We start from the raw sequence: 452054 nt of genomic DNA on the forward strand, positions 1-452054 counted from the left end.
TCGCCCTCGACAGCTTTGCCTACGACAGCGCCGGGCGCATCTATTACCAAGTGTTGGACAGCAGTGGGCGGATGGTCTCCGGCTATGAACATCTCCCGGCCGCGCCGAAGGGGACGCTGCGTACCGAGGACTACCCGGCGTTGGCGCGTTTTTATGACGGCCAATACCGCAATCAGGGGGTGCGCGTGGTCAGCTTGCTGCAACCGATTACCCCCCCTGGGCAGAGCGGCATGGCCGAGATCCGCGTGGCGGAAACCCAAGGCGCGCGTGAGCGCATGGTGCGTGAACTGCTGCTGGGCACCTTCCTGCGTATGGGCGCTTTGGCCCTTAGCGCATTGCTCTTGGTGTGGTTGGCGGTCAGCGTGGCGCTGCGCCCGCTGGATCAGTTGCGGCGCAGTGTGGCGCAGCGCAGCAGCGATCAACTGCAGCCGTTACCCGTCGAGGGCATGCCGCGCGAGTTGCTGCCCTTGGTCAATACCCTGAATCAGTTCAACGGGCGCCTGCGTAATCTGTTTGAGCGCCAGTCGCAGTTTATTGCCGACGCCTCCCATGAGCTGCGCACCCCCTTGGCGGCGCTGAAGGCGCGGGTCGAGTTGGGCCTGCGCGACGAGCAGCCCGAGGTATGGCGCAGCACCTTGCAGGCCACCGGGCAAAACACCGACAAGCTGACGCACTTGGCCAACCAGTTACTGTCGCTGGCGCGGGTTGAAAGCGGCGCCCAGGCCATTCTTGAAGGCGGTGCTCAGCGCTTGGATTTAAGCCAGTTGGCGCGGGAGTTGGGCATGGCCATGGCGCCGCTGGCCCATGGCCGCGGCATTGCGTTGGCGTTGGAGGCGCAACAGCCGGTGTGGGTGATGGGCGAACCGACCCTGCTCAATGAACTGCTCAGCAATTTGTTGGATAACGCCTTGGCCCATACCCAAGCCGGCGGCAATGTGATTTTGCGCGTGCTGCCGGCGGCGGTGTTGGAGGTCGAGGATGACGGCCCGGGCATCCCGACGGAGGAGCATCAGCGGGTGTTTACGCGCTTTTACCGGCGCACCAACAAAGGCATGGGGGCAGGGCTGGGCTTGGCCATTGTCGGCGAAATCTGCCGTGCCCATCAGGCGCGCATCAGCCTGCATCAAGCGCAGCCGCAAGGCTTGCTGGTACGCGTCGGATTTAATCTGGCGCAGTAGCACTGCTGGCTGCCGCGAGCAGTCACGGCAGCCGGCGATGGCGGGTTACTGCAGCATGCTCATGGCGGCTTCCATGGCGGCCGAGAGGTCCTCGTCGTCATTGAGATGCTGGTTGGGGTCCAGGCCTAACTTGGCGAAGGCTGGAATTTTGCTCCAGTCCAGCTGAGTGTAGGGATGGTTGCTGCCTAGGTGGCTTTGCAAGGTGGCGACTTGGACGATATCCACGTAGTCAACCTGGGCACTGTCGCGGCTGAAGTTCAGATAGTTGCCCGGCACCATGGCGATCAGCTCGGGAAATTCCCAGGTGCGCAGGATCTTGTCGCCGATGATCGGGTGGATCTGCTCAATCACATGGTTAAGGCTGATCGAGTCGGCCAGCAGCGCATTGTGCTCTTCGGCATAGGTCAGGATTGGCAGCACGCCAATCTGATGGACTAAACCGGCGAGGGTCGCTTGGTCCGGCAGCAGACGTGTGTAGTGTTTGCACAGCACGTGGCAGATGCCGGCGATTTCCGTGCTTTTGTTCCACACCTCACGCATCTTGCGATCGACCACATCGGAAGTGGCCTGGAACATTTGCTCCATGGCCAGGCCCGTGGCCAGGTTGCAGGTGTAGTTGATGCCCAACCGGCTGATCGCCATTTGCAGGTCGGTGATTTCTTTGTTGCTGCGCAGCAGTGGGCTGTTCACCACCTTGATGATGCGCGCGGTAAGCGCGGCATCATTACCTATCACTTTGCTGAGCTGGGGAATGCCGATATTCGGATCTTCCGCAGCTTCGCGAACTTTAAGGGCGACCTCCGGCAGGGTCGGTAGCACCAGTTCGTCATTGTCGATGGCCTCGATCAGTTCCCGTTGGACTTTCTCGGCAAGGTTGCTCATGGAGTGGTCTCTTAATAGGCGTCGGCAATATTGTTATTGTAGGCTGAGCTTAATTAAGTACGTTAGTGCTTAATCTCTTCATCTGCATTCGGTGCGTAAGGCAAGTCCAACACGCTCAGCGGTTCACCGTCGGCGCTGGCCAGATGTACGCGACCATCTTGAGTGGCATCTTCTTGCAGCACGGCCAACAGCTCGATGCCTTGCTCGCTATGGGCGGCCAATACCACTTCACCGACGCTGGAGCTGTGCACCGGCGAGAACAGCTGGGTGCCAGCGGCCGGTAGTGCACTACTGGTGCTGCTTAAGCGCTGCAAACGGCGCTTGAGTTTGCCCAGGTACTGCATGCGCGCGACGATTTCCTGGCCGGTGTAGCAGCCCTTTTTAAAACTCACCCCGCCCAGGCTTTGCAGGTTGATCATCTGCGGGATAAACAACTCGCGGGTATCGCCCACGACTTGGCCGATACCGGCACGCACCTGGGCCAACAGCCAGTCATTCAGCGGCGCCTGGCTGAGGGTTTGGGCCAACTGCGCTTGCACCTCGTCAGCCAATTCAGCCGGTAACCACAACTCGGCGCGGCCATCGCTTAAGCGCACGGCCAGCAACTGCTGATGCTGGGCGACGCTGTCGGCCTCGCTGGGTAACGTCAAACCCAGTTCGCGCAGTGCCTGATCGGCACCGCTTAAGCCGATACGCAGCCACTGGCTGCTCTCATCGCTCAGGGTCGATTTACTGAAGACGGCGTACTTTTTCAGATCGGCCAGCTGCGGCTCAAGCAGCTCGCTGGCCATGGCCAGCAAATAGCCGCCGTCTACGCTGACGATACGAAAGCTCGACTGCATGCGCCCTTTAGGCGTGCAGCGGGCGCCGAGGCTGCTGCGCTCGGCGCTTAGGTAATTGAGGTTGCAGGTGACTTGGCCCTGCAGAAACTTGTTAGCGTCCACGCCGCGTACGGCAAGCACGCCTTCGTGGCTGAGGAGGCAATAAAACGCGGAATCGGCCATGGTGGGTAGCTATCGCTGACTAAATGTTAGGGGGCTCATCATAGAGCGCCCCTGCTGCCTTGTCAGCGCTTGCGCGGCTACTACATAGCGGATGATTGCTTAGCTGTTGTGCCAGGCGGTCAATCGTGGCGGCATTTCCCGTATACTGCGCGGCTTATTTGAGGAGCAGATTTATGGTCGACTCGGTTGAACTCAATCGCCTTTTTTGGCACAGCCGCCGCGGCATGCTCGAGCTGGATGTGTTGTTGGTGCCTTTTGTCCGCGAAGTCTATGCCAGCCTTGATGCCGAGGATCAGGCGCGCTATCGCAAGCTGTTGGAATGTGAAGACCAGGATATGTTCGGCTGGTTTATGCAGCGCGGCGAACCCGAAGATGCCGACCTGCGGCGCATCGTTCGGATGATTCTGGATCGTGTCCAGCCCAAGTGATGGCTTTGAATGCCAGTGGCGCCCGTCGCCCTGGTTGCTGCGCGGTTATTGGCTGGTTATAAGTGTGCTAGGCAGCGCCTTGCTGCTGATCGACGGCCCGCTCTGGGCCCGAGGCTTGGCCGCGCTGCTGGCGCTGGTGCATGGCTGTTGGGTGTTGCCTCGGCATTTGCGCTTGAGCCATCCGGCGGCCTATCGCGGTTTGCGCTGCAATGCTCAAGGCTGGCAGGTGTTCAGTGCGCAGCAGGGCTGGCAAGCCATCGAGCTAAATCCCGATAGCCTGGCTTTGCCATTGATTGTTCTGCTGCGTTTTCGCTTAGTCGGACAGCGCCGCCTGCGGGCAATCTGCATTGCCCGCGATAGCCTCACGGCTGATCAGCACCGGCGCTTACGCGTGCGCCTGAAGTTCAGTCGACATAGGTGGGCGGTTGCAAAATAGTGTCACGGGCTTCACTTAACTGCTCGGGATAGTCGAGGGTGTAGTGCAGGCCGCGGGACTCTTTACGCTGCATGGCCGACTTAATCATCAGGTCGGCCACCACCGCCAGGTTGCGCAGTTCAATCAAGTCACGACTGACTTTGTAGTTGCTGTAGAACTCATCGATTTCATCCAGCAGCAAGCGCACGCGGTGCTCAGCACGCTGCAAACGCTTGTTGGTGCGCACGATGCCAACGTAGTCCCACATAAAGCGCCGCAGTTCATCCCAGTTGTGGGCGATGATCACGTCTTCATCGGAGTCGGTGACCTGGCTTGCGTCCCAGTCGGGGAGGTCGCTAGGCATAGTGACCTGATCCAGCTGCGAGACGATATCGGCTGCCGCAGAGCGGGCGTAGACGAAGCACTCCAGCAAAGAGTTGCTGGCCATGCGATTGGCACCGTGCAAGCCAGTGAAGCTGGTCTCGCCAATGGCGTAGAGGCCTTCCACGTCGGTTTGACCTTTGGCATTCACCACTACGCCGCCGCAGGTGTAGTGGGCGGCCGGTACCACCGGGATGGGCTGGCGGGTGATATCAATGCCGAAATCCAGGCAGCGCTCATACACGGTGGGGAAGTGGCTCTTGATAAAGTCGGCCGGCTTATGGCTGATATCGAGGAACACACAGTCGATACCTAGACGCTTCATCTCATGGTCAATGGCGCGGGCGACGATGTCCCGGGGCGCCAGTTCCGCGCGCTCATCGAAGCGCAGCATAAAGCGTTCACCGTTAGGCAGCTTGAGCAGGGCACCTTCGCCGCGCAGGGCCTCGGTGACCAAAAAGCTCTTGGCTTGCGGGTGATACAGGCAGGTGGGATGGAATTGGTTGAACTCCAGATTGCCAACCCGACAGCCGGCACGCCAGGCCATGGCAATGCCGTCACCGCAGGCGCCGTCGGGGTTGCTGGTGTACAGGTACACCTTGGCGGCGCCGCCGGTGGCGAGAATCACAAAGCGCGCACTGAAGGTGTCCACTTCGCCGCTGGCGCGGTCGAGCACATAAGCGCCGAGGCAGCGTTGGCCCTTGAGGCCGAGCTTGCGCTCGGTGATCAGATCCACCGCGACGCGCTGCTCAAGCAGTTCAACGTTGCTGCGCCGGCGGGTTTGCTCGAGCAGGGTATTAAAGATGGCGGCGCCAGTGGCGTCGGCGGCATGAATGATGCGCCGATGGCTATGGCCGCCCTCGCGGGTCAGGTGAAACTCAAAATGGCTGTCTTCGCCTGAGCTGTGATCGTCACGGGTAAATGGCACGCCTTGATCGATCAACCACTGAATGGCTTCGCGGCTGTGCTCGACGGTAAAACGCACCGCGTCTTCCCGGCATAAACCACCGCCGGCGACCAGAGTGTCGGCCACATGGGATTCAACTGTGTCAGTATCGTCCAGTACAGCAGCGACACCGCCCTGTGCCCAGAAGGTTGAACCGTTGGACAAGTTACCCTTGCTCAGCACTGCGATGCGCAGGTGGCTAGGCAGGGTCAGCGCTAGAGTAAGACCGGCGGCACCGCTGCCGATGACTAGGACGTCGTGTTGGTAGTGTTGGCTCATGGGTCATTCCCGCGAAAAGCGGCCGCTAGTATATAGGGGCTATGATCCGCACAATAGCCGACTTGTCGACGTCAGGCTCTAGCGGAACTTTATTGCGGATTGATGATCTAATACGGATTGTTTAGTGCTGTTTCGCCTAAGGGCGACGTTTTTATAACGAGCTCGCAGTTTTTTTACTGACCTAAGGAGGTTTTAGGTCAGTGGCGTGGCTTCAGGATTGATTGGCTACGCTATTCCGTGCAGCTTTTCACATGTTCTGCAGGAAGCGTGTTTGTAGGAGAGAACTTTTGCGTAATGCCCAAGTCTATGTTGGCAGACCGATACAAGGGTTGGTGTTGCACTCCTTCAAACTTCATAAGGAGTATTCATGCTAACCCAGGAAGAAGATCAGCAGTTGGTCGACCGCGTACAGCGTGGAGACAAGCGAGCTTTCGATCTGTTGGTGTTGAAGTATCAACACAAGATTCTCGGGTTGATCGTGCGATTCGTCCACGACAGCCATGAGGCACAGGATGTGGCCCAAGAAGCCTTTGTTAAGGCTTATCGGGCGCTAGGTAATTTTCGTGGCGACAGTGCGTTTTATACCTGGCTGTACCGCATCGCTATCAATACGGCGAAGAACTATTTGGTGTCTCGTGGTCGTAGGCCACCAGATAGTGATGTAAGTGCCGAAGATGCAGAGTTTTACGATGGAGATCATGCGCTCAAGGATATCGAGTCGCCGGAGCGCGCGCTGCTGCGCGATGAAATTGAGGCCACTGTGCATAGAAGTATCGAACAGTTGCCTGAAGATCTTCGCACTGCACTCACGTTACGTGAGTTTGATGGATTGAGTTATGAAGACATTGCCAATGTTATGCAATGTCCAGTTGGTACCGTGCGTTCGCGAATTTTTCGTGCACGTGAGGCCATCGATAGATCCCTGCAGCCCTTGTTGCAGGAAGCCTGAGACAGCGGCGAAAGCCATTTGAGGAACTGCCATGAGTCAACAAACCCTGCAGGAATCGCTGTCCGCGGTAATGGATAACCAGGCGGATGAACTTGAATTAAGGCGTGTTTTGGCGGCCAGTGAAGACCCGGAGCTGCGGGCCACTTGGGCGCGTTATCAAACCGCTCGCGCAGCGATGCGCAAAGAAACGCTGTACCCGAGCTTTGATATCTCGGCTGCTGTATCGGCGGCAATTGCCGATGAGCCGGCGCCTGCGGTGCAAGCTGTCAAGTCCGGTCACTGGCGTTTGGTGAGCCGTTTGGCGGTAGCTGCCTCGGTGACCGTGGCCGTGCTGGCGGGTGTGCGCATGTACAACCAAAACGACATTGCCGGGGTTGAGTTGGCTCAACAGAGCGTAGCGCCGATGAGCATGCCGCAAACTAATCGCTTGGCGATTTTGGCGGGCTTCAATACCTCAGATGAAGTTTCTGAATCGGCAGCAGTGCCTAACGATAAAGATAGTTCGCAGTGGTATGAAAAGCGTTTGCCTTCTTATATCCGTCAGCATTCTCAGCAGGCCGCAACGGGTGCTGGCGAAGGTGTGCTGCCGTATGCGCGTGCTGCTAGCTTGGAAGACCGTTAAGGGGGCGCATGCGCTTTATTCCTTTGCTGCTGTTGTTGGGTACTCCACTTGCACAGCCTGTTATGGCTGGCGACGGTAAGCCACTCTTACAACGTCTGAACGAAGCGGGGCGTATACAAAGTTTCCACGGGACCTTTGTTTATGACCGCCTCGGGAGTTTTTCCACTCACAATGTTTGGCATCGGGTGGAAGAGGACGGCAGCTCCCGTGAGCGCATGCAGCAAATTGATGGTACTGATCAGGAAGTGTTGCGGGTCAATGGTCGGGTGCAATGCGCCAGTGGTGCCTTGGCTGATCAGTTGCAGGGCAGCCAACTATGGCCTGGTCGTGAGTTAAATGCAGATCAGTTGAGTCAGTGGTATGAGTTGGTTGAACTTGGCAGTTCCCGTGTCGCTGGCCGCTCAACTGATGTACTCGCCGTTATGCCGCGTGATCAGTATCGCTATGGTTTCAAATTCCATCTTGATCAACTCACCGGTCTACCGCTTAAATCTCTGTTAATCAATGATCGCGGGCAGTTGCTCGAGCGTGTGCAGTTCACTGCGCTTGATGCGGTTGCCCCGCAGCCGCAAGCCCTGCAGCCAAGCTCGGGTTGCCGGCCAATCAATATGCCTGATGCCACGGTCGCCGCAGCTGCTTGGCGTTCGGATTGGCTGCCGCCAGGTTTTGCGCTGAATGCCGTGACCCAGCGCCGCAGTCCGGTGACAGATGAGTCAGTGGACTGCTTGGTATATGGCGACGGCTTGGCGCGCTTCTCGGTATTCTTGGAGCCGCTGCGCGATGAGACTGTTGAAGACATGCGGGCCCAACTGGGACCGACCGTGGCAGTGTCGCGGCGCATGGCGACCAAAGACGGTGATGTCATGGTTACGGTGATTGGGGAAATACCGATTGGCACGGCTGACCGAGTCGCGCTGTCGATGCGCGCCCAAGAGCAAGAGGTGCTGCAGTGATTGAGGAGCGGGGCCTGGTCACGGCCTTGGAGCCTGGCGCGGTATGGGTGCAGACTCAACGTCAGTCGACCTGCTCGGCATGTGCCCTAAAGGCTGGCTGTGGTCAGGGCTTGTCCGCTCAGTTTGGCGGTCGCCGCCAGCGTGAGGCGGTGCGGGTCTCTGCAGATTTACCCCTCGCCGTTGGCGATGCAGTGGTTCTCGGGGTTCGGGAAGATTTACTGTTAAGTGCTGCCGTGCAGGTTTATTTGCTGCCGCTGCTGGGTTTGTTTGCCGGGGCGTTAGTGGCTGAGCAGTTAGCTTGGGCTGAGCCGTGGTTGGTGCTCAGTGCTGTGGGTGGATTTATCGCGGCATGCGCCGCTGTGCGCTGGCGTAGTCGGCGGGCTGCACTGGACCCTTGTGCACGGGCTATCGTATTGCGTGCGGTAGAACGCGATCCGATCACTGTGTTATGAGACTTTTCCTTATCTGATGGGGAGTTGTATGTCGAAGCTTGGTTTGAAACATTACTTTGTTGCGGTAGTCGCCGCCTTGACGTTTAGTCAGGCTATGGCGGCTCAAGCCAACCTGCCGGATTTCACTGAGCTGGTCCAGGAAGCCTCGCCAGCGGTCGTCAACATCAGTACCCGGCAGAAATTGCCTGAGCGTGCGGTGGCGGGTGCCGGGCAGCTGAATATCCCGGATCTTGAAGGCTTGCCGCCGATTTTCCGTGAGTTCTTCGAGCGCAGCATGCCGCAGGCGCCGCGCAACCCAGACAACGGTGGGCGGCAGCGTGAAGCGCAGTCGCTGGGGTCGGGCTTCATCATCTCCGCCGACGGCTATGTGCTGACCAACAACCATGTGATTGCAGATGCCGATGAAATCATCGTACGCCTGTCTGATCGCAGTGAGCTGCAAGCCAAGCTGATTGGTGCGGACCCACGCAGTGACGTGGCCCTGCTGAAGATCGATGGCAAAAACCTGCCGACCGTTAAGCTGGGTAAGTCTGATGAGTTGAAAGTCGGTGAGTGGGTGTTGGCTATCGGTTCGCCGTTTGGCTTTGATCACTCGGTCACCGCCGGTATCGTCAGTGCCAAAGGTCGTAGCCTGCCTAACGAGAGCTATGTACCGTTTATCCAAACTGACGTAGCGATCAACCCAGGTAACTCTGGCGGTCCGCTGTTTAACTTGGCCGGTGAAGTGGTCGGGATTAACTCGCAGATCTTCACCCGCTCCGGCGGTTTCATGGGTTTGTCGTTTGCCATCCCAATCAGTGTGGTGATGGATGTGGCCGACCAACTGAAGAAAGACGGCAAGGTCAGCCGCGGCTGGCTGGGTGTGGTCATTCAGGAAGTGAATAAAGATCTGGCTGAGTCCTTTGGTCTGGAAAAACCAGCCGGTGCTCTGGTTGCGCAGGTGCTGGAAGACGGCCCGGCTGCTAAGGGTGGTCTGCAAGTCGGTGACGTGATTCTCAGTCTGGATGGCAAGCCGATCGAGATGTCCGCTGACCTTCCACATCTGGTTGGCGCGCTTAAGCCGGGTGCCAGCATTGAACTGAATGTGGTGCGCGATGGCGCGCGCAAAAACCTCAAACTGAGCATCGGTTCGCTGCCAGAAGATGGTGATGCCGTGGCCAACGCTGGCGCTCCTGGTGCTGAGCGCAGCAGCAATCGCTTGGGCGTTAAGGTGGTCGAGTTGACCGCTGAGCAGAAAAAGAGCCTCGACCTTAAAGGTGGTGTCTCTATCACTGAGGTGCTTGATGGCCCAGCGGCACTGATTGGTCTGCGTCCGGGTGATGTGATCACTCACCTGAACAACCAAGCTATCAATTCGGCGAAAGTCTTCACTGAAGTGGCGCAAGCTCTGCCGAAAAACCGTTCGGTGTCGATGCGCGTGCTGCGTCAGGGACGTGCCAGCTTTATCACCTTTAAGTTGGCCGAGTAGGGCGCTTATAGGTAAGGGGAGGGCGGCTTAGGCCGCCCTTTTGCTTGTTGGGCGTTAGTACATTGGATGACGGCCCTGCAGGCTTTCGGGTACACTTCGCGGCTATTTTCGGCGGCCTGTCGCCTGCAACCTTTTTGAGTGTTGATCCGTGAGTGATTTGAGTCATATCCGCAATTTCTCCATCATCGCCCACATTGACCACGGCAAGTCGACCTTGGCCGACCGGTTTATCCAAATGTGTGGTGGTTTGGCCGATCGTGAAATGGAGGCCCAGGTACTGGACTCCATGGATCTGGAGCGTGAGCGCGGGATCACCATTAAGGCGCACAGCGTCACCCTGCATTACAAAGCTCAAGATGGCGTTACTTACCAGCTGAACTTCATTGACACCCCCGGCCACGTTGACTTCACCTACGAAGTCAGCCGCTCACTGGCCGCCTGTGAGGGCGCGCTGCTGGTGGTTGACGCCGGTCAAGGCGTGGAAGCGCAATCGGTCGCCAACTGCTACACCGCCATCGAGCAAGGCCTGGAAGTAATGCCAGTGCTGAACAAGATGGACCTGCCGCAAGCCGATCCGGACCGCGTTAAAGAAGAAATCGAGAAAATCATCGGTATCGATGCCACCGACGCCGTAGCCTGTAGCGCCAAAAGTGGCATGGGGGTGTTGGATGTGCTGGAGCGTCTGGTACAGACCATCCCGGCTCCGACTGGCGATATCGACGCGCCGCTGCAAGCATTGATCATCGACTCGTGGTTCGATAACTACTTGGGCGTGGTGTCCCTGGTCCGTGTGCGTCACGGTCGGGTGAAGAAGGGCGATAAGATTCTGGTTAAGTCCACCGGCAAGGTGCACTTGGTCGACAGCGTCGGTGTCTTCACGCCGAAACACACCGCCACCGCAGACCTTAAGGCCGGCGAAGTGGGCTTTATCATCGCCAGTATCAAGGACATTCACGGCGCGCCAGTGGGCGACACCCTGACCTTGAACAGCACGCCGGAAGTCGAAGTGCTGCCTGGCTTTAAACGTATCCAGCCGCAGGTCTACGCCGGCTTGTTCCCGGTCAGTTCCGAAGACTTCGAAGACTTCCGCGATGCCCTGCAAAAGTTGACCCTCAACGATTCGTCGTTGCAGTACCTGCCGGAAAGCTCCGATGCCCTGGGCTTTGGCTTCCGTTGCGGGTTCCTCGGCATGCTGCACATGGAGATCATCCAGGAGCGCCTGGAGCGCGAATACGACCTGGATCTGATCACCACGGCGCCGAGCGTAATTTTTGAGGTGCTGCTGAAAACTGGCGAAACCATTTACGTCGATAACCCCTCCAAGCTGCCGGATGTTTCCTCGGTTGAAGACTTCCGCGAGCCAATCGTGTCCGCCACCATTCTGGTGCCGCAGGAGCATCTGGGTAACGTGATTACCCTGTGCATCGAGAAGCGCGGTGTGCAGCGCGACATGCAATTCCTCGGTAGCCAAGTACAGGTTCGTTACGACCTGCCGATGAATGAAGTGGTACTGGACTTCTTCGACCGGTTGAAATCCACCAGTCGCGGCTATGCTTCGTTGGATTACCAGTTTGACCGCTATCAGTCGGCCAACCTGGTTAAGTTGGACGTGTTGATCAACGGCGACAAGGTCGATGCCTTGGCCCTGATCGTGCACCGCGACAACGCGCACTATAAAGGTCGCGCGTTGACCGAGAAGATGAAGGAACTGATTCCTCGGCAGATGTTTGATGTGGCGATTCAGGCGGCCATTGGTGGCCAAATCGTCGCGCGGACTACAGTCAAGGCGCTGCGCAAGAACGTGCTGGCCAAATGCTACGGTGGCGACGTAAGCCGTAAGCGTAAGCTGCTGGAAAAGCAAAAGGCCGGTAAGAAACGGATGAAGCAAGTAGGTAATGTGGAGATCCCACAGGAAGCCTTCCTTGCGGTACTCAGGTTGGAAAGCTAATTCCTATGTCATTCAATTTACCGCTGTTCCTGGTTGTTGCGGTCGCCATCTGTGGCGCCCTGGCTTTGCTTGATCTGATCTTTCTGGCGCCACGCCGGCGAGCAGCTATTGCTACCTATCAGGGCCAGGTGACTGAGCCAGATGCGGCGGTGGTTGAGCGCTTGAACAAAGAGCCGATGCTGGTGGAGTACGGTAAATCGTTCTTCCCGGTGCTGTTCATTGTGTTGGTACTGCGTTCGTTCTTGCTCGAGCCGTTCCAGATTCCGTCGGGTTCGATGAAACCGACCCTGGAAGTGGGCGACTTTATTCTGGTGAATAAATTTGCCTACGGCATTCGCCTGCCGGTGTGGGACACCAAGGTGATTGAGGTGGGGGATCCGCAGCGTGGTGACGTCATGGTGTTCCGCTACCCCAGCGACCCAGACGTTAACTACATCAAGCGTGTAGTTGGCTTGGCCGGTGATCGTGTCGCCTATAGCAGCGACAAGCGCCTGACCATCAACGGTGAGTTAGTCGCGCAGCAACTGCTCGGCACTGAGCCCGGCAGCCTTGGCAGCGTGGAGCTGTACAAGGAAAAACTGGGCGCGGTGGAGCATGAAATCCGTAAGGAAATGCAGCGCTACCGAATTGAGCCGGGCCGTGAGTGGACGGTGCCTAAAGGCTACTATTTCATGATGGGCGACAACCGCGACAACTCCAACGACAGCCGTTATTGGCACGACGCCAACATCCCGAAAGAGCTGTGGGGCATGGTTCCAGATCAGAACATCGTCGGCAAAGCCTTTGCCGTGTGGATGAGCTGGCCGACTCCCAAAGCCAAGAATCTGCCTAACTTCAGTCGTGTAGGTTTGATTCACTGATTTGCTGGCCAATTTGCGACGCGCTTAGCAGCAGCGTCGCGGGCTACCTATAGTCTTAGCGGCAGCCATGTGGCGTCACAGCAAATGAGTTTGGGGAAAACATGAAATCTGCGCATTCGCAAAAGGGTATGTCGTTACTGGGCTGGTTGGTCGTGCTCTGTGTGGTCGCGTTCCTTGCCAGTGCCACCTTTAAAGTGTTGCCGCATTATTTCGACTACATGTCGATGGTCAAAGTGATTAACTCTGTGGAAACCGACAAATCGTCGGAAGTCCGCACTGTGGCTGATTTCTACTCTCATGTGAGCCGCGGTATGGAGGTCAACAATATTCGTGACCTCGATCTGCAAAAGGCGCTTAAAGTGAGCCTAGAAAACAACCAATTCCATGCACTGCTCAAGTATGAGAAGCGCGAGGTGCTGATTAAGAACCTCGATCTGGTAGTGCGTTTCGATAAAGAATTCAATGTGCGAATGCCGTGACCCTTTCGTTAGACCGTCTTGAGCGTAAGCTCGGCTATACCTTCAAAGACCAGGACCTGATGGTCCTGGCCCTCACTCACCGCAGCTTTGCCGGGCGTAACAATGAGCGCCTGGAGTTCTTAGGTGATGCCATCCTTAACTTTGTCGCCGGCGAGGCGCTGTTTCAGCGCTTCCCCATGGCCCGTGAAGGTCAGTTGTCGCGTTTGCGCGCCCGTCTGGTGAAGGGCGAAACCCTGGCCATCTTGGCCCGTGGTTTTGACTTAGGCGACTACCTGCGTTTGGGCTCCGGTGAGTTGAAAAGCGGCGGCTACCGCCGTGAGTCGATCCTGGCCGATGCTTTGGAAGCCTTGATCGGTGCCATCTATCTGGACACCGGTATGGAGTCGGCGCGCGAGCGCGTGCTGGCCTGGCTGACCACTGAACTGGAAAGCCTGACCCTGGTCGACACCAACAAAGATCCAAAAACCCGCCTGCAAGAGTTCTTGCAGTCCCGTGGTTGTGAACTGCCACGCTATGAAGTGGTGGATATTCAAGGCGAGCCGCATTGCCGCACCTTCGTGGTGGAGTGCCAGGTTAGCCTTTTGCATGAGAAGACCCTGGGCCAGGGCGCCAGCCGGCGGATCGCCGAGCAGGTGGCCGCAGCGGCAGCGCTGATTGCCCTAGGGGTGGAGAATGGTAATGACTGATACACCTGTTACGCGCTGTGGCTATGTCGCCATCGTCGGCCGGCCCAACGTGGGCAAGTCGACTCTGCTGAACCATATCCTCGGGCAGAAGCTCGCGATCACTTCGCGTAAACCGCAGACCACACGGCACAACATGCTCGGTATCAAAACCGAAGGTGAGGTGCAGGCGATCTATGTGGACACGCCCGGTCTGCATAAGAACAACGAGAAAGCCCTCAACCGCTACATGAACAAGAACGCTTCCTCGGCGCTGAAAGACGTCGACGTGGTGATCTTCGTGGTGGATCGCACCCGCTGGACTGACGAAGACCAGATGGTGCTGGAGCGCGTGCAATACGTTGAAGGTCCGGTGATTCTGGCGATCAACAAAACCGACCGTATCGAAGACAAAGCTGAGCTGATGCCGCACCTGGAGTGGTTGGCGCAGCAACTGCCGAACGCGGAAATCGTACCGGTCTCGGCGCAGCAGGGGCATAACCTCGACACCTTGGAAAAACTGGTGGGCGAGCGTCTGCCAGAGGGTGTGCACTTCTTCCCTGAAGATCAGGTTACCGACCGCTCCAGCCGCTTCTTTGCCGCTGAGCTGGTACGCGAGAAGATCATGCGTCAGCTCGGTGCTGAGCTGCCGTATCAGATCACCGTGGAAATTGAGGAATTCAAGCGCGAAGGGCGCATCCTGCATATCCATGCGCTGATTCTGGTCGAGCGTGACGGGCAGAAGAAAATCATCATTGGCGACAAAGGCGAGCGGATCAAACGCATCGGCCAGGAGGCGCGTAAAGACATGGAGGTCATGTTCGACTCCAAGGTTATGCTCAACCTGTGGGTCAAGGTCAAAGGTGGCTGGTCCGATGACGAGCGCGCCCTGCGTTCCTTGGGCTACGACGATATCTGATAGCCCTCTGGGCGCACCCCGCGCCCAGCTTTGCGAGTAGCTCAGCATGCTTGCCCAAAGCCAGCCGGCCTATGTGTTACACAGCCGGGCCTACCGTGAAAGTAGCGCGCTGGTGGATTTCCTCACGCCACAAGGGCGCCTGCGTGCCGTGCTACGCGGCGCACGGGGCAAGGCAGGCAGCTTGGCGCGGGCATTTATCCCCTTAGAGGCCGAGTTTCGTGGGCGTGGCGAGCTGAAAAACGTCGCGCGCCTAGAGCCTGCTGGCATCCCCAATTTACTCAGTGGCGAAGCACTGTTTAGCGGCATCTACCTCAATGAGCTGTTGATGCGCCTGCTCCCCGCTGAAGATCCGCACCCGGCGCTGTTTGAACACTACGCCTTAACGCTGGTGGCGTTGGCCCAAGGCCGCGCCCTGGAGCCGTTGCTGCGTGCTTTTGAATGGCGCTTGCTGGACGAGCTGGGCTATGGTTTTGCCCTTGATCGCGATTGTCAGGGTCAGCCCATAGTTGCCAGCGCTCTGTATCGACTGAATAACGAAAGCGGCCTGATGCCCGTGGGGCAGTTGCAGGCCGGCGTCTTTCAAGGCGCCGATTTACTTGCTATGGCCGATGCTAACTGGAGTGCCGTGGGTGCTCTGGCGGCGGCCAAGCGCCTGATGCGCCAAGCTCTGGCGCCCCATCTCGGTGGCCGACCGCTGGTTAGCCGCGAACTTTTTATGACGCTCAAGGAGCCAAGCCGTGACTGATGCCAATCGTATTCTCTTGGGGGTCAATATCGACCACGTCGCCACCCTGCGCCAAGCCCGTGGTACGCGCTACCCGGACCCGGTGAAGGCCGCGTTGGATGCCGAAGGGGCCGGCGCTGACGGCATTACCGTGCATCTGCGTGAGGACCGTCGGCATATCCAAGAGCGCGACGTGCTCGTGCTCAAAGAAGTGCTGCAAACGCGAATGAACTTCGAGATGGGCGTCACCGAAGAGATGCTCGCCTTTGCTGAAAGCATTCGCCCTGAGCATGTCTGTCTGGTCCCGGAAACCCGTCAGGAACTGACCACCGAAGGCGGTTTGGATGTGGCCGGGCAAGAGGCGCGCATTGCTGCGGCGGTGGCGCGCTTAAGCAAGATTGGCTGCGAAGTGTCGCTGTTTATCGACCCGGACCCCGTGCAGATTGAGGCTTCCAAGCGCGTTGGCGCGCCGGCTGTGGAGTTGCACACCGGGCGCTATGCCGATGCCCATAGCCCGCAAGAGAGTGCCCACGAGCTTGAGCGTATCCGCCAGGGCGTCGCTTGCGGCGTCGGTTTGGGCTTGATCGTGAATGCCGGTCACGGTCTGCACTATCACAACGTTGAAGCGGTGGCGGCCATCCCCGGCATCAACGAGCTGAATATCGGTCATGCCTTGGTCAGCCATGCGCTGTTTGTCGGCTTTAAGCAGGCCGTGGTGGAAATGAAGGACCTGATCAGCGCCGCCGCGCCGCGTCGCTAAAGCCTAAGGCGTGCCGGGCTCGCGCAGTCCCGGCTCCGGCTCGCCGGGCAGCCAAGACTGATAGATGCGACTAAAGCTGCCATCGCGCTTCATCTGATCCAGGGCTTCTTGCCAGCGCTGGATCTCTTGATCCGGCGTACCTTTCCAGAAGCTGATATAGCCGTAGGTCTGGCGATAGGGATAGAGCAACTTGACCTCACTGCGGTGTAACGGACTGCCAGGCTCGCTGCTCTGCTCATGGGTGTAGAAGCTTAGGTTGTCAGTGAGAATCAGCGGCACACGTTGGTGCTTGAGCAGCTCGAACATTTGCCTGGCGCTTGTCACTCCCAGCAGGTTGGGCATGTCCTTGGCCTGTAACTCCTGATAGCTGTACCAGTCCCTGGGCAGAGCAATTTTGCTGACTTGGTACAGGTCTTCATCACTGTGAATCGCCAGCTGTGAGTCTTTGAGCGCGTAAAAGCTATCGGTGGAGAGGGTGATTGGCCCCACCCATTTGAACAGGGCTTCGCGTTCCGGCGTGCGCATGGTGACGAAGGCTGCACTGTCGGCATTGTTGAGGTTGGAGTGGTAAGCCCGGGCCCAGGGCAGCACCTGAATATCAGCCTGTTGCTTGAGACGTTGGAGGATGGCCCGGACCACTTCGGGGCCTAGGCCAGTGACCTCTTGGTGAACGGAGAAGCTCAGCGGTGGGTATTCTTCGGTGTAGAGATGCAATGCCAAGGCGGGATTGAGCAGCATGCTTAGAGCTGTAAAAACAGCAATGCGCCATGCCTTCATGCAGCCATACCTAAATGCCGTAGTGGGGGAATTAGGGAGGAAGTATAGCCATTGCTGGCGCGCTGATCGTTGATCCAGCGCACGACAATTGACTCGGCAAGGCTCTATCCTGCGGCTTTGCCGGCGCCAGCGCTTAAGGCTTTCTGCCGATAACCACGGCGCGCCGCGGTGCCGGCAGGCCCTCGACGGTGCGGCTGTGATCGTTCGGATCAAGAAATTCCGGCAGCGATTGAAAGCGCATCCAATCGGTGGCGCGCTGCTCTTCAACACTGGTGGTGCTGACATCAACGCAGCGCACATCGACGAACCCGGCGCGGCGCATCCACAGCTCAAGGGCGGGCACCGAAGGCAGGAACCAGACGTTGCGCATCTGTGCGTAGCGGTCCTCGGGGACCAGCACTTGTTGCTCGTCGCCTTCGACCACCAAGGTTTCCAGGATCAGCTCGCCGTCTTTTACCAGGCAGTCTTTGAGATCCAGCAGGTGGTCGATGGGGGAGCGGCGGTGGTAGAGCACACCCATGGAAAACACCCGATCAAAGCCTTGCAGCTTGGCCGGCAGCTCTTCAAAGGCCAGTGGCAGGTGCCACGCCGGCAGATTGGGCAGGTAGTTTTTCATCGCCAGGAACTGGCAGAGGAACAGCCAGTTAGGATCGATGCCGACTACGCTGGCGGCGCCTGCGCCGAGCATGCGCCACATGTAATAGCCGTTGCCGCAACCGACATCGAGGATGCGTTTGCCTTTAAGGTCCAAGTGCGGGGCGACGCGCTGCCACTTCCAGTCCGAGCGCCATTCACTGTCGACATGTACATCAAACAAATGAAACGGCCCTTTGCGCCACGGAATCAAGCCTTGCAGGGCGTGGGTCAACTGGGCGCGGCTGGCCTCATCGCAGCGGCCGTTGAAGCTAAATTCTTCCAGCAGTTGCAACTGTTCAACCGGCAGTTCAGGCAGTGCCTGCACCGCACCGTACCAGCGGGCCAGGTCGCCGTGACCGATGGCCAGTTTATCGGCGATTTGCTGGGGCAGGCTGGCGGCCCAGGCTTGCAACGGAGTACCGGCCAGCTGTGTGTGCAGGGCCGTCAGGTCAATACGATTAATCATGGCAGGGCAATCAGTGAGGCGAAGTTAAGGCACTGGAACCACACCACCACTTTGCTGAAGCCGGCGGCGAGTAAACGCTCGCGGTGCTGCTCAAGGCTGTCGGGGAGCATGACCTTTTCAATGGCGCTGCGCTTCTGGGCGATTTCCAGCTCGCTGTAGCCGTTGGCCCGTTTAAAGGCGATGTGCAGGTCGGTGAGCAGTTCGTGCTCGGCGCTGTCGCTGAACTGCAGTTTCTCCGACAGAATCAGCGCGCCGCCAGGAATCAGGGCCTGGCGGATCTTGCGCAGCAGCTCAAGGCGCTGCGGCGGTTGAATAAATTGCAGGGTGAAGTTCAGCGCGACTAAGGAGCTTGGCTGTAACTCAAGGCTGAGAATGTCGGCTTCCAGCACTTGTACGGGCAGCAGCTCTTGGAACATGGCGTCTTGCGCGTGCAGGTATTCGCGGCAGCGCTCGACCATGGCCGGCGAGTTGTCCACGGCAATCACCTGGCAGTCGGCAATCTGCACATGGCGACGCAAGGCTTGGGTCACCGCGCCTAAGGAGCTGCCCAGGTCATACAGTACGCTGTGCGGCTGCGCGAATTGGCCGGCCAGCACGCCGATGTTCTCGACGATAGTCGGGTAGCCCGGCACCGAACGTTTAATCATGTCCGGGAAGACCCGCGCCACGTCCTCGTTAAACACGAAGTCGGGCACCTGGGCTAAGGGCTGGGCGAAAATTCGATCGGGCTGTTTGCTCACGTTGGCTGCGCACTGGTCTGGAAAGCCGGGCATTTTAGCCAACTCGGCCGCTAGGCCCAAGACCGATTAACGCAGGCGCGGCTAATCGGTCATGGCTTGAGACTTTAGCGCTCAGGCTGGCGCTTAAAGGCGGAGGCGGCAATGCCCCATTGACCCAGCCAGTAAGTGAGCATGATCGCCGCGTGGGCACCGTCGAACGGCAGGATAAAGCGGTTAATCCCGATCATGCTGTCGGAGGCCACAAACAGCACCGCGCCCACGGCGGCCAGCCACTGTGAGCGCGGGCTAATGCCCGGTTGGCCGAGGCGGGCGAGGGCGCGCCAGAGCATGGCGCTGATTGCCGTGGCGTAGCAGGCCACCGGCAGCAGCAGGGCGCCCAGATCAGCTTGCGCCAGCAGGCTGAACATCATCGCGCCGGTGACAGCCGCCAGCAGCAGGGCCAGCCAGCGAGGCTGGCGGCAGTCGCACAGATAGGCTTTGAGGTAGGCCAGATGGCCCAGCAGAAAGGCGCCCAAGCCAAACACAAACAGATCTTGCGGCCAGGCCAGCAGAATATCGCCGGCTAAAGAGCACAGCAGGCCAATGCTGATCCAGCGGCGGTAGCTGTCAGCCGGGGCTTGGCGCAGCCACCAGAGCAAGACCAAGACCGGGATGCCTTTACTGAGCACCGCCAGTTCATTCAGCCCGGTAATTCGCGTGTAGGTGTAAGCCCCAGCTCCCAATACAGCCAATAACAGATAGCGCATAGTCTTTGTCCCAGACTTTAAAAGTCCCGACTATGCCTATTGCTCAATACTCAGGCTAAGCCGAGGGTGCCAGTTGGCTCGCCATATGGCGCCAGAATGGCGTTTGCTGTGCCTCTAGTGGGCGTTGAGTTGGCAGCTAAAACGCTCGGCGGGCTCCTCGTTGGTGGCCCAGGGTTGTTGGTAGAGCAGGCTTAAGGTGGCGCTGCCGGCACGCTCAACCTGAAACCGCCAGGTGGAAAGGCCGCCACTGCCGACGATCTCGCCGCTGTCGGTAGCGCTGTACACCTCGGGGCCGAGGCTGCGCAGCACGGGGGTGGCGTCACTGTGCAGTTGCCAGCGGAAACCCGTGGAGGGGTTGCTCGGTAAGCTGAGAATTAACTGCTGGCCAACCTGCAGCTCCTGAGGGCAGCGGCTCTCTTGCTCCAGCTGCACCGTGCTGTCATTCGAGGCTTGGTGCGCGCAGGCACCCAGCAGCGGCAGCAGGGCCATAGATAAGAGCAGGCGTTGGGTGGACATGGGCGGCTCCTGAGTTTTAGGAAAAGTGCCAAGTGGTGGACCCGAGCATATAGGCAACCGCCAGCCTAGGTAACCCGCCAAGGCTGCGCAAATGATTGGCCTTTGGTCGTATCGGCTGCCGTTAGCCGCGTTAACGGGTAAAATTCAGCGCTTGTTTGCGATGCGGTATCCCTTCCATGCTTAACGCGCGCCTGATGCGTCTGGCTGATCAAGCCCATGAGCACACCCACCACCATCACCAGCTGGTGCTGTCGTTGGCGGGGCGGGCGGAATTTGAGGTCAACGGCCGTGGTGGCGAGGTCTGCCGGATGCGCGCCTGCCTGGTGCCCGGCGATGCGGCCCATGAGTTTGCCGGCGTGGGTGATAACCGCATGCTGATCATTGATCTCAATCAGCAGGGTAATTCCAGGCAAGAGCGGAAACTGCTCAACCATCTGTTCGATACCCCGCGCTATCCGCAACTGGATGCCGATTTTCAGCACCTGCTCAGTTACGCCGGCGCCGAACTGGAGCGCTATGGCAGCGATCCTCAGCTGTCCCGCGCCTTGGGTGGCGTGCTGCTGCGCGCTTTGCACTTGCGCCTGTTCGGCGAGAAAGCGGTGCCGCAGGTCAGCAGCCTGAATCTGCCACGCATCGACAGTTATATCAGTGCCAACCTGGCGCGGCGTATCAGTGTGGCCGAGCTGGCCCATGTTGCGTGTCTAAGCCCCAGTCACTTCCATGCGCTGTTTAAAGACAGTGTTGGCCTGACCCCGCATCAATATCTGCTCAAGGCGCGCCTGGACCGTGCCAGCCGCTTGCTGCGCGACAGCAGCATGCCGTTGATTCGCATCGCCGAGGAGTGCGGCTTCTCCAGCCAGAGCGCTCTGACCACCGCCATGCGCCGCTACTTGGGGTTAACTCCCAAGCGTGTGCGTGACGCCCAGCCCGAGGACAATTAACGCAAGGTTTGCGCTAAGGCGTGGATAGCGCTTTGGTGTTGCGTTAGCAGGCTCAGCTCGCCATTGGCTTCAACTTGGTTGTGCGGCGGCGGCAGTTTTTGAAAGGCCGCTAGTTGCGTCAGCGGCGGCAGGTCGGCATCCGGACCTTGGCTGATGCTGTTGTGGTGCAGCGCCAGATTGACCAAATCGATCAGTTGCAGGCCCACGCCCGGGCTGTACTGCCAGTTGCCGGCCTCGCGGATGACTTCGATATATGGCTCACTGACTGACCATTTTTTCAGCACGATCACCCCTAAGGAGCGGCTGAACTCGCGGCACAGGCTGATATACAGCTCGCTGGTGGGGATTTCCTTGGCGCTTTTAAAACTCGACAAAATCGCCAGGCTACCTACCTCACTGAGCAAGCTGGCGAGCAGTGCATGCTCAGCGCTGATGCGCCCGACTAAACGGGCCAGCATGGCGCAGGTACTGGCTTTGGTTACTAAGCGTTCCCACGCATCGAGAAACATACGTTTATGCGCCGGCGTGTGCAGGGTGAACAGGCTTTTCACGCTGTGCAGCATGGTGATGCGCCCGACTTCGGCCATGCCGATCAGGTTGATCACGTCATGCAGCGACCTAGGCGGCTGCGCCTGACGATACAGCGGGCTGGAGGCGTGTTTCATCAGCAGGGCGCTGAGGGCCGGATCACGGCTGATCAGGCCGACTAAACTGGCGATATTAAGGTGGTCATCGCTCAGTGCCCGGCGAATTTCCAGGGTGATGGCCGGCAGGCTAGGGAGCTGTTCCTGATCGTGCAGCAGTTGCGTGACTAAACGCCGGTAAATCGAATAGTGGGATTGTTCAGCCAGCAAGGCACATCTCCTGCGTAAATATGCCGTCAGTTTAGGTCGGTTTGACTGCTGCGGTGTGCGACAAGTCAAAGCCTGAGGTTATTTGCCGCGTTGCAACGGCGAGCAATTTGGGCCTCTTAAAGGCCAGTAACGGAGCTTTTGGCAAAAATACCGGAGCTTTTTGTAAGAATCGCGCGGCCTTGAGCCACTAAATTCAATCTCTTGCATTTGCCTTGCGTAGTCGTGTGCTTAAGCAAATGCCGCGCAGAGTGCAACAATTACGCTACACCTAATGCAGGTGTGGCGCGCCAAGGGCGCTTATGGGGCGCCAGTAAGCTGAGCCAAACGCAGTCACTGCGAGGCCTGCGGGCAAGTTCTGGGCCTGGCGTGTCTTGCCTTCGAGGTATCAGCGTCTATCTGCGTAGTTATGCCTTAAGCACCTGCTGGACCGGGTGTGAATGTCCACGTTGGCAATGGGGCTCAGCCTCAATGTCGAATAACAACAACCAATGAGGGAGCTCTCAATGACTGCAAATACTCCGATGCTGGTCACCTTTGTGGTTTACATCGCGCTCATGGTGCTAATCGGCCTGTTTGCCTACCGCCGCACCACCAACTTATCGGATTACATCCTTGGTGGTCGCAGCCTGGGTAGTTTCGTCACGGCTTTGTCGGCTGGCGCCTCGGACATGAGCGGCTGGCTGCTGATGGGCTTGCCGGGTGCCATCTACCTGTCGGGTCTGTCGGAAAGCTGGATCGCCATTGGCCTGGTTGCCGGTGCGTATCTGAACTGGCTGTTTGTCGCCGGTCGTCTGCGTGTGCAAACCGAGTACAACGGCAACGCCCTGACCCTGCCGGACTACTTCACCCACCGTTTTGAAGACCACAGCCGTGTGCTGCGCATCTTCTCGGCGCTGGTGATTCTGGTGTTCTTCACCATTTACTGCGCCTCTGGCGTGGTGGCGGGTGCCCGTCTGTTTGAAAGCACCTTCGGCATGTCGTACAGCACTGCGCTGTGGGCCGGTGCGGCGGCAACGATTGCCTACACCTTCGTCGGTGGCTTCCTCGCGGTGAGCTGGACGGACACCGTACAAGCCTCGCTGATGATCTTTGCCCTGGTGCTGACCCCGATTGTGGTGATGATCGCCACCGGTGGTGTTGAGCCGACCTTTACGGCCATCGAGCTGCACGACGCGACGTCCTTCGACATGCTTAAAGGCACCACCTTTATCGGGGTGATTTCCCTGCTGGCTTGGGGCCTGGGTTACTTCGGTCAACCGCACATTCTGGCGCGTTTTATGGCGGCGGATTCGGTTAAGTCGATTCCAGCGGCACGCCGTATTTCCATGACTTGGATGATCGCGTGCTTAGGCGGCACCGTAGCCGTAGGCTTCTTCGGCATCGCTTACTTCTCGGCTAACCCCGCGTTGGCGGGTCCAGTGACCGAGAACCCAGAGCGGGTGTTTATCGAGCTGGCCAAGCTGCTGTTCAACCCATGGATTGCCGGTATCTTGCTGTCGGCCATTCTGGCCGCGGTCATGAGTACCCTGAGCTGCCAGCTGCTGGTGTGCTCCAGCGCCCTGACCGAAGACTTCTACAAAGCCTTCCTGCGTAAAGATGCTTCGCAGAAGGAGCTGGTATGGGTCGGTCGCGCCATGGTCCTGCTGATCGCCGTGATCTCCATTGGCCTGGCAGCCAACCCGGATAACCGTGTGCTGGGTCTGGTGGCCTATGCGTGGGCGGGCTTCGGTGCGGCCTTTGGTCCGGTGGTGATTCTGTCGCTGGTGTGGAAGAACATGACCCGCAACGGCGCTCTGGCCGGCATGCTGGTCGGTGCCGTCACCGTGATCCTGTGGAAACAGTATCTGGGCCATCTGGGCCTGTATGAAATCGTCCCAGGCTTTATCCTCGCTACCCTCGCCATCCTGATCTTTAGCAAGATTGGCAGTGGTCCGACGCCAAGCATGCTGCAACGCTTTGCTGAGGCGGAAAAGGAATACCAAGCCAGCTGATTGCCGGTTTGTCCAAGCCAAGCCGGCGTCCAGTGATGGGCGCCGGCTTTTTTGTGGGCGAAGGGCGGCTATTAACACTTCCCCAATAGCGGCGCCTTGGCTAAGGTGTCGCAGTTTTCCCCAAGGCAAAGTCCTGACCTATGAGCCAAACACCGCCACGCCCGGCTGCCAGCAAGCCTGCGGCGAATAACCCCCTGCATGGGCTGACCCTTGAAGCGATCCTCAAGGCACTGGTTGAGCACTATGACTGGGATGGTTTGGCCCAGCGTATCGACATCCGCTGTTTCAAGAGCGAGCCGAGCATCAAATCCAGCCTGACTTTTTTACGCCGCACACCCTGGGCGCGGGAAAAGGTCGAGGCTCTGTATATCAAGCTGCAGCGCCGCTGAACGCAGTTAAGCAAAACTGGCACTTATGTTGCACTAGCTCTGCAAACGCCGCGAAGCGTCAAAAAAATGCGGTTAGTGGAGAGAGTTATGACCCAGGGTATTGAATTCAACCGACTGGTTTTGGAGATGCGCTCCTTGCAGGCCGATGCCATGGCGCGTCAAAAGCCTGTCATGGAGCCGCCGGCTGCCGGTATGCCAAGCTTTTCCGACATGCTCGGGCAAGCCGTGAACAAAGTGAACGAAACCCAGCAAGCCTCCAGCCAACTGGCCAATGCCTTTGAGATGGGCACGGCTGGGGTGGATTTGACGGATGTGATGATCGCTTCACAAAAAGCCAGTGTTTCCTTTCAGGCCATGACCCAAGTGCGTAATAAGCTGGTGCAGGCCTATCAAGACATCATGCAAATGCCGGTTTAAGGTGAGGCTGAATCATGGCTGAGGCAGTTGCTGCAAGCGTCCCCGCAACCACAGACGGTGCTGAGGAAGCAAAAAAGCCCCTATTCGGTCTGGCTTTTTTGGAAAATCTCTCGCAGATGTCAATGCTGCGCCAGGTCGGCCTCTTGGTCGGTCTGGCTGCCAGCGTGGCGGTTGGCTTTGCCGTGGTGCTGTGGTCGCAACAACCTGATTACCGGCCCCTGTATGGCAGCCTAGAAGGCATGGACGCGTCCCAGGTGATGGAGACGCTCGGCGCTGCCGATATTCAATACACCGTCGAACCCAATTCCGGTGCCTTGCTGGTCAAGGCCGATGACCTGGCCCGCGCGCGCATGCGTCTGGCCCAAGCCGGGGTGGCGCCAAAGGACAACAGCGTTGGCTTTGAAATCCTCGATCAGGAACAAGGCCTGGGCACCAGCCAGTTTATGGAAGCCACCCGTTATCGCCGTGGCCTCGAAGGCGAGCTGGCGCGCACAGTGTCGAGCCTGACTAACGTCAAGTCGGCCCGCGTGCATTTGGCCATTCCGAAAAGCTCGGTGTTTGTCCGCGATGAGCGCAAGCCCAGCGCCTCGGTCTTGGTCGAGCTGTACAACGGTCGTGGCTTGGAGCCCAGCCAGGTGATGGCGATCGTCAATCTGGTGGCCAGCAGCGTGCCGGAGATGGACAAGAGCCACGTCACCGTGGTCGATCAGAAGGGCAACTTGCTTTCGGACATGCAAGAAATGTCCGAGCTGACCATGGCCGGCAAGCAATTCGATTACAGCCGGCGGTTGGAGAGCCTGTTCACCCAGCGCGTGCACAACATTTTGCAGCCAGTGTTAGGCAATGGCCGCTACAAGGCCGAGGTGTCGGCGGATGTGGATTTCAGCGCAGTGGAATCCACCTCGGAAATGTTCAACCCCGATCAGCCAGCCCTGCGCAGCGAGCAATCGGTTAATGAGCAACGCACCAGCAGCCAGCCGCCGCAAGGCGTCCCAGGCGCGCTGAGCAATCAACCACCGGCTGCCGGTAATGCGCCGCAGCAAGCCACTGCCGCTGCACCGACGGCAACTGGCCCTGTGGCCGCCGGGCAACCGCTGTTGGATGCCAACGGCGCGCAGATTATGGACCCGGCCACCGGTCAGCCGATGCTGGCGCCGTATCCGGCGGATAAGCGCGAGCAGTCCACGCGTAACTTTGAGCTCGATCGCTCGGTGAGCTACACCAAGCAGCAGCAGGGCCGTTTGAAGCGCCTGTCGGTCGCCGTGGTGGTGGATGATCAGCTGAAGATTAATCCAACCACCGGCGAAGCCACCCACGTACCGTGGAGCGCGGATGATCTGGCCCGCTTTACGCGCCTGGTGCAGGACTCGGTGGGCTTTGATGCCAGCCGTGGCGACAGCGTCAGCGTGATCAACACGCCGTTCAGTGCGCAAACCGGGGAAGAGTTCGAGGCGATTCCGTTCTACACCCAGCCTTGGTTCTGGGACATCATCAAGCAAGTGCTCGGTGTGCTGTTTATCCTGATTCTGGTATTTGGCGTGTTGCGTCCGGTGATGAAAAACATCAGTGGCAACAAGGGACAAAATCAGGGCAATGACGATGATGTCGATCTCGGCGAGATGGGCGCCTTGGGTGGTGACTTAGCCGAAGATCGGGTCAGCCTCGGTGGCCCGCAAAGCATCCTGCTGCCCAGCCCGAGCGAGGGTTATGATGCCCAACTCAACGCGATTAAGAGCTTGGTAGCCGAAGATCCGGGCCGTGTGGCTCAGGTAGTGAAAGAGTGGATTAACGCCGATGACTGAGACTCGCTCCGCCAGCAAAATGACTAAGGTCGAAAAGGCCGCCATTCTGCTCTTATCCCTTGGCGAAACCGACGCGGCGCAAGTGCTGCGCCATCTCGGGCCGAAGGAAGTGCAGAAGGTCGGTATGGCCATGGCCGGCATGCGCAATGTGCAGCGTGAGCAGGTTGAACAGGTCATGGGCGAGTTCGTCGAAATCGTCGGCGACCAAACCAGCTTGGGGGTGGGCGCCGACGGTTATATCCGCAAGATGCTGACCCAGGCCTTGGGCGAAGACAAAGCCGGCAACCTGATCGACCGGATTCTGTTGGGCGGCAACACCAGCGGCCTGGACAGCCTGAAGTGGATGGAGCCGCGCGCCGTAGCCGATGTCATCCGCTACGAGCACCCACAAATTCAAGCCATTGTGGTCGCCTACCTGGACCCGGATCAGGCCGGCGAAGTGCTCAGCCATTTCGATCACAAGGTGCGTTTGGATATTGTCCTGCGCGTGTCGTCGCTCAATACCGTGCAGCCGGCGGCACTGAAAGAACTCAACCAGATCCTTGAGAAGCAATTCTCCGGCAGCTCCAACACCAGCCGTGCGGCGCTGGGCGGGGTCAAGCGCGCGGCCGACATCATGAACTTCCTCGACAGCTCGGTGGAAGGGCAGCTGATGGACGCGATCCGCGATATCGACGAAGACCTGTCGATGCAGATCGAAGACCTCATGTTTGTCTTCGACAACCTGGCCGACGTCGACGACCGGGGCATCCAGGCGCTGCTGCGCGAAGTGTCTTCGGACATCCTGGTGCTGGCCCTCAAAGGTGCCGACGAAGGTGTCAAGGACAAGGTATTCAAGAACATGTCCAAGCGTGCATCCGAGCTGCTGCGCGACGATCTGGAGGCCAAGGGGCCGGTGCGGGTCAGCGACGTGGAAACAGCGCAGAAAGAAATCCTCACCATTGCCCGGCGTATGGCCGAGGCTGGGGAAATTGTCCTCGGCGGCAAGGGTGGCGAGGAGATGGTCTAAGCCATGTCCAGCCATGACTCGCCCAGTGACCTGATCCGCGCCAAAGACCTCAAGGGTGTGGATGTCTGGGCCTTGCCCAGTTTCGATCCGGCGCTGCCTGAGCCCGAACCTGTGCCCGAGGCCGAGCCGGAGGTGGAAGAGGCGCCGCTCGAGAGCGAAGAAGTCGCCATCGAAGATGTCAAACCCTTGACTCTGGAAGAGCTTGAGGCGATCCGGCAGGACGCTTACAACGAGGGTTTCAGCACCGGCGAAAAAGACGGCTTCCACGCCGGGCAGCTCAAGGCCAAGCAGGAGGCGGACATCGCCCTGGCGGCTAAATTGGCCAGCCTGGAACAGCTGATGGGCCAGTTGCTCTCGCCCATTGCCGAGCAGGATCAGCAGCTCGAAGAGGCGCTGCTGGCGCTCGTGGAGAAAATGGTCAGCCAGGTCATCCAGCGGGAGCTGCGCAGCGACTCCACGCAGATTCGCCTGGTCCTCAATGAGGCGCTCAAGCTGCTGCCCATGGGCGCCAGCAATATCCGTATTCACGTCAACGCCCAGGACTATGAGCTGATCAAGGCCCTGCGTGAGAGCCACGAAGAACACTGGCGCATCCTCGAAGACGACAGCTTGCTGCCGGGCGGCTGCCGGGTTGAAACCGAGCTGAGCCGCATCGACGCCAGTGTTGAAAGCCGCCTCAATCAGGTGCTCAAACAGCTGCATGAACAGCAGCTGGAGCAGCGTATGCACCCGCCCAAAGCGGATCTGCAGCTCGACTTGGATCAGCCGGATGCGCCTTGACCGCATCAGCTTCGTCAAGCGCTTAGGTGCGTACAGCGAGGCCGTGGAATTACCCCGTCAGCCTCTGTTGGAAGGCCGCCTGCTGCGCATGGTCGGCCTTACTCTGGAAGCTGAAGGTTTGCGCGCGCCCTTAGGCGCCCGCTGTCTGGTGATTAACGATGACAGCTATCACCCGATGCAGGTTGAGGCCGAGGTGATGGGTTTTTCTTCCGGGAAAATCTTCCTCATGCCGGTCGGCAGCCTGGCTGGCATTGCCCCAGGCGCGCGGGTGGTGCCGCTGGCTGATAGCGGGCGCCTGCCCATGGGTCTGGCCATGCTCGGCCGGGTGCTGGATGGCGCGGGTCGGCCTTTGGATGGCAAAGGCGGGATCAAAGCGGATGACTGGGTGCCGATGGATGGGCCGACGATCAACCCGCTTAATCGCCACCCCATCAGCCAGCCGCTGGATGTGGGCATTCGTTCGATCAATGGCTTGCTCACCGTTGGCCGCGGCCAGCGTTTGGGTTTGTTTGCCGGTACCGGGGTGGGTAAGTCGGTATTGCTGGGCATGATGACGCGCTTTACCGAGGCGCAAATCATCGTGGTCGGTCTGATCGGTGAGCGGGGGCGCGAAGTTAAAGAATTTATCGATGAGATCCTCGGGGCTGAGGGCATCAAGCGTTCGGTGGTCGTGGCGTCCCCAGCCGACGATGCACCGCTGATGCGCCTGCGCGCGGCGCAGTACTGCACGCGCATCGCCGAGTACTTCCGTGATCAGGGCAAAAACGTCCTGCTGCTGATGGATTCGCTGACCCGCTACGCCCAAGCGCAGCGGGAAATCGCCCTGGCCATTGGCGAGCCGCCGGCCACCAAAGGCTATCCGCCGTCGGTGTTTGCCAAGCTGCCCAAGCTGGTGGAGCGCGCCGGCAACGCCGAGGCCGGCGGTGGCTCGATCACCGCGTTCTACACCGTATTGTCCGAGGGTGATGATCAGCAAGACCCCATCGCCGATGCTGCGCGCGGCGTACTCGACGGCCACTTTGTATTGTCGCGGCGCTTGGCCGAGGAAGGGCATTACCCGGCCATTGATATCGAAGCCTCGATCAGCCGGGTCATGCCGCAAGTGGTCAGCCCTGAGCACATGCGCCTGGCCCAGCGCTTTAAGCAACTGTGGTCGCGTTATCAGCAGAGTCGCGATCTGATCAGCGTCGGCGCCTATGTGCCGGGCGGCGATGCCGACACCGATCTGGCCATTGCTCGCCAGCCGAACATGGTTGGCTACTTGCGCCAGGGTCTGCACGATAACGAAAGCATGGCCGACAGCAGCGCCCAACTGGCCGCTGTGTTTAATCCCAAGCCCGCTGGCCCATAAGCCATGGCCCTAAGTCGCGCCGCACGTTTAGCCCCAGTGGTGGAGATGGCCGAGCGCGCCGAGCGCGAAGCCGCCACCCAATTGGGGCGTTGTCAGGGACAGTTGCAGCAAGCCAGGATGCAAATGGCCGAGCTCGAGCGTTACCGCGCGGACTATCAACAGCAGTGGATCAATGAAGGCCAGCGCGGTGTGTCCGGGCAATGGCTGATGAATTACCAGCGCTTTTTGTCCCAGCTAGAAAGCGCCATCGGCCAGCAGCGCAACAGTGTGGCCTGGCACCAAAGCAATATGGATAAGGCGCGGCAAATCTGGCAGCAGCGTTATGCGCGGTTGGAGGGACTGCGCAAGTTAATCCAGCGTTATCAAGATGAGGCGCGGCGCATCGAGGATAAGCGCGAGCAAAAATTACTGGATGAATTAGCGCAACGATTGGCGCCAAATGAGCCATTGTCTTAGCCGTTTGTAAGTGAATCGATATAAGTCTTGTAGTTTTCTAGTCTGACTGCGGCATAATCGGTCAATCACACGCACCATGCTAAGGGAGCTAGCCGTTGTCCGATAACCATCTCGATAGTGCTGTACTGGCGGCTTTGCAAGATGTAATGGAGGACGAGTATCCGCTGCTGCTGGATACCTTTCTGGCCGACTCGGCCGAGCGCCTGCAAGGTCTGCGTCAGTGTTTGCAGCAAGCGGATAGTCATAACCTGCGTTTAGCGGCCCACAGCTTTAAGGGCAGTTGCAGCAATATGGGCGCGCGGGTGCTTACCGATCTGTGTAAGCAATTGGAGCAAGCGGCGCGACTTGAGCAACTGGGTCTGGCTGGGGTCTTGATCGAGCAGCTGGAGCTTGAGTTCGCCAGCGTCAGCAGCCTGTTGCAAGAAGAGCGCTGCCGTTACTAAGGCTGCGCCGCCATCCCTAAGTGGTGCGGGTTAATAAGTTGGCCCGCGCCTTGCAAAGCTCCGTGCATAACTGACCAGAACGGAGCGTTTCCATGGCTGTTGCCGCCGATCTGCTGCTGACTTCCGTCGCAGATGTAAAGCCCCGGGCCACCCCGGCTAAGGCTCCCGAAAACAATAACGGGGCTGACAAGGACGGGCCTTCCAGCTTTTCCAAGGTCTACGCTAACCAGCGCGAAAGCACGGCAGCGGCCCGCCAGGCTGACTCGGCCAAGGCAGCCCGCGAGCGGCAAAGCAGTCGCGCGGACGCCGAGCCCGCGCCTGCCGATTCTGCCGCCAGCAGTGAGGCCGTTGCCGAAAGCGGCAAGCCCTTGCCGAGTGAAAACAGCGCTGAAGCCCCGGCTGAGCAGGACGGTGATCTGAGCGAGCAGCCGCAGCCGCTCGATCCCTTACTGCTGTTCGGGCTGACCGGCGAGTTACCGGCGGAGCCTGTCGCGCCTCTGGTGATCAGCACCGGCCTCGGCAGCGTTGGCGTCGATGAAGCCGGAGAGGCCAGCATGACTGACGGGCTCGGTAGCCTGGAGCCGCTGGCCGCCGAAAAATTGGCGCTAGATATCAGCGCGCAAGCTAAGCAATCCGGCGATGCCAGCAAGCTGAGCACTCCGGGCCTGCAGCAAAATCTGCTGGCGGCGGCGTTGGGCGAGGACGCGATTGAGCCAGAGGGGGAGAATCTGGAATTACCCGAGCTGCAATTGCAGGAGCTTGCCGGTAAAAGCCTGGAGGCGATGAAGGAGGGCACCGCCAATAATGCCCCGGAAAACTTCGTCAGCCGTCTTAACGCACTGAGCCAAGCGCTGAATCAGCCGGCGACCCATGCCAGTCGCGCGCCGCTGGTGGGGCAACCGGTAGCCATGCAGCAGGGTGGTTGGAGCGAGGCGGTGGTCGACCGCGTGATGTTGATGTCCAGCCAAAACCTGAAAAGCGCCGAGATTCAATTGGAGCCCGCTGAGTTGGGGCGTCTGGATGTGCGCATCAGCGTCAACCAAGACCTCAACCAGGTGGCTTTTTCCAGCCCCCATGCCGGCGTGCGCGAGGCTCTGGATGCGCAGATGAACCGTCTGCGTGAGATGTTCAGCCAACAAGGTTTGGGGCCGCTGGATGTCAGCGTATCGGATCAATCCTTGCAGCGCGGCTGGCAAGGCCAGGGCGGCGAGGGCAGCGGCAGTGGTCGCGGCAGCAATCAGGGGCTAGGTGCCGGCGATGACAGCGAGGGCTTAGTGTCTAGCGTAGAGAGTGCCCCGAGCGCCGCCACTCGGGCGCGCAGCCTGGTGGATTATTACGCCTAAGGTTACTTGGTACTGTAGTTGCGTAACGCTGTGATCTAAACTGCCAAACGCCCGTTGCCGTGATCGGTAACGGGCGATTTTTTTTCGCCCAAGCTACGGCCAGTGGCGGCTGCAGCGCCTTTGTTCAAAGGCGTGTTCAAGATTTGAGCGAGTGAGCTTAAAGACTGGCATAACACTTGCTCTTAACCCTTTGATAACGGAACAAACTCCGAATAACGACGGATTATTGGCATGGCTAAGAACGACGCAGCGCCTGCAGCAAGCGCGGGAGAAGGCAAACCAGCGGGCAGAATGAAACTGATCATTCTGATTGCCCTGGCGGTCATCGCCGCGGTGGGCTTGTCGGTGGGCGGTACTTGGTTCTTCTTAAGCAAGCAACACGCCTCCAGTGTTGAAGCTGCCCCTGAGGCCGCAGCTCCAGCCGTGCCGGTGAAACTGCCGGCACTGTATGAAGAGCTGGCCCCGGCCTTTGTGGTCAATTTCAACCAGCAGGGCCGTGCCCGCTATATGCAGGTCAACGTAGCCTTGATGGCTCGTGACCAAGCGCAGCTGGATGCCCTTAAAGTGCATATGCCCGTGCTGCGTAATCGCCTGGTGATGCTGTTCTCCTCTGCGGATTTTGCCGCGCTGATGACCCCTGCTGGCAAAGAGGCGCTGCGTCAGCAAGCCACCGCCAGCGTGCAGGAGTTGGCAGTGAAAGAGACCGGTAAGCCTACGGTCGAGCAAGTGTTGTTCACCAATATTGTGTTGCAGTAGCTAGGAGCCCTTTATGGCAGTCCAAGATCTGCTTTCCCAGGACGAGATCGATGCCTTATTGCACGGCGTTGACGATGGCTTGGTTGAAACCGAGGACGAAGCCGAACCGGGAAGCGTCAAGCAATATGACCTGACCAGTCAGGATCGTATTGTCCGCGGTCGTATGCCGACCCTGGAGATGATCAACGAACGTTTCGCCCGCTATACCCGTATTAGCATGTTCAACCTCCTGCGCCGCTCGGCGGATGTGGCCGTGGGCGGTGTGCAGGTGATGAAGTTTGGTGAGTACGTGCACTCGCTGTATGTACCGACCAGCCTCAACCTGGTGAAGATGAAGCCACTGCGTGGCACCGGCCTGTTTATCCTCGACGCCAAGCTGGTGTTCAAACTGGTGGATAACTTCTTTGGCGGTGACGGCCGGCACGCCAAGATCGAGGGGCGCGAGTTCACTCCCACCGAGCTGCGTGTCGTGCGCATGGTGCTGGATCAGGCATTTGTCGACCTCAAAGAAGCTTGGCATGCGGTGATGGATATCAACTTCGAGTACGTCAACTCGGAGGTCAACCCGGCCCTGGCCAATATCGTCAGCCCCAGCGAAGTGGTGGTGGTCTCGACCTTCCATATCGAGCTGGATGGCGGTGGCGGCGACCTGCATATCACCATGCCGTATTCGATGATTGAGCCGATCCGCGAGATGCTCGATGCCGGCTTTCAGTCCGATGTCGACGACCAGGATGAGCGGTGGATCAAGGCCCTGCGCGAAGACATCATGGGGGTCAGCGTGCCCCTGGGCGCGACCATTGCCCGCCGTCAGCTCAAGCTACGCGACATCCTGCATATGCAGCCCGGTGATGTGATCCCGGTGGAGCTGCCTGACGACGTCATTCTCTGTGCCAACGGCGTGCCTTCATTCAAGGTCAAGCTGGGCGCACACAAAGGCAACCTGGCTTTGCAGGTGCTCGATCCCGTTGAGCGACAGCGCTAACGGTTAACCCCATTCAACGCCAGCCGAGGACAGACGATGGCAGACGAACACGAAAACCCAGGCACCTCCGCCGAAGAACAAGCCCTTGCTGATGAGTGGGCGGCGGCCCTGGAAGAGGCGGGCGATGCCGGCCAAGACGATATCGATGCCATGTTGGCGGCCAGCAATCCGGCGCCTAAGCCACCGCGCGCGCCGATGGAAGAATTCGACAGCCAGCCCAAATCCAATCTGCCGGTGAACCTGGATGGGCCCAACCTGGATGTGATTCTGGATATTCCGGTGTCGATTTCCATGGAAGTGGGCAACACCGATATCACCATCCGTAACCTGTTGCAGCTGAACCAAGGCTCGGTCATCGAGCTCGATCGTCTGGCCGGTGAGCCGCTGGATGTGCTGGTCAACGGCACGCTGATTGCCCACGGTGAAGTGGTGGTGGTTAACGAGAAGTTCGGCATCCGCCTGACTGACGTGATCAGCCCCAGCGAACGTATTAAGAAGCTGCGCTAAGCATGGGCAAATATCTCTTTGCCCTGTTGTGCTTGCCGGGCTTGGCCTTGGCCGCCGAGCCTGCGGCAACAGCGGCAACAGCGGCAACAGCGGCAACAGCGGCGCCATCCAGTGCTGAACTGGGCGGCCAGCTAGCGCAGATGCTGTTTGGCCTGTTGCTGGTGATCGGCCTGATCTTTGCCTTGGCTTGGTTGCTGCGTCGTGTGCAGCGCATCGTGCCCAAGGGCGGCCAGGTCATTAAGGTGCTCGCCACTCAAGCTTTGGGTCCGCGTGATCGTCTGTTGTTGGTCCAGGTTGGCGAAGAGCAGGTGCTGCTGGGTTTTACCCCAGGCAATCTGACTGCGCTGCATGTCTTGCAAAAGCCCGTTGTACTGCCTGAAAGCGAGCCGGCCACGGGTGAATTTGCCCAGCGCTTGCTGGAGCTGTTGGGTAAGGATCACAAGGACAAGTCGTGATGAGTCTGTGGCGCCTGCTGCTGGTCTTGGCATTAACCCTGGTGGCGCCGCTGGCGTTGGCGGCGGACAACCCCTTATCGATTCCGGCCATTACCCTGAGTACCGACACTCAGGGCCAGCAGGAATATTCGGTCAGCCTGCAAATTCTGCTGATCATGACGGCGCTGAGTTTTATCCCGGCGTTCGTCATGCTGATGACCAGCTTCACCCGCATCATCATCGTGTTTTCCATTCTGCGGCAGGCGCTGGGCTTACAGCAGACGCCGTCGAACCAGATTCTGGTGGGGCTGGCGCTGTTTCTGTCGATGTTTATCATGGCGCCGGTGTTCGAGCAGATTAACCGCGAAGCCCTGCAGCCCTATCTGAATGAGCAGATGACGGCGCAGGATGCCTTGGTTAAGGCCGAAGGGCCGATGAAGCACTTTATGCTGTCGCAAACCCGCGAGAGTGATCTGGAGTTGTTTGTGCGGCTGTCTAAGCGCACCGATATCGCCAGCCCTGAGGCGACGCCGCTGACTATCCTGATCCCGGCTTTCGTCACCTCAGAGCTGAAAACCGCGTTTCAGATCGGCTTTATGATCTTTATCCCGTTCCTCATCATCGACATGGTGGTGGCCAGCATTCTTATGGCGATGGGCATGATGATGCTGTCGCCGCTGACCATTTCCCTGCCGTTTAAGATCATGCTGTTTGTGCTAATTGATGGCTGGGCGCTGATTATGGGCACCCTGGCTGCCAGCTTCGGAGGGACCTAGCCATGACCCCTGAGGTGGCGCTGGATTTGGTTCGGGAAGGGCTGTGGCTGACCGCCATGATTGTCACCGTCATGGTGGTGCCCAGCCTGGTGGTGGGCTTGCTGGTGGCGATGTTTCAGGCGGCCACGCAAATCAACGAACAAACCTTAAGTTTCTTGCCGCGGCTGCTGGTCATTCTGATCGCCCTGATCGTGGCCGGGCCGTGGTTAGTGCGCAAGTTGATGGAGTACACCACCAACTTGATCCTCAGCATTCCACAGATGATTGGCTGAGATGTTGGAGCTGAGCAACGCGCAAATCGGCGCTTGGGTAGCCAGTTTTGTGCTGCCGTTGTTCCGTATCGCTGCCTTGCTGATGTTTATGCCTTTGCTCGGCTCGCAACTGGTGTCGTCGCGGGTGCGTCTGTACTTGGCGGTGGCCATCAGCCTGGCGATTGTGCCGAGCTTGCCGCCGATGCCGGAAATCGAAGCGCTGAGCCTGAAGACGGTGTTTCTGATCGCTCAGGAAATCCTGATTGGCTTGATGCTGGGCTTTACCTTGCAGCTGTTGTTTCAGGTGTTCAGCATCGCCGGGCAGATTATCGCCACGCAAATGGGCTTGGGTTTTGCCTCTATGGTCGACCCCACTAACGGCGTGTCGGTGCCGGTGATCGGCCAGGTGTTTACCATCTTGGTCAACCTGCTGTTTCTGGCCATGAACGCCCACTTGGTGGTGTTTGAGGTGATCACCGAGAGCTTCTTTACCCTGCCGGTAGGCAGTGGTTTTCAGGTCGACAGTTATTGGCAGTTGGCGCACAAGCTCAGCTGGGTCCTGGCGGCGGCGCTGCTGTTAGTGCTGCCAGCGGTGACGGCGCTGCTGGTGATCAACCTGGCATTTGGCATCATGACCCGCGCGGCGCCACAGCTGAACATCTTCTCCATCGGCTTCCCGCTGACCTTGGTGCTGGGTTTTATTATCGTCTGGGTGTCGATGGCCGATCTGATCAGCCAGTATCAGCTGTTCGCCAGCGAGACCCTGCAACTGATGCGCGATTTGGTGCAGGCGCGATAAGCCATGGCCGAATCGGAAAGCGGTGCCGATAAGAGTGAGGAACCTACCGAGAAACGCCTGCGCGAATCCCGGGAAAAGGGCCAGGTTGCCCGCTCCAGAGAGCTCAGTACGCTGGCCGTGACCCTCGGTGGCTTTGGTGGCTTGTTGGTGTTTGGCGGCAGCATGGGGACGGCCATGCTCGACATCATGCGCGGCAACTTCAGCCTGAGCCGTGAAGTGATCATGGATAAAGAAAGTATGGCGCTGTGGCTGGCGGCCTCTGGGCAGCATGCGTTGGAGTCGATCTTGCCGTTGTTGTTGGTGCTGATGGCGATGTCGGTCCTCGGGCCGATTTCCCTGGGCGGTTGGCTGTTCTCCACGGAGAGCATGGCGCCTAAGTTCAGCCGGATGAATCCGCTGGCCGGGCTCAAACGGATGTTCTCCACCCAGTCTTTGGTCGAGCTGCTCAAGGCGTTGGGTAAGTTTTTGCTGATCCTTATCGTCGGCATCAGTGTCCTGCACGCCAAAGAGCAAGACTTGCTGGCCATGGCTCAGGAGCCGATCGAGACGGCGATCATGCATGCTTGTGTGGTGGTGGGCTGGAGCTCGTTTTGGATGGCCTGCGGGCTGATTCTGATTGCCGCGATAGATGTACCGTTCCAGCTCTGGACCAGCAAGCAAAAGCTGATGATGACCAAGCAGGAAGTGCGCGACGAGTACAAGGACAGTGACGGTAAGCCTGAGGTTAAACAGCGTATTCGCCAGTTGCAGCGGCAGATGGCGCAGCAGCGCATGATGCAAGCCGTGCCTGAGGCCGACGTGGTGATCACCAACCCGACGCACTTTGCCGTGGCCCTCAAGTACGACCCGCAGAAGGGCCATGCGCCGGTGCTGCTGGCCAAGGGTGGGGACTTCGTAGCCCTGAAAATCCGCGAGATCGCCAATGAGCATCAGGTCATGGTGCTTGAATCGCCGGCCTTGGCGCGGGCGGTGTATTACTCCACCGAGCTGGATGAAGAAATCCCCGCAGGTCTGTATCTGGCCATCGCTCAGGTGTTGGCTTATGTCTATCAGCTGCGCCAATACCAAAGCGGCAAGGGCAAGCGGCCGCCGCCCTTGGCCGATCTGCCGATCCCGCCAGACCTGCGCCGGGACGAATAAACGCGCGCCGGGCGCTCCTAGCTCTCGGTCAGTTCGTCGCGCCGAGTGCGCGTTGCTCAATATCCTGCCTGCGGTTTTTCAACTGCGCTTGGCTGTAGATAAAAACTGCTTATCTTTCATGCGCCTGTGTCTATCTAGGAAAGTTGGACAGGTTTTTGCAATGCTCAGCCTAGAGGCGTCTTAAGCGTCAAAAGATTGAATTGGCTGGGGTAAGCAAGTGGCAATAGATCGCTCACAACTGATCAGTGATGCGCGCAGTAATTTATCTGGGTTGCGCCATGGCAACCTAGGTATTCCGCTGCTGTTGCTAGTCATGCTGGCCATGGTGATGTTGCCGATCCCGCCGTTTTTGCTCGACGTGCTGTTCACCTTCAGTATCGCCCTGTCCATCGTCGTCTTGCTGGTGGCGATTTACGCCTTGCGGCCCTTGGATTTCGCCGTATTCCCGACTATTTTGCTGGCCGCTACCTTGCTGCGCCTGGCTCTCAACGTGGCCTCCACGCGGGTGGTGTTGCTGCATGGGCAGGATGGTCACGACGCTGCCGGTAAGGTGATCCAGGCCTTCGGCGAGGTGGTGATCGGCGGCAACTACGTGGTCGGTATCGTGGTGTTCGCCATCTTGATGATCATCAACTTTGTGGTGGTTACCAAGGGTGCCGGGCGCATCTCGGAAGTGAGTGCGCGCTTCACCTTGGATGCCATGCCCGGCAAACAAATGGCCATCGACGCCGACCTCAACGCCGGGCTGATCGATCAGGCTGAAGCCAAGAAGCGCCGTACCGAAGTGGCTCAAGAAGCAGACTTCTACGGCTCCATGGACGGTGCCAGTAAGTTCGTGCGCGGCGATGCCATCGCCGGTCTGCTGATTCTGTTTATCAACCTGATTGGCGGCATGGCCATCGGCATTTTGCAGCACGATCTGAGTTTTGCTGAGGCGGGCAAGATCTACACCTTGCTGACCATCGGTGACGGTCTGGTCGCTCAAATTCCATCGCTGCTGCTGTCCACCGCTGCGGCGATCATGGTCACCCGCGTGTCCAGTTCCGAGGACATGGGCGCGCAGGTCAACCGTCAAATGTTTGCCTCGCCGCGCGCGCTGGCCGTAACTGCCGCCGTGATGATTGCCATGGGCCTGGTGCCTGGCATGCCTCACGTGCCCTTTATCGGTTTGGGCTTAATCGCCGCAGGCGCTGCCTATTGGATTGCCAATCGCCAGCGCAGCAAGAAAGAGCAAGAGATTAAAGAGGTGAAACGCCAGCAGGAGTTGCTGCCGGCGCAGCGTGCTCAAGAGGTTAAAGAGCTGGGTTGGGACGACGTGATTCCGGTCGATATGGTCGGCCTCGAAGTCGGCTACCGCTTGATTCCGCTGGTGGATCGCAACCAAGGCGGGCAACTGCTGGCGCGGATCAAGGGCGTGCGCAAAAAACTCTCGCAAGACCTGGGGTTTTTGATGCCCTCGGTGCATATCCGCGACAACCTGGATCTGCAGCCGAACGGCTATCGCCTGACCCTGATGGGGGTCACCGTGGCCGAGGCGGAGGTGTATCCGGATCGCGAATTGGCGATTAACCCCGGGCAAGTGTTTGGCCCACTGAATGGCATTGAGGCTCAGGACCCGGCCTTCGGTTTGGCGGCAGTGTGGATCGATGCTAATCAGCGCGATCAGGCGCAGTCTTTGGGGTACACCGTGGTCGATGCCAGTACCGTGGTCGCCACCCACTTAAACCAAGTGTTGCACAAGCACGCCCATGAACTGCTCGGCCACGAGGAAGTGCAGCAGTTGATGCAGGTGCTTGCCAAGAGCTCGCCGAAACTGGCCGAGGAGTTGGTGCCGGGGCTGATCTCCCTGTCGACCTTGCTCAAAGTGTTGCAGGCCTTGCTGCAGGAGCAGGTGCCGGTGCGCGACATTCGCTCGATTGCCGAAGCTATCGCCAATGTGGCACCAAAGAGTCAAGATCCCGCCGCGATGGTGGCTGCAGTGCGCGTCGCGCTGGCTCGCGCAATCGTGCAAAGCATTGTGGGACTAGACGCCGAGCTGCCTGTGATTACCTTGGAACCAAGGTTGGAACAGATATTGCTAAATAGTCTGCAGAAGGCCGGGCAAGGCGCGGAGGATGGCATCCTCCTCGAACCAGGCATGGCGGAAAAGCTGCAGCGTTCTCTAGTGGAAGCGGCGCAGCGTCAGGAAATGCTCGGCAAGCCGGTGATTCTGCTGGTGGCCGGTCCGGTCCGGACGATGTTGTCGCGTTTTGCGCGGTTGGCGGTTCCGAATATCCATGTATTGGCGTACCAGGAAATTCCGGATAACAAGCAAGTCACCATCGTTGCGACGGTGGGGCAGAACTAACCGAGGTTACAGGCCATGCAGGTCAAACGCTTTTTTGCCGTCGATATGCGCTCCGCCATGAAGCTGGTGCGCGATGAGCTGGGTGCGGATGCCTCGATCATTGGTAATCGCCGTGTGGCGGGCGGGGTCGAGCTGACCGCGGCCATCGATTATCAGAGCCAACCCGCCCCGGCTGTCCGCGAAGGCAATGCGGCGCTGGCCGATGAGTTGCGTAAAACCCAGGCGAAAATCGCTCAAGCCCATGCCGAGCTGAGTACCCGCAGCACCCAAGATTCTGCTAAAGACCGCCAACTGTTTGGCGGCGAACCCGAACTGCATGCCGAGAAGCTGGCCGCGGCGTTGCAAGGCAAGCCGGAGGCGGCCCAGCCTGGCGCCAGCCAAGACGCACTAGACGCGATGCGCTTTGAGCTCAACGGCCTGCGCGAGCTGATTGAAGTGCAGCTGGGCTCCATCGCCTGGAGCCAGGTGCAAAGTCACAAGCCGCAACAAGCCAACCTGTGGCGGCGGTTGCAGCGCATGGGCATGCCGGCGGATCTAGCCAAAGGTCTGCTCGAGCGCGTCGCCACCATCAGTGATCAACGCCAAGCTTGGCGCATGCTCCTGGCGCACTTGTCACACAGCATCCAGACCCCAGCCCAAGAGCCCACCGAAGAGGGGGGTGTGATCGCGCTGGTCGGCCCGGCTGGCATGGGCAAGACCACCACGTTGGCTAAGCTGGCGGCCCGTTATGTTCTGAAATACGGCTCGCAGCACATCGCCTTGGTCAGCATGGACAGCTACCGCATTGGTGCTCAGGAGCAAATCAAAACCCTCGGGCGTATTCTCAATGTTCCGGTGACCTTGGTTGATCCAGGCCAATCCCTGACCCAGGCGCTGGCGCCATTGGCGCGTAAACGCCTGGTGTTGATCGACACCGCCGGCTTGCGCAGCAACGATGCGGCGCTGCGCATGCAGCTCGAAGCCTTGGCGAGCCGGGGAGTGAATGCGAAAAATTATTTGGTCATGGCGGCAACTAGCCAGGGTCAAGTTCTGAAAGCCGCCTACCATAGCTATAAGCGTTGTGGTTTGGCGGGCTGCATCATTACAAAAACGGATGAAGCAGTGAGTTTGGGCGAGGTTTTAGGGCTGGCAATTAGCCAGCGTCTCCCGGTAGCCTATCTGGCCGATGGTCCACGTATTCCGGATGATCTACAGGTACCGCGCAGTCATCAATTGGTTAGTCGAGCGGTAGGCCTGCAAGCTGAGCAGGATCCCAGTGCGGACGTCATGGCGGAAATGTTTGCCGGTCTCTATCAACAGCCGGCCCGTCAAGTGGGTTAATTGTCACGTTGTGGGATCTTATTGCAGTTGAGCAGTCCTAATGGCTCCACTCGAAGTTAGACAAGGTGTGTAGAAGATGGGTATGCATCCCGTACAGGTGATTGCGGTGACCGGCGGCAAAGGTGGCGTCGGCAAGACCAACGTATCAGTGAACCTGGCACTGGCCCTGGCTGACCTCGGTCGTCGGGTCATGCTGATGGATGCTGACTTGGGCTTGGCCAACGTTGATGTGCTGCTGGGCCTCAACGCTAAACGTACCTTGGAAGACGTCATCAAAGGTGAGTGCGGACTGCGCGATGTCCTTCTGCAAGGCCCCGGTGGCATCCGCATTGTGCCTGCAGCCTCGGGCATCCAGAGCATGGTGCAGCTGTCGCCATTGCAGCACGCGGGACTGATCCAAGCCTTTAGCGATCTCAGCGACAACCTCGACGTCCTGATCATCGACACGGCGGCCGGTATCGGCGATGGCGTGGTCAGCTTCGTGCGCGCCGCGCAAGAAGTGCTGGTGGTGGTCTGCGACGAGCCGACCTCAATCACCGACGCCTACGCGCTGATCAAGCTGCTTAACCGCGACCACGGCATGACCCGTTTCCGCGTGTTGGCCAACATGGCCCACAGTCCCCAGGAAGGTCGCAATCTGTTTGCTAAGCTGACCAAGGTGACCGATCGCTTTCTGGATGTAGCCCTGCAGTATGTGGGCGCGGTGCCTTACGACGAATGCGTGCGTAAGGCGGTGCAGAAGCAGCGGGCGGTTTATGAGGCTTTCCCGCGCTCGAAGTGTTCCCTGGCGTTTAAAGCAATTGCCCAGAAGGTTGATGCGTGGCCGCTACCGGCCAACCCGCGTGGCCATCTGGAGTTTTTTGTTGAGCGTTTGGTGCAGCAGCCGTCCGCGGAAACAGGAATATGACAGCAGCTTCTGGACTTCGTATGTATAGCAAGGCTCAGGCGCAAGACTCACAGCATCAGTTGATTGAGCGTTATGCGCCTTTGGTTAAGCGCATCGCCTACCACTTGTTGGGCCGTCTGCCGGCCAGTGTGCAAGTCGATGACTTGATCCAGGCCGGCATGATCGGCTTGCTTGAGGCCGCGAAGAAATACGATTCCAGTAAAGGCGCTAGTTTTGAAACTTTTGCGGGCATTCGCATCCGTGGGTCTATGCTCGATGAAGTGCGCAAAGGTGACTGGGCGCCGCGCTCGGTGCATCGCAATAGCCGCATGGTCAGTGACGCAATTCGAGTTATTGAAGCAAGAACGGGGCGTGACGCTAAAGATCAAGAGGTTGCAGCCGAACTCCAATTGAGTCTCGAAGATTACTACGGCATTCTTGGCGACACTTTGGGCAGCCGTTTGTTCAGTTTCGACGATCTATTACAGGACGGCGAACATGGCGGCATGAGCGAAGACGCAGACAGCAATCCAACCGAACCCTCGCGTGACCTGGAGGATGAGCGTTTTCAGGCGGCCCTGGCGGATGCCATCGCCAACTTGCCTGAGCGCGAACGTCTCGTGCTGTCGCTTTATTACGATGAAGAATTAAATCTTAAGGAGATCGGCGAAGTGTTGGGGGTTAGCGAATCTCGCGTTAGCCAACTACACAGCCAATGTGCCGCGCGCTTGCGGGCGCGTTTGGCTGAGTGGCGAGCCCACTAAGCTAGACCGGTTTTCATGATTAAAGGCGCAGCCAGGGTGCTGGCTACGTTTGGACTGTACGGAGGTCGACTTGGACAAGAATATGAAAATCCTCATCGTTGATGACTTTTCGACGATGCGACGGATCATTAAGAACCTCCTGCGGGATTTGGGGTTCACCAACACAGCAGAGGCTGATGACGGCACCACGGCACTGCCGATGCTGCACAGCGGCAGTTTCGACTTCCTCGTAACTGACTGGAACATGCCCGGCATGACGGGTATCGACCTGCTGCGTGCGGTACGCGCAGATGAACGCCTGAAGAGCCTGCCGGTGTTGATGGTGACGGCAGAAGCCAAGCGCGATCAGATCATTGAAGCCGCCCAGGCGGGGGTTAATGGTTATGTAGTTAAACCGTTCACTGCCCAAGTTTTGAAAGAGAAAATCGAAAAGATTTTCGAGCGAGTCAACGGCTGAAATCGGGCGTGTGAGGGTGCTATGGAACATAAAGATTCCGTTCAGAGTGAGCTCGAAGCGACTCTGAAACAAAACGCTCAACAACTGGTTGAAAGCCTTGAGCAAGGCAAATTTGGTGATGCGGTCCAACTGATTCACGAGCTCAATAAAGCCCGCGACCGCGGCCTCTATCATGAGGTCGGCAAGCTGACTCGTGAGCTGCACAACGCCATCGTCAATTTCCAGCTCGATCCCCGTGTGCCCCATGCCACTGAGATCTCGCAGATTACCGATGCCACTGAGCGCCTCAACTACGTGGTCACCATGACCGAGAACGCCGCCAATCGCACCATGGACTTGGTCGAAGAGAGCGCGCCCTTGGTGAACGATTTGACCGCCGAAGCGCGCAGCTTGAGCTTGGACTGGGGGCGCTTTATGCGCCGCGAAATGGGCGCGGATGGCTTCCGCGAACTGGCCAAACGGGTGGAGCTGTTTCTGGCGCGCAGTGAGCGCGATGGCAGCAAGTTATCCGTCCACCTGAATGACATTTTATTGGCTCAGGATTTCCAAGACCTGACCGGGCAAGTGATCAAGCGTGTCACCCAGTTGGTGACCGAAGTCGAGAGTGATTTGCTCAAGCTGGTGTTGATGGCCAGCCAAGTTGATCAGTTCGCCGGCATCGAGCACAACCATGAGTTGTTGCGAGCCGAGCAAGCCAAACAAAAAGAACCTTCCCATGGTGAAGGTCCGCAGATTCATGCCGCTACGCGTGAAGACGTCGCATCTAACCAAGATGATGTGGACGACCTGCTTTCCAGTCTAGGATTCTAGGAGCACCTCTTATGAGCTTCGGCGCCGATGAAGAAATCCTCCAGGACTTCCTGGTGGAGGCCGGCGAAATTCTTGAATTATTGTCTGAGCAGCTTGTTGAGCTGGAAAGTCATCCAGACGACATGAATTTGCTTAACGCTATTTTTCGTGGTTTCCACACAGTTAAAGGCGGTGCTGGTTTTCTCCAACTCAATGAGTTGGTGGAGTGCTGTCACATCGCAGAAAACGTCTTCGATATCCTGCGCAAAGGTGATCGCCGCGTAGACTCGGCGTTGATGGACGTGGTGTTAGAAGCCCTGGATGCGGTCAACAGCATGTTTGACCAAGTTCGGGAGCGCACCGACTTAACCCCGGCCACCCCTGAATTGCTTGCCGCCTTATCGCGTCTGGCGGTGCCGGCGGATGCCGAAGAAGCCGCGCCACAGGCGCCAGCGGTAGAGCCTGAAGCCGTTGCCGAGCCCGAGTTGCCGGGCGCTGCCGTCACGGCCGGCGATATTACTGACTCTGAATTTGAGCAACTGCTGGGCGCCCTAGACGACGTGTCGGCGCCGGCCGCCAGCGTCAGCAGCGATGAAATCACCGACGACGAATTTGAGTCGCTGCTGGATCAGCTGCATGGCAAAGGCCAGTTCAACGCCGCCGTGGTTGACGAGCCCGCAGTTGTCAGCGTGGCGGCTCCTGCTGCGCCGAGCAGTGATGAAATCACCGATGACGAGTTTGAGTCGCTGCTGGATCAGTTGCATGGCAAGGGCCAGTTCAGCACTCCGGCAGTCACTGCCAGTGAGCCGAGCGTTGTCGTGGCCGCATCAGCGGCGACGGGTGCGGATGAAATCACTGATGACGAGTTTGAAGCGCTGCTCGATCAACTGCACGGCAAGGGCAAGTTTGTTGAGCCCGCTGCGGTAGCTGCGCCTGAGCCGGCCAAGCCGGTTGTCGCAGCAGCGGCTAAAGCGCCTGCGGCTGCGAAACCCGCGGCCAAAGCGGAGCCTGCCAAGGCCCCGGCGCCTGCTGCGGCCGCAGACAAACCGGGTGCTGCCAGCGAGGCGGAAACCACGGTGCGGGTCGATACCGCGCGCCTCGACGAAATCATGAACATGGTCGGCGAGCTGGTGCTGGTGCGTAACCGCCTGGTACGCCTCGGTGCGAGCAGCGCCGATGAGGCCATGTCCAAGGCGGTGTCGAACCTCGATGTGGTGACGGCAGATCTGCAAACCGCGGTGATGAAAACCCGCATGCAGCCGATCAAGAAAGTCTTCGGCCGTTTCCCGCGCTTGGTTCGGGACTTGGCCCGCAGCCTGAAAAAAGAGATCAACCTGGAGCTGGTCGGCGAAGAAACTGACCTCGACAAAAACCTGGTGGAGGCCCTGGCCGACCCGCTGGTGCACTTGGTGCGTAACGCAGTCGACCACGGTATTGAGACTCCGGAAGAGCGTGAAGCCTCTGGCAAGTCGCGCAGCGGTAAAGTGGTGCTGGCCGCCGAGCAGGAAGGCGATCACATCCTGCTGTCGATCACTGACGACGGCAAAGGGATGGATGCCAACGTGCTGCGCGCCAAAGCGGTGGAGAAGGGCATGCTGGATAAAGATGCCGCCGACCGTCTCAGCGATTTTGAATGCTACAACCTGATCTTCGCCCCGGGCTTTTCCACCAAAACGGAAATCTCCGACGTGTCCGGCCGTGGTGTCGGCATGGACGTGGTGAAGACCAAAATCTCCCAGCTCAACGGCACCGTGAACGTTTACTCGACTAAGGGCCAGGGCTCGAAAATCATCATCAAGGTGCCGCTCACCTTGGCGATCATGCCGACCCTGATGGTGATGCTGGGCAACCAGGCCTTCGCCTTCCCGCTGGTCAACGTCAACGAGATCTTCCACCTCGATCTGTCACGAACCAACGTGGTCGACGGCCAGGAAGTGGTGATCGTGCGCGACAAGGCACTGCCACTGTTCTACCTCAAGCGCTGGCTTGTCGGCAGTGCCGCCCATGTCGAGCAGGGTGAGGGGCATGTGGTGATCCTCACCGTGGGCAGTCAACGCATTGGCTTCGTCGTCGATCAATTGGTCGGTCAAGAGGAAGTGGTGATTAAGCCGCTCGGCAAGATGCTGCAAGGCACTCCTGGCATGTCCGGCGCGACCATCACCGGTGACGGTCGCATCGCTTTGATCCTTGACGTGCCCAGCATGCTCAAACGTTACGCGCGACGTATCTGATTGGTTAGCGGTGCAGTTTTTAGTCGCACGGCTTAGGAGTGTTTATGGTGGTTAAGGTGTTGGTGGTTGATGACTCGGGCTTTTTTCGTCGGCGCGTGTCGGAAATCCTTTCGGCTGATGCAAACATCCAGGTCGTCGGGACTGCGACTAATGGCCGTGAGGCTATTGATCAGGCGCAGGAACTCAAGCCGGATGTGATCACCATGGATTACGAGATGCCGATGATGGATGGCATCACGGCCGTGCGTAACATCATGCAGCGCTGTCCGACGCCGGTGCTGATGTTCTCCTCGCTTACCCATGAAGGCGCACGGGTCACCCTCGATGCGCTGGAAGCCGGGGCGGTGGATTTTCTGCCGAAAAACTTCGAAGACATCTCCCGCAACCCCGAGCGGGTCAAGCAACTGTTGTGCGAGAAGATTCACACCATCGCCCGCAGTAACCGCCGCAGCCTCTCCAGCAGCCATGCTGCTCCTGCACCACAGCCGGTTAAGCCGGTGGTGCGGCCAAGCGTGGCGACCACCAGCACTGCCGCGGCCCCCGCGCGTACGCCCGCTCCGGCAGCGTCGGCGGCGCCGAGTAACAGCCCGGCACCGAAGCGGCGCCACTACAAATTAGTCGCCATCGGTACGTCCACCGGTGGCCCAGTCGCCTTGCAGCGGGTCTTGACCCAGCTGCCGGCCAATTTTCCTGCGCCCATCGTGCTTATCCAGCATATGCCGGCGGCCTTTACCCGGGCTTTCGCCGAGCGTTTGGACAAGCTCTGCCGGATCAGTGTGAAGGAAGCTGAAGATGGCGATATCGCCCGTCCAGGCTTGGCCTTGCTGGCTCCTGGCGGCAAGCAAATGATGATCGACAGCCGTGGCGTGGTGAAAATTCTGCCTGGCGATGAGCGCTTAAATTACAAGCCGTGTGTGGATATCACCTTTGGCTCCGTCGCTAAGTCCTATGCCGACAAAGCCCTGGCGGTGGTCCTCACCGGTATGGGCGCCGATGGCCGCGAAGGCGCGCGTTTGCTTAAGCAGTGCGGCAGCCAAGTGTGGGCGCAAGATGAAGCCAGTTGCGTGATTTATGGCATGCCCATGGCGATTGTGAAGGCCAACTTGGCTGACGCGATCTACTCCTTGGACGATATCGGTCGCTACCTAGCAGAGGCTTGCACCTGATGGATGTGCTGAGCCTTATCGGGATTATTCTGGCCTTTGTGGCCATCCTTGGGGGCAACTACCTTGAGGGCGGCCATGTCGGGGCGTTGCTCAATGGCCCCGCAGCGCTGATTGTGCTGGGCGGCACCTTGGCGGCAGCCTTCGTGCAGGCGCCGATGAGCGTGTTCAAGCGTGCGCTGAGCATTATCAGCTGGATATTTTTCCCGCCGAAGGTTGATTTGATCGGCGGCATTAACCGGGTCATTGGCTGGAGCATGACTGCCCGTAAAGAAGGCTTGCTGGGCCTTGAGGCGGTGGCGGATTCAGAGCCTGATCCCTACGCCCGCAAAGGCCTGCAACTGTTGGTCGATGGCGCTGAGCCCGAGGCCATTCGCAGTATTCTTGAGGTCGATCTGTATACCCAGGAAGGCCGTGATATTAGCGCTGCCAAGGTGTTTGAGAGCATGGGCGGCTATGCACCGACCATCGGCATCATCGGTGCGGTCATGGGCCTGATTCACGTGATGGGCAACCTGGCCGATCCATCGATGCTCGGCAGTGGTATCGCCGTGGCCTTCGTCGCGACCATCTACGGGGTGGCATTCGCCAACTTGCTGCTGCTGCCCATCGCCAACAAACTCAAGGCCGTGGTGCTGCGTCAGTCGCGTTACCGGGAGATGGTTCTGGAAGGGATATTGTCGATCGCCGAGGGTGAGAACCCGCGCTCCATCGAATTGAAGCTGCAAGGCTTCATGGGTTGATGGGGACACACCATGGCCCGCAGGCGGTATCAAGAGGAACATGAAAACCATGAACGTTGGCTGGTCTCCTACGCCGACTTCATTACCTTGCTGTTCGCCTTTTTTGTGGTGATGTACTCCATCTCCTCGATCAACGAAGGCAAGTACAAAATCCTCTCCGATAGTTTGGATGGCATCTTTAATCAGCCGGATCGCTCGGTTAAGCCGATCCCGGTGGGTGAGGAAAAACCGCGTACCACCGAGCCTGCTCGTTCGATGGTTGATGAGCCGGAGTCGACGACGGCTGACCAAACCCTGCAGAGCATCGCCAACAAAGTGCGCGAGGCTTTTGGTGATCTAATTAAGTCTGATCAGCTAAAAGTCAGCGGCAACGAAATGTGGATTGAGATTGAGCTCAGTTCCAGCCTGTTGTTTAGCAGCGGCGATGCCATTCCTAACAACGCCGCTTTTGACATCGTGGAGAAGGTGGCCAAAATTCTGGCGCCTTACCAAAACCCGATTCAGGTCGAAGGCTTCACCGATAATCTGCCGATCCAGACCGCCGAGTTCCCCACCAACTGGGAGCTTTCGGCTGCGCGTGCGGCCAGTGTGGTGCGCATGCTCAGCATGGAAGGGGTCAACCCCAGTCGTATGGCCGCCGTTGGCTATGGCGAATTTCAGCCGGTGGCGGATAACGTCACCGCCGGCGGTCGTGCGCGCAACCGGCGGGTGGTGCTGGTGGTGTCGCGTAACCTGGATGTGCGCCGCAGTGTCAGTGGAGTCGGCGCGGCTGCCGGTAACGCCGCCAGCCGCAGCGCTGGCACGCAATCTGCACCTGCAACCCCAGCAGCGGTTCCTCGCGCGGGATCCGTCAATTCCCCGTCGCCGGCCCCTTGAGAGAGGCCCCATTCTCGACCTGACAGACAGCAGGCCGGGAGGATGAATACGATGAGAGTCTGGGCAATTTCCAATCAAAAAGGTGGCGTCGGTAAGACCACTACCACCATCGCACTGGCGGGGCTGTTAGCCGACGCCGGCAAACGCGTGGTTGTAGTCGATCTCGACCCCCATGGTTCGATGACCAGCTATTTCGGGCATGATCCGGATAGCTTGGAGCACAGCTGTTTTGACCTGTTCCAGCAGCAAGGTCATGTGCCGGCAGGGCTCACGCAAAAGTTGTTGCTGCCGACCAGTCATGAGCGCATTGCCCTGCTGCCTTCGAGCACGGCGCTGGCCACCTTGGAGCGTCAATCACCAGGGCAGAGCGGTTTAGGCCTGGTGGTGGCTAAGAGCTTGGCGCAGCTGTGGAATGACTACGACTTTGCCCTGATCGATACGCCGCCTCTGCTCGGCGTGTTGATGGTCAATGCCCTGGCGGCCAGTCAACAGTTGGCGATTCCGGTGCAAACCGAATTTCTCGCAGTGAAGGGCTTGGAACGCATGGTTAACACCTTGACCATGATCAATCGCTCTCGTCGCCAAGCGCTGCCGTACACCATCGTGCCGACCCTGTTTGACCGGCGCACGCAAGCGTCGTTAAGCACCCTGCGGGTGTTGCATAGCAGCTACCCCGAGCAGCTCTGGCAGGCGTATATCCCGGTGGATACGCGTCTGCGTGATGCCAGCCGGGCCGGGGTGACGCCTTCGCAATACGACAAGAACAGCCGTGGCGTGATTGCTTACCGCGCGCTGCTGAAACATCTGCTGGAGAATCCCTCCGTCGCGCAGGTGGCCTGATATGCGCAGTAATCGTCGCGATTTCGGCTCAAGTCGAACGGGCCGGCGGCCGATAGGCTCTAGAGATTATTTTTCCAGGACTTACCAATGAGTCATCCACTGGCGAGCGCCAACCGTACGCAACTGGCTTTGCAGTCCTATTTGGACGGCTTGCTGCAAGAGGCGGCGGTGGAGCTGACTGAGACCTCCAGCCAAGTGCTCGACGAGTTCGAGGCTGCGGTGCTTGAGGAACAAGTGCGCGATGCGCGCTTGCAACCTAAGGCGGCGCCGAGCAAGCCCTTAGCTGAGGCGCCCGAGCGGCCTTTGGTCTTGCCCACGGTGGTGATTCCCCCCGTCGCGCTGCTGCCTGAGCCGCCAGCACAACCTGAGCCGCTACCGGCTCAGATTGAGCCACCAGCGCCGCAGCTTAAGGAGCTGGTCGCACCGGCGCCGGCTGTTGTCGTGGCTCCTGAGCCCATCCCAGGTGGGCAGCCAGATTGGGCGCAAAGCAGCTTCGAGTGTTTGTTGTTTGATGTGGCGGGGCTGACGTTGGCCGTGCCACTGGTGTGCTTAGGTTCTATTTACCCGTTGCAGGATCAGGAGCTGACCCCCTTGTTCGGCCAGCCTGACTGGTTCCTGGGGATTCTGCCCAGCCAAGCCGGCAACCTTAAGGTGCTCGACACTGCCCGTTGGGTGATGCCGGAGCGTTATCGCGATGAGATGCGCGAAGGTCTGCAGTATGTGATCTCGGTGGCCGGTTATGAGTGGGGGCTGGCAGTGCATCAGGTCAGTCGCTCCATCCGCCTCGACCCGCAACAAATCAAATGGCGCAGTCACCGCACGCAACGACCTTGGCTGGCCGGCACGGTAATTGAACACATGTGTGCTTTAGTAGATGTAGCGTCCTTGGCCGAGATGATTGCCAGTGGCGCGGCTAAACGTATGGCGAGCAACCAAGCGCACTGAATAATGCTTAACGGTGAGATAATTACCGCTTTGCAACTATAGTAATGAAAGCGGGGTAAACACCCGCCATCGCCGCTCTGCGCGGTACATGACGAGGCTAGGGATATGAAGAAGAGTTCTGCACAAGGTTCCGAAGATCCGATTCTGCAGTGGGTAACCTTTCGTTTGGACAACGAGACCTATGGCATCAATGTGATGCAGGTTCAAGAAGTCCTGCGCTACACCGAAATTGCCCCTGTACCGGGTGCTCCGAGCTATGTGCTGGGCATCATCAACCTGCGCGGCAATGTCGTGACCGTCATCGACACCCGCCAGCGCTTCGGTCTGGACTCCAGTGAGGTTTCGGACAATACCCGTATCGTGATCATCGAAGCCGACAAACAAGTGATCGGCATTCTGGTCGACAGCGTCGCCGAAGTGGTTTATCTGCGGCAATCGGAAGTGGAAAACGCGCCTAACGTCGGTAATGACGAATCGGCCAAGTTCATTCAAGGCGTCTGCAACAAGAACGGCGAGCTGCTGATTCTGGTTGAGCTGGACAAGATGATGAGCGAAGAGGAATGGTCTGAGTTGGAGAGCATCTAGATCATGCTTGAGGCGCTGGTTATCGCCCTGCTGATGCTTTGCCTAGGCTTGTTGGGCACTTGTGTGTGGCTGTCACGCCAGCTGCGCAACGCTGTCCAGCAACTGGGCGAAGAGGGGGCCGTGCGTGATCGGCGCTTGAAAGAGATCAGTCGGCGTTTGGATACTTACCTAACCGGCAGCGTGCAAATGGGCGAAGAGCTTTACGAGCTGCGCCAGGTGGTGGCACCGCTGCCGGATAAACTCAATCAAATAGAACAGCGTGACCCCACCACGTTGTCCTTTACCCAGGCCGCGCGCTTAGCTGGCATGGGCGCCACGGTGGATGATCTGACCCAGTCTTGCGGCTTAAGCCAGGGCGAAGCCGAATTGATCAGCCGTATGCAGCAGGCCAAGGCTCAGCACTCTTAGCTGTTATCCGCCGGGCCACCGAGCAGAGGCGGTAGCGGGGCCTCATCCTGCGCGCTCCAGCCCTTGGGACACTTACCTTTCAGGTACCAGGCAAAGGCAATGATCTCGGCGATTGAGCGATACAACTGCTCGGGGATCGCATCGCCCAGCTCCATGCGCGCCAGTAGCCGCACCAGCTCGGCATTTTCATAGATCGGCACTTCGTGCTCGCGGGCAATCGCCAAGATGGCCTCAGCCAACTCGTCATCGCCTTTGGCGCTGAGGGTCGGCGCGTTTTGCCCGTCATAGCTGAGGGCGATGGCTTGGCGCGGTGCTTTGCTGCTCATGCGGTTTCATCCACCCAGCGTTGTTCAAGCGTGGTGCGTTGGCCCCGTGGAGGCACGCCGCAGGTACAGAGTAATTCGCCCACATGGATGCCGGCGGTTTGTAAGCGCGCGCGCAGATTATCCAGTTCGCTCTCAATGAGTTTCGCCGTGTCGGCCTGCTGCGCCCAGAGCTGGCTGCTGAATTGCTCACGGACTAACTCGGCCTGGATTTGCAGGGGCCCCAGCGGCGGGATGTCAAAGGCCAGCTCGACGCGCCAAAGGGTTTCTTTGGCCTCTTTCTTCTCGCTGTCTTGACCCTCTTCGCGTTGCAGTTTGACTTGCAGCGGCACCACGTCCTGTTGGTTGCGCATGGGGATTTCCAATTGCCAAGTGGTCAGCAGATTGCCGTCCGGGCCGACTTGGCTTTGGCTCAGGCTCGACAACTGATGGGTTTGCAGGCGGGCAATGGCCGCGGCGGCGAGTTTGAGCAGGGACTCAAGGTCGTCTTCATCCTGAGCCTTTTGCAGCAATCGGGCTGGCAGTGGAAAGCTTTGCTCCAGTTGGCGCTGGTTGGCGCGGCCAAGGCTTTGCAGCAGGTCGCGGGCGATGGCGGGCATGGCTTGGGCCATGGCGGCGCTGCTGCCACTACTGCCCAGTGCGCCAGCGCCGGCAAGGCCGGGGCTGAGTTGGCTGAGCAGGCGCAGTAAGTTGGCTTTAAGGTCGGTGCTTAAGGCCTGGCCTTGGCCGCCAATCAGCTTGCCTTCGAGGAAGATTCCGCTGTTGTGCAGCGCTTGGGCCAAGCCCTTGGGGTTACTCAGTTGAGCAGCATCGGGCAGGCCGGCAAAAAGTTTTTCAATGTTGCTGCGCAATCCCTCGCTCAGGCCGGCGCCACCGAGTAAACCCTGCAGGTTGTTGAACAACCCTTGTAATGAGCCTTGGCGGCCGAGTTGGGCGCTGAGCTGTTGGTTAAGGGCCAGTTGATCGAGACGGCCGCTTAAGGGCAGAAAGTTCAGCGACTGATCATTTTGCACTTGGGCGCTGAGCAGGCTGCCCACTGGCAGCTTCAGGGCCGTCTCTATCGACAGGGTGCTGCCAGCCATCTGACTGTTGAGCAATTGCATCAGCACCTTGTACACCAAGGGCTGGCTGCCGGCTTGGACATTGCTACTGAGCACTTTGCCTTGGAGCAGGGAGCCAGCGGGAAATTGCTCGCGGTCGAGGCTGGTCAGTGGTGGATGATTGTTACCTAGCACCGATAAGGCTAGGCGGGTTGGCGACAAGGCGGTGAGGTTAACCGCGCTGCCTTGCTCCAGGGCGCGTGGGCTGGTGGCCTCTAAGGTGGTTTGCTTGCCGTTGTTGAGGGTTAAGCGCAGGAGCACTTGAAAACTGTTGGCCAATTCCTTGCTGGTGACCACCTCGGCCTTGGCCGTTTCACCAACGGCGATTAAATCATCCAATGGCTGCAATAGCTTGACTGCGAGGTCAACATTGGCAGCGTTACCGCGATTGGCCGGAACTGGCGGCGGTAGTGGGCGTGGACTACTGATTTCGTTCATCGGTGGGTTACACCCTGTCGAAAATGCCCGCTGCGGGACTCGGCTGCAGGCATGTATAATTGCGCGCCGGCTGAATCGGCTGCGCATTCCAGTTGCGTCAGTATATAGCGGCTAAGAGCTGGCCGACTTGAACGGCCTCTGCCATTGATTTTAGGTGCCAATGTTTTGACCCATCCTGTTCTAGACGCTGTGGCGCTTGCCTGCGAGCGAGATTGGCGCGTGCTGTTTGAGCAGCTCGAACTGCGTCTAGTCCCCGGTGACATGCTGCAAGTGGTTGGCCCTAATGGTAGTGGCAAAACCAGTCTGCTGCGCTTGCTGGCTGGCTTAATGCCGCCAAGCGCCGGGGAAATCCGGCTGTATGGTCAACCGCTAAGCAGCCAGCGTGCTGAATTGGCCCGTACCCTGCTGTGGCTCGGCCACGCTCCGGGCATCAAAGGCTTGCTCACCGCGGAAGAAAACCTCACCTGGCTCTGCGCCCTGCATCAGCCCGCCTCGCGCGAGGCGATCTGGCAGGCCTTACACGCCGTAGGCCTACGCGGCTTTGAAGATGTGCCATGCCACACCTTGTCGGCAGGCCAACAGCGCCGTGTAGGCTTGGCCCGCCTGTATTTGCCCGGCCCTAAATTATGGGTATTGGATGAGCCGTTTACCGCCTTGGATAAAGCCGCTGTGACGCAGTTGGAGCTGCATTTGGCACAGCACTGCGAGCAGGGCGGTTTAGTGGTGTTGACCACCCACCATGAAATGAAAATCAAGCCCAGTGGCTACCGTGAGTTGGATTTGGGGCAGCGTGCGCCATGAGTAATGTGTTCACCCTGCTGCTGGCCCGTGAGGCGCGTTTGCTGTTTAGGCGTCCGGCTGAGTTAGCCAACCCGCTGGTGTTTTTCGCCATTGTGATTGCCTTGTTCCCGTTGGCCGTTGGGCCGCAATCGCAACTGTTGCAAAGTCTGTCGCCAGGGCTGGTGTGGGTTGCCGCTTTGCTGGCGGTTCTGCTGTCGTTGGATGGCCTGTTTCGCAGTGATTTTGAAGATGGCTCACTGGAACAGTGGGTCCTTTCGCCGCACCCCTTAGCACTTTTGGTGTTGGCCAAGGTGCTGGCACACTGGCTGTTTTCTGGTTTGGCCTTGGTTTTATTGGCCCCCTTGTTGGCTTTGATGCTGGGCTTACCGGGCCGCTGCCTGCCGGTGTTGCTGTTGTCGTTGTTGCTCGGTACGCCGGTGCTGAGTTTGCTCGGTGCGGTCGGCGCAGCACTGACCGTAGGCCTTAAGCGCGGCGGGTTGTTACTGGCACTGTTGATTCTACCGTTGTACATCCCGGTGCTGATTCTCGGCAGCGGTGCGTTACAAGCCAGCCTGCAGGGATTGCCGGTACTGGGGCATCTGTTATGGATGGCCTGCCTCACTGCCTTAGCGGTGACCTTGACACCTTTTGCGATTGCCGCTGGTCTGAAGATCAGTGTGGCTGAGTAAAACATAAGCCTAAATGGCCGGCTGGCCGGGCCCTGTGCCTGCGTCAGTCCTTGCAATGATGAGTAGCCTGATGAACTGGACGTGGTTTCATAAACTGGGTTCGCCCAAGTGGTTTTACCAGATCAGTGCGCGCTGGCTGCCCTGGTTAACCACGGCGGCGGTGCTGCTGTTGGTGGTGGGCTTGGTCTGGGGCTTAGCTTTTGCGCCGCCGGATTATCAACAGGGCAACAGCTTCCGGATTATCTATATTCACGTGCCGGCGGCGTTTCTCGCCCAGTCGATCTACGTGATGCTGGCCGTGGCGGGTACGGTTGGTCTCGTGTGGAAAATGAAACTGGCCGATGTCGCGCTGCAGCAAGCCGCGCCCATCGGCGCCTGGATGACGGTGATCGCCTTGATCACTGGCGCCGTGTGGGGCAAGCCGACCTGGGGCACCTACTGGGTGTGGGACGCGCGTCTGACCTCGATGCTGATTCTGTTGTTCCTCTACTTCGGCGTTATCGCCTTGGGCCAAGCCATCACTAACCGGGACAGCGCGTCTAAAGCCTGTGCGGTGCTGGCCATCGTCGGCGTGGTGAATATCCCGATCATCAAATACTCGGTGGAGTGGTGGAACACCCTGCACCAGCCGGCCACCTTCAGCGTGGTGGAAAAACCGGCCATGCCGTTCGAGATGTGGATGCCGCTGCTGATCATGGTGCTGGGCTTCTACTGCTTCTTCGGCGCGGTGCTGTTGCTGCGCATGCGCCTTGAGGTGCTCAAGCGCGAAGCCCGCAGCAGTTGGGCCAAGGCCGAGATCAAGGCGCAGGTGGAGAAAGGTCAATGAGTTTCGCCAGTTTTAGCGACTTTATCGCCATGGGTACCCACGGCCCTTATGTGTGGTCCTGTTATGCCATCAGTCTGGCGGTGCTCGGGCTGAATGTGGCGCTGCCGATGTTCGCGCGGCGCCGTTATCTGCAAGACGAGGCGCGTCGTTTGCGTCGGGAGGAAAGTCAGTGAATCCGCAGCGCAAAAAGCGCCTCTATATTGTTTTGGCGATTGTCGCAGGCGTAGGTGTTGCCGTGGCCTTGGCCCTGAGCGCGTTGCAGCAGAACATCAATCTGTTTTACACCCCGACTCAGATCGCCAGTGGCGATGCACCACAAAATACGCGCATCCGCGCTGGTGGCCTGGTCGAGGAAGGCTCGGTGAAACGCTCCGGCGACTCCCTGGATACTGACTTTGTCGTTACCGATGGCAGCCACAGCGTGACTATCCGCTACAGCGGCATCCTCCCGGACCTGTTCCGTGAAGGGCAGGGCATCGTCGCCATGGGCAAGTTAGATGGGAGCGGGGTGATGGTCGCCGATGAAGTTTTGGCCAAGCATGATGAAAACTACATGCCACCTGAAGTGATGCAGGCTCTGGAGAAAAGCGGCATGAAGCAAAAGCATGACGCTGCCACTCAAGGGGGCGCGCAATGATTCCTGAACTCGGCCAGTTGGCCTTGATTCTGGCGCTGTGCATGGCGGTGGTGCAGGGCACTTTGCCGCTGATTGGCGCCTGGCGGGGGGATCGGCAATGGATGGGCCTGGCCCAGCCGGCAGCGTGGGGGCAGTTCGCCTTTATGCTGTTTGCCTTTATCTGTCTGACCTACTCGTTCTTGGTCGATGATTTCAGCGTGACCTATGTGGCGAGCAACTCCAACAGCCTGTTGCCGTGGTACTTCAAGTTCAGCGCGGTATGGGGCGCCCACGAAGGCTCGTTGCTGCTGTGGGGCTTGATCCTGGCCGGCTGGACCTTTGCCGTGTCGATCTTCTCGCGGCAATTGCCTGAAGAAATGCTCGCTCGGGTGTTGGCCGTGATGGGCATTATCAGCGTTGGTTTCCTGCTGTTTTTGATCATCACCTCCAACCCCTTCGCACGCATCCTGTTTGATACTCCTGCCAACGGTCGTGACCTCAACCCGCTGCTGCAAGACGTTGGCCTGATCGTCCATCCGCCGATGCTGTACATGGGCTACGTGGGCTTCTCGGTGGCCTTCGCCTTTGCTATCGCTGCACTGTTGGGCGGTAAGCTGGATGCGGCCTGGGCGCGTTGGTCGCGGCCATGGACCATCGTTGCCTGGGCCTTCCTCGGCATTGGTATCGCCCTGGGTTCCTGGTGGGCTTATTACGAACTGGGCTGGGGCGGTTGGTGGTTCTGGGACCCGGTGGAAAACGCCTCCTTTATGCCATGGCTGGTCGGCACCGCGCTGATCCACTCCCTGGCGGTGACGGAAAAACGCGGCGTCTTCAAAAGCTGGACCGTGTTGCTGGCCATTGCCGCGTTCTCCCTGAGCTTGCTCGGCACCTTCCTGGTGCGTTCCGGCGTACTGACTTCGGTGCATGCCTTTGCCAGTGACCCTGAGCGCGGCACCTTTGTTCTGGCCTTCTTGCTGTTGGTGGTGGGCAGCTCGCTGACCCTGTTTGCTCTGCGTGCCCCTGTGGTGAAGAGCAAGGTTGGCTTTGCCCTGTGGTCGCGGGAAACCCTGCTGCTGATCAACAACCTGATTCTGGTAGTGGCCGCGGCGATGATTCTGCTCGGCACTCTGTACCCGCTGGTGCTGGATGCCGTGACCGGCGCCAAGCTGTCGGTCGGCCCGCCCTATTTCAACGCGCTGTTCGTGCCGCTGATGGGCCTGCTGATGGTGATGATCGCCATCGGTGTGCTGCTGCGCTGGAAGGACACGCCGGTTAAATGGCTGATCGGCATGCTCAGCCCGGTGCTGATCGGCACCGTGGTGGTGGCGGTGCTGGCGACTTTTGTGCTCGGTGATTTTAACTGGGCCGTGCTCGGCGTTTGCCTGCTGGCCGCTTGGGTGGTGCTCGCCGGTGTGCGCGATATCGTCGATAAGACCCGACATAAAGGTCTGCTCAAAGGTCTGCCAACCCTGACCCGCAGCTACTGGGGCATGCAGGTGGCGCACTTGGGCATGGCGGTGTGTGCTCTGGGCGTGGTGCTGACCAGCGTTGGCAGCTTTGAACGCGATATGCGCATGGCGCCTGGCGACAGCGTCGATATCGGCGGTTACCACTTTATCTTCGAGGGTGCTAAGCACTTCGAAGGGCCGAACTTCACCTCCGATCGCGGTACCGTGCGCATCCTTGAAGACGGCAAAGAGATTGCCGTGCTGCATCCGGAGAAGCGTCTGTATGTGGTACAGAAGTCGGTGATGACCGAAGCCGGTATCGATGCTGGATTTACCCGTGACCTGTTTGTGGCCTTGGGTGAGCCGTTGGAAGACGGGGCTTGGGCGGTGCGCGTGCACATCAAACCCTTTGTTCGCTGGATTTGGTTCGGCGCCTTGTTGATGGGCCTTGGTGGCTTGTTGGCTGCTGCCGATAAACGTTACCGGATGAAAGTGCGAACCCGGGTGCGTGATGCCCTCCGGGTGCAGGAGGCGAAAGCATGAAGCGTTTAGTGTTGTTGCTGCCATTGGTGATTTTTTTAGGCGTGGCGGTGTTCCTCTACCGTGGTTTGTTTCTCAACCCTGAGGAGCTGCCGTCGGCGCTGATCGACAAGCCATTCCCGGCCTTTAGCCTGCCAGCGGTGCAGGACGGCAAAACCCTGACTGTGGCCGACCTTAAGGGCAAGCCCGCGCTGGTTAACGTGTGGGCCACCTGGTGTGTGTCGTGCCGAGTTGAGCACCCGGTGCTGAATGCTCTGGGCAAGCTGGGCGTGAACATCTACGGGGTTAACTACAAAGATGACAACGCCGCCGCGCAGAAATGGCTGAAGGAGTTTAACGACCCTTACCAGCTCAATATCAGCGATACCGCTGGCAGCTTGGGCTTGGATCTGGGCGTGTACGGCGCGCCGGAAACCTTCCTGATCGACAAGGACGGCATCATTCGCCACAAGTTTGTCGGCGTGATCGATGAGCGCGTATGGCGTGAGCAACTGGCCTCGCTGTATCAGCAATTGGTTGATGAGGCGCAGCCATGAGGCGGCTGTGTAGCGCACTGCTGCTCGGCCTCGCCTTGCTAGGCACGGCTCAGGCGGCCATCGATACCTATGAGTTCAGTAGTGAGGCCGAGCGCCATCGCTACCGCACCCTGGTTGAAGAACTGCGTTGCCCTAAGTGTCAGAACCAGAACATCGCTGACTCCGATGCGCCGATTGCCATGGACCTGCGTGCGCAGATCTATCGCATGCTCAACGAGGGTAACAGCGACGCGCAAATTATCGATTACTTGGTCAGCCGCTATGGCGACTTCGTCCTGTACAAGCCGCCCGTCACGGCGCGCACGGTACTGCTCTGGTACGGCCCAGCAGGTTTACTGGTGGCCGGCTTCGGCTTAGTGGCGGTGATCCTGTGGCGCCGGCGTCGGCAAGCGAAAGGCGCTGAGCATGGCCTATCTGCGGATGAACAGCAGCGCCTGGCTGCTTTGCTCAATCAACCGCCTGTGGAAAACAAAGACTGATGATTGGATTTTGGTTGTGCGCCGCCGCCTTGTTGCTGGCGGCCCTGGCATTTTTGCTTATCCCGCTGTTGCGTGGGCGTAAGGTTCAAGCTGAAGAGGACCGCACCGCGCTGAACGTGACCCTCTATCAGGAACGTCTGCAAGAGCTGCAAAACCAGCACGCCGCAGGTGCTCTCGACGCCCAGCAACTGGCTGATGGTCGTGATGAAGCGGCCCGTGAGTTGCTGGCAGACACTGACGGCCTGCAGCGTCAGCAGCATCCGCTGGGGCGCAAGCTGCCGCTGCTGGCTGCGGTGTTGGTGCCGGTAGTGGCCGCCGGCCTGTATTGGCACTTCGGCGCTATCGCTGATGTCGAGAAGGCCGCGACCTTTGCTGAGGCGCCGAGAAACATCCAAGAAATGACCGCCCGTTTGGAAGCCACGGTGCAGAGCAATCCGCAGTCGGCCGAAGGTTGGTACTTCTTGGGTCGTACCTACATGGCGCAAGAGCGTGCGGGCGATGCGGCTAAGGCTTTTGAGCAAGCGGTGAATCTCACTGGGCGGGCTCCAGAGCTGCTCGGTCAGTGGGCCCAGGCGCTGTATTTCTCCAGCAACAAGCAGTGGAGTGAGCAACTGCAAGCGCTGACCGATGAAGCCCTGCAGGCCGATCCAAACGAAGCCACCAGTCTCGGCCTGCTGGGGATCGCCGCCTTTGAAAGTGGCAACTTCGCCCAGGCAATCGAGCAGTGGCAGAAGCTGGTGGCGCTGTTGCCGGCTGAAGATCCATCGCGTCAGGCGATTGAGGGTGGTATCGAACGGGCCCGGGAACAACTGGCCGAGGGCGGCGCTCAACCAAGCGTGGCAGCACCGACTGCGCCTAGCACCGCGGCGGCTAACAAAGCGGCCCTGTTGACCGTTAAGGTGAGCTTAGCCCCTGAGCTGCAAGGCAAGGTGCAAGGCGACGATGCGGTGTTTGTGTTTGCCCGTGCAGTCAGCGGCCCACCGATGCCTTTGGCGGTTAAGCGTCTGAAAGTGTCTGATCTGCCGGCTGAAGTGCAGTTGTCGGATAGCGACGCGATGATGCCGCAGTTGAAGATTTCTGGCTTTGCCCAAGTGCAGTTGGTGGCGCGTATTTCCCGCAGCGGTAATGCCACCGCCGGCGAGTGGCAGGGCAGTGGTCAGCCGCTGGCCTCTGATACCAAGGCTGTGCAACAGCTGCTGATTGATCGCGCGGACGGCCAATGATCGCTGCGCGTAAGGGGCTGCTGCTGGCGTTGCTGTTGGGCCTAAGTGCCTGTGTACAGACGCCGCCCAGTAGCCAGCCCGTACCGCGCGGCTCCAGCACCAATCATCCGCACTTCGCACCGCCGCCAGGAGTGGCCAGCCAGTGGGTGCCGGCGCTGGGGGTGTACCGGATTAATGGTGAAGCCGATCTGTATTACCGCGCACGCACTTTCTATCGCTTTGATGGCGGTTGGAGTTGGGCGACGGCTGTGCAAGGTCCGTGGACAGCCACTGATGACAGTGGCGTGCCCCCGGCTTTGTCGCAGTACTACTCGCGCTAATCTAGGCGCTACTCGGCGATCTTCAGCAAGCGCGACTCGTGATACACGTAGCGCACCTTCTCATACTCAAATGGCGAGTTAAGTTGGCCGTAGCGGAAGTTCACGGTCGAGCGGGTGTTGATGATTTCCAGCAGGGTCAGCTCAGGATGATCTTCGCGGGTGTCGGCCACATCCAGCCAGTTGATCTGATCCTGGGCCACATAGTCGAACACCATGCCGCCGGTATCGCGCAGGTTCGATGGGCCCAACAGCGGTAGCACCATGTAGGGCCCGCTGGGCACGCCGTAATAGCCTAAGGTCTGGCCAAAGTCTTCACTTTGTTTATGCAGGCCCATCAGGGTCGCCGGGTCCCAGATGCCGCCGACACCGATGATGGTGTTAAACATCAGTCGCGCGGTGGTCTCCATGCTGCGCTGCAGCTTAAGTTGCAGCACGCTGTTAAGCAGAGTGGTCACATCCCCCAGGTTACTGAAGAAGTTACTCACTCCGGTCTGTACCAGATTGGGGGTGATATAGCGGTAGCCGTCGACTATCGGTAAGAACACCCACTCATCGAAGCGGTAGTTGAAATGGTAGACGCTGCGGTTCCATGACTCCCAAGGGTCGTAGATGTTGAGCGCGTTAAGGGTGGCGCGCTCAAACTCAAGCTGATCTAAGCCCGGGTTAAATTGCAGCTGCTGCAAGGGGTTTTTAAAGCCGTCGCTGTCAATCGTGCTGACGCTGTCAGCCATGGCAAAGTTGCAGCTCAGGGCGCTGGCGAGCAGGGCGGTAAGAAGAAAAGGCTTAGCCACGGAAGAACTCCAGCATGGCGTCGCTATTGACGCGGTAGTTGAGGTTGCCGCAATGGCCGCCGTAAGGATAAACCGTCAAGCGTTCACCGAAGGTACGGCGTAAGTAACCCAAGTCGCCTGGGCCGAGAATTACGTCGTCGGCGTTGTGCATAACGGCGATTTTGCTGCTGTTTTTCAGGTAGTCGGTCAGGGCGTACAGGCTGACTTGATCGATCAGTTGGGCCAGGCTGTTGCCGCCTGTGCGGGCTCGCCACATAGGGATTAACTGCTCGGTGATGTAGCAATCAAAGTCGCACTGCAACGCCTCTTTAAAGAACGGAGTGAGGCTGGTGCTATCGGTAATCGGCTCACCTACCGGGGTAATCAGACCGCGGCGATTGATCAGGTCAGAGGTGAAGACGATGTCCGCCGAAGAGAAGCGAAATGACGCGCCAATCAACATGGCCAACTGTTCGTTGGTGAGATGTTGATTGGAGTTCTGGAAGTCATAGAGCAGGGCATCGTTAATATCGACATAACCTTTTTCCCGGAAGTAGCGAGTTAACTTGGCTAAGACCAGATCATAAAAGGTGGTGGTGTCGTTAATGCCGGTGACTTGAGTTTGTACCAAACGGTCGAGGTTGCTGATCGAGGTGTACAGATTGACCGGCGGGTTGAGCAGCAATACACGCTTAAACTCAAAGCTGCGCTTGGTTTCATCCAAGTGGCTGACAAAGGCCGCATTCAAGGCGCCCAAGCTATAACCGACCAAGTTGAAGTCGGTAACTTCGAGGTCGGCTTGTTGCGCCCGCACGGCCTGCATGGCCCGGTAGAGATCAGCCGCGTCGTCTTCGCTGATGCCGGGTGTGGCTAAGCGCGAGGTCGAAGCCATAAAGTCATAGCTGGTCGGCGAAGAAAGCTGTACTACATGGTAGCCGGCCGAGTAGAACAGCTTTTTGAGGAACTCCGGGGTGCTGCCCGAGTAGTGTGCGCCGGTGCCGGCGATAATAAACATCAGTGGCGCCGGACCAGACTGCTTAGCCAGTCGATAGTGCATCTTAGTGACCGGCCAGAAGTTGCTCGGTAACTCGAATTCGCGCTCGGGACGTAGTCTGACTGAATAGTCACTTTGCTCAATGTCGCTGTCGGCCGGTAATTTCGGGCGTAGCTCCGGTGGAGTAGTGGCAATGGTGGCTTCAAAGGCATTGTGCAGCGGATAGCCGTAGCTTTCGGCGTCAATATCTTTAGCCTGTGCGGGCAATACCACTGCCAGGCAGCCAATTAGGGCAAGTAAGCTATACAAGTGCGGCATGGCTAAGTCTCTTAAGAACTATGGCGTAGCTGATCATTCGGCGCGTTTCAGACCACAGAAGGCGGCTTAAGTGCGCGGCAAGGTGTTTCTAACAGCTTGGGGCCACTTAACTTGGCAGGGCTTAACTATTAAACAGAGAATCTGCCTATACATATGTCAGCGCTGCAGTTAACGCAGTGTAGTTGTTATTGCCGGATGTTATTCGCCACGCAGCGGTTTATTCTAGTCCGCCCTTGTCTAGGCGTAGCTAGCCCGCGAGAGGCTTTGTGGCCGCTGCTTATTGGGCAGTTGTGCTGTGTGTGCAATATCCATTGATCAATTGAGTCAGCCATGTCGCGTACCACTTCCCTGTTAATGTTGCTAGTTGCCACTGCCTTGTGTGTGGCCGTCAGCTTTGCTTTGCGCTACCAGTTGATGGAGAACGATCACTGGGTGGCTGTATGTGTAGCACAGCCTGAGCATCTTGGCTGCCAGGTGCGCGCAACTTTAGGCTGGTTAATTCATTTTCGCGTATTAGCGCTGGGGGCTTTGGCGTTGGCGCTGCTGGCCTTTGTGCTGCCAGGCGTGTGGGGCAAACGCTTGGCCGTGCCGGCGCTATTGCTGGGTTTGCCAAGCCTGTTGTTATACAGCGCCAGCCTCGCGGTATTTAGCGTGGTGCTGGCGCTGCTGCGGTTAGTACGGGCCGAGCGCTTAAGCTGAGCGCTTGCTTAGGCGCAGGCTGCGTAGCACGGCCACGACTAATAGGGCGCAGGTCAGCGCCCAGCCAATGGCTTGCAGGTTGCTGAGGGTTTCCTCATAGAGTTGCGGCAGCAAACCTACGCCGATCAGTACGCCGAGCAGGGTAAGTTCGCGCCGATAGCCACTGACCGGATGGCACAGGTAAACCACGGCTGGTAACAGCAAGGCGGCGCTGGGGAAACTGCGATAACGCGCATCGACCACCAGCGCTAGCATCATTACCGCGCCAGCGAAGGCACTTAGCAGCAGCCACAGTGCACTTTTGCCACTGAGCCAAGCGCTCGCTCGTTGGCGCCAGCCGCTAGGTTGTGTAAGCAGCAGGGCGGCATGGGCAAGGATCAACAGGTTGAGCAGTAGCAGTGCGGCGGCCCATAGCCATTCGCCGAGGTAGCGGCTGGTCACCCAGGTCAACTCGCTAAACAACATGATGCTGCCCGCACCGAGACCTGCTAGCAGCGGCAGCAGCCAAGCATGTTTAGTTGAACGCGGACGTCCGCCAAGCAGCAAGGTGGCGGCAAACAGCACAGCGCTGGCGCCCAGCCACAGCGGCCAGTGCGGCAGGTTGGATACCGGCCCGGCGAGGATCGACTTGTCCTGCCGATCAGCATCATACAAGCCCCAGTAGCCGCCAACTGCGCCCTCGCTGATGCGTTTCCACGGCTGGTCAAAGGCTTCGATCAGGTTGTAACGCCAACCGTGTTGCTCGGCCATGGCGACAAAACCGCGAATAAAGGTGGCCTGGTTGACGAGGCTGGGCACCGCGGTTTCGCGTTGGCGGCCCTCGCTGGGCCAGCCGGTCTCGCCGATCAGAATATCTTTGGGGGCGAAGTCACGACCAAAGCGTTCGCGCACTTTCGCTACCTGAGCCAGCGCCTGTTCAATCCCGGCCGGATTGTCCTCCCAATAGGGCAGCAGGTGGATGGTAATAAAGTCCACGGCCGGTGCGATTTCCGGGTGTTTAAGCCAGAACTCCCACACATCGGCATAGGTCACTGGCTGTTGGATTTGTGTTTTGACCTGATCGATCAGGCTCACCAACTGCTGCGCGGTGACTTCTTTGCGCAGCAAGGCCTCGTTGCCAACGATCACCGCTTGAATCACATCGGGGTAAGCGTTGGCGATCTTGATCGCATTGTTCACTTCAATCTGAGTGTCCGCAGCACTGCGGCTGACCCAGGCGCCGACCATCAACTTCAAGCCATATTTACGAGCCAGCTGCGGCAATTGCTCAAGGCCGGTCACCGAGTAGGTGCGCAGGCACTCGAAGCGCTGCGAGAGCAGGGCCAGATCGGCGTCCATCTGTTCAGGGCGGATTTGCAAGGGCTGATCAAAGGGCGACTGATCTTTGCCGAAGGGCGTGTACGACGCGCACTGCAACTTGTGCGTAGGCGTAGCGGCATCGGCCAACTGCACAGGACGACCGATTGCGTACCACAGCGCCGTCAGCGCAAGCAGGCTAATTAAACAGGCAAACAGATAAGCAACGTGGCGAGTGGCGGGCATGATGGCGCAGGTCTGATGGCGAAGCTGCGCATCATAGCGGAATGTTTTAGGCCTCTGCTGGCTGTTTATAACAGCTTGTGTATGTCTGTCGTTTTAGGCCTGATGATGCAGCCAGGCGTGCTTGGGCATGGCCTCGGTCCGCGCATTGCGGCCTTCAATGCGCCGCCAGACTTTCTCGTGAAAGTAGAAGCCGACCGAATTACACAGCGGTTCGATGGCCGCGACCATGCTACTGGCCGCTACGCTGCCGGTCAGCGCGTAGGTCACACCGAAAGCGATGCAGAAGTGCATAACGGTGAAGGTCAGAGTCTTAAGCATGGCGCACCTCAATGCGGTGTTTTGTGGGCTTGAAGTGAATGCTAGTGATTCTCGTTTAATTGATAAAATATTGGATGTTTATCTATCCGATAGATTTATTAGATGTCGTCGGGTCTGTCAGTTGATAACCCACCATTGATTACGAGGCGTGGCCTGTTCCGGATTACGGCCGCTGCGCGGGCTAATCCAGGCTACGGGAGTTACAGGCAATAAAATCCGGGCTAATGACCGGTTTTTTGAATTTGGTTTGGCGCTGGACTCGATGGCGCAGACCGTAAGGTGGGTTAGCCGCGTAGCGGCGTAACCCACCATCGGTTTTGAGGCGTGGCCTATCCCGGATTACATCCGCTGCGCGGGCTAATCCAGGCTACGGGTAGATTGCAGGTAATAAAAAACAGGCTTAAGTATCGGGGTTCTTGAATTTGGCCCGGTGCTTGGACTCGATGGCGCAGACCGTAAGGTGGGTTAGTCGCGTAGCGGCGTAACCCACCATTGGTTTCAAGGCGCCGCATGTTCCGGATTACGCCCGCTGTGCGGGCTAATCCAGGCTACGGTAAGTTGCAGGCAATAAAAAACCCGGCCTTAAGGACCGGGTTTTTGAATTTGGCTCCGCGACCTGGACTCGAACCAGGGACCCAATGATTAACAGTCATTTGCTCTACCGACTGAGCTATCGCGGAACAACGATGCGTATCCTACTGATTCAAAAGGGGAAGTCAAGCCTGCTTGGCTTCCCCCTTAAAGCAAAAATCAGAGGACCTTGGCGATCGCCTGAGTCACTGCCGGCAGGTTGTGCTGGTTGAGCGCGGCTACGCAGATGCGTCCGGTGCTCACCGCATAAATGCCGAACTCATTTTTCAGGCGCTCGACCTGCTCGGCAGTGAGGCCCGAGTAGGAGAACATGCCACGCTGTTGGGCGACGAAGCTGAAATCACGCTTGTCGGTCAGGCTGGCCAGTTGCTCAACCATGGCCAGGCGCATGCTGCGAATACGATCGCGCATGCCGGCCAGCTCTTCTTCCCACAGTGCGCGCAGCTCAGGGCTGTTCAATACGCTGGCGACGACGGTGGCGCCGTGGGTCGGTGGGTTGGAGTAGTTGGTGCGGATTACACGTTTGGCTTGCGACAGCACGCGGCCGGCTTCGTCTTTATCACCGGTGACGATGGTCAGGGCGCCAACGCGCTCGCCGTACAGCGAGAAGGATTTGGAGAAGGAGCTGGAGACGAAGAACGGCAGGCCCGACTCGGCGAACAGGCGCACGGCTAAGGCGTCTTCGTCGATGCCGGCGCCAAAGCCTTGGTAGGCGATGTCGAGGAACGGCACATGCTCGCGCTCACGCAGCACTTCCAGCACGGCTTGCCAGTCTTCCAGCGCCAGGTCGACGCCGGTTGGGTTATGGCAGCAGGCGTGCAGCACGACGATCGAGCGCGCGGGCAGGTTGCGCAGATCTTCAAGCATGCCGGCACGGTTCACGCCATGGCTGGCGGCATCGTAGTAGCGGTAGTTCTGTACGTTAAAGCCGGCGGACTCAAACAGCGCACGGTGGTTTTCCCAGCTCGGGTCGCTGATGGCCACGGTGGCATTGGGCAGCAGACGCTTGAGGAAATCGGCGCCGGTTTTCAGTGCGCCAGTACCGCCCACCGCTTGAGTAGTGATCACGCGGCCAGTGCTGAGCAGTTCGGCATTGGCGCCAAACAGCAGCTTTTGCACGGCGTTGTCGTAGGCAGCGATACCTTCGATCGGCAAGTAGCCGCGCGGAGCATGGGCTTCGATGCGGGCTTTCTCGGCTTCAGCAACAGCGCGCAGCAGGGGAATGCGGCCTTCTTCGTTGTAATAAACACCCACGCCCAAGTTGACCTTGGTGGCTCGGGTATCGGCGTTGAAAGCTTCATTAAGGCCCAGGATCGGGTCGCGCGGAGCCATTTCGACAGCGGAGAACAGACTCATGGATACGGCAGCTCTAAATGAGAGGTTGAGTATCAGCAACAGCCATTAGGGCGTTGCGTAAGTGGCCCGGTAGTATACCGTTGCCTAACCTGTGTCGCGACAAGGAGACGCAGGCATTTCATTGCTTTTGACGTAGTCTTTGCGCTCGCGTCACACCCGTTGCCGAGGTCCGTTATGTCTGCATTTCAATTGGTCACCCGTTTTGCCCCTGCTGGCGATCAGCCCGAGGCGATCCGGCAGATGGTCGAAGGCCTCGAAGCGGGGCTGTCGCATCAGACCTTGTTGGGCGTGACCGGCTCGGGCAAGACCTTCTCCATCGCCAACGTGATTGCCCAGGTGCAGCGCCCGACCTTGGTGCTGGCGCACAACAAAACCCTGGCCGCGCAGCTGTATGGCGAATTCAAAAGTTTCTTCCCGCACAACGCGGTGGAGTACTTCGTCTCCTATTACGACTACTACCAGCCAGAAGCTTACGTGCCGTCCTCCGACACCTTTATCGAGAAGGACGCCTCGATCAACGATCACATCGAGCAGATGCGCCTGTCGGCAACCAAGGCGCTGATCGAGCGCAAGGACGTGATCGTGGTCTGCACGGTGTCGTCGATCTACGGCTTGGGCAGCCCCGAGGAATACCTGAAAATGGTCCTGCACTTGGACCGTGGTGACAAAATGGACCAGCGCGCGCTGCTGCGCCGCCTCGCTGAGCTGCAGTACACGCGCAATGACATGGACTTCGCCCGCGCCACCTTCCGCGTGCGCGGCGATGTGATCGATGTGTTCCCTGCGGAGTCGGACCTGGAGGCCATCCGCATCGAGTTATTTGATGATGAAGTGGAAAACATCAGCGCCTTTGATCCGCTGACCGGCGAGGTGATCCAAAAGCTGCCGCGCTTTACCTTCTATCCCAAGAGCCACTATGTCACCCCGCGGGAAACCCTGCTCGAAGCGGTGGAGGGGATCAAGGCCGAGCTGGCCCAGCGTCTGGAGTACCTGCGCAATAACAACAAGCTGGTCGAAGCCCAGCGCCTGGAGCAGCGCACCCGCTATGACCTCGAGATGATCCTCGAGCTGGGCTACTGCAACGGCATCGAAAACTACTCGCGTTACCTCTCCGGGCGTCACTCGGGTGAGGCGCCGCCGACTTTATATGACTACCTGCCCGATGAAGCCCTGCTGGTGATCGACGAGTCCCACGTCTCGGTTCCCCAGGTCGGCGCCATGTACAAGGGCGACCGCTCGCGCAAAGAGACGCTGGTCGAGTACGGCTTTCGCTTGCCCTCGGCGCTGGACAACCGGCCCATGCGGTTTGAGGAGTGGGAAGCGGCCAGCCCGCAGACCATCTTCGTCTCGGCCACGCCGGGCAACTACGAGGCCGAGCATTCCGGACGGGTGATTGAGCAGGTGGTGCGTCCGACGGGGCTGGTCGATCCGCAAATTGAAGTGCGTCCGGCGCTGACTCAGGTCGACGATTTGCTCTCAGAAATCAACAAGCGCGTGGCGGTCGAGGAGCGGGTATTGGTCACCACGCTGACCAAACGCATGGCCGAAGACCTGACGGATTATCTGGCCGACCATGGCGTGAAGGTGCGTTATCTGCACTCGGACATCGACACCGTGGAGCGGGTCGAAATTATTCGCGACTTGCGTACCGGCGCCTTTGATGTGCTGGTCGGCATCAACCTGCTGCGAGAAGGTTTGGACATGCCGGAAGTGTCGCTGGTGGCGATTCTCGATGCTGACAAAGAGGGTTTCTTGCGCAGCGAGCGCTCGCTGATTCAGACCATTGGCCGCGCCGCGCGTAACCTCAATGGCCGGGCGATTCTGTATGCCGATCGCATGACCGGCTCCATGGAGCGCGCCATCGGCGAAACGGAGCGGCGCCGCGAGAAGCAAATCGCCTTTAACTTGGCCAATGGCATCGTGCCTAAAGGCGTGGTTAAGGACATCAAAGATATTCTTGAGGGCGCCGTGGTGCCTGGTGCGCGCAGTAACAAGCGCAAAGGCATGGCCAAAGCGGCGGAGGAAAGTGCGCGTTACGAAGAGCAACTGCGTTCGCCGAGCCAGATCACCAAGCGCATCCGCGAGCTGGAAGAGAAGATGTATGCCCTGGCCCGTGACCTGGAGTTTGAGGCGGCGGCGCAACTGCGCGATGAAATCCAGAAGCTGCGCGACCGCTTATTGCAGGTCGGCTAACGCCGGCCAAAGATAATCAACACCACGCCGAACAAGGTCACCATGCAGGCGAGCATGGCGGTCAGGCTCAGCTGCTCGCCCAGCAGCAGGTAACCGAGCAGCAGGGCGACTACGGGGTTAACAAAGGCGAAGGTCGACACCAGGCTCGGCCGCACTTCGCGCAGCAGCCAGAAGTAGGCCGGATACACGCCCAGGCTCACCGGCAAAATCAGATAGGCCAGCCACCACCACACGTGCGGGCTGAAGCTGGCCATGTCGAGCTGCGTCCAGTCGCCATGAAAGACTCCGGTCACTGCCAGAAACAGCGCGCCCAGCAGCATCTGCAAACTCAAACCCAACCAACTGGAGCGAAACGCCGGGCGCTGGCGCATCAGCCAGGCGCCGCAGGCCCAACACAGGGTGGCGCCGGCCACCAGCAAGCTGGCAAACCACTGCTGCCAGGTGGAATCGTGGCCCAAGCTGTTATTCATCAGCAGCACGATGCCGCCACAAGCCAGCGCCAGGCCGGCCACCACCCACAGTGGCGGGCGCTCACCGAGCAGCCACTCCAGCGCCACACTCCACAGTGGCAAGGTGGTGTAGAGCATGGCCAGCATGCCGGTGGGCAAATACTGGTTGGCGTAGATCACCGCGCCTTGGCCCACGGCAATCAAGGAGAAACTGCCGATCAGGATGCCACCGAAGTCGCTGCGCTGGATGCGGAACTGGCCGCTGGCGATCACCCATAGCAAGGCCAGCAAGCCGGCAATGGCAAAGCGCAGGGTGCCGATAATAAAGGGCGGTACTTCGCGAAGCAGGAAGTGGTTGGCTAGGTAGGTGGTGCCCCAGCCGATATAGATGGTGGCAAATGCAACAATCAGCAGCACATTACGCAAGCGCGAAGAACCAGAAACCATGATGAACCTGAGGGGCTGCTGCGCCGGTGGGCGGCGCAGGGGAGATTAGTGGGCGGCGCCACCGGCGCTGCCTGCGGGCAGGCGGCGGGTGAGCAAAACCGCAAGCATACTGATGCCCAGAACGATGCCGATACAGTGAAAGGCGTCATTGTAGGCCATGATTGCGGCTTGCTGATGGGTGACTTCACTGATCTTCGCCAGCGCCGCCTGCTCGCTGCCGAGTTTCTCGGCATACAGGGCCAAACGCTCGGCCACCTGAGGATTACTTGGCACTACGGCTTCACGCAGGTAGTCGAAATACACCTTGGCGCGGCTGTCGAGCAAGGTTGCCAGCAAGGCAATGCCAATGGCGCCGCCGAGGTTACGCAGAATGTTGAACAGGCTGGAGGCTGATCCCGCGTCTTGCGGTTGGATATAAGCGGTGGCAATCAGCGAGATGGTCACCATCACAAAGGGCTGGCCTAAAGCCCGCAGCAGTTGGATATGGTTGAACTGCTCGCCCGCGAAGTCTGGCTCCAGCACTCCGGAGAGAAAGCCGGCCAGGCCAAACATGGCGAAGCCGAAGGCACACAGCCATTTCGGCGAAATGCGCTTCATCAGCAGCGGCACCAGCGGAATCAAAAACAGCTGGGGAATGCCCATCCACATAATCACTTCGCCAATCTGCAAGGCGTTGTAGCCCTGGATCTGCGCCAGATACAGCGGCAGCACATAAATCGAGCCGTAGAGGCCCATGCCTAAGCCAATGCTGGAGATGCTCGACAGGCCAAAGTTGCGCTCACGCAGCACGCCTAGGTTGATCAGCGGGTTGGGGCGGGAGATTTGCAGAATCACAAACAGGATCAGGCTGATGCTGGCGACGCTGGCCAGGCCCGCGATCAGGCTCGATTCCAGCCAGTCCTTACGGTGGCCTTCCTCGAGAAACACTTGCAAGCAGCCCAGGCCCAGGGCCAGGGTGAGAATACCGGCGTAGTCGGTGCGCTTGAGCAGCTCCCAGTGCGGCAGCTTTTTCTCCAGGCCGTACATCATCCCGGCAATCATCAACAGGCCCGGCGGCACGTTGATATAGAAGATGTATTCCCAACCGTAGTTTTCCGTCAGCCAGCCGCCAATGGTGGGGCCGATGGAAGGGGCGAAGGTGGCGGTCATGGCGAACAGGGCCATACCCTTGGGCCGATGATGTTCAGGCAGTTTGATCAGAGTCAGGGTGAAGGCCAGGGGAATCAGCGCGCCGCCGGTGAAGCCCTGCATGGCGCGGAACAGGATCATGCTCTCCAGGTTCCAGGAGATTGAGCACAGCAGCGAGGAGATCAAAAAGCCCACCGACACCCACAGGGCCAGGCGCCGTGCTGAGAGTAGCTGCACCAGCCAGGCGGTGAGCGGGATCATGATGATTTCCGCGACCAGATAAGAGGTGGAAATCCACGAACCTTCCTCCAGGGTGGCGGCCAGTGCGCCCTGAATATCCTTGAGCGAGGAGTTGGTGATCTGAATGTCCAGCACCGCCATAAAGGCGCCGAGCATGGCGCTCATCACTGCGATCCAGTCGCGCCGACTGGGTTCGCCAGTCGGGCGCAGCAGCACATCAGCGCTCATGTTGCGGCCCGGTACGCAGGTCGACGCTGACTTCGACCGACATGCCCGGGCGGATCAAGCCTTTCAGGGGGTTGTCCGCAGCGAAGGTCAGCTTGACCGGAATCCGCTGCACCACCTTGGTGAAGTTACCGGTGGCGTTATCCGGCGGCAGCAGGCTGAACTGTGCGCCGGAGGCGGCGAACAGGCTGTCGATCTGGCCGTCGATGGGCGTATCGGCATAGCTGTCAAACACCAGCTCGGCGTGCTGACCAGGACGCATATGGCCAATCTGGGTTTCTTTAAAGTTGGCCTGAATCCAGATCTCCTGATCCGGAACCAGCGACAGCAAGTAGGCGCCGGTTTGCACGTACTGGCCGACCCGTGCCGAGCGTTGGCCGATATAACCGCTGATGGGTGCGCGGATCTCGGTGCGGCTGATGCTTAAGTCCGCTTGCGCCAACTCGGCGCGGGCGTTACTGATTTGCGCTTCCAGCTGTTTCACCTGCGCTTGCAGGGTCTCGACTTGCTGGCGCTGCGCTTGCAGATCAGCCTGAGCCTTGGCCACTTGCGAACGGGCGATGCGGCTGTCGGCGGCCAGGGTGGTAACCCGCTCTTCCGAAACATAGCCGGGCTTGCGCAGGGTTTGCGCGCGGGATAGATCAATTTGGGTGCGGCCCAGGGTGGCTTGGCTGGCGCTGACATCGGCAGCGCTCGCGGCGATCAAACTGCCTTGTTGGGCCAGGGTGCTGCGCGCCTGAATCAGCTCGGCCTCGCGGGTGGCCAAGGTGGCCTCGGCGCGTTGCTTCGCCAGGGTGAAGTCAGCGGCTTCCAGCACCACCAACAGCTGGCCTTGCTCGACATGTTGGTTGTCATTGACCAGCACTTGCTCGATGCGCGCCGACAATTGACTGGAGACGCGGGTGATCTCGCCCTGCACATAGGCGTTGTCGGTGCTTTCGATAAAGCGGCCGACCAGCAGCCAGTGCCCGCCGAGTGCTGCCACGATCACGGCGAGAATAAAGATGAAGATGAACAGGCGACGGCGCAGTGGGCTGGGCATGGTATGTGTCTGATTCTCTGACGGAATTTTGTAAGCGAAAGTATCAGTGTTCCCTTGTTCTGATAAGTCGCTAGAATTCATAAACTTTGTTGCTTATGGGGAACAGTTATGGGGCTGGACGATGCGCTGATCTTCACTCGCGTGGTCGAGTGCCACAGCTTTACCCAAGCCGCCCAGGGCTTGGGCATGCAAAAGTCCACGGTCAGCCGGCGTATCGCCTTACTTGAAGAGCGCTTGGGCGTGCGCTTGCTCAATCGCACCACACGCAAATTACGCCTCACCGAAGTGGGCCAAGCCTATTACGAGCGCTGCCGGCAGATCATGCTCGACTTCGCAGAAGCCGAGCAGGCGGTGATGCAATTGCAGCTGGCACCTTCGGGCTTGTTGCGCATCACTGCGCCGATTGAGTTCGGCCAGCTGTTTTTGGGGCGGGTGCTGGGCGAGTTTATGCGCCAGTATCCGCAGATTACCGCTGAAGTGGAGCTGACCTCGCGGGCGGTGGACCCGGTGGAGGAGGGCGTCGATATCGCCATTCTCTCCGGGCAGCCGCAAGACTCCACGCTGATCGCCCGCAAGCTGTACGAGAATCCGCGCCGGCTGTACGCCAGCCCAAGCTATTTGGCCCGGCACGGCACGCCGCAAAGCGTTGCTGAGCTGGTCGGCCACCGGGCGATTGTGCTGCCCAATGACTCCAGTCGCTATTGGCCGGTGCTGGATGAAAGCGTCAGCTGCACCAATGTGTTGGCCTGCAACAACCTGACCTTTGCCCGCGAGGCCGCCCTGGCCGGCGCTGGTATCGCCGGTTTGCCGGTAATGATTTGTCAGCACTGCGTGCAGGAAGGCTTGTTGGAAGAGATTTTGCCCGAGGCGCGGTTGTCGGTGGGCGAGCTGTATGCGGTCTATCCGTCGCGGCGCTTTCAGGCCATGAAGGTGAAAACCTTCCTTGATTTCCTCATTGCCAATCTGAGCCTGCTCAAAGGCCGGGCGCTGGAGCCCTCACCAGCAGGCCTGTTAAGATTGGCACTTTAATTTTGCGCTTTGGCACCTCTTCGAGATCCCCCATGACCACCGTCCGTACCCGTATTGCGCCGTCTCCAACCGGCGATCCCCACGTAGGCACCGCCTATATCGCCCTGTTCAATATGTGCTTCGCCAAGCAGCACGGTGGCGAATTTATCCTGCGTATCGAAGATACTGACCAACTGCGCTCGACCCGCGAGTCGGAACAGCAAATTTACGACGCCCTGCGCTGGCTCGGTATCGAGTGGAGCGAAGGTCCGGATGTTGGCGGCCCTCACGGCCCGTATCGGCAGAGTGAGCGTGGCCACATCTATCAAAAATACAGCACCGAGCTGGTGGAGAAGGGCCATGCCTTCCACTGCTTCTGTAGCGCCGAGCGCCTGGATAAAGTCCGCGCCGAGCAGATGGAAGCCAAGCAGACGCCGCGTTACGACGGCCACTGCATGCACCTCCCGGCAGAGCAAGTGCAGCAGCGCCTAGCCGCGGGTGAGCCGAACGTGGTGCGCATGAAGGTGCCGACTGAAGGTGTCTGTGTGGTGCCGGACATGCTGCGTGGCGACGTCGAGATCCCATGGGATCGCATGGACATGCAGGTGCTGATGAAGACCGATGGCCTGCCGACCTACTTCTTAGCCAACGTGGTCGACGATCACCTCATGGGCATTACCCATGTGCTGCGGGGCGAAGAGTGGCTGCCGTCAGCGCCTAAGCTGATCCTGCTCTACGAATATTTCGGCTGGGAGCAGCCTGAGCTGTGCTACATGCCGCTGCTGCGTAACCCGGACAAGAGCAAGCTGTCCAAGCGCAAGAACCCTACATCGATCACCTTCTACGAGCGCATGGGCTTCCTTCCGCAAGCCATGCTCAACTATTTGGGGCGTATGGGTTGGTCGATGCCGGATGAGCGCGAGAAGTTCACCCTGGACGAGATGATCGCCAACTTCGATATCAACCGTGTGTCGCTGGGCGGGCCGATTTTCGATTTGGAAAAACTCTCCTGGCTCAATGGCCAGTGGATGCGTGAACTGTCGGTTGAGGAGTTTGCCGCGCAGGCGCAGAAGTGGGCGTTTAACCGCGACTACCTGATGCAGATCGCGCCGCTGGTGCAGGGGCGGGTGGAGACTTTCAGCCAGATCGCGCCATTGGCCAGCTTCTTCTTCGCGGGCGGCCTGCAACTGGATGCCAAGCTGTTCGAGCACAAGAAGCTCAGCGCTGATCAAGTGCGCCAGGTGATGCAGTTGATCCTGTGGAAGCTTGAGTCCCTGCGGCAGTGGCAAAAGGACCCCATCACCGCCTGCATCCAAGCGGTGGTCGAGCATCTGGAACTGAAGCTGCGCGATGCCATGCCGCTGATGTTTGCCGCCATTACCGGGCAAGCTAGCTCGGTGTCGGTATTGGATGCCATGGAGATCCTCGGCCCAGACCTGACCCGCTTCCGCCTGCGTCAGGCCATCGAGCTGCTAGGTGGCGTGTCGAAGAAAGAAAACAAAGAGTGGGAAAAGCTCCTGGCCAGCATCGGTTAAGGCGCAAAACCGCGGCCAATCGCCGATTGGCTGCGGTGAAAGAGGGTAAGTGGTTGTTCTGTCAGCAAAAAAAATGCACTACAGGACAAAAATGTTGTTGACAGGCTGGGCGCGCGCTCTTAACATGCGCCCCGTCCTTGAGATGGGGCTATAGCTCAGCTGGGAGAGCGCTTGCATGGCATGCAAGAGGTCGACGGTTCGATCCCGTCTAGCTCCACCAATCTCAAAGCCGAAAGGCTTGCCACAGTTAGCTCATAGAGTTGACTGAGTTTTGAAGGGTATCTGCGTCCCCTTCGTCTAGTGGCCTAGGACACCGCCCTTTCACGGCGGTAACAGGGGTTCGAGTCCCCTAGGGGACGCCACTATTTCCAGCCACATTGCTTCGGCAGTGTGTGTCGAGAGACGTTAAATCTGGGGCTATAGCTCAGCTGGGAGAGCGCTTGCATGGCATGCAAGAGGTCGACGGTTCGATCCCGTCTAGCTCCACCAATTCCACGACAGGCCAGCCTAGCGCTGGCCTTGTTCTTCGAAGGTTTTGTCCCCTTCGTCTAGTGGCCTAGGACACCGCCCTTTCACGGCGGTAACAGGGGTTCGAGTCCCCTAGGGGACGCCATTTTTACCTGCTTTGCAGGCTCTGAAGGGTCATTCATCTTGAATGACCCTTTTGTTTTTCTACCACCTGAAAAATCACCTGGCGCCGGCTGCCTGAATTTAGCCTTTGCGGAAAAATATTATGTATGTAATATTTTTCAACGCTGATGGAGGTGACTATGGGCGTTAAGAAAGCACAAACCCGTGAACGCATTCTCGATGCAGCGGCCGCCGCTTTACTGCAGCGTGGGCCGAGCAAGCCCAGCGTCGGTGAGGTGATGGGCGCCGCCGGGCTGACGGTGGGCGGCTTCTACGCCCATTTCGACAACAAGGACGCGCTGATGCTGGAGGTCTTCCAGCAAATGCTCAGGCAGAGGCGCGAGCGTATCGCTGAGGTCGATCCCCAGCTGTCCGGTGAAGAGCGTCGCACCCTGGTGGCGGCGTTCTATTTGTCCCGCAAGCACCGTGACAGCCGCGATGAGGGCTGCCCCATACCGAGTGCCACGGCAGATTTGGCTGAGCTGCCGGACTCCTTCCGGCAGGTGTTGGCTGAGCATCTTGAGTTGATGAGCGCGCAGTTGGCGGCCAGGCCTGAAGAGGCCGATGTGGCCTTGGCCGACATTGCCTTGATGGTGGGTGGTCTGGCCTTGGCCCGCGCTTTGGGGCCGGGGGCGTTATCCGATCGGTTACTACGTGCCGCGAAGGCAGCCGTGCGCTGAGGGCTTAGAGATGCGTGTGGGACATTGGTTACGTCGCTTGAACAGCGCCGCCGGCTGGTTGGCTCCGCATACCGCCGCTGAGGTTTGGCGCCGGCAGTTTATGACGCCGCGGCGCTTGCCACCGCGTGCCTGGGAGTTGCCTGTACTCGAGCAGGGCCAGCGGATCACCCTGCGTTTTGGTCTCTCGGCCTTGCGTTGGGGGTACGGGCCGACGGTGCTGCTGGTGCATGGCTGGGAGGGCCGTCCCAGCCAGTTCGCTGCGCTGATCCAAGCCTTGGTTGACGGCGGCTATAGTGCAGTGGCGATTGATGGGCCTGGCCACGGCCAATCGCCGGGCAGTGAGGCTAACCTGATGATTTTTGCCAATGCCTTGCTTGAGGCGGCCAGCGACTTGCCGCCGCTGAAGGCGGTGATTGGCCATTCCATGGGCGGCGGCAGTGCGCTATTGGCCACCCAGCTGGGCTTGCGCGCCGAAGCCTTGGTGACCATTGCCGCGCCCAGTCGCATTGCCCCTCTGCTCAATGGCTTTAGCCGCTATCTGGGCATGCCGCGCCAAGCCCGGGCGTACTTTATGCAGCAGGTCGAAGCCCATGTCGGGCTGCCCGTGGCGGCCATTGACAGTGCTCGTTATCAGTTGCCCATGCCGGGCTTGGTGGTGCATGCCGTGGATGATCGCCTCGTGCCTTATGCCCAGGCGCAGGCCCTGCACCAGAACTGGCCGGCCAGCCGGCTGTTGACCCTGACCGCTGGTGGGCATCAGCGAGTGTTGGCTGATCCGCAGGTGCTGGCGACGGTGCTGGAGTTCCTCGGCAGCTTGCAGGCGCCGCAGCGGGCTGGACGACGCCAGTCTTAGGAGGCGGCGAAGTATTTGCTGTGGAAGCTGACCACGCAGTTGCGGCCCTCTTCTTTGGCGCGGTAGAGGGCCTGATCGGCGCGGCGCAGCATCAGCTCGCGATTGATCCCCGGTTCTGGCTCAGGCTGCAGGGCATAGACGCCAATGCTGAGGGTCAGCGGGATGCTCAGGTCTTGGTGCTGGCAGGGGTTGTTCGCCAGATCGAGGCGCAGCTGTTCGGCCAACTCGACAGCCCCCGTAGGGTCGGTGTCGCACAGCACGGCAACAAATTCTTCGCCGCCAAAGCGCACCAGCAAATCGTTACTGCGCAGGCGATGTTGCAGGCGCTGGGCGGCGTGGCGCAGGCAAACGTCACCTAAGAGATGGCCGTATTGATCGTTGATGGCTTTGAAGTGGTCGATGTCCATCATCAAAATCGCCATCGATTGATGGCTGCGCTTGGCTTGGGAGATCAAGCGATCCAGCTCGTCGTTGAGCACTTGGCGGTTGAAGATACCAGTCAGGCTGTCGCGGCGATTGAGTTCCGCCAGGCGCTGGTTAGCCGTGCTGAGCTCATGCAGGGCGTATTGCAGCGAGGCGGTGCGCTCTTGCACCCGCGACTCCAACCCTTCCGAGATATCGCGTTGCAGCTGCAGGCTTTTGGCTTGTTCCAGGCGCAGTTGGTATTCCTTGGCGTAGAGCTTGGACTGGCTGATTTGCCGCTCCCGCTGGGTCTGGCGAATACGCGCGGCGAGCACGATGGAGAAGATCACCAACTCCACTAGGCTGCCGACCTGCTGGGCATGCAAGGTGATTTGCGAGTAAGCCAGCAAGCCGGTGCCGCTGAGCACGCTAAACAAGCTGGCGATGACCAGGGTTGACCAGCCCAGGGCGAACAGCTTGGCCGGAGCGTAGCCGTCGCGCCAGCGCAGCAGGGTAGTGATGCAGCCGTAGCCGGCGCTGGCGAAAAGTAAGATAAAGCTGCCGAACAGGGCGATGCGATAGGGGCCCCAGAGAGCCAAGCCAATCACCGCCAGGCAGCAGAGCAACAGGCTGCGCGTTATGTAGGTGTAGGCGCGGTGGCGGCCGTTCAGCTCAAGCAAGGCATGGGTGAACAGCACCGCAAAGAAGTTAGCCGCTGCCGAACTGAGTGGAAAGCTCAGTTGCTGCCAGTTCGGTGAGTTCGGCCACAGCCACTGCAGGGCAAAGCCCAGCTGGATAAATTGGTAGAGGCTGAAGCAGCCGGTAAACAGGCAGTACCACAGGTAGGCGCGATCTTTGGTGATCAGGAATATCGACAGGTTGTACACCAGCATGGCCAGCAGGGCGCCAAAGAACAGGCCTTGGCCGAGCAGTGCCAGTTGCTCGTAACGTTCAAACTGCTTGGCGCTCATCAAGCTGGCGCCAAGGTTGGCTGAGCCTGCGCTCTGCATGCGCAGCCATAAGTCGCGTTCCTCGCCAGCTTTAAGTTGCAGCGGCAAGATCAGTTGGCGATGTTCGATCCAGCGCTGGGCAAAGGGTCGCTGATCGCCGCCTTGGAACACTCGGTCGCCGTCCAAGCCATAGACGTCGAGGTAATCCAGCAGGGGGTTGCCAATCAGCAAGCGCCAGTCGAGCGGCTGGGTGCTGGGGTTGCTGACGCTAAAGTGCAGCCAATATACGGCGCCGTTGTAGCCAAAGCTGGCATCGCGGCGGCCCACGGTGTGCCAGGCCGAGGCGGGTAACTGTTTGACTTGGTTGATGTCCGCCTGGCCGTCCGGGTCTTGCCAGACTTGCATTAAAGGCGCGGGAAGCAGCGCGCTGGGACTTTCTATCAGGGGCAGACTAGCGGCCTGACACAGGGCAGGCAGAAAGAGGAGTAGCAGTGCGCGCAGCAATGCGGTCAAAGCGGCTTACTCGGGGGCATACATTCAGCCATTGGAAGGGTGGCAAATGGCCTTAGGCGTGTCCCGAGCATAGCAGCGCACTATTCGGGATCCAAAACCTGTCTGACAGTTTTGCTCATAGCTTTGAACCGCGTCATATTTACCGGTCTTTGCTACTTGGCGCGTGTTCTGCGCCTGTGCTTAGGCTGGAATACTGGCGCGCGGCAGGGGGAACGGACTAGGTTCAGGAGCCCGCTGCTGTGGTACAAACCGCACGGACTTCCTCGACTGGCTTACCCAGCCAGCGCTGGAGCCGTCGCTCTGTACTGGCGCAGCTGGCGGTTTGTGGTTTTTTGTCCGACGGGTGGCGCCCTAGTGGATAAGATACTGTAATTGTCCGCTCGTCCTAATGGCGTGGGCAGTGGCAGCCGTGTGACTGCGCACTGGCGCTTGCATCAAATTAGCCAACTGGCAGCCCATCTATGGAAGCTGGTCAGAAGTTTGGAGATACCTGCATGAACTGGGACTTGCCCAACCCCTTTGTGATCGACCTTGAGGTCTTGCCTGAAGATATCGATGGCTTGGGGCACGCCAACAACGCGGTGTATGTGACGTGGCTGGAGCGCTGCGCCTGGCAGCACTCGGCCTTTCTTGGCTTGGATATCGACCGCTACCACCAGTTGGATCGGGCCATGGCCGTGCTGCGCCATGAGATCGACTACCTCGCCAGCGCCTATTTAGGCCAGCGCCTGCAAGTGGCGACCTGGATTGTGCAGTCCGACCAGCGACTGAAGATGGATCGTTGCTTTCAACTGGTACGCCCAGAAGATGGCGTAACCCTGCTGCGCGCACGCACCACCTTCGTCTGCATTGAGCTTTCCAGTGGCCGGCCCAAACGCATGCCGCCGGAGTTTATCGAGGGCTATGGCGTGGCCTTGCTGGCGCCGACCGCTTAGCCAGGGAGCGAGACATCTGGTGGTTTATGCCTCGGGCCGCGCCGCGTACACTGCGCGGCGTTTTTCCAATGAGCTGACTTATGCAAATCGCCCTGGCCCCGATGGAGGGGTTGGTCGACGAAATCCTGCGCGATGTGCTGACCCAGGTCGGCGGCATTGACTGGTGCGTGACCGAATTTATCCGCGTGACCGAGCGGGTTCTGCCCACCAGTAGCTATCGAAAAATGGCCCCGGAGTTGTTCAGCGGCGCGCAAACAGCGGCGGGTACCCCGCTGCGCGTGCAGTTTTTGGGTTCAGACCCGGCTTGCTTGGCGGATAACGCCGCCTTCGCCTGCACCTTGGGCGCCCCGGTGATCGACCTGAACTTCGGTTGCCCGGCCAAGACCGTGAATAAGTCCCGCGGCGGCGCCATTTTGCTCAAGGAGCCGGAACTGCTCCACGCCATCGTGCGTGAGGTGCGCCGTAGCGTGCCCGTGCATATCCCGGTTACGGCGAAAATGCGCCTGGGTTTTGAGCATAAAGATTACGCCATTGAATGCGCCCAAGCCCTGGCTGACGGCGGCGCCGCGCACTTGGTGGTGCATGCGCGGACCAAGCTCGAAGGCTATAAGCCGCCGGCGCACTGGGAATGGGTGGCCAAGGTGCAGGAGGCCGTGCAGGTGCCGGTATTCGCCAATGGCGAGGTGTGGAACCTCGAGGATTGGCGGCGCTGCCGGGAAATCAGCGGCGTCGAGGACATCATGCTCGGACGCGGTCTGGTCGCCCGTCCTGACCTGGCCCGCCAGATTGTCGCCGCACGGGCCGGGCAGACGCTTGAGGCCATGAGCTGGCAAGAGCTGCAACCCTTGCTCGCGGATTTCTGGTTACAGGCGCGGCGCAAACTGTCGCCGCGTTATGCCCCAGGCCGCCTGAAGCAGTGGCTCGCCATGCTGACCCGTACTTACCCGCAGGCCACCGAGCTGTTTAATGTGCTGCGTCGGGAAAGCGACTGCCTGCGTATCGATCAACTGCTGGGTGTGCATTTCACGCCATTGGCAGCGGCGGCGGGGTGAATGTAAGAAAATTTTACTGAGGGTTGAAATCTGTTTGCTCGGCCACATTTTTAGTCCTGTGGGATGCCGAAGTCGGGTCCCGCTAACTAACTCGCTGAACACCAGGAGATTGACCATGAGTACTGCATTTTCTTTGACCCCACTGTTCCGTCATTCCGTTGGCTTTGACCGTTTTAACGATCTGTTCGAGTCGGCCATGCGCAATGAAGCAGGCAGCAGCTACCCACCTTACAACGTGGAAAAATACGCTGACGATCAATACCGCATTGTCGTCGCCGCGGCAGGCTTCCAAGACGAAGATCTGGAGCTGCAAGTGGAGCGTGGCGTGTTGACCGTGACTGGTGGCAAACGCGACAGCAGCGCTGAGAGCGTCACCTATCTGTACCAGGGCATTGCCCAGCGCGCCTTTAAGTTGTCGTTCCGTCTGGCGGACCATATCGAAGTCAGGTCGGCCAATCTGGTCAACGGTTTGCTCAATATCGATCTGGTGCGCCTGGTCCCTGAAGAGGCTAAGGCTAAGCGTATCCCGATTGGTGCCAGCCAGCCGGCGCTGCAGCACTGAGTCAGCACTCGCAGTAAGTGAGTGATGAGCCAAGGGCACCCGCAAGGGTGCCCTTGGCGTTTCAGGCGGGCAAAGGTTGCAGGTTGTCTTGCAGCAGTTGGCGGAACTCTGCCAGCGGCAACGGCCGGCTAAACAGATAGCCCTGATAATGATCGCAGCCTTGCTGACGCAGAAACTCCAGCTGCGCCGGCTCCTCCACACCTTCGGCAATCATGCCTAAATCCAAGCTGCGGGCCATGGCGATAATGGCGCGGATGATCTCCGCATCGTTGAGGTCGACGGTGGCGTCGCGGATAAACGACTGATCGATCTTCAGCACATCCACCGGCAGGCGTTTGAGGTAGGTCAACGAGCTATAGCCGGTGCCGAAATCATCCATGGCAAAGCTCACGCCGAGGCGCTTGAGGCGGTTCATCTTGTGGATGGTGTCGTCGATGTTTTGGATGACGATGCCTTCGGTGATTTCCAGTTTCAGCATCTGCGCCGGTAGGCCGCTGCTAATCAGGATTTGCTCGACCTGCTCAACAAAGTTGCTCTGCCTGAATTCACGCGGGCTGATGTTGACGCACAGGCTGAATTGCTCCGCTTTCAGCAGGCCTTGGTGGAGCAGCTCGGCGCAGTGGATGCAGGCTTGTCGCAGCACCCAATGGCCGACTGCGACGATCAGCCCGCTTTCTTCCAGCAGCGGTATAAACACCGCCGGCGATTGCAGGCCCTGTTCGGGGCGGTGCCAGCGCAGCAGGGCCTCACAGCCAATGACGCGGTTATTGCTGGCGTCTACTTGGGGTTGGAAGTGCAGGGTGAACTCATCGCGCTCCATGGCGCAGCGCAGTTCATTTTGCAGGCGCAAGCGGTCGCTGACTTGCTTCTGCATGGCCTCGCGGAATAGCTCAACCGTGTTGCGTCCGCCGTCTTTGGCCCGGTACAGGGCGATGTCGGCGCGCTTGACCAAGTCATCCGGGGTGTCGCCATGGTCGGGAATCAGGGCGATGCCAATGCTCGGCGTAACCTGTAATTCATGGCCATCCACGAGCATGGGCTGGATCAGCAATTGGCGCAGCTTTTCAGCGATGCCGCGCACATCTTTCAACACGCTGTGGCGTTTGCCTTCGAGGCCGGAAATCAGAATGACGAATTCGTCGCCACCCAAGCGGGCCACGGTGTCCTCCTGGCGCACGCTGGACTGCAAGCGGGCGGTGACCTGCTTGAGCACCTCATCGCCGACCGGATGGCCGAGGGAGTCATTGATGTGCTTGAAGTGATCCAGGTCGATAAACAGCAGGGCGCCGCGCAGGCGATGGCGCTTGAGCAGGGCAATCTGCTGCGTCAGGCGATCCAGCAGCAGAGCGCGATTGGGCAGGTTGGTGAGTGAGTCGTGGTAGGCCAGGTGCTGGATTTGCGCCTGGGCGGCTTTCAGTTCGCTGACATCGCGCCCGGTCAGCAGCAGGCAAGGTGTATTGTTGAGTTCAATCGGCTCCACCGAAGCCTGCACAATCAGCACGTTGCCGTCGCGCCGACGGCCGCGCATTTCTAAGTGATAGACGCGGTTGTCCTGCTTGATCTTCTGCACCATCAGCTCGCGTTCAAGCGGGTCCATCCAGATATCCAGCTCGTGGCTGCTGCGGCCTAATACTTCCTCGGCGCTGTAGCCGGTGAGGCGGCAGAAGCCTTCGTTGACCTCCAGATAGCGCCCGCTGTCACGCTCGGTGATGGTGATGGCGTCGGGACTGGAGTGGAAGGCGATGGCGAACTTCTCCTGGCTGGCCTTGAGCTCGGCCTCGGCTTTTTGCCGCTCGCTGATGTCGCGAAAGGTGGTTAGCAGGCACAGGCCGTCTTGCAGTTGGATGGTGCGGGAGGAAATCACGCAGGTAATCAGTTGGCCATGCTTGTCGAGGAAGTCCACCACCTCGTTATCCAGGCGTTGGTTCAGGCTGACTTTGTCGGCCAAGATTTGCCGTTGCTCCAGGCTGGCCCAGAGGTTCAGCTGCGGCATGGTCCGGCCAATCACTTCTTGCGGTTGCCAGCCAAAGGTTTGGCTGAAGCTTGAGTTGATCTCCAGTGCGATGCCGTCCGGCAGTGAGGTCAAGGCGACGGGGTCGGGGCTGGCCTGGAACAGGCCGGAAAACTTCGCTTCAGAGGTGGCCAGGTGCTGTTCGCGCAGCACCCGTTCGGTGATATCCAGCAGGATGCCGGCCATACGTTCGGGCTGGCCGTTGGCGTCGCGGTAGAGTTTGGCCGTGCTCTCCAGGTAGCGCACGTCTTTGCCGGCCTGGATGGTGCGGTAAGTCACCTGGTAGTGATCGTTCTGGCTTTCGCGCAGCTGTCGGTAATACAGGCGCATGGCTTGACGGTCTTCCAGGGGCACGAAGTAGAAAAACTTCCTGAAGTCATCATGGAACGGCTCATCGGGCAAACCGTGCAAGCGTGCCGCGCGGGCGGAGCCAAACAGCATGTTGCTGGGGATATGCCAGTCCCAGGTGCCTAGCTCGACTGATTCCAAGGCCAGATCGAGACGCTCCTGGCTATTTTTCAGGCGTTCTTCCTGCTGGCGCTGCCGGGTGATGTCGCGCAGGGAAAGCACCAGGCAGGACCGGCCTTCGAGGATGACCTTGCCGCCAAACAGTTGGTTGTGCAGCAGCTTGCCGCTGCGGTGATAGAGCATGACCTCCAGGCCATTGAGCTCATTTTGGGCGACGGCATCGAGCATGCGCTGGCGCTCCTGCTGCGACGCCCAAATGCCCATTTCCAGAGAAGTATGACCGACCGTCTCGGCGCTACTCCAGCCGAATTGCTGCTCGTAGCCGTGGTTGACCTCGATAAAGCGCCCGGTCGCCAGTTCGGTGATCACCACTGCATCTGGGGTGTGTTGGAAGGCCTGGGCGAATTTCTCCTCACTGGTCAGCAGCGCCTGGCGCCGCTCTTGTTGGTGGGTGACATCGCTGACCACGCCGAGCACGCGCTGTTTGCCGCCGGCATCTTCCTGCAGGCTGCCGTGGACCTGTAGCCAGTGCACGCTACCGTCGGGCCAGATCACTCGGTTACGAAACACCTCTGAGGGCGTGCCGGCCAGCAGCAGCTCAAACAGCTCGCTGACCATGGCGCGGTCATCTGGGTGAATCATGTCGATGTAGTTGACCGCTTTTTGCAGTGGCAGATCGGGGTCGAGGCCAAATAAGGCGCGGGTGCCGCGTGACCAGCTGATCTGGCCGCTTTCGATATCCCAGTACCAAGCGCCAAGCCTGGCGCCATCGAGCGCGCGCAATAGGCGGGGGGCGTCGCTCCAGACTTTTTCAAAATCGGTTGGAGCCAGCGCAGGTATATACGGCAGTGGAGGACGTGGGGCCACGTTGCGCAGTTCCTTAAAGGTGCGCGGATTTTGCAGATACCAACCTAAGCCTGGCAGATAGTACGGGCTAGTCTGGCAAAACCCTTTTTTATATTTATGGACGCACGTTAGCTCCTAGATACTGCGCTATGCAAGATCGTCGCGGTGGGCGTCGAGCAAGCGCATAAAGGCCCGTGCAGCATTAGAAAGTGTGCGTTCACTATGGGAAATGTAGCCCAGTTGCCGGGAAAGTTGGATGTTCGGCACGGGCAGGCGGGTGACCTGTTCATCCAGCATTGTGCGCGGCAGCACACTCCAGGCCAGGCCAATAGAAACCATCATTTTGATGGTTTCCAGATAGTTGGTGCTCATGGCGATATTCGGCGTCAGGCCCTGGGCTTCAAACAGGCTGCTGACAAAGTGCCGGGTAAAGGTATTGCCGCCGGGAAAAACCGCCGGATGGCGGGCGATATCGGCCAGTTCCACTTGCTCGGTGAGGGCCAAAGGATGGCCGGGCGCGGCGACGAAATCCAACGGGTCATCCCACACCGGAACGGCATGCACCGGCTCACGGGTTTGCGGGGCGAGGGTGATGACTGCCAGCTCGGCGCGGCCATGGATGATTTCCTCATAAGCCACCTCCGAATCGAGAAACTGAATATCTAATGCCACCTTGGGGTGCGCGCGGGTGAAGGCGCGTAGCAGCGGCGGCAGGCGGTGCAGGCCGATGTGGTGACTGGTGGCTAGCGTCAGGCGGCCGCTGATCTCGCCATTGAGGTTGGTCAGGGCGCGGCGCGTATCATCCATCACATTCAGAATCTGATAGGCACGCGGCAGCAGGGCGCGGCCGGCTTCGGTCAGGCTGATCTCACGGCCTAAACGGTCGAACAAGCGCATATCCAACTGCTGCTCCAGGCTGGCGATGCGTTTGCTCACCGCCGGCTGGGTCAGGTGCAGGCGTTCAGCGGCCTCGGAGAAGCTGCCTTGTTCGGCAATGGCGATAAAAGCATTGAGAGCGGCGAGATCCACGGTGGCGATCCTAGGGCTGGAGAGGGCTAGAGGCTAATGTATTCCATGTTGGAATGCTTTGGATAATAAATATGAATTTGAGTAATTCAAGCTCAAGCCATAGCATGGACACATAAGCCTAAGGGCCATTGACCCTGGGTACTGATGCACGTGATGAGGACAGGCTGATGGCTGGCAAAACGTTGTATGACAAGTTGTGGGAGATGCATGAGGTCAAGCGTCGTGACGATGGCTCGTCGCTGATCTATATCGACCGTCACATCCTTCACGAAGTGACCTCACCGCAGGCCTTTGAAGGCCTGCGCTTGGCTAGTCGTAAGCCATGGCGCATCGACGCCAACATCGCCACTCCCGATCACAACGTGCCGACCACCAAGGCCGAGCGTCAGGGCGGGATCGAGGCGATTGCCGATGAAGTGTCGCGTATCCAGGTGCAAACCTTGGACGAGAACTGCGATGACTTCGGCATCCTCGAATTCAAAATGAACGACGTCCGTCAAGGCATCGTGCACGTGGTAGGCCCGGAGCAGGGCGCCACTTTGCCGGGCATGACGGTGGTCTGCGGCGATTCGCACACCTCGACTCACGGCGCCTTTGGCGCTCTGGCCCACGGCATCGGCACCTCGGAAGTGGAGCATGTGCTCGCGACCCAGTGTTTGGTGGCGAAAAAAATGAAGAACATGCAGGTGCGTGTTGAGGGCCAGTTGCCCTTCGGCGTAACGGCCAAAGACATCGTCTTGGCCGTTATCGGCAAGATCGGCACCGCCGGCGGTAACGGCCACGCTCTGGAGTTCGCCGGCAGCGCCATCCGCGAACTGTCCCTGGAAGGCCGCATGACCCTGTGCAACATGTCCATCGAAGCCGGTGCGCGGGTGGGCTTGGTCGCGGTGGATGAAAAAACCATCGCCTACGTGGAAGGCCGCCCGTTCGCCCCGCAAGGTGCGCATTGGCAGGCTGCTGTGGCGCAGTGGCAGAACTTGGTATCCGACGCCGATGCTCATTTCGACACCGTGGTCGAGCTCAAAGCCGAAGACATCAAGCCGCAAGTGAGCTGGGGTACTTCGCCAGAGATGGTCTTGGCCGTTGACCAAAACGTGCCGGACCCTGCTGCCGAAGCCGACCCGGTTAAGCGCGACTCCATCGTCCGTGCCCTTAAATACATGGGCCTGACGGCTAATCAGGCGATCACCGATATTCAGCTCGATCGCGTGTTTATCGGCTCGTGCACCAACTCGCGCATTGAAGACTTACGCGCTGCAGCGGAGGTGGCCAAAGGCCGTAAAGTGGCCGCCACCGTTAAGCAAGCCTTGGTGGTGCCAGGCTCTGGTTTGGTCAAGGCCCAGGCTGAGCAGGAAGGCTTGGACAAGATCTTTATCGAAGCCGGTTTTGAATGGCGTGAGCCGGGCTGCTCCATGTGCCTGGCGATGAACCCTGACAAACTTGGCAGCGGCGAGCACTGCGCGTCCACCTCCAACCGTAACTTCGAAGGCCGTCAGGGCGCCGGTGGCCGCACCCACTTGGTCAGCCCTGCCATGGCGGCAGCGGCGGCGGTGACCGGTCGCTTTATCGACGTACGTGAATTGCTCCAGGCTTAAGGACTCGACTATGAAAGCTTTTACTCAACATACCGGCTTGGTCGTACCTTTGGATCGGGCCAACGTCGACACCGACCAGATCATCCCCAAGCAGTTCTTGAAATCGATCAAACGCACCGGCTTTGGTCCGAACCTGTTCGATGAGTGGCGCTACCTGGATGTTGGCCAGCCGAATCAGGACAACTCCCAGCGCCCCGTCAATCAAGACTTCGTGCTCAACTTCCCGCGCTATCAGGGCGGCAGTGTTTTGCTGGCGCGGGAGAACTTCGGTTGCGGCTCCAGCCGTGAACACGCGCCTTGGGCTTTGGAAGAATATGGCTTCCGAACCATTATCGCGCCGAGCTACGCCGACATCTTCTTTAACAACAGCTTCAAGAACGGCTTACTGCCGATCATCCTTAAAGAAGACGAAGTCGACGCGTTGTTCCAGCAAGCCGAGGCCACTGAGGGCTATCAGCTGACCGTGGACCTGGCGGCGCAAACCGTCACGCGTCCGGATGGCGTGCAGTACAGCTTTGAAGTGGATGCCTTCCGTAAGCACTGCTTGCTCAATGGTCTGGATGATATTGGCCTGACCTTGCAGGACAGCGAGGCGATTGTCGCCTTTGAAGCGGACTACCGCGCTAAGCAGCCGTGGTTGTTTCGCGACGCTTGATGAGTGCTAGGTCCACGCGCGGGCAAACTTGAGCTCTACCGTTGACTGCGCAGGCAGGCAACGGACGCAGCTGACTTGCCAGCATCTTGCGCAGGCGCATTACACAGTCCAAGGACAGCCTCATGACCCACAGCGATCACAGTCAAAACGTGCAAAAACAGTTCGGCGAGCAGGCCTCGGCCTACCTGAGCAGCGCCGTTCACGCTCAGGGTGCTGAGTTCGCGCTGCTGCAGGCCGAGCTGGCCGGGCAGGGCGCTGCGCGTTTGCTGGACTTGGGCTGCGGCGCTGGTCATGTCAGTTTCCATGTGGCGCCGTTGGTCAAAGAGGTAGTGGCCTACGACCTGTCGCAGGCCATGCTCGATGTGGTTGCCGCTGTGGCTGCGGATCGTGGCTTAGACAATATCCGCACGCAGCTCGGCGCCGCTGAGCAGTTGCCGTTCGCCACGGGCGAGTTCGATTTCGTCTTCAGCCGTTATTCGGCGCACCATTGGAGCGACCTTGGGCTGGCTCTGCGGGAAGTGCGGCGGGTGCTGAAGCCGGGCGGCGTGGCGGCGTTTATCGACGTCTTGTCGCCGGGCAGCCCGCTATTGGACACTTACCTGCAAAGCGTCGAAGTGCTGCGCGACACCAGCCATGTGCGTGATTACTCCGCCGGCGAGTGGCTGCAGCAGCTCAGCGAAGCCGGTTTGTCTGTGCGCAACAGCAGCCGTCAGCGTCTGCGCTTGGAATACCACTCGTGGGTTGAGCGCATGCGCACGCCGGAGGTCTTTCGCGCGGCGATCCTGGCGCTGCAAAAGGCCATGGGCCAGGAAGTCCGCGATTATTTCGAGATTCAAGCCGACGGCACTTTCAGCACCGACGTGTTGCTGGTGTGGGCCGAACGCTACTAATTTTTCCCGGCCTGCCTTGAGGCGGGTCGCTTGATGACATGAGGACAGCATGAGCAAACAGATTCTGGTTCTTCCTGGTGACGGTATTGGCCCGGAAATCGTGGCCGAAGCGGTCAAGGTTCTGCAGGTGGCCAATGACAAGTTCAAGCTGGATATCGAGCTGTCGTTTGATGAGCTCGGTGGCGCGGCCATCGACAAATACGGCGTGCCGCTGGCTGACGCGACTTTAGAGCGTGCGCGTGGCGTTGACGCCATTCTGCTGGGCGCCGTAGGCGGGCCGAAGTGGGACAAGCTTGAGCCGAGCATCCGTCCGGAGCGCGGCCTGCTGAAAATTCGTTCGCAACTGGGCCTGTTCGCCAACTTGCGTCCGGCCATCCTCTATTCGCAACTGGCCGATGCTTCCTCGCTCAAGCCAGAAGTTGTCTCTGGTCTGGATATCCTCATCGTCCGTGAGCTGACTGGCGGTATCTACTTCGGTCAGCCGCGTGAGAGCAAAGTGCTGGAAAACGGCGAGCGCATGGCTTACGACACCCTGCCTTACAGCGAAAGCGAAGTGCGCCGGATCGCCCGTGTCGGCTTCGACATGGCCCGGGTGCGTGGCAAAAAGCTCTGCTCGGTGGACAAAGCCAACGTGCTGGCTTCCAGCCAGCTGTGGCGCGCCGTAGTCGAGGAAGTGGCGAAGGATTATCCGGACGTTGAGCTGTCGCACATGTACGTTGATAATGCGGCGATGCAGCTGGTGCGTGCGCCTAAGCAATTCGACGTGATGGTCACCGACAACATGTTCGGCGACATCCTCTCCGATGAAGCGTCAATGCTCACCGGCTCCATCGGCATGCTGCCGTCGGCGTCGCTGGATGCTAACAACAAGGGCATGTACGAGCCGTGCCACGGCAGCGCACCGGACATCGCCGGGCAGGGCGTAGCCAACCCGTTGGCCACCATCCTGTCGGTTTCCATGCTGCTGCGTTACAGCTTCAACCAAGGTGCGGCGGCCGCTGCCATCGAGTTGGCCGTGAGCAAGGTACTGGACCAAGGTCTGCGTACCGGCGACATCTACAGTGCGGGTATGACTAAAGTCGGCACCCAGGCAATGGGTGATGCGGTAGTCGAGGCGCTGCGCAGTCTGTAATCTTTCTGGCCCGCCGGAGCGCCTCCGGCGGCTGGCTTAAATAGGTGTAGTGGTTATGAAACGTGTAGGTTTGATCGGCTGGCGTGGCATGGTGGGTTCCGTGCTGATGCAGCGCATGTTGGAAGAACAGGATTTCGATTTGATCGAGCCGGTGTTCTTCACCACCTCCAATGTCGGCGGCCAAGGCCCCGCTATTGGTAAAGAAATTGCGCCGCTCAAGGATGCTTACAGCATTGATGAGCTGAAAAGCCTCGACGTGATCCTCACCTGCCAAGGTGGCGACTACACCAACGAAGTCTTCCCTAAGCTGCGCGAAGCCGGCTGGCAGGGTTACTGGATCGACGCCGCCTCGTCGCTGCGGATGGACGACAGCTCGGTGATCGTGCTCGACCCGGTCAACCGCAAAGTCATCGATCACCAGCTGGATGCTGGGGTGAAGAACTACATCGGCGGCAACTGCACCGTCAGCCTGATGCTGATGGCGCTGGGCGGTCTGTACGAAGCCGGTCTGGTGGAGTGGATGAGCGCCATGACCTATCAGGCGGCTTCCGGTGCGGGCGCGCAGAACATGCGTGAGCTGATTAAGCAAATGGGCGCGATCAACGCCTCGGTCGCCGATGAACTGGCCGATCCGGCCAGCGCCATTCTGGATATCGACCGCAAAGTGGCGCAGGCCATGCGCAGCGATAGCTTCCCGGTGGACAACTTTGGTGTGCCGCTGGCCGGCAGCCTGATCCCTTACATCGACAAGGAACTGCCGAACGGGCAGAGCCGTGAAGAGTGGAAAGGCCAGGCGGAAACCAACAAGATCCTCGGCCGTATCAAGAGCCCGATCCCAGTTGATGGCCTGTGCGTACGCATCGGCGCCATGCGCTGCCACAGCCAGGCGCTGACCATCAAACTGAACAAGGACGTGCCGCTGTCGGACATCGAAGGTCTGATCAGCCAGCACAACCCTTGGGTTAAGTTGGTGCCAAACACCCGCGAAGCGAGCATGCGTGACCTCGGTCCAACGGCTGTGACCGGTACTTTGAGTGTGCCTGTAGGGCGTCTGCGTAAACTCAACATGGGTTCGCAGTACCTGGGCGCGTTCACCGTCGGTGACCAGCTGCTGTGGGGCGCCGCCGAGCCGCTGCGCCGTATGCTGCGGATTCTGCTGGAGCGCTAAGCTAAGCGCTAACCGCGGGCTTTAGCCAAGAAGCGGGTTGTTGCCAGTCGAGTTATCGACTGAGCAGCAGCCCGCTTCTTTGCATTTACGCAGTGCCTCTATACAGTGCACGCCTTGCTTAAGTGAAGAGAGCTTATGAGCCGTACAGTTGATATTGCCGTGATCGGCGCCACCGGTAGCGTTGGCGAAACCTTGGTGCAGATTCTTGAAGAGCGTGATTTGGCTGTCGGTACTCTGCATCTGCTGGCCAGCGGTGAATCCGCCGGGCAGTCGCTGAGCTTCCACGGCAAAACTGTGCGGGTGCGTGATCTCGAAGGCTTCGACTTTGGCCAAGTGCAGCTGGCGTTTTTCGCCGCTGGGCGCAAAGTGAGCGGCAAATACGTGCCGATAGCCGCGGCTAAGGGCTGCGCGGTGATCGATCTGGCTAGCGGCCTGACGTCCGCCCAGGCGCCGCGCGTGGTGGCGGAGGTCAACCCGCAGGCCTTGGCGAGCTTGAGCAAACCCTATGTGTTGAGCAGCCCGAGTGCGCCGGCGGTGGCTTTGGCCTGTGTGCTGGCGGCATTGCCGCTGGAGCTGCGGCGTATCACGCTGACGGCCTGCCTGTCGGTGTCCAGTCGCGGGCGTGAGGCGGTCAAGGAGCTGGCCCGGCAAACGGCCCAGCTGCTTAATGCCAAGCCGTTGGAGCCGCAAGTGTTCGACCGGCAGATTGCCTTTAACCTGCTGGCGCAGGTCGAAGCTAGCGACGAAGAGGGGCACGGCGCACTGGAGCGACAAATAGCCGCTGAGCTGCAAGAACTATTAGCGCAACCTGAGTTGCCGGTGGCGGTCACTTGTATTCAGGCCCCGGTGTTCTTTGGTGATAGCCTGAGCGTAAGCCTGCAAAGTGCCGCGGCAGTGCCGTTAAACACCTTGCGTGCTGCCCTGGATGCAGCGCCCGGCGTCGAGTTGGTTGACGCTGATGACTATCCGACGGCAGTTGGTGACGCCGTGGGGCAAGATGTGGTGTATGTCGGCCGAGTGCGTGCCGGGCTCAATGACCCGGCCGAACTCAATTTGTGGATTGCGTCTGATAATGTGCGAAAAGGCGCGGCCTTGAACGCTGTCCAGTTAGCAGAATTATTGATAAAACACTATCTGTAAAAGATACTTAGCTGGAATTTTGAAGAATCTTTCGAGCTTGGCAATATTGGCTAAGTAAATTGCTGGATTGGGGGATATGCCTTCGATGCATACAAACAGCAATTTTCCTGACCCTTTCGCTGGCCTAGAAAAAAGATAAAACAAGGGATAACGCTATGGTTCGGGTACGCAAACTGGTGCTGGCAATTGCAGCTGCTTCGGCTCTGTCGTCCGGCATGGCGCACGCGCTGGGATTAGGCGAGGTCACACTGCAATCGGCACTTAACCAGCCTTTAGTGGCTGAAATTGAGCTGCTGGAAGTACGCGATCTAGCCTCCAGCGAGGTGCTGCCGTCGTTAGCGTCTCCGGAAGCTTTCTCCAAGGCTGGGGTGGATCGTCAGTATTTCCTCACGGATCTGAAATTCACCCCGGTGGTCAAGCCCAACGGCAAAAGCGTGATTCGGGTGACTTCCAGCAAGCCGATGCGCGAGCCGTACCTGAACTTCCTGGTTGAGGTGCTGTGGCCCAATGGCCGCTTGCTGCGCGAGTACACCTTGCTCCTCGATCCACCGCTTTATACCCCGCACAGTGTGCTGAGCGCTGCTGCCCCCGTGGTGGCTGCCCCGGCGCCGCGCCCGCAAGTCAGTGCGCCAGTGGCCCAGCCTGTGCCGACGCCAGCTGCTGCGGTCCCTGCGCCTGCGGCCAGCGCCAAAGCCCCAACGCCGCATCAAGCTGCAGCACCAGCACCAGCAGCTAAGCCGGCGGCCGCGCCTGCCGCTGCCAGCAATGAATACAAAACCACAGCCCATGACACGCTGTGGGAAATCGCCCGGCGCAGTCGGACCCATGCCAATGTGCATCAGGCGATGTTGGCGATCCAGGATCTCAACCCGAATGCTTTTATTGACGGCAACATCAACCGTCTGAAAAGCGGCCAGGTGCTGCGTCTGCCCGATGAGGCGCAAATTAAACAGCGCAGCCAGGGCCAAGCCGTGGCCCAGGTGGCCGAGCAAAACGCGGCCTGGCGTGAAGGGCGCAGCTTAGCTGGCGCCGCTCGTCAGTTGGATGCGACCAAGCGCGCCAGTGCGGATGCCGCGCCGGCCAAAGTTCAGGCCAGCGACAGCCTCAAACTGGTGGCGGCGCAAGCCGGTGAAGCCACTGCCGGTAGCGACAAAGGGGCGGCAAACGGTAAGGCCCTGAGCGATAAGCTGGCCGTGACCCAAGAGAGCCTGGACAGCAGCCGGCGGGAAAATGCCGAGCTGAAAAGCCGCATGACCGATCTGCAAAGCCAGCTGGATAAATTGCAGCGCCTGATTCAGCTTAAAGACAGCCAACTGGCTAAGTTGCAAGCCGACTTGGCCGCTCCTGCTACTCCTGCTGCCGATGGCGCCCCAGATGCGGCAGCCGCGGCGGTTCCTGCAGCCGCAGCAGAAGCCTCGGCACAAACCGCACCTGCTGCCACTGACTTTAACTACAGTGAAGAGCCTGCACCGGCAGCACCTGCTGCTGAAGCCGCTGCCCCAGCTGTGGCACCTGCACCTGCGGCCAAGGCTGAGCCCGCTGCGAGCAAAGCCCCAGCGGCGGAGCCGGTGGCGCAAAGTAATCCGCTGGATGACTTCCTGGCCAATCCAACCCTGCTCGGCGTTGCCGGTGGTGGTGCCTTGTTGGCGCTGCTGATTGCCTTGCTGGTGCTGTCGCGGCGTAATGCGCAGAAAGAAGCGCGGCTGCAAGATAGCCTGACGGCGGATGACGCCGAGAGTGATCTGCCCGCTGAGCTGAACCTGGCCGAGGACAACTTCGCCGCCCTGACTGATGAGCGTAGCGAGCAAGCCTCAGCCCGCGCAGAAGAGCCGGTGACCGCGCAAACCTCTGATGCTTTGAGCGAAGCCGACATCTACATCGCCTATGGCCGTCTGCCGCAGGCTGCTGAATTGTTGCAAGGGGCGATCAAGCAAGAGCCACAACGTGCCGATCTGCGCCTCAAACTGATGGAAGTTTATGGCGAGATGGGCGAGCGCAATGGCTTCGCCGAACAAGAGCAGCAGCTGCGCAATATCGCCGGTACTGGCGCCGAAGTGGATCAGCTGAAAGCACGTTTCCCCGCTCTGCTGGCCGGTGCTGCGGTGGCCGCAGTGGCTGCTGAGCAAAGCCTGGATGACCTCCGTCTGGATGATCTGAGCTTGGATGAACCGGCGGCAGCCACTGCCACGCCGCTGGCTGCTGAGTTGGCCGAGCCAAGCACTCCAGCCCCGCTTGCTGACGCAGAGTTCTCCCTAGATGGCTTCGATGAAGCGGATTTCGCTGAGCCGGCTGCGAGCAATAAGGTTGAGGATGAACTGAGCTTTTCTGAAGCATCCTTCGATGGCTTGAGCTTGGATGAGTTCGACAGCAAGCCCGCGACTGCCCCGGCCTTGGCCGATGATTTTGATCTGAGCCTGGATGATCTTGAAGCGGAGCTGGATCGCGATCTGCAAGCCGGCAACGCAGCGGGTCTGGCTGATCTGGACAGTTTACAACTCGACGCTGACCCAGAGTTGGCCGCCGCTTCGACCAGCAGCGAGGCGCTGTTGGATGATCTGGACTTTGATTTGAGTCTGGATGGCGACGAACTGGCTGCGCCTAATACTGAGAGCGACTTTGCCGCAGAGCTGCACAATCAGCTGGGTGATCTCAGTGCTCCTGCGCCGGCCGTGGCAGATGAACTGCTGAGTTTGTCCGAACAGCCAAGCGCCAGCGCTGCTGAGCCGACAAGCCCAAGTGAGGCCTTGGCCGATGAGTTTGATCTGTCTTCCGACTTTGATCTGACCCTGGACGAAGAAACCCCAGCAGAGTTGCCGCCTAGCGAGTTTGCCGCGCAACTGGGCGAGGTGAGTGCAGAGTTGGAGCAACTCACCGATGAGCTGCAAGGTGCTGACGATCTGCCGCCACCTGCTCCAGCGGCATTTGCCCAGGCCAGCGCTGATCTGGATAATGACGACGACTTCGATTTCCTTTCCGGGACCGATGAAACCGCGACCAAACTCGACCTGGCCCGCGCCTATATCGATATGGGCGACACTGAAGGGGCTCGGGATATTCTCGATGAGGTCATCAGTGAAGGTAACGACGGTCAGCAGCAGGAAGCTCGCGAGCTGATCGCTAAATTGGTTTGATACATGTCTGATGGTCTACCCACAACGGCAGCCGATTCGGCTGCCGTTGGCGTTTATAAGATAGCCCTGGGGATTGAGTACAAGGGCTCGCGTTATCGTGGTTTTCAGCGCCAGCGCGCTGGTGTGCCCTCGATCCAGGAAACTCTGGAAAAAGCCCTGACGAAAGTCGCCGGCGGCGTGCCGGTGCTGCTCAGTTGCGCCGGGCGTACTGACGCGTCGGTGCATGCCAGTGGTCAGGTGGTGCACTTCAGCAGCCCCGTCGAACGCAGCACCCATGCCTGGATGATGGGCGCGAATATGAATCTGCCCGGTGATATCAGCGTCACTTGGGCCAAGGTCGTGCCTGAGCACTTTGATGCGCGCTTCTGCGCCAAAGCGCGGCGTTATCGCTATGTGATCTATAACGACCAAATTCGCCCAGCCCATATGGCGGAAGAGGTCACCTGGAATCACCGGCCGCTGGATCTTGAGCGCATGCGCGAAGCGGCCCGTGCTCTGCTCGGCACCCATGATTTCAGCGCATTTCGCGCCAATCAGTGCCAGGCCAAGTCGCCAGTCAAAACCGTACACCACCTTGAGCTGCTGCAAATGGGCCGCTTTATCGTGCTGGATATCCGCGCCAATGCCTTCTTGCACCATATGGTGCGCAACATCGCCGGGGTTTTGATGACCATTGGTGCTGGCGAACGGCCGATTGAATGGGCCGCGCAAGTGCTGGAGTCGCGCACGCGCAGCAGCGGCGGGGTCACGGCTCATCCTTATGGCCTGTACTTAGTGCAGGTCGACTACCCGCAAGAGTTTGAGCTGCCGCAGCGGTATTTAGGCCCGCACTTCCTCTCCGGATTGCCGGATGTGCGCGAGCAGCTGGCGGCGGATCAGTGAGTCAGGGCTAAAGAGTCTTGCGTTGGGGCGCCTAGAGCCCCTAGCATCGCCTGTTAATTAACTGATTGAGGTCTGCCTGTTGTCAGTCGTACGCAGCAAAATCTGCGGAATTACCCGCATTGAAGACGCTCTGGCCGCCGTGGAAGCGGGTGCGGACGCCATTGGTCTGGTGTTCTATGCGCCCAGTCCACGGGCCGTTACGGTGGCGCAGGCGCGGGCGATCATTGCGGCGCTGCCACCGTTTGTCACTACCGTCGGGCTATTTGTAAATGCCAGTCGCTGCGAGTTGGGCGAAATTCTCGATGCCGTGCCGCTGGACTTGCTGCAATTTCATGGTGACGAAACCGCGCAGCAGTGCACGGGCTATCATCGTCCCTATATCAAGGCGTTACGGGTTAAAGCCGGTGACGATATCGCCGCGCAAATGGCGACCCATCCGCAAGCCAGTGGCTTTCTTCTGGATACCTATGTGGAGGGGGTGCCGGGCGGCACCGGCCAGGCTTTTGATTGGTCGCTGATCCCGCAAGGCTTGGGTAAGCCGATTATTTTGGCCGGCGGCCTGACCCCGGACAACGTCGCGCAAGCCATTGCTCAGGTCCGTCCCTATGCCGTGGATGTGAGTGGCGGGGTTGAGGCGAGCAAGGGAATTAAGGACGGGCAAAAGATTCGCGCCTTTATGCAGGCGGTTAAAGGTCACTGAAGTGGTGTGGGTGGATGTGACGGCGCTCAAGGCTTGGCCGTCCATTAGCCTATTGCTGATTAGATAAGCGCTTTCAGCAGGCGTATGGGGGTGGCGGGTTAGCCTGAATCAGGTTGTCCGGCCCCAACTGCGTCTGTACTTATGAATTTTCCCGGATAGCCAAGCGTTGTGGCTGACGCATCCGGCCAATAGCTTTGGAGAGTTAAGAGCATGAGCAACTGGTTAGTAGACAAACTGATCCCATCGATCATGCGTTCCGAGGTCAAGAAGAGTTCGGTTCCTGAGGGCCTGTGGCACAAGTGCCCGTCCTGCGACGCGGTGCTGTACAAGCCCGAGTTGGAGAAAACCCTGGATGTGTGCCCGAAATGTAACCACCACATGCGTATCGACGCCCGTGCGCGTCTGGACATCTTCCTCGATGCCGAAGGTCGTGAAGAGCTGGGTGCGGATCTGGAGCCAGTCGATCGCCTGAAATTCCGCGACAGCAAAAAGTACAAAGACCGTCTGGTCGGCGCACAGAAGCAAACCGGCGAGAAAGATGCCCTGATCGCTATCCGTGGCACCCTGCAAGGCATGCCGGTTGTCACCTGTGCTTTTGAGTTCTCCTTTATGGGCGGCTCCATGGGCGCCATCGTCGGCGAGCGCTTTGTGCGTGCCGCCAACGCCGCGCTGGAGCAGCGCAGCCCGCTGATTTGCTTCGCCGCTTCCGGTGGCGCGCGGATGCAAGAAGCGCTGATCTCGCTGATGCAGATGGCCAAGACTTCGGCCGTGCTGGCGCGTCTGCGTGAAGAGGGTATTCCGTTTATCTCCGTGCTCACCGACCCGGTCTACGGCGGTGTGTCGGCCAGTTTGGCCATGTTGGGTGACGTCATCGTCGCCGAGCCGAAGGCGCTGATCGGCTTTGCCGGTCCACGGGTGATCGAGCAAACCGTGCGTGAGAAACTGCCAGAAGGCTTCCAGCGCAGCGAGTTCCTGCTGGAGCACGGCGCCATCGACATGATCATCCATCGTGCCGAGCTGCGTCCGCGCCTGGCGCGTCTGCTGGCGCAATTTATGGGTCAACCATCGCCTGCTGCACTGCCGGCCACGGCATGACCGCACGCAGCCTTAGCGATTGGCTGAGCTACCTCGAGCAACTTCATCCCAGCGCCATTGATATGGGGCTGGAGCGCTCGCGCGTGGTGCTCGAGCGTCTTGCCTTAGGGCAGGTGGCGCCGCGGGTTATCACCGTCACCGGCACCAATGGCAAGGGCTCGACCTGTGCCTTTATTGCCGCTTTGCTGAAAGCCCAGGGGCTTAAGGTTGGCGTTTATAGTTCGCCCCATCTGCTGCGCTACAACGAGCGGGTGCAAATCGCCGGCGTTGAGGCCAGTGATGAGCAGCTCTGTGCCGCCTTTGAGGCAGTGCAGGCGGCCCGTGGCGAAGTGTCCCTGACCTATTTCGAAATGGGCACTCTGGCTGCCTTTTGGCTGTTCCAGCGTGCCGGCTTGGATGCAGTGGTGCTGGAGGTGGGCTTGGGCGGGCGGCTGGATGCAGTCAACCTGCTGGATGCCGACATTGCCGTGGTCACCAGCATCGGTCTGGATCACTCCGACTGGCTGGGCGATACCCGCGAATCCGTGGCTTTCGAGAAGGCCGGGATTTTCCGCGCAGGCAAACCGGTGGTGTGTGGCGATCTTCAGCCGCCGCAGCCCTTGCTGGCGCAGGTGGCGGCGCTGGCAACACCTTATTACCAGCGTGGCGAGCAATTTGATTTAAGCCTTAATGGCAGCACTTGGGCTTGGCAGGGGCTGGATGGACAAGGCCAACGCTTAAGTTTGCCGGCGCTGCCGCGTCTCGATTTACCCATGCAAAACGCCGCCTTAGCCCTACAAGTCTATGCCCTGATGCAACTGCCTTGGCAGCCTGCGGTCATTACTGAAGCGCTGCTGCAAACCCGGGTGGCGGGGCGACTGGATCGCAGAACGATCAATTGGTCGGGCAAGACCCTCACGCTGTTGCTGGATGTTGGGCATAATCCCCATGCGGCGAACTATCTGGCGCAGTACTTGCTGGAGCAAGGGACGGGTGTTACCCGCTATGCGGTATTTGGGTTGCTGGCCGACAAGGATTTGCCCGGTGTAGTGACCCCGCTGTTGCCCTATGTGGCGAGTTGGGCGGTGGCAACTTTGCCGACCAGTCGCAGCCGTGACGGCTCTGAGTTGCAGGCTTATTTGCAGTCCTGCGGGCAGGCTGCGAGTTGCTATGAATCGTTGCAGGCAGCGCTAGAGGCACAGTGTGAACAAGCGGCAGCAGGGGATGAAATTCTGCTGTTTGGATCTTTCTATAGCGTGGCCGAGGCCCTGGATTGGCTGGCCCGCCGGGCCAATGGGGGCTTGCAGGATGGCGTTGCTGGATAAAGGATTAAAACAGCGCATGGTGGGCGCGCTGGTGTTGTTGGCATTGGCAGTGATTTTTCTACCCATGCTGCTCAATCGTCAGGATGAGTCGCACCGTGTTGAGGTGCAAGCACCCAACATGCCGCCGGCGCCGCAAGTGGCCGATGTTGAGCTGCAGCAAATCGCCGTGCCAGAGCCGCAATTGCTGCCTGAGGAGCCCGTGGGCGAGCAGGCGGTGGCCGATCTTACACCGGATGGCCCAGTGGCTGAGCCGACCGAGCCGAGCGAGCCGGTGGTCACGCCCGTTCCTGTGCCAGCGCCGGTGGTCGCCAGCAAGCCCGCAGTCGCGGCCAAGCCAGCGGTAGCCGCACCCACTCCTGCGCCTGCTGCAGCGCCTACGCCAGCGCCGAGCCGGGTGGATGCCAATAGCTTGCCGGTGAGTTGGTCGGTGCAATTGGCCAGTCTGTCCAGTAGCGACGGCGCGCAGACATTGCAGAAGACCCTGCGCAGCCAAGGTTACAACGCCTATATCCGCACGGCTGATGGCATGAATCGGGTCTTTGTCGGGCCGCTGATTGAGCGCGCTGAGGCTGATCGTCTGCGTGATCAGCTCAATCGTCAGCACAAGCTCAAGGGCTTTGTGGTGCGCTTCCAGCCGGAGGCTCGTTAAGTCTCAGTGGCGGCACTGCGCCTTGGCGTCGTGCCGCAGGCCAGGCAGTTAGAGGCCTGGCTAAGTTTTTTCAGCTTAACCAATCCTTTGCTTACTCATGGCAGGGTGCTCTGTTAAAATGCAGCGCTTTTCCCGTAGGTAACCTGCATCGTGGCATTCACCTGGGTCGATTGGGCGATTATCGCCGTTGTCGCCATCTCAAGTTTGATCAGTTTAAGCAGAGGTTTCGTCAAGGAAGCCCTGTCGCTACTTATCTGGATTATTGCCGGTGCTGTGGCCTGGCTGTTTGGCGGCGCTCTCGCCGAACACCTCAGCGCTTACATCGAAACTCCCTCCGCCCGGGTCATCGCCGGCTGCGCTATTTTGTTTGTACTGACCTTATTAGTCGGCTCGTTGCTGAGTTACCTGATCGGCGAGCTTATTCGCGTCAGTGGCCTGTCTGGGACCGATCGCTTCCTCGGCATGGTGTTTGGCGCGGCTCGTGGCGCCTTGCTGGTGGTCGTGGCGGTGGGGCTGCTGAGCTTGGCGCCGGTGCAGCAAGACCGCTGGTGGCAAGAGTCGAGCTTAATCCCGCATTTTCTGATTGTGGCTGATTGGTCGAAGAACTTGATTCTGAGTCTGTCCAGTCAGTGGCTTGCCAACGGCGTACCCGCGCCGGTGGAGTTACCGTTCCAAGAGGCACTGTTGCAGCCTAAGCTGCCGTAGTGCATTGAGATTCTTCCTGTTTCATTGAGTAGGGGTTGCGTCACATGTGCGGCATTGTCGGTATCGTCGGTAAATCGAACGTCAATCAGGCGCTGTATGACGGGCTGACCGTCCTCCAGCACCGCGGCCAGGATGCTGCCGGTATTGTTACCAGCCACGAAGGTCGTCTGTTCTTGCGCAAGGACAACGGCTTAGTGCGGGACGTGTTCCAGCAGCGTCATATGCAACGTCTGGTTGGCCACATGGGCATTGGACATGTGCGTTACCCGACTGCAGGTAGCTCCAGCTCCGCTGAAGCCCAGCCGTTTTACGTCAACTCGCCATACGGCATCACCTTGGCCCACAACGGTAACCTGACTAACGTTGAGCAACTGGCCAAAGAGATTTACGAATCTGACCTGCGCCACGTCAACACCAACTCCGACTCGGAAGTTTTGCTCAACGTGTTTGCCCATGAGCTGGCCATCCGTGGCAAGTTGCAGCCCACTGAAGAAGATGTGTTCGCTGCCGTAGCCCAGGTGCATGAGCGCTGCGTGGGCGGCTATGCGGTGGTGGCGATGATCACCGGTTACGGCATCGTCGGCTTCCGCGACCCTAATGGCATCCGCCCGATCGTGTTTGGCGAGCGCCACACCGACGAAGGCGTGGAGTACATGATCGCCTCGGAAAGCGTGTCCCTCGACGTGCTGGGCTTCACCCTGATCCGTGATTTGGCCCCAGGCGAAGCGGTGTACATCACTGAAGAGGGCAAGCTGATCACCCGTCAGTGCGCCCGTGAGCCGAAGTACGCCCCGTGCATCTTCGAGCACGTTTACCTGGCTCGTCCGGACTCGATCATGGACGGCGTATCGGTATACAAGGCGCGTCTGCGCATGGGTGAGAAGCTGGCCGAGAAAATCCGTCGCGAGCGCCCGGATCACGATATCGACGTGGTGATTCCGATCCCGGATACCAGCCGTACCTCCGCATTGGAGCTGGCCAACCACTTGGGCGTGAAGTTCCGCGAAGGCTTTGTGAAGAATCGCTATATCGGTCGTACCTTCATCATGCCGGGGCAAGCGGCACGGAAGAAATCTGTACGGCAAAAATTGAACGCCATTGAACTGGAGTTCCGCGGCAAAAACGTCATGCTGGTCGATGACTCCATCGTCCGTGGCACCACCTGCAAGCAGATCATTCAGATGGCCCGCGAAGCCGGGGCGAAGAATGTCTACTTCTGCTCGGCGGCGCCGGCGGTGCGTTACCCCAACGTATACGGCATCGACATGCCTAGCGTGCACGAGCTGATCGCGCATAACCGCAGCACTGAAGAAGTCGCCGCGCTGATCGGTGCCGACTGGCTGGTGTATCAGGACCTGCCGGATCTGATCGACGCAGTCGGTGGTGGCAAGATCAAGATTGAGCATTTCGATTGTGCGGTGTTCGACGGCAAGTACGTGACCGGTGATGTCGACGAGGTTTACCTGAACAAGATCGAGCAGGCGCGCAATGACGCCTCTAAGGTTCAGTCTCAGGTGGTCAGTGAAATCATTGACCTGCACAACAACTAAGTAGCCAGCGGCCCGTCTAGGCGGGCCGAGATTGAGGATTGGTAATGAGCATTGAATGGGATGCTGGGCGTCTAGACAGCGACCTCGAAGGCGTAGGCTTCGATACCCTGGCCGTACGTGCCGGCCAACAGCGCAGCCCTGAGGGTGAGCACAGCGAAGCTATCTTTCCGACCTCCAGTTATGTATTCCGCACGGCGGCCGATGCCGCCGCGCGTTTTGCCGGTGATGTGCCGGGTAACGTTTACTCGCGTTACACCAACCCCACCGTGCGTAACTTTGAAGAGCGTATCGCCGCCCTTGAGGGCGCCGAACAAGCGGTCGCCACTTCTTCCGGTATGGCCGCCATCATGGCCTTGGTCATGAGCCAGTGCAGCGCCGGCGATCACGTGCTGGTGTCGCGCAGCGTGTTTGGCTCGACCATCAGCCTGTTTGAAAAGTACTTCAAGCGCTTTGGCGTGGCGGTGGACTACGTGCCGCTGGCCGACTTGAACGGCTGGGCCGAGGCCTTCAAGCCCAACACTAAGCTGCTGTTTGTCGAGTCGCCTTCTAACCCCTTGGCGGAGTTGGTCGACATCGCTGCGCTGAGCGAAATCGCCCACAGCAAGGGCGCTTTGTTGGCGGTGGATAACTGCTTCTGCACCCCGGCGCTGCAACAGCCGCTGAAACTGGGGGCTGATGTGGTGATCCACTCCGCGACCAAATATATCGACGGTCAGGGCCGTACCCTGGGCGGCGTAGTGGCGGGTCGCGCTGAGTTGATGAAAGAAGTGGTGGGCTTCGTGCGCACTGCTGGTCCAACCCTGAGCCCGTTCAACGCCTGGATCTTCCTCAAAGGTTTGGAAACCCTGCGTATCCGCATGCAGGCCCATTGCAGCAGCGCTATGCAACTGGCGCAGTGGCTGGAGCAACAACCTGGCATTGAGCGGGTGTACTACGCCGGTCTGCCCAGCCATGCGCAGCACGAGTTGGCTAAGCGGCAGCAGAGCGGTTTTGGTGCGGTGGTCAGCTTCGAGGTTAAGGGTGGTAAAGAGGCCGCCTGGCGCTTTATCGACGCCACCCGGGTGATCTCCATCACCACTAACCTGGGTGACACCAAGACCACCATCGCCCATCCGGCGACCACCTCCCACGGGCGTTTGTCCGAGGCCGAGCGGGCCAATGCCGGTATCGGCGACAACCTGATCCGCGTTGCCGTGGGTTTGGAAGATGTCGCTGATTTGCAAGCTGACCTGGCCCGTGGCTTGGCGGCGCTGTAAGGCTTAGATCGCGCGTTAGATAAAAAAGCCCCGGCATTGCCGGGGCTTTTTTATGGCTGAGGGATTCATCCTCAGCGCAGATCAATGGCGCCGCGGTCGCCGTGATCGAACAGCTGTTTAGCTTCACGCGGCAGAATGCTGGGCTGGTCGTCATCGCCGATCACCCGGATATCACTGTATTTACGCCCGGACAGCGCCTCCATGCCTGCCGCGTCTTGGATCACGGAAGGGCGCAGGAAGACCATCAGATTACGTTTGACGTGGGTGTCTTTGGTTGAGCGGAACAGCGCGCCGAGCCAGGGGATATCACCCAGCAGCGGGACCTTGGAGTCGGTCTTGGTCACGTCATCCTGAATCAAGCCGCCGAGCACAATCACCTGGCCGTTTTCGGCAAGGATGGTGCTTTTGATGGAGCGCTTGTTGGTGATCAGATCCGATGGAGTGATGCCCTGAGTTGTTGGCGCGATGGAGGAGATTTCCTGCTCAATTTCCAGGCGCAGCGAGGCGCCTTCGTTGATATGGGGCGTGACCTTCAAGGTCACGCCGATATCTTTACGTTCAATGGTCGTGAAGGGGTTGTCGGCGCCTGAGCCGCTGGTGGTGAACGAGCCGGTTTGGAAGGGCACGTTCTGCCCGACTAGGATTTCCGCTTTTTGGTTATCCAGAGTCAGCAAACTGGGCGTCGACAGCAGGTTGCTTTGGCTGTTGGCCGACAGGGCGGTGATGAGCATGCCGAAGCTGTCGGTACCGACGCCGACGATGGCGCCGTCCGGCAGATTACTCAGCATATTGTTCGAGCCAGTGCCCGTGGTGCTGTTTTTACCGTCCTGAATGGCCTGCAGCACGCTGCCCACCGACAGCCCGGTGCCGCCAAAGTTGGTGCCGCCCAAGCCGCCACGGCGGGCGTCGATGGCCCACTGCACGCCCACTGCATCGCTGATATCGCCGGAAACCTCAACAATCGCCGCTTCCACCATCACCTGGGCGCGTGGCACATCGAGCTGGCGCACGATGTCTTCAAGGGTCGCCACCACATCTGGTTCAGCCAGCAGGACCAAGGCGTTCAAGCTTTCGTCGGCACGAATCAGAATATTCTGCGGCTTGCCCGTGCCACCTTCGGCCCCGGCCTCGGGTTTGAGTTTTTCTGACAGATCGCCAAGGGTCTCGGCGAGGCTTTTTGCATCGCTATAACGCAGGCGAATCACTCGGGTGTTGGCCGAGCGGCTGGTGGGGGTGTCCAGCGACTGGGCCAGACTGATGAGCTTACTGCGCGCCGCTGGTGGGCCGATGATGATCAGACGGTTGCTGCGCCCGTCGGCAATCACTTGGGTACCGGAGGCGCCTTTGGCCTGGCCACGGTCGACGGCATTACGCAGCACTTCGGCGGTGTCCATCACCCAGGCGTATTGCAGATTGAGCACGCTGTAATCGTGCTGACCTTTCTGATCAAGCTGCTTGAGCAGGGTTTCGATGCGTTGGATATTGGCGCTGCGGTCACTGATGATGATCGCGTTGGCACTGCTGATTGCCGCCAGATGACCGTATTGCGGTACCAGCGGTCGTAGCAGGGGGATCAGCTCACTGGCCGAGCCGTGTTGCACCTGGATCAAGCGGGTTTCCAGTTGATCCGAGGCCGGGCGGCCGGAGTTGGCTTCGGTTTTGGCTTCAGCGTTGGGCACAATGCGCGCCTGATCGCCTTGAGTCAGCACGCTGTAACCATGGGTCGCCATCACCGAGAGGAACAGCTGATAAACCTCACTGAGCCCCAGTGGGCTGCTCGATACCACGCTGACCTGACCTTTGACTCGGGGATCAACGATAAAGGTCTGGCCGCTGATCTGCGCCACCTGATCAATAAATTCGCGAATGTCCGCGCCTTTCAGGTTGATTGTCCAGGTCTCTTGCTGCGTTGTGGCGCTAGCCGGATTGGCGGTGACGGCCGCATGCACGGGCAGGGCAGTGCCCAGCATGGCGCTGGCCAACAGAGTCAAACTTAGGCGTGAGAGAGTCGAAGGCATTGCTCAATGATCTTCCGTGAGAGGTTCAGTGGGAGCGTTCGCCGGCTCTTCGGCGTTCGGCGCGGGCTCGCTGTCGGTACTGGGGATTTGTTGGCGCAGAGCATCCATGCGCTCGCGCAATTGAGTCAGGTTGTCGTCCAGAGCGTCGGCCGGCTCCAGACTTTCTTCAGTGCTCAGCTCCTGGGCTGGGCTCGCGCCGGCGCTGGAGCGACTGACGGGGAAGTACAGGCTTTCGCGGCGGCCGTTGCGCAACAGCTCGATATGATCGGCCGTCACCGCATGCAGTTGTACCCCAGAACTGATTTCTGCGTCGATGCTGTAGCGTTGGGCGTTCTTGCCGGCGCTGCTGATGATCGCGCTGGAACGTTTGGGGTCGGCATGCACAAAACTGCCGAGTAGGGTCAGACGTAATTGTGTATTGGGCGCTGGGCCGTCGCTGTTGACACTGCTGGTGCCAAATAACTGGGCCAGTTGATTGGGGTCGATAGGGTTCGGCTGGGCGCTGAGTTCGCTTGGCTCGCTCGTCACCGGGGCGCGCAATAAACGCAGCCATTCGGCACTTTGCCAAGCCAAACTAATGCCCATAGCAATGACTACCACGCCGCCCACTAAGGTGGTGGCATGCTGGTGTAGCACGCGTGAAAAGGCCTGAAAACGCAAAAGGTTAGTCACTCCATAACTTATTATTATCTATATGCTGCGCGAGCCGATCATATCGCCTCTTGCTGAATTTGCTAGCCCTAACGTGGGATAGTGTGTCAGTCGGCGCAATGTGCTAAAGATAGCGCCCGGCAAGTGCCACTTTGTCACCTAATTATAATAATTCACCCCAATTATCCGGAGTTTGCCCTGCGCGTGAGACTTGCGTAATGGTCCTCCTGATAAATGTGTCAAAGGCTTTTAAGGATGAATGCGCTGTTAAATGATCTGCCGCCCAAACGTTTACCGTTTAGCTTTGCTAAACGCCATGGGGTGGTATTAGTGTGCCAGGAGGGCATCACCAGTATCGCCTATCGACCCGGCGTCGACTTGGTGATATTGGCCGAGGTGCAGCGCTTTAGTGGCTCGCAACTGACCTTGCAGGCCTTCAATCAAAGTGAATTTGATCTGCTGTTGGCGGCAGCCTATCAGCATGATTCGGCCTCCATGCAACTGGCCGAAGATATCGGCGGCAGCCTTGATCTGGCGGCGCTGGCCGAGCAGGTCCCGGAAACCGAAGACCTGCTTGAGCAGGAAGACGACGCGCCGATTATCCGCCTGATCAACGCCATTCTCGGCGAAGCGATCAAGGAAAACGCTTCGGATATCCACCTTGAAACCTTTGAAAAACGCCTCGTCGTGCGCTTTCGCGTGGACGGTGTGTTACGCGAAGTGTTAGAGCCGAAGCGTGAGTTAGCGGCGCTGTTGGTGTCGCGGATTAAGGTCATGGCGCGCTTGGATATTGCCGAAAAACGCGTGCCGCAAGACGGGCGTATCTCCCTTAAGGTCGGTGGCCGCGAGGTGGACGTGCGTGTCTCCACCTTGCCCTCGGCCAACGGCGAGCGGGTGGTGCTGCGTTTGCTCGATAAGCAAGCGGGGCGGCTTAACCTGCAACATCTGGGCATGAGTGCGCGCGACCGCGATCTGATGGAAGCCACGGTGCGTAAACCCCACGGCATCCTCTTGGTCACCGGGCCCACTGGTTCGGGGAAAACCACCACGCTGTACGCCAGCTTGAGCAGCCTTAACGACCGCACGCGTAACATTCTTACCGTCGAAGACCCGATTGAATATCACCTTGAAGGCATTGGCCAAACCCAGGTCAATAGCAAGGTGGATATGACTTTTGCCCGTGGTTTGCGCGCCATCCTGCGACAAGACCCGGACGTGGTGATGGTGGGCGAGATTCGCGATAAAGAAACCGCCGAAATCGCCGTGCAAGCCTCGCTGACCGGGCACTTGGTGCTGTCGACCCTGCACACCAACAGCGCTATTGGCGCCATCACCCGCCTGGTCGATATGGGTATCGAGCCGTTTTTGCTGTCGTCATCTTTGCTTGGGGTTTTGGCCCAGCGCTTGGTGCGCGTGCTCTGTGCGCAGTGTAAAGAGCCGTATCAGGCTGATGAGGCCGAGTGCACCTTGCTCGGTGTCAGCGCGGCTAATCCGCCGACCCTCTACCACGCCCGTGGCTGTGCTCAGTGTCATCAGCAGGGCTATCGCGGGCGCACCGGTATCTATGAGTTGGTGGTGTTCGATGATCAATTGCGCAGCCTGATCCATAACGCGGCCGCTGAGCAGGACATGACTCGCCATGCCCGCACGTTGGGCCCGAGTATCCGCGACGATGGCCGGCGTAAGGTGCTTGAGGGCGCCACCACGGTGGAAGAAGTATTGCGCGTGACGCGGGAGGAGTAGGTGGCCGCATTCGAATACCTCGCCCTCGATAATAAGGGCCGTCAGCAAAAAGGTGTGCTGGAGGCCGATAGCGCGCGCCAGGTGCGACAGCTGTTGCGTGAGCGGCAGATGGCGCCCCTGGAGGTCAAACCCAGCCGTGCGCGGGAGAATCCAAGCGGCGGCCATTTAAGCTTTAACCGCGGTATTTCCGCCCGTGATTTGGCTCTGCTGACCCGCCAGCTCGCGACCCTGGTGCAAGCGGCGCTGCCTATTGAAGAAGCCTTACGTGCCGCCGCTGCCCAAGCCGGTTCGCCACGGGTGCAGAGCATGTTGCTGGCCGTACGTGCGCGGGTGCTGGAAGGTCATGACCTGGCCGGCAGCCTGAAAGAATTTCCCTCTGCCTTTCCTGATCTGTATCGCGCCACGGTGGCGGCCGGTGAGCACGCCGGGCACTTGGGGCCTGTGCTGGAGCAACTGGCGGACTACACCGAGCAACGTCAGCAGTCGCGGCAGAAAATCCAATTGGCGCTGCTTTATCCGCTGATTCTGATGGCGACCTCACTGTTGATCGTTGGCTTCCTGCTTGGGTATGTGGTGCCTGATGTGGTCAAGGTGTTTATCGATTCGGGGCAAACCCTGCCGGCCTTAACCCGCGGATTGATCGCCTTGAGTGACTGGGTAAAAGGATGGGGGTGGCTGGCGCTGATTGTGATCGCCGGCGGGGTCTTTGGCCTGCGTTGGGCGCTGCGTGATGAGGCGTTTAAAACCCGCTGGCACGCTTTGTTATTGCGTGGCCCGTTGATCGGCCGACTGATTCGCGCCACCGACTGTGCGCGGTTTGCTTCCACCTTGGCGATTCTGACCCGCAGTGGCGTGCCGCTGGTGGAGGCGCTGGCGATTGCCGCACAGGTGATCGCTAACCGGGTGATCCGCGCCGATGTGTTGGTGGCCGCGCAAAAGGTCCGCGAGGGCGGCAGCCTAACCCGGGCGCTGGAGGCTTGCGGGCAGTTTCCGCCGATGATGCTGCACATGATTGCCAGCGGTGAACGCTCCGGTGAGCTGGATCAAATGCTGGCGCGTACCGCGCGCAATCAGGAAAACGATTTAAGTGCCCAAGTGGCCATGATGGTGGGGCTGTTCGAGCCCTTTATGTTGGTGTTTATGGGCGCAGTGGTGCTGGTGATTGTGCTGGCCATTCTGTTGCCGATTCTGTCTCTTAATCAGTTGGTGGGATAAATGATGAGGAATAAACAAGGCGGTTTTACCCTGATCGAAATCATGGTGGTGGTGGTCATTCTCGGCATTCTCGCGGCGCTGGTAGTGCCGCAGGTGATGAGTCGACCGGATCAGGCCAAGATCACCGCAGCGCAAAACGACATTCGCGCCATCGGCGCGGCGCTGGATATGTACAAGCTCGACAACCACAGCTATCCCAGCACTCAGCAGGGCCTGGAGGCCTTGGTGAAGAAACCTTCGGGCAACCCGCAGGCGAAAAACTGGAACCGTGACGGCTACCTCAAACGTCTGCCGATTGATCCATGGGGCAACCCGTATCACTACCTGGCTCCGGGCAGCAAAGGCGCCTTTGACCTGTACTCCTTCGGTCCCGATGGCAAAGAAGGTGGCAGCGACAAAGATGCCGACATCGGTAACTGGGACCTGTAACCGCGATGCGCCAGCGCCTTAGCCAGGCTCAGGGCTTTACCCTGATTGAGCTGTTGGTGGTGCTGGTGATTCTCGGCTGCCTGATCGGTTTGACCGTGTTCAGTGTCGGCATCGCAGGTCCAGGCCGCGAGCTGCAAAACGAAGCGGAGCGCTTGGCCAGCTTGATCGGGGTGCTGGCCGAAGAGGCGGTGTTGGATAACCGCGAATATGGCCTGCAATTTACCCCCGACAGCTATCAGACACTGCGTTACGACAGCTTGAAAAAACAGTGGCAAGCCGTCGCAGGTAAACCGCACAAGCTGCCGGACTGGGCGCAAATAAAGTTTGAGCTCGAAGGCGAGGCTTTGCGGCTGGCAGATTCGTCCACAGGTAAGTCTGACGACCAGGACAATCCGGGCCTGGGCAGCAACCATGCGAGCAAGTCAGGTTCGGCCCGTAAGGCCGCCGCGAGCACCCTCACGCCTCAGCTATTACTGCTGTCCAGCGGTGAGATCAGTCCGTTTCGCTTGCAGATTGGCGAGCGCCGCGCCGACGGAGTGCAGATGCAACTGAGCAGCGACGGCTTTCAACTGCCCAAGGCGCAACTGCTCAGCAGTACTGGGCGTAAGCCATGAGACGCGAGGGCGGCTTTACCTTGCTGGAGGTGCTGGTGGCCTTGGCCATCTTTGCCTTGGTTGCGGCCAGCGTGCTCAGTGCCAGCAGTCGCAGTTTGCAAACAGCGGCACGCCTGCAAGACAAAACGTTGGCCATGTGGGTGGCCGATAACCGCTTAAGCACCCTGCAACTCTCCCTTGACCCGGTGGCCGGTGGTCGCGAGCAGGGCGAGGAACAAATGGCCGGACGGCGCTGGCAATGGCAAAGCGAAGTGACCGCCACCAGCGAGCCTGGCATGCGCCGCGTGACCTTATGGGTGGCGCCGTACAGCAACGAGCGCGGCAATTTGAGCGAGCGGGCCGTGGTTACGCTCAGCGGCTTTATCGGTGAGATGCAATGAAGCCCTCGCGCCGTGCGGGCGGCTTTACCCTCCTCGAACTGCTGATCGCCATCGCTATCTTTGCCCTGCTGGGCTTAGCCACTTACCGCATGCTCGACAGCGTGTTGCAAACCGATAAGGCCACCCGCGCTAACGAGCAGCAAATGCGCGAGTTGGTCCGCGCCATCACTGCGTTTGAGCGCGATGTGTTGCAAGTGCAGCCGCGCCCTATACGCGATGCCTTCGGTGAGCCGCGCGCGGCCTTGCTCGCCGAAACCGGGGAGAACTCGAGCGTGGAGTTAACCCGCAACGGTTGGCGCAATCCTTTGGGGCAAGCCCGTTCGACCTTGCAGCGAGTGCGCTGGCAGCTCAGTGGCGAGCACTGGCAACGGCGTTACTGGACGGTCTTGGATCAAGCCCAAGACAGCCAACCGCAGGTGCAAGAGGCGCTGGATGGGGTACTCAGCGTGCAGCTGCGCTACCGCGATAGCAAAGGTGAGTGGCAAGACAGCTGGCCGCCGGAGGATGACGGCCAAGGTCAAACGACCGATAAAGCCCTGGCTAAATTGCCCCAGGCGCTGGAGCTGACTCTGGAGCACCGTCGCTATGGGGAGATCCGCCGGTTACTGCAGTTGCCCGATGGCCCGCCGGATGAATTGAATCAGCAACAAGAGGACAACGATGGCGGCGAAGCCACTCCTGAGGAGCCGTCGTTATGAGGCAGCAGCGCGGCATGGCGCTAATCACCGTGTTACTGGTGGTGGCCGTGGTCAGTGTGGTGTGTGCGGCGATTATTAGCCGCCAGCAGCTGTCGATCCGCAGCACCGCCAACCAGCTCGATGTGCGTCAGGCTTGGCATTACGCGCTGGGTGGCGAGGTTCTGGCCAAAGCCTTGTTGAGCCGCGATTTCAACCAGGGCGAGCGCAGTGCTCAGGTCGATCATTTGGGCGAGCTGTGGGCGCTGCCGCGTAAACCCTATCCCTTGGATGAAGGTGGTGAGTTGCGGGTGCAGATTATCGACCTCACCGGGCGTTTTAACCTCAATAGCCTCGCCGCGAAAACCCCGGGCGGTGGGCCGGATGACTCTACGCTGGCACAGTTTCGCCGCTTGTTGCTTGGCTTACAGATCAGCACCCCATATGCCGAGCGCCTGGCCGATTGGCTGGACGAGGATGATCAACCTACCGGCAGTTATGGTGCGGAAGACGGCCAGTACCTAGCGGCGCAACCGCCGTATCGGGCGGCCAATCGCATCCTGTCTGATCCATCGGAGCTGCGTCTGTTGCTGGATATGCGCGCTGAGGACTATGAGCGCCTTTTGCCCTATGTCAGCGCTTTGCCGGCCGGTACCACGCTTAACGTCAACACGGCCAGCGCGCGGGTGTTGGCGAGCTTGTCGGATGGGTTGTCGCTGAGTCAGGCGCAAGAGATAGTCGCGGCCCGTGGTGCCGAGGGCTATCGCGATGTTCAGGCCTTTCAGGTTCATCTCAATGGCTTGCAGGTGCAGGGCCAGGCATTGGCGCCCTATAGTCAGTATTTTCAGGTGATCAGTGAGGTCACCGTCGGCGAGCGCCGACAGATTTTGCGCAGTACTTTGCAGCGCAGTAATGATGGCAAGGTTTATGTACTGGCCAGGGATTTAGGGCAGGGCGCGCTGGTGCCGTTGCCGGTTGAGGAAGTCGAGCCATGAACCACGATTATGTGTTTTTACCCCCGGCAGCTTGTAGCGGCGCCCAGGCGGATCTGCTGGTCCAGGTGGTCAGCGCTGGCGTTAGCCGCAGCCTGAGTTTTGCCGAGGCGCAGAGTCAGTTGAGTGCCGACTGGACACTGGTATTGCCGGTGGAGGCCGTCACCGCCTGCGCTGTCAGCCTGCCGACACGTAAGGCGCGCTGGTTGCGCCAAGCGCTGCCGTTCGCGGTGGAGGACTTGCTGGCCGAAGAGGTCGAGCTGATGCATCTGGCCTTGGGTGAGCAACTGAGCGATGGGCGTCATCGCGTGTTTGCCCTGCGCCGCAGTTGGTTGAGCGCATGGCTGCAGTTGTGTGCTCTGCCGCCACTGCGCATCACGGTGGATGCGGATTTATTGCCGGGCCCTGGCAGCAGTTTGCTGATTCTGCCGCAGCGTTGGCTGCTTGGCGGTGCTGCGGCCACCCGCATGGCTTTGACAGAGCAGGACTGGCCGCAAGTGCAGGCGCTGGCGGGCGAAGTTGAGCAGGTCAACTATCAGCTCGGTGAGCCTGCGCCCGCCGCCTGGGCGCAGGCTCAAGCGCTGGCAGAGCCCTACGTGTGGTTGGCACAGCAGTCTGTGCGTAACAACCTCGCCCAAGGTGAGTTCGCCGTGCAGCGCAGCAGCGGGCAATGGCAGCGCTGGCGTTCGGTCGCCGCGCTGTTGGGGTTATGGCTGGTTGTGCAATGGGGCTTTAACTTGGCCCAGTCCTGGCATTTGCAACGCCAGGCGGATCAGTACGCAGCGGCCAGTGCTGCGCTGTATCAAGAACTGTTCCCCCAAGACACTAAGCTGATCAACTTGCGTGCCCAGTTTGAGCAGCACCTGCGCGAGACCGGCGGCAGTGCTCAGTCGCCTTTGCTTAGCCTGTTGGCGCAAGTCAGCCAGGTCATGCAAACCAAGGGCGTGCGGGTGCAAATCAATCAATTGGATTTCAGTGAAGCGCGTGGTGACATGGCCTTGCAGGTACAGGCCCCCGGTTTTGCTGAGTTGGAGCAATTGCGCGAGCACCTGCAAGGCAGCGGCTTAGCTGTGCAGTTGGGCTCGGCCAGTCGCGATGGTGCGATGGTCAGTGCGCGGGTGGTGATAGGAGGATGAGCATGCTGCAAAGTTATCGCGCTCAGTGGGACGACTCGGCTTTAGCCAAGCGCTGGCAGGCGTTAGTGCCACGCGAGCGATTGGCGGTCAGCGCGCTGCTGGCGTTCGTCTTGCTGGTGCTGCTCTACGTCGGCCTGTGGCAGCCGACGCAGCAGCGGGTCCACACGGCACGCAATGCGTTTGAGGCGCAGCGCGAACTCAATGCCTATATGCACAGCCAGGCGCCACTGCTGCGCAATCAGGCCAGTACGCCGCAGACCAGTATTGATCCGACTCGCCTGCAAGGCTTAATCACGTCTTCGGCGGCTGCCCATGGCCTGAGCATTGAGCGCCTGGATAACGATTCGGCTGGCGCGGTACAGGTCAATCTACAGCCGGCGCCATTCGCCAGACTGCTGCAGTGGATCGAGCATTTGCAGGGGCAGGGTGTACAGATCAGCGAAGCGGGGTTGGATCGTGGGGCGGACAATGCGGTGGCCGCGCGTCTCACTTTGCGCGCCGGGGATGGCGAGGGATGAGTCGGCAGTTTGCTCTTTTGGCCGTTATGGGGCTGCCAAGGATTTTTCACTTTTTTAGAAAAACTTTAAGCAGGGTATTGACTTAGCTTCGATAGGTGCGTAAATTTCGCCTCCTCGCAAGGCCAAGGGTGATTAGCTCAGCCGGGAGAGCATCTGCCTTACAAGCAGAGGGTCGGCGGTTCGATCCCGTCATCACCCACCACTTGCCGAGAAGTTGTACCGGACGCAAGTCCACAGACGCGCAGCGGTAGTTCAGTCGGTTAGAATACCGGCCTGTCACGCCGGGGGTCGCGGGTTCGAGTCCCGTCCGCTGCGCCATATTTGCTCCTAGGACCACTGAACGCCTAGAAGCTACCGAGAAAGCGGCCATTGGCCGCTTTTTTCGTTTCTGCGCTTTAAATTCCCTTCTCAGGTGTTCTGGCTAGCCCGTCGCGGGAGATGCTGTCAGCGCCGTTTGCCAGTTAAGCCCTGTTTTCCAATTGTTGGTTGAACTGCGCCTAGACCAAATACTCCCAGTTAGTTCCAGCAACGTCTGTGGAGGTTGTGATGCCTGAGTTAACTTCTGAGTCGAATGATGTGGGGCGTTTGCCGATTTCGGTGAAGGCGGTGTTGATCCATCAAGGCGCTGTGTTGCTCTTAAAGAATGAGCGCGAAGAGTGGGAGCTGCCTGGCGGTAAGCTCGAGGTAGGCGAGACGGTAGAGGCTTGCGTACTACGTGAGGTGCTCGAGGAAACGGGTCTTAAAGCACGCTTTATCCGGCCGTTGCTGCCGTACGTGTATCCCATCACCGCGCAGATTTCTGTCCTGATCATCCCGCTGCTGTGCCAGGTCGATAACTTTAACCACCTACGGCTAAGTCACGAGCACAAGGAAATTGCCACCTTCCCCTTGGAGCAGCTCAGCACCCTTAATCTGCCGGAGGGCTACCAGCGCAGTATTGCGGCAGCCTGTGCCTGAGTTTTATCAGCTTGCGCCTGGGGCGGGTCGCTGTATTCATACGGCGCGGCAGCTTTGGCTGAATCTTTTGTGCAAATCTTTCTACAAAGCTATTGCCAGCCCCTAGGGGTTAGTACATAATGCCGCCCGTCGAAACGACTAGGGTAAAAACCTTAGCAGTTTCAAAAGCTTAGAGATCAGCGACAAGATTCACTGATAACTAAAGCAAACTTCTCAGCTGGCTGAGGAGGGGGTAAAGCAGCTTAGAGCGCTTTACCAAGATGCAAAGATTCTACGGACGTAAGTCCACCGACACGCAGCGGTAGTTCAGTCGGTTAGAATACCGGCCTGTCACGCCGGGGGTCGCGGGTTCGAGTCCCGTCCGCTGCGCCATATATGAAGCCCCCAGGTAGAAATACCTGGGGGTTTTTCATTTCTGCGACATTTTGTCATCTTGCGTTCATCTTTGTCCTCTAGCCTTATTGGCATGTTCTCGCTGCTTAAGCCCGTGGGGTTGGCGCACGAGAGCAGCACTGTATAACTCGCAATAAGGGACACCCCAATGGACGATTATCAAGAAGAGCTTTTGGAAGAGCGCGCTATCGAACTGGATCTGCCAGAACCCCACGAAGACGCTACCGAGCTGTAACCGCAACATCGCAACACCGCCAGCTTTTAGGGCGTTTAACGCCCTAATAACGCTGCATCCCTCCTGTTACTTCCTTCGCAAATCCATATCGCACTACAGCGCCCGGCGTTGTTCGCGGCGGTATTCGCCTGGGGTTTGTTGATTCCAGCGTTTAAACGCGCGCTGAAACGCTTCGGCTGAAGCAAAACCCAATAAATAGGCGATTTCGCCAAAGGCCAGCTCGGTGTCGCGGATATAGGCCATGGCCAGGTCGCGGCGGGTGTGATTGAGAATCTGGCGAAACTGCGTGCCTTCCTCCGCCAGTTTGCGGCGCAGGGTCCAGGCCGGCAGTTGTAGGTGCGCGGCGACTTCCGCGAGGTCCGGCTCGCGCCCATGGAGCAGTGGGCCAATCAGTTGGGTGATGCGCTCGGTGAGGTTGCGGGTGTGGGTCAGTTGTTGCAGTTCAGCTTGGCAAATCTGCAACAGATGACGCCAGGTGCCAGGGCAGTGTTCAGGGTTAGTCAGATTGAGGCTGGCCTGACTTAAACGCAGTTGGTTGTGCTCGGCGCTAAATTCTATGGGGCAGGCAAAAGCCTGTTCGTAGCGGCTGGCGTAGGGCGGTGCAGCAAATTCGATCTGGACCTTATCGATACTCAGCGGTTGCTGGGCAAGGGCGCTTAAATGCTGTGCCCAGCCGGCCAGCACTGAATCCACGACAAAGCGGTTGTAGTGGTTGTAGGGGCTGATCGAATAGAAACGCAGCCAGGCGCCTTGGGCGTCTTCATGCAGGCTCGACTGGCCGCGATAGTTGCTGGTGTACAGCGGCTCAAACTCAATCAGGCAACGCGCCGCTTCACGAATGGTCGGGGCTTGGCCGGCAGTGATGCCCGCCAGACCGAGTTGGCCCAAGCGGCTGTGCTGCCCCATCAGTAAACCCAGCGCCGGCTCGCCACACTGGCTAATGGCGCTATGACCCAGACGCATATAGCGCGGAATCGACAGGCGCGCCCGTGGCTCAGCCAGGCGCGTGGCATCCAGCCCATAACGCTGCAGCAGCGGCAGCGGGTCTTGGGCGCAGCTGTGCATGGCTGTGGCCAGGCTATGCACGAAGCCCACCGATAAATCGCCCAGGCGTACACGGGCAGGCTTACTGGGCTCGGTCATGATTGGTTTATCCCGCTACTGGTTGCGTCGGCGCCCCTAGTTTGCCCTCAAAGACCGTCGCACTGTTAATTATGATCAGTATCTTGTCACTTTAAGTCATTGAGAGGTGGCTGGGCCCTGATTATCTTCTCTCCCACTGCGACTACTGCCCGTTAGAGGCGACAGCGCCCGTGTGATGCCGATGCCTGATCTGGAGAGAGACATGACTGCTCAATACCCCCATCTGCTTGCCCCCCTCGATTTAGGTTTTACCACCTTAAAAAACCGCGCCCTGATGGGCTCGATGCACACCGGCCTGGAAGAAAAGCCCGATGGTTTTGAGCGCATGGCTGCTTATTTTGCCGAGCGCGCCCGGGGCGGCGTGGGCCTGATGGTTACCGGCGGCATCGGCCCGAACGTCGAGGGTGGGGTGTATTCCGGCGCGGCCAAGCTGACCACGCCCGAAGAGGCGGCCAAGCACAATATCGTTACCCGCGCCGTGCATGAGGCCGGCGGTAAGATTTGCATGCAGATTCTTCACGCTGGGCGCTATGCCTACAGCCCCAAATCCGTGGCGCCGAGTGCCATTCAGGCGCCGATCAACCCGTTCAAGCCAACGGAGCTGGACGAAGAGGGCATCGAGAAGCAGATCAGCGATTTCGTCACCTGCGCCACCTTGGCGCAGCAGGCTGAGTACGATGGCGTCGAGATCATGGGCTCGGAAGGTTATTTCATTAACCAATTCCTCGCTGCCCACACCAACCAGCGCACCGATCGTTGGGGTGGTTCTTACCAAAATCGCATGCGCTTGCCGGTGGAAATCGTGCGCCGTGTGCGCGAGGCGGTAGGGCCGAACTTCATCATTATTTATCGCCTGTCGATGCTCGATTTGGTTGAAGGCGGCAGCACCTGGGATGAGATCGTGCTGCTGGCCAAGGCTATCGAACAGGCGGGTGCGACCATCATCAACACCGGGATCGGCTGGCACGAAGCGCGCATCCCGACCATCGCCACCAAGGTGCCGCGTGCGGCCTTCACCAAGGTCACCGCCAAGCTGCGCGGCGAGGTGAAGATTCCGCTGATCACCACCAACCGTATCAACACCCCGCAAGTGGCCGAGCAAGTGCTGGCCGAGGGCGACGCTGACATGGTGTCGATGGCCCGGCCATTCCTTGCCGACCCCGAGTTCGTCAGCAAAGCGGCGGCCGGCCGCGCCGATGAAATCAACACCTGTATCGGTTGTAACCAGGCCTGTTTGGATCACACCTTCGGTGGCAAGCTGACCAGCTGCCTGGTCAACCCACGGGCCTGTCACGAGACTGAGCTCAACTACATTGCCACCGATAAGGTGCAAAAAATTGCCGTGGTCGGCGCCGGCCCAGCAGGGCTTGCCGCGGCCACCGTGGCCGCCGAGCGCGGGCATCAGGTCAGTCTGTTTGATGGCGCTGGCGAGATCGGTGGGCAGTTCAATGTGGCCAAGCGCGTGCCGGGTAAAGAAGAGTTCTACGAAACCCTGCGGTACTTCAAACACAAGCTCGCCAGCACCGGGGTGGATGTGCAGCTCAACACCCGGGTGAGCGTGGACGATCTGGTCAAAGGCGGTTTTGATCAGATCATCCTCGCCACCGGTATCGCGCCGCGCACTCCGGCGATTCCTGGCGTGGAGAATTCCAAGGTGATCAGTTATCTGGACGCCATCCTTGAGCGTAAACCGGTCGGCCAGAAGGTCGCGGTGATTGGCGCCGGCGGCATTGGTTTTGACGTGTCGGAATTTATCACTCACCAGGGCGAGTCCAGCAGCCTTAACCGCAGTGAGTTCTGGAAGGAGTGGGGCATCGACCCGGCCCTCGAAGCGCGCGGCGGCGTGGTGGGAATCAAGGCGCAGGTGCCGGCAGCGGCCCGTGAAGTGTTCTTGCTGCAACGCAAAAAATCCAAAGTCGGCGATGGTTTGGGCAAAACCACCGGCTGGATTCATCGCACCGGCCTTAAAAACAAGCAGGTGCAGATGCTTAACAGCGTCGAGTATCTGCAGATCGACGACGCCGGTTTGCATATCAGCATTGCCGGTGGCGAGCCGCAGTTGCTGGCGGTGGATACGGTGATTATCTGCGCCGGCCAAGAGCCGCTGCGTGAGTTGCACGACGGCCTGGTGGCTGCCGGGCAGACCGTGCATTTGATCGGTGGCGCCGATGTGGCCTCGGAGTTGGACGCCAAGCGGGCGATTAACCAAGGTTCACGCCTCGCCGCACAGCTTTAAGGTCAATACGCCCCGCCCAGTGCGGGGCGTTTGCTTGCTGCCCGGCCTTACTCCGGCAGCGGGCAATCTTCTTACCGGCGCGCTGAAGTGGCCGCCTAACTCAAGTTGCGATCAGTGAGTGGTTCAGCTGTATTGGCTGCAAGGCCAGGTTAATTCGCGCCTGAGTGCGGGTTGCTGGCGCTCTGACACCTCAAAAATCGCTGTGCCTAGCGCCGCTTATGGCGTGCAGACCACTGCCAACCCAATCACAGCGCACCCGTCAGCTTTTGCCTAGACTCCGGCCGAGGGAGATTTGGGCTAATCGTACAGAAATTGTCTTAGTGCTCAGGTATAAAGACAGCGGCGCGCCGAGGGTGGCGCGCGCAGGCCTGGTTTAGAGCGGTTAGAGCCGCCGAGAGAGGGGATGGTTGAGCATGCAGAACAAGCCGCAAATGGTTGAAGCCGTGATGTTTATAACTGCGCGCGGCGTCAGCAAGCAGATGTTCTTCACCGAGTTTGAAGCCTTGCTCGATGGCGTGGTGAACATGCCCGAGTACGCTGATCAGCAGATGCGTATGGCCTACGTGCTGATCAATCCCCGTTTATTGATTAAGTCGGTGGTGCTGTTTTATCTGGATTTTGATGAAAAAGGCTGCCCCGACTCCGGCTGGAACATCCCCCTGCAAACCTTGGCTGCCCGTGCTGAGCGTGGCCCGGACTTAGGCGCTGGACCGATTCGCTTGGCCTGCCATAGTCAGTGCCCGCAAGCGGCGCAGCAAATGCATCTGTGGGACGCTCAGGCTGACGAACTGGTGCAGTTGCGCGAGGCCGTCAAGCGCAACAGTTTGGCCTTGTTGGTGGAGGAAGAGGCCATGCCGGTGGTGGCGCTGGATCGCTTGCAAATCGCCGCTGAAGACAAGTGGTACGCCAATGAGGCGAGCAACCCAGAGCAGCCTTCGACGCACGAGCAAGCCGTCGCTGTCAGCGCCCAGGCGGCTCATCAGCAGCGCCTCAAGGCGGCGCAACTGATCAAGCAATTACGTCAGCGCAATGCCGAGCAACTGCAGCAGCAACACACCCAACGCCTTGCCCTGGAGCAAGCCCATAGCGCGCAAGTGCAAGATTTGCACGGGCAGATAACCCAACTGCAGCAGGCCCTGGCCGAGCAACAGGCGGTTAGGCATGCGCTGCAAGAGCAGTTAGCCGCGCAAGAAAAAAGCTTCAAGGCCGCCCGCGAAGAAATGAGCGCCCAGCTGCGTATGTTCGAGCAAGACGGTCGCGATGAGCAGGCCAGTTTGCAAGCGCAGTTGCAGATGGAGATGCAGACTCAAATCGCTTCAGTCACCCGTCTTTACCAAGAGCAGCTAAGTGCTCGGGATGCGGCGTTGAGCGAACGCAACGCGGAGTTGCAGCAAGCCCAGCAGCTGATTCAGCAATTGCAGGCTGATTTGCAAAGCAACAGCCAGGCCGGTGCCGAGCAAGCGTTGCAGCAGTTGGCCAAACTGGGCGTCGTGTTTGTGGTGTTCCATCCTGGCGCCGGTCATCTGACCATCGCGTTGCAGGATTTGCCGCGTTATCAGGCCAATCCCATGGCCTATGCCGCGAGCAAATGCTTTGTCAGCGAAGAGCAATACCGCCAGTGGCTGGAGCATTATCAGCAGCCCGCATGCAGCGCCTTGCTGGTCAGTGGCGAGCGCTGTGCTATGCCGCTGGATCGTATCGACACGCCGAACCGGTTTGTTCCGCACAACTCCAACTGCTGCCCACGCCATCAAAGCGATAAATCGCTGCGCACGGTGGTTTGAGTGTGGCCGTAGAACTGCCCGCCTGGACCGCCCAGGCGCCACTGCAGTTAATGCATTTACCCTGGGCACAGGCGGCCGGCATCGAGCTGGCGGTGCTGCGCCTGGATCTGCTGGACCCGCTGATCAGTGGCAACAAGTGGTTTAAGTTACTCGATCATCTGCGCGCGGCTCAGGCGCAAGGCGCAGCAGGGGTGATCAGCTTAGGCGGTGCCCATTCCAATCATCTGCATGCGTTAGCCGCCGCGGGGCAGCGCTTTAATTTCGCCACCGTCGGTTTACTGCGTGGCCATGCCCAACTCACCCCCACCGTGACAGATCTGCAAGCCATGGGCATGCAGCTGCATTGGCTAGGGTATGCCGGTTACCGTGAGCGCCATGCGGCGGATTTTTGGACGCCTTGGCTGCAGCGCTACAGCGGTTTTTATCCAATGCCTGAAGGTGGCGGTGGTTTGCCCGGCGCTCTGGGTTGTGGGCAGATCACCCGCCTGTTGCGTGAGCAGGTGGCGGATCTCGGTTGGGATGATTATCACGGGGTGTGGCTGGCCTGTGGCACCGGTACCACCTTGGCCGGCTTGCTACTGGCCGAGGCGGGCGCCCATGCGCTGTATGGCGTGACTGCTGTGCCAATGGATTATGGTGTGGCGAGCCAGATCGAGCAGATTCTCCACGCCGCTGGACAGCCACCTACTGACTATCAGTTATTCGATGGCAGCCGTGGTGGCTTCGCTAAAGTCGATGCCGAGTTGCTGGCGTTTATGGCTGAGTGCGAAACACACAGCGGCGTACCGCTGGAGCCCTTGTACACCGGCAAAGCGTTGCTGCAACTGCGTGAGCAGGTGCAGGCCGGTTATTTCGCCCAAGGTACGCGGTTGGTGTTTATCCATACCGGTGGGCTGCAAGGACGCCGTGGTTTGGCGCTTTAGTGCCGCTAAGGCGCGCAGTAGAGCCTCGGCGTCGCTCTGGGGCATGTCGGTGACTTATCTGGAACAGGCACCCGCTGCATGGCCCTGAATACTCAGGCGTAGGCCGTCCCATCGTCTTGCTGCCCGAGGTGACTATGTTTGCCCCTGCATCTGTTTCTGCGTCCGTCGTGCCTGTCGCCAGCAGTAAGGTCGCCCCGAGCACTTTGCGCCGGGTGATAGTGGCCGCCAGTGTCGGCAACTTTGTGGAGTGGTTTGATTTCGCCGTGTATGGCTTTCTCGCCACCACCATCGCCCAGCAGTTTTTCCCCAGTGGTGATGCCGCCGCTGCATTGTTGAAAACCTTTGCCGTGTTTGCCGTGGCGTTTGCCTTCCGGCCTTTGGGCGGGCTGTTCTTTGGCATGCTCGGTGACCGCATCGGCCGGCGGCGCACCTTGGCCTTTACCATTTTGCTGATGGCCGCAGCGACCACCTTGATCGGCCTGTTGCCGACCTACGCCATGATCGGGATGGCGGCGCCGTTGTTGCTTTGTTTGATCCGCTGCGCCCAGGGCTTTTCCGCCGGGGGAGAATATGCCGGCGCCTGTACGTATTTGCTGGAGCATGCCCCGCCGGGGCGCCGGGCCTGGTATGGCAGCTTTATTCCGGTGTCGACCTTTATGGCTTTCGCCGCTGCTGCCAGCGTTGCCTACGGCCTGGAGATCAGTTTGGCGCCTGCGGCCATGGCCGAGTGGGGCTGGCGCCTGCCATTTTTATTGGCCGCGCCCCTGGGGTTGGTCGGTTTGTATCTGCGCTGGCGCCTGGAGGAAACCCCGGCGTTTAAGGCAGTGCAGCAAAGCCACGGCGCCGTGCACACGCCCCTGGGGCAAACGCTGCGCGAGCAGGGGCGGCGGATTCTCTGTCTCGGCGCCTTTGTCTCACTGACGGCGCTGGCGTTTTATATGTTCACCACCTACTTCAGCACCTACCTGCAGGTGGCAGCGGGCCTGAGCCGGGCTACGGCCTTGCTGGTGTCGCTATTGGCGTTGTTGGCGGCGGCGCTGCTGTGTCCGCTGTGCGGCGCCCTGGCCGATCGGATCGGGCGGCGGGCCACGGTGTTGAGCGCCTGTGTATTACAGGGCGTGCTGGTGTATCCGGCCTTTATGTTGGCCAGCTCCGGCAGCTTTGTCGCTGCGCTCATCGCGGTGTTGCTGCTCGCCAGCGGCGCGGTGCTATGTAACGTGGTGACCGCAGTACTGTTGGCTGAAAGCTTCCCGACTAAGGCGCGCTACACCGCCTCGGCCATCACCTACAACATGGCTTACACCCTGTTTGGCGGTACTGCGCCGCTGTTGGCGACCTGGCTGATCAGTGCGACGGGCAGCAACCTGGCGCCGGCCCTGTACCTGATGGGGGTAGCCGTGTTGGGGCTGCTTGGCGGCATGGCATTACCGGAGACTAGCAAGCTGTCTTTGCATGAGCCAGGCACGGCTTGAAGGTTTGGGCCGCGGCACTGGGCAGACTTTTCCTGGCTTTGTGATGGTGTTCCTTACCGCCGCGCGCAGCGCTATAGCATCCTCAGGCTTTGCTGCGGCGCTTGGCCGCCAGCTCTGCCGCCGTGGATGCCCGCATGCCTGCCAATTCAGCCCTGAGCCTTAATCAATTGCGTAGCCTGACGCCACTTAACGCGCTGTCGGAGCAGCAGTGGCGCGAGCTGCGGGGGCAGTTGGTACCGCAGCCACTATTGGCCGGACAGCCGTTGTTTCGCCCCGGCGACCAAGCCCGGCTGACGTATTTTTTACTGGCTGGCGAGCTTGTGCTGTACCGCGACGACGGCCAAGAGCAGCTGTTACAAGCCGGCACTGAGCAGAGTTGCTATCCGCTGTCGCCGGGATTGCCACGGCAACAGGGGGCACGGGCGCTGAGTGATGCCAGTGTGCTGGTGCTCGACAGCGACGAGCTGGACCGTCTGCTGACTTGGCAGTTGGCCTATCAGGATCTGCTCCTTGAACTGGGTCAGGAGCAGGGCGATCTGGATTGGTTGCAGCAGCTGTTGGCTAACCCGCTGTTCGCCAAGGTGCCGCCGGCCAACGTGCGCAGCATGCTCACGCGGCTGCAGGAGCAATCCCTGCAAGCCGGCGAGGAGGTGCTGCGCGAGGGCGAGGCGGGCGACTGCTGTTACTTCCTCAAAAGTGGTCGCGCCGAGGTACTGCGCGGCGCCGAGAGCGATCAGCAAGTCCTGGCTGAGTTAGCTGTTGGTGCTTGTTTTGGTGAGGACGCGCTGCTCGCCGACAGCCCGCGCAACGCCACCATCACCATGCTCGAAGACGGCGTGGTGCTGCGCTTGGATCGTGAGGATTTTATCGAGCTGCTCAAGTTGCCGGTGGTTAACAGCTTGGCCTTGGCTGAGGCCGTGCGTTTGCTCGGCAGCGGCGCGCAGTGGCTGGATGTGCGTTTGCTCGACGAGTACCAGCGCGGCCATGCCTTAGCGTCGCTGTACATGCCGCTGCAGTTGTTGCGACTTAAAGCGCGGCTGCTGGATAACCAGCGCACCTACCTGTGCTACTGCGACAGCGGCAAGCGCAGCAGCAGTGCGGTGTTCCTTTTGTCGCAGCTGGGTTTCAGTGCCTACGCCTTGCACGACGGCGTGGATGCACTGCCGGCCGTGCAGCGTGAGGCTCTCCTCTGTGAAAGCGGTAGCGGCTATGTGGTGCGTTCCGGCGGGCGTACCGAGCGCAGTTTGTAGTCAGGGCTTGGGTCGTTGCGGATTAAGCTGCGGCCAGTGATCGTGCAACACAAAAAGCCGCTCGGTTTCTGTCCAATAACCGTCGTGACCGGGCTGCAAACGCACCAGCAATTGGGCGTGCAGGCTGAGGTCGAGGTCGTCCCACCACTTTTGAAATTGCTCCGCACTGTACAGCTGGGCGGCGGGCACTTGGGCTAAGGCCAGCCAGTTATGGCGCGGCAGCGGTTGCCAGTGGCCGCGGTTCTGCCGGGCAAACTGCGGCCACTGTTGCTGATGAATCCAACGCCCGTACAAATGCTGCGGATTGTTGCCGCTGGGCGCTTGGTAATCCTGCTGCCAGGGATAAAAAAGATAACCGCCCAGCCACAGGGAGGCTTGTGGTTGGCTGATCTGTAACTGCTCAAGGGCCGCCTGTGCTTGTGGCGTGCGTGACAGCTGCAACTGGTGTTGGCCCAAGTGATCGAGCTTGAGATCGAGGCGGTCATGGCTGCCGGGGCCGAGCCAGTCGGCGTGCTCTGTGCCGCTTAACTGCGGCTGGCCTAGATAGAGTTTGATCGCCAGTTCCAGGTGATGCACACCCTGGGCATCGCGCAGCAGCATGTCCATCTCGCCCAAGGTATGGCCTTGTTGGCGGATCGGCAGATTAGCGGCCAGCACGTCAATGTCCGGCGCGCCGTGCAGGGCAAATTGCCACAACCGTTCGTAATACAGGCCCAAGCGGCGCACCGAGCTTTGTTTCAGCCACTCCTCCAGCGCTGCGGGTTGTTGATCCTGGCGCTTAAGCCAATCGGCCAGCAGCGCCGGCTGCTCAAGCCAAACACTGGCCGTCAGCGGATGGCGCTGCGGCCAGGGGCAGTGCGTCAGTAAGGGCGGGGCGAGCAGCACCCAGGCCAAATCGCGCACCGCCGGGTGGCGCAATTGCTTGGGTAACTCGATGAGGTCAGGGCAGGGCAACATGCAGCGAGCATAGCGTGGAAATGCCCTGCGGGCAGGCCAGTTTGCTGCTTAGCCGGGCTTTCGCCCATAATTGCTGGCATTAGTTCAGAGCTGGGCGGGAGCACCATGGAGCAATTTCGTAATATCGGCATCATCGGCCGATTAGGCAGTACCCAGGTACTCGACACTATTCGCCGGCTGAAGAAGTTTCTGCTTGAGCGTCACCTCCACGTCATTCTCGAAGACACCATCGCCGAAGTGCTCCCCGGTCACGGTCTGCAAACCAGTGCGCGTAAGCACTTGGGCGAGATTTGCGATCTGGTCATCGTCGTCGGTGGGGACGGCAGCATGCTGGGGGCGGCGCGCGCGCTGGCTCGGCATAAGGTGCCGGTGCTGGGCGTCAACCGTGGCAGTTTGGGCTTTTTGACCGATATCAGCCCCGATGAACTGGAGCTGAAAGTCGGACAGGTGCTGGAGGGGCATTACCTCACCGAAAACCGCTTTTTGCTCGAAGCCGAAGTGCGCCGTAACGGCGAGGCCATTGGTCAGGGCGATGCGCTCAACGACGTGGTGCTGCACCCCGGCAAGTCGACCAAGATGATCGAGTTCGAGCTGTATATCGACGGTCAGTTCGTGTGCAGTCAGAAGGCCGACGGCCTGATCGTCGCCACCCCAACCGGCTCCACCGCTTATGCGCTGTCCGCTGGCGGGCCGATCATGCATCCCAAGCTGGATGCCATTGTGATCGTGCCGATGTACCCGCACACCTTGTCGAGCCGGCCGATCGTGGTGGATGCCAGCAGCGAACTGAAGATCGTGGTGTCCAAGGACTTGCAGGTTTATCCGCTGGTTTCCTGTGACGGCCAGAACCACTTTACCTGCGCCCCCGGCGACACCATCACGGTGGCCAAACGCCCGCAAAAACTGTTGCTGATCCACCCGCTGGATCACAACTATTACGAAGTCTGCCGCAAGAAGCTGGGTTGGGGCAGCCGGCTCGGGGGGCACGACTAATGGAGCTTGATCCCGCCCGGGGCTACGACTTTATTGGCGATATCCATGGTTGCGGCAAGACCTTAGAACATCTGCTGAGCACCCTCGGCTACCGTATCGAGGCCGGGGTGTGGCGCCATCCGCAGCGGATGGCGATCTTTGTCGGCGACCTGATCGACCGTGGCCCGCATATCCGCGAGACCCTGCATTTGGTGCATGACATGGTCCGCGCCGGTAGTGCGCTGTGCATCATGGGCAACCATGAGTTCAATGCACTGGGCTGGAGTACGCCGGCCCCGGCCGGTAGCGGTCGCCACTATGTGCGTGAGCATTCACCTAGGCACCGCCGTTTAATCCAGCAAACCCTGGAACAGTTCGAAGCCTATGGGGATGAATGGCAGGGCTTTCTCGACTGGTTCTATGAGCTGCCGCTGTTTATCGATGCCGGGCGCTTTCGCGTCGTCCACGCCTGCTGGGATCAGAGCTTGATCGACCCGCTGCGCGCGCAGTTCCCCAATGCCTGTATCGATGAGGCGTTTTTGCAGGAGTCGGCGATCCCCGGCAACTTCGCCAACACCGCCTTAGATCGACTGTTGCGCGGCACCGACATGCGTCTGCCCGGCGACATGACCCTGACCAGTAACGATGGTTTTACCCGCTCGTATTTCCGCACCAAATTCTGGGAAGAAAACCCGCAGACCTACGGCGATATCGTGTTTCAGCCCGATGCCTTGCCCGAGCTGGCGGCGCAAATTCCCTTGAGCGAGTCGCAAAAGACCGAGCTGCTGAAATACCCGGACGATCAGCCCATGCTGTTTGTGGGCCACTACTGGCGGCGCGGCAAGCCCACGGCAATCCGCCCGAACCTGGCGTGCCTGGATTACAGCGCGGTGCTTAAAGGCAAGCTGGTGGCTTATCGCTTGGACCAAGAAAACCGTATCGACAGCGACAAGTTCGTGTGGGTCAACGTCGAAGGCCCGGAGGCGCGGCCATGAGTGCCATAGCGGCGCTGCGTGTCAGTGACGAGATCAACCTCAGCGGCTTTGTGCAGATGCTCAAGCACTTGCAGTTACCCCACCGGGTGGCCGAGGAGGCAGGTGAGCAGGTGCTGTGGGTGCCCAGCGCGGCCTATGCCGAGCAGGTGCGTGAGTTGTACCAGCGCTTTCCATTAGGGGATGTCGAGGGCGTGTTGGCGGGGGCTGAACCCGCACCTAGGCCCTATCGGCCAGGGCTGTTGCAGCAGCTCAAGGCCAGCCCCATGACCACTGCGGTGCTGCTGCTGTGTTTTGTCGTGGCGGTCATCACTTGGCTCGGCGATAACCTAGAGGCGGTGAGCTGGCTGAGCTTTGTCGACTTTCGGGTGGAGGGTGAATACGGCTATTTCACCCAACTCAGCGACACCTTGGCGGAGGGCCAGTGGTGGCGCCTGGTGTCGCCCATGCTCCTGCATTTCGGCATTCTCCACTTAGCCATGAACAGCCTGTGGTTCTGGGAGCTGGGGCGGCGCATCGAGTACCGCCAAGGCCGTTGGCTGCTGCTGGGGCTGACGTTGTTGTTTAGCCTGGGCGCCAACCTGGCGCAGTACTGGTACTCCGGCCCTTCGATTTTCGGCGGCTTGTCCGGGGTGCTCTACGGCTTGCTGGGGCACTGCTGGATTTACCAGAAGCTGGCGCCCAATCCGGTGTATGAGCTGCCGCGCGGCGTGCTGATCATGATGCTGGTGTGGCTGGTGGTGTGCATGACCGGCGTGTTTGAGCTGTTGCAGTTCGGTGCGATTGCCAACGCCGCCCATGTCGGCGGGCTGCTGGCTGGCTGCGTAACGGGCTTGCTAGGCGGTGCGCTGGCGCGCCGGCAGCGGTAAACTGAAGCCCTTTTTTGTGGAGGCTGCTATGTCGTCCTTTTTAGATGCAATTGCCAATATCACTCCGGAGATTTACCAGAATCTCAAACTGGCGGTAGAAATCGGTAAGTGGCCCGATGGCCGCAAGCTCAGCCAGGAGCAAAAAGAGCTGACCCTGCAGGCGCTGATCGCCTGGGAGATGCAAAACCTGCCCGAGGACGAGCGCATTGGCTACATGGGCCCGCAGGAATGCAGCTCCAAGTCCGATCCGGTGCCTAACCTGCTGTTCAAGTCTTCGGACACCCTGCATTAATTTTTTCTGATTAAACGAGTTGGTAATGAGTGAGTTGGCCCGCGGTGCCCTGAGCAAGATGTCCACCGAGTTAAATGCCCCGGTGCAATACAGTTTTCGCTTGGGTGAGGAGTTAGTACCGGTCAACCCACTGATCGGCAAAAGTCTGCGTTTGGAGTTCTTGGGCGCCATCCATTGCAGCCACTGCGGGCGCAAAACCAAAAGCAGCTACAGCCAAGGTTATTGCTACCCGTGCATGCAGAAACTGGCCCAGTGCGACCTCTGCATCATGAGCCCGGAGCGCTGCCATTACGATGCCGGCACGTGCCGCGAGCCAAGCTGGGGCGAGCAGTTCTGCATGACCGATCATGTGGTGTATCTGGCCAACTCCAGCGGCATCAAAGTCGGCATTACCCGCGCCACGCAGATTCCCACCCGCTGGATCGACCAAGGCGCGAGTCAGGCACTGCCGATCATGCGCGTCGCCACCCGTCAGCAATCAGGCTTTGTTGAAGACCTGCTGCGCAGCCAGGTGGCAGACAAAACCAATTGGCGTGCTTTGCTTAAAGGTGATGCGACCCCGGTGGACTTGATCGCCGTGCGTGAGCAGTTGTTCAGTCACTGCGCCATGGGTATCAGCGAGTTGCAACAGCGCTTTGGCATCCAGGCCATCCAACCGTTGAGCGAGCAGCCAGTGGTGGAGATCAGCTACCCGATTGAAGCGTATCCGAGCAAGATCACCAGCTTTAATCTGGATAAAAATCCGCTGGCCGAAGGCACTTTGTTGGGCATCAAGGGCCAGTACCTGCTGTTTGATACCGGCGTGATCAATATCCGTAAGTACACTGCTTATCAGCTGGCCGTCCACGAACTGGCCGCCTGAGACACTTCTTCGCAAACCCGGCGCCGCGCGCCGCAGATAAAGGGCCACAAGCCATGCGTACCGAACAGCCACAGATGATCTACCTCAAGGACTACCAAGTTCCGGACTATCTGATCGATGAGACCCATCTGACCTTTGAGCTGTTTGAGGATCACACCCTGGTCCATGCGCAGCTGGTTATGCGCCGCAACCCCGAGGCCGGCACGGGCCTGCCGGCGCTGCGCCTCGACGGCCAGAAACTGGAGTTGTTGCGCGTGGCGCTGGATGACCGCGAGCTGAGCGCGGCGGACTATCAACTCACTGACAGTCACCTGACCGTGCAGCCGGCCAGCGCCAGCTTTGTCATCGACAGCAGCGTGCGCATTCACCCAGAAACCAATACCGCGCTGGAAGGCCTGTACAAATCCAGCGGCATGTTCTGCACCCAGTGCGAGGCCGAGGGTTTCCGTAAGATCACCTATTACCTCGACCGCCCGGATGTGATGAGCAAGTTCACCACCACCCTGAGCGCAGCGCAGCATGACTACCCAGTGCTGCTGTCCAACGGCAACCCGATTGCCAGCGGCACCGAGGAAACCGCGCCGGGCGAAAAAGCCCGGCATTGGGCCACCTGGGAAGATCCGTTCAAAAAGCCGGCCTATCTGTTTGCCTTGGTCGCCGGTGATCTGTGGTGCGTCGAGGACACCTTCACCACCCTGAGCGCGCGCGAAGTGACCCTGCGCATTTACGTGGAGCCGGAGAACATCGACAAGTGCCAGCACGCCATGGACAGCCTGAAGAAGTCCATGCGCTGGGACGAAGAGGTGTATGGCCGCGAGTACGATCTGGACATCTTTATGATCGTCGCGGTCAATGACTTCAACATGGGCGCCATGGAGAACAAGGGCCTCAACATCTTCAACTCCAGCTGCGTACTGGCTCGCGCCGAGACCGCCACCGACGCGGCCCACCAGCGCGTTGAAGGCGTGGTCGCCCACGAGTACTTCCACAACTGGTCGGGCAACCGCGTGACCTGCCGCGACTGGTTCCAGTTGTCGCTCAAAGAAGGCTTCACGGTGTTCCGCGATGCCGAGTTCAGCGCCGATATGCATTCGCGTACGGTCAAACGCATCGAGGACGTGGCCTATCTGCGGACCCATCAGTTCGCCGAAGACGCCGGCCCCATGGCTCATCCGGTACGTCCGGACGCCTTTATGGAGATCTCCAACTTCTACACCCTGACCGTGTATGAGAAGGGCTCGGAAGTGGTACGCATGATCCGCACCTTGGTCGGCGCCGAAGGCTTCCGTAAGGGCAGCGACCTGTACTTTGAACGTCACGATGGCCAAGCCGTGACCTGCGACGATTTCATCAAGGCCATGGAAGATGCCAATGGCATTGACCTGACCCAGTTCAAACGCTGGTACAGCCAGGCCGGCACGCCGCGTTTGGACGTCAGCGAAAGCTATGACGCGGCCGCCAACAGCTACCGCTTGCAGTTCCGTCAGAGCTGCCCGCCGACGCCCGGCCAGGCGGAGAAGCTGCCGTTTGTGATTCCCGTCGAACTGGGCCTGCTCGACAGCCAGGGGCGCGAACTGCCACTGCAACTGGTGGGCGAAGACAAGCCTGTCGGCAGCAGCCGGGTGCTGCAAATCAGCGAGGCTGAACAAGCCTTTACCTTCGTTAACCTGCCGGAGCAGCCGTTGCCGTCCCTGCTGCGCGGCTTCAGTGCGCCGGTCAAGCTGAGCTTCCCTTACAGCCGTGATCAGTTGATGTTCCTCATGCAGCACGACAGCGATGGCTTTAACCGCTGGGAAGCCGGCCAGCAGTTGAGCGTGCAGGTGTTGCAAGAACTGATTGGCCAACATCAGCGCGGTGAGGCCTTGGTCCTCGATCAACGCTTGGTCAGCGCCCTGCATGCGGTGCTGCAAGATGAAAGCCTGGACCCGGCCATGGTCGCTGAGATGCTGAGCTTGCCGAGCGAAGGTTATTTGGTTGAGCTCAGCGCCCAGGCCGATGTCGATGCGATCCACGCGGCCCGCGAGTTTGTCCGTAAGCAGTTGGCGGCGCAGTTGCATGACCTGCTGTGGGCTCGCTATCAGGCCAATCGCGAGCAGTCGCGCAAGACCGAGTACGTGGCCGAGGCGGCGCACTTCGCCCGTCGCAGCCTGCAAAATATTGCCTTGTCGTACCTGATGCTCAGCGAGCGCGCCGAGGTGTTAGAGGCGTGCCTGGAGCAGTTTGAGCACGCCGACAACATGACCGAGCGCCTGAGCGCCTTGGCCTGTTTGGTTAACTCGCCGTTTGCCGAGGACAAAGCCCGGGCTCTGACCAGCTTTGCCGAGTTCTTTAAGGACAACGCGCTGGTTATGGATCAGTGGTTCAGTGTCCAGGCCGCCAGCGCCTTGCCCGGTGCCTTGGCGCGGGTCGAGGCGCTGATGCAGCATCCGGCCTTCACCCTGAAGAACCCGAATAAGGTCCGTGCTTTGATCGGCGCCTTCGCCCAGCAGAACCTGATGGGCTTCCACGCGGCGGATGGCAGTGGCTATGCCTTCCTGGCGGAGCAGGTGATTACCCTTAACCGCCTCAACCCGCAAATTGCCTCGCGCCTGCTGGCGCCGCTGACCCGTTGGCGCAAGTACGACCAGGCGCGCCAGGCGCTGATGAAGGCGCAGTTGCAGCGCATTGTCGATGCCGGTGAGCTGTCCAGCGACGTGTTTGAAGTGGTGAGCAAAAGCTTGGCGCACTAAGGCGGGTCTTGCTGAAGTAGCAAAAAGTGGCAGGCAGAAGCAATTTCTGCCTGCCATTTTTGTTTTCGCAGCGGCGTTTGCATGGCCTCGGCCGGTGCAATCTAGAGCTATGCGCAGGCTCTTTCTCGCCACGCATCCTGTTATTAGCCCGTATTTTTTATCGCGAAAAGTGTTACTTGGCTGCTTGAGGTAACACTTAACTGTTACCGGCTGCCGATAAATCGCTGCGCCACTTGAATTAAATCCGCTTAAACCCTTGACCTAGACAGAATTATTTGGGGCGAGTGGCCATTAATGGCCCTGCGCCTGGCTCGACCGTGTCTGACGTGAAGAGAAAAAACGGTGAAGGGCGGTTTATCGATAAATATCTGCTCGCGGAATGAGCAGTCACGTAGTGGGTCATCAGTCCCAAGACTATTTTGCCAAGTTTTTGATACCAACGTTTTATTTGGCGCGATGGTTGCTACTAAATAGCCATAGTTGCAGCTGTATTAAGGCCTCAACTGCTGGTGCTGGCTCCGGGGAAAGCCCATTGCGATGGGCGTGGAGCGCAACACAGTCAGGGCAGCCTTAGCGGTAATTCCAAGGCCATCACGCGTATGGCCAATGAGTGCCCCAACCGTTGGGCACCAATAAAAACAATCTGTCAGCGGAGTAAACTTTGCATGGAATTCAAGTCCCGTAAGCCTGTACTGCGTTTTGCCCCTGCCCGGGCAGGGTTTGCCTTTGTCGGCCTGCTGCCATTGCTGGTGGCGGCGCAGGCGCAAGCGGTTGAGTTCAGCTTTGCCGATGATGAGATCAGTGGTTCGATCGACACCACCATCTCCTACGGCCAAATGTGGCGAGTACAGGGGCAGGACCGTAGCAACAACGACATCAACACCAACGACGGCAACCGTAACTTCGATACTGGCCTGGTCTCGCAAGTGTTCAAGATCACCAGTGATCTGGAAGTGACCTACCAGAATTACGGCGCCTTTATCCGCGGTACTGCGTTTTACGACACGCAGATCATGGATAAGCGCAACGACTACTACCACAGCAACCTGGATCAACCGAGCCAGAGCTATCCGCGCGATAACACCTTCACCTACGAAACCCGTCACAAGGCCGGGCGTGATGCGCAGATTCTCGATGCCTACCTGTACGGCAACTGGGACATCCTCGATAAGCCCGTCACCGCGCGCATCGGTAACCAAGTGTTCAACTGGGGTGAAGGTCTGTTCTATCGCGGTGGGGTAAACACCACTAACCCGGTGGACGCCGCCAAGTTCCGCCTGCCAGGTTCGGAGCTCAAAGAAGTGCTGGTGCCGGTGGAGGCGCTGAGCTTCAACATCGGTCTGACCGACAACCTGTCCATGGAAACTTTCTATCAGTTCAACTGGAAAGAATCCGCCATGGACCCAAGTGGTACTTACTTCGCGGAAACCGACCTGTTTGCCGATGGCGGCAGCACGGCTTACACCAACCTGGCCGGCACCGCGCTGACTGCACCGCAGGCTGCTTTGAACGGCGCGAGCTTAGCCCAGCTGTATCGTAGCGATGCCTTGGGCCTGTGCGCCGCACAAGCGGGTGGCCTGTGTTCCGGGGGTAAGAACTTCGTTTATGACGGCGACCAGATTGTCCACGTGGCGGATATCGGCACCGACCTTAACGCGAAAAACGACGGTCAGTACGGCGTCGCTTTCCGTTATATCGCCGAAGAGCTGAACTCCACCGAGTTTGGTTTCTACTACATCAACTACCACGCCAAAGAGCCGAGCATCTACGCCGACTTGGGCAGCTATCAAGGCGTTAACCTGGACGACGTGGCGCGCGCCATGCCGGGCGGTTTGAGCGTGGCGAACGTGACTGCCGCCGGTGGTCTGGCCACCCTCGATACTCTGGCTAATGTGCAGGCGCGCCGTGAGTACGCCGAAGACATCCGCATGATGGGCCTGAGCTTCAACACCACCATCAATGAAACCTCGGTATTCGGTGAGCTGTCCTACCGGCCCAACCTGCCAATCGGCATCGCCACCACCAACGACCTGTTGGGCGATCTGATCGGCCAGGCCGCTAAGCTGTCCAACACTGGCCCGCTGGCGGCCTTGCTGGGTGGCCTGGACGGCTCCGCGCAGATTGCTGGCGCCACCGTCAACCTAGGTGGCTCGATCCACAACTACGAGCGCGTGGAGATGTACAACACCTCCCTGGGCGCGATTCATAACTTTGGCCCAGGCCTGAGCTTTGACTCGCTGTTCGGTGTGTTCGAGCTGGCCTCCGAGCACATTCGCGGCAGCAACCTGCAGTACCTCGATTACCAAGGCAACTCCCGTTACTACGCGGGTCGTCCGAACAACTCCTATGTCTCGGGTTACGACCGTGATGACCAAATCAACAAGAACGCTTACGGCTACACCGTGGTGTTCTCGGGTACTTGGAACGACGTGTATGCCGGGGTCAACCTGTCGCCATTCGTGGTGTACAAGGACGACTTCGAGGGTAATTCGCACCAGACCGGTAACTTCATCGAAGGTCGTAAGGCCTACACCCTGGGTCTGCGCGCTAGCTATCTGAACAGCCTCGAAGCCGAGCTGCAGTACACCGAGTTCTGGGGCGCAGGCCAGAACAACTCTGGCCGCGACCGCGACAACATCGGCCTGAACGTCAAATATTCCTTCTAAAAATAGCTAGCACCGCCGGGCGTCTACGGGCGCCTGGACATTGAATTAGCACGGAGAGTGAAGATGTTAAACAAGCACACGCTGATCGGAGCGGCCATTGCCTTGGCTCTGACTGCAGGTAACGCGCTGGCGGCTGCGCCCGCCGCTGAAGTGGCCAAGCTCGGTAAGAGCCTGACGCCATTCGGCGCCGAAAAAGCCGCCAACGCGGCAGGCACCATCCCGGAGTGGACCGGCGGTATTACCCAGGCTCCGGCGGGCTACACCAAGCCCGGCCAGCATCACGTCGATCCATTCGCGGCGGACAAACCGCTGTTTACCATCACCAAGGCTAACCTTGAGCAGTACAAAGCCAACCTGACTGCCGGTCAGATTGCCCTGTTCAATACCTACCCTGACACCTACCAAATGCCGGTCTATCAGACTCGCCGTTCCGGTTCGGCGCCGCAGTGGGTGTATGACAACAGCATCAAAAACGCCAGCACCGCCAAGCTGCTGGACGGCGGTAACGGTTTCGCCGACGCCTACGGCGGTATCCCGTTCCCGATTCCACAAAACGGCGTGGAAGCGCTGTGGAACCACATCGCCCGTTATCGCGGTACTTACATCGTGCGCCGCGCCTCGGAAGTGGCGGTGCAGCGCAACGGCAGCTACTCGCTGGTGACTTCGCAGCAAGAGGGCATGTTCAAGTTCTACAACCCCAAAGGCACTGCCGCTGAACTCAACAACATCATGTTCTATTACCTGTCCTTCACTAAGAGCCCAGCGCGCTTAGCCGGTGGCGCAGTGCTGGTGCATGAGACCCTGGATCAGGTCAAAGAACCGCGCCAGGCGTGGGGTTATAACGCCGGCCAGCGCCGCGTGCGCCGTGCCCCGAACCTGGCCTACGACACCCCGATTGCGGCCGCTGACGGCCTGCGTACCGCAGACGACACCGACATGATCAACGGCTCGCCAGATCGTTATGACTGGAAGCTGGTCGGTAAAAAAGAGATCTACATTCCCTACAACAACTACAAAGTCACCAGCCCCGACGTGAAGTACGACGACCTGCTGCAAGTGGGCCACTTGAACCCGGCTTACACGCGTCACGAGCTGCACCGTGTATGGGTGGTTGAAGGCACGCTCAAAGCGGGCGCACGTCACATTTACTCCAAACGGACCTTGTTCCTCGACGAGGACAGCTGGCAGGCCGCAGTAGTTGACCAGTACGATGGCCGTGGTGAGCTGTGGCGCGTTTCCATCGCTTACCTGAAAAACTACTACGATCTACCGACCACTTGGTCTGCCCTGGACACCTTCCACGATCTGCAAGCGCGCCGTTATCACGTGCAGAACCTGGACAACGAAGAGCCGAGCACCATCGACTTCAGCCAGCCAGTCCCGGATGACGGCTATTTCAAGCCAGCAGCCCTGCGTCGTCGCGGCACCCGTTAAGCCGGTGCGCTGTGTGCAAAAGGCCGCTACTGTTGTAGCGGCTTTTTGTTATGGGTGGTTTTATCGCGCGAGCTGTTTAGCGGGGTTTAACAAAACATAACGTCGTGCTGATTGTCAGGCCTTTTCAAAGCTCAGTAGGATAGGTGGGCTGCTATAAGGGTAGTGCTACCTATATAAGAATAAGGGGGAAGGTATATGAGTGAGCCCGTTATGCGGCACACCCAGGCCAATGAAGTTGTGGGGTTGGCCCGCACATCGGCATTGCGCGTTCATTCGCCACTGGCCAAAGCGCTGTCGCTCTGCAGTGTGCTGTCTATTTTTATGCTCGCCAGCAGCCCACTCGTGGTGCATGCCGAGTCTGCCCAAGCTGAAGTGCAAGCCGTTGAGTCGGCTAAAGCGCAACACAGTCTTTTGCTCGATGTAGTCAACGCCGGTAAGCGCTTGGTCGCTGTCGGCGATCGTGGCCACATCCTTTATTCCGATGACAACGGCGAAACCTGGACTCAGGCCAAAGTGCCGTCCAAGCAAATGCTCACCGCCATGTTCTTTGTCGATGACAGCCACGGCTGGGCGGTCGGCCACGATGCGCAAATCCTAGTGACCAGCGACGCTGGCAGCACTTGGAGCAAACAGTTCGAAGACCTCGAGCGGGAAGCGCCGCTGCTGGACATCTGGTTCCAGGATCGCAATCACGGTATTGCGGTCGGTGCCTATGGCGCACTGCTGGAAACCACCGATGGTGGCGCTAACTGGCAAGACGTCAGCGAGCGCATGGACAACGAAGACACCTATCACCTCAATGCCATCGCCGAGATCAAAGGTTCGGGCTTGGTGATTGTCGGTGAGCAGGGCGCCATCTTCCGTTCGGCGGATTTCGGCCAAAGCTGGCAAAAGGTGCAGAGCCCCTATGAAGGCTCGCTGTTCGGTGCACTGGCCACTGGCGAGCCAGGCGGTCTAGTGGTTTATGGCCTGCGTGGGCACCTGTTCCATTCCACTGATTTCGGCAACAGCTGGCAGCGTGTGGCGCTGAAAACCAGCAGTGACGCAGCGCTGGAGTTTGGTCTGTCCAGCGGCGCATTGCTCAGCGACGGCAGCCTGGTCATCGTCGGTCATGGCGGCACGGTGCTGCGTAGTACCGATAAGGGCCAAAGCTTTAGCGTGCTGAATCGTCCGGATCGCTTGTCGCTCGCTGGCGTCACAGCCGATAGCAGCGGTCGCCTGATCTTAGTCGGGCAGGGTGGCGTTCATGTCGCAGCGCCGACTGATACCAGTCGTGGTCAACAATAATAAGCTGGGGTAGCGTTTGATGAGTAACCATCACCAGGACAGGGCGAGCTTCTTAGAGCGCCTGATTTTTAACAACCGACCTGCAGTGATCCTGATCTGTTTGTTGGTGAGTATTTTCCTGTTCTACCAGGCCACCCTTGTAAGGCCTTCGACCAGCTTCGAAAAAATGATCCCGCTGAGCCATCCGTTCATTCAGAACATGATGGAGCACCGTAATGATCTGGCCAACCTCGGTAACACCGTGCGGATCTCGGTGGAGGCCACTGACGGCGATATCTTCACCAAGGAATACATGGAGACGCTGCGTCAGATCAACGACGAAACCTTCTACATCCCCGGTGTTGATCGTTCGGGCCTGAAGTCGCTGTGGACCCCCAGCGTGCGCTGGACCGAAGTGACCGAAGAAGGCTTTGCCGGTGGCGAAGTGATCCCGCAGACCTACGATGGCAGCGCTGCAAGCTTGGAAGAGCTGCGCAGCAACGTGCTTAAGTCGGGTCAGGTTGGCCGCTTGGTGGCCAACAACTTTAAGTCGAGCATCGTCGACGTACCGCTGCTGGAGTCCTACCCGGACCCAGAGGATCAGGGCAAGCTGATCAAACTCGATTACCAGAAATTCTCCCACCAGCTGGAAGAGAAGATCCGCGACAAGTACCAGGCGCAAAACCCCAATGTGAAGATTCAGATCATTGGTTTCGCCAAGAAAGTCGGTGATCTGATTGACGGCCTGATGATGGTCGTGGCGTTCTTCGCCATCGCTCTGCTGATCACCTTTGTGCTGCTGTACTGGTTTAGCTGGTGTATCCGCAGCACCATCGGCGTGCTGATTACCACGCTGATCGCGGTGGGCTGGCAGCTGGGTCTGATGCACTTGGCCGGCTTTGGCCTGGACCCGTACTCGATGCTGGTGCCGTTCCTGATTTTCGCCATCGGTATTTCCCATGGCGTGCAGAAAATCAACGGCATCGCCTTGCAGTCCAGTGATGCTGACAACTCCCTGACCGCTGCGCGGCGCACCTTCCGCCAACTGTTCCTGCCCGGCATGATCGCCATCCTGGCTGACGCCGTGGGCTTTATCACCTTGTTGATCATCGACATCGGTGTGATCCACGAGCTGGCCATCGGTGCGTCCATCGGTGTGGCGGTGATCGTCTTCACCAACCTGATTCTGCTGCCGGTAGCTATTTCTTATCTGGGCATCAGCAAGAAGGCGATTGAGCGCAGCAAAAAAGATGCAGTGGCCGAGAAGCCGTTCTGGCGCTTGCTGTCCAACGTCGCCCATCCCAATGTTGCCCCCTTTATGGTGGTGCTGGGCTTGGCCGCAGGCGTGGGTTGCTTCTTCTACCAGAAGGCCAACCTGCAAGTCGGCGACCTTGACCAAGGCGCGCCGGAGCTGCGTCCGGACTCGCGCTACAACAAGGACAACGACTTCATCATCAAGAACTACTCGACCAGCTCCGACGTGCTGGTGGTGATGGTGAAAACCGCTGCCGAAGGCTGCTCGACTTATCCAGCCCTGTCGGCGATGGATGAGCTGATGTGGAAGATGGACAACACCCCGGGTGTGCAATCGGCCGTGTCGATGGTGACTGTCTCGCGGCAGATGATCAAAGGCATGAACGAGGGCAACCTGAAGTGGGAAACCCTGTCGCGCAACCCAGACGTGCTGAACAACTCCATCGCCCGCGCCGACGGCTTGTATAACGCCGACTGCTCGCTGGCGCCGCTGCTGATCTTCCTCGAAGACCACAAAGCGCAAACGCTTAAACGCGCGGTTAAGGCCGTGGAAGAGTTCGCCGCGGCCAATCAGCAAGAAGGCCTGGAATTCAAACTGGCCGCTGGTAACGCCGGTATCGAAGCGGCCACCAACGAAGTGATTTCCACTTCCGAGCTGAGCATTCTGGCCCTGGTGTACGTGTGGGTGGGGATCATGTGCATGATCACTTTCCGCTCGCTGCCGGCGACTATCTGCATCGTGCTGCCGCTGATCCTCACCTCGATTCTGGGTAATGCGCTGATGGCCTTCCTCGGCATCGGCATGAAGGTCGCCACCTTGCCGGTGATCGCCCTGGGTGTCGGTATCGGTGTGGATTACGGTATTTACATCTACAGCCGTCTGGAAAGCTTCCTGCGCGCCGGCTTGCCGCTGCAAGAAGCCTACTACCAGACCCTGAAGTCCACTGGTAAAGCCGTGCTGTTCACCGGCCTGTGCCTGGCCATCGGCGTCGCCACCTGGATCTTCTCGGCGATCAAGTTCCAAGCCGACATGGGCCTGATGTTGACCTTTATGTTTATCGTCAACATGTTCGGCGCCTTGTTGCTGCTGCCAGCCCTGGCCCGCTTCCTGATCAAACCAGAGAAGCTGGTCGGCAAAGCCGGTGGTTCGCTGTTTGCCCATTGATCCACCGCCGTACGGCCTTAGCGGGCGCCACTGAACGCTAAGGCCGAATGCCCGCTAAACAAAAACCTCGCTGAGCGATCAGCGGGGTTTTTTATTGGGGTCTATTAAGTGCAAGAGCTTGGCGTCAAGAGGATGGGGCTAGGTATTAAATAAGAATTAGAGCCTCTGGTTTGCTTTGTAAAAAAATCCTGAGGTTTTGTTGGGCGATTTTCTCTGAAGATTCTTGGCGCGTGCTAATGCGGTGTATCAGTAGGCGGCGAGTTTTAGCGAGGGGATACGTCACTCGGGCAACGCTTTTTTCACTCTAATTTGATTATTTGTTGAACCCCGTCTGAGTACGCTGCTCGGCACCTAAGCCTGTGGACGGATACAGATGGACAATTCAAAGATACTGAGCAAGGTGCCTGAGTTAACCCTGATCTTCTGGTTAGTGAAAATCTTTGCCACTACTCTTGGTGAGACCGCTGGTGATGCCTTGTCGATGTCCGCAGGGCTGGGGTATCTGGCCAGTACTGCGGTGTTTTGCAGTGTGTTCGTTGTTGCACTGACCTTGCAGTTGCGCGCCGAACGCTTTAATGCCTGGATTTATTGGTTGTGCATGGTTGCGACGACCACTTTGGGCACCACCTTGGCGGATTTCGCCGATCGTTCGTTGGGGATTGGCTACGCTGGTGGCGTGACCCTGCTGCTGAGTTTATTGCTGCTCAGTTTGTGGGTATGGCAGCGCAGCTTAGGCTCGGTCGCGATTGAAAGTCTGGGCTCGCTCAAGGCCCAGGGGTTTTACTGGGTCACCATTTTGTTTTCGCAGACCTTGGGCACGGCTTTGGGTGACTGGACCGCCGATACTGCGGGGCTGGGTTACAGTGGCAGTGCACTGATTTTTGCCAGTCTGTTACTGGTGATTGCGCTGGCCTACTTCTTTACCCAAATCTCCCGCACCTTGCTGTTCTGGGCTGCGTTTATCCTGACGCGTCCGCTGGGCGCGGTGGTCGGTGATTTTCTCGATAAACCCATTAGCAGTGGTGGTCTGGAACTCAGCCGCTACTCGGCATCGGCTGCACTGATTGTGCTGATGGTCGCGTGTCTGTGCTTGTTTAAGCAGCGCGCTGCCGTACGCGCGCATTAGGGCTTTAGTCAGCTTAGGCCGTCAGACCATAGGCGGTTGGATGACGCTGTATCCAGCCTCCAGGGTTATCGAGCTTTAACCACTGAGCGCTGCCGGACAAAGTCTGCTGTGTGTCTGCGGCCTACGCCGCAGGTTGATAGCCTCGTCCTAATCAATGCCAAGTTAGGCAGTTTTCTTCAATACAGCACTTTGTTCGGGACTTACCTTCGCACTCTTTGATAAAGCAAGGAGTGGGGTTGATGAGTCTGTTTTTAGCTATGGCGGCTTTTGCCTTGGCCATGTCCATTTCACCGGGGTCGGTCAATATCGTGGCGTTGAGTGCCGGGGTGCGTTATGGCGTGCGCGTCAGTTTGCGGCATGTCACGGGGGCAACAGTTGGCTTTACCTTGCTGTTTCTGCTGGTCGGTTTGGGCCTGCATGGTCTGTTGCTACGCTGGACCTCGCTGACGCTGGCGATTCAGTTAGCCGGGGTGGGTTTCCTGCTGTACATGGCTTGGAATCTGCTGCGCGATGACGGGCGTGTGAGCCGGGACGAGGCCACTTCTGGGCCGTCGGTTATCCATGGCGCGCTGATGCAGTGGCTCAATCCAAAGGCCTGGTTGGCATCGGTGTCGGGAATGGGCGCTTTTGTGGCCGATGGCAATGTGCGCATGGTGTTGCTGTTTGCCCTGATCTATTTCGTCATCTGTTATCTGTCGATTGCCGCTTGGGTGTGGGCCGGTGCAATGCTCGGGCGCTATTTGGATCAGCCCGGCAAGGTCAGGTTGTTCAATCGCTGCATGGCGGCGTTGTTGGTCGGCAGTGCGCTCTATCTGTTGCTCGCCGATTAACCGCGGTAATGGCCTGGGGTCGCCGCCAGCAGCTGTTTGAAGGCGCGTTGAAAATGCGCCTGATCGGCAAAGCCGGTTTGCAAGGCGACATCGGCCAAGGGCTGACCTTCCCGGAGGAGGTTGCGGGCCAATTGAATGCGCTGGTTGAGCAGGTAGGCATGGGGCGTCATGCCGTAGTGCTGCTTGAAGGCGCGGCTCAGATAAGAGGGCGACAGCCCAGCCGCGCTGCAAATGTCTTCAATCTTCAGGGCGTCGCCACAGTGCCTGCGGATAAAGCTGGCCGCCTGTTCCAGTTGCCCATGGACTTGCGCGCTAGCCTCGGCTGGGCTGTCGAGTAATTCCAGCATCAGTCTGAAGAAGCGTTCGGCTGCCTGCTGTTTGCCGGGCAGCGATAGATCAGAGGTCAGGCTTTGATACAGGTTGAGCAAGCCCGAGTAGAGCTGCCCATCCTCACTCATGATGCTGTCTAGGCGTTTGAACTCCGGGGTTTGGCTGAAGCCAAGCTGTTGTTGCAGGCCGGCGAGCCAGGCGCAGTCTACATACAGCATCAGATATGACCAGGGCTGGTCATCAATCGGATTACAGGCATGCACATCGCCAGGATTCATCAGCACCACGCTGCCGGCATGCACCTGATGCTGAACATCGCGGTTGATATAGGTGCTGGTGCCGCCGGTAATGGCGCCAATCGAGAAGGTGGCGTGGGAGTGCCGGGCGTAGCAAAGCTTGCGGCCGTCTGCGACCTGCCTGGCTTCGATAAAGGGCAGGGCTGGATCGCGCCAGAACACACTGAGGGATGGGGGCATGCCGGGCTCCTTGAGGTTCAACGCGGCTGTGCGCCGATGGCGCTTGTTTGCGTCAACATTGTCCAGCACCTTAACCGCTGAACGGGCCAGAGGCCAAGTAGATGGCTACGCCGAATTTAGTGCGTAGGGTGCAGCCGCGCAGCGTTTGCACCGATGGTGCGCGCGTTCACTTGGGGCGCCAGCTCGTTTGCAGCGTTGTTGGCGAAGTGCGGTTGCTGGATAGGGTGCTTGTGGTTATCCCGGATTACGCCGCTTTGCGGCTAATCCAGGCTACGGTCTAATCCAGGTTACGGTTATGCGGTTGAAGATCAATTTATCCGTGTGGTGCAACCGCGCAGCGTTTGCACCGATGGTGCTGCGGCGTTCACTTGGGGAGCGCCAACATGTTTGCAGCGTTGTTGGCGAAGTGTGGTTGTTGGATAGGGCGCTTGTGGTTATCCCGGATTACGCCGCTTTGCGGCTAATCCAGGCTACGGTCTAATCCAGGCTACGGTCTGATTCAGGCTGCTGGCTGTACGGCTATCGGGGATAAAGGGGTGGCAGCGGGCTGGTTTCGGTGCTGCCGAAGGCATCGAGGTCTTCGATGCTCGGCAGGCTGCGGATCGCTAGCCACAGGTTGCGGCCTTGCCAGTGTTGGCCGCTTTCGCTGTAGAGGGCGCCGTTCAGGCCGTCCAAGGCTTCGGACAGCGGGGTAAAGCGTGCGGCCATATCGGCCAGGGTTTCTGGCTGTTGTCGGGCCCAGGCGTCGAGGGCGTAGCGGGTGGCTTGGGAGTCGTTGGCCAGGCAGGTGCGCTTGAGTTCATCGAGCAGGTCGCGGGTGCTCGGGCCGTTTTGCTGGCTGGGCAACACGGCAGGTTGGCGGCGGGCGCGCCACCACAAAAAGAAGCCGAGCAGGGTGGTCAGGCCGAACACCGCAGTGCTCAGTTGCCAAGGCCACAGGCGGGCTTGCACCACCACGGGAGCGGCAGCGCTGGGTGGTTCATTGGCTTGGCTGGCCAAGGCCGGGTTGGCCTGCACCTTCAGGGTATGGGCCGGCAGTTCGCTCACTTCCAGCTGATCGCGCAGGGTGTTCCACCAATAGACCTTCACCGGCGGCAGTTCGATGCTGCCTTCCTGATTGGCCACCAGTGCCTCGCGCTCTTCCCGCGAGCCGAGCAAGCCCTGTTCGGCACTTTGGTTAGCCAGCTGTGGCTGATCGGGGTAACGGCGCAAAGCGCCCGCTTGAGTGGCTGGCAGTGGCGGCAGTTGCGCACTCGACAGGCCTTCGGCGCGTAGGGTCAGGCTGCGGGTCAGCGACTCGCCGACGCGGGCTTGTTCGGGCTCGGGCTTCCAGCTTTCGCTCAGGCTCAATGCCCGCGCTGGCAGCCAAGGTTGATCGGCTGGATAGCTGGCCGGTTGGGCTTTGACGGTTAAGTTGATCGCCGGCGATTTAACCCGAATCACCTTGCCGGGCCGTGACCCAAAGGGGTTGAAGGCATTATTGGTGGCGCGTTGCACAGCGGTGGCGCTAAAAATTTGCGCGGGTATTTCGAGCTTGCCGCTTTGCTGCGGGAAGATCGCGTAGCGCAGCTCGATCACGCCATGGCGCACGCCGTTGACGTCAGTCTCGTAGGTGCGTGGCTCGCCCAAGGGTTCGATCCGGGCGTTGGGCATCTCCAGCGGGGTCAGGCTGCTGTCGTCATACAGCGACACCGAGTGATAGATGCGCAGGGTCAGAATGGCCTGGGCCTGCACATAGACGCTGTCGTGATCCAGGCTGGATTGGATATACACCGGGGCCATTTGCTGGGCGTCGCTGGCGTTGTTTTCTTGCACGTAAATCATGATCGGCGCGCTTTTCAGGTCGCCCATTTGCAGCGGTGGAATGGCCACATAGCCGCTGTTTTTCGGCTGCAGGGTGACGATCCACTTGGTGCTGGCTTTGGGGCCGTCATTGCCGCTGCTGAGCTGGTTGACCTGGCGGGTGCCGAGCACATCGAACAGCTCATCCAGCGGTTGCAGATCAGGCCGGCCAAACAGGGTCGGGTCGCTGGCTTGCAAGGTCAGCTCGATGGTTTCGCCGACGCTTAGGCGGCTGCGATCCACGCTGGCGTTCAAACTTTGCCCATGGGCGGCGAAGGCCAGTAGGCAAAAGATTAAGGTGGCAAGCAGTCGGCTCATTGCTGTTGTTCCTGGCGCTGTTGTTCCAGTCGGAATTTACGCTTAAGCAGCTCGCCCGGATCATCGGGGATCTGCCGCAACCATTGCTCCAAGGCTTGGCGCCGTTCACCGGTTAACGGCTCGTCGAGCGCAGCGGGAGCGCTGGCACTGGTGTCTGTTTCAGTTGGCTCGGCAGATGCGTCGGCAGGGGGTTGGCTCTGCTTGGCTTGTCCTGTGTCAGTGCTTTGCTGGCCATTAGGCTTGGGCTCATCAGCCGTTTGGCTGGGCTCTTTCTGCTCTTTCTGCTCATTCGGTTGGTTGCTGTTGCCCGGTTGCGGCGTCTGGTTTTGCTCCTGACCTTGGCCGGCGGCTTGGTTCGGCTGGTTCTGCTGCTGATCACCGGATTGCTCGGGCTGCGCTTCACCTTGCTGCGGTTGCTGCTGATTTTTGCGCAGTTCTTGCTCAACCAACTCTTTATTTTTTTGCGCAGCGCTCAGGTCGGGCTGCAATTGCAGGGCTTGATCATAGGCCTCGATGGCGGCCTCCAACTCATTGCTACGGGCTAGGGCATTGCCGCGATTGTAATGATCAGCGGCGCTGTCGCCTTGGCTGAACAGCTTGGCGGCGGCGGCATAGTCGCCAGCCTGATAGAGCGCATAGGCTTGCCAGCGCGGATCGTCAAAGTGTTGCGCGGCTTGCGCCGGTTGTTGCGCTTCGAGCAGGCGCTGGCCCTGTTGATCAGGACGTAGCCAGAGGTCGTTGAACTCATAAGCGTAGCTATTTTGCGGCAGGCCGATGAGCAGCAGCGGCAGGCACAGCAACCAGCCCCGGCGCCCGGCGCAGGCGGCGATTAAGAGCAGGGGCAGGAGCAGCCAGTGGCTCTGGTCGGCCCAGTCTTGCAGGCGGGTTAGCTCGCCTAGGCGTTGGATATGCATTGGTTTATCGAACAGGCCGAGGGCGCGCAGGTCGCTGTCATCCAAGCGGGCGCTCTGATATTGCCCGCCCAGGCCTGCGGCGAAGCTGCGCAAGCCTTTGCTGTCCAAGCGTGGCAGAAGAATGGCGCCTTGCTCATCCTTCATAAACGAGCCGTCCTCCAAGCGAATCGGCGCGCCTTGGGCCGTGCCAATCCCCAGGATCAGCAGGCGTTCACCTTGGCCGTCAAGGGCTTGGGCCACGCCCTGTTGCTCCAGGGGATCGAGGGCGCTGGTCAGCAGTAACACGCGACCACTGCCTTGCGCGCCTTGTTCGAGCAGGTGCAGGGCTTTAGTCACGGCCAAGTCGGCGCGTTGGCCGGCTTGCGGCATGATGCCGGGGCTTAGGGCATCCAGCAGGTTGCGGCTGGTGGCCAGGTCATCGGACAGCGGCACCAACACGTGGGCACTACCGGCATACACCAGCACGGCGGTTTGTGCATCCTGACGTTCTTCGAGCAGATCCAGCAGCTTACGCTTGGCTTGCTCCAGGCGATTGGGCAGGGCATCGCTGGCGAGCATGCTGGGGGTCAGTTGAATAACCACCACCAACGGGTCGCTGGGCTTGGGATTATGCTGCTCGACCCGTTGCCAGCTGGGGCCGAGCAACGCCACTAAGGCGAGCAGCCAGGTCAAGGCAAGTAGGTACAACGGCAGACGGCTGTGAGTGCTTTGCCCGGCGCTCAGCAAGGTGGCGTGGAAGGCCTTGGGCAGCAGGGCCTGCCAGTTACCGCTGCGTTTTTTGCGGTGCCACAGTTGCCACAGCAACAGCCCCAGCACGGGCGCTAACAGCAGCCACCACGGACGCTGCCAGTGCGGCCACAGCTCAAGTAACTGGCTCATGGGCGCTCCTCGGTCTTAGCGGCAAAGCGCTGGCGCCATTGCTGACGCGCCTGCGGCCACAGGCTGTGAGTGACCAGCAGTAAGCTGAGGAGCAGGGCCAAGGCCAGCGGATAGGGGTACAGCACCAAGCTTGGCCGCGCCAGTTGCGGCTTTTGCGCCACCGGCTGGAGGCGATCCAGGGTGGCTTCGATGGCTTGCAGTTCCTCACTGTTGCGGGCGCGGAAGTATTGCCCGCCGGTGACTTCGGCAATGGCCTGCAGGCCTGCTTCATCCAGCTCGATGCCGGGGTTATAGCCGAGCATGCCGAGCACGCCGCCGGCTTTGGGATCGGCGCCAATGCCGATGGTGTAAATATGGATCTGCTCGTCGGCGGCCAAGCGGGCGGCGGTGAGTGGGTCGATGGCGCCGGCGTTATTGGCGCCATCGGTGATCAGCACCAGCACGCGGCTCTGCGCCGGGCGCAGGCGCAAACGTTTAACCGCAAGGCCAATGGCATCACCAATGGCGGTCTGCGGGCCGGCGATGTTTTTCTGCGCTTCATCCAGCCAGCTGTGTACGGTCTGGCGGTCGAAGGTTAGCGGCGATTGCAGATAGGCGCGGTTGCCGAACAGGATCAAACCGACCCGGTCCCCTTGGCGGCCGTCGATAAACTCGCCGAACAGGTGCTTGACCAGACTCAGCCGGCTGATGTCTTCGCCTTGCCACTCCATGTCCGGGTAATCCATGGAGCCGGACACATCCACCGCCAGCAGCAGATCGCGGCCACTGGCCGGTAGCGGTAGCGGTTCGCCCAGCCACTGTGGGCGGGCGCAGGCCAGTAGCAGCAACAGCCAGATCAGCGCAAACGGCGCTTGTTGCCGCGCCGCCGGTAAGCGTGGGCGGGCGCGGCTGCCGCTGAGGCTTTCCAGCTCGCTTAAAAAGCTCACCTTGAGCGCTGCTTCGCCGCTGTCCGCTGCCGGCAGCCACAGGCGCAACAGCCAGGGCAGGGGGGCGAGCAAAAAGACCCAAGGCCAGGCGAACTCAAACATGTTTACGAATCCAGGTGCTGACGGCTTGCTGCAAGCCATCGATGGCCTGATCGTCGAGGGTGCAGCGCGGTCGGTAGGTGCCTTCCACCAGAATCATCCAGCGAGTCAGACCCGCCGCCGGGCAGCGGCTGTCGAGGAAGGCCAGCCAGGCGCGACTGCTTAAGGTGTGGCTTTGGCTCTGCGGGTAGCGCTCGCGGCACAGGCGCTTGAGGATGCCGTTAAGCTGCTGTAACCAAGGACCGGCATCGCTGCCGTCATAGGGTTTGGTCAGGCGCTCCAGCTCATACAGCGCGGCCTGGCGCAGTGGCTCCAACTCAGGGCTGGGTGTGCTGCTGGCTTTTTTCGCCGGCAGGCGCCGCAATAACCGCACGCCTAGCCAGATCAGCAGCGGCACCAGCACCGCCAGCAACCACCAGCCGGGCGCGGGCGGCCACCAGCTGATAGAGGCAGGGGCAATCAGGGGCTCAAGCTGCTCCAGGGTACTCACTGGGTCTTCCTCGGGCGCTGGCTGTTGAGGTGCTCGCGCAACTGTTCCAGCATCGAACTTTGGGTGTTGAGCGGTAACAGCGGCACGCCGAGTTTTTGCCCCAGACGCTGCCAGCGAGCCTGACGCGCGGCGCCTAGGTCGCGATAAGCCTGACGCAGTTGGGCGTCTTGCGAATCCAGCTCAAGCAGCGCGTCATGTTCGGTGAAACGCAGCAGTCCCGCGTTGGGCAGGGCGTGGTCGAGGGCATCGGCTACTGGCAGCAGCAGTAAATCGGTGTGCCGTGCCAGGAGCAGCAACTGTTGCTCACTGCTGTCGCTCAGGCTGCGCTCATCGCAGACAATCACCGCCAGGCTGCCGGGGCGCAAAATCTCGCGGGCACGGCGCAAGGCCAAGCCAAAACTGTCGCGAGTGCCGTTACCTTCGCTGGTTAAGCCTTGATTGGCCTTGGCCAGGCGGCTAAGCAGCTGCAGCAAGCTTTGTTTGTTGCGCCGCGGTTTGATCTCGTGGTGTTCGTTATCGCCGAACACCAGGCCACCGATGCGATCGTTATGAGTCAGTGCCGACCAGCCAATCAGGCTCGCCGCTTGCGCCGCCAGCACCGATTTGAACATCAGCCCCGAGCCGAAAAACAGCCGCGTGCTTTGTTCGACCATAATAAAAATTGGCCGCTCGCGTTCTTCATGGAACAGCTTGGTGTGCGGCTCTTGGGTGCGCGCCGTGACGCGCCAGTCGATGGTGCGCACATCGTCACCGGCTTGGTACACGCGCACCTGATCGAAGTCCACTCCGCGCCCGCGCAGCTTGGAATGGTGCAAACCCACCAGCGGGCTGCGGCGCGACGGTGTGGAGAACAGCTGCACCTCGCGCACGCGGTGGCGCATCTCGATGAGCTCAGCGAGGCTGACGTGGATACCGGGCTGCACGGCTGGTTGCATGATGCTTAGGCGACCGCCACAACGTCGAGGATGCGTTGCACCACGCGGTCCTGGTCAATACCGGCGGCTTCCGCCTCGAACGACAAGATAATGCGGTGGCGCAGCACATCGAACAGCACCGCCTGAATGTCTTCCGGGCTGACGAAATCGCGTCCGGCCAACCACGCGTGGGCCCGTGCACAGCGATCCAGGGCAATACTGCCGCGCGGGCTGGCGCCGTAGGCGATCCACTCGGCCAGCTCCGGGTCGAACTTAGCGGGGTTGCGTGAAGCCATGACCAACTGCACCAGATACTCTTCCACCGCATCGGCCATATACAGGCCGAGAATCTCCTGGCGCGCGGCAAAAATCGCCTGTTGGCTGACCAACTGCTCCGGCTTGGTCTCGCCGTGCAGGGCCTCACCACGGGCCTGGGCGAGGATCTTGCGCTCCACGCTGGCATCGGGGAAACCGATCTTCACGTGCATCAAGAAACGATCGAGCTGGGCTTCCGGCAGCGGATAGGTGCCTTCCTGCTCAATCGGGTTCTGTGTGGCCATCACCAGAAACAGCGGCGACAGGTTATAGGTGCTACGGCCCACACTGACCTGGCGCTCGGCCATGGCTTCGAGCAGCGCCGACTGGACTTTGGCCGGGGCGCGGTTGATTTCGTCAGCCAGCACCAGGTTGTGGAAGATCGGCCCTTGTTGGAACACGAAGCTGCCAGTTTCCGGGCGATAGATCTCGGTGCCGGTAATGTCGGCCGGGAGCAGGTCGGGGGTGAACTGGATGCGGTGAAACTCCGCCTCGATGCCTTCGGCCAGCTCTTTGATCGCCTTGGTCTTGGCCAGACCCGGGGCACCTTCGACCAACATATGGCCATCGGCGAGCAGGGCGATGAGCAAACGCTCAATCAGTTTTTCCTGACCGAGGATTTGCGCTGAAAGAAAATGTCGCAGCGCGATAAGCGCATCACGGTGTTCCATCGTTAAGCTCATCCGGCAAGTGTGACCGGCGAGTCACGTACTCGCCGCTGTGAAGGCCGCCACTTTAATGCAATTGCCGCCTTCTAGACTAACGTTGAACAACAAGGATGTGCCGAAGGTCCTCTAAGTACATCCTTTCCGTTGCACCGCAGGCCTATGGAGCATCCCGATGGCGTTCTTTACCGCAGCCAGCAAAAGTGATTTTCAGCAACATTTGCATACAGCTTTAGCCCAGCACGTCAGTGCGCAAACCTTGCCGCAAGTCACTTTGTTTGCCGAACAATTCTTCGGCATCATCGCCCTGGAAGAACTCACCCAGCGCCGCCTTTCCGACTTACTGGGCTGCACCTTGTCGGCCTGGCGTCTGCTTGAACACTTCGACGCAGATGCCCCGCAAGTGCGGGTATTTAACCCCGATTATGAAAAACACGGCTGGCAGTCCAGTCACAGCGCGGTGGAGATTCTGCATCGCGACATTCCGTTTTTAGTCGACTCGGTGCGCATGGAACTCAAGCGCCGTGGCTACAGCATTCATACCTTGCAAAACAATGTGCTGAGCGTGCGCCGCAACAGCGCCGGTGATTTACTCGAATTGCTGCCCAAATCCAGCCAAGGGGCGGATGTGCAGCAAGAAGCGCTGCTGTTTTTGGAGATCGACCGCTGCGCTAACGCCGGTGAGCTCAAGGCCCTGGAAAAAGCCCTGGAAACCGTCCTCGGTGATGTACGCCTGTGCGTCAACGACTTCGCCCCCATGCGTGGCAAGGCTCAGGATCTGCTCAACTGGCTGGATAAAGCCAAGCTCAAGGTCGATGGCGCCGAGCTGGAGGAGACCAAGGCGTTTCTCCAGTGGCTGCTCAATGACCGCTTCACCTTCTTGGGCTATGAAGAGTTCACCGTGGTTGAGAGCGCCACTGGCGGCAGCTTGGTGTATGACGAAAAATCTCTGCTCGGTCTGGCCAAGCGCCTGCGCAGCGGGCTCAAGGCCAATGAGCTGCAAGTGCAGCCCGAGGTCTTAAGCTACCTGCGCGAGCCGCAATTGTTGTCCTTCGCCAAGGCGCCGCTGCCCAGCAGTGTGCATCGGCCGGCCTATCCGGATTTAGTCTCGATCCGCGAGCTGGATGCCAGCGGCAAAGTGATCCGCGAGTGCCGCTTTATGGGGCTCTACACCAGCTCGGTGTACTCCGACAGCGTGTGGAATATCCCGTTTATCCGCCGCAAGTTGGCGGTGATCAAACAGCGCTCCGGTTTTGACAGCAGCGCTCATTTGGGTAAAGAACTGGCTCAGGTGCTGGAGATCTTGCCGCGCGATGACCTGTTTCAAACCCCGGTGGATGAGCTGTTCAGCACCGTGCTGGCGATTGTGCAGATTCAGGAGCGCAATAAAATTCGCGTGTTCCTGCGCCGCGATCCGTTCGGGCGCTTCTGCTACTGCCTGACGTACGTGCCACGGGATGTCTACTCCACCGAGACGCGTCTGCGCATTCAGCAGGTGTTGATGGAGCGTCTGCAGGCCAGCGACTGTGAGTTCTGGACCTTTTTCTCCGAGTCGGTGCTGGCGCGGGTGCAGTTTATTCTCAAGGTCGACCCCGGCAACCGCACCAGCATTGATCCGCTGCAACTGGAGAAGGAGATCATTCAGGTCTGCCGCTCCTGGCACGATGATTACCGCGGCCTGATGATCGAAAGTTTGGGCGAGGCTCAAGGCACCCAAGTGCTCAGCCAGTTTGCCGCCGGCTTTCCGGCAGGCTATCGCGAGCGCTTCGCCCCGCACTCGGCGGTGGTCGACATGCAGCACTTGCTCAGCCTGAATGCCCAGCGTCAGCTGGTGATGAGCTTCTACCAGCCGCTGACCCAAGACGGCCCGCAATTGCACTGCAAGCTGTATCACGCGGACACACCGCTGCCGCTGTCGGATGTTTTGCCAATCCTGGAAAACCTCGGCCTGCGCGTGCTCGGTGAGTTCCCCTACAAGCTGCGCCACAGCGATGGCCGCGAATTTTGGATTCACGACTTCGCCTTCACCTATGCCGAAGGTTTGGACGTAGACATCCAGCAGCTAAACGACACGCTGCAAGAAGCCTTCGTCAAGATCGTCGGTGGCGCGGCGGAGAACGACGGCTTTAACCGCTTGGTACTGATGGCCGCCATGCCTTGGCGTGATGTGGCGCTGCTGCGTGCTTATGCGCGCTATCTCAAGCAAATCCGCTTGGGGTTTGATCTGAGTTATATCGCCAGCACCTTGGTCAACCATGTAGAGGTCAGTAAGGAGCTGGTACGCCTGTTTAAAACCCGCTTCTACCTAGCACGCAAACTTAGCGCCGAGGACCTGGAAGACAAACAGCAGAAGCTTGAACAGGCGATCCTGAGTGCTCTGGATAACGTTGCGGTGCTCAACGAAGACCGCATCCTGCGCCGCTATGTCGACCTGATCAAAGCCACCCTGCGCACCAACTTCTACCAGGCTGACAGCAGTGGTCAGGCCAAGCCGTATTTCAGCTTCAAGCTCAACCCCCGGGCGATCCCGGATATCCCCCGGCCAACGCCGAAGTTCGAGATTTTTGTCTACTCGCCACGGGTCGAGGGCGTGCACCTGCGCTTTGGCGATGTGGCCCGTGGCGGCCTGCGCTGGTCGGATCGGGAAGAGGACTACCGCACCGAGGTGCTGGGCCTGGTTAAAGCCCAGCAAGTGAAGAACGCGGTGATCGTGCCCATGGGCGCCAAAGGCGGCTTTATCCCACGGCGCTTGCCACAATCGGGTTCGCGCGATGAGGTGCTGGCCGAGGGCATCGCCTGCTACCGCATCTTTATCAGTGGTCTGCTGGACATTACCGACAACCTCAAGGAGGGCGCGGTGGTGCCGCCTGCCAATGTGCTGCGCCACGACGGCGATGATCCGTATTTGGTGGTGGCGGCCGACAAAGGCACGGCGACTTTTTCCGATATCGCTAACGGCATTGCCCGTGACTATGACTTCTGGCTCGACGATGCTTTCGCCTCGGGCGGCTCGGCCGGTTACGACCACAAAGGCATGGGCATCACGGCCAAGGGCGGCTGGGTTTCGGTGCAGCGGCACTTCCGCGAGCGCGGCATTGATGTGCAGGTCGATCCGGTCACGGTGATCGGCATCGGCGATATGGCCGGTGATGTGTTTGGTAATGGCTTGCTGCAATCCACCAGCCTGCAATTGGTGGCGGCGTTTAACCACCTGCATATCTTTATCGACCCTAATCCCGATGCGGCCAAGAGTTATGCCGAGCGTCAGCGTCTGTTTGATCTGCCGCGTTCCAGCTGGGCCGACTATGACCATGCGCTGATTTCCGCCGGTGGCGGCATCTTCCTGCGCAGCGCCAAGAGCATCAGCATCAGCCCGCAGATGCAGCAACGCTTCGCCATCAGCGCGGACAAACTGGCGCCCACTGAGCTGCTCAATGCCTTGCTCAAAGCGCCGGTGGATTTGCTCTGGAACGGCGGCATCGGCACCTACGTGAAGTCCAGCAAGGAAAGCCATGCCGATGCCGGCGACAAGGCCAACGACCTGCTGCGTGTCGATGGCCGCGAGTTGCGCGCTTTGGTGGTGGGCGAGGGCGGCAACCTCGGCATGACTCAGTTGGGCCGCGTCGAGTACGGCCTCAACGGCGGTAAGAGCAACACCGACTTTATCGACAACGCCGGTGGTGTGGATTGCTCCGACCACGAGGTGAATATCAAGATTCTCCTCGGCGAAATCGTCGCCGCTGGCGATATGACCGGTAAGCAGCGTAATCAACTGCTGGTGCAGATGACTGACGCCGTCAGCCGCCTGGTGCTGGCCAACAACTACAAGCAAACCCAGGCGCTGTCCTTGGCGGAGCGTAATGCGCGGGAGCGGGTCGGCGAGTACAAACGCTTGATGAGCGCGCTGGAGGGCGCCGGTAAGCTTGATCGGGCCCTGGAGTTTTTGCCCAGTGATGATGAGCTGAACGAACGCGCCGCCAATGGTCTGGGCCTGACCCGGGCTGAGCTGGCCGTGCTGATCTCCTACAGCAAAATCACCCTTAAAGAATCGCTGCTGCAGTCCAAGGTGCCGGATGACGAGTACCTGGCGCGGGAGATGCAAAGCGCCTTCCCACCCTTATTAAGCGAGCAATTTAGCGAGGCCATGGCCCGCCATCGGCTCAAACGCGAGATCGTCAGCACGCAGATCGCCAACGATCTGGTCAACCACATGGGCATCACCTTTGTGCAGCGCCTGATCGAGTCCACCGGCATGAGCGCGGCCAATGTGGCCGGGGCTTACGTGATTGTGCGCGACCTGTTCCGCTTGCCCCATTGGTGGCAGCAGATCGAAGCGCTGGATCATCAGGTGCCGGCCGAGTTGCAGCTGCAACTGATGGATGAGCTGATGCGTCTGGGCCGCCGGGCGACCCGTTGGTTCCTGCGCAGCCGGCGTAACGAGTTGGATGCGGCGCGCGATGTGGCCCACTTCGCGCCGCGCATCGAAGCCTTGTTGGGCGTGCTGGAGGACTTGCTCGAAGGCCCGGCCCGCGAGCAGTGGCAGGCGCGCTTCCAAGGGTATGTCGAGGCCGGGGTGCCAGAGACGTTAGCGCGGGTGGTGGCGGGCACCAGCCATCTTTACACCTTGTTGCCGATTATCGAGGCGGCGGATCTCACCGGGCAGGCGCCGACTCAGGTGGCGGCCGTGTATTTCACCACCGGTGCGGCGTTGGAGCTGTCTTGGTATTTGCAGCAGGTCAGCAGCTTGCCGGTGGAGAACAATTGGCAGGCGCTGGCGCGTGAGGCGTTCCGTGATGATCTGGATGCTCAGCAGCGGGCGATTACCGTGTCGGTGCTGCAGATTGCCGATGGTGGCGCAGCGGTCGAAGCTAGTGTCGGCCAGTGGCTGGAGCAGCACCGGCCGTTGGTGGAGCGCTGGAAGCTGATGCTGGCTGAACTGCGCGCCGCCACCACCGTCGATTACGCCATGTATGCGGTGGCCAATCGGGAACTAACCGACTTGGCACAAAGCGCTTAAAGCGCAGGCCCGGAAACGACTACGCCCCTGTTGCGCGAATGAGCGCAGCAGGGGCGTAGTTTTTATGGCAGGTGCTGCCTGGCGAGCGCTCGGCTGGGCGCCTCGCTAGTCGTCAAAATCCATCCAGCCGCCCATTTCCTTCCAGCGGTTGACGATGCCGCAGAACAGCTCGGCGGTCTTTTCCGTGTCGTAACGGGCCGAGTGCGCTTCTTTACCGTCAAATTCGATACCCGCCGCCTGGCAGGCTTTGGCCAATACGGTTTGACCGTAGGCGAGGCCGGCGAGGGTGGCGGTGTCGAAGCTGGAGAAAGGGTGGAACGGGTTGCGCTTGATCCCCGTGCGTGCCACGGCGGCATTGAGGAAGCCCAAGTCAAAGCTGCTGTTATGGCCGACCAGAATGGCCCGCTTGCAGCTGTTGGCTTTGAGCGATTTACGCAGGCCGCGGAAGATTTCATTGAGCGCGTGCTCTTCGGTCACCGCCATGCGCAGCGGGTGATCGAGCTTGATGCCGGTAAAGTCCAGCGCCGCCTGTTCGATATTGGCGCCTTCGAAGGGCTCAATGCGGAAGAACTGGGTGTGTTCCGGGAACAGAAAGCCGTCCTCATCCATGCCGATGGTGGTCGCGGCAATCTCTAGCAGGGCGTCGGTGGCGCTGTTAAAGCCACCGGTTTCGACGTCCACCACCACGGGCAGGTAGCCGCGAAAGCGTGCCGCCATCGGGTGGCGGGGGCCACTGCCGCCTTCTTGTTCGTCTTCGAAATGATCTTCGCTCACGCCTCAGTCTCCAGCAAACGCCAGCGCAGGGTTTCACCGGCGCGCAGGGGGATTACGGTTTGTTCACCCAAAGGCAAGCTGGCGGGGGCCGTCCAGTCTTCACGAATCAGGGTAATACGATCTGTGTTGCGCGGCAGGCCGTAGAAGTCCGGGCCGTTAAGGCTGGCGAACGCTTCCAGTTGCCCCAGCGCGTTGCGCTGTTCAAAGGCCTCGGCATACAACTCGATAGCAGCATAGGCGCTGTAGCAGCCGGCGCAACCGCAGGCGGCTTCTTTGGCGTGCTTGGCATGGGGCGCCGAGTCGGTGCCTAAGAAGAACTTTGCACTGCCGCTGGTGGCCGCATCCAACAGGGCTTCCTGGTGGGTGTTGCGCTTCAAAATCGGCAAGCAATAGAAGTGCGGGCGAATCCCGCCCACCAACATATGGTTGCGGTTATACAGCAGGTGATGGGCGGTAATGGTCGCTGCCACGTTGGCCGAGGCGCCCTGAACGAACTGCACGGCATCGCTGGTGGTGATGTGTTCGAACACCACTTTAAGGCTCGGGAAACGCTCGACCACACGGCTCAAATGCTCGCCGATAAAGACTTTCTCGCGATCGAAGACGTCGATCTCATTACGCGTGACTTCGCCGTGGACCAACAGTGGCAGGCCGACTTCAGCCATGGCCTCAAGCACCGGGAAGATCTTATCGATGCTGGTCACGCCCGAATCGGAGTTGGTGGTTGCCCCGGCTGGATACAGCTTGGCGGCGTGGACAAAACCAGACGCCTTGGCCGCGCGAATGTCTTCAGGGCGGGTCAGGTCGGTCAGGTAGAGCACCATCAGCGGCTCAAAGTGGCTGCCCGCTGGGCGCGCAGTGAGAATGCGCTGACGGTAAGCATCGGCTTCGCTGGCGTTACGCACCGGCGGCACCAGATTAGGCATGATAATGGCGCGGGCGAAGGTGCGGGCCACATCGGCAACGGTGTGCGGCAGTACGGCGCCGTCACGCAGGTGAATGTGCCAGTCGTCGGGACGCAGCAGGGTAAGGCGGTCAGTCATGGAAGCTTCCAAGCGGGCAAACGTGGCGAGAATGCTACCGGAAAAGCCCTCCCACAGCACCTTCAAAGCTGACCTCAGCCGCAGATAACTCAGGCTGCGCCTCAAGTTTTGGCCAATGCCACCGATAGCCACAAGGTATGCCGTATTCCTTGGAGTCAGTAGTGCGCCTCAATCCCCTCGCGATGCTTTGCCTGTTGGCAAGTCAGTCAGCCTTCGCTATCAGCTTCCAGACCCGTCTGGAGAAGGTTGAGTGGCAGGTTGAAGGGGATCAGTTCGAGTGCCGTTTGTCCCAGCCCATCGCCAACTTTGGTGCTGGCGTGTTCGTGCGGCGTGCCGGCGAGCAGGTGACCTTCACCTTAAAGGCGCAAGAACGCTGGCTACGTCCTGGTAATGCCACCTTGCTCGCCGCTGCCGCGCCTTGGCAGACTGGACGCGGCGACATCAACTTGGGCGCGGTGCGGGTGGCGTCGCCGACCGAGCCATTTAACACGTCTCAGGAGCAGGGCACGCGGCTGCTCAGCGGTTTGCTTGAGGGGCGCAGCCCCGTGGTGCGCCATCGCACGGCGGTGGGTAACGACAGCATTGAGGTGCGCCTGCTGCCGGTGAAGTTCACCAAGGCCTATCAGGACTATCTGGCCTGCACGGCGAAGCTGCTGCCGGTGAATTTCGACCAGGTGCGTAAATCCCAGGTCGGCTTCCCGGGGGGCGGTATTGATCTGGACCCCATGGCGCAGGCCAAGCTGGACATCATCCTGAGCTTTATCAAGGCCGATCCCAGTGTTAACCGCATCCAACTCGACGGCCACGCCGATAACAGCGGCAACCGCCTGACCAACCGCGACCTGTCGCGCCGCCGCGCCATCGCCGTGATGGAATACCTCAAGGCCCACGGCGTCCCGGCTGAGCAAATCACCCTGCGTTTTCACGGCGAGCGCTATCCGCTGGCGCCAAACACCAATGAGGCCAATCGGGCGAAGAATCGCCGCGTTAGCATCGCCTTGGATCGCGGCCCCGCGCTGGAGCCTGCCGCTGAGGCACCTCCGGCCCCAACCCCCGCGCCGAGTGAGCCCGCCGCGCCGACTTCAGCCACCGCTGCCGGGCTGGCTTCCTAGGCAGAAATAGCTGAATCGCCCCGTTTTCTTCGTCGCTTAGTCGTAACCCACTGTCGCGCCACTGTAAATCAGGCGCGGCGAGCAGTAGAATCGTCGGTTTTCCCGCACACCCCCGTGGAGTTGATGGCATGGCCGACGTAAAAAAGGTTGTCTTGGCATATTCCGGTGGCCTGGACACTTCGGTGATTCTCAAGTGGCTGCAAGATACTTATAACTGTGAAGTCGTGACCTTCACCGCTGACCTTGGCCAAGGTGAGGAAGTCGAGCCGGCTCGCGCTAAAGCCCAAGCCATGGGCGTTAAAGAAATCTACATCGACGATCTGCGCGAAGAGTTCGTGCGTGATTTCGTGTTCCCGATGTTCCGCGCTAACACCATCTACGAAGGCGAATACCTGCTGGGCACCTCGATTGCCCGTCCGCTGATCGCCAAGCGTCTGATCGAAATCGCTAACGAAACTGGCGCTGATGCCATTTCCCACGGCGCTACCGGTAAAGGTAACGACCAAGTACGTTTCGAGCTGGGTGCCTACGCACTCAAGCCCGGCGTACAAGTGATTGCGCCATGGCGTGAGTGGGATCTGACTTCCCGCGAAACCCTGATGGCCTACGCCGAAAAAGCCAACATCCCGGTTGACTTCAACAAGGCGGGCAAAAAGTCGCCGTACTCCATGGATGCCAACCTGCTGCACATCTCCTATGAAGGCGGCGTGCTGGAAGACACCTGGACCGAGCACGAAGAAGACATGTGGCGTTGGACCAAGTCGCCTGAAGACGCGCCAAACGTGCCGACTTACCTTGAGCTGACCTACCGTGGCGGCGACATCGTTGCTATCGACGGCAAGGAAATGACTCCGGCCACCGTACTGGCTGAACTGAACCGCATCGGCGGGGAAAACGGCATTGGCCGTCTGGACATCGTGGAAAACCGTTACGTGGGCATGAAGTCCCGTGGCTGCTACGAAACTCCAGGCGGCACCATCATGCTGCGCGCCCACCGCGCCATCGAGTCGATCACCCTCGACCGCGAAGTGGCTCACCTGAAAGACGAGCTGATGCCGAAGTACGCCAGCCTGATCTACAACGGCTACTGGTGGAGCCCAGAGCGGCAGATGCTGCAGCAAATGATCGACGCTTCCCAAGCCACAGTGAACGGCGTGGTGCGCCTGAAGCTGTACAAAGGCAACGTCATCGTGGTGGGCCGCAAGTCCGACGACAGTCTGTTCGACACCCGCATCTCCACCTTCGAGGACGATGCTGGCGCTTACGACCAGAAAGACGCCGCTGGCTTTATCAAGCTCAACGCCCTGCGTCTGCGCATCGCGGCCAACAAAGGCCGCTCGCCGCTGTAAGGCTGTCGGCTGGGTAACAAGAACGGGCCTGCGGGCCCGTTTTTTGTGCGCGGCTGCTGGTGGCAAGCTCTGATAAACTGCCTGGCTATTAAGCACTGGCCGTCAGTTTTGCATGCGCAGGCTGTACGGACAGGGCAATAGTTGCGAGTAAACGCACTGCCTGAGGAGAACTGTATGAGACTGCTACACACCATGCTGCGTGTGGGTGATATGGAACGCTCCATCGCGTTCTACACCGAAGTACTGGGCATGACCCTGCTGCGCCGCAAAGACTACCCAGAAGGCAAATTCACTCTGGCCTTCGTTGGCTACGGCGATGAAGCGCATAACAGCGTGATCGAGCTGACCCACAACTGGGGCGTCGACAGTTACGAGCTGGGCACCGGCTACGGCCATATCGCCTTGGAAGTGGCTGACGTGTACAAAGCCTGTGAGGACATTCGCGCCCGTGGCGGCAAGGTCACCCGCGAAGCCGGCCCGATGAAGCACGGCACCAGCATCCTGGCTTTCGTCGAAGACCCGGACGGTTATAAGATCGAACTGCTGTCGCCTGCGCGCAAAGACTAAGGCGCAGCAGCGCCACTGAGGTGGGCTAGGCCGCGATTGCCTATCTCACCTGCGTGTGTCTAGGGATGAGCAACAGTTTTAGGGCTGGTATTTATAAGGATATAAATATGGCTGACGTGACTATTAGGCATCTTGAACCAGACGATTATCCTGCAGTGCAACAGATCTACGCCCAGCCTCAGGTGTATGCGGGCACCTTGCAAATGCCATTGCCTTCGTTGGATCTGTGGGCCAAAAGACTCATAAACATGTCCGAGTGGCGCAAGCGCTTGGTGGCCTGTATGGCTGAGCAAGTCGTTGGGCTGATAACCATTGACAGCAATGATCGTGAGCGCCGGCGCCACGTCGCTTCATTTGGCATTGTGGTCGATCCGGCTTACACCGGTCAGGGTGTCGGTAGCGCGTTGATGGCGGCGATGATCGATCTCTGCGACAACTGGCTAAATATGCACCGTATCGAGCTCACGGTGTTTGTCGATAATGCCGCCGCGATTGCCTTGTACCGTAAGTTCGGTTTCGAGGTTGAAGGGACCAGTCGTGACTTCGCTTTCCGCGAGGGCCGCTATGTGGATGTGCACCATATGGGGCGGATCAGGCCAGCCGCTTGAGCACATAGGCACGATGGTCAAGGCATAAAGCAAAAGCCCCGTAAATACGGGGCTTTTTGTTACGGCTTAAATGTCGAAATCATATTCCGACAACTGCTTATGCAAACGGCGTTCTTCTAGAAAATTGTCGATGATGCGGCGCTTGGTCAGGTTGGTTTTCGCCACCTCAACCGGAGCTTCGGCTTCATCAGCATCGTCAGCTACAAAATCTTCGTCGAGTTCAAGATCTTCTTTGTCAGTGCTCATCTATCCCACTCCAGGCAGCTAGGCCAGTTGCCGACCTTATAGCGACAAAATTCGGGTGGGTAAAAAAGATTTTTTCAATCACCTAGATAAGTATTTGAATAAGCTATCAATCGTCCGAGGTTTTGTGCTTGTACTCGCACAGGTCTTCGATTCGGCAACTGCCGCAGCGCGGCTTGCGTGCCTGGCACACGTAGCGGCCGTGGAGGATCAGCCAGTGGTGGGAGTCGAGGAGGAATTCTTTGGGCACAAATTTCATCAGCTTGTGTTCCACCTCCAGCACGTTTTTGCCGGGAGCGATGCCGGTGCGGTTGCTGACGCGGAAGATATGGGTGTCCACCGCCATAGCCAGCTGGCGAAAGGCCGTGTTCAGCACCACGTTGGCGGTCTTACGTCCGACGCCGGGCAGGGCTTCGAGCTCCTCGCGAGTTTCTGGCACTTCGCCGTTATGCCGCTCCAGCAGCAGGCGGCAGGTTTCGATCACATTCTTGGCCTTGCTGTTATACAGGCCGATGGTCTTGATGTATTCGCTCAAGCCCGCCACCCCCAAGTCGTAGATGGCTTGGGGGGTGTTGGCTACGGGGAACAGCTTGGCCGTGGCCTTGTTGACGCTGACGTCCGTGGCCTGCGCCGACAGGGTGACGGCGATCAGCAGCTCAAACGGTGTGCTGTAGGCCAGCTCAGTCTTCGGCTCGGGGTTGTCTTCATGCAGACGGCGGAAAATTTCCAGACGTTTGGCAGCGTTCACTCAATCACTCCGGTCACTCGTACGCGGCGGCTGGCCGCCGCCGTGGTGGGCGCTGCGGGTTGCCGGGCAGCAAATTGTTCATCCAGTAGATTCTTCGCCGCCACCAGCAGGCCCAGCACCAGAAAGGCCCCGGGCGGCAGGATGGCCAGCAAAAAGCCGGGATAATCCTCGAACAGGGTTACTTGCCAGTTGGCCGCAATCGGCCCAAACAACAGCTGCATATTGGCGAATAGCGCGCCGCTGCCGAGCAACTCGCGCACGGCGCCGATGGCCACCATCACTAGGCCAAACCCGGCCCCCATCATCAGCCCGTCGAAGCAGGCCGGTAGTAGTGGGTTCTTTGCAGCGAAGGCTTCGGCGCGGCCGAGGATGATGCAGTTGGTGGTGATCAGCGGGATAAAAATACCGAGGATCTGATACAGCTCGTAGGTAAAGGCCTGCATCAGCAGCTCAATGCAGGTGGTCAGCGCGGCGATGATCATGACGAAGATCGGCAGGCGCACCGCATCACTGACCACGTTGCGGATCAGCGACACTGCCGCGTTGGAGCAAGCCAGCACCAGTGCCGTGGCCAAGCCCATGCCCAAGGCGTTAACCACCGAGTTGCTGACGCCCAGCAACGGGCACAGGCCGAGCAACTGGACCAAACCTGGGTTGTTGTGCCACAGGCCGTTTTTGGCGATCTCGCGATAACTAGCCATGCTTGGCCTCCACGACTTGCAGCAAGCTGGCGCGCTGGGCGTTGAAGTATTGCAGGGCACGGTGCACGGCAGCCACCACGGCCCGCGGCGTGATGGTGGCACCGGCGAACTGATCAAACTGGCCGCCGTCTTTCTTCACGGCCCAACCGCTGTCATCCGGCGCGCTCAATGATGTGTCGGTAAAGCGACTGATCCAGCGATCCTTGGCCAGCTCGATTTTGTCACCCAGCCCTGGCGTCTCTTTGTGGCTGAGCACGCGCACCCCGGCGATACGGCCATCGGCAAAAATCCCGATGAGTAACTGGATGCTGCCGCTGTAACCATCCGGCGCAGTGGCTTGCACTATTACTGCCGCCGGCTGGCCATTCAGGGTGGCGAGATAAGCAGGGGTGGGACCTTTATTGCCTAATAGCGGATCTTCGACCTCCCGCACGCTGTCGAGCAGGTCGTTGTCGTAGCTGCCCGGTGGCAGAATCTGCGCCAGGGCTTGCACCTTGGCCTCGCGTTCGGCCACGGCAATGCGTTCGGCGGTGCTGTAATGAATCGCCGCCACGGTACCGACGCTAAGCACGGCAAAGGCGCCCAGCAGCAGGCTGTTCTTTAGCATGGAACGACTGATTTGTGGCCAATCCATTGTCAGTCCTCCAGCTTAAAGCCGCGCTTGGCTTGGCTTTGCCCATAGGTGCGGGGGCGGGTGAAGTAGTCGATGGTCGGTGCGCACAGGTTCATCAGCAGCACGGCAAAGGCCAGTGCATCAGGGTAGCCGCCCCAGGCACGGATCACATAGAGCAAGATGCCGACGCCGGCACCAAAGATCAGCTGGCCCCGCTTGCTGGTGGCGCCGCTGACCGGGTCCGTGACGATAAAAAAGGCGCCAAGCATGGTCGCGCCACTAAACAGATGAAACAGCGGTGAGCCGTGGGAGTCCGAGCCTGAGCCATTCCAGAACAGCAGGCTCATCAGCGATAGCGCAGCGAGCATGGCCAGCGGCGCGTGCCAACTGATCAGGCGCTTACGCAGCAGATACAGACCGCCCAGTAAGAACGCCAGGTTGACCAGCTCCACACCTTTGCCAGCGATCCAGCCAAAGGCCGGGTTACTGGCCCAAAGTTCATCGACGGTGAGGCGCTTATTGGTTTTCAGCACATCCAGGGCGGTGGCTTGGGCCCAGCCATCGGGCTGGCTGGCGCTGCCGAAGATTTGCTGCAAACCGTCGAGCAGACCGATGCTATGGGGCGCCGGCCAGGTGCTCATCGGCAGTGGGAAGGAGATCAGCACCACCACATAGCCGAGCATGGCCGGGTTAAAGGGGTTTTGCCCCAAACCGCCATACAGCTGTTTGCCGAACACAATGGCAAAGCCCACGGCCACCATTGTCAGCCACCAGGGCGCATAAGGCGGCAGGGCGAGGGCCAGCAAGACGCCGCTGACCAGCGCGCTGTAGTCCTGCAGGTAGAAGCCGATGGGACGTTTACGCAGGGCTACGATGGCCGCTTCAAAACCGATAGCACAGGCGCTGGCCCACAGCAGGTTGAATAGGGTGCCGCTGCCGTACAGCCAGGTCAGGACGATAGCCCCCGGCACGCAGGCCAACAGCACCTGCAGCATGACCTGCTGGGTGCGGTTGCCGCCCTTGGCGTGGGGCGAGGTGATGCGGGGCAGGGCCATGGCTACTCCAAGTTACCGCGCTGCACAGGCCGCCTACAGGCGGGCCTGATGCTCGTGCAATTGCTGTTCAATGCTGGCGATGCGCGCTTGCGCTGCCGTTAGTGTTTCTGGAGCGCTGTTCGGGTCACGTTCGAGCTTACGCAGATCGGCGCGGGCAAAGGCTAATTCGGTTTTTAAGCCGCGACTGACCTCATCAATCGGCCGTTTATCCGTGCGCACCAGCTGCGGCGGGGGCTTGCCGCTGGCGTCTTCGGCTTGATGCAGGGCTTGCTCGGCGGCGCTTAAGGCGCTGCGCAAGGCTTCGAGGGTGGCCTCATCGGCAGCGGCGTCTTGAGCTTTTTTCAATTCACTGCGCTGTAGGGCTAAAGCGATTTTGGCTTGCTTTAGCGCCACCGCTCCAGGGCTTGGCGCCATGGCTGGTGCAGGTGGTGCGCTTAACGCGCTGAGTTGTTGCTGCGCGGCGGCTAATTCTTCGCGCAGCTTAAGCAGGCTGCTGTGCTGCTCTGCTGTGGGTTCGGCCAGATTCTCCAGCTTGCGCACCTGCACCCGCAGCATGGCGGCGTCGATCTTGGCTTGCTTCAGCGCCGCGCTGCTAGCGCTTGGCGCAGGCACCGAGGGGGCTGGCTGCAACTGGGCTAAACGCTGTTCGGCGGCTGCGCATTGCTCGCGCACGGTGGCCAGTTCAGCCTGTTGCGTGCTGTCGGGCTCGCTTAAGTTCTCCAGCTTGCGCAGTTGCGCGCGGAGCATGGCGGCTTCGATCTTGGCCTTTTTCAGTGCGGCCTCATCGCCGCTGGGCGCGGTTGAGATTGCGGTTGTGGACGCAACGGCTGGCGCAGCTGCGGCTGCCTCAGCACTGGCCTTATCCAACTGCTGCTGAGCGTTTTGCGCCGCTTCCTGCAGTTGCTCGACCTGTTTTTGCAGCTCGGCGGTGTTGTGATTGGCCAGTTGTTTCTCGGCTTTTTTCAGTGCCACCTGGGCCATACTGGCGGCGATCTTAAGCTTCTTCAGCTCATCGCTCGGCCCGCTGTGCGGTGCCTCTGGTTTGCTCGTCGGGATGCTGGCGTTAGGCGCGCTGCGCACTTGGCTGGCACGGGCGACGCGGGCTTGGCGCTCAGCCTCTTTCTGTTCTTCGGCGCGGCGCAGACGCTCCTGGCGCTGTTCAAAGCGCAGGCGTGAATGCTCGGCCTTGGTCTGCTTGGCCTTAAGCTCGCGAATCTCGCCTTTGGCCGCGCGGTAGTACTGCACCAGCGGGATATTCGACGGGCAGACATAGGCGCAGGCGCCGCACTCGATACAGTCGAACAGGTTATGCGCGTGCAGCTGGGCGTGCTGCTGGCCGAGGGCGAAGAAGTGCAGTTGCTGCGGCAGCAAACTCACCGGGCAGACTTCCTCGCAGTCGCCGCAACGAATGCAAGGCAAGGCTGGCGCCGGTTCCGGCAATTCCTCGGCTGTACTGGCCAGTAAGCAGTTAGTGGTTTTGATCAGCGGTGCGTGGGCGTCTGTCAGGCTTACGCCCATCATCGGCCCGCCCATGATCAGCCGGTCCAGCTGGCTGGCGTTGAGTCCGGCGAAGGCCAGTAACTCATTGATCGGTGTGCCCAGCAATGCTTCGACGTTTTGCGGTCGCTGTAACGCAGCGCCGGTAAGGGTGGCGATGCGGCTGATCAGTGGCTTGCCGTGGATCACCGCCTCATGCACCGCCACGCAGGTGCCGACGTTATGGCAAAGCACGCCAATATCCGCCGGCAAACCAGCGGAGGGCACCTCGGCGCCGGTCAGAATCTGAATCAGCTGCTTCTCGCCACCGCTGGGGTACTTAGTGGGGATGACTTTTAGCTGATAACTGCGCTGGCCCAGTGCCGCACGCACCGCTGCGATGGCTTCAGGCTTGTTGTCCTCGATACCAATCAGCACCTGCTGCGCCTGAGTCAGGTGAACGAGGATGTCGATACCGCTGAGCAGCTCAGCCGTGCGCTCGCGCATCAGCATGTCATCGGCCGTGATGTACGGCTCGCACTCGCTGCCATTGATGATCAGGGTGTGAATCGTCTGCCGCGCTGCGCCGGCCAGTTTCACGGCCGTAGGGAAGCCCGCGCCGCCTAAGCCGCTGATGCCGGCGTCGCGGATTTTCTCCAGGAGCACGGCAGGCGCCACGCTGAGGTAATCCGGCAATGGCGCCAGTGCGATCCATTGTTCTAAGCCATCGGTTTCGATCACCACTGCTTCGGCCTCCAGGCCTGAGGCGTGGGGGTAGGGCTGGGCGCCGATAAAACTGACAATGCCGGAGCTGGGTGCATGCACGGGCGCGCTAATGTTACTGCTGGCCGCAGCAATCAGCTGGCCTTTAAGCACCCGCTCACCGACCGCCACCACAGGCTCGGCCGGCGCGCCCAGATGCTGGTTCAGCGGCAGGATCAGACGTTTAGGCAGTGGCGCGGCGGCAATCGACGTAGCCGTGGACTGGCTCTTCTGCTCAGGCGGATGGATACCGCCTGGCAGTGGCCAAATATCAGGGCTGATCAGGCTGCTCATGCCGCTTGCTCCCGGTCGCTGGCGATCAACTGGGCGGCTGCCAGCGGTGGCTGCCAATGCCAGTCACTCAGGCTGCTGGGCACAGGCAGCATGTCGATACAATCCACCGGGCAGGGTTCGATACACAGGTCGCAGCCGGTGCACTCGCTGCTGATCACCGTATGCATATGCTTGGCTGCGCCGACGATGGCATCCACCGGGCAGGCCTGGATGCACTTGGTGCAGCCGATGCATTCGGCCTCGCGGATATAAGCGACCATGGGCGGCTTCTCGCCTTCGGCCGCGTCCAGCGGCTCGGCCGCAACGTCCAATAACTGCGCCAGGGCGCTGATGGTGGCCGCGCCGCCAGGTGGGCACTTGTTAATCTTGTCGCCGCCGGCAATGGCCTCGGCGTAGGGTTTGCAGCCCGGATAGCCACATTGGCCGCACTGGGTTTGCGGCAACAGACTGTTGATTTGCTCGGCGATGGGGTTGCCCTGGACGCGAAAGCGTACGGCAGCGAAGCCGAGAATGGCGCCGCACACCACGCATAGCGTGGCAATCGCCAACACCGCAACCAGCACCAGACTCATAGCTTGATCAGCCCGCTAAAGCCCATAAAGGCCAGGGACATCAGGCCGGCTGTGAGCATGCCAATAGCGGCGCCCTGAAACGGCTTGGGTACGTCGGCGATAGCGATGCGTTCACGCAGGGCGGCAAACAACACCAGTACCAAGGAGAAGCCCAAGCCCGCCGCAAAGCCATTGGCGGTGGCGCTGATAAAGTTGAACTGCGCCTTGTTGGCGTTGAGCAGGGCCACGCCTAAGACGATGCAGTTGGTAGTGATCAGCGGCAAAAAGATGCCCAGCACGCGATAGAGCAGGGGGCTGGTTTTCTGCACCACCATTTCGGTGAACTGCACCACCACGGCAATCACCAGAATAAAACTGATGGTGCGCAGGTATTCCAGGTCCAGCGGCTGCAACAGGTACTTTTGCAGCAGGTAGCTGCACATCGCTGCCAGGGTCAGCACAAAGGTGGTGGCCAGGGCCAGGCCGAGAGCGGTTTCGATCTTCTTCGAAACCCCCATAAAGGGGCACAGGCCGAGGAACTGGACCAACACGAAGTTGTTGACCAGGATGGCGCTGACCATGATGAGGGCGAGTTCGGTCATTGGGTTGCCGTAGCGCTCGAAAGGTCATAGGAAAAAGGCGCCTATTATCGGGATGCAGCCTTGGTCATACAAGCCGCATGCGGCTAATCGCCTGTACCTGGCTAGCTTCCAGCACCTCCCGGTTGATCACCGGTCAGCGCTTGCCCAGGCGCCGCCAAAGTTTGCGCAGGCTTAGAGCCAGTGGAAACAGCACAATGAGGAAGGGCAGGCTGTAACCGATGAATTCGATCAGGTTGGCGGTGCCTTCGATCAGGTTGTCCGTCAGGTTCGAGAAGGCCTCTCCTATGCGTCCCAAGGGCGAGCTTTCGTAGGGGCTGATGAAGCTCAGGCTCAGCAGGTTGGTATCCATGCGGCGCTGTTGTTGAGCTGCTTGCTGGGCGATGGCCTGCAGTTGTATCTCCAGCTCAGCCTGCTCCCGGGCCAGGGCCAGCAGGTCGGCGACGGCCAGGTCGGCGCGTTTTTCAAACTGCTGCAGGGTCTGTTGCTGGCGCTGCAACTGCTCGAACTGGCGACGGTTGTCGTGCACGACCTGCGCCAGGTCTTCGGTGTGGGTACTGCGACTGGTCTGCTCACCGCCTTCGCTAGCAAGAACGGTGATGGCCTCGACGCCCTCCGGTACGATGCGCAAGGTCAGTTCGCCACGGGGCACACGTCCACTGCTCTGCTGTGCGGCGATCAAGCTACAGCTGCCAAAGCGGGCGTCTAGACAGGCTTCGCGGGCAGCGGCGATACGCTCCCCGATTCGTTCGGCAGGCAGTTCGATGTCGATATGATGCTCATAGGCCAGATAGCTGCCGGCCTGGTTGCGCTCACCCTGCAGAGCGCCGCTGGCCGGCGCGCCCGATTGCTCGGAACAGCCAACCAGCGTGCTGAGTAGCGCCATTACCATCCATGGTTTCACGCTCGTCTCCTGGCGCCGGGCTTACTTAACCCGTTGGCCCGGCTTGGCGCCGCTGTCGGGGCTGAGCAGGTAGATTTCTTCGCCACCAGGGCCCGCTGCCAGCACCATGCCTTCGGAAACGCCGAACTTCATCTTGCGTGGCGCCAGGTTGGCCACGTACAGGGTCAGGCGACCTTCCAGCTTGCTGGGGTCGGGGTAGGCGCTCTTGATCCCGCTGAACACGTTGCGCTTCGCATCGCCGATATCCAGGCTCAGACGCAGCAGCTTGTCAGCACCTTCGACAAACTCGCATTTCTCAATCAGGGCGATACGCAGATCCACCGCGGCAAAGGCGTCGAAGTTGATCTCCGCGGCCAGCGGGTCTTTAGCCAGCTCGCCATTGCCTTGTGGCTTGGGCGCTTCGGCGGCGAGGTCTTCTTTGCTGGCTTCGATCATGGCGTCGATTTTGGCCGGCTCAATACGGGTCAGCAGTGGGGTAAAGGCGTTCAGCTGATGGTTGTGCAGAGCCTTGTCGAAGTCGCTCCATTGCAGCGGCGCGACATTGAGGAAGGCTTCGGCGGCTTCGGTCAGCACCGGCAACACCGGCTTGAGCAGAATCACCAACTGGCGGAACAGGTTGATGCCGGCGGTGCAGATTTCCTGCACTTCAGCCTGCTTGCCTTCGACCTTGTTCAGCGACCACGGCGCCTTGTCGGCGATCCAGGCGTTGGCTTGGTCAGCCAGGGCCATGGTTTCGCGCATGGCCCGGGCGAAATCGCGCTTCTCGTAAGCCTCGGTGATGCTCGGCAGGGCCGCGCTAAAGGCTTGGGTCAGCTCTGGCGCTGCATCAGTAGCTGCAGTGAGGCCTTGGTTGCCTTTATGGATAAACCCGGCGCAGCGGCTGGCGATGTTAACCACCTTGCCGACCAGATCGGAGTTGACCTTCTGCACGAAGTCTTCGAGGTTCAGGTCCAGATCGTCCACGCCACGCCCCAGTTTGCTGGCGTAGTAGTAACGCAGGTATTCCGGGTTGAGGTGATCCAGATAGGTGCGGGCCTTGATAAAAGTGCCGCGCGATTTGGACATCTTCTGCCCGTTGACGGTCAGGTAGCCGTGCACGTTGACTGCAGTCGGCTTGCGGTAGCCGGCGCCTTCGAGCATGGCCGGCCAGAACAGGGCGTGGAAGTTGATGATGTCCTTGCCGATAAAGTGGTACAGCTCGGTGCTGGAGTCTTTCTTCCAGTACTCGTCAAAGTCCAGCTCTGGGCGGCGGGCGCAGAGGTTCTTGAAGCTGGCCATGTAGCCGACCGGCGCATCCAGCCAGACGTAAAAGTACTTGCCCGGCTCATCCGGGATCTCAAAGCCGAAATACGGCGCGTCACGGCTGATGTCCCACTCTTGCAGGCCACCGTCGAGCCATTCGGCAATCTTGTTGGCCACCGAGTCTTGCAGGGCGCCGCCACGGGTCCACTGCTTAAGCATGGCCTCGAAGTCCGGCAGCTTGAAGAAGAAGTGCTTGGAGTCGCGCAGTTCAGGCACTGCGCCGGAGATCGCCGAGCGCGGGTTCTTCAGTTCGGTGGGCTCGTAGGTGGCACCGCATTTTTCGCAGTTATCGCCGTACTGATCTTCGGTGCCACATTTCGGGCAGGTGCCCTTGATGAAACGGTCCGCCAGGAACATGCCCTTTTCCGGGTCGAAGTACTGGGTCACCGAACGGGTGGCGATATGACCGTTATCGCGCAGGGCCAAATAGATGGCGCTGGACAGCTCGCGGTTTTCTTCACAGTGGGTGCTGTGGAAGTTGTCGAAGTTGACCAAAAAGTCAGCGAAATCAGTGCTGTGCTCAGCCTGCACGTTGGCGATCAACTGCTCAGGGCTGATCCCTTCTTTCTCCGCGCGCAGCATGATCGCCGAGCCGTGGGCGTCGTCGGCGCAGACATAGGTGCAGGTATTGCCACGCAATTTCTGGAAGCGCACCCACATATCGGTCTGGATGTACTCCAGCATATGGCCGAGGTGAATCGAGCCATTGGCATAGGGCAGGGCGCTGGTAACAAGAATTTTGCGGGCTTCGCTCATGGGGATCGACTGCACTGGTAACTCAGGAAGCCGCTAACTATATAGGCCCGGCGGATTTTTTTCATCATCCAGACAATCTGCGCGTTGCTAGTTGTAGATCAATTTGGCTCATGTCATCCAGTCAGTGCAACGCCCCGGTCAGTGTGGCTCTGGGGTAACATGGCGGCCTGCGTTACCTCGCCTTTCGGAGCTGTCCATGACTCTTGTTACCCGTGCTGCGGTGGAAGCCGCGTTGTCGCAATACACCGATCCCCATCTCAACCAAGATCCGATCAGCGCCGGCTGCCTGCGTGAGGTGGATATTCAAGGCGGACAGGTCAAGGTCCGCCTTGAATTAGGCTACGCTGCCGGGCTGTTTAAAAGCGGCTGGGCGCAACTGCTGCAAATGGCCTTGGAGAACCTCGACGGCGTTGAGCGCGCCCAGGTGCAGATTGATTGCCGGATCGAGGCGCATAAAGCGCAAGACCAAGTGCCGGCCCTGAGCAACGTGAAAAACGTGATCGCCGTGGCTTCCGGTAAGGGCGGTGTGGGCAAATCCACCACTGCGGCCAACCTGGCCCTGGCCCTGGCCCGCGAAGGCGCGCGCGTCGGCATCCTCGATGCGGATATCTATGGCCCCAGCCAAGGCATTATGTTCGGCATCCCCGAGGGCACCCGTCCGCAGGTTAAAGAGCAAAAGTGGTTTATTCCGCTTGCGGCCCACGGCGTGCAGGTGATGTCCATGGCCTTTTTGACCGATGACAACACCCCAGTGGTATGGCGCGGGCCGATGGTTTCCGGCGCCTTGCTGCAGTTGATCACCCAGACCGCGTGGGATGACTTGGATTATTTGGTCGTCGACATGCCGCCGGGCACCGGTGATATCCAATTGACCCTGGCGCAAAAGGTGCCGGTGGCCGGCGCGGTGATCGTCACCACGCCACAAGACTTGGCTCTGCTGGATGCGAAGAAGGGCGTGGAGATGTTCCGTAAGGTCAACATCCCCGTGCTTGGCGTGGTCGAGAACATGGCCGTGCATATCTGCTCCAACTGCGGCCACGCTGAGCATCTGTTCGGTGAGGGTGGCGGCGAGAAGCTGGCGGCGCAATTTGGCGTCGACCTGCTGGCCTCGATGCCGCTGTCGATGGCTATCCGCATGCAGTCCGATAGCGGCAAGCCGACCACGGTAGCCGATCCGGAAAGCCAGATTGCCATGCTCTACCAGCAAATCGCCCGCACCGTCGGCGCGCGGATCGCCCAGGCCGGTGCGGTAGCGATGCCGAACATCTCGATCAGCGACGACTGACAACCTCGGCAGTTAAGTAGCCCTGTGCTCGGTCAGTGGAAAAACTTACCGAGCATGCGCGCCATCAGGCCGCGATCCAGGCTCTTCTTCACGCAGGCGGCGTAGTGCTGGTCTTCATGCTTGATGTGATTGATCAGCCATAGGCCGATATCGGTGCGCATTTCCCGGGCCACTTTCAGTGGCTCGGCGCCACCGTCGATACGCCTGAGGTAACCTTCCGCGCGCGTCTTAAAGCCCTCGTGCACACGGTGGTGAGCGTCATGCATGGGGTAGCCGGCTTTCTCCATCAGCGACTCTTCGAACGAGTTGTGCGAGATGGCGTAGTCAATCAAGCCGCGGCACAGCTGTTCCACCGCAGCGCTATCGCCGGTGGCGATGCATTGTTCAATCTCTTCAAAGTAACCAAACAGCCGCTGATGCTGTTGGTCGATGATGTCGATGCCCGTTTCAAGCTCTGCTGACCAAGCAATGCTGACGCCCATGACTGCATCCCCTATATGTCTTCTGCTCTTATTATTAGGTGGTGCCTATTGACCACTCAATTAGTAGGGTAATTGTCAGTCAATGCGCCGGTGTTGATTTGGGTCATGGCTCCTAGAGCATTTTTCAAAGCAAAAAAAACCCCGCCGAGGCGGGGTTTTTTTAAGCGGGAAAGCTCAGGTTAGACTACCTGAACTTCCTCAGCTTGCATGCCTTTCTGGCCGCGGGTAGCGACGAAAGTCACTTGTTGGCCTTCTTTCAGGCTCTTGAAGCCATCGCTCTGGATAGCTTTGAAGTGTACGAACAGATCGTCACCGGATTGCGGAGTGATGAAGCCGTAGCCTTTCTCATCGTTGAACCACTTAACGGTGCCAGTTTGACGATTGGACATGTGAATGTCTCCTAACAAAAGTAATAACAGCCCTGGAAAAGCCCAGGCCGGGACTGAGTGCAACGAGTACTAGGAGTCGGACGATGTTTGATCGAAATCTAGGCATCAAGCAGCGATTCGCGGTGACACATGCAGCACAGTGGGTTCACCATACCCGCTTTTAGCGCTAAGCGCGAATGCTCTGTGCATCTTTCTGTTATTTACTGCTCACTTATTGCCTTGGGTCAGTCTCAAGGCCCGCTTTTGCACAGCCTTTGAACCAAGCGGCTGGCCCCGGTAAGATGCGCTCACTTTTTCATCATTTGCCTATTACAGGATCGCCGCCATGAGCATTAAATCGGATAAGTGGATTCGCCGCATGGCTCAAGAGCACGGCATGATTGAGCCTTTCGTCGAGCGCCAAGTGCGCAACGATGGCAATGAGCGCCTGATCTCCTACGGGGTGTCCAGCTACGGTTACGACGTACGTTGCGCCGACGAATTCAAGGTGTTCACCAACATCAACTCGGCCACCGTGGACCCGAAAAACTTCGACGAAAAAAGCTTTGTCGATGTGAAGAGCGACGTCTGCATCATCCCGCCAAACTCCTTTGCCTTGGCCCGCACCGTGGAATTCTTCCGCATTCCCCGCGATGTGCTGACCATTTGCCTGGGCAAAAGCACCTACGCGCGTTGCGGCATCATCGTTAACGTCACTCCGCTGGAGCCTGAGTGGGAAGGTCACGTGACCCTGGAATTCTCCAACACCACCACCTTGCCAGCGAAGATCTATGCCAACGAAGGCGTGGCGCAGATGCTGTTCCTGCAGTCCGATGAAGATTGCGAAGTGTCCTATAAGGATCGCGGTGGTAAGTACCAAGGTCAGCTCGGCGTGACCTTGCCACGCGCCTAATAGCTAAGCGCTACCTACAAAAAAACGGGCCTAGGCCCGTTTTTTTTGCCGCCGAACAAGCGCTTAAGGCACCAGTGGCAACTGGCGTTTGTGTTGACTGTTGTCGTAGGTGCGCACGATGATGGCATAGGCTTCGTCGCTTACCGCTTGGCCATGCAAGAAGGCATCAATCTGCTCATAGCTCACGCCATGGGCCAGCTCATCCGGCTTGCCGGGGCTGAGTTCTTCCAGATCCGCTGTCGGTACTTTAAATACCAGCTCATCCGGGGCGCCGAGGTGCTTGGCAATGGCCCGCACTTGGTTTTTCACCAGACCCGACAGGGGGGCGAGATCGCAGGCGCCGTCACCGAATTTGGTGAAGAAGCCCATTACCGCTTCGGCGGCGTGGTCGGTGCCGATGACCAAGCCATTGTGGGCGTTGGCGATGGTGAACTGAGCCACCATGCGGATGCGCGCCTTGACGTTGCCCAGGACGAAATCGCGATGAGCTGGGTTAAGCGGCTCGAGATCAGCCATCTGCTGGCTCAAACCGCTAACGCTGGCGGCGATGTTGACGGTGCTCAGTTGGTCGGCGCGGATAAATTCCAGCGAGGCCTGGGCGTCGTGTTCATCGTGCTGGGTGCCATGGGGCAGGCGTACGGCGATAAAACGGTAAGCCTCGTCACCGCTTTCTTGGCGCAGTTCTTCCACGCTGAGCTGGGCCAGACGGCCAGCGGTGAGGGAGTCGACCCCGCCGCTGATGCCCAGCACTAAGACCTTCAAGCCGGAATTGCGCAGGCACTGTTTGATAAAGCTTTTGCGCCGCGTAATTTCGCTTACCAGTGCGGCTTGGTCGGCAAAAGGCGGCACCACCTCAAGGGCGGCGGCAATTTCGGCTTGGCGGTTGCTCATAGCAAGGTCCTCAACGTAAACAAGACGAAGCGCGCAGCGTGCGCGGAATGGGCAAAGCTTACGTCTAACTGGCGGCAAAGGGCAGGGCGCCGGGTGAATTACTGCCAAGGAAAAAACTAAGGGCACCCGCAGGTGCCCTTAGTCTTGGATGCCGCGCTCAAGTAGTGGCTTATTTGTCCGGCGTCAGCAGCAAACGCTTGCTGCCATAAGCCTTGTCGAGGTTTTGCGACTGGAACGGGAAGCTCATGTAGCGGCCCTTGAGCCAGGCGTCGATGCCATCGGCATAGTGGTCGCTAAACGGGTTACCCGACTGGCCGGAACTGTTCACCCCCATCAGCGGTTCTTCGCGGCCGAAGTCGACAACGATACGCATGGCGGGGATCAGCCACGTATCGAAGTTTTCCCCCCAGTGATAGGCCGAGACGTTGAGGGTGCTGTGATCGCCACCGGCGGCATAAGGGCCGCGATCCAGGGTGCTTTTGATCGCGTTGATGCCGCTGCGCTGGCTGGCACTGAGATATGGCGCCATCTGGCTGCTGCCGCTGCGCCATTCATAGGTGTGCAGCTTGCCCCACTGCCAAGCGCTGCGATCAGTGCCTAAGCGGCTTTCCAGCAGGCTGACGGCGCCGGCCAGGCTGCGCGCGAGAATCGCTGGTTTATCTTCCTTCTGCGCAGTGCGCCGATCATCCCAGAACGGGCTGTCTTCGCGCCCCAGCAGGTGGTCAGCTTGGGCCGAATAGGAGCTGTCAGCAGCATCCACCAGCGCTTGCCAGGCCGGGCTGGTATCCGGGCCTAGTTCGTCGAGGAAGATGTCGCGGGCGCTCTGCTGCAAGAACGCGCTGTACAGCGCGGCATCGGCGGAGCTGGCGCTCAGGCGGCCGTCGAATTTCATCAGGCGTTTATACGCTTCTTCGGCCTTCGCGCGTTGCTCCGCAGGCAGGGCCTTGATCGCCGCCTGCAGGCTTTCAGCCATGCCCGGCGCGCTGAACATGCCTTGCAGCTTGGCGACGAAGGTGGAGGTTTGGTCGTACTGCATGTTGACCATGTCGCGGCTGTCTTTCTTGCCGTTGGCGGCCAGTTGCGCAATACGCTCGGCGCGGTCCGGGTAATACCAAGAGTTGGACAGCTGCATGCCATAGCCTTGCGGCACGCTGCGTTGGTTCGCCGTGCCCAGCCAGCCCTGCGGCGGGTCTTGATCGTAGGGGTGGAGCATGGGGTCGGCAAAGCCTTCCCATTCATATTCGCTGTTCCAGCCCGGCGACGGCAGCAAACCTAAGCCGGCGCGGCGGTTAGGGAAGCGTCCGGTGACTTGCCAGCCAATGTGCTGCGCGTCGGCAAACAGCAGATTGAGCGGCATGGCGCGGATTTCCCGGCTGATCTCAAAGGCCTGCTCCACCGACTGCGCGCGGGACAGATCAAAGAACGCGTCGAGGCTTTGATCGGCCTCGTTCTGCGTGCTCTTAAGGGCTAAGCCGTAGCCGCTGGACAGTTGCAGCGGTTGCAGCGGGCTCTTGCGCTGGCCCAGCACGGAATTAAGCAGCGGACCGTGACGAGTGGCCAAAACTGTCTCGCGGATGGGCCGCTCGCCTTTGATAAAGAAGGTTTCCTGGCGCTCTTGCACGGGCAGCCATTTGCCGTCGGCCAGGTAGTGCAGACGGCCGTTTTGCTTTTTCAGTTGCTCCAGGAACAGGTCTTGGTTGTCGCCCATGACCATGGTCATGCCCCAGCCGATCTTGCCGTTAAAGCCGGCAACAATCGCGGGTACACCGGCAATCGAGACACCCGCGGCTTGGTATTTGGGGGAGCGGATCTGCACGAAATTCCACACCGAGGGCAGCGACAGCGGCAGGTGGGTGTCGTTGGCCAGCAGGCTTTTGCCGCTGCGCGTGCGCTGTGGGGTGAAGGCCCAGTTATTGGAGGCAGCGACCCCCTGCATATGCTGCTGAGCAAACTGGCTCAGGGCTTGGCTGATGTCAGTCAAGCCAGCCAGCTGGCCCTTGAGGTTGAGGCCTTTGAGTTTTTCCGCCTCGGCAAAGGGCAGCGGCTCATCGGGGTAGGTCGGCAGCAGCCAGGCCAGCTTGTCGCTGCCCACTTGCTGAGACAGGATCAGCGCGTCGATCTCCTCTTGCAGGTTGACCGACAGACCGAAGTTGAGCAGGCAGAACACCAGCACCGAGTCTTCTGCCTTCCAATAAGCCGGGCGATAACCTGACTCGGCTAAGTCCATCGGCAGCTTGTCGCGATAGCGGAACAGGTAGGCGTTAACCCCGCGCGCGTACACCTCGAAGAATTTCTTCAGGCGCGGCGAGGCGTTCTTGTACAGCACCTCGGCGTTTTGCTTGAGGTTGACCGCGCGCATAAAACGGTCAATTTCCAGTGCCCCAGGCCCAGCCATTTCGGCCAGTCGACCCTCTGCCAGCAAGCGCATGCTGACCATCTGGCTGAGGCGGTCGGTGGCATGCACATAGCCCAAGGCAAATAGCGCATCGTGGAAGGTGGTGGTTTCAATCAGCGGCATGCCCAGCGGGTTGCGCCGAACCACCACACTTTGTGCCAAGCCTTTGACCTTGATAATGCCTTGATCGGGCGCGACGCTGTCGCCATAGCGACTTTCTAAAAACGATTGGCAGCCACTTAAGGCCACCATGCTGGTCATGATGGCGGTAAGGCTAAAGGCAGCAATCGGGCGAAAAGCGCGCGCTCGCATGCGGCAGGCTCCTTGGATTTTTAAAGTTAAGGGCACGCCTGCAGCAGGCGTCACAAGCATTGATGGTGCAATACGTTAGCCAGACGTTAGTTGACTGACAAGCGGTGTGCGGGTGATGGGGTGCTTGTAGCGGCTAGGCCGCTGTCCAGCAACCAGCGGGCGGCGCTCAGGGCTTGCTGATGGTATTGGCTGTGTAGCTGTTCAAACAGCACAAGGTATGTATCCCGCTGCGCCCGCTTGAGGGCACGCCAGTGCTCATGGCGAGGCACCTCAGCAGAGGCCGCATGCAACTGGTGAAACACTTGGCAGTGGGAGTTTTGGCTCAGGTTCGGGTCGAGATTATCCAGCAGCACCTTGATTCGTATCGCCCCTTCAAGCAGATCTAGCTGACCATCGAGAAGGCTGCCGGCGAGTAAGCGGATGTCGCTGCTCAGGCGCTCTTGTTGCTGCTTGACGGCAGTGCGCTGGGTCCGTTGCCGGGCCCATACTTGGCCCCACAGGTAGCTGGCATAAATGGCCAAAGCGGCGACTAACAAGCCGCCGACAATGGCGATGAGCAGCAGCGAGGCGCTCATCCGAGGCTTAGGCGCCGTGGCACTTCTTGAATTTTTTCTGGCTGCCGCACGGACATGGATCGTTACGGCCGACATCTTTCAGTGCGTTACGCACGGGTTCTTGATGGCCGTGGTTGCAATGCGGACCGTGCACATGGCCGTGATCGTGGTGATCATGGTCGTGGTCGTGATTGCAGTCTGGGCCGTGGACGTGGTCTTGCTGGGTCATGGGATTACTACTCCGCGATAAAATCGCCGGGAATTATCTCTCCACTGCGCGACATGTGCACGCTTTGCCCGAAGAACCAGCCCGTTTTTACTGAGCCAGTCAGCTCATACGGGATAGGCACATTGGGTTTTTCCAGGGCTTTGATGACTTGGCGCAGATGGCGCCAGAGATTGGTATTGACCGGGATCTCAAAGTTGCGGTGGCCGTGCGCCGGAACATCCACCGAAACACTGGCTTGACCCTCAGCCAGTTTTATTTGGTTGAGGTAGAGCACGTATTCCATACCGCGAACTGGTAAAGAAAAGCTGTTCGGGTTATCGATGCGAAAACGCAGAGTGAAGTTCTGCTCAAGTAATTTCGCCTTCACCACTTCAACTTTTAACAGACGAACTTCAGGAGTCTTGAAGTCGCCTGAGGACCAAGAAGAACAACCAGCAAGGGCAGAAAAAAAGCCTACAACTAAACATAGGCCAAGTATTTTTATGGATTGTGCCTGGTAAAACATTGCTGACTCCGTATGAACCCTCAGTGTAACAAGCAAGTGCGGCGCTGCAAGCGCTTAAGTTGGTAAAAGCGTGAGAATACTGAGCAGCTAATTTTTAAGGAGTATGACTGTGGCTCGTTATGAAATCGCCTTCAGCGCACAGTTGGTGCCTGGTGCGCAGTTGGATGGGGTAAAGGCCAATGTGGGCAAACTTTTCCAAGCCGATGAACAACGTTTGGCCCTGTTGTTTTCCGGGCGGCGCATTGTGATTAAAAGCAATCTGGATGCAGCGGGGGCGGAGAAATACCGGGCCGCCATGGCGCGGGCAGGGGCCGTGGCTGAAGTGGTTAACCTCGATGAGGGGATTGAAGAAATTGTCTTAACCGCAGCACCGCCTGCCAGTAGTGCTTTTGTCGCGGCGCCGGTTGCCGCGCAAGTACAGAGCAGCACTCCGACCGCACTCGGGCGCTTAAAAGTGGCGCCGCGGGATGAATATATGGCGGCCTTTGTCGATGTCGACGCGCCGGACTTTGGCATCGCTGAAGTCGGAGCGCCGCTGCAGGACGCCAAGCCACAACCACCAGCACCGGTGGTTGATCTCAGTCAGTTCAGCCTGGCTCCGGCAGGCAGTGATATGGGCGAGATCAAGCGTCCTGCGGCGGGGCCGCTGCCGGATATCTCCCATCTCAAAGTCGAGCGGTAACGATTTAGGCAGGGCTTAGAGGTAGCTGGCACAGCACTTTTTAAATTTCTGCCCGCTCAGGCATGGACACGGATCATTACGCCCGGCGCCTAATTTGACGGTGGGATCGATAAAGTACCAACGCTCGGCGGGGCGCACGAAAGCTGAGCGTTCGCGATGACTTTGTTCACCTTGAGCGTCACGCCAGTGGGCCGTGAAGGTGACATAGGCGTGCGGCGGTGCACCTTCAATCAGCTCACTGCTTTGCACCTCTAAACCCAACCAGGTGCTGCTGCGGCTCCAACTTTCGATGCTGGCGCGATCCAGGCCGCTTTGCTGCGCCGGCAGGGTGGTGCTGACTAAATAATCGATTAAGCCCAAGGCGTAAGCGCTGTAGCGCGAACGCATCAAGGTCTCGGCGCTAGGGGCCGGGAGGCCTGCGTGATATTGACCGCAGCATTGGCTTAACGGCTGTGGCTGGCCGCAGGGGCAGGTGTGACTCATGGCATTACCACCAGTATTTGCCGAAGTTTTCCGGGTTGGCCCAGAACTTGGCATTTAACCAGTCGGGTACCTGTTTGTAGTCGAGCAGGTCGTAAGTAAACAGCGTGAGGCTTTGCTCATCGCGTTGAAACTGCTCGCTGGCCTGTAGCGCCAAGGCGTAAAGATCGGTGGCTTGCCACGGGCTGGCGGCTAGATCGACCAATACCGCCATGCGGCTGGCATTTAAGTTACGAATGCCGCCTAAAAGTTGCAGGGCGGTAGCTTTCGGCAGGTGCTCTAAACAGTCAATCAACAGGGCTAAGTCATAGCGTTGAGCGGCTAATTCTGTGGGCAACGTCCCAGCTTCGCAGTGGGCAATATGACACTTTGGGTGGGCCTGAATAAATGCGTCAATTGCGGGTATATCGCGATGGCCAACAATCAATAGGCGTTCTGGCGCGTAACGGGCCAAAAGGGCGGCAATCGCTTGTTGGGGGGTTCTGGTTGACTGAGTGGCTGGCATGCATGGTCCTCGCTCGGGGGTGAAAGACTAACGTGCCGTTGATCAGAGGCCTAGTGCGAAGTAGTTGACTAATGTTGGCGCATCATCTCTGGCGTATTTTAAGACTGACGTCTTTACTTCTTGAGTATCGGTTACGGGCCGATCCACGAAACGGAGAGATATATATGAGCATGGCTAGGAAAGCATTACCTCTGATTGTCGCTAGTAGTTTGTTGACCGGTTGCGCTGGGGTGCAAAAAACCGATTGGCCCACCTGTGCGGCTGTGGGTGGTGTAACCGGTGCAGCCTTGGGTTCGATTGAAAGTTCGGGCTGGGCCGGTGGCGGCGCCGCATTGGGCGCAGGCTTAGCCGCTGCTTACTGCTGGGTGCATGGCGCCAGCGATGAGCAAGTAGTAGTGGTTGAAGAGACGGTCGAAGAAGTTGCGGTGGCTGAACCAGTCGAAGCGGTGCGTGTTGAGTTGGATGTGAAGTTCGACTTCGACAAGGCCGTAGTGAAAGAAGAAAGCTACAGCGAGGTGAAAAACCTGGCTGACTTCCTGACTCAATACCCACAAACCACCACGGTAGTGGAAGGTCACACCGACTCGGTGGGCCCAGACGCCTATAACCAGAAACTCTCCGAGCGCCGTGCTAACGCCGTGCGCGATGTGCTGGTTAAACAGTACGGGGTCAGTGACGGTCGTGTTAGCGCCGTGGGCTATGGTGAGTCGCGCCCTGTGGCCGATAACGCCACGGCTGAAGGCCGCGCGATTAACCGTCGGGTAGAGGCTGAAGTAGAAGCTCGTCCTTAAGCGCCACGGTTGGCGTGTTACCTCTCAACTGGGCTGCTCTGGCTCAGGTTAAGTAACCGGTGAGCTGTATCCTCCTGTAATACCGCCGATCTGCGGGTATTACAGGAGATGCCGGATTGCTGCAGTGCAGGTCTTAGTTCTTATTTGGCCAAACGTCCCGCTGCCTTAGTGCCGCAGCAATGGCGCTCGTGCATAGCGCTCAGCTTGGTGCATTGAACGCAATCGAGGGTGGCCGGTGCTTGTGTTACTCGGCAATGTGGGGGAAAGTTCCCGGGTTAATTAACCTTCAGCTAGCCGCCGATGGATGGGCATTAGGCTTGTGGCCAAGTGTCAATCAATGCGCTCTGCACCTTGCAGTTGGCTAGGCCGATGGTTTCACGCAGCCGTTAAAGTGGTGGATGGTGATGAAGTTTGCTCTTAGTTTGGCCAAGGTCTTAACCCTGCTGTTTTGGGCGCTGATCATCACTAACCTCGTGCAGCCTTTGCGCCAACCCTTTAATCATCTGTTGCTGGCCGCTGGTGCTGTAATCCTGCTGCTGCATCTGTTTGAGCTGTGGCTGTATCGCCAACGCTTGGCAGCTGCCACTAAGCCGGCCTGGGCACGCCTGCAGACCCTGCTGTTCGGCGTGTTTTATGTCTATCCACTACCGGCGCTGCCTGCGCCGTTGTCAGCCGCTGCGTCGCTGCCTGAGGTCAATCCTGCGCCAAGCGCGGTTACCGAGGGCAACAGTGCTGCTTCTGGCTCATCTGCAAGCGATCAACCCCCACAACAAGAGTTAAAACTGGAGAGCGGCAATGCGTAAAATTTTGGTGCTGATGGCGCTGATCAGCCCGGCAGCCATGGCCAAGGCCATCATTGAGGTCGAGCCCAACGCGTTTATGCGTTTGCCTGGCAATGCCACGGTGCTTCAGTTGGATGAGGTCAATGTGGCCGATAACGCCACGCTGATGCTGCCTGCGGCGTTACGTGAGCTGACCATCCTTGAGTTGCATTTGGGGCGCAGCGCGCGGCTGGTGATTGCCCCCAGTGAGCAGCCACTGAAACTGGATATTGCTCAGGCTGATATTGCCAGCGGCGCCGCCATCAGTGCCCGGGGAGGGCAGGGGACTTTCGATAAACCCGCGACTGCCGGGCGCCAGCTGAATCTGCGTTTGCAAGGCGGCAATGTGCAGGATCTGTTAGTCGACGCCCGTGGCGGCAACGGTGCGCCAGGCTATTCGGGCTTAGCCGGGGCTGATGGGGTGGCGGGTGGTTGCACCTGGGGCCAGGCCAGCCGCGGTCATAACGGCTTGGATGGCGGCAATGGCGCCCCCGGTGCTACGGGAGGTCAAGTTCGGCTGGAGTTGCCCCAGGGGTTTGCCTTGGAGCAAATCAAGGTGCGAGTAGACGGTGGCGCCGGCGGTAAGGCGGGCTTGGCCGGTGAGCCGGGCAAAGGCGGAGCGCGCAAGGGCTGCTTGGTGTATAGCGCTGCCGGCGCTGCCGATGGCCGCCCTGGGCTAAGCGGGCAGCCCGGCGAGCCTGGTCCGGCAGGCAGTGTTAACGTGGTGCAGTTCTAGGCAGTACTTGGGCTTAACTCGGCGAGTTAAGCCCAAGGGCATTACAGGCTTGGGCGGATCGCGGCAATCGCGATCACGCCGAGGCCCAGCAGCAGATTGAAACCGACCAGGCGGCGAATCCGTCCCAGCACGTTACCTCCGCTTGGCCAATCTTCAGCGTTCACCGCGCGGCGCAGTTCTGGCAGCAGCAACAGCTGGATGCGTAAAAACAATGCCAGCATGGCCAAGTACAAGCCCATCATGATGTGCACATAGCGCGGCGCACCGGCGAAGGTCTTGAAGCTCAGGTGAATGATCCCCGCGCCACTGAGTGGCAGCAACAGCACGGCGGCCCAGACCCAATAGAAGAAGCGCGGAAACACCGCCAGCCATAACTTCAGGCGCGCCGGCGCTTCTAGGGCGCTGACGGCGGCCGGGCGCAGGACCATCCAGGCGAAGAACATGCCGCCCACCCAGACCACGGCGGCGAGTAGGTGCAGAGCATAAACAAGGGCGTAAGGGGTCATGCGGGGCTCCTGTAATAGATAAGCGCTTGGGCGCTAAAGCAATTAGCGCGCTATGATAGCCGCCGATTCCAAACACTGAAAATTTATCCAGCCTTTTGCCGCCAGTTGCCCATGCTCAGTCCCGAACTTAAGTCCCAGATTCAGGGCGCTTACACGCGCTTCCTTGAAGCCAAAACGCTCAAACCCCGTTATGGCCAGCGCCTGATGATTGCGGAAATCGCCAAGGTGCTGGGTACTATCGGCCACGACGACGAAGGCCGTCGCGTCGGTGAGCCAGCGGTAGTGGCAGTAGAGGCCGGCACCGGTACGGGGAAAACGGTGGCATACAGTCTGGCCGCCATCCCCACCGCCAAAGCGGCGGGCAAGCGCTTGGTGATCGCCACCGCCACCGTGGCGCTGCAAGAGCAGATCGTGCACAAAGACCTGCCGGACGTGATGCGCAACAGCGGGCTGAATTTCAGCTTTGCTCTGGCCAAGGGCCGTGGCCGTTATATGTGTTTGTCCAAACTGGATATTTTGCTGCAAGAAGGCCAGGCGCAGAGCGCCACGGCGCAGCTGTTCGAGGAGGAGGGCTTTCGCATCGAGGTGGATGAAGAAAGCCAAAAGCTGTTCACCTCGATGATCGAAAAACTCGCCGGCAACAAGTGGGACGGCGACCGTGACAGCTGGCCACAAGAGCTGGACGACAGCCGTTGGGCGCAACTGACCACCGACCATAGCCAGTGCACCAACCGTCATTGCCCGAACTTTCAGCAGTGTGCCTTCTATAAGGCCCGTGAAGGCATGGGCAAGGTGGATGTGATCGTCACCAACCACGATATGGTGTTGGCCGACTTAGCCCTGGGCGGTGGTGCCGTGCTGCCTGACCCGCGCGACACCTTGTATGTGTTTGACGAAGGGCATCACCTGCCGGACAAGGCCATTGGCCACTTCGCCCACTTCACCCGCTTGCGCTCCACCGCTGACTGGCTGGAGCAAACCGCGAAGAACCTGACCAAGTTGCTCGCCCAGCATCCGCTGCCGGGCGACCTTGGCCGCTTGATCGAGCAAGTACCGGAGCTGGCGCGGGAGCTGAAAACGCAGCAACAGTTTATGTTTGCCGCGTGTGAGCAAGTTGCCGAGTTTAAGCCCGGTGAAGACAACGAAGGCCGTGAGCGGCCGCGCCACCGCTTTGTCGGCGGGGTGGTGCCGGCGCATATGATTGAGTTGGGGCTGGAGCTGAAAAAAGGCTTTAGCAAGCTCAATGACCTGTTTACCGGCGTCACCGAACAACTGAAAGAAGCCATGGATGGCGAAGCCACCTTGGGCATCGCCAGCCATCAGGCTGAAGAGTGGTATCCGCTGTTTGGCAGCTTGCTGGCCCGGGCGCGCGGTAACTGGGAGCTGTGGCTGGCCTTTACCGCTGAAGATCCCGAAGAAAGCCCGCCCATGGCGCGTTGGCTGACCCTGGCGCAAAACAACGCACTGTTTGATATCGAGGTGAATGCCAGCCCGATTCTGGCTGCCGAAACCCTGCGCCGCAGTCTGTGGAACGTGGCCTACGGCGCATTGGTGACCTCCGCCACCTTGACCGCCTTAGGCAGCTTTGATCGCTACCGTATGCGCGCAGGCCTGCCGAAAAATGCAGTGACGGCGGTGGTGCCCAGTCCGTTCCAGCATGCCGATGCCGGGGTGCTGCGCGTACCGAATCTGAATGCCGATCCACGGGATTCAGCGCTGCATACGGCGGCGATCGTGCGTGAACTGCCGACTCTGGTCGCCGGCTCCAAAGGCACTCTGGTGCTGTTCTCCTCACGTAAGCAGATGCAGGAGGTGTTTGACGGCTTGGAGCGGGATTGGCGCAAGCGGGTGTTTATCCAAGGCAATCTGTCCAAGCAGGAGACCTTGAATAAGCACAAGGCGCGGGTCGACAGTGGCGAGGAGAGTGTGCTGTTCGGCTTGGCCAGTTTTGCCGAAGGGGTCGACTTGCCTGGCGCCTATTGTGAGCATGTGGTGATCGCCAAAATTCCTTTTGCCGTGCCCGATGACCCGGTGGAAGCGGCGCTGGCGGAGTGGATTGAAGCCCGTGGTGGCAATCCCTTTATGGAAATCGCTGTGCCGGACGCCTCACTGCGTCTAGTTCAGGCTTGCGGACGCCTTTTGCGTACCGAAGCTGACCGCGGCACCATCACTTTGCTGGATAGACGGGTAGTGACGCAGCGCTATGGCAAGGCCATTCTGAACGCGCTACCGCCGTTTCGCCGGGAAATTAGCCCTTAACCTGAACCTGGGGGCTGGCGAAGGTCCAAGAGTCACGCGCACAATGCCGTGATAAATACCTGCGCGGGCCGCGCAGTGTTGCAAGGCCGTCTAGGGGAGAGGTTGAGTGAAGGGTAAGGGTAGGCTGCAAGCTGGAGTTATCGCGCTGCTGTTGTTAGGTCAGAGCGCCACTGTTACCGCTGAAGAAAAGCAGGAATTATTCAATTTTGTGCGGCCGCTGGATGCCGTACAGGTCAGCACTGAAGATGCCGACTTGCCCAATCGCATCGGCGAGCCCACTCCCCAAGGTGAAGTGCTGCGGCGCATTACCTTCCATGTGGCGGCGCAGCCCACTTTGCGCTTGAGTCCACAGACCGGCAGCTGGGACTGGTCGCAGCAACAAGCCGTCAGCCTGCGCGTGCAAAACGCCATGGACTGGGCCCTGACCCTCGATGTGCAAATTGACAGCCGCGATGGCAAACGCCTGACCAGTCGCATTGCCCTCCCGGCCGGGCCGGCGCAAACCCTGTTGATCCCGCTACATGCCAGCAGTGCAGGTGATCAAGGCATGCGCGCCGCCGTGCCAATGCCCTTCAGCCATGCCGGCAACCGCGTGCTGCTGGCTGACAGCGTGCAAGGTACTATCGATTTGAGCCAAGTCAGCGCGGTGAGCCTGTCGCTGTCACAACCTAAGGCCCCGCAGAGCATTTTGCTCAGCCAGTTTGCCGTCACAGCAGCGCTGCCGACAGCCGCGGCCTATGAGCAGATTGTCGATGCCTACGGGCAATTTAGCCGCGCCAACTGGCCAGAGAAAATCACTCAAGAGTCACAACTCCAGCAGGCGGCCGAGCAGGAGCCGGCGCAGCTGCAAAGCTTGCTCAAACAGCGGCCGAAGCAGGATCAGTACGGCGGTTGGCTGGGTAGCCCAGGGCTCAAGAAAACCGGTTTTTTCCATACGCAAAAGCGTGACGGCCGCTGGTTCTTAGTTAGCCCGGAGGGCAATCCGTTTTACTCCCTGGGCGTCAATGCGGTGACCTTGGAGCAAAGCGCCACCTACGTTGAAGGCCGCGAAGCGATGTTCAGCGCGTTGCCCAAAGAGGGTGATGCCCTGGCCGCGTTTTACGGCAACAGCGATAGCCGTAGTGGCATTGGCGCGAACCAAGGTCGGGCGTTTGCCAATGGCCGCTGGTTTGATTTCTACAAGGCCAACCTGCAGCGCAGCTACGGCAAGGTTGATGCCGCACAGTGGCGCAGCCTTGCCACGCAGCGTCTGCAAGCGTGGGGCTTTAACACCTTAGGTAACTGGAGCGACTCCGGCTTTGCCCAGCAGGCGCAGATGCCGTTCACCATCCCACTGTCGATCCGTGGTGATTACGCCACCATCAGCACCGGCACCGACTGGTGGGGCGCCATGCCCGACCCGTTCGATCCGCGTTTTGCCATGGCCACGGAACGTGCGGTAGCCATTGCTGCCCGCGATCACCGGGATAATCCGTGGTTGCTCGGCTATTTCGCCGACAACGAACTGGCCTGGGCGGGCCCAGGTGAGGGCGCCGAGGGTCGTTACGCCTTGGCCTACGCCACCTTGCGCCTGACCACCGATGTGCCGGCCAAACGCGCCTTCCTCAAGCAACTGCGCGACAAGTACCGCAATCACAACGGCCTGTCCAAGGCTTGGGGCATTGATCTGCAAGCTTGGGAGTTGATGGAAGACCCAGGCTTCCAAGCGCCGCTGCCGAACGAGGCATATCCGGCCATCGAGCAGGATATGCAGGCGTTCCTCAAGCTGTATGCCGATACGTACTACAAAACCATCGCCGATTCGCTCAACTGGCATGCACCTAACCATCTGCTGTTGGGTGGCCGCTTCGCCAGCAGCATCCCCGAGGCGGTGCAAGCCTGTGCGCAATATTGCGATGTGCTGAGCTTTAACTTCTATACCCGCGAACCGCAGCAGGGCTATGACTTCGCCGCTTTACGGGCGTTGGATAAACCGCTGCTGGTCACCGAGTTCCACTTTGGTTCGCGCGATCGCGGGCCGTTCTGGGGCGGTGTGGCTGAGGTTTATAAAGAAGAAGAGCGTGGCCCGGCCTATGCCCACTTCCTGAGCAAGGCATTGGCGGAGCCGCAGATTGTCGGCGCCCACTGGTTCCAGTATCTCGATCAGCCCGTAACCGGGCGCCTGCTCGATGGTGAGAACGGCCATCTGGGCCTGGTCGCTATCACGGATCGGCCCTGGAGCGGCTTTGTCAAAGAGGTGCGTAAGGCCAACTTAAATGTGCCGTTGGTGCTGCTTAAAGCTAAGCCGGCAGCCAAGCCTTAAGGCCGGTTGATTTCGTTGCCCAGTTGCACGGCGTGCGCTGGGCCTTGGAGGATGTACTGCGTGCTGATTCAGGGTTATTTCGATTTAAAGTTTGAAGCGCTCAAAGACAGCTTCGCCAGTTTGTTTGAATCCTCGCAAGAGCGCGGCATGGCCCTGTGCGTAAAAGTCGGCGGGGAAACCGTGGTCGATATCTGGGCTGGGGTCGCCGATAAAGATGGCGAGCAGGCCTGGCATAGCGACACCATTCTTAACCTGTTCTCCTGCACCAAGACCTTCACTGCGGTGACGGCTTTGCAATTGGTTGGCGAGGGCAAGCTGGAACTGGACGCACCGGTGGCGCGCTATTGGCCGGAGTTCGCGGCGGCCGGTAAAGATAAAATCACCCTGCGCCATCTGCTCAGCCATCAAGCCGGCCTGCCGGCAATCCGCCAGCTGCTGCCAGCCGAAGCCCTGTATGACTGGGGCCAGATGACTCAGGCGCTGGCCGCCGAGCAGCCTTGGTGGGCACTGGGTGAGGGGCATGGCTATGCACCTCTCACTTACGGCTGGTTAGTCGGGGAATTGTTGCGCCGCGTTGAAGGGCGTGGGCCTGGCGAGTCGATTGTGGCGCGCACGGCCAAACCCTTGCAGTTGGACTTTCATGTCGGCTTGGCGGACAGCGAGTTTGACCGCGTGGCCCATATCAGTCGCGGTAAGGGTAATGTCGGCGATGCGGCGGCGCAGCGTCTGCTCAAGGTCATGATGAGCGATGCGCAGGCCTTGAGTACCCGTGCTTTTACCAATCCGCCGTCGGTGATGACCAGCACCAATAAGCCCGAGTGGCGGCGTATGCAGCAGCCAGCGGCGAATGGTCATGGCAATGCGCGCAGCCTTGCGGGGTTCTATGCCGGGTTGTTGGATGGCAGCTTGTTGGAAAGCGAGCTGCTTAACGAACTGACCCGCGAACATGCTCAAGGCGAAGATAAAACCTTGCTCACCAGCACCCGTTTTGGGCTGGGCTGCATGCTGGATCAGCCGGGGGTGGCCAATGCTACCTATGGCATGGGGCCACGGGCCTTTGGCCATCCAGGGGCGGGTGGCTCGATTGGATTTGCTGACCCAGAGCGCGATGTGGCCTTTGGTTTTGTTACCAATAGCCTGGGACCGTTCGTCTTGATGGACCCCCGGGCGCAGAAACTTGCAAGACAACTAGCTGCTTGTTTATAGCCAGCTCGGCTAAACTGCTGCGCAATTTGCTGTTCATTATTCAGTTTTAAGGCCGCCGTGGCGGTTAATGACGTTATTTTTGTTTCTTTCTTGATTAGATGGATGTCCGATGCTCACCAATAAGTCTGTTGCTTTAGCTTTGTGTTTACTCGTCGGTGGCTGTAGCTCCATCGATATCCCGGGCTTTGGTAGCAACAACAGCAAGTTGGCCAAGGCCCAAGCCGCCGCGGCGAAAATGCCCGAGCCGGCAGTCACCCAAGCTTGGTTAGATGACTACGAGCCCAAAGTGCGTGAGGCCATCAAAGGCACCAACTTTGAATTGGAGCGTCGGGAAAACCTGCTGGTGGTGACGGCGCCTGTACAAGGCTCGTTTAACCCTGACCGCCCGAACATGATGTTGCCAGTGACCCTGGGCCCGCTGACTCGCATGGCTAAGTTGCTGGAGCAAGAAAAGTCGATTGGTGTGCTGGTGCTGGGCCATGCCGATAGCAGTGGTGATCCTGCCGCCAACCGCGAGCTGAGTCAGCAGCGGGCCCGCGCGTTCACCTCGATCTTCCGCATGAGTGGCCTGAAGCAGGATCGCTTGACGGTTAAAGGCATGGGCTCCAACAGTCCGCGAGCGGCTAACGACAGCGCGGAAGGCCGTGCTCTGAACCGTCGCGTGGAGATCTTGCTGACCTCGAAAGTCACTCTCAACGCGCTGATCGCCAAGTACAGCCTGCCAGATCTGCAGCCGGCTACTGCCCTGGCCTCGGCTGACAAGCCGGCGGCAGCGGCACCCGCTAAAGCTAAAGCCGCGAGCAAACCGGCGGCTAAGTCCACTAAGCCTGCAGCTAAGAGCGTAGCCAAAGCTAAACCAGCGGCGAAACCAGCAGCTAAGACGCCGGCCAAAGCTGTAGCCAAAACCACTAAGCCTGCTGCCAAAGACAGCAAGGCCGTGGCTAAGGCCGATAAGCCTGCCGACGCTAAGCAGTAATTCCCCTTTCCTTCAGCAGCCGGCAGTGCCTGAAAGCGCCTGCCAGGCTGCGCTAAGTCAAGCCAAATCCGCTCCTCAGGTTTAAGCTAGGCACATTCTGGAGGAAGTGCTGATGACTCAAACCTTGGCCGATATGCGCCGTGATTACACCCGGGATGGCTTAAGCGAAGCCCAAGCGCCGCTCGAACCATTTGCCTTGTTTGCCCAGTGGTTTGCCGACGCGGTGAAAACTGAGCAGCTGCCTGTTGAACCCAATGCCATGACCCTGGCCACCGTGGATAGCGAGGGCCGCCCCCATTGCCGCGTGTTGCTGCTCAAGGGCGTGGATGAACAGGGCTTTACCTTCTTTAGCAACTATCAAAGCGCCAAGGGTGAGCAGATGGCGGCCAAGCCGTTTGCGGCGATGACCTTCTTCTGGCCGACCCTGGAGCGCCAGGTGCGCATCGAGGGCCGGGTCGAGCGGGTCACGCCTGAGGAGTCCAACGCCTATTTCCAAGTGCGTCCGCTGGGCAGCCGCATCGGCGCCTGGGCCTCGCCGCAAAGCCGGGTGATTGCCGATCGCACTGAGCTGGAAGGGCTGCTGGCCGAGACTGAGCAGCGTTTTCTCGACAGCGCACCGCAGTGCCCACCGCATTGGGGCGGCTATCGCTTAGTGCCTGAGCGCATTGAGTTTTGGCAGGGGCGCGCGAGTCGCCTGCATGACCGGTTGAACTACCGCCTGCGCGGCAAGGTGTGGAGTCGCGAGCGTCTGGCGCCTTAGGCCTGTTCGTCGCCGGGGTATTCGGCAGCGGCGCGCTCCAGCCAGGCTGGCAGATCACGTCGCTTCACCCCGGCTGCTTGCGCCTCACTTAGGCGCTTAAGCATGTAGTTACGTTTGTCCGGGGAATTACCCGCTAGGGCCAGGGTCAAATCGCGGTCCATCCAGCGCTTGATCCGCACATAAATCCACCAGTGGAAATACAGCCCGGCCAGCGTGGTGATGACGACAATAAAGTAATCCATAGCTCCCCCCAAAAAGGCCCGTAGTCTACGTGGGCCAGTGTGCGTTACCCAAGTGGCGCAGTGTCGCGCAAAGCCTCGGCAGGCGTGGCGGGGAGGCTCACAGGCGCAGTCGGTAGGGCAGACATGCACGACGGCGTAGGTGATCTAAACTCAAAACTGCCCAACTGGAGAATTAACCATGCGTAAACCCATTTTGTTAGCCGCTTTTTTGTCCGGGCTGACCCTGCTCAGTGGCTGCGCCTCCGACCTGACCGGTGACAGCTATTCGCGCGAGGAAGCGCGCAAAGTGCAAACCGTGCGCATGGGCACCATCGAAACCCTGCGCCCGGTGAAGATTGAAGGCACCAAAACCCCAATCGGCTCCGGGGCTGGCGCCATTCTTGGTGGCGTGGCTGGCAGCGGCGTTGGATCTGGACGTGGCAGCGCGGTGGTGGCGGTGATTGGCGCCATAGCGGGTGGTCTGCTCGGGGCGGCGACCGAGGAAGGTCTGACCCGTACCCAAGGGGTGGAAATCACCGTGCGTGAAGACGACGGCAGTACCCGTGCCTACGTGCAAAAGGTAGAGGAGAACGAAGTGTTCCGGGTCGGTGAGCGCGTGCGCATCACCACTGTGGACGGCACCAGTCGCGTCAATCACTAAGGGTTAACGCAACCGGATCGGTGTTGAGCTGATCCGGTTTTTTATTGTCTTTTTTACCAGTAAAACAGGATTTATACCGCCGCTTATAGCATTTTGTCAGTCAAAGGTTGGTGTGTTTGTGGTTTTTGGTAATAAATAATGCAGTGACTGATTTCGATAGTTATGGATAATTGCTAGCTGTTCAAAACCTATGGTTTTGCTATGAGGCCTTCGCTACAGCGCCTGCTTAAGGTGTTTAGCCAGCCCAAGATTGAGGAGTAGGGTGCTGCGTTGTGCCGCGCAGGGCCCATTAAGGAGAGGTTTATGACGTTAGCGATGATCATCGCCTTGCCATTTATTGGCATCCTTCTGCCCTTGTTGGCAGAGCGCTTTGGTCGTTCCGCTTGCGCCTTAGCCACTGCTGTCGCGCCGCTGGCAGCACTGCTGGTACTGCTTAGCCAACAAGGTGCGGTGTTTGCCGGGCAGACGTTAATCGCAAGCTGGCAATGGCTGCCGGCGCTGGGCCTAAACCTCAGCGTACGTCTGGACGGCCTGGGCTTTTTGTTTGCCTTGCTGATTCTCGGCATTGGCCTGCTAGTGATCCTCTACGCCCGCTACTACTTAGATAGCAAAGAGCCCATGGGGCGTTTCTTTGCTTATCTGCTGCTGTTTATGGGCGCCATGCTTGGCGTGGTGTTGTCCGAGAACCTGCTGCAGCTCTTGATGTTCTGGGAGTTGACCAGCCTGGCTTCGTTCTTGTTGATCGGCTTCTGGCGCCACCGCAGCGATGCCCGGCGTGGCGCACGGATGTCGCTGACGGTCACCGGCGGCGGTGGTCTGGCGCTGCTGGCAGGGATTCTGCTGCTGGGGCATATAGTCGGCAGCTTTGAGCTGAGTCAGATTTTGGCCTCGGCTGAGCTGATCCGCAGTCACAGCTATTACCCACTGGCGCTGATGTTAGTGCTGCTGGGGGTGTTCACCAAGTCGGCGCAATTTCCCTTTCACTTCTGGTTACCGCAAGCCATGGCGGCACCGACCCCGGTGTCGGCCTACCTGCATTCGGCAACCATGGTTAAAGCCGGGGTGTTCCTCCTGGCGCGCTTGTATCCGGCGTTATCGGGCAGTGATTGGTGGTTCTATCTGGTTGGCATGACCGGCCTGGTGACCTTGCTGGTGGGCGCCGGCATGGCGTTGTTTCAGCACGACCTCAAAGGCTTGCTGGCCTATTCGACCATCAGCCATCTGGGCTTGATCACCTTGCTGCTGGGCCTGGATACGCGCCTGTCAACGGTGGCGGCGGTGTTTCATATCATCAACCACGCGACCTTTAAGGCCTCGCTGTTTATGGCTGCCGGGATCATCGATCACGAGACGGGCAGCCGCGATATGCGCCAGCTAAATGGCCTGTGGAAATACATGCCCATGACCGGCGGCTTAGCCATGGTGGCGGCCTCGGCCATGGCCGGGGTGCCGTTGCTCAATGGCTTCCTCAGCAAGGAAATGTTCTTCAGCGAAACCCTTAACCAGCATCTGCTCGGTAGCTTCAACTGGGTAATCCCGGCGATGGCGACCTTGGCTGGGGTGTTTGCCGTGGCCTATTCGCTGCGCTTTATCCACGACGTGTTCTTTAACGGCGAGCCCATCGATCTGCCTAAATACCCGCCCCATGAGCCACCACGCTATATGCGTTTGCCGGTGGAGGTGCTGGTGTTCCTCTGCCTGGTGGTGGGCATGCTCCCGGCCTATACCGTGGCACCCTTGTTGGCGGTGAGTGCGCAGGCGGTGCTGGGGGGCGATTTGCCTGAGTACAGCCTGGCCATCTGGCATGGTTTTAATCTGCCGCTGCTGATGAGCTTTATTGCCGCGCTCGGCGGGGTGGCCCTGTATCTGTGCCGTAAGCCGCTGTACCAGTGGTATGCCGGCTTGCCGAGCCTGAATGCCTTGCAGATTTTCGAGCGCTGCATGCGTGGCCTGCAGGCATTTGCCCAAGGGCTGACCCAGCGTTTGGAGAGTGGCTCGCTGCAAAGCTATCTGGTGTGGATGCTGGTCAGCGCCTTGCTGTTGGTGGTCATCGCCCTGAGCCCGCTGGAGCAGTTGCAAGGTCCGGTGGCGCAGTCGCCCATTGATGGCCTTAGTGCTCTGGGTTTGCTGGTGCTGTGCCTGAGTGCGTTGTTTACCGTGGCGCTGCACCGCCAGCGTTTACTGGCGTTGATGGTGATCGGCGCTAGTGGTTTGGTGGTGGCCTTGGCATTTGCCCGCTACTCGGCGCCGGATCTGGCCCTGACGCAGATCTCGGTGGAAGTGGTCACCATCATCCTGCTGATGCTGGTGCTGTTCTTTATGCCTGACCGCACGCCCGCGGAGTCCAGCAGCCTGCGCGTGCTGCGTGATATCTGCTTAGCCGGCGCCGTGGGTACGGTGATCGCGCTGCTGGCCTTTGCCGTGCTGACCCGACCCTACAGCAGCATTGCCGCGTTCTTCTTGGAAAACAGCTTAAGCGGTGGCGGCGGCAGCAACGTGGTGAACGTGATCCTGGTCGACTTCCGTGGCTTCGATACCTTGGGTGAGATTTGCGTGCTGGCGATTGCCGCCGCGGGCATCTACGCGCTGTTGCACGGCCTGCATTTGCCTTATCCGCAGCGCGATGCCCATGGCCGTCTGTGGTCCACCGACAGCCATCCGATGATTCTCGACAAGCTATCGCGTCTGCTGCTGCCCATGGCCTTGATGGTCTCGGCGTTTATCTTTATTCGCGGGCATAACCTGCCTGGCGGCGGCTTTATTGCCGGGCTGATCACCGCTGTGGCGCTGATCCTGCAGTACATCTCCCATGGAGTGACCTGGACGCAGACGCGCCAGCCCCTGAGCTACCACAGCATTGCCGGTGCCGGCGTACTGCTGGCCGGGCTCACGGGCCTCGGCAGCTGGCTGTTTGGCTATCCGTTTTTAACCACTAGTTTTGGCCATTTTGAGATTCCCTTGATCGGTGAGATTGAGCTGGCCACGGCGATTCTGTTTGATCTGGGCGTGTACCTGACGGTGGTCGGCGCCACCTTGTTGATCTTGTCCAATATCGGCCATGTCAGTCAGGACGTGTCGTGTAGGGAGGTGCTCTGATGGAAGCGCTGTTTGCCATTAGCCTCGGCGTGTTAGCCGCCACCGGCACCTATTTGCTGTTGCGCGGCCGAGTATTCCCGGTGGTGCTGGGGTTAACCTTGCTGTCCTATGCGGTGAACCTGTTTCTGTTCGCCATGGGCCGCTTGGTCTCAGGTGGTGTCGTGATCCTTGGTCAGGCTGACAAGGCGCTGGCTGATCCGGTACCGCAAGCCTTGGTGCTGACCGCCATTGTGATTGGCTTTGCCATGACCGCCTTCGTCGTGGTTTTGGCTTTACGTGGCCTGGCGGAGCTGAAGACCGATCATGTCGATGGTGAGGAGCCTAAGGCATGAGTAGTCTCAATCATTGGTTGATCGTGCCGATCCTGCTGCCGCTGTTTGCCGGCGCGCTGCTGTTATTCGCCCATAAGCTGAGCAAGCCGGTTAAGCGGCTGTTCTCCTCCCTGGCTTGTTTGGCCTTGGTGCCGCTGGCGCTGGTGCTGCTCAACCAGGCTGGGGATGATCAGTTGCGCTGGTATGCCTTGGGTAACTGGCAGGCGCCGTTTGGCATCGTGTTGCTGCTGGATCGTTTAAGTGCGCTGATGCTGCTGCTCACCGCCGTACTGGCCAGCTGCGCATTGCTCTATGCCTGCCGTGGGGATGATGAGCGCGGGGCGAATTTCCATGCGCTGTTTCAGTTCCAGCTCCTGGGTATTAACGGCGCTTTTCTCACCGGCGATCTGTTTAACCTGTTTGTATTCTTCGAGATCCTGCTGATCAGCTCCTACGCCTTGCTGGTGCATGGCCATGGCGCCGCGCGGATCAAAGCCGGCATGCATTACGTGGTGCTCAACCTGCTCGGTTCGGCGCTGTTTCTACTCGGTGTCGGCACCCTGTATGGCTTGACCGGCACCCTGAATATGGCTGACCTGGCGCATAAGGTGGCGGCTGCCGATGGGCAAACCGCGCCATTAATCGCCGCCGCCGGTTATCTGTTGCTGCTGGTGTTCGCCCTCAAAGCGGCAATTCTGCCGCTGTACTTCTGGCTGCCACGCGCTTACGCCGCGGCCAGTGCACCGGTGGCCGCGCTGTTTGCGATCATGACCAAGGTCGGCCTGTACGCCATCGTGCGGGTGTTCACCTTGATCTTTGGCGCCCAGGCCGGTCACTTAAGCAACTTTGCCCACGAGCTGCTCTGGTGGGTCGCTGCGCTGACGTTGGCCGCTGGCGTGTTTGGCGCTCTGGCTGCGCGGCAATTGCAGGTGCTGCTGAGCTATCTGGTGGTGGTCTCGGTGGGTACGCTTTTGGCGGGGATTGCTTTGGCCAGCGCCGATGCCTTGGCTGGCGCCCTGTATTACTTGGTGCATAGCACCTTGCTCGCTGGTGGCCTGTTCCTTTTGGCGGATTTGATTGTGCGTCAGCGCGGCGCGGCGGGCGGCGATTTGCGCCAGACCCATAGCCTGCGTCAACCGCTGTTGCTCGGTGGCTTGTTCTTTGTTGGCGCGATTGCCGTGGCGGGGCTGCCGCCGTTCTCCGGCTTTATCGGCAAGCTGATGCTGCTGCGTGCGGTGCTCGAGTTCGGGGCAAACCAAGCGCTGTTGCTGTGGCCGATTGTGTTGATCGGCGGCCTAGGCCTGCTGATTGCCTTGAGTCGCGCCGGCAGCGCGATCTTCTGGGCCTTGCCGGCTGAAGAGCAAAGCCAGGAGGTGGCGGCCAAGGCTGACCCGCTGCGCTTATTCAGTTGCTGTGTGCTGCTGTCGGCCAGTGTGCTGCTGGTGCTGGCGGCGCAACCGATCAGCGCTTACATGCAAGCCACGGCGGCGCAATTGCTCAATGTGCCGGCCTATCTGGCGCTGGTGCCAGGAGGTGGAGCATGAGACGTTGGCTGCCGCATAAGGGCATGATCCTTTGCCTGACCCTAATTTGGTTGCTGCTGGCCAACAGCCTGAGCCTGGGCAATATCGTCCTGGGGGCGCTGTTGGGCTGGTTGATCGTGTTGCTGTCCCAGCACTTTTTGCTCGACCTGCCGCCGGTGCGTAAACCCTGGCTGCTGTGCCGCTTTGTGCTGCTGGTGTTTTACGACATCGTGGTCGCCAACCTGCAGGTGGCCAAGCTGGTGTTGGGCCCAGGTAAGGGGCTGAATCCGGCGTTTGTCGAAGTGCCGATGGCGATTGAAAACGACTTTCTGCTGGCGGTGCTGGCCAGCATCGTCTCGCTGACCCCGGGGACGGTGTCGGCGGGGCTCAGTGCTGATCATAAAGTCCTGCTGCTGCACGGCCTGGATGTGCGCAACGAGCAGGCGCTGATCGATGAAGTGAAAAGCCGCTACGAAGCGCCTCTGCTGGAGATCTTCCAATGCTCGCGTACGTGATGCCGATTTGTTTCTGTCTGCTGGGCGTGGCCCTGCTGCTGAATACCTTGCGCCTGTTGCAGGGACCGAGCATGCCGGATCGGGTGTTGGCGCTGGACAGCCTGTATATCAACGGTCTGGCCTTGTTGGTGGTGTTCGGTATCTGGCAGGCGTCGAGCTTTTTCTTCGAGATTGCCCTGCTGATTGCCGTGCTTGGTTTTGTCAGCACCGTGGCGGTGGGTAAGCACCTGCTGCACGGCGACATCATTGATTAAGGGATGCCCATGAACCCATGGATTGAAGGTCTGGTTGCGCTGTTTTTGCTGCTCGGCAGCGTCTTTGTGCTGATTGGCGCCATCGGCCTGTATCGCCTGCCGGACTTCTTTACCCGCCTGCATGGCCCGACTAAAGCTACCACCTTGGGCGTGGGCGCGTTGCTGCTGGCGTCGATGATCTTCTTTAGCAGCACTGAGGCGGGCCTAAGCCTGCATGAGCTGCTGATTACTCTGTTTCTGTTTATCACCGCACCGGTCAGCGCGCATATGTTGTCCAAGGCGGCGATGCAAAAGAAACTACCGCTGGACCCCCGTACCCGGGGCAAGCCTTGGGAGTCTTAAACAGGCTTTTCCCTTCTGCGTGAGTGGATTATTCATTAGACTCGGGCTTTTGCGGTGAGTGTTATGACGCACAAGCACGGGCAGGGCGGCGCGATGCTGTGCCTGCTGCTGGCCATGGCTCTGTGGGGCAGTTCGTTTATTGCCCTCAAGCTGGCCTTTGCCGAACTGCCGGCGCTATGGGTGATTTTTGGCCGTATGGCCTTGGGTAGCTTGATCTTCCTGCTGGCCTGGCGCTGGCGTGGTGCCCTCGAATACCGTGCCGGCGACTGGAAGTACCTGCTGGCCATGGGCGTCTGCGAGCCTTGTCTGTATTTCCTCTGCGAAGCCATCGCCCTGCAACACACCAGTGCCGCCCAAGCTGGGATGGTCACTGCACTGATGCCGCTATTAGTGACGCTCGGGGCTTGGTTAGTGCTGGGCGAGCGCACTACGCAACGCAGCCTGTTGGGCTTTGCCATCGCCATCGGTGGTGCGCTGTGGCTGAGCCTGGCCGGCAACAGTGATGAGCATGCCAGTAATCCCTTGTTAGGTAACTTCTTCGAGCTGCTGGCAGTGCTCTGCGCAGTGGCTTACACCTTACTGCTGAAGCACTTGTCGACGCGCTATTCAGCGTTTTTCCTCACCGCGCTGATGGCCTTTATCGGCTGTGGTTTCTTCCTGCCAGCGGCGCTGATTTACGCGCCCGTACCCGCGCAACTGAGCCTTAAGGGGGCGCTTGCGGTGGCTTATCTGGGCGTGCTGGTCACGGTGGGTGCCTATGGCTTGTACAACTACGGCGTGGGCCGTTTGCCGGCGAGCCAGGCCTCGGCTTTTTTAAACCTGATCCCGCTCTTTACCCTGGTGTTTGCCGTACTGGTTTTAGGCGAGCGCCTAAATGCCGAGCAACTGCTGGCGGCGCTATTGGTATTTGCTGGGGTCATGCTCAGCCAATGGCGCAGCAAGGGCCTGTTGCCGGCCGGGACCTTGGATTAGCCACGCAGGCGGCAGTGAACGGCCACCGCAGGGGTGGCCGCAGCACAGCAGGGTTTACTCGCCTAGGTTGAGCATATTGCGGATCACCGCCTCGGCGACGCGGATGCCATCGACACCGGCCGAGAGAATGCCGCCGGCATAGCCTGCGCCTTCGCCGGCGGGGAACAGCCCGCGCAGGTTGAGGCTCTGCATATCGGCGCCACGGGTGATGCGCAGCGGCGAGCTGGTGCGGGTTTCGATGCCAGTGAGCACTGCGTCATGCATATCAAAGCCTTTGATCTGCTTGCCGAACTCCGGCAGCGCTTCACGGATGGCTTCAATGGCAAAGGCGGGCAGAGCCAGGGCTAGGTCGCCGAGCTTGATCCCGGGTTTGTAGGACGGCTCGACGCTGCCTAGGGCGGTGGATGGCACGCCGGCGATAAAGTCGCCCACCAACTGCCCTGGCGCTTCATAGTTGCTGCCACCGAGCAGGTAAGCCGCCGACTCCAACTGTTCTTGCAGCTCGACCCCGGCCAGTGGGCCACCAGGATAATCCTGCTCGGGGCTGATGCTGACGACGATGCCGGAGTTGGCGTTGCGCTCATTACGCGAGTACTGGCTCATGCCATTGGTGACGACGCGGTTCGGCTCCGAGGTGGCGGCCACCACCGTGCCGCCCGGGCACATGCAGAAGCTGTAGACGGCGCGGCCGTTCTTGGCGTGGTGCACCAGTTTGTAGTCGGCAGCACCGAGTTTCGGGTGGCCGGCGTATTTGCCTAGGCGCGCGCGGTCGATCAGCGACTGTGGATGCTCGATACGGAAGCCCACCGAGAAGGGCTTGGCCTCCATAAATACTGCGCGCTCATGGAGCATGCGGAAGGTGTCACGGCTGCTGTGGCCCAGGGCCAGAATCACGTGGCGGCTGCGGATGTGCTCGCCGCCGGCCAGAACTACACCGTGCAGTTGGCCGTCTTCGATCAGCAGGTCACTGACCCGTTGTTCAAAGCGCACTTCACCGCCCAATGCGATGATTTCCTCACGCATGGTCGCCACCACCCCAGTGAGGCGGAAGGTGCCGATATGGGGCTTGCTGACGTAGAGGATTTCCTCTGGCGCACCGGCTTTCACAAACTCGTGCAGCACCTTGCGGCCAATGTGCTTGGGATCTTTGATCTGGCTGTACAGCTTACCGTCGGAGAAGGTCCCGGCACCGCCCTCGCCAAATTGCACGTTGGACTCGGGGTTAAGCTCATTTTTACGCCACAGGCCCCAGGTGTCTTTGGTGCGCTGGCGGACTTCCTTGCCGCGCTCCAACACAATCGGTTTAAGCCCAGCCTGGGCCAGAATCAGCGCGGCAAAAATCCCACAGGGGCCAAAGCCGACCACCAGTGGGCGCTCGCTAAAGCCTTCGGGAGCGTGGCCAACTGGCTGGTAGGTGGTGTCGGGGGCGACGCTGATATGGCGGTCGTTGCTCAGTTTGCTGAGTACGGTGGCTTCATCGCGCAGGTTGCAGTCGATGGTGTAGATAAACTGCAGTTCGCTGGATTTCTTACGCGCATCGTAGCTGCGCTTAAACAGGGTGAAATCCAACAGCTCGCTGTCGGCGATGCCTAGGCGTTGGACGATGGCCGGGCGCAGGGCTTCTTCGGGGTGATCGAGGGCGAGCTTAAGTTCGGTAATGCGCAGCATGGACGGTGCACTCTTAGGGCCGGAGGCAACCCGGCAGCGGTAAACCGGCAATTATACGCAGGATGGGGCGCTTGTAACGGCCAGCAATCGCTCGGCTGGCCGTACAGGTCTTAGCCCTTAGTTGTCGCGGCCGCCACCCTGATAAGCACAGCCGCGCATGACCTTGCCGTCCAGGCGCAGCTCCGCGCTCATGTTCTGCACCGTGCCGCTCATGCTATCGACGCAGCGCTGCTTGGCTACCCACAGCTCAAAGCGCTGGCCGTTGGCCTCGCTGCTGAGGTTAAAACGGCCTTCAGGCAGTTGTTCTTCGACGTAGGGCAGGGCCAGGTCTTCTTGGCCAGGCCGGGACAGAATCAAGCCTTGGCTGCTGACCGCCACATGCCAGTTCGGCTCATTGCCGTGGGCGCTGAGCAGGGTGCGTTTAAAGTTGATGTCGTTGCAGCCCGGACCTTCGCCCTGCACGCGGTAGACCTGAGTAGGCAGCAGTTCGCCGTCATGGCCTTTGCTTGCGCTGGCTTTTAGCTGGCCGCGCAGATCCACGAAGAGTTTGCTGCGGCCATCGGCAAACAGGGTTTGCGCGTCGCTGCTCAGGCTGTCTTGGTTGGGGTCAGTGGCGGCGCTGTCGTTGATCACAAACTGGCGCTGCTCCTGGCACGGACGAAAAATTAAGTCGCTGGCGGACTGGCTCAGTTCGCCTTGCAGGCGGGTGGATTTCAGCGTGGCATCTGGGGTTTGGTTGCCGGTCGATTGGCAGCCTGCGAGCAGGGCGAGGAGGGTCAGGCAGAGGGGACGATGTAGGCGCATGGGGGCACTCCGGAAAACGTGCGCTCACGTTACCTAGGCGCTGCCCTGATCACAAGGTCAGGGCAGCGCCTTACGGTTTACTCGGTTTTCACCGTAGTGGTGGCACCGTTGTTCTTCACCGAGGTGATGCCATCGTCACGTCCAGTAGCGCTTTTGTACAGCTGGCTGGTGCCGATGACCTGGTGATTGGCGGCTTTGAGGTTGAAGTAAAAACGTCCATCGCTGGCGTCTTTACGCTCGTAGCGCGCCTCATCAGCGGCGTTTTTTTGCACCGAGGCGATACCGCCTTCGGCGGCACTGCGGCTTTCATACTGTTCGCTGCGCAGGATCACTTCGCCATTACCGGCTTTTAGCACGAAGGAATACTGGCCCTTTTCGTTCTTTTTCAGCACATAGCATGCGGCCATGATGGTCTCCATTGAGGTCAGGAAGGTACACACTTACTACCGATGACGGCGCTCTATCATCCGGCAATATTTTGTCGGCTGATAGAGCACCGCTTAGTTTTTGCTAAAGCGTCTGCACCTTTAAGGTTTAGCGGCTTGCTGCGACTCATACAGCTGCAACGCAGCGTCCACACGTAAGCGTTCGGTTTCGTTGAAGTTTTCTTCCAGCAAGCGGGCCGTGGCTTGGTCTTTGTCAGCTTGGCTTAAGCCTTCGTTAGCGGTGATTTTTTGCCGCTGCTCCTGGAAGCTGGTCAGGCGTTGTTGCCACTGCGAGCGTTTGCCGTCGAGTTGTTCCAGGCGTTCGGTGGCTTCCACCCCCACGGTTTGCTGGCGCAGGCGGCGAATATCCTCTGCGCTGCCGCCGTTGGCTTGCAGGGCCTGGGTTTGCTGGCGCAGTTCCACTTGCAGGCGGGTCAGGGCTTGCTCTTGCAGCTCTTCAGGCAACGCGTCGCGCAGTTGCTGGACGCGGGCGGTTTTCTCATCATCGCTGAGGCTCTGGTCATGCAGGATGGCCAAGCGCTGCAAGGTGAACTCGTTGTAGCGCTGCTCGGTGCCGAAGAACGCCTCCACCGCTTCAGCGCTAAAGATCCGTTCACGCAGGGCTTTGACCGCCGCCTCGCGTTGAGTCAGGCCGCTGAGGTCAGTACTTTGCGGCAGATCAATCTCCAGCGCGATCAGCTCTTGTTTGTATTGCAGGTATTGATTGAACAGGGTGTGTGCCTGGCTGCGGGCGGGCTCTTGCAGTTGTGCGTCGATATAGCCGCGCAGGCGCGCAATGCTTTGTTCCAGCGGCTCTTCACCGATAGTGCTGAGGAAGTAGTCGAAAATACGCCGAATATCCGGGGTGATCAGCAGATTGCCGGCTTCATCCACATAAAAAACCCCATCGACCTCGGTCCCCCGCAGCGAGGTAGTCATCTGCGGGGCAGGCGGTTTATCACTGGCTTTTAGGTTCTGCACAGTGACTACGGGGGCCTCTAGCGTGGTGCTTTGTGGCGCAGTATTGGCACTGCTGGGGGCGCTGCTGGTTTGCTCAGGTTGGCCATCCAAAAACAGGATCACAGCCAGGCAGGCGATAAACACTACGGGGATCAGTAACAGCAGTTTTTTCACGTGAGTACCTGATTGACGTCTTCAAGGAGAGGGTTTCTTAAGAAGCCCGAACGAATTACAAGCCTGCCAGCTTCAAGCGATTGGCTTGCTGCCGATAGACCGTTAGCGGATTGGTTTCAAATAGGTTGGTGAGCCCCAACGCATGGTTGACTTCATCTAGGTGATTTATTCGGTAATTGTCACGAATGACCATGCCCAGATGGGAGCTGCAGCGCCCGACAAGGCCGTCGTTTTGCTTTTCCCGAGTGAAGGTTTTCGAGCCGATGACGGTGATTAGATCGGAGATGTCGGCCAGGTTAGTGCTGGGACTTGTGCCGCTCCATGAGTAGTAGCGCACGCCATTCACCGAGTAGTCACCTTCACCGCATGCCGAGACAGGTACGCCATCCGGGAAGCGTTGATTGAACAGCAACGCTGCGTCGGTGGTCAGCGAGCCCACAGCGGCCCGAGCGTCCTGATTGGAGATATTGGCACCCCCAGAGAGCAAGCTGATGGTAGCGCCCAGTGCCTGCGATAAGGTCGCTATGATCGCTTCACTGGTGGAGCCCTCAGGGACCCTGCGCACGAAGTCGGCCAACTCCGAGCCTTTGTTGGCACCAGCAATGGTGGTGATAGACGGAACTAGGTCAGGGCGAACACCGGCGACGTAACGTACGGTCGGCCCGCCGTGACTGTGGCCAATCAGGTTGACCTTGCTTTTGCCGGTAATAGCGATGATCTCTTCGACTTGAGCCAGCAATTGCTCGCCGCGAAATTCCGTGTTGTTGATCTGTGACATCTCGGCTATATGCACATCAGCACCGCCTTGGCGCAACGCCGACGGCACGTTGAACCAATAACCGATGCCGACAATGTAATCGAAGCCCAGCAGGCCGTGGCCTAGCACAATCGGGTACTGGGTTTTGGTGTAATTGCTGTTGAAGAACGAGGCATGGGCGCTGCTGCTCAACGACAGAGTGGCAACCGTGAAAAAGGCGAGCAGCGATTTTTTGTTGTTCATGGCTGTTCTCGTAGTAGGCGACCGGAGGGCCTGTGCTTAAGTTTTTAGTGCACAAAGCTCCACTCACGACTGGGTCTGTGGAGCTGTTGCAAGGCTAGCTACAACGCACAGTTTGTTGGGCTATGTGTGGTCGCCATGGTTTTTAAAGGCCCTCGTTTTTGAGACGGTTAGCATGGGCGCGATACAGCGTGATTGGGCTGGTCTCAAACATATTGGTCGCACCCACAATCTGGTTCACCTCATCCAAGTGGTTCATATGGTAGTTGTCGCGAATCACTTTGCCGAAGTGAGCACCGCAGACTGGCGCCATACCGTCGCTGTCGCCCTTACCCATTAGCTTGTTGACCACTGCACCAGAGATCATGCCGCTGTCGCTGGGGTCGCGTATCAACGCGGTGGCTGTAGCGTCGCCGGTCCACGAGTAAAAACGCATACCGTTGGCTTGGTAGACACCCTCACCGCAGGCGGTGGTAGGGATGCCAAGGGGGAAGCGTCGGTTAAAGTCCTCTGCGCCTTTGCTGGAGAGTGAACCTAATGCCGCCAAGCTTTGTTGCGGGCGATTCGCACTGTTGCCACCAATCAAGTTAATGATCCGCGCGAACACGTTGACCACTTCTGAAATGGCGGTCTGGATCAACGAGCCTTCCGGGATCAGGGTCAGGGCATCAGCCACCCCAGAACCTTTGTGCGAGGAGCCGATGGTGGTGACCGATGCGACTAAGTCCGGGCGTACTGCGGCCACATAGCGGATGGTGCCACCCCCTTGGCTGTGTCCAATGAGGTTGAATTTCTGCGCGCCGCTGCTGGCGGCCCAGTCATCCAACTGTTCAATCAGTTGCTCACCTAACACTTCGTTGCTGTTTGCTGCCGACGTAGAACCGATATACACCTGCGCACCGCTTTTACGCAGCTCATTGGGGATACCATGCCAATAGTCAATCCCTGCAATGTTGCTAAAACCAAACAGGCCGTGGGCTAAGACTATGGGGTAACGAGTTTGCGTGTAGTCGTCTTTTTTCGGCCTCAACCAGTCGAACAGCCCGGCATGAGCTTGGCTGCTTAGGGCCAGAACGGCGCCAAAGCAGATCCCTGCTAACGCTTTACGGGGGAATTTGCCATGGTTAAGTGCTGTTGATACGGGGGTAGTGGTCATCAAGATTCCTTCCTTTTTATTAGTCTTAAGCACGCATCTGCTGCTGGGTTGAGGAGCCGCTAATGCTGGTATTGCGCCTCATCCGATGAGGGACCAAGGGCACAACGGCAAGGCCACTGCTAGACCTGAATCAAATGGCTTTGCCGTTGCGTCCGCGGGGCAGGGCTGCACTAACAGCCCTGCCCATTCATCACAAGCCTGTCAGTTTCAACCGGTTAGCGTGTTGCCGATACACCGTGACGGGGTCGGTTTCAAGCAAGCTGGTCAGGCCCAGCAGTTGGTTGATTTCATCCAAGTGGTTCATACGGTAGTTGTCTCGAATCACCTGGCCTAAGTGCGAGCTGCAACTGCCGACTAAACCATCGGTGGCTACACCTTTGGGGAAGGTCAGAGCGCTAGTTTTGGTAATCAGATCAGACAGGTCGAGGATATTGGTGCTGGGGCTGGCGCCGCTCCACGAGTAGTAGTTAACGCCGGCAACGCTGTAAGCGCCTTCACCGCACGCGGTGTCAGGGATACCGTCAGGGAAGCGCTGGTTGAATCTCGCCGAGCCCTCTGTAGTCATTGCCCCCAGTGCGGCCACACCATCTTGCACGTGGTTGGCCTGGCTACCGGAGAGCAGGTGAATGACTTTACCCAGGCTCTCACCTAAGGTCAGGATGATGCTGAACTGCGGCGAGTCCTTAGGTATGGTATTGAGGAAGTCGGCCAGCGCCGAACCTTTGTTCACCCCGGCAATGGTGGTGACAGAGGCGACCAAATCTGGACGCACGCCGGCCACATAGCGAATGGTCGGGCCACCGTGGCTGTGACCAATCAGGTTGACTTTGTCCTTGCCGGAAATGGCGACGATCTCTTCGACCTGCTCCAGCAGCTGTTCACCACGCAGCTCGGTGCTATTCACCTCGGCTACTTCGGTGGTGTAAACGGTGGCGCCACTGCGACGCAGCTCATTGGGGATGCCATACCAGTAGTCGATGCCGAGTAACTTATCGAAACCGTAAAGGCCATGGCCAAAGACGATGGGGTAGCGGGTTTGGGTGTAAGTGTCCGGCTTGGGTTTGAGCCAGTCGAGGAAACCGGCATGAGCACTGCCAGCCATCAACAGGCTGCTGCCGAGGCACAGAGCGGCGAGAGGTTTACCCGGGCGCAGATGGGAGAGTCTTGGTTTAAGACGCAATGGTGCATTCATAAAGATACCTTCCTTGTTTAGCGTTACCTAATACTCATCAGGACGATACGTGCGCTGATGATTGGGTTGCGCCTTCTCCATGCTTACTGCGCTGTGGTACTACGGGCACAACGTACAGCTACCTGATCCTGTGCTTTGAAGTAGCTGTGCTGTTGTGCCCGTCAATCAGGGCTCCCGCAGGAGCCCTGTGCTTGCTTACAACCCGGCGAGCTTCAGGCGGTTAGCCTGTTGCCGGTAAACGGTGACCGGGTCGGTTTCCAGCAGGCTGGTAAGGCCCAAAAACTGGTTGATCTCATCCAGGTGAGTCATGCGGTAGTTATCGCGAATGACCATCCCCAGATGGGAGCTGCAACGGCCGACGAAGCCATCGTTCTGCGGGTCTTTAAAGGCCAGCGAGGCCACTTTGGTGATCAGGTCGCTGGGGTCCAGGGCGTTGGTCGTTGGGCTGGTGCCGCTCCAAGAGTAGTAGCGAATATTGTTGACCACAGCCGCGCCTTCACCGCAGGCCGTGGTGGGCAGGCCTTGTGGGTACTTGGCGTTGAAGCGCGCGGCACCTTCGCTGTTGAGCGATTCCAGCGAGCCCAGGGAGTTCTGCCCCGAGGTGCTGCTGCTACCGGAGATCAGATGGATCACGCTGCCGATGGTGTTGACCAAGGACGCTATCAGCTTCTCTGCGGAGGAGTCTTCAGGGATCTTGCGGATCAGGTCAGCGACATCGGAGCCCTTGTGTGGGCCGCCAATGCTGGTCACTGAGGCAACCAGATCAGGTCGTACTGCCGCGACATAACGGGCAGTCGGGCCGCCGTGACTGTGGCCCATGATATTGACCTTCTTCGCGCCGCTGATGGCGACGATTTCTTCGATCTGGTCAATCAGGTCTTCACCGCGTACTTCCGAAGTGTTCAGTTGCGCCACTTCGGTGGTGTAGACGGCGGCGCCATCGCGGCGCAGGGCAGATGGAATGCCGTACCAGTAATCGATGCCCAGCATGCTGTCCCAGCCGAGCATGCCGTGGCCCAGCACGATAGGGTATTTGGTTTTGGTGTAAGTACTGGAAAACAGCCCAGCTTCAGCAGTACCCGCAGCGAGCAAGCCAGCACTTAAGCAAACGGCCAGCAGAGTCTTTTTATTATTCATATGCGCTCTCGAGATTGTTGTGATCCTTTAACAACCCACCACGCAAGTTCCATCGCGCGGGAATACGGCTATTTGTTAAGGGCAGAAATCGTGCCAGAAGCGCAAATAAGCAGTACGGCCCGTGACTAGGCGCCTGCACCGATGTAGGACAATGACTGGAAGTGGGCTTGGCGTTACCAGTGGAAACATTTATGTGGCTATTGGTAGCGAAAAAGACATAACCACTAAAAGCGTACTGTTTTTAAGATTTTTCTGCCTGTTTGACCGGCGTTGCCGGATTATCATCGCCAGCAGTCCCAGTGACACCTGTAGTTGACCGTTGCGGTCGAAGGGGCAGGTTGCTTAGGGAGAAGCTAAACACGGCTGAGGCTCAGCTCAGCCGTGCTTAGTCCGAACGCTTAGCCTGGGGCCATGGATGGCTTAGGCTTCGTCTTTGCTGATCAGGCGATAGAGCAGGGCGCCGATGATGCCGCCAGCGATCGGTGCGACCCAGAACAGCCACAGTTGCGCGGTGGCCCAGTCGCCGACAAACAGCGCTACGCCGGTGCTGCGCGCCGGGTTAACCGAGGTGTTGGTGACCGGGATGCTGATCAAGTGAATCAGGGTCAGCGCCAGGCCGATGGCGATCGGGGCAAAGCCTGCTGGGGCGCGTTTATCGGTGGCACCCAGGATGATCAGGAGGAACATTGCGGTCATCACCACTTCGCTGACCAATGCCGCTTGCAGGGAGTAGCCGCCTGGCGAGTGGGCGCCGTAACCGTTGCTCGCGAAACCGGCGGACAGATCGAAGCCAGTTTTACCGGTGGCGATTAGGTACAGCACGCCGCCAGCCGCAATTGCGCCCAGCACTTGAGCGATGATGTAAGGCAGCAGTTGGCTGGCCGGGAAGCGTCCGCCAGCCCAAAGGCCGATGGAAACTGCCGGGTTTAAATGGCAGCCGGAGATATGGCCGATGGCGAAGGCCATGGTCAGCACGGTCAGGCCGAAGGCGAGGGCTACCCCCAGCAAGCCAATACCTAGTTCTGGAAAGGCCGCAGCCAATACCGCGCTGCCGCAGCCGCCGAGTACCAACCAAAAGGTGCCGATAAGTTCTGCTGCATATTTATTCATGTTTAATCCTTTAATGACGTTGGCGTTCCTGCCGAGATGTGGGTCGTAGTCAGCGAACCCAACATTGGTGCCCGGCTATTGCCTATGTATAGACGAGATCGGGCAAATCAATGTGATGAAATACACGTCTCTAGCCATGCAGTTTGCCCGCCTAGGCTTTAATACTTAGTTTTTTAAACCAAAGTATTAAAGGTCAAGCGGGTTACCTAACATTCGAGTCGTCAGGTCGCGCTTTTGAGAGGGGATGGCGGGCAAAGTTCCTTGCTTAGCGTAGTTAGCTAAACATTGACGCAAAGCCCCTAGGCCGGTGGGTGCAGCCTGTTGTTTATGCGCTGCAGGCGCGAGTGCAGTGTCCGCGTTTATTTGCGCCTATCAGCCGTATTGGGTTTTTCGCGAAGCGCTCAAAACGCGCTGCGTTTAACGCAGCGCGTTGCCACGACAGCGGCTTAATCCAGATGCAACGACAGCGCAGGTAAACCCTCGATTTGCCCGCGCAACTCTCCCGCCTGATTGGCGAAATACATGCCGGTGTAGGAGCCTGTGGTGATCACCAGGCCGGCCGCTAAGCTGTGCCCTTGTTGCGTGTGATGATTAACCAGCCAGCTCAGCAGGCGCCGTGGATCACCCGCCGGATTCGCCGCGACGGCTGGGGTAATGTTGCGCCCGGCGAAGCTTAAGTTGAGGCTTGGCTGCAGGAAATTAAAGTTCTTGTCGTAGGGCACAAACTCGCCCACCACCAGCGCGCCATGGTTAAGCAGGTCAGCCAATTGCAGCAAGGGCGCATCATGGGGTAACTCGGCAAAACGGCTGCTGACCACTTCCATGGTGGCGGTCATACCATCCACTGCGGCGAGCACTTCGGCTTCGCTATAGGGCTGTTCGCGGGGCTTGAATTCTCGTCCCAAACGAAACGCGATTTCTAACTCAAGACCTGCTGGCGCATAGCGTTTGGGGGCAAAGTGTTGGCCGCTGGCAAACAGGCAGTTAGCCGGCAGCGGTGAACCTTGGGCCTGCCCGGTGGCGTCTTTCGCGCCGACTTTCCAGCCGCCAACGGTGGCGCCACGCAACTGCAAAATATGCTCTTGGGTGGCGTAGGCCTCAGCGCGATCCTTAGGCCATAGGGCTGATTCCAGATGCTCTACGGGTTGCTGTTGTTGCTGGGCATTGACCAGCAATTGCGCCAGTTGCAAAGCGTTTGAAGATTGATTCACGGTATGACTCCTTTAGGGATGGTTGGCGGTTGCCGAGGGCATAGCCAAGGCTGGGCTGACGCAATGGAATTTGTCTTGCGGGCGCATGCGCAGGGCTAGCAATGCGCCGCTGGCGAGCAGGCCGATGCTGACCACGAAGGGCAGGTCCCAACTGCCGAAGTGGTCGATGAGGAAACCGGAAACTACTGGCGAAACAATTGCCGCCGCGGCCGAACCGGTACTCATGATGCCGCAGGCGGTGCCGCTGAATTCCGGGGCGATATCCATGGGGATGGCCCACATCGGGCCAATCACCATCTCGGCGAAAAAGAAGCCGCCAGCCAGGCTGGCTAGGCTGAGATAGAGGTTGTGGCTGAACAGTACCGGCAGCAGGCAGAGCAGGCTCAACAGCATGCACGCGGCGACTAGCATGCTGCGCGCACGGGGCAACGACTGACCGCGCTCCAGCAGCCAGTCGGTGAGCAAACCACCGGCGTTGTCGCCCAGGAAACCCGCGAAAAACACCAGCGAGGCCAGCAGTGCTGAGTGCTGCATATCCAGAGCAAAGCTGCGCATGAAGTACTGCGGCATCCAGGACAAAAACAGCCATAGGGTCCAGGCGTAGCAGAAGTACACCAAGGTCACTGGCGCCATGCGCTTGAGCAGCGCCCGCCACGGCACGGCGGGGGCAGGACCCTTGGCGGCTGGCAGGGCCGCCAGTTCCGCTTCGCTAATGCGTGGGTGGTCGTGCGGATGCTCGGTAAAGACCCAAGCCCACAGCGCCACCCAGATCAAGCTGATGGCGCCACAGACGAAAAATGCCGCGCGCCAATCGGCCACGGCCATGATCGCCACTACTAAGGCTGGTGCCACGGCGTTGCCGATACGCGCGGCGGAGTGAGTTAAGCCCTGGGCGAAACCGCGTTTGTGCTTGGGCACCCAGCGCGCGATGGCGGTGGTGGCGGCCGGGAAGGTGGCTCCCTCACCAAAACCCAATAACAGTCGCGCGGCTAACAGCGAGATCAGCCCGGTGGCGAAACCGGTGAGCAAGGTGGCGGCGGCCCAGAGTAGGCCACAGACGATCAGGGTGCGGCGTGCGCCGTACTTATCGCTGATCCAGCCGCCAATGATTTGGAAGACTAAGTAGGGGTAGGCGAAGGCGGAAAATATCAAACCAACTTCAGTGTTGTTGAGGTGGAACTCAGCAGCGAAGCCAGGGGCGGCGGTACTGACATTGACCCGGTCCAGGTAGGTAATGAAATACATCGCACACAGCATGACCAGCACGCTGGTGGTGGGAAGCAAACGCAGGCGGGGCATGGGCTATCTCCAGCAAATGAGGAGGGCAAGCAAGGGATTAAGCGGGCACTGCATAGGCAGGTGAGCCGCAGGCAGGCTGCGGCTCCTGCTAGCTCTTAGGCCTGGCTCGACGGACTGTGCTCGCGCAGGTAGTCCATGGCGGCTTGTACGCCGCTGTCCCGCAGCTTGACCCCGGCCAGCTGCAAGCCCATCTCGCAGCCGGTCAGCGTGGCCATCAGGGTCAGTTCGTTGCAGTCGCCCAAGTGGCCGATGCGGAACATGCGCCCCTTCAATTTGCCCAGGCCTGTGCCTAAGGACATGTTGAAGCGCTGGTAGATGATCTGCCGTACCCGGTCGGCATCCACGTGCTCAGGGGTGATCACCCCTGTCAGTACCGGGCTGTATGCGCTGGCGTCGGCGCACTGGATGTCCAGGCCCCAGGCATTAATGGCGATACGGCAGGTTTGCGCCAAATGCTGATGGCGGGCCAGCACATTCTGCAGGCCTTCATCGTTGATGAGGTCCAGTGCCTCGGCCAAGCCATAAAGCAGGTTGGTGTTGGGCGTATAGGGCCAATAGCCGGTTTTATTGACCTCGATGATTTCATCCCAAGCCCAGAAACTGCGTGGCAGTTTGGCGCTTTTGCTCGCCTCAATGGCCTTGGCCGATACCGCGTTGAAGCTGATCCCTGGCGGCAGCATCAGGCCCTTTTGCGAACCGGAGATGCTGACGTCAATCCCCCATTCATCATGGCGGAAGTCGGCACTGGCCAACCCGGAAATGGTGTCGACCAACAGCAGTGCCGGGTGCCCGGCCGCATCAATGGCGCGGCGCACGGCGGCGATGTCGGAGACCACCCCGGTACTGGTTTCGTTATGCACCACGCACACGGCCTTGATGCGTTTGTCGCGGTCTGCACGCAGCTGCGTTTCGATCAGTTGCGCGTCCACGCCCTTGCGCCAATGTTCCGCGCCAGGGCTGGCAATCACCTGGGGCTTGAGGCCGAGCTTGAGCGCCATCTTGTGCCACAGCGAGGCGAAGTGGCCGGTCTCGAACATCAGCACTTCATCGCCAGGGCTTAGGGTGTTGCTCAGCGCCGCTTCCCAAGCGCCGGTGCCGGAGGCGGGGTAGATGACCACCGGTTGTTTGGTTTGGAAAATCCCCTTAATGCCATTGAGCACTTTGAAACCCAACTCGGCGAACTCAGGGCCGCGATGATCGATGGTGGGATGGCACATGGCATGCAGGATGCGGTCGGGCACCGGACTGGGCCCAGGGATTTGCAGAAAGTGACGACCAGCAGGATGAGCGTTGAGCTTGAGCATGAAATCACCAGTAAGTTTGCATTTTGAATATTGCATGCAAAATGCAAACTAGCATGGCTTTCTTCAGTCGCTAACAATCAAATTGCGCTAAGATCAGTCAAATAGCCTGCTTAAAATGAATATAGGCAGGGCTCTATCACCTGCGCTCAAGGAATATGTGCATGCAAAATACCCAAAGCGCTGAGCCGTCCAGCCCCCTGCAGTTGATGCCTAAGGTCGAGCGTCAACAGTTGCATGACACGGTGCTGGAACACCTACGCAGCTTCATTACCGAGGGCATCCTGCTGCCCGGGACCAAGCTCAATGAGCGCCAACTGTGTGAAACCTTGGGCGTATCGCGTACGCCGCTGCGCGAGGCGCTGAAGGTATTGGCGGTGGAAGGGTTGATCGATATCAGCCCCAACCGTGGTGCCAGCGTGGCGCGCATGAGCGAGCTGGAAATCTGCGAGGCGTTTGAGTTGATCAGCGGTCTGGAGGCCTTTGCCGGCGAGTTGGCCTGCGAGCGCATCAGCGAGCAGCAGCTGGCAGACATCAAAGCCCTGCACCAGGCCATGGTGGCTAGCAAAAATCAGCATGACCTGCCGGGCTATTACCAGCGCAACCGGGCCATTCACGACATGATCAGCTTGGCGGCCGGCAATTCGGTACTGCGCCATACCTACTTGATCATCAACCGTCGTCTGCAAGCGTTGCGTTACCTGTCCAACCAGCAGTCACCTAAATGGGAGCGCGCCCTGCACGACCATGAACAGATGCTGGCGGCCTTAGAAGCACGTGATGGCAAACGCTTGGGGCAGATCCTGCGCCAGCATTTGTTGGATAAACGCGATGCGGTGTTGGCCATGCTTAAAACGGCTGGGCAGTAACGTTTAAGCGGCGACCGTGTTCAGCTCTGAGCAGGGAACAAACCCCGGTTGTTGGAGCGGTGAGGTGAGTCAATCCATAGCCCTGGCATCAGACTGGCCTGCGCTTGACCCCGCTAGGCGCTATCGGGCAATGGCGCGGGCGCGGTGCCTGGGCTAAATCTTGCGGCCCTGCTGCGCACCAGCATTTCTGCGCGGCGCGCTAACAAGCCGGGTATCCCGCGCAAAAAATTCGCCGGTAAAGTCACCGCTTGGTCAGGCCCGCGCCTTAAGGCCTAGTTAAGCGGATTAAGCGCTGTATCCGCGCGAGGTTACTCGACGAACAAGTCGGTCATCAGTCCGCTGCTTTGGGGATCGTAGCGGTACTGCTCGAAGTCGCTGATGCCCTGTTCAGCGAGGATTTCATCGTCAATCAGCAGGCGGCCAGTGAGGCTGCGGCCTTTTTTGTTGAGGATGGCGTAAGCCGCGTCCGCCATGATGGCTGGGGTACGTGCCTGTTTGAAGACTTGTTTGCCGCCCAATTCAAACTCGATGGCGGCGGTGGCAATCACCGTACGTGGCCACAGGGAGTTAACGCTCACGCCGTACTTCTTGAATTCTTCGCTCATGCCCAAGGTCAGCATGCTCATGCCGTACTTGGTGACGGTGTAGGGGCCATGTTGGGCGAACCATTTCGGGGCCAGGTTCAGGGGCGGCGACAGGTTGATGATGTGGCCCTGGCTTTGTTTCAGGTAGGGCAGTGCCGCTTGGCTGCAGACCATCACCGCACGGGTGTTGATCTGATACATCAGGTCGAAGCGTTTGGCTTCCAGCTTCTCGACGCCGAGCAGCTTGATCGCGCCGGCGTTGTTGATCAGCCCATCGATACCGCCGAAGTGCTCAGCCGCTTGCTGCATGGCCGCTTGCACGGCGTGCTCATCGCGTACGTCGAGTTGGATGGCCAGGCCATGGCCGCCGGCTTGGTTAATTTCCTCGACCACGCTGTGGATGCTGCCGCCGAGTTTGGGATGCTCCTCGGCGCTTTTCGCCGCGATCACCAAATTGGCGCCATCGGCTGCGCATTTCAGGGCGATTTCCCGGCCAATGCCGCGACTGCCGCCGGTGATAAACAGGGTTTTTCCTTTAAGTGACATACACAGCTCCCGGCAGATTTAACTGCACCCATCTATGAGTGGCGTACTACAACGCCAACACCCACCGCTGCGGCGCACCGGGCGCACCGGGCGCAGCAGGGGTGGGCTGAGAATGCCGACCTGGGGTCGGGATCATGGCGTTTAGGCTTCGCTGGCTTCGATTTCCACCAACAGTTGGCGGTTCTTCACCTGATCGCCCTTGCTCACGCCGACACGTTTGACGATGCCGTCGACGCCAGCCTTGAGCGGATGCTCCATCTTCATCGCTTCGAGCACCACCAGCAGTTGGCCTTTGCTGACCTTGCTGCCTTCTTCGATCAGCACGTCAACGATGGCGCCATCCATAGGTGCTTTTACCGCGCCGCTGCTGGCGGCGTTCTGGCCACCGGCTGGTTCGTGGGTGACGTCGCTCAGCTCCAGATTGCCGAAGTGGCCGAACAGCCACAGCTTGTCGCCATCGAGCTGGTACGCCTGACGCCGGCGCACGCCGTCTTGCTCCAGGGTCAGCCAACGGCCGTCGCTGTTCAGCAGTTTCACTTCTACTTCAGTCTCGCCGACCTTGCCGCGCAGGTGCGCTTGCGCGCCGGCGCCGAGCACATTCAGCTCGATAGTGAATTTCTGCTCGCCGTGCTTGAGGACAAAGCGCCAAGGCGCGCTGCCCGAGCTGCTCCAGCCAGCCAGGCCGCCTTGGTGCGCTGTGCTGTTGGCCGAGGCTTGGTAGCGCAGCGCTGCGGCAATGATCAGCTCGCTGGCAGCAGGTGCTTGCGGGGTCAGGCTTTCATCGCTGGCGAAGTGCTCGGCGATAAATGCGGTGGTGGCGTTGCCCGCAGCAAACTCAGGGTTGGCCAGCAGGTTGGCGAGAAAGCGCTGGTTGCCGTTGACGCCCAGCAGCACGCAGTTCTCCAGGGCGCGCACCAGCTTGCGGCGCGCGTCTTCGCGGGTGGCGCCATAGGCGATGACTTTAGCCAGCATGGGGTCGTAGAACGGCGTGACTTCCTGGCCTTCGACCAGACCGTGGTCGATGCGTACGCCGTCCAGCAACTCGGGTTCCCAGCGCAACACCTGGCCGGTTTGCGGGAGGAAATTGTGCGCCGAGTCTTCAGCGTACAGCCGCACTTCCATGGCGTGCCCGGTGAGCTGAATTTGCTCTTGGGTCAGCGGCAGCACCTGGCCTTCGGCGGCGCGGATTTGCCACGCGACCAGGTCTTGGCCGGTGATCAGTTCGGTCACCGGGTGTTCCACTTGCAGGCGAGTGTTCATTTCCAGGAAGAAGAACTCACCGCTGGCATCGAGGAGGAATTCCACGGTGCCGGCGCCTACGTAGCTAACGCTGGCAGCGGCTTTGACGGCGGCTTCACCCATGGCTTTGCGCAGCGCCGGGGTCATCACCGGGCAGGGGGCTTCTTCCACGACTTTTTGGTGGCGACGCTGCACCGAGCAGTCGCGCTCACCTAGGTAGACGATATTGCCGTGCTGGTCGCCGAACACCTGAATCTCGACGTGGCGCGGACGAATCACCGCGCGCTCGAGAATCAGTTCGCCGGAGCCGAAGGCGTTTTGCGCTTCCGAGCGCGCGGTGCGGATTTGTTCTTGCAGCTCGCCGGCTTCATGGACCAAGCGCATGCCGCGCCCACCGCCACCGGCGCTGGCTTTGATCATCAGCGGGTAGCCGATGCGGCCGGCTTCGGTGACTAGGGTTTCGTCGTCTTGCGCCGCGCCTTCGTAGCCAGGAATGCACGGCACGCCGGCTTCGAGCATGGCGATCTTAGACAGGCGCTTGGAGCCCATCAGGTGGATGGCCTCGACAGTTGGGCCGATAAACACGATGCCGGCGGCCTCACAGGCGCGGGCAAAGTCGGCGTTTTCCGAGAGGAAGCCGTAGCCGGGGTGGATCGCATCGGCGCCGGTTTTCTTGGCCGCGGCGATGATGTTGTCGATCACCAGGTAGGACTGATTGACCTGCGCCGGGCCGATGCACACGGCTTCGTCGGCGATTTGCACATGGCGGGCACTGGCGTCGGCGCTGGAGTACACGGCCACGGTGCGGTAACCCAGCTCCTTGGCGGTACGCATCACCCGGCAAGCGATCTCGCCGCGGTTGGCAATTAGAATCTTGTTGAAAGCAGCCATTTTGTCTTTCTACTCCTGCCGTCGAATCCACGCGGGGACTATGTAGGGTGGATCAGGGCGCGTAGCTCGCGCTTGATTGATCCACCATGCGGTGTTCTGGTGGATGTGGAAAGCGACGGCTAAGCGCCCCGATCCACACTACGATCTCTTTAGCTGTTTTTACTGCGCCCACTTGGCGGCGCGCTTCTGCATAAAGGCCATGGTGCCTTCGACCCCTTCCGGGCCGGTGACGGCGCCGGCAAACTGCTCGGCGGCGCGGTCCAGCAGGCTGTTCAAGGCTTCGTGCTCAGTGGCCAGCAGCAGCGCTTTGGTTTGCGCGTTGGCTTGCGGGGCACATTTGCGCACTTGCTCCAGGGTCTCGGCGAGGCGTTGGGCAATGCCGCTGTCGCTGCTTTCGCAGTAATGCACCAGGCCTAAACGCAGGGCCTCGGCGCCGTCAAAGCGTGCCGCCGTCAGGGCTAGGCGGCGGGCTTGGGTCAGCCCCACGCGCTTGACCACGAAGGGGGCGATCTGCGCCGGCAGAATGCCTAGGGTGGTTTCTGGCAGGCCAAACTTGCAGGCGCTATCGGCAATGGCGATATCGCTGATGCAGGCCAGACCGAAACCGCCACCAAGCACCGCGCCTTCGAGTACGGCGATGACCACCAGCGGTGCGTGTTGAAACTCTTCGAGCATGGCGCCAAAGGCACGATTCAGTTCGCGGTAGGCGTCGCCACCTTTGGCCCGCGCCCCGGCCATGTCCTTGATGTCGCCACCGGCGCAGAAGTGGCCACCGGCGCCGCGCAGCACCAGTGCGCGCACGTCTGTGTGCTGGCTGACGTGGGCCAGCACCGCCCTGAGTTCGTGAACCATGGCCAAGCTCATGGCGTTACGGCTGTCCGGGCGGTTGAGGGTGACGTGCAGCACGCCGGCCTCAAGGTTCAACAGCAGTGTTTCGCAATTCGGTAGTTCAGCCATTGCAGGCTCCTATAAATCATTCGCCTAACGCATCTCATTGGGCCAGTAGGGTGGGGCGCGTAGCTCATGCTCTAGCGATCCACCGTTGCGGCCTCATGGTGGATGTAAAAAGCGACGGCTCCGCGCCCCGATCCACCCTACGCTCTTGTATCCGGACGGCTAACGTAGGGTGGATCACGCTTCACCGAGCCACCGTGGCGACTACGTTTAATCCATGTCCGCGTGTACAGCGTCTTAGCCTTTCTTCTTGCCGGGCAGGATGCCCATCATTTTGCAGATGATGCCGAGCATGATTTCGTCGGCGCCGCCGCCGATGGAGACCAGGCGCACATCGCGGTAAGCGCGCGATACCGGGTTATCCCAGGTAAAGCCCATGCCGCCCCAATACTGTAAGCAGCTGTCGGTCACTTCACGGCCCAGGCGACCGGCTTTGAGCTTGGCCATGGAGGCCAGCTTGGTCACGTCGCGGCCTTTGATGTACTGCTCAGTCGCTTGGTACACCAGAGCGCGCAGCGCTTCGATCTCGCTTTGCAGCTCAGCTAAACGGAAGTGCACCGCTTGGTTGTTGATTACCGGCTGGCCGAAGGTGTGGCGCTGGCGGGTGTACTCGATGGTTTGATCGACGCACAGCTCCAGGCCCTTGATGATGTTGGCGGCGCCAAACAGACGCTCTTCCTGGAATTGCAGCATTTGCATCATGAACCCGGCGCCTTCGTGGCCGATGCGAAAACGCTGCGGCACGCGCACGTCATCGAAGAACACTTGAGCGGTTTCCGAGGAGCGCATGCCGAGTTTTTCGATGTGCGGGCTCAGGGTGATGCCAGGGGTGTTCATCGGCACCACGATCAGCGATTTGTTGACATGAGGCTTGTCGTCGCTGGTGTTGGCCAGCAGGCAGATAAAGTCGGCTTGCGGGCTGTTGGTGATCCACATTTTCGCGCCGTTGATGACGTAGTCATCGCCATCTTTACGGGCGGTGGTTTTCAGACCCGCCACGTCGGAGCCCGCACCCACTTCGGACACACCGATACAGCCGATGTAGTCACCGCTGATGGCCGGGGCGAGGAACTCTTCGCGCAGGGCGTCGGAGCCAAAGCGGGCCAGGGCCGGGGTGCACATGTCGGTTTGCACGCCGATGGCCAGCGGTACGCCGCCGCAATGGGCGGTGCCGAACTCTTCGGCGGCAACAATCGAGTAGCTGTAGTCGAGGCCCATGCCGCCGAATTTTTCTGGCTTGGAGATGCCCAGCAGACCCAGATCACCGGCTTTTTTGAAGATGTCGCGCATGGGGAAACGGCCGTCTTTTTCCCATTCTTCGACATAGGGGTTGATCTCTTTGTCGACAAAGCCTTTAACCGTGCGGCGCAGTTCTTCGTGTTCTTGAGTGAAGTTCATCGTTGTTATTCCTTCTTTCAAAAGTGAGCGCAGAGCCGCGTGGTTACAGGCGAGCCACGCCGAAACGGTTGGTTTTAAGCGGACGCAGACGCGCCTCTTCACAAATGTCGAGCAGAAAGCCCAGCAGCTTGCGGGTATCGCGCGGGTCAATCAGGCCGTCGTCCCACAGGCTGGCGGTGCCGTACAGGGCCGTCGATTGGCTGTCGAGTTTCTGCGCGGTGACTTGCTCGAGCATGTCGAGCATTTTCGGATCGGCTTCTTTGCCTTCTTTACGGTGCTTGTCTTCAGTCACGATGCGCAGCACCTTGCCGGCCTGAGCGCCGCCCATGACCGCGGTTTTGCTGTTGGGCCAGGCAAAGATAAAGCGTGGGTCCAGGCCGCGTCCGCACATGGCGTAGTTACCAGCGCCGTAAGAGCCGCCAACCACGATGGTCAGCTTCGGCACCGTGGCGTTGGCCACCGCTTGGATCAGCTTGGAGCCGTGCTTGATCACGCCGTTTTGCTCGGACTCAGTGCCGACCATAAAGCCGGTGGTGTTGTGGAAGAACAGAATCGGCGTGTTGCTTTGCTCGCACAGTTGGATGAACTGCGCCGCTTTAACGGCGCCGCGCGGGGTGATCGGACCGTTGTTGCCGATGATGCCGCACGGTTGGCCTTCGATCGCCAGGTGACCGCAGACCGTTTGGTTATCGAACTCGTTTTTAAAGTCGAGGAATTCCGAGCCATCGGCGATACGGGCGATGATTTCGCGCACGTCATAAGGTTTTTTCGCATCGGCCGGGACAATGCCGAGCAGCTCTTCAGCCGGGTACAGCGGCTCGCGCCAGGTCTTCGCGGCACGCACCGGCAGCTGCGCATTCCACGGCAGCATGGCGAGAATATCGCGGGCCAGGCGCACGCCATCGGCGTCGTTTTCGGCCAGGTATTCCGCCGTACCGGCAGTTTGCGCGTGCATTTCGGCGCCGCCGAGTTGCTCGTCGGTGGCGATTTCGCCGGTGGCGGCTTTGAGCAGAGGAGGGCCGGCGAGGAACATCTTAGCCTTGCCGCGTACCACTACCACGTAGTCCGACAGGCCCGGCTGATAAGCGCCGCCAGCGGTGCTGGAGCCGTGTACCACGGTGATTTGTGGCAGGCCCATGGCCGACATCCGCGCCTGGTTGGCAAAGCCACGGGCGCCTTCGACGAAGATATCGGCGGCGTAGTTGAGGTTGGCGCCGCCGGATTCAGCCAGGGTCACCACCGGCAGTTTGTTTTCGAAGGCGATCTGCTGCAGGCGCAGGGATTTTTTCAGGCCAGTCGGGGAGATGGTGCCGCCTTTGATGGCGCTGTTGTTGGCCAGCACCAGGCAACGGATGCCGGCGATATAGCCGATGCCGGCGATGATGCCGCCGCCGGCCATGCTGCCGTCTTTGTCGTCGTGCAGCTTGTAGCCGGCCAGGGAGGACAGCTCCAGAAATGGTGCGCCGGGATCAAGCAACAGGTTGATGCGCTCGCGTGGCAGCAGTTGACCGCGACGCTCGAATTTCGGCTTGGCTTCGTTGGCCTTGTCCAAAACCTTTTGTTCCACATCGCGGAAGCTTTTGACCGAGGCCAGCATGGCTTCGCGGTTCTGGGCGAAACCTTCGCCGTGAACGTCAATTTCCGATTGGATGACTGGCATCAGATTACTCCTTGAACACTTCAGGCAAATAGGCCCGGTGGAAACCGTTATAGGACTCGCTGTTCTTCGCCTTACCTAAGGTCCAGGCGCGGGTGCCTTGGCTGGCGGCACCATCGATGCGAATGGTGTTGCCGCTGATAAAGTTGGCCCCCGGCGAGAGCAGGAAGACGATGGCCGAGGCAATCTCCGACTCGGTGCCGATGCGTTGCAGCGGCACGTGATCCTTGAGGTTGCGGATCATGTTCTTCATCGCTTCGGGGTAGGTGTCCATGCCGCTGGAGGCTACCCAGCCCGGCGCCACGGCGTTGACCCGCACCCCGGAGTGGCCCCACTCGTAAGCCGCGGTCTTGGTGAAGTTCTCCATGCCGGCGCGGGCCGCACCGGAGTGGCCCATACCGGGCATGCCGCCCCACATATCGGCAAGCATGTTGACGATGCTGCCGCCATGCTTACTCATGCTTTGGGTGAACACTTCCTTGGCGATCAAAAAGCCGCCGACCAGGTTGGTGCGCACCACGGCCTCGAAGCCTTTCTGGTTGATGCCAATCAGCGGCGCGGGGAATTGGCCGCCGGCGTTATTGACCAGATGATGGATCCGTCCGCGCTCAGCGATGATCGCCTTGATCATGGCCTTGACCGCTTCTTCGTCACGGATATCACAGGCGTGGAAGCTGACTTCGCCGCCGTCTTCGCGGATTTCCGCCGCGGTGCTTTCCAGCTTCTCAACTTTGCGTCCTACCAGCACCACGTGTGCGCCCAGATGGGCCAGCTCGTGGGCTACGCAGCGCCCAATGCCACTGCCGCCACCGGTGACCACGATGGTCTGACCGCTGAACAGGCCCGGCTTGAAGACTGAGTCATATGCCATTGTTGTTTTTGTCCTATTCATAAGGGGGAAGGCATGTCAGGTGCCTTCCGCCAGAAGCTGGTGGATGAATAAAGCGCCATCCACCCTATGGTGCGTGAATGTAGGGTGGATCGGGGCGCGTAGCTCACGCTTCACCGATCCACCGTAACGATCTCAAGCCTTGCAGCTCGTAGGGTGGATCACGCTCTACCGATCCATCGAACAGCGCCATTAAGTCTTACAACGATTCAGCCAACGCCTTTGGCACCGCTACCGGAAACTCCAGCAACTGCTGAGCGAAGGCCTTGCCCTGCGGGTCGATTCGCAAAGAAGCCACGCCGCCACCGCCCAAGGCGTTTTCCAGCAGAAAGTTGAGGCTATGGGTCGCCGGCAGATGCCAACGGGTGACCTTGCTCTTGTCGCCTTCCAAGGTGTGCGCCATCCAGTCAGCCACGGCGCTTTCGCTCAGCGCCGCCGCGATCCATGGCAGGTATTCGGCTTTACGCGCCATCACGCCGATGTTGCTGTGGTTGCCTTTGTCGCCGGAGCGGGCCACGGCCAGTTTCACCAACGGCGCAGTGACGTCGCCTTGGCCTTGCGGCGCGGCTACCGGCACATCAGCGCCAATCAGGCTGGCGTCATAAGCAGGCAGTTCAGGCAGGGCCACCGGCGTGCGTTCACCATTGATTTCCACTTCCAGGCTGCAATCGTTTTTGTCGGCGAGGAAGGAGAACAGGCGGATGATTGGGTAAACCGTCGGGCGACCGCCGACGATGCCGGTCAGGCCAGGGGCCATGCCGGTAGACGCTTGGGCGATCTCGCGGGAGAACAGCACCAGGGCTTCTTTTTTACTGTGGCTGACCGCCAGTTTGATGATCACTTCGCGGCCATCCGTGCGTCCGCCACGTGGGCCATAAGTGGCCTCGGTGCCGAGCAGCTCGATATTGACGTCGCGGTAAGGGCCCCAGCCGCGCTCGATAAACATCTCTTGGGTTTTGTTGATGATGGCTTGGCTCACGCGCTCGGCTTTGGCCACTGCGTCGATACCGGCAATCAGGCAACTGGCGGTGCAGCGGAAACCATCTGGGTGGGTGGCGCTGACCTTGTATTTATCGGTCGGCGGCAGGCCTTTGGCGCCTTTTACGCGAACCACATTAGGCGCCGCTTGCTCCAGCGTCACTTGGCTGAAATCGCAGATCACATCCGGCAGCAGATAAGCGCGCGGGTTGCCGATTTCATAGAGCATTTGCTCGCCGACAGTGAACGGCGTGACCAGGCCACCGGTGTTGTCCGGCTTGCTGATGGTAAAGCTGCCATCGCTTTTGGCCTCAATGATCGGGAAGCCGATGTGCTCGTAGTCCGGCACGTCGCGCCAGTCGGTGAAGTTACCGCCCGTGCTTTGTGCGCCACACTCAACCAAGTGGCCGGCCAGTGCCGCTTGGGACAGCTGGTCGAAGTCGCTCCAGCTCCAGCCGAATTCATGCACCAGCGCACCGCTGACCACCGCGCTGTCGACCACGCGGCCGGTGATAACGATATCAGCGCCTTGCGCAAGCGCCGCCGCAATGCCCGGTGCGCCCAGATAGGCGTTCATCGACACGCAGAAGGGTGGCAGTGGGCTGCCATTAAACATCTCGGTGATGCCGGCTTTTACCAACTGGCCGAGTTTGGGTTGCAGGTTGTCGCCATGCAGCACAGCGATCTTCAGACTGACCCCGGCCTTCTCGCAAGCCGCAGCCATGGCGGCGGCGCAGGCGCTGGGGTTAACCCCGCCGGCGTTGCTCACTACGCGGATTTTCTTCGCGGCAATATCACCTAACAGCGGTGCCAGCACCTCGACGAAGTCTTTGGCATAGCCCTCATCAGGCTTCTTCATCTTGGCCCCGGCCATGATCGACATCGTGATCTCGGCCAGGTAATCGAATACCAGATAGTCGATGCTCGCGCCGCGCACCAGTTGAGCAGCAGCAGTAGAGGTATCACCCCAGAAGGCGGAGGCGCAGCCGATGCGTACTGTTTTTGTCATTGGAATAAGCCCGCAACACAGGATTAAGGTGAAATGAAGGCTACCAAGCAAGCGCTTGGTTGAAAACCCCCTCAGTTCATCTTTCTGCATTATTCTCTAGCCAAGCGCTTGCTTGGTAGGCAGGGCAGGCTTAGATTCCACCCCTAACGACAGCGGTTTAGCGGCATAAGTGTGCTCCGGGAAATATTTTTTCGGTCTATGCTTCTAGCTAAGTAATTGAAACCTTGGAGAAAAACGCGAGTGGATGACCAACAAGCGCAGGTCCTGATCCGGGAGCTTGTCAGCCGCGGGCAGATTACTGACCCGCAAAGTGCCCGTGGCAAGTTGTTGCAAACGGCGGCGCACCTGTTCCGCAGCAAAGGTTATGAGCGCACCACTGTGCGCGATTTGGCCAGCGCGGTGGGCATCCAATCCGGCAGCATCTTTCATCACTTCAAAAGTAAGGATGAAATTCTCCGCTCGGTGATGGAAGAAACCATCCGCTACAACACCGCCATGATGCAGGCCGACCTAGCGCATGCCAGCGACATCCGCAGCCGCGTGCTGGCGCTGATCCGCTGCGAGCTGCAATCGATTATGGGCGGCACCGGCGAGGCCATGGCGGTGCTGGTCTATGAATGGCGCTCGCTGTCGGAAGAAGGGCAGGCGTTTATCCTCAAACTGCGCGACGAATATGAGCAGCTCTGGCTGCAAGTGCTGATCGAAGCCAAGGAAGCCGGCTTCGTCAAAGCCGACCCCTTTATCCTGCGCCGCCTGCTGATGGGGGCCCTGAGTTGGACTAACACCTGGTTCCGCCCCGAAGGCCCGATGACCTTGGATCAGTTGGCGGAAGAAGCGTTGTATATGGTGATTAAAGAAGGGTGAGGTGGGGGTTGTGCTGGCTTCATATTTGGGGCCTGCAGGCGTTGCCCTAACTTGAGCACGGTGCAGGCCTAACCTGACACCTTGGCGGTAATTTCTCCATTTTTAATCTTCGCCAGAAGCAGGAGTCAGACCAGCGTTTGCTGATCATGCAAGTGCTGGACGCCTAAATGATCCTTGAGCGCTTTCCAGCCACTGCCGGTGATGGTCACTGCGCGAGTGCCTGTGGATCGGCGCATCCAGCCTAGGTTGCAGAACGTATCCAGCAGGTGTGCACCTAGCGGCCCGGCTATGTGGTGCTGTCTTTCGGTCCAGTCTAGACATCGGCGAGCTTGGCCATGAGCTTCGAAATACAGCTCGCCGCTGTCGAGTGATTGCAGCCACTTTATACCGCGAGGGGTAAGCGCATATTCACGCTCATTACGCTCGACGATGAACTCGCGCTCAAGCATGCCTTGAGTCACCGCGACGCCAACTTTACCGGCCAGATGATCGTAGCAACAACGGGAGAAACGCAGTTCATGGGCTGCGCGATTAGGCAGGCTGCGCCAGGAATTCGCTTGTGGAGATACGACAGCGAGGCTTTCCAGTACATGGGAAACGTCGGGACCTGACAATTGATAGAAACGGTTGCGGCCCTTTATCTCAACAGTCAGCAGTCCGCCATCAAGCAGTTTTGCCAAGTGCGAGCTGGCGGTCTGTGGTGTGACGCCGGCGGCGTCCGCCAGTGCGCTGGCTGACAACGAGCTGCCGTCGGCCAGGGTGATTAGGATGACCGCCCGCGCAGGATCAGCAATTAAGTAGGCGATGGAAGCGATTTTAGGCGGGGTCATTCCTTTGAACTCCACGGGTGGGTCGGATCACCTCGGTTTTCAGGATTACATAACTAGGCACACTTCGACACGCCCCGAAGCTTTTTTGGCCAAAGGCTGCTTATAGTCAATCCGCCGTCAGTGAAAGGAAATGTGAAGTCATGGAAGTCAAGAGTAGCTACCAACGACAGGTTCTGATCGCTACAAGCCTCAGTTACGTCGTTGTCATTCTCGATACTTCAATCGTCAACGTGGCACTGGAATCCATTTCTCAGGCATTTGATTCGGATATCACGGGGCTGCAGTGGGTGATCAACGCTTATACATTGACGTTCGCCAGTTTACTGCTGACGGGCGGTTTATTGGGCGACCGTTGCGGGGCAAGAAAGATCTACGGCCTTGGTCTGGTCTTGTTTGCGCTTGCTTCTGCATTATGTGGTCTGGCGACTGACCTGCTTCAACTGGTCGCTGCCCGAGTGCTGCAGGGGGTGGGGGCGTCCATGTTGGTGCCGTGCTCACTGATGCTGATCAACAATGCCTACCCTAAGACCCATCAACGGGCGAGTGCCATCGGTGTCTGGGCAGGTTGTGGTGGTATTGCCATGGCGGCCGGGCCTCTTGTTGGCGGCGTGCTGATCGAGTTGTTTGGCTGGCGCAGTATTTTTTTGATTAATGTACCCATCGCTTTAGTCGGCGTATGGCTAACGTGGCGTACTCCTCCTTCACCTTCATTGGCACCTAATCGTCATTTTGACTTCACCGGTCAGATCGCTGCTATCGTCGCCCTGGCCACTTCGGTGGCGGTGCTGATCGAAGGGGCAAAGCTGGGGTGGAATTCCGAATGGGTGTATGTGGGCATAATCCTGGCCTGTGTAGCCTGGTGTGTATTCTTGGTGGCTGAAAGTCGCAATAAGGATCCGATGCTGCCGTTGCACTATTTCCGCAACCCGGTATTCACAGGTGCAACCTTTCTGTCGTTGATTTCCGCGTTGGTGTTCTACGGCCTGTTCTTTCTGTTGAGCCTGTATTTCCAGAACAATCGCGGATGGTCGCCCCTGGATACCGGATTGGCATTCCTGCCTTTGACGGCAATGGTCACTTTCGGCAGCTTCACTTGCGGCCGCTTGATCCGAGCCTATGGTCCTCAGGCCGTGTTATGCAGCGGGTTCGGCTTGTACACCTTGGGGCTCATCGGGCTTTTCGCTCTGGCCAGTGATGCTCAGTACTGGCGGATCGCACTGTGTTATCCGGCAGTGGGTTTTGGCGCTGGGATCATCACGCCGGCCGCCACTTCAGTACTGATGAGCGTGGTTGACCCAGCCAAAGCTGGGGTGGCGGCCGGCACACTCAATGCCAGTCGGCAGAGTGGCTCTGCGTTCGGCGTCGCGATATTCGGCGCGTTGCTGACCTCAATTCAACCGCTCAACGATGCCATCTACATAGCAGTCAGCGTTGCGATTGGCTTGTCGTTGCTGGCCATGGTGGTGTCTGCATTGGCGCTGAAAAAACCGACGGGCCAAACTGCGTGAAGTTGACTGGCCGCCCTCTGTAAGCAGAAGTCGCTCAGTACACGTCTGCTAATGGCGTGAGGTGTGGTAAGCGGCGGATTACATCCGCCCTACGGGTTTTAGCTGGCCAGGCGCAGCGGATAGCTGAGCAGTAATAGATGCAGGGTATTCACGGCCAAATGCAGGGCCACGGCCAGGCTGATGCGTCCGCTTAAGTGGTAGATCAGGCCATAGCCCAGACCGGCGACTCCGGCGAGCAGGGCGAATAGCGGGCTAAATGGCAGGTGCACGGCGGCGAACAGCAGGCTGCTTAGGCCGATTCCCAGCCATGGCCCTTGCCAGCGCACCAGTTGGGTTTGCAGTAGGCCACGAAATAGCAGCTCTTCGGCCAGCACCGTCACCAGCAGATTGACCGCCAGCCACAGCCAGAAACCCTCGGGCCATTTGGGCTGCCAGCCGACTAAGCCACTGCCTAACGCCAATAACGGCACGCCGACCAAGGTTAGCCCGGCGACCAGCCAGACCTGGCCGCTGAGGCGCGGTTTGCTGGTGAGCGGCTGGCCCAGCCACCACGCCAGCAGGGTCATGCCGACCAGTAACTTGTCCCAACTTAACCGCAGGCTGTAGGGCGGCGCGTCGCTGCTGAGCTGCCGTGCAGGCCACAGTGTGCTGGCGCTAAAACCTGGGAGCAAATGCCCGGCCAGGGCGGCGCAGGCCAGCAGCGCCAGGGGCCACCAGAGCAGCAGCGGCATAGGCTCTTCAGCGGCTAATAACCAAGCGCAGAGCAGCACGCCCAGGCTCAAGCCGATGGGCTGGATAAAACCTAGAGCGTAGCCGGCGGCCAGGCACAGGATGGGCAGCACCAAACGCAGGTGCAGGGATAAAGCAGGAGTAGGCTGGCGACTCATCTAGCGCTCTTGAGCATCCTTGGCTTGTTGTTCAGCTTCACGCTGATGGATTTTTTGCAGTTGTTCATCGCTTAACGGCAAAGGTTTGGCGGTGCGCAGCAGGGTCATCAGCCCGCCCACGATGGAGCCCACCACCACAATAATCAGCAACCAGATATACCAGGCCATACAACCTCCTTTTTGCAGTGGCTTTCACCATAGCGCGTCAATTGCTGGTTTGTCAGGTCAGTGGGCGGTTTTTGCCCACTGACCTGCAATGGCTTAGCGGCGAACTTGCTTCAGCGTCTCGGCAATCAAGAACGCCAGTTCCAAGGACTGGTCGGCGTTCATCCGTGGATCGCAGTGGGTGTGGTAGCGATCCGACAGACCGGCTTCGGTGATCGGACGGGCGCCGCCGATGCATTCGGTGACGTTCTGCCCGGTCATCTCGATATGGATGCCGCCGGCGTAGCTGCCCTCGGCCTGATGCACGGCGAAGAACTGCTTCACCTCCGCGAGGATCTGCGCGAAGTCGCGGGTCTTGTAGCCGCTGCTGGCCTTGATGGTGTTGCCGTGCATGGGGTCGCAGCTCCACAGCACCTGGCGGCCTTCTTGCTGCACGGTTTGGATCAGGCGCGGCAGGCCGGCTTCGACCTTATCGGCGCCCATGCGCACGATCAGGTTAAGGCGTCCCGGGTCGTTGTCCGGGTTGAGGATATCGATCAGGCGGATCAGCTCATCGCTGGCCATACTCGGCCCGACTTTGACCCCAATGGGGTTGCCGACGCCGCGCAGGAACTCGACATGGGCACCATCGAGCTGGCGGGTGCGGTCGCCGATCCACAGCATATGCGCCGAGCAGTCGTACCAGCCGCCGGTGAGGCTGTCCTGGCGCACAAAGGCTTGCTCGTAGTTGAGCAGCAGCGCTTCGTGGGCAGTGAAGAAGCTGGTCTCGCGCACTTGCGCGGCGCTGTCCATGCCGCAGGCGCGCATAAAGGCCAGGGTTTCATCGATGCGGTCGGCCAGTTGGCTGTACTTCTCGCCCAGATCCGAGTTGGCAATAAAGTCGAGGTTCCACTGATGGACCTGATGCAGGTCGGCAAAGCCGCCTTGGGCAAACGCGCGCAGCAGGTTAAGGCTGGCGGTGGACTGGTGATAAGCCTGCAGCAAACGCTCTGGGTCCGGCACGCGGCTGGCGGCATCGAAGCCAATGCCGTTGACGATATCGCCGCGATAGGCCGGCAGGGTGACACCGTCTACGGTTTCATCATTGGCCGAGCGCGGCTTGGCAAATTGCCCGGCCATGCGCCCGACCTTAACTACCGGGCAGCCAGCGGCGAAGGTCATCACCACGGCCATTTGCAGCAGCACTTTAAAGGTGTCGCGGATCTTCGCCGCGCTGAACTCAGCAAAGCTCTCGGCGCAGTCGCCACCTTGCAGGAGGAACGCACGGCCTTGGGTGACTTCGGCAAACTGCCGGCGCAGCTCGCGGGCCTCACCGGCAAATACTAAGGGCGGGTAGCCGGCTAGGCTTTGTTCCACCTGGGCCAGGTGGGCGGGGTTGGGGTACTGCGGTTGCTGCTGGATAGGCTTGCCTCTCCAGCTAGCGGGAGTCCATGGCGACGACATGATCAGTCTCAGCTTCAGTCAATTGATGCGAGGCGCCATAGTAACCGATCGACACTTGAGGGCCAGTCCTGGGCGCTGTGCTACAGGGTCGCACAGCGAAGCCTGGCAGCGTCCATGGTGACTGTGGCGGCTGAGCCTGGCGGCATCCTTGCCGCTTGGACCGTTAGGCGGTGGCCAATTTCACCCCGGCGTGGGCATGCCGTGGCTGCACTTGCTGGCTCGCCAGGAAGCGCCCGTAGCCTTGTTGCTTACCGAGGTCGTCGGGGAAGTATTCGCCGCGTTGGTAGGCGATTTTGCCGTTGATGAGGGTCACTTCCACGGCGGCATCGTTGCGTTTCACCACGCGTTCCAGGCCCAGCACTTCCATGGGCGCTTCGTGGATGTCATCCAGCTCGGCCGTCAGGCCTTCGGGGTTGATCACCACCAAGTCCGCACGGTCACCGACGCGGATATAGCCGGCATCCACGCCAATGAAGTCGGCCAGCTCACCGCTTAAACGGTGGATGGCATGACCCAGCTGCATAAAAGGTTTACCGGCAAGTTCGGCATCGCGCACGTATTTGAGAAAGCGCAGGGGGAAGTTGTACTGGGCGATGGAGCGCAGGTGCGCGCCGGAGTCGGCGAAGCCCGGCTGGGTCCATGGGCTGGCCAGCAGTTGCTGCATGATCGGCTCACGCACGTTGCCGTAGCAGGTGGTCCACTTGAGTGCTTCGCGGTACTCGCAGGCCAGTTCAAAGTACGCGTCCACCGGATCGAGACCGCGGGCCTCGCCAAGCTGCTTAAAGTTTTTGCCGACCTTGCTCGCATCCGGGCAGGCGGTGACCCAGCAATCGGAGAAGTCGCGGTGCCACAGGCCCTTGGTCAGCACGGCCTTGACCTGCTTCTTAAACAGGGCACGAAACTCTGGCTCGTTGACCTTGCTGTACAGCTCATCCGGGTCCTTGATATTGCGCAGAATCTCGCCGGCGCCGAACTCTTCAAAGGCGTTCACGTTGAGGCCTTCCAAGCGCAGGTTGAACGGCGCGGGCAAGGTCTGCCAGCGGAAGTGGCCGCGCAGCACCTTGTTGGCCAGCCAGCCGGAGGTGCGGGTGATGCGGTGCAAAAATGGCTGCGATTTCAAGTCCAGGGCCGTCAGCATTGAGCACTTCAGCGGCTTGCGCAGCAGGCCGTGGGCTTGCCAGAGGAAGGCGAACACGTTGACCTTGGTTACCGCGTTCGGCGCGCCTTGCATCACCGCGCCACGCCGGCGCAGCACGGCAAACAGGCGGGAGAACTCCTTCCAGCTGGCGAAGGTGGAAGGCAGTGGGCTCGACCAAGCGCGGTCGCCGTCCATTTTGTCCAGGCGCGTGGTCATTACCGACAGGCCGATGCAGCCGGCATCCAGTGCTTGCTCCAGCAGCTCTTCCATCTGCGCCAGTTCTGCCTCGGTGGGCTTCACGGGGCTGGTGGCACGCTCCAGGCCCATCACCGCCACGCGTAGCTCGGAATGGCCGAGGAAGGAGTTGACGTTCGGCCCCAGCGCTAACTGATCGTAAAAGGCGCGGTAGCCCTGGGCGTCGCGCCAGGTCTTTTTCTCTTGCAGGATCGGCAGCACGTATTCCCGTGGCACCGCTTCGACGCGGGTGAACAGGTCCGAGCAGTCTTCGGCATCGGCCAGCACCATGCTGATCGAGCAGGAGCCGATGGTTACGCTGGTCACGCCATGGCGTACCGACTCTTTCAGGGCCGGCGCGGCGATGACTTCGGCGTCGTAGTGCGAGTGAATTTCCAGAAAGCCAGGGGTCACCCATTTGCCTTGGGCATCGATCACCTGGGCGCAGCCGCTTTCATCCAGCGGGCTCAGACTCAGCACATCGATGCGACCGTTGCGGATGCCAATATGGCGCAGCTGGCCGGGCTGGTTGGAGCCGTCGAAGTACAGGCCGTTTTTAATAATGATGTCGTGGCTCATAGCAGACTCCAAGGAGCGATTAACAGGCCGCCGGTAACCAGCAGCAACAGGTAAATGGCAATGCGGAAGTGTTGTTCATTAAAGCGCTGATGCAGGTGCTCGCCCAGCCATACGCCGATGAGCAGCAGCGGGGCGTAGCTGATGATTTGTGGCAGTGCCGGCAGCAGACGGCCATCGAGGGCAAAGCACAGGGTCAGCAGACTGTTAAGGCTGAACCATACGCTGACCAAGGTGGCGCGCAGACGCGCTTTATCCAGCTCGGTGCCGGCCAGGGCAAACACCAGCAGCGGTCCGCCTGAGGCAAACAGGCCATGACTGACTCCCGCGGCCAGGCTGATCAGGCGGTTAAGCCACAGTGGCCGTGCGCTTGCCACATGGCTGGTGCGCATACGCCACAGCTCACGCCCGGCAAACCACAGCACCAAGACGCCGAATAAGCGCTTGGACAACGCCGCATCCAGCCACGGCAACAGGGCATAGCCGAGCAGGGTGCCGATCACCATGGCCGGCAGGATCATGCCCAGCAGCAGGCGCCGGTCGATCATTTGCCGATGACGCCAGACCAAATAGCCGGTCATGCAGATATTCAACGGCACCAGCACCGGCAGCAGTTGCTCGATCGGCAGCAGCAGGGCGCCGAGGGACAGGGCAATCACGATGCTGCCAAAGCCAGTGATGGCTTCCAGGGTGTAGGCCAGCAGAATAAAGCCGGCTAAGGCCAGCCACAGCATCTCCATCAACCCATCTCCGCCGCGAAGCGCTGGCTCATCTTGCGGTAGTACAGACGCGGGGCGATGCGCCAGAGCAGGCTGGCCAACCAGCTGCCGCGATCCGGGAACAGGCGCTCTGCGCCTTGCTCCTGGGCCGTGAAGATTTGTTGCGCCATCCAGTCCGCGCCGCGCACTTGGCCAACGGTGGAGCGCGCATGCTGCGCTGGCTTGCCGTCGGCGCCTAAGGCGTTTTGCTCAATCGGCGTGTCGAGAAAACTTGGGTAGACCAGCAAGGTGCGCACGCCATCACGGGCGATTTCGCCGCGCAGCACTTCAAAAAACTGGCCCATGGCGCTCTTGGCTGCGCAGTAACCGGCGCGGCCCAGCACCGGCATCCAACCGGCCATGGAGCCGATGCAGATGATCTGTCCGCGGCTTTGTTTAAGCAGGGGCAGGGCGCTTAAGCTCAGCTCCACCGGCGCTTGATAATCCACCGCCATAACCCGGCGAAATACCGCCGGATCAGTCTCGGTGGTGGGCGAGCGGTGGGTGATGCCGGCGTTGTTGATCAGCACATCCAAGCGGCCAAAGCGCTCGCGGCAGCGCAGCAGTAATTGCTGTTGCAGCAGGCTGTCGGTGATGTCCCCGGCCAGGCTGTCGACCCGCTCACTGGCTAAGCTGGCCACGCGTTCAGTCAAGCCTCGGGCGTTGTAATCGGTCAGCAGCAGGCCATAGCCCTGGGCGTGATAATGGCGTGCCAGCTCCCAGCCGAGGCCGCTGGCGGCCCCGGTGATCAGTGCAATGTGCATCAGTGACTGCCTTGCTTAATAGCGCTTGGTAGCGGTCGTGGTTGGCTGCCCGCCGGCGTACTGCGCGACCAATACAGCGCCAGTAACAGGCCGGCCAGTAACTGCCAGCAGCCCCAGAACGCGGCAATCAGCAACATGCCGCCAGACTGCGGGAAGAAGGTGAAAATCAGCGCCATGCCTAAGGCCGAGTTATGGATGCCCGTCTCCAGCGTCACCGCTCGGACATCTGCCGCCGGCAACCGCCACAACCGCGCACAGCCATAACCGAGCAGCAGCGCCATGCTGTTAAGCAGCACCACCAGCCAAAAGAACAAGTGGAAGTATTCAAGGAACTGCGCGTAGTTCTTCACGAAGGCGCCGCCGACAAACAGCAGCATCACCAGCAGCGAGAAAATCCGCAGCGGGCGTTCCAGCTTTTGTGCCAGCAGTGGCCGAATCCGCCCGATAAACATGCCCAGCACCATCGGCAGCACCAGGACCAGCAGCACCATCAGCAACAGCTCTAGCGGGTCGACACTGATCTCGGTAAGCAGGGCGCGGGTCTGCGGGTTCAGCCCGGCATACAGGGCGAAGTTCAGCGGTGTGAAGATCCCCGCCGTGACACTGGAAACCGCCGTAACGCTGGCCGACACCGCGACGTTGCCGCGGGCGACCCAGGTCATGATGTTGGAGAACGTGCCGCTGGGGCAGGTGGCAACCAGAATCATGCCCAGCGCCAGGCTCGGATCGATGGGCAGCACAATTGTCAGCAGGCAGGTGGCCGCTGGCAGCAGGACAAACTGCACCAGCATGCCAATCAACGGCGCCTTGGGCGCCAGGACGATGCGCTTAAAGTCCTCGGCGCGTAGTTCTAAGGAAACACCAAACATCATCAAGGCGATGATCGCGTTTAAGGCGATCATCGCGCTGGGGGAGAACTCAAGGTTGACTGACTGCATGAGAGGTTTCCTTGCTGCACGTAGGCGCTGTTGTCGTTATATTTTTTTTAAGTTCAGCAATGTGTTGCTTAAGCGTGGTGCGGTAACTGTCTTTATGCACGTAGTAGGCCATGCGTTCCAGTTGCAAGTAGGCATAGCCACCATCTAAACGCTGTTGGCAGCGCAGGCGCACCAACTCGCGAAAACGCTGGCCGGCACTGCCGCCAAGCTGCTGCTGGCGAATCTGCAAGGCCACCAGTTCTGCTTGTTCATCCCGGCCCTGCCAGCCCAGGCCTGAGGCCTCGACCATGCCGAGCATAAACAGGTCTTCGTACTCTGGGTGGAACACGTTCAGATACAGCTGCGGTGCACCGGCAGAGGCCGGCCAGTTGAGCTCGGCACGGTCGATAAAGGGGTAGTTGAGCAGGTAGCCGGTGCCCTGCAGGATCAGATCATATTCGGCCTGCTCACCGTCGCTGAAGGTCACTTGCAAACCCTCGACCTTAACCACGTCGCGGCGCGGCTTGATATCGCCATGACCTAAGTAATGCAGCACCAGCGAGTTCATCACCGGATGCGACTCATAGAGCTTGTAGTCCGGGTCCGGCAGGCCATATTGCGAAGGCTTGCCGACCAGGCTGCGTACCAGCAGCCCATCGAGGAATTGCTTGATCGGCCGTGGCAGTTTGATCAGCCCGCCTAAGCTGTCCGTTGGCCGGCCAAAGCTGAATTTGGGCAGGAAGTAATAGCCCCGGCGCACCGACAGATCGACCGACTTGGCGCGGTGTACGGCATCCACGGCAATATCGCAGGCCGAGTTGCCGCAGCCAATCACCAGGACCCGCTTGCCCTCGAATATCGCGGCGTTGCGGTAGTCGCTGGAGTGCAGCAACTCGCCGCTGAACTGCCCAGGCAGGGCGGGCAGGTTGGGGGTGTGCAGGGTGCCGTTGGCGATCAGCACTCCATCGACCAGCCATTCGCGTTGCACCCCGTCGCATTCGGTGAGCAGACGCCAGCCTTTGCTCAGGCGTTTAACCTCCAACACGCGGGTGTTGAAGTGAAAATCCTTGTACAGATCAAAGTGTTTGGCGTAGGCGCGGAAGTAATCGCGCATGGCGCTGTGATGGGGGTAGGTAGCCACATCATCGGCCATGGGGAACTCAGTAAACTCGGTGGCGCGTTTGGAGGAGATCAGGTGCGCGGACTCATACATGGTGCTCTGCGGGTTATCGATATCCCACAGGCCGCCGACATCGCTGTGCAGCTCGAAGCCGACAAAGTCGATGGCGTATTTGCGCAACTGGCGTGCTGCACAGAGGCCCATGGGGCCGGCACCGATAATGGCATGCATGCTTCACCTCCAAATCAATTGTTATTGTTAAGCGTGGCCCCAGCTAAGCTGCGACAAATTATCGCGTGACCAGGGGAGGGTGGCTCAATGACAATTGGCGACTTTCCGCTGGCCGATTTGGTCAGGGATGTCATGGTGGAGTGTGGTACATGCCAGGTTTGCCCCCGGTTGAGCAGATGCCTGAGCCGTTATTGATTGCCGAAGTCCGCGACGAATTTGGTGTCATCCAAGTGGTGGAGATGGGCGCTTATCGCTTTCTCGAGTTTGGTGAGGCGATAGAGCAGAGCTGCGTCTACATGCCCGACCCCAGTTGGTTGGAATACGACTACACACGCGCCATGTTGCTCGGCGCGTTGTGCCATGAGCAGCCGGAAAGCGCGCTGTTTTTAGGTTTAGGCGCCGGCAACCTGACCCAGGCCTGTCTGAAGTTTTTGCCGCTGGACGACGTTGAGGTGATCGAGCTGCGCCCCGATGTGCCGCGTTTGGCCATGCAATATATGGCCTTGGCCGATGACCCGCGCTTAACCATCCGCATCGGCGACGCTCTGGAGCTGCTAGGCACGGCTGAGCAAACCGACCTGCTGTTTGTGGACCTCTATACCGATGTCGGTCCCGCCAGCGGCCATTTAGCCTGGAAGTTTTTGCAGGATTGCCAGGAGCGTCTTAACCCCGGCGGCTGGCTGATCATCAATCAGTGGGCCAGCAATGACGGCAAGCCTTTGGGCGCGGCCCTTCTGCGCGGCTTGTTCCACCGCCATTATTGGGAGATTCCAGTGAAGGAGGGCAACGTGGTGCTGTTGGTCCCGGCCGATCTGGAGCAGGAGCTGGATGTGGCTCTGCTGCGGCAACGCAACGAGGCTTTGGCACCGCTGTTGGGCTACTCCTTGGAGTCGTTGACCAAGGATCTGCGGCCCGCCAGTTAAGGCACTGGGCTGTCTAAGCGCCGCGCGGCTGTGCAGCTCAAACCGCCCGTGGCTATGCAGCCCAGGCGCCACGCGGCTTAGCTGTTAAGTCACCACGGGGCTTAGCGCCCCTTAAAGTCACCTGCGCGGCGCTCTTGCATGGCGCGCAGGCCTTCTTGCGCGTCGTCACTGCCGAGTAAGCGGCTGGCCACGGCAGGCAGGTTAGCGATGGCGGCCGCTTCGCCGCTCGCCACAACTTGGCGGGCCGAAGCTAGGGTGGCTTGCACGCCCAAGGGGGCTTGTGCGGCAATGCGCTCGGCCAGCCACAGCGCCTTGGGCATTAACTCCTCCGGCGCTAACACCTCCTGCACCAGGCCTAAGCGATACGCCTCATGGGCGCTAAAGGGATCGCCGGTGAGCAGCCAGCGCATGGCGTTGCCCCAGCCAGCAATCTGTTGCAAGCGCAGGGTGGCGCCAGCGAAGGGGAAAATTCCGCGTTGCACTTCCATCTGGGCAAAGCGTGTGTTGCTGGCGCACAGGTTGATGTCGGCCGACAGCATCAGCTCGATGCCGATGGTGAAGCAGTAGCCCTGGGCGGCGACGATCACCGGTTTACTCACCCGCGTGCCGCCAAAGGCTCCCCAAGGGTCGTAGCCACCTGCAGGGATTTGCCAGCCGGCAGCCAAGGGCTCGGCCACATTGGCCAAGTCCATGCCCGCGGTGAAGTGTTCACCGTGGGCAAACAGCAACGCGACTCGAGCATCGGCATCACGTTCAAACTCGCCATAGGCCAGTGCCAGGTCGTCGAGCATGGCCATGTCAAAGGCATTGCGCTTACTCACGCGATCAAGGCCCAAGAGCAAAACGTGGCCGCGCTTTTCTCGGGTTATACGGCCGCTAATGCTTGAATTCATGGTGCAAATCCTGAATAGACTAGGGTTGGCGGGGAGTTTGTGGCGTGGTGCTAGTTGACTGTAGGCCCTTAGCTGGAATAAATACGTGTTAGAGCGCTTAATTTTTGGCGAAAGTCAGCACATCGACCAGGTTTTCAGGTATAGTGCGCGCCGGTCAATTCTTGGCCACGTTCAGGTAGTGCAAATCGCCCGGAGGCAAAACTCCGGCAGCCAGTCCGCAAAGCGGGCTATCCTTGACGATTCATTTATCACCATGTTTTCGCAAATCCCCGCCGACAGAGCTGCCAGGGTGACCTTAGGGTCTTACACGGCATGCGCAGCTTTGGAATATGGGTCGTTTGCGGATGCACTAGAGGCAGACCCATGACCCAGGAATCCGGCGGCTTCGCCGCACTCGGCCTTCATCCTAATGTTGTTGCAGCACTGACCGCTGTTGGTTACGAAGAGCCATCGCCGATCCAAGCGCAAGCTATCCCGGTGATTCTCTCCGGCCAAGACATGATTGGTCAGGCGCAAACAGGTACCGGTAAAACCGCTGCCTTTGCTTTGCCACTGCTGTCGAAAATTGATCCGAGCAAGCGTGAGCCGCAGGCGCTAATCCTAGCGCCTACTCGCGAGTTGGCCCTACAAGTGGCCACCGCGTTTGAATCCTACTCGAAACAAATGCCCGGCCTGAATGTGGTAGCGGTTTACGGTGGCGCGCCTATGGGCCCGCAACTGAAAGCTATCCGTCAGGGCGCGCAGGTGATTGTTGCAACCCCCGGTCGCTTAGTTGACCACCTGCGTCGCGATGAGAAAGTGCTGTCGACCATCCAGTTCCTGGTACTCGACGAAGCCGACGAAATGCTCAAGTTGGGCTTTATGGATGACCTCGAAGTGATCTTCGAAGCCATGCCGGCCAGCCGTCAGAGCGTTCTGTTCTCCGCGACCCTGCCACACTCGATTCGCGCTATTGCTGAAAAGCACCTGCGTGACCCGCAGCACATCAAAATCGCCTCGAAAACTCAGACCGTAACGGCCATTGAGCAAGCGCACCTGATGGTCCACGCCGACCAGAAGCACGCTGCCGTTCTGCGTTTGCTGGAAGTTGAAGAGTTTGATGCGCTGATCGGTTTCGTGCGTACCAAACAAGCCACCCTGGACCTCGCTGCTGCTCTGGAAGCCAAAGGCTACAAGGCTGCTGCGCTGAACGGTGACATCGCGCAGAACCAGCGTGAGCGCGTCATTGAGTCGCTTAAAGATGGCCGTCTGGACATCGTTATCGCCACTGACGTTGCTGCCCGTGGTCTGGACGTGCCGCGCATCACCCACGTGATGAACGTGGATATGCCGTACGACCCAGAGTCCTACGTGCACCGTATCGGCCGTACTGGCCGTGCCGGGCGTACCGGTCGTGCGCTGCTGCTGGTGACTCCGCGTGAGCGGCGCATGCTGCAGGTTATCGAGCGCGTCACTGGGCAGAAGGTTGGCGAAGTTAAGCTGCCTAACGCTCAGCAAGTGCTCGATGCGCGGATCAAGAAACTCACCAGCAGCCTGGCGCCGCTAGTAGCTGATGCGGAAGCCAGCCACGGTGATCTGCTTGATCGCCTGACCGCTGACATCGGTTGCAGCCCGCGTGCTCTGGCCGCAGCCCTGCTGCGCAAAGCCACCAACGGTCAGGCTCTGAGCCTGGCTGAAGTGGAACGTGAGCAGCCGCTGGTGCCGGGTGCCGGTGGTTCCCGTGAGCGTGGCGAGCGCAGCGATCGTGGTGAGCGTCCTGATCGCGGCGACCGTGAAGGTAGCCGTGAGCGTCGCGCGCCTATGCCGCTGGCTGAGGGCCGTGCCCGTTGCCGTACCGCGCTGGGTGCGCGTGACGGTATCGCGGCGAAGAACCTGCTGGGCGCCATCCTCAACGAAGGTGGTCTGGCCCGTGAAGCCATCGGGCGCATCCAGGTGCGCGAGAGCTTCAGCTTGGTTGAGCTGCCAGAAGAAGGTTTGGATCGTCTGCTCGGTAAGCTGAAAGACACCCGTGTCGGTGGCAAGCCGCTCAAGCTGCGTCGTTACCGCGAAGACTAAGCGCAAGCTTAGAAGCCTAAGCCTAGGCTTAGTCATCAACAAAAGCCCCGCCTAGTGCGGGGCTTTTGCGTTTTTGCTGTGGGCGCAGCCGTCTGCTGCGCTTACCTTAGGCGAAGCTGTAAATGTCCATGCCCAGTGAGCCGAAGGTGAAGGCGCTGTATTGCACCTTAAACTCGCCGCCGGCGCCTTGGGCGAAATACAGCGGTAGTAGGTGCTCATCGCTGGGGTGGTTGCGTTTGGCTGATGGCGCTTGCTGGCGATAGTGCAGCAGGGCGTCGAGGTCGCTGCTAGCCAGCTTGTCGACGATCCAGTCACGGAACTCCTGGGCCCAAGGCTCCACATTGCTGTCGTCATCCTGGCGCTTCAGTTCGGCCAGGTTATGGGTAATGCTGCCCGAGCCGATCAACAAGATGCCCTCATCGCGCAGGCTGGCCAAGGCCTGGCCGACTTGCCGCACGATGCCAGGGGTTTGTGGATCAGGCAGGGAAACTTGCACCACCGGAATATCCGCTTGCGGATACATCAACGACAGCGGCACCCAAGTGCCGTGATCAAACGGGCGTTGTTCATCCAGCTGGGTCGGCAGGCCGGCATCAGCCAATAAGAGGGCGATCTTCTCGGCTAGTCTGGGATGTCCGGGCGCTGGGTACTGCACCTCATAGAGCTCGGCCGGGAAGCCACCGAAATCATGCCAGGTGGCGGGCTGTGGGTTGTGGGTGACGCGCAGATCAGTGCTTTGCCAGTGGGCAGAAACCACCACAATCGCTTGTGGGCGGGGCAGGGCTTGGGCCAATTGACTCAGCGCCGGGCCGCTGGCGCCCGGCTCGAGGGCCAGCATGGGCGAGCCATGGGAGATAAATAGGCTGGGAAGTGACATGAAAACTCCGACTACACAAAAAGCATGGCGGAATCATCTAACAGACGCTCCCCCCTCGGTAGGGAAAAATTGCAACGGTTAGTATCGACGCTGTCGATAATAGAAGTCCGCAGTAGCGCTCAGACGGGAGTCACGATGCACGCAGAGTTTTGGCATAAGCGTTGGGAACGTAGCGAAATAGGTTTCCATCAACAGCAAACCAACCGCTATTTGCAGCGATATTGGGCGCAACTGGCAGTTCCTGACAACGCCCAGGTGTTGGTGCCGTTGTGCGGCAAAAGCCTCGATATGCTGTGGCTGGCGGGGCAGGGGTTACGTGTGCTCGGCGTCGAATTGTCGCACAAGGCCGTGGAGGCATTTTTTGCTGAGCAGGGATTAACCGCGCAAGTGCGCAGCGAGCCGCACTTCATTCGTTATAGCAGTGGGCCACTGGAAATCCTCTGTGGTGATTTCTTTGCCCTGAGTGCAGATGACCTCAGTCAATGCCAGGCCTTCTATGATCGCGCTGCTTTGATCGCCTTGCCTGAGCCGCTGCGTCAGCGCTATGTGGCGCATCTGGCGGCGGTGTTGCCGCAGGGCGGTAAGGGGTTGCTGGTCAGCCTCGACTATCAACAAGAGGACATGCCAGGCCCGCCCTTTGCTGTGGCGGATGCCGAGGTACAGCGCTTGTATGGCGGGCGCTGGCAGGTGCAGCGTCTGTTGCAACAGGATGTGCGGGGCGAGGCGGAGAATGCGCGTCTCTTGCAGCGCGGCCTGAGTCGCTTGGACGAGTGGGTCTATCGCCTGGAGGATGTGCTGTAGCGGATAAAACTAAGGCGACCCGAGGGTCGCCTTAGTGTCTCTGGTACTGCTGGAACGCTTAGCCGCGCTGACGCAGGGCTTCGATGCGATCTTCCAGTGGTGGGTGAGTCATCAGCAGGCCAGCCAGGCCGTGCTTCAAGCCACCGTTGATGCCGAAAGCCGTCAGGCTATTAGGCATGTTCACCGGTACTTCCTGCTCGGCACGCAGACGCTGCAGGGCGGCGATCATGGAGCCCGTGCTGGCGAGGCGGGCGCCGGCTTCGTCGGCCTTAAACTCGCGCTTACGGGAGAACCACATGACGATGATGCTGGCCAGAATACCCAGTACCAGCTCGGCAAAGATGGTCGCCACGAAGTAACCAATACCTGGACCGTCTTCGTTTTTCAGGATGACCTTGTCGACAAAGTTGCCGAAGATCCGCGCAAAGAACATTACGAAGGTGTTCACCACGCCTTGGATCAGCGCCAGGGTGACCATGTCACCGTTGGCCACGTGACCGATTTCGTGGGCCAGTACGGCCTTCACTTCGTCCGGCGAAAAACGCTCCAGCAGGCCTTGGCTCACGGCGACCAGCGCATCGTTCTTGTTCCAGCCGGTGGCGAATGCGTTGGACTCGTAAGCGGGGAAGATGCCGACCTCGGGCATTTTGATCCCGGCTTCGCGCGACAGCTCTTCAACGGTTTGCAGCAACCATTGTTCGTGACGGGTACGCGGTTGGGTGATGATTTCGGTTTTGGTGCTCATCTTCGCCATCCACTTGGACAGGAATAGCGAGACCAGCGAACCGGCGAAACCGAATACCGCACAGAACACCAGCAGGCTGCCGTAGTTCTGGCCAGTGAAGCGGTCAACCCCAAGCAATTTGAGGGTGATGCTGGCGATGATCAGCACCGCAATGTTGGTAGCCAAGAACAGCATTATGCGCATCATGGTGTGTAGGAACTCCTCACGGGAATGCAAAAAACTAGTTATATGAAAGCACCGTAGCTATATAGGGTGCAGGCCTAGGTACTTCAACCTAGCTTCTATTTCAAACTATGTCGCTTGGGGCGCTCAACGTGCTGTGAAAGAGCAGTTGGGTGAGGCGCACGACCTGCTCACTGGCCTGCTCGGCAAAGGCTGTGCGCAGCTGAAAGGCTAGGGTCGAGCGCACCCGTTGCACGCTGGGCGGCAGCTCGGCCAGGTGTTCCGAGGCTGGCGGCACGCCGCGGCTTAAGCGCAGAAAGGCTTTTTCGCTGAGCACTGCCTGATCGAGGGCGTCATAGCCGATGGTTGAGGTAAAGCGCAGGTAGTCTTCCTCTGCCAGCCACAGCAGTGCGCCGAGGCAGCTTTGGTGACGGGTGCTGGGCAAACCGAACTCATCGGGCTCTTCACGGCCGATTAAGTCCTCGACATACAGATCGATCTTGCGCGGAAAGGCTTGATAAAGCGCGAGCAAAGCGGCCGCCGCATCTTTATAAAAATCGTCGATGTGTAAATCCATCAGAACTTCCTGAGAACCAAAAAGCGCTGCCGTAGTGGCAGCGCTGAGTGCTTTCATCGAGCCTGTAGAGATGGCCCCAAAGCTATTGTTTATAAGTTTTGAGGAAGCTGCCGATGCGCGTGATCGCGGCATCCAAGTCATCCACGCGGGGCAGGGTAACCACCCGGAAGTGATCTGGCCATGGCCAGTTGAAGGCGGTGCCTTGCACCACCAGCAGTTTTTCCGAGAGCAGCAGGTCTAGGACGAACTTCTCATCGTTGTGGATCGGGCACACCTTGGGGTCGATTTTCGGGAAGGCATACAGCGCGCCCATGGGTTTGACGCAGCTCACGCCAGGGATGTTGTTGAGCAGCTCCCAGGTGCGGTTGCGCTGTTCCAGCAAACGGCCCTGCGGCAGTACCAGGTCGTTGATGCTCTGGTAGCCACCCAGCGCGGTTTGGATCGCATGCTGGCTCGGTACGTTGGCGCACAGGCGCATGTTGGCGAGGATATCCAGGCCTTCGATGTAACTTTGTGCGCGGTGCTTAGGCCCGGAAATCGCTACCCAGCCGGAGCGGAAACCCGCCACCCGATAGGATTTCGACAAACCGTTAAAGGTCAGGCACAGCACGTCCGGGGCCAAGGAGGCGGTGGAGATGTGTTGGGCTTCGTCGTAGAGAATCTTGTCGTAGATCTCATCGCTGAACAGCACCAAGTTATGCTGGCGCGCCAGTTCGACGATATCCATGAGTACTTCTTTGGAATACACCGCGCCAGTGGGGTTGTTCGGGTTGATCAGCACCAGGGCCTTGGTATTGGGCGTGATCTTGGCCTTCATGTCGGCGATGTCGGGGAACCAGCCGGCTTGCTCGTCGCACAGATAGTGCACCGGCTTACCGCCGGCCAGGGCGACGGAGGCGGTCCACAGCGGGTAGTCGGGGGCCGGAATCAGCACTTCATCGTTGTTGTTGAGCAGCGCCTGCATGGCCATCACGATCAGCTCAGACACGCCGTTGCCGAGGTAGATGTCCTCGATGCCGACGCCTTCAACCTGCTTCTGCTGGTAATACTGCATCACCGCCTTGCGCGCGCTGAACAGACCTTTGGAGTCGCTGTAACCTTGAGCCGTGGGCAGGTTGCGGATCACATCCTGAAGAATTTCATCAGGCGCCTCAAAACCGAATGGCGCCGGGTTGCCGATGTTTAGCTTGAGGATGCGATGGCCTTCCTCTTCCAGGCGTTTGGCGTGCTTGAGCACTGGTCCGCGGATGTCATAGCAGACGTTGGCAAGCTTGTTCGATTTAGTGACCTGCATGATCGTATATTCCGAAATAGTCCGAGGCCAAAGTGCGCTCAGCGCAGGCTTGGCTTGGCAGTCCTTAACGCCAATGACAAACTGACGTTAATGGGTGATTTAGTAGTGCTTTTCCCTGTGTTTGATCCTGTATTTATTGAGGAAAACAGTGAAAAGCTCGAAAAAATAGATTTTTTAAGGCTTTTTTATCGCCATATTAATGTTTTAAGGGAAAAACCTTGCGTGGCGCTGATCTTGTGCATCATACGTCTGAGGCGATTTCTGGGGAAGAGATAGCGCAGGCATTTTTTTCTGTTGAGCGAGGCAAGATGATGAATAAATTGGATAAACCCCTAGACGCCTGGCGCGAGGAACTGTCCGAAGAGCAGTTTCATGTCTGCCGGCTGGGGGGGACTGAGCGCGCGTTTAGCGGCAAATATCATGACAGCAAGGTGCCAGGTATTTACCACTGTGCTTGCTGTAATGCCGAGTTGTTTGATTCCAACGCTAAATATGATTCCGGCAGTGGTTGGCCCAGCTACTTCCAGCCGGTCAGTGAGCAAGTCCTGCGCAGCATTGATGACTTCAGTCATGGCATGCATCGCATCGAGGTTAAATGTGCAGCGTGTGATAGCCATTTAGGTCATGTGTTCCCCGATGGGCCAAAACCCACAGGGCTGCGTTACTGCATCAACTCCGCGTCGTTGCACTTAGTGCCGCGCGAGGTGCCAGGCGAGTAATAAGCCACGGCTAAGGCCCGCTATCAGCGGGCCTTATTTTTAGGTGAATAAATTGTGTGCAATTTAATTGTGAGCTAGCTTTCTGGCTAAGCCACTATGGCTGCCAATACTGACTGGGGAGGGATGTGATGAGTACAGAGCTGTTGCAGATACCGTTAACCACCATCAAAGGTGAGCAGAAAACCTTGGCGGATTTCCCGGGTAAAGCTTTTTTGGTGGTCAATACCGCCAGCAAATGCGGTTTTACTGGCCAGTACAAAGGCTTGGAGCAGCTGTGGCAGCAATACCGCGAACAAGGCTTGGTGGTGCTGGGCTTTCCGTGCAATCAGTTTGGCAAGCAGGAGCCTGGTGATGAGGGGGCGATCTCGCAGTTTTGCGAGCTCAACTTCGGCGTCAGCTTCCCGTTGTTTAAAAAGATTGAAGTCAATGGCCCTGGCGCCCATCCCCTCTATGTACAGCTGAAAAAACGCGCACCGGGTTTGCTCGGTAGCCAAGGCATCAAGTGGAACTTCACCAAGTTTCTGCTCAATGCCGATGGCAGCCTGGTTAAGCGTTTTGCGCCCACGGCTAAGCCTGAGGATTTAAGCGGCGAGATTGCAGCGCTGTTGCGATGAATGCGAGTGCTACTGAGCTTGCTGAACTGGAGCTGGATAACCAGCTCTGCTTCAAACTCTACGCCGCGTCGCGGGCGCTGATTCGCGCTTATAAACCGATGCTGGAGCAACTGCACCTGACCTATCCGCAGTATCTGGTCATGCTGGTGCTGTGGCAGTGGCACGCACAGCCGCCCGCGCAGCCCACGCTGAAAGCCTTGGGCGAGCGTTTGCAGTTGGACTCCGGCACGCTCACGCCGCTGCTTAAGCGCTTGCAGCAGCAAGGCTTAGTGCAGCGTCAGCGTTCGGCAGCGGATGAGCGGGAAGTGCACTTAGGCCTTACGGCCCAGGGCTTGGCCTTGCGCGAGCAGGTGCTGCCGCTCAAGCAGCAACTGCTCTGCGAGCGTGGTGTGGATGGCGCGGCGCTTGCGCAGCTACGAGCTCATCTGGGGCCGTTGCTGGATCAACTGCTCCAGGCCAGCCACTGATCCAGCAGGGCGGCCAGCTCATCCTTGCGAAACGGCTTGGCTAGGTAGTCGTTCATCCCCGCCGCCTGACAGCGCTCGCGTTCATCCGACAGGGCATTGGCGGTCAGGGCAATGATCGGCAGATTGGCCAAGGCTGGGGTGCGGCGAATCTGCCGGGTGGTTTCGTAGCCGTCCATGATCGGCATATTGCAGTCCATCAGCACGATGTCGACGGGCTGGCGTTCCAGCAGCTGCAGGGCTTCGGCGCCATGGTTGGCGAGGAATATCTGATAGCCCAGCTTGTGCAGCATGCCTTTGGCCACCAACTGATTGACCGGATTGTCTTCAACCAACAGCACTCGGGCCTGACGGCTGCGACTGTGGTCGTGGGGCGTGCTGGTGTTGCTGGCCGGGCCTTGGCCGAGGCTGCGGCGTAAGGCTTGCAGCAGGGCCAGACGTGATAGCGGCCGGGCCAGTTGCTCAATCGGCGCGAAGCGCTCGACCTGTTCGCTGCTAATAAAGTTGCCATAGGAGCTGACCAGCAGAATTGGCAGCTGGCAGGTGGCGCGTAGCTCATCGACACGGGCTAGTTCGTCGCAGATGATCAGGTCGGCCGGTCTCTGGCTGGGATCGCTGCCGCTGGGCAGATGTTCATAGCTCAGGCCCCAGTAGGGCAGCAGATTCGCCAATTGCGCACTGAGGCCTGATTGAGTTGGGCTGAGCACCAGTACATGGCCGCGCAGGTTGGGTTGCGTTTGTACGCTGGGCTGGCCCGGCAGCGGCAGGTCGGCGTAGAAGGTACTGCCGACATCCTCTTCGGTTTCCAAGCGCAGATGGCCGTGCATGGCCTCGCACAGCCGACGGGTCAGGGCTAAGCCTAAGCCGGTGCCGCCGTACTGGCGGGTGATATCGACGCCGGCCTGGGTGAAGCGTTGGAAGATCCGCGACTGCGCTTCGGCGGCGATCCCGATGCCGGTGTCACGGACGATAATGCGTACACCTTGCTCGGTTTTGTTGAGGTAAATATCCACCCGGCCAAGGCGGGTGAACTTCAACGCGTTAGATAGCAAGTTGCTGACTATCTGGCGCACCCGCTTGGGATCGCCCAGCACCAAATTAGGCAGCTGCGGATCAATCAAACAGGTCAGTTCCACGCCCGGAGCGGTGTTCTGCGAGAGCAGGCTGGCGGTTTCCTCGACTACGTTGGCGAGGTCAAAGGGGATGCTTTCCAGCTCCAGTTGGCCGGCCTCGAACTTCGATAGGTCAAGAATATCGTTGAGCAACTCCACCAGTACCTTGCCCGAGTTATGGGCGATCGACAGTTGCTGACGCTGCTCATTGTTCAGTGGACCATCCAGCGATAACGCCAGCATGCCGAGCAATCCGTTGAGCGGGGTGCGGATCTCATGGCTCATGTTGGCCAAAAACGCCGAGCGCGCTTGGGCCATGTCCACGGCCACGCGCTTGGCCTCTTCGAGCTCACGGTTGGAAACCTGCAGGCGGTTGTTAGTGGCCTCCAACTGCTCGGTACGGGCCGAGATCATGTCCTCCAGCTCGGTCAGGTAGCGGGTCAGGCGGGCTTCGGCCTGTTGCCGTTGGGCGATCTCGTTGGCGATGCTGGTCAGTTGGCGGTTGGTGACGTCGACCAGGACGCCGATTTCATCCTTTTTGTGCCCTTCGGGGTAGGCCAGCTTGGCGTTGTCCGGGCTGCGCGGGTCGCGCTCGCTGATGGCGCGGATGACCCGGGTCAGTGGCTTGGTCAGCATGAAGTAGAACATCACCAGCAAAATCATCGACAGCAGCAGGCTGCGGGTGAAGCCGGTAATCAGGGTCAGGGTGGCGCGGCGCAGAAAGTGATTGCCGAATACATAGGTGTCGACTTCCAGGCTCAGCTTACCCAGCGCCTCTTGCGGCGCATGGCTGACGTACAGGGGCGTGGCAAAGTAACGGCGCTCGCCAAACAGGTAGTCACTGATAGCGCGGTAGCGACTGCTTTGCGCCGGCCGTGAGACCCGCGCCAGAGCGATTTGGTTGGCATCGGAGATTTCCGCACGGATCACCGCCGGCGAGCGCAACAGACCTAAGACCAGCTCCTGGGCCAGCTCGGCGTCAATGTTGTAGGCGATACGTGCGGCAGGATTGTGGCTGATGTCGAGCAACGCGTTAATTTCGCGGTTGATGCCGGCATCTTCACTGGCATAATCGATAGCCACTTGGATAAAGCTCAGCGCGGTGCCCAGGATAAAGGCCACCAATACGGTCAAGCGAGCCTGTTTAAACGACAGGCGTTGGGTGAGCGCTATATCCATATAAGCTGGTTTTTCCCAAGTTAAATTGCCCGCCTAGCATAGCCCATCTGCTTTGTAGGGCGCATAGCTAGCCTGCGTTTGCTGGAGTGAATTGTGCCATCTTCCTTAGAGCAATTTTTGTCCCGTGCTACTGCTGTCTTGGACCGTCTTGATCCGCTGCTGCCGGTGCTGCGTCCGCAGATCGACTGGCACACCAGCTTGGCTGCGCGCTGGCAGCGTGACGGGCGCAGTGGTTTCTTGCTGCCGCTGCATGTGAGTTTGGATATGCGTCTGGATGACCTGATCGGGGTTGATCGTCAGCGCCAACTACTGGGGCGCAATACCCAGCAGTTTTTACAGGGCATGCCGGCCAACCATGCGCTGCTCTGGGGTTCGCGCGGGACCGGCAAGTCGTCGTTGGTCCGCGCCTTGTTGGCCGAGCATGCTTCAGCTGGTTTGCGCCTGATCGAAATCGAGCGCGATCACTTGGCGGACCTGCCGCGTATCGTCGAGCAACTGGTCGGCTTGCCACAGCGCTTTGTGTTGTTCTGCGATGATCTGTCCTTCGAGGCCGGCGAGGGTGACTACCGCACGCTCAAGACCGTGCTCGATGGCTCCCTGGAGCAGGCGCCGGATAACGTGCTGCTGTACGCCACCTCCAACCGCCGCCACCTGGTGCCGGAGAAACAGAGCGACAACGATAACTGGCAGCACGTGGATGGCGAACTGCATCCGAGCGAAGCGGTGGAAGACAAAATTGCCCTGTCGGATCGTTTCGGCCTGTGGCTGTCGTTTTATCCCTTTAACCAAGAACACTTCCTTGACGTGGTCAAACACTGGATCGGTCAGCACGCGGCAAAAGCGGGGCTGGCGTGGCAGTGGGATGAACAGGTGGAAAAAGCAGCGATTCGCTGGGCCTTGGCCCGGGGCAATCGCAATGGCCGCTGCGCCTATCAATTCGCCCGCGATTGGGTGGGCTTGCAACTACTGAGTACAACTGATGATTGATTTACAACAAAGCGGCGAAGGCCTGGATGGCTATCCGCTGCTGGTGGCGCAACTGCAAGCGCTGTTAAGTGGTGAGCGCGACTTTATCGCCAACGCCGCGCAGTTCTCGGCGTTTTTGTATCAGGAACTGCCGGATCTGAACTGGGCGGGTTTCTATCTGGCGCGTGGCACTGAGCTGGTGCTCGGGCCATTCCAGGGCAAGGTGGCGTGCGTGCGCATTCCCTTTGGCCGTGGCGTGTGCGGCACGGCGGCGGCCAGTGGGCAGACTCAGCGGGTTGAGGATGTGCATGCGTTTGCCGGGCATATCGCTTGCGACAGCGCGTCCAATAGCGAGTTGGTGGTGCCGCTGAGTAAAGATGGCCGCTTGATTGGCGTGTTGGACTTGGACAGCCCACGGCTGGCACGCTTCACCGAGCAGGATCAGGCGGGTATTGAGCAACTGGCCCAGGTGTTTCTCGACGCCACCGACTGCTAAGGCAGGCCCTCGACGGCTGCTGGCGGCTGTGCCTCTGTGCTTGGTCTGATGCGGCGTGCGTTGAGGGGAGGGGTGCAACCCGCTTGGTTGCACCTTAGCTCGGGGCTGTGCAGCCTGTCTGCCAGAGCGGAGTGCGCTGTTTAGACTTTGCCGGTCATTTTTGCCAGCATGCGCTGTTCGCCGGCGAGGGCGGCTTGCACACTCGCAAGCTGTTTGAAACGGGCGAAATGGGCGCTGAGCTGTGGCCAGCGCTGGGCATCCAGAACTTCGCCGCCGTGCTCCATGTTGATCAGCTGGCAGCCGATCGCCAGATCCGCCAGGCTCAGGCGCTCGCCAACAAAGTAGCGTTGTTCGCCTAAGATGTTTTCCAGGTAGTCAAAGTGCTTAGGCAGTTTTTCCTGCAGCGCGCTTTGCACTGCTTGCTCATCGCAGGTCTGGCCCATCAGGGGCTTTAACGTGCGATTGCGGAAAATGGCGAAGGTGCACTGCGGCGCCAGTTCATAGTCGGCGTACTTTTCCAGCCAGCGCACTTGCGCCCGTTGCGCCGGGGCGTCACCGAGCAGGTTGGGCCGTTCAGGGTGCTTGTCGCTTAGGTACTGGCAGATCACGCTGGAGTCGGCCAGGCGCAGGTCGCCGTCTTTCAACGCGGGGATGCGTCCCAGTGGGTTGAGCTCGTAATACCACTCGGGCTGATCAAACGGGCGGATGATTTCCAGCTGGTACTCAAGGTCGAGTTCGGCAAGAAACAAACGAACTTTACGCACAAACGGCGACAGTGGGGCTCCGTAAACGATCAGGCTCATGGCTACTCTCGGCGGCTAGGGAATGGGCAAGAGGCCCAATAGGGTCAGTCGTAAATGTTTTTCTTTTTCCACTCGTCTTCACTATCCAGCGACTGCAAGCCAGCGTCCAGCTCACTTTCCTCGGCGGTTCCGGGTTTGATGTTTTCCAGCACCAAGGCATTCGCGCGGGCCAGTTGCTCTTCAAATTTTTGCAGGGCCTTTTGATAAGGCGCGGGATCTTGCTGTTTGCGCAGGTATTGAGCGCCGCGCTCAAAGGCCAGGCGCGCTTGGCCTGGGCGGTTCTGCTGGAGTGCTTGCTGGCCAATATTGGTGAAGAACTCAATATGCACCTGCACCAGCATATGGTGGATCTCTTTAAGCCAGTGTTTGGCTTCTTTGGCATTGACCAAGCCTTCTTTGCTTGCCCGCACATAGGTGTTGTGCAGGCCTTCGAGCTGGAAGCGCACGTCTTTAGCTTTAGCTTCGGTCAAAATCGAGTGGGGCGGATTCGCGACGGGGATGGCTTCGCCTAAGGCAATCTGTCGGCGTAACTCTTCCATAGCGCTTTTCAGTGCCACACTGCCTTTATCTAGCGGCAGCAGGCGCTCACTGAAGTGCAGTTGCAGGCGTGCGAGGGACAATTTAAGCGCCGGGCTCATTAACTGGCCGGGCAGGGTTTCTGCTAAATCGGCGCAGCGGCGCAGGCGATCGGTCAGGTCAGCCTTAAGCCGGGCCTTCTCTAGTTTATTGTTCTCAACCATATGGTTGAGGTAGGCAAGGGCCATCAGGAGCGCAATGCCGCCGACAATCAAAATGGTTATAGCCACTGGGGACATGGGGGAGGGAGCCTCGGTCACCGAAATTTGCCCGAGTGTAGTGCCTATCTATGGAAGCTGATAGTGGCACGCCAACATCGGTAGTGAAGTCATTGATTTTAAAATATTTTTGCCAAGGTGTTGACGAGTGGGGAAAGGCTCCATAGAATGCGCGCCACTTCCAGCGCAAAGCCAGAAAGCGGAGCGAGGGAAGCCGGATAAAGTGAGTTGTTTTCCGGGCAGCGTCCCCTTCGTCTAGTGGCCTAGGACACCGCCCTTTCACGGCGGTAACAGGGGTTCGAGTCCCCTAGGGGACGCCACTTCTTAAATGAAGTGAGCATACCAAGTTGTATTTGCGGGAATAGCTCAGTTGGTAGAGCACGACCTTGCCAAGGTCGGGGTCGCGAGTTCGAGTCTCGTTTCCCGCTCCAGATTCGCCGGATCGCCTTAAGCGCTTCAGCAAAATAAGTTCCAGGTCCCCTTCGTCTAGTGGCCTAGGACACCGCCCTTTCACGGCGGTAACAGGGGTTCGAGTCCCCTAGGGGACGCCATTTAGTGATACCGGGTGATAGTTGTTGAGGTCACCTGACCAAGTTACACGCGGGAATAGCTCAGTTGGTAGAGCACGACCTTGCCAAGGTCGGGGTCGCGAGTTCGAGTCTCGTTTCCCGCTCCAAATAAACAAAAAAGCCGCTCAATGAGCGGCTTTTTTGTGCCTGCCATTTTTATCTCGCGCGGGTGTTTAAGCCTTGTCCAGCCATCATCGCGGGGCTAATTGCGTTGCGGCTTGGCCGTCTGATTCCTCGGCGTGCCCATAGTCGGCCGGGGCCTTGAGTATTTCCCTCGGCAGCGACTACAAAAAACCTAATTTCGCTACTTCTTCACTCTGCCCAGAATGTGCTCAGACCTATTTAGTCAGCATTAGAGGCAGACCATGACTGAGCACAGTGCGCCTGAGCGCGTGGCAAACGCGGTGAGCTTGCCGCAGCAGATCGACACCTTGGTGGTCGGCGCCGGTCAAGCAGGGGTGGCCGCCAGTGAGCATTTGGGCAAACTTGGCGTGCCGCACTTGGTGTTGGAGCGCAGCCGCATTGCTGAGGCCTGGCGCACTGGCCGCTGGGACTCCTTGGTGGCTAATGGTCCGGCCTGGCATGACCGTTTCCCGGGGCTGGAGTTTGCCGGCGTCGACCCCGATGGTTTCCCGGCTAAAGAGCAAATTGCCGATTACTTTGTGGCGTATGCGGCGCTGAATAACTCGCCGATTGTCACTGGGGTGACTGTGACTCAGGTGCAGCGTCATCCTACTAGCCCGGGGTTTATCGTCCAGACCAGTGCCGGGGTGATTGAGGCGCGGCGGGTGATCAGCGCCACCGGGCCGTTTCAAAAACCGATTATTCCGCCTATCGCCCAGGGCGCGGTGGGTATCACGCAGATTCACTCGGCGCAGTATTACAACCCCGAGCAGCTGCCAGCTGGTGCGGTGCTGGTGGTCGGCGCTGGTTCCTCCGGGGTGCAGATTGCGGATGAACTGCAGCGCTCGGGGCGCCAGGTGTATCTGTCCGTCGGTGCCCATGACCGGCCCCCACGACGCTATCGGCAGCGCGATTTTTGCTGGTGGTTAGGCGTGTTGGGACTGTGGGATCTGGAGGCCGCGCAGCCCGGTAAGGAGCATGTGACCATTGCCGTAAGTGGTGCGCGGGGCGGCGCCACCATTGATTTCCGCGAGTTGGCCCAGCAGGGCATCACCTTGGTGGGGTTGACCGAGACCATCGAAGGCAATCAGGCGGCTTTTGCCAATAACCTGGCCGAGAACATCCAAAAAGGCGATGAGAACTACCTGGAGCTGCTCGATGCGGCCGATGCCTATATCGAGCGCAACGGTCTGGATTTGCCGCCTGAGCCCAGTGCTCGGGAGTTTTTGCCCATGCCGGCGTGTGTCACCCAGCCACTGCGTCACTTGGATTTAGCCGCCGCAGGCGTGACCAGCATCATCTGGGCCACGGGGTATGGCGTGGACTTCAGTTGGCTGCCGGCCACGGCGCTCAACGGCCAAGGCAAGCCGCAGCATCAGCGCGGTGTGTCCAGTGAGCCGGGCCTTTATTTTGTCGGCCTGCCGTGGCTGTCGCGGCGCGGTTCGACCTTTATTTGGGGGGTGTGGCACGACGCCAAACATGTCGCCGACCACATTGCCACCCAGCGCAAATACCAAGCCTACCGTGGCGCCGGCGAGCGCTAAGCGCCGTCCATTTTTGGAGAGCACAGATGCCCACTCATCAACGTATCCGTATGTTTAACACCCGTGAGACATACCCCAATCAGACTCTCGATAACGACCTGTGCCAAGCGGTGCGCGCGGGCAATACGGTGTATGTGCGTGGCCAGGTTGGCACTGACTTCGCCGGCAATCTGGTGGGCCTCGGTGACCCCCGCGCGCAAGCCGAGCAGGCGATGAAGAACGTCAAGCAGTTGCTCGAAGAGGCGGGCAGCGACCTGTCCCATATCGTTAAGACCACCACCTATTTGATCGACCCGCGCTACCGCGAGCCGGTCTATCAGGAGGTGGGTAAGTGGCTTAAAGGGGTGTTTCCGATTTCCACCGGCTTGGTGGTTTCAGCCCTAGGTCAGCCGCAGTGGTTGATGGAAATTGATGTCATCGCGGTAATCCCTGAAGACTGGCAAGGAGCGCCGCAGCCATGACCTTTTCTATCGTGGGGCGCTGCGCCGAAACCGGCCAGCTGGGCATCGCCATCAGTTCTTCGAGCATTGCTGTGGGCGCCCGCTGCCCGTGGCTGCGCGCAGGCGTGGGTGCGGTGTCGACACAAAACATCACGCTGCCGGCACTGGGGCCGCAGATTCTGGATCGTCTGGAGGCAGGGGCTGATCCCGCTGACGCCTTGGCACAGGCGTTGGACAGCAATGGCTATGGGGCCTACCGGCAAGTGGCGGTGATCGATGACCAGGGGCAGACCGCGCTGTTTACCGGCAGCGAAGCCTTGGGTGTGCACCATGCTGTAGCCGGCGAGCAGTGCGTGGCTGCGGGTAATTTGCTCAGTAGCACTGCGGTGATCGAAGCCATGGTTGAGGCCTTCGAGCAAAGCGCCGGCGGTTTACCCCAGCGTTTGTTAGCTGCTATGCACGCGGCCATGGCCGCCGGCGGTGAAGCCGGGCCGGTGCACTCAGCCGCGTTGAGTGTGGTCGGTGATTTGCTCTGGCCGATTGTGGATTTACGCGTGGATTGGGCTGAGCAGGACCCCATCGGCGAGCTGCAAGCTTTGTGGCAAGCCTATAAGCCGCAACTGAATGACTACATCACCCGCGCCTTAGACCCTACAACGGCGCCGAGCTATGGCGTGCCGGGGGATGAGTAGGCCGGGTATTGCGAAGCGGGTTTTGTACAACGCCGGTGGCTGACGATGTCTGGCGCGGTGATGTTCGAGGACTTTGCTGGCTGGCGGCTGCACCCTGTACCTGATCCACCGGGCTTATGGGTCGATTCATTTAGCCCAGAGCTAAGCCGTAAGTGATGTCACAACCTGTAGGGTGGTTGGCCGTAGCCAGCCACCGTTAGCAAGACTCCCACAACGACTGGGCGCATGACGCTAAGCGCGTCTGTTTGGCGTCAGTAACCGCTGTCCATCTTCACCACGAGAGCTAGCCATGCCGTCCAGCCGCGAGATACTCGCCGACCTGATCGCCTTCGACACCACCAGTCGCGAATCTAATTTGGCGCTGATCGACTATGTGCAGCGTTATCTGAGCGACCTAGGCATTAGTAGCCAATTGTTGTTTAACCCCGAGCGCAGCAAAGCCAATCTGTATGCCCGGTTAGGCCCGGCGGGTGCCGGTGGGGTGATGCTGTCAGGGCACAGCGATGTGGTGCCCGTGGATGGTCAGGCGTGGACTGTGCCGCCCTTTGCCCTGACGCAGCAGCAAGGCCGTCTGTATGGCCGCGGCACGGCGGATATGAAGGGCTTTATCGCCTGCGTGTTGGCCAGCTTGCCGCAGTTTCTCGCCCAGCCTCTGCGTCTGCCGCTGCATATCGCCATCTCCTACGATGAAGAGGTCGGCTGCCTGGGCGTGCGCAGTTTGCTTGAGTGGCTTGAGGCCAGCCCTGAGCGCCCGGCGATCTGTCTGATCGGTGAGCCCACGCAAATGCAGCCGGTACTGGGCCATAAGGGCAAGTTGGCCATGCGCTGCGATGTGCATGGCGCGGCTTGTCATTCGGCTTACGCACCGCAAGGGGTCAATGCCATCGAATACGCCGCCAAGCTGATCGGCAAGCTAGGTGAAATTGGCAGTCAACTGGCCGCTGTTGAGCGCCACGATGGGCGTTTTGATCCGCCATATTCCACTGTGCAAACCGGCGTGATCAGCGGTGGCCGGGCGCTGAATATCGTGCCTGAGCACTGCCGCTTTGATTTCGAAATGCGCGCCTTGCCGGCGGACGACCCGGCCCAGGTGCTGGGCGAGTTGCAAAGCTATGCCCGCGACGAGCTGCTGCCGCAAATGCGCGCGGTGAATCAGGCGAGCCAGATTCATTTTACCGAGCTGTCCAGCTACCCCGGCTTGCTCACTGATCCGCGCAGCGCGGCCGCGCAATTACTCAAGCTGCTGTGTGGCGACGCGCAGGCCAGCACCGTGGCCTTTGGCACCGAAGGTGGGCTGTTTGACGCCGCCGGCATTGCCACCGTGATCTGCGGCCCTGGCAGTATGGAGCAGGGGCATAAGCCCGATGAGTACGTCAGCCTGACGCAGTTGGCCGCATGCGACGCTTGGCTTGAGCGCCTGTGCGGGTGGATGAGCTAAAACGCGGGTGACGTGTGTGATGCGATGCCCGTGTGCCGCGAGCGGTTTAGGTCAAATAGCTTCGGCCAGCATTTGCGTGTTTCTGCCCGCATTCTTGGCCTTATACAGCGCGCCATCGGCCTTGAGCAGCACCGAGGTAACGTCTTCGGGGGTGTGCTTATTGGGCGTACAGATACCGGCACTGAAGCTCACCGGTACTGGCTTGCCCTCAATCACCGCCGGCGCCTCATTGAGAGACTGACGCAGCTCCTTGATCAGGTCCAGCGCGCCTAAGGCGTCGGTGTTGTGCAGCAGCAAGAGAAATTCTTCACCGCCGTAGCGGCCGATCCGATCGGTGCGACGTAGGCGGTGCTGCAGATGTTGCACGCAGTGGCGCAGCACCTGGTCGCCGGCCAGATGGCCGTGCTGATCGTTGATCTGCTTAAAGTGATCAATATCCAGCATCACCACGGACAGGGGTAAATCGCTGCGTTGGCTGCGTTCCAGCTCATCTTGCAGTTGCTCCAAGATCGACAGGCGATTGCCGATGCCGGTGAGTGGATCGTTGAGCGCGTTGCTTTTTAAGTCAGCCTCGATACGTTCGCGCGACAGCAGAACCAAGCCGAACGACAGCATGATGATGGTCACGGCACCGATGGCAATCGAAATGGTTTGCTTGAGATTGCTCACGTCATAGTGCATCTCAACCGGCGCGTTGTTGAGGATCACCACCACGCGAATGCCCAAGCCAAGCAGACTGACTGCGGCGCCAAGCATCAGTACCCGATGCGCGCGACCTGCGGGCAGGGCGTATTGGTGGCTGTAGTAGATGATGATCATGCACTGCAGCAGGAGCACGGCGCAGGCCGATAGCTGGCGTGGGCCTTCGGTATTGATCAGGAGGCTGAGTACTACACCCAGCAGCAGCGGTAGGGCAAAGGCCCGCCGCCAGGGCGGTCGTTTGCCACGAATCAGCGGAATACTGACGGTGTAAAAGGCCAGGGCAGCGGATAGCAGCGTGTTGGCCAGCACATAGGTCAGCCACATCGGTGCATGGCCGAACAGGGTATAGCCGACATAGGCCAATGCATGGGACAGCATGCCCAGGCCAGTGGTGAGCATACCGTCGCGGCTGTTCAGTTGGCCGGCTAAGGCCAGGCAGCTGCCGGTAATCACTGCTACCAGAGCAATGGAACCGAACAGAGTTTGAGTGTGAGCAATCATCAGTCTGGCAGACTCTGATTAAGCAGCGCCCGAGTGAGGCAAAGTTGTATCTTAGCCTATTGGCACTTAAGTACCTCAATAAAAATCTTTTTATCGCACGACTCCCCGCGCCGCCCAACAGCTGCTCTGCCAGCGCAAATTTGCGGGCGAACATAACCTGCTGGAGGCAATGACTCTAGGGACTGAGCCTGGCTTGTGGGGGCTGTTGGGTGAGCCCCGATGATGTTGGCGTGTGGACTGAAGCCTTTGCTGGCTCGCAGGGGCAACGATAGCGGCAAAGGCACTGCTCAGGGGTAAGGTGCGCTTAGGTGGGTTAAGTCCACTTGTTTTCTGGAGTATTACCGGTTTTCTGCCAGATAGAGCCGTATTTGACCGCCCAGATGCCTTGGCTTTCCGCCAGCCAGGATTTATCTGGATCAGTATTGAAGTGGGCAGTTTTGACCAGTTTGTTGGAGTAAATCAGCAGGGTGACAGTAGCAGCCCCTAACAGACCGGCGTAACCGCTTGGGCTTAGATATATATCCAGAAAGTTTTTTTCGAAAACATCTTTAAATTCGCCGTTTTTAATCTTGTAGCCTTTTTTGTTGATTTGCTCGATCACGGCTTTGGCCGCCTCAGTCTGACGTGAGCCGGCGCTGAGGGTGCCGGATAAAAGTTTGGCGCTGACAGAGAGTAAGTTAGATAAGTCAGAGAAGGTTTTGATCTGTGCGGGTAGCTCAGCCGTCGTGACCGCGGATTTTATTTCAGTCAAACCCGTGGTGAGGGCGGCAATATCAAACAGAAAATCGGCGATTGCCCAGTTAGGGTTAGGTGCGGCAATGACACTGATATCACCGGATGTATTATTGGCCACATAAACGTGGGAGTCCTTACCGAAAGCCATGATTTTATTTCCTTGTAGAGAAAGTTATGCTGCCGGAAAACTTGTACGCCCATAATTATCTGATAATAAATACTATTTGCGCATAATTGGCTTTGGATTGGTTGTAGTGTTTTGGTACGGGTGTTTGTTGCTTTATTGGTAATGGTCGATAATTTTGATATGAGTCAGCAGGGCTGCGGCTTGCGCAGGATGGATTGCCTGTTGTAAGGCCTGTTGCGGGTATTTGTTTAGAGGGTTAGTGCTGGATATATAGTGTTGTTGCGGGTTGTTTGTTATGGGTGGTTGGGGTTGTATATAGTGCTTTGTTATATCTTGGGTTGTATTTTGATTTGGTTTTGATTTGATTTTTTGCTCGATGCGTTGATTATGAATTATCTGAATATTTCAGCTTTCTGGGGTGGGTTTTAATAAGGCTGCTTGATTTAGGTAAATATAGAGTTAATTGGTGATTTTAATCACTTGCTGGATATTTTGTACCAAGTTCTTAGAAGCTAGAGCAATTAGCATTGTTAGCCTTGGCGGCAGTTGCTATTGGCGGCTGAAGGCTGTTGGTTCTTGGCGTAATACGCTCGACTCATTATCACGGGGCCGGCCTTTGGCCAGGCCGGCTGATTACATCGATCAGGTGATTGCTTTCAGCGCAGTGGCGTTCAGCCAATGTCGGGTTTAGTGGCTGTCGACAGAGGCAAACTGCTCCTTGCAGTACTCGACAAACAGTTGTGCGGGCTTGGTCAGGTGCGCCCGTTTGAGCCAGGCGGCCACTAGGCCGGAGCCGGTGACGGCGTCGCTGATATTGACCACTACCACCCGTTGGCCGTCGTAGGTCATGTCGTGTTGTGGACGCGTGACCAGCACCGAGAAGCCAAAGCCCTGACCGACCATGCCGCGCACCATCTCAATCGACGGCGAGCTGAAGATGATATTGGGGGTTAAGCCCAGCTCTTCGAAGATGCTGACGAAGTAGGTACGGCTCGGCAGTACGTCGAGCAGAATCATCGGTTCCAGTACTAAATCGCGCAGCGACACCTGTTCCTGGCCGGCAAAGCGGTGGCCTTCGGGGAGCAGGGCGTAGGGACGTTGCGGTGGCATCAATGGTTCGGTTTCGATGGTGCCGTCCAGGTCATGTTCGTAAAAGATGGCCAGGTCGAAGCGGCCACCGGTGAGGCCTTGCACCAGCTCTTGCTGCTCGCCGTCATGCACGCGGATTTCCACCCCTGGATAGCGCTCACGAAAGCCGGCGATCAGTTTGGGCAGATAGAGCGGGGCGACGGTTTCGAAACAGCCGATATCGATTTGCCCGGCCACCACGTCGTTGTCGGCCAAGGCGTTTTGTTCAAACTCCTTGGCCATGCGCAGCAGTTCTTGGGCTTTGCGGTAAAAGCGTGCGCCACAGGGGGTAAGGGACACGCCTTGGGCGTGGTGGCGGATCAACAGCTGTACGCCAAAGCTTTCCTCCAAGCCTTTGACCGCCGTGGAAATCGACGGTTGGGCGATATACAGCTTGCGCGAAGCCTCGGCCACGCTGCCGCATTCCACGGTGGTGACGAAGTAACGTAGTTGTCGCAATGAATAAGCAGCCACAGCTCTACCTCATGGATTCTTATTGGCCCCACCGGCGGATGGGTTTTGCCCGTGCTCAGCATTCGCGTTGGCGCGGCTGATTGCGGTGCTTGCTTGGCTATAGCAAATATTGTGCACGCTTGTTTGGAGTTGCCCGCGGCCGCGCTACACAGGCGCTGGGGCAGGTGCTTGTGGCTTGAGTCTGCACCATCAAGGCGCAGGTGTCTGGCCGCGATCGGTCAGCACAGGCTGCTGCGCGCCAAGACGCACGGCACTTTGGTCGCGCAGTGCGGGCGCGGCACCAGGCTTAGGGTGCTGCCCCGTTGTGGCGCAGGGTTCATAGTCTTTTTGTTAGGACCAAGAACATTTTTGATAATTTGCCTGTGTCTTGCCTTGCGCCACCATCAGCTCATGGCCGTTGAGGGGAGGCAGATGTTGCAACTTAGCCACTGGCAACAGCGCTTTATCGAGCAAGCCCAAGCTTGCGGCGCCACTTTGGCCTGTGTTGGGAAGCCGCGCTGCTTGAACGACTCCAGCAACTGTCTTGAGCCTGCCGTGCAGCCGGCCAACGACAGCCAGTACGCCTTGGCTGCGTCGCTGTGGCGCGAGGATTTCAACCGCCATCGTGCAACCGCGTCGATGCCCAGGATCCAGGCACGACTCGACGCTGTATGCCATCGACCCATAGCGCCAACTAAAACTCACTGGGCCCCAGCTGCGTTAGAGGGAGAGCCCATGTTGTGAACGACTTGGAGACTGTCTAATGACTGCCGGCACACACACCACTGCGCAGTATCAGGCGCTGGATGCGGCGCACCATATTCACGCCTTTTTGGATCAGAAAGCCCTTAACGCCGAAGGCGCTCTGGTGATCCGCAAAGGTCAGGGGCTGAACCTTTGGGATACGGACGGCAAGCGCTATCTGGATGGCATGTCGGGCCTCTGGTGTACCGCCCTAGGCTATGGCCGCAAGGACCTCAATGCTGCCGCCAGCCGGCAGTTGCAAGAGTTGCCGTATTACAACCTGTTCTTCCACACCACCCACCCGCGCGTGGTGGAGTTGTCTGAGCTGCTGTTTAGCCTGCTGCCGAGCCACTACAGCCATGCCATCTACACCAACTCTGGCTCAGAAGCCAACGAGGTGCTGATCCGCACCGTGCGCCGTTACTGGCAGGTGGTTGGGCAGGCGCAAAAACGCATCATGATTGGCCGCTGGAACGGCTACCACGGCAGCACCTTGGGCAGCACGGCCTTGGGCGGCATGGACTTTATGCACGAGATGGGTGGCATGCTGCCGGACTTCGCCCATATCGGCGAGCCGCACTATTACGTGCAGGGCGGTGAGTTGAGTGAGGCGGATTTTGGCCTTAAGGCTGCGCAAGAACTGGAAAGCAAAATCCTTGAGCTGGGCGCGCAAAACGTCGCGGCGTTTGTTGCCGAACCCTTTCAGGGCGCGGGTGGCATGATCTTCCCGCCGGCCAATTATTGGGCGGAAATTCAGCGCATCTGCCGTCAGTACGATGTGCTGTTGTGCGCCGATGAAGTGATCGGCGGCTTTGGGCGTACTGGCGAGTGGTTTGCCCACCAGCATTTCGGTTTTGAGCCCGACACCTTAACCATTGCCAAGGGCCTGACCTCAGGCTACGTGCCCATGGGCGGCTTGGTGCTGAGCAAGCGCATCGCCGAGGCGCTGGTGGAGAAGGGCGGAGTGTTTGCCCACGGCCTGACCTATGGCGGCCACCCGGTGGCGGCGGCCGTGGCGATTGCCAACCTGACCGCGTTGCGCGATGAAAAAATCGTCGAGGCGGTTAAACACGACAGCGGCCCTTATCTGCAAAAACTGCTGCGCGAGACCTTTGCCGGGCACCCGCTGATTGGCGATATCCAAGGTCAGGGCTTGGTCGCAGCACTGCAATTTGCCGAAGACAAAAGCAGCCGTAAACGCTTCGCCAACGAGAACGACATTGCCTGGCATTGCCGCACCGTTGGCTTTGATGAGGGCCTGATTATTCGCTCCACCGCCGGGCGCATGATCATGGCGCCGGCGCTGGTGGCCAGCCACGCCGAGCTGGATGAATTAGTCGAAAAAACCCGCCGCGCGGTGGACCGCACCGGTCGCGAGTTGGGCTTGCTGTAACGACGAGCAGAGCCGCACACAGACTGCCCTCAATGCACCCGCAGGGTTAGGGCCAAACCTGCTGGCACCTACAGATTGCGCTGGCGCAGGTCTTCCTCCAGGAGCTGACCAGCCTGCCTTCTCGCTAGAAAGGCATGGCGGCTAGAAGTGATAGAGCAGGTGGTAGTTGGGGTGCGGCAGCCATTTATGAGCCAGGTGCACGGAGCGGGCCCGGACGTACCGGGCCGTTGCCGTTACTGGCTGGTGCTGGGGGCGGCAGGTGCCGGTTTGCGTTTGACCGGGAAGGGCAGGTACAGGGCGCGCAGCAGCGGGATGCGTTTGATCACTTCGCCTATCAGCAGTGGCACGATCACGGCGATGACCAGGGCCAGTGTGGCGGCAGGTACTTCGCTCCAGCCGTGACGCAGGAGGAAGTCGAAGCTTTTGTGTTGGATCTCACCGTGGAAGATCAGCAGGATCAGGGTCGATTGACCGATATAGGTCATGACCTTGCCCAGCCAGTCGAGCTTCATCATGAGGCCCGACAATGCCCAGCACAGATACACGCCGCTGACGGCCTGGATGCTGGTCCAGAACCAGTGATCATAGCGGCGCTGGGCTAAGTCCATCACCGCTGGGTGGGCCAGGAAGCAGCAGGTGGTCACCGCCAACGCGATGGCGAAAGTCCACACTGAGCTTTGGTGCTGGCGCAACAGCTCGCGTAGCAGATAGCCGAACATAAAGAAGGCGCTGCTGACCAGAATCACGTCCAGGCTTAAGGGCAGGCCGGGCAACTCGAAGCTGTGTTGGCCAAAGCTGACCGGCAGGTGCCAGAAGCTTTTAAGGAAATACACGCCAAGCAGCAGCTGCGCGGTTAGCAGCAGGCAGCTGGTCAGCAGCGACAGGCCCAGGCGCTGCATCAGGCGCAGCATCAGCCAAGACAGCAGCATGGCCACCCAGAAGTGTGGCAAGTACCACAAGGCTTGCCAGGGCAGGGTTTCCACCGAGGCGTAAAGCACTCCGCCGATATCCGGCAGCAGGGGCTGGCCGCGGATAATGTCACGCACCAGCACATAGCCGAGCATGGTCACCAAAAACGGTTTGACCAGGCCGTCGGCCTTACGCAGCGCCATTTCACCGAAGGGTTGCTGGATGCTGAAAAACACCCCGGAGATAAAGAAGAACAACGGCAGAATAAACGCCGACAGCAGTGGGTAAATCACATCCGGTGAGCTGGCGGCAAACCAGCCATGGCCGAAGACAATGATTAAGATGCCCACGCCACGGGCTACATCCATTTGAATCCAGCGTTGTTTCACCGTTTAACTCCTGTTTAATGGGCTCGTTGGTCGAAATAATTCAGCACGGGCCGGCTCTTAGGCGGCGCGCCATGGTCGCAGCCACAGGCCCATGACCAGCAAGCAGAGCAAGCCGGCGAGGGTGCCCAAGGCCAGCTGGAGCCAGAGGTCTTGCAGGCTAAACAACCCGGCTGCGGCGCCCAGCGCCAAGGCTTGCAGCAGCCACAGGCGTGGCCAGGGCAATACGCCGCTCAGGCCTTGGCGGCGCATCAGCAATAAGGCTGTGGCCAGCACACCGGCCAAGGCGGCTAGGGGAATGCCGGCTAAGCCGAGCAACCAAGGTAAAAGCAACAGCAAGGCGGCGTTCAGCGCGCTGCCCAACAGCTCACAGTGCAGCGGCAGGCGGGTGTCGCCGGCGGCGTAGGCATAACGCGCGAGCAGGGCGTTCCAGGCGCCAAACACTAAGGGCAGGGCAAACCAGGCAAGCAGGGCGGGCAGTGGCGAGTCGGCGCTTTGTTGTGGCAGCAACAGGCTGACCAGACTTGGCGCTGCGGCGACCAGTCCCACCCCGGCGGGCAAGGTTAATAAGCTGGCGGTTTCTAAACCCCGGCGCAGCAGGGCCAGGCGCTCGCCATCCTGGCGCCGGCTCAGCATGCCGAGCAGCACTTGATTAAGGCTCATCAGGGCAATCAGCGGCAGGTTCATCAGCTTGCGCGCCAGATTGACCCAAGTCACCGCGCCTTCGCCGAGCAGCGAGGCGACTAAGCGTTCGATCAACGCCAAGCCCTGGCTGGCGCCATTACTGAGCAGCAAGGGGCCGATGCGTTGGCCCAGCTCGGCCAGCTCCGCCCGCGCCCAGCGCCACTGCCAGGGCCGCCAGCCTTGGCGCCACAGCGCGGGCAGGAGCACCAGCGGCATGAGCAGGCTGCCCAGCACGCAGGCCATGGCCAAGGCATGGTTGTCACTGGCCTGGCCATGCAGGGCCAGATACACCACCGGCGGCAGGTTGAATAACAACGAGCCAAGGCCGGCCAGCACAAAGCGTTCAGCTGCCTGCAAGGGAATGCTGAGCGCCGCGTGCAACAGCAGGCCGGGGGCGCACCAGGCGAGAATCTGTAAATTGCTTGCCGCCTGGGCACTGGCGCTCGCCGCCAAACCAGGGCCGAGCAGCTGCACCAGCCAGGGCGCGGTGATCATCAACAGGAGGCTGAGAAGCAGGGCAATGGCCATTAATGCCGGCATGATTGCGGCAAACCAGTGCCAGCGCTGGGCTTCTTCGCGTTGTAAAAACAGCGGCAGGGCCGCGGCGCTGAGCACCCCGCCGGCCAGCGACATACGCAGTGCTTCCGGCAGGAACAGGCCAATCAAAAACGCATCGCTGCGCTCGCCGGCGCCCCAGGCCGCCACCAGCAGCCACTCGCGGGCAAAGCCCAGGCACAGCCCCAGCAGCGTGGCCAGGGTCAGCCAGAATGCCGCGCCCAGCACCTAGACGCTACTCCGCCGGTCACGCTGCAGCTTGCGGTAGCCGACGGCTTTGCTCTGCGGCTGGCGCGCCGGGAACAGCCGGCGTGCCTCCAGGAGGTTGATGCCGACCAATAGCCAGAACAGGCCGATCATCACCACGGCAAAGCTGAAGTAGTGGTCGAACAGGCCGCTGACCAAGGCGGCGAGAATGCCGCCGGTGCTGCCCAGCCAGATCGCGTTGTCTTTGTTCAGGCGAATCGGCCCGGCTTCTGGCCGCGCCTCCTTCCACCAGCGCCAGGTCACCGCGATAAACAGCAGCATGCCGCCGAAGCCGATCTTGTACATGTAGTTCAGCCACAGGTTGGAGATGCCCAGCAGGTCGGTGCCCGGCACGGGTGGATCGACCTTGAAGCCAATCCCCAGCGGATAGCGCGCCACGGCTTTGGGGAACATGCGGTATTCGTCGAAGCGTACTTCGGTACTGGCGTTGCTTGGTGAGAACATGGTGGCGATGCGATCTTGCAGCGGTGGATAGCTGAGCACCAGCACCACCATCAAGCCCGCGCCCAACAGCAGCAGACGCCCGGTGTAGGGCACCTTGCGCAGTGACATCCAGAACAGCACCGCGGCCAGGCTGAGCATGGCGCCGCGGGAGCTGGCCAGCAGCAACGCCGCCGCGCCGAGTACCGCCACCGCCAGGCCCAGCAAACGCCGCCAGCCTTCATTGGCGATGCCGTAGCAGAACGCCAAGGGCAGCAGCAGGGCCATAACCCCGCCCGTGGCATTGGGGTGCATCCACGGCGAGCCCATCCGTGACGACAGCGCCTGCAGGCCGAATTCCAGGTTATCGAGGTTGCCGTAGTTGAACATGGTCAGGATTGAGGTCATGCCCGAGGCGGAGCGGTAGCGGATAAACACGCCGATCGACAGCAGCAGCATGGCCAGGGTGCCCAGCAGCAGGGCGATGACCAGGGTTTCACGGTTTTTGCGCTCAATCAGCAAGCGCCCGGCGAGGAATACGAGGGACAGGTTAAGCAACCAGCGCAGCCAACTGGACAGGCCGCTGCCCTCCGCTTTGATACTGACCTGACCGACCATAAAGGGCAGGACGCTGAACAGCATCAGCCACAGCAGCATGTGTTCGGTGGAGCGCTGGTGCAGCCCCGGCACGCTGGGCAGGCGCGAGAGAAAGGCGTGCCACATCACCGCGCCCCAGGTCAGCGCCAGAATCGCTTCGCTGACCGTGGAGCGGATGCCGAGGTTGACCGTGGAATAGGGCATAAAAGTCGCCACGAGGGCGAACAGCAATAGCCCCCAAAACGGGAAGCGCAGGATGGTGACTGCCGCCGCGATCCCCACCAGCGCCGCACCGGCTTTGGCCGGGGTCAGGGCGAGCAAGGCAATGCCGAACGCGACGCCAAACAGCGCCGCGAGCAGATGACCCAACGACATTTTCAACCTAATTCCTCAATCAGTTCGGCCAGGCGTTGTTGATAGGCTTGGCGGTTAAAACGGCTGGCCCACACTTGCAGTTGCGCTGCGCAGGCTTCGCGGGGCGCGTCAGCCAGGCGCAGCATCAGCTGTTCTAAAGCCGGGCCGTCATGGGGCGAGAAGCGCGGGGCCTGCGGCGGCGTCACTTCATCCAAGGAGGTACCAGTGGCCACGGCCACCGGGGTGCCGACACTTAAGGCTTCGACCACCGGCAAGCCAAAACCTTCGGCATAAGACGGCTGCCACAGGCGCTCGGCCTGGCGGTACAGGGCATGCAACTGGGCGTCATCAACTCCGCTTACCGCGTGGATGCCGGGCAGGCTGCGTTGCTCAGGCGGCAGGTGCTCAAGGCTGCCGAGCAGCACCAGCGGCGGTACGCTGGCGGACTGGTTGCGTGCCTTGGCCCAGGCCTGCACAAACCAGGGCACGTTTTTGCGCAGCTCGCGGGTGCCGACTACTAACCAGTAACGCTCAGGCAGGGCCAAGGCGCTGAGATCCGCCGGCTCACCGGTAAACCCATCGACCTGATTGGGCAGCACCCGCAATTTGTCGCGCACGCTGGGGAACAGCCGCGCGGCTTCATCGGCGCTGTACTGCGAGGGTGTCCAGATACGGTCAGCCGCTTTGAGCGAGTAGGCAATCGACAGGTAATCGCTGACCCGGTAGATGGTCGCCTTGAGGCGATTGGCGTGGTAATTCTTCAGGCTGATCTGGAACAGATCATGGATCAGCAAGGCGTAGCGCACGCCCTTGGGCCGCGGTGGCAGCGGCAGGCCCATATTGAAGGTGCTGATATACAGATCAATATGCTGCTCACGCAGGGCGCGCGGTAAAAAACCGGCTTCAAAGCGCAGGCGCTGGTGCGGCTGGTGCATCGCCGTGCGCGCACAGCCCCAGCTCGGGCACTGCACTTCCTGGCGTAAAGGATCTTCCAGCGGTGCCACGCCAAAGCGCGTTACTTGGGTGTCCGGCAGCTGCGCCAGGGCTTGCTCCATGGCATACACCTGACGGCTGATGCCGGAGTGCGGCGAGGTGCCGACGGTGCGGTAGTCCAGCCCTATGTGCATGGCTCGGTCTCTTTGCTCAGGCTGGCGTAGACCTGTTCCAGCTGGCTGGCGGCGACGCTCCAGTCATGGCTTTGACGCACATAGGCGCGGCCTCTGGTCGCTAAGCGTTGGGCCAATTCACCATCGTTGAGCACGCGCAGCACGGAACTGGCCAATTGCGCGGCGTTTTCGCCGGCCAGATAGTCACTGCCGGCATGCAGGTCCAGGCCCGACACACCTTGGCTGCTGCTCACCAGCGGTAAACCGGCGGCCAGCGCTTCCAGCACCTTGAGCTTGGAGCCGCCGCCATGGCGCAGGGCGGCGAGAAACAGGGTGCTGCTCGACTGCAGCTCTAGCAGATCCGGGACAAACCCCTGCCACTCGATACGTGCATCGGGCCAGCGCTGGCGCCACTGCTCAGGCAGGGCATAGCCACAGATGCTGATGCGTGCATGGGCCGCGCCGGCCCACACGCGCGGCATGATTTCATCGAGAATCCACTGCACCGCGTCAACGTTGGGGGCGTATTCGTAGTTACCCAGGAACAGCAGGCGTTGGCTGTCTTGCTTGGCGCTGGCGGCGGCAAAGTGCTCGCAGTCCACGCCATTGACCACCACTGGCAGGCGCCGCCCCAGCATGTCGCCAAGGACCTCGGCGTCCTTTGGTGTGACGGCGATCACTTGCGCCGCTTGGCCCATCACGCGGCGCTCCCAACGCCGATAGCGCCATTGGTCATAGCGAATAAACGGCCAGGCCCAGCGCGGCAGACGGTCGTAAGTGGCAGCGCCTAGGCTCGACTCCACGTTGTGCTCGGTGAGGACAAAGGCTTGCCCAGCTTCACGCAGCGGCTGCTCATAGGGCTGGAAGGTATAGCTGTGCTCGATCTGCACCACGTCCCACGGTTCTTGCAGCAACTGGCGCGCTTGCGTCTGTAATTGTGGGGACAGGCCGTTGACGCTGGCCAGCAGCGGATAAGGCGCGAATAAGGCGGCAAACAAGGTACGCAGGCTGCGCAGCGAGCGGCGCGGAACGACGATCAAGCGCTCTAGCAGCGGCTCGAGCATTTTCCGCTCTGCGTCGCTCAACGGCTGCTTGCTGTGCACCAGCAGTGTGATGCGCTGACCACGCGCAGCCAGGCTGCGCAGCAGCTGATACTGACGGGTTTTGCCGCCGCTGGTAGTGGGCCAGGGGGAGTAGGGCAAGATCCACAAAATGCGCATGCTTCTACTCACTTCCAGACCAGCATTTGCAAGCTCGGCAGCACCGGCACGGCAAGGCCGCTATTGGCGCTTAACGGCGTGACCTTGCCGCTTAACGGGTCATGCAGGGTCGCTTGGTTGACCTCCGGCAGACTCACTGTACCGCCGTCGGCAGCCCAGAACAGCCAGACATGCTGGCCGTCTTCACGGGTCCAGCCGATGCTGAACAAACCTTCCGGCGCATCTTCAGTCAAGGGCGGTTCTGCCGGCAGCAGCTTAGGCCCGGTGACTTTCAAGAAGCGCTGCAGGGCCAGATACACCGGCTTGGGATTGGCTTCTAGGTCGAGCAAGCCGTAATCACGGTCACGCACGCTGGCGCGCTGATCCAGATCGCTTAGGGTAAACAGGAAAATACGGTCGTAATCCAGCGCACTCATCAACGCCAGGCGACGCAGCACGTAATCGGCCTGGCCTTTGACGCCGATGATGTCTTGCGCTTCTTTCGGGCCTTTATAGGCAGACCAACCCCACTCAGTGCTCCAGATTGCCGGCACGCCATCATTGCGCAGGCTCTGGTTGAGGGCTTGGGTCTTGGCCACGAAGTCCAGATTGCTGGGCTGATTGCCTTCCGGCAACTGGGTGTAAGGGTGGTAGCTGACGATTGTGCTCAGGCGTGGCGTGTCGAGTTTGCTCAGGGCATCAAGCATGGTTCGGCCATCGGGCATTTCACTGAAAAACGCCATGCCGGCGCCGACTACCGGCTTGTTGGCATCCACCTGGCGCAGGGCCTGGGTGCTGACTTCGAGTAACTTGGCATACCCCTCAGGGTCAGCCGTGGGGCGCCAGAATCCCTGCAAGTTAGGCTCGTTCCACACCTGCCAGGCATCGACGCTGGGGTAGCGCTTGGCGAGCATCGCGATGCGCTCGGCAAACACCTGCGGGTCCTCAGGCGGGTATTGATCTTGGTACGGCGAATAGAAGGGTGCGGTGGTGATAAAACGCGCCGAGCCGACTAGGTAAAACACCGACTTCAGCTGCTCGGCTTTCAGGTCTTTTGTGAGCTGGTCGAGGGTGGCCAGTTGGAATTCGTTCTCGCCGGTCTCAATCCGGTCCCAGTGCAGATCCAGGCGTACCCATTCGAGGCCCAGTTCGTGCAGACGCTCTATCTGCTTGTGATAGCGCTCAGGGCTAAACCACAAGAACTGCGCGTTGACCCCTAAAAAGTCCTTCCACACCACGGCGCGGGGGGCTTTGAGCACCTGGCTTTGGGCATCGGCAGGACGTCCCCACAACCCCAGTACAGCCACACCGGCCAAGGCCAGGGCGAACACACTAAACAGAGTTTTACGCGCCATGGGCAGTCCCTACCATCTGATTGAACAAGGCTTGAAAGCTTAATGCGGTACGCGGCCAACTGCGCTCCTGGCCTATGACGCTGGCACGTTCGGCCCACGCCTGGGCCAGGCTGGGCTGGCGCGCCAGGTTAAGCAGCTGGGCGCTGAGCGCCGCCACATCGCCTTGGGCGTAGATCGCGCCATTGCCACTGGCCACTTCTTCGGCAAAGGCGCGGGCATCCGAGGTGATCGCCCCCCGGCCACAGGCTGCCGCCCACGACAAGGCGCCGCTGGTGCCGCGTTGCTGGCCGAGCAAGCCGAGCTTTTTCGATTCGCGGTACGGCAGCACCATCACATGGTGAGCCTGAATGGTCTGGGCGATCTCGGCTGCCGGCAGGTTCAGGCGCCAGTCGATCACATCGCTAAGGCCGAGGTTGTCAATTTGCTCGCGTAACTGCTCAAGATAATTACCGCCGCTGCCGAAGGCCATTTCTGCTGCCGTGCCACCGGCCAAAGTCAGGCGCAGGCGCGGACGAAACTCGGGCGCTTGTTTGAACACCCCGGCGAGGGCGGCGAGTAAATCCTCGATGCCCTTGCCGCGATAGATAAAGCCGAAGTACAGCAAACGCAGGGTATCCAAGGGCGGCAAGGGCGCTGGCGCAATATCCAAGTTACCGTGGTTGATCACCGCCACTTTGCCCGCTGGTAGCTGCATACGTTCTGTTAAACGCTGCGCGCCCAACTGGGTGAGGGTGACTAAGCGGGTCAGGCCTTGGGCTACCTGGCGCTCCTCGCGCAGGGTGAGCGGGTCGGCCAAGACCACGGCCGCTTGTGGCAGCGGGCTGGGCAGACGCTCGAGCAAACGCAGTGGCCAGGGCAGCCGCTCACGGCGCCAGACCATGCGTTCCGGGTCGTGCACGGTGGCGCTCAGGGGCAAGTTGGGGTAACGCCGGCGCAGCTCGGCCAGGGCGATAAACTCACCGAGGCGGCCACCGCCCAATTCGCCATGGACCAGATCAAACTGCTGCCAGTCAATCGCGGCAATCGCCCGATGCAGGCTGGCGCTGTCGCTGGCGACCCCGGCCAGCGGTGTAGCCACCTCGATAGCCAAGCCCTGCAAGGCGTTGCGCAGGTGCATGGCATAGTCGGCAATGCCATTTTTCTCCGGCGGTAACGGCGCGAGCAGGGCGATGCGCATTAGAACGCACTCCGGTAACGGGCGATGGTTTGCAGCACTTTACCCGGCACTTCAAAGCGGCGCCGGTTGATGATGATGCCATCCACTTTGCCAAACGCAGTGGTCAGGATCGACAGCGCATGCTCAACGGTCGGCACCGTGCTTTCCTGTGCTTCCACCACCAGTGCGATCAAGTCGGCGCCGCGCAGGCTGATAAAGGCATCACGGCTGCTCAGCAGCGCCGGGGCATCCAGCAACACCACCTCACCAGGCTGTGCTGGCGCGCCACCGACGCGCACTTTGACGTGGTTTTCTTCCAGCAGTTGGCGCAGTTGCTCGATGATAAAGCTCACCCCTTCACCGTGGCGTGCCGAGGTCAAACCCAGGGTCAGGCCTTGCTGCTCAATGCGTGCATTGGGCAGCAAGCCGTACAGGCGGTAGATGCTGGCGGTAAAGGCGTTGCTGCTTTGCGCGGTGCTGTTGTTCAGCTCCGGCAGGGTGGTCCACAGCGGCAGGCCTAGTTTCTCTTCGACCAGGCCGCCATCGTGGATGCGCTGATCGAGCAGGTAGCACAGGTACACCACCAGCAGGCCCACGGCGATGCTGAAGGGCAGGGCCAACAGCAGCATCAACAGGGTTTTCGGGAAGATCCGCCCAGGGTTAAAGGTGGCTTCTTCGATCACCGAGATATTGCTGATCTGACTCTTATCCAGCTCACGGTCGATCCGCGATTTTTCCAGGCTGTCGACATACAGCGCGTAGTTGCGCTCGGTGCTGCGCAGCTCACGCTGCAGGCGGGTCAGGGTCGGTTCAATTTCCAGGGCCTGGCGGCGCTGGTTTTCCAGTTCGCTCAGTTGTTTTTCTTGCTGTGCCAGTTGGCTGCGCAGGGCCGCGTTGTTGCTGGCTTCATCCAGCAGCACGCGCTGCAGATGCACCGACAGGGTGTTGGGCGCGCGGTCTTCCGAGCTTTGCACGGTGTCGCCTTCGTCATGCACCTTCTGCTCCAGCGACTTGATCGACGCATCCAAGGCCTTAACTGGCGGTGCTTCATCGGTGTAAGTGCGCAGCATGTCGGCACGTTCCAAACGCTTCTGGTTGAGCAGACGGCGTAGGTCTTGTTGTGCCGGGTTGAGAGCGATCTGGCGGACCGTCACCACTTCCTTGGGCAGGCCTTGCAACTGCTGGCGAGTGACCGCCATGGCGCTGTCGGAGGACGCGATCTGGCGCACCGAGTTAAAGCGCTCGCCACGCAGGATGTTGATGCGCTCCGAGAGGTCTTGCAGACGGTCGTTAATGCTGGCCGCGCCGATCTGGTTAAGGTGCTTGAGGATCTGCTCCTTGTAGCTGTTGATCTGCGCCGCGCTTTCCGCCGTTTGCGCCTCATAGAAGGTGTACAGGCTCTTGCGGCCCAAGGCTTGGGTGCGTTCTTCGAGGAAGATGTCGATCCAGACTTTAACCACTTCCTGGGCCACATCCGGTTCACCCCAGGTGAAGCTGATTTCCATCACGGTGGAGCCCGCGGCGTGGCTGACTTCGAACTTCTTTTCCAGGTCTTTGGCCAAGCGCTCCACGGCGGTGGTTTCTTCGATCACCCCGAGGGTTTCCAAGGTGATGCGGGCGCCGTCAATGACCGCGCCCAAGGCTTTTTTCATGTACCACTTGCCGCGTTTCCACAGGCCGGACGGCGGTTGCTGATTAGCCAGGATTTCCAGATAGCGCTCGGCGACTTGGCGCACGATGGGGCGGCCGGTGAGCAGGCGTTCTTCATCGACAATCGGGTCGCGTTGGGTGCTGGGCATGACCAGCGCTTGGCGGTTGCTGATTTCAATCGGCAGGGTCGAGTCGCGCCCTGGCTTGACCAGCAGGCGCGCGTTGGATTCGTATTTGGCCGGCAGCAAGAAGGCGCCGAGCACGATAATCACCAGGGCGCTGAGCGCCGCCAGTTTGAATTCGCGCTTGAAGATAAACAGCAAGCGCAGCAGATCCCGTAAGGAACGAATTTCGATCATGTCAGGTTCGCTCCTCAGCGATCGTTGTTAATGGAGTAGCTCAGGCCAATGCCCATGGATTTAGAGAACGGCAGCAGTTGGTTGAGGTAGATATCGACCCCTTCGATGCGGTCGCCGACTGTCGACTTGGGTACAAAGATGATGTCGCCGCGCTGCATGGCCACCACTTGGCGGCCTTCTGGGCCGGTATTCATCAGTTGGCTGAAGTCGAGGAAGTAGGCTTGGTAGCGGCCTTCGGTGTCCTCGCGCAGCAAGGCGACCTGGCTTGCATCGCCAACGGGCAAGATGCCGCCGGCACCGAGGATGGCCTGCTCCATGTTGTTCGCTGCCGGGATCGGCACGGCAGAGGGGTTACGCACCGCACCGCCGACAAACACCGTATTACCCGGCGCTTGGTTGATATTCACCGTGACCTGCGGCTCGCGGTAGATCGGCTTGAGCTTGCTGGTCAGCTCCTGGGCGATCTCTTGCGGCGTGCGGTGGGCCGCCTGCACGCGACCAATAAAGGGGTAGTAGATGCTGCCATCGTTGAGCACGGTGAACAGCGTCAGCTCGTAGATGGTGCTGGCGTTGAACGCCGACAGGGTGGGCATCTCACCCGCATCACGGACGATGCGCAGCACATCACCGACTCGCACGCGCTCCAGTGCCGGCGGTAGCTTGGCGAGGTCTGCTAGGGCCTCCTTGCCAGCATTGACGGTGCTGTTGTTCGGCGCGGGAATGCGCGCCGGCGTATTACACGCAGCCAGCGCGAGCATGGCGAGCATGAGAAGGATGCGTTTCATCGGTGAGGACTTCCTGTAGGTCATGGTATTCACTTCCAGTAGCCTGGAAACATGCTGATGCGCCGCTTGAGGCTCACGGGCAGATGGTGCTCAAGGTGGCCCAAGCGATAGCCCAGCAACTTCAGGGCGCTGCGCACTAACACTTCGGGGACTCGGTGCAGCGCGCCGGCTTCGCGTAGCGCCTGAATTTCCGCCAGAACATAGCGTTTGCCTTCGCCGCCGGCGCTGCCAAAAGCTTGTCTGATCCATTGTTCGCGGCCATAGAACACGCCGATATCGAAGTAGCGGCGAAACTCTTCCAGCACGCGGTAATCGTGGGAGTGATAAACCTCGGCGCTGGCCGCGTAGCGCACGGCGTAGCCGCTTTGCAACAGGCGCGCGGCGACATAGGCGTCTTCACTGCCGATCACGTCCTCGGGAAAGCCACCGACGGCGTTTAACGCTTCACGCCGGTAAGCGGAGAAAGAGTCGGAGCTAAAACAGGTCTTAATCCCCAGCTCAGCGGCGTCGCGCAGACGTTTGCTGCGACTCTGCGGCGGATAGTTAAAACGCCGTGCCTGCGCACCTAGCAGACCGGCGCCGGGATGGGGCAACTGACGTCCATAAGCCACGCCGATATCGCCCTCGCTGCTCAGCTCGCTGAGCAGATTGGCGAAGCATTCGGGATTGGCCGGGATGGCGTCCTGGGTCAGGTAAATCAATACCTCGGCGTCCACCTGCTGGCTGGCCCAACGGCGTGTCCCGCCGTGGTTAAAGGTGGCCGGGTCAATCACCACCACCTGCGCTCCGTACTCGCGCAAGCGCGCGGCGGTGTCGTCGCTGGAGCCGCTGTCGACCACCAGCAGCTGCTGCGGCTGATGCGTTTGCGCAGCCAGGGCCGGCAGCAGCCGGTCGAGGTGCGTGGCGGCGTTGCGGGTGGGGATGACTAGGGCAAACCGCATTATTGCGGCTGCTCGCTAGCAGCCGGAGCGCGGCCGTAAATATCATCGAAACGCACGATGTCGTCCTCGCCCAGGTACTCGCCACTCTGCACCTCAATCATCACCAGATCGATCACCCCGGGGTTGCTCAGGCGGTGGCTGTGGCCGGCCGGGATGTAGGTGGACTCATTGGTGTTGAGCAGGAACTCGCGATCACCATTGGTGACCAGCGCCATGCCGCTGACCACGATCCAGTGCTCGCTGCGGTGATGATGCATTTGCAGCGACAGCGAGGCCTGTGGACGGACTAGGATGCGTTTGATCTTAAAGCGGCGGTCTTCTTCCAGCACCGTGTAGATGCCCCACGGCCGGTTAACCGAGCGGTGCAGGCGATAGGCATCGTGGCCGCTGCTTTTCAGTTGCTGGGCGATGTATTTGACGTCCTGGCTGCTGGCCGCATCGGCGATCAGCAGGGCGTCGGGGGTGTCGACGATGATCAGGTCGTGCACGCCCACGGCGCCGACTAAACGCTGGGGTGAGTCGATATAGCAGTTGCTGACGTTATGCAGCACGCTTTGGCCGCGAATTTGATTTCCGTCGTCGTCGCTCGGCACCAGCTCACGCATGGCCTGCCAGGAGCCGATGTCGCTCCAGCCGATGCTGCACGGCACCACCGCGACTTTATCGGAGGGCTCAAACAGCGCGTAGTCGATGGAAATATCCGGCGCTTGGGCGAAGTCTTCCAGGGCCAGTTCGCTCTGACGGCCTTGTTGGTTTTCCAGGCTGCTGCCGTTGGCCAGCGCTGCGCGGGCAGCGGCCAATACTAGCGGCGCATGGCGCTCAAGTTCGCTCAGCACGGTGCCGGCTTGCAGGCAGAACATGCCGGCATTCCACAGATAGTTGCCGCTGGCCAGATAGCTTTGTGCGGTGGCCAAATCGGGTTTTTCGACAAAGCGCGCGACCTTAAAGCCAGGGCCCACGGCGGCACCTTGTTCGATATAGCCAAAGCCGGTTTCTGGATGCTCCGGAGTGATGCCGAAGGTCACCAGATAGCCTTGTGCGGCCAAGGTGCGGGCGTGCTGCACGGCTTGGGCAAAGGCGGCTTCGTCTTTGATCAGATGATCTGCCGGTAGCACCAGCAATTGCGTCTCATCGCCCAAATGTTGTTGCACATGCAGCGCGGCCACGGCGATGGCGGCCGCCGTGTTGCGTCCCACCGGCTCCAGGAGCAGGTCGGTAGCCAGGCCCGTGCTGTTGACGGCGCGGTAGTCGTCCAGGGTGCGAAACAACAGATCGCGGTTGGTCACCGTCAGTACGCGCTGAATGCTGCTTAATCCCGCCACCCGTAAGAACGTCTTTTGCAGCAGGCTTTGCCCGTCGGCCAGACGCATAAAGGGCTTCGGCGCGCTTTCCCGAGAGACGGGCCACAGGCGACTGCCCGAACCTCCGGAAATGATGCAGGGGATCAGCGGGGCGGCGTTCATCAATACACTTCCTTGCTCATGAGGACGGCGGGAATGGTGCGGAACAAAATGTACAGGTCGAACCACACCGACCACTTGGCGATGTACTCGAGGTCAAATTCCACACGTTTATTAATCTTGTCCAGGGTGTCGGTTTCGCCCCGGTAACCATTGATCTGCGCCCAGCCGGTGATCCCAGGCTTGACCCGGTGCCGCGAGCTGTAATGGCTGACTGCTTCTTCAAAGGGTATCCCCGCCGCCTTGGTGGCCGTGGCATGGGGCCGTGGGCCAACCATCGACATGCTGCCCAGGAGCACGTTAAACAGCTGCGGCAGCTCATCCAGACTGGTCTTACGGATAAACCGGCCAACCCGGGTGATGCGGTCGTCATCGCGGGTGGTCTGGCGTTCGGCATTGGCATCGGCACGGTGGGTGTACATCGAGCGGAACTTGAACACCCAGATCAGCCGGTTGTTATAACCATAGCGCTTCTGCCGGAAGATCACCGGGCCGCGGGAGTCCAGCTTGATCGCCAGGGCGATCAACAGCATGAGCGGGGCGCTGAGCAGCACCGCCAGGCTGGCCAGGACCAAGTCCTCGCAGCGCTTGATAAACGGCGACCAACCGCGCAATGGCAGCTCCGAGGCGTTGAACATGGGGATGCCGGAGACATCGACAATGCGGTTGTGGGCGTGGCGGAAGGCGGCCATGTCGGGCACCAGCAGCACGTTCACTGGCAATTGGCGCAGGTGATCAACGATGGCACCAATGCGGCCATCGGCAAACCAGGGGAGGGCGACTAAGACCTGGCCGACTTTCTCCTGCCGGATCAACTGTTCCAGATACTGGGTATCGCCCAGCAGGGGCAGCGAGTTGAAGGCATCGGGCACGCGCTCGGAACGATCATCGATAAAGCCGATCAGGCCGCAGCGAATGTCTTGGTTACGCATCAGGTATTCAGCTAAGTGCCGGCCGCTTTCAGTAAAACCGAGAATTACCGTGCGCTGTAGATATAAGCCGCGAGTTACCCACTTGCGGTAAATACGCAGGAGCAATAAACGCTGCAAACAGAACAGGATAAAACTGCTGGCGTACCAGAACAGCACCCAACGCCGGCTCAAATAGGGGAACAAACCCAAGCCTTGATACATGAACAGCAGCAAGCAAAAGGCTGAAGTCCAGGCGAAGAACATCATGCGAAATCGCAGGCGGTTGCTCAGAATATCGTCGCTATAGACATCCAGCGCCTGGAACATGATGACCGTCAAAATGCCGAAAAACACCAGTAAGCCCAGCATGTTTTGGCGCAGTTCAGTAGGCACTAAGCCAGGGTAGTAGAGTAAGAACAGCGCCGGCGCAATGGCGGTCAGGCCATGAATCAGTTTAAAGATGACTAGGAAATATTCGTAAAAACCTGCTTGTCCTAAAGACAGGCGGTCAAGCCATTTCGAATGCATGTCGTCCGTTCTGCCCAAAGTGGGCAACCCATTAAGTGGTAGGGAATAAAGTTAAAGTGGCAGAGCGTTTTGTCAATTTACTGACTTTTATAGCGTAATGCACGATTTTGTCATTTTATTGTCGATTTGTGTGACCAATTCCAAAGGGTTGAAGCATAGTCGAGGTTTTGGAGGGTGGTTTCGGTTGTTTTTTGTTCGACTTGTGCTTTGCTGAATTGTTTGATTTTTTAAACAGCTGCCTCCCATCAGTGCCGTCTACGGCCTGAGGCGGCTGAGTTTTCGCCCCGAGTCAGCCATTGGCATGCTCTTGCGCAAGGGCTAAAAACGTACCGGGCTGGGCTGGCAGCGGCCGAATGCAGGCGTGGCCTAGGCTCATGTGCTGGGCAGCGGCTGGGGAGGCGGCATCGGCAGGTGCAGGTGCGCAGGGCGCGCACCTGGGGGCTAAACGCTGGGCTTAGTGAGTGCTGCCTTGAGTTGGCATGGCGAGCAGTTGTTTCTCTTGCTGCCAATCAAACGGCTCGCCGTTTTCTTCGGCCTGATAGCGGCGCTCGTCGAGGCTTTGGTACAGATCGATTTCCTCGTCGGGCATGTAATGCAGGCAGTCGCCACCGAAGAACCACAGCAGGTCGCGGGGCACCAAGTGGGCGATTTGCGGGTAGCGGTGGAAGATCTGGCTGATCAGGTCCTGGCCTAGGTACAGGCTGGATTCCGGGTCGTTGGGCAGTTCATTGAGCAGCTCGTCATAGCGCTCGAGGTACAGGGCATGGCTGTCATCGAGGATCTGCTCAGCTTCGCCCAAGGCCACCAGAATGGTGCGCAGGTGTTGCAGCAGGGCGAGGTGGTGGGCGAGGTGATCGTAGGCCATTGGGCAAATCCTGTAGGTAAAACGGGCGCGCCAGTATAAGCCTCGCGTCGCCCGCTGTCCCGTTTAGCGCACTTTGTCGGGGGCCAGGCTGAGCTCCTCTTTGGCGAAGTCGTTGACGTCGATGACCTTGCGCCGTGCCTGTTCCGCTGCGCTGACGGCGGCGGCTTCGGCCTCGCTCAAAATGCCGGCCTGCTGTGCTGCAGCAATGGGGTTCTCCCCGGGCGCATGTTTGAACTCGTCGGCTTTAAGCGCCTTATGCAGCTTTTTCTGCGCAGGTTGCGCCGCGTGCAGCAGAGTCACCGCCTGTTGCAGGGCGCCGACCGCATCTTCAGGGTCTTGCGGGCGATAGCAACCTTGCAGGACTTCTTCCAGCGCCGCATCGCCGGCGTCGCGGCCGATAATCGCCGCCACTTCGGCATCCAGAGCATCGGACGGGCCTTTATGCCGGCGCCCTAACGGCAGCACCAGCAGGCGCAGGGCACAACCCAGCCACTTGTTGGGGAAGTTATGCAGCAGGCCCTCAAGGGCTTCCTCGGCCTTGCCCAGGCTTTCTTCCAAGGCCCAACGCACCAACGGCTGTGAATGCTGAGGGTAGTTGAGGTCGTGGTACCGCTTAAGCGCTGCCGAGGCCAGGTAGAGGTTGCTGAGCACGTCGCCTAAGCGCGCGGACAGGCGCTCGCGCCGCTTCAGGTCGCCGCCCAGCAGCATCATGCTGGTGTCGGCGAGCAGGGCGAAGGACGCGGCGATACGGTTGAGCGCGCGGTAGTACGGGCGGCTCAGATCATCCCCCGGCACATTGCTCAGCACGCCAAAGCCAAGGCTGAGCAGCAAGCTGCTGGCGGCGTTGCTGACGGCAAAGCCGATATGTTGCAGCAGCAGCTTGTCGAACTCCTGCAGGGCGTAGTCCTGATCGCTGTGGTTGGCCAGCTCCATTTCCTTCAGCACATAAGGGTGGCAACGAATCGCACCCTGGCCAAAGATCATCAGGTTACGCGAGAGGATGTTGGCGCCTTCGACCGTGATAAAGATCGGTGCGCCTTGCCACGAGCGCGCCAGGTAGTTGTTGGGGCCGGTGATGATGCCCTTGCCGCCGTGGATGTCCATGGCGTGGCTGATGCATTCACGGCCGCGTTCGGTGAGGTGGTATTTGAGGATGGCCGACAGCACCGAGGGCTTCTCGCCTAAGTCCACCGCGTTGGCGGTCAGCATCCGGGCGCTGTCCATCAGCCAGGCGTTGCCGCCGATACGAGCCAAGGCCTCCTGAATGCCCTCGAAAGCGGCCAGGGGCACATTGAATTGCTCGCGAATCTGGCTGTATTGGCCGCTGGTCAGGCTGGTGAATTTGGCGGCCCCGGTGCCAACCGCCGGCAGGGAAATGGAACGGCCCACCGACAGGCAGTTCATCAGCATCATCCAGCCCTTGCCGAGCATGTCCTGGCCGCCGATGAGGAAGTCCAGCGGGATAAACACGTCCTTGCCCGAGTTCGGGCCGTTCATAAAGGCCGCGCCTAACGGCAGGTGACGCCGACCAATCTCCACCCCGGGGGTGTCGGTGGGGATCAAAGCCAAACTGATGCCCAGCTCTTCTTTATCGCCCAACAGGTGATCGGGGTCGTAGGCCTTAAACGCCAGGCCGAGGAGGGTGGCCACTGGGCCTAAGGTGATATAGCGCTTTTCCCAGTTCAGGCGCAGGCCCAGCACTTCTTCACCTTGCCACTGGCCTTTGCAGATGATCCCGGTATCCGGCATGGCACCGGCGTCGGAGCCGGCCAGCGGGCCGGTCAGGGCAAAGCAGGGAATATCTTCGCCCCGGGCCAGGCGCGGCAGGTAGTGGTCACGCTGTTCATCGGTGCCGTAGTGCAGCAGCAGTTCACCTGGGCCTAAGGAGTTGGGCACCATCACGGTGGAAGCCAGATCGCCGGAGCGGGTCGCCAGCTTCATCGCCACTTGCGAGTGGGCATAGGCACTAAAGCCCTTGCCGCCGTATTGCTTGGGGATGATCAGGGCAAAAAAGCCATGTTCCTTAATGTGCGCCCAGGCTTCGGCAGGCAGGTCCAAGTGCTGACCGATCTGCCAGTCGCTGACCATGGCGCACAGCTCTTCAGTGGGGCCGTCGAGGAAGGCTTGTTCTTCTTCGGTAAGTTGCACCTTGGGGTAGGCCAGCAGCTTGTCCCAGTTAGGCCGGCCGCTAAACAGCTCGCCATCCCACCATACCGTGCCGGCTTCAATGGCATCGCGCTCGGTGCTCGACATCGGCGGCAGCACCCGCTTAAACCAACGGTACAGCGGTGCGCTAAACAGTTGCTGGCGCTGCTTGGGCAGCAACAGCGGCAAGGCCACGGCGGCCAGCAGCAACCAGAACAAGACGAGTAACCAAGTGGGGGCGTGGCTGAACAGGCTCAGCAGCACCAAGAATCCGCCAACTGCCGCCAGCGCTTTTAATGGCGCGGTACGCCGGTGAGCCAGCAGGGCGACACCTAAGACGAGGACAACTAACCAGAGAACGAGCATGCAATTCCTCCATGGGGTTGAGGTGGGGGATCATCCTCAGCATAGTCGCCACTGTGGCGACAAAGACGGTGAGCTTGACCGAATCGTCGTGACCTGGACTGCTGCTGCCTCGTTAGACTGACTGCTTAGCCCTGAGGATCTGCCGTTGGATCAATACCTTGCGCCCAGTCGATTCATTGATAGTGACCACCCTGCCGTCGTGGAGTTCGCCGAGCGCGTGCGCGGCGCCAGTGGCGAGCCCGTGGCTCAGGCGGTGGCGCTGTATTACGCGGTGCGCGATGAAATCCGCTACAACCCCTATGTCTTCAGTCGTGATCCGCACAGCCTCAAGGCCAGCTTTGCCCTGTTAGCCGGGGAGAGTTACTGCGTGCCCAAAGCCACTTTGCTGGCGGCCTGTGCCCGTCACTGCGGGATTCCCGCACGCATTGGTTTGGCCGATGTACGCAACCATCTGGCTACTGCGCGTTTGCTCGAACTGCTGCGCAGTGAAGTGTTTGCCATGCACGGCTACACCGAGTTGTATCTGCATGGGCGCTGGGTCAAGGCCACGCCAGCGTTCAATCTGGCGTTGTGCCGGGCCTTTCATGTGGAGCCACTGGAGTTCGACGGGCGGCGCGACAGCGTGTTCCATGAGTTCAACCAGCGCGGCGAGCGGCATATGCAGTACTTGCGTGACCATGGCCAGTTTGTTGATGTGCCTGAGCAGCTGTTTTACGGCCATTTGGCCGCGACCTATCCGCATCTTTTCCAGGCTGAACAAGGGCCGTTGAGCGGTGATTTTATCGCTGAAGTCAGCCCTTAATCGCTGCGTATAATCCCCTGAGCCAGCGCTGGCGCGGGCTCCATCGAGTTGACTGATAACCATCATCATAACCTTGCGGGTTTTTTCTGCCCGCCGGCCTGTTAGGCTTGCCCGCGCATTGGCGCACAGAAGGCTTCGGCTTGGTTAAACTCTGTGGCCAATTCCGGGCAGGTTAGACTTGCTCCGCTTGCCGGCATGGCGCTAGACCCTGCTGGCTGTCTCTTTTTCTGTTTAAGGTGCGCGCTTTTTATGAGTACCGCTCTGTCCATACGCCAGCTGACCAAGACCTACGGCAATGGCTTTCAGGCCCTGCACGGGATTGATCTGGATGTCGCTGAGGGTGATTTCTTTGCCTTGCTCGGCCCTAATGGGGCTGGCAAGTCCACCACTATTGGCATCCTTTCGACGTTGGTGACCAAGAGCAGCGGCACCATCAATGTGTTCGGTAACGACCTTGATCAGCAGCCCTTAGCCCTTAAACGCTGCATCGGGGTGGTGCCGCAGGAATTCAACTTTAACCAGTTTGAAAAGCCCTTCGACATCGTCGTCACCCAGGCCGGCTATTACGGCATTCCGGCACGCATCGCTAAAGAGCGTGCCGAGCATTACCTGACTCAGCTGGGCTTGTGGGATAAGCACAATGTGCAGTCGCGGGAACTGTCTGGCGGCATGAAACGGCGCTTGATGATTGCCCGTGCGCTGGTGCATCAGCCACGCCTGCTGATTCTGGATGAGCCCACCGCCGGCGTGGATATTGAGCTGCGTCGCTCAATGTGGAGTTTCCTCACCGAACTTAACCAGCAGGGCATCACCATCATCCTCACCACCCATTATTTGGAAGAGGCTGAACAGCTGTGCCGCAATATCGGCATCATCGATCACGGCCGCATCGTCGAAAACACCAGCATGAAGGCCCTGCTCAACACCTTGCACGTGGAAACCTTCTTGCTCGATATCAAGCAACCGCTGTTGGCCGCGCCGCAGTTGGCGGGTTATCCGAGCAAGGTGCTCGATGCGCACACCTTAGAGGTGCAGGTGGATAAGGATTTAGGTATTACCGAGCTGTTCCGCCAACTGGCCCTGCAGCAGCTGGAAGTGACCAGCCTGCGCAATAAAAGCAATCGTTTGGAGGAGCTGTTTGTGTCTCTGGTGGAGAAAAATTTGGCGAAGGTGGCGGTATGAGTGCGCCTTATCTGAACTCGGAGTTCGCCGCCAACCTGGTCGCCCTGCGCACCATCGTGTTCCGTGAGGTGCGCCGCTTCACCCGCATTTGGCCGCAAACCTTGCTGCCACCGGCGATCACCATGGTTCTGTACTTCGTCATCTTCGGCAACCTGATCGGCAGCCGCATCGGCGACATGGGTGGCTTCACGTACATGGAGTACATCGTGCCGGGGCTGATCATGATGTCGGTGATCACCAACTCCTACGGCAACGTGGTATCGAGCTTCTTTGGCAGCAAGTTCCAGCGCTACATTGAGGAACTGATGGTGGCCCCGGTGTCGCCGCACATTATCCTGATTGGCTACGTGACCGGCGGTGTACTGCGCGGCTTGGCCGTGGGCGTGATCGTCACCGGGCTGTCGCTGTTCTTCACCAAGCTGCAGGTGCATCACTTAGGCGTGACGGTGCTGGTGGTGTTGCTGACGGCGACCATCTTCTCCCTCGGGGGCTTTATCAACGCGGTGTTCGCGCGCAACTTCGACGATATTTCCATCGTGCCGACTTTTGTCCTGACGCCGCTGACTTACCTGGGCGGGGTGTTCTATTCGATCACCTTGCTACCGCCGTTCTGGCAGGCCATATCCTTGGCCAACCCGGTGCTGCATATGGTCAACTCCTTCCGTTACGGCATTCTCGGCGTCTCAGATATCCGTATCGGTGTGGCCATCAGCTTTATGTTGGGGGCGACAGCGGTGCTGTACTTCGTCTGCATCCGCTTGCTGGTCGGCGGGCGCGGGATGCGTCAGTAAGCCTTCGCGGCCGGTAATAAAAAAGGGCGTCCAGTGGACGCCCTTTTTTTATCGCGCTGCGGTTTAGTGCAGCGGCAGCTCAACACCTTCAAACAGTTCTTCGAGCTCCACCTTGTTGTGGCATTGCACGGCTTTGGCCATGACGTCACGGGTGAGGTGCGGGGCGAACTTCTCGATAAAGTCGCACATAAAGCCACGCAGGAAGGTGCCGCGGCGAAAGCCGATCTTGGTGATGCTGGCTTCGAACAGCTCGCTGGCGTCGAGCACCACCAAATCCGGATCGAGCTTAGGATCGACCGCCATCTTGGCCACGATGCCCACGCCCAGACCCAAGCGCACGTAAGTTTTGATTACGTCGGCGTCGGCTGCGGTAAACACCACTTTGGGCGTCAGGCCGCGGTGGCTGAAGGCTTCGTCGAGTTTGGAGCGGCCGGTGAAACCAAATACGTAGGTGACGATGGCGTATTCGGCCAGGGCTTCCAGAGTCAGTTTCGGCAGCTTGGTCAGTGGATGGCCTTGTGGTACCACCACGCAACGGTTCCAGCGGTAGCACGGCATCATGATCAGGTCGTTGAACAGCTCCAGACCTTCAGTGGCGATGGCGAAGTCGACGGTGCCGTCGGCGGCCATTTCGGCGATTTGCATCGGCGTGCCTTGGTGCATGTGCAAAGAGACGTCGGGGTACTGCTTGATAAAGGCGCTGATCACCGGCGGCAGGGCGTAACGGGCCTGGGTGTGGGTGGTGGCAATGGACAGGGTGCCTTTCTTCTCGTTAGAGAATTCCTGGGCAATCTGCTTAATGCTCTCCACCTTGCGTAGGATTTCCCCGGCGGTGTTGATGATCCGTTCACCGGCTGGGGTGACGCGGGTCAAATGCTTACCACTACGAGCAAAAACTTCCACGCCGAGTTCGTCTTCCAGCAAGCGGATCTGCTTACTGATGCCCGGCTGCGAGGTATACAAGCTCTGCGCCGTGGCTGAAACGTTGAGGTCGTGGTGCGCGACTTCCCATATGTAGCGCAATTGCTGGAGCTTCATAGAAATCCCTCAAAGCAGATGAGCCGCCGCTCAAGTGTCGGCGTGTTATAACCATAATGATGATTAGAGCATTAAATCTAGACCAATTTTGTAAATTTAAAGATTTAATTCAACTTTCACTATGGTTACGGTGCTGCAGCATCGGCACGAGATAGACGGGCACGTCGCACAGCTGTAATAACCTGCTGGCGGTTCGGCCGAGTGGGACTTCGGCGTCGTTATTGTGGCTTTGGCTACCAAGTACTAGCAAATCGACGCCTAGTTGCCGAACTTCATCCAAGATAACTAATGGCGGATCGCCTTGCTGCACGCGCACAGCATTGATTAACGCGAAGTCGTCGGAGGTGTCTCCGAGCTCATCGCGAAATCCTTCTAATACCCTTTTTTCAATGCTGTTCATTACATTTTCCAGACCGTTTTGATGGAGTTCATCTAGGCGGTCTTCGTCCAAGTAAGTTTCCAGGACAGATTCGGCAAACAAGCCCAGAGGCTCGACGACGTGGATCACGTATAACTTTGCTTTGAACGCTCGGGTGATCGATAAAGCGTGCTGCAGGACGTAAGGGCCATATAGGCCTAAATCAGTTGCATAAAGAATAGAGCGGATCATCAAGCCTCCTAAACTTCCAGAGCGGAGTTCTCTGAGCGTAGCAGGCTCTAGCAAGGCTATTAGGCCCAGTTTGGTCGGCTAGACAAACGTACTAATTTATTGTCTAACAACTTGCCAGATGAGTGACCCTCAAGCCTGCGGTTCGTTGCTGACGCCGTGAGGAACATGACCAGTGGCAACTACACTGCGAGCTCTTTCGCAGTGCCCGGCTTGGTCGTCGAAGAACACGTCGGCGCCAAAGGTTTCCAAAATCGATGACTTATCCAGGCCGCCTAAGAAGAACGACTCATCCAAGCGGATATTCCACTCGCGCAAGGTGCGGATCACCCGTTCATGGGCCGGCGCCGAGCGGGCGGTGACCAGGGCCGTGCGAATCGGGCAGGCGGCCTCGGGGAATTCTTGCTGCAACTGATGCAAAGCGCCGAGGAAGGGTTTAAACGGTCCGCCGCCTAATAACTCACGGGCCGATTGCCGCTCGTGGGTCTGAAAGGCTTGCAGGCCGCCTTGCTGATAAACCCGTTCGGATTCATCGCTAAACAGCACGGCATCGCCGTCAAAGGCGATGCGCAGCTCATTACTCGCCGCACGGCGTGCGCCACCACTGAGGATGGTTGCCGCGCCAAAGCCCGCGGCCAGGGCGCTGCGCACATCTTCGGCGTGGGTGGAGAGAAACAGGTGGCAGCCAAAGGCCGCCAGGTAGGGATCGGGACTGCGTCCGCCAACAAAAGCGGCACGGGAGATCGCCAGGTTGTGGTGCTGGATCGAGTTAAACGCCCGCAAGCCGGTATCGGCGCTGTTGCGTGACACCAGAATCACCTCGACCCGCTGCTGTTGCAGGCTGTCATTCAGGCCTAGGAGCTTTTCGACCAGGGGGAAGGCGTCACCGGGGGCGAGGATCTCGTCTTCGTGTTCGATCTGATATTGCCGGTACGCCTCGACGCCTTGGTTGACGTAAATCTCGTGGCTGGCGCGCAAATCAAACAGAGCGCTGGAGGAGATGGCCAAGACCAGTTTGTCGCCTAATCCCTTGCTCATAGTGGGCTCCTTTAAAACAGTTAATGCGCTGCTTGCTGGCTGAGGTACAGCAAGCTTTGGTAGAGCATCTGCGTGCGAGGCATGGGGCTGCCAACAGCCTTGGCCTGGGCGAGGGCTACAGCATAAATGGCGTGCAGCTCCATGGGTCGGCCGAGGGCGTAGTCGTGGTACATGCTCGGCCAGTAGTCGGGCATGCGATCAGTGGCGGCTAACAGTTTACTGGCGAAGTTATTCGGCATTTGATAGCCGCACGCGGTGGCGGCATCGATCACTTCTTGCATGATCTCGCCGGCAATGGCGCGACTGTCGGCTTGCAGCATCAAGGCCTTGGTGTGGCTGTTCAGCAGCACCGCGAGGCCGTTATACGGCGCATTCCACACCAGTTTTTGCCAGCGCGCTTGGGCCAAGTTGGCGAGTATTCCGCAGTCCACGCCGGCTTGTTTAAACAACTCAGCGCCCTGCTCGAGCAGTTGCTGGCGATCTTCCGCCGTCAGCTCTGGGCCGGAGTGATAAGCCAGGTTCATATTGCCCAGCGCCTGATGTTCAACCACCCCAGGGCTGCTGCGGTGGGCGCAGATGTAGCAAAGCCCGGCCAGCAGATGCAGGGATTCAGGCAGTAGCGGACGCAATTCATCTTCAATGCCCAGGCCGTTTTGCAGCATCAGCACTTTGCCACCTTGCGCGGCCACCTGGCTGATCAGGGGCGCCAGTTCACTGTTGCTGGTGGTTTTGGCGCAGACCAGGAGCCAATCACACTTAGGCATGTCGCTGGCGTGCTGATAAGCCTGTACTTTCTGCGTAAGGTTACCCAGCACGCTGCTGTTGAGTTGAATGCCCTGTTCGGCCACGTGTGCGTATTCGCTGCGCAACAGCAGGTGTACATCCAGGCCCGCGCGGGCCAGCAGCACGCCATAAAAACCGCCAATGGCACCGGCGCCAATAATGCCAATACGGGGTGTTGCGTTCATCACGGAAGTTCCTCAGCAGGGCGCTGGAGTGCTTGCTCGAGCGCTGCGGTTAACGCACTGCGTTCAAGGCGAGCCTCAAGTGCAGCGTAAAAATAGCCATCGTGCACGGCAAACAGCGCCGGCAGATGAAACACTTCGTAGCGCGCCACCAGGCCGGGGTTGTCACCCGCATCGATCCAGGCCAGGCGCGCTACGGGTAAGTCGAGTTGCGGCAGTTCGCGGCGCGCCCAACGGCAGCTGCTACAGCCGGCGCTGGTAAAAATCAGCAGCGTAGTGCCAGGTAGGGCGAGTAACTGGTGATCGGCATCGAAGTCGGTGAGTTGCAGTTCGTTCACTATACTGATCGCTGTCTATATAGATTGATGACCTCTGAGGTGCTCATCGATGCGGCAGTATTTTCGTCACCCAACCGATATGCCGGTGGACTTGGTGCCCAGCCAGGCGTCCCAGGTGCCTAAGCAAAGGCTGCACAATATCAGCCTCGGTGGTGTTGCGTGCAACTGCAATCGCGCCTTCATTAATGGCACGCCGATTGAAATTCGCATCCCCTTGCTCGGCAGCCTGCAAGGCGGTGAGCACGCCAGTTGCTATGGTTTGATTGCCTGGTGCCAGCCCCAGGGCGACGGTTTTGTGGTGGGCGTGACGTTTACCGATGAGGAGAATCTGTTTCGCCTGCGCATGATCGAGCAGATCTGCCAGATCGAACACTATCGCCGTGAGCGTGAGCAACTGTTAGGGCGCAAGGTGACGGTGGAGGAGGTGGCGCAGGACTGGATCGAGCAATTTGCCAGCAGCTACTCCCGCGACAGCCTGAATTGAGCGCTTGCGCAGGGTTGAGGCTGGGCTGAAACCGCCCGCTAATAGCTTGGTACTGGCGTTTTAGCTCTAAATAGCATTGTCGAGTCAGGGGCTTACGCGCTAAGGTTCGGCTTCCCCGCTGTGCTCATACTGCTGTGCTCCGCCCCACGGGGAACGCTGGCGGCCAGCACCCGTGACCTGATGACTCTGACAGATGAATAGCACGATGGCTGATTTACCGATTGATGACCTGAACGTTGCCTCCAACGAAACGCTGATCACCCCTGAGCAGCTCAAGCGCGAAATCCCTCTGACCGAAGCTGCTCTGCGTACTGTCGCGGATGGTCGTCAGGTGGTGCGCGACATCCTCGATGGCAAGGATCATCGTCTGTTTATCGTAGTGGGGCCTTGCTCGATTCACGATATCAAGGCGGCCCATGAGTATGCCCAGCGCTTAAAAAGCCTGGCGGCGGAGTTGTCCGATACCCTGTATCTGGTCATGCGCGTGTACTTTGAAAAGCCGCGTACCACTGTGGGTTGGAAGGGCCTGATCAACGATCCGTTTATGGATGACTCGTTCAAGATTCAGGACGGTCTGCATATCGGGCGTAAGCTGCTGTTGGATCTGGCTGAAATGGGCCTGCCGACCGCCACTGAAGCCCTCGACCCGATCTCCCCGCAATATTTGCAGGATCTGATCAGCTGGTCGGCGATTGGCGCGCGCACCACCGAATCGCAAACGCACCGCGAGATGGCCTCGGGCCTGTCCTCGGCGGTTGGCTTTAAAAACGGCACCGATGGCGGCCTGACCGTGGCGATCAACGCCCTGCAGTCGGTATCCAGCCCGCACCGTTTCCTCGGCATCAACCAAGAAGGGGGGGTGTCGATCGTCACCACCAAAGGCAACGCCTACGGTCACGTGGTGCTGCGCGGTGGCAACGGCAAACCCAACTACGACTCGGTCAGTGTGGCGGTGTGCGAGCAAGAGCTGGCCAAGGCTAAGATCAAGGCCAACATCATGGTCGACTGCAGTCACGCCAACTCCAACAAAGACCCAAGCTTGCAGCCGCTGGTGATGGATAACGTGGCTAACCAGATTCTTGAAGGTAACCAGTCCATCGTCGGTTTGATGGTGGAAAGTCACTTGGGTTGGGGCAGCCAGTCGATCCCGAAAGACCTGAGCCAGCTCAAATACGGGGTGTCGATTACCGATGCGTGCATCGACTGGGACACCACCGAGAAGACCCTGCGCGGCATGCATGCCAAACTCAAAGACGTGCTGCCAAAGCGTCCGCGCGGCTAAGTTTGCAGCGGTAAAAAAACGGGCCCAGGGCCCGTTTTTTGTGTCCGTTATTCAGCCTTAGGCGGCTTTGCGCCAGTTCAAAATCACCAAGGTGATGAGCCCGGCAACTATGCCCCAGAAGGCCGAGCCGACCGAGAACAAGCTCATGCCCGAGGCCGTGACCAGGAAGGTTACCAGCGCAGCTTCGCGTTCAGCCGGTTGCTGCATGGCTTGGGTCAGGCCACCGATGATTGAGGCGAATAAGGCCAGTGCCGCAATCGACAAAATCAGCGCCTTGGGCAGGGCACCAAACAGCGCAGCCAAGGTAGCCCCGAAAATCCCGACCACGGCGTAGAACACCCCACACCACATGGCGGCGGTGTAGCGTTTTTGTGGGTCTTCGTGGGCTTCCGGGCCTGCGCAAATTGCTGCGCTGATCGCCGCCATGTGGATGCCGTGGCTGCCAAATGGCGCCACCGCTAAGGACACCAGGGCGGTGGTGTTCAGCAGCGGACTGGCCGGCACGTCGTAGCCGTTGGCCCGTAGTACGGTCATGCCAGGCAGGTTCTGCGAGGCCATGGCGACGATAAAGAGCGGGATGCCAATGCTGATGATTGCGCCTAAAGAGAAGCTCGGTGTGGTCCACTCGGGGACCGCCACTTGCAATTGCACGCCAGTGAAATTCAGCAGGCCTAAAGTCCCGGCCAGCAGACTGCCGACTATCAGCGCGGCGAGCACGGCATAGCGCGGCTGCCAGCGTTTACCCAGCAGGTAAGCGATAAACATGCTGAGCACCAACAGCGGCTGTTGCTCGGCGGCCAGACAAATCTCCAGGGCGATTTTAAACAGCACCCCGGCCAGCAAGGCCGCCGCCAGCGAGGCCGGGATGCGCCGCATCAGGCGGTCGAAGGTGCCGGTCAGGCCGATCAGTAAAATCAGCGCCGAGGCAAACAGGTAGGCACCGATGGCCTCGCTGTAGGGCACGCCGGGCAGGCTGGTGATCAGCAAGGCCGCACCGGGGGTCGACCAGGCTATCATCACCGGCGCGCGATAGCGCAGCGACAGGCCGATGCAGCAGATCGCCATGCCAATCGACAGTGACCAGATCCACGAAGAAATCTGCCCGCTGCTCAGGCCGGCTGCCTGGCCAGCTTGGAACATCAAGACCAGCGAGCTGGTGTAGCCCGTGAGCATGGCGATAAAACCGGCTACTACGGCGGATAACGAGGTATCGGCCAGTGGTCGAAGTCTAGGCGGCTGCGTCATGGGGGCTCCCTTAGTCGATCAGGATCGGGTACAGCGATGCCACCAACAGCAGCGCCATGCCCACATTAAATACCCGCAGCACCAACGGCTTGTCCAGCCAGCGCCGCAGCAAGCTGCCGGCGATGGTCCACAGCCCAACACTGGGCGCATTGACCAAGGCAAACAGCACAGCAATCAGCAGCACGTTAGTGGTGAAGTGCTCTTGGGGGGTGTAAGTGGTGATGGCGCCGATGGCCATGATCCACGCTTTGGGGTTGACCCACTGAAACGCCGCCGCCTGAATAAAGCTGAACGGTTTGGCGCTGCTCTCGCCGCGGCTGTCTGGGGCGCCTGCACGGGCAATCTTCCACGCCAGGTAGAGTAAATAGGCCGCGCCGACATAGCGCAGCACGCTGTACAGCAGCGGCACTTGGGCGAACAGTTGGCCCAGGCCCAAACCCACGGCGGCGACCAGCAACATAAACCCCAGACTGATCCCGAGCATATGCGGCAGGCTGCGGCGCACGCCGAAGTTGACCCCGCTGGCGAGCAACATCATGTTGTTCGGCCCCGGGGTGATCGAGGTCACAAAAGCGAAGGCGATAAAGGCCAGAAGTAAGTCGCTGGTCATAACAGTGCATCCCTGAACAATTTGCCAGACTAGGCAAGCCGGGGTAGGGCGTCTCGATACAGCGACTCAGCGGATCAGCAGTACAGTTGCCTCTACAGGCCCTGGCCCAAGGCTTTATTGACCTCCAGCCAAGCGCTGGCGGCGTCGCTGCCGGCCACATCAAAGGCGCGTTGCAGCAGCTTGACCTGCTCGCGGCGCAGGCTCAGCTCCAGCTTGGCGCCGGCGGCAGTAAAAGCCAGCACCCGTTTGCGTTTGTCTTCGGCGGCAGTGAGGCTTTCCACCAGACGCATTTCCAGCAGTTGTCGCAGGGGTACGCTCAGGGCCTGCTTGCTGACGCCCAGATAGGCGAGCAGCTCTTTCATATTGGTGCCGGGATACTTGCCAATAAAAAACAGGATGCGCTGGTGCATGCGTGACAGCCCGCGGCGTGCCAGCATCTCATCTGCCTTGGCAGTAAATGCTTGGTAGGCAAAGAAGAATGCCTCCATGGTGGCCTGCTGAGTGGTGGTTTTTTTCAGGTCAAGCATATTGACGTATCCAGCTTGGTCGTCGTAATTTCGGTCAAAGAGTTTGACCTATTTTTATTAGCTTTCGCTACTGGTGATCTACATGGCTTTTTCCGAACGCATTGCCCGCCTGAAAAGTTCTTTAATTCGTGAAATTCTTGCCGCGGCGCAGCGTCCGGAAGTGATGTCCTTTGCCGGTGGTTTGCCGGCCGAGCCGATGCTGCCTAAGGTCGATTGGAGCGACATGCCGGCGAGCATGGGCCAGTACGGTATGAGCGAAGGCGAGCCAGCCTTGCGTGAGTTGATCGCCGCTGAAGCGCGCAGCTTGGGGGTTAACTGTGAGGCCAGCCAAGTGCTGATCGTCAGTGGCTCGCAACAAACCCTCGACCTGGCCAGCAAGCTGTTTATCGATCCGGGCACCGAAGTGTTGCTCGAAGCGCCAACCTATCTGGCCGCTCTGCAAGCCTTCCAACTCTTTGGGGCCGATTGCATTGCCGTGCCGCAAGAAAACGACGGCCCGCAGATCGATGCCCTGCGCCAGCGTTTGCAGCAGCACAAGCCGGCGTTCGCTTATTTGATTCCGACTTTCCAAAACCCTTCGGCGGTGCGTTACAGCGAAGCTAAGCGCGATGCCGTGGCGGCGCTGCTGGATGAGTTTGGCGTAACCCTGATCGAAGATGAGCCGTACCGCGAACTGGTATTTGATGCCGGCAGCGCCACGCCCATCGTTAGCCGTCTGCGCAAGGCCAGCTGGATCTACACCGGCACCGTATCCAAGACTTTGCTGCCGGGCCTGCGCGTCGGTTACCTGATCGCCACCCCGGACCTGTTTCCCCATTTGCTGCGCCTTAAGCAATCCGCTGACCTGCACACCAACCGCATTGGCCAGTGGCAAGCGCTGCAGTGGCTGGGCAGTGAGCGCATGAACGCGCACTTGGCGCAGCTGCGCGATTTCTATCGCGTGCGCCGCGATGCCATGCAAGACGTGTTGCAAGAACACTTCAGCGATCTGGCCGATTGGCAAGTGCCGCAGGGTGGTCTGTTCTTCTGGCTGGCGCTGAAAAAGCCGCTCGATACTCGCACATTGCTGGACGAAGCCCTGGCGCAAAACGTGGCGTTTATGCCAGGTGAGCCGTTCTTTATCGATCCGGATAACAACCCGGGCTATCTGCGGTTGAACTTCAGCCACGTCAGCCCAGACAAACTCAACGAAGGCATCAAGCGCTTGGCGCAAGTGGTGCGCCAGGCTGTCGAAGGCCTGTAATCCAGTCTGAACGGGGAGGGGATAATGCTGAAAGTCTACGGCGATGAGCGTTCCGGCAACTGCTACAAGATCAAGCTGATGTTGCATCTGCTAGGTCTTGAATACCAATGGGTAGCGGTTGATATCCTCAAAGGGGAAACGCGCACCGCGGAGTTTTTAAGCAAAAACCCCAATGGCAAAATCCCGGTGGTGGAGTTGGAGGACGGCAGTTATCTGTGGGAATCCAACGCCATCCTCAACTACCTGGCCGACGGCTCGGGCTTTTTGCCCAGCGAACCGCGCCTGCGCACTCAGGTGTTGCAGTGGCAGTTCTTTGAGCAGTACAGCCATGAGCCGAACGTCGCTGTGGCGCGCTTTATCCAGCTCTATCTGGGCCTGCCCGAAGAGCGGCGCAAGGAGTATGAGGCTTGCCAAATTCTCGGCTACCGCGCCCTGAAAGTGATGGAAGAACAACTGCAACGCACCACTTACTTAGTCGGTGAGCAGCTGTCGATTGCCGACGTTAGCCTGTATGCCTATACCCATGTGGCGGGCGAAGGTGGTTTTGACCTCAGCGGCTATCCGGCCATTGGCCGTTGGCTGCAGCAGGTTGCTGAGCAGCCCGGTTACATCGGCATGTATGACTGACAGCCTCTTCGGGGCGGCTTGCATGGCGCCCTTAAGCTTGGCTAAAACACTTATCATTCAATGATCTATCTGTTTGCGGGTCGCTGAATGCCGTCTCCTGTACAGCGCTATAAACGGCTTTTTGCCGCTGCCTTAGCGCGTTTATTCCCCAATACCACGGCTTACCTGCGTGCGGATCGCGAGGCCCAGGCCAGCTTGCGTGCGGCGCATATTAAAGCCAAGCCGGCACCGGGTAAGGCGCGGGCGAAAGCGCCGGCCAAGCAAGCAGCGGCCAAGTCGGCAGGCAAGGCCGAGGCTAATGCAGACAAGCCAAAGCGTAAGGCGCCTGCGCGCAGCAAGACGCTGCCGGGTATTTACGGTCCGGCTATGTTGCCAGTCGCTGCGGCGCAGATTACCGCCATGCGCGCTCAGGTTGAGCAGGCCGTGGTGGCGGGCAGCCTGCAGGCGCCATCGCCTGAACAGTGGGCGATGATCTTAAGCAGTCATCCTTTGACGCGAATCTTCGCCGGTGCCGGTTCCGGCAAGTCGACCACCTTGGTCCTGCGCGTGCTGTTTATGCTGACGCAACTCGGCATTAAGCCTGAGCAGATGACGGTGATTTCCTTTACCAATACCTCTTGCGCTGAGTTGCGCGAGCAATTGCTGAAGACGGCCAAGTCCCTCGGTTACCCGTTGGAGCAAAGCCAGGCGCGCATCATGGTACGCACTTTTCACTCGGCCATGGCAGTGCAGGCCAAGGCTCTGTTGGGTAGCCCCAGCTGGTTTGAACAGTTGCATGAGCAGGACGCTGCCGAGCTGGATAATCCGCTGGCCGCAGGGCGTTTACGCCCGCCGCAGCAGCGTTTGCTGAAGCAGGCTTATCAGCAGTGCTACAGCAGCCAGCCGCGTTTTGCCGAGCTGGTGCATAGCCTGCTTAACGAGCCGGCCAAAGCCTCCGCTACGGCTAAAGCGCCACTGACGCCCTTTGCCTTGGCCGGGGAATTCAGCGCCTTGCCGCTGCCGGAAGCGTTTTACGCCCAGGCCGGGTTTATCGAAAGTTTGGGCTTGGATATCGCCAAGATCGAGCTGAGCAAACTCAGTTGCAGCGCCGCTGAGCGCGATTTTGTCGAGGCGCTGCAATACTTTATGGCTAGCTTTAATAGCGCTTTGGCCGAACAAGGGTTGCTTAGCTTTAACAACGCTTTTGCCCAGCTCACTCAGCGCCTAAAACAGCCTGAGCCGCTGGCCGGTGAATTGCTGCAGCCTTTTAGCCATCTGTTGATCGATGAGTTTCAGGATATCTCGCCGCAAATTGTTAAATGGCTGCAAGCGGTGCAGGGCGCCCGGTCTGCTCAGGGCGAGGCGGTCAGTTTGATGGCCATTGGCGATGACTGGCAGTCGATTTACGGTTGGCGCGGCAGCTCGCCGCAGCTGTTTATCGACTTTGATCGGCATTTCCCCTGCAAGGCGGGTAAAGGCGCCGCTAAGCGCAGCGCGGTGCTTAACCTGACGCATAACTACCGGAGCATTGCGCCGATCATCAGCGATGCCGAGTTGCTGCTGGTGCCGGTCGCCTGCAAGCAAGACAAGGCCAGCCAGGCTCAGCGATCGACGCAAAAGGGCGAGCACGGGGTCAAGCTGGTGCGTGGCTTTGACAGCAAGACCGATCTGCCCAAGCTGATCGAGCAGATCGCCCAGCAGTGCGCCTTTGCCGCCGCACAAGCCAAGCCTGAACGCACTGCGGTGCTGCTGTTGAGTCGCCGCAACGAGCCGTTGAAGGCCATCAGCAGTCAGCTGGATAAGAAGTTGCCGGTCAAGACCGCCACTATCCACCGGGCGAAGGGGCTGCAGGCGCAAGTGGCGATGATTGTAGATGACTGTTTAGCGCCTCTGAGCCACCCGCTGCGCAATGCCTTGTATGCCTATACCGGGCTTTTTGCCAGCAGTTACGATCAGGCCATGCAGGACGAAGCTCTGCGTTTAGGCTATGTGGCCATCACCCGTGGGGTGAGTCGGGTGTTGTGGTTTTGTAACAAAGCTCAAGGCGCTACCAAGCTGTTGGCAGCAAAAGCGCGGCAGTAGGGATGTTTCGATATGGTGCAATCGTGTGGTTAAAAGTCGCTATATGTTTGCATATTGTTGGTAATTGATTTTCCTACAAAATTCCGAAAGTCCCAGTTAGAGCGGCTTTGTAGGGCTTAACCGATCAATGGAATGCAACTATCCAAAGTCAAGTTGCTGCTTTTTAGGGCGTGTTTTGTGACAATGCGCGCCCGCAATTCCAGAGTGCTATTGAATGCTCGCCTTATTTTCCGGCCTTGATGCATGGCTGATCGTTAGTTTGGTGGTCGCTGTGACCTTCGTCCTGGCGTTCGAATTTATCAATGGCTTTCACGATACGGCCAATGCTGTGGCTACCGTTATTTACACCAAGGCCATGACCCCCAATCTGGCGGTGTTCTCCTCTGGAGTGTTCAACTTCCTTGGGGTGCTATTAGGTGGCGTGGGTGTGGCCTACGCCATTGTCCATTTGCTGCCTGTAGAGCTGCTGATTAATGTCGACACCGGCCAAGGCTTGGTGATGGTGTTTTCGTTACTAGCGGCTGCCATTATGTGGAACCTCGGTACTTGGTACTTCGGTATCCCGGCTTCGAGTTCCCACACCCTTATCGGTTCGATCCTAGGCGTTGGCTTGGCTAACGCAGTGTTGACGGACATTACCGTTGCTGAGGGCGTTAACTGGCAAAAAGCTACTGACATTGGCATGTCGCTGCTGCTGTCGCCGCTCGCAGGTTTTGTGGTGGCAGGCCTGATTCTCTTGCTGCTTAAAGTGTGGAAGCCGTTGTCGACCATGCACAGCTCGCCAGAGGAGCGCATTGAGGTTAAAGGCAAGAAGCATCCACCTTTCTGGAACCGTTTAGTCCTGGTTTCTTCGGCCATGGCAGTAAGCTTTGTGCACGGCTCTAACGATGGTCAGAAGGGGATTGGTCTGATCATGTTGGTGCTGATCGGTATCGTGCCGGCGCAGTTTGCCCTCAACCTCAACAGCACCAGCTATGAGATCTCCCGTACGCGTGATGCTGCCGTGCACCTGGGGGACTTCTATCAGCGTAACTCGGCGTCCCTGAGCGAGTACCTGGCCTTGGGCAAACCGCAGCGCACTGAGCTGCCGAAAGTGTTCCGTTGCGATCCTGAGCAAACCGAAGCGACTTTGGCGTCCCTGATCAAGCTGTTGGACGGGGTGCGTGATTACTCCCAGCTCAAAGACTCTGACCGTATCGACATGCGTCGTTATCTGCTGTGCCTCGACGATGCTGCGCGCAAGGTCGGCAAGCTCGATGTGCTGCCTGCTAGCGAAAAACACGACTTGGACAAACTGCGCAAAGACTTGACCGAAACCACTGAATACGTACCGTTTTGGGTGGTTATCGCTGTGGCGCTGGCTTTGGGCTTAGGCACCATGGTGGGCTGGCGGCGTGTGGTTCGCACGGTCGGCGAGAAGATTGGTCGTGGCGGTATGACCTATGCCCAGGGTATGAGTGCCCAGGTGACGGCGGCAGTGGCCATTGGTATGGCCAACGTGTTCAGCCTGCCGGTTTCCACCACCCACGTATTGTCCTCTGGTGTGGCCGGGACCATGGTGGCAAACCGTAGCGGTTTGCAGGCCGGTACTGTGCGCACCATCTTGGTGGCTTGGGCGTTGACCTTGCCGGCCTCGATGGCCTTGGCGGCGGGCTTGTACCTGTCGGTGAGCTTCCTGTTCTACTAAGGCCTTTGCTGCTTTAGCGTCATGCACAACGCCCATGCTCTTGCATGGGCGTTGTCGTTTAGGCGTCGCGTAACAGGTCGTGGGCGTCGAGCAGGCGGTAGGCGATTTCTGGGCATTTTTCCAAGCCGCGGCGGATGGCGCTGGGCAGCGCCTGGCGGGTTTTGCGGCACAGCCCGGGTTGCGCCGCCATCTCGATGGCCAGGCCGCGCATGCTGCGCACTTCGTTATGACCTGGGACGACTGTCAGGTGAATGCCCAGTTGCTCGAACATGCGCCGCTGCAAGTGCTCAAGCTGCTCCAGGCTGTCGAGGTTTTCCAGGCGCTCAAGCAAGCGGCGTTCTTCGTGACGGGTCAGGCGCAAGATGCGCTGATCGCCGGCAGGATCTTCCAGCAACGCCTCGCGCCCGCAATCGCAGGTACCAGGTGGGCAGGGTTGGCGCATGGCTAAGGGCTGGTTCATGGCTGTCGATCATAGCCAGCTCAGTGGCGCTGCGGTAGTCAGTCCAGCGCTGGTCGGATGGACAAGCGCTGGCAACAATGGATAATTGCCTGACACCTAATTGAATCTAGCCCCCATGCGTTTTTTGCTGATCCTTTGGTTGATGTTCGCCTTACCGGTGCAAGCAGTGCTTGCGCTGGAGAGCGGCCATTGCCCGAGTGAAGGCGCGGCCGTGCAGCACTCGCATCAGGATGCACTGGCTCAGCAGCATGGCGCGGCCAGCGCTGCCCAGCACTGCGTCAGTCAAGGTCCGGCTAAGGCCCAGCTCAATCACTGCGGCTTCTGTGTGCTGTGCCCCGCGTTTGGGGGCATGCCGGCTAGTACTGGCAGGCTCGGCGCCGGGTTTAAGGCGCCGCAGCTGGCAGCGCTGGCCCAAGCCCATAGCAATCGGCATGCGGAAGTGCCGGATAAGCCACCGAAGTCCTCACTGCTTGGTTAAGCCTGCAAATGTGCCGCAGCGCTGCGGCTCTCTACCGATTGAGTGAGGAATACCCTGATGCGTACATCTACCTTGGGCCTGGCCCTGTTATTGAGCCTGCTGCCATACGCTGTCGCCCAAGCCAGCATGGATGAGCACGCCGGCCATCATGCCCCGACCGCGCCACAGCAAGCGACGGTCGATCGCAGCATCGCTGTGACGCTGAACGACAACATGCGTTTTAGTCCTGAGCAGATTCAGGTCAAGCAGGGCGAAACCATACGTTTTGTCTTGAGCAACCAGGGCCAGTTGGTCCATGAGTTTGTCTTGGGTAGCGCGCAGGAGCTTGCAGAGCACGCGGCAATGATGGCCTCCATGCCGGGCATGCAACATACCGACGCGGCCATGCAGAGCGTGGAGCCCGGCAGCACGGCTGAGTTGGTCTGGACCTTTAATCGGGCCGGCAAGGTGGACTTTGCCTGCTTACTGGCGGGGCACTTCCAGGCGGGAATGCGCGGTCAGGTTGAGGTGCTAGCGCCTTAAGGACGCTATGACGGGGCCGCAATGGCCCCGTTTGCCGCGTTTAGGCGTTGGCGAAGCGCTGCTCAAGATAGGCAATGATGGCCTTGGACTCATACATCCAGCGCACCTGGCCTTCTTCTTCGATTCGCAGGCACGGCACTTGTATCTTGCCGCCTTGTTGTTCCAATTCTTGGCGAGCTTGCGCGTCGTTTTTCGCGTCGCGCAGGGCCACAGGCACATTTAAACGGTGCAGGTTACGGCGGGTTTTGACGCAAAACGGGCAGCCACGGAATTGATACAGGCTCAGGTTTTTTGCGCTTTGCGCCACGGCTGTTTGGGCCTCAGGGCTGCGCTTGAGCTTAGCCGGGCGGGTCACCCAGTCGATGAAAATAATCAGTTGGCCGAGGCCTTGGCGAAGGGCGGTGATAATCATGCAGGGAACAACCTTGGGTGAATCGAACAGGGCGCGCAGCTTAACCCACTTGGCCAGGCGGTGGCAGGGGGAGCACCGTCAGTGGTTGCTGGGCGGCGCAGCGGGCATAATGCGGCGCTGATGCGGTTGGCCAAGGTCGAGAAGTGATGAAACCCGAAGATTTACTCCTGCTGGTGACCCGCGAGATGCCCTTTGGCAAATACCAAGGTCGCCTGCTCGCCGATCTGCCCGGCAACTACCTGAACTGGTTTGCCCGCGAAGGCTTTCCCAAGGGGGAGATCGGACGTTTGTTGGCGCTGATGCAGGAGATCGATCACAACGGCTTATCCGGCTTGCTCGATCCACTGCGCAGCAAGCCCCGGCAAAGCTTCAAGGATCGGCCTTAAGCGGCCCCACACAAGCAATAAAAAACCGGCCCTAGGCCGGTTTTTTATTGGCGGGTTACTCGCCCGTTTGACTGACGGGTTCAGCTGCGGCTTCGCCGGGCAGTGGCTGCACTTCGACAAACGGCAGCTCCAAGCGCTCGCTGCTCCAGGCGCGAGTGCTGTTGGTCAGGGCCAGATTGCCGTCCAGTTTCTGCCCGTAGGTCGGCACGATAGTTTTCAGCTTGGCCTGCCACTCTGGGCTCTTCACCTTATCCTTGAAGGTCTTTTCCAGCAGGCTGAGCATGATTGGCGCGGCGGTCGAGGCGCCTGGCGAGGCGCCGAGCAGGGCGGCGATGCTGCCATCGGCGGCGCTGACCACTTCAGTGCCAAACTGCAGTACGCCACCTAGCTTGGCGTCCTTCTTGATCACCTGCACGCGCTGACCGGCTTGAATCAGCTGCCAGTCTTCGGCTTTGGCCTCTGGGAAGTACTCGCGTAGCGCGGCCAGACGGTCGTTGTCGCTGAGCATCAACTGACCGATCAGGTAGGTGCTGAGGTCCATGTTATCCAGGCCGGCGCTGAGCATCGGGCTCAGGTTATGGCTGGTCATGGCTGCGAACATATCGAGGTGCGAGCCGTTTTTCAGGAACTTGGTGGAGAATGTGGCGAAAGGTCCGAACAGCAGCACCTTCTTACCATCGATAACCCGGGTGTCCAGGTGCGGTACCGACATCGGTGGCGAGCCCACCGAGGCTTTGCCATACACCTTGGCCTGGTGCTGGGCGACGATTTGCGGGTTGCTGGTGGTCAGGAACGAGCCGCCCACCGGGAAACCGGCATAGCCGTCAGCCTCTGGGATGTTGGAGAGTTGCAGCAGTTTCAGCGCTGCACCGCCGGCGCCGATAAACACGAACTTGGCATTTACCGAGCTGAGTTTCTCGCCATTGGCCAGATCGGCCACGACCACCTGCCAAGTACCGTCGGAGTTGCGTTTGATATCGCGCACTTCTTGTTTGAGGTGCAGCTTGAACTCAGGCTTCTGGCTCAGGGAGTTGAACAGTTGCTGGGTGATTTCGCCGAAGTTGACGTCGGTGCCGATGCTCACCCGGGTCGCCGCGATTTTCTGCTCAGGCGCGCGGCCCTGCATGATCAATGGCACCCACTGTTTGATCTGCGCCGGATCTTCGGAGTACTCCATGCCACGGAACAGGGTGCTGGCTTGCAGCGCGGCATGGCGCTTCTTGAGGAAGGCAACGTTGTCGTCACCCCAGACGAAGCTCATGTGCGGCGCGTTATTGATAAAGGATTTGGGGTTATTCAGAACTTTCTGCTCGATCTGATAGGCCCAGAACTGTTTGGATATCTCGAAGGATTCGTTGATCGCCACGGCTTTGCTGATGTCGATGCTGCCATCGGCGACTTCCGGGGTGTAGTTCAGTTCGGCGTAGGCCGAGTGACCGGTGCCGGCGTTGTTCCACGGGTTAGAGCTTTCACTGGCGACATGGTCGAGGCGCTCGTAGGCGTCGATCTTCCAGGTCGGTTCCAGTTCGTTAAGGTAGGTGCCGAGGGTGGCGCTCATGATGCCGCCGCCGATCAGCAATACATCCACTTCACGTTGCGCCTCGGGTGCTTTAGAGCAGCCCACGACGCTAACGCAGAGTAAGGTCAGCAAGAGTTTTTTCATAAGTAACCATTCCTTTGGTGAAGCGAGAGCGCAGTGCTCAGTTTAGAAGAGTCGCAGCGCTTTGCTGGTGGGCTTGCCGGTTTGAGCAGGCAGTCACGCTCTACCTGGCAGATGCAGGGGGCTTAAGGTGCGCGGCGGGCCGCAGACATCGCACAAAGCGTGCCAGAGCCAGTCTGAGGCCAGCGGCTTAGGCTTAGGGCTGGATAAGCAGGGAAGGGGGCGGGTAAGTTGTGGCGAGTTTTCGCCAGTTACCGGCGTCGGGGCAGCTACTGGCGGCGAATATTCGCCGGGCTAAAAGCAAAAAAACCGGCCTGAGCCGGTTTTTTAGAAGGCAGAGTTTAGGCGTTGATCAAACTCAGGAACTCGCTGCGGGTGGCGGCGTTTTCACGGAATTCACCGAGCATCACCGAAGTCACCATGGACGAGTTCTGCTTTTCCACGCCGCGCATCATCATGCACATGTGCTGCGCTTCGATGACCACGGCCACGCCTAAGGCGCCAGTCACTTGCTGGATCGCCTCGGCGATCTGGCGGCTGAGGTTTTCCTGGATTTGCAGGCGCCGCGCGTACATGTCGACGATGCGCGCCACCTTGGACAGACCTAACACTTTGCCGCTCGGGATATAAGCCACGTGGGCTTTGCCGATGAATGGCAGCAAGTGGTGTTCGCACAACGAATACAGCTCGATGTTTTTTACCAGCACCATTTCGCTGTTATCAGAGCTGAACAGGGCACCGTTGGTGACCTCTTCCAGCGTCTGCGAATAACCGCGGCACAGGTACTGCATGGCCTTCGCCGCGCGCTTAGGGGTATCGAGGAGGCCTTCGCGGGATACATCCTCGCCAAGTTGGCCGAGGATCGCGGTGTAGTTCTGTTCCAGGGACATGGACAATCTCGTTGGTCTTTCAAAGGGCGCAGGTTAGGGCGCAAATCGGTGACAGGCAAGTGTCGCGTCTCGTCTGCCGGCGTGTTTATTCGTCGCGACCATCCATCATGGTGCGCTTTAGCATCAGGTAAATCGCCCCGGTGCCGCCGTGTTTGGCCAGGCATGAGGTAAAGCCCAAAACTTGTGGATGCTGACGTAGCCAAGTGTTGACGTGGCTTTTCAGCATGGGCGCGCGGCCGTCTTTGCGCGCCGCTTTGCCGTGGGTCACGCGCACGCAGCGGATCTCCAGCTTGTTGGCTTCGGCAATAAACTCCCAGAGGATGTCGCGGGCTTTTTCCACGCTCATGCCGTGCAGGTCGATGCTGCCCTCAAAGCTGATCTGGCCCAGCTTGAGCTTGCGCATCTGGCCTTCTTGCACACCATTGGCAGCCCAGTACAGCGGGTCTTCGGCGCCGACGTCGATGACGAACTGATCGGACAGGCCATCGACCTTGACCGACTCCACCCGCGCGGTGGCGGCTTGGCGCAACGTCGCCAATTGCGCGCGGTTGGGTTTCGGTTTGCCGGTGTCGGCGCGGTCGTGTTTGATCGGCTTAACGCCGCGCAGCTCGGCTTTAAATAGGGAAAAATCGTCGTCTTGCATTGGGGCCTCCACCAAGGCCGCTAGTGTAAACGAAGCGAAAGCGCTTGGTGGTGGTCAGCGCGCTGCCTGTGGCGCGCTTCAGTCGCGTTTTTTCATTAGATGGGGGGCCATGCTCAGGTCACTGTTACGCCGCAGACGGCGGCGCAAGCTGCGCCAGAGCAGCACGCCAGCGCTGCTTAGCAGCAAGCCGCCGAGCACCGCCAGCGCGGCAGCGATGGGGGATTGATTGAGGCTGGCGAGGCTGCTGGGCTGGCTGATGATCGAAATTATCCCGGCTGCGGCAAGCACCACGCCGAGGATTACCAAGAGGGCGGCGAACACTGCGCCGAGTAAGCCCAACCAAGTCCGGCGACCTCGTGGGCGCAGGCGGCGGGCGTCAAAACCATCGGATAACTTCATCCCGATTTCCTTAAGGGTGTCCGCGGTATGACCGGCGCCGCTGGTGGTGGTTCAACCTTGGCGACCCAGGTGCCGCTGGCCCTGGGTCCACACCTGAAGGTTTAGCGCAAGGCGCTGGCGTTAGGTACGACCACGGCGAAGTTATCGGCGAGGGCAATCATTTGCGTGCGGTGCATGTCTGCCGCGCTGATCACCTGGCCGTCCATGGTCGGCAGGTCGCGAGTGGCACAGGCGGCGTCGACCACGGTGCAGCGGTAGCCATAATCCTTGGTGGCGCGCACGGTGGAGCTGATGCTGGAGTGGGTCATAAAGCCGCAGATGATCAAGTCTAGGTTGCCCAGACTCTGCAAATGCTCATGCAGCTCGGTGCCGCTAAAGGCGTTAGGCAGGCGCTTCTCGAGGATTCGCTCACCGGGCAGCGGCGCCACTTCAGGCAGGTGTTTACCCCGTGGGCCACGGGGGTCGAGTAGACCGTCGGGAATGCCCAGGTGTTTGATGTGCACGATCGGGGTGCCGCGTTCACGGGCAGTGGCCAGCAGTTTGGCGATCTCGCTCACTGCGGCATCCAGGCCAGGCAGTTTCAACACGCCACTGCGGTACTCCTCCTGAGCGTCGATCACCAATAAGGTGGCGTTGCCCAGACTGGCCGCCGCGTGGGTGCGGCCGGTAAGGGCGAACATGGTTTGTGGGGTGGACATGGCAGGAACTCCAATCTGGCATGGACGATGGTTCTATTGTGGCGCTCTAGGACGCTGCTGGGAACCTCAGCACGGCAACTTTGCCAATCTAACAGGCTTAAGGCCATGGGCTGGGCCGTGCAACCGACAGCTGGAGATGGCATAGGTGTACGTGCGTACTTAGCTTGTTGACCACTGCAATAGGCTAGAATGGGCCCATTTACCCCTGCGGAGAGCTGTCGTGAGCGAAGCTACACCCATTCAAACTCGCCTGCGCACTATGCGCGATTACATTCGCTGGGCGGTAAGCCGCTTCCATCAAGAACAACTGTTCTTCGGTCACGGCACTGATAACGCTTGGGATGAGGCCCGGCAGCTGGTGCTTGGCGCCTTGCATCTGCCGTTTGCCATCGCTGATAGCTACCTCGATTGCCGCTTAGAAGACGACGAGCATGCCATGCTCCGTGACCTGCTGCGTCAGCGCATTGAGCAGCGCGTGCCGACCGCCTATTTGCTCGGTGAAGCATGGTTTTGTAACTTGCCGTTTATTGTCGATGAGCGCGTGTTGGTGCCGCGTTCGCCGATTGCTGAGCTGATTGATCAGCACTTCGCTCCGTGGCTGGCGGATGAGCCCGCGCGGATTTTGGACCTGTGCACCGGTTCGGGTTGCATCGGCATTGCCTGTGCTTATGAGTTCCCCGAGGCCGAGGTGGTGTTGGCGGATCTGTCGTTTGATGCGCTGGAAGTGGCTAACCAAAATATCGAACGCCATGAGCTGGGCGAGCGCGTGTATACCGTGCAGGGCGATGGGTTTGCCGAGTTGCCGGGGCAGCGTTTTGATCTGATCGTGTCCAACCCGCCGTATGTGGATGCCGAAGATTTCGCCGACATGCCAGCCGAATACCAGCACGAGCCCGAGATGGGCTTAGCCTGCGGTGAAGACGGTTTGGACTTAGTACGGCGGATGCTGGCTGAGGCGGCGGATCACCTCAATGAGCGTGGCGTGCTGATCGTTGAAGTGGGCAATAGTCAGGTGCATGTCGAGGCGCTGTACCCTGAAGTGGACTTCACTTGGCTGGAGTTCGAGCGTGGCGGTCACGGCGTGTTCCTGCTGCCGGCTAAGCTTTGCCGTGAGCATCAGGCGCTGTTTAAACAGCGCCTGAATGGCTGATTAACGCAGCTGCAAATGGCGGCTCAGCAGTGCGCGCAGGGCCGCTGGTTTGACCGGCTTGGGCAGGAAGTCGAGGCCAGCGGCATGCACCTGAGCGATCAGCTCCGGGCGGCCGTCAGCGCTGATCACCACGCCCGGTAGCGGGCAGTCGAGGCGGGTGCGTAGCCAGGCCATCAGCTCGGTGCCGGTTTCGCCGTCATCCAAGTGATAATCCACCAGTGCCAGTTGCGGCAGGGCGTTGCCTTGTAGCAGTTGCTCACATTCCTCGCGATTACGCGCCGTCCACACTTGGCAGCCCCAGCGTGACAGCAGGCTGCGCATGCCGGTGAGAATGCTTGCCTCGTTATCGATGCACAGCACTTGGGTGCCGGCCAGGGCTTGGCCGTTTGCCTCGCCCGTCACGCTTGGCAGCACCAACGCAGCCTGGCGGGCCAAGGGTACGCTGACGCTAAATACGCTGCCGTGGCCGGGCCAGGAGCGCACTTCAAGCGGGTGGCCGAGTACTCGGCACAGGCCGTCGGCAATCGCCAAACCGAGGCCTAAGCCTTTTTCGGCGCGGGTTTGGTGGCTGTCCAGGCGCTTAAATTCCTCGAAGATCACCTTGCGTTTGTCCTCGGCAATGCCGGGGCCGCGATCCCAGACCTCTAAGCGCAGGTTTTGCCCGGTGCGGCGTACGCCCAGCAGCACCGGGCCTTTGCCATAGCGCAGGGCATTGGTGAGGAAATTTTGCAGCACCCGGCGCAGCAGTTTGCTGTCGCTGTCGATCATCAGGCGGCTGCTGCGCACGCGGAAGTCCACGCCGTGCTCGGCGGCCAGCACTTTAAACTCCGCACCCAAGGTGTCGAACAGGCTATTGAGGGCAAAGCCACGGCGCTCTGGAGTGATGCGGCCGTTTTCCAAACGCGAGATGTCGAGCAGGTCACTGATCAGGTCTTCGGCCGAACGCAGCGAGCTGTCGAGGTGACGGACCAGCTCACGGGCTTCGTCGGGCAGGGCCTGCTCCTGATGGGACAGCGCCGCTGAGAACAGGCGGGCGGCATTCAGGGGCTGCATCAGGTCATGGCTGACCGCAGCCAAAAAGCGGGTCTTCGACTGGTTGGCCGATTCCGCCACGGCTTTGGCGTCGATCAGGGCCTGGTTGAGTTGCGACAGTTCTTGGGTGCGCTCCAGTACGCGCTGTTCCAAGCTCTCATTGGCTTCTTTAAGGCCGCGTTCGGCTTCGCGGAATTCGGTGATGTCGGTGAAGCTCATCACAAAGCCGCCGCCGGGCATGGGGTTGCCAATCAGCTCAATCACCCGGCCATTGGGGAACAGGCGCTCGGAGGTGTGCGCGGTGCCTTGGCGCATCCAGTAAAGGCGCTTGTTGACGTGGGCATCGATATCGCCGCCGCCTAAAAGACCGCGCTCAGCGTTAAAGCGGATGATGTCGGCGATGGGCCGGCCTACGTAAATCAGGCCATCGGGGTAGTTGAACAGCTCGATATAACGGTGGTTCCACGCCACCAGACGCAGGGACTGGTCGACCACGCTGATGCCCTGGGTGATGTTTTCAATCGCTCCTTGCAGCAGGGCGCGGTTGAATTGCAGCACCTCGGAGGCTTCGTCGACGATGCGCACCACATCCTCGACGTGCATATCGCGGCCTTCAATGGCGGCTTTAACCACCGCGCGGGTGGAGGAGGCACCCAAGACGCCAGCGAGCAGGCGCTCAGTGTGGGCGATCCACTCACTGGTGGCCGGCTGGCTGGGGTCGTAGGTTTTGCCTTGGTGCAGGGCAAAGCGGCTAAAGCTGCTCAGGGCACGCTCTTCACCCACAAAGCGCCCGGCCAACAGCAGCAAGTCGCTGAGCTGCACGGCCAGCAGGCTGCGGTTGCTCGCCCGGCTGCCAAGGTCATGGCCGATAAACCGCCCGGCCTGCCAGTGTTCGGTGACGCGGGTGCGGGAAAAGTACGAGACCCAGGCGAACAGCAGGAAGTTGCCGGCCAGCGACAACACCACGCCACGGGTCAGTGGGTCGACATGGATGCCGATCGGACCGTAGAGCAGGGTTTCCAAACCGGGCAGGGCGTTCAGCGGCCAGCCCAGGCTGCGCGCGACCAGTGGAATCACCAGGGTATAGAGCCAGATCAGCGCGCCGATCAACAGCCCGGCAAACACCCCACGGCGGTTCGCTTGCTTCCACACCAGCGCACCAAACATGGCTGGCGCCAGTTGGCCGATGGCGGCAAAGGATACTTGGCCGATGGTGGCCAGGCTGGCGTTGGAGCCGAGCAGGCGGTAACACACATAGGCCAACAGCAGGATCATCAGGATGCTGATCCGGCGGGCGCTGAGCATCCAGTGGCGGAACGCCTCGAATGGTCGCTCAGTGGTCTGCTTGCGCAGCAGCCAGGGCAGCAGCATGTCGTTGGAGATCATGGTCGACAGCGCCACTGAGGCCACAATCACCATGCCGGTGGCCGCCGAAGCGCCGCCGATAAAAGCCAGCAAGGCCAGCGCTGGATGGGCTTCGGCCAAGGGGAGGCTGATCACGAAGGAGTCGGGGCTGACATCCCAGGGCAGGACCATCTGCCCGGCCAAGGCAATCGGCACCACAAACAGCGCAGCCAGCAGCAGATACGCCGGGAATACCCAGCGCGCCAGGCGCAAATCATTAGGCTCGATGTTCTCCACCACGGCCACGTGGAACTGCCTGGGCAAGCAGACGATGGCGATCATGGCCAGGCCGGTTTGCATCATCATCGCCGGCCAGTTGATGCTTTCATTCCAGAAACTTTCCAGTTCCGGATTGGCCCGCGCTTGGCTGTACAGATCGCCGAAGCCGTTAAACAGGCCGTAAGTCACGAAGGTGCCGACCGCCAAGAAAGCCAGCAGCTTAACCAGCGACTCAAAGGCAATCGCCAGCACCATGCCACGGTGGTGCTCGGTGACATCGAGGTTGCGCGTACCGAACAAGATGGTGAACAGCGCCAGGATCAGTGACACGATCAGGGCCGTGTCTTGGGCGCTGCTGGTGATGCTGCTGCCGCCTTCGCCAATCAGCAGATTAACGCCGAGCACGATGCCCTTGAGCTGCAAGGCGATATAGGGCAACACGCCGACTAAACAGACCAGCGCCACCACCACGGCCAGGGTCTGAGATTTGCCATAGCGCGCGGCGATAAAGTCGGCAATCGAGGTGATGTTTTCTTGCTTGCTGATCATCACCATCTTGCGCAGTACCCACGGCGCAAATAGCAGAATCAGGATGGGGCCCAGATAAATCGGCAGAAATGACCACAGTTGTTCGGTGGCCTGGCCGACCGCGCCGAAGAAGGTCCAGCTGGTGCAGTACACCGCGAGCGACAGGCTGTACACCCACGCGCGTACCTTGGGCGGCATGGGCTTGGCGCGCCGGTCGCCATAGAAGGCGATGACGAACAGGATGGCCATGTAAATCAGGGCGACAACGGCAATCAGCCCGCTGGACAGGGTCATGCATTCTCCAACCTGGAAAGGGGCAAGCAGCAGAGCCGGTGAGCGCTCCTGCCGAGCTTAGTCTATCAAGTAGGCAAAGTGTGGCAGTTAGGCCCTTGCGGGTCAGGCCGACCAAGGTCGTATGCGCTTATTTGTCACGTAGCCCGGCTTCTTCAGCGTTACCCAAGGAGTTAACACTTTCAGGCTATACCGCTGGCAGCGCCAGGCTGATCAGGATCTACAGCGGCAGATAACCGCAGGTGACGCTGATGCCGCCATAAACGCCTGCCAGCCGTGCCGGGCGCTCGCTAAAGCTGGTGCCGTGGCCAAACGCAATTAGAGTCAGCCAGCTGCTGCCAGCGCTTATCGTTCCTGCTATTTGGCTAAGGCCCATAGGCCAGGTGAAGCCAATCACAGCCGCACCATCAGCCGCGCCGGATTAATTAGCAGGCAGGCAAGTAATTCGGGAACCGCAGCCGTATCAATTCGATCCAAGGGAGCGCAACTGCACTAATGTGCCATTCCATAATTGCGCGGGAAAGTGCACTTTAGCGCTCAAGATGGCCCATTGCCTTAATGGCGGTTAGACGATACTTCGCAACCGGCACGTGCCTGAGGTGTATGAACAATGTTTAAACCGCAACTGGTGACCTTGCAGCGCGGCGCTCTGCGTATCGAGCCTTTGGCTGATGCGGATATTCCGGCGCTGGTCACCCTGGCTGAAGCCAACCGCCAAGAGTTGGTCTACATGAACGGTACCCAGCGCTTGGACTGGTACCGCGAAGCCTTATTGCAACAGCGCGAGGGGCAAGCGATTGTCTTCACCATCCGCGTTGGCGATGAGTTAGTCGGCACCAGCCGCTTCGCCGACTTCAACAACAGTCTGCCTGCCGCTGAAATCGGTTGGACCTGGCTCGATCAGGCCCAGCACGGCAGTGGTCTGAACAGCGTAATCAAGTACCTGATGCTCAAACATGCCTTTGAGAGCTGGAGCATGGTGCGCGTGCAGCTGAAAACCGCGGCCAGCAACCTGCGCTCGCAACGCGCCATCGAAAAACTCGGCGCCCAACGCGAAGGCCTGCTGCGCAACCACCGCCGCTTGGCCGACGGCCGTCTGGACGACACGGTGATGTACAGCATCACCGACACCGAATGGCCCTTGGTTAAACAGCAGCTGGAGGCGGGGTTTAACCGTTAAGTATCTTTAGCGCAGCTGATTGCTGAGAGCCCATGGCTTGTTCCATGGCTATTGCGGCGTTTGCTCTGGCAGGCAGCGCCACATCAGCAACGCCAGGCTTAATGCGAGTAACGCCCCTACACCTGCGGCCAGATGCAGGCCTGATACATAGGCCTGCTGTGCTTGCAGTAGGGTCTGGGCGTTGCTAAGCGGGTGAGCTAGGGTCTGCCCTAGGCTGTCGGCAAGCCCAGGGCCATTACGCTTAAAACTCCACGCTGCTAACGACCCCAATAGGGTAATGCCCAGGGCATTGCCTAGCTCATTGCTGGTTTCTGCAATGGCTGCCGCGGCGCCTGCCCGTTGTGCCGGTACTGCGCTGATTGCAACTTCTGCCACCAAACTAAACGACAAGCCATAACCGATGCCGGCCACCACGGCTGAAGCCACCAGTACGGCAGCCCCGCGATGAATATCGGTGGTGAGCAGCAAGAGCGTGCCAAAGCCAATCAGCAAGTGCGTGATGATTAAGGCGCGTTTACGGCCAATGCGTTCGACTAGGCGGCTGCAACTGAGGCACGTCACAATCAGGGCCAAGGCCCCCGGTACGGTTATCCACGCTGATGCCACAACCGAGAAGCCCAAAACAGTTTGCAGGTATATACCGCTGAGATAGCCCATGGCTGCCCATACCAGCAACGACACAAGACCTGTGGCAATAGCGAGTGCAAAGGTGGGGTCTTTGAACAGGCTGAGGTCAATCAGGGCAAACTGGAGTCGTGTTTGTCTCACTAAAAAGCCTGCCATTGCCGCTAGGCCCAAGGCTGTGGCAGCGAGTTGAGGTAGGTTGAAGCCATTCAAGGCAGTCGTTTTGATGGCGTAGCTCAGTAGCACAATGGCAGCCAATGAGCCCAGCACACTGAGCCAGTCGATAGGACCCGTTGATTCAGAACGCACATCGCGCAGCAAGACGGGGGCTGTCACTAGAAATAGCAGCACCACTGGAACATTGATCAGAAACACCACGCCCCAGGCAAAGTGCTCCAGCAGTAAGCCACCAATAATCGGGCCGATGGCAAAGCCGCTGGCGAAGGTTGCCGCGAACACCCCGATGGCTTGAGCACGCTGACGTGGATCGGGAAACAGCGCGCTGACCAGGGCCAGGCCGGAGGGTAATAAGGTTGCACCGCCTATACCCATAAGCAGGCGAAACAGGATCATGCTCTGTGCGCTGCTGCTGAGCGCGACGCCCAGCGAGCCTAAGCCGAAGATCAACGCGCCAAACATGATCAATTTGAGGCGGCCATAGCGATCGCCAATGTTGCCGAAAGCAATCAGCAGCGCGCCGACGACAAAACCATAGCTGTCGAGAATCCACAGGGTTTGCGTGGCACTGGGATGCAGGGCGCAAGTGATGCTTGGCATGGCCAGATACAGCACTGAACCATCCATGGCGACTAATAAAACTAAGGCCAGTACAGTGAGTAGCCCTAACCTGGTGTTGCTGCTGAGTTTGGTGTTCATCCTGAACCTCATCTTGAGAAATGCGCCGTTGTGCTGTTCTAAGCGCCACCCTTTCAAGCGCGGATAGGAGGAGAGACGGGGCGGCTTGTATGCGCGAGGGTGAGCGACTAGAATCGGTTAAGTTACTTTTAGTAAGTTACTTTTGGTATATAGTGATGTCAACCACCAGCTCAACGAATGAAAAGTCCGCGCGTCGCCGCTTGCCCCGTGCCGAGCGGCAAAGCCAGCTGCTGCAGGTGGCCTGGCAACTGATTCGTGCAGAAGGCACCGATGCCCTGACGTTGGGGCGGCTGGCCGAGGAGGCTGGCGTCACCAAGCCGGTTGTCTACAACCACTTCGTGACTCGGGAGGGGTTGTTGGCTGCGCTTTATGAAGATTTCGATCTGCGTCAAACCGCGCTTATGGACGCTGCCATTGCCGCCAGCGCGCCAGACCTAGAAGCCAAGGCGCGGGTGATTGCCAGCAGCTATGTGGACTGCGTGCTAACCCAGTGTCGAGAGATTCCCGAGGTGTTGGCTGCACTCAGTGGTTCAAGACAACTGGCCGTCGTTAAGCGCCAGTATCAGCAGGTCTTTATCGATAAATGTCAGCGGCTGTTACAGCCATTTTTAGGAGGCAAGGAAATCGGACTTGCGCCTATGTGGGCCATGCTCGGTGCGGCTGATGCAGTGGCGTTGGCAGCCACTGCGGGGGAGATCTCGGCCGAACAGGCGGCGACGGAGCTGGAGCAGGTCATTTTGGCAATGGTCGCCAGAAGCCAGTAACCGAAGTGGCGGCTTAGCGCGTTGCCATCCAGATCAGCAGGGCGGCTTGGAATACGCAGAACAGCAACAGGCAGGTGATGGTGAAGCGCAGGCCGCCGTCTTCGCGTTTGTAGCGATCGACTTGTTCCTCCAGCTTACGCACTTTGACTTCCTGCTCACGCAGGTTCTGATCCGCCTGCTGGAGCATGCTGGCGGTATCGAGCAGGCTGAGGATTTGTACTTTCTCGCTGTTCCAGTCGCTGTGCAGGGCGCTCACTCGCGCGGCTGTGCACACTGCTTTCATTTGCAGCTGATCGCTGAACTCAATGCTAAAGCCCTGGGCTTTTAGGCAATGGTCGCGGCGGGCGCGGTCTTCATCGCTGGGCGCATCTTTGCTGTGCAGCGCCACGCTGGCCACTAGGTAGTGGGAGTAGTGCTGGCGCGCCCAGTCTGCGCCTTGGGCCAGCAGAAAACGGCCCAGGCCGCGGTTGGCAGGCTCTACGCGCAGGCCGTCTTCAGGGCCGAAATACACTTTGCGTTGGATGTGGTTGGCCCAGACTTCGAGCACGTTCTTCTCTTTGTGCACTTGCTGGCCAGGCAGTTGCAGGCTCAGGCGCAGCAGACTTTCGCGTTTGTCGTGGCGTTCAACTCGACCGAGTTGGATAAAGCGCAGTGGCCGCGCGCCGGTGTGGCGATCGGTCTGCAAGGCCGCCAGGCGCAGCAGCCGGAAATGTTCCGGCGGCAGATCAGCCCAGGGATGGGGCTGATCCTCAGGCTGCACCTCTTCCTCTGGAGCGGGGGCGGTGTTGTCGGTCATAAAGCAATCCTGTTGCGACGCAAAGACAAATGAAGCGTGGTTTCTGCGTATATCGACCGCAAATTGCCTAACTGGAGGATGGCATATTGCCAGATTGTAATATGAACAAGCCAATATAGTCGGCCAGGCCGCCGGCTAAGGGCAGTTTCGGGTTGTTATAGCTGGCCAGTTGTGCGTGGTAATCCAGCGGGACGATGCGCAGCACGTGGTTCATGCCGGGTACGATCAGCACTTCGGCATCGGGCTTGGCCTCTTGCAGGGCATGGGCGTCCGCCAGGCTGACTTGGATATCGTGGGTGCCTTGCACGATTAACGCCGGGATTTTCAACTGAGCGAAGGCTTGCCCGGGATCTTGTCTGAGCAAGGAGATCAGGTAGGGCTGTACGCTGGGACGAAACAGCACTTGCAGCTCTTGCGGCACGTCATCGCTGGTATGCCCGGCTTTGAGCTGATCAAGCAGGCGATTGCTCTGTTGCACCAGGGGCGGCGGCAGGCGCGCGGCCAGTTGATCGCGCAGCAGCTGATCGATTGGCCGGTAGCTGCCGGCAATCGATACCAACGCGTCGGCCTTGGCGCGACTCGCCGCGAGGCTGGCGATCAGGGCGCCTTCGCTATGACCGACCAACACCAGACGGTTAAATGCCGGGTCAGCTTTCAGTTGCTGGGCCCAGGCCACGGCATCATCGACATAGTGCTCGACTGTGAGGTCGCGCTCATCCGGGGTGACGGCGCGGCTGGCGGCGATGCCGCGTTTGTCGTAGCGCAAGCTGGCGATGCCTTGTTTGGCCAAGCTCAGGGCCAGACGTTTGAGGCTGTCGTTGTGGCCGCCTTCGGGGTTATTGCCGTCACGATCGGTGGGGCCGGAGCCGGCAATCAGCAGGGCGACCGTTTGCGGGCCGGGGGTATTGGGTTTGAGCAGGGTGCCAAACAGCGTGCCGTCAGCGGTTTGCAGGCGCATGGGCAGTTGTTGGCTGCTGCTGGATATGGCCACGGCCGGCGCTTTAACAGGTGTGGCGGCAGCGGCAAAGGAGCTGCTTAACGCTAGGGTCACTATCAGGGCTCGCAACATGGTGGGCTACGCAGTAGAGGTGAGTGGCTTGGACGTTTCTCGCCGGTTAAGGTTCGAGGATGAACTGTACAGGCACCGCAGGTATACTCGCTGGCTTTCCTTACGTGAGATGTCGCGTGCTGTAACGCGGCCTCGGGGCTGATTTTCGCGGAGCGTTTTGCACATGTCCGGCAATACCTACGGCAAGCTGTTCACTGTCACCACCGCAGGCGAGAGCCACGGGCCGGCGCTGGTCGCCATTGTCGATGGCTGCCCGCCGGGGCTTGAGTTGAGTCTACAAGACTTACAGCGCGACCTCGATCGCCGTAAGCCTGGCACCAGCCGCCACACCACGCAGCGCCAAGAGGCGGACGAGGTCGAGATCCTCAGCGGCGTGTTTGAAGGCAAAACCACCGGCTGTGCGATTGGCTTGCTGATCCGCAACACCGATCAGAAGTCCAAGGACTACTCGGCGATCAAGGACTCCTTCCGCCCAGCCCACGCCGATTACACCTATCACCACAAGTACGGCGTGCGCGACTACCGTGGCGGTGGCCGCAGCTCGGCGCGGGAAACCGCTATGCGCGTGGCGGCCGGTGCTATCGCCAAGAAGTACCTGGCCACTCAGGGCATTACTGTGCGCGGCTATATGAGCCAGTTGGGCCCCATCGAGATTCCGTTCAAGAGCTGGGACAGCGTCGAGCAAAACGCCTTCTTCTGCCCGGATGCCGACAAAGTGCCGGAGCTGGAAGCCTATATGGACCAACTGCGGCGCGATCAGGATTCGGTCGGGGCGAAGATCACGGTAGTGGCCGAAGGCGTGAAGCCCGGTTTGGGTGAGCCGATTTTCGACCGTTTGGACGCCGAGCTGGCCCATGCGCTGATGAGCATCAACGCGGTCAAAGGGGTGGAAATTGGCGCCGGTTTCGCCTCTGTCGCCCAGCGCGGCACCGAGCACCGCGATGAGTTGACCCCAGAAGGTTTCCTGTCGAATAACGCCGGCGGCATTTTGGGCGGCATCTCCAGCGGTCAGCCGATTGTGGCTCATCTGGCGCTCAAGCCGACCTCCAGCATCACCACACCGGGGCGCTCGATTGACATCCACGGCGAGCCGCTGGAGCTGATCACCAAGGGCCGCCACGACCCGTGTGTGGGCATCCGCGCCACGCCAATTGCCGAAGCGATGATGGCCATTGTGCTGCTCGATCATCTGCTGCGTCATCGCGGCCAGAACGCCGACGTGCGCGTCAGCACCCCGGTGTTGCCGCAGCTTTAATCCCGGCGCTGAGTCGGCTGCTACGGTGGCCGACGCGCCTCTTGCCCCTGCCTGAGTCACCCTGAGTGAACGATTCCAGCTTGCCCTATTGGCGCCTGTCAGGTTTCTACTTCTGCTACTTCGCCTTGCTTGGCGGCACCGCGCCGTTTCTCTCGCTGTATTTCGATCACCTGGGATTTTCCGCGGCGCGCATCGGTGAGCTGGTCGCTATTCCCATGCTGATGCGCTGCGTGGCGCCGAATATCTGGGGCTGGCTGGGCGATCGCACGGGCCAGCGCCTGCTGATCGTGCGCGTCGGCGCCTTGTGTACGCTGCTGAGCTTTGCCGGCATCTTCATCAGCCAAACCTACGCCTGGCTGGCGCTGATCATGGCTTTGCACGCGTTCTTCTGGCATGCGGTGCTGCCGCAGTTTGAGGTGATCACCTTCGCCCATCTTAAGGAGCAAGCCACCCGTTACAGCCAGATTCGTCTGTGGGGCAGCATTGGTTTTATCGTCGCGGTGGTGGGCGTGGGCAAGGTCTACGAGTGGCTGAGTTTGGATGCCTATCCTTGGGCTTTGGTGACGATCATGACGGGCATCGTGTTGAGCAGCTTCTGGGTGCCCAACGCGCAGCCGCAACAGCGAACTCACCTGGCCGCGCAGGGTAGTTTTCTCCAGCAGTTGCAGCACCCAGGGCTATTGGCCTTTTTCCTGTGTGTGGCGTTGATGCAGTTGAGCAACGGTCCTTACTACACCTTTTTCAGCCTGCATCTGGAGTCCCTCGGTTACGCCCGTGGCGTGATCGGCTTGCTCTGGGCCCTAGGCGTGCTGGCCGAGATCGGCATCTTTATGCTGATGGCCAAACTGTTGGCACGTTACTCAGTGCGCAGTGTGCTGCTTTGGAGTTTCGCCCTGACTGCGGTGCGTTGGCTGTTGCTGGGTAATTTGGCCGGGCACTGGCCCGTGTTGCTGTTTGCCCAGACCCTGCACGCGGCCACCTTCGGTTGCTTCCATGCCACCGCCATACATTTCGTGCAGCGCAGTTTTGCTGCCAATCAGCAAGGCCAGGGCCAGGCGTTGTATGCCGCCTTGGCCGGGGTTGGCGGCGCCTTGGGGGCGTTATATTCCGGCTACATTTGGCATGCCGTAGGCGCGGCTTGGACCTTTGCCAGCGCCAGTGCGATTGCCGTCGCAGCGGCGTTGATTATCGCCCGCTACCTGAAGGATGAGCGGCCATAAGCCGTGAATTCCAACCATAATTGGCCCTTATTGAAAGTGTGAGAGTTGCCACCATGACCAGCCTGAGCGTTTACCATCAGCACACCTTGGATCTACCCAATAAGTCCCTGACCCACGTTGAGGACATCGTCAGCACCCTGGCAGCGGTAGGCCTGCAATTCACTCAGCAGGCGGTACAAACCCCAGTGACCGCCGGCACGCCAGCGGCTGAAGTGCTAAAGCAAAGCGCCGCTGAACTTAAGTCACTGCAAAGCGAGCACAACCTGCTTAGCGCCGATGTGCTGAGCCTGCTCGATGAGCGTGGGGAGGGCAGCCAGCTGGGCAAAGACCTGCGCCGTGAGCAGAGCACCAGCAGCGACGTGCTGTACTACTGCTTAGCCGGCCGCGGCCTGCTGGCGGTACATGTGGGCGAATATGTGTATGGCCTGCTGTGCCAGAAGGGCGATGCGTTGCGTATTCCGGCTGGCGTGGGGCATTGGTTTGATGGTGGCGAGCATCCGCGCTACGCCGTAGCGCGCCTGTTTGCCAGCGCCGAGCCTGGGGTTTTCAGCCTGCACGAGCAGGATTTGGCAGCCACTGCCGCCGCGTTTGACGATTACTAAGGCGGGCCAGTCGCCGCCTGCCGCTAAAAGTCGCCAAGTGCCGGGTGAGGTCTATGCTCAACAAATCCGCACACAGGAGTGATGACTATGAGTTCGAAATTTGGCGGCCTGCTGGGCTTGGTAATTCTGGCTCTGGATATCTGGGCCATTCTGAGCGTGATCAAGAGCAGCGCCAGCTTGGGAGTCAAGCTGGTGTGGATTGTCTTGATCGTGATTCTGCCGGTGCTCGGCCTGATCATCTGGGTCTTGTTCGGCCCGCGTGGCAGCCTTAAGAGCTGAGTCGGCAACCACCGCGCGGCGGTGGCTGCCGGTTTAGCTTAACTGGCGACCCGCCGATGCAACTGGTGCGAGAGCTGCTCCAGTTGCTCACCTAACTGCACCAAAGACTCTTGCGATTGCAGCAACTCGGCGCTGGCTTCGCGCTGCCGTTGGCTGGCATCACGCTGCGCGGCGCTGTTGTCGCGCACCTGCGCCAGTTGCCGGTGGGCGTGGGTCAGAGCCTGGCTGTGTTGCAAGATCGCTGCGGCTAAGGTGGCGGTGAGTTCGGTATTACTGCTTAACGCCAAGCTGACATCGCTGACCTGCTCGGCGCCAGTGTCGATAATCTGCTGCGACTGACTGAGTACGTTTTGCACCGTGTCCGCCGTCGAGTTACTGCGCTGCGACAGGTTCCTCACCTCATCCGCCACCACTGCAAAGCCACGGCCATGCTCGCCGGCGCGCGCCGCTTCAATCGCCGCATTGAGGGCAAGCAAGTTGGTTTGCTGGGCGATGGCGCTGATCATTTGCATCGACTCAGCAATGCGTTGGTTACTCTGCTGAATCTCCCCCATGCTCGATTGGGCGGCGCGCATGCGTTGGGCGCAGCCGCTGACTTGCGCACTGCTGTGCTGAGTGTCGTGGCTGAGCTGCTGCATTTGCTCGGTGTTGTGGGAGAGGCTGCTAAGCACCTCATGCACGGCGCCATCCAACTGCTGCATGGCATCGGCCTGCTGCTGCACCTCGCTGTCGATGCTCTGGCAGCGTTGGCGGATGGTGCTCAGGGTGTGCTGCAGATGGCTGGCCATCTGCAGCAAATCGCTGGCCGAGCTGCGCACCTCTGCGATGATGCCGGCCAACTGCTGCTGATCACGGGCGGCGCGCTGGCCAAACTCGTGGGATTGCGCCAAGGCGAGCTCGCCATCGGTCAACGCTTGTTGGCGCAAGCGCGCGTTAAACCACTGCGCCAACCACACCGTAAGGATTGGCAGCAGATAGCCGGAGTAGGTATTGACCACCGCATCCCGCGGGCTCAGCTCCAGTACCGGCAGTGCGGCGCCACTGCGCTCCAAGCGAATCAGCCAGAACACAAAGAGCAATTGCACCAAGCTCCAGAGCATGGCACTGCGCGCGCCGGCGAGCAGGTAGGCGATCACGATGATGCACGCCGGCCAGTAGATATGCGCCGAATGCAGGCCGCCCAAGTGATAGATCAGCAGCATCGCGTAGCCGGAGAAAATCGCCATGGACAGATTGGCCGCCACCGCCAGGGGCAATACGGCGCTGCGCAGCAGCCACAGCACTACGGGCATGCCGAGCACCTGCAGCAAGGCGCCGTAGACCAGTCCTTCGTGGCCCAAACGGCCCCATTTGATGCAGCTGTACAAGCCCACCACGATGCTGCACAAGGCACTAAAGGCGACGGTGCGCGCCATCATCACAGCGCTTGGCGTGGTTAAGTCGCGGGGCAAAAAGCGTCCGAGAAATCCCTGGTGCATAGGCACCCCCATTTATTGTTGTTGTGGATGTATCGGCTAAGGGCACGTTGCGGTGCCGTGCGGCAACTTAGCAAAGAGCGAGGTGCTATGGCAAAAGGCTATGTTGCGATGGCTGAAGCCCGACCCAAGCGCCATAAGGTTTCTGCATAAAGGGCAAAAAAAGGCCAATATTTGGCCGTATAGGCCGTGCCGTTATGGGCGCAGGCCAAGTAGCATCGTCCGTGATTGCTAATCACTGGGCACAACAATGCATAACGACCCCCAGCGTGATGCGCAGCCTGAGCGTTATGCACTGCTGATTATCGGCAGTGGCTTTGCCGGCATCGGCATGGCGATTCAACTGCAACAGGCCGGCATCACCGATTTTCTTCTGCTCGAACAAGCCGCCGAGCCCGGCGGCACCTGGCGCGATAACCATTATCCGGGGGCGGCCTGTGATGTGCCGTCCTTTCTCTACTCGTTTTCCTTCGAGCCCAAGCACGACTGGCAACGCCGCTTTGCCCCGCAGGCGCAGATCCATCAATACAGCCAGCACTGCATCGCCAAGTACCAGCTCGGCTCACGCATTCGCTGCAACGCCAAGGTTAGCCACGCACGGTTCGCTGCGCAGACGGGGCTGTGGCAGGTTCAACTGGTCGATGGCCGGCAACTGCTGTGCCGGGTGTTGATCAGCGCCTGCGGCCAGCTTAATCAACCGGCCTATCCGCGCCTGCCAGGTGTTAGCGAGTTTGCCGGGCCGAGCTTTCACTCGGCGCGCTGGCGCCACGATGTCGAGCTGGCTGGCAAGCGCGTCGCGGTGATCGGCACGGGCGCCTCGGCGATTCAATTTGTGCCGCAGATCCAGCCGCAAGTGGGCCAGTTGCTGTTGTTCCAACGCTCGGCAGCCTATGTGCTGAGCAAGCCGGACCGTCCCTATAAAGCTTGGGAACAGCGCCTCATGCAGCGCATGCCGTGGCTGCAGAAACTGCTGCGCGGGCTGCTCTATCTGCATCATGAAAGCCGTGGCCTGGCCTTTATTAGCTTGCCGTGGCTGATGAAACCCATGGCCTGGGAGTTTGAGCGGCATCTGCGCCAAGCCATTCAGTCGCCGCAGCTGCGGGCCAAGTTGCGTCCGGATTACCCCATGGGCTGCAAGCGCATTCTGATCAGCAACGATTACTTGCCAGCCCTGGCCCAAGCCAACGTGCAGGTGATCAATCAGGCCATCAGCCGCGTCAGTGCGCACGCTATTCATACCCAGGATGGGCAGGAGCATCCGTGCGATGTGCTGATCTACGGCACCGGCTTTGCCGCCACTAAGTTTCTCGCCGGCATCGAGGTGACGGGGCTTAACGGTCAGCAGTTGGCCCAGCAGTGGCAAGCCGGCGCCGAGGCGTATAAGGGCATCAGCGTCAGTGGTTTTCCCAATTTCTTTATGCTCTATGGGCCCAACACCAATCTGGGCCACAACTCGATTATCTATATGCTGGAAAGCCAGATGCGCTATGTGCTGCGCTGCGTGCAGCGGTTGGATCAGCAGGGCTGGCGCTATATGGACGTCAAACCTGCATTGCAACAGCGCTTTAACCAGCGTTTGCAAGAGCAGGTCGAGCACACCATCTGGGCCCAGGGCTGCAGCAGTTGGTATAAGACTGCCAGCGGTAAAAACACCAATAACTGGCCGGGTTATACCTTTAGCTACCGCCTGCAAACCCGCCAACCACAGGATAGTGACTATGACTGGGTACGTTGAACAGATCAGCCTTGGGACGGAGCAAGCTGTGCTGCGCAAGATCTTGCGTGGCGCTTTGCGCGTGCTGTTTCGCGGCTTGATCAGCCCGCCCACCCCAGTGCCGGTACAGCGTGTGCTGCTGCGCTCACTGACGCTGATCAGCCATCGGCCTGCGGGGGTTACGCGCAGCCATGGCCAATTGGCTGGGCGGCCTTGTGAGTGGCATCGGGCTCAAGCCAGCCAAGGCCGGGCGCTGCTGTATTTGCATGGCGGCGCCTATTTGATTGGCGCCCCCAATACCCACCGCAGTATTTGCGCGAACTTGGCCAAGCGGGCGCAGCTGGATGTGTGCGCCCTGGATTACCGCTTGGCCCCGGAGCATCCCTATCCGGCGGCGCGCGATGATGCCGTGGCGGCTTATCAGGCCTTGCTTGAGCAAGGCTATCGGCCTGAGCAAATCGTTGTTGGTGGCGATTCTGCCGGTGGCAATCTCAGCCTGATCACCACCTTACAGCTGCGGGCGCAAGGCTTGCCGCTGCCTCGGGCGCTGCTGCTGTTTTCGCCCGTCACTGATTTTACCGGCGCGCAGCTGCATGACCCCGAGGCGGGCGATCCGCTGTTGCATCCCGCGTGGATGGAGCAGGCGATTCGCCTCTATTGCCCGCCGGAACTGGCCCACGACGATCCCGGCTTATCGCCGCTCTACGCCGAGCTGAGCGGCTTGCCAGCCATGCTGATTCAGGTCGGCGAGGATGAGTCGCTGCGCAACGACAGCCTGCGTTTGGCGGCCAAGGCCCATGACGCTGGAGTGGCGGTGCAATTGCAGCGCTACGTTGGCATGTGGCATGTGTTCCAGGCCCATGCTGGTGTGCTCAAGGTGGCCGACAGGGCCTTAGCAGATGCCGCCCGGTTTATCCGCGCGCATGATGCTTAGCTCGGTTGCAGGTGAGGGCAGACGGATTGCACTACCGTGTATCGGCCAAAATAATGAGCCTGTGGCCTGGCTTATGGCTTGCCGATCAGCCCTAGGGCAGGGCGTTTAGCGCAGTTTTGGCCGTTTTGCTGCAATGCCATAAGTGTTTCAGGGTGCTGCGATCAGGGTGAATGTGCTGTAACAGTCAAGCAAATCCTCGCCAGAGCGGCTAGTCTGGCACTAACGTCGGTGCCGCAAGGTTATGGATAGCCCGGCGTTATTTGTCTGTAGGTGGTTACTGGATGGATGGGTTCCAGTAATGACCCTGTCACATCAGGTGCTTGCGCTTGATTCTTAGGTGCCCAGTTGCTTGGGTCGTAACACCGCTGAAGCTGGCGGTGGCAATAGGTAAGTGCTGTTCAGATCGTGCCAGCGGGCTGCACGCCTGTGTTTTGGTGCGTCTTATGTCTATCGCCTGAGGAGGTCACAGTATGAGCACAGCCATGCAAGATGACGTCGCTAACGGTGTTTTTCGACGTATGAAAGAGGGCGGTTTTGACTTTGCCAGTTTTCACCCCATTGAGTTTTACGCGATCTTCCCCGATGAAGAACGGGCGCGTGCGGCCAAGGGCAGTTTTCAAGGTGAGTCGCTGCATGCCCAGGTCAGTGAACGTGAAGATGGGGTCTGGCACCTGCAAGTGAGTAAGGTGATGTTTGCCACCAGCGATGGCATTGATGACTTCGAGCAAGACTTAGAGTCAGTCGTGTTACCCCTCGGCGGTAAGCTGGATGGTTGGGGCGTTACCCAAGAGGTTAAGACCCTCTAGCGTTGCCTCAGACATCGGCCAGTTGGCTGCTGGCCGATGTTGCTACTGCCCTGCGTAAGACTGCTTGATCCTCCCTTTAAGTTAACCTTTGCCCTGGCGCTGACTGCCCAGGATCGGCGATCTATGAGCGATATTCTGATTTTTTGCCACAGCGACTACTGCCCACCGGCCCATCTGGGCACCGTGCTGCAGCGCTTGGGCTTGGCTTATCAAGTGCTGCGCGTCGATCAGGGCGAGCTGAGCGCAGTCGATTTGGATCGGCCCAAGGCCGTGGCCATCATGGGTGGGCCGATGAGCGTCAATGACCCGCTGCCGTGGTTGCGCGCTGAGCTGGATGCCCTCAGGCACTTGCTTAAGCGCGACGTGCCGCTGATTGGCCACTGCTTAGGTGGGCAACTGCTGGCCAAGGCCTTGGGCGCTGAAGTGTCGGCAATGGGCTACAACGAAAGTGGCTGGCAGAGCATGCGGCGCCTGGATCAAGCTGCGCCCAGCCCTTGGCTGACCCATGTGCCGGCCGACTTCAGCATTTTTCAGTGGCATGGCGACAGCTTCGCCTTGCCCGACGGCGCCCAAGCATTGCTAAGCAGTCGCTGGTGCGCGCAGCAGGGCTTTAGCTGGGGCGATAAGGTACTGGCCCTGCAAGGCCACCCGGAAATGGATGAAGCCTTGTTGCGCTGGTGGCTGAGCGACGCGTCGAAGATGCTCGACGCCAGCCAGCCGAGCCAACAAAGCAAGGCGCAGATGTTGGCTGAAGTCAGCTCCAAAATGGCCGCGCTCAATCAGCTGGCCGCCGGCTTTTACCGGCGCTGGCTGGGGCTGGCGGGCTTAAGCAGCCCGGCTTTGCCATAAGCGCTTCTTCATAGGGGTCGCCATAAAATGAGCCGCGGCCCGCCGAGTGCGAGCAGATGCTGCGCTATTTTGGTGCAAAGGCTTCTTGTTTATTATCTAAGTTATTGAAAAATAATAACTAGTCTTGCTGGCGCGGGCTTTGCAATACCGACTCCATGTCCGGGTGACAAGGAGCGCGTTATGCCCCGCACTTTTTACGATGAGATGTACGACGCCAGCGGCGCCATACGTCCGCATTACCAAGCTTTTGCCCGTTGGTTGGCGGACACGCCAGAGGAGCTTTTGGCCCAGCGCCGTCGGGAAGCCGACCTGCTGTTCCACCGCGCCGGGATTACCTTCACCTTATACGGTGACGATCAAGGCACTGAGCGCCTGATCCCTTTCGACATCATTCCGCGCAGCATCCCCGCCAGTGAGTGGCGCATCGTCGAACGTGGCTGCATCCAGCGTGTGCAGGCGCTGAATATGTTTCTCGCCGACCTCTACCACGAGCAGCGCATTATCAAGGCCGGGATCATTCCAGCCGAACAGGTGCTGGCCAACGAGGGTTATCAGATCGCCATGCAGGGGCTCAACCTGCATGGCAACCTCTACGCCCATATCGCTGGCGTCGATCTGGTGCGCGACGGCGACGGTAGCTACTACGTTCTTGAAGACAACCTGCGCACCCCCAGCGGCGTGAGCTATATGCTCGAAGACCGCAAGATGATGATGCGCCTGTTCCCCGAACTGTTTGCCGCGCAGCGCATCGCGCCGATTGATCACTACCCCAATTTGCTGCTCGACACCCTGAAAACCTCCAGCCCGCTGGATAACCCCAACGTGGTGGTGTTAACCCCAGGACGCTTTAACAGCGCCTATTTCGAGCATGCCTTTCTCGCCCGTGAGATGGGCGTGGAGCTGGTGGAAGGGGCTGACCTGTTTGTGCGTGACGACAAGCTGTTTATGCGCACCACGGCCGGGGCCAAACAAGTGGATGTGGTCTATCGCCGTCTGGACGATGCCTTCCTCGATCCGCTGGCGTTTAACCCCGACTCCATGCTCGGCGTACCCGGTCTGCTGTCGACTTACCGCAGCGGCAATGTGGTGCTGGCCAATGCCATCGGCACTGGCGTGGCCGACGACAAATCGATTTACCCCTATGTCGGCGACATGATTCGTTTTTATCTGGATGAAGAACCGATCCTGAAAAACGTGCCGACCTGGCAGTGTCGCAAACCCGCCGACCTATCCCATGTGCTGGCCAATCTGCCGCAGCTGGTGGTCAAGGAAACCCAAGGCTCTGGCGGCTATGGCATGTTGGTCGGTCCGGCCGCGACTAAAGCGGAGATCGAAAATTTCCGTGCCCGCTTAATCGCCAAGCCCGAAGCCTATATCGCCCAGCCGACCCTTTGCCTGTCGACCTGCCCAACCTTCGTCGATAGCGGCATCGCGCCCCGGCATATCGACCTGCGGCCGTTTGTGCTGTCTGGCAAGGAAACCCGCATCGTCCCCGGCGGCCTGACCCGCGTGGCGCTGCGCGAAGGCTCGCTGGTGGTCAACTCATCCCAAGGCGGTGGTACCAAAGACACCTGGGTCGTGGAGGACTAAGGCCATGCTTTCAAGAACTGCTGCCGATCTGTACTGGATGTCGCGCTACCTGGAGCGTGCGGAAAACCTCGCGCGCATGCTCGATGTCAGCTATTCGCTGTCGCTGATGCCGCAAGACGGCCGTGGCGATGGCCTGGAAGAACTGGCCTTGCCGCTGCTGATCACCGGCACCCTGGAGGATTACCAAGAGCGCCACGGGCCGCTGCATGCCGAGCGCATGCTGCACTTTTTTGCCCTCGATGCGAGCAACCCGGCGAGCATCTATTGCTGCCTGCAGGCGGCGCGCACCAACGCCCATGCCGTGCGCGGGCGCATCACCGCCGACATGTGGGAGAACATCAACGCCACGTGGCTGGAAATTCGCGGCATCGCCGAAATGGGCCTGAGCCGCTACGGCATCAGCCGTTTCTGCGAGTGGGTCAAGGAGCGTTCGCACCTGTTCCGGGGAGCCACCTTCGGCACCATCATGCGCGGCGATCCCTATCGCTTTATCCGCCTTGGCACCTTTATCGAGCGCGCCGACAACACCCTGCGCTTGCTCGATGCGCGCTATGAAATGCTCGGTGAAGACATCGACGAAACCGATGGCCGCCCGGCGCGCAGCTATTACCAGTGGACCGCATTGCTGCGGGCGTTGTCGTCGTTTGAGGCTTTTGCCGAGATTTATCGCGGCTCGCCCGGCACCCGTAAAGTCTCCGAGCTGCTGTTGCTGCGCGCCGAAGTGCCGCGCTCGCTGCGGGCCTGCATCGACGAGCTGAGTCAGATTTTGCGCAGCTTGCCCGGCGACAACGGCCGCGCCGCCCAGCGTTTGGGCGCCGAGCTGCAAGCACGGCTGCACTACACCAGCATTGATGAGGTACTGGAGGAGGGCCTGCATGCCTGGCTCACCGATATGATTTTACTGGTCCGCGAACTCGGCCAGGCCATCCAAAGCTCCTATCTGGAGGTCGCATGAAACTGTCCATTAGCCACGCCACAACCTATCGCTATGAAGATCAGGTGCGCAGCAGCATTCAGTACCTGCGCATGACTCCCCACGACAGTGAGCGTCAGCAGGTGCTCAACTGGCAGCTGAATTTGCCGCGACCGGTGCGGTCCCAGCTCGACCCTTACGGCAACATTCTGCATGTGCTGACCTTGGACGAGCCCCACGAAGCCATCGTCATCGGTGCCCAAGGCCAGGTCGAGATCGATGAACGCAGTGAAGCCGAGCACGAGAGCCAGTCGCCGCTGCCATTTCTGCGCTTTACCCGGCTGACCGAGGCCGACGAGGCGCTGCGCGAGTTTGCCCGGTTACAGAGCAAGAACCGCCAGGACCGCAACGCTCTGATTGATTTAATGCACGCGCTCAACGCCCATATCAGCTACCAGCCCGGCGCCACCCAGGTGGATACCAGCGCGGCGCAGGCGTTCTCTGGCGGCAAGGGCGTGTGCCAGGACCACACCCATGCCTTCTTGGCCTGTGCGCGCAGCTTAGGGGTGCCGGCGCGCTATGTATCGGGCTATCTGTTTGCCGACAGCGACGAGCATCTGGCCAGCCATGCCTGGGCCGAAGCGTGGCTGGACGACGCTTGGTACAGCTTCGACGTGACCAACTGCCTGGCCAAGCCTGAGCGCCACCTCAAACTGGCGGTAGGCCTGGATTATCTCGATGCCTGCCCGGTGCGTGGCATGCGCATGGGCGGCGGCAGCGAGCAGATGCACGCACGGGTGGATGTGGCGCCGGTGTTTAAGGCCCAGCAACAGTAAATCCCGGGGCTGGGCCAAGGGCGCAGGGTTTTACGACTAATGAGCCATGGCCATTCAGCTAAATTGAGCGAAGATCAAGGCCTTTGCATAAACCATCCCGGAGGTGAGGCTATGAGTGCTTTGGTCACGTTACGTCAGTTATCGGGTTTGCCTGCTGCCCCGGCACCCTTAAGCGAGTCAGCGCTGATTATTGTCGATGCGCAGAATACCTATCGCCACGGCGTGATGGCGCTGGAAGGTGTCGAGGCGGCGTTGGATCAATGCCAGCTCTTGCTGGCGCGAGCGCGCGCGGCGGGCATCCCGGTGCTTCATATTCAGCATGATGCTGGGCCTGGCTCGCCCTATGACATCAGCGCTGAAATCGGCGCTATTGCCGCTAAGGTCGCGCCTATTGCCGGCGAAACTGTCGTGGTGAAGCACTATCCCAACTCTTTTGTCGGTACCGACCTGCACAAGCACCTGACCAGCGCCGGGGTGAAGCAGTTGGTGATCGTCGGCTTTATGACCCACGTCTGCATCAACTCCACCGCCCGTGGGGCCTTCAGCTTGGGTTATGGGGTAACGGTGGTCGGCAGTGCTACGGCCACTCGCGCACTGCCGGGGATCGAGGGCGAGGAGGTGCCAGCGGCGCAATTGCAGCGCGCCGCGTTGGCCATGCTGGGGGACATCTTCGCCGTGGTGGTGGCGCAGCCCAGCGATATTCCTGACTGAAACCTCTGGTTTAGGACGACGCTTTATCGGGCCTGGGGCTGGACTTTACGTCCGGCCATATGGCGCAGGTAGTCGATCAATTCCGCCAGTTGCGCGTCAGACAAGACTGCCTGGCTAATCGCGGGCATCTTGCTTTGCGGCCAGCGCCGCAGGCTTTGCGGGTCGCGGATATAACGGGCAAGAAAGTCGCCGTTGAAATACTCAGTAGGGCTGTAGGGAATATTTAAATCCGGGCCCAACTGCGCATCCCCCTCGCCATTTAAACGGTGGCAAGCCAGGCAGGTTTTGCTGAAGTGGGCAAAGCCGGCTTGTACCGCTGCGCTGGCATCCGCGGCGGGCAGCAGTTGTTTGAAACGTTGCGCCAGTGGCGCCAGTTGGCGGATCGCAACCACGCGAAATGGCCACTGCTCGGGGCCAATCTGCGCCGCCTCAGGGTTTTGCCAAACCAGATAAAACGGCCCGGCGCTGGCTTTATCCGCCGCTTTACCTAAACCCGGCCAAGGCTTGGCCGGGTCTTCTATGGCCAACCAGGCTTGGCTGCCTTTGTCGTTGAGCAGCAATGCCGCTGGCAGCTCAGCGACAAAACCGTCGCTGGCGATCAGTTGCAGGTGGTCGTCCTGGCTCAGTCCCGGTAGCAACTGCTTCATGGCGATGGCGCGGTAATGCATGGGCCGCTGGTAGCTGACATCAAGGTTGATGGTGATGCCTTGCGTATGGGCATCAGCTAGCAATTGTGCGCTGCTTAAGCGGCGTTGATGGCCGTCGCGGTCGATCTGCAGCTCGGCTCCATGCAGGGCCGTGGTGCATGCACAGAGGGCTAAGAAGAGTAAGCGGGACAGCCGCTTCAATCTTGCGACTCCAGAGCCGCTTTTAATTCTTCATACCCACCGGCATTGATCAGGTTGCGGTAGCCCAGTTCGCGCAGGCTTTGTTCGGCGATCCCGGAGCGGCGACCGCTGCGGCAATAAAGGACGATGGGGGTGTCTTTATCCGGCACCAGGGCGGCGATCTGGCTGCCGATCTCTTGGTAATCGATATGCTCTGCGCCGGGCAGGGCGCCGGCGGCGAACTCTTCGGCGCTGCGCACATCGATCAATACGGTTTCAGGGGCTTGCAGGGTCACTACGGCAGCGCTCAGTTCATTTTCCCCGGCCCACAAGGGCTGGCTGACTAAGCAAAACAGGCTAAGCAATAGGGCACGCATGGTCGGCTCCGACGGTTAAAGCCGTCACCCTAGCGGTCGCTGCCAAGGTTGCGCAAGTCTCACAAGACCAGACTGTGCAAGGGCAACCTAACTGCCGCTATCCGCGCATGGCGCGGCGCGGGTAGGACAGTCTGATGGGCCATTCAATTGATCATGGAGTTCAGGTTGGGGAGGATCAAGATCAACGTCGTCACCACGACAATCGCGCCGGCCTGGCGCATCTTCCTTGGAATAAACATGGCGGTTGGCCTAATTGTTTTTTGCGGCAAGAACTCGCCCGTAACGGCAGCGACGCCTTGCCTCCTGTTGAGCATCCAAGCCGTCCCGGCAGAACCCAGCGACGGCACCGACTGCATGACCCTAATGTGCATAGGGTCAATCTGAACTCTAGGGGGTTCTGGGCAATTCCATAGACGCCTTGATTACATCGATATAGCGCTTTTAAGCACTGTGGTTATGAGCAGCGCTGGTCGATGGTCAGGCAACCCTGAAGCTAGAGCCCTAATCCTGGCCAACAGCCGATAGGCGCCGTTGGTCTGAGCTGACCAGTCAATAGCCCTGAGCACTTCGGTCATTGAGCCAATTTGCCGGCGGCGTATGGTTGATCCACCTAACAAGAACAGGTGTGGCCAAGGTTGCACCTACACACTGCAAGTCTGAGGACGCCATGACCGAAGCATTTATTTTCGATGCGGTGCGCACCCCCCGCGGCAAGGGCAAGAAAGACGGAGCGCTGTACAGCGTTAAACCGGTGGACCTAGTCGCCGGGCTGCTTAAAGCCCTGCAAGCGCGCAATAACCTCGATACCAGTCAGGTCGACGATATCGTCCTGGGCTGCGTGACGCCGGTGGGCGACCAAGGCGCGGATATCGCCAAAACCGCGGCCATGGTCGCGGATTGGGATGTCAGCGTCGCCGGCGTGCAGCTCAATCGCTTCTGCGCCTCGGGCCTGGAGGCCGTCAACCTGGGGGCGATGAAGGTGCGCTCCGGGTTTGAGGATCTCGTCGTGGTCGGCGGCGTTGAGTCGATGTCGCGTGTGCCTATGGGCTCGGACGGCGGCGCTTGGGTCATGGACCCGGCCACCAACATGCACAGTCACTTCACACCGCAAGGGATTGGCGCTGATCTGATCGCCACCCTGGAAGGCTTTAGCCGCAGCGATGTCGACAACTTTGCCCTGCGTTCTCAGCAAAAAGCGGCGCGGGCGAGCCAAACCGGCAGCTTTAAAAAATCCCTGGTGCCGGTGACCGATCAGAACGGCATCGTGCTGCTCGATCACGATGAATTTATCCGTGGCGACAGCACCCTTGAAGGCCTCGGCAAGCTCAAGCCGAGCTTCGAGATGATGGGCCAGATGGGCTTCGACAGCACAGCGCTACAGGTCTACAGCCATGTTGAGCAAATCAACCACGTGCACACTCCGGGCAATAGCTCGGGCATCGTCGATGGTTCGGCCCTGATGCTGATCGGCTCTGCCGCTAAAGGTCAGGAGCTGGGCTTGAAGGCGCGCGCGCGCATCGTCGCCACCGCGGTGACCAGTACCGATCCGACCATCATGCTCACCGGCCCCGCGCCGGCCACCCGTAAGGCGCTGGCCAAGGCTGGGCTGAGCGTCGAGGACATCGATCTGTTCGAGGTCAACGAAGCCTTTGCCTCGGTGGTGATGAAGTTTATGCAGGACATGGGCGTGAGCGAGGACAAGGTCAACGTCAACGGCGGCTCCATCGCCATGGGCCACCCGCTGGGCGCTACGGGTTGCGCCATTCTTGGCACCTTGCTGGATGAGCTGGAGCAGCGTCAGCTGCGTTACGGCCTGGCCACCCTGTGTGTGGGCGGCGGCATGGGTATTGCCACCATCATCGAACGTATCTGATGAGCGTCCAGCCGCTGCTGCGCTCGGCCTGGCGTTGTTGGAATCTGGCTCAGAATGCTCATTTGCTACAGCAAACTGCGCTTCTTCGCCAAATTCCGCCTAGCCAGACCTTCGCTCGCGACGCGGCTGAATCGCTCCTCGAAACTGAGGAATGAAAAATGACTGACGCCATCCGTTATGAAAAAGGTCAGGACAATATTGTCGTGCTGACCATGGATATGCCCGGGCAAAGCGCCAACACCATGAACGCCACCTACCGTGCGGCCATGGCCGCCACGGTGGCGCGCTTGGAAGCCGAGAAAGACAGCATCGTCGGGGTCATCCTGACCTCAGCGAAAAAGACCTTCTTTGCCGGCGGCGACTTGGGTGAGCTGATTAAAGTCACCAAGGCCGACGCGCAAAACTTCTACCAGATGATCCTTGAGCTCAAGGGCCAGCTGCGCCGCTTGGAGACCTTGGGTAAGCCCGTAGTGGCCGCGATCAACGGGGCAGCCTTGGGCGGCGGCTGGGAGATTGCCCTGGCCTGCCATCATCGTATTGTCCTGGACAATCCCAGCGTGCAGCTTGGCCTGCCGGAAGTGACCCTGGGCTTGCTGCCCGGTGGCGGCGGTGTGGTGCGCATGGTCCGGCTGCTCGGCCTGGAAAAATCCCTGCCGTATTTGGCCGAAGGGAAAAAGGTACGACCTGATGCGGCGCTCAAAGCCGGCTTGGTCCATGAGTTGGCCACTGATGCCGACGATATGCTGGCCAAGGCCCGCGCCTGGATTGCAGCCAACCCGACCGCTGTACAGCCTTGGGATGTGAAGGGCTATAAGATCCCCGGCGGCACGCCGTCGACGCCTAGCGTGGCGCAGATGCTGGCCATCGCTCCGAGCGTGCTGCGCGATAAAACCAAGGGCTGTTTCCCGGCACCGGAGAAGATTATGTGCGCCGCCGTGGAAGGCGCCCAGGTCGACTTCGACACCGCGCAGATCATCGAGGCCCGCTATTTCACCGAGCTTGCCACCGGCCAGGTGGCGAAGAACATGATTGGCACCTTCTGGTTCCAACTCAATGAAATCAACGCTGGCGGCTCGCGCCCGCAAGGTTTCGCACCCTACGTGACCAAGAAGGTCGGCGTGCTCGGTGCCGGCATGATGGGCGCCGGTATCGCCTATGTGTCTGCGGCTGCCGGCATTGAGGTGGTGCTCAAGGATGTGTCGCTGGAGGCGGCGGAAAAAGGCAAAAGCTATTCGGCCAAGCTGCTGGAGAAAAAGGTCGGCCGTGGCCATATGAGCGCGGAGAAACGCGACGCGGTGCTGGCACGTATTACTGCAACCGATAAAGAAGCCGACTTCGCCGGCTGCGATTTGATTATCGAAGCGGTGTTTGAAGACCGTGAGCTGAAAGCCAAGGTCACTGCCGCCGCTGAGGCCACTGCGCTGAGCGATGCGGTGATCGCCTCGAATACCTCGACCTTACCGATCACTGGTTTGGCCACGGCGGTGCAGAAGCAGGACAAATTTATCGGCCTGCACTTCTTCAGCCCGGTCGACAAGATGCCCCTGGTGGAAATCATCAAAGGTGCCAACACCAGCGATGAAACCTTGGCTCGCGGCTTCGACTACGTCATGCAAATCAAGAAGACCCCGATCGTGGTCAACGACAGTCGCGGCTTCTTCACCTCGCGGGTGTTCGGCACCTTTACCAACGAAGGCTTGGCCATGTTGGGCGAGGGCGTGTCCGCTGCGTTGATCGAAAACGAGGCGCGCAAAGCCGGGATGCCGGTGGGGCCGCTGGCGATCAGCGATGAAGTGTCGATGAGCCTGATGGATCACATCCGCAAACAAACCATCAAGGACTTGGCCGCTGAAGGCAAACAGATCCCCGACCACCCGGCCTATGCGGTGATCGACCTGATGCTCAATGAGTACAAGCGCCCAGGTAAAGCGGCCGGCGGCGGCTTCTATGACTATCCGGCTGGCGGCAAAAAGCACCTGTGGCCCGAGTTGAAGGCGCGTTTTGAGCAGGCCGATGCGCAAATCTCCCAGGAAGACGTACGTGATCGCATCCTGTTTATCCAGGCCATCGAGACCGTGCGCTGCGTGGAGGAGGGCGTGCTCAAGTCGGTGGCCGACGCCAACATCGGCTCGATCTTCGGCATCGGTTTCGCCGCGTGGACCGGCGGCGCGCTGCAGTTTATCAACCAATACGGCATCCAGGACTTCGTCGCCCGCGCCCAGTACCTGGCCGAGCAATACGGCGAACGCTTCCTGCCCCCGGCCCTGTTGCTGGAAAAGGCGGCGAAGAAGCAGAACTTCTGAAGCGACTGAACTGAGCCAGCTGCACTAAAAAACCGGCCCCTAGTGGGCCGGTTTTTATTTGCACAATTACTTTTGGTTATCGTGATGGTTAGCTTTTTCAATTCTCTCGATCTGTTTATCGAGGCGTATGTTTTTCAATTCACGCTTTCGCTCAATGAGGCAAGGGTTGCCTTGTGTTAGCGCTGGCCGAGGTTTCTCTTCAAACAAATAGGGAGGTTTGCATGACGGTAGAGACATTGGCATTGAACCATTCGCTGAATGTGTTCCTCGCGGTGCAGGCCATTGGCCTCAGTTTATGGCTGAGCATTGCGCTGGTTAACAACCTACAGGCCTTTCGCAGCTCGGTAGGGGCGGTGGGAGCAACCATGGCCATGGTGCGCTTGCGCGAGAGCCCGGCCATCGAGACTCCTTTGCTGGCGCGTGCTGTGGCTTCACCACGCTGGCATCAACTGGCATTACTCGTTTTATTGGTGTTGCAACTGGCGGCGGCTCTGGCGGCATGGACGGGCAGTTACCACTTGATCGCCGGTGATGGCCTATTGAGCGCGCGGCCTTGGCTCAATCTGGCATTGAGCGCGTTTTCAGGCTTTATTTTCGCGATGCTATTGTCGGGCCTGTGGTTCGGTTATTGGATTCGTCAGGAAGGGCTGCAATTGACCCACCTGGTGCTGTCGGTTTGGGGCGTATTGGCGTTCTTTTTATTCAACCTCAGTTGGCCGTGAAGCGGCTCGAGGCCGTAATGCGCGAATAACGCCGCCTCTTTGACCGTGGGGAATAACACCTGCTCACTGTTTGTCCGTGGCCTGCCAAGGCATCAGCTGGTGAGTACTGAAGACGTCCCCCGGCGCAGTTTTGTATGCCGGGGGACAGTCAACAGGCGTTGATTTATCCATCTGCTAAGGAACAACCGCAGCGCACTCAAATGCTTTGCCTCCGTTGAGAGGCTAAGAGCGATTCAGCGGGCGTAATCAAGTCGATGGCCAGCGCCAAATCGGTTCGATTTTCGGCATTGGCTTCGCGGCTTGGACCGCCGCTGCAGTTTACCAACCAATGCGGTATCCAAGATTTCGTTGCCCGCGTCGGACTTCGTGCTGGGTAGTCCGTATTGGAAGGGTTGCTGCATGGCCAGTCGTGATGATCACTTCAACCATTGAGCAAACTGTTCAGCAGCCCCATCACCTTGCTGGGCCGCGTAATAAATAAGCTGTAGGTGGCGGTCTTCATCAATGGTCAGGCGGGTGTGCTCGAAGCCAATCCGACCAAGGCCAGGGATATTAAGTTGGCGCAGTTCGCTGCCGGGGCCATGGATGTCTTGCTGCTGCCAGGCGGCTTTGAAGTCAGGCGATAGTTTTTCCAGCTCTTTGATCAGTGCCGTGATGTCGGGCTCTTTGGTTGCCCGTACGAAGCTGCGGCGAAACTCCGAGAGCATCTGCAACGCCTGCTCGGCCCATGGATCAAACAGGGTCTGCATGGCTGGGTCGATAAACAACAAGCGCAGCAGATTGCGCTCACCAGGGGCGCAGTGAGAGAAGTGGAAGAGCTGGTCGGCGGCGGTGTTCCAGGCCAGTACATCCCAGCGCAAGTTGAGCACGTAGCAGGGGTGCTGGCTTAGCTCGCTCATCATGCGGTGAATCAGGGGCGGCACTACGCACCAGGTTTTACCTGGGGTGGCCGGCGGGCGCTGCTGCGTCAGTAGGTAAAGATAGCGGCGTTCGGCGGCATCCAGTTTGAGCACGCGGGCCAAGCTGTCGAGGAAGTCCGCTGAAACGCTGATCTCACGGCCTTGTTCCAGCCAGGTGTACCAAGTCAGGCCGACGCCAGCCAGCGCTGCGACTTCTTCGCGGCGCAACCCCGGCGTGCGCCGCCGACCGCCCGAGGGCAAGCCTACAGCGGCGGGGTCAAGACGCTCACGACGGCTGCGCAGGAATTCACTGAGCTCCTGACGGGTACGCTGCATGCGCGTTGACTCGGTCATCCGATTACCTCCAGTAACAGCATAAGCAGTTAAATTGTACTAGTTATAAAGTTTGCCAAGAATGCATGCAGCTGAATAACCCAAGGAAGTCAGCCCTGGTTTAAATGCCTGTTGCCAGGCATAGGGGCACAAGGAGTTGGCGATGTTGCGTGCAAACTGGACCCCTGTTTACCTGATCGCTCTGGGGGCATTTGCCCTAGGGATGGCCTCCTATGTCACGGCCGGTCTGCTGCCTTTGATCGTGCGGGACTTTAGCGTGTCACTGGCGCTCGCGGCGCAATTGGTGACGGCATTCACCCTGGCTTACGGGTTGGGCTCACCGCTGATCGTCGCTGTGCTGCCGGTGCAGCGTCAGCGTGAAGGATTGCTGATGGCACTGCTGGTGTTCGTCTTGGCCAATCTGGCCAGTGCGCTGGCGCCCACATTTGCCTGGCTGCTATTCACTCGTGCGGTCGCTGGCGTGGCGGCCGGCGTGTATCTGGCTATGGGCATGGCGGCCGCCGCCGGGCTTTGTCGTAGTCATCAGCAAGGTAAAGCCATCGCGCTAATCATGGGCGGTATGGCCAGTGGTACGGTCATTGGCGTACCGCTGAGTTTGTTGTTGGCACAGCACTTGGGTTGGGCGGCGGCAATCTGGTTGGTCGCCATTCTGGGCGGCTTAGCTTGGCTGGGACTTGCCTGGCGCTTGCCCGCGCTGGCGGCGACTCAGGTGCTGTCACTGCGCAGCAAGCTGCGGCTGCTGGGCGATGTTCAGGTGCTCTCGATCCTTCTGGTATCTCTGCTGGCGGCCGTGGCCAGCCTGGGCATGTACACCTTTATCACGCCATTACTGGCAGAGCAGGGCCACGGCCTGTTGCCCGTTGCGGTTTATCTGTGGGTATGGGGCATTGGTGGTGTGCTGGGCAGTTTTCTGATTGGGTCGTTGGTAGACCGCTACCCAGGTTCGCAGCTCACCCTGGGGATTTTGTTGCTGCTGGGCCTGTCTTTGCTCCTGCTGCCGCTGGCCGCACAGTTTGGCGCCTGGTTGCTAATGCTCCCGATAGCGGTATGGGGCGCGGTGGGCTGGGCGCTTCAGGTGCCACAGAACCAGGCGCTGCTTAATGCGCGAACGCAGCAAGGCGACGGTCATGTAGCGCTGGCATTAAATGAGTCGGCGCTTTATCTGGGCAGCGCCATCGGTGCCGCTTTGGGCGGTTTGCATATGTTGCAAGGCGGTAGCGCCTGGCTATTAGCCGTTGTCGCAGGCGCAGTGGCGCTGCTAGGGGCGTTGGTGCTATGGGGTGGTCTATTCAAGCGTAAACGCTCAAGCCAAGTTAAACCTTGAGTCGTGTGGGCGGGGGCTGCTTAACATTAGTCTCTTCCCCCAGGGCGGTAATCCCACCTTGGGGGAAGAGGCTAAGTGCGTGGTACTTATCGATGCAAGCGCGGCCGAACAGGCGCAGAAACAGAGTGACCAAGGACTGTGGTGAACCTGCTGTCATAGCCCTTGACTCAGCTTGAGCCGCTTACAGAGCAGGTGTAAGGGGCTCTTTAGCTACCACGTTCTGCTCAGGGTTTTGCGAAAACATATAGGTTTTAATTTTCCAATCCGCAGCCGTTTTTTCCAAGATAAACACTTCGCGGAAATAGGTTTTCAGCACAGCACCGCTGGTTTTGTCCAAGATGTCGGCGGGTTCTTCACAGCGCACCACGGCGACATCTTGATAGACCTGCTCGGACAGCACCTGCAACTCCCCGTTAATAGCAATGCTGGCGAAGGTGTGCTCATAGAACTGCCTGATATTGGCAGTACCAGCCAGGCTGGCTAAACCATCGGGGATAATTTCAGCATCAGTCGTATAGAGCTCTAAGATTTCGCTTAGATTGGCCTTCTTTAAATGAAGGCCATAGCGCTTGACCAATTCGCCAGGTGTCGGGTGCATGGCTGCTACCTCGCTTTATTTGTTTTTAATCCATTCATCGATGCTGTATTTGCCCGGACCTGAGGCGAAAATTAACAGCAGGCCGCCGGCGATCGCGATGTTTTTATCGAACATTAACGATGTGAGCATTTTCATTTCTTGCGGCACGGCCCAGTAGTTGTGGAACAGCACGGCTGTGGCGACGGTGAACAACGCCAGGATCAATGCAGACCATTTGGTTTTAAAGCCAACTAAGAAGGCGAACGTGACAAATATCTCAATGATTATCGCTGCCAGCGCACTTAAAGTTGGGAAGGGAAGATTTTGTGAGGCGATATAGCCAATGGTCTGGTTAAAGTTGAGCAGCTTGCTAAATCCCGAAGGGATAAACATGTAGGCAATCAGTAAGCGGCCCAGTGGAGCGAGGTAGGCGAGTGGGGTTGTCATGATTGATCTTCCAAGTTGACAGTTGATGGTTTGGTTATTGAATTGACTGGTGTTGAGCTGTGCTTAGGGCGTAATGGCTTGGCGCAGCGAAACGCTCTGCGCCAAGCCTATGTATCAGCGCCATACCGGAATGGTTCCGGAAGGGGTGCGCCGATCTCCCGCGTCCCTCAGGGTGCGGCCTAGTTCAGCAATACGGCGTTCACCTAGCTCAAGGGCTTGGGCCGAGGTATGCACTGAATAGCTGCCGAGGTGCAGTGGGTAGGCATGTGGCACGGCTGAGCCGAGCACAAACACGGCAGCCTCCTTGCCACGGTTTTCGAAAACGATGGGGGCTTCGCCAGGGGCAAAAACCGCCATCTGTCCTGCTGTCACAGGTGTGCCCGCATCAAGTGTGCCCTGCGCCAGAGCGAGCCAAGCCACACTGTGGCCAAGCGGCGGTTGGTATTTCCAACGTTCTCCGGGAGCTAAGGTAACCAACAGATAGTTGATGCCTTCCGGTGCCGGTACGGGGCTTTTGACACTGGCATAACGACCAATGATGAGATGGGCAGGACCAGTTTGCGGTACCGATTTGGCTTCGAGGTATTGGCTCTCCGGCTCGCTGTTTTCAAGTTCCGCCGGTAACGCCAGCCACAGTTGGAAGCCGCGAATGCGCGGCACATTCTCGACGAGCATTTCCTTGCCGTGCCAAACCCCGGCACCTGCTTTAAGCCACTCAACGCCGCCGTAGCTGATCGTGCCAGTGCCCGACTCCGGTACGTCAAAGCGCATCGCGCCGTCGACCAATACCGTTACTGTGGCCAGCCCCGAGTGAGGGTGTAGCGGCATGCCGCTTAGTGCCGGGACAGATGGGCCACTGACATCAAACAGATCCAAAAAGACAAAGGGCTTAACGATTTGCCCTAGATCAGAGGGACTCATTAACCGGGTTATCGGACCGTGTTTAAGCCCTTTGGTGATATGGATAATGGGTCTAGCAGTCAGGGCGGTGGAGTGAATAGTCATCAGGCTGTTCCTTAATCTATGGGTGATTTTGCCAACACCCTGTTTAAATTCAGACTTGCACTCGCCAATCAGTTATGTAGCAAAACTTGCGTGTTGGGTTGAGCGTTGTCTGACAAATATGTTTGGTTGTAAGTCATTTAAATAGCCATCGAGTGTTGCTGGTGATGGGCTATTGGCAGTGCTGCTGCCTGTCTTCGTGGTGATGCAGGAAGTTAAGCTCCAGTGCTGCAATAAGAAAAACTTCCGGAGCTTGAGTTAATTAAAATCTGCGCCAGCGCAAAATAAGTGCGGCGTTTATTTTGATTGGCTCTACGGTTGTATTGAGCTTGGTTTTGTCCAACATTTATTGCTGGTAGTTACTAAAAGAACTAGCAATCTCAGCAAGCTTTCCTATACCCGTTACGCCATTGCTTGGACTCTTTGCGTAACTGATCGAATCAGTGTTTTGAAACCTCAGGCAAATACAGATTACCGTTGCGCAATCTGCTGTGATAGCGTCAGGAAATGTCTTGCTGTGTCGCAGAATGTGGAACGCCAACAATGAATATTGAGGATTTGCAGACATTTGTCGCTGTCGCTGATGCTGGCGGTGTATCGCCCGCCGCCCGCAGGCTTGGGGTGTCTAAGTCGATTGTGAGTCGCAGGCTGATGCGCCTGGAGGCTGAGCTTGAGGTGCAGTTGCTGGCCCGCAATACTCGCGGCGCCTCGCTGACTGAGGCTGGCGTGACGTTTCGCGACCATGCGGCACGGGCCTGCGCTGAGATCGACAGCGCCCGGGAGGCCATTTTGCCCGATGGTGACCTGCGCGGACGGATGCGCATTGCCGCGCCGCTGTCCTTTGGTTCTACCCATCTGGCGCCGGTCTTCGCCGAGTTAGCGCGCCGCCATCCGCAGCTCCAGGTGCATGTGTCCTATGGCGATGGCATCGTTGATATCGTTGCCAAAGGCTTTGATTGCGCGGTGCGAGTCGGCTCCTTGGCCGATTCCAACTTGATCGCGCGGCGCATCGCCCCGCTAGGGGGCAACTATGTCGCCAGCCCGGAGTACATCCGCCAGCATGGCAACCCAGAGACCCCCGAAGAGCTGTTGACCCATCAAGTGCTGATGCAAGGTACGGAAGCATGGCCGCTGTTCGATGGCACTAAGGTTATCCATGTGCATCCCCAGGGCCGTTTTAAGGCGGATAACGGCGTGGCGCTGACGGTGGCCGCCTTGGCCGGATTGGGCATCGCGGCATTGCCGGACTTTCTGATTACGGAGCATTTGGCTTCGGGGGCGCTGGTACCGGTTTTACGCAATTACAGCTTTCCCGATGGCGGTATCTACGTGGTACGTCCACCGGGCCAGCACCCCGCACGCAAGGTGCGAGTGCTCACTGAGCTCTTGATCGAATACTTTGGATAAGAGTGGCTGCTGCGCGTGTTGATCGAGCGGCTAGAGCGGGCTTGGATTAACGCGCCTGTTTGCACGGGCGTTCGGCTCGCGGCGCAGGCACCGTTTGTACGGCCAGGCTAGATAATAGAGGTAGTGGGCATGAGTGCATGCTAAGCCGCGCTTGGAGTCTGGGTCCCAAGCTTTAGGGGCACTGCTTGGCGGCTACCTGGCGAGGGCAGCGACAAACTTATTCTGTTGTACTGCTTAAACAGAATAAGTTTGTCGCTAATACGCTCAGTGGTTCAGGTGACAGCGTTTGACGAATTGCTCAATAGCGTTGCGTTCGCCGGCTTGGGTCGGGATCGACACAGTGGCGACGCTGCCGTCATTGAGGTGGATAGCCGCCTCCGACTCAAACTGCAGCCCTGCTGGAGCCGCCGTGGCGTGGGTGACGCCGTAGACATTCGCTTGGCTCAATAACTGCTTGAGACTCATGGCGATTCTCCTTGAGGCTTATTTGCTCGATGGTTCAGGGTTTTTCAGGCTAGCGTTTTGCACTTGCAGAGTTGGCGTTTGTGCCGCTTTGCTGGAGCTGCTGGGCGCGTAGTTGTAGTGGCTGTTGGTGTAGTAGGTGGAGGCGGTGGCAAGGCTGGCGATAAAAGCGAAATTAGTCATGATTGAGTTCCTCTGTGAGCAAGGGCGCAGTGCCCGTTGACCAAATACTCTGCCCGTCAGCTGTCTTACAGAAGTGAAAGGGGCTTATGGTGACTATCAAGCTCACTGATATTGACCAGCGGTCGCTCAACATGGCGCTTTGTCGCTTGCCTTGCAGGGCTCAAGCAGGCACGCTGCCCCCATATTCCCCCGCACCTTGCGCCAGAGGTAACCGCCGTTATGCCGTTGCAGATATGCATCCTGGAAACTGATGTACTTCGCCCCGAACTGGTTGATCAGTACGACAGCTATGGGCAAATGTTCCAGCGCTTGTTTGCCCGTCAGCCGATTGCCGCCGAGTTCAAAAAGTACAACGTCATGCAAGGTGACTATCCGCCGGCCAGCGAACGTTACGATGCCTATCTTGTGACCGGCAGCAAAGCCGATTCCTTTGGTCCCGAGCTGTGGATTCAAAACCTCAAAGCCTATCTGCTGGAGCTGTACCAGCGCGGTGAGAAGCTGCTCGGCGTATGTTTTGGCCATCAGCTTTTGGCTTTGCTTCTCGGTGGTCATACCGAGCGTGCCGCTAAGGGCTGGGGCGTGGGTATTCATCACTATGAATTAGCCAACAAGCCCGCTTGGCTGAGCCCGGAGCTGTCTGATCTGACCTTGCTGATCAGTCATCAGGACCAAGTGACCAAACTGCCGGATAACGCCACCCTGCTGGCGCGCAGTGAGTTCTGCCCGATTGCCTCTTACTACATCGGTGATCAGGTTCTGTGCTTCCAGGGGCACCCTGAGTTTGAGCCGAGCTATTCCAAGGCCTTACTCGATGCCCGTCAGCAACATATTGGCGAGCCGGCCTACAGCAAGGCGGTGGATAGCCTGCACCAGGCTCACCAAGGCCTCATCGTAGCGGAATGGATAATGCGTTTTGTGGCGCAGGGGCGCAGTGGATTGGCCCACTAGCCAGAGCCAACTTTTAAGCCCTATCGACACCCCGCCCAGCATGCTCGGCGGGGTGTTTGCATTGCAGCGGCCGATGACTGATTGGGTCAATTGCGGCGAGCGCATGGGTCATTGAGGCTGGTGCATGCCCGGGCCTAACCTGCGGGTCGATTCCAGCCAAGGACGTACTGCCATGCACCGGACGATCTTCGACACTGAGCATCAACTGTTCCGTGACGCCTTCAGTAGTTTTCTGCACAAAGAGGTGCTGCCCCATCAGGCGCAATGGGAGCGCGATGGTGTGGTCAGCCGGGAGGTCTGGCGTAAGGCCGGCAGCATGGGTTTTCTACTGCCGTGGGCGGATGAGCAGTATGGCGGTGCAGGGCTTAAGGACTTCCGCTACGAGCAGATCATGTGCGAGGAGTTGGCCAAGATTAACGAGTCTGGCTTTATGTTGCCGCTGCACTCGGCGCTGTGTGGGCCCTATATCGCTGAATATGGCAACGCTGAGCAAAAAGCCCGGCTGCTGCCGGGGATTATCAGCGGCGAGCTGATTCTGGCGGTGGCCATGACTGAGCCCAGTGCCGGTTCAGATTTGGCCGGCATGCGCACCACGGCCGTGGAGCAGGATGATCATTACCTGCTCAATGGCTCCAAGGTGTTTATTTCCAACGGCCATCTGGCCGATGTGGTGATAGTCGCGGCCAAGACTGACCCGGCCAACAAGCACGCCATGGGCTTGTTTTTGGTTGAGCGCGATATGCCTGGTTTTGAACGCGGGCAAAAGCTTGAGAAGCTGGGGATGAAGAGTCAGGACACCTCCGAGCTGTTTTTCAACAACGTCAAAGTGCCGAAAAGCAATGTGCTCGGCGATGCCAAGGGCGGCTTCTTCTACCTGATGAATATGCTTGCCCAAGAGCGCCTGACCAACGCCTGCGGTGCTGTCGCTGGGGCCGAGGCCGCGCTGCAAACCACCATCGATTATGTGCGTGAGCGCAAGGCCTTTGGCCGGCCCATCGGCCACTTCCAAAACACCCGCTTCAAGCTCGCGCAAATGCGCACCGAGATCGATGTGGCGCAGGTGTTTGTTGATCGCTGCGTGCAGGATCACAACGAGAAAAAACTCACTCCGGAGGTGGCCGCCGAAGCCAAGTTATTCACCACTGAGCTGCTCGGCCGGGTGGTCGATGAAGGCGTGCAGCTACACGGCGGCTGGGGTTATATGTGGGAGTACCCGATCTGCAAGATGTACGCGAATGCGCGGATTCAGCGGATCTTCGCCGGCACCTCGGAAATTATGAAAGAGATCATCAGCCGTGGCATGAAGCTCTAAGGCTGTGATCGCTTAGCGCCGTGTACTGCCGACAGCATCACCCCGATGGTGCGGTTTACCGGTCTAAGCTTAAGACCTCTAAGAAGAACAATAATGGTGAGACATACCATGAGCGAGCTACTGCCTTTACAGCGTTTCACGCAGTGGGTGGAAACCCGGGCCGATAAGGTCTGGTTGAGTCAGCCGGTCGATGGCAAGTGGCACGACCTGACCTGGGCCGAGGTCGATGATCAGGTTCGGCGTATGGCCAGTGCGCTGCGCGCCTTGGGTTGCGTGCCAGGGGATCGGGTCGCGCTGCTATCGAAGAACTGCGCGCAGTGGATTATTGCCGACTTAGCCATCATGGCTGCGGGTCTGGTTAGCGTGCCGCTGTACCCCTTGCAGTCGGCGCAAAGCATTGAATATGTGCTCACGCACAGCGCGGCCAAGGCGATCTTCCTCGGCAAGCTGGATGAGGCCGACAAGCTCGTCGCGGGCATCCCCGAGCAGGTTATACGCATCGCCATGCCGTATCCGACGCTGCCCAGTCAGTATGCTTGGGATGCTCTGTTGGCAGCCCATCAGCCGCTTGCGCAAGTGCATCAGCAACAGCCGGATGGGCTGCTGAGTATCCTCTACACCTCAGGCACCACCGGCCAGCCCAAGGGCGTGATGTTGTCGGCGCAGGCCTTTGCCTGGGCTGGCACGCAGTCGGTCAGGGAGCTGAAGATTACCGAACATGAGCAGTATTTTTCCTACTTGCCGCTGTCCCATGCGGCCGAGCGGGTGTTGGTGGAAGTCAGTGCACTGTATAGCGGTGGGCGGATTGCCTTTGTTGAGTCGTTGGCGACCTTTGCCATCGATTTAAAGCATGTGCGGCCGACCATTTTCTTCTCGGTGCCTAGGCTGTGGACGCGCTTTCAGCAGGGGGTGCTGGAGAAGCTGCCGCAGGCTAAGTTGCAGCGTTTACTGCGCCTGCCGTTAATCGGCAAGTTGGTGGCGCGCAAGATTCGTCAGGGCCTGGGCCTGGATCGTGCGCGCTTTCTGGTCAGTGGTGCGGCGCCGATTCCGCGCAGTCTGGTGCAGTGGTACGCGCAAATCGGCATGCCGATTTGTGAAGGCTATGGCATGACTGAACACCTGGCCTACGGCTGCTTTAACCGACCGGGTGCGCAGCGCGTAGGGACTGTGGGTAAGCCTATGCCGGGGCTGGAGTTACGCTTAGGCGAAGACGGCGAAATCCTGCTGCGCTGTCCGAGCTTGATGCAGGGCTATTACCTCGATCCTGAGCAAACCGCGCAAACCATCCGCGACGGCTGGCTGCACACCGGCGATCTTGGCCAGGTCGACGCCGACGGTTTTGTCAGCATCACCGGGCGGGTCAAGGACATCTTCAAAACCAGCAAGGGTAAATACATCGCGCCGGCGCCGATTGAAGGGGCGATCGCCAAGAACCTGCTGGTCGAGCAGGTCTGCTTGCTCGGCAGCCATCTTAATCAACCCATGGCGCTGCTCGAATTGACTCCCGCGGCCCGTGAGTTGCCTCGCGCACAAGTCGAGGCGTCGTTGCTCGCCACGCTTGAGGCGCTGAATGCCGATTTGCTGCCCAATGAGCGCGTCAGTCATATGCTGTTGGTGCGTGAGCCCTGGACGGTGGACAACGGCTGCATGACGCCGACCATGAAGATTCGCCGTAATGTCCTCGAACAACGTTTTGCCCAGGAGCCCGGCGTGCTGGATAGCAGCCAGGCGGTGCGCTGGCAGGAATAAACCGTTTCTGATGTTAAGGAGTTGCCATGAGTGGCCCGCTGTCCTCACTGAAAGTTCTCGATTTTTCCACCTTGCTGCCGGGGCCATTTGCTTCGTTACTTTTGGCTGACATGGGCGCCGAGGTGTTGCGCGTAGAGTCGCCCACTCGGGTGGATCTGGTCCGAGTATTGCCGCCCTATGCTGCCGGTGTGTCCACCAGCCATGCTTATCTCAACCGCAATAAGCGCGGCATCGCCCTGGACCTTAAACAGCCCGCAGCGGTGCAGTTGGTCAAGCAGCTGGTGGCCGAGTACGACATCGTGCTGGAGCAGTTTCGCCCGGGGGTGATGGATAAGCTGGGAGTGGGCTATGAGGCGCTTAAGGCGATCAACCCCAAGCTGATTTATGTCTCCATCACCGGCTACGGGCAAACCGGGCCGTATAAGGACCGCGCCGGTCACGACCTCAATTACCTGGCCCTGTCGGGGTTGGCCAGCTACACCGGGCGCAGCGACAGCGGGCCACTGCCGCTGGGGATTCAAGCTGCGGACATTGCCGGCGGCTCGCTGTATGGCGTGATTGGCCTGCTGGCTGCGGTTATCCAACGCCAGGTGACGGGGCAGGGGGCACATGTCGACATCAGCATGACCGACTGTGTGTTCAGCCTGCATGCCATGTCTGGTGCCGGCTACCTTGGTGCCGGGGTGGAACCGGGCATGCAAAATCAGGTGCTCAATGGCGGTAGCTTTTACGATTACTACCGCACCCGCGACGGTCGTTGGTTTGCCGTGGGCAGTCTCGAGCCGCAGTTTATGCAGCAGTTCTGCGCGGCATTGGGCCGGCCGGAATTAGCCGCTCGCGGTTTGTCGCAAAAGCCTGAGGATCAGCAGGCGCTCAAGCGCGAGATCGAGATCGAAATTGAGAAGCGTGATTTTCTAGAGTGGAGCGAAGTTTTTGCGGCCATCGATGCCTGTGTCGAGCCCATGCTCAACCTCAGCGAGGCAGTGCAGCATCCGCAACTGCAAGCACGCGGTGTGGTCACCCAGGTACCGTTGACAGATGGGCGCAGCCAGGCGCAGATCGCCTGCCCGTTGAAATTCTCCACGCCACTACCTGCGCCGCGACATATCGGCGCGGCGCTCGGCGCCCATACCGCTGAAGTGCTGGCTGAGCTGGGCTACAGCCCTGAGCAGATTGAGCAACTGCGGGCGCAGCGAGTTATTGCCTGATGCCCGGCGGGCACCTAGTGCTCGCCAAAGCCAGTGTTTTGCGGCATAAGCGTGCTTTGTATGCCCCTATTGGGGGCCTTGGGAAAAGAGGCTTATGTATCACGGTGAACGGTTTAACGCGTGGACACACTTAGTCGGCGCGGTGTTGGCTTTGGCGGGGGGCATCTTGCTGGTGGTGTTAGCCAGCTTGCAGGGAGATGTAAGCAAGATCGTCGGGGTGAGTATTTATGCCGCCACCCTGGTGTTGCTGTACAGCGTGTCGACGGTCTATCACAGCCTGCGTGGGCGGGCCAAAGTGATCATGCGCAAGATGGATCACTTGTCGATTTATCTGCTGATTGCGGGCAGTTACACCCCGTTCTGCTTGGTCTCGTTACACGGCGCATGGGGCTGGTGGCTGTTCGGGATCGTCTGGACCCTGGCGGTGATTGGCATGCTGCAGGAAATCAAACCGCGCTCCGAAGCGCGCCTGTTGTCGATCTTTATCTACGCAGTGATGGGCTGGATCGTCCTGGTCGCGGTCAAGCCCTTGCTGGCTGCGTTGGGCACGGCAGGGTTTATCTGGTTAGCCGGCGGCGGTGCGCTGTACACCATCGGCATTATTTTCTTCGCCTATGACAGTCGTTTCCGTCACTGGCATGGCATCTGGCATCTGTTCGTGATGGGCGGCAGTGTGATGCACTACGTCGCCATACTGCACTACGTGTTGTAGTGCAGCAGGCCGTCGCAGGGCTTAGCCGAGCATGCGCGGCAGCGCGTCAGTGGCAGGTGTGCGGCGATGCCAGAGGGTCAGCACGATATGACCGACGACCAACACCAGCAGGGTCCAACCCAGCAGGCTGTGGAAGTTGCCACCCAGATCGACCATCCACTTGTGGCTGGCCTGCGGAGTGGCTGCCATCACCTGTACGCCAAAGGCTTCAAAGGCGCGGCCCGAGCCGTACTGGCGGAGCAACCCAAGGCCCGGTACGGCCAACATCAACAGATACAGGGCCAGGTGCCCGAGGCTCGCGCCCAAGCTCAGTGGTGCAGGGCGGCGATTGCGGCTCAGCAGCGCCCAGATCACCCGCAACAGCACGGCGATAAACAGCAATAAGCCCACTGGCTTATGGGTGGTCCACAGGAAATTGTCCACGGCCGACTCATTAAAGAATTTGTGCGCTAAGGCGCTGCTGAAAATCCAGGCAAAACCAAGTGCCATCAACCAATGCAGGGCACGGCTGAGGCTGTCATAACGTTGCGGGCGTTGCGGTTGTGTCAGGCTGGTCATTGTTGACTCTCTTTTTGCGGGGTTACTCAAGGCGATGTTCGCCAGTGAAGCTCAATGTCGCTTTGCAGCGCCGGCAGTAATAACGCCGGCCCTTGGCGACCAGGGCATGACGCTGCGCGGAAAAGGGAAATTCGCCGGGCTCACAGGCGCAGCGGTAAATAAATCGGCTGACTTGGCGGCGCTCGACGGCATAGGAATGACAGCGGTGCGGCGGCAGTTCATAGACGCCACGCATAATCAGTTGCCACTCTTCGCCATGGGGCTGAATACGTGGGCCGAACAGGTGGTGGGCGACCATATGCGCGACTTCATGGGCCACGGTCTGGCGCAGAAAATCATCGAGGTTGGCGCGATACAGCTGCAGATTAAAGCGCAGCTTGTTTTCGCTCAGATGGGCCACGCCGGCTTTTTGCCCGCGCAATTTGAAGCACACTTGCGGGCGGGGGAAGGGTTGTTTGAAGAAGGCCTCGGCTTGTAAGTAGCACTCTTCAACGCGGCGTTGGATCTGATCTGGCATGGCGGTCGTAATACTCCAATGGCCACGATTATGCCCAATCCGCTGTCTGCCCGCAGCCCAAAAACAACGAAACCACCGCTAGGTGGTTTCGTTTTGTTTCGCCTAAAGGCGTGTGCCTAGCTGGTATAAACCGGGCCGATGCCCAGCTCCCAAAGCAGGATCGAGCTGGCGATCATCGCCACCAACAGCACCAAACCCACCGCCAGCACGGAGCTGGAGAACATAAAGCCTTCGTCCTGAGGGATGTTCATAAAGGAGGGAATGCCTACATAGAGCAGGTACACCGTGTAGCTAATGGCTGCGGTGCCGACCAGCATAGCCAACCACAGGTGCGGATAGAGCGCCGCTAGACCACCGACAAACAACGGCGTGGCGTTATACGCCGAGAACACGATGCATTGGCTGAGACTCGGACTGGCGTGATAGGTGCGCGACATCCAATGGATAAACGCGCCCATCAAGGCAACGCCGGCGAGCATGGCCAAGTAAGTCATAAAGGTGAGTTGCAGGGCGCTGGCTTCGGTCAACATCACCGGTGCCCGACCACCAATTGACCAACCGACTTGGGTGGTGCCGATATAAGCAGAGATTGCGGGGATAGCCGCGAGAATTAACACATGGGTGAGATACATGTGGCTGATACTTTCTTCTTCGCCACGGATTTCCTGCCATTCCTGGTCAGGATGGGCGAACAGCCCCCAGACGTGATGGATCATGCCAGACCTCCTGTTGTTATGACGGTCGCCCCCGACGCAGCGCCTGATGAGCATCACCAGCAGCATCCGGTGCCAAGCCTATTTACTGCGACCGTATGCCGCAGTATAAGCGCGCAAGCCTCGGCTGGCCTGGGTCCTTTAGAGCGAATCGGACTCTCAATTACCTTGGTAATAGCGTTCCAGAACTTCCATGGCCTTGTTAATCGCCTGTAACCGCGTAGTGCTGCCGCCTCGGTCAGGATGATGCTGACTGACCAGTTGTCGGTAACGCAGCTTGATCTGGCTGTATCGCAGCTGCGGATCATCCGTCATTTCAAACACTTCCAGCGCCGCGTGGCGTTCACTGCGGTTGGGCTGCTGGCTATAAAAACTCTGCAGCAGGTCCTGCACGTCCTGCTCGGTGGTAACTTGCAGTTGCTCCGCATCCAAGTAGTAACTGCGCAGTGGATCTTGCTCGCTGAGTTCAGCGCTACCGGCTTGATAAGGCAGCAGGCAAATGTTCAGGGCACTGATATGCAGGGTCGCGCTTTGCTGCGCCCACAGCTGGTCGCGCAATTGGTAGAGGGCGTTAAACACTTGGAAGTGGCTGCGGAATAAGTCCAGTGGGTCGTGCAGCGGCATGTCCAGCTCATGCTGCTGTTTGAGCTGCTGAATCAGCTCGTACTCACTGAGCCCCTGCGGTGCGTTTTGCAGCAGTTGCAGCAGAAGCTCCGCCAGTTTGGGCGGGGGTTGCTTGATAGGGTTCATCCCGCCAGCCTAGCATTTGATCAGCAATGGGGTAGGGCAGGCGCCGCTTTGTGAGTAAAATGCCGCACTTTCGTCAGCATCCGGACACCATCGCACCATGGGCACCCTCTCGGTCAATCAAAACAAACTGCAAAAACGCCTGCGCCGCCTGGCCGGCGAAGCCATTGGCGATTTCAATATGATCGAGGATGGCGACAAGGTCATGGTCTGCCTGTCCGGCGGTAAAGACAGCTACACCATGCTCGATGTGCTGCTGCATCTGCAGAAAGTGGCACCGATCCAGTTCGAGATCGTCGCGGTCAACATGGACCAAAAGCAGCCTGGCTTTCCTGAGCACGTGCTGCCGGCCTACCTTGAATCGATTGGCGTGCCTTACCACATCATCGAAAAAGACACGTATTCGGTGGTGAAGGAAAAGATTCCCGAAGGCAAAACCACCTGTTCGCTGTGCTCGCGTCTGCGCCGCGGCACCCTGTACACCTACGCCGATGAAATTGGCGCGACCAAAATGGCGCTGGGGCATCACCGCGACGATATTCTGGAAACCTTCTTCCTCAATATGTTCTACGGCGGCACCCTCAAGGCCATGCCCCCGAAGCTACGCGCCGATGACGGGCGTAACGTCGTGATCCGCCCGCTGGCCTATTGCAGCGAGAGCGATATCGAGGCTTACAGCCGCATGAAGGAATTCCCGATCATCCCGTGCAACCTCTGCGGCAGTCAGGAAAACCTGCAGCGCCAAGTGGTCAAAGAGATGCTGCAAGAGTGGGAACGTAAAACGCCGGGGCGTACCGAGGTGATGTTCCGCGCCTTGCAAAACGTGGTGCCGTCGCAGTTGGCCGACCGCAATCTGTTCGACTTCCAGAGCTTGAAGATCGATGAGAACGCCACCCCGCGTTTTCTCGATGTGATGAATCTGTAATCGCTTAAGGACTCGCTGATGCGCGACTACCAATGGCTGTATGAGTACTGCCTGAATCGTTTCGGTTCGCCGCAAGCCCTTGAGGCGCATCTGCCGCAGCCGCGTAGCGCCGCCGAGTTGCGCGCCATCAGCGATGACCGCTATCTGTCGACCATGAGCCTGCGCATCTTCCGCGCCGGCCTGAAGCACAGCCTGGTGGATGCCAAGTGGCCGGCCTTTGAGCAGGCCTTCTTTGGCTTTGATCCCGAGAAGGTGGTGCTGATCGGCGCTGAGCGTTTAGAAGGCATGATGCAGAACACCGCCTTGATCCGTCATTTGGGCAAGCTCAAGAGCGTGCCGCGTAATGCCCAGTTCATCTTGGATGTGCAGCAGGAGCGGGGCAGCTTCGGTGCGCTGATCGCCGAGTGGCCACTGACCGACATCGTCGGCTTATGGAAATACCTGGCCAAGCACGCCAGCCAGCTCGGTGGCCTGTCGGCGCCACGCTTTTTACGCATGGTCGGCAAAGACACCTTTATCCCCACCGATGACCTGGTGGCGGCGCTAAAGGCGCAGCAGATCATCGATAAGGCCCCCACCAGCTTGCGTGATCTGGCCACCGTGCAGGCGGCCTTTAACCAATGGCACGCCGAGAGCGGACGGCCGCTGTGTCAGCTGTCGTTGATGCTGGCGCACACGGTTAATCATTAATGCAGGTGCGGGCTTATGCAGCAGTCACTGCTACGGGTGGTGGCGCAGCTTAAGCGCGCCCAACGTATCCTCATCATCACCGGCGCCGGACTCTCGGCGGATTCCGGTTTGCCCACCTATCGCGGCCTGGGCGGCCTGTACAACGGCCACACGGCCGAGGGCTTGCCGATTGAGGCGGCTTTGTCGGGCGGCATGCTGCAGAGCGATCCGGCCCTGTGTTGGAAATATCTGGCACAGCTGGCTGGGGCTTGTCTGCAGGCGCGACCAAACGCCGCACACATGGCCATCGCTCGGCTGCAAAAACTAAAACCAGAGTGCTGGGTGCTGACGCAAAACATTGATGGCTATCATCGTGCCGCAGGTAGCCCAGCTGAGCGCCTGATTGAGATTCATGGCCAATTGACGCCTCTGTTTTGCCTGGACTGCGCCGCCGAGGATGGCGATCTGCCTGCGCATTTGACGGCGCCTATGCCGCCACGCTGTCGTCACTGCCAAGGCCTGCTGCGCCCACCGGTGGTGCTGTTTGGCGAGATGCTCGGGGAAGATTCGGTGGCGCGTTTACAGGGCGAAATGGCCAAAGGTTTTGAGCTGGTGATCTGCGTCGGCACCAGTGCGAGCTTTCCTTATATTGTCGAACCATTAATAAGGACGAAGCAGAGGGGCGGCTTCACCGTGGAGATCAATCCAGAGCGATCAGCTATAAGCGCCCAGGTGGATATCCGGATTGGAACGAAAGCCTTAGATGCAATTCCAGCACTAGTAAGTCACCTTTAGATCAATAGAATTTGCAAATGTGGGTTATAGAAGGCATAGTCCACCCTTCTTTCCAAATTAACCGACACGGTCGTGCCCATGCTAAAGCGTCTCGCACCCCTCGTGCCTATTGCACTTACCTTGGCTCTCGCCGCCTGCGCGAGCCATGCACCGCAAGTAGAACTCGAAGAAGTTCAGGCTACGGTTTTCCCTCCTGCTGTGCTGGCTGAGCCAGATGAACCAGAGGAGGCTATTGAACAAGACGCCGCTATTGGCGACTTCACCGAAGAAAAATCCTACAAACTGCCTCAGCTGGCGGACAGCATCCTCAACCATGGCTTGTCCTTGGTGGGTACGCGCTACCGCTTCGGTGGTGGTTCGGCCAGCACCGGCTTCGACTGCAGTGGCTTTATCGGCTATCTGTTTAAAGAAGAAGCCGGCATGAAACTGCCGCGTTCGACCCGCGAAATGATCAACATCAAGGCACCGCTGGTGGCTCGTGGTGATCTGAAGCCGGGCGACTTGCTGTTCTTCAGCACTGCAGGCCGTGGTCGGGTAAGTCACGCCGGTATCTATATGGGGGATGATCAGTTCATCCACTCCTCCAGCAGCAGAAGTGGTGGCGTGCGCGTCGACAACCTCGGTGACCGTTACTGGAAGCGCACCTTCATTGAAGCCAAGCGCGTTTTGGCCATGGCGCCTAGCGACGCGGTCGCTCAGCATCCCTAAGCCGTATTCACGCTAGACCCTAACGCCCGAGCTTGCTCGGGCGTTTTTGTTTGCGCTTCATAAATATCTTTCCTATCCTTATCAGATACTTACCGGATAAAGCTAAAGCTAATGCTTGCACTGGACTATTGATGCGCGCACAGTAGCCGGATTCAAGCTCAGGATGGGCTCGCCAATGTCACTAGTAATTCGCTTGACCCTTATCGTGCTGGCCGCGCAACTCGCCGCTTGCTCCAGCCAGCCTCCCGCGCCAGTTAAAGCTCCGCCGCGGGTCGTCAAAGCCCCGAGCATGGGCCACGGCGGCGCCAATGATGTGTTGTTCAGCGCTTTAGGCTTGGTCGGCACGCCTTATCGGTGGGGTGGTAATACCCCGGATAGCGGTTTTGATTGCAGTGGCCTGATTGGCTACGTGTACCGCGATGCTGCCGGCATCAGCCTGCCGCGCACGACTCGGGAAATGATCAAGATCGGTGCGCCGAGTGTGGGCCGCGATGCCCTGCAAAGCGGTGATCTGGTGTTCTTCGCCACCAGTGGCGGTCATCAGGTCAGCCATGCGGGGATCTATGTCGGCGAAGGGCGTTTTGTGCATGCGCCTTCCAGCGGCGGCACCGTGCGCCTGGATAGCCTGAGCAACAAGTACTGGCAGCGCGCCTACCTCAACGCCAAACGGGTATTTAGCCCGGAGCTGGCGCGTAACCCTTAACTCATTCGCTAAGCCCCGAGCTACAGAGCGCCTGCCGTCACAGGCGAGCTTGGGGCGGTTTAGCCAGTTCATCCACGCTTGTCCGTGATCGGGTTTGACCCTTGTTCGACAAGGCTCTACCCTGCGCCCCTTGCTACAGGTGCCCAAGGCTTTGGCCGCAGGGTGAAACTGGGAAGTCGCTAACGGCGACGCTGCCCCCGCAACGGTTATTGAGTGAGCCCCTTGGCATAACCCAGGCGCGCTGCTTAGAAGCCCGGAGACCGGCCTGTGCGACACCACGACATCGCGGCGGGCTGTGTCTGGCGCTTGTAGGCCGTTAAGGCCCCTGAGTGCTGCTGGCGCCGCTGCGGTTATTTGCGCTGCGGAGTCCCTTGATGATCCCTGTTCGTTACCCCCTGTCTGCACTCGGCCCTGTTAGCGCATGAGTCAGCATGCCTTTACTGCCGAGCAGCGCGCCGGGGTCTACCGTGCCATCGCCCAGCGCCGGGATATGCGCCACTTTGCCGGTGGCGAAGTGGCGCCCGAGCTGCTCGCGCGTCTGCTTGAAGCCGCCCATCAAGCGCCCAGTGTCGGCCTGATGCAACCCTGGCGGTTTATCCGAATTACCGACGCGCCACTGCGCAGCGCGATCCACGCTTTAGTCGAAGACGAACGCGTGCGCACCGCCGAAGCGCTGGGCCAGCGCAGCGATGAGTTTATGCGCTTAAAAGTCGAAGGCGTGCGCGACTGCGCTGAGTTACTGGTGGTGGCGCTGACCGAGCAGCGTGAGGCGCATATCTTTGGTCGGCGCACCTTGCCGGAGATGGATATGGCTTCGGTGTCCTGCGCCATCCAAAACCTTTGGCTGGCGGCCCGCGCCGAAGGCTTGGGCATGGGTTGGGTGTCGCTGTTTGAGCCGCAGGCCTTGGCCGATTTGCTCGGTATGCCAGCTGGCGCCAAACCCTTAGCGGTGCTGTGCTTGGGCCCGGTCACTGAGTTTTATGCGCAGCCCATGCTGATCGAGGAGGGCTGGGCGCAGCCGCGGCCTTTGGCTGAGTTAATTGCAGAAAATCAATGGCCCACGTCTTAGCTTCGGGCCGCTTCAAGGGGCAAGGTGATCAGCATGTATGAGCTTATTCTCGGTGGCGCCCGCTCGGGCAAAAGCCGCCTGGCCGAGCGCTTAGCCAGCGAATCGAATCTGCGCGTGCGATATATCGCCACTGCCGAGGCCTTGGATGGCGAGATGCAGGCGCGCATCGACCACCATCAACAATCCCGTCCGGCGCATTGGCAGCTGATTGAAGAGCCCTTGGCGCTGGCCCGCGTGCTACGTGAGCACGCCAGCCCTGAGCACTGCCTGTTGGTCGACTGCCTCACTCTTTGGCTGAGCAACTTGTTGCTGTTGGACGACGAGGCGCGCCTGCAAGGCGAGCTGAAGCAGTTACTCGACTGCCTGGTGGATTTGCCCGGGCGGATCATTTTAGTCAGTAACGAAACCGGCTTAGGCGTGGTGCCCATGGGTGAGCTAACCCGGCGTTATGTCGATCAAGCCGGTTGGTTGCATCAGGCCCTGGCTGAGCATTGCCAGCGCGTCGTGTTCTGTGTGGCCGGTTTACCTATGGTCCTGAAAGGAGCTGCGTTATGAGCCAGTCGTGGTGGCAAGCGCCTTGCCAAGTTGCCGATGAGGCAGTGCGTGAGCGTGCCCTGGCGCGTCAGCAGCAATTGACCAAGCCCACCGGCGCTCTGGGGCAGTTAGAGGCTTTGGCGGTGCAGTTGGCGGCGCTGCAAGGCCGCGAGCGGCCGAGCATCGAGCAGGTGCATATCAGTATTTTTGCGGGCGACCATGGGGTGGTGGCCGAAGGGGTTTCGGCCTATCCGCAGGCGGTGACCGTGCAGATGTTGAGTAATTTTGTCGGCGGCGGCGCGGCCATCAGCGTGCTGGCTAAGCAGCTTGGTGCCAGTCTAGAAGTGCTGGATCTGGGGACGGTCGAGCAAGGGCAGAGCTTGCCCGGCGTACAGCGCCTGCAGTTGGGCCCCGGCACTGCCAACTTTAGCCAGGGCCCGGCGATGGGCGCTGCCCAGCTTGCGGCGGCCTTGGCCGCTGGCCGCGATAGTGTGTTGGGCGCTAAAGCCCAGGGCTGTCAGCTGTTTATTGGTGGCGAGATGGGCATCGGCAATACCACCGCGGCGGCGGCGCTGGCCTGTTGGCTGCTGAAGTGCCCGGCGCTGGACTTAGCTGGCCCAGGCACGGGGTTAGGCCGGGCAGGGGTACAGCATAAAGCCCAAGTGGTGGAGGCGGCGCTGGCGCTGCATCACGGGCAGATCCAAACTCCTATCCAAGCGTTGCAGTATTTCGGCGGTTTTGAGATTGCTGCCTTAACCGGCGCCTATCTGGCTTGCGCTCAGCAGGGTGTGGTGGCGCTGGTGGATGGCTTTATCTGTAGCGTCGCGGCGTTATTTGCAGTGCAGCTTAATCCGGCCTGTCACGCTTGGCTGCTGTTCGCCCACAGTGGCGCCGAACCCGGCCATCAGCGCGTTTTACAGGCCCTTAAGGCACAGCCGCTGCTGGATTTAGGCCTGCGCCTAGGTGAAGGCAGTGGCGCGGCGCTGGCCGTGCCTCTGCTGCGGCTGGCGTGCAGCCTGCACAATGACATGGCCACCTTCGCTGAGGCGGCAGTGGCGGATCGTCCAGCATGAGCGTGCAGCTTGAGTTAATCCGTCATGGCGTCACCGAATTGGGTGGTGGCCTGCGCGGCAGCCTGGACGATGCCCTGACAGAGGAAGGGTGGGCGCAGCTGCGTAGCGCTGTGGCTGACGGCAGCCGTTGGGATCGTCTAATCAGTTCACCCTTACAGCGCTGCGCACGCTTTGCCGAAGAGCTGGCGGCGCAGCATGACGTGCCACTGGAGTTCGAGCCTGATTTACGGGAGCTGCATTTTGGCCAGTGGGAAGGCCTGACCAGCGCGCAACTGATGCGCAGTGACGCTGCCGCCCTTGGCCAATTCTGGTCCGATCCCTATGGCTTCACTCCGCCTGCGGCTGAGCCGCTGTTGGCCTTCGAGGCGCGCGTGCTGGCCGCCGTGCAGCGCTTGCAGCAGCGCTATGCCGGGCAACGGCTGTTGGTGGTGACCCATGGTGGGGTGATCCGCTTGCTGCTGACCCGCGCCCGTGGTCTGCCGCGCGGAGACTTGCTGCAAGTGGCGGTGGCCCATGCCCAGCGCTTTGTAATCAGCTGTGATGCTGCTGGCCAGCTACGGGAGCAGCCATGACGGCGTGGTGGATCGCCTTGCAGTTTCTGACTCGTCTGCCGGTGACTCTGGGGGCAATGCCGAGCGCACAGCAGATAGGGCGCTCGTTGCTGTTTTATCCCGCAGTCGGTCTGCTGATTGGCGCCTTGCTGTGCTTGGGCCAATGGCTGCTGGGCGATACCGCGCTGGTGTTGCAGGCGGCGCTGCTCTTGACCCTGTGGGTCGGCATCAGTGGCGGTCTGCATCTGGACGGCCTGGCTGACAGTGCGGACGCCTGGGTTGGCGGCTTTGCCGATAAAGCGCGCACCTTAGAAATCATGAAAGATCCGCGCAGCGGTCCGATCGCCGTAGTGGTGTTGGTGCTGTTGCTCTTGCTGAAATTCTCCGCCTTATGGGTGTTGTTACAGCAGGGCCACGGCCTGTACTTGCTACTGGTGCCGTGGCTGGCGCGCTGTCTGATGCCGCTGTTGTTTCTGACGACGCCCTATGTGCGCGCCGGCGGATTAGGGCAGGCCTTGGCTGAGCATATGCCCAGGCGCCAGTTGCCCTGGCTGTTGGCAGTGAATGCCGGGCTGATGTTGTTATTTGGTGTGCCGGGGCTGCTGGCGATTTTGGTTGGCGCTGCGGTTTTTATGCTGCTGCGCCGGGCCATGCTTAAGCGTCTTGAGGGCTGCACTGGCGATACGGCTGGGGCTTTACTAGAGGTGGTGGAGTGCTCTGTACTGCTGGTTTTGGCCTGTTATTAAGGGCTAACTGTAACTTGCCAGAAACACCGTCAGTCGGCAGTCTAGCGCCTCTTTAAACACACCTGAGCAGTAGCGCGAGGCGCCATGAGAACGTCGGCTAACAGCATCTTTGGGTTACTGCTTGGCAGTTCGCTGATTTTGGCGCTGTCCTTGGGCGTGCGGCATGGCTTTGGTCTGTTCTTGCCGCCGATGAGTCTGGAGTTTGGCTGGGGGCGCGAGGTCTTCGCCTTCGCCATCGCCCTGCAGAACCTGATCTGGGGCTTGGCCCAGCCCTTTACTGGCGCCTTTGCCGACCGTTTTGGCCCGCGCAAGGCGGTGATCATCGGTGGTGTGCTGTATGCCGTAGGCTTGTTGTGCATGGCTTACGCCGATACCCCGGGCAGCTTGTCGCTCAGTGCTGGTTTATTGATCGGTATTGGCCTGTCCGGCACCTCGTTTTCAGTGATTCTTGGCGTGGTGGGCCGCGCGGTCAGCCTGGAAAAACGCAGCATGGCCATGGGTATTGCGGCGGCGGCCGGCTCCTTCGGCCAGTTCGCCATGCTCCCCGGCACCTTGGGCTTGATCAGCACTTTGGGTTGGTCGCTGGCATTGTTAGTGTTGGCTGTGTTGGTGGGGCTGATCGTGCCGCTGGCGCGCATGATTAGTGAGCCGGCGCAGGTCAGTCACGGTCCGGCTCAGAGCTTGCGCGAGGCCTTGGTGGAGGCCTGTCGTCACCCCGGTTTTTGCCTGCTGGCCTTGGGCTTTTTTGTCTGCGGCTTCCAGGTGGTGTTTATCGGCGTGCACCTGCCGGCCTATTTAGTTGATCAGCATCTGCCGGCCATGGCCGGGACCACGGTATTAGCCTTGGTTGGCCTGTTTAATATCTTTGGCACCTATATCGCCGGTTGGCTGGGCGGGCGCTGGAGTAAGCCACGCCTGCTCAGCGCCTTGTATCTGGCGCGGGGCGTGGTGATTGTGCTGTTCTTGTGGATGCCGCTGTCGTTGTGGACGGCTTATGCCTTTGGCATCGCCATGGGCCTGCTGTGGTTGTCGACGGTGCCGTTGACCAATGGCACGGTGGCCAGCGTGTTTGGCGTGCGTAATTTGTCTATGCTGGGTGGCATCGTATTCTTGTTCCATCAGTTGGGAGCCTTCCTGGGCGGCTGGCTCGGTGGTTACCTGTATGACCATACCGGCAGCTATGATTTAGTCTGGTATATCTCCATCGGTTTGAGCCTGGTCGCGGCCTTACTCAATTGGCCGGTCAGCGAGCAACCGGTAGCACGTCTGCAGCAGGTGAATACATGAGCAAGGAATATCGCTGGCAGGCTGTCTTGGCATTTGTTGGTGCTTTGCTGCTGGGGCTCGCTTGGTGGGGCTGGGGGCAGAGCGGGCTGGCGTTTCTACACTTAGGTATTGGTTTGTGCTGAGCATGAGGACGAAATAATGCGCGCACTGTTCTGGGCTGCATGCTTAATCACCACGGCTCTGTGCGGCACCGCTCAAGCCAATGAGTGCCCGCCGTTGCTGCAAGGCCAGGTGGCTAAGCTGCGCAGCAACGAATCCATCGATTTATGCCAAGCCTATGCCGGCAAGCCGCTTTTGGTGGTCAATACCGCCAGCTTCTGTGGCTTTAGCAAGCAATTCACCGGTCTTGAGGCGCTGTATCAGCGCTACAAGGGCCAAGGCTTGGAAGTGTTGGGGGTACCCTCCGATGACTTTCGCCAAGAGGCCGATAGCAGCGAGGAAACCGCCAAGGTCTGCTACGTCAATTACGGTGTGACGTTCACCATGACTGCTGCGCAAGCGGTGCGTGGTGACGATGCGCTGCCGTTGTTCAAAGTATTGGCCGAGCAAAGTAAGGCACCGCGCTGGAACTTCTACAAATACGTGGTGGATCGCCGGGGGCAGGTGATCGCGAGCTTTTCCAGTCTGACCAAACCGGATGATCCTGAGTTAATCGCCGCGATTGAGCAGGCCATTGCCAGCCAACCCTGAGCCTTCGCTCACCCATCTGGGCGATAGTGGTCGTCGATTTGCTCGCCATACTCAGGATGCTGCCAACTGCGCACTGAGTCATTGTGTGGGCTTTTAACCGGGCCGCCGGACGGTGCATAACAACAAATAGCCCGAGGATTGGGCAATGAATTTCGATTGCCGCGAGGCATTGCTGCTGACCCAATTACGTTTGGGTTACGCGCGTTTGGGGTTTATCCCTGACCTAGAGCCCGAGTTCGCCAAGGCGCAGCTCCAGCAAGTGCTTGAGCGCTTGCCGCTGATTACTTGGACTGTCTTGCTGTTACAGGCCGTGTTCCTGTTTTTGGAGTGGCTGTTGCAGCCGCTGGAAACCAGTTCGGCGCTGTTGCCTCTTCGCCTGTTGGCCATATTCAGTGCCCTTGGCGCGTTATGGTATTGCCGCAGTAGTAGTCATCCCGCACCTACAATCTTGCGCGTTTATGTGTCGGCCTACGCTATTCATGGTCTGTGCATGAGCGTGTTGGTGCATATCAGTTGGCTGTATGGCGGCCAGCAGGATTACGACTGCCTGTTCCTGGTCATGATGTTTGGCTACCTGTGGCTGGGTGGGCCTTTGCTAATGGTGAGTCTGTCGTCTTTGTTGTTTTGCGCTGTGTTTGTCGGGCTCTACCCGCTGATGGGCTGGGACTTAAATGCAGGCATGCTGTACGAGGCGATTTTTCTCTTTGGCGCCAATGTGATTGGCACCATTGGCGCTTATTCACGGGAATACGAGCAGCGCAAGGCTTGGCTCAATACCCAGTTACTCGATCTGGCCCGGCTGCGCGCTGAGGATGACGACGGGCGCAAGCTGCGTCTGCTGGCGGCGGCCAGTCATGATTTGCGCCAACCACTGAATGCCATGGGCCTATACGTTGAGCATTTGCTGGAGCACAACCAAGACCCTAGCGTGCGGCATATCAGTCAGCGTTTGGCGGTCGCAGTGGAGCAGCTTGGGCGGCTGATGTTGTCGTTGCTGGATTTCACCCGTTTGACCTTGCCCGATGGCGTGCGCCCGCAAATCGAGCACTTCGCCCTGCGGCCGCTGTTGCTGCGCTTAAGTCATGAGGCGCAGGCTCAGGCCAAGAGCCAGGGTATCGAGTTGCAACTGCAATGCTCCGATCTGTGGGTGCACAGCGATCCCTTATTGCTCGAGCGGGTACTGCGCAATTTGCTCATCAATGCCCTGTTGCATGCCCAGGCTAAACGGGTGTGGCTGTACGCCGGGAAGAACGACGACGGCGAGGTGGAGGTGGAGGTGGGCGACGATGGCCGGGGGCTGGCCGAAGATGAGCAGGTGCTGGTGTTTGAGGAGTTTCGCCAGCTGAATAACCCCGGACGCAAGGCCGAGCGTGGGCTGGGGCTGGGTTTGGCGATCGTTGATCAGCTGCTTCAGGCGCTGGGTCATCGCCTGCAATTGCATTCGGAGCCGGGTCACGGTGCGCGCTTTGTGGTGCAACTGCCCGTTGGTAAAAGTGCCCAGCATCCAGTGCCTGCGGCCAAGCCCCGGCCATTACAGGGGCGTGTGCTGTTGATTGAGGATGATGTCGACAGCCTCAATGCGCTGACCACGTTGTTGCAGGGCTGGGGCTGCCATGTGTGGGCCTGCAGAACGTTGGCTGAAGCCCAGGTGGTGTTTGAGCAGTCGCAGGCACAAGTGCTGATCAGTGATTTTCGCTTGGCTGAGGACAATGACGGGTTGTTCGCTATTCGTGCTTTGCGTGAGCGCGGTGGTGCCGAGATCCCGGCCTTATTGGTCAGTGCCGATGTCAGCGTGCAATTGCAGGCACGCTGTGTCGAGGAGTCGGTGACGTTATTGGCCAAGCCGTTATTGCCGGCACGGTTGCAGCAAACCTTGGTGGTTTTACTGGGTGTGCACCGTCCCGCTACAGCCAGCCCCGTTCCCGGGCAGCACTGACGCAGGCGGTGCGGTTGTGCACCTTAAGTTCATGGAACAGCAGCTTGAGATGGGTCTTGACCGTGTCGGGGGAGACCCCCAGCTCACGGCTAATCGATTTATTCGGTAAGCCGTTGGCCAGTAACTGCAGGATCTGTTGCTGACGCAGGCTTAGGGGCGATTGGTTGGCCGGCGGGGCGGGCAGGGCTTCACCTAGCAAAATCTGCTTTAAGGCTTGCCTGAGCGCCTCACCGCGGGTGCCTTTGGATATATAACCCAAGGCGCCTGCAGTGATGGCCGCTTGCACATCGCTGTTGGAGTCGCTGGCGCTCAATACCGCCACGGGAACCATCAAGCCTCGTTCTTGCCAGTTGCGCAGCAAAGCCAAGCCGCTGATATCGGGGAGGCCGAGATCAAGCAGGATCAGGTCAATGTTGTGCTGGTTGAGGCAATCGTCCGCGGCAGCGGCCGATTCGGCGGTATGAATTTTTAGCTCAGGGCACAGGGGCGCCAAGGCTAAGCTCAAACCGTCGAGGAAAATTTGGTGATCATCAACGAGGAGCAAACTCAGTTGCTGTGGGAGCTCTTGATGAATGCTGTGCATCGTTTACCTCGATGGGCGTAGAGGGCTACGCCCATGAGTATAGAACAGCCTGCTAAGAGGCTTAGAAACGGTAAGTCAATTGGGCACCCAAACCATGGGCGCTGTTACGGAAGTCAGCACGATAGTCACCGGAGTCTACTTTAACTTTTTCCTCACGCAGGTAGGAGTAAGCAAGATCGACGGTGATGTCGTCGTTAGGACTCCACGCTGCACCGAGGCTGACGGCTTTGCGGTCACCGGTAGGCATACGCGCCGCGCGATCGGTGTTGTTGGTCGGCGATTGGTCGACGGCAAAACCGGTACGCAGGGTCCACTCCTTGTTCAGCTTGTAAGCAGCACCAATAGCATGGCTCCAAGTGTCATGCCAGTTTTGCTCTTCGGTGATGGTGGTCAGCGGGCCAGTGAGGAAGCCTTGCACGTCGTCGTTTTGTACCTTGATCTCTTGGAAGCGACTCCAGCGGGTCCAGGTACTGCCCGCATAGACAGTCCAGCGGTCGTTGATGTCGTGGGTCAAGGAGAAGTCCACCGACTCCGGAGTGGTCAAGCGCAACGAACCGTCGTACTTACCCGCTGAGGATTGGAAGATAAAACCACCGCCGTTCATAGTGGTATGGCCCTTGAGGCGATACTTGACCTTGGAGTGGTAAGTAATCCCGGCGCGAGTTTCTGGGGTGAACTCGTAGAGCATGCCGATGTTGTAGCCAACGGCGGTGTCATCGCCTTTAACCTTGACTTCGCCATCACCGGCCGAAGCAATCGGGTTTTTCACGGCGGAGGTCAGCTCACCATCGACGCGGTTGATGGTCGGACCAAAGCCAATAGAAAACTGCTCGTTAAAGCGATAGCTCAACGTTGGTTGCAGGGTCAGAACCTGCACCTGGCTTTTCTTGCCGTGGTAGCGGCCTTGGAAACTGCCTTCGTAGTCGGTCATCAGGCCAAACGGCACATACATGCCCAGGCCGAAGGTCCAGTCTTCGTTGAGCGGTTTGACGTAGTACCCCATTGGCACGCCGACCACTGGCACCATATCGCCGTGGTTGGTGCCGTTGTCGACGCCGCTGGCTTTGCTGATATCGGATTTGGCGAACAGTACCGCGGCGCCGACGCTGATTTGTTCGCGCTTGAGGCGCGACATCCCGGCAGGGTTGCTGGCAACTGTGGTGGCGTCATCTGCAGAGGAAGAACGGCCGGCAAACGAGGTGCCCATGCCGCTGATGCTTTGTTCATTAAGGGCGAAACCGCCTGCCATCGTTTGGCTGGCAGCGGTGGCAATAGCGATGGACAAACATGTTTTAACAATTTTGCGAGGCACGGCGAACTCCTTGTTTTTGTATGGGCGCTTGCTTGCTAGCAGCTAGACCCGAGAGGGCAGCGCTAGTTCCCGATCTAGAGCCGTTTCTTAGTCGGATAAGTAATATTTATACGGGGTAATAGCGCGTAGTACTTTAGGACTAAAGGTTAACGTCCTTAGCACTAAGAGTGGGTGTGATTTTGTCCCGCGCTGGTGTAAGCCTCTGGCTATTGTCGCAGCGCGGGAGCTAATCAGATGGCGTTACTCGCCGGTTGCGACCGGGCGGCTGGGGTCGTTAATCCACTCGCTCCAGGAGCCTGCGTAAAGTTTAGCCAAGGGGTAACCGGCCAGACTCAGAGCGAACAGGTTATGGCAGGCCGTGACGCCCGAACCGCAGTAAGCGACCACTTGGTCGGCAGGGCGCTGGCTGATTTGCCCAGCGAAGCGCTTGCGCAGGCGCTCGGCATCGAGGAAGTGTCCATTGCTGTCGAGGTTGTCACTGAACAGCGTGCACTTAGCTCCTGGGATATGGCCTGCCACCGGGTCGATCGGCTCGACTTCGCCTTTAAAACGGGCCAGGCCGCGGGCGTCGAGCAGGGTCAGTTGAGCATCGTGCAAACGCGCTTGCAGCTCGCTCGCGCTGATCAGCAGGCTGTTGTCCGGGGTGCCGACGAAATTGCCCGGCTGCACTGTCGGCTCATCTTGGGTGAGGGCGCCGCCAGCATCACGCCAGGCTTTAATGCCGCCATCGAGCAGATACACGCCGTCGCGCTTGCCCAGCCAGGTCAGCAACCACCAGGCACGGGCGGCAAAGGCGGTGGCGCCGTCGTCGTACAGCACCACGTTGCTGTGTTGATTGATGCCCCAAGCTTGGAGACGCTTGAGCAACTGTTCGGGGTTGGGCAAGGGATGGCGGCCGGTCACGCCTTTTTCGATGGGGCCGGACAGGTCACGGTCCAGATCAGCAAACTGCGCGCCAGGGATATGCCCTTCGGCATAGCTGCGTTGGCCATAGTGCGGATCTTCGAGGGCGAAGCGGCAGTCGAGAATAATCAGGTCAGGCTCGTCCAGGCGTTGTTGCAACTGGGCGGCAGTAAACAGTTGGGCGAGTGGCATGCCGGTCATCCTTTGGCCAGGTAAGTGGCAGCCATCATAACCCCAGTGGCGCGGCGGGATAAATCCGCGCGACCGGGGCCTGGCTTAACGGATTTTCAGCTTGCCGATGCGATCGTTATCGAGGCTGCCGAAATACAGGTAATCGCCCACGGGTTTGACCGAGGTGACCATGCGCAGGTGGCTGCCGCTGGTGTCGTGCAGGCTCTGGATGATTTGCCCTTGTTCATTTAGCGCAATGGCAAAGCCATAGGATTCCGCCTTGGGCCACAGGGCGCGGGGCAGCTTGGCCAGTTGCGCCTTGGCCCACGGCCAGCGGTGCAGCAAGTCAGCGTCGGCTTTGCGCGGTGTTGGCAGGGCGACCCAGAACGTGCCCTGGCGGTCGCCTTGCAGGTTGTCTGGTAGGCCTGGCAGGTTGTCGATAAAGATGTCGCTGCTGCCGGCCTTGTCGCCTTTGAGCCAATAACGGGTGATGCGATAGCGGTAGGTTTCATTGACCAGAACAAAGTCTTCCTGGCTCGACAGGGCCACGCCATTGGCGAAGTAGAGGTCTTTGAGCAGGACTTTGGTTTCACCCGTGGCCGGGTTGTAGCTGAGCAGGCGGCCGTGGGGGCGGGCCTCAAGCAGGTCGAGCAGATAGTCCGGCTGGGTGAAGCGGCTGCTGGCGTCGCTGAAGTAGATCAGGCCGTCGCTGGCGATATCCACGTCATCGGTGAACACGAAAGGCACGCCTTCGGCCTCTTTGCTCAGCACCTGGATTTTGCCGTCGGGAGCAATGCTCAGCAGGCCTTTATAAGCGTCGGCGACGATTAGGTTGCCTTGAGCATCAAAATCCATCCCCAATGGCCGACCCTGGGTGTCGGCAAAGGTCTCGACGCTACCATCGGTCTTAATCCGCAGCACTTGGCCGTTTTCGACCCCAGTGTAGATCCGGCCTTGGCTGTCGACGGCGGTGTCTTCGGGGCCGTGTACCTGACCACGGGCCAGCAACTCGGCCTTCATCAGGGTGTCATTAGGTTCAAGCGGGCCGCTCAGCACTGGCGCGGTGGGCGCCTCCCAGGCCAACGGATCAATCGGGCTGGGGGTGAAGAACAGATACAGCGCGGTGGCAAGCAAGGCAACTAGCAGCAGTCCTAGCAATTTACGCATTGTTATTATCTCTTTGGCGGCACATGGGCGTGTATTGATTGACCAGCTTACACAGCTCGGTGTCCTTTGCGCTGAGCACTGCTGAACAAATGTCAATTGTCGCTTGGCTGCCCTGCAGGCAGGCCTTTGGCGATATATACTGCGCGCCATTATTTGTGGGAGAGCCGTGTGGCGATTGAAAATCAGTGGGTGAGCGATGACGCCAGCCTAGCGCAGCACTGTGCCACTTGGCGCAGCTTGCCGTTTGTGGCGGTAGACACCGAATTTATGCGGGTCGATACCTTCTACCCGATTGCTGGCTTGCTCCAGGTCAGCGATGGCACCCAGGTGTTTCTGATTGACCCTTTGCTGATTGGCGACTGGACGCCGTTCGCTGCACTGCTGCAAGACCGCGCGGTGATCAAGGTGCTGCACGCCTGCAGCGAAGACCTCGAAGTGTTCTTGCGTCTGACCGGCAGCCTGCCGGCGCCCTTGTTCGATACCCAATTGGCCGCCGGCTACCTCAATCTGGGTTTCTCCATGGGCTATTCGCGCTTGGTGCAGGCGGTGTTGGATATCGAACTGCCCAAGGGCGAGACCCGTTCCGATTGGCTGCAGCGGCCGCTGTCGGCCACCCAGGTGAGCTACGCCGCTGAAGACGTGCTGCATCTGGCGCAGGTCTACGACAAGCTCAAGCAGCAGTTGCCGGAGCAGAAATATCAGTGGGTGCTGGAAGACGGCGCCGAGCTGGTCAGCAATATGGGCCGCGAAACCGACCCGCAAGAGGCTTACCGCGAGGCCAAACTGGCCTGGAAGCTGTCGCGCCAACAACTGGCCGTACTGCGTGCGCTGTGCAACTGGCGCGAATGCCAGGCCCGCCTGCGTAACCAGCCGCGCAACCGCATTCTGCGTGAGCACTCGCTGTGGCCACTGGCCCGTAGCCAGCCGGATAATCTGGTGAGTCTGGCGCGTATCGAAGATATGCACCCGAAAACCGTGCGCCAAGATGGCGAATTTATTCTCCAACTGATCCAGCAAGCCGCCGCTACACCGCCAGCCGACTGGCCGCCAGCACTGGCCGAGCCTCTGCCGTTGGAAGCCTCGGCCTTGCTGAAGAAACTGCGTAGCGTCGGCCAGCGTGAAGCGGAGCGCCTAGGCATAGTGCCGGAGTTGATGCTGCGCAAGAAAACCCTCGAGGCCCTGCTTAAGACCGGTTATCCCGGCGGGCCTTACCAGTTGCCAGAGTCGCTACGCGGCTGGCGACGTGAATTGATGGGCCAGGCGCTGCTCGATTGCCTGGCTGCGGCTGGAGAAGTGGTATGAAGCAAATCTGTTCGATCTACAAAAGCTCGCGCAAAAACGAGATGTACCTCTATGTGCTGCGCAGCGATGGCCTCAAGCGTGTGCCGGAACCGTTGTTAAACGCTTTTGGCACCGCCACCCTGGCCTTTGAGCTGGTGCTGACGCCTGAGCGCAGCCTGGCCCGTGAAGACATCCACAAAGTGCTGGAAAACCTCAGCGAGCAGGGCTACCACCTGCAAATGCCGCCGCCTGAAGACGAATATATCGAGCACCTGCCGGAAGAACTGCTACGCCGTAACGATCCGGTCTGAGCCAGATGCACCGCCCCGTTCAGGTCTTAATCGCCGAGCAGCAGTGGCAGCGCTATGGCCAGTTGTTGGCTGAGTTAGCGCCCGATGTGCAGTGGCTTGGCAGTGAGCAACCAGCGCAGTTGTTCGCCTACGCGGCGCAGTGCCCGATCTGGCTGGGCCAGCCGGACTTGCTCCAGCCCTTGCTGGCGCAAGGCTTACAACCTGATTGGCTGCAGTCCACCTGGGCGGGCATCACGCCCTTGCTGGCTCAGGGCTTACCCCGCGACTATCAGCTGACCCGCGCCGTGGGCATTTTTGGCCAGGTGATGGCGGAGTATGTGCTGGGCCATCTGCTGGCCCATGAACGCCAGCTGTTCTCCCGTCATCAGGCGCAGCAACAGCAGCGCTGGGACAACCGCTTGCCGCGCAGTCTGGCTGGACGCACCGCGCTGATTGTCGGTTGCGGCGATATTGGCCACAGCGTGGCGCAGTTTCTCGCGCCTTTCGGCCTTGAGCTGCTCGGCATTGCCAGCAGGGCACGGCAGCAGGCGCCGTTTAAGCAGGTGTTGGGCTTGGCTGAATTGGATCAACTGCTGCCGCAAGCAGACTATGTGATCAACCTGCTGCCGGACACGCCAGCCACCCGCGATCTCTACGACGCCAAGCGCTTGGCTGGCTTTAAAACCAGCGCGCTGTTTATCAACGCCGGGCGTGGTGCCGCGGTGGTCGAGCAAGATCTGATCGACGCCTTAAGCCATAAGCACTTGGCCGGCGCGGTGATTGATGTATGCAAACAAGAGCCGCTGCCCGCCGGGCATGGCTTTTGGACGGCAGACAATCTGCTACTGACCGGCCATAGTGCCGCGCCCACCGAGCCCGGCTTAATGGCCCAGCTGTTTGTCGACAACCTGCGGCGTTGGCAGCATGGCCAGTTACTGCACGGGCAAGTGGACTTTGGGCGCGGTTATTAGTCGGTTGATTTGTCTGTCAGCGCTTGGCCGTGGCGGGCGCAAGCGCTAGACTGCCGGGCTTTTCCGCAGGTTACTGTACCCTCGCTATGGCCGCCAAAGTTGAACCCTTCTACAAACGCAAAACCCTCGCTCAAATGGATCAAGATGAGTGGGAGTCGTTGTGTGACGGCTGCGGCCTGTGCTGCTTGCAAAAGCTGGAAGATGAGGACGATGGCAGCGTTTATTACACGCGCATCGCCTGCAAATTGCTGGATCTGAACACCTGCCGCTGCACCGATTACCCCAATCGCCGTGCCAGCGTGCCGGATTGCATCCAGCTCACTCCGGCTGCGGCTGATCAGTTTCAGTGGTTGCCACCGACCTGCGCTTATCGCTTGGTCAGTGAGGGCAAAGACCTGCTGCTGTGGCATCACCTGGTGTGCGGCGACCGCGAGCAGGTGCATAAGCAAAAGATTTCTCAAGCTGGGCGGATGCTCAGCGAAACCAGCGTGGCTGAGGATGATTGGGAAGATCATATGATTTTCCGCGCTGGCTAAACCGCATGGGCCAAGGCCGTCTATGCTTGAATCACTGAGTTGCATTGTGGAGCTTTGCTATGTTGATTCGCCGTCTGCTGTTGTCTGCTGTGTTATTGGCTGTGAGCACCGCGTCTTGGGCTAAAAAGGTCGATCTGGACTATCAAGTGCGTTTCCTGCCGCAGAGCGGTCAGGCTGAAGTCAGCCTGACCTTGGAAGATGGCTCCCAGGTTAAAAGCCTGAGCTTTAACTTAGGTGAGCAGGGCGCGTACAGCGACTTTGCCACCAACGGCAAGTGGAACCTCAGCAACCCCCAGCAAGGCGTGTGGCAGCCGGCCGCCGGCAAGAGCAGCCTGAGCTACAAGGTGCGGATTAACCATGAGCGCGCGCCGGGCCGCTTCGATGCGCGTATCACCCCGGATTGGGCGCTGCTGCGCGGTGATGATCTGGTCCCGGCAGCCAAGCTGAATCAGCTGGATAAAACCGAACTGGTGGCGCGCCTGCAGTTCGTGCTGCCAGAAGACTGGAAGAGCGTAGAAACCGGCTGGCCGCGCATCGGCAAAAACAAGTTTCGCATCGACAACCCGCAGCGCCATTTTGATCGCCCGACTGGCTGGATCGTCGCCGGCAAAGTCGGCACCCGCCGCGCCAAGCTCGGCGAGACGGCGGTGGCCGTAGCCGCGCCAGTGGGTGAGGGCATGCGCCGCATGGACGTGCTGACCCTGCTGACCTTTATCTGGCCCCACGCCCAGGCAGTGTTTCCCCGTGATCCTGAAAAACTGCTGATCGTTGGCGCCGGTGACCCGATGTGGCGCGGCGGCCTGTCGGCGACCAACTCCTATTACATGCAAAGCAGCCGGCCGCTGGTCAGCGAAAACGGCACCAGCTCGCTGGTCCATGAGCTGGTCCATGTGTTTAGCCGCTTTAGCGCCAAGGATAAGAGCGATTGGATCACCGAAGGCGTGGCCGAGTACTACGCCATCGAACTGATGCGCCGCGCCGGTGGCCTGGGCGAAGACCGCTACCAGAAGGTGCGCGAACAGCTGATCAAGTGGAGCAAGCCGGTCAAGAGCCTGCGCACCGACCACTCCACCGGCCCGGTTACCGCTCGCGCCGTGTTGCTGTTGCAAGAGCTGGATCGGGAGATCCGCGCGGCCACCAAAGACAGCACGCAGCCCCGCTCGCTGGATGACGTGGCGCGTGGCCTGATGCGTCTGGATAAGGTCAGCACCAAGGATCTGGTCGAGATCAGCGAGAACGTCATGGGGCGTGCATCCAAGGTTCTCGACAACAAGCTGCTGCGCTAGGCGCTGCGCTCAGTAAGCCCAGGGCACGCCTGGGCTTACTTGAACTTAGGCCCGGATTTTGTATTGAGGCCTTTGCTCATGCGGTCATACAGCACCACATTGACCGTCGCCGCGAGGTTCATGCAGCCCTCGGTGGGGATGTAAATCACCTCTTCGCACCAGTCCAGCACCTCTTGGCTCAGGGAGCCGTCTTCGGGGCCGAAGATATAAATGGCGCGGTCCGGATGGGTGTACTGCGGCAGGGGCCGGGCGTCATCGACCAGCTCCACGGCCACCGGGGTGCAGCCTAAGGGCACGATCTGCTTAAGGTCTTCCACGCCAATCAGCGGGATATCCATATAGATGCGTTTGGTGTCGGTGACGAAGTCGCGGGCGCGCTCGTAGCGCTTGCCTGTGTAAAACACCGAGGCGGCGCCGTAGCAGCCAGCGGCGCGCATCACCGCGCCGACGTTCTCCGGCGATTTGGGATTGAATAAACCAATGCAGCTGTATCGTTTGTTCGCCACGGACTCAGGCCTGTTTACGCACATGCGTTAAGTGAAGAAAGCCGGCGATTATACCCAGGTGTCAGCGCCGGCTGCGCAGGGTGCGTGCAGGGCGGCCTTAGCCTTTGCTTTTAAGCAGGGCGGCTAGGTCAGCAAAGGCTTTGTGGGTCGATTGCGCGGCCTTTTGGCTGCTGGTCGAGCTTTCGCTGAAGTACTGCTGATCGGTGTAGCGCGAGTGTTCGTTGTCGTGACAGAACAGGCACAGCAGCTCCCAGTTGGAGCCGTCCTGTGGGTTGTTGTCGTGATTGTGATCACGGTGATGCACGGTCAGCTCGCTTAAGCGCTTGCCGGAGAACTCACGGGCGCAGCGGCCACAGACGTGGGGATACATTTTCAGGGCTTTGGCCCGGTAGCCTTCCTCACGGCTGCGCTGGGCTTCAGCGAGGATGCGGTCGAGTTTAGCGGTGGGGGATTGTTCGCTCATGGTGGCTCTCTGGACAAAGGCGCAGGGGTAAACCCAAGTATGGCGACCAGTCTAGCCCTGCCGGCGGTCGCTGAGAACTACGCCTGCGGCACTTAATCCTCGGTCCATGGGCCTTATACATAGGTAAAGGAGGATGTGCCGATGCTCACACGAACTGTACAAGGTATCTGTTTGGCCGGATTGACCCTCGTGTTTAGTGCCGCTGTGCTGGCTGCCCAGCCTGGCGCTGCTGCCAGCGGCGCACCCGGTACGCCGACTCCAGCGCCCTATGGTCAGGCGCCGGCTGCTGCGGTGTACGGCGGCCCGAGTGCGCGTAGCACCGGCAGCGCGCCGCTGCTCCCCGCGCTGCCCAGGGTTAACCCTGCGCCGGCCACGGATCAGGGCTTGCCGCAACTGCGCCAGCCGCAAGCGCCGGTAAAACTGCCAAAGGCTGGCGCGGCTAAGCCTTAACTCAGGCCCAGCACCTTGAGGATAAAGGCGTATTCCAAGGCGGTGTCGCGCAGTGCCTGATAGCGCCCGCTCATGCCGCCGTGGCCGGCATCCAGATCAGTTTTCAGCAGCAGCAAGTGGTCGTCGGTTTTGCTCGCGCGCAGCTTGGCCACCCACTTGGCCGCCTCCCAGTACTGCACGCGGCTGTCGTTATAGCCGGCCACCACCAGCATGGCCGGGTAGGCTTGGCTGGTCACGTTCTCATAGGGGGCGTAGGCCTTGATCCGCGCGTAGACGTCGGGCTCGCTAGGGTCGCCCCATTCGTCGTATTCGGTGACGGTCAGCGGCAGGTCGGGGTTCTGCATGGTGTTGAGCACATCCACAAAGGGCACCTCGGCGATGGCTGCTGCAAACAGCTCTGGGCGCTGATTCAGCACCGCGCCCATCAACAGGCCGCCGGCGCTGCCGCCGCTGATCACCAGCTGTTGGGTGCTGGTGAAACCTTGACCGATCAGGTGCTCGGCGCAGGCGATAAAGTCGTCGAAGCTGTTTTGTTTGTGGGCCAGCTTACCGGCGCGATACCACGCTTCCCCCAGCTCACCGCCGCCGCGCACATGCGCCACGGCAAACACAAAGCCGCGCTGTAAAAGGCTTAAGCGCGCGTGGGAGAACCAAGGGTCAAGGCTCTCGCCGTAGGCACCATAGCCATACAGATACAGCGGCGCGGGGCTCGCCAGGGCGCTGCGCGTGCCGACCAGGCTAATGGGAATCTGCGTGCCGTCAGGCGCTTGCGCCCAGACGCGCTGGCTGTGGTAGTCATCGGCATTGAATTCGCCCAGCACCGGGGTTTGCTTGAGCACCTGTTGGGCGCCGGTGGCAAGCGTAAGCTGGCGGATCTGCGCCGGGCGGTTAAGCGCCTCGTAGCGCAGGCGGATCACCGGGCTGACAAACTCCAGGCTGTCCTGCACATACAGGCTGTAGGCGGCGTCCGGCAGTTGCACGCGGTAAGCCGGCAAGCCTTGTGGCTGCACCTCGATAACCGGCAGGCCGCCTTCGCGTAGGCTGAAAATCAGCGCCTGTTGGTTAAGGCTGATGCCGTCGAGCATCACCTGCGGATCATGTGCGCGCAGCAACTGCCAGTGTTCGCGGCCAGGTTGCTGCGGGTCGGCACTAAACAGGGCGAAGTTGATGCCGTGTTGGTTGCTGCGGATAAACCAGGTCCAGGCACCATTAAGCTGGCCGTGATCGACCTCGTATTCGTGGTCTTCTTCACGCGCAGCCAAGCAGGTGAAGCCTTGCTCGGGCTGATTGGCATCCAGCACCCAGGCTTCGCTGGTGGTTTTGCTGGCCATCAGGGCGATCAGTTGTTGTTCGGAGCTGGCGCGGTAGCAGTGCAGGAAAAACCGTTCATCCGGCTCATGCAATACCTGCTCGGCGCTGCTGCTGCCCAGCACATGGCGATACAGCTTGTGCGGCCGGTGAGTGTCGTCCAGCTCGCCGAAGAACAGGGTCTGGCTGTCGTTGGCCCAAGTCATGCTGCCGTCGCATTGGCTAAAGGGCAGGCGGTGCAGGTGGCCGCTGGTCAGCTCCTTGACGAACAGCTGATAGGTTTCTTCGCCAGTGTTGTCGAGGCTATAGGCCAGGCGCTGGTGGTCTGGACTGATGCTAAAGGCACCGACGGAGATAAAGCCGCCCGCGGCCAGCTCGTTAGGGTCCAGCAGCAGTTGTTCGCTGCCTTCATCCACGCTTAACGAGCCGTCGGCGGGTTTAGCGCAGCGGTAATGGCGCGGGTATTCGTCGCCGGCGTTAGTGCGCTGGTAGTAGAGGTAGGGCCCCCAAGGTGAGGGCAGGCTGAGGTCGGTTTCGCGGATGCGGCTCTTGATCTCGCTAAATAATTGCTCGCGCAGCTCGTGCTGATCGCTGAGTTGCTGTTCCAGGTAGGTGTTCTCCGCCTTGAGGTGCTCGAGCACTTCGGCGCTATCGCGCTGCTCTAACCAGCGATAAGGGTCGCCATTGGCTTCGATACGGGCGACGGGGGCTTGGGCCATGTGCTACTCCAGGGTGCGGAACACGTTTAGTTGTGACGCCGCAACGGCGAAAAGCCGCTATCATAAGCGCCACTTCGCCGATCGGCCGCTGAAATCTGCCTTGCACCTGCGCAGGCGGCGCGCCCCAATGTCAGAGACTTAGTGCTTTATGAGTGAAAACGATTACCTCCTCGCGTGGGGCGCCTATCTGCTGGCGGCGCTGGGCTGCTTGTTGGTGTGGTTTCGTCTGACCCGTTGGCTGTGGCGCTATCTGCGCGAACCGCTGCGTGTGGTGGTTATGGTGCTGCTGTTCAGCCCCACGGTGATCGACGCCAACCAAGAGCGCTTTGCCCCCTCGATTGCCATCGGCGCCATGGATACCTTGCTCGGTGTGGGCAATAACGCTTGGCGTGCGGCGGCCGATCTGAGCATGTATGGTTTGATTCTATTTAGCCTGTACCTGCTGTTTGTGGTGATCCGTTGGCCGATCGAGAACTGGTGGCGCAGCCGTCACGGTACGCCTGCCGTGACCGAGGACGAGCCGACCATGCGCGAAATCATCGCTGAGCAAGAGTCGGATCGCTATTCGCGTTATAGCGATAGCCAGGGCCGGGTTGAGCCGCGCTTGTAAACTCAGGCCAATGGACACTGAGGGTTTATTCATCTGCGATTGGGCTGCGCAGCGCAGGCCCGGTGATTGTGAGAGGCGCAAGTGCTGCGCGAGGCTTTAGCAAATGTGTGAATTGTTGGGCATGAGTGCCAATGTGCCGACCGATATTGTTTTCAGCTTTACCGGCCTCATGCAGCGCGGTGGTCGTACCGGTCCTCACCGTGATGGTTGGGGCATCGGCTTCTATGAAGGACCGGGGCTGCGGTTGTTCCAAGACCCGCAAGCCAGCAGCGAATCGGAAGTGGCCCAACTGGTGCAGCGCTATCCGATCAAAAGCGAAGTGATTATTGGCCATATCCGTCAGGCCAACGTGGGGCGGGTGTGCTTGGCCAACACCCATCCCTTTGTCCGCGAGATGTGGGGGCGCAACTGGTGCTTCGCCCATAATGGCCAGTTGGCTAATTTCGCTCCGCAGCAAGATAACTACTGGCCCATCGGCGATACCGACAGCGAAGCGGCGTTCTGCGCCTTGCTTAATCGCCTGCGTCAGCAATTTCCCCGGCCGGTCAGCGTGCAAGAGTTGCTGCCGACCTTGGTCAGCGCCTGCAACGAGTATCGCCAGCAAGGCGTGTTCAATTGCCTGCTCAGTGATGGCGACTGGCTGTTTAGTTTTTGTTCGAGCAAGTTGGCCTTCATCACCCGCCGTGCGCCCTTTGGCCCGGCTCATTTGAAAGATGCTGACGTGCAAGTCGACTTCCAGGCCGAGACCACGCCCAATGATGTGGTCACTGTGTTGGCGACCGAACCTTTAACCGACAACGAGAGCTGGACTCTGTACCAGCCCGGTGAGTGGCGCTTATGGCGCGGTGGTGAGTGCTTGGCACAGGGTGTGGCCAGCTGATTAATTGGGGAGCGATCAAGGATGTTTATTCACTATCTGCGTTTAACACTGTTTGCCCTGGGCCTGCTCTTGGGCGTACAGGTGCCGGGGTTTATTGACGATTACAGCAAACGCGTCGAGGCCCATCGACTGGAGTCCGAGCGCAGCTTGGCTGGGTTTAAGCAAACGGCTAGGCGTTTCTTTAAGGGTGATTTGCAGGAGCTGGTCAGCCACTATCAGGCCAGCAGCGATGCGGTTATGCGTGCCGATGCCAAGAGTGTCGCCAACTTGGTTGACCGCTCCTTGCTGCTGGAGCTGGAAGCCCGGGCCATGGCCGGGCCTTGGTACCGCCAGGTTTGGCATCTGCTGACCACCGCGGATTACGATTTGCTTGAAGAAACCCGCGCGGCCTACAGCTATCAAGTGCTACTGGCGCCCGAGGCGATTGCCTGGGGCATTGCCTGCGCGCTGCTGTTGGCCTGGTTGGTGGAGGCTATCGGCCAAGGCATCGCCAGCCTGTTCGGGCTGGGCCGGACCAAAGCGGTACAGCAGCGTCACTGGCGGTAAACCCCGAGGAGGGCAGAGCGATGGCCAATCCCTTGAACCCAGGCAGGTTGCTGCTCAATTGCGATATGGGCGAAAGCTTCGGCAACTGGTCCATGGGCCAGGATGCCGCCGTGATGCCCTATATCGATTGCGCCAATATCGCCTGCGGCTACCACGCCGGCGATCCCAGCGTGATGCGCGCCACCGTCGCCCTGGCGGTGGCGCATCAGGTACTGATCGGCGCCCACCCGGCCTATCCTGACTTACAAGGCTTTGGCCGCCGCTCGATGGCTTGCAGCAGTGCCGAGATCCGCGACTTTTTGCACTACCAAATCGGTGCGCTGGACGGCATCTGCCGCGTGCAGGGCAGCCGCGTGGCCTACGTAAAGCCCCACGGCGCGTTGTACAACGACATGATGGCCCAGCCGGAGATTCTCCGCGCCGTGCTCGAAGCCATGGCGCAGTACGACCGCCAGTTACCCCTGATGCTGATGGCCACGGCGGATAACCGGGCCAGCCAAGCCCTGGCTGCTGAGTACGGGGTCAGCCTGTGCTTCGAGGCCTTTGCTGATCGGGCCTATGACGAGCAAGGTCGCTTAGTCTCCAGGCGCTTGCCCGGCGCCGTGCACCATGAGCCACAACAGGTGGTGGCTCAGGCGCTGGCCATTGCCCGTGGTGAAGCGTTAATCAGCAGCGGCGGCAGCCCATTGCAGCTCCAAGCGCAAACCCTGTGCGTGCACGGCGACAATCCCAGCGCCCTGGCCGCGCTTAAGCAAATCCGCGCGGCCCTGGCGGCATGAACTACCGCATCGAGGTGGTCGCCATTGACTGTCTGATGCTGCGCCTGTTCGATGCTATTGCCGAAAGCCATATGCCCTGGCTGTTAGCCGCCAGCGAGCGGTTGCGAGGCCGCTTTGGCCCGGCGCTGGTTGATCTGGTGCCGTCCTACACCACCTTGATGTTGCAGTTTGACCTAGAGGTGTTGAGTCCGGCTGAAGCCCGTCAGTTGATTGCCGCAAGCCTAGACAACCTGCAGCCCGCCCCGCAGGGCAGTGGCCGCTTGCAGCCGATTGCGGTGTGGTACGACGCCAGTGTCGGTCCAGAGCTGCCGTTATTAGCGGCCAAGGCAGGGATCAGCGAGGGTGAAGTGATCCGCCGCCACTGCGCCCGCGACTATCAAGTGTTTGCCCTGGGCTTTGCTCCGGGGTTTGCCTTTATGGGCTTGGTGGAAGAGGCACTGGCGGCGCCGCGTTTGCCCACGCCGCGCAAACGAGTAGCAGCCGGCAGCGTAGGTATTGCTGAGCGACAAACCGCGGTGTATCCGGCCGCGTCCCCCGGCGGCTGGAATCTGTTGGGGCGCAGCGCCGTGGCCTTGTTTGATCCCGACACCGGCCGCAGCCTGCTGCAACCAGGGGATCGGGTGCGCTTTGTGGCGGTATCCCATGATGAATTTATTCAGCAGGGCGGCGATGACACGCCGCTTGCGGCGCTATGAGCCAGCTACTGATCAGCGCCAGTACGGCGCTGTGCCAACTGCAAGATGGCGGGCGCTTTGGCGTACGCCATCTGGGCATTAGCCAGGGTGGGGCGCTGGACTGGCTGTCCATGGCTTGGGCCAATTGGCTGTTGGCCAATAGTCTGAAGGCGCCGGTGATCGAAGTGGCCTTGGGCGGCTTTGCCGTGCAGGCGCAGCAAGACTGTTGCCTGGCTCTGGCTGGCGCCGATCTGGATGCCCGCATCGATGAACAGCCGCTTAAGCCCTGGCGCAGTTTTATCCTGCGCCAGGGTCAGCAATTGCGTTTTAACCAGCCCTTATTGGGTGCCCGCGCTTATCTGGCAGCGCCCGGCGGCTTTAACGCCACGCAGGTGTTGGGCAGTTGCGCCACGGTGCTGCGCGAAGGTTTGGGCGGTCTGGATGGGCGTGGCGGGCCGCTGACTCAGAGGCAGACGCTGAGCTACTCCGGTGCGGCTGTGCAGCTTGCTGAAGTGCCCCAAACGCTGCGCCCGGACTTAGCCAGTACAGCGCCGCTTACGCTGATCCTCGGCGCACAGCTTGGTGACTTCAGCGGGCAGAGTCTGTTTGCTTTGTTCAACCAGCCTTGGCAGATCGACAGCCGTGCAGATCGCATGGGCGTGCGTTTACTTGGCAGCCCTTTGCACTACCAAGGGCCGCCGATGATTTCCGAAGGCATTCCCTTGGGCGCCGTGCAGGTGCCGCCGGATGGCCAGCCCATCGTGCTGCTCAATGACCGCCAGACCATCGGCGGTTATCCCCGCGTCGGTGCGCTCACACCTTTGGCCGTGGCGCGTTTGGCGCAGTGCCTGCCCAGTGCCACAGTGCGCTTTAAGCCGCTGCTGCAGGACTGGGCCTGGCAGGAGCAACGCGCGTTGTGGCAAAGCCTGCAGGGTTAACTACTGCGCAATAAAAGGCCACCGCGTAGGTGGCCTCGGGTGGCGCAGGGCGAGGGCTACTTGGAGAGAAACTTCATGCCGTCTTCTAGCCCTTGCAGGGTGAGCGGGTACATCTGCTCATTGACCAGCTCGCGCATGATTTCGGTAGAGGAAGTGAAGCCCCAGGATTCTTTCGAGTAGGGGTTAATCCAGATCAGCTTTTTATACTTCTCCATAAAGCGCTTGATCCACACATAGCCGGCTTCTTCGTTCCAATGCTCAACGCTGCCGCCAGGCTGGGTGATCTCATAGGGCGCCATGGCCGCATCGCCGACAAACACCACCTTCCAGTCAGCGCCGTATTTATGCAGCAGATCGAAGGTGGAGTAACGCTCGGAGGTGCGGCGCAGGTTGTTCTTCCACACCGACTCGTACACGCAGTTGTGGAAGTAGAAATACTCCATGTGCTTGAACTCGGTTTTGCAGGCCGAGAACAGCTCCTCGCAGGCTTTGACGTGGGCGTCCATGGAGCCGCCGATATCAAACAGAATCAGCAGTTTCACCGTGTTACGCCGCTCCGGGCGCATCTGGATATTGAGCAGGCCGCCGTCTTTGGCGGTGTGGTCGATGGTGCCGTCTAAATCCAGCTCATCCTGGGCGCCTTGGCGGGCGAATTTACGCAGACGCCGCAGGGCTACCTTGATGTTGCGCGTGCCCAGCTCGACCTGATCATCGAGGTTCTTGTACTCACGCTGATCCCACACCTTGGCTGCGCGGCCCTGGCGTTTGCCAGCATCACCGACCCGAATGCCTTCCGGGTTATAGCCACCGGAGCCAAACGGGCTGGTGCCACCGGTGCCGATCCATTTGTTGCCGCCTTCGTGGCGTTCTTTCTGTTCTTCCAGGCGCTTCTTAAACTCTTCGATCAGCTTGTCGAGGCCGCCCAAGGATTCGATCTTGGCCCGTTCTTCATCGGTCAGCGAGCGCTCGAATTCCTTGCGCAGCCACTCATCGGGGATCAGTGCCTCGATATGCTGGTTAAGGTTTTCCAGGCCCTTGAAGTAGGCACCGAAGGCGCGGTCGAACTTGTCGAAATGGCGCTCGTCTTTGACCAAGATGGCGCGGGACAGGTAATAAAACTCGTCCATATCGGCAAACACGACGTTGTGTTTCAGCGCATTGAGCAGGTCGAGCAGCTCACGCACCGACACCGGCACCTTGGCTGCACGCATTTCATTAAATAGGTTGAGCAGCATAACCGCCCCCTTGTAGGTAAAGGCTCAGCCCGCGTTGGTGGCGCTAAGCCCGTCAGTCCAGTGGTGCCACGGCGCCTTGGAGTCGAGGTGAATGTGTTGCCAAGTCATGGTGTCTAGCGGCGTATCCAGGGTGGCCAGGGCCACGCTCAGCCAATTGGGGCGCTGCTCACCCAGCCACAGCAGGGTACTGCCGCATTGCCCGCAGAACGTGCGGGTGACGCCGGGTGATGACTGATAACGACGCAGCCATTGCTCGCCCTGGCTCCACACAAAGTGCTCGCGGCGCACATTGACGTAGCTGGCAAACGCCGCGCCGTGGGCCTTGCGGCACTGCTGGCAATGGCAGTGAATACCTGCCGCAATGGGCGTCGCAATCTGGTAGCACACGGCTTGGCACAGGCAACTTCCGCTATGCATGGCAAGCATCCTCGCGCCGCTGCGCGATCAACGCGAAGCGCGGCGGCTCATAAAGGCCAGGCGCTCAAGCAACTGCACGTCTTGCTCGTTTTTGACCAAGGCGCCGGCCAGTGGCGGGATGGCTTTAGTCGGGTCGCGCTCACGCAGCACGGCTTCGCCGATATGGTCGGCCATCAACAGCTTGAGCCAGTCCACCAGTTCGCTGGTCGACGGTTTCTTTTTCAGGCCCGGCACTTTGCGCACATCAAAGAACACGTCGAGCGCTTCGGCGACCAAGTCCTTGCTGATGTTGGGGTAGTGCACGTCGACGATTTTTTGCAGGGTGGCGCGGTCCGGGAAGGCGATGTAGTGGAAGAAGCAGCGGCGCAGGAAGGCGTCCGGCAGCTCTTTCTCGTTGTTCGAGGTAATGATGATGATCGGCCGCTGTTTGGCTTTGATCGTCTCGTTGGTTTCGTAAACGTAGAACTCCATTTTGTCGAGTTCTTGCAGCAGGTCGTTGGGGAACTCGATGTCGGCTTTGTCGATTTCGTCGATCAGCAAAATCACCCGCTCTTCAGCCTCAAAGGCCTCCCAGAGCTTGCCCTTCTTGATGTAGTTCTTCACGTCATGGACTTTATCCGAGTCCAGTTGCGAGTCGCGCAGACGGCTCACTGCGTCGTATTCGTAAAGGCCCTGATGGGCCTTGGTGGTGGACTTGATATGCCAAGTGATCAGGCGCGCATCGAAGGCCTCAGCCAGTTGCTCGGCCAGCATGGTTTTCCCCGTGCCAGGCTCACCTTTAACCAGCAGCGGGCGTTGCAAGGTGATGGCGGCGTTGACCGCGAGCTTGAGGTCGTCGGTGGCGACATAGGACTGGGTGCCTTCGAACTTCATCGGTAAATCCTCGAACGGTGTCGTGCAGCGCGCTGCGGCTGGACAGATAAGAGCTGACTATAACCGCTGTGTTTGCCCACTGGCAGCGCAGGTGCGGTATTCAGTCAGGTGATGATCAATTGCTTAATTCAAACGCTTGTATCAGCTACAGGCCTTCTATGGCAAGGGCTTAGCAGTTTTCTAGGCGGTTTTGCAGGGGGCTGTACAGGTCAGTTGCGCGGACGCAGCTAAGTTTTTGCAATAAGCCTGCGCCAGTGGCTAATACCCTCTGGGTAAGTTGGCTGCGTTTGCCGGGTGCATATTGGCAGTTAGGTCTAGGGCAATTACCACGAATTAACTAAGGCACTGTGTGCAGTGCCAAGGGCTTTTACTGATTTAGTAGTTTGTTGCTATTTAGATAGCCGCTGGTCAGCCCAAAAAATACCTCAGTTAATGCTTAAGCTTATTCGGCGGATTTTCAATTAAATGGCAAAGGCCGTGTGGTTACTGGTCTGCAGCCGGTGTTAGGGGTTTATGCGAGGGCTCCTGGTTAGTTGCCAACCATTTATCAACAATTTATCTGTGGTTTTGTACGCGTGTGCTAAACCTAATTAGGCAGTCATATAAAAAGTTTAATTAGGGGCCGTGGTAATGCGTCAGAATTTGCCAGTAACTCAACGGGAACGGGTGTTTGCAGAAAAGGATCGGTTAATTTCCACCACCGACCTGAATAGCCTGATTACCTACGTCAACGATGCATTTGTCGAAATCAGCGGTTTTACCCGTGAGGAGTTGATTGGTCAGCCGCACAACTTGGTGCGTCACCCGGATATGCCGCCGACTGTGTTTGCCCATATGTGGGACACCATCAAGCAGGGCAAGCCGTGGATGGGCATCGTTAAAAACCGCTCGAAAAATGGCGACTATTACTGGGTTAGCGCATACGTCACGCCGATTTACGAAAATGGCCGGGTGGCCGGTTATGAGTCGGTACGTACACTGCCGACTGCCGAGCAAAAACAACGGGCCGAACAGCTTTACGCGCGCCTGAGCGCCGGCAAATCGCCGGTGCCGCTGCTGCAATATTGGACCCACGACATCATCGACTCCTGGCCGCTGATTATCGCCACCGCAGCGCTGTTGGCCTCGCATTACCTGTTCAGCTTTAAGTGGCAGTGGGCGCTGGTGCTGCCGATGATGTTTGGTCTGGGTTCGTTCTTGCTCTATCGGCGCAGGTCGTTGATTCGCAAAACCCTCGCCGAGCATCCCAAAGCCTTTACCAGCGCCCTGGTGGCGCTGACTTACACCGATAGCCGTGGTCCTCAGGCGTTGCTTGATATGGCCATGATCAGTGAAGAGGCGCGCTTGCACACGGCGCTGACGCGGATCGAAAACGCCGCTGGTAACGTCAAGCAGCACGCCACCCGTTCGGCAGAGCTGTCCGGTTCTGGCGCGCAGATGCTTGATCAGCAGCGCAGTGAAACCGATCAATCAGCCACGGCGATCAACCAGATGGCCGCCACTATCCAAGAGGTCACGCACAACGTGCAAAGCACCTCGCAAGCCGCCGAGCAGGCGGATCAGTTGGCGCGCCAGGGACGCCAATTGGCCAGTGGCAGCCTCAGCTCGATGCAGCATATGGCTCAGGCGGTGGTGGACATCGGCCAGGCGGTGAATGATCTGGCCAATTCCACGCAATCCATTGGCAGTGTGGTGGATGTGATTACTTCGATTGCGGAGCAGACCAACTTGCTTGCGCTCAACGCCGCGATTGAGGCGGCCCGCGCCGGTGAGCAGGGGCGCGGCTTTGCCGTGGTGGCGGATGAGGTGCGCTCCCTGGCCTCGCGCACGCGTGAATCCACCGAGCAGATTCACGGCATCATTTCCTCGTTGCGCGCCGGCGCCGAGCGGGCAGTGGAAACCGCCAGCAAAGGCGAGGCGATCTCGCAGAAAAGCGTCGAGAGCGTGGAGGCGGTGCGCACCGCGCTGGATGGCATCAGCGAGGCGGTCAGCCGTATCAGCCAGATGAGCTTGCAGATGGCCTCGGCTTCCGAGGAGCAAAGCCATGTCGCCGAAGACATCAGCCGGCAGATCACGCAGATCGCCCAGCTGTCTGATCGCAGCGCCGAGCAAGCTCACCAAGGCGCTGCCGTGGGGCGTGAGTTAGAAGGCATGGCCGACTACCTGCACAGCTTGGCCGAGCGCTTTAACCGCTAGGCGCTAGCTGAGCGGGGCGGGACAGGCGCTGGGCTGAGCGGTGCTGCCTATGGCACACTGCGCGGCCTGAGGAGACGCCATGCCCCGCCCGCACTGCCCACGTTGTACCCGCCCGTTGCCACACTGTCTGTGTGCGCTGATTCCCCACTTGCCGAGTCGTACCCGGGTGCTGATCTTGCAGCACCCCAGTGAGGTCAATCACGCCCTTAATACCGCGCGTTTAGCCGCCTTGGGCTTGGCTAACGGGCAATTGCGCGTGGCTGAAGTGTTCAGCGATTTAACCGAGCTGTTGCACCCGCCGGGCTATCGCAGCGTGCTGTTGTTTCCTGGCGAGCAAGCGCAGGCATTGACTGAGTTGGCAGAGGCGGGCTCAGCCGCGGCGCTGCAACTGGTGGTGCCGGATGGTACCTGGCGCAAGGCGCGCAAGCTCTTGCACTGCAACCCCGAATTGGCGGCCTTGCCGCGCGTGATGTTGGCCGAGGGCCTGCAATCACGTTATCGCCTGCGCAAGGCGCCAATGCCCGGAGCGCTGTCGACCATTGAGGCGATAGTCAGTGCGCTGAATGTGTTGGAGGCGCCGGCGCACTTTGATGCATTGCTTAAGCCGTTCGACGCTTTGATCGAGGGGCAGATCAGCGCCATGGGCGCGCAAACCTATGCGCGTAACCACGGGCCGGCGTCTGATTGAGCGTTACAGGCGCTGCAAATATTCGATGATATCCGGCGCCCCGGCCAACCGCAGGCCTTCCCCCAGGGCGGTGGCTTTGCTGGAGTGCTTGGGCAGCATCAGCACTTCAGGTGAGCGGCGGCCGCCAAGCAGGGCCAGGCGGGCGTAGGGCAGGTGGCTGTCGAGCAACAGCGACATAAAGCCGGCGTCGTTCCATGCCGCGTTGGGGATGGCGAACACATGGTAGTGCTGATGCAAGGTGTTCAGCCCGGTTTGGCTAAGTCGATAGCGGCTCAGTTGGGTCGGTAAGCGCACCTCGAGATCACGCCGGCGGGCATAGCTGATGGCGCAGGCGAATGCTTCGTGCTGCTGTTCACCAGCCCAGAAGGTGCGTTCACCGAGCCAGCTAGCCTGGCGTAGCTGAATCGTCGGGCCACTGCTGAAATCCGGCAAGGCCTGGCTAATGACACGGACAAAGTCGCGGTAGCTGATGATGCGAATGCTTTTGCACGCCTCGCTGCTGGCCAGGGACTCAAAGCTCAGGTGCTTGGCGTGCTCCCTGGTGCAATTACTCAGGCCGTTGATTTTGCGCAGGTCAAAGGCGCTGAACTGCTGGCTTTGCAGCTCGACGATTTGCACCAGCATGGCGTGGGCCTGGGCTTTGTCTTCCTGCACCGGGCCGGACAGCGCATTACTGGGCAGGTCGACCAAACGGTGCAGTTGCGGTCCGCTGTACCAGCAGATGCTGGCGGCGGGTTTGCCATAGGTCTTGAAGGGCAGCTTGAGCTGGCTGGCACGTTGCAGAATTTGCCGTTCCACGCGAGCAGTCAGGCCCAGTCGTTGCGCCCATTCGGCAAGACGGGAACTGCGGCGAGTGGTGGGTTTGCTCAAACTCATGGGCCAATAAAATCTCTACGTGCTTGCAGGCAGTGTGGCAGAGCCTAGCGGGCTGTGCACGGTCGTGCCTAGGCTTAAGTCGTGTTTTAGCAAGTTAGTCGCGCTGCGTGGCAAGATGTGCGGCTTAAATCGTGCGGAGAAACCATGCCCAGCTTGGTGTTTGATATCAACTTAGGGGCTGAGAGCCTGCAATTGGTCTATCAAGGGCGGGCCAATCGAATTCTCGTGAAAAGCCGTGACGGGCGCAGCATCAGTGTGCCGGCTCACCATTTTCGGCCCTTTGTCAGCCACAGCGGAGTGCAGGGCAGCTTTGCGCTGGAGTTTAGCAGCCGTGGTGAGCTGCTGAGCCTGCGCCGCTTAACTTAAAGCCACCGCCTGCGGCGCTATGTACCGTGCCTAGTTGCTCGCCTAGTTGCTAGGCAGACGGCTATAATCGCCCACTTTGTCGCCATATTGAGCCACGTCTGCCCATGTATACCCTGGCCCGCGAGCTGCTATTCAAACTGTCCCCGGAAACCTCCCACGAACTGTCCATCGACTTGATCGGTGCCGGCGGTCGTTTGGGCCTTAATGGCCTGCTGACCAAACAGCCGGCGGCGTTGCCGGTGACGGTGATGGGGCTGCAGTTCGCCAACCCGGTGGGCTTGGCCGCAGGTCTGGATAAAAACGGCGACGCCATCGACGGCTTTGCCCAGTTGGGCTTCGGCTTTATCGAGATCGGCACCGTTACGCCACGGCCGCAACCGGGTAACCCCAAGCCGCGTTTGTTCCGCTTGCCGCAAGCGGAGGCGATAATCAACCGCATGGGCTTTAACAACCATGGGGTCGATCATCTGCTGGCGCGGGTGCAGGCGGCTAAATATCAGGGCGTGCTGGGCATCAATATCGGCAAGAACTTTGACACCCCGGTGGAAAACGCCGTCGACGATTACCTCAAGTGCTTGGATAAGGTGTACAGCCACGCCAGCTACGTGACGGTTAACGTCAGCTCGCCGAACACCCCGGGCCTGCGCAGCTTGCAGTTTGGCGACTCGCTCAAGCAGTTGCTCGAAGCCCTGCGTCAGCGGCAGGAAGATTTGGCCCAAGAACACGGCAAGCGCGTGCCGCTGGCGATCAAAATCGCCCCGGACATGAGCGATGAGGAAACCATCGAAGTGGCCAATGCTCTGGTTGAAGCCGGGATGGATGCGGTGATCGCCACCAACACCACCTTAAGCCGCGATGCCGTGGCGGGTCTGGAGCACGCGGAGGAGGTCGGTGGCCTGTCCGGTGCACCGGTGCGCGATAAGAGCACCCATATCGTTAAGGTGTTGGCGTCTGAGCTGAAGGGCCGCCTGCCGATCATTGCTGCTGGCGGTATCACCGAAGGTCAGCATGCGGCGGAGAAAATCGCCGCAGGGGCAAGCTTGGTGCAGGTGTATTCCGGTTTTATTTACAAAGGTCCGGCGCTGATTCGTCAGGCGGTGGATGCCATTGCCGCGTTGCCGGCTAAGGCCAAGAGTTAATTGGGGGCAATAAAAAGGGCTCCCTGAGGGAGCCCCTGGGCTTGCGCCCGCCGCTCGGATGGAGCGTGCATGGTAAATCGGGAGGTGGCGCGATTATCCGACTGCGCGAAGTTCGTTAAGGCGATGGATGCCAGCGGTGCCGGTCATGCCATCCCAGTTGTCACCGCGTCCCTCACGCCAGCCGTTTAACCAAGCATGGCGCACCGATGGAAGGGTGAAAGGACAGAGGTCGCGGGATTTGCCATTGATGCCGTATTGGTAGCCGCGCAAAAAAGCTCTTTCTAACGGATCACGCTTAAGTCTTCTCATAGGGTAGTGCCCTCAATGTTGACTGTTATGTATGTCCCTTAGACCTTATGGCAAGGTCATGCAGATGGACTGCGAGATGCAGTTGCACTGCCTGGCGGAGTTCGTTGCCGGCGTGACGAAGCTCCTGTGTCGACACCATTGCGGCGTCGGCATAGGTTGATTTCTAACCAATGCACCGGGGCAAGTGAATGACTGTTTTGTCATAAGCCCTTAATGGTTTTATGGGTATGGCCATAAGGCTCTACTGCCCAGATCCGGTTTTGCCGCTGTAGCACCTATGCTAAGGGGCTATTACCGAAAGTTGTGTGGTCCACAGTTGCGAATGGTTTGCGATTGATTGGATTGTTTATTCCGACGAAGGGCCGTGTTGGCCGTTCTGTCGTCTACTTTGGCTGTGTCGCCCCGTTGGCTGCGCAGCGCTGACTGCCTAAGGCACTGGAACCCCCCATGTCGGATCGTTACGAACTCTTCCTCACTTGCCCCAAAGGCCTAGAAGGCCTGTTGCTTGAAGAGGCCACAAACCTCGGTCTGGAAGAGGCCCGCGAACACACTTCGGCCATCCGTGGCCTGGCCAGCATGGAGACGGCTTACCGCCTGTGCCTGTGGTCGCGCCTGGCCAACCGCGTGCTGCTGGTGCTCAAGCGCTACAGCGTGCAGGACGCCCAGAGCCTGTATGAGGGCGTGCTGGAAGTGGACTGGTTCGAGCATCTGGAGCCCGGCGGCAGCTTGGCGGTGGAGTTTAGCGGCAACGGTTCGGGTATCGATAACACCCACTTTGGCGCGCTGAAAGTCAAAGACGCCATCGTCGACAAGCTGCGCCAGAAAGACGGCACCCGGCCTTCGGTCGATAAGATCAACCCGGACGTACGCGTGCACCTGCGCCTGGATCGCGGTGAGGCGATTCTGTCTTTGGATCTCTCCGGCCACAGCCTGCACCAGCGTGGCTACCGTCTGCAGCAGGGCGCGGCGCCACTGAAAGAAAACCTTGCCGCTGCCGTTCTGATCCGCGCCGGTTGGCCGAAGATCGCCGCAGAAGGCGGCGCACTGGCTGACCCGATGTGCGGCGTCGGCACCTTCCTGGTGGAAGCCGCCATGATCGCGGCGGATATCGCTCCTAACCTCAATCGCATCGAGTGGGGCTTCAGCAAATGGCTGGGCCACGTGCCAGCGCTGTGGCAGCGGGTTGAGCAAGAGGCCGAGGAGCGTGCCGCTGCGGGCTTGGCCAAGCCGCCGCTGTGGATTCGTGGCTACGAAGCCGATCCGCGCTTGATCCAACCGGCGCGTAACAACATCGAGCGGGCGGGCTTGAGCGACTGGATCAAGGTCTATCAAGGCGAAGTGGCGACCTTCGAGCCGCGGCCGGATCAGCACCAAAAAGGTTTGGTCATCTGCAACCCGCCCTATGGCGAGCGCTTGGGCGATGAGGCGAGCTTGCTGTACCTCTATCAGAACCTGGGTGAGCGCCTGCGTCAGGCCTGCATGGGCTGGGACGTTGGGGTATTTACCGGGGCGCCGGATCTGGGTAAGCGCATGGGCATCCGCAGCCATAAGCAATACGCCTTCTGGAACGGCGCCTTGCCGTGCAAGCTGCTGCTGATCAAGGTCCAGCCGGAGCAGTTCGTCACAGGCGAGCGGCGTACCCCCGAGCAGCGTGAACGCGAGCGCGAGCAGGCCGAGCTGGCCGCGATCAAAGCCGCGCCGCAAGAGCGCCAGTACAACAAGAATGGCAACCCGATCAAACCGGCGCCGGAACCTGTTGAGCAAGCGCGCCTGAGTGAAGGCGCACAGATGTTCGCCAACCGCCTGCAAAAGAACCTCAAGCAGTTGGGCAAGTGGGCCCGCCGCGAGGACGTGCAGTGCTACCGCCTGTACGACGCCGACATGCCGGAGTACTCGCTGGCGGTCGACCTGTATGGCGACTGGGTGCACGTGCAGGAATACGCCGCGCCGAAATCCATCGATCCGCTCAAGGCCCAGGCCCGTTTGTTCGATGCCCTGGCGGCGATTCCGCAAGCGCTGAATGTCGACAAGAGCAAGGTGGTGATCAAGCGCCGTGAGCGCCAGAGCGGTACCAAGCAGTATCAGCGCCAGGCCACCCAAGGCCAGTTTATGGAAGTCACTGAGGGCGGCGTGAAGCTGCTGGTCAACCTCACCGATTACCTGGACACCGGCCTGTTTCTCGATCACCGCGCCATGCGCCTGCGCATCCAGAAGGAGGCGGCCGGTAAGCGCTTCCTCAACCTGTTCTGCTACACCGCCACGGCCAGCGTGCATGCGGCCAAGGGCGGCGCGCGCAGCACCACCAGCGTGGACCTGTCGAAAACCTACCTGGATTGGGCGCGGCGTAACCTGTCGCTGAACGGCTTCTCCGATAAAAACCGTCTGGAGCAGGGCGATGTGATGGCCTGGCTGGCGGAAGATCGCGGCGAGTATGAGTTGATCTTTATCGACCCGCCGACCTTCTCCAACTCCAAGCGCATGGAAGGCGTGTTCGACGTGCAGCGCGATCATGTGCAGTTGCTCGACCTGGCCATGGCCCGCTTGGCCAAGGGCGGCGTGCTGTACTTCTCCAACAACTTCCGCAAGTTTGTGTTGGATGAAAGCATCGCCGCGCGCTATCTGGTCGAGGAAATCAGCGCTTCGACCATCGATCCGGACTTCGCCCGTAATCAGAAGATCCACCGCGCCTGGCGCCTGCAACTGCGTGGTTAATCCTGCGTAGTGACTGCTAAGCCCCGCCATTTAAGACGGGGCATAGCTTTTTAACGATTGCCGCGAATCAGCGTGCGCAGGGCAAAGCGGTTGGGGTGGCAGGCCTCGGCCACATCCACTGGCACAGGCAGCGGCTCATTATTCAGCCAAGCGGCGAGCAATTCGCCGGCGAGCGGCGCGGTGATCAATCCGCGCGAGCCATGGCCACTGTTGATATACAAACCCTCCAGCCACGGGCAGGGCGCCTCCGGCACTTGCCGGGCGTCCTTGCTTAATACCGCATAGGCCTCGGCAAAGGCCTGGCTGTGCGCCAATGGCCCGACTATGGGCAGATAATCCGGACTGGTACAGCGAAATGCCGCGCGACCTGCCAGCTCGGCTGGATCTAGTGCACCGACGTTAAGCGCGCTAGCCAGTTGCGGCGAAATCTCTTCCAGCAGTTGCAGGTTGCTAGCCTGATCGGCGCTGCTGAGTGTGAGGTCATCACTGTGGAAGTCAAAGCTGGCGCCTAGGGTGTGTTCATCCAAACGCGGCGGCGCCACATAGCCTTCGGCGCAGACCACGGTGCTTAAGGCGCGGCTGGCTTGAGTCGCCGGCAGACGGGTGATTTGCCCGCGAATGCGCTTCAGCGGCAGTCCAGCACTTTGGCTAAAGGCTTTGATCTGCGCGGCATTGGCCAGGATCACCACAGGCGCGCTGGCAATCAGTTGCCCAGCGCTGTACACCTGCCAGCCTTCAGCCGTGCGGCGCAGTTCCAGCGCTTGCTGCTGGAGCTTGAGCTCAACCTGCGGGTGCTGAGTCTGCAAGGCGCACAGCGCGGGCGGATGCACCCAGCCGCCCTCGGGATAAAACAGACCGCCGCTGGCGAGTTCGATACCCGCTTTGTGTTCAGCGCTGGCTTGGTCGAGGTTCACCACTAAGTCTGCGGGGAAGGCCTCGGCCAGTTGCGCCTGACGCTGGGCTTCTTTGTCGTCAAAGGCCAGTTGCAGCACGCCGCAGTTGTCCCAGTCCTGGCCCTTGAGCAAACCTTCAGCGAGCCTGCGCGTATGGCCATAGCCGCTGACGATTAGTCGCGACAGCGCGGTGTGGTGCGCCGACAGCTTGAGGTACAGCACGCCCTGCGGATTGCCCGAGGCCTCTTGGGCGATGGCCGCGTGTTGCTCGACTACGCTCACCCGCCAGCCACGCTGGGCCAGGCTGGCGGCAGTGGCGCAGCCGGCTAAGCCGGCGCCAATCACAATGGCATGGCGCTCGCCGGTGGCTTGCGGGGGACGGGCAAACCAAGGCTTAGCGGGCTGCGTAGGAATCTCAGCAGGGCTGCTGACGCGGGTCTCAGGGTCGATCACTGCGCCGGTAAAGCTGCCTTTGAGCACTTCCCATTTTTTGCCGATGCCGGGGGTGCGCTTCATCTTGAAACCGGCGGCATTTAAACGGCGGCGCACATAACCGGTGCTGGTAAAGGTGCTGATGCTGGTGCCCAGGTGTGACAGGCGCGCCAGTTGGCCGAACAGCTCGGGCGTCCACATGTCGGGGTTTTTCGCCGGTGCAAAACCGTCGAGAAACCAGCAGTCGATACGTGCGTCGAGTTGGCTAAGCAGCTCCAAGGCATCGCCTATCAGCAAGGTCAACACCACCCGGCCGTTAGCGAAGACCAAGCGCTGAAAGCCCGGATGCACGGCCACATATTGGCTCAGCAGCGCCTCGGCAAATTGCGCCAGCTGCGGCCACAGGGCCAGTGCGCGGGTGAGGTCGGCACGGCTTAAGGGGTATTTTTCCACGCTGACAAAGTGCAGCCGCGCATCTGCTGGCGCGTGCTCGATGAACAGCTGCCAGGCGCAGAGAAAATTCAGCCCGGTGCCAAAGCCCGTCTCGCCAATCACCAGCGCCTCATGGGCCGTCAGGGCGGCAAAACGCTGCGCCAACTGGTTGTTGTCGAGAAACACATAACGGGTTTCGGCCAAGCCATCTTCATAGCTGAAGTAGACATCGGCGAAGTGTTTGGAGCGCGGCTGGCCGCTGGCGTCCCAGTCGAGATCAGCCGGGCCGGCGGCAGGAGCAGTGGCGGGGGTTGGAGCAGTCATGGATTACACCGATTGGCACAGGCGCGCATTCTAACAGGCCGCTGTGGGTGTCTCGCGCGGCTTAGGTGTTTATCATGCCGCCTGAGATTGACGCCGAGGGTGAGGCATTGAGCACCAAACTGATTACCGTCGAAGGCCACGCGGCACTGAAAAAAGAGCTGGATTATCTGTGGCGCGAACATCGCCCGGATATCACGCAGAAGGTCAGTTGGGCCGCGTCGCTGGGTGATCGCAGTGAAAACGCCGACTACCAGTACAACAAAAAACTCCTGCGTGAGATCGACCGGCGCGTGCGTTACTTGCGTAAACGCCTGGAAGACATGCGCGTGGTGGCCTACTCCCCCGAGCAGGAAGGCCGGGTGTTTTTCGGCGCCTGGGTCGAGATCGTCAATGAAGACGACGAAAGCAAACGCTTTCGCATTGTCGGCTATGACGAGATCTACGGGCGTAATGACTACATCTCCATCGACTCGCCCATGGCCCGCGCCCTGTTAAAGAAACAGGTCGGTGATGAAGCCACGGTGCAGACACCGCAAGGGGAGATGGTCTGGGAAATCACCACAATCAGTTATCAGCCCTAAACTGTGGTGCCGCGCGTTGCCCTCGGGTGAGCGTTGTTATCGCTAACAGTGCGAGACGTTAATCATGTCGCAAGCTACCCCTAGTACCCCAGGCTTCACCCGCAGTGCCTACAAAACCTTGGGATTGGCCGCCCTGGGCGGGGCGTTGGAGATTTACGATTTTATTATTTTCGTGTTCTTCGCCCTAACCTTAAGTGAGCTGTTCTTCCCGCCAGAAATGCCCGAATGGCTGCGTCTGCTGCAGAGCTTTGGCATCTTCGTGACCGGCTATCTGGCGCGGCCCTTGGGTGGCATTCTGCTGGCGCACTTTGCTGATCGCTTAGGGCGCAAGCGCGTATTCAGCCTGAGCATCCTGCTGATGGCTGGGCCTTGTTTAGTCATCGGTCTGATGCCGACTTACGCGCAAATCGGCTACTGGGCACCGCTGCTGTTATTGCTGCTGCGGGTGCTGCAAGGCGCCGCAGTGGGTGGCGAGGTGCCGAGCGCTTGGGTGTTTGTCGCCGAGCATGCGCCCAAGGGCCATCGTGGCTATGCCTTGGGTATGTTGCAGGCGGGGCTGACCTTCGGCTATCTGCTCGGCGCCATCACCGCCACCTTGCTGACACGGATTTACAGCCAGGCGGAGATTCTCGATTTCGCTTGGCGCATCCCGTTTATCTTGGGCGGTGTGTTTGGCTTGGTGGGCGTGTGGCTGCGCCGCTGGCTGCAAGAAACCCCAGTGTTTTTGGCCTTGCAGGAACAGCGTCAGGAGGCCGGGCCGTTGCCCTTAGCCCAGGTGTGGCGCGAGCATCGCCGCAGCATTGTGCCGGCGCTGCTGTTGACCTGTCTGCTGACCTCCGCGGTGGTGATGTTGGTGGTGGTAACGCCAACCCTGATGCAGCGCCACTTTGCCATCGCCGCCAGCCATGCTTTTGCCCTCAGCAGCCTTGGCATTATGTGTTTAAACATTGGCTGCGTGCTGGCCGGGCGCTTGGCTGATCGCATTGGTGCTTGGCGGGCGGTACTGCTCTATAGCCTGCTGTTGCCGTTGGGTGCCGGGGCGCTGTATGCCAGTTTGATCCTTGATCAAAGCTGGTTGGCGCTGGGCTACGCCGTGGCCGGTTTAGCCTGCGGAGTGGTGGGTGCGGTGCCGTCGCTGATGGTGGGCTTGTTCCCAGCGGCGGTGCGGGTTTCCGGGATCTCGGTGACCTATAACCTGGCCTATGCCCTGTGGGCCAGTATCACCCCTTTGCTGCTGCTGGCCCTGACGCCCTGGAGTCCATGGCTGATCGTCGGCTTTTGTGCGGTGATGGGCGCGGTGGGCGTGCTGACCGTTCTGGGTTTTGCCGTCAGCAGAGCCGCCAGTGACTCTGCTGGGCAATGGGCGCAGTGCTAGCCTTCGCGCAGCACCGTCAGTGGGCTGACATTCAGCGAGCGGCGGGTGCCGAGTAAACCCGCCCCACCGACCAAGAGCGCGCCGACTACAGGTAACAGCAGCAACCAAGGATGGGGCTGCCAGCTCAGATCAAAGGCGTAGCGGTACAGCAAAAAGCTGATCAGTTCGCAGCCCAGTGCCGCGAGCAGGCCGCTAGCCGCACCGAGCAAACCAAACTCCGCGCGCCGCGCCTGGCCGAGAATCTGGCGCTTGGCGCCTAGTGCGCGGAGCAACGCGCCTTGGCGAATACGCTCGTCCAGAGTGCTTTGCAGGCCGGCAAACAGCACGGCAAAGCCTGCCGCTAGGACAAACAGCAACACGAACTCAATGGCCAAGGTCACCTGCGCCAGAATGCTGCGCAGCTGGCTAAGCAGCGCTTCGACTTGCAGCAGGGTGACGCTGGGGAAGCTGCGCGCCAATTCTACCAACTGCTGCTCATGCTGCGGCGGCAGGTAGAAACTGGTCATGTAAGTGACTGGCAAGTCCTGCAAAGTGCCGGGCTGGAACAGCATGTAGAAGTTGGGTTGGAAGTTGTTCCAATCGACGTCGCGCAGGCTGGTGACCTGCGCATCACGCTGCAGGCCGCCGACGCTGAAGGTCAGGCGATCACCTAAGTTGATCTTTAGGCTGGCCGCCAGTTTGCTTTCCACCGACACCCCGGGCAGCTCGCTGGGTGCGTCGGCAGACCACCACTGGCCAGCGCTGAGCTTATTGTCCTCTGGCAGCTCGGCGGCCCAGGTCAGGCTCAAGTCGCGTCGCGTGGCACGTTCGCCTTCGGAATCCTTGCTGACGTTTTGCTTAACCGCCGCGCCGTTGATCGCGGTCAGCCGGCCCGGTACTACCGGATAAAGTGGCGAGCTGTGCGGCGACAGCTTGTTGATCTGCGCGCTGAAGGCGTCTTTGTCGGCAGGCAGAATATTCAGCGCAAAGTGGTTCGGCGCTTGTGCCGGCAACTGCGCCTGCCAGGTGTCGAGAAGCTCTCCACGCAGCAGGGCAATCAGGGCCATGGCCAGGATAATCAAACCAAAGGCCAGTGCTTGCCCAGCGGCAGCCACCGGTTGCCGCAGCAGTTGGCCCAGGCCCAAACGCCAAGGCAGGGCGGCGCGGCTGAGCAGACGGCGCAGGCTGTTTAACCCCAGCAGCAACAGGCCGCCGAGCAGCAGCGCGGTGACCACGCCGCCACCGAGCAGTGCGGCGGTGAGTTTTAGATCCAGGCTCAGGCGCCACATGATCAAACCCAAGGCCAGCAGCGCCGCGCCATAGACAAACCATGAGCTGGCCGCCACCGGCAGCAGATCGCGGCGCAGCACCCGTAGCGGCGGTACGCGGCCCAAAGCGGCCAGTGGTGGCAGGGCAAAGCCGGCGAGGGCGACTAACCCCGTGGCCATCCCGGCCAGTGCTGGCCACAGGCTGCCTGGGGGGATTTGCGCCGGCAGCAGACCTTGCAGCAGGTGGAATAAGCCCAACTGCGCCAACCAGCCCAGCAAGGCGCCGAGCAAACTGGCGCTGATGCCGAGTAAGGCCAACTGCAAGCTGAACAGAGCCAAAGCCTGTCGCCGCGACAGACCCAAGCAGCGCAGCAGGGCGCTGGCATCAAAACGCCGCGCGGCGAAGCGCGATGCACTGAGCGCCACGGCCACCCCGGCCAGGAGCACGGCAGCCAAACTGGCAAGGTTCAGGTAGCGCTCGGCGCGGCCTAAGGCGTTACCGACTTGGCGGTTGCCATCCTTACCCGTATCAATCCGTTGGTTAGCGGCAAGTGTGGGTTTGATTTGCTCTTGGTAGGCGGCGAGGGCGTTGCTGTCGCCGCGCCACAGGTCTTTGTAGCGCACCCGGCTGCCGGGCTGGATCACCCCGGTGGCGGGCAAGTCCGCCAAGTTCATCAGTACATGGGGGGTGAGGCTGTAAAAATCGCCGGCCTCATCGGGCAGATAGGTCAGTACGCGGCTCAGACGCAGGGTCTTCTGGCCCACCTCGATGGTGTCACCGGGTTTGATATTCAGCGCGACTAACAGTCTTGCCTCGGCCCATGCTTCACCCGGCGCGGGGCCGCTACTGGGTTGTTCCGCGCCATACAGCTGGGCGGCGCTTTTCAGCTCACCGCGCAGCGGATAGGCGTTGTCGGCGGCTTTAATACTGGCCAGTTGGATGCCGTTGTCGTTGGCCACCACGCTGGAAAATTCGACCAGCTGGGCGTGCTCAAGACCCAGCTGTTTACCCGCAGCAATCTGCTGCGCAGTGCTGGCGCTGCTGCCATTTAAACGCATATCTGCCGCCAGAAACTCGGTGGCGCGCAGCAGCATGCCGTCATTCAAGCGGGCGCCGAAGTAGCCAATCGCGGTGCTGGCGGCGACGGCAATGACTAAGGCCAAAAACAGCACGCGCAGCTCCGTGCTGCGGGCTTCGCGCAGTAATTGGCGCTTGGCCAGACTGAACAGACGAGACAGCGGCAGCGTCTTCATCAGCTGTGCCCCTGATCGACCAACTGGCCTTGCTCCAGGCGAATCTGCCGCTGGCAGCGCTGGGCCAAACGGCCATCATGGGTGACCAGCACTAAGGTGGTGCCCCGTTCGCGATTGAGCTCAAACAGCAGGTCGCTAATGCGCTCGCCGGTTTGGCTGTCGAGGTTACCGGTGGGCTCGTCGGCAAAGAGCACCGCAGGCTCCGCGACAAAGGCGCGGGCGATGGCCACCCGCTGCTGTTCGCCGCCGGAGAGTTGGCGCGGATAGTGGCTTAAGCGTTGGCCCAAACCCACGCGCTCCAGCAGGGTACGGGCGCGTTGGCGGGCATCGGCATGGCCTTCTAGCTCCAGTGGCAGCATGACGTTTTCCAGCGCATTGAGGCTGTCCAGTAGTTGGAACGACTGGAACACAAAGCCCACGTGCTCGGCGCGCACTTGCGCCCGTTGGTCTTCATCCAAGGCGCTTAAGTCGTTGCCGGCCAACAGCACGCTGCCGCTGCTGGGCAGATCGAGGCCGGCGAGCAAGCCTAAGAGGGTGGATTTACCTGAGCCGGAGCTGCCGACAATGGCCAGGCTGTCACCGGCATTCAGGCTCAGCGACAGATCGTGCAGTATGCTGAGGTCGCCTTCCGCGCTGCTAACCACTTTGTTAAGGTTGCGCGCGGTGAGAATCGTTGAGCTCATGGAGAATCCAATGCGTACATGGTTGATAGGCACAGCGCTGAGCTTGCTGCTGTGGGGGCCGACGGCTTTCGCGGGGGGCGTGCTGGTTGTCGGCGATAGTATCAGCGCCGCTTTTGGCCTGGATACCCGCCAAGGCTGGGTGGCTTTGCTTGAGCAACGCATGGCCGAGAACGGTTTTAACCAGCCAGTGGTCAACGCTTCTATCAGTGGCGACACCAGCTCTGGCGGGGCCTCGCGGCTCGCACCACTGCTTGCCGAGCACCAGCCTGAAGTGGTGATTATCGAGCTCGGCGGCAACGATGGCCTGCGTGGTCAACCCGTGACGCAATTGCAACAGAATCTTGCGGCCATGGTTGAGCAGTCGCAGAAAAGTGGGGCTAAGGTGCTGTTATTAGGTATGCAGTTACCGCCTAACTATGGCATCAAGTACACCACGGCGTTCGCCCAGGTGTTCGAGCAAGTCGCCAAGAGTCACAACACTGCCTTGGTGCCTTTTCTTTTAGAGGGTGTCGGCGGGCATCCCGAACTGATGCAAAACGACGGGATTCACCCGACTGCGCAGGCACAACCGCAGTTGCTGGAAAATGTCTGGGAAACCTTGCAACCTTTGCTCTAAACGGGCTTTTCTGACGCAAGCCTTTCGGCTAAGGTGGCGCCCCGCACTGGAGTCCTCAATGCCGCGTCCTGCTTGGTCCTTACACGCCTATCAACTGATCGAACCTGACGAACAGCTCGACCTGTTCGCCTGTCGAGAAGTCCGGGTGCATTTATTAGCTCGTCAGCTGGAGTTGGGTGAGTTCGCTGACCGCACATTGTGCGGCGGTTTACTGCCTGCGCACCCGATCTGGCGTTCGCTGGAACGCGACATGTTGCGCGACAAACGCCTGTGTCCTGCTTGCAAAGCCACCCTCGAAGCGCAAAAACGCGGTGAGGCGCCGAATAATAGCCGTGCCCTGAGCTATCCCAGCGGCTGAGCAATCGGTGTACACTCGGCAAAACCCCTTTCTCACCACTTCTGTCAGGAATTTCCGGATGTTGTCGCGCGCCGTCGCCCGTTGCCTGTCAATCGCTGCTGTTGTCGCTGCAGCTTCTGCTAATGCCCTTGAGTTTCCTCTGCCGCCGCCCGGCGAGGATGTGGTGGGGGAGGTGCAGGTCATCAAGGCCAAATATGAAGACACCTTCGCTGATCTAGGTGTCGCCAACGATTTGGGCTACCTGGAGATGATTGCCGCCAACCCAGGGGTCGATCCATGGCTGCCAGGCGCTGGCACCGAAATCATCCTGCCGACGCGACATATTCTGCCGCCAGGTCCGCGTGAAGGTATCGTCATCAACCTTGCCGAATACCGCCTGTACTACTACCCGAAAGGGCAGAACGTGGTGTACACCTACCCGCTGGGGATTGGTCGTGAAGGTTGGAGCTCGCCAGTGAGCAACGCCAAAATCACCGCCAAAACCCCCAACCCAGGCTGGACTCCGCCGCAGTCGATCCGCGAAGAGCACGCCGCCGATGGCAACCCGCTACCGGCCTATGTGCCGCCAGGTCCGGACAACCCGCTGGGGCCGTACAAAATGGCGCTGTCGATCCCGGGTTACCTGATCCACGGTTCCAACAAGAAGTTCGGTATCGGTATGCGCGTCAGCCACGGCTGCTTCCGCATGCTCAACCCCAACGTGCTGGCCTTGGCTTCCATGGTGTCGGTGGGGACGCCGGTACGCATCATCAACCAGCCGTACAAGTTTGGCCGCAGCAATGGCAAGGTCTACTTGGAGGCGCATACCCCCTTGGATGATCACGGCGATGCTTCGGTCGTCGACAAGCACACTGCTGTGATCAATGCGCTGCTGCAAAACGAACAGTTCGCCAATCTGCGTTTGGATTGGGAAATGCTGCGTGAAGTGGTCGCCGCCGAAGACGGCTTGCCCGTTGAGATCGCCCAACCGGATCAGTCGTCGGTCGTGGCTGAGGCTCCTGTTCCGGCTATCTAGCTGCCGCGCTGGTAAAAAGCCCGTCATGCCATGCGCTGACGGGCTTTTTTGTGCCTATCGCTTGCTCGAATCGCAGGCATAAAAAAACCGATCCCAGGGGATCGGTTTTTCCATAGCCTTGTGAGCTATTACTTGCGGCTAGCTTTTTCCAGCATACGCAGAGCGCGCTCATTGGCTTCGTCAGCAGTTTGCTGAGCCTTCTGAGCGGCAGCCAGTGCGTCATCAGCCTTGCGATAGGCTTCGTCAGCACGAGCTTGAGCGCGAGCAGCTGCATCTTCAGTTGCAGTCAGACGAGCTTCAGTTTCTTTGGAGATGCTGCTGCAACCGGTAGCCAGAACTGCGGCCAAAGCCAGAGCAGAGAATTTCAGAACGTTGTTCATCGTGTTCCCCTTCAGGTGGAGTTTTCCATAAGAGCAATTGCCTAATAGATATTAGGAAATTCGCCGGCGTACATACTACCTGTAACTTTTAGTAAGTAAACGGAGCTATTGCAAGCTAGAGCGCTTTTTTTCTATTTACTCTGCGATTATTCCAATAATTTCCTGTATCTGATTAAAAATTAAGCAGTTCTCTCGTTCTAGGTAGTAACGATTGTTCACCCTAGAGGGGTAGTCTAGACGTCTGTGCATAAGCAGCTGGGCCGATCAGCCTTCTGCGCTGAAAGCGCTTTATTCCGGCATTATGCGGCGCAGCAGTTGCCTTGGCGTGACACTTGGCACGTCCCGCTGATGGGCTAAGTCATTGATTTGCGTGACCTCGAAGCTTTCGGCCTGATAAGCTGCGAACAATTGCCGCACCGTCATTGGTTATTATTAGGGCGGTCACAGCACAAACAACGGTGGCGGCTGAGTCAGAATTGCAAGAGGAGCTGCGATGAACGAGGGTCTATCCATTCGCCATGATCAGGCCGGCCATCAGTTCGAAACCACAGTAAATGGTGATCGGGCGTACTTGGCCTATATGGACCTGGGCAAACAAACTCTGGATATTTACCGTACTTTTGTACCCAACTCGTTGCGTGGCAAAGGTATTGCTGCGGCGCTGACTGAGCACGCCCTTCAGTACGCTGAGCGTCTGGGGTATACGGTGATTCCGTCGTGTTCATATGTAGAACGATATATGGAACGGCGCCAGCGAAAGACTCAATAGATAGTAAAAGGCCGGTCATCACCGGCCTTTTTTATTAGCGGCTATTGTCCGGCAGTTAAATTTTTGCAATCAAGTTGCCGGCATGTAAGCCACATTCTTTCTGCGTCGCTTCTTCCCACCACCAACGCCCCTCACGTTCATGCTGATTAGGCAGTACGGGGCGGGTGCAGGGCTCGCAGCCGATGCTGATAAAGCCACTCTCATGCAGGCTGTTGTAAGGCAGCTCAAGCATGCGGATATAGGCCCAGACTTCCTCGCTGCTCATCTGCGCCAAGGGATTGAATTTGTATAGCGGCCGCTCCGGGGTGGAGAACGCGCCGTCAATCTCCAACACCGCCACGCTGCTACGGGTTCCTGGGCTTTGATCGCGGCGTTGGCCGGTGGCCCAGGCCTTAACCGTGGCCAGCTTGCGTCGCAGTGGCGCGGTTTTGCGAATCCCGCAGCACTCGCTGTGGCCGTCCTGATAGAAACTGAACAGGCCTTTCTCTTTTACGAACGGTTCCAGGGCGGCGGCGTCCGGGGAGAGGATGTCGATGCTGAGGTTGTAGTGGCTGCGCACCTGATCAATAAAGCGATAGGTCTGCGGATGCAGGCGGCCGGTGTCGAGGCTGAAAACCTTGACGTTTTTGTTCAGCTTCCACGCCATGTCCACCAGCACCACGTCTTCGGCGCCGCTGAACGACAGCCAGAGTTCGTCGCCAAAATGCTCGAAGGCCAGCTTAAGGATGTCTTGCGCAGACTTGTTAGCGTAGCTGGCCGCCAGCTCGGCTACATCGAAGGGGTGACTCATCAGGCTGTATTCCTAGTTATGGTGACGCGCAGCGTCGAGTGCAGCGATGGTAACAAAAGGCGGTTCTGCGACTAAATAACCAAACGCCGTAATTTCTGCCTTGGCGGGCTATATGGGTGCATTGCAGAGCCTTGGGCGAGTCGCTAGAGTGCCGCTTCCTAAATAAAATCCTAATGTAGGAGTGTCCTGTGGAAATCGCGTGTCTCGACCTTGAAGGCGTTTTGGTTCCGGAAATCTGGATCGCCTTTGCCGAAAAAACTGGCATCGAATCGCTCAAAGCGACCACCCGGGACATTCCGGATTACGACGTGCTGATGAAGCAGCGTCTGCGCATTCTGGATGAGCACGGCCTCAAGCTCAGTGACATTCAAGAAGTGATCGCCACGCTCAAGCCGCTGGAAGGCGCTGTGGAGTTTGTCGACTGGTTGCGCGAGCGTTTCCAGGTGGTGATCCTCTCGGACACCTTCTACGAGTTCTCCCAGCCGCTGATGCGCCAGCTGGGCTTCCCCACGCTGCTATGTCACAAGCTGATCACCGATGAAACCAACCGTGTGGTGGATTACCAACTGCGCCAGAAAGACCCTAAGCGCCAATCGGTCATCGCCTTTAAGAGCTTGTATTACCGAGTGATCGCCGCCGGCGACTCGTACAACGACACCACCATGCTCAGTGAAGCCCACGCCGGCATCCTGTTCCATGCTCCGGACAACGTGATCCGCGAGTTCCCGCAGTTCCCGGCGGTGCACACCTATGAGGATCTTAAGCGCGAGTTCTTGAAAGCCTCGAACCGCCAGCTGAGCCTCTGATCGCGGCATTTTTTAGGCCGCAAAAAAAGCCCGCTAAGCGTCTGTGCTAGCGGGCTTTTTGTTGGTGGCAGAGTTCTTTCATTGCCGTAACGGTGATGTCGCAATACGCCGCTGCGCGGCTATTGCAACCTACAAGTTGTGGAGCCGTAGCCTGGATTAGCGCCCGCAGGGTGCGTAATCCGGGTTGGGATGCCCGATCAGGCCGGCAACTGCTCCAGGGTTTGCAGCAGCACTTTGACCTTGGTGATCGACTCCTGATATTCGTCCTGCGCTTGCGAGTCAGCAACGATGCCGCCGCCGCCCCAGCAGCTGATTTGCCCATCTTGGGCCAGCAGGGTGCGGATGGTGATGGAGCTGTCCATCTCACCCCGCACATCTACGTACAGCAGCGAGCCGCAGTAGATGCTGCGCCGGGTCGGCTCCAGCTCATCAATAATCTGCATGGCGCGAATCTTTGGGGCGCCGGTGATCGAGCCGCCGGGGAAGCTGGCGGCGAGTAAATCCAGTGCGTCCTTGCCCTCTGCCAGCTCGCCTGTGACGGCGCTGACCAAATGATGCACGTTGGGATAGCTCTCCAGCGCAAACAGCTCAGGCACCCGTACAGAGCCGATACGGCAGCTGCGGCCTAAGTCGTTACGCAGCAGATCGACGATCATCAGGTTTTCCGCGCGGTCTTTGGGGCTGGCCAGCAAATCCGCAGCCGCTGCTTGGTCCTGTTGCGGGTCGCTGTGGCGTGGCCGCGTGCCTTTGATGGGACGGGTTTCCACTTGGCCTTGGCTGATGCGCAGGAAGCGCTCCGGCGACAGGCTGATGATGGCGTTATCGCCGCCCAGGTGCAGATAGCCGGAGAAGGGCGTCGGGCAGGCCTGGCGCAGTGCTTGATAGGCCGCCAGTGGCGAGCCTTGATAGGGTGCGGTAAAGCGCTGGGCGAAATTAACCTGGTAGCAATCGCCGGCCTGAATGTACTGCGCAATACGCTGCAGGCGTTCTAGATACTGGGCCGAACTGAGGTCGGGGCTAAAGGGTTTTAACAGGCTAAAGGCAGGTGGCTGAGCTGGGCTTTCGCGACTAAATAGCGCGCTTAGGCGCTGCTGTTCAGCACTGCTCAAGCTGGGATGAAAGACCAGATGGCTGCGCTTGAGTTGATGGTCGCTAATCAGTGCCCAGCCATACAGGCCGAAACGTGCATCCGGCAGGTTGCGATCCGCTTGAGCCAGGCTTGGCAGTTGCTCTAAGCGGCGGCCAAAGTCATAGCTTAAGTAGCCGATCAAACCGCCGGTAAAGGGCAGCTCGCTGCCTTCTGGCGCAGTGCTGGGGCCTAGCTCGCGCAGTGCTTGGCGCAGGCGCTGCAGATAGGCTCTGCCGCTTTCCTCGGGTTCGGGGCTGAACTGGGCTAAGGGCCAGGCGCTGAGTAGATCAAAACGGCCGCGTTCGGCGAACGGGCGGCCAGCATCAAGCAGCAGCGCGCCGGGGGCTTGGGCGATGCGCAGGAAATAGCTAAGGGGATCTGCCTGGTAGGGCAGGTCCTGAATCAGACAGGTCGACATAAAGCTCTAATTGACGAGGCGAGTGGCGATTGTAGTGGCTGCTGGGCGCGCAGCCTAGGCGGTGCTGCGGGGTGAAGGCGGGAGGGACAAAGAAAAAACCCGGCCTGAGCCGGGTTTTGACTAGGTCAGGCTTTGCTGGGGACGTGGCCAAATAACTCTTGGGAGAAACGCACGCGCTCTTCCGGAGTTTCTTTGATGTCCTGCTTGGCCAGTTCGGCCAGGCGGGCTTCCACGGCATGGGCACGATGGGTCAGGCCGCTGTCGTTGGCGATCTGGATGTTCAGGCCCGGGCGGGCGTTGAGTTCCAGAATCAGTGGGCCTTTGTCCTGGTCCAGAACCATGTCCACACCGATATAGCCCAGGCCGCACAGCTCATAGCAACCGGCGGCAAGCTTCATAAAGCCATCCCAGTTGGGCAACTGCACGCCGTCCACCGCGTTGGTGGTGTCCGGGTGTTTGCTGATTTTGTTGTTCAGCCAGGTGCCTTGCAGGGTGATGCCGGTGGCCAGGTCCACGCCGACGCCGATGGCGCCTTGGTGCAGGTTGGCCTTGCCGCCGGACTGGCGGGTAGGCAAACGCAGCATGGCCATCACCGGGTAGCCCATCAGCACGATGATGCGGATGTCCGGTACACCTTCATAGCTGATGCTTTTGAAGATCTGATCCGGGGTCACCCGATACTCGATCAGCGCCCGATCGCGCAGGCCGCCGAGGGAATACAGGCCAGACAAGATGCTAGAGATCTGCTGCTCGATTTCTTCGTGGCTGATGATCTTACCGGAGACCGTTTTGTATTTATCTTCAAAACGGTCAGCGATCACCAGAATGCCGTCACCACCGGCGCCTTGCGCCGGCTTAACCACGAAATCAGGGCGGTCACCAATGATGTCGCGCAGTTTCTCGATGCCTTTTTCGGTGTCGATGATGCCGTACATTTCCGGCACCGCGATACCCGCCTCGATAGCGCGACCCTTGGTGATGATCTTGTCGTCCACGATCGGATACAGATGACGTTTGTTGTACTTCAACACGTAATCCGCGTTACGCCGGTTGATACCCATGATGCCTTTGGCTTCGAGGGCCTTCCAGGTTTTCCAGAGTCCGAACATGGCTCAATCCTTCAGGAAGGCTTTGAAGCGGAACAGCTCAGTCAGGCGATAGCCGCGATAGCGACCCATAGCCAACATGAAGCCCACCAGAATCATCAGCACAGCCGGGAAGGTGAAGATGAAGTAGTTCAGTTGCGGCACGCTCATCAGCAGGTGCGCCAAGGTCGCAGCGAACAGGGTGCCGATGGCAACTTTGAGGGCCGTGGCCGAGCCACGTTCTTCCCAAGTGATCGACAGGCGTTCGATGGTCATGGTCAGAATCACCATTGGGAACAGCGCTACCGACAGGCCGCGATCCAGACCGAGCTTATGACTAAACAAGCTGATTACGGCGATCAACACCACGACAAAGGTCAGCACCACCGACAAGCGCGGCAGCATTTGCAGCTTGAGGGTTTCCAGATAGGACCGTAACGCCAAGCCGAGAGCGGTAATGATCGTAAACAGCACGATACCGAAGCCCAGTTGGGTTTCTCGGAAGGCCAGAGCGATCAGCACCGGGGTAAAGGTCCCGAGGGTTTGCAGGCCGCCCAAGTTACGCAGAATCAGAATGACCAATACGCCAATCGGGATCATGACCATGATCATGAACGACTGCTGGGTTTGCAGCGGCAGGCCGTAGAGGCTGTATTCGAGGAAATCCGCGTCGGTGTTTTCGTCGGTCAGCTTGGCCAGGCGAATGGCGTTCATTTCGCTGTTGTTCAGGCTGAAGGTCACTTGTGCTTGCTTGCCACCTTCCATGTTCAGCAGCGGCTCGTCGCCGGTCCACCACATCAGGCGGTCAGCTGGCAGGCCTTGCTCGCCGGACTCAGGGTTGAAGTACAGCCATTTTTCGCCGTTGAAGCTGCGCAGCCACAGCTCAGGGCTTTGCTGGATATCAGCAGCCAGGCGGATGGTGTGTACGCGCTCCATCGGCACGTGGGCGATAGACAGCAACAGTTCGATGACCTTGGCCTTTTTCGCCGTGCTAGGGTCGCCACTGAGCAGCAGCTTGACGTTGTCATCGTTGCTGTTGTTGACCCGCTTGATGGTCTCGCTAATAAAGGTCTCGACGTCCGCCGAGTGTTGGCGAATCGGCGCCAGCAGCGCTTCGGCGGCGATCTTCTCAACGCCTTCAACGGCAATGCTGTCCCGGAAGATCGGGCCTTTAGCTTTGATCTTCTCGCCGCTGTAACGCTTGGTCAGCACCAGGCGGTAGTACAGGGTTTGCTTGCCACTGGCACGGCGCGCCGACCAGGTAACTTTACGGTTGCCGTCAGTGCGGTTGATGCTGACGCCATAGTTGTTCGAGATAAAACTCTCGTTAAGGCTGACGTAGTCCTGGCTCAGCGGCGGTACAAACATTTGCAGTTTGACTGGCTCGCGCGAGCTGGCCTGGAATTCGACTTTGGCGTCGATGTTCCACAGGTCATCAGTTTCGTCTTCAGTCATCGGGATGCCGAGGACAAAGATCTGATAGGCCGTGATCAGAACGCCCAAACTCACGAGGAGTATGATCAGGACTTTCAGATGGAGGGTAAGAGCGCGCATGAAAGTTACTCGGCAGGGTTTACGTCAGGGTTACAGGCTGGCTTGCCTGCTGCGTAGGTAAGGCTCGGGTCGACTAGGGCATCGAAGCGCACCAGCGCCTCGGAGCCTATCAACAACGGGTATTGGAATGCACTGCGGTCAGTCAAGTTCACTTCAATACTTTCCAGTGCATGGCCCATGCATACATCCATCTCGATGACAGGCCTTGCGGTGTATGTTTTATCTTCTTCTGGATCATAGTCGCCGGAACGGCGTTTGATTTTGCTAATCCGCGCTAAAGGTCGTTCGATCGGATGGCTGTGGGTGCCATCTATAGCCAGATAAAAACGCACCCAAGTTTCGCCATCGCGCTTAAAGCGTTTGATGTCGCGGGCACTTAATGAGGCGGTTTTAGCGCCGGTATCGAGTTTGGCGGCAATTTGCAGATCAAGATCAAACAGCCTGACGTACTCATTGAGCCCATATACGGTTTTATCAGCGCCAAGGCTTAGGCCGGGGGCTAACAGTAGTACGAGCGAAAGAAGGGTGGGCTTGAGTCTCATAAATCCTAGGTAATAGCTGCAAGGATGGATATCAGCACCACGCCTGGGGCGCACTGCCTAAAATGTCTGACTCTTGAGTCTAGCAGGCGGTCAGTAATTCCTCAGCCGGCGACAAGCGGTCGGCATTCTATCATGGGGATTTTCAGTCAGCACAGGCGCTTATGGACGTTAATAGATGCTGTGTGTTGCATACCCCTAATGAAGCTGTAAGAAATATTGTCGACAATTCTTTGGTCTGGTTTGACTATGGCGGTGTATTTGGTTAGTTTGGCGCTATAAATTTAATCTAGTGTCGACACTATGCTTGATAGCTCGCAAATTCTCGAAAGCGTCTCGGAAGATTCCGAAACCCTTTCCGAGCAAGTCTTCCGCCGCATTCAAGCGGCCATCGTGCAGGGCGAGATAACTCCGGGCAGCAAGATATCTGAGCCTGAGCTGGCGCGGACCTACGGCATTAGTCGCGGTCCTCTGCGCGAAGCGATTCACCGTTTGGAAGGCCAGCGCCTGTTGGTGCGCGTCCCCCATGTCGGGGCGCGGGTGGTGTCGCTCAGTCATGCCGAGCTGATTGAACTGTATGAAATCCGCGAATCTTTAGAAGGCATGGCCTGTCGTTTGGCTGCCGAGCGCATGAGCCAGACCGAGATTAATGAGCTGCGCCGGGTGCTGGAGCTGCACGAGCAGGACGCCGCCTTCAAAGCTGGGGTGGGTTACTACCAGCAAGAGGGTGACTTCGACTTCCATTACCGGATCATCCAAGGCAGCGGCAACAAAACCCTGGTGCAGATGCTCTGCGGCGAGCTGTATCAACTGGTGCGCATGTATCGCCTGCAGTTTTCCGCCACGCCGAATCGTCCGCGCCAAGCCTTTAACGAGCATCACCGCATTCTTGACGCCATTGCCGAGCGCGATGGCGAGCTCGCCGAATTACTCATGCGCCGTCATATCGGCGCATCCAAACGCAATATCGAGCGCCATTACCAAAGCGCCCAATCCCAGACAGCCAACCCATAGAGGTGAGTCATGAGCCAGCAGTCGCAAGTCCGCAGTCCAGGCCAGCGTTTTCGTGATGCAGTGGCAGAAGAAAAACCACTGCAAGTAGTTGGGGCGATTAATGCCAACCATGCGTTGCTCGCTAAGCGCGCAGGCTTTAAGGCGATCTATCTTTCCGGTGGCGGGGTAGCGGCCGGCTCCCTCGGCTTGCCAGACCTGGGCATCAGCGGTCTGGATGATGTGTTGACCGATGTGCGCCGCATTACCGACGTGTGCGATCTGCCGCTGTTGGTGGATGTCGACACGGGTTTTGGTGCCTCGGCGTTTAACGTCGCGCGTACTGTGAAGTCGATGATCAAGTTCGGTGCGGCAGCGATTCATATCGAAGACCAAGTGGGCGCCAAGCGCTGCGGTCACCGTCCCAATAAAGAGATCGTCTCCCAGCAGGAAATGATCGACCGCATTAAAGCGGCCGTGGATGCGCGTACTGACGACAGCTTTGTGATCATGGCGCGTACCGACGCTCTGGCAGTGGAAGGCCTGAATTCGGCCCTTGATCGTGCGGCGGCCTGCATCGAAGCCGGTGCCGATATGATCTTCCCTGAGGCGATCACTGAACTGGCGATGTACAAGACCTTCGCCGATCGGGTCAAAGCGCCGATTCTGGCCAATATCACAGAGTTTGGCGCTACGCCTTTGTACACCACTGAAGAGCTGGCCTCGGTGGACGTGGCCATTGCCCTGTATCCGCTGTCGGCTTTTCGCGCGATGAACAAGGCGGCCGAGAATGTCTACACCGCGCTGCGCCGCGACGGCACCCAGCAGAATGTGATCGATACCATGCAAACGCGCATGGAGCTGTATGAGCGCATTAATTACCACGCCTTTGAGCAAAGCCTCGACGCTTTGTTTGCCGCGAAGAAGTAAAGGCCAAGACGCCTTTAACGGACATTGAATAACAATAATTTTGCTGGATCAGATGAGGAGATAACCGCTATGAGCGCTACCCCAGAGACCACCACTCCAGGCTTCAAACCCAAGAAATCCGTTGCCTTGAGCGGTACTGCCGCCGGCAATACCGCGCTGTGCACCGTAGGCCGCAGCGGTAACGATCTGCATTACCGTGGCTACGACATCCTTGATGTGGCCACCACCTGCGAATTTGAAGAAATCGCCCACCTGCTGGTCCACGGCAAGCTGCCCAATGCCGCCGAACTGGCTGGTTACAAGGCCAAGCTCAAAGCGCTGCGTGGCCTGCCTGCCGCGCTGAAAACCGCTCTGGAACAACTTCCACCATCGGCCCACCCGATGGACGTGATGCGTACCGGGGTGTCGGTGCTGGGTTGCCTGGCGCCGGAGAAAGACGATCACAACCATCCAGGTGCCCGTGATATCGCCGACAAGCTGATGGCCTCCCTGGGCAGCATGCTGCTGTACTGGTACCACTTCAGCCACAACGGCAAGCGCATTGAGGTGGAAACTGACGACGACAGCATCGGCGGTCACTTCCTGCATTTGTTGCACGGTGAGGCGCCGCGTGAGACTTGGGTGCGCGCCATGCACACTTCGCTGATTCTGTACGCCGAGCACGAATTCAACGCCTCCACCTTTACCTCCCGTGTCATCGCCGGCACCGGCTCCGATATGTTTTCCGCCATTGCCGGTGGCATCGGCGCGTTGCGCGGGCCGAAACACGGCGGTGCCAACGAGGTGGCCTTCGAGATTCAAAAGCGCTACGACAACGCCGATGAAGCCGAAGCCGATATCCGTGCCCGAGTAGAGAAAAAAGAAGTGGTGATCGGCTTCGGCCATCCGGTTTACACCGTGGCTGACCCGCGCAACAAAGTGATCAAAGAAGTGGCCCGTGAGCTGTCGGCCGAGCAGGGCAATAACAAGATGTACGACATCGCCGAGCGTCTTGAGAGCGTGATGTGGGAAATCAAAAAGATGTTCCCCAACCTCGATTGGTTCAGCGCCGTCAGCTACAACATGATGGGCGTGCCCACCGCCATGTTCACCCCGCTGTTTGTGATCGCTCGTACTGCCGGCTGGTCCAGCCATGTGATCGAGCAGCGTATCGACGGCAAGATCATCCGTCCGAGCGCCAATTACACCGGCCCAGAAGACCTCAAGTTTGTTGCGCTGAAGGACCGTAAATAAGATGAACAGCCAATTCCGCAAACCTTTAGCGGGTACGCAACTGGATTACTTCGATGCCCGCGAGGCCGTCGATGCCATCCAGGCCGGTGCGTGGGCTCAGCTGCCATACACCAGCCGGGTGTTGGCCGAGCAACTGGTGCGTCGCTGTGATCCAGCGGCGCTCACCGACTCGCTCAAGCAACTGATCGAGCGTAAGCAGGATCTGGACTTCCCTTGGTACCCGGCGCGGGTGGTCTGCCACGACATTCTGGGTCAGACCGCTTTGGTCGACTTGGCAGGCCTGCGCGACGCCATTGCCGAGCAGGGTGGCGATCCATCCAAGGTCAACCCGGTAGTGCCGACGCAACTGATCGTCGATCACTCGTTGGCTGTGGAGTTTGCCGGTTTCGATCCGCAGGCCTTTGAGAAGAATCGCGCGGTGGAAGAACGGCGCAACGAGGACCGTTTCCACTTTATCGAGTGGACCAAAACGGCGTTCAAGAACGTCGACGTGATCCCCGCTGGCAACGGCATCATGCACCAGATCAACCTGGAGAAAATGAGCCCGGTGATCCAGGCGCGGGGCGGTGTAGCGTTCCCCGACACTTGTGTCGGCACCGACAGCCATACCCCTCACGTTGATGCTTTGGGGGTGATCGCCATCGGTGTCGGCGGCTTGGAAGCCGAGACCGTGATGCTGGGCCGCGCCTCGATGATGCGCCTGCCGGATATCGTAGGCGTCAAACTCACCGGCAAGCGTCAGCCGGGCATCACTGCTACCGATATCGTTCTGGCCCTGACCGAGTTCCTGCGTAAAGAGCGCGTTGTGGGCGCTTGGGTAGAGTTCTTCGGCGAGGGTGCGGACAGCCTGTCCATCGGCGACCGCGCGACCATCTCCAACATGTGCCCGGAATACGGCGCCACGGCGGCGATGTTCTATATCGACCAGCAAACCATCGACTACCTCAAGCTCACTGGCCGTGAGCCTGAGCAGGTGGCGTTGGTGGAAAACTATGCCAAGACCACCGGTCTGTGGGCGGATGCCCTGAAAACCGCAGTCTATGAGCGGGTGCTGAGCTTTGACCTGTCGACCGTCGTGCGCAATATGGCCGGCCCGTCCAACCCGCATAAGCGCCTGCCGACTTCGGCGCTCAATGAGCGCGGCATTGCTGATGAAGGCAAGCTGGCCAGTGGCAAGCAGGAAGAGGCCGCCGGCTTGATGCCCGATGGCGCCGTGATCATTGCCGCCATCACCAGCTGCACCAACACCTCCAACCCGCGCAACGTGGTGGCCGCCGGCCTGCTGTGCAAAAAGGCCAACGAGCTGGGTTTGCTGCGTAAACCTTGGGTGAAAACCTCCTTCGCTCCAGGCTCCAAAGTGGCCAAGCTGTATCTGGAAGAATCCGGCCTGCTGGCGGAGATGGAGAAGCTTGGCTTCGGTATCGTCGCCTATGCCTGCACCACCTGTAATGGCATGAGCGGCGCGCTGGACCCAGTGATTCAGCAAGAAATTATCGACCGCGACCTGTACGCCACGGCGGTGCTGTCGGGTAACCGTAACTTCGACGGACGTATCCATCCGTACGCTAAACAGGCGTTCTTGGCTTCGCCGCCGTTGGTGGTGGCCTATGCCATTGCCGGCACCGTACGCTTTGATATCGAGCAGGATGTGCTGGGCCACGACGCCCAAGGCAACGCCATTACCCTGAAAGACCTGTGGCCGAGCGATGAAGAGATCGACGCCATCGTCGCCTCCAGCGTGAAGCCCGAGCAGTTCAAGCAGATATACATTCCGATGTTCGATCTGGGCACCGTGCAGGAGGCCGAAAGCCCACTGTATGACTGGCGTGAGCAGTCCACCTACATTCGCCGTCCGCCGTACTGGGAAGGCGCCTTGGCGGGTGAGCGCACGCTTAAGGGCATGCGTCCGCTGGCGCTGCTGCCGGATAACATCACCACCGATCACCTGTCGCCATCCAACGCCATTCTGCTTGACTCAGCAGCCGGCGAGTACCTGGCGAAAATGGGCCTGCCGGAGGAGGACTTCAACTCCTACGCCACGCACCGCGGCGATCACCTCACCGCGCAGCGCGCGACCTTCGCTAACCCGCAACTGGTCAACGAAATGGCGGTGGTCAATGGCGAGGTGAAGAAGGGTTCACTGGCCCGCGTCGAGCCGGATGGCAAGGTGCTGCGCATGTGGGAGGCCATCGAAACCTACATGCAGCGCAAGCAGCCGCTGATCATCGTTGCTGGCGCTGACTATGGCCAAGGCTCGTCCCGCGACTGGGCCGCTAAAGGCGTACGTTTGGCAGGGGTGGAAGTGATCGCCGCCGAAGGCTTTGAGCGCATTCACCGCACCAACCTGATCGGCATGGGCGTGTTGCCACTGCAGTTCCTTGCAGGTACCACGCGTAAAACCTTGGGCCTGGACGGCACGGAAACCTATGACGTGATCGGCGAGCGGAAGCCGCGCGCGCAATTGCACCTGGTGATTAACCGAGCCAATGGTGAGCGCCTTGAGGTGCCGATGACTTGTCGTCTGGATACCGCCGAAGAGGTTTCGATCTACGAAGCCGGCGGCGTGTTGCAGCGTTTCGCCAAGGACTTTTTAGAGTCGACGGTGGCCTGATTGACCGTTGTGTGTAGCGGCGTCTAGCGCGCCGCAGCCAAGGCAATCAGTCGTAAATGATGCAGCGGCGTGGCAGCTAGTAGTCGCCACGTCCGCTCGTTTAGGAGTCAGTGATGAGTCAGGTGCCGCAAGTCAAAATCCCCGCCACCTATATGCGTGGCGGCACCAGTAAGGGCGTGTTCTTCCGCCTGCAAGACCTGCCCACCAGTTGCCAGCAACCTGGTGCGGCGCGGGACAAACTGTTTATGCGGGTGATTGGCAGCCCTGATCCCTATGCGGCGCAGATCGATGGCATGGGCGGCGCCACTTCCAGCACCAGCAAGTGCGTGATCCTGTCTAAAAGCAGTCAGCCGGATCACGACGTCGATTACCTCTACGGCCAGGTGTCCATCGACAAGGCCTTTGTCGATTGGAGCGGTAACTGCGGCAACCTGTCTACCGCGGCCGGGGCCTTTGCTATTCACGCAGGCTTAGTTGATCCCGCGCGTATCCCGCAGAACGGGGTGTGTGTGGTGCGGATCTGGCAAGCCAATATCCATAAAACCATCATCGCTCATGTGCCGGTCAGTAATGGCCAGGTCCAGGAAACGGGCGATTTTGAGCTGGACGGGGTGACCTTCCCGGCAGCGGAAATCATTCTGGAGTTTGTTGATCCGTCCGATGATGGCGAAGACGGCGGCGCCATGTTCCCCACCGGCAATCTGGTGGATGAGCTGCAGGTGCCTGGTCTCGGCACATTCAAGGCCACGCTGATCAGCGCGGGCATTCCCACGGTGTTTGTCGAGGCACAGGCTATCGGCTATCAAGGCACTGAGCTGCGCGAAGCCATCAACACTGATCCGCAGGCCCTGGCACGTTTCGAGGCGATTCGCGTCGCCGGCGCCTTGCGCATGGGCTTGATCAAAACGGCGGAGGAGGCAGCGACTCGTCAGCACACGCCGAAAGTGGCCTTTGTCAGCCCGCCTAAGGATTATCTGTCTTCTAGCGGTAAGGCGATCAAGGCGGGGGAGATCGACTTGCTGGTGCGCGCGCTGTCCATGGGCAAACTGCACCACGCCATGATGGGCACCGCGGCGGTGGCCATTGGCACTGCCGCGGCGATTCCCGGCACGCTGGTGAATCAGGCCGCCGGTGGTGGCGAGCGCAGCGCCGTGCGCTTTGGCCATCCGTCCGGCACCTTGCGCGTAGGCGCCGAGGCTAGTTTGGAAAATGGTCAGTGGCAGGTGAAAAAAGCAGTGATGTCGCGCTCGGCCCGCATCCTCATGGAAGGTTGGGTACGGGTGCCCGGCGATAGCTTTTAAGCCTTAATGGTTACTGACGCCTAGCATCAAGCCACCGGCGCCAACAAAAAAAGCGCCGGTGCTTTTATTCAGGCGGCTGACGCCCTTGGCGGTTTTCACCCAGCGGCGGATCTGCTGGCCAAACAGAGAGTAGGCGAGGGAGCCGACAAAAAATTCGGCCAGCAAATAGGTGCTGCCGAGGTAGAGAAACTGCTCGGCAGTCGGTTCGGTGGGTTTAATAAATTGCGGAAAAATCGCGGCAAACAACAGGATCGCCTTGGGGTTGCTGATGCCAACCAGAAACTCGTTACGCATCAGCTTAAAGATAGGTGCTTTGACCGGCTTAACGGCAACCCCTTCGCTGAGCTGCAAACCGCTGAATTCGGTGCTGCGCCAGGTTTTGATGCCCAGATACACCAAGTACGCTGCACCGCAGACTTTGAGTACGGTAAAGGCGGTTTCTGACGCCAGTAACATGGCGCCAAGACCGATCGCGGAGATAAACAAAAACAGCGCGTAGCAGGCGAGACGGCCAAAGGTGCCCAACATGGCCGCGCGAAAGCCATAGTTAATGCTGTTGTTGAGGGCGCAGAAGTTGTTTGGGCCTGGGCCTAAGGCGATTAATGCAGCAATTGGCGCAAAAACAACGGCGTCCATCAGGGTCATAACAAACTTCCGCAGGAGGTTATTTAAAGCGCCGTTCGACGCCTTTCTCGACCAGGATCTTGGCCGAAATCTCTTCCACCGAGAAGGAGGTCGAGTTAATAAAAGTGATGTTTTCGCGGCGGAACAAGTTCTCCACCTCGCGCACTTCAAATTCGCACTGGGCGAAGCTGGCGTAGCGGCTGTTGGGTTTGCGTTCGTGGCGAATGGCGGTGAGGCGATCCGGGTCGATGGTCAGGCCAAACAGCTTGTGCCGGTGTTGCTTGAGAACGGCCGGCAGCTGCAGGCGCTCCATGTCGTCTTCGGTGAGCGGGTAGTTAGCCGCGCGAATGCCGTACTGCATGGCCATATACAGGCAGGTCGGGGTTTTACCGCAGCGCGAGACGCCGACTAGGATCAGGTCAGCTTTATCGTAGTAATGGGTGCGGGCGCCGTCGTCGTTATCCAGGGCGAAGTTAACCGCTTCAATGCGCTCCATGTAGTTGGAGTTATGCCCGATGGAATGGGACTTGCCGACAGAATAAGACGAGCGTTCTTTTAGCTCGTGCTCTAATGGTGCGAGGAAGGTGGAAAAGATATCGATCATAAAGCCTTCGGATTCAGCCAGGACTTCACGTATTTCCTGGTTTACCAAAGTGTCAAAGATGATCGGTCGAACGCCGTCCTTTTCCGCGGCGTTATTGATTTGCTGTACCATGGCGCGCGCTTTTTCTTTGCTGTCGATGTAGGGGCGCGTGAGTTTGGTGAAGTCGATATTCTCGAATTGAGCCAGCAGGCTTTGGCCCAAGGTTTCGGCCGTAATGCCGGTACCGTCAGAGATGAAAAAGGCAGTTCGTTTCATTTGCACCATGGGCCTTAAGCTGAGGACGAATCTTGGCTATTATAAGGCCCGCAATGCCGAGCCGATGTGGCCTGCATTGTTACCTATTTCCCAGGGTCAGGTCATCAATGCACCGGTTGTTCCAGTGCAGGAAAAAACCTGATTCCAATGAGCTTTTCCAACACCCTTTGTGGAGAGATCACTGTGGTTGAGTACGTAGTTTCCCTCGATAAGCTCGGCAATCATGATGTTGAGCATGTAGGGGGCAAGAACGCCTCCCTGGGCGAGATGATCAGCAACCTTGCAGGTGCTGGTGTTTCGGTGCCCGGCGGCTTTGCCACAACGGCTCAGGCGTACCGTGATTTCCTTGAACAAAGCGGCCTCAATGCGCAGATTCATGCCGCACTCGACGCATTGGATGTCGACGACGTTAATGCCCTGGCGAAAACCGGCGCGCAAATCCGTCAGTGGGTGATGGACGCTGAGTTGCCCGTTGAGCTGGATCGGCAAATCCGCGTGGCCTTCGCCGAAATGGCCGGTAGCAACGACAACATGGCTGTCGCGGTACGCTCCTCGGCCACTGCCGAAGACCTGCCAGATGCGTCTTTCGCCGGCCAGCAAGAAACCTTCTTGAACATCCGTGGCGTGGATAACGTGATCCGTGCGGCCAAGGAAGTGTTCGCGTCGCTGTTTAACGACCGCGCCATTGCCTACCGCGTGCACCAGGGTTTTGACCACAAGCTGGTAGCCCTGTCCGCTGGCGTGCAGCGCATGGTCCGTTCGGAAACCGGCACCGCCGGGGTGATGTTCACTCTGGATACCGAATCGGGCTTCCGTGACGTGGTGTTTATCACCGGCGCTTATGGCCTGGGTGAAACCGTGGTGCAAGGTGCGGTCAACCCCGACGAATTTTACGTGCACAAGCAAACCCTCGAAGCCGGCCGCCCGGCGATTCTGCGCCGCAACTTGGGCAGCAAAGCGATCAAGATGGTCTATGGCGAAGAAGCCAAGGCCGGTAAATCGGTCAAGGTGGTGGATGTCGACCGCGCCGAACGCGCGCGTTTCTGCCTGAGCGACGCTGAGGTCAGCGAGCTGGCCAAGCAAGCCATGATCATCGAGAAGCACTACGGCCGGCCGATGGATATCGAGTGGGCTAAAGACGGTGACGACGGCCAGCTGTACATCGTCCAGGCGCGTCCGGAGACGGTAAAAAGCCGCTCCAACATCAATGTGATGGAGCGTTACCTGCTCAAAGAGAAAGGCTCGGTACTGGTTGAGGGCCGCGCCATCGGTCAGAAAATCGGTGCTGGCCGAGTGCGGGTGATCAACGACGTGTCGGAAATGGACAAAGTCCAGGCCGGCGACGTGCTGGTTTCCGACATGACCGACCCGGATTGGGAGCCGGTAATGAAGCGCGCCAGCGCCATCGTCACCAACCGTGGCGGGCGGACTTGCCACGCCGCGATCATCGCCCGTGAGCTGGGTATTCCGGCGGTTGTGGGCTGCGGCAACGCGACCCAAGTGCTGAAAGACGGCCAGGGCGTGACTGTGTCCTGCGCTGAGGGTGACACCGGCTTTATCTTTGAAGGCGAGCTGGGCTTTGATGTGCGTACCAACTCGGTCGACGCCATGCCTGATCTGCCATTCAAGATCATGATGAACGTCGGTAACCCCGATCGTGCCTTCGACTTCGCCCAACTGCCGAACGAAGGCGTGGGTCTGGCCCGTCTGGAATTCATCATCAACCGCATGATCGGCGTGCACCCCAAAGCATTGCTGAACTTCGCCGGTCTGCCGCCTGAAATCAAAGACAGCGTCGAGAAGCGCATCGCCGGTTACCATGATCCGGTTAACTTCTACGTCGAAAAACTGGTTGAAGGTATCAGCACCCTGGCTGCGGCGTTCTGGCCGAAGAAGGTCATCGTGCGCCTGTCGGACTTCAAGTCCAACGAATACGCCAACCTGATCGGCGGCAAACTGTATGAGCCGGAAGAAGAAAACCCGATGCTGGGCTTCCGTGGCGCTTCGCGCTACATCAGCGAAGCGTTCCGCGATTGCTTCGAGTTGGAATGCCGGGCGCTGAAAAAAGTGCGCAACGAAATGGGCCTGACCAACGTCGAGATCATGGTGCCGTTCGTGCGTACTTTGGGCGAAGCCAGCCAGGTGGTCGACTTGCTCGCCGCTAACGGCTTGGCCCGTGGCCAAGACGGCCTGCGCATCATCATGATGTGTGAGCTGCCATCCAACGCCATCCTGGCCGAAGAGTTCCTGGAATACTTCGATGGCTTCTCCATCGGTTCCAACGACCTGACTCAGCTCACTCTGGGCCTGGACCGTGACTCCGGGATCATCGCGCACCTGTTCGATGAGCGTAACCCGGCAGTGAAGAAGCTGCTGAGCAACGCCATCCAAGCTTGTAACAAAGCCGGTAAATACATCGGTATCTGCGGCCAAGGTCCATCCGATCACCCGGATCTGGCGCGCTGGCTGATGGAGCAGGGCATTGAGAGTGTGTCGCTGAACCCGGACTCCGTACTGGATACCTGGTTCTTCCTCGCTGAAGGTCAAAACGCCTGAGTTCAGTAGGCTAATCACATGTTCAAGGGCGGGTTGATCCTGCCCTTTTTTGTGTAAGAGCGCAGATGCAAAGCAGCAGTGAGCTTTTTCCCGTCGCCTTGATCAGCGCTGAGTTGCGTGGCGACTTGTGCGAGGACGTTTATCGCCTCAAGCCGGCCAACAGTCCGGATATCAGCGTGGAGCTGGCGCTGACCCGCCTGGGAGTCGCCGGGCAAGAGCAAAACCGTGGTGTCCCTGTGGTTCTGCTGCCGGGCAGCTTCTCCAATCGGCGCTTTTGGTACTCGCCCAAGGCCATTGGCTTGGGGCCTTATCTGGCCCGCGCCGGCTTCGATGTGTGGATCGCCGAGATGCGCGGTCATGGTCTATCGCCACGTAATCGTGACTATCAGCGCAATACCGTAGCGCACTACGTCCGTTATGACTTGCCTGCGATAGCGGCCTTTGTCTTCGAGCAAAATTCCCAGCCCGCCCACTGGCTCGGTCATTCCCTTGGCGGCGTTACCCTGGCGGCAGCGTTGGGCGGCAACTACCTTGAACAAGAGAAAGTGGCCTCGGCTGTGTTGTGCGGCAGCCAAGTGAGCCGCGGCTATTGGCCGTTAAAAATCCCTCCGGTGGAGTGGCTCGGGCGCTTAATTGTTAAGCGTATGGGCGGTTTATCCGGTGCGCGTCTTAAGCGCGGGCCGGAGGATGAGCCGATCAGCCTGGCTATCGAAACCCTGCGCTGGCATGGTTTGTTTGGCCGGTTTGGCGATGCTGAACAAGACTGGTGGGCCGGTTTGGCCAAGGTCCAGGTGCCGGTGATGGTCGTGGCGGCGCAGGGCGACTACCAAGATCCGCCTTGGGCCTGCGAAAAAATGCTCAAGCAATTCGGCTCTGAGTTAAGCGAATACCTGTGCTTAGGCAAAAAACGGGGTTTCTCCAGCGACTTCGGTCATGTAGAAATGCTCATTAGCAAAGAAGCGCAGCGCGAGGTGTGGCCATTGATTGGCCAGTGGCTGCGCAAAAGCCCCCAAGTGGCGGCTGAATTAAGTCATGCAGCCCAGGCAGAAGCAGGTCTGGCGCTTTAGCTGACGGTCTAATTTCCACGGTGCCTGCGGCTTAAGCCGCTGCAGGTGCCCACAACAATGACTAGGAGACTCTGCATGCACTACATCACCCCGGATCTGTGTGACGCTTACCCTGAGCTGGTGCAAGTGGTAGAGCCGATGTTCAGTAATTTTGGCGGCCGCGATTCCTTTGGCGGCGAGATCGTCACGGTGAAATGCTTCGAAGACAACTCGCTGGTCAAAGAGCAAGTCGAGCTGCCGGGCAAGGGCAAGGTGATGGTGGTCGACGGTGGTGCCTCCATGCGCCGCGCACTGCTGGGCGATATGCTGGCCGAAAAAGCGGCGAAGAACGGTTGGGAAGGCATCATCGTGTACGGCTGTGTGCGTGATGTTGATGTGCTGGCGCAAACTGATCTGGGCATCCAGGCCCTGGCCAGTCACCCGATGAAAACCGATAAGCGTGGCATTGGTGATCTGAATGTCGCGGTGACTTTCGGCGGCGTGACCTTCCGTCCAGGTGAGTATGTGTATGCCGACAACAACGGTGTGATCATTTCGCCTTCTGCACTGCAGATGCCGGAGTAAGCTCCTTGCAAGACAGTGTTCTGGATGAGGACGACAACGCCCAGTGGGGCCTGGTTCATGCTCTGCTGCTCAACGGGCAGGGCGGCGCGCGCAGCATCACCCGCCAAGAGCTAGAGGATCTCCAGCTGGGCGAGCAGGAAAGCCTGTGGCTGCACTGGGACCGTGGTCATCCGCATACCCACACATGGTTGCGCAAAAGCAGCGGCATCAGTGAGTTTGCCTGCGATCTGTTGTTGGAAGAGAACACCCGGCCGCGCTTGCTTAACTTGCCGGAAAAGCATGTGCTGATCTTTATGCGCGGGGTCAACCTCAATCCAGACGCCGCGCCGGAAGACATGATCTCAGTGCGCATTTTTGCCGATGCCAAGCGCGTCATTTCTCTGCGCTTGCGTCCACTGCACGCCACCGATGAAGTCATCGAAGAGCTGCAACTGGGCCGTGGTCCCACCACCGCCGCCGAGCTGGTGCTGCGTTTAGCGGATGTTCTGACCGATCGTATTGAGCAATTGGTCGATGACATCTCCGAGCAGGTCGACACCCAGGAAGAACTGGCCGACAGCCCCAAACGTCAGCCCCTGGCGCACGTTGAACTGCTGCAAGTACGCAAGCGCGCGGCTGGCCTCAGGCGTTTCTTGGCGCCGCAGCGGGATATTTATGGCCAACTCAGCACTGCGCAACTGACGTGGTTTGTGCGCGGTGAAGGCGGCTATTGGAACGAGCTGAACAACCGCCTGACAAGGTACTTGGAAGAGCTTGAACTCAGCCGCGAGCGTATCGGCTTGCTGTTGGAGAGTCAGAACCGGCACATGAACGAGCGGATGAATCGCACCATGTACCGCTTCAGTATCATCACTGGAATCTTCCTGCCCATGAGCTTTTTAACCGGCTTGCTGGGCATTAACGTCGGCGGCATTCCCGGTGCCGATAGCCCTTATGGCTTTGCCGTGGCATGCACGCTGATGGTGCTGGTAGCGGCTGCGCAGTGGTGGTTGTTCCGCCGTTTGCGCTGGATCTGATGTGACTAAAGCCTATTCCCTCACGTCTAGCGGGAACATCCAGAGAGGTGAGCCATGAACGATCCATTTGAACAGTCTTTGCGTGAGCTGCTTAATTCGCCATCTGCGGATTATGACGATGACGCCGGCTTGCACCGCGTTCTAAAAACCGCCAACCGCCAGGTTGGTGCAGGTGATCTGTTCGCATTGATGGGCAATTGGGTAGGGGCATTAATGCTGGCCCTGAACAATGGCTCCCGCCATGTAGCTCCCGTGTCACGTCGCTCCACACCACCCCGTTCTACTGATAAGGCCGAATAAATGGAACTCGATCCCTGGACTCAAAGTTTGATCGCCGCAATGACTGCGCTGTGGACTAAGGTGGCTGGTTTTATTCCGAACCTATTTGTTGGCTTGATCCTGGTATTGCTGGGTTTCGTGGTGGCTAAACTGCTCGATACCTTGCTCTCCAAACTGCTCGGTAAAGTCGGTTTAGACCGCTTAATGGCCGGTACAGGGCTGACCAAGTTGCTCGGCCGTGCGGGCATCCAGGTGCCGGTATCGACCCTGATCGGCAAAATTGTTTATTGGTTTGTGTTGTTGGTGTTCTTGGTTTCGGCGGCAGAGTCGCTGGGTCTGCAACGCGTTTCCGCGACTCTGGATGTATTGGCGTTATACCTGCCCAAAGTATTTGGTGCTGCACTGGTATTACTCGCCGGTGTGCTATTGGCACAGTTGGTCAGTAGTTTAGTGCGCGGCGCCGCAGAAGGAGTTGGGCTGGATTATGCCCATGGCTTGGGTCGAGTTGCTCAAGGCTTAGTGATAATTATTAGTATTTCCGTGGCAATTGGTCAGCTTGAAGTTAAAACTGACTTGCTGAATAACGTAATTGCCATTGTTTTGATATCTGTCGGTTTAGCAATTGCCTTGGCATTGGGGTTGGGTAGTCGCGATATCGCCAGCCAAATACTGGCAGGTATCTATGTGCGCGAATTGTATCAAGTCGGGCAACAAGTCACGGTAGGGGATGTCGAAGGCCAGATTGAAGAGATCGGCACCGTTAAGACAACTCTGCTCACTGCCGAAGACGAGCTGGTTTCGGTGCCTAATCGTGCGCTACTTGAGCAACAGGTCAAGAGCTGATCGCGCCGATATCTGCTATCTTATGCGGCCCATTTGCAGCCTGCTTGCAGGCTGCGTCGGCCATCGCCCTGACTGTCGGCCTGATCCGTTTTGAATAAGACCCATCCTCTGGCTCTGCGTTACGATCCCCGTGAGCTCTCGGACGAAGAGCTGGTTGCGCGTGCCCACGAAGAGTTGTTTCACGTAACCCGGGCCTACGAAGAGCTGATGCGCCGCTATCAGCGCACACTGTTTAACGTCTGCGCGCGTTATTTGGGCAACGAGCGTGATGCTGATGATGTCTGTCAGGAGGTCATGCTCAAAGTGCTTTACGGCCTGAAGAACTTTGAAGGTAAGTCAAAGTTCAAAACTTGGCTGTACAGCATTACCTACAACGAATGCATAACTCAGTATCGGAAAGAGCGGCGCAAACGCCGCTTGATTGATGCCCTGAGTCTTGACCCGCTGGAGGAGGCGTCCGAAGAAAAAACACCGAAGATTGAAGATAAAGCCGGTTTGGATCGTTGGTTAATTCACGTAAATCCCATTGACCGTGAAATTTTGGTGCTACGCTTTGTCGCGGAGCTTGAGTTCCAAGAAATCGCAGACATTATGCACATGGGCCTTAGCGCGACTAAAATGCGCTATAAACGTGCTCTTGATCGTTTGCGAGAGAAATTTTCAGACAGCCGTGAAACTATTGAGTAACTTTTTGTCATAGATAACGGCAGATAGTGCTACAATAGCTCGCAGAGTTGTCTTGTTAGTCAGACAACTTACTGACCACACAAGATAGGAAGCCTTGTAATGAAATTGAAGAACACTTTAGGCGTAGTCATTGGCTCGCTGTTGGCTTCGGCCTCCCTTAGCGCGCTGGCTCAGGGCCAAGGCGCTGTTGAAATCGAGGGTTTTGCGAAGAAGCAGTTCTTTGACAGTTCCCGCGACTACAAAAACGACGGCAACCTGTTCGGTGGCAGCGTTGGTGTATTCGTAACAGACGACGTTGAACTCCGTCTGGGCTACGATGAAGTGCATAACGCTCGCGGTGACAACGGTCGCAACATCAAGGGTGCTAACACTGCTCTTGACGCACTGTTCCACTTCAACAACCCAGGTGATTGGTTCCGTCCTTACCTGTCGGCCGGTTTCTCTGACCAAAGCATCGGTCAAGGCGACCGCGGCGGTCGTGACCGTTCCACCTTCGCTAACCTGGGTGGCGGCTTCAAGTGGTACTTCACTGACAACTTCTACGCTCGTACCGGCGTTGAAGCTCAGTACAACATCGACTCTGGCTACACCGAGTGGGCACCAAGCGTAGGTGTTGGTATCAACTTCGGTGGTGGCGGCAAGCCAGCTCCAGTAGTAGCTGCTGTTGAGCCGACTCCAGAGCCAGCTCCAGTTGAAGAGCCGCTGGAACTGGTCCGTGTTGAACTGGACGTCAAATTTGATTTCGACAAAGCTGCTGTTAAGCAAGACAGCTACGGCGACATCAAAAACCTGGCTGACTTCATGAAGCAGTACCCACAAACCACCACCGTGGTTGAAGGTCACACTGACTCCGTGGGCACCGATGCTTACAACCAGAAGCTGTCCGAGCGTCGTGCAGCCGCTGTACGTAACGTGCTGGTTGACCAGTACGGCGTTGAAGCTGACCGCGTTAACTCGGTTGGTTACGGCGAGTCCCGCCCTGTTGCTGACAACGCCACTGATGCTGGCCGCGCCATCAACCGTCGCGTAGAAGCTGAAGTAGAAGCTCAGGTTAAAGCTCAGTAATTCGAGCAACCTGCTTCACGAAAAACCCGGCCTAGGCCGGGTTTTTCTTTGCCTGCGATTTGTTCAGCGATTAAACCTTGGCTGTTGTTATGCCGAGGTAGGGCGCAGTCTAACGAGACTGATTAGGGGCTGGTTTGCTATGACTGGGGGTCGCTAAGGTTAGCTGTTGGGCTGAGAGATGACTGTCGGCATCCGCGACTGCTTGCGTCGGTAGGGGCAGTGTCAGTAGTGCAAAGGCCAGGGCGCAGCTGGCGTAGCCCAGGAGTCGGTTATGGTTAAAGCTGATCATGTTGGCTTTCCCATTTTTTATACTAAAGACTTAGTTAGCAGTATATGGGCTGTTTGTCATGCTTTTGCATTAAGAGTTATGCGCTAGATCAACCTTTAGCTAAATGACTGCCTTTGGAACTAACGCTATAGTTCCCTTTAATTTATAAGCTATTGAAATATAACGATTAATTTTATCTTTCAGAAGATGCTGAATTTTTCCCGATGGCCACTCATTTCGGGCTAGGTTGCATGGTTTTTAAATCGCTTGGCGGGTTTCGAGGAGATGGAAGTCCGCTGGGGGAGGGGGCAAGTTATTGCCCTGCGCTAATTTGCCGCAAGTAGCGGTGCAATTAGCCAGATATCTAATCGCCTGCGGGCGGCGAAAGCTCGGCAAAAGTTAAAGTTAGCTTTTACATGTAAAGGCATTGGCCCATTTATTAATGGCTGCCGCTGCTAGGTACTGCTTGTTCGGTAATTTGTTTAAGGGTGCGCAGTACTTCTACGGCATCCCAGCGGCTGGGGTCGAACATGGCATAAGTTAAGCCGTCATAACCGAGTACATCGACTTGTTTGTGATAGCCCGCACGCTGTAATAACGCCTCAATTTCCGCGAAACAGATATTAAAGTGGGCGCGGGAGAAGGGAGTCTGACGTTGGCAAACAAACCCTTCCAGGTTCAATTCTTCAACAGTTTTACGCACCTTCTCTAGTGGCATGCGATTGACGTTGTGCTTCATCTGGATCACATCGAGCATCTTGGCCTTCCTTCAAAAAATCGGCTCCACCGAGTGGGGCTTGTGAGCTTGGTCTAAGAATAGACAAAAATACTGTACAAATAAACAGTATTCGATGATAGTCACTCCATCTGCTCCGTGGCTAGCCGTTTTCCGGCCTGCTCAGGGGCCAGGCTAGGCAGGGAGGACGTGAACAATGCAACAAATGCTTATTACAGTTGTGCTACTGGCTTTATTGAGCGGTTGTGCGCAGCCGCAGCTGGATCAACCTCGGGCCAATGGCACCTTCTTGGTAATCGAAAACACTCAAGCTTGGGTGGTGTTGGTGGCTGATGGTAAGAAGGTTGAGGAGCCAGGTACGGTGGTCGACAGCTTCTGGTCGACTAACTCCTCGGGCGGTACGGCGGTCAGCTATGTGGTTGAGACGGCCCATTGCGGACGCTTACAGTGGTTGAGTGAGCATGCCAATGCGGCGGATGGTTTAACCACTCGCATGTCGTTGCGCCCTACGAGCAATGCGTTACCGGGCAACTGTGTGATTGCCGATGGTTTAAGCCGGATTTGGACCGTATTGGATTATTCCAGTTAGTCCGAGCAAGGCTGAGGCAGTTGCTGAACTCAGCCTTGTTGGCTCGATCTACGGCCTATTTCTCGGTTGGGTCGAGCGTTGTTTTACTGCCCTGTGCAAGCAGGCCGTCTGCGCGGAACATCGCCTTAATACCGCGAATGGCTTGGCGTGTGCGGTCAAGGTTTTCAATCAGTGCGAAGCGCACGTGATCATCGCCATAATCGCCAAAGCCAATGCCTGGGGACACGCAAACCTTGGCTTGCTGCAGAAGCTTTTTGGCGAACTCCAACGAGCCTAAGTGGGTGTAGGCCTCTGGTATTTTGGCCCAAATGTACATGGAGGCCTTGGGGTTCTCGACCATCCAGCCCAGCTCATGCAGGCCCTTCACCAGTAGATTGCGGCGCTGCCGGTACTGCTCCGCTATATCCTGGACGCATTGCTGATCGCCCTCTAGAGCGGCAATCGCAGCGACTTGCAGCGGAGTAAAAGTGCCGTAGTCGTGGTAGCTCTTGATGCGCGCTAGGGCGCTAACCAGTTCAGGATTACCCACCATGAAGCCGATACGCCAGCCGGCCATGTTGTAGCTTTTGGAGAGGGTGAAGAACTCCACGGCGATATCTTTGGCGCCGGGCACTTGCATGATTGAAGGGGCTTTCCAGCCGTCGTAGACGATATCGGCATAGGCCAGGTCGTGGATCACTAGCACGTCATATTGTTTGGCGAGGGCAATAACCCGCTCAAAGAAATCCAGTTCGACACATTGCGCGGTGGGGTTGGAGGGGAAACCTAAGATCATCATTTTCGGCTTAGGGATGGATTCGCGGATTGCGCGTTCCAGCTCGGCGAAAAAATCCACTCCCGGAATCAATGGCACCGAGCGCACCTGGGCGCCGGCTATCACTGCGCCGTAGATGTGGATCGGATAGCTAGGGTTAGGCACCAGTACCGTATCGCCGTGATCCAGCGTGGCCAACATTAAGTGGGCTAGGCCCTCTTTGGAGCCGATAGTGACGATGGCTTCACTTTCCGGGTCGATCGCCACGTCATAACGCTGCTTATACCAGTTGGCAATGGCCCTGCGTAGGCGCGGTATGCCGCGGGAGGTGGAGTAGCCGTGGGTGTCTTCGCGCTGCGCCACTTGCACTAGTTTTTCGACGATATGCGGTGGGGTTGCACCGTCTGGGTTGCCCATGCTGAAGTCGACGATGTCCTCGCCACGCCTGCGCGCTGCCATCTTCAGTTCAGCAGTGATGTTGAAAACATAGGGGGGGAGACGGTCGATACGGGCGAAACGACGCCCAGCTTGCTCAGCCATAAATACCTCAAGTACGTAAGCGCCCGGAACCGTCCGAGCGACGCCGGCCAATGCGTGGCCTGAAGCTGACGATAAGTGTGCTGGGGTGCGGCTGTCCAGCACAGCTGTGAGCTGCACAAACAGCACAGTTAGGCGTTTACTTGGGGGCTTGCAGATCTATGTAAAAGCCTGGGGCTTTGAGCGGCAGGGGTGTTTAAACCCGGCAAAGAAAAGCCCCGCACTAGGCGGGGCTCTTCTACAGCATCACGCGGTGCGTTTTAGCCTTAGGCTTGAACGACCGGGATCTTGGCGTTGGCAGCCGCTTCGCGGAACTCAGCGATCTGGTCAAAGCTCAGGTAGCGGTAAACGTCGGCAGCCATGCTGTCGATGTCTTTCGCGTACGCCATGTACTCTTCAACAGTCGGCAGTTTGCCGAGAATCGAAGCGACCGCTGCCAGTTCGGCAGAGGCCAGGTACACGTTGGCGCCATCGCCCAGACGGTTCGGGAAGTTACGAGTCGAAGTCGATACCACGGTGGAGTTGGAGGCTACACGTGCCTGGTTACCCATGCACAGCGAGCAGCCTGGCATTTCCATACGGGCGCCAGCTTTACCGTAGATGCCGTAGTAGCCTTCTTCGGTCAGTTGATGGGCGTCCATTTTGGTCGGCGGCGACAGCCACAGACGAGTAGGGATGCCACCTTTGACTTTATCCAGCAACTTACCAGCAGCGCGGAAGTGACCAATGTTGGTCATGCACGAACCGATAAACACTTCATCGATCTTGTCGCCAGCAACGCTGGACAGCAGACGCGCGTCGTCTGGGTCGTTCGGAGCGCACAGAACGGGCTCTTTCAGCTCGTTCAGGTCGATCTCGATGACTTCGGCGTACTCGGCGTCTTTGTCCGCTGCCATCAGCTGCGGGTTAGCCAGCCAGGCTTCCATCGCTTGGGCGCGACGTTCCATGGTGCGGGCATCGCCGTAACCTTCGCTGATCATCCAGCGCAGCAGGGTGATGTTGGACTTCAGGTACTCGGCGATAGCGTTTTCTGGCAGTTTGATGGTGCAACCTGCAGCAGAACGCTCGGCGGAGGCGTCGGACAGCTCGAAAGCTTGTTCAACGGTCAGCTCGTCCAGGCCTTCGATTTCCAGGATGCGACCCGAGAAGGCGTTGATCTTGCCTTTCTTCTCAACGGTCAGCAGGCCTTTCTGGATGGCGTAGTACGGAATGGCATGAACCAAGTCGCGCAGGGTGATGCCAGGCTGCATTTTGCCTTTGAAGCGCACCAGGATCGACTCTGGCATGTCCAGCGGCATAACGCCGGTGGCTGCGGCGAAGGCGACCAAACCGGAACCGGCTGGGAACGAGATGCCCATTGGGAAACGGGTGTGCGAGTCGCCACCGGTGCCGACGGTATCAGGCAGCAGCATGCGGTTCAGCCAGCTGTGGATGATGCCGTCGCCAGGACGCAGGGACACGCCGCCACGGGTGCGGATGAAATCCGGCAGGGTGTGGTGGGTGGTGACGTCGATTGGCTTCGGATAGGCCGCAGTGTGGCAGAACGACTGCATCACGAGGTCAGCGGAGAAGCCCAGGCACGCCAGGTCTTTCAGCTCGTCGCGAGTCATCGGGCCAGTGGTGTCCTGGGAGCCGACGGTGGTCATTTTCGGTTCGCAGTAGGTGCCTGGACGCACACCTTTGCCTTCCGGCAGGCCGCAAGCTTTGCCGACCATTTTCTGCGCCAGGGTGAAACCCTTGGTGCTGGCAGCCGGAGCTTCTGGCAGTTTGAACAGATCGGTTGGGCCCAGGCCCAGTTCAGCGCGGGCTTTTTCCGTCAGGCCACGACCGATGATCAGTGGGATGCGGCCGCCAGCGCGGACTTCGTCGAGCAGCACTGGGGTCTTCATTTCGAAGGTGGCCAGAACTTCGTCGCTGTCGTGCTTGGTGACTTTACCCGCGTGTGGGTAGAGGTCGATAACGTCGCCCATGTTCAGCTTGGAAACGTCGAACTCGATTGGCAGTGCGCCGGCATCTTCCATGGTGTTGTAGAAGATCGGAGCGATTTTGCTGCCGAAGCAGAAGCCGCCGCCACGCTTGTTCGGTACGTACGGGATGTCGTCGCCGAAGAACCACAGTACCGAGTTGGTTGCGGATTTACGCGAGGAACCGGTGCCCACTACGTCGCCGACGTAGGCGATAGGGAAGCCGTCATTGCGCATCTGCTCGATTTGTTTCATCGGGCCGATGGAGCCTTGGACGTCCGGGACGATGCCGTCACGGGCCATTTTCAGCATGGCCAGGGCGTGCAGTGGGATATCCGGACGCGACCAGGCGTCTGGAGCCGGCGACAGGTCGTCGGTGTTGGTTTCGCCGGTGACTTTGAATACGCGCAGGCTGATTTTGTCAGCCAGAACAGGGCGATTCTTGAACCACTCGCCGTCAGCCCAGGACTGCAGCACGGATTTGGCAGCAGCGTTGCCTTTTTTGGCGCGCTCAGCGACGTCGTGGAAGGCGTCAAACATCAGCAGGGTGTGCTTCAGTTGCGCGGCAGCGACTTCAGCCAGTTCAGCGTTATCGAGCATCTCAACCAAGGTAGCGATGTTATAGCCACCTTGCATGGTGCCGAGCAGCTCAACCGCGTGCTTCTTATCGATCAGCGGGGAAGTGGCTTCGCCTTTGGCGATAGCGGAGAGGAAACCGGCTTTAACGTAAGCGGCTTCGTCAACGCCTGGCGGTACACGGTTGGTGATCAGATCGAGCAGAACAGCTTCTTCGCCGGCCGGTGGGGCCTTGAGCAGTTCGATCAGGCCTGCGGTTTGTTCGGCGTTCAGCGGCTGGGGCACGACACCCTGAGCGGCACGCTCTGCTACATGTTTGCGATAGGCTTCAAGCACAGTTATTACCCTCATCAGTGGTCCCAGAGGTTTGTCTGGGACTCGATCCAGAAAATACCGAACCCAGCGCTGAACAGCTTTATGGGCTGCGTAGCCTAGGTTGCGTTATTTTCTTGAAGAAGCTGTTTTCAAAGTTTTACGCCGGCAGGACGGACTGGATGAGGGCTGGTGCAACTACTTTGGCAATTTATTTTTGCGCTGCACCAACATCGAACCTGCAGGATTGACTGTGCTCGTGACGCTTTGAAAACAGCTTCCAACGGACGTTGCTGCCTCTACAAGGCGGTCCAATTCTACTGGAAAGCTTTGATAAAGTTAAGCCAAAGGCCCCGTTTATATGGGGGTGATCTGCCTTAGACAAAGGGCTAAGATGCCAGCCTGTCCGGCTTAAGTCATTGCATTCGTTATGTCCAATCAGCGTATCAAAACCCCCTGTGTAGGCCTGTGCTCCACTGTTTACGGGGATTTGGTGTGCCGTGGCTGCAAGCGATTCCACCACGAGGTGACGAATTGGAACGGCTATGACGATGAGCAAAAGCATGCTGTCTGGCAGCGCCTTGAGGTGTTGCTGGTGCAGGTGATGGCGGCCAAGGTCGAGGTGTTCGATGCGCAGCGCCTGCGTATGCAGCTGCAGCAGCGGCAAATTCGCTTTGTGCCGAATCAGTCGCCGTATTGCTGGGCCTACCAGCTAATCGCCCGGGGCGCGCGGGTGATCAATCAACTCAATGCCTACGGCATGGTACTGCTGCCCGAGTTTCGCGACTGGGCTTTACCGGAGCTGCGCGATGCCATTGATCGCGAATTCTTCCTGCTGTCGGAAGCTCACTACGAGCGCTATATCGCCCCGCGTTTTTTGCGTGAGGCGTTAGATGGTCATCAGCCTTAAATCAGCGCTCAAGCCGGTCTGGATCGCTTAAAGGCGATCTAGACGCGAGCAGTCATTGATCAGCGCTGGGCGACGAGGTTTTCCAGATGACTGATGATGTCATTGGGCTTGAGCACCAGCACGTCACTTTCCAGTGAGTCGAGAATGACTTCTGCGGTGTTGCCGATCAGGGCGCCGGAGAAGCCCGTGCGCGCCACTGTGCCGATGACTGTCACGCTGGCGTTAAGGTCGCGGGCGGTTTGCGGGATCAGTACGTCCGCTGGGCCTTCACTGATATGCAGGTGCTCATTATCGACGCCGTATTCCTCCTGGAACGCCTTGCACTGGGCGCGGTAGCGCGCCTCGATCGTTTCGCTGAGCTGGAAGGTAGGATCAGCCGCTGACAGCATGGGCGAGGGGTGGGCGCTGATCACGTGCAATTGCGCCTTGGCCAGGCCGGCAATCTCAAAACCATGGCTGACAATGCTGCTATGCAAGGTGCGGTGCTCGGCGTCCGAGTTGCCGACATCGACAGCAGCCAAAATCACGCCTTGGTTCCACGGCGTATCGGTTTTAACCATCAGCACTGGCGCAGGGCAGTAGCGCAGTAATTTCCAGTCATCGGGGGTGAGCAGCGCACGCTTGAGCGGGTTGTCAGGGAAGTGCTGCTTGATCACCAGGCCGCAGCCCTCAGCTTGCTGTGCCTTAATGATGGTTTGGTGAGGGTTCTCTTGCCAGGCTTGTTGTGTGGAGACGCTATAGCCCTCGCTGCTGAGCAGGGTGCTGAGGTCATTGAGATAGGTCTGATGGTCAGCTTTTTTATCGCAGACCAACAGGTGCAGGTGCGATTGCGTCACGCCAGCAATCAGCTTGGCACGGCGCAGCGCCAAATCTTCTGCGTGGGCGGGCTCCATCACTACCAGAATGCTGCGAATGGCTTGCATGATCATCTCCATGGGCGGTTTTTATTGTTAGCCAGTATGGGTTGGTTGCTTCGCTTAAGTGCTGATCAGTATCAATCCTGTGGCTGTTGCTGTGCTCATTCGTATAATGCCGATTTTATTTGGGCACCTAGCTCGTGCTGTGTTGTGAGTTTATGCATCCGATAACTGAATTAATCCAGTGCTATTGCCGACCTACGTCGCGTTTTGTGTTTAAGGAAGTGCTTCTATGAATTTGCCGGAAATCCATGACTTCCTCGGCTGTCGCACGCCGCAGGCTTGGATCGATGCGGCTTTGGCTGATCAGCAAACCATGTTGATTGACCATAAAAACTGCGAATTTAAAGCGGCGAGCACCGCGTTAAGCCTGATGGCCAAGTACAGCACCTATGTTGACTTGCTCAACGCCATGTCGCGTTTAGCTCGTGAAGAGCTGGTGCATCACGAGCAGGTGCTGCGCATCATGAAGCGGCGCAAGATTGGCCTGCGTCCGGTGTCGGCCGCGCGCTATGCCTCGGGCCTGCGCAAAATTGTGCGCACCCATGAGCCGTATAAGCTGGTCGACACCTTAGTGGTGGGGGCTTTTATCGAGGCGCGCAGTTGTGAGCGTTTTGAGGTGTTGGTGCCGCATCTGGATGAGGAACTGGCTAAGTTCTATTTCGGTTTGCTGAAGAGCGAGGCGCGGCACTTTCAGGGTTATCTGAAACTGGCTTATCAATATGGTGATGCCCGTGACGTTGATCAGGCAATCGAGCGGGTGAGGGCAGTGGAGCAAGAGTTGATTGAAAGTCCGGATACGGAGTTTCGCTTCCATAGCGGGGTGCCGCCGCAATAACCCGCGAAACACTAAAAAGCGCCGTTAAAGGCGCTTTTTTATGCCTGATCTATGACTTGGCCGCTTTCGAGATCAAAAGCCTGCTGGTGTAAGCCGTGCTCATCGGCTTGCAGTGTCCAGCCATAACGATCCCAGTCGCCTAGGACGATGCGCAAGGCGGGCTCGCCGTTGATCAGCAGCGGATGGCTTGCCGGGCGATGGGTGTGGCCATGGATCAAGGTGCGTACGCCATGCTCGGCCATCACCTGGGGTACCAGCTCAGGGGTGACGTCGACAATGTCGCTGGCCTTCATGCGGGTTTGGCTACGGCTTTCGCTGCGCAGTTTGCGCGCCAGTTTGTACCGAGTGCTCAGTGGCAGGTTGCGCAGGATAAACAGCGATAGCGGGTTACGCAGCCAGCGGCGTAGCTTCATGTAGTTGACGTCGCGGGTGCACAGGCTGTCGCCGTGCATCAGCAGTACCGGTTGTGCGTTGATCTGAATAACGCTTGGGTCGCGAAGCAGGCTGCAGCCTGCTTCACGGCAGAAGGCGCGGCCAATCAAGAAATCGCGGTTGCCGTGCATCAGGAATATCTCTGTGCCGCTGTCGCTGAGGGCGCGCAGAGCTTGGGCGATTGAACGCTGATAAGGGCTGATGGCGTCGTCGCCAATCCATACCTCAAAGAAATCGCCCAATATGTACAGGGCCTTAGCTTGGCGTGCGCGACCAGCAAGCAGATGCAGAAACGCCCGGGTAATGTCCGGGCGCTCCTCTTGCAGATGCAGATCGGAGATCAGCAGTATCACTCAACGATCTCGGCGCGCTCGATGATCACGTCATCAACCGGTACGTCTTGGTGGCCGGCTTTGCTGGTAGTCGCCACGCCTTTGATGGCGTTAACCACATCCAGGCCTTCAACCACTTCACCGAATACGGCGTAGCCCCAGCCTTGTACGGTCGGTGCGCTGTGATTGAGGAAGCTGTTGTCCGCGACGTTGATGAAGAACTGCGCAGAAGCCGAATGCGGCTCCATGGTGCGAGCCATGGCGATGGTGCCGATCTTGTTGGCAACGCCGTTGTTGGCTTCGTTTTTGATGGTGGTGCGGGTGGTCTTTTGCTTCATGCCGGGCTCAAAGCCGCCGCCTTGGATCATGAAGTTGCTGATCACGCGGTGGAAAACGGTGTTGTCGTAATGCCCGTCTTTCACGTACTGCTTAAAGTTGGCCACGGTTTCCGGGGCTTTGTCTTCAAACAGGTTAAGGGTGATGACGCCGTGGTTGGTGTGCAGCTTAATCATGGCAATAGTCGCTCTGTCGTAAATTGCGTAAACCCAAAATAGCTGATACTCGGCTGCAAGTTAGCAAAGCAAACGGCATTCAAGGGTTGTTAGGCCTGTCAGGGGGTTGACAGCTTCGGCTATGATAAGCGCTTTGTTTTAGTCGGCCTACCCTGTGCCGCGCACCAGCATGATCAAGGACCCCATGAGCAAGCCAGAAACCGTCGCCGCCGCCAACTTTCTCCGCCCCATCGTTCAGGCTGATTTGGACGCTGGTAAGCACGCGAAAATCATCACTCGCTTCCCGCCGGAGCCCAACGGCTACCTGCATATTGGTCACGCGAAGTCGATTTGCCTGAACTTCGGTTTGGCCCAGGAGTTCGGTGGTCAGTGCAACCTGCGCTTCGACGACACCAACCCGGCGAAAGAAGATCAGGAATATATCGACGCGATCAAAGAAGACGTGCGTTGGTTGGGCTTTCAGTGGGCTGGTAAGGAGCACTATGCCTCGGATTATTTTGAGCAACTGCACGATTGGGCTGTCGCGCTGATCAAGGCAGGCAAGGCCTATGTCTGCGATTTGTCGCCAGAAGAGGCCCGTGAATACCGTGGCAGCCTCACCGAGCCAGGCAAGAACAGCCCGTTCCGTGAGCGCAGCGTGGAGGAAAACCTCGACTGGTTTGCCCGCATGAAGGCCGGTGAGTTCCCGGACGGTGCCCGTGCCCTGCGCGCCAAGATCGATATGGCCTCGCCGAACATGAACCTGCGCGACCCGATCCTCTACCGAATTCGTCACGCCCATCACCATCAAACGGGTGATAAATGGTGCATCTACCCAAGCTATGACTTCACCCATGGTCAGTCGGATGCCATCGAAGGCGTCACGCACTCCATTTGCACCCTGGAGTTCGAAGATCACCGCCCACTTTATGAGTGGTTCCTGGAGCAGTTGCCGGTACCGGAGCAGCCGCGTCAGTACGAATTCGCCCGACTGAATCTGAACTACACCATCACCAGCAAGCGCAAGCTCAAGCAATTGGTGGATGAAGAGCACGTCAGTGGTTGGGACGATCCGCGCATGTCGACCTTGTCGGGCTTCCGTCGCCGGGGTTACACGCCTGCTTCGATTCGCACCTTCTGCGACATGATCGGGGTTAACCGCGCAGGCGGTCTGGTCGATATCGGCATGCTCGAGTTCGCCATCCGTGAAGACCTTGACGCTAACGCCAGCCGCGCCATGTGCGTGCTCAAGCCGCTCAAGGTAGTCATCACCAACTACCCAGAAGGCCAGGTCGAGAATCTCGAACTGCCGCGCCACCCTAAGCAAGACATGGGTGTGCGCACGCTACCGTTTAGCCGCGAGATTTTTATTGATGCCAGCGACTTTGAAGAAGTCCCGCCGGCTGGCTTTAAGCGTCTGATCCCCGGCGGCGAAGTGCGTCTGCGTGGTAGCTACGTGATTCGCGCCGATGAGGCGATCAAAGATGCACAAGGCAATATCGTTGAACTGCGCTGCAGCTATGACGACAACACCTTGGGCAAGAACCCCGAAGGACGCAAGGTTAAGGGCGTGATTCACTGGGTGCCGGCGGCGCAGAGCATTGAGTGCGAAGTGCGTCTGTACGACCGTCTGTTCAAGTCGCCAAACCCAGAAAAAGCCGAAGAGGGCGGCAGCTTCCTCGACAACATCAACCCAGAGTCCTTGGTGGTGCTTAAAGGTTGTCGCGCTGAGCCGTCTCTGGCGCAAGCCACTGTTGAGGAGCGCTTCCAGTTTGAGCGCGAAGGCTACTTCTGTCTGGATAGCCGCGACAGCAAGCCTGAAGCGTTGGTGTTTAACCGCACCGTGACGTTGCGCGACTCTTGGACCTGATCGCTGTGCTAAGCCCTGGCGCCATGCGCGGGCTTGGCTGGCGAGCCTAACCGGTTGTATGTTTAAACGGGTCGCTGTGGCGGCCCGTGACTTTTTCAAGGAACCTCGATGCTCTCGATCTATAACACGCTGACCAAAAGCAAAGACGTCTTCACCCCGTTGGTGGCCAATCAGGTGCGCATGTACGTATGCGGCATGACGGTTTACGACTTCTGTCACATTGGTCATGCGCGGGTCATGGTGGCATTCGACGTGGCGACCCGTTGGTTACGGCATCGTGGTTACGACGTGACGTACGTGCGCAATATCACCGACATCGACGACAAGATCATTCGTCGCGCTAATGAAAACGGCGAGCCGTTTGAGGCGCTGGTGGAGCGCATGATCGCCGCCATGCATGAGGATGAAGGTCGTCTTAATGTGTTGCGGCCCGATCAGGAACCGCGCGCTACGGCCCATATCGCCGGCATGCACAGCATGATTCAAACTCTGATCGACAAAGGCTTTGCCTATGCGCCTGGTAATGGTGATGTGTATTACCGCGTGGGTAAGTTTGTGGGTTACGGCAAGCTGTCGCGGCGCAAAATTGATGAGCTGAAGATCGGTGCGCGTATCGAGGTCGATGAAATTAAAGAAGACCCGCTCGATTTCGTACTGTGGAAGGCGGCCAAGCCAGGTGAGCCAAGCTGGGCTTCGCCGTGGGGTGAAGGTCGTCCGGGTTGGCACATCGAGTGCTCGGTGATGTCGACCTGCTGCCTGGGCGAAACCTTCGATATCCACGGTGGTGGCCCAGACTTGGTGTTCCCGCACCACGAAAACGAAATCGCCCAGAGCGAAGCCGCCACTGGCAAGCTCTACGCCAATGCCTGGATGCATGCTGGTGCCGTGCGCGTGGATGGCGAGAAGATGTCCAAATCCTTGGGTAACTTCTTCACCATCCGTGAAGTGCTGTTGAAATATCATCCAGAAGTGGTGCGTTACCTGCTGGTATCCAGTCACTACCGCAGCCCGATCAACTATTCCGAAGACAGTCTGCGGGAAGCCAAAAGTGCTTTGGAGCGCTTTTACAACGCTCTGAAGGGGCTGCCAAAGGTGGTTGCTGCCGGTGGCGAGGCTTATGTGGAGCGCTTTAGCGCGGCCATGGATGATGATTTCAACTCGCCGGAAGCGTGTGCGGTGTTGTTCGACATGGCACGCGAGATTAACCGCTTGCGCGAAACTGATTTGCCGGCAGCTGCGGCTTTGGCGGCGCGCTTGCAAGAGTTGGCCGGATTGTTGGGGGTTTTGCAGCTTGAACCCGAGGCGTTTTTGCAGGCGGGTGCGGCAGGTAAGGTCGATGCTGCGGAGGTGGATGGGTTGATCGCCGCGCGGTTACAGGCGCGAGCGGATAAAGATTGGGCTGAGTCCGATCGCATCCGTGATCAGCTCAGCGCTATGGGCGTGGTGCTGGAGGACGGTAAGGGTGGTACTACCTGGCGTTTGACCCAGTAAGCCAAGGTTGCGCCGAATGCCTTAGGTGTTTGGCGCGGGCACAAAAAAAGCCCCTTGTCGGTGATGCCGGCAAGGGGCTTGTTATTTTGCTGTGCGGTTTAGTTGTGCAGGTGCTCGGCCGCGTGCAGGGTGTTTTCCAGCAGGCAGGCGCGGGTCATGGGGCCGACGCCGCCTGGTACTGGAGTGATCCAGCCGGCGCGGGGCAGAGCGGTCTCGTAAACCACGTCGCCAATCAGCTTGCCGTCGGCTTGGCGGTTGATGCCGACGTCAATCACGATAGCGCCCGGCTTGATCCATTCCCCTTTAACCAGACCTGGTTTGCCGGCGGCGACCACCACGATATCGGCCTGGCCTACGTGGCCGGCCAGGTCCTTGGTGAAACGGTGAGTTACGGTCACGGTGCAACCGGCCAGCAGCAGCTCCATGGCCATAGGGCGGCCAACAATGTTGGAGGCGCCCACTACTACGGCGTGCATGCCATACAGGTCGGCGCCGGTGCTGTGAAGCAGAGTCATGATGCCTTTCGGTGTGCAAGGGCGTAGCAGCGGCATGCGCTGGGCCAGGCGGCCAATGTTGTAGGGGTGGAAGCCGTCTACGTCTTTGTCGGGGCGAATGCGCTCTAATAAAGGCGAGGAATCCAGGTGCTCAGGCAGGGGCAGCTGCACCAGAATGCCGTCGATTGCTGGGTCTTCATTTAGGCGGTCGATCAGCGCCATCAGTTCGTCTTGGCTGGTGGTGTCCGGCAAGTCGTAGGCTTGGGAGTTAAACCCGACTTCTCCACAGTCTTTACGCTTGTGCGACACGTAGACTTGGGACGCAGGGTCGCTGCCGACGAGAATCACCGCCAGGCCAGGTGCGCGCAGGCCTTGTTGGCGTCGTTCGTCGACACGTTTGGCGATCTGCTGACGCAGGCTGGCGGCAATTGCTTTGCCATCGATCAGTTGTGCGGTCATTACGCTTGGTTAACCATAAAGAAGGACAAGAAAAAGGACGCGCATTCTCGCATGGTGCTGCGATGGGGCAAAGGCGCAAGCCAGGGTTTTCGCGTAAGCCCTTTAAATATTTAACTTTTTTTTAAAATTACTGTTGACGACTAATAAGCTGCTCTATAACATTCGCCCCGCTTGTCGAGCACAGCCAGACGCTGGGTAAGACGGCAAAGGTCGAAGCTGCAAAGTTTTTTCCCGAAGCCGAAAAGCTTTAAGTCTGCTCTAGCAGATGGATAAGCGCCCGTAGCTCAGCTGGATAGAGCATCCGCCTTCTAAGCGGATGGTCGCAGGTTCGAGTCCTGCCGGGTGCGCCATTTGGCGGTCTTGGCTCAAGCAAATGCAATATGGTGGGCGTAGCTCAGTTGGTAGAGCACAGGATTGTGACTCCTGTTGTCGTGGGTTCGATCCCCATCGTCCACCCCATATTTAGAAGGCGCCAGGTTAACCCCTGGCGTTTTCGTATGAAGCTTTACCGCGGACGTGGTGGAATTGGTAGACACACTGGATTTAGGTTCCAGCGCCGCAAGGCGTGAGAGTTCGAGTCTCTCCGTCCGCACCATCTTTTTGAACTCCCTCCCGTTTGCCGCTTGTATCTAGGGTGACTTCTGCAAATTGACCCTCTAGAATGCATGCCCTTGATTTGGGGTCGGTAAACGGCCGGCTTATGTCTGTGCAACGAGGATTATTCATGCAAGTTTCTGTTGAAAGCACTTCTGCTCTAGAGCGCCGTATGACCGTTGGTGTCTCTGTTGAGCGCATCGAGACTGAAGTCAACAAGCGTCTGCAGCAGACTGCCCGTCGTGCCAAGGTGCCTGGCTTCCGTCCTGGCAAAGTGCCGATGAGTGTGATCCGTCAGCGTTACGAAGACGCTGCTCGCCAAGAAGCCCTGGGCGATCTGATCCAAGCCACTTTCTACGAAGCCATCGTTGAGCAAAAACTCAACCCAGCTGGCGCGCCTTCTGTTGAGCCGAAAACCTTCGAAAAGGGTAAGGATCTGGAATACGTCGCCACTTTCGAAGTGTTCCCAGAATTCACCGTTGCGGGCCTGGAGTCGATCTCCGTTGAGCGTCTGCAAGCCGACGTGGCTGCCGCTGATGTCGACAACATGCTGGACATCCTGCGTAAGCAAAACACTCGTTTTGAAGCAGTCGAGCGTGCCGCTGAAAATGGCGACCAACTGAATATTGACTTCGTCGGCAAAGTTGACGGTGAAGTATTCGCAGGTGGTTCGGCTAAGGGCACCCAGCTGGTACTGGGCTCCGGCCGCATGATCCCTGGCTTCGAAGAAGCTCTGGTAGGCGCTAAAGCCGGCGAAGAGAAGGTCATTAACCCGACTTTCCCAGCTGATTACCAGAACCTTGACCTGGCCGGCAAAGCAGCTGAGTTCACTGTGACTGTTAACAGTGTTGCGGCTCCGCAACTGCCTGAGCTGAATGACGACTTCTTCGCCCTGTTCGGCGTTAAAGAAGGCGGCCTGGAAGGTTTCCGCGCTGAAGTGCAGAAAAACATGGAGCGCGAGCTGCGTCAGGCCATCAAGTCCAAGGTTAAAAACCAAGTGATGGACGGTCTGCTGGCTGCTAACCCAGTTGAAGTGCCTAAGGCGCTGATCAGCAACGAAGTTAACCGTCTGCGCGTACAAGCCGTACAGCAGTTTGGTGGCAACCTGAAAGCTGACCAACTGCCGGCTGAACTGTTCGAAGAACAAGCTAAGCGCCGTGTGGTGCTGGGCTTGGTTGTGGCTGAAGTGGTTAAGCAGTTCGACCTCAAGCCTGATGATGCCCGCGTACGCAGCATGATCGAAGAAATGGCTTCGGCTTACCAAGAGCCTGAGCAAGTGGTGGCCTGGTACTACAAAAACGAACAGCAAATGAACGAAGTACGTTCTGTTGTGCTGGAAGAGCAAGTTGTAGATACTGTTTTGCAGAAGGCCAATGTGACCGATAAGGCGGTCTCTTACGAAGAAGCTGTCAAGCCGGTTGAAGCACCGCAAGCCGCCTGATCTGTTGACCTCGTTCGAACACGCCATAAGCCAGCCTTAGCGCTGGCTTATGCGCATTTGCGATTTGACTATTTAGGGAGCGAGTGCAGCATGTCCCGCAATCCTTTCATGCAACAAATGCCTGAAATCCAAGCCGCTGGTGGCTTAGTACCTATGGTGGTAGAGCAATCTGCTCGGGGTGAGCGTGCCTACGACATCTACTCGCGTCTGCTCAAGGAACGAGTGATTTTTCTGGTCGGCCAAGTCGAAGACTATATGGCCAACCTGATCTGTGCCCAGCTGCTGTTCCTAGAGGCTGAAAACCCGGACAAAGATATCCATCTGTATATCAACTCCCCGGGTGGCTCAGTGACCGCTGGTATGGCGATCTACGACACCATGCAGTTCATCAAGGCTGACGTGTCTACTACGTGTATCGGTCAAGCTTGCAGCATGGGCGCGTTCCTGTTGGCTGGCGGCGCTGAGGGCAAGCGTTTCTGTCTGCCGAACTCACGCGTGATGATTCACCAGCCTCTGGGCGGTTTCCAAGGTCAAGCCTCTGACATCGACATTCATGCACGCGAGATTCTGTATATCCGTGAGCGCCTGAACCAGTTGCTGGCTCATCACACCGGGCAAACCCTTGAAGCCATCGAGCGCGATACCAATCGCGACAACTTCATGAGTGCCACACGAGCGCAGGAATACGGTCTGGTTGACGCTGTTCTGGAAAAGCGGCAGATGCCGGTTTAACAGCTATATAGATAGGGCGCAGTCGTGTGCTGCGATTAAGTAGGCGGTGCGCCCTTGAAAATGCTCGTATTTGCCTTCATCTTGTGTTTTAAGCCTACCCGTATTGGATTGAACGAATGACTGACACCCGCAACGGCGAGGACAACGGCAAGTTGCTTTATTGCTCCTTCTGCGGCAAAAGCCAGCATGAAGTGCGCAAACTGATTGCCGGTCCCTCCGTCTTTATCTGCGACGAGTGCGTTGACCTGTGTAACGACATCATCCGTGAGGAGGTGCAGGAGGCACAGGCTGAGAGCAGCGCGCACAAATTGCCAGCACCCAAGGAAATCAGCGGCATTCTTGACCAATATGTAATCGGTCAGGAGCGCGCGAAGAAGATCTTGGCTGTCGCAGTCTATAACCATTACAAACGTCTCAATCAGCGCGACAAGAAAGATGAAGTCGAGCTGGGCAAGAGCAACATTCTGCTGATCGGTCCTACTGGTTCGGGTAAAACCTTGCTGGCAGAAACCTTGGCACGCTTGCTCAATGTGCCGTTTACCATTGCCGACGCCACCACCCTGACCGAAGCCGGTTATGTGGGGGAGGATGTCGAGAACATCATTCAAAAGCTGCTGCAGAAGTGCGACTACGACGTAGAAAAAGCTCAGATGGGCATTGTCTATATCGATGAAATCGACAAGATTTCGCGCAAGTCGGATAACCCATCTATCACCCGCGATGTCTCGGGTGAGGGCGTGCAGCAAGCGTTGCTTAAGCTAATCGAAGGCACAGTGGCCTCGGTGCCGCCGCAGGGTGGCCGTAAGCATCCGCAGCAAGAGTTCCTGCAAGTCGATACGCGCAATATCCTGTTTATCTGTGGTGGCGCGTTCTCTGGTCTTGAAAAGGTCATTCAGGGGCGCTCGACCAAAGGCGGCATTGGCTTTGGTGCTGAAGTGCGCAGTAAGGAAGAGGGCAAGAAAGTCGGTGAATCGCTGCGTGCGGTGGAGCCTGACGATCTGGTCAAATTCGGCCTTATCCCAGAGTTCGTCGGCCGCTTGCCGGTGATCGCGACTCTGGATGAGCTGGATGAAGCCGCTCTGGTGCAAATCCTCACTGAGCCGAAGAACGCCCTGACTAAGCAGTATGGCAAGTTGTTCGAGATGGAAGGCGTTGAGCTGGAATTCCGTCCGGATGCCTTGAAATCTGTGGCCCTTAAGGCTTTGGAGCGTAAAACCGGGGCTCGTGGTCTGCGCTCGATTCTCGAAGGTGTGCTGCTCGACACTATGTACGAGATCCCGTCGCAGTCCGACGTGAGCAAGGTGGTTATCGACGAAAGCGTTATCGATGGCACCTCCAAACCCTTGCTGATTTACGAAAATACCGAGCTGCCGGCTAAAGCGGCACCGGATGCGTAACGCATCGGTTATATGATGTAAAAAAAGGGGCCTAACGGCCCCTTTTCTTTTCCTACTGCTGCGCTTGTTTTTTGTTTGGGCAGCCCCCATCTTAGGGGCAAGGGTTATCCCATCTTTAACGGCCGTAAGGCCGCCGTAGAGCCGAAATTATGAAGACAACCATCGAACTGCCTCTCCTGCCATTGCGCGATGTTGTGGTCTATCCGCATATGGTCATCCCTTTATTTGTTGGGCGCGAAAAGTCCATCGAGGCCCTCGAGGCCGCGATGGCTGGCGAGAAGCAGATTCTGCTGCTGGCCCAGCGCAACCCCGCCGATGATGATCCGGGCGAGGATGCGCTGTACCGCGTCGGTACGGTGGCCACCGTGCTGCAACTGCTGAAGCTGCCCGATGGCACCGTCAAGGTGCTGGTGGAAGGCGAGCAGCGTGGTGAGATTGAGCGCTTTATCGAGGTGGACGGCCATTGCCGCGCCGAGGTGCAGCTGATCGACGAGATTGATGCGGCTGAGCGCGAGTCGGAAGTCTTCACCCGCAGCTTGCTGAGCCAGTTTGAACAGTATGTGCAGCTGGGTAAAAAAGTCCCTGCTGAAGTGCTGGCTTCACTCAACGGCATTGATGAGCCTGGGCGCTTGGTCGACACCATGGCCGCGCACATGGTGCTGAAGATTGAGCAGAAGCAAGAAATTCTCGAGATCACCGATCTAGGCGCGCGTGTTGAGCACGTCCTGGCATTGCTGGATGCGGAAATCGACTTACTGCAAGTTGAGAAGCGCATCCGCGGTCGCGTGAAGAAACAAATGGAGCGCAGCCAGCGCGAGTACTACCTGAATGAGCAGATGAAGGCCATTCAGAAGGAACTCGGCGACGGTGAAGAAGGGCACAACGAGCTGGATGAGCTGAAAAAGCGCATCGAGAATGCCGGTCTGAGCACTGAGGCTCACACTAAAGCTACGGCTGAGCTGAACAAGCTTAAGCAGATGTCGCCGATGTCCGCAGAAGCCACTGTAGTGCGCTCCTATATCGATTGGCTGGTGAATGTACCGTGGAAGGCGCAGAGCAAAGTGCGCCTGGATCTGGAGCGGGCTGAGAGCATCCTCGATGCGGATCACTACGGTCTGGATGAGGTTAAAGAGCGCATCCTCGAATACCTTGCCGTGCAAAAGCGGGTGAAGAAGCTCAAAGGCCCGGTGCTGTGCCTGGTTGGACCACCTGGCGTGGGTAAGACCTCGCTGGCGGAGTCCATCGCCACTGCGACCAACCGTAAGTTCGTGCGTATGGCCTTGGGCGGCGTACGTGATGAGGCAGAGATCCGTGGTCACCGGCGCACTTATATCGGCTCGATGCCGGGTCGTTTGATTCAAAAAATGACCAAGGTTGGGGTGCGCAACCCACTGTTCTTGCTCGATGAAATCGACAAGATGGGCCAGGACATGCGCGGTGATCCTGCTTCGGCTTTGCTTGAGGTGCTTGATCCCGAGCAGAACCACAACTTCAACGACCATTATTTGGAAGTGGATTACGATCTTTCCGACGTAATGTTCCTCTGCACCGCGAACTCGATGAATATTCCCGGCCCGTTGCTGGATCGGATGGAAGTCATTCGCCTGCCGGGTTACACCGAGGCCGAGAAGATCAATATCGCCACCAAATACCTCGCGCCGAAGCAGATCCAGGCTAACGGTCTGAAAAAGACCGAAGTGCAGATCGAGGTGGAGGCGATCCGCGACATCATTCGTTACTACACCCGTGAAGCCGGGGTGCGCAGCCTTGAGCGGCAGATCGCTAAGGTGTGCCGTAAGGTGGTCAAGGAAAACATCACGCAGAAGAAATTCAAAGTCAGCGTGACGGCCGATTCCCTTGAGCAGTATCTGGGCGTGCGTAAGTTCCGCTACGGTTTGGCCGAGCAGCAGGATCAAATTGGCCAGGTGACCGGTTTGGCGTGGACCCAAGTCGGTGGTGAGCTGTTGACCATTGAGGCGGTTGTGGTGCCGGGTAAAGGTCAGTTGATCAAAACCGGGTCCCTGGGCGATGTGATGGTCGAATCGATCACAGCCGCGCAGACCGTGGTCCGTAGCCGTGCCAAGAGCCTGGGAGTGCCTGCGGACTTCTATGAGAAGCAGGACATCCACATCCATATGCCGGAAGGGGCTACCCCTAAAGATGGCCCTAGCGCAGGCATTGGCATGTGCACGGCGCTGGTCTCAGCCTTGACCCAAATTCCAGTGCGTGCTGACGTGGCCATGACCGGCGAAATCACCCTGCGTGGCCAAGTGCTAGCCATTGGTGGTTTGAAGGAAAAACTGCTTGCCGCTCATCGCGGTGGAATCAAGACAGTGATCATTCCTGAAGAGAATGTGCGCGATTTGAAGGAGATTCCTGAAAATATAAAAGCCGACCTGCAGATTAAACCGGTTAAATGGATTGACGAGGTCCTGCAAATTGCGCTGCAATACGCCCCGGAGCCCTTGCCCGATGCGGCTCCCATGGTTGCAAAGGATGAGAAACGCGAGTCTGATTCCAAGGAGCGAATTAGCACGCATTAGCCGGAGGGCTTTCTTGACACTTTTTCCGAGCCCTTGTTATAAAGCGGCTCAATCGTGTCAGCGGGCTCTCTAGCACTGGCTTTGCTTACATTCAAAAGCAAGAAATAAACTCACAGAAATTAAGGGGACTTAAGAGTGAACAAGTCGGAACTGATCGATGCCATCGCTGCATCTGCTGATATCCCGAAAGCTGTTGCTGGCCGTGCGCTGGACGCAGTAATTGAATCCGTTACTGGCGCTCTGAAAGCCGGTGACTCCGTAGTACTGGTTGGTTTCGGTACTTTCGCGGTTAAAGAGCGTGCTGCTCGTACTGGCCGTAACCCACAAACTGGCAAGCCAATCAGCATCGCTGCCGCCAAGATCCCAGGCTTCAAAGCTGGCAAGGCCCTTAAAGACGCCGTTAACTAAGGCTCTTTAGGTTTTGCTCTGCGGATCGGTCACTGACTGATCTGAGGTGAGGTGTAAGACCTAGCAGATGTTCTTGCTAGGTTCTCGAACTCTCCAACTAGATTCGAGCCGCTTCACCAGTGACGAGAAGGCGCATCTTGTGATGCGCCTTTCTTCTATCCGGACTTTACCCACACTGCGCGGCTGAGATTTTACGGTCGTTCTGGGGGACGCATGCTGCAGAACATTAGGGACAATTCACAGGGGTGGATTGCCAAAACCATCATCGGCATCATCGTCGCGCTGCTTGCGCTGACAGGCGTTGATGCGCTGTTTACCACTACCGGCAATAGTCAGAATGCTGCTGAGGTTAACGGCGAAAAAATCAGCTCGGCGGATCTCAGCCAAGCTGTGGAAATGCAACGTCGGCAACTGTTGCAGCAATTAGGTCGTGATTTTGATGCATCGCAGCTGGATGAAAAGCTGCTGCGTGACTCCGCTCTGAACGGCCTGATCGAACGTACGCTGCTGCTCAGTAGCGCTAAAGATTCTAAGTTCTCGTTCTCTCAGCAGGCGTTGGACCAAGTCATCCTTAATACGCCGGAATTTCTCGTTGACGGAAAATTTAGCCCTGAGCGTTTCGATCAGGTGATCCGTCAGCTGGGCTACAGCCGTATGCAATTCCGCCAGATGCTTGAGCAGGAAATGCTGATTGGCCAACTGCGCGCCGGTATCGGCAACAGCGGTTTCGTCACTGATGCTCAGGTGCAGGCTTTTGCCGCGCTGGAGAAACAAACCCGCGACTTCGCCAGCCTGACTATTGCCGCTGACGCGAAAGCGGTGCAGCTCAGCGATGATGACGTCAAAGCTTACTACGATGCCCAAGCCAGTCAGTTTATGAGCCCTGAGCAAGTGGTGTTGGAGTACGTGGAGCTGAGCAAGGACTCGTTCTTTGATCAGGTCAAAATAACGGATGAAGCCCTGCAGAACGCTTATCAAAGCGAAATCGCCGCTCTGTCCGAACAACGTCGCGCTGCGCACATCCTGATTGAAGTTAACGACAAGCTTAACGACGAACAGGCCAAGGCCAAGTTGCTGGAAGTGCAAAAGCGTCTTGAGCAAGGTGAAGACTTCGCCAAACTGGCTAAAGAGTTCTCCGATGACGCCGGCTCTAAAGCTGAAGGTGGCGACCTCGGTTTTGCCAGTCGTGGCGTGTATGACCCAGCCTTCGAAGATGCTCTGTACGCGTTGGACAAAAACGCCGTATCGGCGCCAGTGCGCAGCCAGTTTGGCTGGCACTTGATCAAGCTGCTGGACGTCCAGGCCCCGGAAATTCCGACCTTGGCCAGCCTGAAAGACAAGCTTGAGCGCGACCTGAAGACCCGTGAGGTTGAGCAGCGCTTTGTGGATGTGTCGAAGAACCTGGAAGATGCCGCTTTTGAAGCTTCTGACCTGAGCCAGCCGGCGCAGGAATTGGGCCTCAAGGTGCAGACCTCCGAGCCATTCGGGCGCCAAGGCGGTGCTACTGGCATCACGGCTAATCGCCAAGTGATTCAGGCTGCTTTTAGTCCTGAAGTGCTGGAAGACGGCAGCAACAGTGGCGTGATTGAGCTGGATCCGAACACCGTAGCCGTGGTTCGGGTGAAAGAGCACAACAAGCCTGAGCAACTCAAACTTGAGCAAGTTGCTGATAGCATCCGTGCGCAACTGACTAAAGTGCGTGCCAGTGAAGCGGCCAAAGCCAAGGGGGAGGCGCAACTGGCAGCCCTGCGCGAAGGCAAGACCCCAGTTGAGCAAGCCAAGGCTGAGCAAACCTGGAAGGTCGTCGAAGCGGCTACCCGTAGCCAAGAGGGCGTCGAGCCGGTGATCCTGCAGGCGCTGTTCCGCATGGCTAAGCCTGAGGCGGCGAATAAGCCGACTTTCACCGGCATCAGCCTGGCCAACGGTGACTACGTGCTGCTGCGCCTCAATGGCGTGAGCCAGCCGCAGCAAGCCCTGTCGGATGAAGACAAGGCCATGTATGCGCGTTTCCTGGGGTCCCGTGCAGGTCAGCAAGACTTCGCGGCATTCCGTAAGCAGCTGGAAGTAGGTGCGGATATCGAGCGCTTCTAAGGCAGCCGCTAATCTAGCTTGAACGCGCTGCCGCGTTCGAGCTAGAGCGAGGTTACGCAAAACGCCCGGTGCTCTGCATCGGGCGTTTTTATTTTCAGGTCCTCGGAGGCGTCACTCGTGGCCTGTAATCTACTTCTGGTGGAGATTAAAAATGGGGCGATTACCGAGTCGCTCATGCTGGGTTTGATCACGTTTGCCAGTGTGCCCAGGATCAGCGAAATAATTTTTTTCATCCGAGCTCGACTTCGCATTTTTTCGCTAGAATGGCTCGGGTTTTTGTTTGAATGGGGCAGTTTTTCAGGTAACCATTTTAAGAGTACAAGAATGTCCTCCCTTCCCTGTTTTTTGTCTGTCGTATTTGTGGTGCGAAACCAGTCAGCAAGTATTGAAAACATTCTTTCTGATGCGGCAGCTGTCATTGCGAACATCGTCAGTGATTATGAACTGATCGTGGTGGATAACGCCTCGGATGACGACAGCATTTTAGTGTTGAAGCGGCTGACCGCTGAAAACGGATTGGCCAATTTACAAGTGTATGCACTGACCAAAGAGGTGGATGCTGATACCGCCTCGTGGGTTGGGCTGGAGAATGCGCTTGGTGATTTCGTTGTCGTTGTCGATCCGTTGGCTGATGACATTAGCTTTGTCCCCAAGATGCTCGATCAAGCGCTCAGTGGTGCTGATGTGGTGTTTGCTAATAATGCGCAAAAGCCCGTGCAGAGCCTTGCTTATCGTGGGGCTAATGTCGTTTTTCATGGCATCTACAATCGCTTCAATGGTGTCCATTTGGCCAAGGAAGCGCCGCAATACCGCATTCTAAGCAAGCGGGTGATTAATTTCATATTGCAGCACCCTCAACCAGCGATGACCTATAGGCACCTTCCTGCAACGGGTGGATTTGCGCGTGCGTACCTTAACTACAGCTCCGCGCCGCTGACATCTCGGCCCAAGCGATTGGGCGATAGCATCGACCGAGGCATGCGCTTGCTAGTCTCGACCACGCGTGCGCCGATGCGTTTGGTTACCTCGCTCTCCCTGTTTGGTGCTGTTGCCAACCTGGTGTACTGCATTTATGTCCTCGCGATTGGCCTTTTAGAAACCGATGTTGCGCCGGGTTGGATCAGCCTTTCGCTGCAACAGTCGGGCATGTTCTTTCTGATCTCGCTCGTTCTGCTGGTCTTAGGTGAATACATTCTAAATATGGCCAGCCTGTCGAATGAGGGCCCGCTTTATCATGTAGGCCAGGAGTTCACCAGTGCCCGCATGACCCGGCTTGAAAAACTGAACATCGAAGAGGTGGTTTCAGATTCAGCCAAGGCGAAACCCCCGACCATTGAACGTGTTTCCTGATGTCGTGTCTCGATCCAAGCCGACCCAGTCAGGATGCCGTGATAATTGGAGGTGGGTTCTACGGCGCAGCTATCGCTACGTATCTGGTCAAGCAACGTGGTATTAAGCGCATCCTGTTGATTGAACGTGAGCCAGCGTTGCTGATGCGTGCCTCTTACAACAATCAGGCGCGCGTGCATAACGGCTATCACTACCCACGTAGTTTCACGACCGCTTATCGAAGCCGGGTAAACCTACCAAGATTTGTACGGGATTGGCCGCTCGCGGTGAAGCAAGACTTCACCAAGCTATACGCTATCGCCCGACGAAACTCGAAAGTCACGGCCAAGCAATTTGAACGCTTTTGTCGGGAAATTGGGGCGGAGATTAAGCCGGCAGATCCCGTCTTGCGGGCCTTATTTGAACCCCGCTTGATCGAAGATGTGTATCTAGTTAAAGAATATGCGTTCGACACCACTCAGCTCGCGAACTGGGTAGTGCGCGAGCTGGAGGAAAACGGTGTGCAGATCCACTACGACACACGGGTGACTGCGATCTCGAAAGGAACACGGGGGCCGTTGCAGGTTGTAGCCGAGAAGAAGGGGGGGGGGCAGGAGGTAATCACCTGTCGCTATGTATTCAACTGCACCTATAGCGGCCTCAATCAGTTCAAAGGTGATTTCCCCGGTGTCAGTACCGGCCTCAAGCAAGAAATCACGGAAATGGCCCTGATGCAGATGCCCCCATCACTCAATGATTTGGGCATCACTGTGATGGATGGTCCGTTCTTCTCGATGATGCCTTTTCCGGCGCGCGGAATGCATACCTTGTCCCATGTTCGCTATACACCGCACATGCACTGGAATGACCAGCCAGAGGTTGACCCTTACGAAAAACTGCTCTGTTACGCACGCGACACCCGCGTGGATCGGATGGTCAGAGACGTCGGACGGTATATTCCTGAAGTATTGAAAGCCAAGCACATAGACTCGTTGTTCGAGATTAAAACAGTTTTGATGAAGAACGAGGGCGATGACGGAAGGCCAATCCTTTTTGAGAAGCATGCAGAGTTGCCAGGTTGTTATTCGGTGCTTGGCGGTAAAATTGACAATATTTATGACGTTCTTGAAAAGCTTGAAGCTGAGAACATTATCGGCATTGATGATTAAGAAAAATCTAAATTTGGAGCGGTGAATGTTTAGTTCGCTTATTGGATATTCAGGCTACGTGGGCGGCACCCTTCTTAAACAGGAAAAATTCACATCGCTTTATCGCTCAACCAATATTGGTGATATCGATGATCAATCATTTGACACGGTAGTGTGCGCGGGTGCTCCGGCGCAGAAATGGATCGCCAACCGGGAGCCAGAAGCGGATCGGCAAAAAATTGAGAAACTTATCGCACACCTCAAAACTATCCAGTGCAAAACCTTTATTTTGATCAGTACTGTTGATGTGTTTAAGAGTCCCATAGGCGTTGACGAGGACACCCCTGTCGATGAGTCGGGCCTGCATGCCTACGGTCTGCATCGTCGATTGCTGGAGACATTCATCGAAGAGCATTTCCCGAACCATCTGATTGTTCGTCTGCCAGGGCTGGTTGGCCCAGGTCTGCGCAAGAACGTCATCTTCGATTTTCTTAATGACAATAACCTACAGGCAATTGATAGTCGGGGTGTGTTCCAGTTCTACCCGATGGTTAACCTTTGGTATGACATTCAAACGGCACTCAAGGCCGGTTTGAAATTGGTTCACCTCACGGCAGAGCCCGTTAGTGTAGAGAACATTTCCCTACAGGGGTTCGGTAAATCCTTCACCAATGCCTTGGCAAACCCCGCTGCGAGCTATGACCTACGGACCAAGCACGCGCAAGTATTTGGTACGGCGGGCGGCTATCAATACAGCGCCCGCGAAACAATTCTGGCGGTCAGGGCCTACGCGCAGTCCGAGCCGCTGACGATTAAAGGCGATACGGGGATGAGCGCATGAGGTTGGCGATTTCCAATATCGCGTGGGACACCACCGAAGATGAAGCGGTCGCTGCGCTGCTTCAGCGGTTTGCGGTTGATGCTATAGATATCGCACCAGGCAAGTATTTTCCAGAGCCAGCCAAAGCTACGAATGGTGATATTACGCAAGTCAAAGACTGGTGGGCTGAGCGCGGGATCGAGATCACCGGCATGCAGGCGCTGTTGTTTGGCACCACGGGACTAAATGTCTTTGGTTCTATTGAAAGCCAGGCAGCCCTGCTAACGCATTTGGCGGCGATATGCCGTATCGGCGCAGGCCTGGGGGCGACTCGGGTGGTCTTTGGCTCACCTAAGAATCGTGATCGCAGTGGGTTGAGTGATTCAAGGGCTTTGGACATGGCGATTTCTTTTTTCCGGCAGTTAGGAGATATCGCTCAGGCTTGTGGGGTCATTATCTGTCTTGAGCCTAATCCAGCCTGTTATGGCGCCAACTTTATGACCACCAACGCGGAAACCGCCGACGTGGTGAAGCGCGTTGCGCATATGTCCATCCGGATGCAGCTTGACACTGGCGCGCTCACTATTAACGGCGAGAATCCTTTGGTGGTCTTAAACGACTGTGCCCCACTGATCGGGCATGTACACGCCAGCGAACCTGACCTGCTGCCTTTGGGGGATGGTGGAACTGAGCATGGACAAATGGCTGCCGCCCTGAGGCAGTACCTGCCTATGCATGTGGTCACCATCGAGATGGTGGCTACTAAGGATGAGTCGCATGTTGTGTCGATTGAACGAGCCCTTCAGGTGGCGACGCAGCATTACCGCTTGGCTGGCGTGAGGTGACCGCATGAGCATGAAATGGCTAATCCTCATTCTCGGCATTCTCTCCAATGCATCCGCCAGTGTACTGGTGAAGTTGGCCATGCTGCCCCCGCGCAAGTTTCCCTCCCTCAGCGACCCCATAGGTGCAGTGAGTAACTGGCCATTTTGGCTGGGACTTGGGTTATATGGCGCGGCATTTGTGCTCTATGCTGCTGCGTTGGCGCGTCTCCCGCTGAATGTGGCACACCCGGTTTTGACCGCCGGAGCGGTGGCGACTGTCGCTCTGTTTTCGGTCGTGTTTTTTCGTGAATCCTTCCACTGGACTACAGGGGCAGGGATCGTACTGGTAATCGCTGGCGTAGGGCTGATTACAGCTCGCGTTGCTTGATGGTAAACATGATGACCTCTTCTTATATTGCTCCCACCGACCGCGAAACATGGCAAGTACCCTCCTTTGACACTCAACTCTGGCTTGGCCGTCAGCACTCTTGGTGCGTAGTGGTTCCTGTCATCAATGAGGGGGAGCGAATTAAGAACCTGCTGGCCAGAATGGCGACGCTCAAAATCGAAAATATTGCTGACATTATCATTGTCGATGGCGGCACTACGGACAGCTCGCTGGAGTTGCAAGCCTTGCAACGGGTCGGCGTGCGAGGGTTGCTGGTCAAAACGGGTCCCGGGAAACTCAGTGCCCAACTTCGCTGCGCTTATGCCTTTGCACTAGACCAAGGTTATGAGGGGATCGTGACCATTGATGGTAACGATAAAGATGATCCTGAGGCCATTATTCGCTTTATCGAAGCGCTCGAACAAGGTGTTGATTTTGTGCAGGCATCACGCTTTGTGGCAGGCGGAGTGGCTGAGAACACGCCTAAACTGCGAGACTTTGCGATTCGTTTTATCCATGCGCCGATGCTGAGCTTTTTCTCTGGGTTTAAGTGGACCGATACGACTCAAGGGTTTCGTGCTTATAGTCGAAGAATGTTGCTTGACTCGAAAGTCGCACCGTTCCGCGATGTATTTAAAACCTACGAACTACTTGCTTACCTTTCCTATAGAGCCCCAAGGCTGGGTTTTCGCTGTCTAGAGCTGGCAACTATACGGCGTTATCCAAAAGGAGAGGTTCCAACCAAAATTAGTAGCGTTAAGGGAAATCTGTCGGTTCTAGCAGTCTTATTGCGTGCTTGCTTAGGTCTATACAACTAAAAGTTCTGGTGTTGAAATGTTCAAGCAACTTGAAACCAATGAGAGAATATCTGTGATGTTGGTCGCTGTAGTCATAGCGGCTTTAGCATTATTTCTTTGTCTCAGCTTGAAAGAGGATCAGGCTTACTCCGACTTCATTGTCGGTAATTTAACGTGGTATGCCGGAACGAAGTTGCAAGATATCGTTGTTGCCCCTGTTTTTGTTATCGTGTTTTTTTGCGTGCTGCTATTTTTTTCGAGTCTAATTAAATGGCAGAAAAGACTATTCGGCATCGGACCGGCAGCGGAGCTCTCAAGTCAGTTAATTTGGTGGTCGCTTCCCTCTATTGCTGCAATTTCTTCTTTGATTCTCGGCGCGCCGCTAGACGAAAGAATATTGCAATTTTCGGTGTTTGGGATTGGATTTATTGCTATTGCAGCCATAGCTAGCGCAATTAAGAGTTTTGAAATTGACCCTCGTGTATTTAGTCTTGTTGCGCTCAGTATTATATTGTTGTCGCTTGTAAATTTAGAGATTTCGCTGGTTATAGGCCGGGCGCCAATTTCGATGTTTGGGCATTTAGATCTATCAAACTATGCCGGGCCATTTTATTCGATTGCCTTGTTTGGTTGGTTTGCAGGTCTGTTGTATGTTTTTTTTAAACCTGATTTTTTTGCACGAAAAATGTCCTGGCTGCTTCTGGCCAGTCAGTTGGGGATTACTGTATTTTATTTGACATTGTACCCTGCCCATCTGCGACAGCCGGATGCCTCCTTGTCAAATTACGAAACTACGGTCTGGTTGAAAGTTCTGGTAATTGGGATGGTTGTATGGGGTATTGTTGACGTGGTTCGGCGCTTTCGGATTTATTCAGCGTCAAAAGATTTTTCAAAAATTTTATCCCCTATAGCCTTTTTCGGTTTATTGATCGGATTGAAAGCGGGAGTTACAACTTCTCCTAGCATAAATCCAGATGACTATCATTTTGGCGAAATTATCCTCGGTTGGTGGTCCTATCTTCAAGGTGTGATTCCCTATGTAGGTTATATGCCGGCGCACGGGATAATGGGCGATGACTTTACTCAGCTTTTATCTTTCTTATTCTATGATGGCTCGGCTGGCAGCATGGCAGAGGCTGGGCGTCTTAGTTTTGCAATTTTAGCTTTTGTTGCTTTCCTTTCCATCTTTTACTTTTCATCCAGCATTGGCTTAGGCTTCGTATCGATCTTTTTCCTAGTCGGGACTTTTAATTGGTTATTCCTAACGCCATTTCTGTGTCTATGGCTGAGTCGTAGGTTACTTAAGCGTCCTGCGCAATGGTTTTTCGCTTGGGCTATCACCGCACCTATCGTTATATTGGGATTGCCTGCACAAGGGCTGTTGCTTGTGGTGGCCTCTGGCATTGTCGCGGCCTACTACGCTTGGCAAATGTGGCGAAAACCTGAGGAGAGAAAATTCACCGGAACTTTAATCGCTGTTGCTGTACTCGTCGTACTTGGATTTGCCTCTCCGCTTGGGTCGATGCTGCTCGGGGCTGTCCGCTATGTGTTGGAAAATGGACCTTTGAATCAGGTTGCCTACGGCGTTCCATGGAGCATGAGTTGGAGTTATACGGGAAAGAGTGGCTTCATTTTTGAGGCTCTTCGTATGTCCTGGATCGCCGTTCCCCTCGGCTGTTTACTGTTTATTCTTAACTGGAGCAAAGATTGTAATCGACGTATACAAACACTTTTCCCCTTACTTGTTGTTCTGCTGTTCACCTTATTATTGATTCCTTATTCTATGGGGCGCATCGACATCGGAAACGTTTCGCGGCCAGGGTTGGTTGCGAGTTTTAGCTGGATGATTCTGCTGCCCATCGCCGCATGGGGAGTCCTAAGTCATAGTGGCAGAGTGATACTAATTGTTCTTGCGGCCAGTATGAGTGCAGCCCTTGGGTTCCCTTCTCTGTCATTTAGTAACCTCTACGCTTCCGCTTCCGCTTCGGTTATGACATCTACACTACGGGATGGTAGAAGTGCCGGGTTGCCTAATATTGGTAGGGCCTCCGTGCAGGACGAGCATTGGGAAAGGCTCACAAAGCTCGCAAGAGTGTTGGCAGAAAAAGTACCGAAAGGGCAAACCTATCTCGACTTGACATCGCGCAACGCACAATACTTTTACCTCGGGTACAGACCGCCTCTACCGGTAACGGCGCCATACAACATGGTGTCGCCGGCCCAGCAGCGGCGCGCTGTTGATATTTTAAGAGAATACGCGCCGGACATAGCACTGTTGGAAGGAAATAACATCATTCACGACGGCGGCGGGCTTGCGTTACGTAACCCATATTTGTATCGATTTATCGTTGAAAACTATGATCCAGCTTATGAAAAAGGCTTCATCCTAGGCTACAAAAAGAAAGGCTCGCCCGCAGCTGTCCAGCCCTCAGTCATCGAAATCTCACTCAAGGAGATTACCGACTCGAATTGGATCCAGGGTATTTATCGCTCTGCGCCTGCGTTACTCGTCGATGATCAAATACTTTTTTCTCTCATAAAGGTTGGCGACCAAATCCGTACCGCCGATGGTGAAATCCGTCGTATTCAGAGGGTTTCAGGTGAAAACCAGACGTTGTGGCTAGAGGGTTCGTCATTCGCTCCCTCAGATGCTCAGCCTGTGAACAGTGTGCAATTGATTGCCAGTCCCGAGGTCGTTTCTGAATACAAGCTAGCTCTGTTGCAGAAATCCTTTGCGCAATCAGAGCTAGGTAAGATTCCTGTGGCGTGGGGAAGGTCGGAGAAGTCCCTTGCCAAAAGGATGAATCTAATCAAGTCTCTTGACGGCTTGCAGCCTACTCTTCATGACCTCATTACGGAAAATGGACGCTACAAAGTTAGTGGTATTGACCCATACTTGAGTTTCGACCTTGCTGGTTTGGATATTTCCGGGAGTGATGCGGGGTTGCTCAGGTTCGATTTTGAATGTTCTGGGAGGATTGGCGACACGCGTCTTCAGGTGTTCTGGTGGGGCGATGTCAGCCCGGGGCCTAACGAGAACTCAAGCATTCACTTTAGCCCGGAGAATGGAACTCTGATCGTTCCACTTGATGCTTCTCCACGCTGGCTGACTTTGAAGCGCCTGAAAGGTATAAGAGTCGATCTGGATAATTCGGCCGCTTGCAAAGACATTCGGGTAAGAAACGTTGCCCTTATGCAGCGGAAACTCTGAACATGATATGCTTTGGCGGGCTAGACCAGAGTTTTACCCTTATTTATCGAAAGCGATGAAACTTTTTCTTCATTTTTTTGATGAGATTTTAATATCGATGCATGGGGTATTGATTACAACATTTATTGTCCCATGGCTCGCTCGGGAAAATGACATCAATCGTTCGCCCAAAAATTAAAATCAAGACAGTTAAGGGAGAAACTCTGGTTTTGAGTGGGGCATAATTTGGGGAT

Annotated in this window: 425 protein-coding genes, 15 tRNA genes, 3 pseudogenes and 1 riboswitch (1 of these 444 running past the window's edge); of the genes and pseudogenes, 270 read left to right on the forward strand and 173 right to left on the reverse strand. The window is 59.0% G+C overall.

The features are described 5' to 3' along the window. On the forward strand, window positions 1-1178 hold the 3' portion of the coding sequence (locus tag NTD81_RS02100) for a sensor histidine kinase (protein WP_262178902.1). 211 nt of this gene lie to the left of the window's left edge; only the last 1178 of its 1389 coding nucleotides appear in the window; its start codon lies beyond the left edge, outside the window; its stop codon occupies window positions 1176-1178. 45 nt (window positions 1179-1223) lie between these two features. Here the strand turns inward: NTD81_RS02100 and NTD81_RS02105 are convergent, their stop codons facing one another. Then, the gene (locus NTD81_RS02105) at window positions 1224-2060 is read right to left on the reverse strand and encodes an HDOD domain-containing protein (RefSeq protein ID WP_262178904.1); all 837 of its coding nucleotides are present in this window, start codon (window positions 2058-2060) and stop codon (window positions 1224-1226) included. Window positions 2061-2122: 62 nt separating this feature from the next. Then, window positions 2123-3064, reverse strand: a complete 942-nt coding sequence (locus NTD81_RS02110) for a YgfZ/GcvT domain-containing protein (RefSeq protein ID WP_262178906.1) — start codon at window positions 3062-3064, stop codon at window positions 2123-2125. Between the two features lie 173 nt (window positions 3065-3237). Here NTD81_RS02110 and NTD81_RS02115 point away from each other — a divergent pair, with 173 nt between their 5' ends. Next, window positions 3238-3492: a succinate dehydrogenase assembly factor 2 gene (locus NTD81_RS02115; RefSeq protein ID WP_262178908.1), complete on the forward strand. Its 255-nt coding sequence runs from the start codon at window positions 3238-3240 to the stop codon at window positions 3490-3492. Then, on the forward strand, window positions 3476-3928 hold the full coding sequence (locus NTD81_RS02120) for a protein YgfX (RefSeq protein ID WP_262178910.1): 453 nt from the start codon (window positions 3476-3478) through the stop codon (window positions 3926-3928). Before NTD81_RS02115 ends, NTD81_RS02120 begins: the two co-directional genes overlap by 17 nt. Here the strand turns inward: NTD81_RS02120 and nadB are convergent. Then, window positions 3897-5513 (reverse strand): L-aspartate oxidase, encoded by a 1617-nt coding sequence (nadB, locus tag NTD81_RS02125; protein WP_262178912.1) that lies wholly within the window; start codon window positions 5511-5513, stop codon window positions 3897-3899. The genes NTD81_RS02120 and nadB overlap by 32 nt on opposite strands. 367 nt (window positions 5514-5880) lie before the next feature. Here nadB and rpoE point away from each other — a divergent pair, with 367 nt between their 5' ends. From rpoE to pdxJ, 12 genes are all read left to right on the forward strand, one after another. Continuing rightward, entirely contained in the window at window positions 5881-6462 is a 582-nt protein-coding gene (rpoE, locus tag NTD81_RS02130) for an RNA polymerase sigma factor RpoE (protein ID WP_262178915.1), read from the forward strand. Window positions 6463-6493: 31 nt separating this feature from the next. Continuing rightward, on the forward strand, window positions 6494-7084 hold the full coding sequence (locus NTD81_RS02135; RefSeq protein WP_262178917.1) for a sigma-E factor negative regulatory protein: 591 nt from the start codon (window positions 6494-6496) through the stop codon (window positions 7082-7084). 8 nt (window positions 7085-7092) lie between these two features. Beyond that, on the forward strand, window positions 7093-8037 hold the full coding sequence (locus NTD81_RS02140) for a MucB/RseB C-terminal domain-containing protein (RefSeq protein ID WP_262178919.1): 945 nt from the start codon (window positions 7093-7095) through the stop codon (window positions 8035-8037). Then, window positions 8034-8489, forward strand: a complete 456-nt coding sequence (locus NTD81_RS02145) for a SoxR reducing system RseC family protein (RefSeq protein ID WP_262178921.1) — start codon at window positions 8034-8036, stop codon at window positions 8487-8489. Before NTD81_RS02140 ends, NTD81_RS02145 begins: the two co-directional genes overlap by 4 nt. 28 nt (window positions 8490-8517) lie before the next feature. Continuing rightward, window positions 8518-9957: a DegQ family serine endoprotease gene (locus tag NTD81_RS02150; RefSeq protein ID WP_262178924.1), complete on the forward strand. Its 1440-nt coding sequence runs from the start codon at window positions 8518-8520 to the stop codon at window positions 9955-9957. Between the two features lie 148 nt (window positions 9958-10105). Next, the gene (lepA, locus tag NTD81_RS02155; protein WP_262178927.1) at window positions 10106-11905 is read left to right on the forward strand and encodes a translation elongation factor 4; all 1800 of its coding nucleotides are present in this window, start codon (window positions 10106-10108) and stop codon (window positions 11903-11905) included. Window positions 11906-11910: 5 nt separating this feature from the next. Further along, complete coding sequence (lepB, locus tag NTD81_RS02160) at window positions 11911-12765, forward strand: signal peptidase I (RefSeq protein ID WP_262178929.1); 855 nt, start codon at window positions 11911-11913, stop codon at window positions 12763-12765. A gap of 101 nt (window positions 12766-12866) precedes the next feature. Next, the gene (locus NTD81_RS02165) at window positions 12867-13244 is read left to right on the forward strand and encodes a DUF4845 domain-containing protein (protein ID WP_262178932.1); all 378 of its coding nucleotides are present in this window, start codon (window positions 12867-12869) and stop codon (window positions 13242-13244) included. Then, on the forward strand, window positions 13241-13930 hold the full coding sequence (gene rnc, locus NTD81_RS02170) for a ribonuclease III (protein WP_262178934.1): 690 nt from the start codon (window positions 13241-13243) through the stop codon (window positions 13928-13930). The genes NTD81_RS02165 and rnc overlap by 4 nt, the downstream gene beginning before the upstream one ends. Continuing rightward, entirely contained in the window at window positions 13923-14825 is a 903-nt protein-coding gene (gene era, locus NTD81_RS02175; protein WP_262178936.1) for a GTPase Era, read from the forward strand. Before rnc ends, era begins: the two co-directional genes overlap by 8 nt. A gap of 46 nt (window positions 14826-14871) precedes the next feature. After that, window positions 14872-15570 (forward strand): DNA repair protein RecO, encoded by a 699-nt coding sequence (gene recO / locus NTD81_RS02180; protein WP_262178938.1) that lies wholly within the window; start codon window positions 14872-14874, stop codon window positions 15568-15570. After that, window positions 15563-16309, forward strand: a complete 747-nt coding sequence (gene pdxJ / locus NTD81_RS02185) for a pyridoxine 5'-phosphate synthase (protein ID WP_262178940.1) — start codon at window positions 15563-15565, stop codon at window positions 16307-16309. Before recO ends, pdxJ begins: the two co-directional genes overlap by 8 nt. 3 nt (window positions 16310-16312) lie before the next feature. Here pdxJ and NTD81_RS02190 read toward each other — a convergent pair whose 3' ends face one another. The 5 genes from NTD81_RS02190 to NTD81_RS02210 all read right to left on the reverse strand — a co-directional run bounded on the left by NTD81_RS02190 (window position 16313) and on the right by NTD81_RS02210 (window position 20190). Then, on the reverse strand, window positions 16313-17047 hold the full coding sequence (locus NTD81_RS02190) for a substrate-binding periplasmic protein (RefSeq protein ID WP_262178942.1): 735 nt from the start codon (window positions 17045-17047) through the stop codon (window positions 16313-16315). A gap of 172 nt (window positions 17048-17219) precedes the next feature. Beyond that, the gene (gene cmoB, locus NTD81_RS02195; RefSeq protein WP_262178944.1) at window positions 17220-18188 is read right to left on the reverse strand and encodes a tRNA 5-methoxyuridine(34)/uridine 5-oxyacetic acid(34) synthase CmoB; all 969 of its coding nucleotides are present in this window, start codon (window positions 18186-18188) and stop codon (window positions 17220-17222) included. After that, complete coding sequence (gene cmoA / locus NTD81_RS02200; protein WP_410017102.1) at window positions 18185-18961, reverse strand: carboxy-S-adenosyl-L-methionine synthase CmoA; 777 nt, start codon at window positions 18959-18961, stop codon at window positions 18185-18187. The genes cmoB and cmoA overlap by 4 nt, the downstream gene beginning before the upstream one ends. A 71-nt stretch (window positions 18962-19032) precedes the next feature. After that, window positions 19033-19674 carry a lysoplasmalogenase gene (locus NTD81_RS02205; RefSeq protein WP_262178949.1) on the reverse strand — a complete coding sequence of 214 codons (642 nt, stop codon included), beginning with the start codon at window positions 19672-19674 and terminating at the stop codon, window positions 19033-19035. A gap of 114 nt (window positions 19675-19788) precedes the next feature. Then, a complete protein-coding gene (locus NTD81_RS02210) occupies window positions 19789-20190 on the reverse strand; it encodes a protease inhibitor I42 family protein (RefSeq protein WP_262178951.1) in 402 nt (133 codons plus the stop codon). Window positions 20191-20366: 176 nt separating this feature from the next. Here NTD81_RS02210 and NTD81_RS02215 point away from each other — a divergent pair, with 176 nt between their 5' ends. Continuing rightward, entirely contained in the window at window positions 20367-21131 is a 765-nt protein-coding gene (locus NTD81_RS02215) for an AraC family transcriptional regulator (RefSeq protein WP_262178954.1), read from the forward strand. On the opposite strand, the gene NTD81_RS02220 is transcribed toward NTD81_RS02215, so the two are convergent. Beyond that, a complete protein-coding gene (locus NTD81_RS02220; protein ID WP_262178956.1) occupies window positions 21128-21985 on the reverse strand; it encodes an HDOD domain-containing protein in 858 nt (285 codons plus the stop codon). The genes NTD81_RS02215 and NTD81_RS02220 overlap by 4 nt on opposite strands. 503 nt (window positions 21986-22488) lie before the next feature. Between NTD81_RS02220 and putP the strand changes: the two genes are divergently transcribed. The 32 genes from putP (at window position 22489) to NTD81_RS02380 (ending at window position 51968) form a co-directional block, all read left to right on the forward strand. Continuing rightward, window positions 22489-23976, forward strand: a complete 1488-nt coding sequence (gene putP / locus NTD81_RS02225; protein ID WP_262178960.1) for a sodium/proline symporter PutP — start codon at window positions 22489-22491, stop codon at window positions 23974-23976. Between the two features lie 140 nt (window positions 23977-24116). Beyond that, entirely contained in the window at window positions 24117-24365 is a 249-nt protein-coding gene (locus NTD81_RS02230) for a VF530 family protein (protein WP_262178962.1), read from the forward strand. An 87-nt stretch (window positions 24366-24452) separates the two neighbouring features. Beyond that, window positions 24453-24782, forward strand: coding sequence for a flagellar hook-basal body complex protein FliE (gene fliE / locus NTD81_RS02235; protein WP_262178964.1), 330 nt, complete (start codon window positions 24453-24455; stop codon window positions 24780-24782). 14 nt (window positions 24783-24796) lie between these two features. Further along, on the forward strand, window positions 24797-26584 hold the full coding sequence (fliF, locus tag NTD81_RS02240) for a flagellar basal-body MS-ring/collar protein FliF (protein WP_262178967.1): 1788 nt from the start codon (window positions 24797-24799) through the stop codon (window positions 26582-26584). Next, window positions 26577-27593: a flagellar motor switch protein FliG gene (fliG, locus tag NTD81_RS02245; RefSeq protein WP_262178971.1), complete on the forward strand. Its 1017-nt coding sequence runs from the start codon at window positions 26577-26579 to the stop codon at window positions 27591-27593. The genes fliF and fliG overlap by 8 nt, the downstream gene beginning before the upstream one ends. 3 nt (window positions 27594-27596) lie before the next feature. Then, the gene (gene fliH, locus NTD81_RS02250; protein ID WP_262178973.1) at window positions 27597-28373 is read left to right on the forward strand and encodes a flagellar assembly protein FliH; all 777 of its coding nucleotides are present in this window, start codon (window positions 27597-27599) and stop codon (window positions 28371-28373) included. Beyond that, a complete protein-coding gene (gene fliI, locus NTD81_RS02255; RefSeq protein WP_262178976.1) occupies window positions 28363-29724 on the forward strand; it encodes a flagellar protein export ATPase FliI in 1362 nt (453 codons plus the stop codon). Before fliH ends, fliI begins: the two co-directional genes overlap by 11 nt. Before the next feature lie 3 nt (window positions 29725-29727). Continuing rightward, entirely contained in the window at window positions 29728-30180 is a 453-nt protein-coding gene (fliJ, locus tag NTD81_RS02260) for a flagellar export protein FliJ (protein ID WP_262178979.1), read from the forward strand. Window positions 30181-30275: 95 nt separating this feature from the next. Further along, window positions 30276-30623 carry an Hpt domain-containing protein gene (locus NTD81_RS02265; RefSeq protein ID WP_262178982.1) on the forward strand — a complete coding sequence of 116 codons (348 nt, stop codon included), beginning with the start codon at window positions 30276-30278 and terminating at the stop codon, window positions 30621-30623. Between the two features lie 92 nt (window positions 30624-30715). Further along, window positions 30716-31966, forward strand: a complete 1251-nt coding sequence (locus NTD81_RS02270; protein ID WP_262178985.1) for a flagellar hook-length control protein FliK — start codon at window positions 30716-30718, stop codon at window positions 31964-31966. 231 nt (window positions 31967-32197) lie between these two features. Then, a complete protein-coding gene (fliL, locus tag NTD81_RS02275; RefSeq protein WP_262178988.1) occupies window positions 32198-32722 on the forward strand; it encodes a flagellar basal body-associated protein FliL in 525 nt (174 codons plus the stop codon). Window positions 32723-32735: 13 nt separating this feature from the next. Beyond that, entirely contained in the window at window positions 32736-33707 is a 972-nt protein-coding gene (gene fliM, locus NTD81_RS02280) for a flagellar motor switch protein FliM (protein ID WP_262178990.1), read from the forward strand. A gap of 36 nt (window positions 33708-33743) precedes the next feature. Continuing rightward, complete coding sequence (fliN, locus tag NTD81_RS02285) at window positions 33744-34214, forward strand: flagellar motor switch protein FliN (RefSeq protein ID WP_262178993.1); 471 nt, start codon at window positions 33744-33746, stop codon at window positions 34212-34214. A 2-nt stretch (window positions 34215-34216) separates the two neighbouring features. Then, a complete protein-coding gene (fliO, locus tag NTD81_RS02290) occupies window positions 34217-34669 on the forward strand; it encodes a flagellar biosynthetic protein FliO (protein ID WP_262178996.1) in 453 nt (150 codons plus the stop codon). Further along, entirely contained in the window at window positions 34669-35424 is a 756-nt protein-coding gene (fliP, locus tag NTD81_RS02295; protein ID WP_262178999.1) for a flagellar type III secretion system pore protein FliP, read from the forward strand. Before fliO ends, fliP begins: the two co-directional genes overlap by 1 nt. A gap of 2 nt (window positions 35425-35426) precedes the next feature. Beyond that, a complete protein-coding gene (fliQ, locus tag NTD81_RS02300; RefSeq protein WP_262179001.1) occupies window positions 35427-35696 on the forward strand; it encodes a flagellar biosynthesis protein FliQ in 270 nt (89 codons plus the stop codon). A 1-nt stretch (window position 35697) separates the two neighbouring features. Further along, window positions 35698-36474 (forward strand): flagellar biosynthetic protein FliR, encoded by a 777-nt coding sequence (fliR, locus tag NTD81_RS02305; protein WP_262179004.1) that lies wholly within the window; start codon window positions 35698-35700, stop codon window positions 36472-36474. Between the two features lie 3 nt (window positions 36475-36477). Then, complete coding sequence (gene flhB, locus NTD81_RS02310) at window positions 36478-37614, forward strand: flagellar biosynthesis protein FlhB (RefSeq protein ID WP_262179007.1); 1137 nt, start codon at window positions 36478-36480, stop codon at window positions 37612-37614. A 223-nt stretch (window positions 37615-37837) separates the two neighbouring features. Further along, complete coding sequence (flhA, locus tag NTD81_RS02315) at window positions 37838-39961, forward strand: flagellar biosynthesis protein FlhA (RefSeq protein ID WP_262179806.1); 2124 nt, start codon at window positions 37838-37840, stop codon at window positions 39959-39961. A 15-nt stretch (window positions 39962-39976) separates the two neighbouring features. Further along, window positions 39977-41281 (forward strand): flagellar biosynthesis protein FlhF, encoded by a 1305-nt coding sequence (gene flhF / locus NTD81_RS02320; protein ID WP_262179010.1) that lies wholly within the window; start codon window positions 39977-39979, stop codon window positions 41279-41281. 76 nt (window positions 41282-41357) lie between these two features. After that, complete coding sequence (fleN, locus tag NTD81_RS02325; RefSeq protein WP_262179012.1) at window positions 41358-42188, forward strand: flagellar synthesis regulator FleN; 831 nt, start codon at window positions 41358-41360, stop codon at window positions 42186-42188. Continuing rightward, on the forward strand, window positions 42185-42931 hold the full coding sequence (fliA, locus tag NTD81_RS02330) for an RNA polymerase sigma factor FliA (protein WP_262179016.1): 747 nt from the start codon (window positions 42185-42187) through the stop codon (window positions 42929-42931). Before fleN ends, fliA begins: the two co-directional genes overlap by 4 nt. 82 nt (window positions 42932-43013) lie before the next feature. Then, the gene (locus NTD81_RS02335) at window positions 43014-43388 is read left to right on the forward strand and encodes a chemotaxis response regulator CheY (RefSeq protein ID WP_262179807.1); all 375 of its coding nucleotides are present in this window, start codon (window positions 43014-43016) and stop codon (window positions 43386-43388) included. Window positions 43389-43409: 21 nt separating this feature from the next. Further along, window positions 43410-44198 (forward strand): protein phosphatase CheZ, encoded by a 789-nt coding sequence (locus NTD81_RS02340; protein ID WP_262179018.1) that lies wholly within the window; start codon window positions 43410-43412, stop codon window positions 44196-44198. Window positions 44199-44209: 11 nt separating this feature from the next. After that, entirely contained in the window at window positions 44210-46408 is a 2199-nt protein-coding gene (locus tag NTD81_RS02345; RefSeq protein ID WP_262179021.1) for a chemotaxis protein CheA, read from the forward strand. 44 nt (window positions 46409-46452) lie between these two features. Continuing rightward, the gene (locus NTD81_RS02350; protein WP_262179024.1) at window positions 46453-47574 is read left to right on the forward strand and encodes a chemotaxis response regulator protein-glutamate methylesterase; all 1122 of its coding nucleotides are present in this window, start codon (window positions 46453-46455) and stop codon (window positions 47572-47574) included. Next, window positions 47574-48314, forward strand: coding sequence for a flagellar motor protein (locus NTD81_RS02355; protein WP_262179027.1), 741 nt, complete (start codon window positions 47574-47576; stop codon window positions 48312-48314). The genes NTD81_RS02350 and NTD81_RS02355 overlap by 1 nt, the downstream gene beginning before the upstream one ends. Window positions 48315-48326: 12 nt before the next feature. Then, complete coding sequence (gene motD / locus NTD81_RS02360) at window positions 48327-49190, forward strand: flagellar motor protein MotD (protein WP_262179030.1); 864 nt, start codon at window positions 48327-48329, stop codon at window positions 49188-49190. A gap of 51 nt (window positions 49191-49241) precedes the next feature. Continuing rightward, window positions 49242-50030, forward strand: a complete 789-nt coding sequence (locus NTD81_RS02365; RefSeq protein WP_262179033.1) for a ParA family protein — start codon at window positions 49242-49244, stop codon at window positions 50028-50030. A gap of 87 nt (window positions 50031-50117) precedes the next feature. Then, a complete protein-coding gene (locus NTD81_RS02370) occupies window positions 50118-50975 on the forward strand; it encodes a CheW domain-containing protein (RefSeq protein ID WP_262179036.1) in 858 nt (285 codons plus the stop codon). Between the two features lie 105 nt (window positions 50976-51080). Further along, window positions 51081-51560, forward strand: a complete 480-nt coding sequence (locus tag NTD81_RS02375) for a chemotaxis protein CheW (protein ID WP_262179038.1) — start codon at window positions 51081-51083, stop codon at window positions 51558-51560. Between the two features lie 3 nt (window positions 51561-51563). Continuing rightward, on the forward strand, window positions 51564-51968 hold the full coding sequence (locus NTD81_RS02380; protein WP_262179040.1) for a DUF2802 domain-containing protein: 405 nt from the start codon (window positions 51564-51566) through the stop codon (window positions 51966-51968). Here the strand turns inward: NTD81_RS02380 and NTD81_RS02385 are convergent. Both NTD81_RS02385 and NTD81_RS02390 read right to left on the reverse strand, forming a co-directional pair. Next, a complete protein-coding gene (locus NTD81_RS02385; RefSeq protein WP_262179042.1) occupies window positions 51965-52294 on the reverse strand; it encodes an EscU/YscU/HrcU family type III secretion system export apparatus switch protein in 330 nt (109 codons plus the stop codon). The genes NTD81_RS02380 and NTD81_RS02385 overlap by 4 nt on opposite strands. Then, entirely contained in the window at window positions 52291-53829 is a 1539-nt protein-coding gene (locus tag NTD81_RS02390) for a flagellar hook-length control protein FliK (protein WP_262179044.1), read from the reverse strand. Before NTD81_RS02390 ends, NTD81_RS02385 begins: the two co-directional genes overlap by 4 nt. A gap of 144 nt (window positions 53830-53973) precedes the next feature. On the opposite strand from NTD81_RS02390, the gene ccmA reads away from it, so the two are divergent. The 10 genes from ccmA to NTD81_RS02440 all read left to right on the forward strand — a co-directional run bounded on the left by ccmA (window position 53974) and on the right by NTD81_RS02440 (window position 61286). Continuing rightward, a complete protein-coding gene (gene ccmA / locus NTD81_RS02395; protein ID WP_410017103.1) occupies window positions 53974-54630 on the forward strand; it encodes a cytochrome c biogenesis heme-transporting ATPase CcmA in 657 nt (218 codons plus the stop codon). Next, entirely contained in the window at window positions 54627-55298 is a 672-nt protein-coding gene (gene ccmB / locus NTD81_RS02400; RefSeq protein WP_262179048.1) for a heme exporter protein CcmB, read from the forward strand. The genes ccmA and ccmB overlap by 4 nt, the downstream gene beginning before the upstream one ends. A 67-nt stretch (window positions 55299-55365) precedes the next feature. Beyond that, window positions 55366-56124: a heme ABC transporter permease gene (locus NTD81_RS02405; RefSeq protein ID WP_262179808.1), complete on the forward strand. Its 759-nt coding sequence runs from the start codon at window positions 55366-55368 to the stop codon at window positions 56122-56124. Beyond that, window positions 56121-56297, forward strand: coding sequence for a heme exporter protein CcmD (ccmD, locus tag NTD81_RS02410; RefSeq protein WP_262179050.1), 177 nt, complete (start codon window positions 56121-56123; stop codon window positions 56295-56297). Before NTD81_RS02405 ends, ccmD begins: the two co-directional genes overlap by 4 nt. Next, window positions 56294-56761 carry a cytochrome c maturation protein CcmE gene (gene ccmE, locus NTD81_RS02415; protein ID WP_262179052.1) on the forward strand — a complete coding sequence of 156 codons (468 nt, stop codon included), beginning with the start codon at window positions 56294-56296 and terminating at the stop codon, window positions 56759-56761. The genes ccmD and ccmE overlap by 4 nt, the downstream gene beginning before the upstream one ends. Then, window positions 56758-58731, forward strand: coding sequence for a heme lyase CcmF/NrfE family subunit (locus NTD81_RS02420; RefSeq protein ID WP_262179082.1), 1974 nt, complete (start codon window positions 56758-56760; stop codon window positions 58729-58731). The genes ccmE and NTD81_RS02420 overlap by 4 nt, the downstream gene beginning before the upstream one ends. Then, window positions 58728-59264 carry a DsbE family thiol:disulfide interchange protein gene (locus NTD81_RS02425; protein WP_262179084.1) on the forward strand — a complete coding sequence of 179 codons (537 nt, stop codon included), beginning with the start codon at window positions 58728-58730 and terminating at the stop codon, window positions 59262-59264. Before NTD81_RS02420 ends, NTD81_RS02425 begins: the two co-directional genes overlap by 4 nt. After that, complete coding sequence (locus NTD81_RS02430) at window positions 59261-59743, forward strand: cytochrome c-type biogenesis protein (protein WP_262179086.1); 483 nt, start codon at window positions 59261-59263, stop codon at window positions 59741-59743. The genes NTD81_RS02425 and NTD81_RS02430 overlap by 4 nt, the downstream gene beginning before the upstream one ends. Next, window positions 59743-60966 carry a c-type cytochrome biogenesis protein CcmI gene (gene ccmI / locus NTD81_RS02435; protein WP_262179088.1) on the forward strand — a complete coding sequence of 408 codons (1224 nt, stop codon included), beginning with the start codon at window positions 59743-59745 and terminating at the stop codon, window positions 60964-60966. Before NTD81_RS02430 ends, ccmI begins: the two co-directional genes overlap by 1 nt. After that, window positions 60963-61286 (forward strand): hypothetical protein, encoded by a 324-nt coding sequence (locus tag NTD81_RS02440; protein WP_262179090.1) that lies wholly within the window; start codon window positions 60963-60965, stop codon window positions 61284-61286. Before ccmI ends, NTD81_RS02440 begins: the two co-directional genes overlap by 4 nt. Window positions 61287-61294: 8 nt before the next feature. Here NTD81_RS02440 and NTD81_RS02445 read toward each other — a convergent pair whose 3' ends face one another. Continuing rightward, the gene (locus NTD81_RS02445; RefSeq protein WP_262179810.1) at window positions 61295-62017 is read right to left on the reverse strand and encodes a VacJ family lipoprotein; all 723 of its coding nucleotides are present in this window, start codon (window positions 62015-62017) and stop codon (window positions 61295-61297) included. 52 nt (window positions 62018-62069) lie between these two features. Further along, complete coding sequence (locus NTD81_RS02450) at window positions 62070-63368, reverse strand: alpha/beta fold hydrolase (protein ID WP_262179092.1); 1299 nt, start codon at window positions 63366-63368, stop codon at window positions 62070-62072. 330 nt (window positions 63369-63698) lie between these two features. Here NTD81_RS02450 and NTD81_RS02455 point away from each other — a divergent pair, with 330 nt between their 5' ends. After that, on the forward strand, window positions 63699-64067 hold the full coding sequence (locus NTD81_RS02455) for a hypothetical protein (RefSeq protein ID WP_262179094.1): 369 nt from the start codon (window positions 63699-63701) through the stop codon (window positions 64065-64067). Here NTD81_RS02455 and NTD81_RS02460 read toward each other — a convergent pair. From NTD81_RS02460 to NTD81_RS02475, 4 genes are all read right to left on the reverse strand, one after another. Continuing rightward, window positions 64059-65609: a beta (1-6) glucans synthase gene (locus tag NTD81_RS02460; RefSeq protein WP_262179095.1), complete on the reverse strand. Its 1551-nt coding sequence runs from the start codon at window positions 65607-65609 to the stop codon at window positions 64059-64061. The two genes, NTD81_RS02455 and NTD81_RS02460, sit on opposite strands and share 9 nt — an antisense overlap. A 93-nt stretch (window positions 65610-65702) precedes the next feature. Next, complete coding sequence (locus NTD81_RS02465; RefSeq protein WP_262179097.1) at window positions 65703-65927, reverse strand: DUF2061 domain-containing protein; 225 nt, start codon at window positions 65925-65927, stop codon at window positions 65703-65705. Window positions 65928-66531: 604 nt separating this feature from the next. Continuing rightward, a tRNA-Asn gene (locus NTD81_RS02470) sits at window positions 66532-66607 on the reverse strand. Window positions 66608-66677: 70 nt separating this feature from the next. After that, complete coding sequence (locus NTD81_RS02475; RefSeq protein WP_262179100.1) at window positions 66678-67874, reverse strand: amino acid aminotransferase; 1197 nt, start codon at window positions 67872-67874, stop codon at window positions 66678-66680. A gap of 174 nt (window positions 67875-68048) precedes the next feature. Between NTD81_RS02475 and uvrB the strand changes: the two genes are divergently transcribed. Continuing rightward, window positions 68049-70067 (forward strand): excinuclease ABC subunit UvrB, encoded by a 2019-nt coding sequence (gene uvrB, locus NTD81_RS02480; RefSeq protein ID WP_262179102.1) that lies wholly within the window; start codon window positions 68049-68051, stop codon window positions 70065-70067. Here uvrB and NTD81_RS02485 read toward each other — a convergent pair. Genes NTD81_RS02485 through NTD81_RS02495 form a run of 3 tightly spaced genes read right to left on the reverse strand, consistent with a single transcriptional unit; the run spans window position 70064 to window position 73598 of the window. Further along, window positions 70064-70963 (reverse strand): EamA family transporter, encoded by a 900-nt coding sequence (locus NTD81_RS02485; protein ID WP_262179104.1) that lies wholly within the window; start codon window positions 70961-70963, stop codon window positions 70064-70066. The two genes, uvrB and NTD81_RS02485, sit on opposite strands and share 4 nt — an antisense overlap. 45 nt (window positions 70964-71008) lie before the next feature. After that, window positions 71009-72499 carry an MDR family MFS transporter gene (locus NTD81_RS02490; protein ID WP_262179812.1) on the reverse strand — a complete coding sequence of 497 codons (1491 nt, stop codon included), beginning with the start codon at window positions 72497-72499 and terminating at the stop codon, window positions 71009-71011. Window positions 72500-72548: 49 nt separating this feature from the next. After that, window positions 72549-73598, reverse strand: coding sequence for an HlyD family secretion protein (locus NTD81_RS02495; RefSeq protein ID WP_262179106.1), 1050 nt, complete (start codon window positions 73596-73598; stop codon window positions 72549-72551). Window positions 73599-73706: 108 nt separating this feature from the next. Here NTD81_RS02495 and NTD81_RS02500 point away from each other — a divergent pair, with 108 nt between their 5' ends. The 8 genes from NTD81_RS02500 to NTD81_RS02535 all read left to right on the forward strand — a co-directional run bounded on the left by NTD81_RS02500 (window position 73707) and on the right by NTD81_RS02535 (window position 78304). Continuing rightward, window positions 73707-74627 (forward strand): LysR family transcriptional regulator, encoded by a 921-nt coding sequence (locus tag NTD81_RS02500; protein ID WP_262179108.1) that lies wholly within the window; start codon window positions 73707-73709, stop codon window positions 74625-74627. Window positions 74628-74659: 32 nt separating this feature from the next. After that, a complete protein-coding gene (gltX, locus tag NTD81_RS02505; protein WP_262179110.1) occupies window positions 74660-76141 on the forward strand; it encodes a glutamate--tRNA ligase in 1482 nt (493 codons plus the stop codon). 144 nt (window positions 76142-76285) lie between these two features. After that, window positions 76286-76361: transfer RNA gene (locus NTD81_RS02510), tRNA-Ala, on the forward strand. A gap of 66 nt (window positions 76362-76427) precedes the next feature. Continuing rightward, a tRNA-Glu gene (locus NTD81_RS02515) sits at window positions 76428-76503 on the forward strand. A 51-nt stretch (window positions 76504-76554) separates the two neighbouring features. After that, window positions 76555-76630: transfer RNA gene (locus NTD81_RS02520), tRNA-Ala, on the forward strand. Window positions 76631-76678: 48 nt separating this feature from the next. Continuing rightward, a tRNA-Glu gene (locus NTD81_RS02525) sits at window positions 76679-76754 on the forward strand. 157 nt (window positions 76755-76911) lie between these two features. Beyond that, window positions 76912-77451, forward strand: coding sequence for a TetR/AcrR family transcriptional regulator (locus NTD81_RS02530; protein ID WP_262179112.1), 540 nt, complete (start codon window positions 76912-76914; stop codon window positions 77449-77451). A 10-nt stretch (window positions 77452-77461) separates the two neighbouring features. Then, on the forward strand, window positions 77462-78304 hold the full coding sequence (locus tag NTD81_RS02535; protein ID WP_410017104.1) for an alpha/beta fold hydrolase: 843 nt from the start codon (window positions 77462-77464) through the stop codon (window positions 78302-78304). Here the strand turns inward: NTD81_RS02535 and NTD81_RS02540 are convergent. Continuing rightward, window positions 78301-80061, reverse strand: coding sequence for a diguanylate cyclase (locus NTD81_RS02540; RefSeq protein WP_262179116.1), 1761 nt, complete (start codon window positions 80059-80061; stop codon window positions 78301-78303). The two genes, NTD81_RS02535 and NTD81_RS02540, sit on opposite strands and share 4 nt — an antisense overlap. 602 nt (window positions 80062-80663) lie before the next feature. Here NTD81_RS02540 and NTD81_RS02545 point away from each other — a divergent pair. The 3 genes from NTD81_RS02545 (at window position 80664) to NTD81_RS02555 (ending at window position 82718) form a co-directional block, all read left to right on the forward strand. After that, window positions 80664-81104, forward strand: coding sequence for an acyl-CoA thioesterase (locus NTD81_RS02545; protein WP_262179118.1), 441 nt, complete (start codon window positions 80664-80666; stop codon window positions 81102-81104). Between the two features lie 80 nt (window positions 81105-81184). Next, window positions 81185-82156 carry a tRNA dihydrouridine synthase gene (locus NTD81_RS02550; protein WP_262179120.1) on the forward strand — a complete coding sequence of 324 codons (972 nt, stop codon included), beginning with the start codon at window positions 81185-81187 and terminating at the stop codon, window positions 82154-82156. Window positions 82157-82271: 115 nt separating this feature from the next. After that, window positions 82272-82718: an Hsp20 family protein gene (locus NTD81_RS02555; RefSeq protein WP_262179122.1), complete on the forward strand. Its 447-nt coding sequence runs from the start codon at window positions 82272-82274 to the stop codon at window positions 82716-82718. Window positions 82719-82779: 61 nt separating this feature from the next. Here NTD81_RS02555 and NTD81_RS02560 read toward each other — a convergent pair whose 3' ends face one another. Together NTD81_RS02560 and NTD81_RS02565 are read right to left on the reverse strand one after the other, a co-directional pair. Then, the gene (locus NTD81_RS02560) at window positions 82780-86064 is read right to left on the reverse strand and encodes a PAS domain S-box protein (protein ID WP_410017105.1); all 3285 of its coding nucleotides are present in this window, start codon (window positions 86062-86064) and stop codon (window positions 82780-82782) included. 126 nt (window positions 86065-86190) lie between these two features. After that, a complete protein-coding gene (locus NTD81_RS02565) occupies window positions 86191-87072 on the reverse strand; it encodes a LysR family transcriptional regulator (protein WP_262179124.1) in 882 nt (293 codons plus the stop codon). A 167-nt stretch (window positions 87073-87239) separates the two neighbouring features. Between NTD81_RS02565 and leuC the strand changes: the two genes are divergently transcribed. The 15 genes from leuC (at window position 87240) to NTD81_RS02640 (ending at window position 104924) form a co-directional block, all read left to right on the forward strand. After that, window positions 87240-88667 carry a 3-isopropylmalate dehydratase large subunit gene (gene leuC / locus NTD81_RS02570; RefSeq protein WP_262179126.1) on the forward strand — a complete coding sequence of 476 codons (1428 nt, stop codon included), beginning with the start codon at window positions 87240-87242 and terminating at the stop codon, window positions 88665-88667. A gap of 10 nt (window positions 88668-88677) precedes the next feature. Further along, the gene (gene leuD / locus NTD81_RS02575; protein WP_262179128.1) at window positions 88678-89322 is read left to right on the forward strand and encodes a 3-isopropylmalate dehydratase small subunit; all 645 of its coding nucleotides are present in this window, start codon (window positions 88678-88680) and stop codon (window positions 89320-89322) included. A 122-nt stretch (window positions 89323-89444) separates the two neighbouring features. Then, a complete protein-coding gene (locus NTD81_RS02580) occupies window positions 89445-90212 on the forward strand; it encodes a class I SAM-dependent methyltransferase (protein WP_262179130.1) in 768 nt (255 codons plus the stop codon). Window positions 90213-90261: 49 nt separating this feature from the next. After that, entirely contained in the window at window positions 90262-91344 is a 1083-nt protein-coding gene (gene leuB, locus NTD81_RS02585) for a 3-isopropylmalate dehydrogenase (RefSeq protein ID WP_262179132.1), read from the forward strand. 55 nt (window positions 91345-91399) lie between these two features. Then, on the forward strand, window positions 91400-92512 hold the full coding sequence (gene asd / locus NTD81_RS02590; RefSeq protein ID WP_262179134.1) for an aspartate-semialdehyde dehydrogenase: 1113 nt from the start codon (window positions 91400-91402) through the stop codon (window positions 92510-92512). A 135-nt stretch (window positions 92513-92647) separates the two neighbouring features. Next, the gene (locus NTD81_RS02595) at window positions 92648-93652 is read left to right on the forward strand and encodes an aspartate-semialdehyde dehydrogenase (protein ID WP_262179136.1); all 1005 of its coding nucleotides are present in this window, start codon (window positions 92648-92650) and stop codon (window positions 93650-93652) included. A gap of 155 nt (window positions 93653-93807) precedes the next feature. Beyond that, the gene (locus NTD81_RS02600; protein ID WP_262179138.1) at window positions 93808-96783 is read left to right on the forward strand and encodes a FimV/HubP family polar landmark protein; all 2976 of its coding nucleotides are present in this window, start codon (window positions 93808-93810) and stop codon (window positions 96781-96783) included. 3 nt (window positions 96784-96786) lie between these two features. Beyond that, window positions 96787-97665 (forward strand): tRNA pseudouridine(38-40) synthase TruA, encoded by an 879-nt coding sequence (truA, locus tag NTD81_RS02605; RefSeq protein WP_262179140.1) that lies wholly within the window; start codon window positions 96787-96789, stop codon window positions 97663-97665. Window positions 97666-97744: 79 nt separating this feature from the next. After that, complete coding sequence (locus tag NTD81_RS02610) at window positions 97745-98365, forward strand: phosphoribosylanthranilate isomerase (protein ID WP_262179144.1); 621 nt, start codon at window positions 97745-97747, stop codon at window positions 98363-98365. A gap of 210 nt (window positions 98366-98575) precedes the next feature. Continuing rightward, window positions 98576-99460: an acetyl-CoA carboxylase, carboxyltransferase subunit beta gene (gene accD, locus NTD81_RS02615; RefSeq protein ID WP_262179146.1), complete on the forward strand. Its 885-nt coding sequence runs from the start codon at window positions 98576-98578 to the stop codon at window positions 99458-99460. After that, a complete protein-coding gene (gene folC, locus NTD81_RS02620; protein ID WP_262179149.1) occupies window positions 99457-100764 on the forward strand; it encodes a bifunctional tetrahydrofolate synthase/dihydrofolate synthase in 1308 nt (435 codons plus the stop codon). Before accD ends, folC begins: the two co-directional genes overlap by 4 nt. Beyond that, a complete protein-coding gene (locus NTD81_RS02625; RefSeq protein WP_262179151.1) occupies window positions 100748-101413 on the forward strand; it encodes an SPOR domain-containing protein in 666 nt (221 codons plus the stop codon). Before folC ends, NTD81_RS02625 begins: the two co-directional genes overlap by 17 nt. Before the next feature lie 150 nt (window positions 101414-101563). Next, entirely contained in the window at window positions 101564-102118 is a 555-nt protein-coding gene (locus NTD81_RS02630; protein ID WP_262179153.1) for a CvpA family protein, read from the forward strand. 44 nt (window positions 102119-102162) lie between these two features. Further along, window positions 102163-103668: an amidophosphoribosyltransferase gene (gene purF, locus NTD81_RS02635; protein ID WP_262179816.1), complete on the forward strand. Its 1506-nt coding sequence runs from the start codon at window positions 102163-102165 to the stop codon at window positions 103666-103668. Window positions 103669-103712: 44 nt separating this feature from the next. Continuing rightward, window positions 103713-104924: an O-succinylhomoserine sulfhydrylase gene (locus NTD81_RS02640; protein ID WP_262179156.1), complete on the forward strand. Its 1212-nt coding sequence runs from the start codon at window positions 103713-103715 to the stop codon at window positions 104922-104924. 71 nt (window positions 104925-104995) lie between these two features. Here the strand turns inward: NTD81_RS02640 and gspD are convergent, their stop codons facing one another. Both gspD and NTD81_RS02650 read right to left on the reverse strand, forming a co-directional pair. After that, window positions 104996-106942 carry a type II secretion system secretin GspD gene (gspD, locus tag NTD81_RS02645; protein ID WP_262179158.1) on the reverse strand — a complete coding sequence of 649 codons (1947 nt, stop codon included), beginning with the start codon at window positions 106940-106942 and terminating at the stop codon, window positions 104996-104998. Between the two features lie 3 nt (window positions 106943-106945). After that, window positions 106946-107614 (reverse strand): type II secretion system protein N, encoded by a 669-nt coding sequence (locus NTD81_RS02650; RefSeq protein WP_262179160.1) that lies wholly within the window; start codon window positions 107612-107614, stop codon window positions 106946-106948. Window positions 107615-107848: 234 nt separating this feature from the next. Between NTD81_RS02650 and gspE the strand changes: the two genes are divergently transcribed. The 13 genes from gspE (at window position 107849) to NTD81_RS02715 (ending at window position 116623) form a co-directional block, all read left to right on the forward strand. After that, the gene (gene gspE / locus NTD81_RS02655; protein ID WP_262179162.1) at window positions 107849-109336 is read left to right on the forward strand and encodes a type II secretion system ATPase GspE; all 1488 of its coding nucleotides are present in this window, start codon (window positions 107849-107851) and stop codon (window positions 109334-109336) included. Next, window positions 109337-110551 carry a GspF family T2SS innner membrane protein variant XcpS gene (gene xcpS / locus NTD81_RS02660; protein ID WP_262179164.1) on the forward strand — a complete coding sequence of 405 codons (1215 nt, stop codon included), beginning with the start codon at window positions 109337-109339 and terminating at the stop codon, window positions 110549-110551. It begins immediately after the preceding gene. Continuing rightward, entirely contained in the window at window positions 110552-110980 is a 429-nt protein-coding gene (gspG, locus tag NTD81_RS02665; RefSeq protein WP_262179166.1) for a type II secretion system major pseudopilin GspG, read from the forward strand. 5 nt (window positions 110981-110985) lie between these two features. Further along, complete coding sequence (gspH, locus tag NTD81_RS02670; RefSeq protein ID WP_262179169.1) at window positions 110986-111594, forward strand: type II secretion system minor pseudopilin GspH; 609 nt, start codon at window positions 110986-110988, stop codon at window positions 111592-111594. After that, entirely contained in the window at window positions 111591-111974 is a 384-nt protein-coding gene (gene gspI / locus NTD81_RS02675) for a type II secretion system minor pseudopilin GspI (RefSeq protein ID WP_262179171.1), read from the forward strand. The genes gspH and gspI overlap by 4 nt, the downstream gene beginning before the upstream one ends. Continuing rightward, a complete protein-coding gene (gene gspJ, locus NTD81_RS02680; RefSeq protein ID WP_262179173.1) occupies window positions 111971-112672 on the forward strand; it encodes a type II secretion system minor pseudopilin GspJ in 702 nt (233 codons plus the stop codon). The genes gspI and gspJ overlap by 4 nt, the downstream gene beginning before the upstream one ends. Further along, entirely contained in the window at window positions 112669-113643 is a 975-nt protein-coding gene (gspK, locus tag NTD81_RS02685) for a type II secretion system minor pseudopilin GspK (RefSeq protein WP_262179175.1), read from the forward strand. The genes gspJ and gspK overlap by 4 nt, the downstream gene beginning before the upstream one ends. Further along, a complete protein-coding gene (gene gspL, locus NTD81_RS02690; protein WP_262179177.1) occupies window positions 113640-114776 on the forward strand; it encodes a type II secretion system protein GspL in 1137 nt (378 codons plus the stop codon). Before gspK ends, gspL begins: the two co-directional genes overlap by 4 nt. A gap of 2 nt (window positions 114777-114778) precedes the next feature. Then, window positions 114779-115294, forward strand: a complete 516-nt coding sequence (locus tag NTD81_RS02695) for a type II secretion system protein M (RefSeq protein ID WP_315974669.1) — start codon at window positions 114779-114781, stop codon at window positions 115292-115294. A 126-nt stretch (window positions 115295-115420) separates the two neighbouring features. Beyond that, window positions 115421-115496: transfer RNA gene (locus NTD81_RS02700), tRNA-Val, on the forward strand. Between the two features lie 39 nt (window positions 115497-115535). Next, window positions 115536-115612: transfer RNA gene (locus NTD81_RS02705), tRNA-Asp, on the forward strand. A 228-nt stretch (window positions 115613-115840) separates the two neighbouring features. Then, on the forward strand, window positions 115841-116251 hold the full coding sequence (locus NTD81_RS02710) for an NUDIX hydrolase (RefSeq protein ID WP_262179181.1): 411 nt from the start codon (window positions 115841-115843) through the stop codon (window positions 116249-116251). Window positions 116252-116546: 295 nt separating this feature from the next. After that, window positions 116547-116623 (forward strand) — tRNA-Asp (locus NTD81_RS02715). Between the two features lie 349 nt (window positions 116624-116972). Here the strand turns inward: NTD81_RS02715 and NTD81_RS02720 are convergent. Beyond that, a complete protein-coding gene (locus NTD81_RS02720; protein ID WP_262179183.1) occupies window positions 116973-118022 on the reverse strand; it encodes an AraC family transcriptional regulator in 1050 nt (349 codons plus the stop codon). Between the two features lie 202 nt (window positions 118023-118224). Between NTD81_RS02720 and NTD81_RS02725 the strand changes: the two genes are divergently transcribed. The 5 genes from NTD81_RS02725 to NTD81_RS02745 all read left to right on the forward strand — a co-directional run bounded on the left by NTD81_RS02725 (window position 118225) and on the right by NTD81_RS02745 (window position 125687). Then, complete coding sequence (locus tag NTD81_RS02725; RefSeq protein WP_262179185.1) at window positions 118225-120258, forward strand: NADPH-dependent 2,4-dienoyl-CoA reductase; 2034 nt, start codon at window positions 118225-118227, stop codon at window positions 120256-120258. Between the two features lie 413 nt (window positions 120259-120671). Then, window positions 120672-122042 carry a chromosome partitioning protein ParA gene (locus NTD81_RS02730; RefSeq protein WP_262179187.1) on the forward strand — a complete coding sequence of 457 codons (1371 nt, stop codon included), beginning with the start codon at window positions 120672-120674 and terminating at the stop codon, window positions 122040-122042. A gap of 50 nt (window positions 122043-122092) precedes the next feature. After that, the gene (locus NTD81_RS02735; RefSeq protein ID WP_262179818.1) at window positions 122093-122965 is read left to right on the forward strand and encodes a 1-aminocyclopropane-1-carboxylate deaminase/D-cysteine desulfhydrase; all 873 of its coding nucleotides are present in this window, start codon (window positions 122093-122095) and stop codon (window positions 122963-122965) included. Window positions 122966-123132: 167 nt separating this feature from the next. Continuing rightward, window positions 123133-124437, forward strand: a complete 1305-nt coding sequence (locus NTD81_RS02740) for an MFS transporter (RefSeq protein WP_410017106.1) — start codon at window positions 123133-123135, stop codon at window positions 124435-124437. A 134-nt stretch (window positions 124438-124571) separates the two neighbouring features. Beyond that, window positions 124572-125687: a cyclic nucleotide-binding domain-containing protein gene (locus NTD81_RS02745; RefSeq protein ID WP_262179192.1), complete on the forward strand. Its 1116-nt coding sequence runs from the start codon at window positions 124572-124574 to the stop codon at window positions 125685-125687. Here the strand turns inward: NTD81_RS02745 and NTD81_RS02750 are convergent, their stop codons facing one another. After that, on the reverse strand, window positions 125688-126644 hold the full coding sequence (locus NTD81_RS02750) for a DUF1853 family protein (RefSeq protein ID WP_262179194.1): 957 nt from the start codon (window positions 126642-126644) through the stop codon (window positions 125688-125690). A 105-nt stretch (window positions 126645-126749) separates the two neighbouring features. Here NTD81_RS02750 and NTD81_RS02755 point away from each other — a divergent pair, with 105 nt between their 5' ends. From NTD81_RS02755 to NTD81_RS02810, 12 genes are all read left to right on the forward strand, one after another. After that, on the forward strand, window positions 126750-127637 hold the full coding sequence (locus NTD81_RS02755) for an NAD(+) kinase (protein ID WP_262179196.1): 888 nt from the start codon (window positions 126750-126752) through the stop codon (window positions 127635-127637). Beyond that, complete coding sequence (locus NTD81_RS02760; RefSeq protein WP_262179198.1) at window positions 127637-128611, forward strand: metallophosphoesterase; 975 nt, start codon at window positions 127637-127639, stop codon at window positions 128609-128611. The genes NTD81_RS02755 and NTD81_RS02760 overlap by 1 nt, the downstream gene beginning before the upstream one ends. Continuing rightward, window positions 128608-129477, forward strand: coding sequence for a rhomboid family intramembrane serine protease (locus NTD81_RS02765; RefSeq protein ID WP_262179200.1), 870 nt, complete (start codon window positions 128608-128610; stop codon window positions 129475-129477). Before NTD81_RS02760 ends, NTD81_RS02765 begins: the two co-directional genes overlap by 4 nt. 28 nt (window positions 129478-129505) lie before the next feature. Further along, the gene (locus tag NTD81_RS02770; protein ID WP_262179202.1) at window positions 129506-129769 is read left to right on the forward strand and encodes a YeaC family protein; all 264 of its coding nucleotides are present in this window, start codon (window positions 129506-129508) and stop codon (window positions 129767-129769) included. 25 nt (window positions 129770-129794) lie between these two features. After that, window positions 129795-130631, forward strand: coding sequence for a DUF2797 domain-containing protein (locus NTD81_RS02775; protein WP_262179204.1), 837 nt, complete (start codon window positions 129795-129797; stop codon window positions 130629-130631). 53 nt (window positions 130632-130684) lie between these two features. Beyond that, the gene (pepN, locus tag NTD81_RS02780; protein ID WP_262179206.1) at window positions 130685-133360 is read left to right on the forward strand and encodes an aminopeptidase N; all 2676 of its coding nucleotides are present in this window, start codon (window positions 130685-130687) and stop codon (window positions 133358-133360) included. A gap of 665 nt (window positions 133361-134025) precedes the next feature. After that, a complete protein-coding gene (locus NTD81_RS02785) occupies window positions 134026-136026 on the forward strand; it encodes a DUF1302 domain-containing protein (protein ID WP_262179208.1) in 2001 nt (666 codons plus the stop codon). Between the two features lie 63 nt (window positions 136027-136089). Next, window positions 136090-137460, forward strand: a complete 1371-nt coding sequence (locus tag NTD81_RS02790) for a DUF1329 domain-containing protein (protein WP_262179209.1) — start codon at window positions 136090-136092, stop codon at window positions 137458-137460. 195 nt (window positions 137461-137655) lie between these two features. Then, window positions 137656-138747, forward strand: a complete 1092-nt coding sequence (locus NTD81_RS02795; protein ID WP_410017107.1) for a WD40/YVTN/BNR-like repeat-containing protein — start codon at window positions 137656-137658, stop codon at window positions 138745-138747. A gap of 19 nt (window positions 138748-138766) precedes the next feature. Next, window positions 138767-141145, forward strand: coding sequence for an efflux RND transporter permease subunit (locus tag NTD81_RS02800; RefSeq protein ID WP_262179211.1), 2379 nt, complete (start codon window positions 138767-138769; stop codon window positions 141143-141145). 373 nt (window positions 141146-141518) lie between these two features. After that, the gene (locus tag NTD81_RS02805; protein ID WP_262179213.1) at window positions 141519-142271 is read left to right on the forward strand and encodes a hypothetical protein; all 753 of its coding nucleotides are present in this window, start codon (window positions 141519-141521) and stop codon (window positions 142269-142271) included. 239 nt (window positions 142272-142510) lie between these two features. After that, window positions 142511-143101: a LysE family translocator gene (locus tag NTD81_RS02810; RefSeq protein WP_262179214.1), complete on the forward strand. Its 591-nt coding sequence runs from the start codon at window positions 142511-142513 to the stop codon at window positions 143099-143101. On the opposite strand, the gene NTD81_RS02815 is transcribed toward NTD81_RS02810, so the two are convergent. The 7 genes from NTD81_RS02815 to NTD81_RS02845 all read right to left on the reverse strand — a co-directional run bounded on the left by NTD81_RS02815 (window position 143098) and on the right by NTD81_RS02845 (window position 151275). Then, window positions 143098-143907, reverse strand: a complete 810-nt coding sequence (locus NTD81_RS02815) for a helix-turn-helix transcriptional regulator (protein WP_262179216.1) — start codon at window positions 143905-143907, stop codon at window positions 143098-143100. The genes NTD81_RS02810 and NTD81_RS02815 overlap by 4 nt on opposite strands. 519 nt (window positions 143908-144426) lie before the next feature. Continuing rightward, complete coding sequence (locus NTD81_RS02820; RefSeq protein ID WP_262179218.1) at window positions 144427-146067, reverse strand: protein BatD; 1641 nt, start codon at window positions 146065-146067, stop codon at window positions 144427-144429. Then, window positions 146064-147860 carry a VWA domain-containing protein gene (locus NTD81_RS02825; protein WP_262179220.1) on the reverse strand — a complete coding sequence of 599 codons (1797 nt, stop codon included), beginning with the start codon at window positions 147858-147860 and terminating at the stop codon, window positions 146064-146066. Before NTD81_RS02825 ends, NTD81_RS02820 begins: the two co-directional genes overlap by 4 nt. Beyond that, window positions 147857-148888: a vWA domain-containing protein gene (locus tag NTD81_RS02830; protein WP_262179222.1), complete on the reverse strand. Its 1032-nt coding sequence runs from the start codon at window positions 148886-148888 to the stop codon at window positions 147857-147859. The genes NTD81_RS02825 and NTD81_RS02830 overlap by 4 nt, the downstream gene beginning before the upstream one ends. After that, window positions 148881-149375 (reverse strand): DUF4381 domain-containing protein, encoded by a 495-nt coding sequence (locus NTD81_RS02835; RefSeq protein WP_262179224.1) that lies wholly within the window; start codon window positions 149373-149375, stop codon window positions 148881-148883. The genes NTD81_RS02830 and NTD81_RS02835 overlap by 8 nt, the downstream gene beginning before the upstream one ends. Next, entirely contained in the window at window positions 149372-150310 is a 939-nt protein-coding gene (locus tag NTD81_RS02840) for a DUF58 domain-containing protein (RefSeq protein ID WP_262179226.1), read from the reverse strand. The genes NTD81_RS02835 and NTD81_RS02840 overlap by 4 nt, the downstream gene beginning before the upstream one ends. 5 nt (window positions 150311-150315) lie before the next feature. Continuing rightward, entirely contained in the window at window positions 150316-151275 is a 960-nt protein-coding gene (locus NTD81_RS02845) for an AAA family ATPase (protein WP_262179228.1), read from the reverse strand. 169 nt (window positions 151276-151444) lie between these two features. Here NTD81_RS02845 and NTD81_RS02850 point away from each other — a divergent pair, with 169 nt between their 5' ends. Beyond that, a complete protein-coding gene (locus NTD81_RS02850) occupies window positions 151445-156286 on the forward strand; it encodes an NAD-glutamate dehydrogenase (protein ID WP_262179230.1) in 4842 nt (1613 codons plus the stop codon). 105 nt (window positions 156287-156391) lie between these two features. Here the strand turns inward: NTD81_RS02850 and rnt are convergent, their stop codons facing one another. Both rnt and pyrC read right to left on the reverse strand, forming a co-directional pair. Beyond that, entirely contained in the window at window positions 156392-157060 is a 669-nt protein-coding gene (rnt, locus tag NTD81_RS02855) for a ribonuclease T (RefSeq protein WP_262179232.1), read from the reverse strand. Further along, complete coding sequence (gene pyrC / locus NTD81_RS02860) at window positions 157057-158103, reverse strand: dihydroorotase (protein WP_262179234.1); 1047 nt, start codon at window positions 158101-158103, stop codon at window positions 157057-157059. Before pyrC ends, rnt begins: the two co-directional genes overlap by 4 nt. Before the next feature lie 161 nt (window positions 158104-158264). Here pyrC and NTD81_RS02865 point away from each other — a divergent pair, with 161 nt between their 5' ends. From NTD81_RS02865 to NTD81_RS02880, 4 genes are all read left to right on the forward strand, one after another. Further along, window positions 158265-159215 carry a flagellar protein MotY gene (locus NTD81_RS02865; RefSeq protein WP_315974670.1) on the forward strand — a complete coding sequence of 317 codons (951 nt, stop codon included), beginning with the start codon at window positions 158265-158267 and terminating at the stop codon, window positions 159213-159215. Window positions 159216-159343: 128 nt separating this feature from the next. Beyond that, window positions 159344-160564 carry an argininosuccinate synthase gene (locus NTD81_RS02870; protein WP_262179236.1) on the forward strand — a complete coding sequence of 407 codons (1221 nt, stop codon included), beginning with the start codon at window positions 159344-159346 and terminating at the stop codon, window positions 160562-160564. 174 nt (window positions 160565-160738) lie between these two features. After that, entirely contained in the window at window positions 160739-161131 is a 393-nt protein-coding gene (gene gloA, locus NTD81_RS02875; protein ID WP_262179238.1) for a lactoylglutathione lyase, read from the forward strand. 107 nt (window positions 161132-161238) lie between these two features. Beyond that, window positions 161239-161739, forward strand: a complete 501-nt coding sequence (locus NTD81_RS02880; RefSeq protein WP_262179240.1) for a GNAT family N-acetyltransferase — start codon at window positions 161239-161241, stop codon at window positions 161737-161739. Between the two features lie 66 nt (window positions 161740-161805). On the opposite strand, the gene NTD81_RS02885 is transcribed toward NTD81_RS02880, so the two are convergent. The 10 genes from NTD81_RS02885 to metG form a co-directional block, all read right to left on the reverse strand. Beyond that, on the reverse strand, window positions 161806-161985 hold the full coding sequence (locus tag NTD81_RS02885) for a PA3496 family putative envelope integrity protein (RefSeq protein ID WP_262179242.1): 180 nt from the start codon (window positions 161983-161985) through the stop codon (window positions 161806-161808). Window positions 161986-162091: 106 nt separating this feature from the next. Then, a complete protein-coding gene (gene nth / locus NTD81_RS02890; protein ID WP_262179243.1) occupies window positions 162092-162730 on the reverse strand; it encodes an endonuclease III in 639 nt (212 codons plus the stop codon). Further along, a complete protein-coding gene (locus NTD81_RS02895; RefSeq protein ID WP_262179245.1) occupies window positions 162727-163431 on the reverse strand; it encodes an electron transport complex subunit E in 705 nt (234 codons plus the stop codon). The genes nth and NTD81_RS02895 overlap by 4 nt, the downstream gene beginning before the upstream one ends. Further along, window positions 163424-164065 carry an electron transport complex subunit RsxG gene (gene rsxG, locus NTD81_RS02900; protein ID WP_262179247.1) on the reverse strand — a complete coding sequence of 214 codons (642 nt, stop codon included), beginning with the start codon at window positions 164063-164065 and terminating at the stop codon, window positions 163424-163426. Before rsxG ends, NTD81_RS02895 begins: the two co-directional genes overlap by 8 nt. Before the next feature lie 2 nt (window positions 164066-164067). Further along, the gene (locus tag NTD81_RS02905; RefSeq protein WP_262179249.1) at window positions 164068-165099 is read right to left on the reverse strand and encodes an RnfABCDGE type electron transport complex subunit D; all 1032 of its coding nucleotides are present in this window, start codon (window positions 165097-165099) and stop codon (window positions 164068-164070) included. Window positions 165100-165132: 33 nt separating this feature from the next. Next, window positions 165133-167631, reverse strand: coding sequence for an electron transport complex subunit RsxC (gene rsxC, locus NTD81_RS02910; protein WP_410017108.1), 2499 nt, complete (start codon window positions 167629-167631; stop codon window positions 165133-165135). Next, a complete protein-coding gene (gene rsxB, locus NTD81_RS02915) occupies window positions 167628-168203 on the reverse strand; it encodes an electron transport complex subunit RsxB (RefSeq protein ID WP_262179252.1) in 576 nt (191 codons plus the stop codon). Before rsxB ends, rsxC begins: the two co-directional genes overlap by 4 nt. Further along, the gene (rsxA, locus tag NTD81_RS02920; RefSeq protein ID WP_262179254.1) at window positions 168200-168784 is read right to left on the reverse strand and encodes an electron transport complex subunit RsxA; all 585 of its coding nucleotides are present in this window, start codon (window positions 168782-168784) and stop codon (window positions 168200-168202) included. Before rsxA ends, rsxB begins: the two co-directional genes overlap by 4 nt. Window positions 168785-168917: 133 nt before the next feature. After that, window positions 168918-169685 (reverse strand): DUF4349 domain-containing protein, encoded by a 768-nt coding sequence (locus tag NTD81_RS02925; protein WP_262179257.1) that lies wholly within the window; start codon window positions 169683-169685, stop codon window positions 168918-168920. Between the two features lie 21 nt (window positions 169686-169706). Continuing rightward, a complete protein-coding gene (gene metG / locus NTD81_RS02930; RefSeq protein ID WP_262179259.1) occupies window positions 169707-171743 on the reverse strand; it encodes a methionine--tRNA ligase in 2037 nt (678 codons plus the stop codon). Between the two features lie 196 nt (window positions 171744-171939). Between metG and apbC the strand changes: the two genes are divergently transcribed. Then, on the forward strand, window positions 171940-173028 hold the full coding sequence (apbC, locus tag NTD81_RS02935) for an iron-sulfur cluster carrier protein ApbC (RefSeq protein WP_262179262.1): 1089 nt from the start codon (window positions 171940-171942) through the stop codon (window positions 173026-173028). Between the two features lie 32 nt (window positions 173029-173060). Here apbC and NTD81_RS02940 read toward each other — a convergent pair whose 3' ends face one another. After that, complete coding sequence (locus NTD81_RS02940; protein WP_262179264.1) at window positions 173061-173510, reverse strand: bacteriohemerythrin; 450 nt, start codon at window positions 173508-173510, stop codon at window positions 173061-173063. Window positions 173511-173689: 179 nt separating this feature from the next. Further along, the gene (locus NTD81_RS02945) at window positions 173690-173899 is read right to left on the reverse strand and encodes a cold-shock protein (RefSeq protein ID WP_004423761.1); all 210 of its coding nucleotides are present in this window, start codon (window positions 173897-173899) and stop codon (window positions 173690-173692) included. Between the two features lie 325 nt (window positions 173900-174224). Here NTD81_RS02945 and dcd point away from each other — a divergent pair, with 325 nt between their 5' ends. Continuing rightward, window positions 174225-174791 carry a dCTP deaminase gene (gene dcd / locus NTD81_RS02950; protein WP_262179272.1) on the forward strand — a complete coding sequence of 189 codons (567 nt, stop codon included), beginning with the start codon at window positions 174225-174227 and terminating at the stop codon, window positions 174789-174791. Between the two features lie 63 nt (window positions 174792-174854). Here dcd and nadE read toward each other — a convergent pair whose 3' ends face one another. The 5 genes from nadE to NTD81_RS02975 all read right to left on the reverse strand — a co-directional run bounded on the left by nadE (window position 174855) and on the right by NTD81_RS02975 (window position 179677). Next, window positions 174855-175682, reverse strand: a complete 828-nt coding sequence (nadE, locus tag NTD81_RS02955; RefSeq protein WP_262179274.1) for an ammonia-dependent NAD(+) synthetase — start codon at window positions 175680-175682, stop codon at window positions 174855-174857. Between the two features lie 169 nt (window positions 175683-175851). Then, a complete protein-coding gene (locus NTD81_RS02960) occupies window positions 175852-178389 on the reverse strand; it encodes a penicillin acylase family protein (protein WP_262179277.1) in 2538 nt (845 codons plus the stop codon). An 86-nt stretch (window positions 178390-178475) separates the two neighbouring features. Then, window positions 178476-178964, reverse strand: a complete 489-nt coding sequence (locus NTD81_RS02965; RefSeq protein WP_262179280.1) for a DUF2489 domain-containing protein — start codon at window positions 178962-178964, stop codon at window positions 178476-178478. Window positions 178965-178971: 7 nt separating this feature from the next. Continuing rightward, window positions 178972-179172, reverse strand: a complete 201-nt coding sequence (locus NTD81_RS02970) for an SEC-C metal-binding domain-containing protein (protein WP_262179283.1) — start codon at window positions 179170-179172, stop codon at window positions 178972-178974. A gap of 7 nt (window positions 179173-179179) precedes the next feature. Further along, window positions 179180-179677 carry an LEA type 2 family protein gene (locus NTD81_RS02975; RefSeq protein WP_262179285.1) on the reverse strand — a complete coding sequence of 166 codons (498 nt, stop codon included), beginning with the start codon at window positions 179675-179677 and terminating at the stop codon, window positions 179180-179182. A 109-nt stretch (window positions 179678-179786) separates the two neighbouring features. On the opposite strand from NTD81_RS02975, the gene NTD81_RS02980 reads away from it, so the two are divergent. Continuing rightward, window positions 179787-180359: a hypothetical protein gene (locus tag NTD81_RS02980; protein ID WP_262179288.1), complete on the forward strand. Its 573-nt coding sequence runs from the start codon at window positions 179787-179789 to the stop codon at window positions 180357-180359. Window positions 180360-180374: 15 nt separating this feature from the next. Here the strand turns inward: NTD81_RS02980 and NTD81_RS02985 are convergent, their stop codons facing one another. Both NTD81_RS02985 and NTD81_RS02990 read right to left on the reverse strand, forming a co-directional pair. After that, window positions 180375-180842: a YchJ family protein gene (locus tag NTD81_RS02985; protein WP_262179291.1), complete on the reverse strand. Its 468-nt coding sequence runs from the start codon at window positions 180840-180842 to the stop codon at window positions 180375-180377. A 4-nt stretch (window positions 180843-180846) separates the two neighbouring features. Then, entirely contained in the window at window positions 180847-181344 is a 498-nt protein-coding gene (locus NTD81_RS02990) for a DUF6231 family protein (protein ID WP_262179294.1), read from the reverse strand. Between the two features lie 440 nt (window positions 181345-181784). On the opposite strand from NTD81_RS02990, the pseudogene NTD81_RS02995 reads away from it, so the two are divergent. The 3 genes and pseudogenes from NTD81_RS02995 to NTD81_RS03005 all read left to right on the forward strand — a co-directional run. Then, window positions 181785-182135, forward strand: a pseudogene (locus tag NTD81_RS02995) (OmpA family protein); the annotation flags it as partial. A gap of 404 nt (window positions 182136-182539) precedes the next feature. Next, window positions 182540-182938 (forward strand): DUF1145 domain-containing protein, encoded by a 399-nt coding sequence (locus NTD81_RS03000; protein WP_262179296.1) that lies wholly within the window; start codon window positions 182540-182542, stop codon window positions 182936-182938. After that, window positions 182931-183692 (forward strand): collagen-like protein, encoded by a 762-nt coding sequence (locus tag NTD81_RS03005; protein WP_262179298.1) that lies wholly within the window; start codon window positions 182931-182933, stop codon window positions 183690-183692. Before NTD81_RS03000 ends, NTD81_RS03005 begins: the two co-directional genes overlap by 8 nt. A gap of 41 nt (window positions 183693-183733) precedes the next feature. On the opposite strand, the gene NTD81_RS03010 is transcribed toward NTD81_RS03005, so the two are convergent. Then, window positions 183734-184198, reverse strand: a complete 465-nt coding sequence (locus NTD81_RS03010) for a CopD family protein (RefSeq protein ID WP_262179299.1) — start codon at window positions 184196-184198, stop codon at window positions 183734-183736. A gap of 111 nt (window positions 184199-184309) precedes the next feature. On the opposite strand from NTD81_RS03010, the gene dinG reads away from it, so the two are divergent. The 5 genes from dinG (at window position 184310) to pdxH (ending at window position 191701) form a co-directional block, all read left to right on the forward strand. Continuing rightward, entirely contained in the window at window positions 184310-186457 is a 2148-nt protein-coding gene (gene dinG / locus NTD81_RS03015; RefSeq protein WP_262179301.1) for an ATP-dependent DNA helicase DinG, read from the forward strand. 106 nt (window positions 186458-186563) lie between these two features. Further along, complete coding sequence (locus tag NTD81_RS03020) at window positions 186564-188759, forward strand: beta-agarase (protein WP_410017109.1); 2196 nt, start codon at window positions 186564-186566, stop codon at window positions 188757-188759. A gap of 60 nt (window positions 188760-188819) precedes the next feature. After that, window positions 188820-189965: a serine hydrolase domain-containing protein gene (locus NTD81_RS03025; protein WP_262179302.1), complete on the forward strand. Its 1146-nt coding sequence runs from the start codon at window positions 188820-188822 to the stop codon at window positions 189963-189965. Window positions 189966-190074: 109 nt separating this feature from the next. Continuing rightward, complete coding sequence (locus NTD81_RS03030; RefSeq protein ID WP_262179304.1) at window positions 190075-190941, forward strand: OmpA family protein; 867 nt, start codon at window positions 190075-190077, stop codon at window positions 190939-190941. A gap of 112 nt (window positions 190942-191053) precedes the next feature. Beyond that, window positions 191054-191701: a pyridoxamine 5'-phosphate oxidase gene (gene pdxH, locus NTD81_RS03035; RefSeq protein WP_262179306.1), complete on the forward strand. Its 648-nt coding sequence runs from the start codon at window positions 191054-191056 to the stop codon at window positions 191699-191701. Here the strand turns inward: pdxH and NTD81_RS03040 are convergent. Further along, window positions 191698-191943: a hypothetical protein gene (locus tag NTD81_RS03040; protein ID WP_262179309.1), complete on the reverse strand. Its 246-nt coding sequence runs from the start codon at window positions 191941-191943 to the stop codon at window positions 191698-191700. The genes pdxH and NTD81_RS03040 overlap by 4 nt on opposite strands. Before the next feature lie 178 nt (window positions 191944-192121). Between NTD81_RS03040 and NTD81_RS03045 the strand changes: the two genes are divergently transcribed. The 8 genes from NTD81_RS03045 to NTD81_RS03080 all read left to right on the forward strand — a co-directional run bounded on the left by NTD81_RS03045 (window position 192122) and on the right by NTD81_RS03080 (window position 199596). Continuing rightward, complete coding sequence (locus NTD81_RS03045) at window positions 192122-192583, forward strand: hypothetical protein (protein ID WP_262179311.1); 462 nt, start codon at window positions 192122-192124, stop codon at window positions 192581-192583. Between the two features lie 303 nt (window positions 192584-192886). Further along, the gene (locus NTD81_RS03050) at window positions 192887-195679 is read left to right on the forward strand and encodes a monovalent cation/H+ antiporter subunit A (RefSeq protein WP_262179313.1); all 2793 of its coding nucleotides are present in this window, start codon (window positions 192887-192889) and stop codon (window positions 195677-195679) included. Further along, window positions 195679-196011: a Na+/H+ antiporter subunit C gene (locus NTD81_RS03055; protein ID WP_262179314.1), complete on the forward strand. Its 333-nt coding sequence runs from the start codon at window positions 195679-195681 to the stop codon at window positions 196009-196011. Before NTD81_RS03050 ends, NTD81_RS03055 begins: the two co-directional genes overlap by 1 nt. Continuing rightward, on the forward strand, window positions 196008-197534 hold the full coding sequence (locus NTD81_RS03060) for a monovalent cation/H+ antiporter subunit D (RefSeq protein ID WP_262179316.1): 1527 nt from the start codon (window positions 196008-196010) through the stop codon (window positions 197532-197534). The genes NTD81_RS03055 and NTD81_RS03060 overlap by 4 nt, the downstream gene beginning before the upstream one ends. Next, a complete protein-coding gene (locus NTD81_RS03065; protein WP_262179318.1) occupies window positions 197531-198028 on the forward strand; it encodes a Na+/H+ antiporter subunit E in 498 nt (165 codons plus the stop codon). The genes NTD81_RS03060 and NTD81_RS03065 overlap by 4 nt, the downstream gene beginning before the upstream one ends. Then, window positions 198013-198282: a K+/H+ antiporter subunit F gene (locus tag NTD81_RS03070; protein ID WP_262179320.1), complete on the forward strand. Its 270-nt coding sequence runs from the start codon at window positions 198013-198015 to the stop codon at window positions 198280-198282. The genes NTD81_RS03065 and NTD81_RS03070 overlap by 16 nt, the downstream gene beginning before the upstream one ends. A 9-nt stretch (window positions 198283-198291) precedes the next feature. Beyond that, the gene (locus tag NTD81_RS03075) at window positions 198292-198624 is read left to right on the forward strand and encodes a Na+/H+ antiporter subunit G (protein WP_262179322.1); all 333 of its coding nucleotides are present in this window, start codon (window positions 198292-198294) and stop codon (window positions 198622-198624) included. Window positions 198625-198687: 63 nt separating this feature from the next. Continuing rightward, entirely contained in the window at window positions 198688-199596 is a 909-nt protein-coding gene (locus NTD81_RS03080) for a DMT family transporter (RefSeq protein ID WP_262179324.1), read from the forward strand. Between the two features lie 54 nt (window positions 199597-199650). Here the strand turns inward: NTD81_RS03080 and NTD81_RS03085 are convergent, their stop codons facing one another. From NTD81_RS03085 to NTD81_RS03140, 12 genes are all read right to left on the reverse strand, one after another. Continuing rightward, window positions 199651-201264, reverse strand: coding sequence for an NAD(P)/FAD-dependent oxidoreductase (locus NTD81_RS03085; RefSeq protein WP_262179326.1), 1614 nt, complete (start codon window positions 201262-201264; stop codon window positions 199651-199653). A gap of 117 nt (window positions 201265-201381) precedes the next feature. After that, window positions 201382-202068: a COG3650 family protein gene (locus NTD81_RS03090; protein WP_262179328.1), complete on the reverse strand. Its 687-nt coding sequence runs from the start codon at window positions 202066-202068 to the stop codon at window positions 201382-201384. A gap of 77 nt (window positions 202069-202145) precedes the next feature. Beyond that, on the reverse strand, window positions 202146-202475 hold the full coding sequence (locus tag NTD81_RS03095) for a YegP family protein (protein WP_262179330.1): 330 nt from the start codon (window positions 202473-202475) through the stop codon (window positions 202146-202148). A 120-nt stretch (window positions 202476-202595) separates the two neighbouring features. Beyond that, window positions 202596-203627 carry a lipase secretion chaperone gene (locus tag NTD81_RS03100; protein ID WP_262179332.1) on the reverse strand — a complete coding sequence of 344 codons (1032 nt, stop codon included), beginning with the start codon at window positions 203625-203627 and terminating at the stop codon, window positions 202596-202598. Window positions 203628-203682: 55 nt separating this feature from the next. After that, window positions 203683-204627, reverse strand: a complete 945-nt coding sequence (locus NTD81_RS03105; protein WP_262179333.1) for a lipase family alpha/beta hydrolase — start codon at window positions 204625-204627, stop codon at window positions 203683-203685. A gap of 142 nt (window positions 204628-204769) precedes the next feature. Beyond that, window positions 204770-205780 carry a lipase family alpha/beta hydrolase gene (locus NTD81_RS03110; protein ID WP_262179335.1) on the reverse strand — a complete coding sequence of 337 codons (1011 nt, stop codon included), beginning with the start codon at window positions 205778-205780 and terminating at the stop codon, window positions 204770-204772. Window positions 205781-205970: 190 nt separating this feature from the next. Further along, the gene (locus NTD81_RS03115; protein WP_315974671.1) at window positions 205971-206933 is read right to left on the reverse strand and encodes a triacylglycerol lipase; all 963 of its coding nucleotides are present in this window, start codon (window positions 206931-206933) and stop codon (window positions 205971-205973) included. A 234-nt stretch (window positions 206934-207167) separates the two neighbouring features. Beyond that, the gene (locus tag NTD81_RS03120) at window positions 207168-208109 is read right to left on the reverse strand and encodes a lipase family alpha/beta hydrolase (RefSeq protein WP_262179337.1); all 942 of its coding nucleotides are present in this window, start codon (window positions 208107-208109) and stop codon (window positions 207168-207170) included. A gap of 420 nt (window positions 208110-208529) precedes the next feature. Then, window positions 208530-209219, reverse strand: coding sequence for an aquaporin Z (gene aqpZ, locus NTD81_RS03125; protein ID WP_262179339.1), 690 nt, complete (start codon window positions 209217-209219; stop codon window positions 208530-208532). Between the two features lie 446 nt (window positions 209220-209665). Beyond that, the gene (locus NTD81_RS03130) at window positions 209666-210430 is read right to left on the reverse strand and encodes a 2-keto-4-pentenoate hydratase (protein ID WP_262179341.1); all 765 of its coding nucleotides are present in this window, start codon (window positions 210428-210430) and stop codon (window positions 209666-209668) included. A 12-nt stretch (window positions 210431-210442) separates the two neighbouring features. Further along, window positions 210443-211729, reverse strand: coding sequence for an MFS transporter (locus NTD81_RS03135; protein WP_262179343.1), 1287 nt, complete (start codon window positions 211727-211729; stop codon window positions 210443-210445). A gap of 95 nt (window positions 211730-211824) precedes the next feature. Beyond that, the gene (locus NTD81_RS03140; protein WP_262179345.1) at window positions 211825-213033 is read right to left on the reverse strand and encodes a pyridoxal-phosphate-dependent aminotransferase family protein; all 1209 of its coding nucleotides are present in this window, start codon (window positions 213031-213033) and stop codon (window positions 211825-211827) included. Between the two features lie 161 nt (window positions 213034-213194). Between NTD81_RS03140 and NTD81_RS03145 the strand changes: the two genes are divergently transcribed. Beyond that, window positions 213195-213899 (forward strand): GntR family transcriptional regulator, encoded by a 705-nt coding sequence (locus NTD81_RS03145; RefSeq protein WP_262179347.1) that lies wholly within the window; start codon window positions 213195-213197, stop codon window positions 213897-213899. A 308-nt stretch (window positions 213900-214207) separates the two neighbouring features. Here NTD81_RS03145 and NTD81_RS03150 read toward each other — a convergent pair whose 3' ends face one another. The 7 genes from NTD81_RS03150 to NTD81_RS03180 form a co-directional block, all read right to left on the reverse strand. Then, the gene (locus NTD81_RS03150) at window positions 214208-215029 is read right to left on the reverse strand and encodes an SDR family oxidoreductase (protein WP_262179349.1); all 822 of its coding nucleotides are present in this window, start codon (window positions 215027-215029) and stop codon (window positions 214208-214210) included. 141 nt (window positions 215030-215170) lie between these two features. Then, complete coding sequence (locus NTD81_RS03155; protein ID WP_262179350.1) at window positions 215171-217159, reverse strand: acetyl/propionyl/methylcrotonyl-CoA carboxylase subunit alpha; 1989 nt, start codon at window positions 217157-217159, stop codon at window positions 215171-215173. Between the two features lie 159 nt (window positions 217160-217318). After that, window positions 217319-218116 (reverse strand): enoyl-CoA hydratase/isomerase family protein, encoded by a 798-nt coding sequence (locus NTD81_RS03160; protein ID WP_262179352.1) that lies wholly within the window; start codon window positions 218114-218116, stop codon window positions 217319-217321. A gap of 234 nt (window positions 218117-218350) precedes the next feature. Beyond that, a complete protein-coding gene (gene atuD / locus NTD81_RS03165) occupies window positions 218351-219511 on the reverse strand; it encodes a citronellyl-CoA dehydrogenase (RefSeq protein ID WP_262179353.1) in 1161 nt (386 codons plus the stop codon). A gap of 43 nt (window positions 219512-219554) precedes the next feature. Beyond that, window positions 219555-221171, reverse strand: coding sequence for a geranyl-CoA carboxylase subunit beta (atuC, locus tag NTD81_RS03170; protein WP_262179355.1), 1617 nt, complete (start codon window positions 221169-221171; stop codon window positions 219555-219557). A gap of 4 nt (window positions 221172-221175) precedes the next feature. After that, window positions 221176-222039, reverse strand: a complete 864-nt coding sequence (locus tag NTD81_RS03175; RefSeq protein WP_262179356.1) for an SDR family oxidoreductase — start codon at window positions 222037-222039, stop codon at window positions 221176-221178. 217 nt (window positions 222040-222256) lie between these two features. Beyond that, window positions 222257-224044, reverse strand: a complete 1788-nt coding sequence (locus NTD81_RS03180) for an acyclic terpene utilization AtuA family protein (protein WP_262179358.1) — start codon at window positions 224042-224044, stop codon at window positions 222257-222259. Between the two features lie 240 nt (window positions 224045-224284). On the opposite strand from NTD81_RS03180, the gene NTD81_RS03185 reads away from it, so the two are divergent. Next, window positions 224285-224908 carry a TetR/AcrR family transcriptional regulator gene (locus tag NTD81_RS03185; protein ID WP_262179359.1) on the forward strand — a complete coding sequence of 208 codons (624 nt, stop codon included), beginning with the start codon at window positions 224285-224287 and terminating at the stop codon, window positions 224906-224908. A 125-nt stretch (window positions 224909-225033) separates the two neighbouring features. Here the strand turns inward: NTD81_RS03185 and NTD81_RS03190 are convergent, their stop codons facing one another. Continuing rightward, window positions 225034-225753 carry an ArsR/SmtB family transcription factor gene (locus tag NTD81_RS03190; RefSeq protein ID WP_262179361.1) on the reverse strand — a complete coding sequence of 240 codons (720 nt, stop codon included), beginning with the start codon at window positions 225751-225753 and terminating at the stop codon, window positions 225034-225036. A 125-nt stretch (window positions 225754-225878) separates the two neighbouring features. Here NTD81_RS03190 and NTD81_RS03195 point away from each other — a divergent pair, with 125 nt between their 5' ends. Then, complete coding sequence (locus NTD81_RS03195) at window positions 225879-227246, forward strand: MFS transporter (RefSeq protein WP_262179362.1); 1368 nt, start codon at window positions 225879-225881, stop codon at window positions 227244-227246. Window positions 227247-227344: 98 nt separating this feature from the next. Here the strand turns inward: NTD81_RS03195 and NTD81_RS03200 are convergent, their stop codons facing one another. From NTD81_RS03200 to NTD81_RS03235, 8 genes are all read right to left on the reverse strand, one after another. Beyond that, window positions 227345-228133, reverse strand: a complete 789-nt coding sequence (locus NTD81_RS03200) for a CPBP family intramembrane glutamic endopeptidase (protein WP_262179364.1) — start codon at window positions 228131-228133, stop codon at window positions 227345-227347. Next, window positions 228134-228301 (reverse strand): DUF2897 family protein, encoded by a 168-nt coding sequence (locus tag NTD81_RS03205; RefSeq protein ID WP_262179365.1) that lies wholly within the window; start codon window positions 228299-228301, stop codon window positions 228134-228136. It lies immediately after the preceding gene. A 93-nt stretch (window positions 228302-228394) separates the two neighbouring features. After that, on the reverse strand, window positions 228395-229741 hold the full coding sequence (locus tag NTD81_RS03210) for a class II 3-deoxy-7-phosphoheptulonate synthase (protein ID WP_262179367.1): 1347 nt from the start codon (window positions 229739-229741) through the stop codon (window positions 228395-228397). A gap of 163 nt (window positions 229742-229904) precedes the next feature. Further along, window positions 229905-231692: an N-acyl-D-amino-acid deacylase family protein gene (locus tag NTD81_RS03215; protein WP_262179369.1), complete on the reverse strand. Its 1788-nt coding sequence runs from the start codon at window positions 231690-231692 to the stop codon at window positions 229905-229907. Beyond that, complete coding sequence (locus NTD81_RS03220) at window positions 231689-232429, reverse strand: sulfite exporter TauE/SafE family protein (RefSeq protein WP_262179371.1); 741 nt, start codon at window positions 232427-232429, stop codon at window positions 231689-231691. The genes NTD81_RS03215 and NTD81_RS03220 overlap by 4 nt, the downstream gene beginning before the upstream one ends. Continuing rightward, window positions 232429-233211, reverse strand: a complete 783-nt coding sequence (locus NTD81_RS03225) for an SDR family NAD(P)-dependent oxidoreductase (protein WP_262179373.1) — start codon at window positions 233209-233211, stop codon at window positions 232429-232431. The genes NTD81_RS03220 and NTD81_RS03225 overlap by 1 nt, the downstream gene beginning before the upstream one ends. After that, window positions 233211-234149, reverse strand: a complete 939-nt coding sequence (locus NTD81_RS03230; protein ID WP_262179375.1) for a bile acid:sodium symporter family protein — start codon at window positions 234147-234149, stop codon at window positions 233211-233213. The genes NTD81_RS03225 and NTD81_RS03230 overlap by 1 nt, the downstream gene beginning before the upstream one ends. Then, the gene (locus NTD81_RS03235) at window positions 234130-235479 is read right to left on the reverse strand and encodes a flavin-containing monooxygenase (protein WP_262179377.1); all 1350 of its coding nucleotides are present in this window, start codon (window positions 235477-235479) and stop codon (window positions 234130-234132) included. Before NTD81_RS03235 ends, NTD81_RS03230 begins: the two co-directional genes overlap by 20 nt. A 149-nt stretch (window positions 235480-235628) precedes the next feature. Here NTD81_RS03235 and NTD81_RS03240 point away from each other — a divergent pair, with 149 nt between their 5' ends. Beyond that, window positions 235629-236402, forward strand: coding sequence for a spermidine synthase (locus NTD81_RS03240; RefSeq protein WP_262179379.1), 774 nt, complete (start codon window positions 235629-235631; stop codon window positions 236400-236402). Window positions 236403-236503: 101 nt separating this feature from the next. Here the strand turns inward: NTD81_RS03240 and NTD81_RS03245 are convergent, their stop codons facing one another. Next, window positions 236504-237295: a crotonase/enoyl-CoA hydratase family protein gene (locus tag NTD81_RS03245; RefSeq protein ID WP_262179381.1), complete on the reverse strand. Its 792-nt coding sequence runs from the start codon at window positions 237293-237295 to the stop codon at window positions 236504-236506. Window positions 237296-237658: 363 nt separating this feature from the next. Between NTD81_RS03245 and NTD81_RS03250 the strand changes: the two genes are divergently transcribed. Beyond that, window positions 237659-239350 (forward strand): DEAD/DEAH box helicase, encoded by a 1692-nt coding sequence (locus tag NTD81_RS03250; RefSeq protein WP_262179382.1) that lies wholly within the window; start codon window positions 237659-237661, stop codon window positions 239348-239350. A 106-nt stretch (window positions 239351-239456) separates the two neighbouring features. Here NTD81_RS03250 and NTD81_RS03255 read toward each other — a convergent pair whose 3' ends face one another. Continuing rightward, window positions 239457-240227 (reverse strand): DODA-type extradiol aromatic ring-opening family dioxygenase, encoded by a 771-nt coding sequence (locus tag NTD81_RS03255; protein ID WP_262179384.1) that lies wholly within the window; start codon window positions 240225-240227, stop codon window positions 239457-239459. A gap of 135 nt (window positions 240228-240362) precedes the next feature. Here NTD81_RS03255 and NTD81_RS03260 point away from each other — a divergent pair, with 135 nt between their 5' ends. Continuing rightward, window positions 240363-241028 (forward strand): thiopurine S-methyltransferase, encoded by a 666-nt coding sequence (locus tag NTD81_RS03260; RefSeq protein ID WP_262179386.1) that lies wholly within the window; start codon window positions 240363-240365, stop codon window positions 241026-241028. Window positions 241029-241086: 58 nt separating this feature from the next. Here the strand turns inward: NTD81_RS03260 and htpX are convergent, their stop codons facing one another. The 3 genes from htpX to NTD81_RS03275 form a co-directional block, all read right to left on the reverse strand. After that, complete coding sequence (gene htpX, locus NTD81_RS03265) at window positions 241087-241959, reverse strand: protease HtpX (protein WP_262179388.1); 873 nt, start codon at window positions 241957-241959, stop codon at window positions 241087-241089. Window positions 241960-242059: 100 nt separating this feature from the next. Next, on the reverse strand, window positions 242060-242512 hold the full coding sequence (locus NTD81_RS03270) for a hypothetical protein (RefSeq protein ID WP_262179390.1): 453 nt from the start codon (window positions 242510-242512) through the stop codon (window positions 242060-242062). An 82-nt stretch (window positions 242513-242594) separates the two neighbouring features. Next, window positions 242595-243806 carry a pyridoxal phosphate-dependent aminotransferase gene (locus tag NTD81_RS03275; protein ID WP_262179392.1) on the reverse strand — a complete coding sequence of 404 codons (1212 nt, stop codon included), beginning with the start codon at window positions 243804-243806 and terminating at the stop codon, window positions 242595-242597. Window positions 243807-244117: 311 nt separating this feature from the next. Here NTD81_RS03275 and msrB point away from each other — a divergent pair, with 311 nt between their 5' ends. From msrB to NTD81_RS03290, 3 genes are all read left to right on the forward strand, one after another. Beyond that, the gene (gene msrB, locus NTD81_RS03280) at window positions 244118-244525 is read left to right on the forward strand and encodes a peptide-methionine (R)-S-oxide reductase MsrB (protein ID WP_262179830.1); all 408 of its coding nucleotides are present in this window, start codon (window positions 244118-244120) and stop codon (window positions 244523-244525) included. A gap of 128 nt (window positions 244526-244653) precedes the next feature. Continuing rightward, window positions 244654-245139, forward strand: coding sequence for a glutathione peroxidase (locus tag NTD81_RS03285; RefSeq protein WP_262179394.1), 486 nt, complete (start codon window positions 244654-244656; stop codon window positions 245137-245139). Continuing rightward, on the forward strand, window positions 245136-245606 hold the full coding sequence (locus tag NTD81_RS03290; RefSeq protein ID WP_262179396.1) for a MarR family winged helix-turn-helix transcriptional regulator: 471 nt from the start codon (window positions 245136-245138) through the stop codon (window positions 245604-245606). The genes NTD81_RS03285 and NTD81_RS03290 overlap by 4 nt, the downstream gene beginning before the upstream one ends. Here NTD81_RS03290 and NTD81_RS03295 read toward each other — a convergent pair. Next, a complete protein-coding gene (locus NTD81_RS03295) occupies window positions 245582-247894 on the reverse strand; it encodes a response regulator (protein ID WP_262179398.1) in 2313 nt (770 codons plus the stop codon). The genes NTD81_RS03290 and NTD81_RS03295 overlap by 25 nt on opposite strands. Window positions 247895-247987: 93 nt before the next feature. On the opposite strand from NTD81_RS03295, the gene NTD81_RS03300 reads away from it, so the two are divergent. Beyond that, window positions 247988-248881, forward strand: a complete 894-nt coding sequence (locus tag NTD81_RS03300) for an ATP-binding protein (RefSeq protein WP_262179400.1) — start codon at window positions 247988-247990, stop codon at window positions 248879-248881. Next, window positions 248874-249356, forward strand: a complete 483-nt coding sequence (locus NTD81_RS03305) for a GAF domain-containing protein (protein ID WP_262179402.1) — start codon at window positions 248874-248876, stop codon at window positions 249354-249356. The genes NTD81_RS03300 and NTD81_RS03305 overlap by 8 nt, the downstream gene beginning before the upstream one ends. 140 nt (window positions 249357-249496) lie before the next feature. Here the strand turns inward: NTD81_RS03305 and NTD81_RS03310 are convergent, their stop codons facing one another. Next, the gene (locus tag NTD81_RS03310) at window positions 249497-250159 is read right to left on the reverse strand and encodes a glutathione S-transferase family protein (RefSeq protein WP_262179404.1); all 663 of its coding nucleotides are present in this window, start codon (window positions 250157-250159) and stop codon (window positions 249497-249499) included. Window positions 250160-250203: 44 nt separating this feature from the next. Continuing rightward, window positions 250204-250974 carry a hypothetical protein gene (locus tag NTD81_RS03315; protein WP_262179406.1) on the reverse strand — a complete coding sequence of 257 codons (771 nt, stop codon included), beginning with the start codon at window positions 250972-250974 and terminating at the stop codon, window positions 250204-250206. 223 nt (window positions 250975-251197) lie between these two features. On the opposite strand from NTD81_RS03315, the gene NTD81_RS03320 reads away from it, so the two are divergent. The 8 genes from NTD81_RS03320 to argE all read left to right on the forward strand — a co-directional run bounded on the left by NTD81_RS03320 (window position 251198) and on the right by argE (window position 255759). After that, window positions 251198-251273 (forward strand) — tRNA-Glu (locus NTD81_RS03320). 35 nt (window positions 251274-251308) lie between these two features. After that, window positions 251309-251384: transfer RNA gene (locus tag NTD81_RS03325), tRNA-Gly, on the forward strand. Between the two features lie 44 nt (window positions 251385-251428). After that, window positions 251429-251504: transfer RNA gene (locus NTD81_RS03330), tRNA-Glu, on the forward strand. A gap of 49 nt (window positions 251505-251553) precedes the next feature. Further along, window positions 251554-251629: transfer RNA gene (locus NTD81_RS03335), tRNA-Gly, on the forward strand. A 258-nt stretch (window positions 251630-251887) separates the two neighbouring features. Then, the gene (locus NTD81_RS03340) at window positions 251888-253189 is read left to right on the forward strand and encodes a flavin-containing monooxygenase (RefSeq protein WP_262179408.1); all 1302 of its coding nucleotides are present in this window, start codon (window positions 251888-251890) and stop codon (window positions 253187-253189) included. A gap of 26 nt (window positions 253190-253215) precedes the next feature. Then, window positions 253216-253650, forward strand: coding sequence for a RidA family protein (locus tag NTD81_RS03345; protein WP_262179410.1), 435 nt, complete (start codon window positions 253216-253218; stop codon window positions 253648-253650). Then, window positions 253647-254321, forward strand: a complete 675-nt coding sequence (locus NTD81_RS03350; protein ID WP_262179412.1) for a DUF1028 domain-containing protein — start codon at window positions 253647-253649, stop codon at window positions 254319-254321. Before NTD81_RS03345 ends, NTD81_RS03350 begins: the two co-directional genes overlap by 4 nt. Before the next feature lie 289 nt (window positions 254322-254610). Then, complete coding sequence (argE, locus tag NTD81_RS03355) at window positions 254611-255759, forward strand: acetylornithine deacetylase (protein ID WP_262179413.1); 1149 nt, start codon at window positions 254611-254613, stop codon at window positions 255757-255759. 51 nt (window positions 255760-255810) lie between these two features. Here argE and NTD81_RS03360 read toward each other — a convergent pair whose 3' ends face one another. The 4 genes from NTD81_RS03360 to NTD81_RS03375 all read right to left on the reverse strand — a co-directional run bounded on the left by NTD81_RS03360 (window position 255811) and on the right by NTD81_RS03375 (window position 260029). After that, the gene (locus NTD81_RS03360) at window positions 255811-256962 is read right to left on the reverse strand and encodes a GGDEF domain-containing protein (protein WP_262179415.1); all 1152 of its coding nucleotides are present in this window, start codon (window positions 256960-256962) and stop codon (window positions 255811-255813) included. Window positions 256963-257275: 313 nt separating this feature from the next. Then, window positions 257276-257845 (reverse strand): hypothetical protein, encoded by a 570-nt coding sequence (locus tag NTD81_RS03365; protein ID WP_262179417.1) that lies wholly within the window; start codon window positions 257843-257845, stop codon window positions 257276-257278. Between the two features lie 666 nt (window positions 257846-258511). Continuing rightward, complete coding sequence (locus NTD81_RS03370; protein ID WP_262179419.1) at window positions 258512-259426, reverse strand: LysR family transcriptional regulator; 915 nt, start codon at window positions 259424-259426, stop codon at window positions 258512-258514. A 330-nt stretch (window positions 259427-259756) separates the two neighbouring features. Beyond that, window positions 259757-260029 carry a hypothetical protein gene (locus NTD81_RS03375; RefSeq protein ID WP_262179421.1) on the reverse strand — a complete coding sequence of 91 codons (273 nt, stop codon included), beginning with the start codon at window positions 260027-260029 and terminating at the stop codon, window positions 259757-259759. Window positions 260030-260168: 139 nt separating this feature from the next. On the opposite strand from NTD81_RS03375, the gene NTD81_RS03380 reads away from it, so the two are divergent. Continuing rightward, window positions 260169-261542, forward strand: coding sequence for an aspartate aminotransferase family protein (locus NTD81_RS03380; protein ID WP_262179423.1), 1374 nt, complete (start codon window positions 260169-260171; stop codon window positions 261540-261542). 233 nt (window positions 261543-261775) lie between these two features. On the opposite strand, the gene NTD81_RS03385 is transcribed toward NTD81_RS03380, so the two are convergent. From NTD81_RS03385 to NTD81_RS03450, 14 genes are all read right to left on the reverse strand, one after another. Beyond that, on the reverse strand, window positions 261776-262840 hold the full coding sequence (locus NTD81_RS03385; protein ID WP_262179425.1) for an acyltransferase family protein: 1065 nt from the start codon (window positions 262838-262840) through the stop codon (window positions 261776-261778). Window positions 262841-262897: 57 nt separating this feature from the next. Then, the gene (locus NTD81_RS03390) at window positions 262898-264304 is read right to left on the reverse strand and encodes a lipid II flippase MurJ (RefSeq protein WP_262179426.1); all 1407 of its coding nucleotides are present in this window, start codon (window positions 264302-264304) and stop codon (window positions 262898-262900) included. Then, complete coding sequence (locus tag NTD81_RS03395) at window positions 264305-265735, reverse strand: O-antigen ligase family protein (protein WP_262179428.1); 1431 nt, start codon at window positions 265733-265735, stop codon at window positions 264305-264307. It lies immediately after the preceding gene. Between the two features lie 2 nt (window positions 265736-265737). Then, window positions 265738-266841, reverse strand: coding sequence for a glycosyltransferase family 4 protein (locus NTD81_RS03400; protein WP_262179430.1), 1104 nt, complete (start codon window positions 266839-266841; stop codon window positions 265738-265740). After that, complete coding sequence (locus tag NTD81_RS03405) at window positions 266832-268040, reverse strand: glycosyltransferase family 4 protein (RefSeq protein ID WP_262179432.1); 1209 nt, start codon at window positions 268038-268040, stop codon at window positions 266832-266834. Before NTD81_RS03405 ends, NTD81_RS03400 begins: the two co-directional genes overlap by 10 nt. Window positions 268041-268048: 8 nt before the next feature. After that, window positions 268049-269374, reverse strand: a complete 1326-nt coding sequence (locus tag NTD81_RS03410; protein ID WP_262179434.1) for a GH39 family glycosyl hydrolase — start codon at window positions 269372-269374, stop codon at window positions 268049-268051. Next, window positions 269364-270551 carry a glycosyltransferase gene (locus NTD81_RS03415; RefSeq protein ID WP_262179436.1) on the reverse strand — a complete coding sequence of 396 codons (1188 nt, stop codon included), beginning with the start codon at window positions 270549-270551 and terminating at the stop codon, window positions 269364-269366. Before NTD81_RS03415 ends, NTD81_RS03410 begins: the two co-directional genes overlap by 11 nt. Next, on the reverse strand, window positions 270551-272539 hold the full coding sequence (locus tag NTD81_RS03420; protein ID WP_262179438.1) for a GumC family protein: 1989 nt from the start codon (window positions 272537-272539) through the stop codon (window positions 270551-270553). The genes NTD81_RS03415 and NTD81_RS03420 overlap by 1 nt, the downstream gene beginning before the upstream one ends. A 14-nt stretch (window positions 272540-272553) precedes the next feature. Beyond that, window positions 272554-273324 (reverse strand): polysaccharide biosynthesis/export family protein, encoded by a 771-nt coding sequence (locus NTD81_RS03425; RefSeq protein ID WP_262179440.1) that lies wholly within the window; start codon window positions 273322-273324, stop codon window positions 272554-272556. A gap of 29 nt (window positions 273325-273353) precedes the next feature. Next, the gene (locus NTD81_RS03430) at window positions 273354-274265 is read right to left on the reverse strand and encodes a glycosyltransferase family 2 protein (protein WP_262179442.1); all 912 of its coding nucleotides are present in this window, start codon (window positions 274263-274265) and stop codon (window positions 273354-273356) included. Continuing rightward, complete coding sequence (locus NTD81_RS03435) at window positions 274265-275728, reverse strand: mannose-1-phosphate guanylyltransferase/mannose-6-phosphate isomerase (RefSeq protein WP_262179444.1); 1464 nt, start codon at window positions 275726-275728, stop codon at window positions 274265-274267. The genes NTD81_RS03430 and NTD81_RS03435 overlap by 1 nt, the downstream gene beginning before the upstream one ends. Next, entirely contained in the window at window positions 275728-277164 is a 1437-nt protein-coding gene (locus NTD81_RS03440; RefSeq protein WP_262179445.1) for an undecaprenyl-phosphate glucose phosphotransferase, read from the reverse strand. Before NTD81_RS03440 ends, NTD81_RS03435 begins: the two co-directional genes overlap by 1 nt. A gap of 454 nt (window positions 277165-277618) precedes the next feature. Next, window positions 277619-278029 (reverse strand): PA2817 family protein, encoded by a 411-nt coding sequence (locus NTD81_RS03445; RefSeq protein ID WP_262179446.1) that lies wholly within the window; start codon window positions 278027-278029, stop codon window positions 277619-277621. A 63-nt stretch (window positions 278030-278092) separates the two neighbouring features. Further along, the gene (locus NTD81_RS03450) at window positions 278093-280540 is read right to left on the reverse strand and encodes an acyl-CoA dehydrogenase (RefSeq protein ID WP_262179448.1); all 2448 of its coding nucleotides are present in this window, start codon (window positions 280538-280540) and stop codon (window positions 278093-278095) included. A gap of 145 nt (window positions 280541-280685) precedes the next feature. On the opposite strand from NTD81_RS03450, the gene NTD81_RS03455 reads away from it, so the two are divergent. The 3 genes from NTD81_RS03455 (at window position 280686) to NTD81_RS03465 (ending at window position 283315) form a co-directional block, all read left to right on the forward strand. Continuing rightward, window positions 280686-281342: a transglutaminase-like domain-containing protein gene (locus NTD81_RS03455; RefSeq protein ID WP_262179450.1), complete on the forward strand. Its 657-nt coding sequence runs from the start codon at window positions 280686-280688 to the stop codon at window positions 281340-281342. 249 nt (window positions 281343-281591) lie between these two features. Next, a complete protein-coding gene (locus tag NTD81_RS03460) occupies window positions 281592-282524 on the forward strand; it encodes an ABC transporter ATP-binding protein (protein ID WP_262179452.1) in 933 nt (310 codons plus the stop codon). An 11-nt stretch (window positions 282525-282535) separates the two neighbouring features. Beyond that, a complete protein-coding gene (locus tag NTD81_RS03465) occupies window positions 282536-283315 on the forward strand; it encodes an ABC transporter permease (RefSeq protein WP_262179833.1) in 780 nt (259 codons plus the stop codon). A gap of 63 nt (window positions 283316-283378) precedes the next feature. On the opposite strand, the gene cysB is transcribed toward NTD81_RS03465, so the two are convergent. The 5 genes from cysB to NTD81_RS03490 form a co-directional block, all read right to left on the reverse strand. Then, entirely contained in the window at window positions 283379-284353 is a 975-nt protein-coding gene (gene cysB, locus NTD81_RS03470) for an HTH-type transcriptional regulator CysB (protein ID WP_262179454.1), read from the reverse strand. Between the two features lie 109 nt (window positions 284354-284462). Further along, complete coding sequence (locus tag NTD81_RS03475; RefSeq protein WP_262179456.1) at window positions 284463-284963, reverse strand: universal stress protein; 501 nt, start codon at window positions 284961-284963, stop codon at window positions 284463-284465. Between the two features lie 129 nt (window positions 284964-285092). Then, window positions 285093-285998 (reverse strand): 5'-nucleotidase, encoded by a 906-nt coding sequence (locus NTD81_RS03480; protein WP_262179458.1) that lies wholly within the window; start codon window positions 285996-285998, stop codon window positions 285093-285095. Window positions 285999-286018: 20 nt separating this feature from the next. Beyond that, a complete protein-coding gene (locus tag NTD81_RS03485) occupies window positions 286019-286966 on the reverse strand; it encodes a putative 2-dehydropantoate 2-reductase (RefSeq protein ID WP_262179460.1) in 948 nt (315 codons plus the stop codon). After that, window positions 286966-287310, reverse strand: a complete 345-nt coding sequence (locus NTD81_RS03490; RefSeq protein WP_262179835.1) for a thioredoxin family protein — start codon at window positions 287308-287310, stop codon at window positions 286966-286968. Before NTD81_RS03490 ends, NTD81_RS03485 begins: the two co-directional genes overlap by 1 nt. A 40-nt stretch (window positions 287311-287350) precedes the next feature. Here NTD81_RS03490 and NTD81_RS03495 point away from each other — a divergent pair, with 40 nt between their 5' ends. Both NTD81_RS03495 and NTD81_RS03500 read left to right on the forward strand, forming a co-directional pair. Further along, the gene (locus NTD81_RS03495) at window positions 287351-287785 is read left to right on the forward strand and encodes a PilZ domain-containing protein (protein ID WP_262179462.1); all 435 of its coding nucleotides are present in this window, start codon (window positions 287351-287353) and stop codon (window positions 287783-287785) included. A 205-nt stretch (window positions 287786-287990) separates the two neighbouring features. Beyond that, a complete protein-coding gene (locus NTD81_RS03500) occupies window positions 287991-289067 on the forward strand; it encodes a 3-deoxy-7-phosphoheptulonate synthase (protein ID WP_262179838.1) in 1077 nt (358 codons plus the stop codon). Between the two features lie 57 nt (window positions 289068-289124). On the opposite strand, the gene NTD81_RS03505 is transcribed toward NTD81_RS03500, so the two are convergent. From NTD81_RS03505 to NTD81_RS03515, 3 genes are all read right to left on the reverse strand, one after another. Next, entirely contained in the window at window positions 289125-290312 is a 1188-nt protein-coding gene (locus tag NTD81_RS03505; RefSeq protein ID WP_262179464.1) for a benzoate/H(+) symporter BenE family transporter, read from the reverse strand. 10 nt (window positions 290313-290322) lie between these two features. Next, entirely contained in the window at window positions 290323-290922 is a 600-nt protein-coding gene (locus tag NTD81_RS03510) for a LysE family translocator (protein WP_262179466.1), read from the reverse strand. 92 nt (window positions 290923-291014) lie between these two features. After that, complete coding sequence (locus tag NTD81_RS03515; RefSeq protein WP_262179468.1) at window positions 291015-291449, reverse strand: MarR family winged helix-turn-helix transcriptional regulator; 435 nt, start codon at window positions 291447-291449, stop codon at window positions 291015-291017. Between the two features lie 82 nt (window positions 291450-291531). Here NTD81_RS03515 and NTD81_RS03520 point away from each other — a divergent pair, with 82 nt between their 5' ends. The 4 genes from NTD81_RS03520 (at window position 291532) to NTD81_RS03535 (ending at window position 297067) form a co-directional block, all read left to right on the forward strand. Continuing rightward, on the forward strand, window positions 291532-292692 hold the full coding sequence (locus NTD81_RS03520; protein ID WP_262179469.1) for a PLP-dependent aminotransferase family protein: 1161 nt from the start codon (window positions 291532-291534) through the stop codon (window positions 292690-292692). A gap of 24 nt (window positions 292693-292716) precedes the next feature. Next, a complete protein-coding gene (locus NTD81_RS03525; protein ID WP_262179471.1) occupies window positions 292717-293319 on the forward strand; it encodes a glutathione S-transferase family protein in 603 nt (200 codons plus the stop codon). Window positions 293320-293406: 87 nt separating this feature from the next. After that, window positions 293407-295380, forward strand: a complete 1974-nt coding sequence (locus NTD81_RS03530; protein ID WP_262179473.1) for a DEAD/DEAH box helicase — start codon at window positions 293407-293409, stop codon at window positions 295378-295380. A gap of 214 nt (window positions 295381-295594) precedes the next feature. Next, window positions 295595-297067: an inorganic phosphate transporter gene (locus NTD81_RS03535; RefSeq protein WP_262179475.1), complete on the forward strand. Its 1473-nt coding sequence runs from the start codon at window positions 295595-295597 to the stop codon at window positions 297065-297067. A gap of 58 nt (window positions 297068-297125) precedes the next feature. Here the strand turns inward: NTD81_RS03535 and NTD81_RS03540 are convergent, their stop codons facing one another. After that, a complete protein-coding gene (locus tag NTD81_RS03540) occupies window positions 297126-297527 on the reverse strand; it encodes a hypothetical protein (protein WP_262179477.1) in 402 nt (133 codons plus the stop codon). Between the two features lie 115 nt (window positions 297528-297642). Here NTD81_RS03540 and NTD81_RS03545 point away from each other — a divergent pair, with 115 nt between their 5' ends. Further along, window positions 297643-298005 carry a hypothetical protein gene (locus NTD81_RS03545; protein WP_262179479.1) on the forward strand — a complete coding sequence of 121 codons (363 nt, stop codon included), beginning with the start codon at window positions 297643-297645 and terminating at the stop codon, window positions 298003-298005. A gap of 57 nt (window positions 298006-298062) precedes the next feature. Then, complete coding sequence (locus NTD81_RS03550) at window positions 298063-298527, forward strand: cupredoxin family protein (protein WP_262179481.1); 465 nt, start codon at window positions 298063-298065, stop codon at window positions 298525-298527. A 40-nt stretch (window positions 298528-298567) separates the two neighbouring features. Here NTD81_RS03550 and NTD81_RS03555 read toward each other — a convergent pair whose 3' ends face one another. Then, a complete protein-coding gene (locus NTD81_RS03555; protein ID WP_262179483.1) occupies window positions 298568-298939 on the reverse strand; it encodes a glutaredoxin family protein in 372 nt (123 codons plus the stop codon). A 146-nt stretch (window positions 298940-299085) separates the two neighbouring features. On the opposite strand from NTD81_RS03555, the gene NTD81_RS03560 reads away from it, so the two are divergent. Further along, window positions 299086-299325, forward strand: coding sequence for a DUF3820 family protein (locus NTD81_RS03560; protein WP_262179484.1), 240 nt, complete (start codon window positions 299086-299088; stop codon window positions 299323-299325). A gap of 55 nt (window positions 299326-299380) precedes the next feature. On the opposite strand, the gene NTD81_RS03565 is transcribed toward NTD81_RS03560, so the two are convergent. The 5 genes from NTD81_RS03565 to NTD81_RS03585 form a co-directional block, all read right to left on the reverse strand. After that, window positions 299381-300988: a malate:quinone oxidoreductase gene (locus NTD81_RS03565; RefSeq protein WP_262179486.1), complete on the reverse strand. Its 1608-nt coding sequence runs from the start codon at window positions 300986-300988 to the stop codon at window positions 299381-299383. Between the two features lie 338 nt (window positions 300989-301326). Next, window positions 301327-301875, reverse strand: a complete 549-nt coding sequence (folE, locus tag NTD81_RS03570) for a GTP cyclohydrolase I FolE (RefSeq protein ID WP_262179488.1) — start codon at window positions 301873-301875, stop codon at window positions 301327-301329. A gap of 85 nt (window positions 301876-301960) precedes the next feature. Beyond that, a complete protein-coding gene (locus NTD81_RS03575; protein WP_262179490.1) occupies window positions 301961-302518 on the reverse strand; it encodes a Smr/MutS family protein in 558 nt (185 codons plus the stop codon). Between the two features lie 78 nt (window positions 302519-302596). Next, the gene (locus NTD81_RS03580) at window positions 302597-302917 is read right to left on the reverse strand and encodes a hypothetical protein (RefSeq protein ID WP_262179492.1); all 321 of its coding nucleotides are present in this window, start codon (window positions 302915-302917) and stop codon (window positions 302597-302599) included. Between the two features lie 101 nt (window positions 302918-303018). Continuing rightward, complete coding sequence (locus NTD81_RS03585) at window positions 303019-303615, reverse strand: cysteine hydrolase family protein (RefSeq protein ID WP_262179493.1); 597 nt, start codon at window positions 303613-303615, stop codon at window positions 303019-303021. Between the two features lie 259 nt (window positions 303616-303874). Here NTD81_RS03585 and prmB point away from each other — a divergent pair, with 259 nt between their 5' ends. Then, window positions 303875-304765: a 50S ribosomal protein L3 N(5)-glutamine methyltransferase gene (gene prmB, locus NTD81_RS03590; RefSeq protein WP_262179841.1), complete on the forward strand. Its 891-nt coding sequence runs from the start codon at window positions 303875-303877 to the stop codon at window positions 304763-304765. Here prmB and NTD81_RS03595 read toward each other — a convergent pair whose 3' ends face one another. Next, window positions 304766-308242 carry a NahK/ErcS family hybrid sensor histidine kinase/response regulator gene (locus tag NTD81_RS03595; protein WP_262179495.1) on the reverse strand — a complete coding sequence of 1159 codons (3477 nt, stop codon included), beginning with the start codon at window positions 308240-308242 and terminating at the stop codon, window positions 304766-304768. A 607-nt stretch (window positions 308243-308849) separates the two neighbouring features. Between NTD81_RS03595 and NTD81_RS03600 the strand changes: the two genes are divergently transcribed. Beyond that, complete coding sequence (locus NTD81_RS03600; protein ID WP_262179497.1) at window positions 308850-309419, forward strand: GNAT family N-acetyltransferase; 570 nt, start codon at window positions 308850-308852, stop codon at window positions 309417-309419. A 48-nt stretch (window positions 309420-309467) separates the two neighbouring features. Here the strand turns inward: NTD81_RS03600 and NTD81_RS03605 are convergent, their stop codons facing one another. After that, window positions 309468-310919, reverse strand: coding sequence for an MFS transporter (locus NTD81_RS03605; RefSeq protein WP_262179499.1), 1452 nt, complete (start codon window positions 310917-310919; stop codon window positions 309468-309470). A 155-nt stretch (window positions 310920-311074) separates the two neighbouring features. Here NTD81_RS03605 and NTD81_RS03610 point away from each other — a divergent pair, with 155 nt between their 5' ends. Continuing rightward, window positions 311075-311683 carry a TetR/AcrR family transcriptional regulator gene (locus NTD81_RS03610; RefSeq protein WP_262179843.1) on the forward strand — a complete coding sequence of 203 codons (609 nt, stop codon included), beginning with the start codon at window positions 311075-311077 and terminating at the stop codon, window positions 311681-311683. A 13-nt stretch (window positions 311684-311696) separates the two neighbouring features. On the opposite strand, the gene NTD81_RS03615 is transcribed toward NTD81_RS03610, so the two are convergent. Together NTD81_RS03615 and NTD81_RS03620 are read right to left on the reverse strand one after the other, a co-directional pair. After that, the gene (locus NTD81_RS03615; RefSeq protein ID WP_262179501.1) at window positions 311697-312479 is read right to left on the reverse strand and encodes a hypothetical protein; all 783 of its coding nucleotides are present in this window, start codon (window positions 312477-312479) and stop codon (window positions 311697-311699) included. Window positions 312480-312546: 67 nt separating this feature from the next. Then, the gene (locus tag NTD81_RS03620; RefSeq protein ID WP_262179502.1) at window positions 312547-313548 is read right to left on the reverse strand and encodes an alpha/beta hydrolase; all 1002 of its coding nucleotides are present in this window, start codon (window positions 313546-313548) and stop codon (window positions 312547-312549) included. A 163-nt stretch (window positions 313549-313711) separates the two neighbouring features. Here NTD81_RS03620 and aroC point away from each other — a divergent pair, with 163 nt between their 5' ends. The 4 genes from aroC to NTD81_RS03640 all read left to right on the forward strand — a co-directional run bounded on the left by aroC (window position 313712) and on the right by NTD81_RS03640 (window position 316904). Next, on the forward strand, window positions 313712-314803 hold the full coding sequence (gene aroC, locus NTD81_RS03625; protein WP_262179504.1) for a chorismate synthase: 1092 nt from the start codon (window positions 313712-313714) through the stop codon (window positions 314801-314803). A 65-nt stretch (window positions 314804-314868) separates the two neighbouring features. Then, a complete protein-coding gene (locus tag NTD81_RS03630) occupies window positions 314869-316023 on the forward strand; it encodes an MFS transporter (RefSeq protein WP_262179506.1) in 1155 nt (384 codons plus the stop codon). A 53-nt stretch (window positions 316024-316076) separates the two neighbouring features. After that, window positions 316077-316625 carry an acireductone dioxygenase gene (locus NTD81_RS03635; RefSeq protein ID WP_262179508.1) on the forward strand — a complete coding sequence of 183 codons (549 nt, stop codon included), beginning with the start codon at window positions 316077-316079 and terminating at the stop codon, window positions 316623-316625. An 87-nt stretch (window positions 316626-316712) separates the two neighbouring features. Continuing rightward, window positions 316713-316904 (forward strand): PLDc N-terminal domain-containing protein, encoded by a 192-nt coding sequence (locus NTD81_RS03640; RefSeq protein WP_262179509.1) that lies wholly within the window; start codon window positions 316713-316715, stop codon window positions 316902-316904. 38 nt (window positions 316905-316942) lie between these two features. Here NTD81_RS03640 and NTD81_RS03645 read toward each other — a convergent pair whose 3' ends face one another. Then, the gene (locus NTD81_RS03645; RefSeq protein ID WP_410017110.1) at window positions 316943-318394 is read right to left on the reverse strand and encodes a methyl-accepting chemotaxis protein; all 1452 of its coding nucleotides are present in this window, start codon (window positions 318392-318394) and stop codon (window positions 316943-316945) included. A 235-nt stretch (window positions 318395-318629) separates the two neighbouring features. Between NTD81_RS03645 and NTD81_RS03650 the strand changes: the two genes are divergently transcribed. The 8 genes from NTD81_RS03650 to NTD81_RS03685 all read left to right on the forward strand — a co-directional run bounded on the left by NTD81_RS03650 (window position 318630) and on the right by NTD81_RS03685 (window position 326732). Further along, on the forward strand, window positions 318630-320114 hold the full coding sequence (locus NTD81_RS03650; protein WP_262179513.1) for a flavin-containing monooxygenase: 1485 nt from the start codon (window positions 318630-318632) through the stop codon (window positions 320112-320114). Next, entirely contained in the window at window positions 320098-321027 is a 930-nt protein-coding gene (locus tag NTD81_RS03655) for an alpha/beta hydrolase (protein ID WP_262179515.1), read from the forward strand. Before NTD81_RS03650 ends, NTD81_RS03655 begins: the two co-directional genes overlap by 17 nt. Before the next feature lie 470 nt (window positions 321028-321497). Beyond that, the gene (locus NTD81_RS03660; RefSeq protein WP_262179517.1) at window positions 321498-321833 is read left to right on the forward strand and encodes a ribonuclease E inhibitor RraB; all 336 of its coding nucleotides are present in this window, start codon (window positions 321498-321500) and stop codon (window positions 321831-321833) included. Between the two features lie 123 nt (window positions 321834-321956). Next, the gene (locus tag NTD81_RS03665; protein ID WP_262179518.1) at window positions 321957-322682 is read left to right on the forward strand and encodes a type 1 glutamine amidotransferase; all 726 of its coding nucleotides are present in this window, start codon (window positions 321957-321959) and stop codon (window positions 322680-322682) included. 180 nt (window positions 322683-322862) lie between these two features. Further along, the gene (locus NTD81_RS03670) at window positions 322863-324272 is read left to right on the forward strand and encodes a circularly permuted type 2 ATP-grasp protein (RefSeq protein ID WP_262179520.1); all 1410 of its coding nucleotides are present in this window, start codon (window positions 322863-322865) and stop codon (window positions 324270-324272) included. Window positions 324273-324276: 4 nt separating this feature from the next. Further along, window positions 324277-325227: an alpha-E domain-containing protein gene (locus NTD81_RS03675; protein ID WP_262179522.1), complete on the forward strand. Its 951-nt coding sequence runs from the start codon at window positions 324277-324279 to the stop codon at window positions 325225-325227. After that, a complete protein-coding gene (locus NTD81_RS03680; RefSeq protein ID WP_262179524.1) occupies window positions 325224-326021 on the forward strand; it encodes a transglutaminase family protein in 798 nt (265 codons plus the stop codon). The genes NTD81_RS03675 and NTD81_RS03680 overlap by 4 nt, the downstream gene beginning before the upstream one ends. A 111-nt stretch (window positions 326022-326132) precedes the next feature. Beyond that, on the forward strand, window positions 326133-326732 hold the full coding sequence (locus tag NTD81_RS03685) for a cysteine hydrolase family protein (RefSeq protein ID WP_262179525.1): 600 nt from the start codon (window positions 326133-326135) through the stop codon (window positions 326730-326732). Between the two features lie 23 nt (window positions 326733-326755). Here the strand turns inward: NTD81_RS03685 and NTD81_RS03690 are convergent, their stop codons facing one another. Both NTD81_RS03690 and NTD81_RS03695 read right to left on the reverse strand, forming a co-directional pair. Further along, window positions 326756-327580 (reverse strand): c-type cytochrome, encoded by an 825-nt coding sequence (locus tag NTD81_RS03690; RefSeq protein ID WP_410017111.1) that lies wholly within the window; start codon window positions 327578-327580, stop codon window positions 326756-326758. Continuing rightward, complete coding sequence (locus tag NTD81_RS03695; RefSeq protein ID WP_262179526.1) at window positions 327577-327936, reverse strand: rhodanese-like domain-containing protein; 360 nt, start codon at window positions 327934-327936, stop codon at window positions 327577-327579. The genes NTD81_RS03690 and NTD81_RS03695 overlap by 4 nt, the downstream gene beginning before the upstream one ends. A gap of 667 nt (window positions 327937-328603) precedes the next feature. Between NTD81_RS03695 and NTD81_RS03700 the strand changes: the two genes are divergently transcribed. From NTD81_RS03700 to NTD81_RS21385, 4 genes and pseudogenes are all read left to right on the forward strand, one after another. Beyond that, window positions 328604-329809, forward strand: a complete 1206-nt coding sequence (locus tag NTD81_RS03700; protein WP_262179528.1) for an acetyl-CoA C-acetyltransferase — start codon at window positions 328604-328606, stop codon at window positions 329807-329809. A 158-nt stretch (window positions 329810-329967) separates the two neighbouring features. Further along, on the forward strand, window positions 329968-332112 hold the full coding sequence (locus NTD81_RS03705) for a 3-hydroxyacyl-CoA dehydrogenase NAD-binding domain-containing protein (protein WP_262179530.1): 2145 nt from the start codon (window positions 329968-329970) through the stop codon (window positions 332110-332112). Window positions 332113-332333: 221 nt separating this feature from the next. Then, the gene (locus NTD81_RS03710; protein WP_262179531.1) at window positions 332334-332834 is read left to right on the forward strand and encodes a DUF2165 domain-containing protein; all 501 of its coding nucleotides are present in this window, start codon (window positions 332334-332336) and stop codon (window positions 332832-332834) included. A 268-nt stretch (window positions 332835-333102) separates the two neighbouring features. Beyond that, a pseudogene (locus NTD81_RS21385) lies at window positions 333103-333190 on the forward strand (hypothetical protein); the annotation flags it as partial. Between the two features lie 60 nt (window positions 333191-333250). Here the strand turns inward: NTD81_RS21385 and NTD81_RS03715 are convergent. Further along, on the reverse strand, window positions 333251-334087 hold the full coding sequence (locus tag NTD81_RS03715) for a helix-turn-helix transcriptional regulator (protein WP_262179533.1): 837 nt from the start codon (window positions 334085-334087) through the stop codon (window positions 333251-333253). Between the two features lie 142 nt (window positions 334088-334229). Between NTD81_RS03715 and NTD81_RS03720 the strand changes: the two genes are divergently transcribed. Next, window positions 334230-335411, forward strand: a complete 1182-nt coding sequence (locus tag NTD81_RS03720; protein WP_262179535.1) for an MFS transporter — start codon at window positions 334230-334232, stop codon at window positions 335409-335411. 181 nt (window positions 335412-335592) lie between these two features. Here the strand turns inward: NTD81_RS03720 and NTD81_RS03725 are convergent, their stop codons facing one another. The 3 genes from NTD81_RS03725 to NTD81_RS03735 all read right to left on the reverse strand — a co-directional run bounded on the left by NTD81_RS03725 (window position 335593) and on the right by NTD81_RS03735 (window position 337440). Further along, window positions 335593-336009, reverse strand: coding sequence for a YybH family protein (locus tag NTD81_RS03725; RefSeq protein ID WP_262179537.1), 417 nt, complete (start codon window positions 336007-336009; stop codon window positions 335593-335595). 15 nt (window positions 336010-336024) lie between these two features. After that, window positions 336025-336435, reverse strand: a complete 411-nt coding sequence (locus tag NTD81_RS03730) for a DoxX family protein (protein ID WP_262179539.1) — start codon at window positions 336433-336435, stop codon at window positions 336025-336027. A 114-nt stretch (window positions 336436-336549) separates the two neighbouring features. Continuing rightward, window positions 336550-337440 carry a pirin family protein gene (locus NTD81_RS03735; protein WP_262179541.1) on the reverse strand — a complete coding sequence of 297 codons (891 nt, stop codon included), beginning with the start codon at window positions 337438-337440 and terminating at the stop codon, window positions 336550-336552. 540 nt (window positions 337441-337980) lie between these two features. Between NTD81_RS03735 and NTD81_RS03740 the strand changes: the two genes are divergently transcribed. Continuing rightward, the gene (locus NTD81_RS03740; RefSeq protein ID WP_262179543.1) at window positions 337981-338844 is read left to right on the forward strand and encodes a LysR family transcriptional regulator; all 864 of its coding nucleotides are present in this window, start codon (window positions 337981-337983) and stop codon (window positions 338842-338844) included. Window positions 338845-339108: 264 nt separating this feature from the next. Here NTD81_RS03740 and ptrC read toward each other — a convergent pair whose 3' ends face one another. Together ptrC and NTD81_RS03750 are read right to left on the reverse strand one after the other, a co-directional pair. Beyond that, a complete protein-coding gene (gene ptrC / locus NTD81_RS03745) occupies window positions 339109-339309 on the reverse strand; it encodes a type III secretion system co-regulatory protein PtrC (RefSeq protein WP_262179545.1) in 201 nt (66 codons plus the stop codon). A gap of 18 nt (window positions 339310-339327) precedes the next feature. Further along, entirely contained in the window at window positions 339328-339489 is a 162-nt protein-coding gene (locus NTD81_RS03750; RefSeq protein WP_262179546.1) for a hypothetical protein, read from the reverse strand. Between the two features lie 219 nt (window positions 339490-339708). Between NTD81_RS03750 and NTD81_RS03755 the strand changes: the two genes are divergently transcribed. The 5 genes from NTD81_RS03755 to trhA all read left to right on the forward strand — a co-directional run bounded on the left by NTD81_RS03755 (window position 339709) and on the right by trhA (window position 345418). After that, window positions 339709-340437 (forward strand): amidotransferase, encoded by a 729-nt coding sequence (locus tag NTD81_RS03755; protein WP_262179548.1) that lies wholly within the window; start codon window positions 339709-339711, stop codon window positions 340435-340437. A gap of 172 nt (window positions 340438-340609) precedes the next feature. Continuing rightward, window positions 340610-341749, forward strand: coding sequence for an acyl-CoA dehydrogenase family protein (locus NTD81_RS03760; RefSeq protein WP_262179847.1), 1140 nt, complete (start codon window positions 340610-340612; stop codon window positions 341747-341749). Between the two features lie 108 nt (window positions 341750-341857). Next, window positions 341858-343498 (forward strand): AMP-binding protein, encoded by a 1641-nt coding sequence (locus tag NTD81_RS03765; RefSeq protein ID WP_262179550.1) that lies wholly within the window; start codon window positions 341858-341860, stop codon window positions 343496-343498. 26 nt (window positions 343499-343524) lie between these two features. Continuing rightward, window positions 343525-344706 (forward strand): CaiB/BaiF CoA transferase family protein, encoded by a 1182-nt coding sequence (locus tag NTD81_RS03770; RefSeq protein ID WP_262179553.1) that lies wholly within the window; start codon window positions 343525-343527, stop codon window positions 344704-344706. 94 nt (window positions 344707-344800) lie between these two features. Beyond that, window positions 344801-345418 carry a PAQR family membrane homeostasis protein TrhA gene (trhA, locus tag NTD81_RS03775; protein WP_262179555.1) on the forward strand — a complete coding sequence of 206 codons (618 nt, stop codon included), beginning with the start codon at window positions 344801-344803 and terminating at the stop codon, window positions 345416-345418. A 21-nt stretch (window positions 345419-345439) separates the two neighbouring features. Here trhA and NTD81_RS03780 read toward each other — a convergent pair whose 3' ends face one another. From NTD81_RS03780 to NTD81_RS03795, 4 genes are all read right to left on the reverse strand, one after another. Continuing rightward, on the reverse strand, window positions 345440-345976 hold the full coding sequence (locus NTD81_RS03780; protein WP_262179557.1) for a cytochrome b: 537 nt from the start codon (window positions 345974-345976) through the stop codon (window positions 345440-345442). Window positions 345977-345998: 22 nt separating this feature from the next. Continuing rightward, the gene (locus tag NTD81_RS03785; protein WP_262179558.1) at window positions 345999-346493 is read right to left on the reverse strand and encodes a SprT family zinc-dependent metalloprotease; all 495 of its coding nucleotides are present in this window, start codon (window positions 346491-346493) and stop codon (window positions 345999-346001) included. 116 nt (window positions 346494-346609) lie between these two features. Beyond that, the gene (locus tag NTD81_RS03790) at window positions 346610-347209 is read right to left on the reverse strand and encodes a Yip1 family protein (protein WP_262179560.1); all 600 of its coding nucleotides are present in this window, start codon (window positions 347207-347209) and stop codon (window positions 346610-346612) included. Between the two features lie 156 nt (window positions 347210-347365). Continuing rightward, window positions 347366-347956 carry a DNA-J related domain-containing protein gene (locus NTD81_RS03795; protein ID WP_262179562.1) on the reverse strand — a complete coding sequence of 197 codons (591 nt, stop codon included), beginning with the start codon at window positions 347954-347956 and terminating at the stop codon, window positions 347366-347368. Between the two features lie 97 nt (window positions 347957-348053). Between NTD81_RS03795 and ttcA the strand changes: the two genes are divergently transcribed. From ttcA to NTD81_RS03860, 13 genes are all read left to right on the forward strand, one after another. Beyond that, window positions 348054-348878, forward strand: a complete 825-nt coding sequence (ttcA, locus tag NTD81_RS03800; protein ID WP_262179564.1) for a tRNA 2-thiocytidine(32) synthetase TtcA — start codon at window positions 348054-348056, stop codon at window positions 348876-348878. An 18-nt stretch (window positions 348879-348896) separates the two neighbouring features. Next, the gene (locus NTD81_RS03805; RefSeq protein WP_262179566.1) at window positions 348897-349568 is read left to right on the forward strand and encodes a DNA-3-methyladenine glycosylase I; all 672 of its coding nucleotides are present in this window, start codon (window positions 348897-348899) and stop codon (window positions 349566-349568) included. A gap of 15 nt (window positions 349569-349583) precedes the next feature. Further along, a complete protein-coding gene (locus tag NTD81_RS03810) occupies window positions 349584-350342 on the forward strand; it encodes an NAD-dependent protein deacylase (protein ID WP_262179569.1) in 759 nt (252 codons plus the stop codon). Window positions 350343-350420: 78 nt separating this feature from the next. Then, window positions 350421-351050 (forward strand): C40 family peptidase, encoded by a 630-nt coding sequence (locus NTD81_RS03815; RefSeq protein WP_262179571.1) that lies wholly within the window; start codon window positions 350421-350423, stop codon window positions 351048-351050. Window positions 351051-351225: 175 nt separating this feature from the next. Continuing rightward, a complete protein-coding gene (locus tag NTD81_RS03820; RefSeq protein WP_262179573.1) occupies window positions 351226-351753 on the forward strand; it encodes a C40 family peptidase in 528 nt (175 codons plus the stop codon). A gap of 120 nt (window positions 351754-351873) precedes the next feature. Further along, window positions 351874-352037: riboswitch (cobalamin riboswitch) on the forward strand. Window positions 352038-352174: 137 nt separating this feature from the next. Next, a complete protein-coding gene (bluB, locus tag NTD81_RS03825; RefSeq protein ID WP_262179575.1) occupies window positions 352175-352822 on the forward strand; it encodes a 5,6-dimethylbenzimidazole synthase in 648 nt (215 codons plus the stop codon). A gap of 33 nt (window positions 352823-352855) precedes the next feature. After that, window positions 352856-353377, forward strand: a complete 522-nt coding sequence (gene cobU, locus NTD81_RS03830) for a bifunctional adenosylcobinamide kinase/adenosylcobinamide-phosphate guanylyltransferase (RefSeq protein WP_262179577.1) — start codon at window positions 352856-352858, stop codon at window positions 353375-353377. Then, complete coding sequence (gene cobT / locus NTD81_RS03835) at window positions 353374-354429, forward strand: nicotinate-nucleotide--dimethylbenzimidazole phosphoribosyltransferase (RefSeq protein ID WP_262179579.1); 1056 nt, start codon at window positions 353374-353376, stop codon at window positions 354427-354429. The genes cobU and cobT overlap by 4 nt, the downstream gene beginning before the upstream one ends. Further along, the gene (locus tag NTD81_RS03840; protein ID WP_262179581.1) at window positions 354426-355001 is read left to right on the forward strand and encodes a histidine phosphatase family protein; all 576 of its coding nucleotides are present in this window, start codon (window positions 354426-354428) and stop codon (window positions 354999-355001) included. Before cobT ends, NTD81_RS03840 begins: the two co-directional genes overlap by 4 nt. Further along, window positions 354998-355726, forward strand: a complete 729-nt coding sequence (locus NTD81_RS03845) for an adenosylcobinamide-GDP ribazoletransferase (RefSeq protein WP_262179583.1) — start codon at window positions 354998-355000, stop codon at window positions 355724-355726. The genes NTD81_RS03840 and NTD81_RS03845 overlap by 4 nt, the downstream gene beginning before the upstream one ends. A gap of 84 nt (window positions 355727-355810) precedes the next feature. Further along, the gene (locus NTD81_RS03850; protein ID WP_262179586.1) at window positions 355811-357013 is read left to right on the forward strand and encodes an MFS transporter; all 1203 of its coding nucleotides are present in this window, start codon (window positions 355811-355813) and stop codon (window positions 357011-357013) included. A gap of 138 nt (window positions 357014-357151) precedes the next feature. Then, the gene (locus NTD81_RS03855; RefSeq protein ID WP_262179588.1) at window positions 357152-357703 is read left to right on the forward strand and encodes a glutathione peroxidase; all 552 of its coding nucleotides are present in this window, start codon (window positions 357152-357154) and stop codon (window positions 357701-357703) included. 145 nt (window positions 357704-357848) lie between these two features. Continuing rightward, complete coding sequence (locus NTD81_RS03860; RefSeq protein WP_262179591.1) at window positions 357849-359639, forward strand: hybrid sensor histidine kinase/response regulator; 1791 nt, start codon at window positions 357849-357851, stop codon at window positions 359637-359639. On the opposite strand, the gene NTD81_RS03865 is transcribed toward NTD81_RS03860, so the two are convergent. From NTD81_RS03865 to NTD81_RS03880, 4 genes are all read right to left on the reverse strand, one after another. Further along, complete coding sequence (locus NTD81_RS03865; protein WP_262179594.1) at window positions 359608-360222, reverse strand: response regulator; 615 nt, start codon at window positions 360220-360222, stop codon at window positions 359608-359610. The two genes, NTD81_RS03860 and NTD81_RS03865, sit on opposite strands and share 32 nt — an antisense overlap. Before the next feature lie 61 nt (window positions 360223-360283). Then, window positions 360284-361534 (reverse strand): OmpP1/FadL family transporter, encoded by a 1251-nt coding sequence (locus tag NTD81_RS03870; protein WP_262179596.1) that lies wholly within the window; start codon window positions 361532-361534, stop codon window positions 360284-360286. Window positions 361535-361774: 240 nt separating this feature from the next. Then, a complete protein-coding gene (locus NTD81_RS03875; RefSeq protein ID WP_262179602.1) occupies window positions 361775-362629 on the reverse strand; it encodes a sulfurtransferase in 855 nt (284 codons plus the stop codon). A gap of 84 nt (window positions 362630-362713) precedes the next feature. Next, entirely contained in the window at window positions 362714-363775 is a 1062-nt protein-coding gene (locus NTD81_RS03880; protein ID WP_262179605.1) for an SMP-30/gluconolactonase/LRE family protein, read from the reverse strand. Window positions 363776-363943: 168 nt separating this feature from the next. Between NTD81_RS03880 and rnd the strand changes: the two genes are divergently transcribed. The 5 genes from rnd (at window position 363944) to NTD81_RS03905 (ending at window position 368139) form a co-directional block, all read left to right on the forward strand. After that, window positions 363944-365077 carry a ribonuclease D gene (rnd, locus tag NTD81_RS03885; RefSeq protein ID WP_262179607.1) on the forward strand — a complete coding sequence of 378 codons (1134 nt, stop codon included), beginning with the start codon at window positions 363944-363946 and terminating at the stop codon, window positions 365075-365077. Then, window positions 365074-365367: a YcgL domain-containing protein gene (locus NTD81_RS03890; RefSeq protein ID WP_262179609.1), complete on the forward strand. Its 294-nt coding sequence runs from the start codon at window positions 365074-365076 to the stop codon at window positions 365365-365367. Before rnd ends, NTD81_RS03890 begins: the two co-directional genes overlap by 4 nt. A 5-nt stretch (window positions 365368-365372) precedes the next feature. Next, the gene (locus NTD81_RS03895) at window positions 365373-366317 is read left to right on the forward strand and encodes a D-2-hydroxyacid dehydrogenase (RefSeq protein WP_262179611.1); all 945 of its coding nucleotides are present in this window, start codon (window positions 365373-365375) and stop codon (window positions 366315-366317) included. An 86-nt stretch (window positions 366318-366403) separates the two neighbouring features. Continuing rightward, window positions 366404-366853, forward strand: coding sequence for a YcgN family cysteine cluster protein (locus tag NTD81_RS03900; protein WP_262179613.1), 450 nt, complete (start codon window positions 366404-366406; stop codon window positions 366851-366853). A gap of 59 nt (window positions 366854-366912) precedes the next feature. Beyond that, on the forward strand, window positions 366913-368139 hold the full coding sequence (locus NTD81_RS03905; RefSeq protein ID WP_262179616.1) for a hypothetical protein: 1227 nt from the start codon (window positions 366913-366915) through the stop codon (window positions 368137-368139). 35 nt (window positions 368140-368174) lie between these two features. Here NTD81_RS03905 and NTD81_RS03910 read toward each other — a convergent pair whose 3' ends face one another. Both NTD81_RS03910 and NTD81_RS03915 read right to left on the reverse strand, forming a co-directional pair. Next, entirely contained in the window at window positions 368175-368645 is a 471-nt protein-coding gene (locus NTD81_RS03910; protein WP_262179619.1) for an RNA methyltransferase, read from the reverse strand. A 97-nt stretch (window positions 368646-368742) separates the two neighbouring features. Further along, a complete protein-coding gene (locus NTD81_RS03915) occupies window positions 368743-369108 on the reverse strand; it encodes a YajD family HNH nuclease (RefSeq protein ID WP_262179621.1) in 366 nt (121 codons plus the stop codon). A gap of 141 nt (window positions 369109-369249) precedes the next feature. Between NTD81_RS03915 and NTD81_RS03920 the strand changes: the two genes are divergently transcribed. Beyond that, window positions 369250-369558 (forward strand): hypothetical protein, encoded by a 309-nt coding sequence (locus NTD81_RS03920; protein WP_262179623.1) that lies wholly within the window; start codon window positions 369250-369252, stop codon window positions 369556-369558. Here the strand turns inward: NTD81_RS03920 and NTD81_RS03925 are convergent. Next, window positions 369555-371585 carry a S9 family peptidase gene (locus NTD81_RS03925; RefSeq protein WP_262179626.1) on the reverse strand — a complete coding sequence of 677 codons (2031 nt, stop codon included), beginning with the start codon at window positions 371583-371585 and terminating at the stop codon, window positions 369555-369557. The genes NTD81_RS03920 and NTD81_RS03925 overlap by 4 nt on opposite strands. Before the next feature lie 148 nt (window positions 371586-371733). Here NTD81_RS03925 and NTD81_RS03930 point away from each other — a divergent pair, with 148 nt between their 5' ends. The 6 genes from NTD81_RS03930 to NTD81_RS03955 all read left to right on the forward strand — a co-directional run bounded on the left by NTD81_RS03930 (window position 371734) and on the right by NTD81_RS03955 (window position 376012). After that, on the forward strand, window positions 371734-372195 hold the full coding sequence (locus NTD81_RS03930) for an MFS transporter (RefSeq protein ID WP_262179628.1): 462 nt from the start codon (window positions 371734-371736) through the stop codon (window positions 372193-372195). Between the two features lie 103 nt (window positions 372196-372298). Beyond that, window positions 372299-373075 carry a class II glutamine amidotransferase gene (locus NTD81_RS03935; protein WP_262179630.1) on the forward strand — a complete coding sequence of 259 codons (777 nt, stop codon included), beginning with the start codon at window positions 372299-372301 and terminating at the stop codon, window positions 373073-373075. A 21-nt stretch (window positions 373076-373096) separates the two neighbouring features. Continuing rightward, window positions 373097-373621, forward strand: coding sequence for a DUF2937 family protein (locus NTD81_RS03940; RefSeq protein WP_262179632.1), 525 nt, complete (start codon window positions 373097-373099; stop codon window positions 373619-373621). A 20-nt stretch (window positions 373622-373641) separates the two neighbouring features. Beyond that, window positions 373642-374400: a 5-oxoprolinase subunit PxpA gene (locus NTD81_RS03945; RefSeq protein WP_262179634.1), complete on the forward strand. Its 759-nt coding sequence runs from the start codon at window positions 373642-373644 to the stop codon at window positions 374398-374400. Beyond that, complete coding sequence (locus tag NTD81_RS03950) at window positions 374397-375095, forward strand: 5-oxoprolinase subunit B family protein (RefSeq protein WP_262179637.1); 699 nt, start codon at window positions 374397-374399, stop codon at window positions 375093-375095. Before NTD81_RS03945 ends, NTD81_RS03950 begins: the two co-directional genes overlap by 4 nt. Beyond that, the gene (locus NTD81_RS03955) at window positions 375092-376012 is read left to right on the forward strand and encodes a biotin-dependent carboxyltransferase family protein (RefSeq protein WP_262179638.1); all 921 of its coding nucleotides are present in this window, start codon (window positions 375092-375094) and stop codon (window positions 376010-376012) included. The genes NTD81_RS03950 and NTD81_RS03955 overlap by 4 nt, the downstream gene beginning before the upstream one ends. A gap of 56 nt (window positions 376013-376068) precedes the next feature. On the opposite strand, the gene NTD81_RS03960 is transcribed toward NTD81_RS03955, so the two are convergent. The 3 genes from NTD81_RS03960 to NTD81_RS03970 are packed head-to-tail and all read right to left on the reverse strand — an operon-like array spanning window position 376069 to window position 378537. Continuing rightward, window positions 376069-377247, reverse strand: coding sequence for a vWA domain-containing protein (locus NTD81_RS03960; protein ID WP_262179640.1), 1179 nt, complete (start codon window positions 377245-377247; stop codon window positions 376069-376071). A gap of 24 nt (window positions 377248-377271) precedes the next feature. After that, window positions 377272-377664: a GFA family protein gene (locus NTD81_RS03965; protein ID WP_262179643.1), complete on the reverse strand. Its 393-nt coding sequence runs from the start codon at window positions 377662-377664 to the stop codon at window positions 377272-377274. Between the two features lie 27 nt (window positions 377665-377691). Then, window positions 377692-378537 (reverse strand): AAA family ATPase, encoded by an 846-nt coding sequence (locus tag NTD81_RS03970; protein WP_262179645.1) that lies wholly within the window; start codon window positions 378535-378537, stop codon window positions 377692-377694. A 630-nt stretch (window positions 378538-379167) separates the two neighbouring features. Between NTD81_RS03970 and NTD81_RS21390 the strand changes: the two are divergent. The 3 genes and pseudogenes from NTD81_RS21390 to NTD81_RS03980 all read left to right on the forward strand — a co-directional run. After that, window positions 379168-379449 (forward strand): annotated as a pseudogene (locus NTD81_RS21390) (PAS domain-containing protein); the annotation flags it as partial. Between the two features lie 261 nt (window positions 379450-379710). After that, window positions 379711-380733 carry a methyl-accepting chemotaxis protein gene (locus NTD81_RS03975; protein ID WP_410017113.1) on the forward strand — a complete coding sequence of 341 codons (1023 nt, stop codon included), beginning with the start codon at window positions 379711-379713 and terminating at the stop codon, window positions 380731-380733. Window positions 380734-380812: 79 nt separating this feature from the next. Then, on the forward strand, window positions 380813-381421 hold the full coding sequence (locus NTD81_RS03980) for a tRNA-uridine aminocarboxypropyltransferase (RefSeq protein ID WP_262179649.1): 609 nt from the start codon (window positions 380813-380815) through the stop codon (window positions 381419-381421). Window positions 381422-381424: 3 nt separating this feature from the next. Here the strand turns inward: NTD81_RS03980 and NTD81_RS03985 are convergent, their stop codons facing one another. Then, window positions 381425-382297 carry a DUF6685 family protein gene (locus NTD81_RS03985; protein ID WP_262179651.1) on the reverse strand — a complete coding sequence of 291 codons (873 nt, stop codon included), beginning with the start codon at window positions 382295-382297 and terminating at the stop codon, window positions 381425-381427. Between the two features lie 144 nt (window positions 382298-382441). Between NTD81_RS03985 and NTD81_RS03990 the strand changes: the two genes are divergently transcribed. Together NTD81_RS03990 and NTD81_RS03995 are read left to right on the forward strand one after the other, a co-directional pair. Then, window positions 382442-382663, forward strand: a complete 222-nt coding sequence (locus tag NTD81_RS03990; protein ID WP_262179653.1) for a DUF2835 domain-containing protein — start codon at window positions 382442-382444, stop codon at window positions 382661-382663. A 104-nt stretch (window positions 382664-382767) separates the two neighbouring features. Then, window positions 382768-383802: a quinone-dependent dihydroorotate dehydrogenase gene (locus NTD81_RS03995; RefSeq protein ID WP_262179655.1), complete on the forward strand. Its 1035-nt coding sequence runs from the start codon at window positions 382768-382770 to the stop codon at window positions 383800-383802. Window positions 383803-383895: 93 nt separating this feature from the next. Here the strand turns inward: NTD81_RS03995 and rmf are convergent, their stop codons facing one another. Next, entirely contained in the window at window positions 383896-384111 is a 216-nt protein-coding gene (gene rmf, locus NTD81_RS04000) for a ribosome modulation factor (protein WP_262179656.1), read from the reverse strand. 447 nt (window positions 384112-384558) lie between these two features. Between rmf and rlmKL the strand changes: the two genes are divergently transcribed. After that, a complete protein-coding gene (rlmKL, locus tag NTD81_RS04005; protein WP_262179658.1) occupies window positions 384559-386823 on the forward strand; it encodes a bifunctional 23S rRNA (guanine(2069)-N(7))-methyltransferase RlmK/23S rRNA (guanine(2445)-N(2))-methyltransferase RlmL in 2265 nt (754 codons plus the stop codon). 50 nt (window positions 386824-386873) lie between these two features. On the opposite strand, the gene mnmC is transcribed toward rlmKL, so the two are convergent. Then, complete coding sequence (mnmC, locus tag NTD81_RS04010) at window positions 386874-388904, reverse strand: bifunctional tRNA (5-methylaminomethyl-2-thiouridine)(34)-methyltransferase MnmD/FAD-dependent 5-carboxymethylaminomethyl-2-thiouridine(34) oxidoreductase MnmC (RefSeq protein WP_262179660.1); 2031 nt, start codon at window positions 388902-388904, stop codon at window positions 386874-386876. Window positions 388905-389011: 107 nt separating this feature from the next. Here mnmC and greB point away from each other — a divergent pair, with 107 nt between their 5' ends. Both greB and NTD81_RS04020 read left to right on the forward strand, forming a co-directional pair. Beyond that, complete coding sequence (greB, locus tag NTD81_RS04015) at window positions 389012-389485, forward strand: transcription elongation factor GreB (RefSeq protein ID WP_262179849.1); 474 nt, start codon at window positions 389012-389014, stop codon at window positions 389483-389485. 64 nt (window positions 389486-389549) lie between these two features. Continuing rightward, window positions 389550-390860, forward strand: a complete 1311-nt coding sequence (locus NTD81_RS04020; RefSeq protein ID WP_262179662.1) for an MFS transporter — start codon at window positions 389550-389552, stop codon at window positions 390858-390860. On the opposite strand, the gene NTD81_RS04025 is transcribed toward NTD81_RS04020, so the two are convergent. After that, on the reverse strand, window positions 390857-393361 hold the full coding sequence (locus tag NTD81_RS04025) for an ABC transporter permease (RefSeq protein ID WP_262179664.1): 2505 nt from the start codon (window positions 393359-393361) through the stop codon (window positions 390857-390859). The two genes, NTD81_RS04020 and NTD81_RS04025, sit on opposite strands and share 4 nt — an antisense overlap. Further along, window positions 393361-394044, reverse strand: a complete 684-nt coding sequence (locus NTD81_RS04030) for an ABC transporter ATP-binding protein (RefSeq protein ID WP_262179666.1) — start codon at window positions 394042-394044, stop codon at window positions 393361-393363. The genes NTD81_RS04025 and NTD81_RS04030 overlap by 1 nt, the downstream gene beginning before the upstream one ends. A gap of 10 nt (window positions 394045-394054) precedes the next feature. On the opposite strand from NTD81_RS04030, the gene NTD81_RS04035 reads away from it, so the two are divergent. From NTD81_RS04035 to NTD81_RS04045, 3 genes are read left to right on the forward strand one after another with little or no spacing between them, the layout of a single operon-like run. Further along, window positions 394055-394660 (forward strand): arylesterase, encoded by a 606-nt coding sequence (locus tag NTD81_RS04035; RefSeq protein ID WP_262179668.1) that lies wholly within the window; start codon window positions 394055-394057, stop codon window positions 394658-394660. A 58-nt stretch (window positions 394661-394718) separates the two neighbouring features. Then, a complete protein-coding gene (locus NTD81_RS04040; RefSeq protein WP_262179670.1) occupies window positions 394719-395018 on the forward strand; it encodes a hypothetical protein in 300 nt (99 codons plus the stop codon). A gap of 58 nt (window positions 395019-395076) precedes the next feature. Further along, window positions 395077-396033 carry a L,D-transpeptidase family protein gene (locus NTD81_RS04045; protein ID WP_262179672.1) on the forward strand — a complete coding sequence of 319 codons (957 nt, stop codon included), beginning with the start codon at window positions 395077-395079 and terminating at the stop codon, window positions 396031-396033. Between the two features lie 128 nt (window positions 396034-396161). Here NTD81_RS04045 and oprI read toward each other — a convergent pair whose 3' ends face one another. Further along, on the reverse strand, window positions 396162-396413 hold the full coding sequence (oprI, locus tag NTD81_RS04050) for an outer membrane lipoprotei OprI (RefSeq protein WP_108488222.1): 252 nt from the start codon (window positions 396411-396413) through the stop codon (window positions 396162-396164). 493 nt (window positions 396414-396906) lie between these two features. Between oprI and NTD81_RS04055 the strand changes: the two genes are divergently transcribed. Continuing rightward, window positions 396907-397182, forward strand: a complete 276-nt coding sequence (locus NTD81_RS04055) for a GNAT family N-acetyltransferase (RefSeq protein ID WP_262179677.1) — start codon at window positions 396907-396909, stop codon at window positions 397180-397182. A 55-nt stretch (window positions 397183-397237) separates the two neighbouring features. On the opposite strand, the gene NTD81_RS04060 is transcribed toward NTD81_RS04055, so the two are convergent. Further along, complete coding sequence (locus tag NTD81_RS04060) at window positions 397238-397972, reverse strand: phosphoadenylyl-sulfate reductase (RefSeq protein WP_262179679.1); 735 nt, start codon at window positions 397970-397972, stop codon at window positions 397238-397240. A gap of 188 nt (window positions 397973-398160) precedes the next feature. On the opposite strand from NTD81_RS04060, the gene thrH reads away from it, so the two are divergent. Further along, complete coding sequence (thrH, locus tag NTD81_RS04065) at window positions 398161-398778, forward strand: bifunctional phosphoserine phosphatase/homoserine phosphotransferase ThrH (protein WP_262179680.1); 618 nt, start codon at window positions 398161-398163, stop codon at window positions 398776-398778. 197 nt (window positions 398779-398975) lie between these two features. Here thrH and pabB read toward each other — a convergent pair whose 3' ends face one another. The 4 genes from pabB to NTD81_RS04085 all read right to left on the reverse strand — a co-directional run bounded on the left by pabB (window position 398976) and on the right by NTD81_RS04085 (window position 403506). Beyond that, window positions 398976-400325 carry an aminodeoxychorismate synthase component I gene (gene pabB, locus NTD81_RS04070; RefSeq protein ID WP_262179682.1) on the reverse strand — a complete coding sequence of 450 codons (1350 nt, stop codon included), beginning with the start codon at window positions 400323-400325 and terminating at the stop codon, window positions 398976-398978. A gap of 125 nt (window positions 400326-400450) precedes the next feature. After that, complete coding sequence (locus tag NTD81_RS04075) at window positions 400451-401434, reverse strand: alpha-L-glutamate ligase-like protein (RefSeq protein ID WP_262179685.1); 984 nt, start codon at window positions 401432-401434, stop codon at window positions 400451-400453. 3 nt (window positions 401435-401437) lie between these two features. Continuing rightward, entirely contained in the window at window positions 401438-402964 is a 1527-nt protein-coding gene (locus tag NTD81_RS04080; protein ID WP_262179688.1) for an inactive transglutaminase family protein, read from the reverse strand. Between the two features lie 5 nt (window positions 402965-402969). Next, window positions 402970-403506 (reverse strand): ATP-dependent zinc protease, encoded by a 537-nt coding sequence (locus NTD81_RS04085; RefSeq protein ID WP_262179690.1) that lies wholly within the window; start codon window positions 403504-403506, stop codon window positions 402970-402972. A 300-nt stretch (window positions 403507-403806) separates the two neighbouring features. On the opposite strand from NTD81_RS04085, the gene NTD81_RS04090 reads away from it, so the two are divergent. The 5 genes from NTD81_RS04090 to prpF all read left to right on the forward strand — a co-directional run bounded on the left by NTD81_RS04090 (window position 403807) and on the right by prpF (window position 410568). Continuing rightward, complete coding sequence (locus NTD81_RS04090; RefSeq protein ID WP_262179692.1) at window positions 403807-404517, forward strand: GntR family transcriptional regulator; 711 nt, start codon at window positions 403807-403809, stop codon at window positions 404515-404517. Window positions 404518-404526: 9 nt separating this feature from the next. Continuing rightward, window positions 404527-405423, forward strand: a complete 897-nt coding sequence (gene prpB / locus NTD81_RS04095; RefSeq protein WP_262179695.1) for a methylisocitrate lyase — start codon at window positions 404527-404529, stop codon at window positions 405421-405423. A gap of 69 nt (window positions 405424-405492) precedes the next feature. Continuing rightward, window positions 405493-406656, forward strand: a complete 1164-nt coding sequence (gene prpC, locus NTD81_RS04100; RefSeq protein WP_262179698.1) for a 2-methylcitrate synthase — start codon at window positions 405493-405495, stop codon at window positions 406654-406656. A 1-nt stretch (window position 406657) separates the two neighbouring features. After that, window positions 406658-409267, forward strand: a complete 2610-nt coding sequence (gene acnD / locus NTD81_RS04105) for a Fe/S-dependent 2-methylisocitrate dehydratase AcnD (protein WP_262179700.1) — start codon at window positions 406658-406660, stop codon at window positions 409265-409267. A 113-nt stretch (window positions 409268-409380) separates the two neighbouring features. Continuing rightward, window positions 409381-410568, forward strand: a complete 1188-nt coding sequence (gene prpF, locus NTD81_RS04110) for a 2-methylaconitate cis-trans isomerase PrpF (protein ID WP_262179702.1) — start codon at window positions 409381-409383, stop codon at window positions 410566-410568. A gap of 3 nt (window positions 410569-410571) precedes the next feature. Here the strand turns inward: prpF and NTD81_RS04115 are convergent, their stop codons facing one another. Both NTD81_RS04115 and NTD81_RS04120 read right to left on the reverse strand, forming a co-directional pair. Next, window positions 410572-411213, reverse strand: a complete 642-nt coding sequence (locus NTD81_RS04115) for a LysE family translocator (protein ID WP_262179704.1) — start codon at window positions 411211-411213, stop codon at window positions 410572-410574. Window positions 411214-411232: 19 nt separating this feature from the next. Further along, the gene (locus tag NTD81_RS04120; protein ID WP_262179706.1) at window positions 411233-412051 is read right to left on the reverse strand and encodes a pyruvate, water dikinase regulatory protein; all 819 of its coding nucleotides are present in this window, start codon (window positions 412049-412051) and stop codon (window positions 411233-411235) included. A gap of 183 nt (window positions 412052-412234) precedes the next feature. On the opposite strand from NTD81_RS04120, the gene ppsA reads away from it, so the two are divergent. The 8 genes from ppsA to NTD81_RS04160 all read left to right on the forward strand — a co-directional run bounded on the left by ppsA (window position 412235) and on the right by NTD81_RS04160 (window position 420128). Then, window positions 412235-414607: a phosphoenolpyruvate synthase gene (gene ppsA, locus NTD81_RS04125; RefSeq protein ID WP_262179708.1), complete on the forward strand. Its 2373-nt coding sequence runs from the start codon at window positions 412235-412237 to the stop codon at window positions 414605-414607. A gap of 65 nt (window positions 414608-414672) precedes the next feature. Next, a complete protein-coding gene (locus NTD81_RS04130; protein ID WP_262179710.1) occupies window positions 414673-415674 on the forward strand; it encodes an alpha/beta hydrolase in 1002 nt (333 codons plus the stop codon). A 75-nt stretch (window positions 415675-415749) separates the two neighbouring features. Next, a complete protein-coding gene (rraA, locus tag NTD81_RS04135) occupies window positions 415750-416238 on the forward strand; it encodes a ribonuclease E activity regulator RraA (protein ID WP_262179712.1) in 489 nt (162 codons plus the stop codon). 20 nt (window positions 416239-416258) lie between these two features. Next, complete coding sequence (locus tag NTD81_RS04140; RefSeq protein ID WP_262179852.1) at window positions 416259-417254, forward strand: zinc transporter ZntB; 996 nt, start codon at window positions 416259-416261, stop codon at window positions 417252-417254. 54 nt (window positions 417255-417308) lie between these two features. After that, window positions 417309-417554, forward strand: coding sequence for a CrfX protein (locus tag NTD81_RS04145; RefSeq protein WP_262179715.1), 246 nt, complete (start codon window positions 417309-417311; stop codon window positions 417552-417554). Next, window positions 417555-418376, forward strand: coding sequence for a mechanosensitive ion channel family protein (locus tag NTD81_RS04150; RefSeq protein ID WP_262179719.1), 822 nt, complete (start codon window positions 417555-417557; stop codon window positions 418374-418376). Window positions 418377-418466: 90 nt separating this feature from the next. Further along, window positions 418467-419063 carry an RNA polymerase sigma factor SigX gene (gene sigX, locus NTD81_RS04155; protein ID WP_262179722.1) on the forward strand — a complete coding sequence of 199 codons (597 nt, stop codon included), beginning with the start codon at window positions 418467-418469 and terminating at the stop codon, window positions 419061-419063. A 99-nt stretch (window positions 419064-419162) separates the two neighbouring features. Further along, a complete protein-coding gene (locus NTD81_RS04160) occupies window positions 419163-420128 on the forward strand; it encodes an OmpA family protein (protein WP_262179724.1) in 966 nt (321 codons plus the stop codon). A 707-nt stretch (window positions 420129-420835) separates the two neighbouring features. Here the strand turns inward: NTD81_RS04160 and NTD81_RS04165 are convergent. Further along, window positions 420836-421153 carry a transcriptional regulator gene (locus tag NTD81_RS04165; protein ID WP_262179727.1) on the reverse strand — a complete coding sequence of 106 codons (318 nt, stop codon included), beginning with the start codon at window positions 421151-421153 and terminating at the stop codon, window positions 420836-420838. A gap of 184 nt (window positions 421154-421337) precedes the next feature. Here NTD81_RS04165 and NTD81_RS04170 point away from each other — a divergent pair, with 184 nt between their 5' ends. Beyond that, a complete protein-coding gene (locus NTD81_RS04170) occupies window positions 421338-421721 on the forward strand; it encodes a hypothetical protein (RefSeq protein WP_262179729.1) in 384 nt (127 codons plus the stop codon). A 55-nt stretch (window positions 421722-421776) separates the two neighbouring features. Here NTD81_RS04170 and alaC read toward each other — a convergent pair whose 3' ends face one another. Next, window positions 421777-423015 carry an alanine transaminase gene (gene alaC / locus NTD81_RS04175; RefSeq protein ID WP_262179733.1) on the reverse strand — a complete coding sequence of 413 codons (1239 nt, stop codon included), beginning with the start codon at window positions 423013-423015 and terminating at the stop codon, window positions 421777-421779. 263 nt (window positions 423016-423278) lie between these two features. After that, window positions 423279-425888, reverse strand: coding sequence for a bifunctional aconitate hydratase 2/2-methylisocitrate dehydratase (acnB, locus tag NTD81_RS04180; RefSeq protein WP_262179854.1), 2610 nt, complete (start codon window positions 425886-425888; stop codon window positions 423279-423281). 406 nt (window positions 425889-426294) lie between these two features. On the opposite strand from acnB, the gene NTD81_RS04185 reads away from it, so the two are divergent. Beyond that, a complete protein-coding gene (locus tag NTD81_RS04185; RefSeq protein WP_262179735.1) occupies window positions 426295-426774 on the forward strand; it encodes a DUF1289 domain-containing protein in 480 nt (159 codons plus the stop codon). 59 nt (window positions 426775-426833) lie between these two features. On the opposite strand, the gene NTD81_RS04190 is transcribed toward NTD81_RS04185, so the two are convergent. After that, window positions 426834-427697, reverse strand: a complete 864-nt coding sequence (locus NTD81_RS04190; protein WP_262179740.1) for a universal stress protein — start codon at window positions 427695-427697, stop codon at window positions 426834-426836. 226 nt (window positions 427698-427923) lie between these two features. Here NTD81_RS04190 and NTD81_RS04195 point away from each other — a divergent pair, with 226 nt between their 5' ends. Beyond that, a complete protein-coding gene (locus NTD81_RS04195; protein ID WP_262179744.1) occupies window positions 427924-428529 on the forward strand; it encodes a tRNA-(ms[2]io[6]A)-hydroxylase in 606 nt (201 codons plus the stop codon). Window positions 428530-428567: 38 nt separating this feature from the next. Here NTD81_RS04195 and lpxH read toward each other — a convergent pair whose 3' ends face one another. Together lpxH and NTD81_RS04205 are read right to left on the reverse strand one after the other, a co-directional pair. After that, the gene (gene lpxH / locus NTD81_RS04200; RefSeq protein WP_262179747.1) at window positions 428568-429314 is read right to left on the reverse strand and encodes a UDP-2,3-diacylglucosamine diphosphatase; all 747 of its coding nucleotides are present in this window, start codon (window positions 429312-429314) and stop codon (window positions 428568-428570) included. Then, window positions 429311-429805, reverse strand: coding sequence for a peptidylprolyl isomerase (locus tag NTD81_RS04205; protein ID WP_262179750.1), 495 nt, complete (start codon window positions 429803-429805; stop codon window positions 429311-429313). Before NTD81_RS04205 ends, lpxH begins: the two co-directional genes overlap by 4 nt. Before the next feature lie 184 nt (window positions 429806-429989). Here NTD81_RS04205 and NTD81_RS04210 point away from each other — a divergent pair, with 184 nt between their 5' ends. Both NTD81_RS04210 and cysS read left to right on the forward strand, forming a co-directional pair. Continuing rightward, window positions 429990-431654 (forward strand): glutamine--tRNA ligase/YqeY domain fusion protein, encoded by a 1665-nt coding sequence (locus tag NTD81_RS04210; protein ID WP_262179753.1) that lies wholly within the window; start codon window positions 429990-429992, stop codon window positions 431652-431654. 108 nt (window positions 431655-431762) lie between these two features. Continuing rightward, window positions 431763-433145 (forward strand): cysteine--tRNA ligase, encoded by a 1383-nt coding sequence (gene cysS, locus NTD81_RS04215; RefSeq protein ID WP_262179756.1) that lies wholly within the window; start codon window positions 431763-431765, stop codon window positions 433143-433145. A gap of 98 nt (window positions 433146-433243) precedes the next feature. On the opposite strand, the gene folD is transcribed toward cysS, so the two are convergent. Next, entirely contained in the window at window positions 433244-434098 is an 855-nt protein-coding gene (gene folD, locus NTD81_RS04220) for a bifunctional methylenetetrahydrofolate dehydrogenase/methenyltetrahydrofolate cyclohydrolase FolD (RefSeq protein WP_262179759.1), read from the reverse strand. A gap of 273 nt (window positions 434099-434371) precedes the next feature. Between folD and NTD81_RS04225 the strand changes: the two genes are divergently transcribed. The 16 genes from NTD81_RS04225 (at window position 434372) to NTD81_RS04300 (ending at window position 451821) form a co-directional block, all read left to right on the forward strand. Continuing rightward, window positions 434372-434448, forward strand: a tRNA-Arg gene (locus NTD81_RS04225). Between the two features lie 33 nt (window positions 434449-434481). Continuing rightward, window positions 434482-434557 (forward strand) — tRNA-His (locus tag NTD81_RS04230). Between the two features lie 51 nt (window positions 434558-434608). Then, window positions 434609-434693: transfer RNA gene (locus NTD81_RS04235), tRNA-Leu, on the forward strand. Between the two features lie 129 nt (window positions 434694-434822). Next, a complete protein-coding gene (gene tig, locus NTD81_RS04240; RefSeq protein WP_262179763.1) occupies window positions 434823-436133 on the forward strand; it encodes a trigger factor in 1311 nt (436 codons plus the stop codon). Between the two features lie 90 nt (window positions 436134-436223). Further along, window positions 436224-436865, forward strand: a complete 642-nt coding sequence (gene clpP, locus NTD81_RS04245) for an ATP-dependent Clp endopeptidase proteolytic subunit ClpP (RefSeq protein ID WP_262179766.1) — start codon at window positions 436224-436226, stop codon at window positions 436863-436865. 116 nt (window positions 436866-436981) lie between these two features. Beyond that, entirely contained in the window at window positions 436982-438262 is a 1281-nt protein-coding gene (gene clpX / locus NTD81_RS04250; RefSeq protein ID WP_262179770.1) for an ATP-dependent Clp protease ATP-binding subunit ClpX, read from the forward strand. Between the two features lie 149 nt (window positions 438263-438411). Further along, entirely contained in the window at window positions 438412-440805 is a 2394-nt protein-coding gene (gene lon, locus NTD81_RS04255; protein ID WP_262179774.1) for an endopeptidase La, read from the forward strand. 135 nt (window positions 440806-440940) lie between these two features. Continuing rightward, complete coding sequence (gene hupB / locus NTD81_RS04260) at window positions 440941-441213, forward strand: nucleoid-associated protein HU-beta (protein ID WP_003239952.1); 273 nt, start codon at window positions 440941-440943, stop codon at window positions 441211-441213. 213 nt (window positions 441214-441426) lie between these two features. Beyond that, complete coding sequence (locus tag NTD81_RS04265; protein WP_262179782.1) at window positions 441427-443304, forward strand: SurA N-terminal domain-containing protein; 1878 nt, start codon at window positions 441427-441429, stop codon at window positions 443302-443304. Between the two features lie 324 nt (window positions 443305-443628). Further along, a complete protein-coding gene (locus tag NTD81_RS04270; protein ID WP_262179857.1) occupies window positions 443629-444654 on the forward strand; it encodes a glycosyltransferase in 1026 nt (341 codons plus the stop codon). Beyond that, the gene (locus NTD81_RS04275; RefSeq protein ID WP_262179784.1) at window positions 444654-445802 is read left to right on the forward strand and encodes an FAD-dependent oxidoreductase; all 1149 of its coding nucleotides are present in this window, start codon (window positions 444654-444656) and stop codon (window positions 445800-445802) included. Before NTD81_RS04270 ends, NTD81_RS04275 begins: the two co-directional genes overlap by 1 nt. A 25-nt stretch (window positions 445803-445827) precedes the next feature. After that, window positions 445828-446622, forward strand: coding sequence for a pyridine nucleotide transhydrogenase (locus tag NTD81_RS04280; RefSeq protein WP_262179786.1), 795 nt, complete (start codon window positions 445828-445830; stop codon window positions 446620-446622). Continuing rightward, window positions 446619-447446 (forward strand): sugar phosphate isomerase/epimerase family protein, encoded by an 828-nt coding sequence (locus NTD81_RS04285; RefSeq protein WP_262179788.1) that lies wholly within the window; start codon window positions 446619-446621, stop codon window positions 447444-447446. The genes NTD81_RS04280 and NTD81_RS04285 overlap by 4 nt, the downstream gene beginning before the upstream one ends. Before the next feature lie 10 nt (window positions 447447-447456). Next, entirely contained in the window at window positions 447457-447813 is a 357-nt protein-coding gene (locus NTD81_RS04290; RefSeq protein WP_315974672.1) for a DMT family transporter, read from the forward strand. An 8-nt stretch (window positions 447814-447821) separates the two neighbouring features. Continuing rightward, on the forward strand, window positions 447822-448631 hold the full coding sequence (locus NTD81_RS04295; protein WP_262179792.1) for a glycosyltransferase family 2 protein: 810 nt from the start codon (window positions 447822-447824) through the stop codon (window positions 448629-448631). A gap of 16 nt (window positions 448632-448647) precedes the next feature. Beyond that, complete coding sequence (locus NTD81_RS04300; protein WP_262179794.1) at window positions 448648-451821, forward strand: hypothetical protein; 3174 nt, start codon at window positions 448648-448650, stop codon at window positions 451819-451821. Window positions 451822-452054: the final 233 nt, after the last annotated feature.

The sequence above is a fragment of the Pseudomonas sp. 5P_3.1_Bac2 genome (assembly GCF_025465995.1).
GTDB lineage: Bacteria > Pseudomonadota > Gammaproteobacteria > Pseudomonadales > Pseudomonadaceae > Aquipseudomonas.

What these genes read in the sequence shown, in the direction of transcription:
- NTD81_RS02105 (WP_262178904.1), bottom strand. Translation starts at nt 2,060, where the DNA reads ATGAGCAACCTTGCCGAGAAAGTCCAACGGGAACTGATCGAGGCCATC.
- NTD81_RS02110 (WP_262178906.1), bottom strand. Translation starts at nt 3,064, where the DNA reads ATGGCCGATTCCGCGTTTTATTGCCTCCTCAGCCACGAAGGCGTGCTT.
- NTD81_RS02115 (WP_262178908.1), top strand. Translation starts at nt 3,238, where the DNA reads ATGGTCGACTCGGTTGAACTCAATCGCCTTTTTTGGCACAGCCGCCGC.
- nadB (WP_262178912.1), bottom strand. Translation starts at nt 5,513, where the DNA reads ATGAGCCAACACTACCAACACGACGTCCTAGTCATCGGCAGCGGTGCC.
- rpoE (WP_262178915.1), top strand. Translation starts at nt 5,881, where the DNA reads ATGCTAACCCAGGAAGAAGATCAGCAGTTGGTCGACCGCGTACAGCGT.
- NTD81_RS02135 (WP_262178917.1), top strand. Translation starts at nt 6,494, where the DNA reads ATGAGTCAACAAACCCTGCAGGAATCGCTGTCCGCGGTAATGGATAAC.
- NTD81_RS02140 (WP_262178919.1), top strand. Translation starts at nt 7,093, where the DNA reads ATGCGCTTTATTCCTTTGCTGCTGTTGTTGGGTACTCCACTTGCACAG.
- NTD81_RS02150 (WP_262178924.1), top strand. Translation starts at nt 8,518, where the DNA reads ATGTCGAAGCTTGGTTTGAAACATTACTTTGTTGCGGTAGTCGCCGCC.
- lepB (WP_262178929.1), top strand. Translation starts at nt 11,911, where the DNA reads ATGTCATTCAATTTACCGCTGTTCCTGGTTGTTGCGGTCGCCATCTGT.
- NTD81_RS02165 (WP_262178932.1), top strand. Translation starts at nt 12,867, where the DNA reads ATGAAATCTGCGCATTCGCAAAAGGGTATGTCGTTACTGGGCTGGTTG.
- era (WP_262178936.1), top strand. Translation starts at nt 13,923, where the DNA reads ATGACTGATACACCTGTTACGCGCTGTGGCTATGTCGCCATCGTCGGC.
- recO (WP_262178938.1), top strand. Translation starts at nt 14,872, where the DNA reads ATGCTTGCCCAAAGCCAGCCGGCCTATGTGTTACACAGCCGGGCCTAC.
- NTD81_RS02190 (WP_262178942.1), bottom strand. Translation starts at nt 17,047, where the DNA reads ATGCTGCTCAATCCCGCCTTGGCATTGCATCTCTACACCGAAGAATAC.
- cmoB (WP_262178944.1), bottom strand. Translation starts at nt 18,188, where the DNA reads ATGATTAATCGTATTGACCTGACGGCCCTGCACACACAGCTGGCCGGT.
- cmoA (WP_410017102.1), bottom strand. Translation starts at nt 18,961, where the DNA reads ATGCCCGGCTTTCCAGACCAGTGCGCAGCCAACGTGAGCAAACAGCCC.
- NTD81_RS02205 (WP_262178949.1), bottom strand. Translation starts at nt 19,674, where the DNA reads ATGCGCTATCTGTTATTGGCTGTATTGGGAGCTGGGGCTTACACCTAC.
- NTD81_RS02210 (WP_262178951.1), bottom strand. Translation starts at nt 20,190, where the DNA reads ATGTCCACCCAACGCCTGCTCTTATCTATGGCCCTGCTGCCGCTGCTG.
- NTD81_RS02215 (WP_262178954.1), top strand. Translation starts at nt 20,367, where the DNA reads ATGCTTAACGCGCGCCTGATGCGTCTGGCTGATCAAGCCCATGAGCAC.
- putP (WP_262178960.1), top strand. Translation starts at nt 22,489, where the DNA reads ATGACTGCAAATACTCCGATGCTGGTCACCTTTGTGGTTTACATCGCG.
- NTD81_RS02230 (WP_262178962.1), top strand. Translation starts at nt 24,117, where the DNA reads ATGAGCCAAACACCGCCACGCCCGGCTGCCAGCAAGCCTGCGGCGAAT.
- fliE (WP_262178964.1), top strand. Translation starts at nt 24,453, where the DNA reads ATGACCCAGGGTATTGAATTCAACCGACTGGTTTTGGAGATGCGCTCC.
- fliF (WP_262178967.1), top strand. Translation starts at nt 24,797, where the DNA reads ATGGCTGAGGCAGTTGCTGCAAGCGTCCCCGCAACCACAGACGGTGCT.
- fliG (WP_262178971.1), top strand. Translation starts at nt 26,577, where the DNA reads ATGACTGAGACTCGCTCCGCCAGCAAAATGACTAAGGTCGAAAAGGCC.
- fliH (WP_262178973.1), top strand. Translation starts at nt 27,597, where the DNA reads ATGTCCAGCCATGACTCGCCCAGTGACCTGATCCGCGCCAAAGACCTC.
- fliI (WP_262178976.1), top strand. Translation starts at nt 28,363, where the DNA reads ATGCGCCTTGACCGCATCAGCTTCGTCAAGCGCTTAGGTGCGTACAGC.
- fliJ (WP_262178979.1), top strand. Translation starts at nt 29,728, where the DNA reads ATGGCCCTAAGTCGCGCCGCACGTTTAGCCCCAGTGGTGGAGATGGCC.
- NTD81_RS02270 (WP_262178985.1), top strand. Translation starts at nt 30,716, where the DNA reads ATGGCTGTTGCCGCCGATCTGCTGCTGACTTCCGTCGCAGATGTAAAG.
- fliL (WP_262178988.1), top strand. Translation starts at nt 32,198, where the DNA reads ATGGCTAAGAACGACGCAGCGCCTGCAGCAAGCGCGGGAGAAGGCAAA.
- fliM (WP_262178990.1), top strand. Translation starts at nt 32,736, where the DNA reads ATGGCAGTCCAAGATCTGCTTTCCCAGGACGAGATCGATGCCTTATTG.
- fliN (WP_262178993.1), top strand. Translation starts at nt 33,744, where the DNA reads ATGGCAGACGAACACGAAAACCCAGGCACCTCCGCCGAAGAACAAGCC.
- fliO (WP_262178996.1), top strand. Translation starts at nt 34,217, where the DNA reads ATGGGCAAATATCTCTTTGCCCTGTTGTGCTTGCCGGGCTTGGCCTTG.
- fliP (WP_262178999.1), top strand. Translation starts at nt 34,669, where the DNA reads ATGAGTCTGTGGCGCCTGCTGCTGGTCTTGGCATTAACCCTGGTGGCG.
- fliQ (WP_262179001.1), top strand. Translation starts at nt 35,427, where the DNA reads ATGACCCCTGAGGTGGCGCTGGATTTGGTTCGGGAAGGGCTGTGGCTG.
- fliR (WP_262179004.1), top strand. Translation starts at nt 35,698, where the DNA reads ATGTTGGAGCTGAGCAACGCGCAAATCGGCGCTTGGGTAGCCAGTTTT.
- flhB (WP_262179007.1), top strand. Translation starts at nt 36,478, where the DNA reads ATGGCCGAATCGGAAAGCGGTGCCGATAAGAGTGAGGAACCTACCGAG.
- flhF (WP_262179010.1), top strand. Translation starts at nt 39,977, where the DNA reads ATGCAGGTCAAACGCTTTTTTGCCGTCGATATGCGCTCCGCCATGAAG.
- fleN (WP_262179012.1), top strand. Translation starts at nt 41,358, where the DNA reads ATGGGTATGCATCCCGTACAGGTGATTGCGGTGACCGGCGGCAAAGGT.
- fliA (WP_262179016.1), top strand. Translation starts at nt 42,185, where the DNA reads ATGACAGCAGCTTCTGGACTTCGTATGTATAGCAAGGCTCAGGCGCAA.
- NTD81_RS02335 (WP_262179807.1), top strand. Translation starts at nt 43,014, where the DNA reads ATGAAAATCCTCATCGTTGATGACTTTTCGACGATGCGACGGATCATT.
- NTD81_RS02340 (WP_262179018.1), top strand. Translation starts at nt 43,410, where the DNA reads ATGGAACATAAAGATTCCGTTCAGAGTGAGCTCGAAGCGACTCTGAAA.
- NTD81_RS02345 (WP_262179021.1), top strand. Translation starts at nt 44,210, where the DNA reads ATGAGCTTCGGCGCCGATGAAGAAATCCTCCAGGACTTCCTGGTGGAG.
- NTD81_RS02350 (WP_262179024.1), top strand. Translation starts at nt 46,453, where the DNA reads ATGGTGGTTAAGGTGTTGGTGGTTGATGACTCGGGCTTTTTTCGTCGG.
- NTD81_RS02355 (WP_262179027.1), top strand. Translation starts at nt 47,574, where the DNA reads ATGGATGTGCTGAGCCTTATCGGGATTATTCTGGCCTTTGTGGCCATC.
- motD (WP_262179030.1), top strand. Translation starts at nt 48,327, where the DNA reads ATGGCCCGCAGGCGGTATCAAGAGGAACATGAAAACCATGAACGTTGG.
- NTD81_RS02365 (WP_262179033.1), top strand. Translation starts at nt 49,242, where the DNA reads ATGAGAGTCTGGGCAATTTCCAATCAAAAAGGTGGCGTCGGTAAGACC.
- NTD81_RS02370 (WP_262179036.1), top strand. Translation starts at nt 50,118, where the DNA reads ATGAGTCATCCACTGGCGAGCGCCAACCGTACGCAACTGGCTTTGCAG.
- NTD81_RS02375 (WP_262179038.1), top strand. Translation starts at nt 51,081, where the DNA reads ATGAAGAAGAGTTCTGCACAAGGTTCCGAAGATCCGATTCTGCAGTGG.
- NTD81_RS02380 (WP_262179040.1), top strand. Translation starts at nt 51,564, where the DNA reads ATGCTTGAGGCGCTGGTTATCGCCCTGCTGATGCTTTGCCTAGGCTTG.
- NTD81_RS02385 (WP_262179042.1), bottom strand. Translation starts at nt 52,294, where the DNA reads ATGAGCAGCAAAGCACCGCGCCAAGCCATCGCCCTCAGCTATGACGGG.
- NTD81_RS02390 (WP_262179044.1), bottom strand. Translation starts at nt 53,829, where the DNA reads ATGAACGAAATCAGTAGTCCACGCCCACTACCGCCGCCAGTTCCGGCC.
- ccmB (WP_262179048.1), top strand. Translation starts at nt 54,627, where the DNA reads ATGAGTAATGTGTTCACCCTGCTGCTGGCCCGTGAGGCGCGTTTGCTG.
- ccmD (WP_262179050.1), top strand. Translation starts at nt 56,121, where the DNA reads ATGAGTTTCGCCAGTTTTAGCGACTTTATCGCCATGGGTACCCACGGC.
- NTD81_RS02420 (WP_262179082.1), top strand. Translation starts at nt 56,758, where the DNA reads ATGATTCCTGAACTCGGCCAGTTGGCCTTGATTCTGGCGCTGTGCATG.
- NTD81_RS02425 (WP_262179084.1), top strand. Translation starts at nt 58,728, where the DNA reads ATGAAGCGTTTAGTGTTGTTGCTGCCATTGGTGATTTTTTTAGGCGTG.
- NTD81_RS02430 (WP_262179086.1), top strand. Translation starts at nt 59,261, where the DNA reads ATGAGGCGGCTGTGTAGCGCACTGCTGCTCGGCCTCGCCTTGCTAGGC.
- ccmI (WP_262179088.1), top strand. Translation starts at nt 59,743, where the DNA reads ATGATTGGATTTTGGTTGTGCGCCGCCGCCTTGTTGCTGGCGGCCCTG.
- NTD81_RS02440 (WP_262179090.1), top strand. Translation starts at nt 60,963, where the DNA reads ATGATCGCTGCGCGTAAGGGGCTGCTGCTGGCGTTGCTGTTGGGCCTA.
- NTD81_RS02445 (WP_262179810.1), bottom strand. Translation starts at nt 62,017, where the DNA reads ATGGCTGACAGCGTCAGCACGATTGACAGCGACGGCTTTAAAAACCCC.
- NTD81_RS02450 (WP_262179092.1), bottom strand. Translation starts at nt 63,368, where the DNA reads ATGCCGCACTTGTATAGCTTACTTGCCCTAATTGGCTGCCTGGCAGTG.
- NTD81_RS02455 (WP_262179094.1), top strand. Translation starts at nt 63,699, where the DNA reads ATGTCGCGTACCACTTCCCTGTTAATGTTGCTAGTTGCCACTGCCTTG.
- NTD81_RS02460 (WP_262179095.1), bottom strand. Translation starts at nt 65,609, where the DNA reads ATGCCCGCCACTCGCCACGTTGCTTATCTGTTTGCCTGTTTAATTAGC.
- NTD81_RS02465 (WP_262179097.1), bottom strand. Translation starts at nt 65,927, where the DNA reads ATGCTTAAGACTCTGACCTTCACCGTTATGCACTTCTGCATCGCTTTC.
- NTD81_RS02475 (WP_262179100.1), bottom strand. Translation starts at nt 67,874, where the DNA reads ATGAGTCTGTTCTCCGCTGTCGAAATGGCTCCGCGCGACCCGATCCTG.
- uvrB (WP_262179102.1), top strand. Translation starts at nt 68,049, where the DNA reads ATGTCTGCATTTCAATTGGTCACCCGTTTTGCCCCTGCTGGCGATCAG.
- NTD81_RS02485 (WP_262179104.1), bottom strand. Translation starts at nt 70,963, where the DNA reads ATGGTTTCTGGTTCTTCGCGCTTGCGTAATGTGCTGCTGATTGTTGCA.
- NTD81_RS02495 (WP_262179106.1), bottom strand. Translation starts at nt 73,598, where the DNA reads ATGCCCAGCCCACTGCGCCGTCGCCTGTTCATCTTCATCTTTATTCTC.
- NTD81_RS02500 (WP_262179108.1), top strand. Translation starts at nt 73,707, where the DNA reads ATGGGGCTGGACGATGCGCTGATCTTCACTCGCGTGGTCGAGTGCCAC.
- gltX (WP_262179110.1), top strand. Translation starts at nt 74,660, where the DNA reads ATGACCACCGTCCGTACCCGTATTGCGCCGTCTCCAACCGGCGATCCC.
- NTD81_RS02530 (WP_262179112.1), top strand. Translation starts at nt 76,912, where the DNA reads ATGGGCGTTAAGAAAGCACAAACCCGTGAACGCATTCTCGATGCAGCG.
- NTD81_RS02535 (WP_410017104.1), top strand. Translation starts at nt 77,462, where the DNA reads ATGCGTGTGGGACATTGGTTACGTCGCTTGAACAGCGCCGCCGGCTGG.
- NTD81_RS02540 (WP_262179116.1), bottom strand. Translation starts at nt 80,061, where the DNA reads ATGCAAGTCTGGCAAGACCCGGACGGCCAGGCGGACATCAACCAAGTC.
- NTD81_RS02545 (WP_262179118.1), top strand. Translation starts at nt 80,664, where the DNA reads ATGAACTGGGACTTGCCCAACCCCTTTGTGATCGACCTTGAGGTCTTG.
- NTD81_RS02550 (WP_262179120.1), top strand. Translation starts at nt 81,185, where the DNA reads ATGCAAATCGCCCTGGCCCCGATGGAGGGGTTGGTCGACGAAATCCTG.
- NTD81_RS02555 (WP_262179122.1), top strand. Translation starts at nt 82,272, where the DNA reads ATGAGTACTGCATTTTCTTTGACCCCACTGTTCCGTCATTCCGTTGGC.
- leuC (WP_262179126.1), top strand. Translation starts at nt 87,240, where the DNA reads ATGGCTGGCAAAACGTTGTATGACAAGTTGTGGGAGATGCATGAGGTC.
- leuD (WP_262179128.1), top strand. Translation starts at nt 88,678, where the DNA reads ATGAAAGCTTTTACTCAACATACCGGCTTGGTCGTACCTTTGGATCGG.
- NTD81_RS02580 (WP_262179130.1), top strand. Translation starts at nt 89,445, where the DNA reads ATGACCCACAGCGATCACAGTCAAAACGTGCAAAAACAGTTCGGCGAG.
- leuB (WP_262179132.1), top strand. Translation starts at nt 90,262, where the DNA reads ATGAGCAAACAGATTCTGGTTCTTCCTGGTGACGGTATTGGCCCGGAA.
- asd (WP_262179134.1), top strand. Translation starts at nt 91,400, where the DNA reads ATGAAACGTGTAGGTTTGATCGGCTGGCGTGGCATGGTGGGTTCCGTG.
- NTD81_RS02595 (WP_262179136.1), top strand. Translation starts at nt 92,648, where the DNA reads ATGAGCCGTACAGTTGATATTGCCGTGATCGGCGCCACCGGTAGCGTT.
- NTD81_RS02600 (WP_262179138.1), top strand. Translation starts at nt 93,808, where the DNA reads ATGGTTCGGGTACGCAAACTGGTGCTGGCAATTGCAGCTGCTTCGGCT.
- truA (WP_262179140.1), top strand. Translation starts at nt 96,787, where the DNA reads ATGTCTGATGGTCTACCCACAACGGCAGCCGATTCGGCTGCCGTTGGC.
- accD (WP_262179146.1), top strand. Translation starts at nt 98,576, where the DNA reads ATGAGCAACTGGTTAGTAGACAAACTGATCCCATCGATCATGCGTTCC.
- folC (WP_262179149.1), top strand. Translation starts at nt 99,457, where the DNA reads ATGACCGCACGCAGCCTTAGCGATTGGCTGAGCTACCTCGAGCAACTT.
- NTD81_RS02625 (WP_262179151.1), top strand. Translation starts at nt 100,748, where the DNA reads ATGGCGTTGCTGGATAAAGGATTAAAACAGCGCATGGTGGGCGCGCTG.
- purF (WP_262179816.1), top strand. Translation starts at nt 102,163, where the DNA reads ATGTGCGGCATTGTCGGTATCGTCGGTAAATCGAACGTCAATCAGGCG.
- NTD81_RS02640 (WP_262179156.1), top strand. Translation starts at nt 103,713, where the DNA reads ATGAGCATTGAATGGGATGCTGGGCGTCTAGACAGCGACCTCGAAGGC.
- gspD (WP_262179158.1), bottom strand. Translation starts at nt 106,942, where the DNA reads ATGCCTTCGACTCTCTCACGCCTAAGTTTGACTCTGTTGGCCAGCGCC.
- gspE (WP_262179162.1), top strand. Translation starts at nt 107,849, where the DNA reads ATGAATGCGCTGTTAAATGATCTGCCGCCCAAACGTTTACCGTTTAGC.
- gspG (WP_262179166.1), top strand. Translation starts at nt 110,552, where the DNA reads ATGATGAGGAATAAACAAGGCGGTTTTACCCTGATCGAAATCATGGTG.
- gspH (WP_262179169.1), top strand. Translation starts at nt 110,986, where the DNA reads ATGCGCCAGCGCCTTAGCCAGGCTCAGGGCTTTACCCTGATTGAGCTG.
- gspI (WP_262179171.1), top strand. Translation starts at nt 111,591, where the DNA reads ATGAGACGCGAGGGCGGCTTTACCTTGCTGGAGGTGCTGGTGGCCTTG.
- gspJ (WP_262179173.1), top strand. Translation starts at nt 111,971, where the DNA reads ATGAAGCCCTCGCGCCGTGCGGGCGGCTTTACCCTCCTCGAACTGCTG.
- gspK (WP_262179175.1), top strand. Translation starts at nt 112,669, where the DNA reads ATGAGGCAGCAGCGCGGCATGGCGCTAATCACCGTGTTACTGGTGGTG.
- gspL (WP_262179177.1), top strand. Translation starts at nt 113,640, where the DNA reads ATGAACCACGATTATGTGTTTTTACCCCCGGCAGCTTGTAGCGGCGCC.
- NTD81_RS02695 (WP_315974669.1), top strand. Translation starts at nt 114,779, where the DNA reads ATGCTGCAAAGTTATCGCGCTCAGTGGGACGACTCGGCTTTAGCCAAG.
- NTD81_RS02710 (WP_262179181.1), top strand. Translation starts at nt 115,841, where the DNA reads ATGCCTGAGTTAACTTCTGAGTCGAATGATGTGGGGCGTTTGCCGATT.
- NTD81_RS02720 (WP_262179183.1), bottom strand. Translation starts at nt 118,022, where the DNA reads ATGACCGAGCCCAGTAAGCCTGCCCGTGTACGCCTGGGCGATTTATCG.
- NTD81_RS02725 (WP_262179185.1), top strand. Translation starts at nt 118,225, where the DNA reads ATGACTGCTCAATACCCCCATCTGCTTGCCCCCCTCGATTTAGGTTTT.
- NTD81_RS02730 (WP_262179187.1), top strand. Translation starts at nt 120,672, where the DNA reads ATGCAGAACAAGCCGCAAATGGTTGAAGCCGTGATGTTTATAACTGCG.
- NTD81_RS02735 (WP_262179818.1), top strand. Translation starts at nt 122,093, where the DNA reads ATGCATTTACCCTGGGCACAGGCGGCCGGCATCGAGCTGGCGGTGCTG.
- NTD81_RS02745 (WP_262179192.1), top strand. Translation starts at nt 124,572, where the DNA reads ATGCCTGCCAATTCAGCCCTGAGCCTTAATCAATTGCGTAGCCTGACG.
- NTD81_RS02750 (WP_262179194.1), bottom strand. Translation starts at nt 126,644, where the DNA reads ATGTTGCCCTGCCCTGACCTCATCGAGTTACCCAAGCAATTGCGCCAC.
- NTD81_RS02755 (WP_262179196.1), top strand. Translation starts at nt 126,750, where the DNA reads ATGGAGCAATTTCGTAATATCGGCATCATCGGCCGATTAGGCAGTACC.
- NTD81_RS02760 (WP_262179198.1), top strand. Translation starts at nt 127,637, where the DNA reads ATGGAGCTTGATCCCGCCCGGGGCTACGACTTTATTGGCGATATCCAT.
- NTD81_RS02765 (WP_262179200.1), top strand. Translation starts at nt 128,608, where the DNA reads ATGAGTGCCATAGCGGCGCTGCGTGTCAGTGACGAGATCAACCTCAGC.
- NTD81_RS02770 (WP_262179202.1), top strand. Translation starts at nt 129,506, where the DNA reads ATGTCGTCCTTTTTAGATGCAATTGCCAATATCACTCCGGAGATTTAC.
- NTD81_RS02775 (WP_262179204.1), top strand. Translation starts at nt 129,795, where the DNA reads ATGAGTGAGTTGGCCCGCGGTGCCCTGAGCAAGATGTCCACCGAGTTA.
- pepN (WP_262179206.1), top strand. Translation starts at nt 130,685, where the DNA reads ATGCGTACCGAACAGCCACAGATGATCTACCTCAAGGACTACCAAGTT.
- NTD81_RS02785 (WP_262179208.1), top strand. Translation starts at nt 134,026, where the DNA reads ATGGAATTCAAGTCCCGTAAGCCTGTACTGCGTTTTGCCCCTGCCCGG.
- NTD81_RS02790 (WP_262179209.1), top strand. Translation starts at nt 136,090, where the DNA reads ATGTTAAACAAGCACACGCTGATCGGAGCGGCCATTGCCTTGGCTCTG.
- NTD81_RS02795 (WP_410017107.1), top strand. Translation starts at nt 137,656, where the DNA reads ATGAGTGAGCCCGTTATGCGGCACACCCAGGCCAATGAAGTTGTGGGG.
- NTD81_RS02800 (WP_262179211.1), top strand. Translation starts at nt 138,767, where the DNA reads ATGAGTAACCATCACCAGGACAGGGCGAGCTTCTTAGAGCGCCTGATT.
- NTD81_RS02805 (WP_262179213.1), top strand. Translation starts at nt 141,519, where the DNA reads ATGGACAATTCAAAGATACTGAGCAAGGTGCCTGAGTTAACCCTGATC.
- NTD81_RS02810 (WP_262179214.1), top strand. Translation starts at nt 142,511, where the DNA reads ATGAGTCTGTTTTTAGCTATGGCGGCTTTTGCCTTGGCCATGTCCATT.
- NTD81_RS02815 (WP_262179216.1), bottom strand. Translation starts at nt 143,907, where the DNA reads ATGCCCCCATCCCTCAGTGTGTTCTGGCGCGATCCAGCCCTGCCCTTT.
- NTD81_RS02820 (WP_262179218.1), bottom strand. Translation starts at nt 146,067, where the DNA reads ATGAGCCGACTGCTTGCCACCTTAATCTTTTGCCTACTGGCCTTCGCC.
- NTD81_RS02825 (WP_262179220.1), bottom strand. Translation starts at nt 147,860, where the DNA reads ATGAGCCAGTTACTTGAGCTGTGGCCGCACTGGCAGCGTCCGTGGTGG.
- NTD81_RS02830 (WP_262179222.1), bottom strand. Translation starts at nt 148,888, where the DNA reads ATGTTTGAGTTCGCCTGGCCTTGGGTCTTTTTGCTCGCCCCCCTGCCC.
- NTD81_RS02840 (WP_262179226.1), bottom strand. Translation starts at nt 150,310, where the DNA reads ATGCAACCAGCCGTGCAGCCCGGTATCCACGTCAGCCTCGCTGAGCTC.
- NTD81_RS02845 (WP_262179228.1), bottom strand. Translation starts at nt 151,275, where the DNA reads ATGGAACACCGTGATGCGCTTATCGCGCTGCGACATTTTCTTTCAGCG.
- NTD81_RS02850 (WP_262179230.1), top strand. Translation starts at nt 151,445, where the DNA reads ATGGCGTTCTTTACCGCAGCCAGCAAAAGTGATTTTCAGCAACATTTG.
- pyrC (WP_262179234.1), bottom strand. Translation starts at nt 158,103, where the DNA reads ATGACTGACCGCCTTACCCTGCTGCGTCCCGACGACTGGCACATTCAC.
- NTD81_RS02870 (WP_262179236.1), top strand. Translation starts at nt 159,344, where the DNA reads ATGGCCGACGTAAAAAAGGTTGTCTTGGCATATTCCGGTGGCCTGGAC.
- gloA (WP_262179238.1), top strand. Translation starts at nt 160,739, where the DNA reads ATGAGACTGCTACACACCATGCTGCGTGTGGGTGATATGGAACGCTCC.
- NTD81_RS02880 (WP_262179240.1), top strand. Translation starts at nt 161,239, where the DNA reads ATGGCTGACGTGACTATTAGGCATCTTGAACCAGACGATTATCCTGCA.
- NTD81_RS02885 (WP_262179242.1), bottom strand. Translation starts at nt 161,985, where the DNA reads ATGAGCACTGACAAAGAAGATCTTGAACTCGACGAAGATTTTGTAGCT.
- NTD81_RS02895 (WP_262179245.1), bottom strand. Translation starts at nt 163,431, where the DNA reads ATGGCTAGTTATCGCGAGATCGCCAAAAACGGCCTGTGGCACAACAAC.
- rsxG (WP_262179247.1), bottom strand. Translation starts at nt 164,065, where the DNA reads ATGGATTGGCCACAAATCAGTCGTTCCATGCTAAAGAACAGCCTGCTG.
- NTD81_RS02905 (WP_262179249.1), bottom strand. Translation starts at nt 165,099, where the DNA reads ATGGCCCTGCCCCGCATCACCTCGCCCCACGCCAAGGGCGGCAACCGC.
- rsxC (WP_410017108.1), bottom strand. Translation starts at nt 167,631, where the DNA reads ATGAGCAGCCTGATCAGCCCTGATATTTGGCCACTGCCAGGCGGTATC.
- rsxB (WP_262179252.1), bottom strand. Translation starts at nt 168,203, where the DNA reads ATGAGTCTGGTGCTGGTTGCGGTGTTGGCGATTGCCACGCTATGCGTG.
- rsxA (WP_262179254.1), bottom strand. Translation starts at nt 168,784, where the DNA reads ATGACCGAACTCGCCCTCATCATGGTCAGCGCCATCCTGGTCAACAAC.
- metG (WP_262179259.1), bottom strand. Translation starts at nt 171,743, where the DNA reads ATGAGCGAAGCCCGCAAAATTCTTGTTACCAGCGCCCTGCCCTATGCC.
- apbC (WP_262179262.1), top strand. Translation starts at nt 171,940, where the DNA reads ATGACTCTTGTTACCCGTGCTGCGGTGGAAGCCGCGTTGTCGCAATAC.
- NTD81_RS02940 (WP_262179264.1), bottom strand. Translation starts at nt 173,510, where the DNA reads ATGGGCGTCAGCATTGCTTGGTCAGCAGAGCTTGAAACGGGCATCGAC.
- NTD81_RS02945 (WP_004423761.1), bottom strand. Translation starts at nt 173,899, where the DNA reads ATGTCCAATCGTCAAACTGGCACCGTTAAGTGGTTCAACGATGAGAAA.
- dcd (WP_262179272.1), top strand. Translation starts at nt 174,225, where the DNA reads ATGAGCATTAAATCGGATAAGTGGATTCGCCGCATGGCTCAAGAGCAC.
- nadE (WP_262179274.1), bottom strand. Translation starts at nt 175,682, where the DNA reads ATGAGCAACCGCCAAGCCGAAATTGCCGCCGCCCTTGAGGTGGTGCCG.
- NTD81_RS02960 (WP_262179277.1), bottom strand. Translation starts at nt 178,389, where the DNA reads ATGCGAGCGCGCGCTTTTCGCCCGATTGCTGCCTTTAGCCTTACCGCC.
- NTD81_RS02965 (WP_262179280.1), bottom strand. Translation starts at nt 178,964, where the DNA reads ATGAGCGCCTCGCTGCTGCTCATCGCCATTGTCGGCGGCTTGTTAGTC.
- NTD81_RS02970 (WP_262179283.1), bottom strand. Translation starts at nt 179,172, where the DNA reads ATGACCCAGCAAGACCACGTCCACGGCCCAGACTGCAATCACGACCAC.
- NTD81_RS02975 (WP_262179285.1), bottom strand. Translation starts at nt 179,677, where the DNA reads ATGTTTTACCAGGCACAATCCATAAAAATACTTGGCCTATGTTTAGTT.
- NTD81_RS02985 (WP_262179291.1), bottom strand. Translation starts at nt 180,842, where the DNA reads ATGAGTCACACCTGCCCCTGCGGCCAGCCACAGCCGTTAAGCCAATGC.
- NTD81_RS02990 (WP_262179294.1), bottom strand. Translation starts at nt 181,344, where the DNA reads ATGCCAGCCACTCAGTCAACCAGAACCCCCCAACAAGCGATTGCCGCC.
- NTD81_RS03000 (WP_262179296.1), top strand. Translation starts at nt 182,540, where the DNA reads ATGAAGTTTGCTCTTAGTTTGGCCAAGGTCTTAACCCTGCTGTTTTGG.
- NTD81_RS03005 (WP_262179298.1), top strand. Translation starts at nt 182,931, where the DNA reads ATGCGTAAAATTTTGGTGCTGATGGCGCTGATCAGCCCGGCAGCCATG.
- NTD81_RS03010 (WP_262179299.1), bottom strand. Translation starts at nt 184,198, where the DNA reads ATGACCCCTTACGCCCTTGTTTATGCTCTGCACCTACTCGCCGCCGTG.
- dinG (WP_262179301.1), top strand. Translation starts at nt 184,310, where the DNA reads ATGCTCAGTCCCGAACTTAAGTCCCAGATTCAGGGCGCTTACACGCGC.
- NTD81_RS03030 (WP_262179304.1), top strand. Translation starts at nt 190,075, where the DNA reads ATGCTCACCAATAAGTCTGTTGCTTTAGCTTTGTGTTTACTCGTCGGT.
- pdxH (WP_262179306.1), top strand. Translation starts at nt 191,054, where the DNA reads ATGACTCAAACCTTGGCCGATATGCGCCGTGATTACACCCGGGATGGC.
- NTD81_RS03040 (WP_262179309.1), bottom strand. Translation starts at nt 191,943, where the DNA reads ATGGATTACTTTATTGTCGTCATCACCACGCTGGCCGGGCTGTATTTC.
- NTD81_RS03045 (WP_262179311.1), top strand. Translation starts at nt 192,122, where the DNA reads ATGCGTAAACCCATTTTGTTAGCCGCTTTTTTGTCCGGGCTGACCCTG.
- NTD81_RS03050 (WP_262179313.1), top strand. Translation starts at nt 192,887, where the DNA reads ATGACGTTAGCGATGATCATCGCCTTGCCATTTATTGGCATCCTTCTG.
- NTD81_RS03055 (WP_262179314.1), top strand. Translation starts at nt 195,679, where the DNA reads ATGGAAGCGCTGTTTGCCATTAGCCTCGGCGTGTTAGCCGCCACCGGC.
- NTD81_RS03060 (WP_262179316.1), top strand. Translation starts at nt 196,008, where the DNA reads ATGAGTAGTCTCAATCATTGGTTGATCGTGCCGATCCTGCTGCCGCTG.
- NTD81_RS03065 (WP_262179318.1), top strand. Translation starts at nt 197,531, where the DNA reads ATGAGACGTTGGCTGCCGCATAAGGGCATGATCCTTTGCCTGACCCTA.
- NTD81_RS03070 (WP_262179320.1), top strand. Translation starts at nt 198,013, where the DNA reads ATGCTCGCGTACGTGATGCCGATTTGTTTCTGTCTGCTGGGCGTGGCC.
- NTD81_RS03075 (WP_262179322.1), top strand. Translation starts at nt 198,292, where the DNA reads ATGAACCCATGGATTGAAGGTCTGGTTGCGCTGTTTTTGCTGCTCGGC.
- NTD81_RS03080 (WP_262179324.1), top strand. Translation starts at nt 198,688, where the DNA reads ATGACGCACAAGCACGGGCAGGGCGGCGCGATGCTGTGCCTGCTGCTG.
- NTD81_RS03085 (WP_262179326.1), bottom strand. Translation starts at nt 201,264, where the DNA reads ATGCTGCGCATTACCGAACTTAAGCTCGCCCTCGATCACCCCGAAGAA.
- NTD81_RS03090 (WP_262179328.1), bottom strand. Translation starts at nt 202,068, where the DNA reads ATGCGCCTACATCGTCCCCTCTGCCTGACCCTCCTCGCCCTGCTCGCA.
- NTD81_RS03095 (WP_262179330.1), bottom strand. Translation starts at nt 202,475, where the DNA reads ATGGCCGCATGCTATGTGCTGAAAAAGAACGAAAAGGGCCAGTATTCC.
- NTD81_RS03105 (WP_262179333.1), bottom strand. Translation starts at nt 204,627, where the DNA reads ATGAACAACAAAAAATCGCTGCTCGCCTTTTTCACGGTTGCCACTCTG.
- NTD81_RS03110 (WP_262179335.1), bottom strand. Translation starts at nt 205,780, where the DNA reads ATGACCACTACCCCCGTATCAACAGCACTTAACCATGGCAAATTCCCC.
- NTD81_RS03120 (WP_262179337.1), bottom strand. Translation starts at nt 208,109, where the DNA reads ATGAATAATAAAAAGACTCTGCTGGCCGTTTGCTTAAGTGCTGGCTTG.
- aqpZ (WP_262179339.1), bottom strand. Translation starts at nt 209,219, where the DNA reads ATGAATAAATATGCAGCAGAACTTATCGGCACCTTTTGGTTGGTACTC.
- NTD81_RS03135 (WP_262179343.1), bottom strand. Translation starts at nt 211,729, where the DNA reads ATGCCCCGCCTGCGTTTGCTTCCCACCACCAGCGTGCTGGTCATGCTG.
- NTD81_RS03140 (WP_262179345.1), bottom strand. Translation starts at nt 213,033, where the DNA reads ATGCTCAAGCTCAACGCTCATCCTGCTGGTCGTCACTTTCTGCAAATC.
- NTD81_RS03145 (WP_262179347.1), top strand. Translation starts at nt 213,195, where the DNA reads ATGCAAAATACCCAAAGCGCTGAGCCGTCCAGCCCCCTGCAGTTGATG.
- NTD81_RS03150 (WP_262179349.1), bottom strand. Translation starts at nt 215,029, where the DNA reads ATGTCACTTAAAGGAAAAACCCTGTTTATCACCGGCGGCAGTCGCGGC.
- NTD81_RS03155 (WP_262179350.1), bottom strand. Translation starts at nt 217,159, where the DNA reads ATGGCTGCTTTCAACAAGATTCTAATTGCCAACCGCGGCGAGATCGCT.
- NTD81_RS03160 (WP_262179352.1), bottom strand. Translation starts at nt 218,116, where the DNA reads ATGGCTGAACTACCGAATTGCGAAACACTGCTGTTGAACCTTGAGGCC.
- atuD (WP_262179353.1), bottom strand. Translation starts at nt 219,511, where the DNA reads ATGAACTTCACTCAAGAACACGAAGAACTGCGCCGCACGGTTAAAGGC.
- atuC (WP_262179355.1), bottom strand. Translation starts at nt 221,171, where the DNA reads ATGCCAGTCATCCAATCGGAAATTGACGTTCACGGCGAAGGTTTCGCC.
- NTD81_RS03175 (WP_262179356.1), bottom strand. Translation starts at nt 222,039, where the DNA reads ATGGCATATGACTCAGTCTTCAAGCCGGGCCTGTTCAGCGGTCAGACC.
- NTD81_RS03180 (WP_262179358.1), bottom strand. Translation starts at nt 224,044, where the DNA reads ATGACAAAAACAGTACGCATCGGCTGCGCCTCCGCCTTCTGGGGTGAT.
- NTD81_RS03195 (WP_262179362.1), top strand. Translation starts at nt 225,879, where the DNA reads ATGGAAGTCAAGAGTAGCTACCAACGACAGGTTCTGATCGCTACAAGC.
- NTD81_RS03200 (WP_262179364.1), bottom strand. Translation starts at nt 228,133, where the DNA reads ATGAGTCGCCAGCCTACTCCTGCTTTATCCCTGCACCTGCGTTTGGTG.
- NTD81_RS03205 (WP_262179365.1), bottom strand. Translation starts at nt 228,301, where the DNA reads ATGGCCTGGTATATCTGGTTGCTGATTATTGTGGTGGTGGGCTCCATC.
- NTD81_RS03210 (WP_262179367.1), bottom strand. Translation starts at nt 229,741, where the DNA reads ATGTCGTCGCCATGGACTCCCGCTAGCTGGAGAGGCAAGCCTATCCAG.
- NTD81_RS03215 (WP_262179369.1), bottom strand. Translation starts at nt 231,692, where the DNA reads ATGAGCCACGACATCATTATTAAAAACGGCCTGTACTTCGACGGCTCC.
- NTD81_RS03220 (WP_262179371.1), bottom strand. Translation starts at nt 232,429, where the DNA reads ATGGAGATGCTGTGGCTGGCCTTAGCCGGCTTTATTCTGCTGGCCTAC.
- NTD81_RS03225 (WP_262179373.1), bottom strand. Translation starts at nt 233,211, where the DNA reads ATGCACATTGCACTGATCACCGGGGCCGCCAGCGGCCTCGGCTGGGAG.
- NTD81_RS03230 (WP_262179375.1), bottom strand. Translation starts at nt 234,149, where the DNA reads ATGCAGTCAGTCAACCTTGAGTTCTCCCCCAGCGCGATGATCGCCTTA.
- NTD81_RS03235 (WP_262179377.1), bottom strand. Translation starts at nt 235,479, where the DNA reads ATGCATGCCATTATCGGTGCCGGCCCCATGGGCCTCTGTGCAGCACGC.
- NTD81_RS03240 (WP_262179379.1), top strand. Translation starts at nt 235,629, where the DNA reads ATGCCAGGTTTGCCCCCGGTTGAGCAGATGCCTGAGCCGTTATTGATT.
- NTD81_RS03245 (WP_262179381.1), bottom strand. Translation starts at nt 237,295, where the DNA reads ATGAATTCAAGCATTAGCGGCCGTATAACCCGAGAAAAGCGCGGCCAC.
- NTD81_RS03250 (WP_262179382.1), top strand. Translation starts at nt 237,659, where the DNA reads ATGACCCAGGAATCCGGCGGCTTCGCCGCACTCGGCCTTCATCCTAAT.
- NTD81_RS03255 (WP_262179384.1), bottom strand. Translation starts at nt 240,227, where the DNA reads ATGTCACTTCCCAGCCTATTTATCTCCCATGGCTCGCCCATGCTGGCC.
- NTD81_RS03260 (WP_262179386.1), top strand. Translation starts at nt 240,363, where the DNA reads ATGCACGCAGAGTTTTGGCATAAGCGTTGGGAACGTAGCGAAATAGGT.
- htpX (WP_262179388.1), bottom strand. Translation starts at nt 241,959, where the DNA reads ATGATGCGCATAATGCTGTTCTTGGCTACCAACATTGCGGTGCTGATC.
- NTD81_RS03270 (WP_262179390.1), bottom strand. Translation starts at nt 242,512, where the DNA reads ATGGATTTACACATCGACGATTTTTATAAAGATGCGGCGGCCGCTTTG.
- NTD81_RS03275 (WP_262179392.1), bottom strand. Translation starts at nt 243,806, where the DNA reads ATGCAGGTCACTAAATCGAACAAGCTTGCCAACGTCTGCTATGACATC.
- msrB (WP_262179830.1), top strand. Translation starts at nt 244,118, where the DNA reads ATGAATAAATTGGATAAACCCCTAGACGCCTGGCGCGAGGAACTGTCC.
- NTD81_RS03285 (WP_262179394.1), top strand. Translation starts at nt 244,654, where the DNA reads ATGAGTACAGAGCTGTTGCAGATACCGTTAACCACCATCAAAGGTGAG.
- NTD81_RS03290 (WP_262179396.1), top strand. Translation starts at nt 245,136, where the DNA reads ATGAATGCGAGTGCTACTGAGCTTGCTGAACTGGAGCTGGATAACCAG.
- NTD81_RS03295 (WP_262179398.1), bottom strand. Translation starts at nt 247,894, where the DNA reads ATGGATATAGCGCTCACCCAACGCCTGTCGTTTAAACAGGCTCGCTTG.
- NTD81_RS03305 (WP_262179402.1), top strand. Translation starts at nt 248,874, where the DNA reads ATGATTGATTTACAACAAAGCGGCGAAGGCCTGGATGGCTATCCGCTG.
- NTD81_RS03310 (WP_262179404.1), bottom strand. Translation starts at nt 250,159, where the DNA reads ATGAGCCTGATCGTTTACGGAGCCCCACTGTCGCCGTTTGTGCGTAAA.
- NTD81_RS03315 (WP_262179406.1), bottom strand. Translation starts at nt 250,974, where the DNA reads ATGTCCCCAGTGGCTATAACCATTTTGATTGTCGGCGGCATTGCGCTC.
- NTD81_RS03340 (WP_262179408.1), top strand. Translation starts at nt 251,888, where the DNA reads ATGACTGAGCACAGTGCGCCTGAGCGCGTGGCAAACGCGGTGAGCTTG.
- NTD81_RS03345 (WP_262179410.1), top strand. Translation starts at nt 253,216, where the DNA reads ATGCCCACTCATCAACGTATCCGTATGTTTAACACCCGTGAGACATAC.
- NTD81_RS03350 (WP_262179412.1), top strand. Translation starts at nt 253,647, where the DNA reads ATGACCTTTTCTATCGTGGGGCGCTGCGCCGAAACCGGCCAGCTGGGC.
- argE (WP_262179413.1), top strand. Translation starts at nt 254,611, where the DNA reads ATGCCGTCCAGCCGCGAGATACTCGCCGACCTGATCGCCTTCGACACC.
- NTD81_RS03360 (WP_262179415.1), bottom strand. Translation starts at nt 256,962, where the DNA reads ATGATTGCTCACACTCAAACTCTGTTCGGTTCCATTGCTCTGGTAGCA.
- NTD81_RS03365 (WP_262179417.1), bottom strand. Translation starts at nt 257,845, where the DNA reads ATGGCTTTCGGTAAGGACTCCCACGTTTATGTGGCCAATAATACATCC.
- NTD81_RS03375 (WP_262179421.1), bottom strand. Translation starts at nt 260,029, where the DNA reads ATGGCGGTTGAAATCCTCGCGCCACAGCGACGCAGCCAAGGCGTACTG.
- NTD81_RS03380 (WP_262179423.1), top strand. Translation starts at nt 260,169, where the DNA reads ATGACTGCCGGCACACACACCACTGCGCAGTATCAGGCGCTGGATGCG.
- NTD81_RS03395 (WP_262179428.1), bottom strand. Translation starts at nt 265,735, where the DNA reads ATGTCGTTGGGTCATCTGCTCGCGGCGCTGTTTGGCGTCGCGTTCGGC.
- NTD81_RS03400 (WP_262179430.1), bottom strand. Translation starts at nt 266,841, where the DNA reads ATGCACATAGGGCTGGACTACCGCACCGTCGGCACCTCGCCGCACTCC.
- NTD81_RS03405 (WP_262179432.1), bottom strand. Translation starts at nt 268,040, where the DNA reads ATGCGCATTTTGTGGATCTTGCCCTACTCCCCCTGGCCCACTACCAGC.
- NTD81_RS03410 (WP_262179434.1), bottom strand. Translation starts at nt 269,374, where the DNA reads ATGGCGCGTAAAACTCTGTTTAGTGTGTTCGCCCTGGCCTTGGCCGGT.
- NTD81_RS03415 (WP_262179436.1), bottom strand. Translation starts at nt 270,551, where the DNA reads ATGCGCATCGCCCTGCTCGCGCCGTTACCGCCGGAGAAAAATGGCATT.
- NTD81_RS03420 (WP_262179438.1), bottom strand. Translation starts at nt 272,539, where the DNA reads ATGATCGAAATTCGTTCCTTACGGGATCTGCTGCGCTTGCTGTTTATC.
- NTD81_RS03425 (WP_262179440.1), bottom strand. Translation starts at nt 273,324, where the DNA reads ATGAAACGCATCCTTCTCATGCTCGCCATGCTCGCGCTGGCTGCGTGT.
- NTD81_RS03430 (WP_262179442.1), bottom strand. Translation starts at nt 274,265, where the DNA reads ATGCGGTTTGCCCTAGTCATCCCCACCCGCAACGCCGCCACGCACCTC.
- NTD81_RS03435 (WP_262179444.1), bottom strand. Translation starts at nt 275,728, where the DNA reads ATGAACGCCGCCCCGCTGATCCCCTGCATCATTTCCGGAGGTTCGGGC.
- NTD81_RS03440 (WP_262179445.1), bottom strand. Translation starts at nt 277,164, where the DNA reads ATGCATTCGAAATGGCTTGACCGCCTGTCTTTAGGACAAGCAGGTTTT.
- NTD81_RS03445 (WP_262179446.1), bottom strand. Translation starts at nt 278,029, where the DNA reads ATGGCCTACGATCACCTCGCCCACCACCTCGCCCTGCTGCAACACCTG.
- NTD81_RS03450 (WP_262179448.1), bottom strand. Translation starts at nt 280,540, where the DNA reads ATGCTCGTTCTCTGGTTAGTTGTCCTCGTCTTAGGTGTCGCCCTGCTG.
- NTD81_RS03460 (WP_262179452.1), top strand. Translation starts at nt 281,592, where the DNA reads ATGAGTACCGCTCTGTCCATACGCCAGCTGACCAAGACCTACGGCAAT.
- cysB (WP_262179454.1), bottom strand. Translation starts at nt 284,353, where the DNA reads ATGAAGCTCCAGCAATTGCGCTACATATGGGAAGTCGCGCACCACGAC.
- NTD81_RS03475 (WP_262179456.1), bottom strand. Translation starts at nt 284,963, where the DNA reads ATGATCCGCTCTATTCTTTATGCAACTGATTTAGGCCTATATGGCCCT.
- NTD81_RS03480 (WP_262179458.1), bottom strand. Translation starts at nt 285,998, where the DNA reads ATGAGCAAGGGATTAGGCGACAAACTGGTCTTGGCCATCTCCTCCAGC.
- NTD81_RS03485 (WP_262179460.1), bottom strand. Translation starts at nt 286,966, where the DNA reads ATGAACGCAACACCCCGTATTGGCATTATTGGCGCCGGTGCCATTGGC.
- NTD81_RS03495 (WP_262179462.1), top strand. Translation starts at nt 287,351, where the DNA reads ATGCGGCAGTATTTTCGTCACCCAACCGATATGCCGGTGGACTTGGTG.
- NTD81_RS03500 (WP_262179838.1), top strand. Translation starts at nt 287,991, where the DNA reads ATGGCTGATTTACCGATTGATGACCTGAACGTTGCCTCCAACGAAACG.
- NTD81_RS03505 (WP_262179464.1), bottom strand. Translation starts at nt 290,312, where the DNA reads ATGACGCAGCCGCCTAGACTTCGACCACTGGCCGATACCTCGTTATCC.
- NTD81_RS03510 (WP_262179466.1), bottom strand. Translation starts at nt 290,922, where the DNA reads ATGACCAGCGACTTACTTCTGGCCTTTATCGCCTTCGCTTTTGTGACC.
- NTD81_RS03515 (WP_262179468.1), bottom strand. Translation starts at nt 291,449, where the DNA reads ATGCTTGACCTGAAAAAAACCACCACTCAGCAGGCCACCATGGAGGCA.
- NTD81_RS03520 (WP_262179469.1), top strand. Translation starts at nt 291,532, where the DNA reads ATGGCTTTTTCCGAACGCATTGCCCGCCTGAAAAGTTCTTTAATTCGT.
- NTD81_RS03525 (WP_262179471.1), top strand. Translation starts at nt 292,717, where the DNA reads ATGCTGAAAGTCTACGGCGATGAGCGTTCCGGCAACTGCTACAAGATC.
- NTD81_RS03530 (WP_262179473.1), top strand. Translation starts at nt 293,407, where the DNA reads ATGCCGTCTCCTGTACAGCGCTATAAACGGCTTTTTGCCGCTGCCTTA.
- NTD81_RS03535 (WP_262179475.1), top strand. Translation starts at nt 295,595, where the DNA reads ATGCTCGCCTTATTTTCCGGCCTTGATGCATGGCTGATCGTTAGTTTG.
- NTD81_RS03540 (WP_262179477.1), bottom strand. Translation starts at nt 297,527, where the DNA reads ATGAACCAGCCCTTAGCCATGCGCCAACCCTGCCCACCTGGTACCTGC.
- NTD81_RS03545 (WP_262179479.1), top strand. Translation starts at nt 297,643, where the DNA reads ATGCGTTTTTTGCTGATCCTTTGGTTGATGTTCGCCTTACCGGTGCAA.
- NTD81_RS03550 (WP_262179481.1), top strand. Translation starts at nt 298,063, where the DNA reads ATGCGTACATCTACCTTGGGCCTGGCCCTGTTATTGAGCCTGCTGCCA.
- NTD81_RS03555 (WP_262179483.1), bottom strand. Translation starts at nt 298,939, where the DNA reads ATGATTATCACCGCCCTTCGCCAAGGCCTCGGCCAACTGATTATTTTC.
- NTD81_RS03560 (WP_262179484.1), top strand. Translation starts at nt 299,086, where the DNA reads ATGAAACCCGAAGATTTACTCCTGCTGGTGACCCGCGAGATGCCCTTT.
- NTD81_RS03565 (WP_262179486.1), bottom strand. Translation starts at nt 300,988, where the DNA reads ATGAAAAAACTCTTGCTGACCTTACTCTGCGTTAGCGTCGTGGGCTGC.
- folE (WP_262179488.1), bottom strand. Translation starts at nt 301,875, where the DNA reads ATGTCCCTGGAACAGAACTACACCGCGATCCTCGGCCAACTTGGCGAG.
- NTD81_RS03575 (WP_262179490.1), bottom strand. Translation starts at nt 302,518, where the DNA reads ATGCAAGACGACGATTTTTCCCTATTTAAAGCCGAGCTGCGCGGCGTT.
- NTD81_RS03580 (WP_262179492.1), bottom strand. Translation starts at nt 302,917, where the DNA reads ATGAAGTTATCCGATGGTTTTGACGCCCGCCGCCTGCGCCCACGAGGT.
- NTD81_RS03585 (WP_262179493.1), bottom strand. Translation starts at nt 303,615, where the DNA reads ATGTCCACCCCACAAACCATGTTCGCCCTTACCGGCCGCACCCACGCG.
- prmB (WP_262179841.1), top strand. Translation starts at nt 303,875, where the DNA reads ATGCGCGATTACATTCGCTGGGCGGTAAGCCGCTTCCATCAAGAACAA.
- NTD81_RS03595 (WP_262179495.1), bottom strand. Translation starts at nt 308,242, where the DNA reads ATGACCCTGTCCAGCGGGCTGATTGCCGTTGTCGCCCTGATTTACATG.
- NTD81_RS03600 (WP_262179497.1), top strand. Translation starts at nt 308,850, where the DNA reads ATGTTTAAACCGCAACTGGTGACCTTGCAGCGCGGCGCTCTGCGTATC.
- NTD81_RS03605 (WP_262179499.1), bottom strand. Translation starts at nt 310,919, where the DNA reads ATGAACACCAAACTCAGCAGCAACACCAGGTTAGGGCTACTCACTGTA.
- NTD81_RS03610 (WP_262179843.1), top strand. Translation starts at nt 311,075, where the DNA reads ATGTCAACCACCAGCTCAACGAATGAAAAGTCCGCGCGTCGCCGCTTG.
- NTD81_RS03615 (WP_262179501.1), bottom strand. Translation starts at nt 312,479, where the DNA reads ATGACCGACAACACCGCCCCCGCTCCAGAGGAAGAGGTGCAGCCTGAG.
- NTD81_RS03620 (WP_262179502.1), bottom strand. Translation starts at nt 313,548, where the DNA reads ATGTTGCGAGCCCTGATAGTGACCCTAGCGTTAAGCAGCTCCTTTGCC.
- aroC (WP_262179504.1), top strand. Translation starts at nt 313,712, where the DNA reads ATGTCCGGCAATACCTACGGCAAGCTGTTCACTGTCACCACCGCAGGC.
- NTD81_RS03635 (WP_262179508.1), top strand. Translation starts at nt 316,077, where the DNA reads ATGACCAGCCTGAGCGTTTACCATCAGCACACCTTGGATCTACCCAAT.
- NTD81_RS03640 (WP_262179509.1), top strand. Translation starts at nt 316,713, where the DNA reads ATGAGTTCGAAATTTGGCGGCCTGCTGGGCTTGGTAATTCTGGCTCTG.
- NTD81_RS03645 (WP_410017110.1), bottom strand. Translation starts at nt 318,394, where the DNA reads ATGGGGGTGCCTATGCACCAGGGATTTCTCGGACGCTTTTTGCCCCGC.
- NTD81_RS03650 (WP_262179513.1), top strand. Translation starts at nt 318,630, where the DNA reads ATGCATAACGACCCCCAGCGTGATGCGCAGCCTGAGCGTTATGCACTG.
- NTD81_RS03655 (WP_262179515.1), top strand. Translation starts at nt 320,098, where the DNA reads ATGACTGGGTACGTTGAACAGATCAGCCTTGGGACGGAGCAAGCTGTG.
- NTD81_RS03660 (WP_262179517.1), top strand. Translation starts at nt 321,498, where the DNA reads ATGAGCACAGCCATGCAAGATGACGTCGCTAACGGTGTTTTTCGACGT.
- NTD81_RS03665 (WP_262179518.1), top strand. Translation starts at nt 321,957, where the DNA reads ATGAGCGATATTCTGATTTTTTGCCACAGCGACTACTGCCCACCGGCC.
- NTD81_RS03670 (WP_262179520.1), top strand. Translation starts at nt 322,863, where the DNA reads ATGCCCCGCACTTTTTACGATGAGATGTACGACGCCAGCGGCGCCATA.
- NTD81_RS03675 (WP_262179522.1), top strand. Translation starts at nt 324,277, where the DNA reads ATGCTTTCAAGAACTGCTGCCGATCTGTACTGGATGTCGCGCTACCTG.
- NTD81_RS03680 (WP_262179524.1), top strand. Translation starts at nt 325,224, where the DNA reads ATGAAACTGTCCATTAGCCACGCCACAACCTATCGCTATGAAGATCAG.
- NTD81_RS03685 (WP_262179525.1), top strand. Translation starts at nt 326,133, where the DNA reads ATGAGTGCTTTGGTCACGTTACGTCAGTTATCGGGTTTGCCTGCTGCC.
- NTD81_RS03695 (WP_262179526.1), bottom strand. Translation starts at nt 327,936, where the DNA reads ATGCGTGCCCTATTGCTTAGCCTGTTTTGCTTAGTCAGCCAGCCCTTG.
- NTD81_RS03700 (WP_262179528.1), top strand. Translation starts at nt 328,604, where the DNA reads ATGACCGAAGCATTTATTTTCGATGCGGTGCGCACCCCCCGCGGCAAG.
- NTD81_RS03705 (WP_262179530.1), top strand. Translation starts at nt 329,968, where the DNA reads ATGACTGACGCCATCCGTTATGAAAAAGGTCAGGACAATATTGTCGTG.
- NTD81_RS03710 (WP_262179531.1), top strand. Translation starts at nt 332,334, where the DNA reads ATGACGGTAGAGACATTGGCATTGAACCATTCGCTGAATGTGTTCCTC.
- NTD81_RS03715 (WP_262179533.1), bottom strand. Translation starts at nt 334,087, where the DNA reads ATGACCGAGTCAACGCGCATGCAGCGTACCCGTCAGGAGCTCAGTGAA.
- NTD81_RS03720 (WP_262179535.1), top strand. Translation starts at nt 334,230, where the DNA reads ATGTTGCGTGCAAACTGGACCCCTGTTTACCTGATCGCTCTGGGGGCA.
- NTD81_RS03725 (WP_262179537.1), bottom strand. Translation starts at nt 336,009, where the DNA reads ATGCACCCGACACCTGGCGAATTGGTCAAGCGCTATGGCCTTCATTTA.
- NTD81_RS03730 (WP_262179539.1), bottom strand. Translation starts at nt 336,435, where the DNA reads ATGACAACCCCACTCGCCTACCTCGCTCCACTGGGCCGCTTACTGATT.
- NTD81_RS03735 (WP_262179541.1), bottom strand. Translation starts at nt 337,440, where the DNA reads ATGACTATTCACTCCACCGCCCTGACTGCTAGACCCATTATCCATATC.
- NTD81_RS03740 (WP_262179543.1), top strand. Translation starts at nt 337,981, where the DNA reads ATGAATATTGAGGATTTGCAGACATTTGTCGCTGTCGCTGATGCTGGC.
- ptrC (WP_262179545.1), bottom strand. Translation starts at nt 339,309, where the DNA reads ATGAGTCTCAAGCAGTTATTGAGCCAAGCGAATGTCTACGGCGTCACC.
- NTD81_RS03750 (WP_262179546.1), bottom strand. Translation starts at nt 339,489, where the DNA reads ATGACTAATTTCGCTTTTATCGCCAGCCTTGCCACCGCCTCCACCTAC.
- NTD81_RS03755 (WP_262179548.1), top strand. Translation starts at nt 339,709, where the DNA reads ATGCCGTTGCAGATATGCATCCTGGAAACTGATGTACTTCGCCCCGAA.
- NTD81_RS03760 (WP_262179847.1), top strand. Translation starts at nt 340,610, where the DNA reads ATGCACCGGACGATCTTCGACACTGAGCATCAACTGTTCCGTGACGCC.
- NTD81_RS03765 (WP_262179550.1), top strand. Translation starts at nt 341,858, where the DNA reads ATGAGCGAGCTACTGCCTTTACAGCGTTTCACGCAGTGGGTGGAAACC.
- NTD81_RS03770 (WP_262179553.1), top strand. Translation starts at nt 343,525, where the DNA reads ATGAGTGGCCCGCTGTCCTCACTGAAAGTTCTCGATTTTTCCACCTTG.
- trhA (WP_262179555.1), top strand. Translation starts at nt 344,801, where the DNA reads ATGTATCACGGTGAACGGTTTAACGCGTGGACACACTTAGTCGGCGCG.
- NTD81_RS03780 (WP_262179557.1), bottom strand. Translation starts at nt 345,976, where the DNA reads ATGACCAGCCTGACACAACCGCAACGCCCGCAACGTTATGACAGCCTC.
- NTD81_RS03785 (WP_262179558.1), bottom strand. Translation starts at nt 346,493, where the DNA reads ATGCCAGATCAGATCCAACGCCGCGTTGAAGAGTGCTACTTACAAGCC.
- NTD81_RS03790 (WP_262179560.1), bottom strand. Translation starts at nt 347,209, where the DNA reads ATGATCCATCACGTCTGGGGGCTGTTCGCCCATCCTGACCAGGAATGG.
- NTD81_RS03795 (WP_262179562.1), bottom strand. Translation starts at nt 347,956, where the DNA reads ATGAACCCTATCAAGCAACCCCCGCCCAAACTGGCGGAGCTTCTGCTG.
- ttcA (WP_262179564.1), top strand. Translation starts at nt 348,054, where the DNA reads ATGGGCACCCTCTCGGTCAATCAAAACAAACTGCAAAAACGCCTGCGC.
- NTD81_RS03805 (WP_262179566.1), top strand. Translation starts at nt 348,897, where the DNA reads ATGCGCGACTACCAATGGCTGTATGAGTACTGCCTGAATCGTTTCGGT.
- NTD81_RS03810 (WP_262179569.1), top strand. Translation starts at nt 349,584, where the DNA reads ATGCAGCAGTCACTGCTACGGGTGGTGGCGCAGCTTAAGCGCGCCCAA.
- NTD81_RS03815 (WP_262179571.1), top strand. Translation starts at nt 350,421, where the DNA reads ATGCTAAAGCGTCTCGCACCCCTCGTGCCTATTGCACTTACCTTGGCT.
- NTD81_RS03820 (WP_262179573.1), top strand. Translation starts at nt 351,226, where the DNA reads ATGTCACTAGTAATTCGCTTGACCCTTATCGTGCTGGCCGCGCAACTC.
- bluB (WP_262179575.1), top strand. Translation starts at nt 352,175, where the DNA reads ATGAGTCAGCATGCCTTTACTGCCGAGCAGCGCGCCGGGGTCTACCGT.
- cobU (WP_262179577.1), top strand. Translation starts at nt 352,856, where the DNA reads ATGTATGAGCTTATTCTCGGTGGCGCCCGCTCGGGCAAAAGCCGCCTG.
- cobT (WP_262179579.1), top strand. Translation starts at nt 353,374, where the DNA reads ATGAGCCAGTCGTGGTGGCAAGCGCCTTGCCAAGTTGCCGATGAGGCA.
- NTD81_RS03840 (WP_262179581.1), top strand. Translation starts at nt 354,426, where the DNA reads ATGAGCGTGCAGCTTGAGTTAATCCGTCATGGCGTCACCGAATTGGGT.
- NTD81_RS03845 (WP_262179583.1), top strand. Translation starts at nt 354,998, where the DNA reads ATGACGGCGTGGTGGATCGCCTTGCAGTTTCTGACTCGTCTGCCGGTG.
- NTD81_RS03850 (WP_262179586.1), top strand. Translation starts at nt 355,811, where the DNA reads ATGAGAACGTCGGCTAACAGCATCTTTGGGTTACTGCTTGGCAGTTCG.
- NTD81_RS03855 (WP_262179588.1), top strand. Translation starts at nt 357,152, where the DNA reads ATGCGCGCACTGTTCTGGGCTGCATGCTTAATCACCACGGCTCTGTGC.
- NTD81_RS03860 (WP_262179591.1), top strand. Translation starts at nt 357,849, where the DNA reads ATGAATTTCGATTGCCGCGAGGCATTGCTGCTGACCCAATTACGTTTG.
- NTD81_RS03865 (WP_262179594.1), bottom strand. Translation starts at nt 360,222, where the DNA reads ATGCACAGCATTCATCAAGAGCTCCCACAGCAACTGAGTTTGCTCCTC.
- NTD81_RS03875 (WP_262179602.1), bottom strand. Translation starts at nt 362,629, where the DNA reads ATGCCACTCGCCCAACTGTTTACTGCCGCCCAGTTGCAACAACGCCTG.
- NTD81_RS03880 (WP_262179605.1), bottom strand. Translation starts at nt 363,775, where the DNA reads ATGCGTAAATTGCTAGGACTGCTGCTAGTTGCCTTGCTTGCCACCGCG.
- NTD81_RS03890 (WP_262179609.1), top strand. Translation starts at nt 365,074, where the DNA reads ATGAAGCAAATCTGTTCGATCTACAAAAGCTCGCGCAAAAACGAGATG.
- NTD81_RS03895 (WP_262179611.1), top strand. Translation starts at nt 365,373, where the DNA reads ATGCACCGCCCCGTTCAGGTCTTAATCGCCGAGCAGCAGTGGCAGCGC.
- NTD81_RS03900 (WP_262179613.1), top strand. Translation starts at nt 366,404, where the DNA reads ATGGCCGCCAAAGTTGAACCCTTCTACAAACGCAAAACCCTCGCTCAA.
- NTD81_RS03905 (WP_262179616.1), top strand. Translation starts at nt 366,913, where the DNA reads ATGTTGATTCGCCGTCTGCTGTTGTCTGCTGTGTTATTGGCTGTGAGC.
- NTD81_RS03915 (WP_262179621.1), bottom strand. Translation starts at nt 369,108, where the DNA reads ATGAGCGAACAATCCCCCACCGCTAAACTCGACCGCATCCTCGCTGAA.
- NTD81_RS03920 (WP_262179623.1), top strand. Translation starts at nt 369,250, where the DNA reads ATGCTCACACGAACTGTACAAGGTATCTGTTTGGCCGGATTGACCCTC.
- NTD81_RS03925 (WP_262179626.1), bottom strand. Translation starts at nt 371,585, where the DNA reads ATGGCCCAAGCCCCCGTCGCCCGTATCGAAGCCAATGGCGACCCTTAT.
- NTD81_RS03930 (WP_262179628.1), top strand. Translation starts at nt 371,734, where the DNA reads ATGAGTGAAAACGATTACCTCCTCGCGTGGGGCGCCTATCTGCTGGCG.
- NTD81_RS03935 (WP_262179630.1), top strand. Translation starts at nt 372,299, where the DNA reads ATGTGTGAATTGTTGGGCATGAGTGCCAATGTGCCGACCGATATTGTT.
- NTD81_RS03940 (WP_262179632.1), top strand. Translation starts at nt 373,097, where the DNA reads ATGTTTATTCACTATCTGCGTTTAACACTGTTTGCCCTGGGCCTGCTC.
- NTD81_RS03945 (WP_262179634.1), top strand. Translation starts at nt 373,642, where the DNA reads ATGGCCAATCCCTTGAACCCAGGCAGGTTGCTGCTCAATTGCGATATG.
- NTD81_RS03950 (WP_262179637.1), top strand. Translation starts at nt 374,397, where the DNA reads ATGAACTACCGCATCGAGGTGGTCGCCATTGACTGTCTGATGCTGCGC.
- NTD81_RS03955 (WP_262179638.1), top strand. Translation starts at nt 375,092, where the DNA reads ATGAGCCAGCTACTGATCAGCGCCAGTACGGCGCTGTGCCAACTGCAA.
- NTD81_RS03960 (WP_262179640.1), bottom strand. Translation starts at nt 377,247, where the DNA reads ATGCTGCTCAACCTATTTAATGAAATGCGTGCAGCCAAGGTGCCGGTG.
- NTD81_RS03965 (WP_262179643.1), bottom strand. Translation starts at nt 377,664, where the DNA reads ATGCATAGCGGAAGTTGCCTGTGCCAAGCCGTGTGCTACCAGATTGCG.
- NTD81_RS03970 (WP_262179645.1), bottom strand. Translation starts at nt 378,537, where the DNA reads ATGAAGTTCGAAGGCACCCAGTCCTATGTCGCCACCGACGACCTCAAG.
- NTD81_RS03975 (WP_410017113.1), top strand. Translation starts at nt 379,711, where the DNA reads ATGATGTTTGGTCTGGGTTCGTTCTTGCTCTATCGGCGCAGGTCGTTG.
- NTD81_RS03980 (WP_262179649.1), top strand. Translation starts at nt 380,813, where the DNA reads ATGCCCCGCCCGCACTGCCCACGTTGTACCCGCCCGTTGCCACACTGT.
- NTD81_RS03985 (WP_262179651.1), bottom strand. Translation starts at nt 382,297, where the DNA reads ATGAGTTTGAGCAAACCCACCACTCGCCGCAGTTCCCGTCTTGCCGAA.
- NTD81_RS03990 (WP_262179653.1), top strand. Translation starts at nt 382,442, where the DNA reads ATGCCCAGCTTGGTGTTTGATATCAACTTAGGGGCTGAGAGCCTGCAA.
- NTD81_RS03995 (WP_262179655.1), top strand. Translation starts at nt 382,768, where the DNA reads ATGTATACCCTGGCCCGCGAGCTGCTATTCAAACTGTCCCCGGAAACC.
- rmf (WP_262179656.1), bottom strand. Translation starts at nt 384,111, where the DNA reads ATGAGAAGACTTAAGCGTGATCCGTTAGAAAGAGCTTTTTTGCGCGGC.
- rlmKL (WP_262179658.1), top strand. Translation starts at nt 384,559, where the DNA reads ATGTCGGATCGTTACGAACTCTTCCTCACTTGCCCCAAAGGCCTAGAA.
- mnmC (WP_262179660.1), bottom strand. Translation starts at nt 388,904, where the DNA reads ATGACTGCTCCAACCCCCGCCACTGCTCCTGCCGCCGGCCCGGCTGAT.
- NTD81_RS04020 (WP_262179662.1), top strand. Translation starts at nt 389,550, where the DNA reads ATGTCGCAAGCTACCCCTAGTACCCCAGGCTTCACCCGCAGTGCCTAC.
- NTD81_RS04025 (WP_262179664.1), bottom strand. Translation starts at nt 393,361, where the DNA reads ATGAAGACGCTGCCGCTGTCTCGTCTGTTCAGTCTGGCCAAGCGCCAA.
- NTD81_RS04030 (WP_262179666.1), bottom strand. Translation starts at nt 394,044, where the DNA reads ATGAGCTCAACGATTCTCACCGCGCGCAACCTTAACAAAGTGGTTAGC.
- NTD81_RS04035 (WP_262179668.1), top strand. Translation starts at nt 394,055, where the DNA reads ATGCGTACATGGTTGATAGGCACAGCGCTGAGCTTGCTGCTGTGGGGG.
- NTD81_RS04040 (WP_262179670.1), top strand. Translation starts at nt 394,719, where the DNA reads ATGCCGCGTCCTGCTTGGTCCTTACACGCCTATCAACTGATCGAACCT.
- NTD81_RS04045 (WP_262179672.1), top strand. Translation starts at nt 395,077, where the DNA reads ATGTTGTCGCGCGCCGTCGCCCGTTGCCTGTCAATCGCTGCTGTTGTC.
- oprI (WP_108488222.1), bottom strand. Translation starts at nt 396,413, where the DNA reads ATGAACAACGTTCTGAAATTCTCTGCTCTGGCTTTGGCCGCAGTTCTG.
- NTD81_RS04055 (WP_262179677.1), top strand. Translation starts at nt 396,907, where the DNA reads ATGAACGAGGGTCTATCCATTCGCCATGATCAGGCCGGCCATCAGTTC.
- NTD81_RS04060 (WP_262179679.1), bottom strand. Translation starts at nt 397,972, where the DNA reads ATGAGTCACCCCTTCGATGTAGCCGAGCTGGCGGCCAGCTACGCTAAC.
- pabB (WP_262179682.1), bottom strand. Translation starts at nt 400,325, where the DNA reads ATGTCGACCTGTCTGATTCAGGACCTGCCCTACCAGGCAGATCCCCTT.
- NTD81_RS04075 (WP_262179685.1), bottom strand. Translation starts at nt 401,434, where the DNA reads ATGTTCGGACTCTGGAAAACCTGGAAGGCCCTCGAAGCCAAAGGCATC.
- NTD81_RS04080 (WP_262179688.1), bottom strand. Translation starts at nt 402,964, where the DNA reads ATGCGCGCTCTTACCCTCCATCTGAAAGTCCTGATCATACTCCTCGTG.
- NTD81_RS04085 (WP_262179690.1), bottom strand. Translation starts at nt 403,506, where the DNA reads ATGAGACTCAAGCCCACCCTTCTTTCGCTCGTACTACTGTTAGCCCCC.
- NTD81_RS04090 (WP_262179692.1), top strand. Translation starts at nt 403,807, where the DNA reads ATGCTTGATAGCTCGCAAATTCTCGAAAGCGTCTCGGAAGATTCCGAA.
- prpB (WP_262179695.1), top strand. Translation starts at nt 404,527, where the DNA reads ATGAGCCAGCAGTCGCAAGTCCGCAGTCCAGGCCAGCGTTTTCGTGAT.
- prpC (WP_262179698.1), top strand. Translation starts at nt 405,493, where the DNA reads ATGAGCGCTACCCCAGAGACCACCACTCCAGGCTTCAAACCCAAGAAA.
- acnD (WP_262179700.1), top strand. Translation starts at nt 406,658, where the DNA reads ATGAACAGCCAATTCCGCAAACCTTTAGCGGGTACGCAACTGGATTAC.
- prpF (WP_262179702.1), top strand. Translation starts at nt 409,381, where the DNA reads ATGAGTCAGGTGCCGCAAGTCAAAATCCCCGCCACCTATATGCGTGGC.
- NTD81_RS04115 (WP_262179704.1), bottom strand. Translation starts at nt 411,213, where the DNA reads ATGACCCTGATGGACGCCGTTGTTTTTGCGCCAATTGCTGCATTAATC.
- NTD81_RS04120 (WP_262179706.1), bottom strand. Translation starts at nt 412,051, where the DNA reads ATGAAACGAACTGCCTTTTTCATCTCTGACGGTACCGGCATTACGGCC.
- NTD81_RS04130 (WP_262179710.1), top strand. Translation starts at nt 414,673, where the DNA reads ATGCAAAGCAGCAGTGAGCTTTTTCCCGTCGCCTTGATCAGCGCTGAG.
- rraA (WP_262179712.1), top strand. Translation starts at nt 415,750, where the DNA reads ATGCACTACATCACCCCGGATCTGTGTGACGCTTACCCTGAGCTGGTG.
- NTD81_RS04145 (WP_262179715.1), top strand. Translation starts at nt 417,309, where the DNA reads ATGAACGATCCATTTGAACAGTCTTTGCGTGAGCTGCTTAATTCGCCA.
- NTD81_RS04150 (WP_262179719.1), top strand. Translation starts at nt 417,555, where the DNA reads ATGGAACTCGATCCCTGGACTCAAAGTTTGATCGCCGCAATGACTGCG.
- NTD81_RS04160 (WP_262179724.1), top strand. Translation starts at nt 419,163, where the DNA reads ATGAAATTGAAGAACACTTTAGGCGTAGTCATTGGCTCGCTGTTGGCT.
- NTD81_RS04165 (WP_262179727.1), bottom strand. Translation starts at nt 421,153, where the DNA reads ATGCTCGATGTGATCCAGATGAAGCACAACGTCAATCGCATGCCACTA.
- NTD81_RS04170 (WP_262179729.1), top strand. Translation starts at nt 421,338, where the DNA reads ATGCTTATTACAGTTGTGCTACTGGCTTTATTGAGCGGTTGTGCGCAG.
- alaC (WP_262179733.1), bottom strand. Translation starts at nt 423,015, where the DNA reads ATGGCTGAGCAAGCTGGGCGTCGTTTCGCCCGTATCGACCGTCTCCCC.
- NTD81_RS04185 (WP_262179735.1), top strand. Translation starts at nt 426,295, where the DNA reads ATGTCCAATCAGCGTATCAAAACCCCCTGTGTAGGCCTGTGCTCCACT.
- NTD81_RS04190 (WP_262179740.1), bottom strand. Translation starts at nt 427,697, where the DNA reads ATGCAAGCCATTCGCAGCATTCTGGTAGTGATGGAGCCCGCCCACGCA.
- NTD81_RS04195 (WP_262179744.1), top strand. Translation starts at nt 427,924, where the DNA reads ATGAATTTGCCGGAAATCCATGACTTCCTCGGCTGTCGCACGCCGCAG.
- NTD81_RS04205 (WP_262179750.1), bottom strand. Translation starts at nt 429,805, where the DNA reads ATGATTAAGCTGCACACCAACCACGGCGTCATCACCCTTAACCTGTTT.
- NTD81_RS04210 (WP_262179753.1), top strand. Translation starts at nt 429,990, where the DNA reads ATGAGCAAGCCAGAAACCGTCGCCGCCGCCAACTTTCTCCGCCCCATC.
- cysS (WP_262179756.1), top strand. Translation starts at nt 431,763, where the DNA reads ATGCTCTCGATCTATAACACGCTGACCAAAAGCAAAGACGTCTTCACC.
- folD (WP_262179759.1), bottom strand. Translation starts at nt 434,098, where the DNA reads ATGACCGCACAACTGATCGATGGCAAAGCAATTGCCGCCAGCCTGCGT.
- tig (WP_262179763.1), top strand. Translation starts at nt 434,823, where the DNA reads ATGCAAGTTTCTGTTGAAAGCACTTCTGCTCTAGAGCGCCGTATGACC.
- clpP (WP_262179766.1), top strand. Translation starts at nt 436,224, where the DNA reads ATGTCCCGCAATCCTTTCATGCAACAAATGCCTGAAATCCAAGCCGCT.
- clpX (WP_262179770.1), top strand. Translation starts at nt 436,982, where the DNA reads ATGACTGACACCCGCAACGGCGAGGACAACGGCAAGTTGCTTTATTGC.
- lon (WP_262179774.1), top strand. Translation starts at nt 438,412, where the DNA reads ATGAAGACAACCATCGAACTGCCTCTCCTGCCATTGCGCGATGTTGTG.
- NTD81_RS04265 (WP_262179782.1), top strand. Translation starts at nt 441,427, where the DNA reads ATGCTGCAGAACATTAGGGACAATTCACAGGGGTGGATTGCCAAAACC.
- NTD81_RS04270 (WP_262179857.1), top strand. Translation starts at nt 443,629, where the DNA reads ATGTCCTCCCTTCCCTGTTTTTTGTCTGTCGTATTTGTGGTGCGAAAC.
- NTD81_RS04275 (WP_262179784.1), top strand. Translation starts at nt 444,654, where the DNA reads ATGTCGTGTCTCGATCCAAGCCGACCCAGTCAGGATGCCGTGATAATT.
- NTD81_RS04280 (WP_262179786.1), top strand. Translation starts at nt 445,828, where the DNA reads ATGTTTAGTTCGCTTATTGGATATTCAGGCTACGTGGGCGGCACCCTT.
- NTD81_RS04285 (WP_262179788.1), top strand. Translation starts at nt 446,619, where the DNA reads ATGAGGTTGGCGATTTCCAATATCGCGTGGGACACCACCGAAGATGAA.
- NTD81_RS04290 (WP_315974672.1), top strand. Translation starts at nt 447,457, where the DNA reads ATGAAATGGCTAATCCTCATTCTCGGCATTCTCTCCAATGCATCCGCC.
- NTD81_RS04295 (WP_262179792.1), top strand. Translation starts at nt 447,822, where the DNA reads ATGATGACCTCTTCTTATATTGCTCCCACCGACCGCGAAACATGGCAA.
- NTD81_RS04300 (WP_262179794.1), top strand. Translation starts at nt 448,648, where the DNA reads ATGTTCAAGCAACTTGAAACCAATGAGAGAATATCTGTGATGTTGGTC.